Source organism: Bradyrhizobium arachidis, from assembly GCF_024758505.1.
Taxonomy (GTDB): Bacteria; Pseudomonadota; Alphaproteobacteria; order Rhizobiales; family Xanthobacteraceae; genus Bradyrhizobium; species Bradyrhizobium manausense_C.
On record NZ_CP077970.1, the window covers coordinates 736260 to 1193014 of the forward strand.

At 62.8% G+C, this 456755-nt stretch carries 424 protein-coding genes, 1 tRNA gene, 7 pseudogenes and 1 riboswitch (2 of these 433 cut by a window edge); of the genes and pseudogenes, 238 read left to right on the plus strand and 194 right to left on the minus strand.

Translation table 11 applies throughout. The features are described from left to right. The 4 genes from KUF59_RS03410 to KUF59_RS03425 form a co-directional block, all read right to left on the minus strand. On the minus strand, window positions 1–895 hold the 5' portion of the coding sequence (locus KUF59_RS03410; RefSeq protein ID WP_212460776.1) for a peptidase M15. The gene continues 365 nt to the left of window position 1, outside the view; only the first 895 of its 1260 coding nucleotides appear in the window; its start codon is at window positions 893–895; the stop codon falls past the left edge of the window. A gap of 262 nt (window positions 896–1157) precedes the next feature. Continuing rightward, on the minus strand, window positions 1158–2153 hold the full coding sequence (locus tag KUF59_RS03415) for an ABC transporter substrate-binding protein (protein ID WP_212460674.1): 996 nt from the start codon (window positions 2151–2153) through the stop codon (window positions 1158–1160). 122 nt (window positions 2154–2275) lie between these two features. Further along, on the minus strand, window positions 2276–2941 hold the full coding sequence (locus tag KUF59_RS03420) for a GntR family transcriptional regulator (protein ID WP_212460673.1): 666 nt from the start codon (window positions 2939–2941) through the stop codon (window positions 2276–2278). Between the two features lie 68 nt (window positions 2942–3009). After that, window positions 3010–4422 carry an FAD-binding oxidoreductase gene (locus tag KUF59_RS03425; protein ID WP_212460672.1) on the minus strand — a complete coding sequence of 471 codons (1413 nt, stop codon included), beginning with the start codon at window positions 4420–4422 and terminating at the stop codon, window positions 3010–3012. 162 nt (window positions 4423–4584) lie between these two features. Between KUF59_RS03425 and KUF59_RS03430 the strand changes: the two genes are divergently transcribed. Then, complete coding sequence (locus KUF59_RS03430; protein WP_212460775.1) at window positions 4585–5469, plus strand: dihydrodipicolinate synthase family protein; 885 nt, start codon at window positions 4585–4587, stop codon at window positions 5467–5469. Between the two features lie 199 nt (window positions 5470–5668). Further along, window positions 5669–6901 (plus strand): rhodanese-like domain-containing protein, encoded by a 1233-nt coding sequence (locus KUF59_RS03435; protein WP_212460671.1) that lies wholly within the window; start codon window positions 5669–5671, stop codon window positions 6899–6901. Here the strand turns inward: KUF59_RS03435 and KUF59_RS03440 are convergent. After that, on the minus strand, window positions 6898–7026 hold the full coding sequence (locus tag KUF59_RS03440; protein ID WP_258768211.1) for a hypothetical protein: 129 nt from the start codon (window positions 7024–7026) through the stop codon (window positions 6898–6900). The genes KUF59_RS03435 and KUF59_RS03440 overlap by 4 nt on opposite strands. 192 nt (window positions 7027–7218) lie before the next feature. On the opposite strand from KUF59_RS03440, the gene serA reads away from it, so the two are divergent. The 4 genes from serA to KUF59_RS03460 all read left to right on the plus strand — a co-directional run bounded on the left by serA (window position 7219) and on the right by KUF59_RS03460 (window position 12841). After that, the gene (serA, locus tag KUF59_RS03445; RefSeq protein WP_212460670.1) at window positions 7219–8463 is read left to right on the plus strand and encodes a phosphoglycerate dehydrogenase; all 1245 of its coding nucleotides are present in this window, start codon (window positions 7219–7221) and stop codon (window positions 8461–8463) included. Between the two features lie 134 nt (window positions 8464–8597). Next, window positions 8598–9617, plus strand: coding sequence for a patatin-like phospholipase family protein (locus KUF59_RS03450; protein ID WP_212460669.1), 1020 nt, complete (start codon window positions 8598–8600; stop codon window positions 9615–9617). A 3-nt stretch (window positions 9618–9620) separates the two neighbouring features. After that, window positions 9621–11075 (plus strand): GntP family permease, encoded by a 1455-nt coding sequence (locus KUF59_RS03455; RefSeq protein WP_212460668.1) that lies wholly within the window; start codon window positions 9621–9623, stop codon window positions 11073–11075. A gap of 101 nt (window positions 11076–11176) precedes the next feature. Beyond that, window positions 11177–12841, plus strand: a complete 1665-nt coding sequence (locus KUF59_RS03460) for a tannase/feruloyl esterase family alpha/beta hydrolase (protein WP_212460667.1) — start codon at window positions 11177–11179, stop codon at window positions 12839–12841. Window positions 12842–12904: 63 nt separating this feature from the next. Here the strand turns inward: KUF59_RS03460 and KUF59_RS03465 are convergent, their stop codons facing one another. From KUF59_RS03465 to KUF59_RS03475, 3 genes are all read right to left on the minus strand, one after another. Next, window positions 12905–14626 (minus strand): ATP-dependent Clp protease adaptor ClpS, encoded by a 1722-nt coding sequence (locus KUF59_RS03465; protein ID WP_212460666.1) that lies wholly within the window; start codon window positions 14624–14626, stop codon window positions 12905–12907. Window positions 14627–14737: 111 nt separating this feature from the next. Continuing rightward, window positions 14738–16363 (minus strand): DHA2 family efflux MFS transporter permease subunit, encoded by a 1626-nt coding sequence (locus KUF59_RS03470; protein WP_212460665.1) that lies wholly within the window; start codon window positions 16361–16363, stop codon window positions 14738–14740. Beyond that, a complete protein-coding gene (locus tag KUF59_RS03475; RefSeq protein WP_212460664.1) occupies window positions 16302–17552 on the minus strand; it encodes an HlyD family secretion protein in 1251 nt (416 codons plus the stop codon). The genes KUF59_RS03470 and KUF59_RS03475 overlap by 62 nt, the downstream gene beginning before the upstream one ends. A 90-nt stretch (window positions 17553–17642) precedes the next feature. Here KUF59_RS03475 and KUF59_RS03480 point away from each other — a divergent pair, with 90 nt between their 5' ends. The 7 genes from KUF59_RS03480 to KUF59_RS03510 all read left to right on the plus strand — a co-directional run bounded on the left by KUF59_RS03480 (window position 17643) and on the right by KUF59_RS03510 (window position 25139). Continuing rightward, the gene (locus KUF59_RS03480) at window positions 17643–18302 is read left to right on the plus strand and encodes a TetR/AcrR family transcriptional regulator (RefSeq protein WP_212460663.1); all 660 of its coding nucleotides are present in this window, start codon (window positions 17643–17645) and stop codon (window positions 18300–18302) included. 139 nt (window positions 18303–18441) lie between these two features. Beyond that, complete coding sequence (locus KUF59_RS03485; RefSeq protein WP_212460774.1) at window positions 18442–18819, plus strand: MarR family winged helix-turn-helix transcriptional regulator; 378 nt, start codon at window positions 18442–18444, stop codon at window positions 18817–18819. Between the two features lie 14 nt (window positions 18820–18833). Beyond that, entirely contained in the window at window positions 18834–19604 is a 771-nt protein-coding gene (locus tag KUF59_RS03490) for an enoyl-CoA hydratase (protein WP_212460662.1), read from the plus strand. A gap of 138 nt (window positions 19605–19742) precedes the next feature. Then, window positions 19743–21824, plus strand: a complete 2082-nt coding sequence (locus tag KUF59_RS03495; protein ID WP_212460661.1) for a methyl-accepting chemotaxis protein — start codon at window positions 19743–19745, stop codon at window positions 21822–21824. Between the two features lie 108 nt (window positions 21825–21932). Continuing rightward, on the plus strand, window positions 21933–22865 hold the full coding sequence (locus tag KUF59_RS03500) for a dihydrodipicolinate synthase family protein (RefSeq protein ID WP_212460660.1): 933 nt from the start codon (window positions 21933–21935) through the stop codon (window positions 22863–22865). 202 nt (window positions 22866–23067) lie between these two features. After that, window positions 23068–24468: a selenium-binding protein SBP56-related protein gene (locus tag KUF59_RS03505; protein ID WP_212460659.1), complete on the plus strand. Its 1401-nt coding sequence runs from the start codon at window positions 23068–23070 to the stop codon at window positions 24466–24468. Between the two features lie 83 nt (window positions 24469–24551). Further along, window positions 24552–25139, plus strand: coding sequence for a hypothetical protein (locus KUF59_RS03510; RefSeq protein ID WP_249140594.1), 588 nt, complete (start codon window positions 24552–24554; stop codon window positions 25137–25139). A 2-nt stretch (window positions 25140–25141) separates the two neighbouring features. Here the strand turns inward: KUF59_RS03510 and KUF59_RS03515 are convergent, their stop codons facing one another. From KUF59_RS03515 to KUF59_RS03525, 3 genes are read right to left on the minus strand one after another with little or no spacing between them, the layout of a single operon-like run. Further along, on the minus strand, window positions 25142–25840 hold the full coding sequence (locus KUF59_RS03515) for a DUF1045 domain-containing protein (protein WP_212460657.1): 699 nt from the start codon (window positions 25838–25840) through the stop codon (window positions 25142–25144). A gap of 19 nt (window positions 25841–25859) precedes the next feature. Further along, complete coding sequence (locus KUF59_RS03520; RefSeq protein ID WP_212460656.1) at window positions 25860–27053, minus strand: alpha-D-ribose 1-methylphosphonate 5-triphosphate diphosphatase; 1194 nt, start codon at window positions 27051–27053, stop codon at window positions 25860–25862. Further along, window positions 27050–27733: a transferase hexapeptide repeat family protein gene (locus KUF59_RS03525; RefSeq protein WP_212460773.1), complete on the minus strand. Its 684-nt coding sequence runs from the start codon at window positions 27731–27733 to the stop codon at window positions 27050–27052. The genes KUF59_RS03520 and KUF59_RS03525 overlap by 4 nt, the downstream gene beginning before the upstream one ends. A 175-nt stretch (window positions 27734–27908) precedes the next feature. On the opposite strand from KUF59_RS03525, the gene phnC reads away from it, so the two are divergent. From phnC to phnE (KUF59_RS03545), 4 genes are all read left to right on the plus strand, one after another. Next, complete coding sequence (gene phnC / locus KUF59_RS03530; RefSeq protein WP_212460655.1) at window positions 27909–28718, plus strand: phosphonate ABC transporter ATP-binding protein; 810 nt, start codon at window positions 27909–27911, stop codon at window positions 28716–28718. A gap of 61 nt (window positions 28719–28779) precedes the next feature. Continuing rightward, on the plus strand, window positions 28780–29715 hold the full coding sequence (phnD, locus tag KUF59_RS03535) for a phosphonate ABC transporter substrate-binding protein (RefSeq protein ID WP_212460654.1): 936 nt from the start codon (window positions 28780–28782) through the stop codon (window positions 29713–29715). Window positions 29716–29792: 77 nt separating this feature from the next. After that, window positions 29793–30677: a phosphonate ABC transporter, permease protein PhnE gene (phnE, locus tag KUF59_RS03540; RefSeq protein WP_212460653.1), complete on the plus strand. Its 885-nt coding sequence runs from the start codon at window positions 29793–29795 to the stop codon at window positions 30675–30677. Further along, a complete protein-coding gene (phnE, locus tag KUF59_RS03545) occupies window positions 30674–31522 on the plus strand; it encodes a phosphonate ABC transporter, permease protein PhnE (protein ID WP_212460652.1) in 849 nt (282 codons plus the stop codon). Before phnE (KUF59_RS03540) ends, phnE (KUF59_RS03545) begins: the two co-directional genes overlap by 4 nt. Before the next feature lie 182 nt (window positions 31523–31704). Here the strand turns inward: phnE (KUF59_RS03545) and KUF59_RS03550 are convergent, their stop codons facing one another. Then, complete coding sequence (locus KUF59_RS03550) at window positions 31705–32457, minus strand: carbonic anhydrase (RefSeq protein ID WP_212460651.1); 753 nt, start codon at window positions 32455–32457, stop codon at window positions 31705–31707. 113 nt (window positions 32458–32570) lie between these two features. After that, a complete protein-coding gene (locus tag KUF59_RS03555; RefSeq protein WP_212460650.1) occupies window positions 32571–33224 on the minus strand; it encodes a S24 family peptidase in 654 nt (217 codons plus the stop codon). 205 nt (window positions 33225–33429) lie between these two features. Between KUF59_RS03555 and KUF59_RS03560 the strand changes: the two genes are divergently transcribed. Both KUF59_RS03560 and KUF59_RS03565 read left to right on the plus strand, forming a co-directional pair. Continuing rightward, window positions 33430–33774, plus strand: a complete 345-nt coding sequence (locus KUF59_RS03560; protein ID WP_212460649.1) for a DUF952 domain-containing protein — start codon at window positions 33430–33432, stop codon at window positions 33772–33774. Then, window positions 33771–34868 carry a quinone-dependent dihydroorotate dehydrogenase gene (locus tag KUF59_RS03565; protein WP_212460648.1) on the plus strand — a complete coding sequence of 366 codons (1098 nt, stop codon included), beginning with the start codon at window positions 33771–33773 and terminating at the stop codon, window positions 34866–34868. The genes KUF59_RS03560 and KUF59_RS03565 overlap by 4 nt, the downstream gene beginning before the upstream one ends. Before the next feature lie 168 nt (window positions 34869–35036). On the opposite strand, the gene KUF59_RS03570 is transcribed toward KUF59_RS03565, so the two are convergent. The 4 genes from KUF59_RS03570 to KUF59_RS03585 form a co-directional block, all read right to left on the minus strand. Then, a complete protein-coding gene (locus KUF59_RS03570; RefSeq protein ID WP_212460647.1) occupies window positions 35037–36359 on the minus strand; it encodes an MATE family efflux transporter in 1323 nt (440 codons plus the stop codon). Window positions 36360–36518: 159 nt separating this feature from the next. Further along, window positions 36519–36821, minus strand: coding sequence for a DUF6460 domain-containing protein (locus KUF59_RS03575; protein WP_212460646.1), 303 nt, complete (start codon window positions 36819–36821; stop codon window positions 36519–36521). A gap of 386 nt (window positions 36822–37207) precedes the next feature. Continuing rightward, the gene (locus KUF59_RS03580; protein WP_212460645.1) at window positions 37208–38854 is read right to left on the minus strand and encodes a cisplatin damage response ATP-dependent DNA ligase; all 1647 of its coding nucleotides are present in this window, start codon (window positions 38852–38854) and stop codon (window positions 37208–37210) included. Next, a complete protein-coding gene (locus tag KUF59_RS03585; protein WP_212460772.1) occupies window positions 38851–39888 on the minus strand; it encodes a ligase-associated DNA damage response exonuclease in 1038 nt (345 codons plus the stop codon). The genes KUF59_RS03580 and KUF59_RS03585 overlap by 4 nt, the downstream gene beginning before the upstream one ends. A 66-nt stretch (window positions 39889–39954) precedes the next feature. Between KUF59_RS03585 and KUF59_RS03590 the strand changes: the two genes are divergently transcribed. Continuing rightward, the gene (locus KUF59_RS03590; RefSeq protein WP_212460644.1) at window positions 39955–40881 is read left to right on the plus strand and encodes a class I SAM-dependent DNA methyltransferase; all 927 of its coding nucleotides are present in this window, start codon (window positions 39955–39957) and stop codon (window positions 40879–40881) included. 118 nt (window positions 40882–40999) lie between these two features. After that, window positions 41000–42229 (plus strand): ABC transporter substrate-binding protein, encoded by a 1230-nt coding sequence (locus tag KUF59_RS03595; RefSeq protein WP_212460643.1) that lies wholly within the window; start codon window positions 41000–41002, stop codon window positions 42227–42229. A gap of 171 nt (window positions 42230–42400) precedes the next feature. On the opposite strand, the gene KUF59_RS03600 is transcribed toward KUF59_RS03595, so the two are convergent. The 9 genes from KUF59_RS03600 to KUF59_RS03640 all read right to left on the minus strand — a co-directional run bounded on the left by KUF59_RS03600 (window position 42401) and on the right by KUF59_RS03640 (window position 51256). Continuing rightward, the gene (locus KUF59_RS03600; protein WP_212460642.1) at window positions 42401–44272 is read right to left on the minus strand and encodes a bifunctional sugar phosphate isomerase/epimerase/4-hydroxyphenylpyruvate dioxygenase family protein; all 1872 of its coding nucleotides are present in this window, start codon (window positions 44270–44272) and stop codon (window positions 42401–42403) included. After that, window positions 44269–45006 (minus strand): ABC transporter ATP-binding protein, encoded by a 738-nt coding sequence (locus tag KUF59_RS03605; RefSeq protein WP_212460641.1) that lies wholly within the window; start codon window positions 45004–45006, stop codon window positions 44269–44271. The genes KUF59_RS03600 and KUF59_RS03605 overlap by 4 nt, the downstream gene beginning before the upstream one ends. Window positions 45007–45070: 64 nt before the next feature. Then, the gene (locus KUF59_RS03610; protein ID WP_212460640.1) at window positions 45071–45814 is read right to left on the minus strand and encodes an ABC transporter ATP-binding protein; all 744 of its coding nucleotides are present in this window, start codon (window positions 45812–45814) and stop codon (window positions 45071–45073) included. Continuing rightward, a complete protein-coding gene (locus KUF59_RS03615) occupies window positions 45811–46809 on the minus strand; it encodes a branched-chain amino acid ABC transporter permease (RefSeq protein WP_212460639.1) in 999 nt (332 codons plus the stop codon). The genes KUF59_RS03610 and KUF59_RS03615 overlap by 4 nt, the downstream gene beginning before the upstream one ends. Beyond that, window positions 46806–47681 carry a branched-chain amino acid ABC transporter permease gene (locus KUF59_RS03620; RefSeq protein ID WP_212460638.1) on the minus strand — a complete coding sequence of 292 codons (876 nt, stop codon included), beginning with the start codon at window positions 47679–47681 and terminating at the stop codon, window positions 46806–46808. The genes KUF59_RS03615 and KUF59_RS03620 overlap by 4 nt, the downstream gene beginning before the upstream one ends. Window positions 47682–47799: 118 nt before the next feature. Beyond that, the gene (locus tag KUF59_RS03625) at window positions 47800–48930 is read right to left on the minus strand and encodes an ABC transporter substrate-binding protein (protein WP_212460637.1); all 1131 of its coding nucleotides are present in this window, start codon (window positions 48928–48930) and stop codon (window positions 47800–47802) included. A 57-nt stretch (window positions 48931–48987) separates the two neighbouring features. Beyond that, window positions 48988–49866 (minus strand): shikimate dehydrogenase, encoded by an 879-nt coding sequence (locus KUF59_RS03630; RefSeq protein WP_212460636.1) that lies wholly within the window; start codon window positions 49864–49866, stop codon window positions 48988–48990. Between the two features lie 131 nt (window positions 49867–49997). After that, the gene (locus KUF59_RS03635; protein WP_212460635.1) at window positions 49998–50936 is read right to left on the minus strand and encodes a LysR family transcriptional regulator; all 939 of its coding nucleotides are present in this window, start codon (window positions 50934–50936) and stop codon (window positions 49998–50000) included. Window positions 50937–51079: 143 nt separating this feature from the next. Next, window positions 51080–51256 carry a hypothetical protein gene (locus KUF59_RS03640; protein ID WP_212460634.1) on the minus strand — a complete coding sequence of 59 codons (177 nt, stop codon included), beginning with the start codon at window positions 51254–51256 and terminating at the stop codon, window positions 51080–51082. Window positions 51257–51487: 231 nt separating this feature from the next. On the opposite strand from KUF59_RS03640, the gene KUF59_RS03645 reads away from it, so the two are divergent. The 8 genes from KUF59_RS03645 (at window position 51488) to KUF59_RS03680 (ending at window position 58941) form a co-directional block, all read left to right on the plus strand. Then, window positions 51488–52216 carry a LuxR family transcriptional regulator gene (locus KUF59_RS03645; RefSeq protein ID WP_212460633.1) on the plus strand — a complete coding sequence of 243 codons (729 nt, stop codon included), beginning with the start codon at window positions 51488–51490 and terminating at the stop codon, window positions 52214–52216. A gap of 82 nt (window positions 52217–52298) precedes the next feature. Continuing rightward, window positions 52299–52958 (plus strand): acyl-homoserine-lactone synthase, encoded by a 660-nt coding sequence (locus tag KUF59_RS03650; protein ID WP_212460632.1) that lies wholly within the window; start codon window positions 52299–52301, stop codon window positions 52956–52958. A gap of 1 nt (window position 52959) precedes the next feature. Beyond that, window positions 52960–53169 (plus strand): hypothetical protein, encoded by a 210-nt coding sequence (locus tag KUF59_RS03655; protein WP_212460631.1) that lies wholly within the window; start codon window positions 52960–52962, stop codon window positions 53167–53169. A 331-nt stretch (window positions 53170–53500) separates the two neighbouring features. After that, window positions 53501–55213: a dipeptidase gene (locus KUF59_RS03660; protein ID WP_212460630.1), complete on the plus strand. Its 1713-nt coding sequence runs from the start codon at window positions 53501–53503 to the stop codon at window positions 55211–55213. A gap of 400 nt (window positions 55214–55613) precedes the next feature. Further along, complete coding sequence (locus KUF59_RS03665) at window positions 55614–56531, plus strand: branched-chain amino acid ABC transporter permease (RefSeq protein ID WP_212460629.1); 918 nt, start codon at window positions 55614–55616, stop codon at window positions 56529–56531. Further along, complete coding sequence (locus tag KUF59_RS03670; RefSeq protein ID WP_212460628.1) at window positions 56528–57472, plus strand: branched-chain amino acid ABC transporter permease; 945 nt, start codon at window positions 56528–56530, stop codon at window positions 57470–57472. Before KUF59_RS03665 ends, KUF59_RS03670 begins: the two co-directional genes overlap by 4 nt. Continuing rightward, on the plus strand, window positions 57465–58232 hold the full coding sequence (locus KUF59_RS03675) for an ABC transporter ATP-binding protein (protein ID WP_212460627.1): 768 nt from the start codon (window positions 57465–57467) through the stop codon (window positions 58230–58232). The genes KUF59_RS03670 and KUF59_RS03675 overlap by 8 nt, the downstream gene beginning before the upstream one ends. After that, window positions 58225–58941 carry an ABC transporter ATP-binding protein gene (locus KUF59_RS03680; RefSeq protein ID WP_212460626.1) on the plus strand — a complete coding sequence of 239 codons (717 nt, stop codon included), beginning with the start codon at window positions 58225–58227 and terminating at the stop codon, window positions 58939–58941. The genes KUF59_RS03675 and KUF59_RS03680 overlap by 8 nt, the downstream gene beginning before the upstream one ends. A gap of 128 nt (window positions 58942–59069) precedes the next feature. Here the strand turns inward: KUF59_RS03680 and KUF59_RS03685 are convergent, their stop codons facing one another. From KUF59_RS03685 to KUF59_RS03695, 3 genes are all read right to left on the minus strand, one after another. Beyond that, window positions 59070–59426, minus strand: a complete 357-nt coding sequence (locus KUF59_RS03685) for a hypothetical protein (protein ID WP_212460625.1) — start codon at window positions 59424–59426, stop codon at window positions 59070–59072. Between the two features lie 437 nt (window positions 59427–59863). After that, entirely contained in the window at window positions 59864–61300 is a 1437-nt protein-coding gene (locus KUF59_RS03690) for a glutamine synthetase family protein (RefSeq protein WP_212460624.1), read from the minus strand. A 113-nt stretch (window positions 61301–61413) separates the two neighbouring features. After that, the gene (locus KUF59_RS03695; protein ID WP_212460623.1) at window positions 61414–62772 is read right to left on the minus strand and encodes an aromatic ring-hydroxylating dioxygenase subunit alpha; all 1359 of its coding nucleotides are present in this window, start codon (window positions 62770–62772) and stop codon (window positions 61414–61416) included. Window positions 62773–62902: 130 nt separating this feature from the next. On the opposite strand from KUF59_RS03695, the gene KUF59_RS03700 reads away from it, so the two are divergent. Both KUF59_RS03700 and KUF59_RS03705 read left to right on the plus strand, forming a co-directional pair. Continuing rightward, on the plus strand, window positions 62903–63688 hold the full coding sequence (locus KUF59_RS03700) for an IclR family transcriptional regulator domain-containing protein (protein ID WP_212460622.1): 786 nt from the start codon (window positions 62903–62905) through the stop codon (window positions 63686–63688). Window positions 63689–63840: 152 nt separating this feature from the next. Further along, on the plus strand, window positions 63841–64173 hold the full coding sequence (locus KUF59_RS03705) for a PRC-barrel domain-containing protein (protein WP_212404641.1): 333 nt from the start codon (window positions 63841–63843) through the stop codon (window positions 64171–64173). Window positions 64174–64232: 59 nt separating this feature from the next. On the opposite strand, the gene KUF59_RS03710 is transcribed toward KUF59_RS03705, so the two are convergent. The 4 genes from KUF59_RS03710 to KUF59_RS03725 all read right to left on the minus strand — a co-directional run bounded on the left by KUF59_RS03710 (window position 64233) and on the right by KUF59_RS03725 (window position 66952). After that, the gene (locus KUF59_RS03710) at window positions 64233–64667 is read right to left on the minus strand and encodes a VOC family protein (RefSeq protein ID WP_212460621.1); all 435 of its coding nucleotides are present in this window, start codon (window positions 64665–64667) and stop codon (window positions 64233–64235) included. A gap of 87 nt (window positions 64668–64754) precedes the next feature. Further along, window positions 64755–65588 (minus strand): helix-turn-helix domain-containing protein, encoded by an 834-nt coding sequence (locus tag KUF59_RS03715; protein WP_212460620.1) that lies wholly within the window; start codon window positions 65586–65588, stop codon window positions 64755–64757. Window positions 65589–65650: 62 nt separating this feature from the next. Continuing rightward, the gene (locus KUF59_RS03720; protein WP_212460619.1) at window positions 65651–66043 is read right to left on the minus strand and encodes a group II truncated hemoglobin; all 393 of its coding nucleotides are present in this window, start codon (window positions 66041–66043) and stop codon (window positions 65651–65653) included. Continuing rightward, window positions 66044–66952 (minus strand): helix-turn-helix transcriptional regulator, encoded by a 909-nt coding sequence (locus KUF59_RS03725; protein ID WP_212460618.1) that lies wholly within the window; start codon window positions 66950–66952, stop codon window positions 66044–66046. 122 nt (window positions 66953–67074) lie between these two features. Here KUF59_RS03725 and KUF59_RS03730 point away from each other — a divergent pair, with 122 nt between their 5' ends. The 4 genes from KUF59_RS03730 to boxB all read left to right on the plus strand — a co-directional run bounded on the left by KUF59_RS03730 (window position 67075) and on the right by boxB (window position 72986). Continuing rightward, complete coding sequence (locus KUF59_RS03730) at window positions 67075–68616, plus strand: benzoate-CoA ligase family protein (protein ID WP_212460617.1); 1542 nt, start codon at window positions 67075–67077, stop codon at window positions 68614–68616. Between the two features lie 210 nt (window positions 68617–68826). Beyond that, window positions 68827–69642 carry an alpha/beta fold hydrolase gene (locus KUF59_RS03735; protein ID WP_212460616.1) on the plus strand — a complete coding sequence of 272 codons (816 nt, stop codon included), beginning with the start codon at window positions 68827–68829 and terminating at the stop codon, window positions 69640–69642. A 189-nt stretch (window positions 69643–69831) separates the two neighbouring features. Next, window positions 69832–71520: a 2,3-epoxybenzoyl-CoA dihydrolase gene (gene boxC / locus KUF59_RS03740; protein WP_212460615.1), complete on the plus strand. Its 1689-nt coding sequence runs from the start codon at window positions 69832–69834 to the stop codon at window positions 71518–71520. A 14-nt stretch (window positions 71521–71534) separates the two neighbouring features. Further along, complete coding sequence (gene boxB, locus KUF59_RS03745; protein WP_212460614.1) at window positions 71535–72986, plus strand: benzoyl-CoA 2,3-epoxidase subunit BoxB; 1452 nt, start codon at window positions 71535–71537, stop codon at window positions 72984–72986. 184 nt (window positions 72987–73170) lie between these two features. On the opposite strand, the gene KUF59_RS03750 is transcribed toward boxB, so the two are convergent. Both KUF59_RS03750 and KUF59_RS03755 read right to left on the minus strand, forming a co-directional pair. Further along, complete coding sequence (locus KUF59_RS03750; RefSeq protein WP_212460613.1) at window positions 73171–73971, minus strand: SDR family oxidoreductase; 801 nt, start codon at window positions 73969–73971, stop codon at window positions 73171–73173. 97 nt (window positions 73972–74068) lie between these two features. Next, a complete protein-coding gene (locus tag KUF59_RS03755) occupies window positions 74069–75127 on the minus strand; it encodes a polysaccharide deacetylase family protein (RefSeq protein WP_212460612.1) in 1059 nt (352 codons plus the stop codon). 165 nt (window positions 75128–75292) lie between these two features. Between KUF59_RS03755 and KUF59_RS03760 the strand changes: the two genes are divergently transcribed. From KUF59_RS03760 to KUF59_RS03780, 5 genes are all read left to right on the plus strand, one after another. Next, a complete protein-coding gene (locus KUF59_RS03760) occupies window positions 75293–76687 on the plus strand; it encodes an OmpA family protein (protein WP_258768227.1) in 1395 nt (464 codons plus the stop codon). Between the two features lie 4 nt (window positions 76688–76691). After that, complete coding sequence (locus KUF59_RS03765; protein ID WP_212460771.1) at window positions 76692–76988, plus strand: hypothetical protein; 297 nt, start codon at window positions 76692–76694, stop codon at window positions 76986–76988. A 453-nt stretch (window positions 76989–77441) separates the two neighbouring features. Then, on the plus strand, window positions 77442–78497 hold the full coding sequence (locus tag KUF59_RS03770; RefSeq protein WP_258768228.1) for a putative bifunctional lysylphosphatidylglycerol flippase/synthetase: 1056 nt from the start codon (window positions 77442–77444) through the stop codon (window positions 78495–78497). Between the two features lie 33 nt (window positions 78498–78530). Further along, the gene (locus KUF59_RS03775; RefSeq protein WP_212460609.1) at window positions 78531–79829 is read left to right on the plus strand and encodes a sensor histidine kinase; all 1299 of its coding nucleotides are present in this window, start codon (window positions 78531–78533) and stop codon (window positions 79827–79829) included. A 7-nt stretch (window positions 79830–79836) separates the two neighbouring features. Continuing rightward, window positions 79837–80046 (plus strand): GDCCVxC domain-containing (seleno)protein, encoded by a 210-nt coding sequence (locus KUF59_RS03780; protein WP_249140578.1) that lies wholly within the window; start codon window positions 79837–79839, stop codon window positions 80044–80046. Between the two features lie 45 nt (window positions 80047–80091). Here KUF59_RS03780 and KUF59_RS03785 read toward each other — a convergent pair whose 3' ends face one another. From KUF59_RS03785 to KUF59_RS03795, 3 genes are read right to left on the minus strand one after another with little or no spacing between them, the layout of a single operon-like run. Next, window positions 80092–80628 carry a DUF2306 domain-containing protein gene (locus tag KUF59_RS03785; RefSeq protein ID WP_212460608.1) on the minus strand — a complete coding sequence of 179 codons (537 nt, stop codon included), beginning with the start codon at window positions 80626–80628 and terminating at the stop codon, window positions 80092–80094. Next, window positions 80625–81920 (minus strand): MFS transporter, encoded by a 1296-nt coding sequence (locus KUF59_RS03790; protein WP_212460607.1) that lies wholly within the window; start codon window positions 81918–81920, stop codon window positions 80625–80627. The genes KUF59_RS03785 and KUF59_RS03790 overlap by 4 nt, the downstream gene beginning before the upstream one ends. Then, a complete protein-coding gene (locus tag KUF59_RS03795; protein ID WP_212460606.1) occupies window positions 81910–82236 on the minus strand; it encodes an ArsR/SmtB family transcription factor in 327 nt (108 codons plus the stop codon). Before KUF59_RS03795 ends, KUF59_RS03790 begins: the two co-directional genes overlap by 11 nt. Before the next feature lie 293 nt (window positions 82237–82529). On the opposite strand from KUF59_RS03795, the gene pstS reads away from it, so the two are divergent. From pstS to phoB, 6 genes are all read left to right on the plus strand, one after another. Beyond that, window positions 82530–83540, plus strand: coding sequence for a phosphate ABC transporter substrate-binding protein PstS (pstS, locus tag KUF59_RS03800; protein WP_212460605.1), 1011 nt, complete (start codon window positions 82530–82532; stop codon window positions 83538–83540). 199 nt (window positions 83541–83739) lie between these two features. Further along, window positions 83740–84729, plus strand: a complete 990-nt coding sequence (gene pstC / locus KUF59_RS03805) for a phosphate ABC transporter permease subunit PstC (protein WP_212460770.1) — start codon at window positions 83740–83742, stop codon at window positions 84727–84729. A 4-nt stretch (window positions 84730–84733) separates the two neighbouring features. Beyond that, window positions 84734–85579 (plus strand): phosphate ABC transporter permease PstA, encoded by an 846-nt coding sequence (pstA, locus tag KUF59_RS03810; RefSeq protein WP_212460604.1) that lies wholly within the window; start codon window positions 84734–84736, stop codon window positions 85577–85579. Next, the gene (gene pstB, locus KUF59_RS03815; RefSeq protein WP_212460603.1) at window positions 85576–86400 is read left to right on the plus strand and encodes a phosphate ABC transporter ATP-binding protein PstB; all 825 of its coding nucleotides are present in this window, start codon (window positions 85576–85578) and stop codon (window positions 86398–86400) included. The genes pstA and pstB overlap by 4 nt, the downstream gene beginning before the upstream one ends. A gap of 11 nt (window positions 86401–86411) precedes the next feature. Further along, complete coding sequence (gene phoU / locus KUF59_RS03820; RefSeq protein ID WP_212460602.1) at window positions 86412–87128, plus strand: phosphate signaling complex protein PhoU; 717 nt, start codon at window positions 86412–86414, stop codon at window positions 87126–87128. 14 nt (window positions 87129–87142) lie between these two features. Further along, window positions 87143–87850 (plus strand): phosphate regulon transcriptional regulator PhoB, encoded by a 708-nt coding sequence (phoB, locus tag KUF59_RS03825; RefSeq protein ID WP_035703370.1) that lies wholly within the window; start codon window positions 87143–87145, stop codon window positions 87848–87850. A 270-nt stretch (window positions 87851–88120) separates the two neighbouring features. On the opposite strand, the gene KUF59_RS03830 is transcribed toward phoB, so the two are convergent. After that, the gene (locus KUF59_RS03830; protein WP_212460601.1) at window positions 88121–88633 is read right to left on the minus strand and encodes a GcrA family cell cycle regulator; all 513 of its coding nucleotides are present in this window, start codon (window positions 88631–88633) and stop codon (window positions 88121–88123) included. Between the two features lie 470 nt (window positions 88634–89103). On the opposite strand from KUF59_RS03830, the gene KUF59_RS03835 reads away from it, so the two are divergent. From KUF59_RS03835 to KUF59_RS03845, 3 genes are all read left to right on the plus strand, one after another. Continuing rightward, on the plus strand, window positions 89104–90312 hold the full coding sequence (locus KUF59_RS03835; protein ID WP_212460600.1) for an aspartate aminotransferase family protein: 1209 nt from the start codon (window positions 89104–89106) through the stop codon (window positions 90310–90312). Beyond that, entirely contained in the window at window positions 90312–91235 is a 924-nt protein-coding gene (gene argF, locus KUF59_RS03840; protein ID WP_212460599.1) for an ornithine carbamoyltransferase, read from the plus strand. Before KUF59_RS03835 ends, argF begins: the two co-directional genes overlap by 1 nt. Window positions 91236–91489: 254 nt before the next feature. Continuing rightward, a complete protein-coding gene (locus tag KUF59_RS03845) occupies window positions 91490–92497 on the plus strand; it encodes an Hsp33 family molecular chaperone (protein ID WP_212460598.1) in 1008 nt (335 codons plus the stop codon). A gap of 3 nt (window positions 92498–92500) precedes the next feature. Here KUF59_RS03845 and apaG read toward each other — a convergent pair whose 3' ends face one another. Then, window positions 92501–92893, minus strand: a complete 393-nt coding sequence (apaG, locus tag KUF59_RS03850; protein WP_212460769.1) for a Co2+/Mg2+ efflux protein ApaG — start codon at window positions 92891–92893, stop codon at window positions 92501–92503. A 174-nt stretch (window positions 92894–93067) separates the two neighbouring features. Between apaG and KUF59_RS03855 the strand changes: the two genes are divergently transcribed. From KUF59_RS03855 to KUF59_RS03865, 3 genes are read left to right on the plus strand one after another with little or no spacing between them, the layout of a single operon-like run. Next, a complete protein-coding gene (locus KUF59_RS03855; RefSeq protein ID WP_212460597.1) occupies window positions 93068–94315 on the plus strand; it encodes an OpgC domain-containing protein in 1248 nt (415 codons plus the stop codon). Further along, window positions 94315–95091, plus strand: a complete 777-nt coding sequence (locus KUF59_RS03860; RefSeq protein WP_212460596.1) for an SGNH/GDSL hydrolase family protein — start codon at window positions 94315–94317, stop codon at window positions 95089–95091. Before KUF59_RS03855 ends, KUF59_RS03860 begins: the two co-directional genes overlap by 1 nt. A gap of 12 nt (window positions 95092–95103) precedes the next feature. Continuing rightward, window positions 95104–96063, plus strand: coding sequence for an SGNH/GDSL hydrolase family protein (locus tag KUF59_RS03865; protein WP_212460595.1), 960 nt, complete (start codon window positions 95104–95106; stop codon window positions 96061–96063). A gap of 173 nt (window positions 96064–96236) precedes the next feature. Here the strand turns inward: KUF59_RS03865 and KUF59_RS03870 are convergent, their stop codons facing one another. Then, window positions 96237–97433 (minus strand): O-succinylhomoserine sulfhydrylase, encoded by a 1197-nt coding sequence (locus tag KUF59_RS03870; RefSeq protein WP_212460594.1) that lies wholly within the window; start codon window positions 97431–97433, stop codon window positions 96237–96239. 67 nt (window positions 97434–97500) lie between these two features. Further along, window positions 97501–97580: riboswitch (SAM riboswitch) on the minus strand. A 121-nt stretch (window positions 97581–97701) separates the two neighbouring features. Here KUF59_RS03870 and KUF59_RS03875 point away from each other — a divergent pair. The 4 genes from KUF59_RS03875 (at window position 97702) to KUF59_RS03895 (ending at window position 102255) form a co-directional block, all read left to right on the plus strand. Beyond that, window positions 97702–98808, plus strand: coding sequence for a 2'-deoxycytidine 5'-triphosphate deaminase (locus tag KUF59_RS03875; RefSeq protein ID WP_212460593.1), 1107 nt, complete (start codon window positions 97702–97704; stop codon window positions 98806–98808). 127 nt (window positions 98809–98935) lie between these two features. Continuing rightward, on the plus strand, window positions 98936–99424 hold the full coding sequence (locus KUF59_RS44500; protein WP_464165367.1) for a PAS domain S-box protein: 489 nt from the start codon (window positions 98936–98938) through the stop codon (window positions 99422–99424). A 33-nt stretch (window positions 99425–99457) separates the two neighbouring features. Beyond that, the gene (locus tag KUF59_RS03890; RefSeq protein ID WP_212460592.1) at window positions 99458–100507 is read left to right on the plus strand and encodes a hypothetical protein; all 1050 of its coding nucleotides are present in this window, start codon (window positions 99458–99460) and stop codon (window positions 100505–100507) included. Between the two features lie 299 nt (window positions 100508–100806). Next, on the plus strand, window positions 100807–102255 hold the full coding sequence (locus tag KUF59_RS03895) for an MATE family efflux transporter (protein WP_212460591.1): 1449 nt from the start codon (window positions 100807–100809) through the stop codon (window positions 102253–102255). A gap of 83 nt (window positions 102256–102338) precedes the next feature. Here KUF59_RS03895 and KUF59_RS03900 read toward each other — a convergent pair whose 3' ends face one another. The 5 genes from KUF59_RS03900 to KUF59_RS03920 all read right to left on the minus strand — a co-directional run bounded on the left by KUF59_RS03900 (window position 102339) and on the right by KUF59_RS03920 (window position 105446). Then, window positions 102339–102830, minus strand: a complete 492-nt coding sequence (locus KUF59_RS03900) for a hypothetical protein (RefSeq protein WP_212460590.1) — start codon at window positions 102828–102830, stop codon at window positions 102339–102341. A 169-nt stretch (window positions 102831–102999) separates the two neighbouring features. Next, the gene (locus KUF59_RS03905) at window positions 103000–103401 is read right to left on the minus strand and encodes an SRPBCC family protein (RefSeq protein WP_212460589.1); all 402 of its coding nucleotides are present in this window, start codon (window positions 103399–103401) and stop codon (window positions 103000–103002) included. Window positions 103402–103518: 117 nt separating this feature from the next. Next, on the minus strand, window positions 103519–103878 hold the full coding sequence (locus tag KUF59_RS03910; RefSeq protein ID WP_212460588.1) for a VOC family protein: 360 nt from the start codon (window positions 103876–103878) through the stop codon (window positions 103519–103521). A 56-nt stretch (window positions 103879–103934) separates the two neighbouring features. After that, on the minus strand, window positions 103935–104774 hold the full coding sequence (locus KUF59_RS03915) for a helix-turn-helix transcriptional regulator (protein ID WP_212460587.1): 840 nt from the start codon (window positions 104772–104774) through the stop codon (window positions 103935–103937). A gap of 96 nt (window positions 104775–104870) precedes the next feature. Further along, complete coding sequence (locus KUF59_RS03920) at window positions 104871–105446, minus strand: methylated-DNA--[protein]-cysteine S-methyltransferase (protein WP_212460586.1); 576 nt, start codon at window positions 105444–105446, stop codon at window positions 104871–104873. A 174-nt stretch (window positions 105447–105620) separates the two neighbouring features. On the opposite strand from KUF59_RS03920, the gene KUF59_RS03925 reads away from it, so the two are divergent. After that, a tRNA-Gly gene (locus KUF59_RS03925) sits at window positions 105621–105694 on the plus strand. A 77-nt stretch (window positions 105695–105771) separates the two neighbouring features. On the opposite strand, the gene KUF59_RS03930 is transcribed toward KUF59_RS03925, so the two are convergent. The 13 genes from KUF59_RS03930 to KUF59_RS03990 form a co-directional block, all read right to left on the minus strand. Further along, window positions 105772–106785, minus strand: a complete 1014-nt coding sequence (locus tag KUF59_RS03930; protein WP_258768249.1) for a tyrosine-type recombinase/integrase — start codon at window positions 106783–106785, stop codon at window positions 105772–105774. 239 nt (window positions 106786–107024) lie between these two features. Further along, entirely contained in the window at window positions 107025–108809 is a 1785-nt protein-coding gene (locus KUF59_RS03935; RefSeq protein WP_258768254.1) for a phage tail tape measure protein, read from the minus strand. A gap of 40 nt (window positions 108810–108849) precedes the next feature. Further along, window positions 108850–109083 (minus strand): hypothetical protein, encoded by a 234-nt coding sequence (locus tag KUF59_RS03940; RefSeq protein WP_258768256.1) that lies wholly within the window; start codon window positions 109081–109083, stop codon window positions 108850–108852. Between the two features lie 161 nt (window positions 109084–109244). Continuing rightward, the gene (locus KUF59_RS03945; protein WP_258768258.1) at window positions 109245–109580 is read right to left on the minus strand and encodes a DUF2190 family protein; all 336 of its coding nucleotides are present in this window, start codon (window positions 109578–109580) and stop codon (window positions 109245–109247) included. Between the two features lie 2 nt (window positions 109581–109582). After that, window positions 109583–109807, minus strand: coding sequence for a phage head-tail joining protein (locus KUF59_RS03950; protein WP_258768260.1), 225 nt, complete (start codon window positions 109805–109807; stop codon window positions 109583–109585). Next, window positions 109800–110210 (minus strand): hypothetical protein, encoded by a 411-nt coding sequence (locus KUF59_RS03955; protein ID WP_258768261.1) that lies wholly within the window; start codon window positions 110208–110210, stop codon window positions 109800–109802. Before KUF59_RS03955 ends, KUF59_RS03950 begins: the two co-directional genes overlap by 8 nt. A 2-nt stretch (window positions 110211–110212) precedes the next feature. Continuing rightward, window positions 110213–111949, minus strand: a complete 1737-nt coding sequence (locus tag KUF59_RS03960; RefSeq protein WP_258768263.1) for a phage major capsid protein — start codon at window positions 111947–111949, stop codon at window positions 110213–110215. After that, complete coding sequence (locus tag KUF59_RS03965) at window positions 111942–113237, minus strand: phage portal protein (RefSeq protein ID WP_258768264.1); 1296 nt, start codon at window positions 113235–113237, stop codon at window positions 111942–111944. The genes KUF59_RS03960 and KUF59_RS03965 overlap by 8 nt, the downstream gene beginning before the upstream one ends. Then, a complete protein-coding gene (locus KUF59_RS03970) occupies window positions 113234–113785 on the minus strand; it encodes a hypothetical protein (protein WP_258768266.1) in 552 nt (183 codons plus the stop codon). The genes KUF59_RS03965 and KUF59_RS03970 overlap by 4 nt, the downstream gene beginning before the upstream one ends. 59 nt (window positions 113786–113844) lie before the next feature. Then, window positions 113845–115617 (minus strand): phage terminase large subunit family protein, encoded by a 1773-nt coding sequence (locus KUF59_RS03975; RefSeq protein ID WP_258768267.1) that lies wholly within the window; start codon window positions 115615–115617, stop codon window positions 113845–113847. Further along, a complete protein-coding gene (locus KUF59_RS03980; protein WP_258768268.1) occupies window positions 115614–115832 on the minus strand; it encodes a hypothetical protein in 219 nt (72 codons plus the stop codon). Before KUF59_RS03980 ends, KUF59_RS03975 begins: the two co-directional genes overlap by 4 nt. A 485-nt stretch (window positions 115833–116317) precedes the next feature. Continuing rightward, entirely contained in the window at window positions 116318–118201 is a 1884-nt protein-coding gene (locus KUF59_RS03985; protein WP_258768269.1) for an AAA family ATPase, read from the minus strand. A 330-nt stretch (window positions 118202–118531) separates the two neighbouring features. Beyond that, entirely contained in the window at window positions 118532–119527 is a 996-nt protein-coding gene (locus KUF59_RS03990; protein WP_212460585.1) for an alpha/beta fold hydrolase, read from the minus strand. Between the two features lie 168 nt (window positions 119528–119695). Between KUF59_RS03990 and KUF59_RS03995 the strand changes: the two genes are divergently transcribed. Genes KUF59_RS03995 through KUF59_RS04005 form a run of 3 tightly spaced genes read left to right on the plus strand, consistent with a single transcriptional unit; the run spans window position 119696 to window position 121264 of the window. Next, window positions 119696–120277, plus strand: a complete 582-nt coding sequence (locus KUF59_RS03995; protein WP_212460584.1) for a helix-turn-helix domain-containing protein — start codon at window positions 119696–119698, stop codon at window positions 120275–120277. Continuing rightward, window positions 120277–120789 (plus strand): GNAT family N-acetyltransferase, encoded by a 513-nt coding sequence (locus KUF59_RS04000; RefSeq protein WP_212460583.1) that lies wholly within the window; start codon window positions 120277–120279, stop codon window positions 120787–120789. The genes KUF59_RS03995 and KUF59_RS04000 overlap by 1 nt, the downstream gene beginning before the upstream one ends. A gap of 13 nt (window positions 120790–120802) precedes the next feature. Next, window positions 120803–121264, plus strand: a complete 462-nt coding sequence (locus KUF59_RS04005; protein WP_212460582.1) for a GNAT family N-acetyltransferase — start codon at window positions 120803–120805, stop codon at window positions 121262–121264. A 205-nt stretch (window positions 121265–121469) separates the two neighbouring features. Here KUF59_RS04005 and rnk read toward each other — a convergent pair whose 3' ends face one another. Both rnk and KUF59_RS04015 read right to left on the minus strand, forming a co-directional pair. After that, window positions 121470–121883, minus strand: coding sequence for a nucleoside diphosphate kinase regulator (rnk, locus tag KUF59_RS04010; RefSeq protein ID WP_212460581.1), 414 nt, complete (start codon window positions 121881–121883; stop codon window positions 121470–121472). A gap of 15 nt (window positions 121884–121898) precedes the next feature. Continuing rightward, on the minus strand, window positions 121899–122384 hold the full coding sequence (locus tag KUF59_RS04015) for a GreA/GreB family elongation factor (protein ID WP_212460580.1): 486 nt from the start codon (window positions 122382–122384) through the stop codon (window positions 121899–121901). A gap of 577 nt (window positions 122385–122961) precedes the next feature. Here KUF59_RS04015 and KUF59_RS04020 point away from each other — a divergent pair. From KUF59_RS04020 to KUF59_RS04065, 10 genes are all read left to right on the plus strand, one after another. Then, window positions 122962–124008 (plus strand): LacI family DNA-binding transcriptional regulator, encoded by a 1047-nt coding sequence (locus tag KUF59_RS04020; RefSeq protein WP_212460579.1) that lies wholly within the window; start codon window positions 122962–122964, stop codon window positions 124006–124008. Window positions 124009–124100: 92 nt separating this feature from the next. After that, window positions 124101–125558: a xylulokinase gene (gene xylB / locus KUF59_RS04025; RefSeq protein WP_212460578.1), complete on the plus strand. Its 1458-nt coding sequence runs from the start codon at window positions 124101–124103 to the stop codon at window positions 125556–125558. Beyond that, window positions 125555–126877, plus strand: coding sequence for a xylose isomerase (gene xylA / locus KUF59_RS04030; protein WP_212460577.1), 1323 nt, complete (start codon window positions 125555–125557; stop codon window positions 126875–126877). The genes xylB and xylA overlap by 4 nt, the downstream gene beginning before the upstream one ends. A gap of 12 nt (window positions 126878–126889) precedes the next feature. Next, entirely contained in the window at window positions 126890–127654 is a 765-nt protein-coding gene (locus KUF59_RS04035; protein ID WP_212460576.1) for an ATP-binding cassette domain-containing protein, read from the plus strand. Beyond that, window positions 127654–128724, plus strand: coding sequence for an ABC transporter permease (locus KUF59_RS04040; protein WP_212460575.1), 1071 nt, complete (start codon window positions 127654–127656; stop codon window positions 128722–128724). The genes KUF59_RS04035 and KUF59_RS04040 overlap by 1 nt, the downstream gene beginning before the upstream one ends. Before the next feature lie 93 nt (window positions 128725–128817). Next, entirely contained in the window at window positions 128818–129750 is a 933-nt protein-coding gene (locus tag KUF59_RS04045; protein WP_212460574.1) for a sugar-binding protein, read from the plus strand. Window positions 129751–130018: 268 nt separating this feature from the next. Continuing rightward, window positions 130019–130996, plus strand: coding sequence for an aldo/keto reductase (locus KUF59_RS04050; protein WP_212460573.1), 978 nt, complete (start codon window positions 130019–130021; stop codon window positions 130994–130996). A gap of 1 nt (window position 130997) precedes the next feature. After that, window positions 130998–131852 (plus strand): amidohydrolase family protein, encoded by an 855-nt coding sequence (locus tag KUF59_RS04055; protein ID WP_212460572.1) that lies wholly within the window; start codon window positions 130998–131000, stop codon window positions 131850–131852. Window positions 131853–132029: 177 nt separating this feature from the next. Further along, window positions 132030–132260, plus strand: coding sequence for a YgaP family membrane protein (locus KUF59_RS04060; RefSeq protein WP_212460571.1), 231 nt, complete (start codon window positions 132030–132032; stop codon window positions 132258–132260). After that, entirely contained in the window at window positions 132257–132763 is a 507-nt protein-coding gene (locus KUF59_RS04065; protein ID WP_212460570.1) for an RNA polymerase sigma factor, read from the plus strand. Before KUF59_RS04060 ends, KUF59_RS04065 begins: the two co-directional genes overlap by 4 nt. Window positions 132764–133192: 429 nt before the next feature. Here the strand turns inward: KUF59_RS04065 and KUF59_RS04070 are convergent, their stop codons facing one another. Both KUF59_RS04070 and KUF59_RS04075 read right to left on the minus strand, forming a co-directional pair. Continuing rightward, the gene (locus tag KUF59_RS04070) at window positions 133193–133558 is read right to left on the minus strand and encodes a nuclear transport factor 2 family protein (protein ID WP_212460569.1); all 366 of its coding nucleotides are present in this window, start codon (window positions 133556–133558) and stop codon (window positions 133193–133195) included. Window positions 133559–133671: 113 nt separating this feature from the next. Next, window positions 133672–134022 (minus strand): RidA family protein, encoded by a 351-nt coding sequence (locus KUF59_RS04075; protein ID WP_212460568.1) that lies wholly within the window; start codon window positions 134020–134022, stop codon window positions 133672–133674. A 242-nt stretch (window positions 134023–134264) separates the two neighbouring features. Between KUF59_RS04075 and KUF59_RS04080 the strand changes: the two genes are divergently transcribed. Further along, the gene (locus KUF59_RS04080; protein ID WP_249140577.1) at window positions 134265–135260 is read left to right on the plus strand and encodes a PAS domain-containing protein; all 996 of its coding nucleotides are present in this window, start codon (window positions 134265–134267) and stop codon (window positions 135258–135260) included. A 378-nt stretch (window positions 135261–135638) separates the two neighbouring features. Next, complete coding sequence (locus KUF59_RS04085) at window positions 135639–137747, plus strand: methyl-accepting chemotaxis protein (protein WP_212460566.1); 2109 nt, start codon at window positions 135639–135641, stop codon at window positions 137745–137747. Window positions 137748–137867: 120 nt separating this feature from the next. On the opposite strand, the gene KUF59_RS04090 is transcribed toward KUF59_RS04085, so the two are convergent. Then, entirely contained in the window at window positions 137868–139526 is a 1659-nt protein-coding gene (locus KUF59_RS04090) for an FAD-binding dehydrogenase (protein ID WP_212460565.1), read from the minus strand. Window positions 139527–139779: 253 nt separating this feature from the next. Here KUF59_RS04090 and KUF59_RS04095 point away from each other — a divergent pair, with 253 nt between their 5' ends. The 6 genes from KUF59_RS04095 (at window position 139780) to KUF59_RS04120 (ending at window position 145246) form a co-directional block, all read left to right on the plus strand. Beyond that, window positions 139780–140301 carry a Clp protease/crotonase-like domain-containing protein gene (locus KUF59_RS04095; RefSeq protein ID WP_212460564.1) on the plus strand — a complete coding sequence of 174 codons (522 nt, stop codon included), beginning with the start codon at window positions 139780–139782 and terminating at the stop codon, window positions 140299–140301. A gap of 135 nt (window positions 140302–140436) precedes the next feature. Then, window positions 140437–140631: a hypothetical protein gene (locus KUF59_RS04100; RefSeq protein WP_212460563.1), complete on the plus strand. Its 195-nt coding sequence runs from the start codon at window positions 140437–140439 to the stop codon at window positions 140629–140631. A 25-nt stretch (window positions 140632–140656) separates the two neighbouring features. Next, the gene (locus KUF59_RS04105; RefSeq protein ID WP_212460562.1) at window positions 140657–141247 is read left to right on the plus strand and encodes an SCO family protein; all 591 of its coding nucleotides are present in this window, start codon (window positions 140657–140659) and stop codon (window positions 141245–141247) included. Between the two features lie 95 nt (window positions 141248–141342). Then, entirely contained in the window at window positions 141343–142272 is a 930-nt protein-coding gene (locus tag KUF59_RS04110) for a transporter substrate-binding domain-containing protein (RefSeq protein WP_212460561.1), read from the plus strand. Between the two features lie 190 nt (window positions 142273–142462). After that, complete coding sequence (locus KUF59_RS04115; protein ID WP_212460560.1) at window positions 142463–144106, plus strand: lysine--tRNA ligase; 1644 nt, start codon at window positions 142463–142465, stop codon at window positions 144104–144106. A 354-nt stretch (window positions 144107–144460) separates the two neighbouring features. Continuing rightward, complete coding sequence (locus KUF59_RS04120) at window positions 144461–145246, plus strand: class II aldolase/adducin family protein (protein WP_212460559.1); 786 nt, start codon at window positions 144461–144463, stop codon at window positions 145244–145246. Window positions 145247–145417: 171 nt separating this feature from the next. Here KUF59_RS04120 and phnF read toward each other — a convergent pair whose 3' ends face one another. Continuing rightward, window positions 145418–146149 (minus strand): phosphonate metabolism transcriptional regulator PhnF, encoded by a 732-nt coding sequence (gene phnF / locus KUF59_RS04125; protein ID WP_212460558.1) that lies wholly within the window; start codon window positions 146147–146149, stop codon window positions 145418–145420. Between the two features lie 116 nt (window positions 146150–146265). Here phnF and phnG point away from each other — a divergent pair, with 116 nt between their 5' ends. The 9 genes from phnG to KUF59_RS04170 are packed head-to-tail and all read left to right on the plus strand — an operon-like array spanning window position 146266 to window position 153234. Then, entirely contained in the window at window positions 146266–146721 is a 456-nt protein-coding gene (gene phnG / locus KUF59_RS04130; RefSeq protein WP_249140576.1) for a phosphonate C-P lyase system protein PhnG, read from the plus strand. 4 nt (window positions 146722–146725) lie between these two features. After that, complete coding sequence (gene phnH, locus KUF59_RS04135; RefSeq protein WP_212460556.1) at window positions 146726–147337, plus strand: phosphonate C-P lyase system protein PhnH; 612 nt, start codon at window positions 146726–146728, stop codon at window positions 147335–147337. A 1-nt stretch (window position 147338) separates the two neighbouring features. After that, on the plus strand, window positions 147339–148442 hold the full coding sequence (locus KUF59_RS04140) for a carbon-phosphorus lyase complex subunit (protein ID WP_212460555.1): 1104 nt from the start codon (window positions 147339–147341) through the stop codon (window positions 148440–148442). Continuing rightward, window positions 148439–149341, plus strand: coding sequence for an alpha-D-ribose 1-methylphosphonate 5-phosphate C-P-lyase PhnJ (locus KUF59_RS04145; RefSeq protein WP_212460554.1), 903 nt, complete (start codon window positions 148439–148441; stop codon window positions 149339–149341). Before KUF59_RS04140 ends, KUF59_RS04145 begins: the two co-directional genes overlap by 4 nt. Next, complete coding sequence (gene phnK, locus KUF59_RS04150; protein WP_212460553.1) at window positions 149334–150131, plus strand: phosphonate C-P lyase system protein PhnK; 798 nt, start codon at window positions 149334–149336, stop codon at window positions 150129–150131. Before KUF59_RS04145 ends, phnK begins: the two co-directional genes overlap by 8 nt. Before the next feature lie 8 nt (window positions 150132–150139). After that, complete coding sequence (phnL, locus tag KUF59_RS04155) at window positions 150140–150838, plus strand: phosphonate C-P lyase system protein PhnL (RefSeq protein WP_212460552.1); 699 nt, start codon at window positions 150140–150142, stop codon at window positions 150836–150838. A 14-nt stretch (window positions 150839–150852) separates the two neighbouring features. Continuing rightward, window positions 150853–152010, plus strand: a complete 1158-nt coding sequence (locus tag KUF59_RS04160; protein WP_212460551.1) for an alpha-D-ribose 1-methylphosphonate 5-triphosphate diphosphatase — start codon at window positions 150853–150855, stop codon at window positions 152008–152010. Next, entirely contained in the window at window positions 152007–152591 is a 585-nt protein-coding gene (gene phnN, locus KUF59_RS04165; protein ID WP_212460550.1) for a phosphonate metabolism protein/1,5-bisphosphokinase (PRPP-forming) PhnN, read from the plus strand. The genes KUF59_RS04160 and phnN overlap by 4 nt, the downstream gene beginning before the upstream one ends. A 31-nt stretch (window positions 152592–152622) precedes the next feature. Further along, window positions 152623–153234: a pyridoxamine 5'-phosphate oxidase family protein gene (locus KUF59_RS04170; protein WP_212460549.1), complete on the plus strand. Its 612-nt coding sequence runs from the start codon at window positions 152623–152625 to the stop codon at window positions 153232–153234. A gap of 114 nt (window positions 153235–153348) precedes the next feature. Here KUF59_RS04170 and KUF59_RS04175 read toward each other — a convergent pair whose 3' ends face one another. Continuing rightward, entirely contained in the window at window positions 153349–153627 is a 279-nt protein-coding gene (locus KUF59_RS04175; RefSeq protein ID WP_212460548.1) for a hypothetical protein, read from the minus strand. Between the two features lie 114 nt (window positions 153628–153741). On the opposite strand from KUF59_RS04175, the gene KUF59_RS04180 reads away from it, so the two are divergent. Together KUF59_RS04180 and KUF59_RS04185 are read left to right on the plus strand one after the other, a co-directional pair. Further along, the gene (locus KUF59_RS04180) at window positions 153742–153945 is read left to right on the plus strand and encodes a hypothetical protein (RefSeq protein ID WP_212460547.1); all 204 of its coding nucleotides are present in this window, start codon (window positions 153742–153744) and stop codon (window positions 153943–153945) included. A 20-nt stretch (window positions 153946–153965) separates the two neighbouring features. Continuing rightward, entirely contained in the window at window positions 153966–154919 is a 954-nt protein-coding gene (locus tag KUF59_RS04185; RefSeq protein WP_212460546.1) for an aliphatic sulfonate ABC transporter substrate-binding protein, read from the plus strand. Between the two features lie 30 nt (window positions 154920–154949). Here KUF59_RS04185 and KUF59_RS04190 read toward each other — a convergent pair whose 3' ends face one another. Together KUF59_RS04190 and KUF59_RS04195 are read right to left on the minus strand one after the other, a co-directional pair. Continuing rightward, complete coding sequence (locus tag KUF59_RS04190; protein ID WP_212460545.1) at window positions 154950–155732, minus strand: alpha/beta fold hydrolase; 783 nt, start codon at window positions 155730–155732, stop codon at window positions 154950–154952. 3 nt (window positions 155733–155735) lie between these two features. Next, a complete protein-coding gene (locus tag KUF59_RS04195) occupies window positions 155736–157031 on the minus strand; it encodes an O-acetylhomoserine aminocarboxypropyltransferase (protein ID WP_212460544.1) in 1296 nt (431 codons plus the stop codon). Between the two features lie 349 nt (window positions 157032–157380). Here KUF59_RS04195 and pcaB point away from each other — a divergent pair, with 349 nt between their 5' ends. From pcaB to KUF59_RS04210, 3 genes are all read left to right on the plus strand, one after another. Continuing rightward, window positions 157381–158742 carry a 3-carboxy-cis,cis-muconate cycloisomerase gene (pcaB, locus tag KUF59_RS04200; RefSeq protein WP_212460543.1) on the plus strand — a complete coding sequence of 454 codons (1362 nt, stop codon included), beginning with the start codon at window positions 157381–157383 and terminating at the stop codon, window positions 158740–158742. Window positions 158743–158856: 114 nt separating this feature from the next. Next, window positions 158857–160113: an aminopeptidase gene (locus KUF59_RS04205; protein ID WP_212460542.1), complete on the plus strand. Its 1257-nt coding sequence runs from the start codon at window positions 158857–158859 to the stop codon at window positions 160111–160113. 274 nt (window positions 160114–160387) lie between these two features. Beyond that, window positions 160388–160837 carry a cupin domain-containing protein gene (locus KUF59_RS04210; RefSeq protein ID WP_212460541.1) on the plus strand — a complete coding sequence of 150 codons (450 nt, stop codon included), beginning with the start codon at window positions 160388–160390 and terminating at the stop codon, window positions 160835–160837. A 64-nt stretch (window positions 160838–160901) separates the two neighbouring features. Here KUF59_RS04210 and KUF59_RS04215 read toward each other — a convergent pair whose 3' ends face one another. From KUF59_RS04215 to KUF59_RS04235, 5 genes are all read right to left on the minus strand, one after another. Further along, a complete protein-coding gene (locus KUF59_RS04215; protein ID WP_212460540.1) occupies window positions 160902–161960 on the minus strand; it encodes an amidohydrolase family protein in 1059 nt (352 codons plus the stop codon). A 111-nt stretch (window positions 161961–162071) separates the two neighbouring features. Next, the gene (locus KUF59_RS04220) at window positions 162072–162593 is read right to left on the minus strand and encodes a hypothetical protein (protein WP_212460539.1); all 522 of its coding nucleotides are present in this window, start codon (window positions 162591–162593) and stop codon (window positions 162072–162074) included. 78 nt (window positions 162594–162671) lie between these two features. Continuing rightward, the gene (locus tag KUF59_RS04225) at window positions 162672–163484 is read right to left on the minus strand and encodes an MBL fold metallo-hydrolase (protein WP_212460538.1); all 813 of its coding nucleotides are present in this window, start codon (window positions 163482–163484) and stop codon (window positions 162672–162674) included. Between the two features lie 101 nt (window positions 163485–163585). Further along, window positions 163586–165112, minus strand: a complete 1527-nt coding sequence (locus KUF59_RS04230) for a permease (RefSeq protein WP_212460537.1) — start codon at window positions 165110–165112, stop codon at window positions 163586–163588. After that, the gene (locus tag KUF59_RS04235; protein WP_258769938.1) at window positions 165109–165855 is read right to left on the minus strand and encodes an ABC transporter ATP-binding protein; all 747 of its coding nucleotides are present in this window, start codon (window positions 165853–165855) and stop codon (window positions 165109–165111) included. The genes KUF59_RS04230 and KUF59_RS04235 overlap by 4 nt, the downstream gene beginning before the upstream one ends. Window positions 165856–166119: 264 nt before the next feature. Between KUF59_RS04235 and KUF59_RS04240 the strand changes: the two genes are divergently transcribed. From KUF59_RS04240 to KUF59_RS04265, 6 genes are all read left to right on the plus strand, one after another. Next, window positions 166120–166995 carry a branched-chain amino acid ABC transporter permease gene (locus KUF59_RS04240; protein ID WP_212460536.1) on the plus strand — a complete coding sequence of 292 codons (876 nt, stop codon included), beginning with the start codon at window positions 166120–166122 and terminating at the stop codon, window positions 166993–166995. 5 nt (window positions 166996–167000) lie between these two features. Then, window positions 167001–168152, plus strand: coding sequence for a branched-chain amino acid ABC transporter permease (locus KUF59_RS04245; RefSeq protein WP_258768377.1), 1152 nt, complete (start codon window positions 167001–167003; stop codon window positions 168150–168152). Then, window positions 168149–168907, plus strand: coding sequence for an ABC transporter ATP-binding protein (locus KUF59_RS04250; RefSeq protein ID WP_212460534.1), 759 nt, complete (start codon window positions 168149–168151; stop codon window positions 168905–168907). The genes KUF59_RS04245 and KUF59_RS04250 overlap by 4 nt, the downstream gene beginning before the upstream one ends. 4 nt (window positions 168908–168911) lie before the next feature. Further along, window positions 168912–169700, plus strand: a complete 789-nt coding sequence (locus tag KUF59_RS04255) for an ABC transporter ATP-binding protein (RefSeq protein WP_212460533.1) — start codon at window positions 168912–168914, stop codon at window positions 169698–169700. Between the two features lie 93 nt (window positions 169701–169793). Further along, entirely contained in the window at window positions 169794–171632 is a 1839-nt protein-coding gene (locus KUF59_RS04260; RefSeq protein WP_212460532.1) for an AMP-dependent synthetase/ligase, read from the plus strand. A 126-nt stretch (window positions 171633–171758) separates the two neighbouring features. Beyond that, entirely contained in the window at window positions 171759–172958 is a 1200-nt protein-coding gene (locus KUF59_RS04265) for an ABC transporter substrate-binding protein (protein WP_212460531.1), read from the plus strand. A gap of 180 nt (window positions 172959–173138) precedes the next feature. On the opposite strand, the gene KUF59_RS04270 is transcribed toward KUF59_RS04265, so the two are convergent. From KUF59_RS04270 to KUF59_RS04280, 3 genes are all read right to left on the minus strand, one after another. Continuing rightward, window positions 173139–174260, minus strand: coding sequence for a lysozyme inhibitor LprI family protein (locus KUF59_RS04270; protein ID WP_212460530.1), 1122 nt, complete (start codon window positions 174258–174260; stop codon window positions 173139–173141). Between the two features lie 71 nt (window positions 174261–174331). After that, the gene (locus tag KUF59_RS04275; protein WP_212460529.1) at window positions 174332–175090 is read right to left on the minus strand and encodes a transglutaminase-like cysteine peptidase; all 759 of its coding nucleotides are present in this window, start codon (window positions 175088–175090) and stop codon (window positions 174332–174334) included. 587 nt (window positions 175091–175677) lie between these two features. After that, window positions 175678–175932: a hypothetical protein gene (locus KUF59_RS04280; protein WP_249140601.1), complete on the minus strand. Its 255-nt coding sequence runs from the start codon at window positions 175930–175932 to the stop codon at window positions 175678–175680. Here KUF59_RS04280 and KUF59_RS04285 point away from each other — a divergent pair. Continuing rightward, the gene (locus KUF59_RS04285) at window positions 175897–182886 is read left to right on the plus strand and encodes a VCBS domain-containing protein (RefSeq protein WP_258768382.1); all 6990 of its coding nucleotides are present in this window, start codon (window positions 175897–175899) and stop codon (window positions 182884–182886) included. The genes KUF59_RS04280 and KUF59_RS04285 overlap by 36 nt on opposite strands. A gap of 128 nt (window positions 182887–183014) precedes the next feature. Next, window positions 183015–185243 (plus strand): CHASE2 domain-containing protein, encoded by a 2229-nt coding sequence (locus tag KUF59_RS04290; protein ID WP_212460527.1) that lies wholly within the window; start codon window positions 183015–183017, stop codon window positions 185241–185243. Window positions 185244–185458: 215 nt separating this feature from the next. Here KUF59_RS04290 and KUF59_RS04295 read toward each other — a convergent pair whose 3' ends face one another. Both KUF59_RS04295 and KUF59_RS04300 read right to left on the minus strand, forming a co-directional pair. Next, the gene (locus tag KUF59_RS04295) at window positions 185459–186085 is read right to left on the minus strand and encodes a hypothetical protein (protein WP_258768384.1); all 627 of its coding nucleotides are present in this window, start codon (window positions 186083–186085) and stop codon (window positions 185459–185461) included. Window positions 186086–186122: 37 nt separating this feature from the next. Next, window positions 186123–186317 carry a hypothetical protein gene (locus tag KUF59_RS04300; protein WP_212404788.1) on the minus strand — a complete coding sequence of 65 codons (195 nt, stop codon included), beginning with the start codon at window positions 186315–186317 and terminating at the stop codon, window positions 186123–186125. 218 nt (window positions 186318–186535) lie between these two features. Here KUF59_RS04300 and KUF59_RS04305 point away from each other — a divergent pair, with 218 nt between their 5' ends. The 9 genes from KUF59_RS04305 (at window position 186536) to KUF59_RS04345 (ending at window position 195069) form a co-directional block, all read left to right on the plus strand. After that, complete coding sequence (locus KUF59_RS04305) at window positions 186536–186733, plus strand: hypothetical protein (protein ID WP_258768386.1); 198 nt, start codon at window positions 186536–186538, stop codon at window positions 186731–186733. 20 nt (window positions 186734–186753) lie between these two features. After that, window positions 186754–188169: an amidase gene (locus tag KUF59_RS04310; protein ID WP_212460525.1), complete on the plus strand. Its 1416-nt coding sequence runs from the start codon at window positions 186754–186756 to the stop codon at window positions 188167–188169. Between the two features lie 217 nt (window positions 188170–188386). Then, window positions 188387–188656 carry a GlsB/YeaQ/YmgE family stress response membrane protein gene (locus KUF59_RS04315; RefSeq protein ID WP_212460524.1) on the plus strand — a complete coding sequence of 90 codons (270 nt, stop codon included), beginning with the start codon at window positions 188387–188389 and terminating at the stop codon, window positions 188654–188656. Window positions 188657–188938: 282 nt separating this feature from the next. Beyond that, entirely contained in the window at window positions 188939–190687 is a 1749-nt protein-coding gene (locus KUF59_RS04320; protein WP_212460523.1) for a type I secretion system permease/ATPase, read from the plus strand. Then, on the plus strand, window positions 190684–192018 hold the full coding sequence (locus tag KUF59_RS04325; protein ID WP_212460522.1) for an HlyD family type I secretion periplasmic adaptor subunit: 1335 nt from the start codon (window positions 190684–190686) through the stop codon (window positions 192016–192018). Before KUF59_RS04320 ends, KUF59_RS04325 begins: the two co-directional genes overlap by 4 nt. Window positions 192019–192300: 282 nt before the next feature. After that, entirely contained in the window at window positions 192301–192912 is a 612-nt protein-coding gene (locus KUF59_RS04330; RefSeq protein WP_258768393.1) for a tetratricopeptide repeat protein, read from the plus strand. Between the two features lie 220 nt (window positions 192913–193132). Further along, entirely contained in the window at window positions 193133–193768 is a 636-nt protein-coding gene (locus KUF59_RS04335; RefSeq protein ID WP_212456981.1) for a tetratricopeptide repeat protein, read from the plus strand. A 127-nt stretch (window positions 193769–193895) separates the two neighbouring features. Continuing rightward, the gene (locus KUF59_RS04340) at window positions 193896–194171 is read left to right on the plus strand and encodes a DUF1488 family protein (RefSeq protein WP_212456980.1); all 276 of its coding nucleotides are present in this window, start codon (window positions 193896–193898) and stop codon (window positions 194169–194171) included. 124 nt (window positions 194172–194295) lie between these two features. Then, complete coding sequence (locus KUF59_RS04345) at window positions 194296–195069, plus strand: hypothetical protein (protein ID WP_258768394.1); 774 nt, start codon at window positions 194296–194298, stop codon at window positions 195067–195069. A gap of 65 nt (window positions 195070–195134) precedes the next feature. Here KUF59_RS04345 and KUF59_RS04350 read toward each other — a convergent pair whose 3' ends face one another. Next, window positions 195135–195617 carry a CinA family protein gene (locus KUF59_RS04350; protein ID WP_212456978.1) on the minus strand — a complete coding sequence of 161 codons (483 nt, stop codon included), beginning with the start codon at window positions 195615–195617 and terminating at the stop codon, window positions 195135–195137. Between the two features lie 143 nt (window positions 195618–195760). On the opposite strand from KUF59_RS04350, the gene KUF59_RS04355 reads away from it, so the two are divergent. The 3 genes from KUF59_RS04355 to KUF59_RS04365 are packed head-to-tail and all read left to right on the plus strand — an operon-like array spanning window position 195761 to window position 198365. Then, window positions 195761–196846, plus strand: a complete 1086-nt coding sequence (locus KUF59_RS04355; protein ID WP_258768395.1) for an amidohydrolase family protein — start codon at window positions 195761–195763, stop codon at window positions 196844–196846. Beyond that, window positions 196843–197952 carry an amidohydrolase family protein gene (locus KUF59_RS04360; protein ID WP_212456976.1) on the plus strand — a complete coding sequence of 370 codons (1110 nt, stop codon included), beginning with the start codon at window positions 196843–196845 and terminating at the stop codon, window positions 197950–197952. Before KUF59_RS04355 ends, KUF59_RS04360 begins: the two co-directional genes overlap by 4 nt. Continuing rightward, a complete protein-coding gene (locus KUF59_RS04365; RefSeq protein WP_258768396.1) occupies window positions 197952–198365 on the plus strand; it encodes a Rieske (2Fe-2S) protein in 414 nt (137 codons plus the stop codon). Before KUF59_RS04360 ends, KUF59_RS04365 begins: the two co-directional genes overlap by 1 nt. Window positions 198366–198597: 232 nt before the next feature. On the opposite strand, the gene KUF59_RS04370 is transcribed toward KUF59_RS04365, so the two are convergent. Further along, window positions 198598–199497 carry a transcriptional regulator GcvA gene (locus tag KUF59_RS04370; protein ID WP_258768397.1) on the minus strand — a complete coding sequence of 300 codons (900 nt, stop codon included), beginning with the start codon at window positions 199495–199497 and terminating at the stop codon, window positions 198598–198600. Between the two features lie 122 nt (window positions 199498–199619). Here KUF59_RS04370 and KUF59_RS04375 point away from each other — a divergent pair, with 122 nt between their 5' ends. Then, window positions 199620–199835, plus strand: a complete 216-nt coding sequence (locus tag KUF59_RS04375) for a DUF1127 domain-containing protein (RefSeq protein WP_212456973.1) — start codon at window positions 199620–199622, stop codon at window positions 199833–199835. A gap of 67 nt (window positions 199836–199902) precedes the next feature. Further along, on the plus strand, window positions 199903–200526 hold the full coding sequence (locus KUF59_RS04380; protein WP_212456972.1) for a GNAT family N-acetyltransferase: 624 nt from the start codon (window positions 199903–199905) through the stop codon (window positions 200524–200526). A 45-nt stretch (window positions 200527–200571) separates the two neighbouring features. On the opposite strand, the gene KUF59_RS04385 is transcribed toward KUF59_RS04380, so the two are convergent. The 4 genes from KUF59_RS04385 to KUF59_RS04400 form a co-directional block, all read right to left on the minus strand. Further along, window positions 200572–201402: an enoyl-CoA hydratase gene (locus KUF59_RS04385; protein WP_258768398.1), complete on the minus strand. Its 831-nt coding sequence runs from the start codon at window positions 201400–201402 to the stop codon at window positions 200572–200574. A gap of 232 nt (window positions 201403–201634) precedes the next feature. Then, entirely contained in the window at window positions 201635–202603 is a 969-nt protein-coding gene (locus KUF59_RS04390) for an IS110 family RNA-guided transposase (protein ID WP_212457421.1), read from the minus strand. Window positions 202604–202960: 357 nt separating this feature from the next. Continuing rightward, window positions 202961–203662 (minus strand): SDR family NAD(P)-dependent oxidoreductase, encoded by a 702-nt coding sequence (locus tag KUF59_RS04395; RefSeq protein WP_258768399.1) that lies wholly within the window; start codon window positions 203660–203662, stop codon window positions 202961–202963. Between the two features lie 67 nt (window positions 203663–203729). Continuing rightward, window positions 203730–203912 carry a hypothetical protein gene (locus KUF59_RS04400; protein ID WP_258768400.1) on the minus strand — a complete coding sequence of 61 codons (183 nt, stop codon included), beginning with the start codon at window positions 203910–203912 and terminating at the stop codon, window positions 203730–203732. Here KUF59_RS04400 and KUF59_RS04405 point away from each other — a divergent pair. Both KUF59_RS04405 and KUF59_RS04410 read left to right on the plus strand, forming a co-directional pair. After that, on the plus strand, window positions 203911–205695 hold the full coding sequence (locus KUF59_RS04405) for an acyl-CoA dehydrogenase family protein (RefSeq protein WP_258768403.1): 1785 nt from the start codon (window positions 203911–203913) through the stop codon (window positions 205693–205695). The two genes, KUF59_RS04400 and KUF59_RS04405, sit on opposite strands and share 2 nt — an antisense overlap. 44 nt (window positions 205696–205739) lie before the next feature. Further along, complete coding sequence (locus tag KUF59_RS04410) at window positions 205740–206828, plus strand: Zn-dependent alcohol dehydrogenase (RefSeq protein ID WP_258768404.1); 1089 nt, start codon at window positions 205740–205742, stop codon at window positions 206826–206828. A gap of 174 nt (window positions 206829–207002) precedes the next feature. On the opposite strand, the gene KUF59_RS04415 is transcribed toward KUF59_RS04410, so the two are convergent. The 4 genes from KUF59_RS04415 to KUF59_RS04430 all read right to left on the minus strand — a co-directional run bounded on the left by KUF59_RS04415 (window position 207003) and on the right by KUF59_RS04430 (window position 211423). Next, window positions 207003–207356: a nuclear transport factor 2 family protein gene (locus KUF59_RS04415; protein WP_258768405.1), complete on the minus strand. Its 354-nt coding sequence runs from the start codon at window positions 207354–207356 to the stop codon at window positions 207003–207005. A gap of 183 nt (window positions 207357–207539) precedes the next feature. Next, window positions 207540–209012: an amidase gene (locus KUF59_RS04420; RefSeq protein WP_258768407.1), complete on the minus strand. Its 1473-nt coding sequence runs from the start codon at window positions 209010–209012 to the stop codon at window positions 207540–207542. Between the two features lie 222 nt (window positions 209013–209234). Further along, entirely contained in the window at window positions 209235–210206 is a 972-nt protein-coding gene (gene mbfA / locus KUF59_RS04425; protein WP_212456966.1) for an iron exporter MbfA, read from the minus strand. 62 nt (window positions 210207–210268) lie between these two features. Further along, entirely contained in the window at window positions 210269–211423 is a 1155-nt protein-coding gene (locus KUF59_RS04430) for an alpha/beta hydrolase (RefSeq protein WP_258768408.1), read from the minus strand. 276 nt (window positions 211424–211699) lie between these two features. On the opposite strand from KUF59_RS04430, the gene KUF59_RS04435 reads away from it, so the two are divergent. After that, complete coding sequence (locus tag KUF59_RS04435) at window positions 211700–212101, plus strand: hypothetical protein (protein WP_249140125.1); 402 nt, start codon at window positions 211700–211702, stop codon at window positions 212099–212101. A gap of 332 nt (window positions 212102–212433) precedes the next feature. After that, a complete protein-coding gene (locus tag KUF59_RS04440; protein ID WP_212457421.1) occupies window positions 212434–213402 on the plus strand; it encodes an IS110 family RNA-guided transposase in 969 nt (322 codons plus the stop codon). A 214-nt stretch (window positions 213403–213616) separates the two neighbouring features. Here KUF59_RS04440 and KUF59_RS04445 read toward each other — a convergent pair whose 3' ends face one another. After that, on the minus strand, window positions 213617–215161 hold the full coding sequence (locus tag KUF59_RS04445; protein WP_212456964.1) for an acyl-CoA synthetase: 1545 nt from the start codon (window positions 215159–215161) through the stop codon (window positions 213617–213619). Window positions 215162–215367: 206 nt separating this feature from the next. After that, window positions 215368–216540, minus strand: a complete 1173-nt coding sequence (locus KUF59_RS04450; RefSeq protein ID WP_212456963.1) for an acetyl-CoA C-acetyltransferase — start codon at window positions 216538–216540, stop codon at window positions 215368–215370. Window positions 216541–216773: 233 nt separating this feature from the next. Between KUF59_RS04450 and KUF59_RS04455 the strand changes: the two genes are divergently transcribed. The 8 genes from KUF59_RS04455 to KUF59_RS04490 all read left to right on the plus strand — a co-directional run bounded on the left by KUF59_RS04455 (window position 216774) and on the right by KUF59_RS04490 (window position 225986). Next, window positions 216774–217352 carry a TetR family transcriptional regulator gene (locus KUF59_RS04455; RefSeq protein ID WP_258769939.1) on the plus strand — a complete coding sequence of 193 codons (579 nt, stop codon included), beginning with the start codon at window positions 216774–216776 and terminating at the stop codon, window positions 217350–217352. Between the two features lie 68 nt (window positions 217353–217420). Then, entirely contained in the window at window positions 217421–218179 is a 759-nt protein-coding gene (locus KUF59_RS04460; RefSeq protein WP_212456961.1) for an SDR family NAD(P)-dependent oxidoreductase, read from the plus strand. Between the two features lie 199 nt (window positions 218180–218378). Beyond that, the gene (locus tag KUF59_RS04465; RefSeq protein WP_212456960.1) at window positions 218379–219185 is read left to right on the plus strand and encodes an enoyl-CoA hydratase/isomerase family protein; all 807 of its coding nucleotides are present in this window, start codon (window positions 218379–218381) and stop codon (window positions 219183–219185) included. Between the two features lie 41 nt (window positions 219186–219226). Next, window positions 219227–221098, plus strand: coding sequence for an AMP-binding protein (locus tag KUF59_RS04470; protein WP_212456959.1), 1872 nt, complete (start codon window positions 219227–219229; stop codon window positions 221096–221098). A 157-nt stretch (window positions 221099–221255) separates the two neighbouring features. Next, a complete protein-coding gene (locus KUF59_RS04475) occupies window positions 221256–222383 on the plus strand; it encodes an acyl-CoA dehydrogenase family protein (protein WP_212456958.1) in 1128 nt (375 codons plus the stop codon). A 149-nt stretch (window positions 222384–222532) separates the two neighbouring features. Further along, window positions 222533–223780, plus strand: a complete 1248-nt coding sequence (locus KUF59_RS04480) for an acyl-CoA dehydrogenase (protein ID WP_212456957.1) — start codon at window positions 222533–222535, stop codon at window positions 223778–223780. A 108-nt stretch (window positions 223781–223888) separates the two neighbouring features. Then, window positions 223889–225133, plus strand: coding sequence for an acyl-CoA dehydrogenase (locus KUF59_RS04485; RefSeq protein WP_212456956.1), 1245 nt, complete (start codon window positions 223889–223891; stop codon window positions 225131–225133). Between the two features lie 154 nt (window positions 225134–225287). Beyond that, window positions 225288–225986, plus strand: coding sequence for a nitroreductase (locus KUF59_RS04490; RefSeq protein ID WP_212456955.1), 699 nt, complete (start codon window positions 225288–225290; stop codon window positions 225984–225986). Window positions 225987–226092: 106 nt separating this feature from the next. Here the strand turns inward: KUF59_RS04490 and KUF59_RS04495 are convergent, their stop codons facing one another. From KUF59_RS04495 to KUF59_RS04505, 3 genes are all read right to left on the minus strand, one after another. Further along, window positions 226093–226488, minus strand: a complete 396-nt coding sequence (locus KUF59_RS04495; RefSeq protein WP_212456954.1) for an endonuclease domain-containing protein — start codon at window positions 226486–226488, stop codon at window positions 226093–226095. 146 nt (window positions 226489–226634) lie between these two features. Beyond that, window positions 226635–226868 (minus strand): hypothetical protein, encoded by a 234-nt coding sequence (locus KUF59_RS04500; RefSeq protein ID WP_212456953.1) that lies wholly within the window; start codon window positions 226866–226868, stop codon window positions 226635–226637. Between the two features lie 136 nt (window positions 226869–227004). Continuing rightward, complete coding sequence (locus KUF59_RS04505; RefSeq protein ID WP_212456952.1) at window positions 227005–228003, minus strand: helix-turn-helix transcriptional regulator; 999 nt, start codon at window positions 228001–228003, stop codon at window positions 227005–227007. Between the two features lie 83 nt (window positions 228004–228086). Here KUF59_RS04505 and KUF59_RS04510 point away from each other — a divergent pair, with 83 nt between their 5' ends. Both KUF59_RS04510 and KUF59_RS04515 read left to right on the plus strand, forming a co-directional pair. Further along, window positions 228087–228731 carry a glutathione S-transferase family protein gene (locus KUF59_RS04510; protein WP_212456951.1) on the plus strand — a complete coding sequence of 215 codons (645 nt, stop codon included), beginning with the start codon at window positions 228087–228089 and terminating at the stop codon, window positions 228729–228731. A gap of 23 nt (window positions 228732–228754) precedes the next feature. Then, window positions 228755–229189, plus strand: a complete 435-nt coding sequence (locus tag KUF59_RS04515) for a DUF6157 family protein (RefSeq protein ID WP_212456950.1) — start codon at window positions 228755–228757, stop codon at window positions 229187–229189. Between the two features lie 223 nt (window positions 229190–229412). On the opposite strand, the gene KUF59_RS04520 is transcribed toward KUF59_RS04515, so the two are convergent. The 7 genes and pseudogenes from KUF59_RS04520 to KUF59_RS04545 all read right to left on the minus strand — a co-directional run bounded on the left by KUF59_RS04520 (window position 229413) and on the right by KUF59_RS04545 (window position 235305). Next, window positions 229413–230198: an enoyl-CoA hydratase/isomerase family protein gene (locus tag KUF59_RS04520; protein WP_212456949.1), complete on the minus strand. Its 786-nt coding sequence runs from the start codon at window positions 230196–230198 to the stop codon at window positions 229413–229415. 22 nt (window positions 230199–230220) lie between these two features. Beyond that, a complete protein-coding gene (locus KUF59_RS04525; RefSeq protein ID WP_212456948.1) occupies window positions 230221–231330 on the minus strand; it encodes a cyclic nucleotide-gated ion channel in 1110 nt (369 codons plus the stop codon). Between the two features lie 211 nt (window positions 231331–231541). After that, the gene (locus KUF59_RS04530) at window positions 231542–232066 is read right to left on the minus strand and encodes a helix-turn-helix transcriptional regulator (protein ID WP_309500997.1); all 525 of its coding nucleotides are present in this window, start codon (window positions 232064–232066) and stop codon (window positions 231542–231544) included. 63 nt (window positions 232067–232129) lie between these two features. Next, window positions 232130–232216, minus strand: a pseudogene (locus KUF59_RS43970) (helix-turn-helix domain-containing protein); the annotation flags it as partial. A 78-nt stretch (window positions 232217–232294) separates the two neighbouring features. After that, complete coding sequence (locus tag KUF59_RS04535; protein ID WP_212456946.1) at window positions 232295–233227, minus strand: NAD(P)-dependent alcohol dehydrogenase; 933 nt, start codon at window positions 233225–233227, stop codon at window positions 232295–232297. 21 nt (window positions 233228–233248) lie between these two features. Beyond that, entirely contained in the window at window positions 233249–233623 is a 375-nt protein-coding gene (locus KUF59_RS04540; protein WP_249140124.1) for a nuclear transport factor 2 family protein, read from the minus strand. Between the two features lie 209 nt (window positions 233624–233832). Next, window positions 233833–235305: a TAXI family TRAP transporter solute-binding subunit gene (locus KUF59_RS04545; protein WP_212456945.1), complete on the minus strand. Its 1473-nt coding sequence runs from the start codon at window positions 235303–235305 to the stop codon at window positions 233833–233835. A gap of 410 nt (window positions 235306–235715) precedes the next feature. Here KUF59_RS04545 and KUF59_RS04550 point away from each other — a divergent pair, with 410 nt between their 5' ends. Together KUF59_RS04550 and KUF59_RS04555 are read left to right on the plus strand one after the other, a co-directional pair. Then, window positions 235716–236063 carry a DUF3307 domain-containing protein gene (locus KUF59_RS04550; protein ID WP_212457005.1) on the plus strand — a complete coding sequence of 116 codons (348 nt, stop codon included), beginning with the start codon at window positions 235716–235718 and terminating at the stop codon, window positions 236061–236063. Between the two features lie 116 nt (window positions 236064–236179). After that, complete coding sequence (locus KUF59_RS04555) at window positions 236180–236590, plus strand: hypothetical protein (RefSeq protein WP_212456944.1); 411 nt, start codon at window positions 236180–236182, stop codon at window positions 236588–236590. 101 nt (window positions 236591–236691) lie between these two features. Here KUF59_RS04555 and KUF59_RS04560 read toward each other — a convergent pair whose 3' ends face one another. Both KUF59_RS04560 and KUF59_RS04565 read right to left on the minus strand, forming a co-directional pair. Further along, window positions 236692–237006 carry a YkgJ family cysteine cluster protein gene (locus KUF59_RS04560; protein WP_212457004.1) on the minus strand — a complete coding sequence of 105 codons (315 nt, stop codon included), beginning with the start codon at window positions 237004–237006 and terminating at the stop codon, window positions 236692–236694. 5 nt (window positions 237007–237011) lie between these two features. Next, on the minus strand, window positions 237012–237710 hold the full coding sequence (locus KUF59_RS04565; protein ID WP_212404740.1) for a helix-turn-helix transcriptional regulator: 699 nt from the start codon (window positions 237708–237710) through the stop codon (window positions 237012–237014). Between the two features lie 112 nt (window positions 237711–237822). Between KUF59_RS04565 and KUF59_RS04570 the strand changes: the two genes are divergently transcribed. Then, complete coding sequence (locus KUF59_RS04570; protein WP_212456943.1) at window positions 237823–238074, plus strand: hypothetical protein; 252 nt, start codon at window positions 237823–237825, stop codon at window positions 238072–238074. Window positions 238075–238109: 35 nt separating this feature from the next. Next, window positions 238110–238838 (plus strand): glutathione S-transferase family protein, encoded by a 729-nt coding sequence (locus KUF59_RS04575; protein ID WP_212456942.1) that lies wholly within the window; start codon window positions 238110–238112, stop codon window positions 238836–238838. A gap of 76 nt (window positions 238839–238914) precedes the next feature. On the opposite strand, the gene KUF59_RS04580 is transcribed toward KUF59_RS04575, so the two are convergent. From KUF59_RS04580 to KUF59_RS04625, 10 genes are all read right to left on the minus strand, one after another. Next, entirely contained in the window at window positions 238915–240066 is a 1152-nt protein-coding gene (locus KUF59_RS04580) for an ABC transporter substrate-binding protein (protein ID WP_212456941.1), read from the minus strand. A gap of 93 nt (window positions 240067–240159) precedes the next feature. Next, entirely contained in the window at window positions 240160–240579 is a 420-nt protein-coding gene (locus tag KUF59_RS04585; RefSeq protein WP_212456940.1) for an acyl-CoA thioesterase, read from the minus strand. Window positions 240580–240590: 11 nt separating this feature from the next. Further along, a complete protein-coding gene (locus KUF59_RS04590; protein WP_212456939.1) occupies window positions 240591–241352 on the minus strand; it encodes an SDR family NAD(P)-dependent oxidoreductase in 762 nt (253 codons plus the stop codon). A 25-nt stretch (window positions 241353–241377) separates the two neighbouring features. Next, entirely contained in the window at window positions 241378–243261 is a 1884-nt protein-coding gene (locus tag KUF59_RS04595) for a feruloyl-CoA synthase (protein ID WP_212456938.1), read from the minus strand. Then, complete coding sequence (locus tag KUF59_RS04600) at window positions 243258–244067, minus strand: crotonase/enoyl-CoA hydratase family protein (protein WP_212456937.1); 810 nt, start codon at window positions 244065–244067, stop codon at window positions 243258–243260. The genes KUF59_RS04595 and KUF59_RS04600 overlap by 4 nt, the downstream gene beginning before the upstream one ends. Before the next feature lie 126 nt (window positions 244068–244193). Next, entirely contained in the window at window positions 244194–244874 is a 681-nt protein-coding gene (locus KUF59_RS04605; protein ID WP_212456936.1) for a DUF2270 domain-containing protein, read from the minus strand. 79 nt (window positions 244875–244953) lie between these two features. Beyond that, window positions 244954–245415 carry a DUF3237 domain-containing protein gene (locus KUF59_RS04610; protein ID WP_212456935.1) on the minus strand — a complete coding sequence of 154 codons (462 nt, stop codon included), beginning with the start codon at window positions 245413–245415 and terminating at the stop codon, window positions 244954–244956. A gap of 10 nt (window positions 245416–245425) precedes the next feature. Next, window positions 245426–246742 (minus strand): TRAP transporter large permease, encoded by a 1317-nt coding sequence (locus KUF59_RS04615; protein WP_212456934.1) that lies wholly within the window; start codon window positions 246740–246742, stop codon window positions 245426–245428. A gap of 2 nt (window positions 246743–246744) precedes the next feature. Beyond that, window positions 246745–247254, minus strand: coding sequence for a TRAP transporter small permease (locus tag KUF59_RS04620; protein ID WP_212456933.1), 510 nt, complete (start codon window positions 247252–247254; stop codon window positions 246745–246747). A 255-nt stretch (window positions 247255–247509) separates the two neighbouring features. Next, the gene (locus KUF59_RS04625) at window positions 247510–248526 is read right to left on the minus strand and encodes a TRAP transporter substrate-binding protein (protein WP_212456932.1); all 1017 of its coding nucleotides are present in this window, start codon (window positions 248524–248526) and stop codon (window positions 247510–247512) included. A gap of 410 nt (window positions 248527–248936) precedes the next feature. Here KUF59_RS04625 and KUF59_RS04630 point away from each other — a divergent pair. Then, window positions 248937–249353 (plus strand): annotated as a pseudogene (locus KUF59_RS04630) (PaaI family thioesterase); the annotation flags it as partial. A gap of 91 nt (window positions 249354–249444) precedes the next feature. Here KUF59_RS04630 and KUF59_RS04635 read toward each other — a convergent pair. Then, window positions 249445–250329 (minus strand): LysR family transcriptional regulator, encoded by an 885-nt coding sequence (locus KUF59_RS04635; RefSeq protein WP_212456930.1) that lies wholly within the window; start codon window positions 250327–250329, stop codon window positions 249445–249447. Window positions 250330–250450: 121 nt separating this feature from the next. On the opposite strand from KUF59_RS04635, the gene KUF59_RS04640 reads away from it, so the two are divergent. Then, the gene (locus KUF59_RS04640) at window positions 250451–251074 is read left to right on the plus strand and encodes a pyridoxamine 5'-phosphate oxidase family protein (RefSeq protein ID WP_212456929.1); all 624 of its coding nucleotides are present in this window, start codon (window positions 250451–250453) and stop codon (window positions 251072–251074) included. Window positions 251075–251106: 32 nt separating this feature from the next. On the opposite strand, the gene KUF59_RS04645 is transcribed toward KUF59_RS04640, so the two are convergent. The 3 genes from KUF59_RS04645 to KUF59_RS04655 are packed head-to-tail and all read right to left on the minus strand — an operon-like array spanning window position 251107 to window position 254651. Beyond that, the gene (locus KUF59_RS04645; RefSeq protein ID WP_212456928.1) at window positions 251107–251838 is read right to left on the minus strand and encodes an ABC transporter ATP-binding protein; all 732 of its coding nucleotides are present in this window, start codon (window positions 251836–251838) and stop codon (window positions 251107–251109) included. Beyond that, complete coding sequence (locus KUF59_RS04650; RefSeq protein WP_212456927.1) at window positions 251835–253604, minus strand: branched-chain amino acid ABC transporter ATP-binding protein/permease; 1770 nt, start codon at window positions 253602–253604, stop codon at window positions 251835–251837. Before KUF59_RS04650 ends, KUF59_RS04645 begins: the two co-directional genes overlap by 4 nt. A gap of 6 nt (window positions 253605–253610) precedes the next feature. Then, complete coding sequence (locus tag KUF59_RS04655; RefSeq protein WP_212456926.1) at window positions 253611–254651, minus strand: branched-chain amino acid ABC transporter permease; 1041 nt, start codon at window positions 254649–254651, stop codon at window positions 253611–253613. A 176-nt stretch (window positions 254652–254827) separates the two neighbouring features. Between KUF59_RS04655 and KUF59_RS04660 the strand changes: the two genes are divergently transcribed. Continuing rightward, window positions 254828–255337, plus strand: a complete 510-nt coding sequence (locus tag KUF59_RS04660) for a MarR family winged helix-turn-helix transcriptional regulator (RefSeq protein WP_212456925.1) — start codon at window positions 254828–254830, stop codon at window positions 255335–255337. 9 nt (window positions 255338–255346) lie between these two features. Here the strand turns inward: KUF59_RS04660 and KUF59_RS04665 are convergent, their stop codons facing one another. Beyond that, entirely contained in the window at window positions 255347–257461 is a 2115-nt protein-coding gene (locus tag KUF59_RS04665) for an EAL domain-containing protein (protein WP_212456924.1), read from the minus strand. Window positions 257462–257721: 260 nt separating this feature from the next. Between KUF59_RS04665 and KUF59_RS04670 the strand changes: the two genes are divergently transcribed. The 7 genes from KUF59_RS04670 to KUF59_RS04700 are packed head-to-tail and all read left to right on the plus strand — an operon-like array spanning window position 257722 to window position 265119. Next, on the plus strand, window positions 257722–257988 hold the full coding sequence (locus KUF59_RS04670) for a helix-turn-helix domain-containing protein (RefSeq protein WP_212456923.1): 267 nt from the start codon (window positions 257722–257724) through the stop codon (window positions 257986–257988). 34 nt (window positions 257989–258022) lie between these two features. Continuing rightward, entirely contained in the window at window positions 258023–260023 is a 2001-nt protein-coding gene (gene hyfB / locus KUF59_RS04675; RefSeq protein ID WP_212456922.1) for a hydrogenase 4 subunit B, read from the plus strand. Further along, a complete protein-coding gene (locus KUF59_RS04680; protein WP_212456921.1) occupies window positions 260020–260976 on the plus strand; it encodes a respiratory chain complex I subunit 1 family protein in 957 nt (318 codons plus the stop codon). Before hyfB ends, KUF59_RS04680 begins: the two co-directional genes overlap by 4 nt. A gap of 3 nt (window positions 260977–260979) precedes the next feature. Beyond that, window positions 260980–261642 (plus strand): hydrogenase-4 component E, encoded by a 663-nt coding sequence (locus tag KUF59_RS04685; RefSeq protein WP_212456920.1) that lies wholly within the window; start codon window positions 260980–260982, stop codon window positions 261640–261642. Continuing rightward, the gene (locus KUF59_RS04690; RefSeq protein ID WP_212456919.1) at window positions 261639–263078 is read left to right on the plus strand and encodes a hydrogenase 4 subunit F; all 1440 of its coding nucleotides are present in this window, start codon (window positions 261639–261641) and stop codon (window positions 263076–263078) included. The genes KUF59_RS04685 and KUF59_RS04690 overlap by 4 nt, the downstream gene beginning before the upstream one ends. Window positions 263079–263082: 4 nt before the next feature. After that, entirely contained in the window at window positions 263083–264591 is a 1509-nt protein-coding gene (locus KUF59_RS04695) for a hydrogenase large subunit (protein ID WP_212456918.1), read from the plus strand. 3 nt (window positions 264592–264594) lie between these two features. Further along, complete coding sequence (locus KUF59_RS04700) at window positions 264595–265119, plus strand: NADH-quinone oxidoreductase subunit B family protein (RefSeq protein ID WP_212456917.1); 525 nt, start codon at window positions 264595–264597, stop codon at window positions 265117–265119. Window positions 265120–265224: 105 nt separating this feature from the next. On the opposite strand, the gene KUF59_RS04705 is transcribed toward KUF59_RS04700, so the two are convergent. The 10 genes from KUF59_RS04705 to KUF59_RS04750 form a co-directional block, all read right to left on the minus strand. Further along, complete coding sequence (locus KUF59_RS04705) at window positions 265225–266508, minus strand: glycerate kinase type-2 family protein (RefSeq protein ID WP_212456916.1); 1284 nt, start codon at window positions 266506–266508, stop codon at window positions 265225–265227. Between the two features lie 212 nt (window positions 266509–266720). Continuing rightward, window positions 266721–267950, minus strand: coding sequence for an ABC transporter substrate-binding protein (locus KUF59_RS04710; protein ID WP_212456915.1), 1230 nt, complete (start codon window positions 267948–267950; stop codon window positions 266721–266723). 169 nt (window positions 267951–268119) lie between these two features. Further along, on the minus strand, window positions 268120–269349 hold the full coding sequence (locus KUF59_RS04715; protein ID WP_212456914.1) for an ABC transporter substrate-binding protein: 1230 nt from the start codon (window positions 269347–269349) through the stop codon (window positions 268120–268122). A 260-nt stretch (window positions 269350–269609) separates the two neighbouring features. Continuing rightward, window positions 269610–270836, minus strand: coding sequence for an ABC transporter substrate-binding protein (locus tag KUF59_RS04720; protein ID WP_212456913.1), 1227 nt, complete (start codon window positions 270834–270836; stop codon window positions 269610–269612). 119 nt (window positions 270837–270955) lie between these two features. Next, window positions 270956–272182, minus strand: coding sequence for an ABC transporter substrate-binding protein (locus tag KUF59_RS04725; RefSeq protein ID WP_212456912.1), 1227 nt, complete (start codon window positions 272180–272182; stop codon window positions 270956–270958). Between the two features lie 35 nt (window positions 272183–272217). Beyond that, complete coding sequence (locus tag KUF59_RS04730; protein WP_212456911.1) at window positions 272218–273234, minus strand: branched-chain amino acid ABC transporter permease; 1017 nt, start codon at window positions 273232–273234, stop codon at window positions 272218–272220. Window positions 273235–273236: 2 nt separating this feature from the next. Continuing rightward, window positions 273237–274115, minus strand: a complete 879-nt coding sequence (locus KUF59_RS04735) for a branched-chain amino acid ABC transporter permease (protein WP_212456910.1) — start codon at window positions 274113–274115, stop codon at window positions 273237–273239. 12 nt (window positions 274116–274127) lie between these two features. Further along, window positions 274128–274841, minus strand: a complete 714-nt coding sequence (locus tag KUF59_RS04740; protein ID WP_212456909.1) for an ABC transporter ATP-binding protein — start codon at window positions 274839–274841, stop codon at window positions 274128–274130. Beyond that, window positions 274838–275635, minus strand: a complete 798-nt coding sequence (locus tag KUF59_RS04745; protein ID WP_212456908.1) for an ABC transporter ATP-binding protein — start codon at window positions 275633–275635, stop codon at window positions 274838–274840. Before KUF59_RS04745 ends, KUF59_RS04740 begins: the two co-directional genes overlap by 4 nt. Window positions 275636–275701: 66 nt before the next feature. Next, window positions 275702–276568 carry an IclR family transcriptional regulator gene (locus KUF59_RS04750; protein WP_212457003.1) on the minus strand — a complete coding sequence of 289 codons (867 nt, stop codon included), beginning with the start codon at window positions 276566–276568 and terminating at the stop codon, window positions 275702–275704. Between the two features lie 131 nt (window positions 276569–276699). Here KUF59_RS04750 and KUF59_RS04755 point away from each other — a divergent pair, with 131 nt between their 5' ends. The 6 genes from KUF59_RS04755 (at window position 276700) to KUF59_RS04780 (ending at window position 285357) form a co-directional block, all read left to right on the plus strand. After that, window positions 276700–278796: a 3-hydroxyacyl-CoA dehydrogenase NAD-binding domain-containing protein gene (locus tag KUF59_RS04755; RefSeq protein WP_212456907.1), complete on the plus strand. Its 2097-nt coding sequence runs from the start codon at window positions 276700–276702 to the stop codon at window positions 278794–278796. 118 nt (window positions 278797–278914) lie between these two features. Next, the gene (gene pimA / locus KUF59_RS04760; RefSeq protein ID WP_212456906.1) at window positions 278915–280606 is read left to right on the plus strand and encodes a dicarboxylate--CoA ligase PimA; all 1692 of its coding nucleotides are present in this window, start codon (window positions 278915–278917) and stop codon (window positions 280604–280606) included. Then, window positions 280603–281790, plus strand: coding sequence for an acetyl-CoA C-acyltransferase (locus KUF59_RS04765; protein ID WP_212456905.1), 1188 nt, complete (start codon window positions 280603–280605; stop codon window positions 281788–281790). The genes pimA and KUF59_RS04765 overlap by 4 nt, the downstream gene beginning before the upstream one ends. A 149-nt stretch (window positions 281791–281939) precedes the next feature. Further along, window positions 281940–283130, plus strand: coding sequence for a pimeloyl-CoA dehydrogenase large subunit (gene pimC, locus KUF59_RS04770; RefSeq protein ID WP_212456904.1), 1191 nt, complete (start codon window positions 281940–281942; stop codon window positions 283128–283130). A gap of 167 nt (window positions 283131–283297) precedes the next feature. Next, window positions 283298–284440: a pimeloyl-CoA dehydrogenase small subunit gene (pimD, locus tag KUF59_RS04775; RefSeq protein ID WP_212456903.1), complete on the plus strand. Its 1143-nt coding sequence runs from the start codon at window positions 283298–283300 to the stop codon at window positions 284438–284440. A gap of 143 nt (window positions 284441–284583) precedes the next feature. Further along, window positions 284584–285357, plus strand: coding sequence for an SDR family NAD(P)-dependent oxidoreductase (locus KUF59_RS04780; RefSeq protein WP_212456902.1), 774 nt, complete (start codon window positions 284584–284586; stop codon window positions 285355–285357). 102 nt (window positions 285358–285459) lie between these two features. Here the strand turns inward: KUF59_RS04780 and KUF59_RS04785 are convergent, their stop codons facing one another. Further along, on the minus strand, window positions 285460–286332 hold the full coding sequence (locus KUF59_RS04785) for a hypothetical protein (protein ID WP_212456901.1): 873 nt from the start codon (window positions 286330–286332) through the stop codon (window positions 285460–285462). 3 nt (window positions 286333–286335) lie between these two features. Then, window positions 286336–287697, minus strand: coding sequence for an MBOAT family O-acyltransferase (locus KUF59_RS04790; protein WP_212456900.1), 1362 nt, complete (start codon window positions 287695–287697; stop codon window positions 286336–286338). Between the two features lie 154 nt (window positions 287698–287851). Here KUF59_RS04790 and glpK point away from each other — a divergent pair, with 154 nt between their 5' ends. The 3 genes from glpK to KUF59_RS04805 all read left to right on the plus strand — a co-directional run bounded on the left by glpK (window position 287852) and on the right by KUF59_RS04805 (window position 290640). Beyond that, complete coding sequence (gene glpK / locus KUF59_RS04795) at window positions 287852–289357, plus strand: glycerol kinase GlpK (RefSeq protein WP_212456899.1); 1506 nt, start codon at window positions 287852–287854, stop codon at window positions 289355–289357. Window positions 289358–289457: 100 nt separating this feature from the next. Continuing rightward, window positions 289458–289865, plus strand: a complete 408-nt coding sequence (locus tag KUF59_RS04800; RefSeq protein ID WP_212456898.1) for a RidA family protein — start codon at window positions 289458–289460, stop codon at window positions 289863–289865. A 181-nt stretch (window positions 289866–290046) separates the two neighbouring features. After that, window positions 290047–290640: a GNAT family N-acetyltransferase gene (locus tag KUF59_RS04805; RefSeq protein WP_212456897.1), complete on the plus strand. Its 594-nt coding sequence runs from the start codon at window positions 290047–290049 to the stop codon at window positions 290638–290640. Window positions 290641–290727: 87 nt separating this feature from the next. Here KUF59_RS04805 and KUF59_RS04810 read toward each other — a convergent pair whose 3' ends face one another. Next, window positions 290728–291159, minus strand: a complete 432-nt coding sequence (locus tag KUF59_RS04810) for a DUF6636 domain-containing protein (RefSeq protein ID WP_212456896.1) — start codon at window positions 291157–291159, stop codon at window positions 290728–290730. A gap of 137 nt (window positions 291160–291296) precedes the next feature. Here KUF59_RS04810 and KUF59_RS04815 point away from each other — a divergent pair, with 137 nt between their 5' ends. Further along, window positions 291297–291926 carry a glutathione S-transferase family protein gene (locus KUF59_RS04815; RefSeq protein WP_212457002.1) on the plus strand — a complete coding sequence of 210 codons (630 nt, stop codon included), beginning with the start codon at window positions 291297–291299 and terminating at the stop codon, window positions 291924–291926. 196 nt (window positions 291927–292122) lie between these two features. Here KUF59_RS04815 and metH read toward each other — a convergent pair whose 3' ends face one another. Further along, window positions 292123–295983: a methionine synthase gene (gene metH, locus KUF59_RS04820; protein WP_212456895.1), complete on the minus strand. Its 3861-nt coding sequence runs from the start codon at window positions 295981–295983 to the stop codon at window positions 292123–292125. A 5-nt stretch (window positions 295984–295988) separates the two neighbouring features. Further along, window positions 295989–296906, minus strand: coding sequence for a methylenetetrahydrofolate reductase [NAD(P)H] (metF, locus tag KUF59_RS04825; protein ID WP_212456894.1), 918 nt, complete (start codon window positions 296904–296906; stop codon window positions 295989–295991). 384 nt (window positions 296907–297290) lie between these two features. Here metF and KUF59_RS04830 point away from each other — a divergent pair, with 384 nt between their 5' ends. Next, window positions 297291–298304, plus strand: coding sequence for an LLM class flavin-dependent oxidoreductase (locus KUF59_RS04830; RefSeq protein WP_212456893.1), 1014 nt, complete (start codon window positions 297291–297293; stop codon window positions 298302–298304). 167 nt (window positions 298305–298471) lie between these two features. Here KUF59_RS04830 and KUF59_RS04835 read toward each other — a convergent pair whose 3' ends face one another. Together KUF59_RS04835 and KUF59_RS04840 are read right to left on the minus strand one after the other, a co-directional pair. After that, the gene (locus KUF59_RS04835) at window positions 298472–299329 is read right to left on the minus strand and encodes a prephenate dehydratase (protein ID WP_212456892.1); all 858 of its coding nucleotides are present in this window, start codon (window positions 299327–299329) and stop codon (window positions 298472–298474) included. A 38-nt stretch (window positions 299330–299367) separates the two neighbouring features. Beyond that, the gene (locus KUF59_RS04840) at window positions 299368–300108 is read right to left on the minus strand and encodes a 3-deoxy-manno-octulosonate cytidylyltransferase (RefSeq protein WP_212456891.1); all 741 of its coding nucleotides are present in this window, start codon (window positions 300106–300108) and stop codon (window positions 299368–299370) included. 212 nt (window positions 300109–300320) lie between these two features. Between KUF59_RS04840 and KUF59_RS04845 the strand changes: the two genes are divergently transcribed. From KUF59_RS04845 to KUF59_RS04870, 6 genes are all read left to right on the plus strand, one after another. Beyond that, window positions 300321–300872, plus strand: a complete 552-nt coding sequence (locus tag KUF59_RS04845; RefSeq protein ID WP_212456890.1) for a c-type cytochrome — start codon at window positions 300321–300323, stop codon at window positions 300870–300872. A gap of 212 nt (window positions 300873–301084) precedes the next feature. Continuing rightward, window positions 301085–302986, plus strand: a complete 1902-nt coding sequence (locus tag KUF59_RS04850) for an extracellular solute-binding protein (RefSeq protein ID WP_212456889.1) — start codon at window positions 301085–301087, stop codon at window positions 302984–302986. Window positions 302987–303000: 14 nt separating this feature from the next. Continuing rightward, window positions 303001–304899: an extracellular solute-binding protein gene (locus KUF59_RS04855; protein WP_212456888.1), complete on the plus strand. Its 1899-nt coding sequence runs from the start codon at window positions 303001–303003 to the stop codon at window positions 304897–304899. Window positions 304900–304901: 2 nt separating this feature from the next. Beyond that, window positions 304902–306011: a microcin C ABC transporter permease YejB gene (locus tag KUF59_RS04860; protein ID WP_212456887.1), complete on the plus strand. Its 1110-nt coding sequence runs from the start codon at window positions 304902–304904 to the stop codon at window positions 306009–306011. Beyond that, window positions 306011–307189, plus strand: a complete 1179-nt coding sequence (locus KUF59_RS04865; RefSeq protein WP_212456886.1) for an ABC transporter permease — start codon at window positions 306011–306013, stop codon at window positions 307187–307189. The genes KUF59_RS04860 and KUF59_RS04865 overlap by 1 nt, the downstream gene beginning before the upstream one ends. Window positions 307190–307197: 8 nt before the next feature. Beyond that, window positions 307198–308835, plus strand: coding sequence for an ABC transporter ATP-binding protein (locus KUF59_RS04870; protein ID WP_212456885.1), 1638 nt, complete (start codon window positions 307198–307200; stop codon window positions 308833–308835). A 36-nt stretch (window positions 308836–308871) separates the two neighbouring features. On the opposite strand, the gene KUF59_RS04875 is transcribed toward KUF59_RS04870, so the two are convergent. Continuing rightward, a complete protein-coding gene (locus tag KUF59_RS04875) occupies window positions 308872–309834 on the minus strand; it encodes an AraC family transcriptional regulator (protein ID WP_212456884.1) in 963 nt (320 codons plus the stop codon). Between the two features lie 547 nt (window positions 309835–310381). Between KUF59_RS04875 and KUF59_RS04880 the strand changes: the two genes are divergently transcribed. Continuing rightward, entirely contained in the window at window positions 310382–310579 is a 198-nt protein-coding gene (locus KUF59_RS04880) for a hypothetical protein (RefSeq protein WP_212456883.1), read from the plus strand. A gap of 98 nt (window positions 310580–310677) precedes the next feature. Further along, a complete protein-coding gene (locus KUF59_RS04885) occupies window positions 310678–311898 on the plus strand; it encodes an OpgC family protein (RefSeq protein ID WP_212456882.1) in 1221 nt (406 codons plus the stop codon). Between the two features lie 212 nt (window positions 311899–312110). On the opposite strand, the gene KUF59_RS04890 is transcribed toward KUF59_RS04885, so the two are convergent. Next, complete coding sequence (locus KUF59_RS04890; protein ID WP_212456881.1) at window positions 312111–312953, minus strand: C40 family peptidase; 843 nt, start codon at window positions 312951–312953, stop codon at window positions 312111–312113. Further along, entirely contained in the window at window positions 312946–314325 is a 1380-nt protein-coding gene (locus tag KUF59_RS04895) for a leucyl aminopeptidase family protein (RefSeq protein ID WP_212456880.1), read from the minus strand. Before KUF59_RS04895 ends, KUF59_RS04890 begins: the two co-directional genes overlap by 8 nt. Window positions 314326–314666: 341 nt before the next feature. On the opposite strand from KUF59_RS04895, the gene KUF59_RS04900 reads away from it, so the two are divergent. The 4 genes from KUF59_RS04900 to KUF59_RS04915 all read left to right on the plus strand — a co-directional run bounded on the left by KUF59_RS04900 (window position 314667) and on the right by KUF59_RS04915 (window position 320044). Next, window positions 314667–316916, plus strand: coding sequence for an ABC transporter substrate-binding protein (locus tag KUF59_RS04900; protein ID WP_212456879.1), 2250 nt, complete (start codon window positions 314667–314669; stop codon window positions 316914–316916). Window positions 316917–317173: 257 nt separating this feature from the next. Further along, the gene (locus KUF59_RS04905) at window positions 317174–317377 is read left to right on the plus strand and encodes a hypothetical protein (RefSeq protein WP_212405912.1); all 204 of its coding nucleotides are present in this window, start codon (window positions 317174–317176) and stop codon (window positions 317375–317377) included. A 261-nt stretch (window positions 317378–317638) separates the two neighbouring features. Beyond that, window positions 317639–319129, plus strand: a complete 1491-nt coding sequence (locus KUF59_RS04910) for a metallophosphoesterase family protein (protein WP_212456878.1) — start codon at window positions 317639–317641, stop codon at window positions 319127–319129. Between the two features lie 90 nt (window positions 319130–319219). After that, on the plus strand, window positions 319220–320044 hold the full coding sequence (locus KUF59_RS04915) for a tetratricopeptide repeat protein (RefSeq protein WP_212456877.1): 825 nt from the start codon (window positions 319220–319222) through the stop codon (window positions 320042–320044). Window positions 320045–320197: 153 nt separating this feature from the next. Here the strand turns inward: KUF59_RS04915 and KUF59_RS04920 are convergent, their stop codons facing one another. From KUF59_RS04920 to KUF59_RS04965, 10 genes are all read right to left on the minus strand, one after another. Then, window positions 320198–321172, minus strand: coding sequence for a type II secretion system F family protein (locus KUF59_RS04920; protein ID WP_212456876.1), 975 nt, complete (start codon window positions 321170–321172; stop codon window positions 320198–320200). Between the two features lie 9 nt (window positions 321173–321181). Then, on the minus strand, window positions 321182–322159 hold the full coding sequence (locus KUF59_RS04925; RefSeq protein ID WP_212456875.1) for a type II secretion system F family protein: 978 nt from the start codon (window positions 322157–322159) through the stop codon (window positions 321182–321184). A gap of 13 nt (window positions 322160–322172) precedes the next feature. Continuing rightward, window positions 322173–323636 (minus strand): TadA family conjugal transfer-associated ATPase, encoded by a 1464-nt coding sequence (locus KUF59_RS04930; RefSeq protein ID WP_212456874.1) that lies wholly within the window; start codon window positions 323634–323636, stop codon window positions 322173–322175. A 21-nt stretch (window positions 323637–323657) separates the two neighbouring features. Further along, window positions 323658–324926, minus strand: coding sequence for a CpaE/TadZ family protein (locus KUF59_RS04935; RefSeq protein WP_212456873.1), 1269 nt, complete (start codon window positions 324924–324926; stop codon window positions 323658–323660). Then, on the minus strand, window positions 324923–325660 hold the full coding sequence (locus KUF59_RS04940; protein ID WP_212456872.1) for a CpaD family pilus assembly protein: 738 nt from the start codon (window positions 325658–325660) through the stop codon (window positions 324923–324925). Before KUF59_RS04940 ends, KUF59_RS04935 begins: the two co-directional genes overlap by 4 nt. A 20-nt stretch (window positions 325661–325680) precedes the next feature. Further along, window positions 325681–327159, minus strand: a complete 1479-nt coding sequence (locus KUF59_RS04945) for a type II and III secretion system protein family protein (protein ID WP_212456871.1) — start codon at window positions 327157–327159, stop codon at window positions 325681–325683. Between the two features lie 17 nt (window positions 327160–327176). After that, window positions 327177–327980, minus strand: a complete 804-nt coding sequence (gene cpaB / locus KUF59_RS04950) for a Flp pilus assembly protein CpaB (protein ID WP_212456870.1) — start codon at window positions 327978–327980, stop codon at window positions 327177–327179. Window positions 327981–328106: 126 nt separating this feature from the next. Then, complete coding sequence (locus KUF59_RS04955; protein WP_212456869.1) at window positions 328107–328631, minus strand: A24 family peptidase; 525 nt, start codon at window positions 328629–328631, stop codon at window positions 328107–328109. 104 nt (window positions 328632–328735) lie between these two features. Continuing rightward, a complete protein-coding gene (locus KUF59_RS04960) occupies window positions 328736–328882 on the minus strand; it encodes a hypothetical protein (RefSeq protein WP_212456868.1) in 147 nt (48 codons plus the stop codon). Between the two features lie 75 nt (window positions 328883–328957). Continuing rightward, entirely contained in the window at window positions 328958–329122 is a 165-nt protein-coding gene (locus tag KUF59_RS04965; protein ID WP_212456867.1) for a Flp family type IVb pilin, read from the minus strand. Window positions 329123–329401: 279 nt separating this feature from the next. Between KUF59_RS04965 and KUF59_RS04970 the strand changes: the two genes are divergently transcribed. From KUF59_RS04970 to KUF59_RS04985, 4 genes are all read left to right on the plus strand, one after another. After that, window positions 329402–330229, plus strand: coding sequence for a sterol desaturase family protein (locus KUF59_RS04970; RefSeq protein ID WP_212457001.1), 828 nt, complete (start codon window positions 329402–329404; stop codon window positions 330227–330229). Between the two features lie 108 nt (window positions 330230–330337). Beyond that, entirely contained in the window at window positions 330338–330835 is a 498-nt protein-coding gene (locus tag KUF59_RS04975; RefSeq protein ID WP_212456866.1) for a pilus assembly protein N-terminal domain-containing protein, read from the plus strand. Window positions 330836–331006: 171 nt separating this feature from the next. Further along, window positions 331007–331552, plus strand: coding sequence for a TadE/TadG family type IV pilus assembly protein (locus tag KUF59_RS04980; RefSeq protein ID WP_212456865.1), 546 nt, complete (start codon window positions 331007–331009; stop codon window positions 331550–331552). Between the two features lie 79 nt (window positions 331553–331631). Then, window positions 331632–332210: a TadE/TadG family type IV pilus assembly protein gene (locus KUF59_RS04985; RefSeq protein WP_212456864.1), complete on the plus strand. Its 579-nt coding sequence runs from the start codon at window positions 331632–331634 to the stop codon at window positions 332208–332210. Window positions 332211–332289: 79 nt separating this feature from the next. Here KUF59_RS04985 and KUF59_RS04990 read toward each other — a convergent pair whose 3' ends face one another. The 3 genes from KUF59_RS04990 to KUF59_RS05000 all read right to left on the minus strand — a co-directional run bounded on the left by KUF59_RS04990 (window position 332290) and on the right by KUF59_RS05000 (window position 334556). Beyond that, window positions 332290–332502 (minus strand): cold-shock protein, encoded by a 213-nt coding sequence (locus tag KUF59_RS04990; protein ID WP_011084262.1) that lies wholly within the window; start codon window positions 332500–332502, stop codon window positions 332290–332292. 261 nt (window positions 332503–332763) lie between these two features. Continuing rightward, complete coding sequence (gene infA, locus KUF59_RS04995; protein WP_212456863.1) at window positions 332764–333054, minus strand: translation initiation factor IF-1; 291 nt, start codon at window positions 333052–333054, stop codon at window positions 332764–332766. A gap of 23 nt (window positions 333055–333077) precedes the next feature. After that, on the minus strand, window positions 333078–334556 hold the full coding sequence (locus KUF59_RS05000) for a DEAD/DEAH box helicase (RefSeq protein WP_212456862.1): 1479 nt from the start codon (window positions 334554–334556) through the stop codon (window positions 333078–333080). A gap of 532 nt (window positions 334557–335088) precedes the next feature. On the opposite strand from KUF59_RS05000, the gene urtA reads away from it, so the two are divergent. From urtA to KUF59_RS05080, 16 genes are all read left to right on the plus strand, one after another. Further along, entirely contained in the window at window positions 335089–336411 is a 1323-nt protein-coding gene (gene urtA, locus KUF59_RS05005) for an urea ABC transporter substrate-binding protein (protein ID WP_212456861.1), read from the plus strand. Window positions 336412–336492: 81 nt separating this feature from the next. Continuing rightward, a complete protein-coding gene (gene urtB / locus KUF59_RS05010) occupies window positions 336493–338103 on the plus strand; it encodes an urea ABC transporter permease subunit UrtB (RefSeq protein ID WP_212456860.1) in 1611 nt (536 codons plus the stop codon). Beyond that, window positions 338100–339269, plus strand: a complete 1170-nt coding sequence (urtC, locus tag KUF59_RS05015; RefSeq protein WP_212456859.1) for an urea ABC transporter permease subunit UrtC — start codon at window positions 338100–338102, stop codon at window positions 339267–339269. The genes urtB and urtC overlap by 4 nt, the downstream gene beginning before the upstream one ends. 4 nt (window positions 339270–339273) lie before the next feature. Then, window positions 339274–340035 (plus strand): urea ABC transporter ATP-binding protein UrtD, encoded by a 762-nt coding sequence (gene urtD, locus KUF59_RS05020; RefSeq protein ID WP_212456858.1) that lies wholly within the window; start codon window positions 339274–339276, stop codon window positions 340033–340035. A 3-nt stretch (window positions 340036–340038) separates the two neighbouring features. Next, on the plus strand, window positions 340039–340734 hold the full coding sequence (gene urtE / locus KUF59_RS05025) for an urea ABC transporter ATP-binding subunit UrtE (RefSeq protein WP_212405932.1): 696 nt from the start codon (window positions 340039–340041) through the stop codon (window positions 340732–340734). Between the two features lie 36 nt (window positions 340735–340770). After that, window positions 340771–341601, plus strand: a complete 831-nt coding sequence (locus KUF59_RS05030) for an urease accessory protein UreD (RefSeq protein WP_212456857.1) — start codon at window positions 340771–340773, stop codon at window positions 341599–341601. 40 nt (window positions 341602–341641) lie between these two features. After that, entirely contained in the window at window positions 341642–341944 is a 303-nt protein-coding gene (locus KUF59_RS05035) for an urease subunit gamma (protein WP_007605424.1), read from the plus strand. A 112-nt stretch (window positions 341945–342056) separates the two neighbouring features. Further along, window positions 342057–342362: an urease subunit beta gene (locus KUF59_RS05040; protein ID WP_212405934.1), complete on the plus strand. Its 306-nt coding sequence runs from the start codon at window positions 342057–342059 to the stop codon at window positions 342360–342362. Window positions 342363–342454: 92 nt separating this feature from the next. After that, window positions 342455–342922 carry an endonuclease domain-containing protein gene (locus KUF59_RS05045; protein WP_249140123.1) on the plus strand — a complete coding sequence of 156 codons (468 nt, stop codon included), beginning with the start codon at window positions 342455–342457 and terminating at the stop codon, window positions 342920–342922. 2 nt (window positions 342923–342924) lie between these two features. After that, window positions 342925–343464 (plus strand): HD domain-containing protein, encoded by a 540-nt coding sequence (locus tag KUF59_RS05050; protein ID WP_212456856.1) that lies wholly within the window; start codon window positions 342925–342927, stop codon window positions 343462–343464. 36 nt (window positions 343465–343500) lie between these two features. Further along, entirely contained in the window at window positions 343501–345216 is a 1716-nt protein-coding gene (gene ureC, locus KUF59_RS05055) for an urease subunit alpha (RefSeq protein WP_212456855.1), read from the plus strand. A 122-nt stretch (window positions 345217–345338) separates the two neighbouring features. Continuing rightward, a complete protein-coding gene (locus KUF59_RS05060) occupies window positions 345339–345638 on the plus strand; it encodes a putative quinol monooxygenase (protein WP_212456854.1) in 300 nt (99 codons plus the stop codon). 16 nt (window positions 345639–345654) lie between these two features. Next, window positions 345655–346338, plus strand: a complete 684-nt coding sequence (locus KUF59_RS05065; protein WP_212456853.1) for an urease accessory protein UreE — start codon at window positions 345655–345657, stop codon at window positions 346336–346338. Then, a complete protein-coding gene (locus KUF59_RS05070; RefSeq protein ID WP_212456999.1) occupies window positions 346319–347047 on the plus strand; it encodes an urease accessory protein UreF in 729 nt (242 codons plus the stop codon). Before KUF59_RS05065 ends, KUF59_RS05070 begins: the two co-directional genes overlap by 20 nt. A gap of 29 nt (window positions 347048–347076) precedes the next feature. Beyond that, a complete protein-coding gene (gene ureG / locus KUF59_RS05075; protein WP_212456852.1) occupies window positions 347077–347700 on the plus strand; it encodes an urease accessory protein UreG in 624 nt (207 codons plus the stop codon). A gap of 272 nt (window positions 347701–347972) precedes the next feature. Beyond that, window positions 347973–349628 (plus strand): CHASE domain-containing protein, encoded by a 1656-nt coding sequence (locus tag KUF59_RS05080; protein ID WP_212456851.1) that lies wholly within the window; start codon window positions 347973–347975, stop codon window positions 349626–349628. A 115-nt stretch (window positions 349629–349743) separates the two neighbouring features. Here KUF59_RS05080 and KUF59_RS05085 read toward each other — a convergent pair whose 3' ends face one another. Next, window positions 349744–350292 carry a sigma-70 family RNA polymerase sigma factor gene (locus KUF59_RS05085; protein WP_140976407.1) on the minus strand — a complete coding sequence of 183 codons (549 nt, stop codon included), beginning with the start codon at window positions 350290–350292 and terminating at the stop codon, window positions 349744–349746. Beyond that, window positions 350292–350522, minus strand: coding sequence for a NepR family anti-sigma factor (locus KUF59_RS05090; RefSeq protein ID WP_212456850.1), 231 nt, complete (start codon window positions 350520–350522; stop codon window positions 350292–350294). The genes KUF59_RS05085 and KUF59_RS05090 overlap by 1 nt, the downstream gene beginning before the upstream one ends. Window positions 350523–350729: 207 nt before the next feature. Here KUF59_RS05090 and KUF59_RS05095 point away from each other — a divergent pair, with 207 nt between their 5' ends. Both KUF59_RS05095 and KUF59_RS05100 read left to right on the plus strand, forming a co-directional pair. Next, window positions 350730–351536, plus strand: a complete 807-nt coding sequence (locus KUF59_RS05095; protein ID WP_212456849.1) for a response regulator — start codon at window positions 350730–350732, stop codon at window positions 351534–351536. A gap of 174 nt (window positions 351537–351710) precedes the next feature. Next, the gene (locus KUF59_RS05100; protein ID WP_212456848.1) at window positions 351711–352313 is read left to right on the plus strand and encodes a nuclear transport factor 2 family protein; all 603 of its coding nucleotides are present in this window, start codon (window positions 351711–351713) and stop codon (window positions 352311–352313) included. A 33-nt stretch (window positions 352314–352346) separates the two neighbouring features. Here the strand turns inward: KUF59_RS05100 and KUF59_RS05105 are convergent, their stop codons facing one another. Next, entirely contained in the window at window positions 352347–352703 is a 357-nt protein-coding gene (locus KUF59_RS05105; RefSeq protein ID WP_212456847.1) for a response regulator, read from the minus strand. 366 nt (window positions 352704–353069) lie between these two features. Between KUF59_RS05105 and KUF59_RS05110 the strand changes: the two genes are divergently transcribed. The 4 genes from KUF59_RS05110 to KUF59_RS05125 all read left to right on the plus strand — a co-directional run bounded on the left by KUF59_RS05110 (window position 353070) and on the right by KUF59_RS05125 (window position 359627). Then, on the plus strand, window positions 353070–354335 hold the full coding sequence (locus KUF59_RS05110) for a tyrosine-type recombinase/integrase (RefSeq protein ID WP_258768471.1): 1266 nt from the start codon (window positions 353070–353072) through the stop codon (window positions 354333–354335). Window positions 354336–354848: 513 nt separating this feature from the next. Next, on the plus strand, window positions 354849–356174 hold the full coding sequence (locus KUF59_RS05115; RefSeq protein WP_258768472.1) for an alpha/beta hydrolase: 1326 nt from the start codon (window positions 354849–354851) through the stop codon (window positions 356172–356174). Between the two features lie 18 nt (window positions 356175–356192). Further along, a complete protein-coding gene (locus KUF59_RS05120) occupies window positions 356193–357473 on the plus strand; it encodes a tetratricopeptide repeat protein (RefSeq protein ID WP_258768473.1) in 1281 nt (426 codons plus the stop codon). A gap of 30 nt (window positions 357474–357503) precedes the next feature. Beyond that, the gene (locus KUF59_RS05125; protein WP_258768478.1) at window positions 357504–359627 is read left to right on the plus strand and encodes a CHAT domain-containing protein; all 2124 of its coding nucleotides are present in this window, start codon (window positions 357504–357506) and stop codon (window positions 359625–359627) included. 786 nt (window positions 359628–360413) lie between these two features. Here the strand turns inward: KUF59_RS05125 and speD are convergent. Then, window positions 360414–360854, minus strand: a complete 441-nt coding sequence (gene speD, locus KUF59_RS05130) for an adenosylmethionine decarboxylase (RefSeq protein WP_258768480.1) — start codon at window positions 360852–360854, stop codon at window positions 360414–360416. A 189-nt stretch (window positions 360855–361043) separates the two neighbouring features. Here speD and KUF59_RS05135 point away from each other — a divergent pair, with 189 nt between their 5' ends. The 6 genes from KUF59_RS05135 (at window position 361044) to KUF59_RS05160 (ending at window position 366832) form a co-directional block, all read left to right on the plus strand. After that, window positions 361044–361226, plus strand: coding sequence for a hypothetical protein (locus tag KUF59_RS05135; protein ID WP_258768481.1), 183 nt, complete (start codon window positions 361044–361046; stop codon window positions 361224–361226). A gap of 53 nt (window positions 361227–361279) precedes the next feature. After that, entirely contained in the window at window positions 361280–362518 is a 1239-nt protein-coding gene (locus tag KUF59_RS05140) for a radical SAM/SPASM domain-containing protein (RefSeq protein WP_258768482.1), read from the plus strand. Next, window positions 362511–363617: an NAD(P)-dependent oxidoreductase gene (locus KUF59_RS05145; RefSeq protein WP_258768483.1), complete on the plus strand. Its 1107-nt coding sequence runs from the start codon at window positions 362511–362513 to the stop codon at window positions 363615–363617. The genes KUF59_RS05140 and KUF59_RS05145 overlap by 8 nt, the downstream gene beginning before the upstream one ends. A gap of 17 nt (window positions 363618–363634) precedes the next feature. Further along, on the plus strand, window positions 363635–365194 hold the full coding sequence (locus KUF59_RS05150; RefSeq protein WP_258768484.1) for a radical SAM protein: 1560 nt from the start codon (window positions 363635–363637) through the stop codon (window positions 365192–365194). A 190-nt stretch (window positions 365195–365384) separates the two neighbouring features. Further along, window positions 365385–366035 carry a class I SAM-dependent methyltransferase gene (locus KUF59_RS05155; RefSeq protein ID WP_258768485.1) on the plus strand — a complete coding sequence of 217 codons (651 nt, stop codon included), beginning with the start codon at window positions 365385–365387 and terminating at the stop codon, window positions 366033–366035. Window positions 366036–366085: 50 nt separating this feature from the next. Further along, window positions 366086–366832, plus strand: a complete 747-nt coding sequence (locus KUF59_RS05160; RefSeq protein WP_258768486.1) for a hypothetical protein — start codon at window positions 366086–366088, stop codon at window positions 366830–366832. 58 nt (window positions 366833–366890) lie between these two features. On the opposite strand, the gene KUF59_RS05165 is transcribed toward KUF59_RS05160, so the two are convergent. Then, window positions 366891–367397, minus strand: a complete 507-nt coding sequence (locus tag KUF59_RS05165; protein ID WP_258768487.1) for a molybdopterin-dependent oxidoreductase — start codon at window positions 367395–367397, stop codon at window positions 366891–366893. A gap of 131 nt (window positions 367398–367528) precedes the next feature. Between KUF59_RS05165 and KUF59_RS05170 the strand changes: the two genes are divergently transcribed. After that, window positions 367529–368884, plus strand: a complete 1356-nt coding sequence (locus KUF59_RS05170) for a hypothetical protein (protein WP_258768488.1) — start codon at window positions 367529–367531, stop codon at window positions 368882–368884. A gap of 16 nt (window positions 368885–368900) precedes the next feature. On the opposite strand, the gene KUF59_RS05175 is transcribed toward KUF59_RS05170, so the two are convergent. Continuing rightward, entirely contained in the window at window positions 368901–370088 is a 1188-nt protein-coding gene (locus tag KUF59_RS05175) for an FAD-dependent oxidoreductase (RefSeq protein WP_258768489.1), read from the minus strand. Beyond that, window positions 370078–370674, minus strand: coding sequence for an ATP/GTP-binding protein (locus KUF59_RS05180; protein WP_258768490.1), 597 nt, complete (start codon window positions 370672–370674; stop codon window positions 370078–370080). The genes KUF59_RS05175 and KUF59_RS05180 overlap by 11 nt, the downstream gene beginning before the upstream one ends. A gap of 36 nt (window positions 370675–370710) precedes the next feature. Between KUF59_RS05180 and KUF59_RS05185 the strand changes: the two genes are divergently transcribed. Beyond that, complete coding sequence (locus KUF59_RS05185) at window positions 370711–371166, plus strand: NUDIX domain-containing protein (RefSeq protein WP_258768491.1); 456 nt, start codon at window positions 370711–370713, stop codon at window positions 371164–371166. A gap of 191 nt (window positions 371167–371357) precedes the next feature. After that, complete coding sequence (locus KUF59_RS05190) at window positions 371358–372335, plus strand: Fe(II)-2OG oxygenase family protein (protein WP_258768492.1); 978 nt, start codon at window positions 371358–371360, stop codon at window positions 372333–372335. Window positions 372336–372337: 2 nt separating this feature from the next. On the opposite strand, the gene KUF59_RS05195 is transcribed toward KUF59_RS05190, so the two are convergent. Next, window positions 372338–373591 (minus strand): DegT/DnrJ/EryC1/StrS family aminotransferase, encoded by a 1254-nt coding sequence (locus tag KUF59_RS05195; protein ID WP_258768494.1) that lies wholly within the window; start codon window positions 373589–373591, stop codon window positions 372338–372340. 270 nt (window positions 373592–373861) lie between these two features. Here KUF59_RS05195 and KUF59_RS05200 point away from each other — a divergent pair, with 270 nt between their 5' ends. Then, window positions 373862–374566, plus strand: coding sequence for a hypothetical protein (locus KUF59_RS05200; RefSeq protein ID WP_258768495.1), 705 nt, complete (start codon window positions 373862–373864; stop codon window positions 374564–374566). 617 nt (window positions 374567–375183) lie between these two features. Then, window positions 375184–376905, plus strand: coding sequence for an AIPR family protein (locus KUF59_RS05205; RefSeq protein WP_258768497.1), 1722 nt, complete (start codon window positions 375184–375186; stop codon window positions 376903–376905). Between the two features lie 119 nt (window positions 376906–377024). On the opposite strand, the pseudogene KUF59_RS05210 reads toward KUF59_RS05205, so the two are convergent. Then, window positions 377025–378006, minus strand: a pseudogene (locus tag KUF59_RS05210) (substrate-binding domain-containing protein). A gap of 550 nt (window positions 378007–378556) precedes the next feature. On the opposite strand from KUF59_RS05210, the gene KUF59_RS44180 reads away from it, so the two are divergent. Then, window positions 378557–378739: a Myb-like DNA-binding domain-containing protein gene (locus KUF59_RS44180; protein WP_408918060.1), complete on the plus strand. Its 183-nt coding sequence runs from the start codon at window positions 378557–378559 to the stop codon at window positions 378737–378739. Between the two features lie 497 nt (window positions 378740–379236). Here KUF59_RS44180 and KUF59_RS44185 read toward each other — a convergent pair whose 3' ends face one another. Both KUF59_RS44185 and KUF59_RS05215 read right to left on the minus strand, forming a co-directional pair. Then, window positions 379237–379503, minus strand: a complete 267-nt coding sequence (locus KUF59_RS44185) for an HNH endonuclease (protein WP_408918061.1) — start codon at window positions 379501–379503, stop codon at window positions 379237–379239. After that, window positions 379446–380231, minus strand: a complete 786-nt coding sequence (locus KUF59_RS05215; protein ID WP_258768498.1) for an HNH endonuclease — start codon at window positions 380229–380231, stop codon at window positions 379446–379448. Before KUF59_RS05215 ends, KUF59_RS44185 begins: the two co-directional genes overlap by 58 nt. Before the next feature lie 287 nt (window positions 380232–380518). On the opposite strand from KUF59_RS05215, the gene KUF59_RS05220 reads away from it, so the two are divergent. Together KUF59_RS05220 and KUF59_RS05225 are read left to right on the plus strand one after the other, a co-directional pair. Next, a complete protein-coding gene (locus KUF59_RS05220; protein WP_258768500.1) occupies window positions 380519–382429 on the plus strand; it encodes an AAA family ATPase in 1911 nt (636 codons plus the stop codon). Between the two features lie 859 nt (window positions 382430–383288). Then, window positions 383289–384989 (plus strand): retron Ec67 family RNA-directed DNA polymerase/endonuclease, encoded by a 1701-nt coding sequence (locus KUF59_RS05225; protein WP_258768504.1) that lies wholly within the window; start codon window positions 383289–383291, stop codon window positions 384987–384989. Between the two features lie 85 nt (window positions 384990–385074). Here the strand turns inward: KUF59_RS05225 and KUF59_RS05230 are convergent, their stop codons facing one another. The 4 genes from KUF59_RS05230 to KUF59_RS05245 all read right to left on the minus strand — a co-directional run bounded on the left by KUF59_RS05230 (window position 385075) and on the right by KUF59_RS05245 (window position 387955). Continuing rightward, window positions 385075–385527: a hypothetical protein gene (locus tag KUF59_RS05230; RefSeq protein ID WP_258768505.1), complete on the minus strand. Its 453-nt coding sequence runs from the start codon at window positions 385525–385527 to the stop codon at window positions 385075–385077. A gap of 90 nt (window positions 385528–385617) precedes the next feature. Beyond that, window positions 385618–386610: a phage major capsid protein gene (locus KUF59_RS05235; RefSeq protein WP_258768510.1), complete on the minus strand. Its 993-nt coding sequence runs from the start codon at window positions 386608–386610 to the stop codon at window positions 385618–385620. A gap of 119 nt (window positions 386611–386729) precedes the next feature. Next, window positions 386730–386957: a hypothetical protein gene (locus KUF59_RS05240; RefSeq protein ID WP_258768512.1), complete on the minus strand. Its 228-nt coding sequence runs from the start codon at window positions 386955–386957 to the stop codon at window positions 386730–386732. Window positions 386958–387613: 656 nt separating this feature from the next. Continuing rightward, entirely contained in the window at window positions 387614–387955 is a 342-nt protein-coding gene (locus KUF59_RS05245) for a hypothetical protein (protein WP_258768514.1), read from the minus strand. Between the two features lie 694 nt (window positions 387956–388649). On the opposite strand from KUF59_RS05245, the gene KUF59_RS05250 reads away from it, so the two are divergent. Genes KUF59_RS05250 through KUF59_RS05260 form a run of 3 tightly spaced genes read left to right on the plus strand, consistent with a single transcriptional unit; the run spans window position 388650 to window position 390315 of the window. Next, a complete protein-coding gene (locus tag KUF59_RS05250) occupies window positions 388650–388955 on the plus strand; it encodes a hypothetical protein (RefSeq protein WP_258768515.1) in 306 nt (101 codons plus the stop codon). After that, window positions 388952–389161, plus strand: a complete 210-nt coding sequence (locus tag KUF59_RS05255; protein ID WP_258768516.1) for a hypothetical protein — start codon at window positions 388952–388954, stop codon at window positions 389159–389161. The genes KUF59_RS05250 and KUF59_RS05255 overlap by 4 nt, the downstream gene beginning before the upstream one ends. A gap of 14 nt (window positions 389162–389175) precedes the next feature. Further along, window positions 389176–390315, plus strand: a complete 1140-nt coding sequence (locus KUF59_RS05260) for a tyrosine-type recombinase/integrase (RefSeq protein ID WP_258768518.1) — start codon at window positions 389176–389178, stop codon at window positions 390313–390315. On the opposite strand, the gene KUF59_RS05265 is transcribed toward KUF59_RS05260, so the two are convergent. The 5 genes from KUF59_RS05265 to KUF59_RS05285 form a co-directional block, all read right to left on the minus strand. Beyond that, entirely contained in the window at window positions 390253–390702 is a 450-nt protein-coding gene (locus tag KUF59_RS05265; RefSeq protein WP_258768519.1) for a hypothetical protein, read from the minus strand. The two genes, KUF59_RS05260 and KUF59_RS05265, sit on opposite strands and share 63 nt — an antisense overlap. A gap of 166 nt (window positions 390703–390868) precedes the next feature. Then, window positions 390869–391975: a hypothetical protein gene (locus tag KUF59_RS05270; protein ID WP_258768521.1), complete on the minus strand. Its 1107-nt coding sequence runs from the start codon at window positions 391973–391975 to the stop codon at window positions 390869–390871. Between the two features lie 54 nt (window positions 391976–392029). Then, window positions 392030–393409, minus strand: coding sequence for an SEFIR domain-containing protein (locus KUF59_RS05275; RefSeq protein ID WP_258769941.1), 1380 nt, complete (start codon window positions 393407–393409; stop codon window positions 392030–392032). A 66-nt stretch (window positions 393410–393475) separates the two neighbouring features. Next, entirely contained in the window at window positions 393476–394264 is a 789-nt protein-coding gene (locus KUF59_RS05280; RefSeq protein ID WP_258768523.1) for a hypothetical protein, read from the minus strand. A gap of 37 nt (window positions 394265–394301) precedes the next feature. Further along, window positions 394302–395486, minus strand: a complete 1185-nt coding sequence (locus KUF59_RS05285) for a nucleotidyl transferase AbiEii/AbiGii toxin family protein (protein WP_258768524.1) — start codon at window positions 395484–395486, stop codon at window positions 394302–394304. 264 nt (window positions 395487–395750) lie between these two features. Here KUF59_RS05285 and KUF59_RS05290 point away from each other — a divergent pair, with 264 nt between their 5' ends. From KUF59_RS05290 to KUF59_RS05305, 4 genes and pseudogenes are all read left to right on the plus strand, one after another. Next, a complete protein-coding gene (locus KUF59_RS05290) occupies window positions 395751–396605 on the plus strand; it encodes a type IV toxin-antitoxin system AbiEi family antitoxin (protein WP_258768526.1) in 855 nt (284 codons plus the stop codon). Between the two features lie 21 nt (window positions 396606–396626). Beyond that, window positions 396627–397148, plus strand: a pseudogene (locus tag KUF59_RS05295) (nucleotidyl transferase AbiEii/AbiGii toxin family protein); the annotation flags it as partial. 29 nt (window positions 397149–397177) lie between these two features. Further along, window positions 397178–398290, plus strand: coding sequence for a hypothetical protein (locus tag KUF59_RS05300; protein ID WP_258768529.1), 1113 nt, complete (start codon window positions 397178–397180; stop codon window positions 398288–398290). 50 nt (window positions 398291–398340) lie between these two features. Continuing rightward, on the plus strand, window positions 398341–399894 hold the full coding sequence (locus KUF59_RS05305) for a HEPN domain-containing protein (RefSeq protein ID WP_258768532.1): 1554 nt from the start codon (window positions 398341–398343) through the stop codon (window positions 399892–399894). Window positions 399895–400022: 128 nt separating this feature from the next. Here the strand turns inward: KUF59_RS05305 and KUF59_RS05310 are convergent, their stop codons facing one another. Both KUF59_RS05310 and KUF59_RS05315 read right to left on the minus strand, forming a co-directional pair. Continuing rightward, window positions 400023–400415, minus strand: coding sequence for a tetratricopeptide repeat protein (locus tag KUF59_RS05310; protein ID WP_258768533.1), 393 nt, complete (start codon window positions 400413–400415; stop codon window positions 400023–400025). Between the two features lie 81 nt (window positions 400416–400496). Further along, window positions 400497–400967, minus strand: coding sequence for a Mov34/MPN/PAD-1 family protein (locus tag KUF59_RS05315; protein WP_258768538.1), 471 nt, complete (start codon window positions 400965–400967; stop codon window positions 400497–400499). A gap of 738 nt (window positions 400968–401705) precedes the next feature. Here KUF59_RS05315 and KUF59_RS44190 point away from each other — a divergent pair. Continuing rightward, window positions 401706–402197, plus strand: coding sequence for a methyltransferase domain-containing protein (locus KUF59_RS44190; protein WP_408918106.1), 492 nt, complete (start codon window positions 401706–401708; stop codon window positions 402195–402197). Here the strand turns inward: KUF59_RS44190 and KUF59_RS05320 are convergent. Continuing rightward, complete coding sequence (locus tag KUF59_RS05320) at window positions 402160–403152, minus strand: hypothetical protein (protein ID WP_258768539.1); 993 nt, start codon at window positions 403150–403152, stop codon at window positions 402160–402162. The genes KUF59_RS44190 and KUF59_RS05320 overlap by 38 nt on opposite strands. A 138-nt stretch (window positions 403153–403290) precedes the next feature. On the opposite strand from KUF59_RS05320, the gene KUF59_RS05325 reads away from it, so the two are divergent. Then, on the plus strand, window positions 403291–404199 hold the full coding sequence (locus KUF59_RS05325) for a tyrosine-type recombinase/integrase (protein ID WP_258768542.1): 909 nt from the start codon (window positions 403291–403293) through the stop codon (window positions 404197–404199). A gap of 387 nt (window positions 404200–404586) precedes the next feature. Here the strand turns inward: KUF59_RS05325 and KUF59_RS05330 are convergent, their stop codons facing one another. Then, window positions 404587–405771, minus strand: coding sequence for an acyl-CoA dehydrogenase family protein (locus KUF59_RS05330; RefSeq protein WP_258768544.1), 1185 nt, complete (start codon window positions 405769–405771; stop codon window positions 404587–404589). 857 nt (window positions 405772–406628) lie between these two features. Here KUF59_RS05330 and sfnG point away from each other — a divergent pair. The 7 genes from sfnG (at window position 406629) to KUF59_RS05365 (ending at window position 414078) form a co-directional block, all read left to right on the plus strand. Next, entirely contained in the window at window positions 406629–407735 is a 1107-nt protein-coding gene (sfnG, locus tag KUF59_RS05335; protein ID WP_258768549.1) for a dimethylsulfone monooxygenase SfnG, read from the plus strand. Window positions 407736–407751: 16 nt separating this feature from the next. Then, window positions 407752–408666 (plus strand): ABC transporter ATP-binding protein, encoded by a 915-nt coding sequence (locus KUF59_RS05340; RefSeq protein ID WP_258768550.1) that lies wholly within the window; start codon window positions 407752–407754, stop codon window positions 408664–408666. Next, the gene (locus KUF59_RS05345; RefSeq protein ID WP_258768551.1) at window positions 408666–409556 is read left to right on the plus strand and encodes a branched-chain amino acid ABC transporter permease; all 891 of its coding nucleotides are present in this window, start codon (window positions 408666–408668) and stop codon (window positions 409554–409556) included. The genes KUF59_RS05340 and KUF59_RS05345 overlap by 1 nt, the downstream gene beginning before the upstream one ends. Before the next feature lie 3 nt (window positions 409557–409559). Continuing rightward, entirely contained in the window at window positions 409560–410621 is a 1062-nt protein-coding gene (locus KUF59_RS05350) for a branched-chain amino acid ABC transporter permease (protein ID WP_258768553.1), read from the plus strand. 27 nt (window positions 410622–410648) lie between these two features. Beyond that, window positions 410649–411977 (plus strand): ABC transporter substrate-binding protein, encoded by a 1329-nt coding sequence (locus KUF59_RS05355; RefSeq protein WP_258768555.1) that lies wholly within the window; start codon window positions 410649–410651, stop codon window positions 411975–411977. A gap of 64 nt (window positions 411978–412041) precedes the next feature. After that, on the plus strand, window positions 412042–412848 hold the full coding sequence (locus KUF59_RS05360; protein WP_258768556.1) for an ABC transporter ATP-binding protein: 807 nt from the start codon (window positions 412042–412044) through the stop codon (window positions 412846–412848). Window positions 412849–412881: 33 nt separating this feature from the next. Next, window positions 412882–414078 carry an acyl-CoA dehydrogenase family protein gene (locus KUF59_RS05365; protein ID WP_258768558.1) on the plus strand — a complete coding sequence of 399 codons (1197 nt, stop codon included), beginning with the start codon at window positions 412882–412884 and terminating at the stop codon, window positions 414076–414078. A 184-nt stretch (window positions 414079–414262) separates the two neighbouring features. On the opposite strand, the gene KUF59_RS44195 is transcribed toward KUF59_RS05365, so the two are convergent. The 3 genes from KUF59_RS44195 to KUF59_RS05380 form a co-directional block, all read right to left on the minus strand. Beyond that, window positions 414263–414598: a RidA family protein gene (locus KUF59_RS44195; RefSeq protein WP_408918062.1), complete on the minus strand. Its 336-nt coding sequence runs from the start codon at window positions 414596–414598 to the stop codon at window positions 414263–414265. Then, on the minus strand, window positions 414595–414945 hold the full coding sequence (locus KUF59_RS05375) for a RidA family protein (RefSeq protein ID WP_258768559.1): 351 nt from the start codon (window positions 414943–414945) through the stop codon (window positions 414595–414597). The genes KUF59_RS44195 and KUF59_RS05375 overlap by 4 nt, the downstream gene beginning before the upstream one ends. Before the next feature lie 134 nt (window positions 414946–415079). Continuing rightward, a complete protein-coding gene (locus KUF59_RS05380; RefSeq protein ID WP_258768561.1) occupies window positions 415080–415982 on the minus strand; it encodes a LysR substrate-binding domain-containing protein in 903 nt (300 codons plus the stop codon). Between the two features lie 138 nt (window positions 415983–416120). Here KUF59_RS05380 and KUF59_RS05385 point away from each other — a divergent pair, with 138 nt between their 5' ends. From KUF59_RS05385 to KUF59_RS05395, 3 genes are all read left to right on the plus strand, one after another. Then, complete coding sequence (locus KUF59_RS05385; protein WP_258768563.1) at window positions 416121–417089, plus strand: hydroxymethylglutaryl-CoA lyase; 969 nt, start codon at window positions 416121–416123, stop codon at window positions 417087–417089. Between the two features lie 43 nt (window positions 417090–417132). Beyond that, window positions 417133–418281, plus strand: coding sequence for a CaiB/BaiF CoA transferase family protein (locus KUF59_RS05390; RefSeq protein WP_258769942.1), 1149 nt, complete (start codon window positions 417133–417135; stop codon window positions 418279–418281). 200 nt (window positions 418282–418481) lie between these two features. Further along, on the plus strand, window positions 418482–419648 hold the full coding sequence (locus KUF59_RS05395; RefSeq protein WP_258769943.1) for an MFS transporter: 1167 nt from the start codon (window positions 418482–418484) through the stop codon (window positions 419646–419648). 151 nt (window positions 419649–419799) lie between these two features. Here the strand turns inward: KUF59_RS05395 and KUF59_RS05400 are convergent. Together KUF59_RS05400 and tnpA are read right to left on the minus strand one after the other, a co-directional pair. Beyond that, window positions 419800–420012: pseudogene (locus KUF59_RS05400) on the minus strand (IS6 family transposase); the annotation flags it as partial. A gap of 104 nt (window positions 420013–420116) precedes the next feature. Next, entirely contained in the window at window positions 420117–420518 is a 402-nt protein-coding gene (tnpA, locus tag KUF59_RS05405) for an IS200/IS605 family transposase (protein ID WP_258768568.1), read from the minus strand. A gap of 35 nt (window positions 420519–420553) precedes the next feature. Here tnpA and KUF59_RS44200 point away from each other — a divergent pair, with 35 nt between their 5' ends. The 3 genes from KUF59_RS44200 to KUF59_RS05420 all read left to right on the plus strand — a co-directional run bounded on the left by KUF59_RS44200 (window position 420554) and on the right by KUF59_RS05420 (window position 424176). Beyond that, window positions 420554–421018 (plus strand): helix-turn-helix domain-containing protein, encoded by a 465-nt coding sequence (locus tag KUF59_RS44200; RefSeq protein ID WP_408918063.1) that lies wholly within the window; start codon window positions 420554–420556, stop codon window positions 421016–421018. Beyond that, on the plus strand, window positions 420976–421743 hold the full coding sequence (locus KUF59_RS05415; protein WP_258768571.1) for an RNA-guided endonuclease InsQ/TnpB family protein: 768 nt from the start codon (window positions 420976–420978) through the stop codon (window positions 421741–421743). The genes KUF59_RS44200 and KUF59_RS05415 overlap by 43 nt, the downstream gene beginning before the upstream one ends. 606 nt (window positions 421744–422349) lie before the next feature. After that, window positions 422350–424176 carry an NEL-type E3 ubiquitin ligase domain-containing protein gene (locus KUF59_RS05420; protein ID WP_258768573.1) on the plus strand — a complete coding sequence of 609 codons (1827 nt, stop codon included), beginning with the start codon at window positions 422350–422352 and terminating at the stop codon, window positions 424174–424176. A gap of 500 nt (window positions 424177–424676) precedes the next feature. Here the strand turns inward: KUF59_RS05420 and KUF59_RS05425 are convergent, their stop codons facing one another. Next, a complete protein-coding gene (locus tag KUF59_RS05425; RefSeq protein ID WP_309500929.1) occupies window positions 424677–425801 on the minus strand; it encodes a YopJ family acetyltransferase in 1125 nt (374 codons plus the stop codon). Window positions 425802–425977: 176 nt separating this feature from the next. Beyond that, complete coding sequence (locus KUF59_RS05430; protein ID WP_258768574.1) at window positions 425978–426979, minus strand: hypothetical protein; 1002 nt, start codon at window positions 426977–426979, stop codon at window positions 425978–425980. A gap of 932 nt (window positions 426980–427911) precedes the next feature. Here KUF59_RS05430 and KUF59_RS05435 point away from each other — a divergent pair. Beyond that, on the plus strand, window positions 427912–428175 hold the full coding sequence (locus KUF59_RS05435) for a hypothetical protein (RefSeq protein ID WP_258768576.1): 264 nt from the start codon (window positions 427912–427914) through the stop codon (window positions 428173–428175). Window positions 428176–428544: 369 nt separating this feature from the next. Further along, on the plus strand, window positions 428545–429336 hold the full coding sequence (locus tag KUF59_RS05440; protein ID WP_258768577.1) for a YopT-type cysteine protease domain-containing protein: 792 nt from the start codon (window positions 428545–428547) through the stop codon (window positions 429334–429336). A 181-nt stretch (window positions 429337–429517) separates the two neighbouring features. On the opposite strand, the gene KUF59_RS05445 is transcribed toward KUF59_RS05440, so the two are convergent. From KUF59_RS05445 to KUF59_RS05455, 3 genes are all read right to left on the minus strand, one after another. Continuing rightward, window positions 429518–429847, minus strand: coding sequence for a hypothetical protein (locus KUF59_RS05445; protein ID WP_258768579.1), 330 nt, complete (start codon window positions 429845–429847; stop codon window positions 429518–429520). A gap of 384 nt (window positions 429848–430231) precedes the next feature. Beyond that, complete coding sequence (locus KUF59_RS05450; RefSeq protein WP_258768580.1) at window positions 430232–431464, minus strand: MFS transporter; 1233 nt, start codon at window positions 431462–431464, stop codon at window positions 430232–430234. A gap of 614 nt (window positions 431465–432078) precedes the next feature. Next, entirely contained in the window at window positions 432079–432552 is a 474-nt protein-coding gene (locus KUF59_RS05455; protein ID WP_258768581.1) for a hypothetical protein, read from the minus strand. Between the two features lie 765 nt (window positions 432553–433317). Between KUF59_RS05455 and KUF59_RS05460 the strand changes: the two are divergent. The 5 genes and pseudogenes from KUF59_RS05460 to KUF59_RS05480 form a co-directional block, all read left to right on the plus strand. Beyond that, window positions 433318–433618 (plus strand): annotated as a pseudogene (locus KUF59_RS05460) (hypothetical protein); the annotation flags it as partial. 41 nt (window positions 433619–433659) lie between these two features. Next, a complete protein-coding gene (locus tag KUF59_RS05465) occupies window positions 433660–434340 on the plus strand; it encodes a hypothetical protein (RefSeq protein ID WP_258768587.1) in 681 nt (226 codons plus the stop codon). After that, window positions 434334–434882, plus strand: a complete 549-nt coding sequence (locus KUF59_RS05470; RefSeq protein WP_258768588.1) for a hypothetical protein — start codon at window positions 434334–434336, stop codon at window positions 434880–434882. Before KUF59_RS05465 ends, KUF59_RS05470 begins: the two co-directional genes overlap by 7 nt. Before the next feature lie 246 nt (window positions 434883–435128). After that, window positions 435129–436310, plus strand: coding sequence for an O-antigen ligase family protein (locus tag KUF59_RS05475; RefSeq protein ID WP_258768590.1), 1182 nt, complete (start codon window positions 435129–435131; stop codon window positions 436308–436310). 430 nt (window positions 436311–436740) lie between these two features. Continuing rightward, window positions 436741–437145 (plus strand): hypothetical protein, encoded by a 405-nt coding sequence (locus KUF59_RS05480; RefSeq protein WP_258768591.1) that lies wholly within the window; start codon window positions 436741–436743, stop codon window positions 437143–437145. Window positions 437146–438468: 1323 nt separating this feature from the next. On the opposite strand, the gene KUF59_RS05485 is transcribed toward KUF59_RS05480, so the two are convergent. The 3 genes from KUF59_RS05485 to KUF59_RS05495 form a co-directional block, all read right to left on the minus strand. Next, a complete protein-coding gene (locus KUF59_RS05485; RefSeq protein WP_258768593.1) occupies window positions 438469–439314 on the minus strand; it encodes a hypothetical protein in 846 nt (281 codons plus the stop codon). Between the two features lie 1717 nt (window positions 439315–441031). Continuing rightward, window positions 441032–441481, minus strand: coding sequence for a hypothetical protein (locus tag KUF59_RS05490; protein ID WP_258768594.1), 450 nt, complete (start codon window positions 441479–441481; stop codon window positions 441032–441034). 985 nt (window positions 441482–442466) lie between these two features. Further along, window positions 442467–442700 carry a hypothetical protein gene (locus KUF59_RS05495; RefSeq protein ID WP_258768595.1) on the minus strand — a complete coding sequence of 78 codons (234 nt, stop codon included), beginning with the start codon at window positions 442698–442700 and terminating at the stop codon, window positions 442467–442469. 253 nt (window positions 442701–442953) lie between these two features. Between KUF59_RS05495 and KUF59_RS05500 the strand changes: the two genes are divergently transcribed. Then, window positions 442954–443751 carry a hypothetical protein gene (locus KUF59_RS05500; protein WP_258768597.1) on the plus strand — a complete coding sequence of 266 codons (798 nt, stop codon included), beginning with the start codon at window positions 442954–442956 and terminating at the stop codon, window positions 443749–443751. 1903 nt (window positions 443752–445654) lie between these two features. Here the strand turns inward: KUF59_RS05500 and KUF59_RS05505 are convergent. The 3 genes from KUF59_RS05505 to KUF59_RS05515 form a co-directional block, all read right to left on the minus strand. Continuing rightward, the gene (locus KUF59_RS05505; protein WP_408918064.1) at window positions 445655–446035 is read right to left on the minus strand and encodes a response regulator transcription factor; all 381 of its coding nucleotides are present in this window, start codon (window positions 446033–446035) and stop codon (window positions 445655–445657) included. A gap of 91 nt (window positions 446036–446126) precedes the next feature. After that, window positions 446127–446798, minus strand: coding sequence for a response regulator transcription factor (locus KUF59_RS05510; RefSeq protein WP_258768601.1), 672 nt, complete (start codon window positions 446796–446798; stop codon window positions 446127–446129). Between the two features lie 1629 nt (window positions 446799–448427). After that, the gene (locus KUF59_RS05515; protein ID WP_258768602.1) at window positions 448428–448613 is read right to left on the minus strand and encodes a hypothetical protein; all 186 of its coding nucleotides are present in this window, start codon (window positions 448611–448613) and stop codon (window positions 448428–448430) included. A gap of 248 nt (window positions 448614–448861) precedes the next feature. Between KUF59_RS05515 and KUF59_RS05520 the strand changes: the two genes are divergently transcribed. The 3 genes and pseudogenes from KUF59_RS05520 to KUF59_RS05530 all read left to right on the plus strand — a co-directional run. Further along, a complete protein-coding gene (locus KUF59_RS05520) occupies window positions 448862–450295 on the plus strand; it encodes an MATE family efflux transporter (protein WP_258768604.1) in 1434 nt (477 codons plus the stop codon). Window positions 450296–450928: 633 nt separating this feature from the next. Further along, window positions 450929–451885: an ArdC family protein gene (locus KUF59_RS05525; protein WP_258768606.1), complete on the plus strand. Its 957-nt coding sequence runs from the start codon at window positions 450929–450931 to the stop codon at window positions 451883–451885. Window positions 451886–452231: 346 nt separating this feature from the next. Then, window positions 452232–452450: pseudogene (locus KUF59_RS05530) on the plus strand (IS3 family transposase); the annotation flags it as partial. Here KUF59_RS05530 and KUF59_RS05535 read toward each other — a convergent pair. The 4 genes from KUF59_RS05535 to KUF59_RS05550 form a co-directional block, all read right to left on the minus strand. Beyond that, entirely contained in the window at window positions 452420–454489 is a 2070-nt protein-coding gene (locus KUF59_RS05535; protein ID WP_258768608.1) for a recombinase family protein, read from the minus strand. The pseudogene KUF59_RS05530 and the gene KUF59_RS05535 sit on opposite strands and share 31 nt — an antisense overlap. Then, entirely contained in the window at window positions 454479–454649 is a 171-nt protein-coding gene (locus KUF59_RS05540; RefSeq protein ID WP_018273965.1) for a hypothetical protein, read from the minus strand. The genes KUF59_RS05535 and KUF59_RS05540 overlap by 11 nt, the downstream gene beginning before the upstream one ends. 210 nt (window positions 454650–454859) lie before the next feature. Beyond that, window positions 454860–455096 (minus strand): hypothetical protein, encoded by a 237-nt coding sequence (locus KUF59_RS05545; protein WP_258768610.1) that lies wholly within the window; start codon window positions 455094–455096, stop codon window positions 454860–454862. A 47-nt stretch (window positions 455097–455143) separates the two neighbouring features. After that, a protein-coding gene (locus tag KUF59_RS05550) for a hypothetical protein (RefSeq protein WP_258768612.1) crosses the window boundary here: on the minus strand, window positions 455144–456755 show its 3' portion. 191 nt of this gene lie beyond the right edge of the window; only the last 1612 of its 1803 coding nucleotides appear in the window; its start codon lies beyond the right edge, outside the window; it ends in the stop codon at window positions 455144–455146.

Here is a 456755-nt window from a genome sequence, read left to right on the forward strand (position 1 = left end):
TCAGGCCGCTGGCGATCGACTGCCGGTAGTCGTCACGGAACGCGCTGGTGATGCCGGGCGACAGGCCGGCCGCTTCCGCCGCATGGAGCACGTGGTACAGTTTCAGCTTGAAGCTGCGGTCCATGCCGCCGATCACATAGTCCATCATCGACATGCCCGAGCGATCGGCCGCCTTCGGATCCTTCCAGGTAAAGTCCTGGTCGACGAGCTTTGTGAAGGTCCGGGTGACCATCACCGTCTTGCCCTTGCGCTTGACCGCCACCTTGCGCTGGTCGCGCTCCTTGATCGTGTCCTCCTTGGGCGTGCGCTGATAGAGCGCCCACAGATAGCGATCGATGCAGGGCTCGACGACGAGGCATTCGTCGACGATCTCGAGCGAGCTCACGGCCTCCTTCACGGCTTCCCGGGTCTCGCTCGCTTCCTGCTCCGGCGTGTTCGCGATGTCGGTCTGCACGGAAGGAGTTTCCGGCAGCAGCATCTCCGATGGACTTGCCAGCGCGACCTGCACCGGCGGCGCATCGGGCGGCGGAATTTCGGATGGAGCGGCCATAGCGGCTTGTACGATCGGGGCGTCGGCCGGCAGCATTTCGAAGGAAGCGATGTCCTCGATGACGGGTGCTGCTGCCTTGTTGGCAGCGCGCGGGTTGGTGGTGACGATGTTCGTGGCTGATACGTTCGCCATCGCCATCTCGATCAGACGGCCATAGCGATGGCCCGTTGCGGTCGTTTCGGAAGGGGAGGAGGAGGCAGGTACGCTGATGTCCGCGATAGCAGTTGCGCCGGTGGTCTCGACTGCAGCCGAACCGAAGCTTCCGATCCAGCCGACAATGCAGGCGCCGAGAACAGAGGTCCGGGCGAGGGCGACCGGGATCAGCGAGAGTTGCCGCGGGTTCATCATCTGGGCCTCCGAAGGCTCCCCCCGAGGAAGCCTGGTTGAATAGCCACGCATGCGGACACGGGGATTGTTCGAAGGGTGATGTGGCAGTGCAATGGCGCAATTGGCCGTTTCGGTCGCTTTTCCGGGAACTGTTGCTTGCGGGCAACGTCAGATGGCGCGGCGAAAAGACGGGATCGCTAGGATTCGCTGGCATTGAATGTCAATTTTGAGGAGAGTGCTTCGTTCGGTGCTGTGCTGCACCACCGCCGTGGCTCGAAGGTCACTCGATCACGTCGTCGGCCACCAGCAGGAACGCGCGGGCAACGGTCAGGCCCAGCTCGCGCGCCGTCCTGAGATTGATCACCAGCTCGAACTTGATCGGCTGCTCGACGGGCAGCTCCGCCGGCTTTGCACCTTTGAAGATCCTGTCGGCATGGGCGGCCGTCTGCCGCGCGAGATCGGACTGGTTCGCGCCATAGGCCATGAGGCCTCCAAAATCCGCGAACTCCCGGGCGGCCCCCATCGCCGGAAACCGGCTGCTCGCCGCAGCGGCGGCAATGCGCCTGTATTCGCCGAACAGCATCGGGCTCGGCATGACGATGAGCGCCTGGGCGCGCGCGCTCGTCATCGCCTCGAAGGCGCCGGCGATCTGGTCGGGATTTGCCGCCGGCACAAGTTGAAGCTGCAGGCCCAGCGTCCGGGCCGCGACCTCCATCTCGCTCCGGATACCCGCCATGGTGCGCTCGCTATAGGCATTGGGATGCAGCAGCGCCGCCACGCGGGAGAGGCCGGGAACGACCTCTTGCAACAATTGAAGACGTTTGGCGACCAGCTCCGGTCCGAGGAACGTCGTGCCCGTCACGTTGCCGCCCGGCCGTGCCAGGCTCGCCACCAGCTCGTCGGCAACCGGATCGGCCATGCCGATTGCCACGATGGGAATCGTGCTCGTTGCCTGACGTGCCGGCCGCGCCGCGGTCGTGCTGATCGTGACGATGATGTCCGGCTTGCGCCCGGCCAGCTCGGCCGCCAGCTCGCGCAGCCGGTCGGAGCTTCCATTGGCGAATTGGCGCTCCACAACGAGGTTCTTGCCCTCCGTGTAGCCAAGCTCGCTCAACCCCTTCAGGAAGGCGTTGAGCATGTTGAAGGTGGGATCGGGAGGCTCGGAGCGGCCAGGCGACAGAATGCCGATCCGGCGCGGCGCGTCCTGACGCTGTGCGTGTGCCGGCCGCATTGCGGCTGCAAGCAACAGACCGGCCGTGAAGTCCCGCCGCCTCATTGCACAACGCCCCAGACCGCTTCGGCCATGTCGGGATCGTAGCAGGTTGTGGCGGCGCGGCGCGTGGAAAATCGCCGCGGCCTACCGCTGATATCGCCCGTTGGACGGATCAGGCCCGGCGCTCAACCGACGTTCAACACTTTCGTGTAGGTCAGGCCCGAATTGTTGATGTGCGTCGTCATCAGCTTTGCAAAAGCATCGAGATCGCCGCGCGAGAATAGTTGCACCAGCGTGCGGTGCTCGTCGAACGAGGCCTGGGTTTCGACGTCAATCGGCGAGCTCACATTGGTGCGCAGCGCTGCGACGCGGCCGGAGACGAGCTGGTAGGATTCCTCGAGATAGCGATTGCCGCAATGTGCGAAGAAGGCCTCGTGCAGCGCCGTGTCCGCGTGCCCATAGGCGATCCGGTCCTTTGCCGCAAAGGCCTGCGCCATCGAATCCATCGCAGCCTCGATCGCCGCGATCGTGCCGGCATGATCGTGACGATAAGCGAGTTGGGCGGCCTTGGGCTCGATCACGGTCCTGAAGGAGCAGAGCGCTGCGATGTCCTCCGCGCTCGGCGTGAACACGAAGCTGCCAACCTGCGGGCGGATCACCACCAGTCCCTGCGCCTGCAACAGGCCCATCGCCTCCCGCACCGGGGTGCGGCTGACGCCGAAGGACTGTGCGACCATCTCTTCCGAGATGGCCGCACCAAGCGCGAACTCGCCGTCGATAATGGCCTCGCGCAGCCGCAGCATCACCCGCTGCGACAGCGATTTCGGCGAATCGAGCTTCAGCGACTTCATCGGCCCTCCTGCATCCATTCTAACGGTTCGCAGGGGCGGTGTCGTGCGCACCGAAGTTATCATATCGGTTAGATGACCTTGCCGGGATTGAGCAGCTGATCCGGATCGAGCGCGGCCTTGAGCGTGCGCATCAGGGCGATCTCGGCCTCACTGCGCGCGTGTCCCAGCCATTGCTTCTTCAGCGTGCCGATGCCGTGCTCGGCGGAGACGCTGCCGCCCATCTCGCGCACCAGGCCGTAGATGATCGCGTCCATCTCGGCCTTCGGCTGCCGCTCGATCGGAAGTCCCGTCACCCAGGACACGAGGTGCAGATTGCCGTCTCCGATATGGCCGTAATAGACACTCTCGCAACCCGCGATGCCGTTGGCGAGATCAGCCTTGCAGCGCGTGGCGAACTCGTCCATGCGGCCGACGGCAAGGCCGATGTCGTAGGCATTGTGCGGGCCCAGCACTTGGCCGAACTCGGCGCAGATGTCGCGCACTTCCCAAAAGGCTTTCGTCTGGGCCAGCGATTGCGCGACGGCCGCGTCCGCAAGCAGCCCGCGCTCCATCAAATCCTCGAGCCAGCTCTGGAAGCGCGGCGCATCGATGCTCTCGTCGGTCCCTTGCGCCTCCACCAGCACATAGAAGCCGTGGCCGGCGCCGACCGGCGGCCGCACGCCTGCGCGCGCGGTGATGACGTCCCAATAATCCGGCCACATCACTTCGAAAGCCGAGAGCAACGGACCGAGCCCGCTGCGCGCGGCGTCGAGCAGCGCGACGACGGCGGAATAATCCTTCAGTGCACAGAGCGCGGCCATGGTCGAGCGCGGTTTTGGAAACAGGCGGAGCACCACACGGGTGATGATGCCGAGCGTGCCTTCCGAACCGATGAAGAGATGCTTCAGATCATAGCCGGCGTTGTTCTTGAGCAGCTTGTTGAGGCTGGTCATGACCGTGCCGTCGGGCAGCACGACTTCGAGGCCGAGCACCAGCTCGCGCGTCATGCCGTAGCGGATCACGCGATTGCCGCCGGCATTGGTCGAGAGGTTGCCGCCGATCGCGCACGAGCCGCGCGACCCCAGATCCAGCGGGAAGAAGAAGCCGGCCTCGTCCGCCGCCTTCTGAATCGTCTCCAGCGGCGTGCCTGCCTTCACTGTGATGGTCGCGGACGCCGGATCGATCTCCTCGATGCCGACCATGCGCTCCAGCGAGATCGCGACCCAGCCCGGCTCGGGCGCGGCGCCGCGACACAAGCCGGTCAGGCCGCCCTGGGGCACGAAGGGCAGGCGCGCCTTGCGGCAGGTGATGATGGCGTCGGCGACGCCAGCGGCATCGACCGGACGGATCACCGCGCGCGGACGATTGGGCAAGCTCGCGCTCCAGTCGTTGCAATTGCGCGCGGGCACATCGGCATCGACCAAGACGGCCTGCGGGCCCAGCCGGCGTTGCAGGGCGCCGAGCAGGTGCTCGGATCGTTCGGGCAGCGTCATCGCGTCCATGCAGGAACCTTTGGTGGCCGGTCTGGTTTTGGCAGCTCGATTGCTTTCTACTTGTATGTAAGGTACAAGAGCAAAAGTAAAGGGGGCGAAACGCCCCGGATCGGCCGTAAAATACCGGTTGATCAACGACTTAGCGCAAATGCGCGGATGAAGGGCGGTATGATGGCGGAAGCGATTCGTGGATTCTGGGTGGCGTCGGCCACCCCCCTGACGGCTGACGGTCAGGTCGATAACGCCCAGCTCGCCCGGCACGCCCTCCAATTGTTCGGCAAGGGTGTCGACGGCGTCGTGCTGTTCGGCACCACCGGCGAGGGCACTTCGTTCAATGTCGCCGAGCGTGTCGCGACCGTGGAGGCGCTGCTGAAGGCCGGCGTTGCCGCGCCCCGCATCGGCATCGGCGGCGGTTTCCCGGCGGTCAGCGACGCCGTCGCGTTGACCCGTGGCGTGCTGAGCCTCGGCATCAACCACGTGCTGTACCTGCCGCCCTATTTCGATCGCAGCGTCACGCCCGAAGGCATCGAGGACGCGTTTGCCGCGATCATCGACGGCGTGGCCGACGATCGCTTGCGCGCTTACCTCTATCACATCCCGCAGGTCTCGGGCGTTGCCATTCCGCCGCCGGTCGCAGCGAGCCTGCGCAAGCGCTACGGCAAGGTCGTTGCGGGCCTGAAGGATTCCAGCGGCGATTTCCGCCAATTCCAGACATTCCGTGCCGCCGCTCCCGAGCTCGCGATCACCGTCGGCAATGAAGCCGACATTGCCCGCGCGGTCGCGGCCGGCGGTGCCGGCACGATCTGCGGCATGGCCAATGTCGTGCCCGACCTCGTCAAAGGCATGCTGCGCGGCGCCGATGTCGAAGCGCGCATGCAGGCGGCGATCGACGTCGTGATCAAGACGCCATCATTCCTGCCGACACTGAAAGCCATCCTCGCCGCTCAGACGGGCGACGCCGGCTGGCTGCGCGTGCGTCCGCCGCTGCGCCCGCTCTCGGACGGAACGGCGTTCAAGCTGAAGCTGGATGAACTGACGAGCCCTGCCATCGCGTGACGGCGCAGGGCATGACCGGAGCCCGATCCATGCGACGCGACACGTTGATATTTGTCGCCTGGTACTCATGGGTCGCCGTGCTCCTGGCGACGCTGGGCTATTTCTTCTTCGGCTGAGAGACGGCGGCCGCCTAGCCAACCGCTCCATATTCGTCCAAAAGCTTGAGCCTCGTCTTTCGTCCGCCAAGGCTCTGCACGCCATGACTCTTCCGACCGTCACCCCCGCCGACATCCGCCGCGCGCTGCTGCTGCGCGAGGAGATCGCGCTGCTTGATCTCAGGCATGAGGCTCAATTCGCCACGGGACATCCGCTGTTCTCAGCCAACATGGCATCGGGACGGATCGCACTCGAAGCCGAGGCGCGGCTGCCGCGCAAGGACGTGCCGATCGTGCTGTATGACGACGGCGAAGGATTGGTTGCGCCGGCGGCCGACCGCTTCGAGGCGCTGGGCTACACCAACATCAGCGCACTTGCCGGCGGGCTCACGGCCTGGCGCGCGGCCGGCTACGAAGTCTTCGAGGACGTCAATTCCTACGCAAAAGCGTTCGGCGAGCTGGTCGAGGCGCGCCGCCACACGCCATCGTTCAGCGCAGACGAAGTCGCCGGCCTGATCGCAGACAAGGCCAATATCGCGATTCTCGATGTCCGCCGCTTCGACGAATACGCCACCATGAACATCCCGGGCTCGGTCAGCGTGCCCGGTGCGGAGCTCGTGCTGCGCGCAGGGATCGCGGCGCCCGACCCTGATACCACGATCATCGTCAACTGCGCCGGCCGCACGCGCTCGATTATCGGCACGCAGTCGCTGATCAATGCAGGTGTCCCCAACAAGGTGCGCGCGCTGCGCAACGGAACGATCGGATGGACGCTGGCCAGGCACGAACTCGACCACGGCTCCGCGCGACGCGGCGGCATCGGTCCGTTCGACGGCGCCGAGGCCAATGCCCGCGACGTCGCCTACCGCGCCGGCGTTCGCCACATCGGGGCAGACGCAATGCAGGCGCTGTCAGCGCAGGGCGGCCGTACGCTCTACCGCTTCGACGTGCGCGATGCGGAGGAGTACGCGCGCGGCCATCTAGCGGGCTTTCGCCACTATGCCGGCGGCCAGCTCGTCCAGGAGATCGACATGGCCGCGCCCGTCCGCGGCGCGCGCATCGTGCTTACCGACGACAGGCGCGTCCGCGCCGACATGACGGCATCGTGGCTCGCGCAGATGGGATGGGAGGTCTATGTCCTCGAAGGCGGCTATGACGGCGCGCTGGAGGTTGGCCCGCCGATCGTCCTGCCCAAGCCCGATCCGGCGCATCGTTACCGGCGTCCGTATGAAGGCACCGACGTCGCCGAGCGCGCGATGCAGGCCTATCTCGATTGGGAATACGGTCTGGTCGAGCAGCTCCGCCGCGACGGGACGCATGGATTCTTCGTGATTTAAGACGCCGGATGATACCGGTAGCCCCGGCATTTGGCCGCGGCCGCCTTGAGCAGCCTGATGGTGAGGGCGTCGAGCATGCGCTTGATCGGCCTTTCGATCCGCGCGAGGACATGGGCGAGCGTCATGGGCGGTTCCGGGCAATGAGGAAAACTATGCTGGGCAAGTCCTAGCCCGTCCGCGCCCGGAAAACTGTGCGGCGGATCACGTTGAGCCCGGCCGCGGCGAGCCGGGCCATGCCATCTTGTGTCCACGGCCGAATCGTACTCTGTAGCGCTCGCCTCGCCCGGGACGGCGCGGGGCATCGATATGGAGACCCTATGCCAGCCAACGGCCAAAACCCCGCTCGCGACGCGAAAGTGCTGCTGCTCGAAGGCGTCAATGACAGCGCCGTCGACCTGCTCAGGGGCGCCGGCTTTGCCAATGTCGAGCGGTTGACCAAGGCGCTCGATGGCGAGGCGCTGCGGCAGGCCATGCACGGCACCTCGCTGCTCGGCATCCGCTCCCGCACCCAGCTCACGGCGGAGGTCCTCGCGGTCGCCGACCAACTGCTTGCGGTCGGTTGCTTCAGCGTCGGCACCAACCAGGTCGACCTTTCGGCCGCGCGCAAGCGCGGCATTCCCGTGTTCAATGCGCCGTTCTCCAACACCCGAAGTGTGGCCGAGCTCGTGATCGGCGAGATCGTGATGCTGCTGCGCCGGATCTTTCCGCGCTCGGTCGAGGCGCATGACGGCGGATGGGACAAGTCGGCGACCGGCAGTCGCGAGGTGCGCGGCCGCACGCTCGGCATCATCGGCTATGGCAATATCGGCTCGCAGCTCTCCACGCTGGCCGAAGCCATGGGCATGCGCGTCATCTATTTCGACCGCACCGACAAGCTCCGCCACGGCAACACCGAGCCCGTCGAGAAGCTCGAGGAGCTCCTGGCGCTGAGCGACGTGGTCAGCCTGCACGTGCCCGAGACGCCGGCGACCGCGGGCATGATCGGGGAGAGGGAATTGCGGGCGATGAAGCCGGGCTCATTCCTGATCAACAACAGCCGCGGCACGGTGGTCGATCTCGACGCTCTGGCTGGAGCGTTGCGCGACGGTCACATTGCGGGCGCTGCCATCGACGTGTTTCCGGTCGAGCCGTCGTCGAACTCCGATCGCTTCAAGAGCCCGGTGCAAGGACTGGAGAACGTCATCCTCACGCCGCATATCGGCGGCTCCACGGAGGAGGCGCAGGAGCGGATCGGCGGCGAGGTCGCGCGCAAGCTCGTCGACTATTTCGTCACCGGCTCCACCATGGGTGCGGTGAATTTCCCCGAGGTGCAGTTGCATTTGCGCCCCACCGGTGTCCGCTTCAGCCACGTCCATCGCAACGTGCCGGGCATGCTGCGGCGGCTGAACGAGGTGTTCCTGCAACGCGACGTCAACATCGCCGCGCAATATCTCGAGACCGACGGCGATCTCGGCTATGTCGTGCTCGACGCCGATCTGATGGGGCAGGACGCCCAGGCGCTGCTTCGGCAGATCCGCGCCCTCGAAGGTACCATCGGTGCGCGGCTGGTGTTCGAGCATTAGCTAGTCCTATCACAGCGGCGTGATGCCGGGTCCCGTTGCGTTGTCCGGCCCTGACTCTCTACACTCGTCCAGGTGTACAGAGGTGAGAAGATATCTCGCCAAAGTTGAGCCGATGTCGCGTGGGTGTGAAAGCCATGGACCGCGATCCCGTCCTCATCGATCTCGCGCTCCAGGGCGGCGGCTCGCACGGCGCCTTCACCTGGGGCGTGCTCGACCGGCTGCTCGAAGAGAAATGGCTCGAGATCGCCGCGATCTCCGGAACCTCCGCAGGCGCGATGAATGCCGCGGTGCTTGCCGACGGATGGACGGCAGGCGGCACTGAGGGCGCGCGCGAGGCGCTCGATACCTATTGGCGCCGTGTGTCCCGTGCGGCGGCCTTCAGTCCGCTCCAGCGCTCGCCGCTCGACCGGCTGATGGGCCGCTGGACACTCGACACCTCGCCCGCCTACATCTTCACCGACCTGATGTCGCGGCTGTTGTCGCCCTACGACCTCAATCCGCTCGGCTACAATCCGCTGCGCGAGGTGCTGGCCGAGAGCATCGACTTCGAACGGCTGGCGCGCTCGCCGATCAAGTTGTTCATCACCGCGACGCGGGTGCGGACCGGGCGCGGACGCATCTTCCGCAACGCCGAGATCACGGCCGACGTGCTGCTGGCGTCTGCCTGCCTGCCGACCATGTTCCGCGCGATCGAGATCGACGGCGAGCCCTATTGGGACGGCGGCTTTGCGGGTAACCCGACCATCACGCCGCTCATTCGAGAGAGCGACGCACACGACACCATACTGGTGCAGATCAATCCGACCGAGCGCACCGACGCGCCGCGGACGGCCGCTGACATCCTCAATCGCCTCAACGAAATCTCCTTCAATTCGCCGCTGATGAAGGAGCTGCGCATGATCGCGCTGCTCCGCCAGGCAGCCGACCCTGGCAGCGGCGAGGGCGCGCGCTGGGCCAAAATGCGGACCCACCGCGTCACGAGCGACATGCTGGCGAAGTTCGGGTCCTCCTCCAAGCTCAATGCGGAATGGGAATTCGTCTCGATGCTCCGTGCCGAGGGGCGGCAGGCGGCCGGCGAATTTCTCGACAATCACGGGGCCGATATCGGCAAGCGTACCACCGCCGATCTAGACGTGCTGCTGTCGGAGTGTTGAGACATGGGCCTGCTCGGCATTCTCATCGGGCTCGCTCTCCTCGTCCTGTTCGCCTTCCGCGGCTGGAGCGTCCTGCTGCTCGCGCCGTTCGCGGCGCTCGTCGCTGCGCTGTTCGGGGGCGAGCCGCTGCTGGCGCACCTCACCCAGGTGTTCATGGCGAGCGCGGCCGGATTCCTCGCGCAGTTCTTCCCGATCTTCCTGTTAGGCGCCGTGTTCGGCAAGCTGATGGACGACAGCGGCGCCGTCAGGTCCGCGGCGGGGTTCATGGCACAGCGTCTCGGCGAGCGGCGGGTGGTTCTCGCGGTCGTGCTGGCGGGCGCGCTCGTCACCTATGGCGGCGTCAGCCTGTTCGTCGCGTTCTTCGTCATCGTGCCGATGGCCCAGTCGCTGTTTCGCGAAGCCGGCATTCCGCGCCGGCTAATTCCGGCGGCGATCGTGCTGGGCACGTCGACCTTCACCATGTCGGCGCTACCGGGCACGCCGTCGATCCAGAACGCCATCCCGATGCCGTTCTTTGGCACGACGCCCTTTGCGGCGCCAGGGCTCGGCATCATCGCTTCCTTCATCATGCTCGGCGTCGGACTATGGTGGCTGCGGCGCGCCGAGACTGCCGCCCGCCGCGCCGGCGAAAATTATGGAGACGAGACGCACGGTGCGGCCGAACGCGCGGCCGACGACGAGCTGGTGCGCGAACGCGCGACCACCGCGCGCGAGTTCGATCCGGCGGAGATCCGGCACGGACGTCGCAGCGAGGCGCCGGCTCCGGTGGCAAATGCGATCTTGCCTCTGGCCGTCGTCGTCATCGTCAATCTCGTGATGTCGCTCCTGGTACTGCCGCGGCTCGACGTCTCCTATCTTGCCGAGCAGCGGTTTGGCGGCACGTCGCTGGCTGCGGTCGCAGGCGTTTGGTCGGTCGCGGTGGCGCTCGCAGCGGCGATCGTCGCCACCATCGTGCTCAACTGGACGAGGCTTGCCTCGCTGCGGCAGACCATGGATGCCGGCGCCAACGCGTCGGTCCTGCCGGCGTTCAGCGTCGCAAGCCTGGTCGGATTCGGCGCGGTCATCGCCGCGCTGCCGGCCTTTTCGACGGTGCGCGACTGGGTGCTGTCGATCGAAGGCGGTCCGCTGGTGTCGCTCGCGGTTGCGACCAACATCCTCGCCGCACTGACCGGATCGGCGTCCGGCGGCCTGACGATCGCACTCGACGCGCTGGGCCAGACCTATGTGGACATCGCTTCGCGGACCGGCATCGAGCTTGCGCTGATGCATCGCGTCGCGGTGATCGGCTCGGGCACGCTCGATATCCTGCCGCATAACGGCGCGGTGGTCAGCCTGCTCTCGATCTGCGGATTGACGCACCGCGAAAGCTATTTCGATATCGTGATGGTCGGAATCGTCACCTCGCTTCTGGCCCTGGTTGCCGTGATCGCGCTGGGCAGCGTGCTGGGATCGTTCTGAGCGGTTCGGGATCGCGTCGGCGATTGACGAGTGGGCGAAGGTTGCATTGAATGCGGCCGCCTGTTGAATTGAACGACAAGAAGCAAGTCCGGGGGGAAACGATGGCGCGTTATCAAACGACCTTTCATGTATCCGTCGCGAACCTGCTGCTGGCATTCGTAACCGCGGGCGGCGCGGGCGCGGCGACGCTGGCCGAGGATGCCGATACCGTGTGCAAGGGTCTCGTCGGCGGCACGGATGCGGTGAAGGTCGATTCGACCGCCTTCCTCGGACCGTCTCAACTCGTCGTGGCCGAACGCGGGCCGACGCCCTCGGGCCGGATCACGCCGGCCAATCCCGCCTTCTGCAAGGTGCTCGGCCATATCGATCCGACCGATCCGAAGGCGCCGCCGATCAGGTTTCAGGTCAACTTGCCGGTCGAGTGGAACGGCCGCTCGCTGCAATATGGCGGTGGCGGCTTCAACGGCGTGCTGATCACGGGCCTGGCACTGCCGTCGGCCGCCCCCTTCGACAAGCCATCGCCGCTCGCGCGCGGCTTCGTCACCTATGGTACCGACTCCGGCCACGAGACCAAGCCGGGCGAGCCGCCGCAAGTCTTCGCGCTCAACGACGAAGCCTTCGAGAATTTCGCGCACCGTTCCTACAAGAAGGTGCGCGATGCCGCCGTCGGCCTGATGGAGCGCGCCTACGGCAAGAAGCCGGAGAAGATGTATTTCATGGGCTCGTCCGAGGGCGGTCGCGAAGGCCTCACCATGGCGCAGCGCTATCCCGATGATTTCGACGGCATCTTCTCGCGCGTGCCCGTCATCAACTGGGTCGGCCTGCTGCATGCCAGCATGAGCGCCGGCCTGGTAACCATGGGCGAGGGCTGGATCCGGCCGGCCCAGGTCAAGCTTGTGGCGGACGCCGTACGAGCCACTTGCGACAAGGCCGACGGCTCGGAGGATGCGCTGGTGCAGGACCCGGTCGGCTGCAAGGCGGCGTTCAAGGTAGAGAAGTTGCGCTGCGCGAGCGGCGAGAGCGGCGATCAATGCCTGAGCGATGCGCAGGTCAATTCGATCCAGACGGTGCAGGGCGCCTACAAATTCCCGTTCCCGCTCGCCAACGGCCTCGACGATTATCCTGGCTGGGGTGTCTCGGGGGAGGACACGCCGCCGTTCGGCCCGACCGGGGGGTGGTCAGCCTGGTGGCTTGGCAAGGCCGCGCCCGCGCAACCTCCGGCGCCCGAGAACGGCATCTCCTGGGTCTACGGGGCCGGCGCCACTCAATATGTGTTCGCGCGCGATCCCAAGCTCGATGTCACGGCCTACAAGCCGGAAGATCACAAGGCGCGGCTGCTCGAGGTTTCGAACCTGATGGACTCGACCAACCCGGACCTCAGCCGCTTTCGCGAGCGGAAGGGCAAGCTGATCGTCCTCGAATACATGGCCGACTACGCGCAGAGCCCCTATGCCGGCATCCGCTATTTCGAGAATGTCGAGCGCCTGATGGGCACGGCGACGGTGGCGCAGTTTGCGCGGCTCTACACCGCGCCCGGCGTCGACCATGTCGGCTCGGGCGCGCCCGCCAATGTCGACATGCTCAGCGTGCTGGTCGACTGGGTCGAGAAGGACCAGGCGCCCGGCGATCTCGAAGTCACCGAGCAGAAGGTCGAGGCGCCGGCATTCCCGGTCGCTCGTTCGCTGCCGCTATGCCGTTGGCCGGCCTGGCCGCACTTCAAATCGGGTCCAGTGACGGACGCGGCAAGCTATTTCTGCGCGCCGTAGGAGCGAGCTCCGCCCGCGCGCCGTGAAGGAGGGCCTCGGCTGACGACGCGGGGCGGCGGAGCCTCATCCCGCCGCCATCGCTTGTGCGCCGCCAAGCAAGCGCGCATTGAGCCGGCCGCCGGAGAACAGCATGTCGTCGAGCGCTTCGTCGATATCGGTGGAAATAACGGTCTTGCCACCATCGCGGGCGAGGCTGGCCTGCGCCAGCCGCCGCATCAGCTCCTTGATGAATGCGCAACTTGTACCTTCGCTGCGTCGGGCAGCTTCTGCGACGACGGCATCCTCCAGCGGAAGTCCCTTGCCGTAGAGCCGGACCAGCTTGCCACGGCCGATTTCGTCGGGAAGAGGTACCTCGATGGCCTGATCAATACGGCCGGGGCGGCCAGCAAGCGCTCCTTCGAGTTGCTGAGGCCGATTGGTGGTGAGCACGAACAAGATGTCAGCGTCTTGCTTCAGGCCGTCCATCTCGTTTAACAACCGGTTGAGCAAGGGCTCCTCGCAACCGCTCATGCTCTCTCGCTGCCGCGCGATGAGGTCCACGTCTTCGATGACCACCATGGCGGGCTGCAAGAGGCGGGCGAGATTCATATAGGCGCCGAGCAGGCCGATTTGCTCCGCTGTGATGATCAGCGTCGTATGACCGGGCAGGTGGGTCGCGAGATAGCGGATGGTGTGGGTCTTGCCGGTACCGGGCGGACCGTACAGCAAGATACCCTTCCGGGTCGACTGCCCGAGGCTGCGCAGCGCGTCCCGCGTGCCCACGAAGTTCAGCACGTTTCGATCAAGCAGCCGTAACGTCTGCTCGGGCAGGATCACCTCATCGCGACCAACCGCAGGAAGCCGGTGCACCGTGATCCCGCGCGAGCGGCCGCGATAGTCGGAATCGGCGTCGAGAGAGAGAATCTTGCCGCGGTAGGTACGCGCAGCCTGGACGGCGTCCTCCAGCGCGCTGAAGCACTGCTGGACGAGCGCTGAGCCTGCTGCCCCGGCCGGCGCCATGATTTCGATTCGCACGCCGGTCTCGCGGCTGTATTCACGATGGATGGCCAGAAGTACCGCGTAGCGGAGACCGGAGCTTGCGCAAAGCCAAAGACCATTGTCGAGACACCTGGCCGGTGTAGGTTCGCCGATATCAACGTCGTTGTACTGAAGCGGCGCGATGGCCGCCGCGAAGCCATCGTTCTGCATCAATGCCGACATCGATAGCGTTTCATAGCGACGGTCCGCGGCGATACCGAGCAACCGGACCGGTGACGCAAATAATCTGTCGATGGCAGCCTGAACATCTGCCCGCATGTGGCCGGGAAACTGGCGTACCGTGGTCACGAGCTGGCTACGCGGGACGTCCGCGAAGTGCCAATTCAAGACACCGAACGTGTAGTTGAACTCCTCCGAGGGCAGCTTCTGGGAAGCGCTTGCTGCTGCAAGTACACAATCTGCGCAGAGCCAGATCGTGCGGTCCATCAATTTCGCTTCCGACCGCGCAGTAGGTTGGCCGCAAAGCTCACAGCAAGGTTTCGGTGTTTCGCTGGTGACCAGGAGCGGGTGACCGGCGGCCGCGACCTGCCGCCGTGTAGATTCCAACAGGGCGCCTGCGACGGACCGCGGATAAGGACCACAGACGGCCGCGCCGTGCCTCTCGATATCGGCCATAACGGAGGCCGCTTCACTCTCTGACTTGCCGAAGATGCGGCGCAACAGGTCGACGATAAATTCCCGCGGAGTATCTTCGTCGCCATGCAGTACGAGCTGGGACGGCAGCGTCTCGGTCTGAGTATCGCTCATGAAGCATCCTTGTTCGCAATCTACAGTTGATATGAACAAATAGGGAACATAAAAAGGAGCGGCCGTCAAGGACGACGGCCGCGACGAGTTAGCGATTAGTTTTTGAAGTCGTCAGTGCGCCGGCCCGCCCGCTGCGCCCTTCGTCTTCCGCATCAGCAGTACGGCGATTGCCGCGAGCACCAGCATCACGCCGATCACCGCAAACGTGTCGGAAAATCCCATCACCAGCGCCTGGCGCTTGACCGTCTTGCCGAGCGCGATGATCGCCTGCTCGCGCGCCGCGTTGGGGTCGGGCACGCCGTGCGCCGTAAAATAGCTGGTCAGCTGCGCGATGCGGCTGCGCACCTCCTCGCGGCCGAGCGTGACGGAATGGCCGATGATGTTGGAGTGGAACTGCTCGCGCTTGGTGACGATGGTGGCGAGCACGGCGGTGCCGATGGCGCCGCCGAGGTTGCGCATCATGTTGGAGATACCGGAGGCGGCGGCCGCATCCTGCGGCGCGACGCTGCCGAGGCTGAGCGCCGAGAGCGGCGCCAACGTCAGCGCCTGGCCTACCGCGCGCACGATATTGGGAACGAGGAACTGGTCGCCGGAATAATCGAGCGACATCTGGATGTTCATCAGCGAGCTTGCGGCGAACAACAAAAGGCCGACCGCTGCGATGTAGCGGGCATCGAAGCGCTGCATCAGCTTCGGCACAAGGGGAATCAGGAGCAACTGCGGCAAGCCGGTCCAGGCCAGCACGTTGCCGATCTGCTCGGCGTTGTAGCCCTGCACCTGGCCGAGATAGGCGGGCAGCAGGTAGACCGAGCCGAACAGGGCGAAGCCGAGGAAGACAGAGGCGACTGTACCGACGCCAAAGTTCCACTGGGTTAGGAGGCGCAGGCGCAGCAGCGGCTTCTCCACCACGAGCTCGTTGTAGACGAAGAGTGAGAGGCTGATCGCCGCGACGATCGCAAGCCGCACGATGAAGGGCGAGCCGAACCAGTCGTTCTTATTGCCCTCCTCCAGCACGGCCTGCAGCGAGGCAAGGCCGATCGCCATGGTCGCAATGCCGAACCAGTCGCCTTCACGGAGCAGCCCAAGCTGCATGGGCTGGCGCTCCAGCGTGAAGAACAGCGTGGTCACCATGACCGCGGTGGGCAGCACGTTAACGAAGAAGATGGTCTGCCAGCCATAGGTCTCGGTGAGATAGCCGCCGATGGTCGGGCCGATCGCGGGGGCGAAGGTGACGGCCAGCGAGAACATCGCGAGCCCGATCGGCTGCTGGCCCTTCGGCAATTTTGTAAAGACGAGCGTGAAGGCCATCGGAATCAGGACGCCGCCGAAAAAGCCCTGGAGGCCGCGCATCGCGATCATCGACGGCAGATCGTCGGTGAAGGCGCAGGCTACGGAGAAGGCCGCAAACAGCGTTGCGAAGCTCAGGATGATCCGGCGGAACGAAAAGACCCGCGACAGATAGTCGGTCAGCGGAATGACGATGATCTCGCCGATCAGATAGGAGGTCGAGATCCAGGAGCCGTTGTCGACGCCGGTGCCGATGCCGCCCTCGATGTTGAGCAGCGAGGCATTGGTGATCTGGATGTTCAGGATCGCCATGAAGGCGCCGATCATCGCCGCGAACACGGCGGTCCAGATCGTGGCACTGGCGCGGTTGGGATCAACTATCGCGCGATCAGGCGTCGCGGCCGGTGCTGATGGCGCGGGCGTCGAGATTGAGAGGCTGCTGCTTGACATGGCACGACCCTCCGGAGGTCAGTTTTGCCTTTGATGCTGTGGACGCGTGCGTCGCCGGCGCGGTTGACCGCGTCGCAATGGTCGGGATGACCGACATGCCCGGCCGCAGCGCGATCGCCGGCGCGGCATCGAGCGTGATCCTCACGGGGATGCGCTGCACGATCTTGGTGAAGTTGCCGGTGGCGTTGTCGGGTGGCAGCAGTGCGAACTCCTGGCCGCTCGCGGGCGCGATGGAATCGACGTGTCCGTGCACGACCTGGCCGGGGAACATGTCGACCTCGATCTCGACCGTCTGTCCCGCGCGCACGCTGGTGAGCTGCGTCTCCTTGAAATTCGCCACCACATAGGCGCCGTCAGACGGCACGATCGACATCAGCTGTGTGCCGGCCTGCACGAACTGGCCGACGCGAAGCGTGCGGTTGCCGACCATGCCGTCGATCGGGGACACGATGCTGGTGTAGCCGAGATTGAGCTCCGCCTGATGCTGCACGGCCTGGGCGCGCGCCAGCGCCGCCTTGGCCTGCACGATCTCGGCTTTCAGGAGATCGACCTGTTTCTGGCTGGAGGCAAGGTTGGCGGTGTCGCGCGCGAGAGCGGCTTGCGTCGAGGCGATGCGCGACTGCGCTTGCTGCGCATTCTGCACGCTGCCCGAGCCGCTGGCGGCGAGATCGGTGTAGCGCTTGTTGTCCTGGGCCGCGAAGGTGACTGCGGCCTGATCGACGTCGAGCGTCGCACGCGCGGCCTTGATGACAGCCTGCTGCACGTCGATCTGCGCGTCCTTGCTGGCGATGGTGGCGTTCGCGGCCTCGACATCGGCGCGGGCCTGGTCGAGCGCGACCCTGAAGTCGCGGTCGTCGACCTTGGCGAGCACCTGGCCTGCCTTCACCCGCTCGTTGTCGGCGACCAGCACCTGGTTGAGATAGCCCGAGACCTTCGGCGCGATCGTGGTGTTGTCGGCCTTCACATAGGCGTCATCGGTTGAGACGAGGTAGCGGCCGACGGTCCAGTAGTCCCAGCCGTGCCAGCTCGCCCCGGTCAGCGCCGCAACCGCCGCACCAGCGAGCAAGAGCTTGCGCAGGTTGAGCTTTTTGCCGCGGACCGGGGCTGGCACCGGGGCCGGCAAGAGATCCGCAGGGGGATCCGCGGGAACGGATGGCTCGATCTTGGACGGGGTGGTGTGGACGGTCATGGCCGGCTCCCTGAATTAGGAAACTTGACGATTTCCAAAATAGGGCTAGCTTCAGAGCTGTCAATAGAATGACAGGCATCATGTAACGGCATGGCTCAGGAAAAATCTTCCACGGAAGCCCGCCCCCGCGGGCGGCCACAACTGCGAAGCGACGACGAGACGCGCAAAATCGTCTTCGACACCGCACGGCACGCTTTTGCCGCCAACGGCTTCGCTGCGACCAGCACCGAAGAGTTGGCGCGCGGCGCCGGCATCTCCACCAAGACGCTCTATCGGCTGTTTCCGAACAAGGCCGCGCTGTTCGAGGCCATGGTGGCTGATCGGCTCGACCGCGAGCTCTCCGACGTGCAGCTTCGCGGCATCGATCATGCCGACATCGAGGAGGGGCTTCGTGCCGCGCTGCTCGCCTGCGCCGACATCGCGCTCGACCCTGATGTCGTGGCGCTGCAGCGCATCGTGTTGCAGGAATCCGCTGGCTTCCCGGATCTTGCCTCCGCGTTCTACCGCAACGGCATCGCCCGCACCGCGGCGGCGCTGGCGCGCTGGCTGCGCGTCCAGGTCAAGCGTGAGCGCATCAGGCTCGACAATGCGGAGGAGGCCGCCGGGATGCTGATCGGCATGGTCGCCTCCGCGCCGCAGCGCGCAGCGATCTATGGCGGTGTGCCGCTGCCCTCACGCAAGGAGGTCGAACGGCGCGTCCGAACCGTAGCGGCGCTGTTCCTGGACGGATGCCGCGTCGCACCGGCGTGAACATCATTCAAGTGGACAAGCCAGTCCTCACAGGTTATCTATTTCGCATGCGAAATAAATTGGCCGGCGCGTGAGCGCTGCAAAACACCATCGATTGATCTACCTGTTGAGCGTCGCGCAGCGGCGGCTGCAGCGCTGGATGGCGGCGCAGCCGGAGAGTGAAGTGACGCCCGCGCAGGCGGGGTTGCTGTTCATCCTTGGCAGGCAGGACGGCATCCTGATGGGCGAGGCGGGCGCTGCGCTCGATCTCGGGCCTGCGGGTATTTCCGGCCTTGTCGACCGGATGACGGCCGCGCGTCTCGTCGAGCGGCGCGCTGATCGCGAGGACGGCCGCGCTTCCCGCGTCTGGCTCACCGTTAGGGGCCGGACGGCGTTGACGCGGGCCAAGGCGGGCGCGGCGGAGGTCAATGCGGCGCTGACGGACGGGTTCACGGCTGATGAGATCGACGTCGTCGCGCGCTGGCTGACGAGCATTCAAACCAAGTTTCCAAGAGAATTTTCACGAGACGACGACTGAAGAGGAGTTTTGCAATGACCGACCATGTCCGGATCGAGAACACCGCCGGAATCCTGACCCTGACGCTCGCGCGTCCCGACAAGAAGAACGCGCTGACGGACGTGATGTACGGCAAGCTCGCCGACACGATCGAATCGGCCGAGTTCGATCCGTCAGCCCGCGTCCTGCTGATCCGCGGCGAGGGCGACATGTTCACCGCCGGCAACGACGTCGGCGAGTTCGCGGCCGTGGCGACCGGCAAATCGGAGGGTAGCCGCAACGTCATCAGGTTCATCCAGTCGCTGGCGCGCTGCACGCGCCCGCTGGTCGCCGCGGTGCAGGGCCGCGCGGTCGGCGTCGGCACCACCATGCTCCTGCACTGCGACCTCGTCGTGCTCGCCGACAATGCGCAGCTCTCGACGCCATTCGTCAGTCTCGCGCTGGTGCCGGAGGCCGCCTCGAGTCTATTGATGCCGATGCGGATCGGCCACGCCCGCGCCTATGAAATGTTTGCGCTCGGCGAGACCGTGCCGGCCAAGACGGCCCTGGAATGGGGCCTCGCCAACCGGGTCGTGCCGTTGGACAAGCTCGATGCGGAAGCGACCGCGCTCGCGACGCGCCTCGCCAAACAGCCGGCCGGCGCGCTGACCGCCACAAAGCGCCTGATGCGCAATGGCGATGCGCTGGTCGCGCAGATGACCGCCGAGGGCGAGCAGTTTGCCAAGCGCCTGCGCACCGCCGAGGCGCGTGAGGCGTTCATGGCCTTCGCCGAGCGCCGCGCGCCGGACTTTACAAAGGTCGCATGACGACAATGCTCGGCCGGCTGTCGCCGGCCGAGCCATGCGCTCCGTGAACCCTGCATTGCAGACAACTCGATTAAAACCTTAACGGAACATTGGCAGGTGCCCCGGCACAGTAGCCCCTCGAAAACGGGTCTTCTGGCAATGCCGATGTTTAAGAAATCAGTAAGCAATCTCCTGCTGGTCCTTATGGCCCTTCTGGCCGCGGGCGCACTGATCAGCACCGCGATTTTGATGGTCGAGGCCCTTGGCCGCTACCATGACAGTCTGGAGACCGGACGGCTGGCCGCCGCGGACAAGGCGATCTTCCAGGGGGTGCTGTCGCTACGCACCAATCGCGGCGATGCGCAGAGCGCGCTGCTCGGTGAGGACGACCCGCACGCCAAGCTCAGCGCCGCCGAAAAGGCTGAACAGGCCGGCTATGACATGATCACGGCTGCAATCGGCACCGTCGAGTTCCCCCGTCGCGACGAGCTTGCGACCGCGCTGAAGCAGCGCTGGAGCGAGGCCGCGCCGCAGTTCAGCCTGTTCCACGACGAGGCCAAGCGTCCGCGCGCCGAGCGCAAGATCGACCGGACCAGCGCCTGGTATGATTCGGTCACCAAGGTGATCGAGACCGCTAACCTCGCGTCGACCGCAGTCTCCAACCGCGCCTGGATGAACGATCCTTTCATTGCCCGGATGATCCAGGTCCGCCGCCTGGCCTGGCAGGTGCGCGACCGTTACGGCATCCAGTGCTCGGCGCTGCGCCCGAACGTCAATACCAGCAAGCCGCTCGACGAGACCCAGAAGCAGACTCTCGCGAACTGGAACGGCATCGTCACGGCCGGCTGGACCGGCATGGACGAGCTTCTGGCCGCGCCCGACGTCGCCGCGGACCTCGCCTCCAAGGCCAAGGAGGCGCGCGCCAAGACGGACGGCGTGCTCAAGCAGATCGGTCAGGTGACGAAGGATCTTGATGGCAGCGGCCGTCCGGCGATGCCGGCCTCGGAGTGGAACGCGCTGTGCCAGTCGCCCTTCGCGCAGATCGTGGCCGTCGCCACCACGGCGCTGGACCGGTCGATCGCACGCGCCGAAGCGGTCCAGGAGAAGGCGCTGACCAATCTCATCGTGCAGTCGCTCGGCTTTCTCCTCGCTTTGGCGGTGACCCTGACCGGCGTGTTCGTGGTGCGCAACCGCCTGATGAAGCCGGTGCAGTCGCTCATGGGCGCGATCGCGCGCATCGGCGCACGCGATTACGTCACGCCGGTGCCGCAAACCAAATTCCCCGACGAGTTCGGCACGATGGCCGCGGCGCTCGAAGGCCTGCGCGACAGCGCGGCGACCGCAGAGCGGCTGGGACAGGAGCGCGAATCGCAGCAGGCGCTCCAGCTTGCGCGGTCAGGCTCGGTCGACACCGCCTGCCGCGAGTTCGACGACACCGTGAAGGCGGTGATCCAGAGCGTCGCCGCCTCCACCAGGGAGCTCGATGCCACCGCAACCGGGGTCCGCTCGCTGGTGTCGGAATCCAGCAGCCAGACCGCGGCGGTGTCCTCCGCGGCCGAACAGGCCACCAACAATCTCGAGACCATCGCGGCTGCGACCGAAGAGCTGTCGGCCTCCGTCGGCGAAATCTCGGCCCAGGTGCAGGCCAGCGCCCGTGAGGCGCGCGAGGCAGTCGCCCAGGCCGAACAGACCAATGCAACGGTCGAGATCCTCGACCAGACGGCGGCGCGCATCAGCGAGGTCGTGAAGATGATCAACGCCATCGCCGGGCAGACCAACCTGTTGGCGCTGAACGCCACCATCGAGGCGGCGCGTGCCGGGGAGGCCGGCCGCGGATTTGCCGTGGTCGCGGGCGAGGTCAAAAACCTCGCCGCGCAGACCGCGAACGCGACCGAGGACATCACGCGTCAAGTTGCCGAAATCCAGGCCGCCACGGGGCAGGCGGTTGCTGCCATCCGCTCGATCGGCGGTTCCATCAGCGGCATCGACGAGAAGATGACGGCGATCGCCGCCGCCGTGGAAGAGCAGCGCGCGGCCACCACCGAAATCTCGCGCAACTTCCAGCAGGCCGCCCAGGGCACCCGCGAGGTGACCGACACCATCGGCAGCGTCGCCAGCCTCAACCGCGAGACCGGCAATGCCGGAACGGTGCTGTTCGAGTCCGTGAAGAAGATGTCCGACGACGCCGATCGGCTGCGCGTCGCGGTTGAAGGCTTTTTGGGCACGGTGCGGGCAGCGTAAGCCCGCGCGCGCGATCCCTTACATTATCTTGCCGCAGTGCGGTCGCCATTGCCGCTCCGCCCGTGACGGTGCTACTGGATCGCGCGAGTTACTGATCCGGAGAGTTCGATGTCGCAAGCCAAGGCCCAACGTCCGTACCGGGGCGTGTTCCCGGTTGCCCCCACCATCTTCAACGAGCGCGGCGAGCTCGACCTCGACGGCCAGCGCCGCTGCATCGATTTCATGATCGATGCCGGCTCGAACGGAATCTGCATCCTCGCGAACTTCTCCGAGCAGTTTGTGCTGACCGATGCCGAACGCGAATCCGTGATGCATGCCGTGCTGGAGCACGTCGCGGGCCGCGTTCCCGTGATCGTCACGACGACGCATTTCTCATCGGCCGTCTGCGCCGCGCGCAGCAGGCAGGCGGAAGCAGCGGGCGCCGCCATGGTGATGGTAATGCCGCCCTATCATGGCGCGACCTTCCGCGTCCCGGAGAAGGGCATTGTCGAATTCTTCAAGGTGCTGTCGGACGCGATCAATATCCCGATCATGATCCAGGATGCACCCGTCGCCGGCACACCGCTGTCGGTGGAGCTGCTCGCCCGGCTGGCGCGGGAGTTTTCGAACGTCCGCTATTTCAAGATCGAGGTAGCAGGCGCCGCCGCAAAACTCCGCGGCCTGATCGAAGCCGGTGGCAAGGATATCGAGGGTCCATGGGACGGCGAGGAAGCCATCACGTTGATGGCCGACCTTGACGCCGGCGCGACCGGTGCGATGACCGGCGGCGGCTATCCCGACGGCATCCGCCAGATCATCGATCCCTACTTTGCCGGCAAGCGCGAGGAAGCCAAGGCCGCCTATGAACGCTGGCTGCCGCTGATCAACTACGAGAACCGCCAGTGTGGTCTGATCGCCTGCAAGGCGATGATGCAGGCCGGTGGCGTCATCAAGTCGGATGCCGTGCGCCATCCCCTGCAGCCGCTGCATCCGGCGACCCGCGCGGGCCTGCTGGAGCTCGCAAAGGAGCGCGACGCGTTGGCGTTGCGGTGGGGGAAGTAGCCCTGTCGTCCCCGCCTTCGCGGGGACGACACTGAGTACGATGCGGCGCATTGGCCGGTTTCGCGCGTTCGCGCGATGACGTATTGTACGCGCGCCAGCCAGATCCGCGGAGCACCTCAAGACATCACGCCATCAGTTCATCATTGCGCCGGTTATCCCGAGCCAGGTTGGCGGTTGCCGACGCAAACTGGGAGGCAATGCCATGACAATGAGGCCAGACCCGACCTTTCACGCATCGCCCAAACTTGCGATGGACGCGCCGCCGGAAGATTTCGCCTACACGCTGCTGCTCAGTCCGGACTTCTCGAAGCCCGATGCGCTGGCGGTGATCGACGCCAAGCCGGGATCGCCGACCTACAGCAAGATCGTCCACACCGTGACGATGCCGAACAAGGGTGACGAATTTCACCACTTCGGCTGGAACGCCTGCTCATCCGCATTGTCCCCGCTCGCCGGACACGCCTTCATCGAGCGGCGCTATCTCATCATCCCGGGCCTGCGCTCCTCGCGCATCTACATCATCGACACCAAGCCGGATCCGACCAAGGCCAAGATCCACAAGGTCATCGAGCCGGAAGAGGTCTTCAAGAAGACCGGCTACTCGCGGCCGCATACCATCCATTGCGGGCCTGATGGCATCTATGTGAGCACGCTGGGCGGTGGCGGCAAGGACGGTACCAATGGGCCGCCCGGAATCTTCATCATGGACTGCGAGACCTTCGAGGTCTTGGGGCGATGGGAGATCGATCGCGGCCCGCAGAACCTGCACTATGATTTCTGGTGGAACCTGCCGCGCGACTACATGGTGTCGAGCGAATGGGCGCTGCCGCCGCAATTCGAGAGTGGGATCGTTCCCGAAGATCTTCTGTCCAACAAATATGGTCACCGGCTCCACTTCTGGGATCTGCGGGCGCGGCGCAACGTGCAAACCATCGACCTCGGCGCCAATCATCAGATGGCGCTCGAAGTGCGGCCCGCGCATGACCCGGTGCGCGAATACGGCTTCGTCGGCGTGGTCGTCGACACCACCAATCTCGAAGCCTCGATCTGGACCTGGTGGCGCGAGGGTGGAAAATTCCACGCAGAGAAGACGGCGACGATTCCGCCGGAGCCCGCTCCGAAGGAAAAGCTTCCGCCACTCTTGCAGGGATTTGGCGCGGTGCCGCCGCTCGTCACCGATATCGACCTTTCGATGGACGACAGGTTCCTCTACGTCTCGTGCTGGGGCACAGGCGAGATGCGCCAGTACGACGTCAGCGACCCCAGAAAGCCCAAGCTTGCAGGGTCCGTGCACATCGGCGGCATCGCGCGCCGCACGCCGCATCCGAACGGCAAGTCCTTTGCGGCCGGTCCGCAGATGGTGGAGATCAGCCGCGACGGCAAGAGGGTGTACTGGACCAACTCGCTCTATTCGACGTGGGATGACCAGTTCTATCCCGACGGCGTGCCCGGCGTCGAAGTCATGGCCAATGTCGGTCGCAATGGCGGGCTCGAACTCGCGAATGATTATTTCGTGAGCTTCCCGGATGGCTATCGGGCGCATCAGATCAGGCTCGATGGCGGCGACTGCTCGACGGACTCGTTTTGCTATCCGTCGGTCTAGACGGGAGCAGCGCGAGCTGGACACTTGTCTGGCTCTGGCTCGCGCTTGTTGCGAGCGGCCTCTATCACGGCGTCAATCCGGGGATGGGCTGGCCGCTGGCGGTATCGGCCGGGCTCATGGAAAGGTCGCCGCGCGCGCTGCTCGGCGCGCTCTGCGCATTGTCGGCCGGTCACCTGCTGGCGACGTTCCTGGTGCTGTTGCCGTTCGCACTGCTGCTCATGCTGGCCGAGTGGCAGCGTCCGATCCAGCTCGGCGCCAGCCTGCTGGTCATCGGCTTCGGCGCCTACCGCCTCGTCGATCGGCGTCACCCGCGGACGCTGGCTCGGATACCGCCAACGCAATTGGCGCTCTGGTCATTCGCCATTGCGATCGCCCATGGTGCTGCGCTGATGCTGGTGCCGATCTATCTCGGGCTTTGTCAGGCTCTTGATCTCGACGCGGGCCATGCTGCGGCCGGCATGCTCATCAAGGCAAATCTCGGCATGGCCGTGCTGGTGGCAACGGTCCACGTCGCCGCCATGGTCGCCGCCGGCGGCGGCCTGGCGTGGCTGGTCTACCGCTATCTCGGGCTGAAGTTCGTGTCGCGGAGCTGGTTCAACCTGGACGCGGTGTGGGCGGCGAGCCTCATTCTGGTTGGGGCCGTAGCGCTTGCATTGAATGTCGCGAGCTGAGGCTATGACGTCAGCGACCACTCGCCGATGATGCTGAAGCGCGAGGCCGCATTGTCCTGCCGGAACAGCGCGATCCGGTCGATCGCGATCGTGTTGATGCTGAGTCGCGCAAATCGCGTCCGCAACATCTCGATGATCGGCCCGCGCCGCTCGGCGTCCAGCCGGCCGGTCAGGGTCATGTGGAAGCGGAATTCCTCCATCACGTAAGGATAGCCCCAGCGGTCGAGGTAGTCCCGCTGCCGCTCGCTCAGCCTGTCCGGCCTGCGCCGGGCGCGATCCTCGGCCGTCAGCGGTGCGCGGAAGGCGTCGAACTCGACAGTACAATCGGCGGCGAGTTGTTGCAGCTCGCCGACCGGCTCGGGGGGGATCACGGCGATGAAGCCTGAGATGGCATCGACGACGGGACGGATGATCGGAATCGGCCGCGTCTTTCCAGCAAACGCCGCGCAGGCCGCCAGCAGCTCCGCTTCGCTTCTCCCCGGCGCCAGCGCCATCGGCGCCTTCAGCGTGGCGTGAAAGCCGTATTTGCGGGGATCGGCGGAGACGTCGCGCCAGTCGGGGGCGACCTGAAGCGCCTCCGCCGGGAACGGCAGCTCGTTGCCGGTATGGGCGTCGTAGCCGAGCAGCTCGGCACCGAAGCGGGAGAGCGCATCGCCGGCGTCGGCGGCGTAGTAGATCGCGTAGCGGGGAAAACCTGTCATCGGTTTGAGCATAGCGCCTTTACGCCGCGACGACAGCCTCGCGCGGCGCGGCAGCCGTACCCATCAACCGCGTTGCGTCGGTGAGATGCACGAGCCGGCCGGCCGAGATCACGGCGACGACGCGCGGCCGCAACGGTATTGCGTCGTCGACCAGCAGAATATCGGCACGGCGGCCCTCGGCAAGAACGCCGCGGTCGGCGAGGCCGGCGGCGCGTGCGGGCCCCTCCGAGATCAGCGCCCAGGCCTTTGCGAGCGGCAGCACGCTGTCGGCGTCGAGCCGGAACGCCGCGAGCAGTTGCGCGGGATAGTAGTAGTCCGAGGCGAGCACCGAGCAAAATCCCTTGGCGATCATGTCGGACGCCCGGGTCCAGCCGGTATGGCTGCCGCCGCGCACCACATTCGGCGCGCCATAGACGATGGCATCGCCGGCTTGCGCCGCTGCCCGCGCGGTCTCCTCGTTGATCGGAAATTCGGCGATGGCGACGCCCTGGGCGCGGAAGGCTTCGCGCATGGCCGGGCTCTCATCGTCATGCGAGAGCATCCGCACTTCGGCTGCGCGCGCAGCTTCCGCCAGTCGCGCGATCGAAGCCGGCACGTCGGCAGCGCGGGCGGTGATGTGCCCAACCAACTCGTCGAACGCTGCGCTCGAGAGCCCCGTGCGCTCCACCATGCGGCTGCGCTTCTGCGGCTTCGCCATGTCGGCGATCGTGCCGTTCATGTGGTCGTTGAAGGCGAACAGGTCGATCCGGCCCTCGGCGAGCCATTCGCAGATCTCGGCTTCTGCATCGAGGTTGTAGGTCTCGTGCCGCAAGTGAAAGCGGGTGTCGGCGGAAAATTGCGGCCGCAGCCGCTCGATCGCCTCGAGCAGGCGCCGCGCATTGTCGCCGCTGCGCAGGCCCGGCTCCCACGACCAGGTCGCGGCGTGGAACACCGTCGTGATGCCGTTGCTGATCGCCTGCCGGTCGCTGTCGACGAGCGCGACGTCGATCGGAAAATCGACGCCGGCGCGCGGCATCATCTGCCGTTCGAAGGCATCGCCATGGATGTCGACGATGCCGGGCAGTACCAGCAGGCCGCTCGCGTCGATCGCGATTGGCGCGCGCCCGCTTCTGCCGTCGATCTGCACGATGTCCTGCCCTGAGATGGTCAGCGAGATCTCGGCGAGCTCCGAGCCGATCAGGGCCCGGCCGTTCTTGAGGAGAATATCGGTCACGCGAGGGCGCTTTTCTTGAGGGAGGGAGAATGGTTGGCGATGGCCAGGCTAGAGCGAGTCATGGCTTCGTATTTTGCGAGGAAATCTTCAATCCCGAGCTTGCGGAAATCGGGCAGCGCTGCGCGCAAAGTTTCGTGATCCCAGTCCCACCAGGCAAGCTTTGCGAGGCGGCCGGCGATCTCCTCCGAAAACCGTCGCCGGACGATGCGTGCCGGATTGCCGGCGACGATGGTGTAGGCCGGCACGTCCTTGGTGACGATGGCGCCGGCCGCAATCACTGCGCCGGTGCCGATGTTGCGGCCGGGCAGGATAATCGCGCCATGGCCGATCCAGACGTCGTGGCCGATATGGACGTGATGCTGGCGCCGCCAGTCGAAGAAGTCGAGGTCGTCGCTCTCGCCGGAAAAATAGGCACTGGAACGGTAGGTGAAGTGTGCCTGCGTCGCCCGGTGCATGGGATGGTTGCCCGGATTGATCCGGGTCATCGCCGCGATCGAGCAGAATTTTCCGATCGTCGCGTAGGTAATCTGCGAATCGTTCACGACGTAGGAGTAATCGCCCATCGTCACTTCATGAAGGATCGTGCGCGCACCGACCTCGGTGTAGGCGCCGAGCGTCGTCTCGTGCAGCTTGGCCGTGGGGTCGATGGTGGGCTGGACCGAAAGCGATTTGGCGGCCATGGCGTATCCGAAAACGGAGGGCAGGGGCACGTCTTCGGTAAGCATGATGACAATGTCATGACGACGCAATGACAGTGGATGACGGTGCGGGCGAACGCCGCACCACAGCGCGCATGTCACACAACTGTTAACCAGCAGCGTTAGCCGTGGGGCTCGGCTAATCTGGAGCCCCTGCATGCTTGTGGTTGATGGTCTGACGTGTCGCTTCGGCACCAAAGCCGCTGTCGACAATGCCTCGTTCGAGATCGCGCCCGGCCGCTTCGTCGGTGTGATCGGCCGCTCCGGCGCCGGCAAGTCGACACTGCTCCGGACCATCAATCGCCTGGTGACCCCGACCGACGGCCGCATCCTGTTCGACGGCATCGACGTCACCGCGCTGCGCGGCAAGGAGCTGCGGCAATGGCGCGCTCGGTCCGCCATGATTTTTCAGCAGTTCAATCTGGTCGGCCGCCTCGACGTTCTCACCAACGTGCTGATGGGCCGCCTCGCTGCGATGCCGGCCTGGCGCTCCCTGACGCAGGTGTGGCCGGAGCAGGACTGCGCGCTGGCGATGTCGGCGCTGGAGCAGTTCGACATGGCGAGCCTGGCTGCGCAGCGCGCCGATCAGCTCTCCGGCGGCCAGCAGCAGCGCGTCGCGATCGCCCGCGCCTTGGTGCAGCAGCCCGACATCATTCTCGCGGACGAGCCGATCGCCTCGCTCGATCCGCGCAACACCAGGATCGTGATGGATGCGCTGCTGCGCATCAACAAGCATTTTGGCATCACCGTGCTCTGCAATCTGCATTCGCTCGATCTGGCGCGGACCTATTGCGACCGACTGATCGGTATGGCGGCGGGTCGCGTGGTGTTCGACGGTGCGCCGTCCGCGCTCACCGACCATATCGCGCGCGAGCTCTACGATCTCGAAGCCAATGAAGTCATGGGCGGCACGCATATGCCGGTGCCCGAAGGCATTCCGGCGCTCGGGACCGCCGCGGCGGCCTGAGCGGCGATCCGCCAGTAACACAGTTTGCGTTAGACGAATCCAATCGATCAAGAGGGGTATCATGATCACTCGTAGGCTCGTTCTCGCCGGCGCTGCCGCGCTGGCCTTCACCGCTTCCGCCTCGGCTGAGGACTGGAAGGCGAAATATCCCGAGCTGACCTTTGCGGTCGTTCCGGCCGAGAACGCCTCCGGCGTCACCGAGCGCTGGGCGCCGTTCGTGGCCTATCTCTCCAAGGAGCTCGGCGTGAAGGTTACGCTGCGCATCGCCAACGACTATGCCGCCGTCATCGAGGGCCAGCGCGCCGGCAATATCCACATCGCGAGCTACGGCTCGGCCTCGTTCGCCCGCGCCCGGCTCACCGGCGTCAAGACCGACGCGTTTGCCAACGACATCAACGCCGACGGCTCGACCGGCTATTACTCCGTGTTCTTCGTCAAGGCGAACAGCGCCTACAAGAGCATCGACAATCTGAAGGGCAAGAACCTCGGCCTGGTCGATCCGAACTCGACCTCGGGCAACAACGTGCCGCGTTTCGAGCTCGACAAGCTCGGGATTGCCGATGCCGACAGCTATTTTGGCAAGGTCGTCTTCACCGGCAGCCACGAGAACGCAATCCTCGCGCTGTCGCAGGGCACGGTCGACGTCGCCGCCAACCAGTGGACCAGCGACGACGATTCCACGCTGGCGCAGATGCTGACCAAGGGCATGCTGAAGAACGCCGACGGCTCGGCGATGAAGAAGGACGATTTCCGCATCATCCACAAGTCGGCGCCGATCATCAACGGCCCCTATGCCTACAACTCCGACCTTCCGGAAGAGGCGAAGACTGCCATTGCCAAGGCGTTCTCCGAGGCCCCGATCAAAGACAAGGCCGCCTTCGACCGCCTGTCCGACGGCCAGAAGAAGGGCTTTCATCCCGCGACCACGAAGGACTGGGACGGCACCATCGAGCTGATCAAGTTCGTGGACGCGCTGCGTAAGAAGAAGGCGTCCTGAGTTTCTTGGGACGACGCACTCGAGCCGGGTCGTTTCGACCCGGCTCTTTTCTATGACGGGCCAACATTGCCGATGCCATGACCCTCGCGGTTACGATCCTTCCCGAGCCACAGCTCGCCGCGCTGAACGCGGCTTACCGCCAGGCCGTGGCGCGCAAGCGATTGCGTCTGCTCGCCGGCGCGGCGCTGTTCGTAGCTGCGCTGGTCCTCGCCGGCATCGGGGCCGAGGTGAATCTGCGCACGCTCTTCACCTATTTCGGCAATTTCGTCAGCTATTTCGATCGCATCCTCACCCTCGAGAACGGTCAGCGCGTCTGGACCGACATTGGCGAGTGGCTGTGGGGCTGGCGCAAATGGCTCAAAATGCTCGGTGAGACCATCCTGATCAGCTATGTCGGCACGCTGATGGGGGCCGTCGTTGCCTTCGCGCTCAATTTCTTCGCGGCCGAGAACACCTCACCGTCGCCCTGGCTGCGCTTTGCGGTTCGCCGCCTGCTTGAATTTGCGCGCACGGTGCCCGGCATCGTGTTCGCGCTGATCTTCGTCATCGCCTTCGGCCTGGGGCCGATGGCCGGCGTGCTGGCGATTGCCATTCACTCCGCCGGTGCGCTCGGCAAGCTGTTTGCCGAGATCGTGGAGAATGCCGATATGAAGCCGGTCGAAGGCATCCGCTCGACCGGCGCGAGCTGGCTGTCCTGCATGCGCTTTGCCGTGCTGCCGCAGGTCTCCGCCGGCTATGCCAGCTATGCGCTGCTGCGCTTCGAGATCAATGTGCGCGAAGCCTCTGTGATGGGTTTTGTCGGTGCCGGTGGCATCGGGCAGGAGCTCGTGGTCGCGATCCGCAAATTCTACTATTCGGACGTCAGCGCGATCCTGCTCGCCATCATCGTCACGGTCTTCTTGATCGACATCACAACGGGCTGGATCCGCGGCCACCTGTTCGGTCGGGAGGCGCGGACATGAGCCGGCCGCCGGAGGTGAATACGGACGAGCTGCGCGTGCGCTATCCGAACGTGTTCAATCGACCCGCATCCTCGCGTCTGGCGACGCCGGCAATGATTGTGATCGCGCTCGCGATCCTGGTGTTCGGACTGATCGATCTCGATTTCTCGCCGTCGCGCCTGATCGCCGGCATCAACCAGCTCGGCTGGATCACGCTGATGATGATCCCGCCCGATCCCGGCACGTCGCTGCCGATCTACCTGAAGGCGCTCGGCGAGACGCTCTCGATCGCGCTGCTCGGCACCACGCTTGCAGCAACCTTCGCGCTGCCGGTCAGCCTGCTGGCCGCGCGCAATGTGGTGCCGTCAGGCATCTTCCGCTTTCCCGTGCGGCGCTTTCTCGATTCCATCCGCGGCGTGGACACCCTGATCTGGGCGCTGGTCTGGATCAACGTCGTCGGCCTCGGCCCGTTCGCTGGCGTGCTCGCGATTGCGGTGGCGGATTTCGGCGCCTTCGGCAAATTGTTCTCCGAGGCGATCGAAGGTGCGGACCAGAAGCAGGTCGAAGGCATCCGCGCCTCCGGCGGCAGCGCGCTGCACGAGATCCGCTTCGGCCTGCTGCCGCAGGTGCTGCCGGTCATCGCGGGGCAGGTGCTCTATTTCATCGAATCGAACACGCGCTCGGCCACCATCATCGGCATCGTCGGCGCCGGCGGCATCGGCCTGCAGCTCGCCGAGCAGATCCGCGTGCTGGAATGGCAAAAGGTCTCGTTCCTGATCCTGATGATTTTGGTGGCGGTCGCCGCCATCGACTGGATTTCGGGAAAGCTCCGTTTTGCCATCATCGGCCAGCGCGCGGTGGCGTAGGATACTGTCGTCCCGGACAAGCGCGCCCCAAGCGCGCGCAGATCCGGGACCCAATCCCAGGGAGTGGTTGTGGCGCGAAGCTAGCGACCACGAGTCTTCGCCAAACAACTCCCTGTGGTTATGGGTCCTGGCCTTCGCCAGGACGACACCGAGAGTGTTGCTGCTCCCAACCTAATTCCGCCTCAACTCGACCGCAGCACGAAGCGGCGATTGTCCTTCTGCACGGGGCGGGCGTTCATCGGATAGAGTTTTGCGAACGCGGCCACGTCCGTCGCCGCAACGGAAATCGGATCGGCCAGCACCAGCCACTCGACGATCTCCGAGCAGGGCGGTGTCGTGAGCGAGCCCGTATAGCGGTAATAGCCGAGCTTTTGCGGCAAGAGCGCGCTCGGATTGAAGCCGGCGTCCGCCTTGACCGCTGGGCCTTCCTTGACCGGCATGCTCTTGACGATCTGGCTGAACGCCGCGTTGGGCTTGCCCTCGGCCATCAGCACGCCGACGACGGCGAGCCCGCCACTGTCGGCGCGGTGCACGAAATGCGCCTCCATCGGAAAATTCTTGCCCGCGATGGTGTGCTCGCTGGGCCGGTGGAAGTGCACCTGCAACAGCTTGTATTTGACGTCGCCGAGCATCAAGCTGCCGCCTTCGGCGAAATTGAGCTGGATCGTATGGCCGTTGTTGACGATGGTGTCGGCGGATTTCGGCCAGCTCAGCTTCAGCGTGGGCAATTGCGACTTGATCGGATGATCGATGTCGATCGGCGACTGCTGCGCGCCGATCGAGCAGGCCTTGTTGGCCGCATCGAGATCGCCCCATTTCGTCGGGCCGTTTCCACCCTCATAGCTCCAATGCGCGCCTTCCGCGGCGAAAGCCGGCTTGCACAGCGGGCAAAGGGCAAGGGCCGCAAAGGCCTTGAGCGCGTCGCGACGATTCACTGGATGTCCCCCTGGCGTGAAGTTGATACGTGATGCCGGCGCAACCTATGTGAAGGGAACCGTGAGTCGCAAGGCGTGACGGTCAAGATTAGTCGCTCAATGGCTTGGAAGGCCTATTGGCTCGCCCACACGATCCGCGCGATCCACGCAACGTCCGTCGCGGCCAGCGAGCGGTCGGCCTGTGCGGGGTCGATCGCGCTCAGCTCCAGCACCTTCGCGGTGCGGCGCTTCAAGGCTTTCACCATCAGCTCGCCCGCTTTGGTTTTCACCACCACGCGGTCGCCGCGCCGGACCGGCGTCCCCGGCGACACCAGGATGATGTCGCCGTTGCGATAGGCCGGGGCAAGCGCATCGCCCGATATCTCGAGCGCAAAGGTGTGACTGTCCTCGGCCGACGGCAGGGCGACCTGATTCCAGCCCTTGCCCGAGGGCATGCCGAGCTCGTCGAAATAACCACTATTGCCGGCCTGGGCGAAGCTGATCAGCGGCACCGAGCGGCCGTCGCCCACACCATCGCCGATCAGCTTCACGAAGGTCTCGATTGAGGAGCCGGCGGCCGTTAGCGCTTTTGCGATCGATTCGGTCGAGGGCCAGCGCTCGCGGCCATCGGGGGTGACGCGCTTGGACTTGTTGAAGGTGGTGGGATCGAGGCCCGCGCGCTTGGCGAGTCCGGAGGGCGACAGACCGGCGCGCTCCGCCAGCCGATCCAGCGCGCCCCAGATCTGATCGTGGGTCAGCATCCTCTGCGCTTTGGCCTGTCTGACCATCTTAAGGTCCAGCCCGTCGCGAGTTAGGAATATCTGCCTCAAATCAACCGGTTTTCCGTTTTCGGTGCAAGAGGAGGCTGCGGAGCCTTGAGTTCGGGCAGGCCCGCCTTTACGGTCGCGCCCGGCTTTCCCGGACCGCGGCTTTGCTGGCGCGGCCCAAAAAACCCAATCGAGTCAAAGAGAAGCTGACAGGGCTTCGGAGCAATTGGTCAATATCTATAAAATCTGCCCGGCCTCGGCCTGGCGGGAGGCGGAGCGGCAGGGTGTGTATACCGGCAGCGCGGATGATTTGCGCGACGGCTACATTCATCTCTCCACCGCGGCGCAGGTTCCCGAAACCGCGCGAAAGCACTTTTTCGGACAGCGCGCGCTGTTCCTGGTCCAGGTCGATGCCGATGCCTTGGGCGACGCCCTGCGCTGGGAGCGCTCGCGCAACGACGAGCTGTTCCCGCATCTCTATGGCGAGCTCGATCTCGGCGCCGTCGTCTCAGTGATTAACCTCAACACGCGCTCCGACGGCGATCACGACATTCCGGAGCTTGCGCCGTGATCCGTGCCTTCGACGCTCTCTCGCTGCCGGTGCTGCGCTGGCTCGATCCGGAGGATGCGCATCGCCTCGCGATCCAGGGCTTGCGCTTCCTGCCGCCGGTCAAGCCGCGGACCGATGATCCCAAGCTCGCGGTGCGCGCCTTCGGTCTCAACTTCCCCAATCCGGTCGGTCTTGCCGCAGGTTTCGACAAGAGCGCGGAAGTGCCGGACGCGCTGCTGCGGCTCGGTTTTGGCTTCGTCGAGATCGGCTCGGTGACGCCCAAGCCTCAGTTCGGCAATCCGCGGCCGCGGCTGTTTCGTCTGGAGCGCGACGAAGCCGTCATCAACCGCATGGGTTTCAACAATGACGGCGCGGACGCCGCGTTGCGCCGTCTCGCCGCGCGGGCGCAGAACGGCGGCATCGTCGGGGTCAATGTCGGGGCCAACAAGGATTCGCCGGACCGCGTCGCTGATTACGTCAAGCTGATCGAGACCTTCGCGCCGGTGGCGAGCTATTTCACCGTCAACATCTCGTCGCCGAACACGCCGGGCCTGCGCAACCTTCAGGAAGGTGCGCTGCTCGATGATCTCCTCGCAAAGGTGATCGACGCGCGCGAGCGGGTCCGGCAGAAGGCCGGCGATACGCCGGTGCTGCTCAAGATCGCGCCTGACCTCAGCCTCGCGCAGCTCGACGACGTCGTGCATGTCGCGCGTTCGCGCAAGGTCGACGGCATGATCGTGTCGAACACCACGATCGGACGGCCCTCGACGCTGCGCGAGCAGATGCGCGCCAAGGAGCAGGGCGGCCTCTCGGGCCGGCCGCTGTTCCGCCTGTCCACGCGCATGGTCGCGGAGACCTATGTGCGCGTCGAAGGCGCATTCCCGCTGATCGGCGTCGGCGGCATCGATTCCGGAGGTGCCGCGCTGACCAAGATCCGCGCCGGGGCGAGCCTGATCCAGCTCTATTCGTCGCTGGTCTACAAGGGCCTCGGCCTCGTCGAGGACATCAAGCGCGATCTCGCCTCGACGCTGCTGCGGACGGGGCGCGATTCGCTGTCGGAAATCGTCGGCGCGGATGCCGCGACGCTCACCGCCGAGGACTGGCCGACGCTGTGATCTTGCTCCGCTGTCATTCCCGCGAAGGCGGGGAATCCAGTACGCCGCAACTTCTCGACTCTAGCCGCGCCGCCTCTGGAATACTGGATCGCCCGCCTTCGCGGGCGATGACAGTTGAGGGTGCGGAGCGATTCCGGATTGCGCTGCGCTCCATCCGGGCTACGGCACTCAGCTCTTGAACGACGCCCTGTACAGCGCCGGATAGCGCGCGCCCTGCAAACCGCCGCGCGCGATGTAGAAGGCGATCATCGCGCTCCACAGGCCGGCATTGCCAAAACTGCTCAGCGCCCACCATGCGAGGAGGAAGATCGCGAGCGAGGCCAGCATCAGGTTGCGCATCTCGTGCGCCCAGGTCGCGCCGCCATAGATGCCGTCGAACCCGAAGGCGAAGGCGCCGGGCAGCGGCGCCAGGATGATGAAGACGAGGAAGTCGCGCGCCACGCGCCGCACCTCCTCGCTCGTCGTCATCAGGTCGATCAGCCTGGGGCCGAACAGCGCGAACAACGCCGCGACCACCAGGGCAAAGCCGATACCCCAGGACAGGATCAGCCGCGTCGCATCGGCAAAGCCGCGGGCGTCGCGCGCGCCATAGGCGCGGCCGCAGAGCTGCTGCGCGGCATTGGCAAAGCCGTCGAGGAAGAAGGCGCTGACCAGCAGGAAGTTGTTGAGCACGGCATTGGCCGCCAGCGTCACGTCGCCGGCGCGCGCGCCCTTGGCGGTGAAGAACAGGAACACGGTGATCAGCGCCGCGGTGCGCACCATGATGTCGCGGTTGACCGACAGCATCCGCATCAGCTTGTCGCGGTCGAACAGGCGCGCGCGGGGCACGGCAAAACCGTCCTTCGCGAGTTTCCGGCAGACGATTACGCCGAGGCCGACGCCGATCGCTTCGGCAATCACGGCCGCGATCGCGGCCCCCGCGATGCCGCTGTGATAGACCAGCACCAGCAGCACCGTGGCGATCATGTTGATGAGGTTGATCGCGATCTGCAGCGCCAGTGCCCGGTTGGCGCGGGCCTGTCCGACCAGCCAGCCGAGGATGACGTAGTTGGCGAACGCCAGCGGCGCCGACCAGATGCGGATCATGAAGTAGGTTTTTGCCGCGCGTGTCACGCCTTCGCTGCCACCCATCAGGCCGAACAGGGCGGCGGCGAGCGGCAGTTGCAGCACGATCAGCGCGGCTCCGATCAAACCCGCGACGATGAAGCCGCGCATCAGGATCGCGCCGTAGTCGTGCGTTTCGCCAGCGCCCATCGCCTGCGCGGTGAAGGCAAGCGTCGAGATGCGCAGGAAGGCGAACAGCCAGAACAGGCAGTCGAAGATGACAGACGCCATTGCAACGCCGCCGAGCAACGCGGCATCGTCCAGCCGCCCGATCGCAGTGGTCGAGACGACGCCGATCATCGGCGTGGTGAGGTTCGCCACCATCGCAGGACCTGCGATGGCGAACATCTGGCGTGTCGTGACCCTGGGATGGACGGGAGCGTGCATGGTCAGGCAGGTCTACCTGCCGCGCGGTCCGAATGCATCTCCGCAGCCGACATAGCCCAATTGCATCGGCTGCGGACTCCTAATGCATGATCCGGACCCGAAGGGCCGCGTCAGCGCAAAGTGTGAAGCGGTTTTCCGAAAAGATCATGCTCAAAAGACCTACCGGCCGCGCGGCGTGCCAAACAGGCGCGACAAGAACCAGATCGGGATCACGATGACCGCGCCGAGCAGGAAGTAGCGCCACAGCCAGTTGACCGCGTCGAAGCCGAGGTCCCAGAGACGCTGGAACAGCAGGCGGATGCTGTGGAGGATATTCCAGGGATCGAAGCCGATCGCGGCCAGCACGACGCCGACCAGGATCGAGAGCAGGATCAGCCGGAACGCGACCGACAGGGGCGAGCCGCCGAGAAAGCGGTACAGGCCGTCACGGCTTGCCGGCAAATCTCTGACGTCGTTGGTCATCGCTGAAAACTCCTCACGGGATCGGCCCGCATTATAGGTCACGGCGGGGCACATGGGGAACCCGGCCGCGTCAGTCAATCAGCTTACCGCATTTTAATATCAGGGGGGCGCCATGGTTAACCGGTCGGGCATGGCGAAGCCGCAATCGCGCGCCTCTCGCGACAACGTTTCCGGACTGAAACGTTGCTAACCATGGTTCAAGGAAATGTCACAGGAAAGCAACAGCTTCGGCGCAAAGCACTTTTTGCCTTGCGGATGTGAATGGCTGTCAATTCTCATCGCGCGCGGCTCGGCTAAGAGACAGGCGCGTCCGCCGCCGGGACCGATTGCTGGTTCTCTGCGCATACGCTCGCTGGCTTTGCGCCGGCCGGCGGCGGGCCCAACTTTCACGCCGCCTCCGCCTTCAGCATTCGCTCCAGCGTTTCGAGCCGGTCCGCCTCGCGCGGCGGCTTGTCCCAGCGCAGGCGGCTGATGCGGGGAAAGCGCATGGCGACGCCGGATTTGTGCCGCGGCGAGCGCTGCAGGCCTTCGAAGGCAACCTCGAGCACCAGTCCCTTGTCCGGCTCGTGCACGACATGGCGGACGGGTCCGAACTTTTCCGTGGTGTTGCGGCGGACGAAGCGATCGATCTGCAGGAGCTCCTCGTCCGTGAAGCCGAAATAGGCTTTCCCGACCGGCACCAGTTCGTCGCCGCCTTCGCCCTGGGTCCAGACGCCAAACGTGTAGTCGGAATAGTAGGACGAGCGCTTGCCATGGCCGCGCTGCGCATACATCAGCACGGCATCGATGATGTGCGGATCGCGCTTCCACTTCCACCATTGTCCCTTCGGTCGCCCCGGCAGATAGGGCGCATCGCGCCGCTTCAGCATCACGCCTTCGACGGCATCGGCGTCTTCGCCCGCACCTGCGCTCGCAGGATCGGCGCGGGCGGCGGTCAGTGCGGCCCAGGTGCCGAAGGCGACCGTCGGCGACAGGTCGATCCTGACATCGCCGAGCTTTTTGATGAAGGTTTCGAGGTGTTCGCGTCGTTCCGCGAAGGGCAGCTCGCGCAGATCGTTCTCGTCGTCGCCGAGCAGATCGTAGGCGCGCAGGTGGATCGGAAACTCCTTAATCAGCTTTGGCGAAACCGCCTTGCGGTTGAGCCGCTGCTGCAGCACGTTGAAACTCTGCACCCTTCCGTCGCGCACGATCAACAGCTCGCCGTCGATCGCGCCGGGCAGATGCAACGACGGCACGAGATCCGGAAAGCTCCCGGTGATGTCCTCGCCGGTGCGTGAATAGAGCCGCGCCGTGATGTGCCCACGCGCATCCCGCCCCGCGACGGCCTGCACGCGGATGCCGTCCCACTTCCATTCGGCGATATAGTCGGCCGGATCGAGGCTTTGGAAATCCGCGTCCTCGATCGCATGCGCCAGCATGACGGGGCGGAACGGCGCGGGATCGCGATTGACGGGCTTTTCAGCGCGGCCCTCCAGCCAGGCGAACAGATCGGTGTAGGGCGGCGCGAGGCCCGGCCAGATCAGCTCGATCTCATGCGGGTCCTTGTCGCCGAGCGCGGCCGCGGCTGTCTTGGCAAGCCGCGCGGAAATGCCGATGCGTAAGGCGCCCGTGACGAGCTTGAGCAGCGCCCAGCGGCCAGTCTCGTCGAGCTCGTCCAGCCAGCGCTCGAGCTGTCTTGGCAGCTCGGTCTTGCCAAGCGTGCGCAGCGTGGTGACGACCTCGGTCAGCGTTGGCGGCGGCGGGTTGTTGTGCAGGCCTTCGGCCTTCGGCCACATCAGCGCGACCGTCTCCGAGAGATCGCCGATATAGTCGTAGGACAGCCCGAACAGCACCGGATCAGTACGCGCCGCGATCAGGTCGCGGATCAGCGCCGGCTTTGCGTGCTTGAAGCTGAGCGCGCCGGTCAGCGCCGCCAGCGCATAGCCGCGGTCGGGATCGCCGACCTCGCGGAAATAGCTCGCGATCAGCCGCAGCTTGTTGTTGCGGCCGGGCTCGTAGGCGAGGCGGTCGAGCAGCTCGGCGAAGCGGTTCATGCCTCGTCCTCGCTCCCAAGCGGCGTCTCGCTCTCTTCTTCGTCGCCATAGCCGACGAGATCGAGCGGCTGCGCGCGCAGGCCTTTGGCTTTGCACCAATGCACCAGCGCGTCTTCCTGGCCATGGGTGACCCAGATCTCGCCAGCGCCGGTCGCGGAGATGGTCGCGGTCAGGCCGTCCCAATCGGCGTGATCCGAGATCACCAGCGGCAGCTCGACGCCGCGCTGCCGGGCCCGCGCGCGCACCCGCATCCAGCCCGACGCGAACGCCGTGACCGGATCGGGGAAACGCCGCGTCCAGAGATCTGACGTGGCCGAGGGCGGCGCCAGTGTGATCGTGCTGGCGAGAGCCGCCTTCTTCACGCCCTTCACCGGCCGGAGCTCGCCGAGCGCGATGCCGCGGCTCTGATAATAATGCGTGATCGTCTCCATCGCGCCGTGCAGATAGATCGGCGCGTCATAGCCGGCCGCGCGCAGCAGCGCGATCACGCGCTGCGCTTTGCCGAGCGAGTAGGCGCCGACGAGATGTGCGCGCTCCGGAAACAGCGCGACGGAGGCCAGCAACTTCTTCACTTCGTCCGCGGCATTGCCATGGCGAAACACCGGCAGGCCGAACGTGGCTTCGGTGATGAAGACGTCGCAGGGCACGAGCTCGAACGCCGTGCAGGTCGGATCTGATGCGTCCTTGTAGTCGCCGGAGGCGACGATGCAGGTGTCCTTGCAGGTGACCGCGATTTGCGCCGAGCCGAGCACATGGCCGGCGGGATGAAACTTGACCTTGACGTCGCCGAGCCTGATTTCCTCGCCGTAGCGGATGGCCTGCGTCGTGCCGGCAAAATTCTCGCCGTAGCGCAGCCGCATCATGTCGAGCGTTTCCTGCGTCGCCAGCACGGCGCCATGGCCGGCACGGGCGTGGTCGGAATGGCCGTGGGTGATCACGGCGCGCTCGACCGGGCGGACGGGGTCGATATGGAAACCGCCGGGCTTGCAGCACAGACCGGCGGCAGTTGGCAGCAGGATGTCTTGCGGGCGCATTTCTGTCATATAGGCTGCGCGACCGTTTCATTCGAGTCACCCGACCGCACCGTTTTTGGTTCCAGAATGCCGCTACGCCTTTTCCAGTCCTCCGGCGACCTCATGGCCGACCGCCGCTTCGAGTTCGCTCGCGACCTCCAGCTCAAGGGCGATCTTCCCGCCGCGGCCGATCTTCTGGAGCAGGCGATCGAGCTGGCGCCGAACTTCACCTCCGCCTGGTTCACGCTTGGCGAAATCCGCGAGCAGCTCAAGGAGCGCGACAAGGCTATCGCGGCTTTTCGCAAAGCGCGCGAGTCCGACGCGAGCGACCAGCACGGCGCGAGTCTGCATCTGATGCGGCTCGGCGACGAGCAGATATCGGAGATGCCAAAGGCCTATGTGCAGGCGCTGTTCGACCAATATGCGCCGCGCTTCGAGCATGCGCTGATCAACGATCTCGGCTATCGCGCACCCAGCCTGATCTTCAAGGCGGTGCTCGCGGCACGCGTCGCGGCGAAGACGCCTGCCTTCTTCAAGCGCGCGATCGACCTGGGCTGCGGCACGGGTCTGGCGGCTAGCGCCTTCGCAAAACAGGTCGATCAGTTCATCGGCATCGATCTGTCGCCCGGCATGATCAAGGAGGCGCGCGCCACAGGACTCTATGCCGAACTCGAAGTCGCCGACATGATCGACGGTCTGCGCAGCAGGGCTGACGCGAGCGCCAATCTGATCGTGGCAGCGGATGCGATGGTTTATCTTTCCGATCTCACGCAAGTGCTGGTCGAGGCAAAGCGCGTACTTGCGGCAAACGGTACGCTCGCCTTCACGTTGGAGACGCATGACGGCAAGGGTGTGATACTCGGCGACGGACTGCGCTATGCCCATTCCACGGAATATGTGCGCGAGGCGATCGCGAAAGCCGGACTCAAGTTGCTGACGTGTGATCCCGCCTCGCCGCGTAACGAGAACAATGAGCCCGTGCGCGGTCTCGTTGTCATCGCCGAGAAAACTTGAGTCTAGGCGCTACGCGCGCCGGGATTTTAGCGGCATTGCGTCGCAAAGCGACGACTTCCCACTTGCGGTGCATGGCGCGATGCCAGAAAAATGCGCGCATCCAGGGAGATCAATAACAATGACCAAAAATCCTTCACGGCGCGATTTCAGCGCCGCCGCACTTGCCGCCATCGCTGCGTCGACATTGCCGGCGCCTTACGTCTGGGCCGCCGAGAAGAAATATGATGCCGGCGCCAGCGACACCGAAATCAAGATCGGCCAGACGGTGCCGCATTCCGGACCCGGCTCGCTCTATGGCGTGCTCGGCCGTGTTGGTGAGGCCTATTTCCAGTCGCTGAACGAAAAGGGCGGCATCAACGGGCGCAAGGTGAAATTCCTCACCATGGACGATGCCTACAGCGCGCCGAAATGCGTCGAGGCGACGCGGCGGCTGGTCGAGCAGGAAGAGGTGCTCGCGCTCTACGGCTCGCTCGGCACTGCGCCGCAGACCGCCGTTCACAAATATCTCAATTCCAAGGGCGTGCCACAGCTCCTGCTCAACACCGGCGCCTCCAAGTGGAACAATCCAAAAGAGTTCAAGTGGACCATGGCGGGCCTGCCGCTCTATCCGACCGAGGCGCGCATTCTCGCCCGCCACGTCGTCAGCGTGAAGCCGAACGCCAAGGTCGGCATTCTCTATCAGAACGACGATTTCGGCCGCGACTTCCTCGGTCCCTTCAAGAAGGTGCTGGAGGATGCAGGCGGCACCGCCAAGGTGATTTTGGAGCAGACCTACGACCTGACCGATCCGACCATCGATTCCCAGCTCATCAATCTCTCGAAGTCGGGCGCGGACGTCTTCTACAACATCTCCACCGGCAAGGCCTCGTCGCAGTCGATCCGCAAGGTGGCCGAACTCGGCTGGAAGCCGCTGCAGCTCTTGTCCGCGGGCTCGACCGGCCGCTCGATCCTCAGCGCAGCGGGACTCGAAAATGCCGCGGGCATCGTCGCGATCCGCTACAACAAGGAGGTCGGTGTCGGAAAATGGGACAAGGATCCCGACGTGATGGCGTTCGAGGAGCTGCGCAAGAAGTACCTGCCCAATATCGACCAGGACAACACCATCGCGTTCGCAGGCTACGGCCAGGCCGCGTCGATGGCGGAGATCTTGCGCCGCTGCGGCGACGACCTCACCCGCGCCAACGTGCTGGCGCAGGCTTCCAACCTCAACGGCTTCCACTCGCCGTATTTCCTGGACGGCGTCAATTACAGCTACACGCCCGACAACTACACGCCGATGAAGACGCTGTTCATCTCCACCTTCAGCGGCAAGGATTGGGATATCTCTGACAAGCCGGTGACGGAGTAAGCGGCGACCGACACGTCCACGTCGTCATGCCCGGGCATAGCCGCCCGAAGGACGGCGTCGCTTCCGCTCGCCTATGTCCCGGGCATCCACGTTCTTCGTAGAGCGTGAAAGATCGTGGATGGCCGGGACGAGCCCGGCCATGACGAGTCCGAGGCTCTTTGAGCTACTACTTCAAATCCGCGGCACGCTCGCTGGGCGCACCTCGCGCGCCTGGGCGGCAAGACGGATTCCGGCGTTGGCTGCACCAAAACCCTGGTAGCTGCGACGCTCGACGATCTCGAAGAAGAAGCGCTCGTCGAAAATGTGGGTGTAGACCTGGAAGAACTCGCCGTCGCCCTCGCGGTCGTAGAGGATGTGATTGGCGCGCAGTTGCGCCATGATGTCGGGCGCAAGGTCGTATTTGGCTTCGATGTCGTCGTAGTAGTTGTCCGGAATATCCAGGAAGTCCGCGCCGCGGGCGCGCATCGCGGCGACCGTCGCAAAGATATCCTGGCACGAGAACGCGACGTGCTGCACGCCCGATCCGAAAAACTCCGAGATGAAGCGGGCGGGCAGGGTGCGGTTCGCCGATGAGCCGTTGAGCACGAAGCGCAGGCTCTGGTCGCCATTGATGATCGCCTGGCTCTGGACCAGGCCTCGGGGGTCGGCGATCTCCATCTGCGGCAGGCGAGTGAGGTCGAGAATGCCGGTGTAGAACAACAACCAGGACAGCATTTCGTCATAGGGCATGGACTGTGCGATGTGGTCCACCGCGAGCAGGCGATCGGCGCCTGCCTCGCTCGCGATGCGCTCGAAATCGGTGTCCCAGTTCTTGCCGGCCTGATCCAGGAAATAAAGCAAACTGCCGCCGACGCCATGGATCGCCGGGATTTCCAGTTCCCCCGGTCCAACCGGCTGATAGAAGGTGCGCGCTTTCAATGTCTCGGCGCGCTGCATGGCGAGGCCGGCATTGTCGACATCGAGTGCAATGGCGCAGACGCCCGGGCCGTGCGTCACATAATGCGAATGCGCAAAACCGTCGGTCTCGGAATTGATGACGAGCTCGACCTTGCCTTGCGACCAGCGCTCGACGGCCTTGCTGCGATGCTTGCCGGTCTTGCGGAAGCCGAGCTGCGCGAACAGGCGGCCGAGCTCGCCCGCCTTGGTCTCGTTGACGGCAAACTCGACGAACCCGGTACCGCTGCTCTTGGCTTTCGGCGCCAGCGGTTCGCCGACAAGCTTTGGCCAATCCGGTGCAAGCTGATCCTGCAGCAGGATCAGCGAGCGCAGTCCGTCGACGGCGGTCTGCGCGGCCGAGCCGGCGCGGAACTGGTCGTTGAAGATTTCGAGCGACCACGGACCGTCATAGCCGGTCGCGGCAATCGCCTGCATGAACTCGCCGACCGGCAGGTCCCCCTGGCCGGGGAACGAGCGGAAATGGCGGCTCCACGACAGGATGTCGAGTTCGAGCTTCGGTGCGTCGGCGAGCTGCACGAGAAAGATCTTGTCGCCGGGAATCGAGGCCATCGCACGGGTCGGAAAGCCTGGCGCCAGCGCATGAAAGCTGTCGAGGATGACGCCGATCGCGGAATGGTCGGCACGGCGCACGATCTCCCAGGCGTCGCGATAGTCGTTGACGTGGCGTCCCCAGGCGAGCGCCTCGTAGCCGACGCGCAAACCGCGCTTGCCGGCGCGCTCGCCGAGCTCGCGAAAATCGTCGGCCGCGCGATCGATGCCGCCGCGCGAAGCGGGGGAGACGTTGCTGCAGATCAGCAGCAGGTCAGTGCCGAGCTCCTGCATCAGGTCGAACTTGCGCTCGGCGCGGGCGAAGTTGCGCGAGCGCTGCGGCTCCGGCATGCCCTCGAAATCTCGGAACGGCTGGAACGCGCAGATCTCGAGGTTGAGGTCGCCGCAGAGCCGTGCCACCTCGCGCGGGCTGGCGCCGAACGACAACAGGTCGTTCTCAAAAATCTCGACGGCCTCGAAGCCGGCCGTGGCAATGGCGCGGAGCTTTTCGTCGAGCGCGCCGGAGAGAGAAACGGTTGCGATCGAGCGCTTGTTCATGCCGCACTCTCCTCCATGGCGCCGCCGAGGAAGAGCTGGCCGATGCGCGGATCGTTCAAAATGCGCTCGGCCTTGTCGACCATGCGGGTCTGGCCGAGCTCGAGCACGATGCCGAAATCGGAGATCTCCAGCGCCGAGCGCGCGTTTTGCTCGATCATCAGGATGGTGACGCCGCGGTCGCGCAGGTCCTTCAGGATGTTGAAAGTCTGCTGCACCATAAGGGGCGACAGGCCGATCGAGGGCTCGTCGATCAGCACGAGTTGCGGATCGAGCAGCAGCGAGCGCGCGATCTCGAGCTGTTTTTGCTCGCCGCCAGACAAAGTCGATGCCTGCTGCGTCGATTTGCGCCGCAGCGCCGGAAACAGATCCAGCGCCGCCTCGATGCGTGCCGGCAGGTCGATGCCGCGCTCGGCCGCGACGCCGCCGAGCTCGATATTGTGCCGTACCGACAGCTCGGCAAAGATATTGCGGCCCTGCGGCACGTAGCAGATGCCGGCATTGAGCAGCGCGCGCTGGCTCAGATTGGTGACGTCGCGGTCAGCGAAGGTGATCTTGCCGTCGCGCAGCTTCAGCAGGCCAAAAATCGCCTTGAACACGGTGGATTTGCCGGCGCCGTTGGGGCCGATGATGGTCGTGATGGTGGCTTTCGGCACGGAGAAGGTCGTGCCGTTCAGGATCGTCATCTTGCCGTAGCCACCGACCAGATTGCTAACCGAGAGGATCGCATCGCTCATGGCTGCCTCCACAGCATGATCCGGAAAAGTGCGCAGCGGTTTTCCGAAAAGATCATGCTCAAAATTAATGTCCGAGATAGGCTTCGATCACGGCGGGGTTCTTGCGCACCTCGTCCGGCCGTCCCATGGCCAGCACTTTGCCCTCCGCCATCACCATGACGCGCGAGCACAGCGACATCACGAACTCCATGTTGTGTTCGATGACGACGAAGGTGGCGTTCTTCTCGCGGTTGATGGCGACCAGCCGCTCCTTGAGGTCCGAGAGCATCGACGGGTTGACGCCGCCCGCGGGTTCGTCGAGCAGCACGAGGCGCGGCCCGCCCATGAAGGCCATGGCGGCATCGAGCAGCTTTTGCTGGCCGTAGGAGAGGCCGCCGGCCGGCTCGGCCGCAAGGTGATCGAGCTTGAAGAAGCCGATCATCTGGTTGGCGGCATCGGTCAACCCGGCATCGGAACGGCCGAACAGGCGCGATGCCATGTTGCCCTGGTGCTCCTGGCCGGCGAGGATCAGGTTCTCGCGCACGGAGAGCTTTGGAAACACCTGCAGCAGTTGGAAGGTGCGGCTGACGCCGAGACTGTTGAGCTCGGACGGACGCAAGCCCGTGACGTCCTTGCCGTCGAGCTTCACCTCGCCGCCGGTCGGCGTGAGCTGGCCGAGGATGCAGTTGAAGAGCGTGGACTTGCCGCAGCCGTTCGGCCCGATCAGGCCGAGGATCTCGCCCTCGCGCACATCGAAGCTGACGCCGTCCACGGCTGTGATGCCGCCAAAGCTCTTCTTGATGTTGGTGACTTCGAGGACCGCGCTCATTGGGCCGTCTCCAGTCGGGATTTGGCAACGGCGCGCAGAGCCGATGCGGCTTTGGTGCGCCGTTCCGCCATGTAGCGATCGAGAATTCCCAAGATGCCGGTGGGCGACCAGATCAGCAGCAGCATCACCGCGATCGCATAGAGCATGAGATAGTAGCCCTCGGTGAAGCGCAGCCATTCAGGGAGCAGCACCGCAATCATCGCGCCCAGGAACGGGCCGAAGAAGAAGCCGGCGCCGCCGACGATCACCATCATCAGGAGGTCGAGCGAGAGCGACAGGTTGAACGGCACGGGATCGATATATTGCGTCAGCGGAGCATAAAGCGCGCCGGCGACGCCGCCGAGCCCGGAGCCGATCGCAAACGCCATCAGCGTGTAGCGGCGGGTGTCGACGCCGAGCGATTGCGCGCGGAGGGGATTTTCGCGCAGCGCCATGAAGGCACGTCCCCAGGGCGAGCGGATCAGCCACCACACCGCGAATGACACGATCGCGAGCGAGCCGAGGCAGACATAATAGAACGGCAGCGGACGGTTGGTCGCAAATCCCAGGATGTTCGGCCGTGGGATATTGGAGATGCCGTAGATGCCGCCAGTGAGCCAGCTCTCGTTGCGGAACACCAGGAAGGCCAGCGTCGAGAAGGCGAGCGTGACGAAGGCGAGATAGTGGTGCTGCACGCGCAGCGCGGGATAGCCGAGCACCCAGCCGATCGCGACGCTCAGCGCGATTGCGACCACGAGCGCGGCCGGCAAGGGCCAGCCATGAGTCGTCATGATCGCTGACGCATAAGCGCCGATGCCGACGAAGGCGCCCTGCGCCAGCGACACCTGGCCGGCATAGCCGAGTGTCAGATTCAGCCCCATCGCGGCGATGGTCATCACCGCCCACTGGCTCAGGATGAACAGGCCGTAGCGGTTGAAGTTCATGGGGACGACGATCAGGGCGACGATCACCGCAAGCCCGAGCACGATCTTCAGGGTTTTGCCAAAATTGCTCATACCGTGCGCTCCTCGGCGCGGCCAAGCAGACCCTGCGGACGGAACAGGATGACGACGATGAGGAAGATCATCGGCACCGCCGCGCGATACTGCGTGGAGACGTAAGCGGCCGCGAGATTGTCCAGCACGCCGATCAGGAGGCCGCCGGCGATCGCGCCGCGCACCTGGTTGAAGCCGCCGACAATGGCCGCGATGAAGGCGGCCTGGCCCAGCACTTCGCCGGACGAGAATTTTGCCAGATAGATCGGCGTGATCAGCAGCGAGGCGAGAGCGACCAGGAAGGCGTTGATCAGGAAGGTCAGCAGGATCATGCGCTCAACGGGAACACCGATGATGCGCGCCACGGTCGGGTTCTGTGCGGCGGCCTGCATCTGGTGGCCGAGCGAGGTTCGGGTCAGCAGCATGGTCAGGCCGACCACGGTGAGGATGGCGACGACGAGCACGCCCACGCTCTGCAGCGCCACGGCATGGCCGAGAATCTTGATATCGCCGGTCGGCACGATCGAGGGGAAGGGCGAGGCCTCGGCGCTGAAGAACTGCTTGACCGCTTCCTTGATGCCGATCGCGAGCGCCATGGTGGCGATTGCCAGCGGCAGCACGCCATGGCGCAGCATCGGATCGACCAGCAGCATCTTGAAGGCAAGCCCGAGCAGGATCATCGACAGCAGAATGCCGATGATGATCGCGAGCCAGAACGGCGCGCCGACATGCATCGCCGCCAGCATCAGGAAGGCCGGCAGCATCACGAACTCGCCTTGCGCGAAATTGATGGTCTGCGAGGTCTGCCACAACAGCGTGAAGCCGACCGCGACCAGCGCATAGATCGCGCCGGTAGCCAGTCCCGCGACCAGAAGATCGAATAGATTGGACATGGGTTCTCTCTGACCGTTAAGCCTGACGAAACCGCGCGAGCCGGATTTTCTTACCGCGCTCCGCCCTTATGTCTCCCTCTCCCCACGACTTGCGGGGAGAGGGAGCAGGGCACCAGCCTTAGTTCAGCTTCGGAAGCACCTGCTTCACGACTTGCTTGCCTTCCACGACCTCGACCAGAAAGCTCTGGCGATCGAGGTCGCCGGTGTCGCTGACGGTGACGTCCATCAGGATGCCCGGCTCGTCCGCGGCCTTGATGGTCAGGCCGTGCAGCGTGTCGGCGAACTTCTTCGCATCGACCTTGCCCATCTTCTCGGTGGTGGCCTTCACCATGTAGACGGCGAGATAGCCCTTCAGGCCGTTATGGTCGGGCACGTAGTTGTACTTTTTCGAGAATTTTTCGCGGAACGCCTTGATCAGGTCGACCGGGGCGTCGGTGGTGAGGCCGACATGGCCGCGCGCGCCGTTGGCGGCATCGCCCGCGAGCTCGATCACCTTCTGGCCGATCAGCGTGGTCTCGCCCATCAGCGGAGCGGTGACGCCCTGGCGCTTCAGCTCCTTCAGGATGCGCGCGCTCTCTTCCTCGTTGAGATAGATGAAGACGGCATCGGGGTTGGCAGCCTTGATCTTGCCGACGTCGGCGGCGAAATCGGCCTGGCCCGCTTCGGTGGAGAGATCGGCGACGACCTTGGTGCCGAGACGCTCCAATTCCTTGGAAACGACGTCGCGTCCGCCGCGGCCGAAATCATTGTTGACCCAGACGACGGCGACCGTCTTCGCCTTCATGTCGCCGTTGATGTACCTGGCGACCTTCGGCATCGAGGATTGCTGGCCGAACGAGGTGCGGAACAGGAACTTGTTGCCGGCCTGCGTCAGTTCGGCGGCTTCGCCGCCCATGATCTGTGCGATGCCGGCTTCCGCCGCGAGCGGTGCCGTCACCTTGACGGAGCCGGAATAGCCGGGCCCGAGCAACACATAGGGCTCGGCGTCGAGCGCCTTCTGCACCTGTGCGCGCGCCACGCCCGGGTTGGACTGCGAGTCGGCATGGCTGACTTCCAGCTTGCGGCCGAGCACGCCGCCCTTGGCGTTGATCTCCTCGATCGCGAGGTCGATGCCGTTCTTCCAGTTGGTGCCGACGGTGGCGCCGCCGCCCGAAAGCTCGGCGACGTCGGCAAGCTTGATGGATTGCGCAAAGGCTGACGTTGCAGTCGCGACGGCGAGCAGGGTGCCCACCAACAGTGTCGATTTCATCTCATTCCTCCCTTTTGTCTTCGGTTTTGCAGGCGGCCTTGTTGCCGGCCGCTTTGGTCAGGCAGCGTGATAAGTGGCGCTCCGCGCCGCCATCACGCCATCGAAGGCCTCACCCATGACATCCGTCGAGGGGGCGAGGCCGGTGAACAGTTCGAATGCGTCGGCCGCCTGGTAGATCGCGAGCTCCCGCCCGGTCATGATCCGCGCGCCCTTGGCTCGCGCCGCCGACAGCAGCGGGGTGATCAGCGGCGAGTAGACGGCATCGGCGACCCACATGCGGTCGTGAAGCTTTTCCGGCGGCACAGGCGTGTCCCGGTTCGGCAGCATGCCGACGGGCGTGGCGTTGACGAGCCCGGTCGCGCCGCGCAGGGCCTCGTCGAGGTCGGTGGTCGCGACCACGCCGCTGTGTTTTTGCAGGAGCGAAGCCAGGTTCGCGGCGCGCGCCGGCTCACTGTCGAAGATGCGGATGTCGGTGACGGCGGAATTGGCGAGCGCAAACGCGATCGCCTTGCCGACGCCGCCCGCGCCGATCACCGCGACGGCGTTCCCGGAAGGGCCGAGCAGCGGCGCCACCGCGCGCGCAAAGCCCGTGGTGTCGGTGTTGTGGCCAATGAGCCGGCCATCCCGGACGACGACGGTGTTCACCGCGCCCATGCTGGCGGCGGCCGGCGCAAGCTCGTCGAGCAGGGGGACGACCGCTTCCTTGTAGGGGAAAGTGACGTTGACACCGGCGAAGCCAAGACGCCGCACCCCCTCGAGCATCATGCGCAGGCCGGTCGCGTCGGCGCCGGCCACCTCGATGAGCTGGTAGTGGCCGCGCAGCCCGAGGGCTTCAGCGGCGTGCTCGTGCATGGCGGGGGAGGCGGAATGTGCAATCGGCGCGCCGATCAGGCCGGTGAGAAGCTTCTTGGGGGCTGCAGGTCGGCGCTGTGACATGGTCCACTATGGTCTCGCGGGGCGAATTTCTCCACGTCGTTTTGCGCGGAAATTCGCGGCGTTCAAGCGAAACGATAGCGTTTCCCCCGCCTAACACAATTACTCATTTATCCTGCAAACCTAACATAATGTTATTTTCGTCGGACCCGGGCCTTTTGCCCTTCCCGGCCTTGGCGCGACGGCTCGACCGCGCGCATCTCGGCGCGGAGCTGTTCGATGAAATACTCGACGTGGAGCGACAGCGGCGCGCCGCGCTTCACCGCGATGTAGGTGTCGAAGCGCGTCGGCTCGACGATCTTCAACAGCTCGATGCCGGGATAGCCGCCATGCGCCACCGTGAACTGGTCGATGATGGCGATGCCGAGCCCCGCCTTCACCAGCGCGCAGACCGTGGTGCCGAAGCGCGCGCGGATGGTGATGTTGTAGTCGAGCCGGTGGCGCGCAAAGATCTCGGCCATGATCCGTCCGTAGGGATCGTTGGGATCGATGCCGATCAGGGGATAACGTGTGATCTCGGCGGCCGTCACCTGCTTGCGGCCGGCCAGCTCATGGCCGGGCGGGACGATGCAATAGAGCTCGCCCGAGGCGAGCGGCATGAAGTCGAGGCCGGAATGCTCGAGCCGGTAGCTCATCGCCACGCACTCGCCGCGGCCGAGCAAGAGATAGTCGATGGCTTCCTCGAGCTTGAGGATGTTGATGTCGATGCCGAGGTCGGGATAGCGGCGGCGTACGCGCTCGATCGCGCGCGGCACCATCACCTGCGAAATACTCGGCACCGAGCCGATGCGCAGCTCGGACAGGCCGCCTCGTCCGATCTTGGAGATGATCTCGGAGAGATCGTCCACCTTCTTGTAGACGCCGTTGATCTGCTCAAAGATGTTCTCGGCTTCCGGCGTCGGGAAGTAGCGTCCGTTCTGGCGCTGGAAGAAGCGGATACCGAGCGAGCGTTCGGTGTACTTCACGAGGCGGCTGATGCCGGGCGCCGACACGTTCAACAGCTTTGCTGCGCCGCCAATCGTGCCCGTCACCATCACGGCACGGATCACCTCGACCTGACGCAGCGTCATCATGCACAAAAACCCCGAACGACGATCTCTTTGACGATCATCTCACGAGAGACGCGATGTCATCCAGCCGCAAATGCCTGTCAACGTGAATATGCACCGCAAGCTGGCGCCTTGCGCGTTATCCGCTTGCATCCTGCAAATGCGTTCTAGCTTGCCGGGCCTTCGGGCTTGGCGCTGTCGCGAAGATCCGCGCGCTCGGTCGCGAGCACGTCGCGCGCAAATTCGATGATCTTCTGCTTGTTGACCGTTTCACGCACGGCGAAAAACACGCGGTTGAGTTCCAGGCCGAGCACGCTGTTGAGGGCGATGTTCTCGTCTTCCATCGTGGGGTTTCCCGCTGCCGATATCGAAGGTGTAACTTGACGCCCCTTCCTCTACAAGTAGATTAATCTTCGGGAATTTCGTCGCACCGGAAAACTACGGAGCGCGACGAAGTGTGGCAGCGCTCAAAGGCAAACTTCAAGGGCGACGTTCAAGGGCAGCGTTCGAGGCCAACGTTCGAGAGCTGCGTTCATTGGCGGCCCGCGAGAGCAGGCAAGGGGCAAGACGAACCGATGTCCGCCGTGGATTATGGCCGCGAAGCGCTCGATTTCATCGAAAGCCTGGAAGCCTATAGCCGGGTTCCGGACGCGATGGATGCGCTCGAGGTGGCGTTCGGACGCTTCGGCTTCGAGGCGATCATCGTCACGGGGTTGCCGAATCCCGATCAGCAATTCTCCCAGATGGTGCTGGCCAAGCGCTGGCCGCCGGAATGGTTCAAGCTCTACACCGAAAACAATTACGACCGCTTCGATCCCGTGATCCGCATGTGTCGGCAGTCGGTAAATCCTTTCGAGTGGTCGGAAGCGCCCTATGACGCCGAGCTCGAACCGGGTGCGGCGGAGGTGATGAACCGTGCGACCGACTTCCGCATGTCGCGCGGCTTCGTCGTGCCGATCCACGGCTTGACCGGCTACGAGGCCGGCGTCTCCTTGGGCGGCGTGCACCTCGATCTCAATCCGCGGAGCAAGCCGGCGCTGCATCTGATGGCGATGTACGGCTTCGATCGCATTCGCCGCCTGCTCGATCCGCGGCCCGCACCTCCAGCCCGTCTCACGCCGCGCGAGCGCGAGGTGATCGCCTGGGCTTCGCAAGGCAAGTCCGCCTGGGAGATCGGCGAGATCCTCAACATCACGCAGCGCACCGCCGAGGAACATCTTGCAACTGCTGCGCGCAAGCTCGGCGCCGTCAACCGTACGCATGCAGTCGCGCTCGCGATTCGCCGCAAGATCATCAATCCATAAGCCTCGCACTGGGAAATTTCCCAATATCGAAGCTGCCTCTTTTCACGGAGGCTGCCCCCGTTCCGTAGGAAAGGGGGTTCTCATGATTCACGCAATTTCTGCGGTAAATCGTCACCTCTACGACGACGTCATCGAGCAGCACTTTCGCGTGCGGCACGAAATCTTCGTCGAAGAGAGAAAATGGGAAGCGCTGCGCAAGCCCGATGGCCGCGAGATCGACGCCTATGACAACGAGGACGCGATCTATCTGCTTGCGCTGGAGAACCGTCGCGTCCTTGGCGGCTACCGGCTCTATCCGACCACCAAGCCGTCGATGATGAGCGAGATCTTCCCGCATCTCGCGGCGGTCCGCGGCTGCCCCGCAGATCCGCTGATCTGGGAATGGTCGCGCTTCTTCGTCGTGCGCGATCGCCGCGACGGCGCCCTCAACCTGCAATTGATGGCGGCGGCGCAGGAGTTCTGTCTCGACCAGGGCATCGAGCGCCTGTGCCTGGTCATGGAGACCTGGTGGTTGCCGCGCTTCCACGACATGGGATTTGTCGTCACGCCGTTGGGTCTGCCGGCTCTGGTCGAAGGCGCCTGGACCATGGCGATCACCATCGACGTCGGTCAGGAAACGCTCGACGCCCTGCAGGAGCGTATCGGGATGACAAGCCTGGTCCGCCAGGAGGGTCCGCGGATCGACGCCATCGCACGTGCCAACATCTGCGGCCTTGCGGCCGCGCAACGAAAGATCGCCTGAGATGACGAACATGATGCAGGATACCCAACTCACCATGAAAGAAGAGAACCTCGGCTACATGTCCGACATGGCGCTCGAACTTGCGCAGATGGCAGAAGGCACCGGGCTCGCCACATTGGCCTATTTGTTCCGGATGGCGGCACTCGAAGCCGCGACCGCCGGCAGGATCGCCGCGCGCGACGCGATTCCGCACCACGTGACGTCGCACTAGGCCGTGTACTCATAAATCGGCTCGTGCCGACACAGGCGTAGAGATGTCCGCTTTGTCATCGAAAGTGGACATCACCGGCGCTCATCGGCATGTCCGTTAAGGGCCAATTTTCAGACCTTGGGCAGCCTTGGTGATCGGCGACGACGTTGCCACCTTCGGCTGACAGGTCGACGACCTGTGCTTCTGTCACCAACTGAAATTTGTCCTTCCCATGAGGTAAATCAATGGACCTGCGCCATGCCCCTTTGGTATGGGGCGGAACCAAGGGATTTCTGGGTTCACGCGCAAGCGGGATTTGTCATCCCGGGTCAACAGCGAGGAGCTGTGTGCCATGAAGCGGATTTTTCTGTCTCTCCTTGCTCTCAGCCTCGCGCAGGGGGCGTTCGCCGAGACTGTCAAGAAACCGGAGATCGACAAGTTGGCCATCGCGGAGCAGGCCAAGGTGTCGCCGAGTTTTCCCGCATTCCTGGCAGAGGCGGCCAAGGCGTACCCCAAGCTCAAAGCGAGTGTAGCAGCCTACGAAAAAATGACGCCGCTCGCCGGAGACGATCTCATTAACATCGCCCGCCTGCTCGGCTTGTACAATCGGCTGCACAATCAGCAGGCCGTGATCTCGGCGATTGAGGCGATGGTGGCGCTTCCCACCGTGCGTTCCGACAGCATCCCGCCGTATGAAAGCAAGCCGATGATCGATTTCGGTCTTCTGGTCGAGGCGATGGCCAAGAATTTCGACTTGCAATACCGCAATGTGGACAACCGGATTTTTGAAGTCACCCTGCCTGGCAAAGGAAGAGAGGAATTTGGCATTCTCACCCATGCCGATGTAGTGCCGGTTACCCCAGAGGAGTGGGTGCTGGAAGATGGCACGCGGCTCGATCCCTTCAAGCTCACCCGCGTGGGTGGCTACCTCTACGGCCGCGGCACAATCGATGACAAGGGCTCCGTCGCTGCTGTTCTTTACGCAATGAAAGCTGTGAAGGAGAGTAGATTGCCGGTCGAGCGAACCATCCGCCTCATGATCGAGACCACCGAAGAAACCGGTGGTGACGGCATGAAGTACTACCGGGACAAGACGTCTTTGCCCGAGTACAACATCGTTCTCGACAGCAAGTACCCGGCTGTCGTCGCGGAAAAGGGTTCGGGCGCGCTGAAGGCGTTCTTCCCGGTGGAAGCGGCAAATGACAAACGCACCATCATCACCGCGATGGCCGGTGCCGCGGCGGCCAATACGATCCCGCAGATCGCCACCGCCAGCCTGAAGGGCAGCGATCTCGCGCAGACGCTTGCCAAACTTAACGCGGCCAAGACCGCCTTCGTGACGAAATATGAAAGCGGGGGCGGCAAGTTCGCTATCGACATCGTCAAGGGCGCCGATAGCGTGCAGGTGAAGGTCACCGGCACCTCGGCCCACGGCTCGCGCCCGGAGGAGGGCGTCAATCCCCTGCCGCGCCTCACGCTGTTTCTGCAGGAAGCCGGCGTCGCGTTCGCCGACAACCACTATGCAAAGGCCGTGAAGTACCTGAACGACCTGTTCGGGACCGGTTACCTTGGCGACAGAATGGGCGTGGGCTACAAGGACGGATTCATGGGCGCGCTGACGATGTCCCCCAACTTCATTGCTGAGAGAGACGGCAAGTTGGAAGTGACGGCCAATGTGCGGATGCCGCGCGGCAATACGCCGGAAAAACTGACCCAGGTGATAACCGGCAAAATCAATGCCTGGGCTGCGGTGAATAAGGCCAAGGTCGACATCGATTACCAACAGGGTAACTGGATGGCACGCGATCCGAAGGGTGCGTGGCTGGCGACACTGCTCAATATTTTCGGTGACACTACGGGGCTGGAGGCCAAGCCCGTGCCAACCGCTGGCAGCACCACCGCCAAGCTGATGCCCAACGCCATCAATTTTGGACCGGCCATGCCCGGCAAGAAGTACACCGCGCACAATGCCAATGAGTTCAAGGAAGTCGCTGACCTGGACACGGATATGCAGATGTTCACCGAAATGCTGGTGCGCATCGGCAACTTGAAACAGATGCAGTGACTGGAGACGGAGCCCGGTTTACATATCGACCCGCATAGGTGTGATCTTGGACGTCGCGCACTTATGAGTACACGTCCTGGCTTCGAACGGAGCTTTGGCGTTGTTCTCTCCACCCTGTATGGGGTGGGGAGAACAGTCGTGCATTCATCGCTGGAAGCGGGTGCGACGGGTTGACCCAGCCGGCACCGCAATCCCTTGCCCGACAAGAATTCCTTGCCGGGCCGCGCGCATCGCACAATCCCTAAGATGCAACAAAGTGCACCTCCGGCGCAGAATCGCTCTTGCGTCGGAACGATACTGCCGGTACCGATTTTGCCTTGAAGAGGCAGGGGAGCTCTTTCATTGATCTCGTCAGCGACCGAACATCGGCGCAACGTTTGGTGTGGCTGAAAGAGCGTTCATGCTGCTCGTCGTCGAACAATTTCTGAACGGATTGCAGTTCGGGCTGCTCCTGTTCCTGCTCGCGGCCGGCCTAACGCTGGTGTTCGGGATCATGGATCTCGTCAACCTGGCGCACGGCTCGCTCTATATGATGGGCGCCTATTTCGCCGCGACCTTCGTCGCCTGGACCGGCAATTTCGTCCTCGGCGCAGTCCTCGCACTCGGCGCAACGCTCTTGCTCGGCATCGTGCTGGAGGTGACGGCGCTCAGACATCTCTATGGCCGCGACCATCTCGACCATGTGCTGGCGACGTTCGGCCTGATCCTGTTCTTCAATGAAGCCGTGCGCCTGATCTGGGGCCCCGCGGGCCTCGCACTGCCGCTGCCGGCCTGGCTCACCGTGCCGGTGCCGATCCTGCCCGGCATCCACTATCCGGCCTATCGTCTTGCCATCATCATCGTCGCGCTGCTGGTGGCGCTGCTGCTCTATCTAGGCGTGATGCGCACCCGCATCGGCATGCTGATCCGGGCCGGTGCCTCCAATCGCGAGATGATCGGCGCGCTCGGCATCAACATCAAGCTGCTCTACACGCTGGTGTTCGGCCTCGGTGCCGCACTCGCGGGCCTCGCTGGCCTGATGCAGGCGCCGATCCTCACCGTGCAGATCGGCATGGGCGAGAACATTTTGATCCTGGCCTTCGTCATCATCGTCATCGGTGGCATCGGCTCGATCCGCGGCGCCTTCCTGGCGGCGATCTTCGTCGGCATGATCGACACGCTTGGCCGCGCCTTCCTGCCGAACCTGCTGCGGCAGGTGTTGAGCTCGACCGCGGCCTCCACCGCTGCGCCGGCGCTGTCCTCGATGCTGATCTACCTCCTGATGGCAATCGTGCTGGTCGTCCGGCCGGAGGGGCTGTTCCCGGCCAACCGTCGATGAAAGCGTTCAGCGTGAGCAAGGCCTTCACGGCCCTGGTGCTGGCAGGTCTCGTGCTGCTGCCGCTCTATTCGCATGTGTCGGGCAACATCTTCATCCTGACGCTGTTCACCCGCATCGTCATCCTGGCGCTGGCGGCCGCGAGCCTCAATCTCATCATGGGCTATGGCGGCATGATGAGCTTTGGTCACGCCGCCTATCTCGGCATCGGCGGCTATGCCGTCGGCATTCTGGCGCAGGAAGGCGTAGGTTCCGGCTTCATCCAGTTCCCGGTCGCGCTCGCCGCGTCCGCGATCTATGCGCTGGTGATCGGCGCGCTGTCGTTGCGCACCCGCGGCGTCTATTTCATCATGATCACGCTCGCCTTCGCGCAGATGGCCTATTACGTCGCCTCGGGCCTTGCGCGCTACGGCGGCGACGACGGTCTCACCGTCTACAAGCGCAGCGACTTCTCGGGGCTGATCAATCTCGGCGATCGCGTGCAGTTCTACTATCTCTGCCTCGCCGGCCTGTTCGGCGTCGTCCTGCTGATCTGGCGCATCGCCAATTCGCGCTTCGGCCTCGTGGTGCAGGGGCTCCGTTCCAACGAGCAGCGCATGCAGGCGATCGGCTTTCCCGCAAAACGCTATCAGCTGGTCTGCTTCGTCATCTCAGGCACCCTGTGCGGCCTTGCCGGCGCGCTGCTCGCCAACAACACCGATTTCGTCAGCCCGGCCGTGATGTACTGGACCCGCTCCGGCGATCTCATGGTCATGGTGATCCTGGGCGGTATGGGCACGCTGTTCGGTCCCGTGATGGGCGCGGTCGTGTTCCTGGTGCTGGAAGAGCTGCTGTCCCAGATCACAGAGTATTGGGCGCTGATCATGGGCCCGCTTCTGCTGCTGATCGTGCTGTTCGGGCGCGGCGGCATCATGGGTCTGCTCGGGAGGTTCGACCGTGGCTGAGCCGCTGCTCCGCGTCGAAAAGCTGGTGCGCCGCTTCGGCGGCATCACAGCGACCGACCACGTTTCGCTCGACGTCGCGGCGGGCGAGCTGCACGCCATCATCGGCCCGAACGGCGCCGGCAAGACCACGCTGATCAGCCAGCTCACCGGGCATCTCGCGCCGCATGCCGGCAGCGTCTCGCTCGGCGGCCTCGACATCACCTATCTGCCGGCCTATCGCCGCTGCGCGCTGGGCCTGGCGCGCTCGTTCCAGATCACCTCGCTGCTCCTGGATTTCACCGCGGCCGACAATGTCGCACTGGCGGCCCAGGCGCATGCCGGCACCTCGTTCCGCTTCTTCGCCAATGCGCGCAAGGAAAAGGGCCTGCGCGACGCCGCACATGCGGCGCTCGACCGGGTCGGGCTGCTGCATCGCGCCGACGTCGTGGTGTCCAAGATCAGCCATGGCGAGCGGCGCGAGCTCGAGCTCGCGGTGGCGCTCGCGAGCAAGCCAAAGATCCTGCTGCTCGACGAGCCGATGGCGGGCCTCGGCGTCACTGAATCGCAGCGCATGGTGAAGTTGCTTCAGGAGCTGCGCAAAGAGGTCTCGATCGTGCTGGTCGAGCACGACATGGAGGCGGTGTTCGCGCTCGCCGACCGCATCTCGGTGCTGGTCTATGGCCGCGTGATCGCCTCGGGCGATCCGGCCGCGATCCGCCAGAACGACGAGGTCAAGCGCGCCTATCTCGGCGATCAGCATGTGGTGACCCGCCATGGTTGACGGCACGCTGCTCGAAGTCGACGGCATCGAGACCTGCTACGGGCTCTCACAAGTCCTGTTCGGCCTGTCGCTCGCCATCAAGGCGGGCGAGATGGTCTCGCTGATGGGCCGCAACGGCATGGGCAAGACCACGACCATCCGCTCCATCATGGGCCTGACGCCGGCGCGCGCGGGCGCGATCCGCTTTGCGGGCGAAGAGGTGCGCACGCTGCCGTCTTACCGGATCGCGAAGCTCGGCGTGGGCTTGGTCCCTGAGGGGCGCCAGATCTTCCCGAACCTCACCGTGCGCGAAAATCTGGTCGCCGCCGCTGCCGATCGCTTCGCCAGCGAGAATCCGTGGACGCTCGCCACGATCTATGTGCTGTTCCCGCGCCTTGCCGAGCGCGCCGGCAACATGGGCAACCAGCTCTCCGGCGGCGAGCAGCAGATGCTCGCGATCGGCCGCGCACTGATGACCAATCCAAAGCTCCTGATCCTCGATGAAGCGACGGAAGGCCTTGCGCCGCTGATCCGCGAAGAGATCTGGAACTGCCTGTCGCTCCTGAAGAAGCGGGGACAGTCGATCCTCGTCGTCGACAAGAACGTCGACCACCTCGCCCGTATATGCGACCGCCACTACATCATCGAACGCGGCAAGACGGTGTGGAGCGGCACCTCGGAGCAGCTGACGGCCGAGCCGGAATTGCAGCACCGGTATCTGGGGATTTAGTAGCCTCTCTCCGTATCGTCATGGCCGGGCTTGTCCCGGCCATCCACGCGCCGCTGCGAGGAAACTAGACGTGGATGCCCGGGACAAGCCCGGGCATGACGACCGATCTAGTCTGGCACGCTACGCAATCACCAATAAATCCCGTGGCGATGCAACTCGCGGATCACGCGGGCTTCGACGGAAGGCTGGCGCTTCGGCTTGGTCGTGGTCTTGGCCGGCCCGGTCGTCGTGGTCGCGACCGGCGTGGTGGCGGGTGCGGCGGTCGCGGTGGTCGCCGGCGCCTGCGTTGCCACGGTCGTTGCGGGTGTTGCTGTTGTCGTCGTGGTTGCCGGCGCGGCCTGCGGCACGGTCGCGGGCTGGGCTTTGGGCTGTTCGGCTGCCGGCTCGCTCGCATTTGCGGTCGCGAGACTGAGGCTGCGCGGTTGTCCGGCATAGGCCTGGGTGGCCAGAACGGAGATCACGGCGATCAGGATCAGCTTGCGCATGGAGAACCCCGCTATTTGGTCAGTATACCCTACCTAAATCACTGCCATCTTCGGTCAGCGCGCCACGCGGTGCGTGCCGATCTCAATCAGGGTGGTCCGGCAGGACAGGCGATAAATCAGGCTGAACAGATAAACCCACATGATCGAACTCCGCTGTTGATCACATGGCGATCTTAGGCCCGCGATCTTTCCGGCGGTTTTCGTGGGGACAGGAAAATGGCTTCGTCGCGTGGGGCAGGGATGTCGTCGGAACAGGCCGCACGAAGTCGCCTCACAGGGGTGTGAGGCGTGATGGCTATTTTGGTGTCATTCCGGGGCGGTCTGAAGGACCGAACTATGGTGCGCACTTGCGCACCTGAGAATCTCGAGATCCCACAATGCGCAATTGCGCATTGGGGTTCGCGCTAAGCGCGCCCCGGGATGACGGCCTAAGGCCGTCAAAACATCTCAAAATATTCGCGATGTTCCCAGTCGCTGACCTCGGCCTGGAAGCGGTCGATCTCGGCGTTCTTGATGTGGGTGTAGTAGTCGACGAATTCGCCGCCGAGTTTTTCGCGGAAGAACGGATCGTCCTTCAGCGCGGCAACGGCATCGCGCAGGCTCTTCGGTAGTAGCGGCGCCTTGGTCTCGTAGGGTGTGTCGGCGGACGGGCCGGGATCGAGCTTGCGATCGACGCCGTCGAGGCCCGAGAGGATCTGGGAGGCCATGTAGAGATAGGGGTTTGCGGCGGGCTCGCCGATGCGGTTCTCCAGCCGGGTCGCAGCGTCGCCCGCGCCGCCGAGCACGCGGATCATCACGCCTCTGTTGTCGCGGCCCCAGATCGCGCGGTCCGGCGCCAGCGAATAGGAGCGGTAGCGCTTGTAGCCGTTGATGGTCGGCGTCGTGAACACCGCCGAGGCGCGGGCGTGATCGAGCAGGCCCGCGAGATAGGCGCGGGCGAACTCGCTGAGCGGCTCGCTGCCCGACTTCGCCATGAACAGGTTCTCGCCGCTCGTGCGCGAGACGACGGACTGGTGCAGATGCCAGCCGCTTGCGAACACATTTGGCAGCTTTGGCCGGCACATGAAGGTGGCGTGATAGCCGTGCCGCCGCGCGATCTGCTTCACGGCAGAGCGGAACAGCACCATGTTGTCCGCGGGCTCGATGCCCTTCTTCGGCTGGAAGGTGAATTCGCACTGGCTCGGCCCGAACTCGACCTCGACCGAACGCAACGGCAAACCGAGCGCGAGAATGTCGCGGCGAAGGATCTCCAGCACCGGCTCCATCTGATCGAAGCGCTGCTCGGTGAGATACTGATAGCCGTGGCTGAGCAGGCTGACCGCGGGCGGTGTGCCAGGCTGGCCAGCGTCCTCGGGGCGCATCTGCGCATCGTCGAGCCTGAAGATGTGGAATTCGACCTCGAGCCCGGCGACGAATTCCTGGCCGCGGCTCGCGAGCCCATCGAGCACCTTACGATAGAGAGAGCGCGTCGCGAACGGCACTGGACGGCCGTCGTTGAAGTAGAGGTCGCAAAGCACCCAGCCGGTCGTCGGCGCCCAGGGTAACACGCGGAAGGTGGTGGGATCGGCGACCATCAAGACGTCGGCCGCGCCCTCCATTTCCTTCATGCCAAAGCCGCCGCCTGATGTGAACACCGGAAACACCGTGCGGTGCGAGGTGTCCTTGGCGAGCATCGTCGTGGTGATGGAGCAACCGCTCTCCAGCGAGGCGACGGCTTCGGACGCGATGATGGTCTTGCCGCGCAAGATGCCGTGCTGATCCGGAAAGGCGAGGCGGATGACCTCGAGGTTTCTCTCCTCAACGATCCGGCGCAGCCGCGTCGCGGCGTCCTTCTGCTCATCCGACCACAGCGCGTGACGCGCGACGAAACTCACTTCGATTGCTCCTCACTGCTTGTCATTCCGGGGCGATGCGGAGCATCGAACCCGGAATCTCGAGATTCCGGGTCTGGTCCTTCGGACCATCCCGGAATGACAGTGTTACAAAATCACTCCGCCGCCGTCAGCCGGTGGACGTTATCGGCGATGTCCTTCGGCACCGGCGCCATCCAGGGCGCGCCGCGGCGGCGCTTGACGTCGACTTCCATCCAGTAGGTCTCCCAGCCCTGGGTCGGCCCGATGCCGTCCATGGTGGACGGCCCCTGGATCGAGCGCGCATTGGCCTCGTCGAGGAACAGCATCGGCTTCTCGCCGCCAGCGACCTTCTCGATCTCCTGCCGCAGCAGGCGGCGATACTGCACGATGGCCTTGTCGCTCTGGCCTAGATGCTCCTTGGTGCGGTCCTGGATCGCGCCCATCGATTCCACCGCCCACTGGTCGTGCACGTTGATGTCGTTGCCCATGCCGGTATAGGTCGAGGTCGCCTGCTCGTGCGGATCGAACCCGTAGTCGTTGGTCCTGTTCTTGCGCGACATGTAGTCGGGCAGCTCATAGAGCTCGAGGCGCTGGTCCCGCATCTTCTTCTTGTCCACCGGCGTCGAGTAACTCGTGAAGATCGCGTACCAGTAACAGTTCTCGTCATCGACCGGCACGTGCCACTGCGTGATCGTCATCTCCGTGCTCATGGGGATGACGAAACCGTGCGGGAAGAGCTGGTTGGTGACGCGTACATGGGTGCGCTCCGCGTCGATCTCGCGCAGTGCAATCAGCCGCAATCCGTATTCGGTGTGCTCGACATTGATGATCGGGCGGTCGTACTCGCGAAGAATCTTCGTCATCGGCAGGTCGCTTCCGGCGGAGGCGCCGCGGAATTGCTTGCCATACGCGGTCGAGGTGTCCTCGTCCTCGAAAAAACGATGCAGATAGGAGGCGTGCGCGGGATCGATGCCCACCTCCAGCGCCTGCAGCCAGTTGCAGGCCATGTGGCCCTTGAACGCAAACGTATGCGTGCCGGGCGCCACGAAGCAGTCGAGCTCGGGGAATGCGGGCGGTTCGCCCTCGCCGAGATAGGCCCAGAGGATGCCGCTCTTCTCGACCACGGGATAGGAGCGCTGCCGGATGCCCTGGCAGAGCTTTGAGTCCTTCGGCTCCGCCGGCGTCTCGATGCATTGACCAGTCGCGTCGAACAGCCAACCATGGAAGGCGCAGCGCAGTCCGCCGTTCTCGAGCCGTCCGAAGGCGAGATCGGCGCCGCGATGGGCGCAGTGGCGATCGATCAGGCCGTAGCGTCCCTGCTCGTCCCGGAACAGCACGAGGTTTTCGCCAAGCAGCTTGACGGGACGGATCGGACGCGCGCCCTCCAGCTCATCCACCAGCGCCGCCGGCTGCCAGTAGCTCCGCATCAGTCTGCCGCAAGGATCCCTGGGTCCGGTGCGGGTGATCAGGTCGTTCTGCTCCTGGCTCATCATGGCGGGCGTCCCTTTTTCGGAGAGGCGTTTTCTTGAAGAGGCTCTTGTTCGCCTATTGAACGAATGGGCGAATTATGACATGCCTTGATCCGGCAGCAAGCAATATTTTGCAGGAAGTTCGAGAAGCGCCATGCCCAAGCTCAAGCGCAGCGATACCGAGGAGCGCGCGACGGATTTCGTCGAGAGCCTCGACCGTGGCCTGCGCCTGCTGCAGGTGTTTGGCACGACCTCGGGTCCCATGACGCTCAGCGATCTCGCGCGCGCCGCCGACCTGCCCCGCGCCACCGCGCGGCGCATCCTGTTCACGCTGCAGCATGGCGGCTTCGTCGCCAGCGACAGCAAGCTGTTCTCGCTGACACCGCATGTGCTGACGCTCGCGGCGTCCTTCCTGCGCTCCAACCAGCTCGTCGCCGTGCTGCAGCCGGTGCTCGACCGCATCGCGACCGCAGCGCAGGAAATCTCCTCGCTCGCGGTGCTCGATGGCGAGAACGTCGTGTTCATCGCGCGCGGCAGTCCGATACGGGTGTTTTCGGCCGGCCTCGAGATCGGCTACCGGCTGCCGGCCTTCTGCACCTCCGTCGGCCGCGCCATGCTCGGCCAGTTCGACGATGCGACGCTTAGCCCACGTCTGAAGACGATGAAGCGCGACGCGCTGACCCCGCAAACCGTGACCGATGTGAAGGCGCTGCTCAAGACAATCGGCGCCGATCGCGCGAAGGGCTACTCGCTGGTCGACCGCGAGGCCGAGCCGCATTTCCGCTCGATCTCGGTTCCCGTCCGCCGCTATGACGACACCATCGTCGCCGCCATCAACATGGGCGCCCATGTCGATCGCGTGCCGGTGAAGGAGCTGATCGACCGGTTCCTGCCGCTGCTGCGCGAAGGGGCAGAGTCGGTGCGGTCGCAACTGCTGTAGGGTGGGTTAGCCCCGCGGCGGCGCGAAGCGCAGTCCGCTCGGCGTAACCCACCTCTTTGGTTTGCGCGTCGGCAGAAGTGGTGGGTTACGCTAACGCTAACCCACCCTACTGAGCTATAATGCGCACAACGCAAGAACCTAGGGAGGACGCCATGCAACACACCATGGTTCCCAGTGATCGCGTGGAGCATGTCGGCGTCTACGGGCGCGACGGCACGAAGCTCGGCACGATCGAGCGGCTGATGCTCGACAAGGTGAGCGGCACGGTCGCCTACGCCGTGATCAAGACCGGCGGGCTGCTCGGCACGCGCCACCACTATCCGGTTGAGTGGAGCGCGCTGAAATACGATCCCGCGCGGCAGGCTTTTCGGGTCGAGGTGACGCTGGACGAGCTCGCCAGCGGTCCGTGCGAGTTCGACGGCGACGAGTTTGACTGGGGCGATCGTTCGCAGCCCTACGCGCATCCGAACTACTGGTCGATTTGAGAGAGCTCCGCATCGCGGCCGGTTGACACGCCGTGCGCAATCCGCCGTGCGCGCCTGGCTCAACCCGGCAGCGGCTTCTCGCCGACCTTGGGCCAGTAGGTGCCAAAGCTCCACAGGCCGCCCTCGGGATCGCGCGCCGCGAAATCGCGGCTGCCATAGTCGGTGTTGGTAAGCTCCATCTCGATCGGAGCGCCCGACGCCACCACCCTCGCGTAGAGCGCGTCTGGGTCGTCGACCGCCAGATAGACCGCATCCGTCCGGCGCCCGCCGATCTCGCCCACCTTCTTGCCGTAGGCGTCGTCGCGGTGCGCGCCGAGCATCAGGATCGACGAGCCGAAGGCGAGCTCGGCGTGAACGATGGTGCCCTCGCGGCGATAGATCACGCGCTCGGTGAAGCCGAGCACGTCCTTCAGCCAGGCGATCATCGCGTCTGCGTCCTTGCAGCGCATGGTGTGGTAGAGGCGCGGCGCCTCGTTGCCGTTCGGTTGGCTCATGGAACTCTCCTGCTCGTTTGTCGCGCTGAGCCTAGGTCAGCCCGCCCGCAGCGGCTTGAACAAATGGGACACGAACGGACCCTGGGACTATCCGCCGGCTTCCCGCGTCAGGCGCGGGTCCGTGCCTTCCAGCCGGCTCGCCCATGCGGTTGGTGTTTCGCCGCTGAAGACACGGAAGTCGCGGGTGAGATGCGCTTGGTCGGCATAGCCCGCATCAACCGCGATGGCCGCCCAGCCGTCCGCGCCGTTTGAGCGGGCAAGCGAACAGGCGCGATGAAAGCGCAGCATCTGCGCCAGTGTTTTTGGCGCGACGCCGATCTCGTTCTGAAAGCGGCGTGCGAGGTGTTTGCGGCTCCAGCCGATGTCGATGGCGATCTCGCCGATCCTGGCCGTACCCGCGCTTCGCCAGAGCATATTGAGCGCCGCGGCGATCGCCGGCGACGGTTCGTGAACAGCGCGGCGAAGCACAAAATCCTCCACGATCTCGAAGCGTCGCTGCCATCCGCCGGCTTCGGCGACCATCTCGCTGAGGCTCCTGCCATCCCGCCCCAGCACGTCGCCGAGATCGACCATCCGCGCCGTCAGATCGGGCACCGCTCCACCGTAGAACCGATAGGCGCCAAGCGGAGTGAAATCGATCTGGACGCAGGTGGCGCGGCCGTCGGATTCGATCTGCACCGGTCCGGGAAACAGCCCGGCGACAAAGCTCGGCTGCGCGTCCGCACTATCAGGCTGGCGGCCAAGCGCGATGCGGAACGGCGTTCCCAGATTGACCAGCAGCGGCAGCGCCAGCGGCGCGGCATGCCGGAAGGCGGTCAGGCCAACTCCGCGCTCGCGATAGAACGAAATGCTGGAGACGAGATGCGCAAGGCGCGGCGGCACCGGCCGGCTGATGACATCGGGGGCTACGCTTGCGTCCATCGCGCATCTCTCTGGTTGCGCGCAGCATAGCCTTACGACGGCGCCCCACCAATGGGCCTCCCCTACCGGTTCCGCATCCAGTCGGCGAGACGCGACAGCGCCTGATCGAGGTCTTGCCGCGCGGTCGTATCGGTCACGGTTTCGCCGAGCGCACCGCGCATGCACAACAGCCAGGCATCGCGCTCGGCGTCGCCGATCGCAAAATGCATGTGCCGCTGGCGCAGCCGCGGATGGCCCTTCTCGACGGAATACAGTTTTGGCCCGCCCGTCCATTCGGTGAGATAGCGCTTCAGGACCTGCTTGGTCGTCGTCAGATCTTCCGGATGCACGCTGCGTGCCGGCCTGGCCTCGGGCAGCGCATCCATGCGCGCGTAAAAGCTCTCGACCAGGTGATCGATCGTCGCGCTGCCGCCGATCCGCTCGAAGATTGAAACCGTGACGTCGCTGTCGCTCATCTACAGCGCCACGCTGCGCAGGCCAAAACTGCGCGCCTCGTTTTGCAGCACCGGACGCACGGCGTCGATCAGGCGCGCCGCCGCGGCATCGACGCTCAAGCCAGCGGTATCGACCACGGCTGCGGCCCGCGAATAGAGCGGCTCACGACTCAGCAAAATGTTGCGCAGCTCCGCCATCGCCGAGCGGTCGTCCGCCATCGGCCGCAGATCGCCCTGGCGCCGCACGCGCGCCATGTGCTCTTCGGGCTCGGCCTTCAGCCAGATGGTGTAGAACGACGACAGGATCTGGTCGAAGGTCAAAGGCTCCGAGACGATGCCGCCGCCGGTGGCGAGCACCATCAGCTCGTTGCGCGCCAGCAATTGCTGTAGCGCGGCCTGCTCCATGCGGCGAAAGCCTTCCTGGCCGTAGAGCGCGATGATCTCGGCGACCGAGAGCCCGTTCTGCTCCTCGATCGCCTTGTTCAGTTCGACAAAACTCCAGCCGATCTTCTTTGCCAGCATCCTGCCGAGCGTTGATTTGCCGGCGCCGCGCAGGCCGATCAGCGCGATGCCGCAGAACGGCGCGCGCCGCGGCGTGGTGGCGCTGCCGCCTGCGAGCAGGTCCTTGGCCTGCGCGATCTGGGCAGGCGTCGCCTTGCGCAGGAGATCGCGAAACATCTGCCAGTCCGGCGCGGGCTCGATCGTCGGGAGCAGATCTTCCAGATGCGCGCCCATCGCGTCCGACACGCGGCGGAGCAGAACGATCGAGACATTGCCTTTGCCGCTTTCGAGCTGGGCGATGTAGCGTTCGGAAATGCCCGACACTTTTGCGAGCACTTTGCGCGACATACCGCGCAGCGCGCGCATGGTGCGCACACGCTGGCCAAGCTGTTCGAGGAAGCGGGATTCGGCGTCGGGACTTTCGGTCATTTGCCTTCTTTAGCGGATGTCCTGCGGCGCATTTTAATGAAACATAATGCCTGACAGCATTGACAGCAAGCCAGCAGAGTGTCTTTGTATGAATTATAATTCAAAATTCAGGGGAGAAGTCCGTGAGCGAGGGATCCTACAACGCGGTGACCTGGCTGCTCGATCGTAACGTTGAAGAGGGCAGGGGGAGCAAGCTCGTCTTCGACGATACCGTTGCACGGCTCACCTATGGCGAGCTGCAGCGCGAGACGCGCCGTGCCGCCAACATGCTGCGCCGTCTCGGCGTCCGCCGCGAAGAGCGCGTCGCCATGATCATGCTCGACACGGTCGATTTCCCCGTCGTGTTTTTGGGCGCGATCCGCGCCGGCATCGTGCCGGTGCCGCTGAACACGCTGCTGACGGCGGATCAATACGCCTACATCCTCGCCGACTGCCGCGCGCGCGTGCTGTTCGTTTCCGAGGCGCTCTATCCCGTCATCAAGGACGTCGTCGGCCGCATGCCCGATCTCGAGCATGTCGTGGTCTCCGGCGCCAAGCAGAACGGCCACAAGCAGCTCCGGGAAGAGCTCGCAGGCGAGAGCGACAGCTTCGCCACCGTCGCGACCCATCCGGACGAGCCGGCCTTCTGGCTCTATTCCTCCGGCTCGACCGGCATGCCCAAGGGCGTGCGCCATCTGCATTCGAACCTGCAGGCGACCGCGGACACCTACGCCAAACAGGTGCTGGGTATCAGAGAGAACGACGTCTGTCTGTCGGCGGCAAAACTGTTCTTCGCCTACGGGCTCGGCAATGCCTTGACCTTCCCGATGTCGGTCGGCGCCACCACGATTTTGAACAGCGAGCGCCCGACGCCGGCGCGCATGTTCGATCTCATGAACAAACATAACCCGACGATCTTCTACGGCGTGCCGACGCTGTTTGCGGCGATGCTCAACGACGAGACCGCGAAGAGCGAGCGCGGCGGCGGCGCCCTGCGCATCTGCACGTCGGCCGGCGAGGCGCTGCCGGAATCGGTCGGCAATCACTGGAAGGAGCGTTTCGGCGTCGACATCCTCGACGGCGTCGGCTCGACGGAGCTGTTGCACATCTTCCTGTCGAATGCGCCCGGCGACATCAAGTATGGCTCGTCCGGCAAGCCGGTGCCCGGCTATGCGGTGCGGCTCGTGAACGAGGCGGGCGAGGACGTGCCCGACGGCGAGGTCGGCGAAATGGTGGTCGACGCTCCGTCCGCAGGCGAGGGCTACTGGAACCAGCGCAGCAAGACCCGCCGCACCTTTGAGGGAAGCTGGACCCGCACCGGCGACAAATATGTCCGCGACGCTGAAGGGCGCTACACCTTCTGCGGCCGCTCCGACGACATGTTCAAGGTGTCCGGCATCTGGGTCTCGCCCTTCGAGGTCGAGAGCGCGCTGATCACCCATCCCGCCGTGCTGGAAGCCGCCGTCGTGCCGGAAGCCGATCCGGAGGGGTTGTTGAAGCCAAAAGCCTTTGTCGTGCTGCGCCCGGATGCGACGACCGATGACCTTCAGGAGATGCTGAAGGAGCACGTCAAGCAGAAGATCGGCCCCTGGAAATACCCGCGCTGGATCGACGTGGTGGACTCGCTACCCAAAACCGCGACCGGAAAGATCCAGCGCTTCAAGCTGCGCGAGGGGGCGCATTGAGCGTGCAGGCGGCGCTTGCTTACCCTCCCCTGGAGGGGGAGGGTCGATCGCGCGCAGCGCGAGCGGGGTGGGGTGATCTCTCCACTCGGGCAGTGTTCCGTGCGGGTAGACCTTCACCCCACCCCGCTACGCATTGCGCTTCGCTTCATGCGTAGCGACCTCCCCCTCCAGGGGAGGGTGGGCACTTCCGCTAGGAATGGGAATTCGAACATGACCCTCACCCCCACGGGCTTCCTCACCATCAACGGCGCCAGCCTCGAATACAAATGGCTCGCGCCGCTGGTCCCTGATGCGCCGACCATCGTCATGCTGCATGAAGGGCTCGGCTCGGTCGGCCTGTGGGGTGACTTTCCCGACAAGCTTCAACAAGCCACCGGCGCAGGCATCTTCCTCTATTCGCGCGCAGGCTACGGCCAGTCGTCTCAGGTATCGCTGCCGCGGCCGCTCGACTACATGCATCGCGAGGCGCTCGACGTGTTGCCAAAGCTGCTCGACGCGATCGGCTTCAAGCGCGGCCTCCTGCTCGGCCATTCCGACGGCGCCTCGATCGCGGCGATCTATGCCGGCTCGCATCAGGATCATCGCCTGCAGGGCGTCGCGATGCTCGCGCCGCATTTCATCGTCGAGGACATCTCGGTGAAGTCGATCGCCGAGATCAAGGCGGCCTATGAGACCACCGACCTGAAGGCGAAGCTTGCGCGCTGGCACAAGGACGTCGACAACGCCTTCTATGGCTGGAACGGCGCGTGGCTCGATCCGAAATTCCGCGACTGGGATATTTCCGATTATCTTGCCTACATCCGCGTGCCTGTGTTGGTCGTGCAGGGGATGGACGATCAATATGGGACGATGCGCCAGGTCGAGATCGCGCAGCAGGAATGCTATTGCCCGGTCGATTTGAAAGTTATTTCAGGAGCGGCTCACTCGCCGCATCGGGAAGCGCCGGGACCGACGCTTGACGCGATTACGCAATTTGCGGAGGCGGCCCTGCGCGACGATCAGGGACTCGAAGGGCGCGCCGCATGATCCAGCGGAGGCACGTCTGCGATGAACGTGCCGCCGCTTCCGCGCGGCCCGTTGCCATGACCGCCTAAACGGCCGGATGAAACAAAATGCATGTCTTGTCGTTTCCAGACTAGACGCGCCCAAAAAGATGCACTATTGTGCATCTAACTGATAAGACCGAAGCCCACAACAAACGCTCAAGGGTGGCTCATGGCCGGGGAAGACCGTCGCCTCGCAGGCGGTGCAAAATTCATCGATTTCCAGACCGAGCCACAGCGCTACCGGCACTGGAAGCTCGCCGTGGACGGCGATGTCGCAACCCTCACCATGGACGTCGACGAGAATGGCGGCCTGTTCGAGGGCTACCAGCTCAAGCTCAATTCCTATGACCTCGGTGTCGACATCGAGCTCGCGGACGTGGTCCAGCGTCTGCGCTTCGAGCACCCGGAGGTGAAGGTCGTGGTGATGCGTTCGGCCAAGAACCGGGTGTTCTGCGCCGGCGCCAACATCCGCATGCTCGCGGGCTCGACCCACGCCCACAAGGTCAACTTCTGCAAATTCACCAACGAGACCCGCAACGGCATGGAGGACTCCTCGGAGAATTCCGGCCAGCGTTTCATCACCGTGGTGAACGGCTCGGCCGCCGGCGGCGGCTATGAGCTGGCGCTCGCGACCGATCACATCATCCTCGCCGATGACGGCGCTTCCGCCGTGGCGCTGCCGGAAGTGCCGCTGCTCGCGGTGCTGCCGGGCACCGGCGGCCTCACGCGTGTGGTCGACAAGCGCAAAGTGCGCCGCGACCATGCCGATTTCTTCTGCACCATCGAGGAAGGCGTGAAGGGCAAGCGCGCCGTGCAGTGGCGCCTGGTCGACGAGATCGCGCCGAATTCCAAGCTCGAGGCCAAGATCGCCGAGCGCGCCAAGGAGTTTGCCGGCCATTCCAAGCGCAAGGGCAGCGGCAAGGGCATCGCGCTGACGCCGCTCAAGCGCGTCATCGACGAGGCCAGCATCCGCTACGGCTTTGTCAATGTCGACATCGATCGTGCGGCGCGCATCGCCACCATTTCGATCAAGGCGCCGGAGACGGCGCCGCCCGCCGACATCGACGGCATGCTGGCGCAGGGCGCCGCGTTCTGGCCGCTGCAGGTGGCGCGCGAACTCGACGACGCGATCCTGCATCTGCGCATCAATGAGCTCGAGATCGCCATGCTGGTGTTCAAGAGCCATGGCGAGCGCGCCCACGTGCTGGCCTGCGACGCCTTCCTCGAAGCCAACAAGGCGCATTGGCTGGTCAACGAGATCAGGCATTACTGGAAGCGCGTATTGAAGCGCATCGACGTCACCTCGCGCACGCTGGTGACGCTGGTCGAGCCGGGCTCCTGCTTTGCCGGCACGCTCGCCGAGCTCGTCTTCGCCGCCGACCGCTCCTACATGCTGATCGGAACGCGGCAGGGCGACAACCGGCCGCCGCCGTCGATCGAACTCTCCGCGATGAACTTTGGCCCGTATCCGATGAGCCACGGGCTGACGCGTCTGCAATCGCGCTTCCAGGCCGATCCGTCCGATGTGGAGCGCGCGGAAGCGACCGTCGGCACCAGCCTGGATGCCGAGGAGGCCGAGGAGCTCGGCCTCGTCACCTTCGCCCTCGACGACATCGACTGGGACGACGAGGTCCGCGTGTTCCTCGAGGAACGCGCCAGCTTCTCGCCCGACAGCCTCACCGGCATGGAAGCGAGCCTGCGCTTCGTCGGCCCCGAGACGATGGAGTCAAAAATCTTCGCGCGGCTGACCGCCTGGCAGAACTGGATCTTCCAGCGCCCGAACGCGGTCGGCGAGGAAGGCGCGCTGCGCCGCTACGGCAGCGGCCAGAAGCCCAAATTCGATATGACACGAGTTTAAGGAGACGCACGGCCATGAACATGAACATCATGAACGTCGACTACTCGACCAAGATCCCCAACAACGTGAACCTCGCCGAAGACCGCCAGGTGCTCAAGGCGCTGGAAGGCTGGCATCCCGGTTACATGGACTGGTGGAGCGACATGGGCCCCGAGGGCTTCCAGGAATCGCTCGTTTACTTGCGTACCGCCTATTCGGTCGATCCGCGCGGCTGGGCCAAGTTCGATTACGTGCGGATGCCCGACTATCGCTGGGGCATTTTGCTTGCGCCGCAGGAGGAGAACCGCGTCGTACCGTTCGGCGAGCATTATGGCGAGCCCGCCTGGCAGGAAGTCCCCGGCGAGCATCGCGCCATGCTGCGCCGCCTGATCGTGATCCAGGGCGACACCGAGCCGGCCTCGGTCGAGCAGCAGCGCCATCTCGGCAAGACTGCGCCCTCGCTCTACGACATGCGCAATTTGTTCCAGGTCAATGTCGAGGAAGGCCGCCATCTCTGGGCGATGGTCTATCTGCTCCAGAAATATTTTGGCCGCGACGGCCGTGAAGAGGCCGACGATTTGCTCCGCCGCCGCTCGGGCGACGCCGACGCGCCGCGCATGCTCGGCGCCTTCAACGAGGCGACGCCGGACTGGCTGTCCTTCTTCATGTTCACCTACTTCACCGACCGCGACGGCAAGATGCAGCTCCACAGCCTCGCGCAGTCAGGCTTCGATCCGCTGTCGCGCACCTGCCGCTTCATGCTGACGGAAGAAGCGCATCACATGTTCGTCGGCGAGACCGGCATCACCCGCGTCGTGCAGCGCACCTGCGATGCGATGAAGGCGGCCGGCATCACCGATCCGACCGACATCGCCAAAGTCCGCGCGCTCGGCGTCATCGACCTGCCGACCATCCAGAAGAAGCTGAACCTGCACTACACGCTGTCGCTGGACTTGTTTGGCTCGGAAGTCTCGACCAACGCCGCCAATGCCTTCAACGCCGGCATCAAGGGCCGCTACCACGAGACGCAGATCGAGGACGATCACCAGCTCAAGAACGCCACCTATCCGGTGCTCAAGTTCATCAATGGCGAGATCAAGCTGGTCGACGAGCCGGCGCTGACCGCGCTCAACATGCGCCTGCGCGACGACTACAGCCAGGATTGCGTCAAGGGCATGCTGCGCTGGAACAAGGTGATCTCGACCGCGGGCTATGACTTCAAGCTGACGCTGCCGAACGTTGCCTTCCATCGCCACATCGGCGAGTTCAAGGATGTGCACGCCACGCCCGACGGCATCCTGATCGACGACGCGACCTGGAATAAGCGTCGGGACGAGTGGCTGCCCTCGACCAGCGACGGCGACTTCATCACCTCGCTGATGAAGCCCGTCACCGAGATCGGCGAGTTCGCCTCCTGGATCTCGCCGCCAAAGGTCGGCATCGACAACAAGCCCGGCGATTTCGAGTATGTGAAGATCGAGTCGTAAGCGGCGCTATCGCTGAAGCGAACCGGCCGCTGCCGTATCGAAGACTGTCATCACCCGCGAAGGCGGGTGATCCAGTATTGCAGAGACAGTGACGAATACTGAGGAGCCGCGGCGTACTGGATGCCCCGCCTTCGCGGGGCATGACAGCTGAGTGTGACGCGCTGCTGCGCCGAACTGCGATTACCTACCCCGCGATCTCCAGCCCCGCATTCGCGTACACCACGCCGCCGTCGACGGCGATGGTGTTGCCGACGACATAGTCGCCCGCACGCGATGCGAGATAGATCGCCACACCTGCCATGTCCTCGTCGGTTCCGATGCGCCGCGCCGGAATGCGCTTTGCGACGTCGTCCGCGTGGTCGCGCGCGGCCCGGTTCATGTCGGACTTGAACGCGCCGGGCGCAATCGCTGTGACGTTGATGTTGTCTTTGATCAGCTTCGTCGCCATGCGGCGCGTCAGATGGATCACGGCGGCCTTGCTGGCGGCGTAGGAATAGGTTTCGCTCGGATTGACGAAGATGCCGTCAACCGAGGCGATGTTGATGACTTTTGCGGGCCGCTCACGCGACGCCGCCGCGCGCAGCGGTTTCGCCAGCGCCTTGGTCAGGAAGAACAGCGATTTGACGTTGAGGTCCATCACCTTGTCCCAGCCGCTTTCGGGGAATTCGTCGAACTCCGCGCCCCAGGCCGCCCCCGCATTGTTGACGAGGATGTCGAGCTTCGGCTCCAGCTTGATGATCTCGGAGGCGAGCTTGTTGCAGCCTTCGACGGTCGAGATGTCGATCGGGAGCGCAATGCACTCGCCGTCATATTGTGCGGAAAGCTCGTTCGCCGTGGCCTCGCACGGCCCGGCCTTGCGCGCGGTGATGTAGACCTTCGCCGCGCCTTGCGCGAGAAAACCCGCCGCGATCATCTTGCCGATGCCACGCGATCCGCCGGTCACCAGCGCAATCCGGCCCTTGAGTGAGAACAAATCAGTGAACATGACACCTCCGTTGGTTGCCGCTCGTTGTGAGCGCGGCGGGGAGGTGAGTCAATTGCATCGTCGCTGAGCAGGTGAGGACGACAGCGGAGAGTGACGCTTACGCCGCCGCGATCCGGCGAAAACCGTTCCACATCGCGGTGGCGGCGCCGGAGGTCAACACCGGCAGGATGCGGGCGTCCTGATAATTGCCGTTGAGCGAGACGCGCGGCAAAGCGGTCGGATGGTCGGCATTCTCGGCGAACAGCATGCCGGGCCGCGTGGTCACCGCGGTCTTGAAGCCAGAGGTGGCGGCCAGTGTGAACTCGCGCTCGCCGGCGGCGTCGCGATCGCCATAGGGATAGGCGAAGTGCTGCACGGGGCGTCCGAGCGCGGCCTCGATCCGCACCTTGCTCACGGCCATTTCCTGCGCTGCGATCTCCTCGCGCTGCCTGGCGAGATTGCAATGGGTGATGGTGTGCGCGCCGATCGTGAGCAGCGGTTCGTCAACGAGCGCCTTCAACTCGTCCCAGGACAGGCACAGCTCGCGGCACAGTGCGGGCATATCGACGCCGTAGCGGGCGCAGAGCGCGCCGATCTCGCGCTGCAGATCGTGCTCGCCCGGCAGCGCCCGCAGCCAGTCGTGCAGGCGATCATATGCCGCCTGCTTGGCCTGCGCGGTCGACGCGTCGAGACGGAGCGCGGCATTGCCGATCTGCACCTCGACGAGATCGGTCTTGGCGATGACGGCCTCGAGCGCGATCCACCACAGGCGTCCCACGCCTTCCGCAAAGTCGCTCGCGACATAGATCGTGCACGGCGCGTCAAACTTGCGCAGCACGGGCAGTGCAAAATCGCGGTTGTCGCGATAGCCGTCGTCCAGCGTGAAGGCGGCGAAGCGGCGGGCAAACTTGCCCTGCACCAGCCGCTCATGGACCTCGTCCATGGAGATGATGTCGATGTCGCGCGACCGCAGATGGTCGAGGGTTGCGCGCAGGAAGTCGGGGGCGACCTCGAGATGGCGGTTGGGCTGGAACTCGGCCTCGCGGGGCGGGCGCACCTGATGCAGCATGAAAATGGCGCCGACGCCCGACAGCAGAGGCCGCAGGAGGTGGTGCGCCCCGCTGAAGTAAAGTGCTTCCAGCCCGACGCGAATGACGTTGTTGCGCAGATATTTCATTAAGGCTGGCCGACCCCCGGGCATTCCGTCCCCAACTTACGGAACGACCCTTGAAGAAAAAGTTATTCCAATTGCCCAGTTTGGGCCTTCACAGGGCCGGCATTTCCGGTTTGACAGCCCGCCAAGGGTTTGTTTTGTCTCCGGTTCCAGAGTTCAGGTCGTCGAATGCAAAAGCTTTTCAGGTGGGCCAGCAAATGGTGGCCGGGGCTCATCCCCCTGGCCGTCATGTGGGGATTTGCGGCCTGGAATAATACCTTGCCGGTGGAGGCTGACCTCGCCGCCCGCAGCGCCGCCGCGCTGAAGGATACCGTTCTCGACAGGACCAGGATCGCGGTCGACGGGCGCGACGTCAGCCTGGCCGCACAGGCCTTCTCCGAGGAGGGCCGGCGGGATGCCGTGGCTGCGGTGGAGAACGTGCCGGGCGTCCGCCTGGTCGACGATCAGACCCGCCTGATCCAGGAGGCAAAACCCTTTGTCTGGAACGCCGAGCGGGACGTGGTCCGGGTGACGCTGTCCGGCAGCGCGCCGCTGCCGGCGATGAAGGGGCGCCTGATGGAGGCGGCCCGCAAGGAGGTGCCCGGGGTCGAGGTCGCCGACCAGATGGGGCTGGCGCGCGGCGCACCGCTGCGCTTCGAGAATGCCGCGATATTGCTGCTCGACCAGATCGGCAAGCTCAAGGACGGCAAGATCACGATTTCGGATACCAAGGTCTCGCTCTCGGGCATGGCGCGCGAGCTCGGCGGCCGTGAAGCCATCGCCGCTGCGCTGAAGAATCTGCCCGAAGGTTTTTCGGTCGCCACAAACGAGATCAAGGCGCCGCCCTACGTCTTCCAGGCCTACAAGGACCCGGTCGCCGCAACCGTGACGCTGACCGGCTATGTGCCCGACAACAACGTGCACGCCGCCATCGCCGCGGCCGCCTCGCGAAAATTCTTCGGCGAGAAGGTCGTCGACAATCTCAAGTCCAGCATCGGTGCGCCGGCCTCGTTCGGCGGCTCGGTGGTCGCGGCGCTCGGTGCGCTGTCGCGGCTGTCGACGGGAACGCTGGTCGTTAGCGATCGCGAGGTAAAACTGTCGGGCGATGCGCTCTACGAAGGGGCGGCCGCGGACATCCGCGCCGGCCTCGGCAAGGACTTTCCCAAGAACTGGCAGTACAAGCCGGAAATCACGGTGAAGCCCGCCGCGGGGCCCGTCGACGGGACCGTGTGCCAGCAGCTCTTCACGGAATTGCTGACCAAGGGACGAATCCGCTTCGAGCCGAAACGCGCCAATATCGATCCGGATTCCGCGGCATTGCTCGATCACCTGATCGAGACCGCGCTGCGCTGCCCCAACACCAGGATCGAGGTCGCCGGCCATACCGATGCGGACGGCGAGGAAGGCTTCAACCAGGCGCTGTCCGAGAAGCGCGCGCAGGCGGTGATCGACTATCTCGTGAAGGCGGGCCTGCCGGCCGATCGTTTCGCGGCGATCGGCTATGGCAGCACGCAGCCGGTCGCGGGCAACGAGACCGACGAAGGCAAGGCGCAAAACCGCCGCATCGAATTTTTGGTGAGGTGAGATGATGCCCTATCTCTTGTCGTTTCATTGGGGCTGGCTGGTCGGTTCGCTGCTGCTGGGGCTGGCGATGGGTTGGATTTCCGTGGTCCAGCGCGGCAACGGCACCTCCAAGGTGACCGCGCGCTGGCTGGCGGTGGTGGCGGCCGCCCTGGTCGGCGTGGCGCTGGCGCGCGTGGTCCCCGGCCGTTTCGGCTATTGGCTCGATCTCGGCCTGATCATATTCGCCTGCTACCTCGTCGGCTGCACCATCGGGGCATGGCTACGCGACATCGTGGTGTCCCGCAGCCAGCCTGCCGGCTGAGGTTCGCGTCGCCGCGGGAGCCGTTCCGCGAGCGTCTCGGGTCTCCCCGTGTCGCTCCCGGGTCGTGCCTGGACGCTCCGACCGCAACGCCCAAAATGCCGCTCGGCGCCACTCTTGGCGCGACGCAGCAGATGTCAAATATTGAGGTCGGCTTAAGACCGGACGGAACATTGTGCCGCCGAAATCATCAAAACTTCACGGCCCGTGCGCAGGATTGCCCCAGATTCGTACGAGCCCCGCACGCAAGGGAGCCAAACGGTGCATTCTTCGCCCCGAAGCCCATCTAAAATACTGAAGAAACGCGTTTTTGTGCGTATTGGCGAATTCCACTCCGCCTCAAAACGCGCTAGTGGAGGGGCGGGGGGCATGCGCGGAGCCGGTGCCGGCGGCAGGGGTTCGCCGCTCGCTGGTTCGCCGGCCAACATGGCCGCTGAAGCGTTGTTCGAGGTCTAGATGCTGGAAGCCATACGCAGAGCGACGTCGTTTCTGCGCCAGAAGCAAATCCTGCATAAGCTGGGAGTGGTGATCAGCGTCACGGTCATCGGCATCGCCTGCTATGTGCTCTACCACATGCTGCGCGGCATCGACTTCAACGAAGTCGTCGAGGCGATCAAGAGTACTGAGCCGAGCCAGATCGCGATGGCGGCCCTGTTCGTCACGGCGGGCTATTTCACCCTGACATTCTACGATCTGTTTGCGACCCGCGCGATCGGCCACGCCCACGTGCCCTATCGCATCAACGCGCTCGCGGCCTTCACCAGCTACTCGATCGGCCACAATGTCGGCGCCAGCGTCTTCACCGGCGGCGCCGTGCGCTACCGCATCTACTCGGCCTGGGGCCTGAATGCGATCGACGTCGCAAAGATCTGCTTTCTCGCCGGCCTGACCTTCTGGCTCGGCAACGCCGCGGTGCTCGGCCTCGGCATCGCCTATCATCCGGAGGCGGCGGCCTCCATCGACCAGCTCCCGGCCTGGCTGAACCGGACGCTGGCGCTGATGATCATCGCCGGCCTGGTGGCCTATGTGGTCTGGGTCTGGACCCAGCCGCGCGTCGTCGGCCGCGGGCCCTGGACCGTGGTCCTCCCGGGCGGCCCGCTGACCCTTCTCCAGATCGCGATCGGCATCGTCGATCTCGGCTTCTGTGCGCTCGCGATGTATGTGCTGGTGCCGGACGAGCCCAATCTGGGCTTCGTCGTCGTCGCCGTCATCTTCGTCTCGGCGACGCTGCTCGGCTTCGCCAGCCACTCGCCCGGCGGGCTCGGCGTCTTCGATGCCGCCATGCTGGTCGGGCTCTGGCAAATGGACCGCGAGGAGCTGCTCGGCGGGATGCTCCTGTTCCGCGTCCTTTATTATCTTTCGCCCTTTGTCATCTCTGTAATCTTGCTGACGTTTCGCGAGGTTATCATCGGCGCCCGATCGAAGCGCCTGCAACAGGCGGCGCTCAAGCTCGATCCCGGCCCTCCGCCCGAGGCCGTCTATGCGCGAGAGCGCAGCGACAAGGGCGCCTGATCGGCCGACACATCTGAGGAGAAGCCTGCCCCGATGGCGATAGACGCCCATTCTTCTCCCTCGGTCCAGCCATGGTCCGACCGTCTCAGGCACTCGGCGATCATCCTGATCGTCGCGGCGCTCGCGCTCTCGGTCGTGGTCTCGCTCGGGGAGTTGTCGGTGGTGCGGGCGGCCGCCGTCTTCCTCTGCATCGCAGCCGCGGCGCTGATCCCCTGGCGGCTGCACGACGCCGCTGCCTCGCGCGACGACGTCCGCCGCATCAATCCGGTCGAGAGCGCGGCGGTCGCCGCCGTGGTCTCCGGCATGCCGGATCCGGCGGTGCTGCTCGACCGCGCCGGCCGCGTCATCCACCTCAATGCCGCCGCCGCCCAGCTCGCGCCGGCGCTGCGCAAGAACGAGCTCGCGCAATTCGCGCTGCGCTCGCCGGAGATCATCACGGCGCTGCGCGAAGCGATCGCGACCACCGAGCAGCGCCGCGCGGACTATCTCGATCATGTGCCGGTCGATCGCTGGATGGAGCTGATCATCACGCCGGTGGCGGTGCCGACGCTGTTCGGCGGCACCGACAAGTGCATGCTGATGACCTTCCACGACCAGACGCCGCTGCGCCGGGTCGAGGAGATGCGCGCCGACTTCGTCGCCAATGCCAGTCACGAATTGCGCACGCCGCTCGCCGCGCTCTCCGGCTTCATCGACACGCTGCAAGGGCAGGCCAAGGACGATCCCAAGGCGCGCGAGCGCTTCCTCGGCATCATGCACAACCAGGCCACCCGGATGGCGCGCCTGATCGACGATCTGCTGTCGCTGTCGCGGGTCGAATTGTCGGCGCATGTGCGGCCCGACACGCTGGTCGATCTGATCCCGATCATCCGCCAGGTCGCCGACGGGCTCGAGCCGCTCGCGCGCGAACGCCAGGTCGAGGTCGAGACCGATCTGCCGGAGCCGCCAGTGATGATCGCGGGCGACCGCGAGGAGCTGCTCCGTTTGTTCGAGAACCTGATCGAGAACGCGCTGAAATACGGCGCCTCGGGCGGCCGGGTCATCGTCTCGCTCGGCACCCTTCCGGCGGCGGACGGCACGCCGGAACTCCGGGTCATGGTGCGCGACTTCGGTCCGGGCATTGCGCCCGAGCACCTGCCGCGGCTGACCGAGCGCTTCTACCGGGTTGACGTCGGCGACAGCCGCTCGCAGGGGGGGACGGGCCTTGGATTATCGCTGGTGAAACATATTCTCAACCGTCACCGCGGCCGTCTCATGATCGAAAGCGTGCCCAAACAGGGCGCGACGTTCACCGCCTGTTTTCCCCAGGCGAAGGCGCCGGTGGCGCATTAGACACGCGATGCAGCTTCAATCGACCCTGACCTGCCCGAAGTGCGGACACCGGGCAACAGAGACCATGCCGGTCGACGCTTGCCAGTTTTTTTACGACTGCGGCGGCTGCGGCATCCGGCTCAGGCCGCAGCCGGGCGATTGCTGCGTGTTCTGTTCCTACGGGAGCGTGCCTTGCCCGCCAATTCAGGAGAACGGCAAGGGTGCTTGCGGCGGTTGAGACTGAACCCGGTGCAGATCGGGCGGCTGAGCGCATTTGACCAAATTAACGAGAAAACTCTGTGCGTGCTCGCACCAGCGGATGCCGGAGGAGCGCGCGTACAATGAGAGGTATGCCGACTGCGAGCGGTATCGCCCAGTACGTGAAATGCGGCAATTCCTTCCAGATCGGCAATTGCTTTCCGTTATCGACGTAAAAGGCAACAAGCATCAGGATATATGACAGGCCCATTCCTGTGATGTGAAGCCTGATCCAGTCTCTCCATCGCCGCCTGAGCGCTGCGCGTCCGCCCCAAGCGGAGGCGAATGACATCGCTCCAATCATGAACAGGTGATAGTTGTCGGCCCAGCGCATGAGCGACAGGAAAGTCGCAGACGCGAATAGCGCCAGCAGACACCAGAAATAGATCGTTCCAAGCCTCGAATGACGGCCGCGACGCTTCTCGCTCAACATTGCGAGTGCGCCAACACCAACGCATGCAATCCCGAGCGGGATATGCAATGCGAAAACGACGGTGAGAAAGACAGGATCGGTCGAGGGAATTTCGATGCCCGCGACGATGGTTGTCTCGCCGCCCGTCATGACGTTCGCTCGGTCGTTGGAGCCGTGACCATCATCGCATCTGCTGCCACCGACGGACCACTGACGACGAAAGCCGCCGTTCCGCAGACGAGGGAAAGTCCGGAGCAGATCGCCAGTACCGCTGCGTAGCTTCCCGTCCATTCGATGCTTGCCGCGAAGGGAAGGGGCCCCAATGCCGCGCCCGCGACACCGAACACGAACGACGTTCCTCTGATTGCGCCAAGATGGTCGCGACCAAAATACTGCGCGTAGCCGGCGGCGTTGATCGCTTGCTGCGAGCCGTATGCGCCGCCCAGGCTCAATGCATAGAGCCAGCTCACGGCAACGCTGCCACCGAATGCGGGTAGGACGGACGCAAGTGCAAGCATGCCCATCGCCAGCGGAACCAGGCGTCGCGGTTCAAAGCGATCCACCAGAATCCCGGTGCCGATCGTGGCGACGGCCTGAACGCCGCCGGTTAGCGCCAGCAGCGTCAGCGCATCGACATAGGCTACTCCGGCGGTCTGCATGATCGAGAAGTGATTGAGCAGGAGCGCGGTGCCCACCGCATTGGTCAGGAAGCCGGCCGCACACAGCAACCAAAATGCGCCCGTGCGAAGCGCCTGTTGTCGCGAAAACGACGGCTCAGGCTGCGGCTCTTTCGATGGCCGCGCGAGCCCGGCGTCCGGGCTGAGACCAAATTTTTCCGGGCGATCCCGGAAGAGAAGAGCGGCGACCGGCAGAATGGTCAGTGCGACGCTTCCGGCAAGCGCAAGATAGGCGCCTCTCCAACCGAATTGCGAAATGAGAAAGTCGTTTCCTTGCGGAAACACCATTGATCCGGCCGCGAGCCCGAGACTGGCGGCCGCTGCCGCAATTCCGCGCCGTCGCACAAACCACAGATTGACGACCTGCTGGCTGACGAGACTGAGGCCGCCGATGGCAGCGCCACGCAGGAAGGCAAAGCCCATCAGCAGCGTGAGCGCGGACTGAACGCACGCCATGAACGCGCAGGCCAAGGCAAGTCCCAGGGCGATGATGGTGGCGGTCGGCCGCGGTCCAAGCCGGTCGATCCAGCGGCCGATCGCTGGTGCCGGGAGGATTCCTGCGAGCGTGCCGGCTGCATAGGCGATCGAGGCCGAGGTGCGCGAGATGCCGAGTTCGCTGGTGATCGGATCGAAGAAGACGGAGACGCCCGCCGTCTGGCCGGGCAGCGTCATGAAGGAGCCGAAAGTGCCGGCCCCCAATATGATCCAGCCGTAGTGAATGGTCGGCAATTTTGAGCGAGCCGGCTGCGGTAATTCAGCCCGCATGGCGCGCGGCCTCTGCCGGCACGTCGTCTTCAAACCCCTCGCAACAATGCTCGCGCAAGAAGCCAATGACTGAATCGATCTGATGGTATTGCGCGCGGCAAATCACCTGCCGCCCGATCTTTTCCTGCGCGACGAGACCGGCGCCGACCAGGCCCCGCAGATGAAAAGCCAAAGTCGAAGCCGCCAGATCGAGCCGGGTTTGTATCTCGCTGATGTTGAGACCAGGAGGACCGGCGCGAACGAGCAGGCGATAGATGTCCAGGCGAGTGAGGTTGCCGAGTTCGGCGAGGCAGCGTGCGGCGAGCTCACGGTCCATGGTTCTTCTTATCGCCTGGGCTCCGAAATCACAACCATAATACCGGTTTTATAGTTATTTTAACGCGTCATCGAGGCGAGATGTCGATCACTCGCGTGCGGCCCCCTTAAGCGGCTCGTTTTCCCCAGAGCAGGACTCTGGCTGAACATTAAATTAAAACGATTTCAAAGGCTTAACTCTGTCATCCAGCCGTCACGAAACCTTCGTAAAAGCACTATCGACCGCTCCTAAAGGGGCGGCGCGGGAGCGCGATCGGGCGCTAGTGGCGCTTCGCTCCCTGTATGGAGACCAGCATGAATTTCATCAAAACTGTCGTCGCTGCTGGCCTGGTGGCCGCATCGACGTCGGCCTTCGCTGCCGACATCACCGGTGCGGGCGCCACCTTCCCGTTCCCGATCTATTCGAAGTGGGCTGACGCCTACAAGAAGGAGACCGGCAACGGTCTGAACTACCAGTCGATTGGTTCGGGCGGCGGCATCAAGCAGATCCAGGCCAAGACCGTCACCTTCGGTGCAACCGACGCGCCGCTCAAGGCCGAGCAACTCGACAAGGACGGCCTCGCGCAGTGGCCGATGGTCATGGGCGCCATCGTTCCCGTGGTCAACCTCGAGGGCGTGAAGCCGGGCGAGCTGGTGTTCGACGGCGAGACGCTCGCCGGCGTCTATCTCGGCAAGATCACCAAGTGGGACGACGCCGCGATCAAGAAGCTCAATCCGAACGTGAAGCTGCCCTCCGAGGCGATCACGGTCGTGCGCCGCTCCGACGGTTCGGGTACCACCTTCAACTTCACCAACTATCTCTCCAAGGCCAGCGCGGACTGGAAGAGCAAGGTCGGCGAGGGTACGGCCGTCGAGTGGCCGGTCGGCGTCGGCGCCAAGGGCAATGAAGGCGTCTCCGGCAACATCAGCCAGACCAAGAACTCGATCGGCTATGTCGAATATGCCTACGCCAAGCAGAACAAGCTGACCTACGCGGGTCTCGTCAACAAGGCCGGCAAGCCGGTGCAGCCGACGGTCGAGGCGTTCCAGGCGGCCGCGTCCAACGCCGACTGGTCCAAGGCCCCCGGCTACTACGTGATCCTGACCGACCAGCCCGGCGAGAAGTCCTGGCCGATCACGGCCGCGACCTTCATCCTGATGCACAAGGATGCGACCGACAAGGCAGCCTCCCAGGAAGCCATCAAGTTCTTCCGCTGGGCGTTCAAGAACGGCGACAAGATGGCCGAGGATCTCGACTACATCCCGATGCCCGACAGCGTCGTGCAGCAGATCGAGAAGACCTGGGCTGCCGAGATCAAGAGCTGAGCATGTCTAGGGCTCGCGCCCCGGTGAGCCAGGGCGCGAGCATCTTCGCCAGATACGGAATCCGTAACGTCTCGACTTACGGGTTCCGGCCTGCGCCTGGGGGCGCTCCCGAACGATGCGGGTCAAATCGTCGACAAGACCGCCCTCATCGGCGGCGTGCAGATGATGTAAAGTACCAGAGGGGATCGGCGTGGCAGAAATGGCCGTTCAGAGCGACGTGATTGATGACGCCGGACCGTATGATCGCGCCAAGGCGTTGAGCGCCTTCAAGCTCGGCGACGTCACCTTCTACTGGATCACGCGGCTGAGCGCGATCTCCGTGCTGCTGATCCTCGGCGGCATCATCCTGTCGTTGATCGTCGGTGCCTTCCCGGCGATCAGGGAATACGGCCTGTCCTTCCTGTGGACGCAGCGCTGGGCGCCGTCGGCCGATCCGCCGGTCCTCGGCGCGCTCGGGCCGATGTACGGCACGCTGGTCACGTCCTTCATCGCGATGCTGATCGCCATTCCGGTCGGTCTTGGCATTGCGATCTTCCTCACTGAACTCTGCCCGCAATGGGCGCGCCGCCCGATCGGCATGGCCGTCGAGCTGCTCGCCGGCATTCCCTCGATCATCTACGGCATGTGGGGCTTCTTCGTGCTGGGGCCGTTCCTGGCCAATACCTTCCAGCCCTTCATGATCAAGGTTTTCGATGGCGTTCCCGTGCTGGGCGCGATCTTCGCCGGCCCGCCGTCCTATCTCAGCCTGTTCAACGCGGCCCTCATCCTCGCGATCATGGTGCTGCCCTTCATCACCTCGATCTCGGTCGACGTGTTCAAGACCGTCCCGCCGGTGCTGAAGGAAGCCGCCTACGGCGTCGGCTGCACCACCTGGGAAGTCGTGCGCAGCGTGGTGATCCCCTACACGCGGGTCGGTATCATCGGCGGCGTCATGTTGGCGCTCGGGCGCGCGCTCGGCGAGACCATGGCGGTGACCTTCATCATCGGCAACTCCTTCCGTATCCAGTCGTCGATCTTCGCGCCGGGCACCACCATCTCGGCGGCGATCGCGAGCGAGTTCGCCGAAAGCGACGGCCTGCACCAGTCCGGCCTGATCCTGCTCGGCCTCTTGCTGTTCGTCCTGACGTTCTTCGTGCTCGCGGCCGCCCGGCTGATGCTGCTGCGGCTCGAAAAGAAGGCGGGGAAGTAACGCCATGAACCCGATCTATTCACGCCGTCGCCGCAAGGACATCGTGATCCGCGCGCTCTGCTTCGGCGCCGCCGCCTTCGGCGTCACCTGGCTCGCGCTGATCCTGTTCACGCTGCTCTACAACGGCCTTGCCGGCCTCAATCTCCAGGTCTTCGTCGCGGACACTCCGCCTCCAGGCTCGAACGAGGGCGGCCTGCGCAACGCGATCATCGGCTCGATCATCATGACCGTGATCGGCGTCGGCGTCGGCGCGCCGCTCGGCCTGTTCGCCGGCACCTATCTCGCCGAGTACGGCCGCAACGACAAGCTGACCTCGGTAATCCGCTTCATCAACGACATCCTGCTCTCGGCGCCCTCGATCATCATCGGCCTGTTCATCTATGGCGCGGTGGTGGTGCCGATGCGGGGCTTCTCCGCGATCGCGGGCGCGCTCGCGCTGGCCGTCATCGTGATCCCGGTCGTGGTGCGCACGACGGAGGACATGCTGCTGCTGGTGCCGAACCCGCTGCGCGAAGCGGCCTCCGCGCTCGGCCTGCCGCGTTCGCTCGTGATCAAGCGGATCGCCTATCGCGCCGCGCGCTCCGGCCTCATCACCGGCGTGCTGCTCGCGACCGCCCGCGTCGCCGGTGAAACCGCGCCGCTGCTCTTCACCGCGCTGTCGAACCAGTTCTTCAGCCTGAGCCTGAACAAGACGATGGCGAACCTGCCGGTGACCATCAACAATTTCGTGCAGAGCCCCTACGAGTACTGGAAGCAACTGGCCTGGAGCGGGGCGCTTCTGATCACACTGACCGTGCTTGCCCTGAACATTGGCGCGCGCATTCTTGGCGCCGAGAGGACTGCAAAATGACCGAGCTTTCCGTTTCCGTGAGTTCCGCCGCTGCCGGCCATCTGGCGTCGCAATCTCTGCCCGAAGCCCCGGCCAAGGTGACGGCGCGCAACCTCAACTTCTATTACGGCGAGCACCACGCGCTGAAGAACATCAACCTGTCGCTCGGCACCAACCGCGTCACGGCGTTTATCGGCCCGTCGGGCTGCGGCAAGTCCACCCTGCTGCGCATCTTCAACCGGATGTACGATCTCTATCCGGGCCAGCGCGCCACCGGCCAGTTGATGCTCGACCAGACCAACATCCTCGACCCCAAGCTCGACCTCAATCTGCTGCGGGCGCGGGTCGGCATGGTGTTCCAGAAGCCGACGCCGTTCCCGATGACGATCTACGAGAACATCGCCTTCGGCATCCGCCTCTATGAGAAGATCTCGAAGTCCGAGATGGACGACCGCGTCGAGAAGGCGCTGCGCGGCGGTGCGCTGTGGAACGAGGTCAAGGACAAGCTCAACGCCTCGGGCCTCTCGCTCTCCGGCGGCCAGCAGCAGCGCCTCTGCATCGCGCGCACCGTGGCGGTGCGGCCCGAAGTGATCCTGTTCGACGAGCCGTGCTCGGCGCTCGACCCGATCTCGACCGCCAAGGTGGAAGAGCTGATCCAGGAGCTGTCCGAGAACTACACTATCGCGATCGTCACCCACAACATGCAGCAGGCGGCCCGCGTCTCCGACAAGACCGCCTTCATGTATCTCGGCGAGCTGATCGAGTTCGACGACACCAGCAAGATATTCACGTCGCCGAGCGACCGGCGCACCCAGGACTACATCACCGGCCGCTTCGGTTGAGGAGACACGACATGGGTTCTGAACATACCGCAAAAGCCTTCGACACCGACCTCCAGGAGCTCACCCGGCTGGTGTCGGAAATGGGCGGCCTCGCCGAGCGCATGATCGTCGATTCCGTCGACGCGCTGATCCGCCGCGACGTCGCGCTCGGCCAGCGCGTGGTGGCTTCCGACACCGAGATCGATGCGCTCCAGAAGCGCATCGAGGAGCGCTCCGTGCTCACCATCGCCCGCCGCCAGCCGATGGCGGTGGATCTGCGCGAGATCGTCGGCGCCATGCGCGTTGCGACCGACCTCGAGCGCATCGGCGATCTCGCCAAGAACATGGGCAAGCGCGTGGCCGCGCTGGAAACCGACTTCCATCCGCTAAAGCTGTTCCGCGGGCTGGAACACATGACCGACCTGGTGCAGCAGCAGGTCAAGTCGGTGCTGGACGCCTATGCCGCGCATGATCTGCCGGCGGCGATGGCGGTGTGGAAAGGCGACGAGGAGGTCGACGCGATCTGCACCTCGCTGTTCCGCGAGCTCCTCACCTACATGATGGAGGATCCGCGCAACATCTCGTTCTGCATCCACCTGATGTTCTGCGCCAAGAACATCGAGCGGATCGGCGACCACGCGACCAACATCGCCGAGACCGTCTTCTACATGATCGAAGGCCAGGCCATCGCGGACAAGCGTCCGAAGGGCGACATGACGACCTTCGCCACGACCGTGCCGAACAATTAAGGAGCGACGACCCCATGGGCGCACGCATTATGGTGGTTGAGGACGAGGAAGCGCTGACCGAGCTTCTCCGCTACAACCTCGAAGGCGATGGCTATGACGTCGAGACGGTGATGCGCGGCGACGACGCCGACACCCGTCTCAAGGAGCACATTCCCGATCTGATCGTGCTCGACTGGATGCTGCCGGGGCTATCCGGCATCGAACTGTGCCGGCGGCTTCGCACCCGGTCCGAGACCAAGCAACTGCCGATCATCATGCTCACCGCCCGCGGCGAGGAGAGCGAGCGGGTGCGGGGTCTTGCGACCGGCGCCGACGATTACATCGTCAAGCCGTTCTCGGTGCCCGAGTTGTTGGCCCGCGTGAAAGGCCTGTTGCGCCGCGCGAGCCCCGAGCGGCTTGCCACCGTGCTCGCCTATGGCGACATCGAGCTCGATCGCGACAAGCGCCGCGTCGCGCGCTCGGGCCGTCCGATCGATCTCGGTCCGACCGAATATCGCCTGCTGGAGTTCTTCCTGGAGCATCCGGGGCGGGTGTTCTCGCGCGAGCAGCTGCTCGACAGCGTCTGGGGCCGCGACATCTATATCGACGAGCGCACCGTCGACGTCCATATCGGCCGCCTGCGCAAGCTGCTCAATCTCGGCCGCGAGCAGGATCCGATCCGCACCGTGCGCGGTGCCGGCTACGCGCTGGACGATCGCTTTGCCAAGGCTGAGCAGACGTAAGGCTAAGCTGCGCCAGCAAATACAGTCGTCGTCCCGGACAAGCGCAGCTCAGGCAACGCGCAGCGTTGCTTGAGCGAAGCGCCGATCCGGGACCCATAACCACAGGAAGTGATTGTTGCGCGAAGGCGGTAACCCCGAGTCCCCGTAACCACATCAGGCGGTGGCTATGGGTCCCGGATCTGCGCGCGCTTGAGGCGCGCTTGTCCGGGACGACATCGAGTTGGTTGAGGCGCCTTCGCGTGACCGCGGGCGCCTTGATAGCGAGCAAACTCAGCGCGGGCCGGGCTTGGCTGGCGCGCGCCTGCGGTCCGCCGCCGGCTGATACGCCACCCGCGAGTGCTGCGCGCAGTAGGGCAGGCCCGAAAGCGCCTTGCCGCCGCAGAAGAAGAAATCCGGGCTCGAGGGATCGCCGACCGGCCAATGGCAGGTCGCCTCGTTCAACTCGAGCAGCGACAGGCGCTGGCTCATCGGCACCACATTGTCATAGGTGACCGGGTCGGGCTCGACCTCGACCTCGAAGGCCTGGGCGAGCGCGGTGTTGCCGCGCGCGATCGGGCGGCTCACCCGCATCATGTGCTGCGCGGGGCGTGCCTTGCGCGGACGGGGCGCAGCCGAGGAGGGGCTCTTGGCGCGGCCGGACAGGCCGAGCCGGTGTACCTTGCCGATCACGGCGTTGCGGGTCACGTTGCCGAGCTCGGCGGCGATCTGGCTAGCCGAAAGCCCGGCTTCCCAGAGCTTCTTCAACTGCTCGACGCGATCGTCGGACCAGGTCAAAACGGTCATATCACCCTTTCCTTCGCCTCGCGCCGGCCAGTTCTCGGGGCCACGCGGCGATGCCAAGCTTCAAAAAACCCGTGCTGTCAGAATCCCTTAAGGCTCGCCGGACACGGAAAGTGCGCCCGAACGTGTACGCCGGTTACTAGAGGACTAAGGGATCAGAACCGCTGCACGAGATGTCGTATCTGACGAGCCAAACGCTACAATATGGCGTGACTCCCGCGCAAGAGTCCGCGGTCCCGCTTCCACATGTTCCGTGGCCCGAACACCGCAAAATCGTCACCGCAAGACTACGGGTGACGCGATTTGCGGGCCCTCCGGCCGGCATTGACACGGGTTTCTCCAAGCATAAGATAGTGACACGTGCCGCCCTTAAAAGGCGGCACGTTTCGTTTTCCGGGCAGGTTGATGATGCGCTGCGCCATTTGCGCATCGGGACCTGCCCCCGACATTCAAGTGATCGCCAAGAGATTGTCATGACCAACAGCGCAGCGCCGCATCTGCTTCCCGTTTTCGCCAGGGCCGACCTCGGCTTCGAGCGCGGTGAGGGCTGCTGGTTGATCGCGACCAATGGCGAGCGCTATCTCGACTTCACCTCGGGCGTGGCCGTGAACGCGCTGGGCCATACCCATCCGGCGCTGGTCAAGGCGTTGCAGGAGCAGGCGACAAAGCTCTGGCACATGTCGAACCTGTTCCAGAGCCCGGACGGCGAGAAGCTGGCGGCCCGCCTCTGCAACGAGAGCTTTGCGGACTTCGTGTTCTTCTGCAATTCCGGCGCCGAGGCGATGGAGGGCGTGATCAAGCTGGTCCGCCATCATCATTTCTCAAAGGGCCATCCCGAGCGCTACCGCATCATCACCTTCGAAGGCGCCTTCCACGGCCGCACGCTGGCGACGCTGGCGGCCACCGGATCGGCAAAATATCTCGAGGGCTTCGGCCCGCCGATGGACGGTTTTGATCAGGTGCCGCACGGTGACCTCGAAGCGGTGAAGAAGGCGATCGGTCCCCACACCGCTGGCATCTTGATCGAGCCGATCCAGGGCGAGGGTGGCGTGCGTTCGGCGCCTCCGGCCTTCTTCAAGGCGCTGCGCGAGCTCTGCAACGAGCGCGGCATATTGCTCGCCTTCGACGAGGTGCAGACCGGCATGGGCCGCACCGGCGAACTCTTCGCTTACAAGCGCACCGGCGTCGTGCCCGACGTGATGTCGCTGGCGAAGGCGCTGGGCGGCGGTTTCCCGATCGGTGCGGTGCTCGCCACCGCCGACGCTGCTTCCGGCATGGGGCCCGGCTCGCACGGCTCGACCTTCGGCGGCAATCCGCTCGCGATCGCATCGGCGAATGCCGTGCTCGACGTCATGCTCAAGCCCGGCTTCTTCGACCACGTGCAGAAGATGTCGCTGCTGCTCAAGCAGAAGCTCGCTTCCGTGATCGACCGTCATCCCGAGATCGTCAGCGAAGTCCGCGGCGAGGGGCTTTTGATCGGCATCAAGGCGGTGGTGCCCTCGGGCGACCTCGTCAACGCGCTGCGCAACGAAAAACTGCTCACCGTGGGCGCCGGCGACAATGTCGTGCGCTTCCTGCCGCCGCTGATCGTCACCGAGACTGAGCTCGACGAATCCGTCGCGCGGCTCGAGCGTGCGTGCGCGGCGATTTCGGCCGGCGCAAAGAAGCGGGCGACAAGCTGATGAGCAAGGCGCCCAAACACTTCCTCGACATCAACGAGCTCCCGCTGTCGGAGCTCAAGAACATGCTCGCCGCCTCCTCCGCGATGAAGGCGAAGCAGAAGGCGCATCAGCCGGTCAGGCCGCTCGAAGGCAAGACGCTGGCGATGATCTTTGAGCGGCCCTCGACCCGCACGCGCGTCTCGTTCGACGTCGCCATGCGTCAGCTCGGCGGCGAGCCCATCATGCTGACCGGTGCCGAGATGCAGCTCGGCCGCGGCGAGACCATCGCCGACACCGCGCGCGTGCTGTCGCGCTATGTCGACGCCATCATGATCCGCATCCTCAACCACGATGCGCTGCTGGAGCTTGCCGCGCACGCGACCGTGCCCGTCATCAACGGGCTGACGCGGCGCTCGCATCCCTGCCAGGTGATGGCCGACCTCATGACCTATGAGGAGCATCGCGGCTCGATCGAGGGCAAGACGGTGGCCTGGACCGGCGACGACAACAACGTGCTGGCGTCCTGGGCACATGCCGCCGAGCGCTTCAAGTTCCAGCTCAATGTCGCAACGCCACCGGAGCTCGCGCCGAAGAAGGCGATGCGCGACTGGGTCAAGGCATCAGGCGCGCCGATCATGATCGGCACCGATCCTGAGGCCGCCGTCCGCGGTGCCGATTGCGTCGTCACCGACACCTGGGTGTCGATGGGCGACAAGGAGGGCGAGCACCGCCACAACGTGCTCAAGCCTTACCAGGTCAATGCCAAGCTGATGTCGCTCGCAAAACCCGATGCGCTGTTCATGCATTGCCTGCCCGCCCATCGCGGCGAGGAGGTCACCGACGAGGTGATCGACGGCCCGCAATCGGTGGTGTTCGACGAGGCCGAAAACCGCCTGCATGCGCAGAAAGGCATTTTGGCCTGGTGCTTTGACGCGGTGAAGTAGCGATCGTGGAGCGCGTGGCTGCGTCGGCAGCCTCGTTCTCAGCTCGTCGTCCCGGACAAGCGCAAGCGCAGATCCGGGACCCATACCGCGGAATCTGTCTTGTGGCAGGCTGGAGGAGGCAGATGTTCTTCGCCAAACCACTTACTGTGGTTATGGGTCCGGATCTGCACGTCGCTTCGCTCCGCTTGTCCGGGACGACGGCGGAGTGCGGCCACCTCTTCCAATTCGCACCAACAGACCCCAGATAGAGCGCCATGGTTTCCCAATCCCCCGACATCAGGACCGCCTCCGAAGGCCCGGTCCGTGCGCCGTCATCAGTTCCCGTCGACGATGCCGTGCTGCCCTTCGAGGTCAGCGCGCTCGACGTGCGCGGGCGGCTGACCCGGCTTGGCCCCGCGCTCGACGACATCCTCACCAAGCACGATTATCCGGCGCCGGTCGGCAAGCTGCTCGGCGAGGCCATCGTGCTGGCGACCCTGCTCGGCACCGCCCTCAAGTTCGACGGCCGCTTCATCCTGCAGGCGCAGACCGACGGCCCGGTGTCGTTCCTGGTGGTGGACTTCAAGGCGCCGGACCGCCTGCGCGCCTATGCCCGCTACGACGCGGCGCGGCTTTCCGAGGCTCATGATTCCGGCACGCTGCTTGGGCGCGGCCATCTCGCCATGACCATCGACCAGGGCGCGGACATGAGCCGCTACCAGGGTCTGGTGGCGCTCGACGGCGGCAGTCTGGAAGATGCCGCCCACGAATATTTCTTGCGTTCCGAGCAGATCCCGACCCAGGTCCGGATCGCGGTCGGCGAGGAATGGCGCGCGAGCGACGGCGGCAAGCATCGCTGGCGCGCCGGCGGCATGCTGATGCAGTTCTTGCCCAAGGCGCCCGAGCGTGCGCGTCAGGCCGATCTGCACCCCGGCGATGCGCCTGATGGCGCCGCCGTGCACAGCGTGGCCGAGGACGACGCCTGGGTCGAGGCGCGCTCGCTGATCGGGACGGTCGAGGACGTCGAGCTGATCGATCCGGATCTGTCCGGCGAGCGGCTGGTCTACCGGCTCTTCCACGAGCGCGGCGTGCGCGTGTTCACGCCGCAGCCGCTGCAGGCGCAATGCTCCTGCTCGCGCGACGCGGTCGCTTCGATGCTGAAAAGCTTTTCGCCCGACGATCGCGCCGCGATGGTGAAGGACGACAAGGTCGAGGTGACCTGCGAGTTCTGCTCGTCGATCTACCAGTTCACGCCGCACGATGCGGGCGTCGAGAACGCCTGAGGTCTAGTTCAACACCCGCTTCAGATCCGGGCTGTCGAGCGAGAATGTCGGCACGTCGATCTCAAAACGCTCGCCGCTTTCGCTGACCATCTGGTAGCGGCCGGTCATGAAGCCCGAGGCAGTCGAGAGCGGCACGCCGGAGGTGTATTCGTAGCGCTCGCCCGGCGCCAGCACCGGCTGCTCGCCGATCACGCCCTCGCCCTTGACCTCCTGCTGCCGTCCGGTGGCGTCGGTGATGATCCAGTGCCGCGTCTTGAGCTGCACGGTCTCATCGCCGGAATTGGTGATGACGATGGTGTAGGACCAGAAATACCTGCCGCGTTCGGCCGAGGATTGCTCGGGAACGTAGTTCGGTTCGACGGTTACTTCGATGTGGCGGGTCACGGCGCGATACATGGGTGCCATCATAACGAAAACCGGGCCGGGAACCAATCGCCGGGCCCAGTCTTCGCGACATCGTGCCGCCCGATTTGCCGTACACCGCGATGTGATCCGGCCGCTTTGCTAGCGGGCGGCCGGACCGTTACAATCCGCTCCAATCAGCAAATCACGTGCTGTGCCAGGACCTCGATGACCATTGCCGACCAAGTCACGGGATCGACGATTGCCGGAACCGCGGATGCGGCTGTGCGCGCCAAGGCGGCTGCGCCGGCCATTTCGCTGCCGGTCGTCGGCGAGCGCGAATTGCGGCTCGACCTGTTCCGGGGCCTGGCGCTGTGGCTGATCTTCATCGATCACCTGCCGCCCAATCTGCTGACCTGGTTCACCATCCGCAACTACGGCTTCAGCGACGCCACCGAAATCTTCATCTTCATTTCCGGCTACACCGCCGCCTTCGTCTATGGCCGCGCGATGCTGGAAAGCGGCTTCGTGATCGCGACCGCGCGCATCCTGCGCCGCGTCTGGCAGATCTACGTCGCCCACGTCTTCCTGTTCACGATCTTCCTGGCGGAAATCTCCTACGTCGCGACGCGCTTCGAGAACCCGCTCTACACGGAAGAAATGGGCATCATGGATTTCCTGAAGCAGCCCGACGTCACCATCGTCCAGGCGCTGCTGCTGCGCTTCCGTCCCGTCAACATGGACGTGCTGCCGCTCTACATCGTGCTGATGCTGGCGCTGCCCCTCATCCTGTGGCTGATGAAATGGCGGCCCGACGTCTCGCTCGGCCTGTCGGTCCTGCTCTATGCGGTGACCTGGGAATTCGACCTCTATTTCTCGGCCTATCCGAACGGCTTCTGGGCGTTCAATCCGCTCGCCTGGCAATTGCTGTTCGTGTTCGGGGCGTGGTGTGCACTGGGAGGCGCGAAGCGGATGTCGCGAATCCTGGCCTCACCCGTCACGATGTGGATCGCGATCGCTTACCTCGCCGCCGCGTTCTACGTGACGATGACCTGGTACGTGCCGCAGCTCGGCCATTTCATGCCGAAGCGGATCGAGCAGTGGATGTACCCGATCGACAAGACCGATCTCGACGTGCTGCGCTTCACGCATTTCCTGGCGCTGGCCGCGCTCACCGTGCGCTTCCTGCCGCGGACCTGGCCGGGCCTGAAATCGCCCTGGCTGAGGCCGCTCATTCTCTGCGGACAGCATTCGCTGGAAATCTTCTGCCTCGGCGTCTTCCTCGCCTTTGCCGGTCACTTCATTTTAGCCGAAATTTCCGGCGGCCCCGCCATGCATGCGTTAATTAGTCTCTGCGGAATCCTGATCATGTGGGGCATGGCGTGGCTGATTTCGTGGTACAAGCGGGAGGCTGACAAGAGCGGTTCGAAAACCAAAAACGCCGTCGGCAACGCCGATCTGGCGGGAGGGGGCTGATGAAGGCGAAGGTTCTCCTGAGCCTGATCCTGCTGTGCGGTTGTTTCGCCGCCCCGTCCGCGCGCGCCCAAGATACTACACCCGCCGCGCCTGCGGGACCTCCGGCCTGTGAGGTGCCTGCCTATCTGCTCGCCACCGAAAACCAGCTGCGCAAGGTTGCGGACGTCATCAAGGCCAACAAGCCACTCGAGATCCTGGTGGTCGGCAGTCGTTCGACGAGCATTCCGCAATCGGAGGACAGCTCCTATCCGGCCCGTTTGCAGGCGATCCTGAAGGAAAAACTGCCGTCCGAGCCCGTGCACGTCTCCGTAGAAATACAGAGCAGGAAGACCGCAGAGGAGGCGGCCTCCGGCTTCGTTAAGCTGATGGAAGCAAAAAAGCCTACTTTGGTCATCTGGCAGACCGGGACGGTGGATGCTATCCGATCCATCGATCCCGACGAGTTTCGCAGCGCCGTGACCGATGGCATTTCTGCGCTGCAGCATGCAGGGGCCGACGTTGTCTTGATGAATTTGCAGTACAGTCCGCGGACCGAGACCATGATGTCGGTGCCGCCCTACCTCGACAATATGCGCGTCGTCGCGCAGGAGCATGAAATCCCGTTGTTCGACCGTTTCGCCATCATGCGCCAGTGGAATGATCAGGGTCAGTTCGACCTGTTCAATCCGACGCGCGGGCCTGAACTGGCGAAGCAGGTCCATGATTGCCTTGGCCGCGCACTCGCGCAGTTCGTGATCGACGCCGCCCATGTCGGTCCGGCCCAGCAGCAAAACTAAGGTCCAGCGTTAATGAGTTCTTTCCGCCCTTTTTGCCTGACGATATGGCTGGCTGTATCAGCAGCGGCGCTGCTGCTGACACCTGCTTCGCTGCGGCCCGCGCGGGCGCAGGCCGCGCAGACCACGCCTGCCCAGCAAACCACGGCCGCCGCCCCTAGCCAGCCCTCGTCCGCCGATCAGCGCGGCATCGCCGCGCGCGCCATCGACAAGGTCAAGCAGGCGGCGAAATCGGCCGGCGACATCTTCAGCCGCGTGCCGTGCCTGCCGCCGAAGGGCGGCTCGAGGAAGATGGGCTCACTGCCGCATGTCGCAAGCAGGCTCGTCGCCGGCCAGCCGGTCGTGATCGTCGCGTTCGGATCATCCTCAACTGCCGGTTTCGGCGCGAGCTCGCCCGATTTCAACTACCCGAACCGCCTCGCGGCGCAGCTTCGGCGGCAATATCCGACCGCCGACATCAGTGTCATCAATGCCGGCGTCGGCGGCGAGGACGCGCCCGAAATGATGAAGCGTCTGCAGGCCGCGGTGATCGACAGGCATCCGGATCTCGTGATCTGGCAGGTCGGCACCAATGCCGTGCTGCGCAACCTCGATCCGGCCGACACCATCAAGCTCGTCGAGGATGGCGTCGCGCGCATTCAGGCCGCAGGCAGCGACATCGTGCTGGTCGATCCGCAATATTCGCCGCGCGTCAACGAGCGTCGCGAAAGCGCGAGCAAGATGATCACTATGCTCGGCAAGGTCGCCGAACTGCGCCGTGTCGGCATCTTCCCGCGCTTCGAGGTGATGCGCGACTGGCACGAGAAGCAGGCCATTCCGGTCGAGACCTTCGTCATCGAGGATGGCCTGCACATGAACGATTGGGGCTACGCCTGTTTCGCGCAGCTCCTCGGCGACGACATCATCCGCTCCGTCGGCCAGATCAAGCTCGGCGTCAACGTGCCGGCGGATGTGCGGACGTACAGGCCGATGTGATCTTCTCACCCTCCCCTGGAGGGGGAGGGTCGATCGCGCGCAGCGCGAGCGGGGTGGGGTGATCTCTCCGCTCGGGCAGTGTTCAGCGGGGTGAGACTGTCACCCCACCCCGACTCACATTTCGCTGCGCTCAATGTGAGCCGACCCTCCCCCTCCAGGGGAGGGTAAGCCCCTCACGCCTTCTCCAGCGCCGCCGCGAGATCCTCGATCAGATCGTCGGCATGCTCCAGTCCCGTCGAGAAGCGGATAAAGCCTTCGCTGATGCCGAGCGCGGCGCGGTCTTCCGGCTTCAGGCGCTGATGCGTCGTAGTGGCCGGATGCGTCACCAGGCTCTTGGCGTCGCCGAGATTGTTGGAGATCTTCGCGAGCTTCAGCGCGTTGAGGACGCGGAAGGCCGCCTGCTTGCCGCCCTTCACCTCAAAACCGACCAGCGTCGAGCCGCCGCGCATCTGCTTCTTCACGAGAGCGGCTTGCGGGTGATCGGCGCGGCCGGGAAAGACCAGCCGCGAAATCTTGGGATGGCTGGCGAGCGCCTCGGCGACGCGGCCCGCGGTCTCGGTCTGCGCGCGCACGCGCACGCCGAGCGTCTCCAGGCCCTTGAGCAAAACCCAGGCGTTGAACGGCGAGATCGACGGCCCGGTCTGGCGCATGAAATTGTGGATGTGCTCGGCGATGAAGGCTTCCGAGGACAGGATGATGCCGCCCAGGCAACGGCCCTGGCCGTCGATATGCTTGGTCGCGGAGTAGACCACGACGTCGGCCCCGAGCGCGAGCGGGCTCTGCCAGATCGGGGTTGCGAAGACGTTGTCGACCACGAGCCGCGCGCCGCCGCTATGGGCGATGTCGGCGATGGCGGGAATGTCGAGCACGTCGAGCGTCGGGTTGGTCGGGCTCTCCAGGAAGAACGTCTTGGTGTTCTTCCTCAGCGCGCGCTTCCACTGGTCGAGATCGAGGCCGTCGACCAGCGTGGTCTCGATGCCGTAGCGCGGCAAGAGGTCCTGCACGACGTACAGGCACGAGCCGAACAACGCGCGGGAGGCGACGACGTGATCGCCGGCCTTGAGCGGCGCCAGGATCGCAGTCGTCACCGCCGCCATGCCGGTTGCGGCCGAGCGCGCGGCTTCCGCGCCCTCGAGCTCGATCATGCGGCGCTCGAACATCGCAATGGTCGGATTGGAATAGCGCGAATAGATGAAGCCGGGATCTTCGCCCTTGAAGCGCGCCTCGCATTCCTCGGCGCTGTTGTAGACGTAGCCTTGCGTGAGGAACAACGCCTCCGACGTCTCGCCATATTGCGAGCGCAGGGTGCCGGAATGGACCAGCCGGGTTTCGGGACGGTAGTGAGCGGCTGACGCCGGGGACTTCGACATGTGACCTCCAACGTGACCACCGAAAATGGTCACAAAAAACCGGCCTGGATATCTCCACTGGCCGGGATCACACGTGTCCCCGGCCTGTTTAGCGATTTATTTAACGTGGCTGCAAGCCGGCCGGCTCAAATCACCACGGGATAAGTGATGCTCTTATTCCGCCGAACCCTTTCCGTCAAGGCTTGCATCGGCTAGCGGTAAAAAGGCTGAATTTGCTGTATTTCGGGTGCAATTGACCGAGCCTGAGGACCCAAGGAGACCGCAACCGGTGACTTTCAAGGTTGCCGCCGACGCCAATGGTATCCTGCCCGACCGCATGATCGCGGCGATGGCGGAGGACGGCCTGATCCTGCCCGCCTACGACTTCGTCGAAAGCCAGATCCAGCCGGCAAGTCTGGATTTGCGGCTCGGCGACATCGCCTATCGCGTGCGCGCGAGCTTTTTGCCTGGCCCCGGCGCGACGGTCGCCGAGCGCATCGACGAGTTGAAGCTGCACGAGTTCAGCCTCGCCGACGGCGCGGTGCTGGAGACCAACTGCGTCTACATCGTGCCGCTGCTGGAGAGCCTCGCGCTGCCGCCGGAGATCGTCGCGGCCGCGAACCCGAAAAGCTCGACCGGCCGCCTCGACGTTTTCACCCGCGTGATCGCCGACGGCACCCGCCGCTTCGACATGATCGGCGCCGGCTATCACGGCCCGCTCTATGCCGAGATCAGCCCAAAGACCTTTCCGGTGCTGGTGCGCGAAGGCTCGCGCCTGTCGCAGGTGCGCTTCCGCACCGGCGATGCCATCCTCAACATCGACGACCTCGATGCGCTGCATGCGGCCGAGCGCCTCGTCGATGTCGACGATGCCGATCTCACCGGCGGCGTCGCCGTCTCCGTCGATCTCTCGGGCGAGAAGGGCTCAGGCTTCGTCGGCTATCGCGCCAAGCGCCACACCGGCGTGGTCGATGTCGATCGCCGCGCGGGTTATGCCATCGAGGACTTTTGGGAGCCGATTGCGGCGCGCACCGACGGCAGCCTGATCCTCGATCCCGGCGAGTTCTATATTCTCGCCTCCAAGGAAGCGGTGCAGGTGCCGCCGGACTACGCCGCCGAGATGGTGCCGTTCGACCCCCTGGTCGGCGAATTCCGCGTGCACTATGCCGGCTTCTTCGATCCCGGCTTTGGCTATGCCGGCGCGGGCGGGCAAGGCGCGCGCGCCGTGCTGGAGGTGCGCTCGCGCGAGGTGCCGTTCATCCTCGAGCACGGCCAGATCGTCGGCCGCCTCGTCTACGAAAAGATGCTCGCCCGCCCCGACGCCATGTACGGCCAGCGCATCGGCTCGAACTATCAGGCGCAGGGCCTCAAATTATCGAAGCATTTTCGCGTTTAGCGATTTGCGGTAGCCCGGATCAGCGAAGCGACCTCCGGGAATCTCGCGCAGCAATCCCGGATGTCGCTTCGCTCATCCGGGGGCCCGTTACCCCATCTACGCCTGCAACTCTCCGCAAGGAGGCAAGATGACTAATCAACCCGATCTCGACGCCAGAATCCTCGACGACGTCGCCGACGCGCTGATCTATTCGGACCGCTCCGGCAACATCCTGCGCTGGAATCGCGCATCCACCACGTTGTTCGGCTTCACGGCTGAGGACGCACTCGGGCAAAATCTCGATCTGATCATCCCGGAGCATTTGCCGCACTGGAAGGGATTTGAGGCCGCACTCGCGAGCGGCAACATGAAGCTCGCAGGGAAGCCGACGCTGGACCCGCGCGCTGCACAAAAGCGGGACAAAACTCTACATCGAAATGACGTTTGCACTGGTGCGCGATGCCGAAGGCCATGTGCAGGGATCGGTGGCGATGGCGCGCGACGTCACCGAGCGCGTCGAGCGCGAACGCGCGGCAAGCGCAGCCTCTGCGCCGAAAACTTCGTGAAGCGGAATTGCCCCGCCGCCGTGCAGGGCGCCCTGCATGCGCGTCAGGTTGCCTGCCACTGGAGGCAGTGACACACTCGATCGAAACGACGATCGGGAGCGAACATGACCGCCGCAGACCCCGCGCAAGAGGCGCAATGGAAACGCTGGCGCAGCGTGGCCGATCTTTACCATGCCTACTTTACAGGCCTCATCCTCACCGCCGTCACGCGGCGCGGCACGGCTGACGCTGCCGAGTTCGTCTTCCGCGTGTTTCGCCGCCAGCAGCAGGAGCGCTTTCTGCCGGGGCTCGAGAAGCTCGGCCTCAGTCATTTGCCGCCTGCGGTCGCCGCCGCGCAGTATCACTATCTCTCCAACTGGATCGGCGGCGTGCATGTCGAATACATGTATGAGAGCGACCGCAAGGCCTGGATCCGCTATCCGCCGCCGCGCTGGATCTGGAAGGGCACCGCGATCTGCGGCGTGCCGGGCGAGGTCTCGCGCGCGATGCTGCGCGGCTGGCACGCCAATAACGGCGTGGCGCTGCGCGATCTCCGGCTCGGTTTCGTCTGCACCAAGCAGAGCGTCGATGGCCAGGACGGTCTCGAAGGCTACTACTACGAATATGATCACCCGCTCGAGCTCGACCAGCGCCTGGTCTTTGCGCGGCACCTCGAAGCCCCATTGTTCGATCCGAAGACCGCGCCCGCACTGCCGGTGTCGAGCTGGCCAAAACCGCGGCTGGAAAAGGCCTATCGCAACTACGCCATGGAATATGTCCGCACGGCCGCGCCCGTGATGGTGCAGCTGTTCGGCCCGGAGGATGCCGGCTATCTCCTGCATCTCACCGGCAAACTCATCGGCATGCAGTATTTTGATGAAGTCGCCGCAGCGCTGTCGGCGAGCCGCGGCGGCGCGAAGGAGTTTGCGTCGTTCCTTACCGCTCTCTTCGCCGCGCAGGACGATGCCGCCGAGGTCGCGGCCTCCGAAGGTGCGTTCGAAATCCGCCAGCAGAGCTGGAAGCTGATGGACGACGTCCCGGATTATCACCGTGCCTGCGCAAGAGTGCTGGAGGGCTTGTTCGAGGGACTGGCTGCGGGATGCGGGAGGCATATCGGCGTCGCGATGAAACCGGCTAGCGGCGGCCGTCCGCCGCTGGTGTGGACCATCGGTTAGCAAGGAATGGAGCTGCGGCTCTTGCCTCCCGTGCTTCCACACCGTCATGGCCGGGCTTGTCCCGGCCATCCACGACCTTTCGTGCCGCGCGAAGAACGTGGATGCGACGAGCTCGTGAGGAAGCCGCATTCCGCCTACTGAAATGTCCTGCCGCAGGTCCCCATTGCGTGCGGCGCAGGTGGAATCGGCTGGTGCCGTGCTAACAAGGGGTCGGCCGCGCCTTTTGCGCGAAACAATTAATTGGCACACGCTTTCATTGCCTCCGCCTTCATGGCGGCATTTCGTGCCCGGGAGAAGAAATGTCCGACGTCGGCGTCGCCGAGATTCCAGTCGATGAGGAGGAGCGTCCGGTGCCGCCGCAACCGCAGCCGGTGAAAAGCAGGCTGCTCGACGGGCCGATTTTGCGCACGCTGTTGAGCCTCGCCTGGCCGAACGTGATCGGCCTCTCCGCTGGCACCTGCGTGGTGATCGCAGAAACCTCCTATATCGGCCGGCTCGGCGTCGAGGCGCTGGCGGCGATGGCGCTGGTCTTCCCCTGCGTGATCCTGATGATGACGATGTCCGGCGGCGCCATGGGTGGCGCGGTGGCGTCCGCAATCGCGCGCGCGCTCGGCGCCGGCGATCGCGATCGCGCCGGCACGCTTGCCTCGCATGCGCTTCTGATCGGAATCATGTTCGGCCTCGTCTTCATGCTGGGGATGCTGATTTTTGGGCCGACCGTGCTCGAGATGCTCGGGGGCCGCGGCGATGTGCTGACGCATGCGATCGCCTATACGCAGGTGTTCTTCGGCGGCGCCGTGCTGCCCTGGTTGCTCAACACCATGGCCGGCGTGCTGCGTGGCACCGGCAACATGAAGCTGCCCTCGTTGCTGATGCTCAATTCTGCGGCGTGCCAGATCATCCTCGGCGGCACACTCGGCCTCGGCCTCGGGCCCGTCCCGCAATTCGGCATGCGCGGCGTCGCGGCCGGTGCGCTGATTGCCTACACGCTCAATATCGGAGTGATGGGCTGGTACCTGTTCTCCGGCCGCGCGCGAGTGGTACCGAAGCTGCTCGGGCTGCGCGTGCAATGGGCGATGTTCTTCGACATTTTGAAGGTCGGCGCCATCGCCTGCTTCTCGCCGCTGCAATCGGTGCTGACGATTTCGATCCTCACCCACATGCTGGCCAAATTCGGAACGGCGATTTTGGCGGGCTATGGCATCGGCGCGCGGCTCGAGTTTTTGCTGACCTCGATCGCCTTCTCGATCGGCATCGCCTCGGTGCCGATGATCGGCATGGCGATCGGCGCGAACAGGATTGCCCGCGCCCGCCGCATTGCGTGGACTGCCGGCATTGCCGCCTTCTTCGCCCTCGGCGCGCCTGCCTGCCTCGTTGCGATCTTCCCCGATCTCTGGGTCAACATCTTCACGGACAACGCGACCGTGCGCGCGGCGAGCCACCAATATCTCTCGACCGTCGCGCCGTTCTACTCATTCTTCGGTCTTGCCACCGCGATGTACTTCTCCTCGCAAGGTGCAGCCAAGGTGCTGGGCCCTGTGTTGGCGCAGACCGCGCGGCTCATCTACATCTCAGTGTGCGGCTGGTTTCTGTCGACGCATGCGGCGACCGCGCAAAGCTTCTTCTGGCTCGCGGCGAGCTCGATGGTGGTGCTCGGCGTGCTCTCCTGCTCCAGCGTGGTGCTGACGCGCTGGGGACCGCGCGACGCCAAGCCGGAAATCCGGCCGGCGTTGTCGGCGGCCGACTAACGCATGATCCGGAAAAGTGTGCAGCGGTTTTCCGAGAAGATCATGCGCAAACAAAGAAGCTAAAGCGCGATGACAATCGCGCTTTAGCGATGCCTGCGGTGGCGGCGGTGGCCGCCGCCGACATTCGCCATCCGCATCAGTTGCGGGATCATGCTCATCATCTCGCCGCCGCCGGCGCCGCCGAGCATGCCCATGATATCGCCGCCGCCCATGCCCATGCCTGATGGCATGTAGCCGCCATAGCCGCCGCCACCGAGGCCGGCGCCGCCAAATCCGCCGCCGCCCATCATGCCGCCGAAGCCACCACCGCCCATCATGCCGCCAAATCCGCCGCCGCCATTCTCCATCATGCCGGACATCATCGGGCCCATGGTCTGCATCAGCATGGCGAAGCGGCGCTTGCCCATCTTGGCCTTCATCATCTCCAGCATCGGCGCCATCTGGGTCATCATGTCGCCGCCACCGGCGCCACCACCACCGAAGCCGGCGAACTGCGCGTTGGCCGGCACGCTCGTCATCGAATACAGCAGCAGCACGGCGGCTGCCTGGCAGATCACCTTGTCCGCACCTCGCATAGCTCGCTCCTTTGGCTTGCTCACATGCAGCCATGGTTAGGGCGGGCGAGGGGAGGGCTCTGTGAGAAAACTCACAGAGCGCATGATCCGGAAAAGTGTGCAGCGGTTTTCCCTCGCGACAAACGCGGAACGCGTTTGCGCGGAGATCATGCGCCAATAAAGTGCGCTGTTAGCTCGCAGCCGGCGGAAACGCCTTGTGCATGGCAATCACCGCTTCCTTTGTCTGGCCCTCGACGTAAGGCGCGAGTTCGTTCGGCAGCATGTCGATGGTCCACAGCAGTCGGCATTTTGTCTCGCCTTCGGCGATCACCTGCACGGACGCGCTGTAGTGCTTCAGTCGCTCGTTGTTTATGGCGTAGACGAGCCGCTGGCGCGCGTCGTCGCAACTGACGAGTGCCTCGCGCGCCACCGCGCCGTTGGCGAAGGTGACGATGCGCGCATCGCTGTCGAGCTGGCAGTCGGTGACGAATCCCGGCACCAGCCGCGTCGGCAAGGCACCGAAATCGCGCACCGCATCCCACACGTCGCGCGCGGGAGCGTTGAGGAGGACGTCGTTGTGGATGGAGGCCATGAGAGATCCCTATGAGATGGAGTCATTCCGGGGCTCGCGAAGCGAGAACCCGGAATCTCGAGATTCCGGGTTCGGTCCTTCGGACCGCCCCGGAATGACGGAGTCAAAAGCTCAAGCTCACGTGCACACCGCCTCGACATTATTGCCGTCAGGATCGATCAGGAATGCTGCGTAATAGGTCGGGCTGTAATCCTTGCGCGGACCGGCGCCGCCATTGTCCCTTCCGCCGCTCTTTAGCCCCTCGCTGTGAAATTTCTTCACGGCGTCATGGTCCTTGGCGCGGAAGGCGACATGGGCGCCGTCGGCCTTGCGGCCCTTGTTGAGATGCAGCCACAGCGCCGGCTCGCCCTTGGGGCCAAAACCGGCATAACCGTCGCCGCTGGTGCAGAGCACGAAGCCGAGCGGCGCAAGCACCGCGGTGTAGAAGCGCGTGCTGGCGTCGAGATCGGCAACGCGAATTCCGATGTGATCGTACATGATCGTCTCCATTTGCAAATCGCGCCGGTTGCGGCGCGAGCCGGAGACGACGCTACTCAGTTGCAGATAAGCTGCTCTTGGAGAATCTTGCGCTCGCCCTTGGCGGCCTGGCGGAACTTCGAAGGCGACACGCCGGCGGCGCGATGGAAGGTGCGGACGAAGTTGGAGAGATCGCCAAAACCGACGTCATAGGCGACATCGGTGACCGCGATGTCATCATCTGTCAGCAGGCGTGCCGCATGCCGCAGTCGCGAGCGCACGAGATATTGATGCGGGGTGACGCCGAGCACGCCGGAGAACAGCCGCAGGAAATGGAACGGGCTGAGGCCCGCCTGCCGCGCGGCCTCCTCGAGGTCGATCTCGTGGCTGGAATTGTCGTCGATCCACAGCGCCGTCTCGACCGCGCGGCGGCGATCGCGCGCCGTTGGCGCGGCCTGCTTGCGCGGCTTGCCGGAAACGACCTCGGCAAAACGGCTGGCAAAAATCTGGCCGATCTCGTCGAGGCCGAGATCGCTGTTGCCATCTGCTGCCGTCTGGGCCAGCTCGCCCAGCACCATCAGTTCCGGCAGCGGCGGCGTCGCGACGACCTGCCAGGTCTCGCGGCGCGCGCCGACGGCATCGACCAGGTCTTCGCTGAGGAAGAAGGACAGGCACTCGTCGCCGGCCACGTGCTCATGCGTGCAGGTGTATTCGTCGCCGGGGTAGCCGACCAGCACGGAACCGGCCACCAGCTCGAAGAATTTTCCGCGGCAATGACAGCCAAAACTGCCCGCGCGCACATAGGCGATCGAGTGCCCGTTGCGGCATTCGGCGAACGGCGCGTCGCCCGGTCCCGCATCGCAGCGAAACCGCGACACCGTCATCGAAGGCGTCGTCAGCAGGGTGGTTGCTTCCATCCACCTTATCTAGGCATGATCCGGAAAAGTGTGTAGCGGTTTTCCGATAAGATCATGCCCAAAAATTAGGAACTAAAGCGCGATTCTGATCGCGCTTTAGTTGGCCCGCGGCGGGGCAACGGGCAGCAGCACCTCGAACAAGGTCTTGCTGGCGACCGGATGGGCGCCCTCGATCGAGAGCAGCCGCCGCTTCGAGATCACCCCGCCATGGGCCGAGATCCGGTCGGCATAATTGCCGGCCTCCAGCACCCGATGGCACGGCACGATGATCATGAACGGATTTTTGGCGATCGCCTGCGCCACCGAATGCGAGGCGCCGGAGGCGCCGAGCTGCTTGGCGATCTCGTTATAGGTGCGGGTCTCGCCGCGCGGAATGGTGCGGGCAAGCTCATAGACGCGGCGGCTGAAGGGAAGCACATCACTGAGGTCGAGACCGACATCGGAAAGATCGGCGAGGTCGCCATGCAGCACGGCTGCGATGCCCTCGATCGCAAGCTCGGTATCGTCGGGCGGGCGTTGCTCGCGAGCTTCGGGATGCGCCTGATAAATGCGGCGGCGGGTGTCGATCTCCCGCGCCTCAGGCAGTTGCACGGCCACCACCCCGGCAGCGCTCCAGACAATGCCGCAGCGGCCTATCGCCGTGTCGAAAATCGAGTAAGCACGCCCCACCATGTGCACGCCCCGCCTCTGTGCACCAATTCCCCCAATGCCTTCGATCATAACACCGCCACAATCCGGCGCACGTGGAATCTTGCCAGGAGGTCAAGATGCGTCGCGCCTGTGGCGCCAAAGCGCTTGGCGACCGGCGCCGTCTCGGCTAATCAGGAGCGGCGTGATCACGCGTCCGCGGGCGTAGTTCAATGGTAGAACGGCAGCTTCCCAAGCTGCATACGAGGGTTCGATTCCCTTCGCCCGCTCCACTGCATTCCCAATGGGTTAGCTGGTGATTGGCCAGAGGCCAGTCGGAAAGTTTTGTCGGCGGTTTTGCAGCTTTTGTTCACTCTCTGGCCTCCAGTTTCTTGATACGCGCCTTGATGGCAGCCGCCCTGCCAACGTAGCGCCGGATGATCTTTTCAACGTTTGCCTCTTCCCACGCTAGCGTCTCCGCGATCTCGCGCATGCTGAAACCTGCGATGTAGAACTTGGTCGCTGCCGTGCCGCGCAGGTCGTTGAAGTGCAAGTCGCGGTCCGCCATTCCCGCTTCGATCTTGGCTTTGTTGAAGCTGCTGCCGAAGCCATCCACCGTCCACGGACGGCGCTTGCTGCTGGTCAAGATCGTGGTTGCGCGCTTGGGAATGCGGGCCAGCACTTCGCGGAGCGCGGGATACAGCGCAATGATCGCCTCGCGGCGGTGCTTGCTCTTACTGGTGGTGAGCACGATGGCGTCGTCCTGAACGTGCGACCATGAAAGGCGGCACAGGTCGCCCAGCCGCAAGCCGGTGTGGCCAGCTAGGTCAACGGCAAGCGCGATCTCTGCCGAGCAGGTTTGCTTGATGTGCGCCACGTCGGCGTCGGTCCAGATGATTTCGGAGCGGTCGTTGTTGTAAAGATGCTTGATGCCCTCGCAGGGATTGCCCGCGATCTTTCCCAACTCGACCCCATGGGCCACGACGCGCGAAAGAACCTGTAGCGCATAGTCGGCGGTGCGCGGCGTGTCGGCCCACTGGTTGCGCCAGCGGCGGATCACGGGCCTTATCTTCTCCGGACGATCAAACTGCGCGATGCGCAGGTCGCCGAAGTAGTCCGCGATGCGGTCAAGCCACTTGCCCCACTGGTCGCGCGTGGACTGCGCCAGCTTCTTGTAATCCTTGCTCGCCTTGTAGTCCGCCACGATGAAGCGGAAGCGGCTCTTGTCAGGCGCGCGGTGCTGCTCGATGGCTTCGTTGTAGCTGGCCATGAACTCCGGCGTGCCGGGTTCACCACGCAAGCGCGGGCCGCCGCGCCAAGCATAGTAATATGTGTGGCCCTTTGCCTTGACCTTTGCGATGCCTTTCAAATCAACCTTGACCATGACGCGCCTCAAATGCTGCCAACTCGCGATCTAGATCGTCGCTGTTTGTTTGTTTTATTTGAGCGTCACCGCCATTGCCAAGGATGCGGAGGGTGCCGTCTGGGGCAATCTCGAAGCCGCCAACCGCCAAGCCCGCTGCCCGCGCCGCCTTAATGGCGCGGACAACGTCGGTCTGCTTGAACCTGTGGGTGCCTCGGGACATCGGTGTGGTCTGTACTGAGTCGATTGAATTGACAGCCTTACGGAAGCGGCATGCCGGTATTGAGCGCGCTATTCGGCGCGGCGTCCGGGCTGGACTTGCCCGTGCTGCCGGGCCCGTTGGCAGTCAGCTTGCCCGCCAGCTTGACGATGGTGTCCACAGCGGTGAGCAGGCTGCTGCTTGGCTCGACCTTGACGACGACCTCGCCCTTGACGTCGGCGCTGCCGTTAAGCTCCGCTGTAACAGGCGCGGTTACGACTGCTTCGAGCGGCTGCACGCTGGGCATGGGGCCAGTCGGGAGGATGTCGCCGGGAGCGCGCGGGCGCACGCCGGGCTTGCGGATCTCCGTGACCTCGCCGGGCCCGGACTTGCGCCACATGTTGGCTTCCGGATCATCGGGGCCGAACAGCGGCTTGCGGTTCAGGACATCGTCAAGGTGCTTGGCGCGCTGCGCTTCGATCAGCTTGGTGGTTGCGTCGTCGATCACAGCCTTGCGGTGCTCGGGAAGCTCCTCGCCGGTCCGCGCCTTGTACTTTTCAGCCATGCCCTTCAGGCGGTCGACGGTGGCCTGAGCAGAGGTAACGCGCTCGTCCACCAGTTCGCGCTTCGCCTGAGCGACCTCGTCCTTCATCAGGTCCTGGACGCCGGTGAAGGGCTTGTCGCCGAACTTGTCAAACGCCTTTGCGGTGTCGTTGAGGATGCCCGCCAAGCCGTCTTTGTTCGGGCCAAACTTCTTCGCAAGCTTGTCGATGGCACCACCAGCGGAGTTGATCGCGCGGTCCATCGCCTCGCCCATGCGCTTCATGGCGATGGCTGGCGTGTCCATGATCTTTTCGAAGTCCTTTTGCGTGCTGCCAGCCGACGTCTTGAGCTCGGCCGTCACCTTGCGGTTCAGGGCTTGGTAGCTGAGCAGCGCCCGCATGCCGCGCGCGAACTCCATGTCGCTGAACAACTGCGGCACCTTGGACAAGTCGCCCTTGATGGCGTCGTCGCTCAGCTTGGTGAAAACCTCCAGCAAATCCTTGCCTTCGGCACGAGCCTTGGTCATTTCCTTGCGCAGGTCGATGCCAAACTTCTTGAACTTCTTGGTGGTTTCTTCGCTTTCCATCTTGGCGAAGATGTTTTGCATGGAGGAGGCGGCTTCCTCGGTGGTGCCCGTGCCGTTACGGATGGTCTGAAGCGCGGCCACAATGCGCATCAAGCCTTCCTCTCCCTTCATGCCAGCAGCCACAGCGGCGGGCGCAATGGACGGGAAGTAGCGCGCCATGTCCTTAAGCTCGAACTTGCCCGCCTTGCCGCCCTTCACGAGGATGTCGAACGCGTTCTGCATTTTGTCGGTGGCGATGCCAAGGTTTTGGTTGAGCGCCAGCGTAGTGGTCGCCATGTCCTCAACCTCAGCACCAGCCGCCTGCGCCGTCTTGGCGATGGCGGGAATGGCGGGCAGCGCTTCCTTGAGGTCCATGCCACCAGCGGTCAGGCTTTCCAGCCCCTTGGTGACCTCGCCGAACGACTGGCCCGTTGCCTTGGCGGTCTCGCGCAAGGCTGTGCTCAGGGACGAAACCTCCTGCTCCGTCGCGTCGGCTGTGATGCCGATGCGCTTGATCTTCAGGTCCGCGTCCGCGAAGTTTTTGTAGGCAACGCCAGCACCAGCGGCGATGGCAGCCGGAGCCAGCACGCGCCCGGCGGCGCCAATGATGGCGGCGTTAGCCGCGCTGGCGGTCTGGCTGGCGCGCGTCGCCATACCTGCGTTCATCGCCGTGGCGCGGTTGGCCATTGCGGCGGCTTGGTTCATGCCGCGTATCTTGGCGGCGATCTGGCTGAACACGCCTCCGGTTTTGTCGGAGGCGCTGAGGATTGCGCGGGCTTCAATGATTTGTGCCATTGGTCAACTCCTTGAGGATGTCGCGCTGGATTGACCTTTGGTCGCCCTTGGTCAGGCGCGAGATGTTGCCGTGCGCCATCTGCTCGGTGAGCATGGCGGTGACGACCCCGAGCACCGTGACCGCCACGCGGTTCTTCAGCGCCCATGCTTCGGTTGGTAGGTTGTCTGCGTGCAGCGCTTCGAGCGCCCGCGCCTTGATCGTTTCGATGTGGTTCATTGCTGTTTGCCCTGCTGTGTTAAGTGGAGCCTTGCCGACCTTGACCCTTAATGTTGATGTTGAGTTGTGTCGCAACCCAACAAGCGCGTGCCCGGGAGGTCTGCTTGCCGTTGTGGGACTGGCTCCTTCGCCCTTCAGGTACTGCACGCACCACGAACTGATTAGAACGTGCCGTTCAGGCGGATGCGCGCCACAGTGTCGGCCGCGCCCTGCGCCTTCATGTTGATGCCGATCTTGGTGTTGCCCGCCGAAACGTTGGTGACGTTCTTCGCGGTATTGTCCCAATACACGGCAGCGAACGCAGCGGCCCACGCCTGAGCGGCAACCTTGGGCAGTTCGAAGACGCCTTCGGTCGCAATCTCGACGTCCTCGCCAACCGCCTGCGTGGTGGCGGCGACGCCGAACAGGCTGCCGATGAGGTAAGCCGTGCCGCTGACGGTGCCGCCAGCCGGAGCGGTCGCGGTCACCATTTTGCCGGGTTGAATGTAGTTCTTCATGGCTATTGCCATCCTTTCGATCTGATGTTGATGGTGGTGATCGCCGTGCCTTGCAGCGCGGCGATTTCTTGCTCGGTAGCGGCAATGGCTTTCAGCAAGTCATTGACGCTGCGATATTCGACCTCTTGCGCACCATTCGGGCCCTCGTAGCGGACCCGCTTGCTGCCCGACGTTAAAGCGTCCTTGAGGTGCTCAAGGTTGGCTTGGAGAGTTGCTAGGTCAGCCATTTGCTTTCCTTTTCAGTTTCAGGCAGCCACAACTCTTCGTGTGTCTGTTGCGCAGGTTGTAGCCTGCAACACGCGCCAACCGGCCGCAGTCGCAAAGGCAAGCCCAATAGGTCTGCTTGTCGCCTGCGCTGCCGGTCACCTCGAAGCCGTCGCGGTGCAAGACAGTCAGCTTGCCGACGCGGCGGCCCGTGAGATCGATGAGGCGAGTGCAACCACACGACGCGGTCTTGCCTCCTTTGCGCAGATTGCCGCGAGCGACCACGTGATGATTTCCGCAGTCGCAGCGCACATTCCACGCCACCACGCGGCGCGAACCGTTCACGCCCATGGGCGTCCATCCGGCACGGCCCGTCACGACGAGCCGCCCGAACCGCTGGCCGGTGATGTCGATAACCGGCCGCACACTTACGCGCCTGCGTTCGTGTAGGAGCCGCGCCACTCCACAGCGCCACAGCCGTAGTCGAGGCGCACCTTGGTCTTGACGCCATCGACCTCAAAGCCGACCTGCGTTTCGATCTGGGGCCCGGGAGCGCCCGCAAGGTGGGCGTACTCAAGGCTTTCCATGTCGCTGGCAAACAGCCACCAGCGGGTCGCGCTGGTCAGGCGCGGCTCGACAACCGGGGTCAGCTTGCTGAACACGTTGACGTCGGCCGTGGTCATGGCCTGAATGGCGGTGAGCAGTTTCTCCACGCTGGTCTCAAGGTCCGGCGGGATCAGGATGTGGCTCGGCGTGACGGTGATCAGGCCGCCGCCCGGTCCGGTCTGCTTGCGCATGGCCAAGCGCGCTGCGCTGAGCGTTGTCTCGGACGGAGCCGCGCCAGCGGCGGAAATGTTGCCGTGGTCGGTGTGGTGCAGCGCCTTGCCGTCCGACATGGTCGGGCCGACGCCAGCATTGGCCTGAAGCAGGTTGACAAGCTCCTGCGCCTCGAACGCCGCAGCGGCGTTGCCCAAGCGGCGGGACACGTCCGTGAACGCGCTGAGGTCGTCATTGATCAGCGCTTGGCGGCTGAACGAAATGATGCGGCCAAAGGTATTCAGGCGATAGGTCTCGCCGGCTTCCACCAGAGAGCCGGACTTGAACTCGCCGTGCTCGTTGACCTTCTCCAGCGTGACGCCCGTGCTGTCCAGCATCAGCTTGGTCTTGGCGCGGAAGTCCGACGCCGTGGTCTGGCGAGCCAGAAGGCGGATGCCGCTGGCGGGCTGGTTGTAGCTGTCACGCAGGGTGCGGCCCACAGTGTTGGCGAGGATCAGCGGGAAGTCGCTGGTGGTGAGAGCGCGCTCGATCAGCGAGTGAGACGCAAGACCGATCACGCTAACGCCGGAGCGTTGCAGCACGACGCGGGCAATGTCGGCGATGGTGTGGCCTACGTAGGCGCGAGCCTCAGCGCTGGGCTGGTGCTGCGGGGCGACGCGGACGTACAGCGCCTCGCCGACAGCACGGATGAAGTTTTCCGAGTTGTCGTGGGTGGTGTTGTTGTGGGACGTGCGGATCACGGTAGCATTGCTCCTTGAAATCAGGTCGTTGAGGATCGCCTCGCGTGCCTCTTCGACCGTTGCGTTGCGGGTGATCAGGCCATCAAGCGCTTCCTGCGCCATGCCAGCCTGACGGGCGAGTTGGATGATGGTGGCGTTGTCGTTGCCGCGCGTGCGGGCATGCGGGTCGGCAGGAACTGCGACGAAGGAAATTTCCCTGATGGCCCACTGCGTAGCGGTACGAGTGCGGTTGCCGCTGGCGTCGTTGCCGTCCTGCCAAGCGCTGACCTGATAGCCAATGCTGACCGAATTCAGTTCGCCGCTGCGGATTGCCGACACAAGGCTGGCAACCTCGGGGCGCGTGCTGAGATGCATGCGGGCCACAAGGTTGGTGCCTTCACGCCAGACCTCGTCCACTGTGCCCAGCACGCTTTCGAGGCTCTGGCGGTGGCTGTTCAGCACGCTGATGCCACGCAAGGAAGCGAGGTCGACAACCGAAGTGTCGAGAAGCTCCTGAAACGTGCCAGCGGCGTCAGAGCGAGTAACGGCAGCGCCCGTCGAGATGACGGCTTCAACCGTTCCAGCCTCGGCGTTGTAGGAAGACGGCCGCAGGGTTGCGCGGCGCGTCTCAAGTTGGGTCGCGGCTTCGCGAACCAGCAGCTTATGCATTGTTAGTCTCCTGAGTTGGGCTCGGAAGAGCCTTGGGTACGAAAGTGTCTGAGGAAAGCTCGGCGTCTACGTCGGCAACATTCCGCCCGCGCGCCGCAATGACCTCCGCGCGACTGCGCAGGCCAGAGTTGATCGCGAGCACGTCAGCTTCGGTTTCTTTCTTGGGGTCCAGCGAAGCAAAGTCCGGCAGCAGGTAGGACGCTTCGCCGAAGCTGGAGGACAGCCCGTTCAGGACGCGCAGCAATGAGAAGCGGCGATGCAGAGGCTCGAAAACGAGCGGCACCAGCAGGGAAGCGCGCTGCGCCTTGATGCGCCGCTTGAAGCTCTCCATCCCCATCTTGCCGCTGGAGTAGTTCGTGTCGGTGAGGTTGCCGGTCACCAAGGCGTAGGGCATGCCGACGCCCGCGCAGATTTCATGAAGCATTTCCTTCATGAGTTCGCTCGCGTTGCCTTCATCAGGCATCGTTGGAAACGAGATCGTTGTGCCCACGGGCAGCACGCGGAGCGCGCCCGGCTCAAGGCTCAGGTCGGCCGTGGGTGGCGTGGCGGTCGCATCGCCAAACGCGGTCCCAGAGGCATCCTGAATGAAGCCGCCGAACAGGGCAGCGACCGAGGCACGAGCAAGTCTTGCATCAGAAAGCTTGTGCGCTTCTGCGATGCGCGTGAGCACAGGCGCAAGCTCGGAAATGCCGCGACGCTGTCCCGGGACCTTCTGCTCGAAGTAGTGAATGACGTCTTCCGCAGGGATGCGGCGAGCGGGCGCGATGGTAGCGAAGGCTTGGTCGGGCGCGTCGGGCAGAATGTGATAGGCGACGATCTCGCCCCGCGCATCTTCCTCAACTCCGGCAATCACCCTGCCACCGCTGGGCAAATCGACGTTGATGGTTCTATCAAGCTGCTCCGGGTTCAGCACGGTCAGCCGCAGATCGCCGTTGCGATCAACGGTCATGCGGGCCAGCCCTTCGCCAAGTTGGAATTGGCACCGCACCAGCAAGCGCAGCGCGGCCAAATTGGCGGAGAACCACGTCTCGGCTGCGGTGTCGTTGCCGTTCTTGAACTGCACGGCTGGGGCATCGGGGAGCAATGCGTCCACGTAAACCATGGCAATGCTCGCGGCGATCGGGCTGTTGGCCACAGCGAACGCGGCGCGCGACCCGGTCAGGTGTGCCGCAGCCAACGTCTGCGCGGCGGGCGCGTGCATCGTGTGCCAAGCGGGCCAGCGCGGACCGCCGCTGGCGGCTTCGTAGTTGCGCTTGAACATGCGCTTGATGACGGCGGGGAGTTTCATGCTGCATCCTCTTCCGTGTACAGGCACTCCATCCGCTCACGCATCTCAATGGTGAGCAGGCCAATTTCGAGAACGATGTAAGCTGACGGGAGGGTTTGCCGCCACGCGCCTTCGGGTGGGCGCTGGCTCAGCGTGAAGCTGCCGTCATCTTCGAGCCAGACAAGAACTCTCGCATGGTGCGAGCTCTCACGGCGCATGTGCCAAGCCGTAATCGCGGACTGCGCAAGATCACGAACCATTTCGTGCGCCACGCCCACGGCGACGCCCATGCGGGTCAACTGATGCATGGCGGCGAGTTGGATGACGCCGAGCGGCGTGTAGTGTCTATTGCCGCCTGACTTTTCGAAGTCGATCAGCGCGCGCTCTGACCAGTTTCGCAGGTCCTTCGCTGCGAGACCGGGAATGAGCTTCAACACGTTGGCGTGTGTGAAGCGATATTCGTTGACGTGCATCTGTTCGCCCTCTGTAAGGCGCAACAGGCAGTGATTTGATGCTGACCGCCAACAAAAATTCGGTGTTTGTTTTTTAAAGAGGTCTTTGAAAAACAAACAATTTCGACGATCCCCTTGTTTCGTAGGGGACCGTCAAGGGTGGCAATCGGTTTTAATCACCTGTGCATAAAGTTGCTGCGAAACACCGTTGGCTTGGCTGGCAGCGGGCGCTCGACCTTTAGCGCGTCCTCGCGGTCGGTCAGCGAAGCGCTGATGATTTGGCGGGCCGCTATGGCGTAGCACATTCCGTCGAGCGCTTCGGCTCGCTTGCCCGGCAAGCGCTCAAACCGCCGCTGCGGAGCGCCTTTGACGTACCGCACCACCAGCCGCTCGGAGCAAAGCTGGTCGAACCATGCATTTTCGAGCGTATGGCTGAAACGGATGCCGTGATTGCGCTTCAGGCGCGAGAATAGCGCCGCTTTGACGGTGTCAACGCCCACCAAAAAGATGCGAGCGCCCTTCTTCGTCTTGTGGTGGTTGGCGGATTGAAGAATTGGACGCGGTCCCTGCATGCCCTTGATCGCCAGCACGCGGCGGCGCAGGCGCGGCGTGCAGAAATTGTAGACCGCCTCTGTCCAGTGCCCGCCGCTGTCAATCGCGCAAGCGTCTATGCCGATAGAGTTGCCATACGGATGCCGCCACTGCTTTTGCAGCAACTGGTCAAGCTCCAACCACGTTTCTTCATCCGTAGGCGCTCCCCAAATAACCTCATGCCCCAAGACGAACATTTCGCTGTCGCGACCGTGGCCAAGGATCACGGCTTCCAGCCGGTCGCCCTGCACGTCGATCCCACAGGTTATGAGCAGCACCTCTTGCGGAATGGCATCCAGCGAGAACGCTTCGCGCCTGCCCGCAATTTCAAGGTCGTTGAGTTCTTCGCCCGGCTCGCGCCAGCCTTCCGCGAGAATGGTGTTGCGAAAAGCCTGAAGCTTGCTCGGGTCGTTCTGCGCCTTCACAAATTCAGCGGCTAGGATGCCCCAGCGCGCGTTCGCCAGCGGGCTGACAAGGCAGTTGATGCGGAAGCCTGCATGGTTCGTGATTTCAGGCTTGGTCGCACGCCACTCGCCATGCATCACCATGAGGTTTTTCTTGCGCTCGTCGATTTGCGCTTGGCAGTGCGGGCACTTGTAGCATGCTGTTTCCGGCTTGCCGTCTTCCCAGACGATGTGCTGCCACTGGATTTCATTGAAGGCACCACACGCCGGGCACGGCACTTCGAACACGCGCTGGTCGCTTTCGGCATAGCGGCGCAGCACGGCGGACGTGTCCTCGAAAACTGGCGTTGAACCGATGACGATTTTGCGGTTCGGGAAGCTCAGTGTGCGCCGCTCCGCCAACACCAGCGGGTCGCCTTCCGGCGTGATCGACATGGCGTCGGCTTCGTCGGCGAACAGAATGCGGGCGGTCTTTGCGCGCAGGTTACGCGGAGCACCAGCCGCGATGATGCGCAAGCTGCCACCAGAGAAGCGACGGGACAGCATCGTGTTGCGCTCGCCTTCCTTCTGGTCGTCGCTGAGCATGCCGCGCAAAGCCGGGCTTGCTTCGAAGGTCGGCTCAAGGTCGCTGGTGGTGTAGTCGCGGCAGTCGCTTTCAGTAGGGAGTAGCGCGATGATCGGAGCCGGATCGTTCTTGACGTAGTGGCCAAGCGCACCAGTCAGCAGCGCGGTCCAGCCAATGCGCACGCCCTTTACGACGGTCACGCGTTCTATCTCCGCATCGCCAATCGCGGCGGCCATGTCGCGTTGGTACGGATACAGCCGCATCGGACCGGGAAGCGCGGTACTGCCTGCGGGAAGGCGCACGTTCTTTTCGATCCAGTTTGGCAGGGACAACTTCGGCGGCGGCTTGAAGCAGCGGAAGGCGCTGGCCACCATTTCATCGAGGGTCATCGGCCACCTTCCGAAAGCTGCTCCAGCGCCTGCCGGATTTCGTCCTCAATCGTCCTGAGGTCCGCCGCGTTCAGGTGCGGCAGGCGGGCAGCCAGCCGGGTCGGCAGGGCCAGCATTGCCGCGCGGGTCGCGGTGCAGACTTGGCGCCAGCCGCTAAGGACGTCGGCGGCCGAGATCAGGCTGCCTTCCAGCTTCTGCCGCTTGGCGCGGTACATGAGCGTCTGCTCCGCCAGCAAGGCGTCGCGGGCGGCAGGCGTGCCAGAAGGCGGGCGACCGCCGCGCCGTGGGGGTTGTGTTGTCATGCTTCACCTACAGAGTTGGAAAGTTTTGACGAAGTGGCCGGGCTTTGCTGCACGGGCCGGGTTCCAAAATTTTGATTGCAGTGGGCCGAATTCCGGGTCGCATTGCGCCGTGGGTGGGCGCGGTAGGCAGGACCCATCGGCAGCCGTCGGCGCTGGTGCGTTTGTTCGGGCTGGCTGGGGGTTGGTGCCGAGCGGGCCACGCAAGCCGACCCACGGGCCACGGCTGCCGATCGCCACCATGAGCACACATGGCGACTGACCGTGCCCTGCCCCACTCCGCCACCTGTGCGCCGCTCCAGTCGCCACCCCTATAGGGTGGTGGCGCACTGGCGCACTGGCGCGCTCCAGTTGGTTTGCGCCAGTCAGACAAGTGGCGCAAATCCTTATGTTGCAAGGGGTTAGCATGCTGCGCCACCCGGTTCGGCCGCTCCGGTCGTTGCAACTGGCGCACCATTGGCCAATTTCACCCACTCCTTGGGCTTCCTATCGACCAGTGCGGTGAACACTTCCAGCCAACCGCGATCGATGGCTTTGGCGATGGCCTTGCTGACGTCCGCCTTTTTGGCAGTGGCGGAAATGCCAAGGTGCCGCGCGAGTTGGTCGCCAACCCACGGGCTGGCGCGAACGTCCAAGCGCCAAGCCCCATTCGCGAACGCCGCCGTGCAGTCCGCCAAGGTCAGGTTAGCAAGGCGGTCCTGCTCCGGCGTAACAGGGGGCACATACCTCGTCGCCACGCCCACGTCGTCGCCTTGGTCCTCAAAGCCGCGCCCGTTGCCAAGGTTGAAGCTTTCAAGGCGATACCAGTCGCTCTTTTCAGCAGGCGGGATGAGGTTCGCCTTGCCGTCAATCGTGCGGAAGTGAAGGCGGCGCTTGCTTTCGTGGATGCTGAAGCTCTTGGCCTCTTCCGCCGTCATGGGCTCGAGCACGCGCACATATCGCGCCGCGTTCACCAGCGCCGATGCACCGCGCGTGTCATCCGCGCTGGCGGCATCGCCCTTCGGCTTGCGCGTATGGTGCACAACCATGATCGCGCAGTTTGTTTCCTGTGCTATGCCTGCGAGCGCCTTCACCACCATGTCAATCGCACCGTTGTCGTTTTCGTTCACGCGATGCAGGCTGACGAACGGGTCGAAGATCACAACGTCGATGCGGCGCTTGCGTATGATGCGCCTGATCTGGTCAAGCAGCGCGTTGTTCAGCACCGCGCGCTTTCTCTGATCTTCGGCAGCAACCACGATGTCACGCATGACGCCGCTTTCGACGTACAGGCGGTCTGCGATGTCGGATGACGTCAGTTCGTGGTACGCCATGGCGGCGTTGAATTTGCGCCGCAACTCGTCCATGTCGTCCTCAAGGTTCACGTACCAGACGCGCAGAGGTGCCGATGGCTGCACGCCCAACAGAGGCTTGCCGCTCACCATGGCCAGCGCTTCTGCGACGATGAGCGTGGACTTGCCGCGCGCACCAGCACCAGCCGTGACCGAAACGTTCGCGCGGATATAGGCGGGCTCGTATAGCCATTCGCGCTTCTTGATGGTGGCAATCGCCTGTGGGAAGAATGGCATTGTGACCTCCTCTAGCTTTTCTTGGGCGCGTACCGGCAGCGTTTCCGCGACGATCTCGTTTAGCTCCTCAATCGTGCCGTGGCGCGGGTTGAACCTTGCGTCGAGCCAGTCCGTAATGTCCTCGCGACGCGCCAAGCGCGGAAGGCGGACCACGCGCACGGACGCGGCCTCGTGGCGGAATGCTTCAACAGCCTTGACTGCGTTCTCTTCGCCCTTGGTGTCATTGTCCACCAGCACCACAACGTGACGGCCAGCAAGCGCGCCGACGATGGCTGCCGTGATCACCTGCCCGGCAGCAGTGGTCGCCACCAGTCCATGCGCAATGCAGGTTTCAACGTCCTTTTCGCCCTCGCACCAGAACACGGGCTTGGTGGGGTCTGTGATCCCGGCCTCGCGTAGCTCGCGCCAGCGGTACGGCACGCGCGCTCTGCCTTTGTATTGACTGAGGCTGTCGCTGCCGGTGTCTAGACCAAACCTGAATTGCTTGCCGTCCGGGATCAGGTGATGGTCATAGCGCCACACCGAATAGAGCGGCGCTTGTTCTCTGTCGTCCCCTTTGATGGCAAAATAGTCGTAGTAAGCCGTGCGCTTGTAGCCCGCTGCGGTCAGGTCTCTTGCGTCAAAGCGCTCGCTCTCAGGCACGGCTGGCGCTTGGCGGTCCGTGGTGGTGCGCTCCTCGCGCCTGCTGTCGTATCTGTCACCGGAAATGTTAGTCACGATTTTAGCCTCTTAGGTTGTGAGGCAGCCCCAAGCGCAAACCCGGGAGGATGCACTTGCATCCTTCGGCGGTGTTCTGTATGCGGGGACTGCTGTGTGAAGAAAAACTGAGGGGTCGCCTATTTGCCGGGCGGCCCCTTTTCTTTTCAGGGGCCCTTGCGGTTTTGCGCGGCGCGCGTAACCCTTTGGCGCTGTTGAGGGCCTATAGGTGCGGTTTTGCAGCCAAGTGCTTGTGATGCTTGGGACACGTCCAGCTTCCCAAGCTGCATACGAGGGTTCGATTCCCTTCGCCCGCTCCATCCTGCTTCGCGCCAGGGCGCTTCGCAGGGACTAGTTCGGCAAGCTCCGCAAAAATTCCACGAGCGCCGCATTCACCTCTTTCGGCCGCTCCTGCTGCGTCCAGTGTCCGCAGCCGGGCAGCATCTTGATCTCGCGAAGCTGCGGCACGGACTGCTTCATGTTGGCGAGGTGCTCGGCGGCGCCGGGGAAGGCGATGACCATGTCGTGGTCGCCGGCGATGAACAGCGTGGGCACCACCACCTTCACGCCCTCGAAGGCGGCCATCAGCTCCCAGTTGCGATCGATGTTGCGGTAATAGTTGAGCGGCCCGCGAAAGCCGCTGCGGGCGAATTCGGCGGCATAGTAATCGAGGTCGGCGGCGCTCAGCCATGACGGCAGCGGCACCTCCACCTTGGGCAACATGCCGGCGCTGCGCGACACCATGCCGACGCCACTGGACGGCTTGCCACTCGCCGCCGCCATGGCGCGAATGGCGGTGACGCCTTCGCCGGAGCCGCCGAACAGCATCGCAGCCAGCGTTTTCCGCGGGTCCTTTTCGAACTCGGCTTCGGCGACGCCCGGTTCCTGAAAATACAGTTGATAGAACTGCGCATCCGTAGTCTGCGGCATCACGCTGGTCGGCGGCACCGGGCTGCGCGGGCGATAGGGCACGCTGAGGATGGCTGCGGCGCGGAAGCGATCGGGGCGCAGTCGCGCCGCGTGCCAGGCGATCCCCGCGCCCCAGTCATGGCCGACGATGACGGCGTCCTTCGCCTCCAAGGCATCGAGCACGCCTATGAGATCGCCGACCATGTGAAAAATCGTGTACTGGTCGATCGCCTCGGGCTTGTCGCTCTTGCCGTAGCCGCGCATGTCGGGCGCAACCGCATGGAAGCCGGCCGCCGCCAGCGCTTCGAGCTGATGGCGCCAGGAGTACCAGCCCTCAGGGAAGCCATGACACAGCAGCACCAGCGGCCCCGTTCCCTGCTCGGCGACGTTGAGGCTGATGCCGTTGGCCTTGATCGTCCGCTGCGTCGGCTGGCTCATGTCATTGCCTCCCGGTCTGGTTGTTGGATGCATCCTAGTCGGAGCTGCGCCGCGCGCAAAGATTCCAATATATTAGACTGTCGCTCCCGGCGTCGGCGTCCGGCTCCGCTAATCTCACCTTTGCCTTGGCGGGCGGTCCGCGACCAAAATTGTTTGGAAACGAAGGCCATGGACCAGCAAAAGCTCGACAAGGCGATCGGTCGCCGCCTGAAGACATTGAGGATGAATGCCGGCATGACGCTGAATGAGCTCGCCGCACGCTCCGGTGTCAGCCGCGCCATGATCGGCCGGGTCGAGGGCGCGCAGAGCAGCGCCACGGCGGCCTTGCTCAACAGGCTCTGCGCCGCGCTCGACGTGTCCTTGAGCGATGTCGTCGCGCTCGCCGAAAAGCCGCCGGAGCGGCTGGTGCGGCTTGCCGACCAGCCGCAATGGCGCGATCCCGAGAGCGGTTATGTCAGGCGCCATGCGTCGCCGACGGGCGCAGCAAGCGGCATCGAGGTCATCGTCGTCGACCTGCCGGCAGGCGCGCGGGTGTCCTACAGCCCCTGGGGCCGCAACGCCTTCACCCAGCAACTCCTGATGCTGGAAGGCGCGATCTGCGTCCATATCGACGCCAAGACGCAGCGGCTGCGCGAAGGCGACTGCCTCGACTTCGACGTCATGCGCTCGGTGATCTTCGAAAACGACTCCAAACAGCCCGCGCGCTACGTCATCGTCGTCAGGCGCGGCACAGCCTATGGAAGAGAGTGATGCCGCTGATCGTCCGCGATGCCACCATGGAAGACGCCGCGGATATTCTGGCGATCTACAATTTTGCCGCGCTCAACACCACGGCGGTGTGGACCGACGGTGCGTCCGACCTCAAGTCGCGGCGCGACTGGATTTCCGCGCGGCAGCAGGCAGGTTTCCCCGTGCTGGTCGCGATGAGCGGCGCGCATGTCGTCGGCTTCGCCTCGTTCGGCGATTTTCGACCGTGGCCCGGCTATCGCCACACCGTGGAGAATTCCGTCTATGTCGACGAACGGCATCACCGGCTCGGCATCGGCCGCAGCCTCGTCAGCGCGTTGATCGAGCGCGCCGGCGCCATGGGCAAGCATGTGATGATCGCGGGCATCGAGTCCGCCAATACAGCCTCGATCGCGCTGCACGCTTCGCTCGGCTTTGCCGAGGTCGCCAGGATGCCTGAGGTCGGCTGCAAGTTCGGCCGCTGGCTCGATCTCGTGCTGATGCAGAAGCAGCTTGCGGGCGATATCAGGCCGTGAAGGAGAGGGCGTCATGGAGATCCGGACCGGCGACACCTACGACCCGCGCGTGGTCGCGCTGCTCGATCATCACGTGACCACCGCGCGCGCACACACCGAGCCCGGCAGCGCGCATGCGCTCGACCTCGCAGGGCTTCGTGCCTCCGACGTCGCCTTCTGGACCGGCTGGGACGGCGAGACGCTGGTCGCGACCGGCGCGTTGAAGGCGCTTTCGCCCGACCATGGCGAGGTGAAATCGATGCACACGGTGGAGGCCGCGCGCCGCCGCGGCTTTGCCGGACAGATGCTGCGCCACATTATCGACGAAGGGCGCGCCCGCGGCATGGCGCGGCTGAGCCTGGAGACCGGCTCATGGGATTATTTCAGGCCCGCGCATGCGCTCTATCAGGCGCACGGCTTTACGTTCTGCGGCCCGTTCGAGGGCTATGTCGCAGACCGCAACAGCCTTTTCCTGACGCTGCAGTTGACACTGTGAGATGAGCTGGCTTGATGCGATGAGCGTGGCCACTTCACTGAAGCTGGCCCCAGCTCGAGATGATCGAGAGGGGCCACACTCCAGGCTGAGACCTTCAAGCCTTGAGGAAGGTCGCAAGATAGAACACGGCAGCAAAACCGACGGTGATACCGACGGCTGCCAAGGCCGCCTGTTTGGTTGAAACGTCCCGCATATTAGGCCTCCTTCAGTTGGACACTCCCAGCACCGTCAAGGACCGCTTGTGGTCGGCCGGCGTTTGAAACTCGATGGCTTGGCCAACCGAGAGACCGATCAACGCAGCGCCGACGGGCGTAAGAACCGAAACGCGTTTTAGGGTTATGTCCGCCTCGTGCGGATACACCAACACCACGTCCCGGACCTCGCCGGTCCTGTCGTCGCAGAACCGGACCTGCGAGCCCATGCGGACCACCCCGCGCAGCTCGCAATTGTCCGCCACGACGCTCGCACGCTCCATCTCCTGTGCGAGGAAATGGGCCACACGCGGGAAGAGCGTCGCGCTCGAGCTCGCCAGGGCATTCAGACGCCTGGCCTCATCCTCCTTCACCGTGATGGGTGGCAACACGATTTCACGCTTGCTCTTGCGGTTAGTCTTGTTCATCTCCTCTCTCCTTTCCTAGGCGGCCGATGGTCCCGGATCATCGTCATCAAAGAGTTTTTTGCCCGCGGACATCGGATTGCTAAACAGGACCCTGACAACATCATTCGGATCGGTTCGACTGACGCTTTCGATCCTGACGACGTGGGTGCGCCCTGCAGTGAAGAAGGGGATTTCGCTTCCGACCTTCAGCCCCACTAATGCTGCGCCCAACGGTGACATCACGGGGATTTGGGTGTGCTCGGACGTGTAGTCTTCGGGGTACACCAGTTGCCTCGTCTCACGAGGGAAGCCCCAGTTGATCCAGAACGTCACCCAGGATCCCATGGTGACAATGCGGTCCAATCTGGCCGCGCGATCAGGGACGATTTCCGCACGCTTGATCTCGCTCAACAGAAAACGTGCATCCACGTCGCCTTGAGTTGCGCCCACGCGCGCGAGCCGTTCCAAGCGGCGATGCTCAGAGGCGGAAAGAGTGACCTCGGGGATGGAGGGAATGCTCATGACATGCTTCCTTGTTTGGCTTCCCACGGGAAAGCCACACTCCAAATCTGGTTGATGAAGGAAGTGATATCCGGACGGCACCGATTACCGTCCGGCTAAGCTCCTGCTTGGAGCCGTCCGGCGCGCAGGCAACGCCGCGCAATGCGCGGATCGATGTCGGGGACGTGGATCATGTCATCACCAACATAGGACCTTGCAGCCGACCCTGCATCGCGACCAAAGCGCGCACGGACTGCGCATCCGCTGAATCCGAAGAAGCTGAAGGAGCCGGCGAAGTAGTTTCTCAAGGTCCGGCCGAACAACCATTGCGGAGCATTTCGAAGAGCGCCACTCAGTCGCCGTCCTCTTGCAGCCGAAAACGATGCCGTAGCCGGCGCGACGGCACCCGCTCGATCCCGTCGCGAATGGCGTAGAGATCACGAAGCTGGCCGCCAGCGACCAATGGAAGATCCGGAGGAACGGATCCCATGCGTAGACCGTGGCGGGGCACCATTGACGACCGCCTGTCCACCGGTCTCCGATGTCGCTCCTCAAAATGAGTTGCGTACCTCAAATAACCTCTGCTAGCCTTCAAGCCATGAAGGAGCCGGACCCCAGCAGCCCACTCACGCTGAAGGACATCGCGCGCCAGGCTGGCGTCAGCCTCGCGACGGTGGACCGCGTGCTGCACAACCGCCCCGGCGTGCGGCCGGACACGGTTCGCCGCGTCCGGGAGGCGATCGAGCGCAACTCCTTCCAGCCCCATGTGGCGGCCGCCGAGCTCGCCCGCAGCCGCGCCCGCCGCTTCGCCTTCGTGATGCCGTCCGGACCTAACCTGTTCATGATGCAGATTCAGTCCTATCTCGGCGAGATGGCTGGTTGGCTGTCGGCGCGCCGCCTCGCGGTCGAGGTGATCGCGACCGACGTGTTCGACCCGTCCGTGCTCGCGGCGTCGCTGGAGTCGCTCATCGGCGGCGACTATGACGGCGTTGCCGTGGTCGCGCTGGATCATCCGAGTGTGCGCGCCGCCGTCAACGATCTCGTCGATGCCGGCACCAAGGTCGTGACGCTGGTGTCGGACGTGCCGTCGTCGCGCCGCAACCACTATATCGGCATCGACAACATCGCCGCAGGCCGCACCGCCGGCGCGCTGGTCGGCCGCCTCGTCGGTCCGCGGTCCGGAAAAGTCGCGATCGTTGCGGGTTCGCAGGGCCTGCGCGACCATGCCGAACGCATTTTTGGCTTCAACCAGGTGATATCCTCGGAATTTTCCAATCTCGAGGTGCTGCCCGTGCTCGAAGGGCGCGACGAGGACGAGCGCTCGGAACAGATGTTGTCGCGGCTGTTCGGCAAGCATCCAGACATCGTCGGTCTCTACAATGCCGGTGCCGGCACGCAAGGCGTTGCAAAAGCGCTCGGCGACAGCGGGTGCGAGAAACAGGTGGTGTTCGTCGGTCACGACGTCACGGTGCTGACGCGAAAACTGCTGTTGCAGGGGGTGATGGATGCGGCGATCTCGCAAAACCCGGGCCATGAGGCGCGCGCCGCGGTGCGCGTGCTGCTGTCGCTCGCGCGCGGCGAGCCGATTTTGATCGAACAGGAGAAGATCCGGATCGACATCGTGATGCGGGACAATCTGCCGTAGCCGAACGGCGCGGCGGTTCGTGTTTGTAAATGAGCGATTGCGGCAAGCGCGACGTCAGTTCGTGCAACCGCTAGCGGGAAGGGGAGGACGACGTGTTTCTCGGAATGGACATCGGCACGTCCGGTGTGAAAGCGGTGCTCGCTGACGAGGCCGGCGCGATTGTCGCGACCGCCGCGCGCGAGCTCGCGCTATCGCATCCGGCGCCGCTGTGGTCCGAGCAGGATCCGGATGCCTGGGTCGACGCCGCGATCGGTGCGGTCGACGATCTCGCCGCCGCGCATCCGCGCGACGTCGCAGGCGTGCGCGGCATCGGCCTTTCCGGCCAGATGCACGGCGCGACGCTTCTCGGCGATGACGGCCGTCCGCTGCGCCCTGCCATCCTCTGGAATGACGGAAGGTCGCATGCCGAATGCGAAAGGCTCGAACGGCGCTGCCCGTCAGTGCATTCCATCGCCGGCAATCTGGCGATGCCCGGCTTCACCGCGCCAAAGCTGCTCTGGGTCGCGCGGCACGAGCCCGGGATTTTTGAGCGCGTCGCAAAAGTGCTGCTGCCAAAAGCCTATGTTCGCTACCGCCTGACCGGCGAGATGGTCGAGGACATGTCTGATGCCGCCGGCACGCTCTGGCTCGACGTCGGCCAGCGTCGCTGGTCGGCGTTGCTGCTGCACGCCACCGGGCTCGATCTGCATCACATGCCGCGCCTCGTCGAAGGCAGCGAGGTCAGCGCGATGCTTGCGCCCGAATTCGCGCAGCGCTGGGGCATGGCGAAGGGCGTTTTGGTCGCCGGTGGCGCCGGCGATTGCGCGGCGAGCGCGATCGGGCTCGGCGCGATTGCGCCCGGCGATGCGTTCCTGTCGCTCGGCACCTCTGGCGTCGTGTTTCGCGTCACCGACAGTTTTGCGCCGGCACCCGCCTCCGCCGTGCACGCCTTCTGCCACGCGCTGCCCGGCCTCTGGCACCAGATGGGTGTGATGCTGTCGGCCGCCGCCTCGCTCGCCTGGCTCTCGGGCGTGATGGCGACGCCTGCGGCGTCGCTGCTTGCGCCGCTCGGCGACAGCGTTGCCGGGCCGAGCTCCGTAAAATTTCTGCCTTATCTCGACGGCGAGCGCACGCCGCACAACGACGCCGCCGCAGCCGGCGCGTTCATCGGCTTGCGCGGCGCGACGGGACGCGATGGAATCGTACAGGCCGTGCTCGAAGGCGTCGCCTTCGCCGCGCGCGACAATCTCGAGGCGCTCGGCAAGGCCAGCTCGGCGATATCGGAGGTCGATCTCGTCGGCGGCGGCTCGCGCTCGACACTGTGGGCGCAGATCTGCGCCGACGTGCTCGGCATTCCCGTGCATCGCGTCGAGGAGGGCGAGGTCGGCGCTGCGCTCGGTGCTGCCAGACTCGGTCGGCTCGCCGCAACGGGCGAAGATCCCGCGCAAATCTGCACGCGCCCGCGGCGCCTCGCGACATTCACGCCCCATCCGTCGCGCACTGCGGCCTATGACGAGGCCTATCACCAGTGGCACAAGCTATATCCCGCGCTGAAGGAGTTTTCCCTGTGAACGCGTTACCAAAATTCTTCGGCGCCGCCGATCCGGTCGCCTATGGCGGCAAGGCCGCCAAAGACCCGCTGGCCTTCCGCTGGTACGACAAGGACCGCATCGTCCATGGCAAGCGGCTCGAGGATCATTTGCGTTTCGCGGTCTGCTACTGGCATTCGTTCTGCTGGCCCGGCGGCGATCCCTTCGGCGGCGAGACGTTCATGCGGCCATGGCAGCATGGCTCCGACGCCATGGCGATGGCGCGGGCCAAGGCCGACATCGCCTTCGAGCTGTTCCGCCTCCTCGATGTGCCCTTCTTCACCTTCCACGACGCCGATGCCGCGCCGGAAGGTACGACGCTTGCCGAATCCGTCGCCAACCTCAACGCCATCGCCGATCTCTTCGAGCAGAAGATGGCCTCGTCCAAGGTGCGGCTGCTCTGGGGCACGGCGAACCTGTTCACGCACCGCCGCTATATGGCGGGCGCCGCGACCAATCCCGATCCTGATGTCTTCACCTATGCCGCCGGCCAGGTCCGCGCTGCGCTGGAGGTGACGCACCGGCTCGGTGGCCAGAACTACGTGCTGTGGGGCGGGCGCGAAGGCTACGAGACGCTGCTCAACACCGACCTGAAGCGCGAGCTCGACCAGCTCGGCCGCTTCGTCTCGCTCGTCGTCGAGCACAAGCACAAGATCGGCTTCAAGGGACCGCTCCTGATCGAGCCCAAGCCGAAGGAGCCGACCAAGCATCAATACGATTTTGACGTCGCCACCTGCTTCGGCTTCCTCCAGCGCTATGACCTCCTCGACGACGTCAAGCTCAACGTCGAGCAGAACCACGCGATCCTCGCCGGCCATTCGTTCCAGCACGAGGTGGCGCTGGCCCAGGCGCTCGGCGTGTTCGGCTCGCTCGACATCAACCGCGGCGATGATCTCCTGGGCTGGGACACCGACCAGTTCGCCATGAACGTGCCGGAGCTGGCGCTGGTCTTCCACGACATGCTGAAGGGCGGCGGCTTTACCACCGGCGGTCTCAATTTCGACGCCAAGATCAGGCGTCAATCGATCGACCCGGACGATCTGATCCACGCCCATGTCGGGTCGATGGATGCCTGCGCCCAGGCGCTGCTGGCTGCGGCCGACATGCTCGACGCCGAGGCGCTGACGAAACCGATTGCGGACCGCTATGCCGGATGGACGGGCGCGGAAGGGCAGGCCATCCTTGCCGGCCAGCGTTCGCTCGCCGATCTCGCCGACCGGGCGCTGGCATCCGGCTTAGATCCGCAGCCGCGTTCGGGTCGTCAGGAATATCTTGAATCTCTCGTCAACCGGTACGTCTGAGCGAGGCCGAGCATGACAACTTCTCCCACAAACGGCCAGCCGGTCCTGGAACTGACGGGCATCGGCAAGGAGTTCGGCGCGATCCGCGCCCTGCACGACGTCGACATGCAGGTCTTTCCCGGCGAGGTGGTCGGCCTGATGGGCGACAATGGCGCCGGCAAGTCGACGCTGGTCAAAATCATTGCCGGCAATTTCCGCCCCAGCCATGGCGAGATCCGCTTCGACGGCAATGCGGTGCATTTCCACCGCCCGATCGACGCCCGTGCGGTCGGGATCGAGGTCGTCTATCAGGACCTCGCGCTGGCGGACAATCTGACCGCCGCGGCCAACGTCTTTCTCGGCCGCGAGCTCAAGCGCAAATTCGGCCCCGTTTCATTGCTCGACCACAAGGCGATGGCATCGCGCGCGCTGACGCTGTTCGGCGAGCTGCGCTCGGAGACGCGGCCGCATGATCTGGTCAAGCAGATGTCCGGCGGCCAGCGCCAGGCAGTGGCGATCGCGCGCACGCGGCTTTCCAACGCCAAGCTCGTGATGATGGACGAGCCGACCGCCGCAATCTCGGTGCGCCAGGTCGAGCAGGTGCTGAGCCTGATCCACCGGCTGAAGGAGCAGGGCGTGGCCGTGATGCTGATCTCCCACCGCATGCCCGACGTGTTCGCGGTCTGCGACCGCGTCGTCGTCATGCGGCGCGGCGAGAAGCGGGCGGACAAGCCGATTGCGGATACCAGTCCCGAGGAAGTCACCGCCCTCATTACCGGCGCGAAGGAGGCGGCGTGATGTCCGTACCCATGGAAACCCCGATCTCCTTCACCAATGTCGGCCGCAGCAAATGGTGGCAGCGCGGCATCTTTGCCTCGCAGACCGGCTACGTGCTGGCGGCACTCCTGGTGCTGATGCTCGTGATGCATTTCGCTAGCCCCTACTTCTTCACCCAGGGCAATATGCAGAACGTGGCGAAGAACTTTTCCTTCATCGCCATTGCCACGCTCGGAATCACTTTCGTCATCATCACCGGCGGCATCGATCTCTCCGTCGGCTCGATGATGTGCTTTTCTGCGATGATCACTTCCATGGTCATGGTCGAGCTGTCGGCGCCGGGATCGCCGTTCGTCCATTTGGCCGCGGACGGCAAGACCGTCGTCGCCAATGTGCCCGGATTGATCCTTCTGGTCTCGGTGCTTGCAGGGCTGTGCGCCGCGCTGATCGTCGGGCTCGTCAACGGCTTCTGCATTGCGGTGCTCGGGCTGTCGCCCTTCGTCACCACGCTCGGCATGCTCTCGATCGTGCGCGGGCTCGCCTATGTCGTCTCGAACGGCCGCGGCAGCTTTCCGGGCGGGCCGGACGCCGAATATTTCTACGCGCTCACCTCGGGCGATGTGTTTGGCATACCCGCGCCCTTCATCTATCTGGTGATACTCGCCGCGGTGATGGCGGTCGTGCTGCATCACACGAGTTTCGGCCGCCACGTCTTCGCGCTCGGCGGCAACGAGAAGGCGGCCGAACTGACCGGCATCTCGGTCGTGCGGGTGAAGATCGAGGTCTATGTGATCTGCGCGCTCGCCGCGGGGCTTCAGGGCATCATCATTTCCGGCTGGCTGGGTTCGGCGCCGGCGAACATGGCGACGTCCTACGAGCTCAACGTGATCGCGGCCGCCGTCATCGGCGGCGCCAATCTCGCTGGTGGTATTGGCGGTCCGCTCGGTGCCATCGTCGGCTGCGTGCTGCTCGAGGTCATTCGCAACGGCCTCGTGCTCGCGCAGGTCAACGCCTACTGGCAGCAGACGCTGGTCGGCGTGATCATCATCCTTGCCGTGCTGGTGGACCGCATCCGCTCGCGCATGACTTAACGAGTTACTCCGGACGGACAACGAAAGATCGTCTATCCGCCGGCCGGAGCATCACATCACAAAAGGATAGGCACCAAAGTGTGGAGGGAAGGAATGAAGAAGCTTCTGTTGGCTGGCGTGACCATCGCGATGATGGCGACCCCGGCATTTGCCCAGACCTACAAGTTCGCGGTCGTGCCCAAGGCGATGAACAATCCGTTCTTCGACGTTGCGCGTGACGGCTGCCTGAAGCGGGCCAAGGAACTCGGCAATGTCGAGTGCATCTACAAGGGGCCGATCGAGCACGAGCCGGCGACGCAGGCGCAGATCATCCAGGACTTCATCACCCAGAAGGTGGATGGGCTCGCGATCTCGGTTGCCGACGTTGCGGCCATGACCAAGTCGATCGACGCGGCGACGGCGGCCGGCATTCCCGTGATCACGTTCGACGCGGACGCGCCGGGCTCCAAGCGGCTCTCCTATATCGGCACCAACAACAAGGACTTCGGCCTCGCACTCGGCAAGCAGTTGCGCGAGCTCCGGCCCGAGGGCGGCAAATATGCCATGGTCTCCGGCGGCCCGGGTGCGAAGAACCTTGCCGAACGCGTCGATGGTGTTCGCGAAGCGCTCAAGGGCTCGAAATGGGTCGAGGTCCAGGGTTCGCCGACCTTCTGCAACGACGACTCCGCGCTTGCGGTTCAGCAGATGTCGGACCTGCGCACCGCAACGCCCGACCTTGCCGCGATCGTGCCGGTCGGCGGCTGGCCGATGTTCGCGCCTGAGGGCTACAAGGCCTTCGTCAACAAGAACAAGAAGGATATCGACGCCGGCAAGCTCACGCTCGTCGTCGCCGATACGCTGAAGATGCAGCTCGAACTGCTGCGCGACGGCTACTCCAACGCGCTCACCGGCCAGCGCCCATTCGAGATGGGCGAGAAGTCGATGGACGCCTTGCTCGCGATCAAGAAGGGCCAGAAGGTTCCGGAAGTGATCTACACCGGTCTCGACCTGGTCACGAAGGATAACGTCGCTCAACTCTTGAAGTAGGAACGTTACCAGCCCAACGTTCCTGCGCTACACTCCCTCTCCCGCTTCGCGGGGGAGGGAGTGCTGCTTTTGTGGATTGCGTCGGTTCCACATGCGCTAGCCGCAAACTCGTCATGCCCGGGCATGGCCGTCCGAAGGACGGCGTCACTTCCGCTCACCTATGTCCCGGGCATCCACGTTCTTCGTGCGGCACAAAGGCGTGGATGGCCGGGACGAGCCCGGCCATGACGATGTGGAAGCGTCTATGCACAATAGGAAGGAAACTGGAATGAAACGCGCGCGACTTGCTGATGGTCTCGACGTCACCGCAATTGGCCTTGGAACCGCGCCGCTGGGCGGCTTGTTCTCAGCGGTCAGCGAGGCGGATGCGGAAGCCACCATTGAACGCGCCTGGTCGCTCGGCGTCCGTTTCTTCGACACCGCGCCGCTTTACGGCTTTGGCCTGGCGGAGCGCCGCCTCGGCAGCTTCCTGCGGCAGCAGAAGCGCGATTCATTCGCGATCTCGACCAAGGTCGGCCGGTTGCTGCGCCCGGCGACGGCGTCGGGCGAGGACGATCACTACAAGGGCGCGCCCGCGCTGCGGCCGCAATTCGACTTCAGCTATGACGGCGTGATGCGCTCGGTGGAGGAGAGCCTCACGCGTCTCGGGCTCGATCGCGTCGATGTTTTGCTCGTGCATGATCCCGACGATCACTATGATGCCGCCGTCAGCGGTGCCTTCCGCGCGCTGATGCGCCTGCGCGATGACGGCACGGTCAAGGCGATCGGTTCCGGCATGAACCAGTCCGAGATGCTCGCGCGCTTTGCCGAAGCCGTGCCGCTTGACTGCTTCCTGCTCGCAGGCCGCTACACGCTGCTCGACCAGGGCGCGCTGACCGCGCTGTTCCCGATCTGCCGCGCCAAGAACATCGGTATCCTGCTCGGCGGCATCTACAACAGCGGCATCCTCGCCAATCCCCATACCGGCGCGAAGTTCAACTATGAGGACGCCGATGCGGCGCTGGTCTCCCGTGCGCTGGAGCTGGACGCGCTGTGCCGCAAGCACGGCACCGAGCTGAAGGCGGCCGCGGTGCAGTTCTGCATGGCCCATCCGGCGGTGACGGTCGCCGTGCAGGGCGCGCGCACGGCCGCCGAGGTCTCGGACAACATCGCCATGGCGGAGCTGCCGGTGCCGCAGGCTTTCTGGCAAGAGCTGCGCGGGCGAAAACTGGTCGATGCGAACGCGCCGTTGCCGGGTGGAGCGTGACATGATCATTGACGGCCATCAGCATTTTTGGGACCCGGCGCGCGCTGACTATCCCTGGATGGAGGCGGCGGAACTGGCGCCGATCCGCCGCGCCTTCGCGCCCGCCGATCTCGCGCCGCTGCTTCGCGCTGGTGGCATCGATGCGAGCATTTTGGTGCAGTGCCGCTCCTCGATCGAGGAGACCGAAGAATTCCTGCGCCTCGCCAATGCTACGCCGTTCGTGATCGGCGTGGTCGGCTGGGCCGACCTGACGGACGGCGATCTCGACGTGACGCTCGGCCGGCTGCGTGACTCGCCCGGCGGCGAAAAGCTCGTCGGCGTCAGGCACCAGGTGCACGACGAGTCCGATCCCGAGTGGCTGTTGCGGGAGGACGTGCAGCGCGGCTTGACCGCCGTGTTCGCACACGATCTCGCCTACGATCTCCTGGTGCGCACGCGCGAATTGCCGGCGGCGATCGCGACCGCGCAGGCCTTTCCGCACGCGCGCTTCGTGCTCGACCACGTCGCAAAGCCGCCGATATCAGACGGTTTTAGCCGCGACTGGGCCGACCTTCTCGCAGCCCTCGCCGCTTGCGGCAATGTCTGGTGCAAGATCTCGGGCCTTGCCACCGAAGCGAAATGGGACGATTGGGACGCGGAGCGCCTGTTTCCGTATGTCGAGCATGCGGCAAAATGTTTTGGCGAGGACCGCCTGATCTTCGGCTCGGACTGGCCGGTGTGCCTGCTCGCGGGCAGCTACGCCGAGATCAAGGGTGCGCTCGAGGCGTGCCTTGCGCGGCTTGGCAGCAATGTCCACGAGAAGGCTCGTGGTCGCAATGCCCGCGATGCCTACCTTCTCGCAACGCAAGGACACTGAGCGCCACAACCGGCCCGCGCACCGTGGTTCATTGCCGGCAACTCTCGGCTGTGGTTGCCCCCCGCCCGGCATGAGCATGAGGTCGGGGCAGGCCGACATTTTTCTTCAAAATCCTGAACCCTTTTTGCTTCGGTGAGGCTCTTGTCGGATGTGAATGCCTCATCGAAAGGATTGTGAATGTTCTACCGGAAGAACCTGCCCGCCTGGGAAAGGATCGCGCGTCTGGTCGCTGCGGCGGCGATGGGCGTATGTGCCGCCCGTTTTTGGGGCACGCCCGTCGGCTATCTCTGGGCCGTGCTTGCCGTCCCCATGGCGCTGACGTCCATGATTGGATTCTGTCCCATGTGCGCTTTGGCCGGACGAAGGATTCGGGCAAAGAGCGAGCTGCAAGCTCAGGGACCGGAATGACCTCCCGGATCGAACACGGACTGCTCGAGGCGGCAAGGCGGGGCGACGAGCAAGCACTTGCTCGTCTGCTCGATGCCTGCCAGCCCGATTTGCGCCGCTACGCCCGACGCAACTGCGCAACGGAAGACGTGGAGGAGGCGATACAGGATGCCCTGCTCATCCTGTATCGCCGCCTGGGGGCATTGCGGACGATCGCGAGCTTTTCGGGGTGGCTGTTTCAGATCGTCAAGCGAGCCTGCCTGCGCAGATTGCGGAGGCGAAAATCTGAAGGATTGAGTGGGGACGACCACGACCAACCGCAGGATTCCCTGGACGCCGACCTGCGGCTGGACCTTTGCCGCTCGATTGCGATGCTGCCCGATCTCTATCGGGAGGTCGTTATTTTGCGTGATGTCAAGGGACTGAACGCTGAAGAGACGGCCAGCGAGCTCGGTACGTCTGTCGAGGCTGCCAAAAGCCGACTGCACCGCGCTCGTTATCTGATACGCCAATCGCTTGCATAAGAGGCCCACATGACCTTTGGCAGTCGTCGTCTTTCTGTTCACCTCATCAGAGGCGTGGGTGGTTTCGTCGCGCTTGGCGCAGCGCTCGCGACCATGAATACGACTCTTTGGCCGTCCCTCGTTCTGCTTCCCGTGTCCCTCTATCTGCTTCGGGGGTGTCCGATGTGCTGGACAATCGGTCTGTTCGAAACCTTGGCCATGCGTTTTCATCAGCGATTGGCGGGTGAGGAACAACGACGCTGAGGAGAGGGGATAGACGCGCGCCTTTTGCGCCGGCGCCGCCGATTTGCTCGACGTGTCAAGCGCTTCACAGAAGTCACGGGGCATCACGCCGGAAATCAGCGGCTACTTTGCATGGGGTTGTTTCGATGCTTTGGTCGTACGCTCGCTTACCCTCCCCTAGAGGGGCCTTCCAGGGGAGGGTAAGATTCACGCGCTCGCGGGCACCTGATCCAGAAAGCCGGTGATGCTCTTGATGCGGCCGTCGCTGAGGACGGCGAAGTCGGTGCCCTTGATCGGGCTGTCGACGCCGTCGGGGCCGAGGCCCCAGCTAAACCGAACGTGGTCGCCAAACCCGTTGGGCTCGCCGATCAGCTTGAATTTGAAATCCGGAAAGCGCTGCTGCACGCCCGCGATCAGCGCATCGACACCGGCATGGCCGTCGCCCTTCATCAGGGGATCGACATAGCTCGCATCCGCCGTCCAGTCGCGGCTCAGCATGTCGCGTCGGCGGCTCTCGGTGCGCTCGTTCCAGAGATCGATATAGCGGCTGGCGATGGTGGTGACGTCGGTCATGGTCTTCTCCTTCGATGGCGCCGTGTTGTTCGGCTGACCCTGACTATCGAAGGTTCACGCGCGCTGATCGATTACCTCGGAGGTTATCAGCGCGCGTGATATTTTCGCGAAGATTACTTCGCCGCGGTCACCATGATCTCGACGGTGTATTGCGGCGCCGCGAGCTTGGCTTCGACGGTTGCGCGCGCCGGCGTGTTGCCGGGCGACACCCAGGCGTCCCACACCGCGTTCATTTCGGGGAACGTTTTCATGTCGGTGATGTAGATCGTCGCCGACAGCAGTTTCGACTTGTCGGTGCCGGCCTTGGCGAGATGGCCGTCGATGGTGGCGAGGATATCCTGGGTCTGCTTCGTCACGCTCTCACCGGCGGCCTTGCTCGCGACGACGCCGGCAAGATAGACGGTGTTGCCGTGGACGACGACCTGGCTCATGCGCGGGCCGGTTTCGAAACGCTGGATGCTCATCGGGATCTCCTGATTGAATGGCGGCTCTGTCTAGCGTAGCGCCTCGCGCTCCGCCACCCCGCTGACGCACCCGTCGCCTGCAGCGCGGGCGTGGCTTGCATGTTCGAATCCACGGAGTTTTGGCCTGCCGAGAAAAGCAAGGCTCAACCACGCAATGCCACCTCCGCTCACTGCCGGTATTGAATTTCGTCACAATTAGGAGTTGAAATTGGTTTTTACGCCCGGGGGCTGATTTGCATGAGTTGGAAGAATACCTCGGCCTATCCGACATACTTCGATTGATTGAGGAGAAGCTCGGAGTGGGTGTCTGGCGCTGCGATGCGGCGGGCCGGATGCAATGGTCGCGCGGCTTCTACGGGCTGCTCGGACTTGATTCGCACACCGTCGCTCCGTCATACGCAGGCGCCGAGATACGGATTCATCCGGAGGACCGCCGGCCGCGTGACCCCGGTGAGATGCTGTTCGACCGATCGATGCTCGAGGGTGAATTTCGCATCATACGTCCGAACGGGACCTTGCGGTGGATCCATGGTCAGACCGAGGTTCTCCTGGACAGTTCCGGCAAGCCGGAATGCGTTCTCGGCATCGCTTTCGATATCACGGGCCAGCGCAGGCTGCTCCAGCCGCTCAGGGTCGAGGCCGGACGCTACGGTGCACTGACGCACGTTGCAGGCGGATTGCTGTGGATCGGCAGTTCAGACGGCCGCATCACGGCTCTCCTGAACGCGGAGACGGCTCCGGGGGCCGAGCGGTTCCTCGGGCGAGGCTGGCTTGATCTGCTCCACGAGGAGGAGCGCGACGGAGCCCTGAAAACCTGGACGGCGTCGGCCGAAACCGGACGGCCGTACAACGTCGAGCATCGGCTGCGGCAGTCCGACGGTTCTTATCGCTGGTACCGGTGCAAGGCGGTGCCTGTCACCAACCCGGACGGCATCATTCGGGAATGGATGGGCATTTCCATGGACGTACACGATGAGAAGCTTTCAAGCCCGCATGCGGCACCGGCACGGCTCACCGGTGCGCAGCTGCGCGCGGCCCGCGGCATGCTGAACTGGTCGGTGAAGCAGTTGGCAGCGCGGACCGGGATATCATCCGCCATCATCCGTCGGCTCGAGGAGTACGATGGCGCTCCGCCGATGCCCGACGACACGAAGGAGACGCTCCTCCAAATATTTGCGGATGCAGGAATCGAGTTCCTATTCCCGTCAGCGGGCAAACCGGGAGTCCGGCCGAGATAGTCGTGAGACAGCTTGTCGCATCCACGGCAGGCAACCGTCAGTCGCTCGAGCGACGTAAGTTTTGATGCCGTGCGTGCAATCGCAGCCCAGTCATCGCAATTTTTTGGAACCTTCATGATCTTTATTTCCGTCTCTCGGAGTGAGCGCAAATTTTTACGCGTCTCCGCGATGCGGAGGTCAATTTCTTCTTTACGTGCCCATAAGCAATCAGCCGCACTATGGCGCACACGTAGGAGTTGGGGCGGGTAGATTTAAATTGCGTCGGTAGCAGATCGCTGAGCGTGTTGATTGCGGACCGCAAGGTGAGGCGCGCCACATCCAGGACCATACTGCCAAATTTTTTTTGCAACGGATCCAGTTGATCCGCGGAGTTTCGCCATGCCTTTTACATTCAAGATGCGTATTCGCGGCCGGCTGGTGTCCGGTTTTTCTGCCATATGCGCGATCGTCGCGCTTTCAGTCGGATACACCGTATTCGCCGTGGGCGGGATTTCGACGACGGTCGACCGGATGGTGAGCCTCCGCACGCCCGTCGCGCTCGCGAGCACCGAACTGGTCGGCAATCTCTATTCCACGCTGGCGACCTTGCGCGGCTATCTCTTGACGGGAAATCCGCAAGGCAAGCTCGATCGCATCGCGATGTGGAAGGAAATGGATATCACGGTAGCGGCCTTTGACGAGAAGGCAGCGCACTTCACCAACCCCGAGAACAAGCGGATGTGGGGCGAGGCCAAGGTGTTGCTCGCGGAATTCCGCGCGGCCCAGGACAAGGCCGAGGCGATCGCCTTCACGCCCGATGCCTATCCGGCGACCAAACTGCTGGTGAGCGAAGCGAGCCCGCGCGCCGAGACCATCTTTTCGGAGATCACGGGGATGATCAACGAGGAGGAGGGGCTGGAGGCCACTCCGGAGCGAAAGCGATTGCTCAAGGCCATGGCGGATACGCGGGGCAATTTTGCCGCCGCGACGGCTCAAATCCGCATGTACTTGCTGTCTGAAGAGAAGGCCGACAAGGAAAAGTTCTTCAAGCCGTGGGAGCGCTTTGAGAAAGGCTATGCCGCGGTGAGCGCCAAGAAGGAGTTGCTCACGCCCTCTCAACTCGCCTCCTTCGAGAAGATCACAAAGGCACGGGGTGAATTCGCGCCGCTGTATGACAGGATGTTCGCGATCCGGGAGTCCGCGGGCTGGAATGCACCGGTCAACGTCCTCGTCACTGAAGCAGCCCCTCGTGCCCTCAAGATCCTCGACCTGCTCGACGGCGCCAAGGGAGCCGATGGCACCCGCTCGGGTGGGATCAAGACCAATCAGAAGAAGATGCTGGCCGAGGAGAGCCACGGCGTGGAGGCAGACATAGCGTTTCTGAAGCTGGTGCTGTGGGGGTTGCTTGCGGCGGGACTCGGCCTCAGCGTCGCCATTGCGTTTTTCACCTCCCGGGTGATCGCAGTCCCGATCCAGGGAATGACTGCGGCCATGGGCAAGCTTGCCGGCGGCGACACCTCCACCTCGATACCCGGCGTGGGTCGCGCCGACGAGGTCGGCGAGATGGCGGGAGCGGTGCAGATCTTCAGGGACAATATGATCGAAGCGGAGCGGTTGCGCGCCGAACAGGCGCAGTCGGAGGCTCGCGCCGCTGCCCAGCGCAAGGCCGAGATGCACAGTCTGGCTGGCGAGTTCGAGAGCGCGGTCGGCGAGATCGTCGAGACGCTGTCATCGTCCTCGACAGAGCTCGAAGCGGCAGCCAAAACGTTGACCAGGACTGCCGAGAATACCCAGGAGCTTTCCACGATGGTCTCTGCGGCGTCCGAGGAAGCGTCGACCAACGTTCAATCGGTCGCTTCCGCCACGGAGGAACTGACCTCGTCGGTGACCGAAATCAGCCGCCAGGTGCAGGAGGCCGCCAGGATCGCCGGCGCTGCGGTGGATCAGGCGCGAATGACCAACGATCGCGTCAACAAGCTGTCGCAGGCGGCAACCCGCATCGGTGACGTCGTCGAACTCATCAACACGATCGCGGGCCAGACCAATCTCCTTGCCCTGAACGCGACGATCGAAGCGGCCCGGGCCGGCGAAGCCGGACGCGGCTTTGCCGTCGTCGCATCCGAGGTCAAGACACTGGCCGAGCAAACTGCAAAGGCAACGGGGGAAATCAGTCTCCAGATCGGCGATATCCAGGGCGCCACCCGGGACTCGGTGGTTGCGATCAAGGAGATCAGCGGGACGATCGGCCGCATCTCGGAGATCTCGTCCGCTATCGCGTCCGCTGTGGAAGAACAGGGGGCGGCCACGCAAGAGATTTCGCGCAACATCCAGCAGGCGGCGCAAGGCACCCACGAGGTGGCCTCGAACATCACCGACGTGAAGCAGGGGGCGGCTGAAACCGGCTCTGCCTCAAGTCAGGTGCTGGCCTCGGCGCAAATGCTGTCGAATGACAGCGTGCGGCTGAAGACGGAGCTTGGAAATTTTCTGGCCACCGTGCGCGCGGCCTGAATGGCCTGAACGAGACGACCAAACGCACCATGCGCTCACGGAGGAGGATCGATGGGTGGTCGAATTCGCCAGCGCTGGCAGAGGACGGATTGATTTGCGCCGGCCTCTGTCGGCAATTGGCTACCCCACCGCCTTCGCCGCCGCGCGTCCCGCATTGCGCCCCGAGAACAGGCAGCCGCCGAGAAAAGTGCCTTCCAGCGAGCGATAGCCATGCACGCCGCCGCCGCCGAAGCCGGCGGCTTCGCCGACCGCATAGAGCCCGGGAATGAGCTGGCCGCTCTGCCCGAACACGCGGGAGTCGAGGTCGGTCTCGAAACCGCCGAGCGTCTTGCGGGTGAGGATGTTGAGCTTGACCGCGATCAGCGGACCCTGCGCGGGATCGAGGATGCGGTGCGGGGCGGCGGTGCGGATCAGCCTGTCACCGATATAGCGGCGCGCATTGTGGATGTTCATCACCTGCGCGTCCTTGACGTAGGGGTTGGCGATCTCGCGATCACGCGCCTCGATCTGGGCCTTGATGTGGTCGAGCTTCAACAGATCGCTGCCGGCGAGCTTGTTCATGGCCGCCACGAGATCGTCGAGCTTGTCGCGCACGATGAAATCGACGCCGTGCTGCTTGAAGGCCTCCACCGGCGCCGGCGCGCCCTTGTTGGTGGCGCGCTTCACCGTCATGCGCCAGCTCTTGCCCGTGAGATCCGGATTCTGCTCCGAGCCGGACAGCGCAAACTCCTTCTTGATGATGCTCTGCGTCAGCACGAACCAGGAATAATCGTAACCGGTCGACATGATGTATTTGAGCTGGCCGAGCGTGTCGGAGCCCGGGAACAGCGGCACCGGCAGCCGTGCGCCCGTGGCATCGAACCACATCGAGGAGGGGCCGGGCAGGATGCGGATGCCGTGGCGCGGCCAGATCGGTGACCAGTTCTGGATGCCCTCGACGTAGTGCCACATCCGGTCGCGGTTGATCAGCCGCGCGCCGGCGCCCTCCGTGATGCCGATCATCCGGCCGTCGACATGCTCGGGCACGCCGGAGATCATGAACTTCGGCGGCTTGCCGAGCCGCTCCGGCCAGTTCTGCCGCACCAGATCATGATTGCCGCCGATGCCGCCGGAGGCGACGATCACCGCCTGCGCCTTCAACGAGAATTCGCCGATCGTCTTGCGCGAGGAGCTCTTGCCACGCTCGACAGGATCAGGCTCGAGGATCGCGCCGCTCACGCCGTCGACGCTGCCATTGGTGATCGACAGCGCGTCGACGCGATGGCGGAACTTGAAGATCAACCGTCCGCTCTTCGTAGCCTCGCGCGCGCGCCGCTCGAACGGCTCGACGATGCCCGGCCCGGTGCCCCAAGTGACGTGGAAGCGAGGCACCGAGTTGCCGTGGCCCATGGCGTCATAGCCGCCGCGCTCGGCCCAACCGACCACCGGAAAGATGCGATGCCCCATCGCGCGCAGCCATGATCGTTTCTCGCCGGCGGCGAAGGCGACATAGGCCTCCGCCCATTTGCGCGGCCAGTGATCCTCGTCGCGATCGAAGCCGGCGGTGCCGAGCCAGTCCTGTAGCGCGAGGTCGAAGGAGTCCTTGATGCCAAGCCGCCGCTGCTCCGGCGAATCGACCAGGAACAATCCGCCGAACGACCAGAACGCCTGGCCGCCGATCGACTGTTCGCCTTCCTGATCGACCACGATCACGCGCTTGCCTGCGTCGGCAATTTCGGTTGCGGCAACCAGTCCAGCCAGTCCCGCGCCGACGACGATGACGTCAGCCTGCTCACCCATGGTGTCCTCCCCCAGTAGTTCCCCGGATTGAAGCCAGCCGCCGTCGCTGAGATCAAGGGTGCCGGGCGTAAGAGTCCGTTAACTTGTTCCACTTTGGGATAGAGACCGGCCAAGTGCAGCGCGGGCGCAACACCGGATTTGAATTTGTTTTTAGTGGGTCGACGCGCCTAGACAAAACCACAGAGTCGACGGACGTTAGCATCCGTCTTGCATCACCTGACACGCGGATTCGAATTCGACTGGGGCGGGGGACATGAAGGTTCTGACGGGGTTGCTCGCGTTGGTGCTCTTGCTCGCGGGTATGGGGGTGTCTCACGCAGTGGTCCGGATCGCGGATGATCGCGGCGGCAGGATCGGAACCTATGTCGACAAATACCAGGACCTGCGCCAGTCCGGCGAGACCGTGATCATCGACGGGCTCTGCGCCTCGGCCTGCACCATCGTCCTCGGCGCCATTCCGTCCGATCGGATCTGCGTGACGTCGCATGCCACGCTCGGCTTCCACGCTGCCTGGGACTTCGGCTCCAACGGCCGTGCGGTGACCAATCCCGAAGCCACCCACATGCTCTACTCGATGTACCCGTCGCACGTGCGGCGCTGGATATCACATCGCGGCGGCCTCACCCCGCGCATGATCTTCCTCAGGGGCAAGCAGCTGCAGTCGATGTACAAGCCCTGCTACCTGGACGCGCAGGCCTCGACCAACCGACCGTCGCGCCGGGCTCTCCCGCAAGCGGAACCGCTGGAGTCCGCCCGGGGTCAGCTGCTCCACTGATATCGCCCTGATCCCGGGGCAGGCGTTCCCTGGCCTGCCGGCAGCGCCTTGGCCTGCCGGCGGCGCTTGCCCAGACACAGACCTGCGCCTATTTGAAGGGCAGGGAAACCGGCGCGTATCGCCCCGGTCATTGTCATGGCACAACCACTGCAATCAGCGCATCCGGTATCGGACAATTCGCCCACTGCCGGCCGGACGCCGTCCGTGCTGCTATTTGCGGGCGCAGGGCTTGGCGGTCTCGCCGTGCTCGCCACGCTGGCGCTGTGGTTCCACTACGGCACCCAGGTGTTCTTCGAAACGATGAGGGCCGGCCTGTCCGCCTGCTTCTGATCTGTAAAACGGGATTTCCTCCACGATGAGCCGGACCGCCCGCCCGCTGGTGATCGCAACCGCCTTCGCCGCAAGCCTCGTCGTCGGGCTGCTGCTGATGTTCTGGGCCATGGGCGGCGTGCGCAATGTCGCGCAGCCGGCCGCGATCGGCGGCCCGTTCCAGCTCACTGACCAGAACGGCAAGACCGTCACCGAGAAGGACCTCAAGGGCAAGCCGACCCTGATCTTCTTCGGCTACACCCACTGCCCCGACGTCTGCCCCACCTCGCTGTTCGAGATCTCCGAGGTCATGCGCGCGCTGGGCAAGGATGCGGGCCGCGTCAACGCCGTTTTCATGTCGGTCGATCCCGAGCGCGACACGCCCGCGGTCATGAAGGACTATCTGTCGAGCTTTGATCCGCATCTGGCAGGCCTCTCCGGCGACCCGGCCGAGGTGGAGAAGGTGATCAAATCCTACCGGGTCTATGCCAAGAAGATCCCGGGCAAGGAGGGCGACTACACCATGGATCACACCGCGCTGATCTATCTGATGGACCGCGAGGGCCGGTTCGTCTCGCCCTTCAACCTCAAGCGGACCCCCGAGGAAGCCGCCACGGACCTGAAGCGGTATCTATGAGGCCCCTGGACCGGGGGGTGAAACGGCGCTCGCGTTCCCAGCGGGATGGGCTATAAGGCCATCCAATTCCAACGAAATCCCGTTAATCTCCGCTGATGGCTTCCTCGCAACAGGCCAAATCGCCCCCAATCCTCCGCCTGCTGGCCGCCCTTGCGGCCGGCGCGTGCCTGCTCGCGGGCATCCAGGGCGCCCGGGCGCAGCAGACCACCCCGCCGCCGAAGGCCGGGGCAAAACCGTCCGAGGCGGTGCCTCAGGCCGCCCCGCAGGCCGTGCCCGGCTTCTGGGACCCGCGCCGCCGCCCCGAGCGGCCGGACCTGTCGCGCCTGACCGTGATCCGCTTCCTGACCGAGACCGACTATCCGCCGTTCAACTACACCGGTGCCGACGGCAACCCGGCCGGCTTCAACGTCGATCTCGCGCGCGCGCTGTGCGACGAGATCAAGGTCACCTGCACCGTGCAGATGCGCCGCTTCGAGACGCTGGTCGACGCGCTGTCCTCGAACCGGGGCGATGCCATCATCGCCTCCATGGCGGTGAGCCCGCAGCTTCGCGCGCGCGTCGACTTCACCGATCCCTATTACCGCGTGCCGGCGCGCTTCGCCTCGCGCAAGGACGCTGTCATGCCGGAGATCCGCCCCGAATATCTCGAGGGCAAGAAGGTCGGCGTGATCGCGGGCTCGGCGCATGAGGCGTACCTCAAGGCGATGTTCACCGACGCCGAGCTGCACGGCTATCCCAACGACGACGCGCTGCGGACCGCCTTGCGCCGCGGCGAGGTCGATTTCATCTTCGGCGACGCGATCTCGCTCGCATTCTGGATCAACGGCACGGATTCCGGCGATTGCTGCGCCTTCTCCGGTGGTCCCTTCGTCGAGAGCCGCTTCTTCGGCGAGGGCATCGGCATCGCCGTGCGCAAGGGCAACGATTTGTTGCGGCAGGCCTTGAACTGGGCGCTGTTCCGCGTCTGGGAAAAAGGCCGCTACACCGATCTGTGGCTGCGCTATTTCTCGGTGAGCCCGTTTTAGCCACCAACACACCGTCATTCCGGGGCGCCTCGTAGAGGCGAACCCCAATTCGCAATTGCGAATTGTGGAATCTCGAGATTGTGGCGCGAGATTCCGGGTTCACTCGCTGGCGCAAGTGCCCCGGAATGACGAGAACGCGTCTTTTGCATTCTGCCCGGAAATCGCTATTTTCCGCGGCCCGGAGGCCTAAATGTCTGTCATCGATCCCGCCGCAAGCCCGAGCGATCTTCGCGCGCTCGCCGAACAATCCAACGCCTGGCCGTTCGAGCAGGCGAAGGCGCTTGTCGCACGGCTGAAGAAAAGCCCGAAGGACGAGGTGTTGTTCGAGACCGGCTACGGTCCGTCCGGCCTGCCGCATATCGGCACTTTTGGCGAGGTCGCGCGCACCTTGATGGTGCGCCATGCCTTCCGCGTGCTCACTGAAGACAAGGTCAAGACGCGGCTGCTCGCCTTTTCCGACGACATGGACGGCCTGCGCAAGGTGCCGGACAACGTGCCCAATCGCGACATGATGGCGGCCCATCTCGGCAAGCCGCTGTCGCGCGTGCCGGACCCGTTCTCCAACGAGCATCCCTCGTTCGGCGCCGCCAACAACGCGCGGCTGCGCGCGTTCCTCGACCACTTCGGCTTCGACTACGAGTTCGCCAGCGCGACCAACTACTACACGTCGGGCCGTTTCGACGCGACGCTGCTGAAGATGCTCGCCGCCTACGACAAGGTGATGGCGATCATCTTGCCGACGCTGGGGCCGGACCGCCGCGCGACCTATTCGCCGTTCCTGCCAATCAGCAAGACTACCGGCGTCGTCCTCCAGGTACCGATGATCCGCCGCGACGTTGCCGCCGGCACGGTCACCTATGTCGATCCTGATACCGACGAGGAAGTCGAAACGCCGGTGACGGGCGGCAACGTCAAGTGCCAGTGGAAGGCGGACTGGGCGTTGCGCTGGGTCGCGCTCGGGGTCGACTACGAGATGGCCGGCAAGGATTTGATCGATTCCGTGAAGCTCTCGGGCCAGATCGCGCGCGCGCTCGGCGGCACGCCGCCCGAGGGCTTCAATTACGAGCTCTTCCTCGACGAGCAGGGGCAAAAAATCTCGAAGTCGAAGGGCAATGGTCTGACCATCGACGAATGGCTGCGCTACGCCTCGCCGGAATCGCTGACGCTGTTCATGTATCGCGAGCCCAAGGCGGCGAAGCGGCTCTATTTCGACGTCATCCCGCGCAACGTCGACGACTATCAGCAGTTCCTCGACGGCTTTCCTCGGCAGGACGCCAAGCAGCAGCTCGGCAATCCGGTCTGGCATATCCATCACGGCCAGCCGCCGAAGGCCGACATGCCCGTGACGTTCCAGCTCCTGTTGACGCTGGTGTCGTCGTCGAATGCGGAGAACGCCGAAACGTTGTGGGGTTTTATCGGTCGCTATCGACCGGGAGTCACCGCGAAGACGCATCCGAAGCTCGATGCGATGGTCGGCTACGCCATCAACTACTATCGCGACTTCGTGGCGCCGACAAAGCAGTTCCGCGAGCCGAGCGATGGCGAGCGCGCCGCGTTGCAGGATTTGCGCGATGCGCTCTCGCAGCTCCCGCAGGAAGCATCCGCCGAAGACATCCAGAACGTCGTCTACGAGATCGGCCGCCGCGAGCCGTTCCTCGACCAGGTCAAGAAGGGCAAGGACGGCCGTCCCGGCGTGACGCTCGACTGGTTCAACATGCTCTACCAGGTGCTGCTGGGACAGGAGAAGGGCCCGCGCTTCGGCTCCTTCGTCGCGGTGTACGGTGTGGCGAATGCCGTCAACATGATCGACGGCGCGCTGGCGCGTAGCGCGTAGCCTTGCTGTCGTCCCGGACATGCGCGCCATAAGCGCGCGCCGATCCGGGACCCATAGCCACGGGGAGAAGTCGTCGCGCGAAGTGGCGACCACGAGTCTTCGCCAAACTACTCCCTGTGGTTGGGGCCCGGCCCCCGTGCGCAATTGCGCACCAGGCCGGGACGACACTGCTGTTGCTGCGATAGCGCGGCTCCGTCACCTCCCCGCGCCCCCATCCCGCAAATCCGGATGGGAGGCCCGCGGCAATTTCAGCCGACGCCACCCTGAATTGCGCTAGACTGGCCGCATAAGAGCCCGGGCGTCCGCTGCAAAAATCGTCCCGGACCATAACAAGAGGTCAGCAGGGAGGATGTCATGCAGTTCAGGGTCTCGCCAAACTCGCTCCGCAACAGCCTGAGCGAGGAGCAATGGCAGGCGCGGGTCGATCTCGCCGCCGCTCATCGTCTCGCCTACATGCATGGCTTCTCCGAAGGCATCTTCAATCATCTGACTCTTGTGGTGCCGGGCGCGAGCGACCGTTACTACCAGATCCCGTTCGGCATGCACTGGTCGGAGGTGACGGCGTCCTCCTTCATGGAAGTCGGCATCGACGACGGCGAGGTGAAGAGCGGCGAGGGCGAGGTCGAGCGTTCCTGCTTCTGCATCCATGCGCCGATCCACAAGGCGCTGCCGAAGGCGAAGGCCGTGTTTCACACCCACATGCCCTATGCCAGCGCGTTGACGCGGCTGGAGGATCCCCGCATCAAGGAGATCGGCCAGACCGAGGTCGGGCTATCAGGCCTCATTGCCTATGACGACGAATATTCCGGGCCCGCGCTCGATCCGGCCGAAGGCGCGCGGCTCGCTGGTGTGATCGGCGACAAGGGCGTCCTGTTCATGGCCAATCATGGCATCACGACCGTCGGTGAGAGCGTCGCAGATGCCTACGACAGACTCTACTATGTCGAACGCGCCGCACAGGTGCAAATCTACGCGATGTGGACAGGGCAGCGCTTGAAGCAGCTTCCGGCGCCGGTGGTCGCGAAGACGCAGCGCGATTACAGGGACGATCATCTCTACAAGGGGCCGACGCCCTCGCAGCGTCACTTCGATGCGCTCAAGCGCCTGCTGGATCGCAAGGAGCCGGATTACGCGGAGTAGATCTAGCCAAGCGCTCGGAATCGTAGGGTGGGTTAGCCTTGCGACTGCGCGAAGCGTAGTCGCTGGGCGTAACCCACCTCTTTTGTTTCCGCGTTGACAGAAGTGGTGGGTTACGCCGTGCGGCCTGCGCTTCGCGCAGCCACGGGGCAAACCCACCCTACAAGAGCGCCGTCACCCGTTCTCGATCAAGAACTCCACCCGCTCCGCGGCAAATCGCGAGCGCTTCGTCACCAGCGGCTTCCCCTGCGGATCGACATCGGTCGAATCCACCACCAGGATCGGCCGCCCCAACGCAAGATCGAGCCGCGCCGCATCTGTGGCGTCGACGATCCCTGCCGTAATCCGCGTCGAGCCGCGCGCGTAGTCGCGGACGCCGTAATGCGCCAGCAGTTTTGTCATCGAGCGCGTCGCGGCGAAGACGTTGCCGGCGTCCGGAAACAGTTCGGCCGATAGCCAGGACGTCGAGACGCAGATCGGCGTGCGGTCGGCGAGCCGCAGCGCTTCGATCCGGATCAGCGGTGCGCCGCTTTTCAAGCCGAGTTCGCGCGCGAGTTCGCGGCTTGCCGCTTCCTCCGATGCCTCGATCAACTGTCCGCGCGGCTCGCGGCCGCCGGCGCCGACGATCTCGGAGAAGCGGGTCCGTGAACGAAGGGGATAGGCGAGGCGCTGGGCCTCGACATAGGTGCCGCTGCCGCGCTCGGCGCGCACCAGGCCGCGTTCGGCAAGCGCCGCGAGCGCGCGCCGCACGGTGTGGCGGTTCACGCGATAGGTCTCGGCGATCTCCATCTCGCCCGGCAGTTTTTCGCCGGCGGCAAAGCGGCCGTCGGCGATGCCGCGCTCGATGCCGTCGGCAACGAGGCGCCACAGCGCGACGCCGGATGAGGCGGTGTCCTGCAGGCTCATGACGAGACCAAGCCTAGCTCCAAAATCACACGATTGTCACGAAACAGTCATGGCGCTTCATTATGAAGTTGTCTATTATCATAGACAACTTCGATCCGGCAAGTTTGGCGATCAACATGACCCAGCAGGACAGTCAGCAAATCCAGCGCAAGGCCGCGATGGCCGTGCTGGTGCACGCAGAGGCGGGCGAGATCGCCGCCCGTCTCCGCAACATCGCCCTGCCGGCCTATGAGGCGCTGCGGGAGGCAGAAAACGGCCTCGTTATGCTGCGCGGCCGGATCGGCGGCGACGGCGCGCCGTTCAATCTGGGCGAGGCGACCGTGTCGCGCGCGGCCGTGCGGCTCCCCAGTGGCGAGGTCGGTTTTGGCTACACGCTCGGCCGCGACGGAGAGAAAGCCAGGTTGATCGCGCTGTGCGACGCGCTGGTGCAGTCGAAGGACTTTGGGACCGCTGTCGAGCGGGAGGTCGTTGCGCCGCTCCGCGCGAGCCTCGCCGCGCAGCGCAAGCGGCGGGCCGCCGAGACGGCGGCGACGAAGGTTGATTTCTACACCATGGTGCGCGGTGAAGGGTGAGGCCATGACCACGATTGCGGAACTGCCGCCGGGCTTTGCGGACAAGGTGTTGTCGGCGCAGTCGACGTTTCGCTCCGTCATGGATGCGATGGCGCGGCCCGGCTCGGTGCAGCGGATCGCGCCGGTCGCCGGCACGCCTGGTCCGATGATGCGCGGCACAGCCGCGATCGCGCTGACGCTGTTCGACCACGACACGCCGCTCTGGCTGGATGCGCAAATGCGTGAGAGTTCTGACGTTCTGAAGTGGCTGAAATTCCACACCGGCGCGCCGGTGGTGCACGATTCGTCCGTCGCGAGCTTTGCGCTCATTGCCGATGGCGCGGCGCTTCCCCCGCTGGAGCGCTTTGCGCTCGGCAGCAACGAATATCCGGATCGTTCGACCATGGTCATCCTCCAGGTCGAGAGCCTGTCCGACGGATGCGCCTATGAATTGCGCGGGCCGGGCATCGACGGCGCCGCCCAATTTCAGGCCGCGATCAAGCCTGCCGACCTGTTCGAACGTCTGCGCATCAACGAGGCGTTGTTTCCACGCGGTATCGACGTCGTGCTGGTAGCCGATGTATCAGTGGTTGCGATCCCCCGCACCACGCGCCTCGTGACGAAGGGAAGTCAGTAGAATGTACGTCGCAGTCAAGGGCGGTGAACGCGCCATCGAGAACGCTCACCGCCTGCTCGCGCATGCGCGCCGCGGCGACCAGAGCGTTGCCGAGGTGACGCTCAGTCAGATCTCCGAGCAGCTTGGGCTTGCGGTCGACCGCGTCATGAGCGAGGGCTCGCTCTATGACCGCGAGCTCGCAGCGCTTGCGATCAAGCAGGCGCGCGGCGACATGATCGAGGCGATCTTCCTGGTCCGCGCCTTCCGCGCCACGCTGCCGCGCTTCGGCGCGAGCGAGCCGACCGATACCGGCGCGATGCGCGTCGAGCGGCGGGTGTCCTCGACCTTCAAGGACATTCCGGGCGGCCAGATCCTCGGGCCGACCTTTGACTATACCCACCGTCTGCTCGATCCGGCGCTGGCCGAGGGCTTTGTGCCGGAAGCGCCCGCGATGGCTGAAGCGAACACTGCGGCGACGCCGCGCGTCACCGACATTTTGGGGCGTGACGGCCTGATCGAGCCATCGCCGCACGCCGCGCCGGATGCGCCGGTCGGCGATCTCACGCGTGAGCCGCTCAACTTCCCGGCCGATCGCGACCTGCGCCTGCAAAATCTCGCGCGCGGCGACGAAGGCTTTCTGCTTGCGATGGGCTATTCCACCCAGCGCGGCTACGGCCGCAACCATCCCTTCGCCGGCGAGATTCGTTTTGGCGAGGTCGAGGTCGAGTTTTTCGCCGAAGACGTTGGCTTTGCCGTGCCGCTGGGTTCGATCGAGCTCACGGAATGCCAGATGGTGAATCAGTTCAAGGGCTCGGCGACGGAAGCGCCGTGCTTTACCCGCGGCTACGGCCTCGCCTTCGGGCAGAGCGAGCGCAAGACCATGTCGATGGCGCTGGTCGATCGCGCGCTGCGCGCCCGCGAACTCGGCGAAGAGGTGAGGGCGCCGGCGCAGGACGAGGAATTCGTGATGTCGCATTCGGACAACGTCCAGGCGACCGGTTTTGTCGAACATCTGAAGCTGCCGCATTATGTCGACTTCCAGTCCGAGCTTGGCCTCTTGCGCAAGCTGCGTCGGGAGTTCGCCGAAGCCAATGATGCCGAGCCCATGCAGGAGGCTGCGGAATGAACGCGCCCGCCTATAATTTCGCTTATCTCGACGAGCAGACCAAGCGGATGATCCGCCGCGCGATCCTGAAGGCGACCGCGATTCCCGGCTATCAGGTGCCGTTCGCCAGCCGCGAAATGCCGATGCCCTATGGCTGGGGCACCGGCGGCGTGCAGGTCACCGCCGCGATCCTCGGCCCCGACGACGTGCTCAAGGTGATCGACCAGGGCTCTGACGATACCACCAACGCGATCTCGATCCGGAAGTTCTTTGCGAAGACAGCTGGCGTTGCGACGACGACGGCGACGGAAGATGCGACCGTGATCCAGACCCGCCACCGCATCCCCGAGACGACGCTTCAAGCGGGCCAGGTGCTGGTCTATCAGGTGCCGATCCCTGAACCGCTTCGCTTCCTCGAGCCGCGCGAAACCGAAACGCGGCGCATGCATGCGCTCGCCGAATACGGCCTGATGCACGTAAAACTCTACGAGGACATCGCCCGCTTCGGCCACATCGCGACCGCCTACGCTTATCCGGTGAAGGTGAATGCGCGCTATGTGATGGATCCGTCGCCGACGCCAAAATTCGACAATCCCAAGATGGACAATTGCGCCGCGCTGCAACTGTTCGGAGCCGGTCGCGAGAAGCGCATCTACGCGATCCCTCCCTACACGCAGGTCGTGTCGCTGGATTTCGAGGATCATCCCTTCGAGCCCTACCGCTTCAACGCGCCCTGCGCGCTCTGTGGCGCCGACAATTCCTATCTCGATGAGATCGTGACCGACGACAAGGGCAGTCGGATGTTCGTCTGCTCCGACACCGATTTCTGTGAAGGACGCCAGGCCGAGGGACATCACGGCAGCCTGAGCGCCGCCCCGTACAAGGAGAAGGCGCAGCAGCAGGAGAGAAGCAATGGCTGATCAGGCCCTGCTCGAGAACGACGAGCCCCTGCTGATCGCCGACGGCATCAGCAAGTCCTATGGCAAGATCGCCGCCTGCCGCGACGTCTCCTTCGCGCTCTATCCCGGCGAGGTACTGGCGATCGTCGGCGAATCTGGATCGGGCAAGTCGACGCTGTTGCAACTGCTCTCGGGCCAGCTTGCGGCGAGCGGCGGCCGCGTGTCCTACCGCATGCGCGACGGCGTCACGCGCGATCTCGCCACGCTTGGCGAGGCCGAGCGGCGCTTCCTGTTCCGCACCGATTGGGGCTTTGTGCATCAGGATCCCGCGCAGGGCCTGCGCATGGCGGTCTCGGCCGGCGCCAATGTCGGCGAACGGCTGATGGCTGTGGGCTGGAATCACTACGGACGCATCCGCGACACCGCCACCGACTGGCTGACGCGCGTCGAGATCGACGTCGAGCGCATCGATGATGCCCCAAAGACCTATTCCGGCGGCATGCGCCAGCGTTTGCAGATCGCGCGCAACCTCGTCACCGAGCCGCGGCTGGTGTTCATGGACGAGCCCACCGGAGGCCTCGATGTGTCGGTGCAGGCCCGGCTGCTCGATCTCCTGCGCAGCCTCGTCGCCGAGCTGCATCTCGCCGTCGTCATCGTCACCCATGATCTCGCGGTGGCGCGCCTCTTGTCGCATCGGGTGATGGTGATGAAGGGCGGCCGCGTCATCGAGACCGGCCTGACCGACCAGGTGCTCGACGATCCCCGCGAGCCCTACACCCAACTGCTGGTTTCCTCGATTCTGCCGCCATGAGTTCGCCGATGACTGCCATGATCGATATCGCCGACGCGCAAAAGACCTTCACCATGCATCTGCAGGGCGGCATCGAGCTGCCGGTCGTGCGCGGCGTGACCTTCCATGTGAATCCCGGCGAATGCGTCGTGCTGTCCGGTCCGTCCGGTGCCGGTAAATCGTCGATCCTCAAGATGATCTTCGGCAACTATCGCTGCGACGCCGGCCGTATCGACATCCGCCATCGCGGCGCACTGGTCGATCTCGCCACCGCTGAGCCGCGGCAGGTGCTCAATATCCGCCGCTCCACGATCGGCTATGTCAGCCAGTTCCTGCGTGCCGTGCCGCGCGTCGCGACCGTGGACGTCGTCGCCGAGCCGCTCATCGCCAATGGCGTCGAGCGTGCGGAGGCACAGAAGCGCGCTGGCGAGCTTTTGCATCGCCTCAACATCCCCGAGCGCCTCTGGCAGCTCCCGCCCGCGACGTTCTCCGGCGGCGAGCAGCAGCGCGTCAACATCGCCCGCGGCTTCATCTCGGATTTGCCGATCCTGTTGCTGGACGAGCCGACCGCCTCGCTCGACGCAGCCAATCGCGCCGTCGTGGTCGAGCTGGTTGCCGAGAAGAAACGGCAGGGCGTCGCGATGGTCGCGATCGTCCATGACGACGAGATCCGCCATCTGATTGCCGACCGCATCGTCGATGTCACCAGCTTTGCCGCCGCGGCCTGAAGGACGAAACTGAAATGAACGCGAAGCCGAATGAAACTGTGATCGCCAATGCCAGGATCGTGCTGGCCGATCGCGTGATCGAGCAGGGCTGGATATCCCTTGCTGAAGGCAAGATCGCCGAGATCGGCGAGGGCAAGGCGCCGGCCGGCAGTGAAGATGCCGGCGGCGACCTGATCACCCCGGGCCTGATCGAGCTGCACACCGACCATCTCGAGGCGCACTACGTGCCGCGTCCAAAAGTGTTTTGGGACCCGATCGCCGCTGTCATCTCCTATGACGGCCAGCTCGCCACATCGGGCATCACCACGGTGCTGGACTCCTTGCGTGTCTGGCGCGAGGACGGCGCAGAAGAGGTCGACGGCCGCGCGGGCATTTTGGCCAAGGCGATCTCTGCTGCGCGTGACGAACATCTCCTGCGCGCCGATCACTTTTTGCATCTGCGCTGCGAGATCCCGATGCCGAGCGTGGTCGAGGAAGCCAAGGAGCTGATCGGTCGCCCGGACGTGCGGCTGATGTCGCTGATGGACCACACGCCGGGCCAGCGCCAGTTCCGTGACGAGGTCAAGCTGCGCGACTACTATCGCGGCAAGGGCGCCGGCATGACCGATGCCCAACTGGACGAACTCTTCGCCAAGCGTTTTGCCTATCAGCAGGCCTATGCCGCCAGCAACATGCGCGAGATCGTGGCGCTCGCGCGCGAGTACAGGATTCCGCTCGCGAGCCATGACGACACCACGGAGGAGAATGTAGTGGACGCGGTGCGTGATGGCGTCGCGGTGGCGGAATTCCCGACCACCATGGAAGCCGCGCGCGGCCTCAACGAGGCCGGCATCGACATTCTCATGGGCGCGCCGAATGTAGTGCGTGGCGGCTCGCATTCCGGCAACATCGCCGCGGTCGATCTCGCACGCGAGGGCCTCTTGGACATCCTGTCGTCCGACTACATTCCCTCCAGCCTGCTGATGGCCGCGCTGCAACTGCCCGAGCGCGCGCCGGCGATCGATCTGCCGGCCGCGATCCGGACCGTGACCAAGGCGCCGGCGGACGCCGTCGGTCTCACCGACCGCGGCGAGATCGCGGTCGGCAAGCGCGCCGATTTGATCCGCGTGCATGTCGCGGGCAATGTTCCCGTGGTGCGCAGCGTCTGGCGTGAAGGGCGCCGCGTCGCATGAGCGAGACCCTTACGGTGGCCGAACAGAAGGACGCGATCGGGCCGGGGCGATTGATCCTGGTGGTCGGACCGAGCGGCGCGGGCAAGGACACGCTGCTGGGCCTCGCGCGTGCCGCCTGCACTGAGGATTCCAACATCGTCTTTCCCCGCCGCATCGTGACGCGCGAGGCGTCGGCGGCGGAGGACAACATTGCGATGAGCGTCGATGAATTCCGGCGTGCCCGCGAGCAGGGCAGTTTTGCCGTGCATTGGGAGGCGCATGACCACGCCTATGCGCTGCCGGTCGAGATCAATGACGACATCCGCGCAGGCCGAACCGTCGTCGCCAATGTCTCGCGCACCGTGCTGGACGATCTGCGACGCGCCTATGCCAACGTCGTCGTGGTCGCGATCACGGCGCCGCCGGAGGTGCTCGCCGAGCGCTTGGCCGCGCGGGCGCGCGCTAGCGACGGCAATATCCGCGAGCGGCTCGATCGCAATGTCGGCGCCAGCGCCGACGTGACCATCGTCAATGCGGGCAGCGCGGACTATCATGGCCGGCATCTGGTGCGGGTCATCAGGAACGAGTGCTGGCACGAGTAGATCAGGCACGGAAAGCAAGGAGAGTGACGGAATGACGGTGATTGCGACGATCGAACAGCTCGAGGCCATCTACGGTCAGACCAACGACGCTTCGACCGTGAAGGTCGCCGATCACGTCACGCCGCTCTACCGCATCTTCATCGAGAAATCGCCGTTTGCCGCGCTTGCGACCATCGGTCCTGAAGGCATCGACTGCTCGCCGCGCGGCGACCTGCCGGGCTTTGTCCGCGTGCACGACGAAAAGACGCTGATGCTACCTGACCGCCGCGGCAATAACCGTGTCGATTCCTTGCGCAACATCGTGCGCGACCCCAGGGTCTCGCTGATGTTCCTGATCCCGGGTTCGGGCAACGCCATCCGCGCCAACGGCCGCGCGCATCTCTCCGTCGATCCCGACCTGCTCGCCTCGTTCAAGGTCGACGGCAAGGCGCCGCGCAGCGTGATGGTGATGGAGCTCGACGAGATCTACTTCCAGTGCGCGCGGGCCATCGTTCGCTCCGACCTCTGGAATCCCGACAAGCGCATCGATCCGAAGACACTGCCGACGCCCGGCCAGATCCTCGCCGAGATGAGCCAGAACACCGTCGGCGGCGAGGAGTACGACCGGATCTGGCCGACCCGCGCCGCCGCGACGATGTGGTAGCCGCTTCTTACCCTCTCCCCTTGTGGGAGAGGGTGGCTCGGCGCGAAGCGGCGAGACGGGTGAGGGGTTCTATCCGCGAGTGATCCCTCCTATTGCGCTTGTGGATGCAACCCCTCATCCGGCGCTTCGCGCCACCTTCTCCCACAAGGGGAGAAGGGAATTGAGACCGTCATATATGTCGGCGGTGTTGACATCGCCGCGAGGCAATTCCGTTTGCGGGGCCATCGTCGCAGAGAAGCTCGCATGCGCCGCCGCGCGAAATATGGATAGCCATTTCATTGACCGATGGGGCCATTCGCTCGATATTCGAAGTATCAAAACTGCTCCCTGAGCCGAAAGCCGCATCATGAGATCGAACAGCCAGCGACCGACCAGCATCATGCGCAAGCGCATGACGCGTCGCTGCATCTCCGCGGCGACCGGCCCCTGTTGTTGCTGCTGATCGCTCCCTAACCCCCCGATCGCAATTCAAGACAGGAACGCCGAGTGTTCGGCGAATGCATAGCCATGCCAAAGGCCTTCATCATCGAAATTCACGACCGCACTGCCGGAATCATCGCGCGCGACGAGCGCGGGTTCCGCTTCTTCTCCTCCGAGCGCCTGTTCGACAGTCTCGAAGGCCGCCAGTTCCGCTCGGTGCGTGACGCCGAGCGTGCGGCGCGCGCCGTGTTCACGGAGCGGCGTCATCTCATCAACCAGTACGCCATCTGACCCGACCGAAAGGACAAGACATGATCACCCGACGACACATCTTCACCGCGGCGCTGCTGCTCGCGACTGCGGTCGCAGCTCCCGTCCACGCCGAAGACAAGCCAACCGAAATCCGCATCGGTACGCAAAAGGGCGGGTTCTTCCCGGCGGTGCGGCAGCGCCAGACACTTGAAAACGCCTTCAAGCCACTCGGCATCGAGATCAAATGGATCGACTTCCAGTTCGGCCCGCCGCTGCTGGAGGCCATCAATGTCGGCAGCGTCGATTTCGGCTTCGTCGGTGATTCCCCGCCGATCTTCGCGCAGGCCGGCAATACCAAGATCCGCTACGTCGCGGCGGTGAAATCGGAGGGCGACAACCAGGCCATCATCGTGCCGAAGGACTCGCCGATCAAAACGCTCGCCGACCTCAAGGGCAAGCGCGTCGCCTTCGCCAAGGGATCGAGCGCGCACAATCTCCTGGTGGGAGCTCTGGAGAAGGCCGGCGTCGCCTGGAGCGACATCACGCCGGCGCCGCTTGCACCAGCGGATGCGACCGCGGCCTTCGTCAAGGGCTCGGTCGACGCCTGGTCGATCTGGGATCCCTATCTCGCGCTCGCCGAATTGAAGGAGCAGGCCCGAGTAATCGCCTTCGACAAGGACGTGCACAAGCCGAACGCCTTCTACATCGCCGGCTCAGACTTCGTGGAGAAATATCCCGCGTTGGTCGCAAAGCTCAACGCGACCTTCGCCGCCGAGGGCGTGTGGGCCGACAGCCATCATGTGGAGGTGGCGAAGGCGCAGTCGGAGGCGACGGGCGTCGATATCGAGGCGGTCAGGCGTTTCGTCGACCGCTCCACCTATCGCGTCGTTCCGCTCGATCAGGACGTGGTCAGGAGCCAGCAAGCGATCGCCGATCGCTTTGCAAAGCTCGGCCTGATCCCGAAGCAGATCAACGTCACCGACATCGTCTGGAAGTGGACTCCGGGCTCCTGAGCCCGGCTTCCATCGGGCGCCCCGCGGCTTTCAAGCCCTCAGCGCGGCCAGCAATTCATCCGGGCGTTCGGCCATGATCATGTGGCCGGCGCCCGGCACCACGACGGTCTTCGCATGCGGGATTGCTGCCGCAAGCGCTTTGCCGGCTTTTGCCGGTGTCATCATGTCCCGCTCGCCGAGGATGAGTGTGGCCGGCACTTTTACGGTCGCCGCCGCCGTCAGCGCGTTCGCATAGGAATTGCAGGCGGAAAGGTCCTTGAACAGCACGCCGGGCTCGCAATGCTTGAGCACCGCCTGCGCGCCGCCATGCATCCACAATCCCGGTGCGAGGCTGCCGCCGAGCTCGGCCTTGAAGCCGAGACCCCAGATCGAGACCATGTCGAGCGCGTCCTGCTCGTTGGCCTCGGCCGCCTTCAGCAGATCGGGGCCGACCGTCATGGTCGCGGCGGTCCCGATCAGGCTCAGTGCCGACACCTTGTCCGGATGACGCGCGGCCGTCTCCAGCGAAATCAGCGAGCCCATGGAGTGCCCGATCAGATGCGCCTTCGGGACGCCGGCGGCCGCGATCAGCGCCGAGGTCCAGTCGGCCATGTCGGCGATGCTGGAAAGCGAAGGCCCGACCGAGCGGCCATGGCCGGGCAGATCAGGCGCCAGCACTGAAAAACCGTGATGGGAGAACCAGCGCGTATGCAGCGCCCAGGTCGAATGATCGAAGCCGGCGCCGTGGATGAACACCACTGATGGCAGCGACTTGTCGAATTCGCGACCCCCGGTCGCAACGAAAACCTCGGCGCCGTTGACGGAGAGCTTCATGGTTCAAACCTTCTGCGAGATGCGGAGCGCCTGGTTGAGGTCGTCGATGATGTCGGATGCCGTCTCGATGCCGACCGACAGCCGTACCAGCTCCTCGCCGACCCCTGCGGCCTTCAATTGCTCGGCGTCCATCTGCTGATGCGTGGTCGAGGCGGGATGGATGACCAAGGTCTTGGCGTCGCCGACATTGGCGAGGTGGCTGATCATCCGCAAGCTCTCGATGAATTTGCGGCCGGCAGGCCGCCCGCCCTTGATGCCGAACGACACGATCGAGCCCGCGCCGCGCGGCAGGAGTTTTTTGGCGAGCTGGTAGTCGGTATGGGTCTCGAGCGAGGGATGCAGCACCCAGTCCACCGCCTTGTTGGCCTTCAACGCCTCCAGCACGAGGGTCGTGTTCTGCACGTGGCGGTCCATGCGCACGGGCAGCGTTTCCAGGCCCTGGAGGAGCTGGAACGCGTTGGTCGGCGACAGGCAGGCGCCGAAATCGCGCAGGCCTTCGGTGCGCGCGCGCATGATGAAGGCGGCGGTGCCGAACTGCTCGTCGAAGACGATGCCGTGATAGCCGCCATAGGGCTCGGTCAGGACGGGAAATTTGCCGGACGCCCGCCAGTCGAACCGGCCGCCGTCGATGATCGCGCCACCGATCGCGATGCCATGGCCGCCGATCCATTTGGTGGCGGAGTGCATCACGATGTCGGCCCCTAATTCGATCGGACGGCTGAGATAGGGCGTGGCAAAGGTGTTGTCGATCAGCAGCGGAATTTTTGCATCATGCGCGATCTTCGAAACCGCGGGAATGTCCAGCACTTCCAGCCCGGGATTGCCGATGGTCTCGCCGATCACGAGCTTCGTGTTCGGCTTGATGGTGGAGCGGAAGGCGTCGAGGTCGCGCGGTTTCACGAAGGTTGTTGTGATGCCGAAGCGCGGCAAGGTGTGCGCGAGCAAATTGATGGTGCCGCCATAGAGCGAGGCTGAGGCCACGATGTGATCGCCGGCATTGAGCAGCGTCGCGATGGCGAGGTGCATCGCCGCCTGGCCGCTCGCGGTGCAGATCGCGCCGACGCCGCCCTCGAGCGCGGCGAGCCGCTCCTCAAGCACTGCTGTGGTCGGATTGGAGATCCGCGTATAGATGTGTCCGGCCCGCTCCAGGTTGAACAGCGCCGCTGCGTGATCGGAATCCTGAAACACGTAGGACGTCGTCTGGTAGATCGGCACCGCGCGGGAGCCGGTGACGGGATCCGGATGCTGGCCCGCATGCAGGCTCATGGTTTCGAAGGCAGGGGGTTTTGGCGCGGGCATGCTTGGCCTCATCGTTCGTTCGGCAGATCGGGCGGCTGTTTTGCCACAAATCGGCCGGGCAAGTCAGCCGTTGACAGGGGTTTTTGGTCGCAGGTCGCGAGTAACCCTCCATCACCGTCATCCTGAGGTGCTCGCCCTGCGGTGTACCGCAGGGCGAGCCTCGAAGGGCGACGGCCCGGCTGCGTCCCGGCCGTTCATCCTTCGAGGCTCCCCATGCGCCGCTTCGCGCCGCACGGCTCGCACCTCAGGATGACGGGGCGCGCTATATCGCTAGCCGTGAATGTCCATTGCCGGATACAGCTTCCCGCGTAAGCTGCGCCGATCAAACACCGACCACAAAGAAACGCCCATGCCCGCCTTTCCGACCTCCACCACCGTGCTCGACTCCATCCTGTTTCGCGATGCCTTCGGCACGCCGCGGATGCGGGAGGTGTTTTCGGACTTCGCGCTGGTCTCGCGTTACGCCGAGGTCGAGGTCGCGCTGGCAAAAGCCGAGGCGCGGTGCGGGGTGATCCCGCAGGAGGCGGCGGACGAGATTGCGGCGCGGACCGACGTCAGCAAGCTCGATTTCGACCTGCTGCGGCAGGAGACCGACATCGTCGGCTATCCGATCCTGCCGCTGGTGCATCAGATGGTGAAGCAGTGCGGCGAGGCGGGCCGCTACGTGCATTGGGGCGCGACCACGCAGGACATCATGGATACCGCCGTGGTGCTTCAGCTCCGCGCCGGCCTTGAGATCATCGAAGCGGATATCGCCGCCCTGCGCGGCATCCTCGCAAATCTGTCCAAACGCTACCGCGACACGCCGATGGCGGGGCGCACCCATCTGCAGCAGGCCTTGCCGGTCACCTTCGGCTACAAGACCGCGATCTGGCTCGCGATGTTCGATCGCCACGCCGAACGGCTCACCCAATTGAAGCCGCGCGTTCTGGTCGGTCAGTTCGCCGGTGCCGCCGGCACGCTGGCCTCGCTCGGGGATAAGGGGCTCAAGGTGCAAGAGGCGCTCTGCGAGGAGTTGAAGCTCGCCATTCCCGTCTCGACCTGGCATGTGGCACGCGACGGCCTCGCGGAAGCCGTGAATTTCCTGGCGCTCGTCACCGGTTCGCTCGGCAAGATCGCGCTCGACATCATGATCATGGCCTCGACCGAATTCGCTGAGGTCTACGAACCCTTCGTTAAGGGACGCGGCGCATCCTCGACCATGCCGCAGAAGCGCAACCCGATCTCCTCGGAGCTGATGCTCGCGGCCTCCAAGGCCGTGCGCCAGCACGCCGGCCTGATGCTGGACGCCATGGTGCAGGACTTTGAGCGCGCAACCGGTCCCTGGCATGCCGAATGGATGGCGATTCCCGAAAGTTTCGTGCTGACCGCCGGCGCCCTGCATCAGGCGAAATTCGCGCTCGCCGGCCTCATCGTGGACGAAAACAAGATGGATGAAAATTTGTCCATCAGCCGCGGGCTGATCGTCGCGGAAGCCGTCATGATGGGGCTCGCGCCGCAGATCGGGCGGCAGGAGGCGCACGACGTGGTCTATGACGCCTGCCGGCTTGCCAACGAGAAGGGTCTGCGGCTTGCCGATGCGCTCGCCGCCGATCCGCGTATATCCGACCGGATCGATCGTGCCACAATCGAGGCACTGACTTCACCGAAAAATTACCTCGGTCTTGCACCAGAAATGGTCGATCGGGTGCTCAAATCTTCAACGCGTTGAAAACCAAACTGCGTGAAACTGCGTATCTGGCTGTGTTGCGCGCAATTGCCTCGTGCTCTTGCGCCATGCGATGATAGACTTAGATGCAAGTGAACGACCCGCAGAGGACCAGGCATGACCGATCACCGCAATTCCAATACGACCATCGACCCCGCAAAGCTCGACCGGCTGGCCGAGGTGGCGGTGAAGGTGGGCTTGGGCTTGCGGCCGGGCCAGGATCTGCTGCTGACCGCGCCGTCGGTCGCGCTGCCGTTGGTGCGGCGGATCGCGGTCCACGCCTACAAGGCCGGTGCCGGTCTCGTCACGCCGATCCTGTCGGACGAAGAGGTGACGTTGTCGCGTTACCGTTACGGTCACGACAACAGTTTTGATCGCGCGGCAAGCTGGCTCTACGAGGGCATGGCCAAGGCGTTCTCCGACAACACCGCGCGCCTTGCGATCGTCGGCGATAACCCGATGCTGCTGTCGAGCGAGGATCCGTCAAAGGTCGCCCGCGCCAGCAAGGCCAATTCCATGGCCTATCAGCCGGCATTGGAGAAGATCGTCAACTTCGACACCAACTGGAACATCATCGCCTATCCGAGCGCGTCCTGGGCGCAGCAGGTCTTCCCCGACGATGCCGAGGACGTGGCGATCGGCAAGCTGGCGGACGCAATTTTTGCGGCGTCCCGCGTCGACCGTGAGGATGCGATCAGCAATTGGGCCAAGCATAACGCGGTGCTGCGTCAAAGCACCGACTGGCTCAACGGCAAGCGTTTCCGCGCGCTGCATTACACCGGGCCCGGCACCGATCTCACCATCGGTCTCGCCGACGGCCATGAATGGGAGGGCGGCGCGTCGACCTCCAAGAACGGCATCAGCTGCAACGCCAACATCCCGACCGAAGAAGTCTTCACCACGCCGCACTGCCGGCGCGTCTATGGCCATGTGGTCAGCTCCAAGCCGCTGTCCTACCAGGGCACGCTGATCGATGACATCGCGGTGCGTTTCGAGGACGGCCGCATCGTTGAGGCCCGCGCCTCGCGCGGCGAGGAAGTCTTGAACAAGGTGCTCGACACCGACGAGGGCGCGCGGCGGCTCGGCGAGGTGGCGCTGGTTCCGCATTCCTCGCCGATCTCGCAGAGCGGCCTGTTGTTCTTCAACACGCTGTTCGACGAGAACGCAGCCTCCCACATCGCGCTCGGCCAGTGCTATTCAAAATGCTTCGTCAACGGCGCCAAGCTGACGCCGCAACAGATCGCGGCGCAGGGCGGCAACCAGAGCCTGATCCATATCGACTGGATGATCGGCTCGGCCGAAACCGACATCGACGGCATCCACGCCGACGGCAGCAAGGAGCCGGTGTTCCGCAAGGGCGAGTGGGCGCGCTAGGCCCCAAGGATAATTCCAAGGGAACCCGTATCGACAGGAGCGCGAGGCCTCGCCCGAGGCCTCGCGCTTTTTGTCGCATGCTGGGAGAGCGCGGCGTCATCTGCGGGAATTTGCAAGGGAATTTCGCGTTAAGCCCGTCGCTCCTGCAACTTGCGGCTGATTCCGCGACGCCGCGTAAGGAAGAATTAAAAATCGGCAACTAGCGTCTTCGGCATCGTTTTGGACCCGGCTCGCGCCGGCATTCACACTTTATCAATCCTGTTGAGGTGCTCCGATGTCGCTTATTGAAACCGGCCATTGCAACGTCGAGCTCAAGCCGGCGCCGATCGAGCCAAGCTGGATCATCGAAGGCAACCCGCAAGCCAGCTCGCATGCGCTCTCGACCAGCGCGGATGGCACCGCCACCTCGCTGATCTGGCACTGCACCGAGGGCAAGTTCAACTGGTACTATGATTTCGACGAGACGATCATGATCCTGGAAGGATCGATCGTGCTCGAAAGCGATGGGCTTCCGCCGAAGCGCTACGGCGTCGGCGATGTCATCTTCTTCCGCGACGGCGCGCATGCCAAATGGCATGTCGAGGGCCATGTCAAGAAGATCGCCTTCTGCCGCAAGACCAGCCCGATCTGGCTCGGCTTCGTGATCCGCGCCGTCAACAAGCTGAAGAAGATGTTCTTCGCCCCCGGCGAGCGTGGCTCCACGAGCCTCGTCGGCGCCAGCTAACTTTCGACCGAGCGCTTCCCAGCGTGAGAAGGGTCGGGACCTCGGTCCCGGCCCTTCTTTCATGTCAGGCCTGTGGCAGCTCGAGCCGATAAAACTCGGTCGCGGTCTGCGAGAACAGTGCCGTCTTCTCGGCTTCGCTCATGGGCGCAGCGATGCGCTTGAAGGCGTTGAAGATCACCTGATAGCTGCACTGGCCCTTGTCCGGCGGGAAATTGCTTTCGAACATCGCGCGCTTCACGCCAAAGGCCTCGATGCAGGTCTCGATATAGGGCCGCCAAGCCGCAGCCGCTTCCTCTGACGATGGCGGCTTCGGGCGCAGATGGAAGTCGTAGCCGAGCAGGCACATCGCGAGACCGCCGAGCTTGACCACGACGTTCTCGCATTTGGCGATCTCGCGGATCGACGCGCGCCAGACCAAGAATTCCTCCTCGCGCCTACCTGCGAAGCGGCCGACGCCGGCCGGCCCGCCGCAATGGTCGAGCACGATGTTCGTGTCGGGAAAGGCACGCGCGAGATCGGTGAGCTCGCCGATCTGCGGATGAAACAGCCAGGCGTCAAAACTCAGGTTCAGCGGCGCCAGGCAGGCAAAGCCTTTGCGGAAAGTCTCGTCGAGCAGCAGTCCCTTCGGCCGGTTGGCATACATGCCGGCAACAGTCGGATCCTCGTCCCAGGCGGAGGAATGGCGGATGCCGCGGAAGCGGCCGTTGCCGGCGGGAATCTCGGCTTCCAGCACCCCCTTGGCCTGCTCGCCGAGCAACAGGTTGGCGTGGCTGACGATGCCGGCGCAGATCGCGGCCTTGCCGTAGCCACCGCTCGCGCTCATCGCGGCGACGCCATTGGCGAACTCGACCTCGCCGACGGGGCGGAATGCCTCCGGCCCGTGCGCGCGATACATCGAGCGGCAGTCGACATAGACCGTGCCGATGATGTTGTGGCCGGAGTTGATGTCGGACACCATCTCCTCGATCAGATAGCGCTGGCCGCCACGATCCCAGAGATGGTGATGCGGGTCGACGATTCTGCGCGCGGGATCGATGACCTCTTCCTGATGCAGCGCGAGCCAGTCCTCGCGCGGATCGGCAAAAAGTCCGCTTTTGTTGGCGGGCATGCTGCTCGCAGCCATCGGCGTCGCTCCCCTTTGTTCTCTTTGCCGGCGAGGCTAACACCACGCGGGCGGGAGCGGCAGCGCGCGTCGCGCAACCGCGCCCTCCGGCAGGAGCAGGGCAGCAGCAGCTCAGGCCGCCCGCCGCGACGCCTTCACGTCTACTATCAGCCGCCAGTCCGGCGCGTTGGCGCCCTTGGCCTCGCCCAGCCAATGGAAGGAATTTTCCGTGATTTTTGTGAAGCTCCAGCGCGAGAGATCGCCAGCCTCAGTCGTGCCCTCCTGGACGATGTCCTCGCCTTTTGCGCGGCCGATCTGCTGGCGGAACACGCTGCGGCCCGGGTCCATCCAAGTGATGCGCCAGGCGTCGATGGTTGGATCGTAGACGCGCAGCGTCGTGCCGTACCAATTGCCGGCAATGGGGAAGGCCGCGGCGCCGGCCGGGCGTGGGATCATCCAGACATCCTGGACCGCGCGCCCTTCCAGCACCCAGCCGAAATGGATTTCGCCGGTGGCGCGGTGCGTGGTCCCGTCGGGCGCGTGGGCCGTGATCTCGGCGTCCCAATCGCCGACGAAGCGGCCGTAGAGTTGCAATGCGCGCGCATGCTCCGCGTTCGGCCCGTCCGCATGCAGGAATTTTGCAAAGTCGCTCATGTCGATCTCCTGTTGCAGGGAAATCAGCACGGCTGAGCCGCGATCGGCTTGGAGAAAATTGCGCCGTCGTCGGCCCCGTCAGACGCCGTCGAGGATGATCACCGTCGGCGTGCTCGGTAAAGAATCCCGTGAAATCCGGAAACTGCGCTCGTACCGCCGGTCGATCTCGAACTCCTGGCCGATCCTGCGCATGAACTCGTCGAGCGGCGTGGCGAAGCGGTGCATCGGCAGCACCACGGAGGAGCGCAGCCGTTTTGTGATGTCAGACATGCCGCCGAGCGACATGGTGTAGGTGCCGTCGATCGGCACCATCACGATGTCGAGCCGCCCGATCTGGGCGAAATGGGAATCGTCGAGCTTGTGGTGGAGGTGGCCGAGATGGCCGATGCAGAGCCCTGCGACTTCGAAGATGAAGATGGAATTGCCGTCGCGGATCATGTCGACGCCGAAATCGTCGCCAAAATAGCGGCGGATGTCGGTCGTGACGTTGCGGATGAAGGCATCTCCGATCCGGGTCGAAACGATCGCCGGCTTGCCGTCCTCGCCCCAGCCATGCAGCACGTTCGGGATGCGCTTGTCGGGATATAGAGTGTAATGCGTGCTGTGGGCTTTGTTCATGGTCGCGACGTCGGGAAGCCGGCCGACCTGATAGGCCCCGCTATAATCGGTCGCGATCCGCAGGCCACCCGGCGTGTCGATGAAATAGGTGGAATGCCCGGCATAGGTGATCTCGACCTCGGCGGCAGCCGCGGCCTGCCGGAACGCGACCGGCGTGACGCGCGGCGGCGCATTCGCCATCGCCAGGCATTCGCTGCGCTGGACTGGCTGCGCGAGGGCAGATGTCAGGGTCGCGCCAAGCAGCGCCAGGGCCGCAGATAGCAGTCGCCACATAGGTCCGTCCCCAGGGAGGGTTTTGCGGAGTGTAACGTGCAATCCGGCTGGCGGCCAACAGGCCGCGATCAACAGCGCGTCAGTGTCGCACCCATCGCGGTTTAGTCCCGCTTGGGGCTGAACTTCCAGGTGGCGGCGACGAGGCTCGCGGTGATCAGGCCGCTGATGAGGCCGGCGATGGGGATCGCCAGCAGCAGCGCGGCGCTCGCCGCCCAGCCGATGGAGGAGAAGGCTTCCGCAAAGGTTGCGAGCCGCGAGGAGGTCTGGCGGCGGCGAAACTGGCTGCGCTTGGCCTGCACCCTGAACCAGAGCTGGATCGCGGTGGCGCAGGCCGCACTGACGATGATCGCGCCTGCCGTGATCGCGGCTTGGCTGACCGAGGCAAAGGCGAGGGCGGCGATCAGGGGCGCGAAGATGACTGTTATGGCGATCAGCACCACCTCGATCTTGGCGCGGATCATGCGCGACGGCGCGAGCGGTGCGGTCGCCACCAGATCGGCGGCATCCTCGCCTGATATGGTCAGCCAGGCCAGGCCGCCCGCGAGCTGTCCCGCCGCCATGACGATCACGGGTGTGATCAGCACCAGCGCGGCAGAACTCTCGGCAAAGCTGCGCCACAACAGCAGCGCCGGCGGCACCAGATAGAGGAGCTGCATCAGCGTCTGCGAGATCAGCCAGGGATCGCGCCACAGCAACATGAACTCCTTGCGGCGCAGCGCCTGCTGCCGCGAGCCGGTGCGGAACCGCCGCTCGCGCACGGACTTGCGGCCGGACGTGCCATAGGCGGCTGCGTCGATCGCGGTGTCGGCAAAGCGGCCCGAGAAGACCGCCATCACGCTGCCGAGCAGCACGAGGCCGAGCGCAAGCAGAAGCAGGAGCGGCTCGCTCTCGCCCATCGTGGCCCGCGCCGGCCACCAGACAATGCTGCCAGTGTCGGGTGCGTGGGCGGCCGCCGCTTCCGAGGTCAGCACCGCGAAGCGCGACAGCGTGCCGTAGGACATGATCGCCGCGATCTGCAGCGCGATGACGAAGCCGGCGCCGATGATCGCGGCGACGATCTGTGCAATGAAGCGCGTCCGCGCCGGCCCGATCAGCCGGAACAGGAGGATGGTGATGGCGATCGCGATCGCCGCGGCCGAGAGGCCCATGGCGACGACCACGCCGAACGCCGCGAGCCATCGCGGCCCGCCGCCGATCACGAGCACGTCGATGAACGGCGTCGACAGCAAGAGCGCCATCGTCGTGATCGCAAGTGCGATCGCGGCGATCCGCACCGAGAACAGGTTGGTGAGCTTTGCCGGCGAGGACATGATGAGATCGAGGTCGGCGCGGGCGTAGAACACGCGCGTCACCGATTCGATCGCCTGCGACAGCATCAGGGCCCAGGCGAGCAGGATTGTGGTCGAGATCACGATCAGCGAGGGCTTGTCGATCGGCATCTGCAGGTCGGCGAAGCGACCGATCACGGCCCAGGCCGGCAGATGCAGGATCGCGGCGAAGATGATGAGGCCGATCACCGCGGCGTGCTTCCGCTTGCGCCGCCCGCCCGTCATCATCGCGAGCCATTCGCGCCAGGCGAGCCGGAGCTCGTGGCGCGCGAACCAGGAGAGGGCCGTGGCCGTGCTCATGCGGCCTCGAGCGTGACCAGCGCGATGAAGAGATCTTCCAGGCTGGTGTCGGTATGGCCGTTCTGCTGGCGCAGCTCGGCGAGCGTACCTTCCGCAACCAGGCGGCCCGATGCGATCACGCCGATCCGGTCGGCCATCCGCTCGGCGACCTCCAGGATATGCGTGGTCATGATGACCGTGCATCCGGCACGGACGCGCTCGGCCAGCAGCCCTTTCAGATGACGCGCCGAGACGGCATCGAGGCCGGTCAGCGGCTCGTCGAGGATGATGAGACGGGGATCGTGGACCAGCGCGCCGGCCAGCGCGACTTTCTGGCGCATACCCTTGGAAAATCCCTCGCAGCGCTCGTGCTTGTGCGGTTCGAGCCCGAGCGACGTCAGGAGTTCCTGCGCGGCAGGTTCGGAGGTTGCGGGATCGATGCCCCAAAGGCCGGCGACAAATTCGAGATATTCGAGCGGCGTCAGCTTGTCGTAGATCATGGGCTCGTCGGACACCCACGCCATCACCTGTTTGGCAGCGACGGGATCGGCGAGGGCATCGACGCCGAAGATCGAAACTGCCCCGGCATCCGGCCGCAACAGCCCCGCGACCATGCGCAGAGTCGTGGTCTTGCCCGCGCCGTTCGGGCCGACCAGGGCATAGAATTCACCGGCATGAATGGTGAGATCGAGGGAATCGACCGCCAAACGGTCAAAACGCTTCGTTAACCCTCGCACGTCGAGTGCCGATTTTTCCGGCTTCATGACAAGGACACCGCCCGGTTTTGCATTGCTCGCGACCATGACCCGAAGATGTTTCGGCACCGTGAATCGCATTGCTGCAAATTCCGTCATCCGGCACGGCATGCTCGACTTTAGCGTTTGTTGACAGCGCTTGGCGGTTCAGGCTGAATTGCGTCAGGGCAAATGACGCACGACAGCGGCACGAACTGCTGCGTAGCGACTGGACACAAGATGCGGCAAGGCGGTCAAAAGAGCCGCTGTTTGCATCGGGGAGGGTGAACGGCCATGCTGGACTTCGTTCAGCAGCTCGTTAGCGGAATCGCGCTCGGCTGCGTGTACGGCCTGATCGCGCTCGGTTTCGTGCTCGTCTACAAGGCAACCGAAGTCGTCAACTTCGCCCAAGGCGATCTGATGATGCTGGGCGGCTTCTTCGCCTTCACCTTCATTGGCATGATGGGCCTCAACTACTGGCTCGGTTTTGCCGGTGCCGTCGCCGCCATGGCGCTGTTCGGCATGCTGGCCGAGCGGGTCGTGGTGCGGCCGATCCTCGGCTATCCGCAATTCTCCATCATCATGGCGACCATCGGGCTCGGCTACTTCCTGCGCTCGATCGCCGGCATGATCTGGGGCACCGACGACTTGAAGATCGAGACGCCGTTCAGCCAGGGCGTGCTGCGTATCGGCGCGCTGGTGCTCGCCTACGACAAGCTTTCGGTGATCGCGGCCACAATCATCCTGTGCGCGCTACTCTATCTCTTCTTCAACAAGACGACGCTCGGCACCGCGATGCGGGCGAGTTCCGAGAACATGCTGGCGGCCTACTACATGGGCATTCCGGTCAAGCGCGTGGTGTCGATCGTCTGGGCGATCAGCGCAGCGGTCGCGACCTGCGCCGGCGTGCTGCTCGCGCCGATCACCTTCATCCATTCCAATGTCGGCCTCGTGCTCGGCCTGAAGGCTTTTCCGGCCGCGGTGCTCGGCGGCTTCGGCTCGATTCCCGGCGCTGTCGTCGGCGGCGTGCTGATCGGCGTGATCGAGAGCATGGCCGGCTTCTATCTGCCCGAAGGCTGGAAGGACGCCGCACCCTATATCGTGCTCCTCGCCGTGCTGCTGTTGAAGCCCGAAGGTCTGTTCGGCCTTCACGTCCGCAAGAAGGTCTGAACGCCATGCGCTTTTTGTTCAAGACCGACTACGAAGACGACATCAAGCTGTTCCCGCATTCCGGTTACTACGTCTCCTACGGCATCCTGATCGCGCTGCTGCTGGCTGCACCCTACGTGCTCTCCAGCTATCTGATGAGCCAGCTCGTCTTCGTCTGCATCTATGCGACAGTCGGCGTGGCGCTCTTGATCCTGACCGGCTTCACCGGGCAGGCCTCGCTCGGCCACGCCGCCTTCCTCGCGATCGGCGCCTACACCGCGGCTTATTTGCAGAAATACAACGTGCCGTTCCCCGTCTACTTCCTCGCCGCCGGAGCTTTGACCGGTCTCATCGGTGCGATGGTCGGCTTTCCCGCCCTGCGCCTGACCGGCATCTACCTCGTCATCGCCACCATCTCTTTTGCCTTGATCGTCGAGGAGATTTTGGCGCGCTGGGAGAGCGTCACCAACGGCAATGAGGGCATGCGGGTCAAGACGCTGTCGCTGCTCGGCGTCGCGGTGCCGCGCGACAGTCCCGCCTTCTATTTCCTGTGCCTGGCCGTGCTGGTGTTGACCATCGTCGGCACGCTCAATTTGCTGCGCTCGCCCACGGGGCGCGCCTTCGTCGCGATCCGCGATTCCGAGACCGCGGCGCGCAGCATGGGCGTCAACGTCGCGCTCTACAAGGTGAAGTCGTTCGCGATCTCTGCGGCGATCACCGGCTTTGCCGGCGTGCTGTTCGCGCACAAGCTCTCATTCATCTCGCCGGAGATGTTCACGCTGCAGCTCTCGATCGAGTTCATCATCGTGATCCTGATCGGCGGCACCTTCAGCCTGCACGGCGCGGTGCTGGGCGCGATCTTCATCGTGATGATCGATCCGTTCCTGACCTATTTGAAGGACGACATGCCCGGCATCATCGCCGGCGTCGCCGCAACCTTCGGGGCGGGCAACGAGCGGGCCGCGAGCATTCAGTCGAGCGTTGCCGCCTTCGCGTCGCTCAACGGGCTGAAAGGCGCGATCTATGGAATCATCATCATGCTGTTCGTGCTGTTCGAGCCGCTCGGCATCTACGGCCGCTGGCTGAAGATCAAGCTCTTCTTCCAGCTCTTCCCGCTCTACAAGCGTGCCACCTTCAAGCGGCAGAAGATCTACGTGAAATCGGAGCGGAACCGATGAGCTATTTTCGCGCCGAGAACCTGTCGCTGCATTTCGGCGGCCTCAAAGCGGTGGATGCCGTCTCCTTCGCGGTCGAGAAGGGCGAGATCCTTTCGATCATCGGCCCGAACGGCGCCGGCAAGAGCTCGATCTTCAACCTGATCTCGCGGATCTACCGGCCGACTTCCGGCCGGATCTATTTCGAGGACCAGGACATCACGGAACAGCCGCCCTACGACATCGCAAAGCTCGGCATCGCCCGCACCTTCCAGAACATCGAGCTGTTCGAGAATGCGAGCGTGCTTGCCAACCTCCTGGTCGGCCGTCACCGGCATTCGACGACGCAGCTCTGGCAGGAGCTGCTATTCCTGCCGAGCGTGCGGGCGAACGAGAAGGTGCATCGGCGCCGGGTCGAGCAGGTCATCGAATTCCTCGACCTCGAGCCCTATCGCGACAAGCTGATCTCGGGCCTGCCTTACGGCGTGCGCAAGGTGATCGAACTCGCCCGGGCGCTCTGCTCCGAGCCAAAGCTGATCCTCCTGGACGAGCCGTCGTCGGGGCTGAACGTGGAGGAGACCGACGACATGTCGTTCTGGATCCGCGACCTGAAGAACGAACTCGGCATCACCGTCCTGATGGTCGAGCACGACATGTCGCTGGTCACCCGGGTCTCCGATCGCGTGATCGCGCTGAACTACGGCCGCGTCCTGGCAATGGGCTCTCCGTCCGAGGTGCAGCAGCATCCCGACGTCGTCGCCGCCTATCTCGGAGCCTGAAGCGATGGATGCAGCCGTCACATCAGACATCATCCTCAAGCTCAGCAATGTCGAGAGCTACTACGGGCCGATCATGGCGATCCGCGGCATCTCGCTCGAGGTGCCGCGCGGCCGCATCGTCACGCTGCTCGGGGCCAACGGCGCCGGCAAGACCACGGTGCTGAAGACGATCTCGGGCATTCTCGATCCGCAGAAGGGCTCGATCGAGTTCATGGGCAAGTCGATCCAGCGCATGGAGGCCGACAAAATCGTGCGGCTGGGCCTCAGCCATGTGCCGGAGGGGCGGGAGGTGTTCCCGTTCCTCTCGGTGCGCGAGAACCTGATGATGGGCGCCTATCCGCGCAAGGACCGTGACGGCGTCGCCGAGGATCTGGAGCGCGTCTACGGCTATTTCCCGCGATTGCGCGAGCGCATCAATCAGCCTGCCGGCCAGCTCTCGGGCGGCGAGCAGCAGATGCTCGCGATCGGACGCGCGCTGATGAACCGGCCGACGCTATTGCTGCTCGACGAGCCGTCGCTTGGGCTGTCGCCGATCCTGGTGAAGGAGATTTTCACGATCATCCGCCGCGTCAACGAGGAGCAGGGCATGTCGATCCTGCTGGTCGAGCAGAATGCCAAGGTGGCACTGGAAACGGCTCATTACGGCTACGTGCTGGAGATCGGCCGTGTCGTCATGAACGACACCTGCGACCGCTTGATGCATTCCCAGGACATCCAGGAATTTTACCTTGGGGCCAAGGAAGCAGGTGCCCGGGGTGAACGGCGCTGGAAAAAGAAGAAAACGTGGCGTTGAAAAGGACTTGGCGTTAGATATGGCTTCCCCTTTTGCGGAGATAGACCGTCGTCAAGGCGGCAGCGAGAAGGGGGCGACAAGGAGGAAACGAGCATGGCCAGACCGGCGGTGCTGACGGTCGCCGACACGATTGCGAAGAGTTTTCTGCTCGCGGCTGAGACGCGTGGCGACAAGCCCGCGATCCGCGAGAAGAAGTTCGGCATCTGGCAGCCGACGAGCTGGCGGCAATGGCTGGGGATCTCGAAGGAGGTCGCCTATGCGCTGCATGCATCGGGCTTCGCACCCGGCGACGTCGCCTCCATCATCGCCAACGCGGTGCCGGAATGGGTTTATGCCGACATGGGCATCCTGTGCGCCGGCGGCGTCTCGTCAGGCATCTATCCGACCGACTCCTCGGCGCAGGTCGAATATCTCGTCAACGATTCCGCGACGAAGGTCATCTTCGCCGAGGACGAGGAGCAACTCGACAAGGTGCTGGCCTGCCGCGCCCGCTGCCCGACGCTCCGCAAGATCATCGTGTTCGACATGGAGGGGCTGAGCGGGTTCATCGACGACATGGTGATGTCGCTTGACGAATTCCGCGCGCTCGGCCGCAACCACATGGTGGGCCGCGAGCTGCTGTGGCAGGAGATGATCGACAGCCGCGGCCGGGACGACCTCGCGGTTCTCGTCTACACGTCAGGCACCACCGGCCCGCCCAAGGGCGCGATGCATGCCAACCGCAGCGTCGTGCATCAGATGCGGCACGCCAATGATTTCATTCCGGCGCAGGAGCACGAGGAGCGGCTGATCTTCCTGCCGCTCTGCCACGTCGCCGAGCGCGTCGGTGGTTATTACATCTCCGTTGCGCTGGGTTCAGTGATGAACTTTGCCGAGAGCCCGGAGACGGTGCCGGACAATCTGCGCGAGGTGCAGCCAACCACGTTCCTCGCGGTGCCGCGCGTCTGGGAGAAATTCTACTCGGCCGTCACCATCGCGCTGAAGGATGCGACGCCGCTCCAGCAATGGGTCTATCGGCGCGCCATCGGCATCGGCAATCGCGTGACCGATTGCCGGCTCGAGGGCGGTCAGCCCTCGCTTTCGCTCAAGGTCGCCAACCGCCTCGCCTATTGGCTGGTGTTCCGCAACATCCGCCGCATGATTGGGCTCGATCGCTGCCGAACCGCCTTCACGGGCGCCGCACCGATCGCGCCGGATCTGATCCGCTGGTATCTCGCGCTCGGCATCGACATGCATGAGGTCTACGGCCAGACCGAGAATTGCGGCGTGGCGACCTTGATGCCCGCGGACCGCATCAAGCTCGGCTCGGTCGGCAAGGCCGTGCCATGGGGCGAGGTCAGCCTGTCGCCGGAGGGCGAGATCCTGATCAAGGGCGACTTCCTGTTCATGGGCTATCTCAACCAGCCGGAGAAGACCGCGGAGACGATCGACCAGCGCGGCTGGCTGCACACCGGCGACGTCGGCGCGATCGACACCGAAGGTTTTGTCAAGATCACCGACCGGATGAAGGACATCATCATCACCTCCGGCGGCAAGAACATCACGCCGTCGGAGATCGAGAACCAGCTCAAATTCTCGCCCTATATCTCGGACGCCGTCGTGGTCGGCGACAAGCGGCCGTATCTGACCTGCCTCGTCATGATCGACCAGGAGAACGTCGAAAAATTCGCACAGGACCACGACATCCCCTTCACCAATTATGCGAGCCTGTGCCGGGCGGTGGAGATCCAGAACCTGATCCAGCGCGAGATCGAGGCGGTCAACGCCAACCTCGCCCGCGTCGAGACCATCAAGAAGTTCTACCTGATCGAACGCCAGCTCACGCCTGAGGACGAGGAGCTGACGCCGACCATGAAGCTGAAGCGCAGCTTCGTGAACAAGCGTTACGCCACCGAGATCGACGCGATGTATCGCGAGCGCGCGGTGGCGTGAGGCGCATGGCCCCGGAAAAGTGGGAACCGGTTTTCCGATAAGGGCCATGCAAGAAAGAGGCTGAGAACAGCGAAGGAGCGATGGCCACGCCCTCCGCGCAACACGGGCCAGGGAGAGGAGACGTCAATGTCGAAATCGTTCAGGGCGGTCGGCCTTGCGGTGGGCGCTGTGGTGCTCGCGCATCTGCCGGCCGCAGCGCAGACCAAAGTCACCAATGAGGGCATCTCGGGAAGCGAGATCGTCATCGGCACCCATCAGGATCTATCGGGTCCGATCAAGGGCTGGGGCGTGCCGGTCTCCAACGGCATGAAGATGGCGGTCGAGGAGGTCAACGCCGCCGGCGGCGTCAATGGCCGCAAGATTCGACTGGTGGTCGAGGACAGCGGCTACGATCCAAAAAAGGCCGTGCTGGCTTCGCAAAAGCTGATCGAGCGTGACAAGATCTTCGCGATGGTCGGACCGATGGGATCGCCGACCGTGCTCGCCGCGCAGGATATTTTGCTCGACGCCGGCGTGCTCCAGCTCTTTCCGCTGACGGCGGCCGAGTTCACCTACAAGCTCGATCCGGCCAAGCCGCAGGAGCGGCTGAAGTTCAGCAACCTCCTTCCTTACGTCGAGAGCACGCGCGCGGCGCTGAAATACATGATGGAGCTGAAGAATTTCAAGAAGCCCTGCATCATGCATCAGGATGACGAGTACGGCAAAAACGTCCTCGACGGCTTCAACCAGCAGCTTACCGCCATGAAGGTGCAGCCGGCCTCGATCACGAGCTACAAGCGCGGCGCCTCCGACTTCAGCGCCCAGGTCGCCAAGATGAAGTCCGACGGCTGCGACCTCGTCGTGCTCGGGGCGATCCTGCGTGAGCCCATCGGCACCATGACCGAGGCCAAGAAGCTCGGCTGGGACGTCACCTTCCTTGGCGCGATCCCTGTCAACGTGATGGAGGTGCCCATGCTCGGCAAGGACGCCGTCGAAGGCCTCTATTCGGCGAGTGCGTTCGAGATCCCCTACGAGGATACGGCCAAGGGCAAGGTCAAGGACTGGCTCGTCAACTACAAGAAGATGTTCGGCACCGACGCCAACAGCCAGGCCATCATTGGCTACAACGCGGTGATGACCTTCGCCTTCTATGCGCAGAAGGCCGGCAAGGACCTGACGGGGCAGAAGATGCTCGAGGCGCTGGAGTCCGGCGACAAGTTCGTCGACATCTTCAACTCGCCGCCGACGACGTTCTCCAAGACCAATCACCTTGCCAACACCATCACCCAGGTGCAGCAGGTCAAGGGTGGCCGCTGGATCCTGGTGAAGGACAATCTGATGTTCTGATTGGCCGGGTCGTTTCACCCTCCCCTGGAGGGGAGGGTCGATCGCGCGAAGCGCGAGCGGGGTGGGGTGATCTCTCAACACGGGCGGCGGCCGACGTGGAGAGACCGTCACCCCACCCCGCTTCGCATTCCGCTTTGCTCCATGCGAAGCGACCCTCCCCCTCCAGGGGAGGGTAAGCGCCTACTGACTCCCCGCCGTGACACCAAAGTCCACCGGCGCGAGCCCGTCCTCCTTGCAGCGCCAGCCGTCGGCCGCCTTCTCGAAGGCAAAAGCCTTCTGGACCCGCAGCCTGCGTGTCACGTTAAAACTGTCCTTGGAAGAACGCTCCTTGGCGACTGACGCGGCTTGCGCGTTGCCCGTCTTGAGGTCCCAGCAGGTGCCCGTGCAGGTGGCCGCAACGCTGCTGCAGCCAGTGAAGGGCGACAGCACGACCATCTCGACCTCGGCCGTGACCAGTGCCTCCTGCGCCGCCACTTCGGTGTCCATCTCGAACACGCGGTTGATCCGGACGAAATTGCCGCACGAATTGGCCGCATGGATCCGGGCGACGCAGAAGTCGACGGCGTCGGTGTTGGGCAGCCGCGCCGCGATCTGGCGGCCGAACACCTTCTTCGGATCGCCCTTGGCGGCCGTGATCTCCGCGGTCCTGCGGATGAGATAGTCTTGCAGGCAGGGCTCCGACGATGTCAATTCGTCCAGCGGCACGTTGTCCTTGCCGACCAGATTGCATTGGCGATCGCGCTCCCGCGTCCAGCGGCCGAATTCGGCGAAGGCAAAGCGCGCTTCGGTCGGATTGAGCTTGCCGATCAGGTCGTGGACCATGTCGTTCAGCTCGGTCTCGGCGAGCGCCAGCGACGGCTCGCTGCAGATCAGCGCGCCGGCGGCCGTGCTCGCTGCCAGGCAATCGAAATTGGGATCGCGCAGGATCGCAGCGCGCTCGAGGGTGACCTTCAGCAGGCACGCCTTGACGGAATCGACCTCCTCATAGGTCACCGTATCGGTGCCGCCAAAAATGCCGCAACCGAGATTGCGTTGCCGGAGCCAGATCGCGTTCTCCTGGATCGCGGGCAGCGGATCGGGCAGGCGGGCCAGGCGTTCCTGGATCGCCGCACCGAGCTTCTCGGCTGCAGCCGCAAGCTCGCCGTCACCGCAAAAGAGCTGGTTGGCGGGATCGCGCTGCCGATCGCAATTGTTCCTGGCAAAGAGCGGCAGCTTGTCGGCGATGGAGCGGTTGGAATTGCCGGATTGAGCAAATGCCGGCGACACCAACAGCGCAAGCACGACCAGTAAGATCAACCGCATTCCACTCGCCCCCGGGCATGGTTGTGGCCATGCTAGCTTCCCGGATGGCGCGAAGGAAAGGGCTTAGGGCCTCAAGGCGCCTCGTTGGCAGCGACCAGCGAGGTACGGGCGTTGTCCCGCTGCGCGGCGACGACCGGCTCGTCGACATATTTCATGACGGCGGCCTGATACAGCACGAACAGCGGCCGGTAGCCCCTCGCATTCTCGTCCTCGACCATGGCCATGCGCCGGTTGTCCAGCATCAGCCAGTGGCCGTCGAGCTTTGCTGCGGCAACCGCATGCTCTTCGCCGGCCTGCGTGTCGCGCACGACCACGATCCGCAGGTCTTCAGGGGCTACGCCGGCAAGACGCAGCGCGGCCATTTTTGCGATCGCATAGTCCTCGCAGTCGCCGGCGCCGCGGGCGAAGGTCGACAGCGGCGGGCTCCAGACGTCGTCGGCGCCGTCGCTGGCCGGCCTGATCGCGAGATTGATGGCGCGGTTGGTCTCGCCGAGCCGGGCGCGGCCTTCGCGAGTCCGCGCCTGGTCGACGATGGCGAGCAGCTTGAGCGCCGCCGGCGAGACGCAGTTTTCGCGATCGCCGTCGCACAGCGCGAGCTGCACCATCTCGTCGTCGAGCTTCTGCTTCATGCCGAACCATTTCTGCCTGAGACCACCATGCGAGATGGCGAAGGCGAACAAGCCGAACGGCTCGCCGGATTTGCGCACAAGTGCGGCGGGTCCCGGCGACAGCAAGGTGCCGGCGCGAAGCTCGGCGGCTGAGCCTGCGAGGATCAATCCGAACAGGACAACAACTGCGCGCCAGGCGCGCGATTTGGCAACGGACTCCATCTGACATCCCCTGTCCGGCATCGTCAGATCCCCCTCGATCCGAGCGTGCCGGCTTTGTTTCTGTGCGGAGATAGTGCGGGGAGGGCCGTGTTGTTCTGCTTAACGCGCCCGGCTGGGGCGCCAAAACCGCGGAACAGCCTGAAACCGGCCTCGCCAGTTTGCGTAAAATTTTACGAATCAGGCGCTAGCTCAGGGCCGGCCGCCGCGAAATGGAACCAATTGCGGGCTCAGGTTGCGGACGAAAGCCGGTTCCTGCGCGATATGGCTAACGAGCTGCCATTTCGCCGGTTCTGTTAGCTAGGTCACAGTTATAGTTCCGTATTTGCCGCAGTATGTTGCAGGGCACTATGTAGGACAGGTGACATAAGTATTCGCTGCTGAATACGAATGTCATTATACTTAGGACTATTGGAAATGCGCTGGGATGAGCGGGGATCTTCCTCGAACTATTCGAGGAAATACACTATTATTTCTTTGCTGATTCGGCCGATGTTACGGCCGAAGGGCTTCGTTGCGCCAATTCTTTCCAGCAATAGATGGTTTCACTAACGACTTGCTAATGATATGCAAGCTTAGGCCATCGATACTTACTTAAAAATTAACGCTTTTACGGTGCCCCGTTGAATTACGCTGGCAAGTTTGACGCCGCGCTTTCCTTGGATGGCCAGGGTTTTCATTCCCCAGCCCATCGCCATGTCGATTTTTTTTCCGTCGAGGGCCACGGCAAGGTTCCGGCGGGCGCCTTCGTTGTTCCCGATCCCAACCTGATCTTCCACGGCGATTTCAAGCGCGCCGGCGTCGACCTGGTGCTGTCCCGCGACGGTCAGGAATTCGTCCTTCACGATTATTTCAAGGGCGAGAAGCGCGCGGCCATCGCTTCGCCCGACGGCGCCCATCTCACCGGGGAACTCGTCGATGCGCTCACCGGTCACGTTCAATATGCCCAAGCCGCCCCCGGGGCCGGCGCTGGCCAGGTCATCGGCCACGTCACCAAGCTCACCGGCGGCGCGACCGCCATCCGCAACGGCGTCTCGATCATCCTGAACAACGGCGACAATGTCGAGAAGGGCGACGTCGTCTCCACCGGCTCGGACGCGACGCTCGGCATCACCTTCATCGACGGCACCGTGTTCGGCCTGTCCGCCAATGCGCGGATGGTGCTGAACGAGATGGTCTACGACCCCAACGGGTCGAACAATTCCTCGTTGCTCAGCCTGGTCGCGGGCACGATCACCTTCGTCGCCGGCGAGACCGCCAAGCACGGCGACATGAAGATCGACACCCCGGTCGCGACCATGGGCATCCGCGGCACCGCCGTGCTGTCGCAGCTCGAGTTCTTCATCCCGCCGCCGACCATCGACAACCCGACACCGCAACCGGAGCCGAAGGTCAGCTTCCAGGTGCTGGTCGAGCCGGACGGCACCACCGGCTCCTACATCCTGTTCGACAAGATCACGCTGCTGCCGATCGCCACCGTCAACCAGGCGGGGCAGATGATCCAGATCAGCGGCGGCAACGTCACGATCGGCAATGCGCTGCTGTCGCCGGAAGTGCAGAAGCTGATCACGGACGTGTTCACGCTGAAGTTCACGGACAACACCAACAATAATACCAAGCTGACCACGAACTTCACCGATACGGTCACACCCGACAGCAATGGGCTGCTGTTCAAGACAGTGGCCGGTGCGGAGGTGCTCGCGACCTACGTCAACACGGTCAACACCGGGAACAATGGGACGCCGCAGGACACCAGGACGGTCGCCGATCGCATTCCCGGCCCGCCGAACGCCGTCGTGCTCGACAGCAATGGCCAGCCAAGGGTGGCCTTCACGCTGACCGAACTGTTCAACAAGACGGGTGATACCGGTACGGACAGCGTCGGCGGCCGGATCAGTTTCGTCGACGTCAATCTCGGCGACAGGCCGACGGTGCAGATTGACTTCAAGTCCGTCACCTATCAGAACGCCAACCATCAGGACGTGACGAGCGGGCTGTCCGCGCTGCAGAAGGCCGATGTCGCCGCGACCGAGGTCAAGATTGTCGTTACTCCCGACGCCGGCAATACCAACAACGGCTCGGCGCAGTGGAGCTACAGCGTCCCTGACAAGGCCTTCGACTTCCTCGCCGCCGGCGAGGTGCTGACGCTGACCTACATGGTCCGTGTCGACAACAATTTCAGCGTCAACCCCGAAACTGCCTTCATCCCGATCACCATCACGATATCAGGCACCAACGACAAGCCGGTGATCGCGACCAGCGTGCCGACCATCACCTTTGCCGGCGGCACCAGCGTTCCCGGCGGCCCGCTGACCTCAAGCGTTCCGACCTCGGGCACCCTGACCTTCACCGACGTCGACCTCACCGATACGCACACGGTCTCGGTCAAGCTGACCAGCGCCAGCCTGCCCGGCGGCACCGTGCCGCCGGCGCCGCTCGCGGCGTTCCAGAACGCGCTCTCGGTCTCGCTCGCCGGCCACGACAGCACCGGCAGCGGCACTGGCGTCATCAGCTGGTCGCTGGCCGATCTTCCGGTCTATCTCGCCGATTTCATCCCGGAGGACGCGGTCCTGACGCTGACCTACACGGTTACGCTGACGGATTCGCAAGGCGCGACCTCGACGCAGACCATCACAGTCACCATCACGGGCACCGACAGCCCGGCGGTGGTCTGGATCGCGACCGCGCAGGCGGGCTCGCCTCCCGGCGGCTTCTGGAAGGACGGGGCGAACTGGGAAACCGGCACCGTGCCGACGATCGACGACGACGTCATCGTCATCACCGACCAGTTGCATGGCCTGACGCCCTCTTATCCGGTCACGATCGACGAGGCGGCGTTCGCGAAATCGCTGACCATGAACGATTTCGGCGGCCCGCCGCCGGAAGTGATCAACAACAGCTCGCTGACGATCGCGGGCGCCCTCAACCTCAGCGCCGATTCGATCCTGACCAATTCCGTGACGGGCACCATCACCGTCGGCGGCAAGGCCGAGATCCTCGACACCAGCGTGCTGACCAATGCCGGCCAACTGACGCTTTCGGCCGGCGGTGATTTCGGCAGCCAGACCACGATCACCAATTCCGGCACGCTGGAGCTGGCCGGTGGCACGCTCAATCTGCTCGGCACCGTCGACAACACCGGCGGCACGTTCCAGGTCGACGGTGGCGCCACGCTGGCGCTCGACAGCGGCACCATCGACGGCGGTACGGTTACGATCGCGGGCACGCTGGAGCTCGACGGCAGCAGCGTCATCAAGAACGGTACGCTCGGCAATTCCGGCGCGGTTGATGTCAACGGAACCGCCGAATTCGACAATGAAGCGGTCGACAATGCCGGCGGCACGATCACGATCGCCGCGGCCGGCGCGCTGGTTCTGAGCGGCAGCACGGTGACCGGTGGCACCGTCACCGACAACGGCACCATCCACGTCACCGGCAACAGCGCAATCAACGGCGCCTCCGTCACGGGCGGCGGCATCACCGTCGATGCGGCCAAGACGCTGACCCTGAATAATACGACCGTCACCAACAGCACGATCATCGACAACGGCACGGTCAAGGTCGATGCCTCGAAGACGCTGAACATCAACGGCGTGGCCGTGACCGGCGGTGCCTTGAGCGTATCGGGCACGCTAAAGTCTTCCGGCGCGAGCTCGACCACCAACACGGCCATCACCAACAATTCGGTGATCGAGGCCATCGCCGGTCTCCTGACACTGTCAGCCACGACGTCGGTTGCGATCGCCAACAGCGGCACGCTGCGGGCCAATGGCGGTGAGCTCGACATTTCCGGCGAAGCGGTCACCAACACCGGCACGCTGGCCGCGATCAACGACTCTACGCTGAAGCTGATCTCGACGACGGTGACCAACACCGGCGGCACCGTTTCGGTGGAGTCAGGTTCGACCCTCGACCTCTCCGGCGCGACCATCACCGGCGGCACGCTGACGATCTCGGGCACGCTGGAATCGACCGGCATCAGCGCGATCAACGACGCCGACATCACCAATACCGGCACGATCACCGTTACCAGCGGCACGCTGACGATCGACCCGCCGGTCGTGCACACGATCACCAACCAAAATGTGATTGAGGCCAATGGCGGCACGCTCGACATCATCGGCGACCTGATCGTCAACACCGCGACGCTGCAGGCGATCAACGGCGGCACGCTGAAGCTCACCAATGTCACGGTCACCAATGCCGGCGGCACGGTGTCGACCGACGGCACCTCAAAACTCTATCTGACCGGTGTCTCGATCAACGACGGCACCTTGAGCAATGCCGGCAATCTCTATGGCGTGTCGGGCACCAACACGATCACGGCCGCCGTCACCAATACCGGCACGATCGAGGTGCAGGGCGGCACGCTGGATCTGGCGGGCGGCCTGACCGGCGCCGGCACGCTGATCATCGACGACGGCGCGACGCTGGCGCTTGGCGGTGCCGACGCCCAGACCGTCACCTTCGCGGGCGGCACTGACACGCTTCAGCTTGATAAGGGTGCAGGCTTCACCGGCACGATCGCGGGCGAGGCGTCGACCGGCGGCACCTTCACCGTCACCGGCAACGGCAACATCAATTCCACCAAGGGCGATGCGCTCGACTTCACGGCCTCGGGCGGCACGGTCGGCAATGCCGCCGACATCGTGTTGACGCCGACGGGCACGCTGACCGGCGCGACCAATGGTATCGTCGTCACCCAAAACGGTGTCGGCGACATTTCGCTGACCACCGGCGGCGACGTCACGGGCCTGTCCGGCGACGGCATCGTGCTGCATCACGGCGCGAGCGGCGCTGGCGATATCACCGCGACGATCGGCGCCTGCGTCACCGGTGCGGTCGGTCTCGACGTGCTTGCCAATGGCGACGGCGACGTCACCATCACCAACAACGGCACGATTACCGGCACCACCGGGGTCGGCATCCACGTCACCCAGGACGGCGCGGGCGCAACCGGTTCGACCCACATCACCAACACCGGCGCGGTGGTCGGTGCCGATGGCGAGGCCGCGATCTCCATCCAGGAGAATGCGACCGGCACGGCGCTGATCGACAATTCCGGCACCATCGGCCCCGACGGCGCCGGCACGGTGACGTCGACGACGGTGGCGATCCTCGAGACCGGCGGCGCCGTCACCATCAACAACAGCGGCGAGATCAACGGCAACATCTCGGTTGCGACTGCGACCTTCAACAACGAGGCCGGCGGCACCTGGACGGTGTCGGGCACCTCTGTGTTCGGCACCCTGTCGACGATCGACAACGCCGGCACGATCGATCTGCGCGACGGCGCCTCGATCGCCAGCGCGGATGGCTTGACCTTCGCCATCACCAATTCCAATGCGATCGACAGTTGGGGCACGAATTCGATCACGGGCACCATCACCAACACCGGCACGATCGAGGTCGACAGCGGAACACTGACGCTGTTCGGTTCGCTGTCGGGTTCGGGCTCCGTCGCCATCGACGCCGATGCGACGCTCAAGCTCGAGGGCTCGGTGACGCAAACCGTGACCTTCTCTGGCGGCAACGCCGAGCTCGAGATCGGCACCACGAGCTTTGACGGCACCATCGCGGGCCTGTCGTCGACCGACAAGATCGACCTGACGACGATCAAGTACGACATCGGCACCACGGCGACCTATGACGCGGTGACCGGCGAGCTCACCGTCAGTGACACCTACGGCCACAGCATCACGTTAAAACTGTCCGGCGACTACAGCAACGCGCATTTTGCCGGCAGCGACGACGGCAGCGGCAACACGCTGATCACGCTGAATGCTGCCGACGACGTGCCCGCCTTCGACGCTGCCGAGACCTCGCAAAGCACGAGCTTTGCCGAGCTCGACAACACCACGGGCTCCTCGAGCACGGATCCGGCGCCGGCGGCGACCGGCACCATCCATTTCACCGACATCGACCTGACCGACCGGCCGACCGCGTCCGTCACGGACAATGCCGTGACCTGGACCGATGCCGACCACAGCACCGATCTCTCCGCGTCGCTCACTTCAGGCCAGATCAGTGCCATCGAGCAGGCGCTGACGCTTCAGCAGAGCGGCAACACCAACAACGGCGCCATCGGCTGGACCTATTCAATCGCCGACGGCGCGCTGGACTTCCTCGGCGAAGACCAGACCGTGACGCTGCTATCCACCATCACGCTCGACGACCATCAGGGCGGTACCGACACTGCGCAGGTCAAGGTCACCATCACCGGCAAGAACGATGCGCCCGCCATCACCGCCGAGAGCGGTGACAGCACCCGCGCGACCCAACCGGAGACCGATGACGGACAGACGGCGCGGGGCACGCTGACCCTGTCGGACGCCGACGTCACCGACCACGTGTCGGTGTCGCTCGGCCACCTCGACGTCTATCTCGACGGCGTGCTCCAGACCGATACGGTCGGCGGCATCTCGCACGACACGCTCGCGACCTATCTGACCCTGCCGTCGGGCGATATCCTCGACGGCACCGGCACGCACGCGCAGTTCACCTGGGAATTCAACTCCAGCGGCGAGGCCTTCGATTTCCTCGCCAACGGCCAGACGCTGTCGCTGCAATATACGATCGTGCCGAGCGACGGCCACACCTCGGCCGGGACCGGTGAGCAGGTCGTCACCATCGAGATATCAGGCACCAACGACGCGCCGACACTCGATTCCGCGACGCTCGCCTCTGTCGTCGGCAACGACAGCGATCCGGCCGGCAGCACCGTCAGCGATCTCTTTGCGGGCAAGTTCCACGATGCCGATGCCGGCGCGAGCCTGAAAGCCATCGCTGTCACCGCCGACAATGCGACGGCCACCGAGGGCGTCTGGCAATACGAGGTCGCCGGAACCAGCCAGTGGATCGACATCGGATCGGTCGACGACCAGCACGCGCTGGTGCTCAGCCCCGACACGCTGATCCGCTTCGTGCCGGCGGACGGGTTCACCGGCACCCCGGGCACGCTCGGCGTTCACGCCCTCGATGACACCTATGCCGGCGCCGTCACGGGCGCATCGGCAGTGACGATCGACCTCACGAGTACGGGCACGGGCGGCACCACGCCGGTGTCGGACACCGTCGCCACGATCGGTACCAGCGTGACGGCCCCGGCCGGCGGGCCGGTCATCGATACCGAGAGCTTCCTGATCGAGCACGTCAGGGAGAGCATTCCCCCCGTCGACGTCATCACCAATTTGGTGGTCACCGACACCGATCCGGGCGCGTCGACGGATCATTTCACCGTCACCGCAACGACCGCCCATGCGCCCGGCAGCAGCGTCTATCTGTCCTCGGAGTCCGGCTTGCTCAGCGAGATCAATCTGGGCTTCGAGAACGGCGTCACCTACGATCCAGGCCTGTCGCCGCCGGATACCGACCAGATCACGCTGACGGTCACCGATTCCGCGGGCCGCTTCGACACGGTCCACTTCATCTTCAACGAAGCCGGGGAAGGCCAGGGCATCACGCTGGAAGGCACCGACGGCAAGGACGTCATCTTCGCAACCGAGAGCAGCGACACGCTGATCGGCGGCGCTGCCAAGGACCAGTTCGTGTTCGCGCCGGGTTCGCCGCTGGTCATCGTCGAGCACACGGTCAAAGATTTCGAGGTGGGCGTCGACAAGATCGACCTGCGGCTGTTCGATGGCGTCGATTCATGGACCGACGTCAACAAGACCCAGGTGGGCAACGATACGGTGCTGACCGTCGAGGATCACGACACCATCCTGCTCAAGAACGTACTCGCCAGCAGTCTAAGCGCCGGCGACTTCATCGTCACGAACCACGGTGGCGGCATTCCTTGAGCCCCGCCGGTCGGTCGTGCGGCCCCACGGTGGCGAAAAATCGCGGCTTTTCGCGCCAAAAGGCGTAGCCAACCGTCCGCGAACGCTCCAAGATCGAACCGGAACCCAGGGCGGGAAGTCCAACAGGCATGAAGCGGCTGAGGATATGGCGGCGGTGGTTCGCGCGGAAGTTCGGCTACGCGCGGCTGGTCTGTCTTGCGCTCCTCGTCGGCTTCGCCGCCTTGCGCATCGCCGATCCTGCCCCAGTCGAGGAGCTTCGCGTCCGCACCTTCGATCACTTCCAGGCCTGGGACTCCCGCAAGAAGACCGCAAGGCCCGTCGTCATCGTCGACATCGACGATCGGACCCTGAAGGCGGTCGGCCAGTGGCCATGGCCGCGGACCAAGCTTGCGGACCTCATCACCAATCTGACGCGGCTCGGTGCCGCCGCGATCGCCTTCGACGTGATGTTCCCCGAGCCCGATCGGCTCAATCCCGATATCGCGGTCGAGTCCTTCCGTAGTCTGGACGAGGCGACGCGTGAGAAGTTGAAGGCGCTTCCGAGCAACGACCAGATGTTTGCCGAGGCGATCAAGCGTTCCCGCGTCGTGCTCGGCGAGGCCGGCCTTCCGGTCAGCAATTCGGAGCTCGACAAGAAGCTTCCGCAGACTGGACTGGCCACTCTGGGTGAGGATCCGCATCCTTTCCTGTTCGAATTTCCCGGCTTGCTGCGAAACATTCCGGTGCTCGAGGCGGCCTCCTCCGGCCGGGGTCTCCTGACCATCAAGCCCGAGCGCGACGGTATCGTGCGGCGGACGCCGATGATCACGCAGGCCCAGGGCGTGATCCTGCCGTCGCTGACCTTCGAGATGCTGCGCGTGGTGTCGGGCTCCAGCACCATCCTGGTCAAGACCGACAAGGAAGGCATCCGCAGCATCGGCGTGAAGGGCTTTACGATCCCGACCGACAAGAACGGCCAGCTCTGGGTGCATTTCGCCAAGCAGGATCCCACGATCTACGTGCCGGCAGTTGATGTGCTGGAAGGGCGTGTTGCGCCGGACAGGATCGCGCAACGGCTGGTGCTGATTGGCACCTCGGCAGCAGGACTCAACGACATCAAGACGACGCCGGTTGAGCCCGCCATGCCCGGCGTCGAAATCCACGCTCAGGTGCTGGAGAGCGCGCTGACTGGCTCGATCGTCTCGCAGCCGAACTACGGCATCGCGATCGAGTTTTTTGCCGCCATGATCATGGGCATTTTGGTGATCGTCTTCGCGCCGAAGTTCGGGCCTGTCACGCTGGTCGGCGTCGGCGCGCTGTTCGCTTCGGTGTTGATCGGCTTCTCCTTGTACTATTATATGCGCTATCGCCTCTTGATCGATGCGACCTATCCGCTGTTCTCGACCACCGCGATCTATTTGACGCTGATCTTTGCAAGCTTCGTGCGCGAGCAGCAGCAGCGCAAGCAGATCCGAGGCCAGTTCGCGCAGTACATGTCACCGGTGCTGGTCGAGCAGATGGCACAGTCGCCGGAAAAGGTCGTACTCGGCGGCGAGGAGCGCGAGTTGACGATCATGTTCTCCGACGTCCGCGGCTTCACCACGATCTCGGAGAGCTACAAGCACGATCCGCAGGGCCTGATCGCGCTGATGAACCGCTTCCTGACGCCGCTCACCGACGTGATCATCGAAAAGAAGGGCTACGTCGATAAGTACATGGGCGACGCCATCATGGCGTTCTGGAACGCACCGCTCGATGACAAGCAACACGAGATCAACGCCTGCGAGGCGGCGGTCGCCATGCTCGAGCAGATCGACGAGGTCAACAAGGACCGCGAGGAAGAAGCCGCCGACGGCGGCCATGTGTACATCCCGCTCAATGTCGGCATCGGCCTCAACACGGGTATAGGCGTGGTCGGCAACATGGGGTCCGACCAGAAGTTCAACTATTCGGTGCTCGGCGACAGCGTCAACCTGGCCTCGCGCCTGGAAGGGCAGACCAAGGAATACGGCTTCCCGATCATCGTCGGCTCGAAGACCGCGCTTGCTGCCAGGGAAAAATTCGCGATCCTCGAGCTCGACTTCATCATGGTCAAGGGCAAGACCGAGCCGGAGGTGATCTACGCCATCGCCGGCCGCGAGGACGTCATGCACTCGGCCGCTTTCCAGCGCCTGCGCAACATCACCATCGAGATGCTCGCCTGCTACCGCAGCCGCGACTGGCAGGGCGCGCTCGATGCGATCGAGCGCGGCCGCAAGAGCGAAGACGCCGACACGCTGGAGAAGCTGTTCAATCTCTACGAGTCGCGGATCGAGGAGTTCAAGGAATCCCCGCCGCCCGACGACTGGAACGGCGCATTCGCGCTGTTGACGAAGTAGCGTTGGCGTGAGGAGGTCGCTCGCGACACATTTCCGGTGTCGTCCTGGCGAAGGCCAGGACCCATAACCCCTGGGAGTAATCGCGGGGCGAATCTGGCAACCACGAGTCTTCGCCAAACCACTTCCTGTGGTTATGGGTCCCGGATCTGCGCTTACGCTTGTCCGGGACGACGGCGGTGATTGTTGAAGCCGCCAGCCTCAAGCTGCGCCCGCCGCTACTCCGCCGACAGCCGCACCATCTGCCGCCCGCCGTTCATTTCCTTGAGGCGATTGACGTAGTTCTCGGGACGCAGCCAGCGCACCGGCGTCTTCAATCCCATGAAGCTTGCGATGCTGCCGATGAACGACGTGCAGTTGGCCGTTTCGGCGTTCCACACCAGTGAGTTCGCCTGCAACTGCTTGATGTAGGCGAACACCCGCTTTGCGTCCGCCTCGCTCAGATAGACCCGGTAGTTCGCGGTCAGATATTCCGGATCGAGATCGCCATAGCTCGCGCCGGTCTCGGCCGGCACAAATGTCAGGTGCCCGAGCACATAGGTGAAGGTTTCTCCGACCGGCGTGAGGCCCGCGACTTCGACGGCGCGTTCGCTCGTCTTGCCGTACCAGACGAAGGCATGGCCCCAGCTCGCAGCGGTCCTTGCCCTGAAGTCGACGTAGTAGGGCCCCTTGGTAGCGGCCTGCCGTCGGCCGGCCGGCGCTTCGCTGGACACAAGCGCATTCGCGTCAGCGATGCGCTTGTGCTGTTCGTGTGCGGATGCCGATGAACTCACGCATGGAAGCGAGGCCGCGAGTGTGACACCCGCAAGCAGCGACAATCCCAATCTCTGAAGAGAACGCGCCACGCTCACCCCCACCAAGTTCAACGACGCGCGTGTGCGCTTAGTAGCGCGAGACGACCGGGCCGGGCGCCTTGCCGATGGGAGCTTTTCCGACCGGGGACTTGCCAATCGGCATCTTGCCGACGACGGGCGCTTCCGAATAGACGGGCGCAGGCTGGCGACGCGGCAGGTCGGCGGCGCTGGCGGCAGTCACCACGGCAAGCGTAGCACCGGCGGCAATAACGAACTTGATCACGGCAGATTCCCCATGAAGTTGGACGACACACAATAATGCCTGCCGGGCGTAAGCCTGCAGGCATGCAGTGCACATGATCGATGGAATGCGACGACAGTGCGGCGCGAGCTTTGCCGAATATGTCTGAGATGAGGCGGTTGTGAGACTCGGGACGAGGCCGCGTGCTACATGGCAATCCCGGGATCAGGCCATAGCCGCGCGCCGCAGGAGGGACCAGCATGACACGACCGACGCCCAAAGCGATCAAGGCAACCGCCGAGACCGCAGGCATCCCCGTGGATGACGAGACCGCAACCCGCATCTCCAACTCCATCGGACCGGCCTTCGAGGGCTTCTCGGTCATCGCCGGCACGCTGCCGTTTGATCTCGAGCCTTCGCACTTCGTGCTCGCGCAAACCGCGAAGGTGACGAAATGAGCCAGGAAATGAGCCAGGGAATGAGCCAAGACCCGGCCTTGATGACGCTCACCGAGGTCGCGCGCGCGATCGCGATGAAGCAGGTCTCCTCGCACGAGGTGACGCGCGCGCTGCTGCACCGCATCGCGCAGTGGCAGCCGCATCTCAACGCCTTTGTGTCGATCGAATCCGAGGCCGCGCTGAAGGCGGCAGAAAGTGCCGACGCCGCGCTCGCCAAGGGCGAGGTCCGCGGGCCGCTGCACGGCGTGCCGCTCGCCCACAAGGACATGTATTACGACGCCGGCCATATCGTGACCTGCGGCTCGCTGATCCGGCGCGATTTCGTTGCGACGACGACGTCCACCGCCTTACAAACGCTGAAGGATGCCGGCCAGGTCCGCCTCGGCACGCTGCACCTCGCCGAATTCGCCTATGGTCCGACCGGCCACAACAGCCATTACGGTCCGGTGCGCAACCCCTGGAACGTCGCGCACATCACCGGCGGCTCGTCCTCGGGCTCCGGTTCCTCCGTCGCGGCGCGATTGACCTATGCCGCGCTCGGCTCCGACACCGGCGGCTCGATCCGCATGCCCGCGCATTTCTGCGGCGTCACAGGCCTGAAGACCACCGTCGGTCGCGTCAGCCGCGCCGGCGCGATGCCGCTGTCGCAATCGCTCGACACCGTCGGTCCGTTGGCGCGAACCGCGGAAGATTGCGCGCTGCTGCTGGCGCTGATGGCGGGCCCCGATCCCGAGGATGCCACTGCGAGCCACGAGCCGGTTGCCGATTATATTGCGGCGACCAAGGGCTCGTTAAAGGGCCTGAAAATCGGTGTGCCCGCGTCGTATTATGTCGACGATCTCGATGCCGAGGTCGCGCGCGTGCTTGAGGAGACCATCGCGGTGCTCAAGCGCGAAGGCGCTGACATCGTCAAGGTCGAATTGCGCGATCAGCGGCAATTGTCGGCCGCTTGCCAGCTCGTGCTGGCGGTCGAGGCGGCTGCCTTCCACAAGCGCTGGCTGATCGAGCGCCCGCAGGATTATGGCCCGCAGGTCTTGATGCGCCTGCAGAACGGGCTCGCGATTCCCGCCGTCACCTATCTCGAGGCGATGCGCTGGCGCGGCCCGGCGCTCGCCGCGCACAATGCGGCGACGGCTGGTGTCGATGCGGTGATCGCACCGGCGTCGCCGATCCCTGCGCCGACCATTGCGGAGAGCGATGTCGGTGCCGGTCCGAACGCCGGCGCGCTGCTGCAGCGGCTGACGCTGTTCACCCGTCCCGTCAACTATCTCGGCCTGCCGTCGCTCACCGTGCCGTCCGGCTTCACCGAGGGCGGTCTGCCTGTTGGCATGCAGTTCATCGGCCGCTCCTTCGACGAGGCGACGCTGCTCACCATCGGCGCCGCGTTTCAGCGGGCGACCGATTATCACGACAAGGTGCCAAAGCTGCCGTCATGACTGCCGCCGGACGTGCACGTGGCGACGGATTCTCTTTACCTGGACTTGAGTTATCGCTGTTCACCGGGACCATCCGGTGCCGGACCTGTTCTACTGTGCATGGGGTTGTTTCGACATTTGGGTCGGAGCGATCCGCCGGAGAGACGTGAAGCACATTCACACCCCGTTCATCCCGGTTCCCGTTCCATGCGGCCGTTCACGGAGAGGGACCTCACTTATGTACATTTCCAACGAAGGCCTGCTCGTTATCCTGTTCGTCGGCCTCGTGGCCGGCTGGCTCGCCGGCAAGATCGTGCGCGGCGCGGGCTTTGGCATCATCGGCGACATCCTGATCGGCATCGGCGGCGCGCTGGTGGCGAGCCTGCTATTCCCCAGGCTCGGGATCCGGCTGGGAACCGGGCTCGTGTCCGAGATCATCTATTCCGCGATCGGCGCGGTCATCCTGCTTCTGGTGGTGCGGCTGTTGCGCGGCCGCGGACGGTTCTAGCGCGCATCACATCCCGCGACGCCGCCCGCCGTGATGTCTTGAAACATCGCGGCGGGCGCCAGAACTGTGAAATTCCGGACTTGCGCCGGCCCGCAACTGCGGTAGAGGTCTCGGCGGAGGGCCTCAAGCTTAATTGGGGCTTCAAGGTTATTGCGCTACGTTGGACGATACCCCGAAAACTCGATATTAATCTGGGTCCAGTACCCTAGAATTGCTTGCGAAATCAGGGGTTTTTGTTCCCCTGACCGGTTCAGACGAACAGACCAGAAAGAGACCAGGCTGATGGCAGCGGTTCCCGGCGTGCGCCGTTCCGAACTCGGTGACGCCTTGCGGGCCTGCCGCAGCGCGTTCGTCGGCGTCGGGTTGATGAGCTGCATGATCAACCTGCTGTACCTGACCGGGTCGATCTTCATGCTCGAGGTCTACGACCGGGTGCTGCCGAGTCGCAGCATCCCGACGCTGGTCGGCCTCATCATCCTCGCCGGCGGCCTCTACATGGCGCAGGGCGTGCTCGATCTGATCCGCGGCCGTATCCTGGGTCGCGTCGGCACCGCGCTCGACGAGGCCCTCAACAAGCGGGTGTTCGACACCATCGTGCGCCTGCCGCTCCTGGTCGGCGGCCGCAACGAGGGTCTCCAGCCGTTGCGCGACCTCGACAACGTCCGCTCCTTCCTCGGCGGCATGGGGCCGAGCGCGTTCTTCGATCTGCCCTGGCTGCCGCTCTATCTCGCCATCTGCTTCGCCTTCCATGTCATGATCGGCGTCACCGCGCTGGTCGGCGCCATCATCCTGGTCGGCCTCACCCTCGTCACCGAGTTCATGTCGCGCCGGCCGGCGCGCGAGGCGATGACGCTGGCGGCACGCCGCAACGACCTCGCCGCATCCAGCCGCCGCAACGCCGAGGTGCTGGTCGCCATGGGCATGGCCGGCCGGCTCAATGCGCGCTGGAGCGAGACCAACGAAAAATACCTCGAAGGCAATCAGCGCGCGAGCGACGTCGCGGGCGGCTTGGGCGCGGTGGCAAAAGTGCTGCGCATGATGCTGCAATCGGCGGTGCTCGCGGTCGGCGCCTATCTCGTCATCCACCAGGAGGCGACCGCCGGCATCATCATCGCGGGCTCGATCCTCTCGGCCCGCGCGCTCGCGCCGGTCGATCTCGCGATTGCGCATTGGAAGTCCTTTGTCGCCGCGCGGCAGAGCTGGCAGCGCCTCAATCGCCTACTGGAGCAGATGCCGCCGCAGGTGATGCAGACCCAGTTGCAGGTTCCCTCCGGCAAGCTGTCGGTCGAAGCCGTCAGCATCGTGCCGCCCGGCGATCAGCGCATGATCGTGCAGGAGGTGACGTTTGCCCTCAACGCCGGCAGCGCCCTGGGCGTCATCGGCCCGAGCGGGTCCGGGAAATCGTCATTGATCCGCGCTCTCGTCGGCGTCTGGCAGCCGGTGCGCGGCAAGGTGCGGCTCGACGGTGCCGCGCTCGACCAGTGGACGTCTGACGTGCTCGGCCGCTACATCGGCTATCTGCCGCAGGACGTCGAGCTGTTCGCCGGCAGCATCGCCCAGAACATCAGCCGTTTTGATCCCGAGGCAACGTCCGAGGGTATCATCGCGGCGGCCAAGGAAGCCGGCGTGCACGAGATGATCATCAAGATGCGCGAGGGTTACAACACCCAGGTCGGCGAGCAGGGCACTTCGCTCTCCGCAGGGCAGGCCCAGCGCGTGGCGCTGGCGCGCGCGCTCTACGGCAATCCGTTCCTGATCGTGCTCGACGAGCCGAACTCCAATCTCGACACCGAAGGCGACGAGGCGCTGACGCGCGCGATCCGCGCCGCGCGCGAGCGCGGAGCGATCGTCGTCGTCGTCGCGCACCGGCCGATCGGCGTCGAGGCCGTCGACCAGATTTTGGTGCTGCGCGACGGGCGCATGCAGGCTTTCGGGCCGAAGGAACAGGTGCTGTCGCAGGTGCTCCAGCCGCGCGTCGCGCCGCCCGCACCGATCAAGATCGTCAGCGAAGGCGGAGTGGCCAAACCATGAGCACGATGGCGCTTCCGGCTGCGAAACCCGCGGCAAAGAAGACTGCCCGGCAGTCGATCAAGTCCCACCTCATGATCGGCCTTGCGATCGTGGTGCTGCTGGCCGGCGGGCTCGGCGGCTGGGCCTCGACCGTGCTGATCTCTGGCGCGCTGATCGCGCCGGGTCAGGTCGTCGTCGAATCCAACGTCAAGAAGGTGCAGCATCCGACCGGCGGCGTGGTCGGCGAGTTGCGCGCCCGCGACGGCGACGTGGTCAAGGCCGGCGACGTCGTGGTGCGGCTCGACGACACCGTCACCAAGGCGAACCTCGCGATCGTCACCAAGAATCTCGACGCGGCGATGGCGCGCGCGGCGCGGCTCCAGGCCGAGCAGCGCGGGGTTTCCAGGATCGAATTCCCGCAAGCACTTCTCGATCGTGCCGGCGATCCCGACGTGATGATCCTGCTCGACAGCGAAGGCAAACTGTTCGACGTCCGCGTCAACGGCCGCGCCGGCCAGAAGGCCCAGCTCAACGAGCGCATCACGCAGTTGAAGGAGGAGATCGCCGGTCTCAGCGCCCAGGAAAAGGCCAAGGACCAGGAGATCGCGCTGGTCCAGAACGAGCTCACCGGCGTGCGTGAGCTCTACGACAAGCGCCTGGTGCAGATCTCGCGCCTGACCCAGCTCGAGCGCGACTCTGCCCGCCTCAACGGCGAGCGCGCGCAGTACATCGCCGCCCGCGCCCAGGCCAAGGGCAAGATCACCGAGACCGAACTTCAGATCATCCAGGTCGACAAGGACGTGGTCAGCGAGGTCTCGAAGGACCTGCGCGAGACCAACGACAAGATCGGCGAGTTGATCGAACGCAAGGTCACCGCCGAGGACCAACTGCGCCGCGTCGACATCCGCGCGCCGCAGGACGGCATGGTGCTGCAATCGACGGTGCACACCGTCGGCGGCGTCGTCACCGCCGGCGACGCGATCATGCTGATCGTGCCGCAGGCCGACGACCTTCAGGTCGAGGCCAAGGTCAACCCGATCGACATCGACAAGCTTCAGATCGGCCAGAAGACGCTGCTGCGCCTCTCCGCCTTCAACCAGCGCACCACCCCGGAGCTCAACGGCGTCGTCACCCGCGTCTCACCTGATGTCACCACCGACCAGCGCACGGGGCAGAGCTACTACACCATCCGCGTCTCGATGCCGGCGGAGGAGGTCGCCCGCCTCGGCGACGTCAAGCTGATCCCGGGCATGCCGGTGGAAGCCTTCGTGCAGACCGGCGACCGAACCATGCTGTCCTACCTGATGAAGCCGTTCCACGACCAACTGATGCGGGCGTTCCGGGAGAAGTGACGCGAGTGCTGGTCCGGAAAAGTGCGAAGCGGTTTTCCGACGAGATCATGCTCAATTATTGAGGGTCATCCCGGGGCGCGCGTCAGCGCGAACCCGGGATCTTGTGCCACAGGCTGGATCTATATCGTTGATCCGCCCCGACACCGCACCCGCGAGGTGGCCCCCCCTCCGCCGCAACACTCCTGACGTCTCCGTGAGCGCGCGCGTCCCCTGGAATATCTCCGCCGATGCCGGGTTATCACTTCGTCCGGGGCGGACATGTCAGGTGATCCGGAGACGCAAATGTTGAATCTCACGATCAGGCTCGTTGCACTTGGAGGCTTCTTGGTGGCGCTGGTCGCCGCACCCGCCGTCACGCCGGTGTGGGCCGCGGGCGGTGGGCCAGGCGGCGAAGATCCGTTCAGCAAGCCCTCCGGCAATTCGGCCGCGCCACCCCCGTCGCCATCCTATCCAAAACGTTCCAGCACCAAGCCGCCGCAGAAGGCCAAGAAGCCCGATAACCAGTCCAGTATCGGCGACCCCGCTTTTGCGGCCGGCTATCGCGCGGCCTATGAAACCATCTACGACCGCAACGACTATGCGGATGCGATCGTGCAGTTGCGGGCGCTCGGTCACGACGACTATCCGAACGTTGCCAATCTCATCGGCTATTCCTACCGCAAGCTCGGCGACTACAAGCTTTCGCAGGTCTGGTACGAGCGTGCCTTGAAGGCTGATCCGAACCACGTGCTGACCTGGCAGTATTACGGCCTGTGGCAGCTCGAGCAGGGCAATCGCGAGCAGGCGATGTATCATCTGAGCCGGATCGCCGCGATCTGCGGGACCGGTTGCGACGAATACAAGTCGCTGGCGGCTGCGCTCGACAAGCCGACCGGGGCGGTGCTGGTGTACTGACCGAGTCCAGGCCCGAAGGCGCGGAGGACACAAAGGCACGAGGCGCATCAAGGCAAATTCGTTCGTCGCGTGGTGCGCCGCCTCGCGCCTGTGATGTGGCAGCACTTCTGCCGCGCTATTCCTGACGTCTCCGTGAACGTATACGCGCCTTGGAATATTCCCCCGCTGTGCCGGGTTATCACCTTGTCCGGGGCGGACATCTGACGAGACAGGAGCATACATGATCAATCCCATGATCAGGCTTGTCGCGATTGGAACATTTCTCCTAGCGATGATCGCCGCACCCGCAATCGCGCCGGTTCGGGCGGCCGGCGGCGGAGGAGGAGGTGGTGGTGGCGGTGGCGGTGGTGGGGGTGCCGGCATGGATCCCTTTGCCCACCCCTATGACAATCCGAATACGCCGTCGTCCTATCCGAAGCGTTCCGGACCCAAGGCCACGCAAAAGACCAGGAAGCCCAACAACCAGTCGAGCATAGGCGATCCCGCGTTCGCGGCAGCCTATCGCGCGGCCTATGAAACCATCTACGACCGCAACGACTATGCGGATGCGATCGTGCAGCTGCGGGCGCTCGGTCACGATGACTATCCGAACGTTGCCAATCTCATCGGCTATTCCTATCGCAAGCTCGGCGACTACAAGCTCTCGCAAGTCTGGTACGAGCGTGCCTTGAAGGCCGATCCGAACCACGTGCTGACCTGGCAGTATTACGGCCTGTGGCAGCTCGAGCAGGGCAATCGCGAGCAGGCGATGTACCATCTGAGCCGGATCGCCACGATTTGCGGCACGAGTTGCGACGAGTACAAGTCGCTGGCCGCCGCGCTCGACAAGCCGACCGGCGCGGTGCTGGTGTACTGAGTTAGGAGAAGAGGGCGCAGAGGCGTCGTGCCGGCCCGGCGAAAGAATCGGACGGGAAGGGCGCAGCTTGCCCACCCCATGCCATCATTGCCAGCTTAGTCGTATCCTGGCGAAGGGGACGCCGGGGATGCCGCTGACGCGCGACAAGATCATAGGTCATGACATCGAACGCCTCGCGTTCCGCTTCACCATGCTGAACGATGGCGAGACCGTGGATTGCCAGATCAGCGATGCCGCGATGGATGACCTCGCCGGCATGAAAGGCACCGAGACCAGCGCCCGGCAGGCGCAGTTCCTGTCGCTGCGCGAAACCATCGAGCGGATCGCCTCGGATCTCTACGACGAAGCTCCGCGCTTCAAGGGCTACGTCGTGCGGATTTTTACGAAGCATCTGGGAAGATAGCCGGACAAGCCCGCAACTTGCGATGGCTTCGAAAGGGTTCATTAAGGGCAGCCTGTAGTTGCATTGGATGGTGGCGGCGCGGCGTGAGACTATGCCTCGCAGTAGCCCAGGCCTTAACTCTCGCATGACCAGACGATCCATATTGCTGTTCGTAGCCGTCACCCTGCTGGCCGGAAACCTGGTGTATGCGCACCTCGCCGGGCCAAGCGCCTTTGCGCGCGATTTCGATCAGAACATCGCGCGCTTTCCGTTGGCTGCATCGATTGCACGCAGCGATCCAAATCTCAGAGATGTCTTCCTGCGGCGGACTGAAGAGGCTTTCAACGAGAGCGGATGGCGCGCCGCCAAAGGTGCGCTCAATATGATTCTTGCGGCCGAGATGGAAGTCTATGCCGACGATGAGCACATCAATGCGGTAGGCCGTGCGGAATTGGCGGCTCTCCTGAAGCTCGCGAGCAATCCGTTGGCTTGCAAGTCCTATCTGTTGGCCGGGTTTGAGCGCGGTGAATTTCGAGAAGCAACGCAAGAGTTTGCGGATCTTGCGTCGGCACATGGGGCAGCGATCAAAAACGGCTTCGAGCGCAAGACGAATGGTGTTGCCAGGACACAGGCGAGCGACGCGGAGATCATCGCGATCGAACGGCAATTGAGTCTGGGACCATTCGCGGAACTCACCCGGCAGGAGCTCGGGGCTCAGGCAAAATATCTCGCCGGAAACCCTGATCGCATGTGCAGTGCGGCCATCAAGAAGCAGCTCAATCTGCTTTCAGGCGACAGTCATGACGCTGCTCACGCTTCGCGCATACGCAGAGCCGGGTCGGACAGGATTGATATTGCCGCGGTTCTCGTGAAGCTGTGTCGGGAGCCCGGCAACGGCTTGTCTTGCGATGGCCCGTGACGCCAATCCCGAGCCGACCTCGTGGATGGCCGGGACAAGCCCCGCCATGACGATGCAGCCGGAGTTCACCCCTCCAAATTCCTCAGCAACAGCTTCAGCGCCGTTCCGGCAAACACCTGCATGTTCGCAAGCCTGTCATTGCTGCCGGTCTCCAGCGTGATCACTTCGGATGCGCCGCCGGCGACCGCCATGCAGCTATGGCCGGCGGCGTCGCCGTAGCGGTTTCCGGTCGGGCCTGTCGCTCCCGTTTCCGACAGGCCCCAGACGGTGCCGAAGCGGCTGCGCATCTGTTCGGCGAGCAGTTTTGCGTAGGGCTCCGACGAGGATCGAAAGCCCTTCATTCCTTCGTCGGAAATATCCATCAGCACGCGCCGGGCATCGCGGGTATAGACCACCGCGCCGCCGAGGAAGTACGCGGAGGCACCGGGCACAGCGAGCAGGCTCGCCGCGATCAATCCGCCGGACGAGGATTCTGCGACCGCAATGGTTTCCTTGCGCGCGATCAGCCTGGCCGCGACTTGTTCCGCAATGCCAACGAGCTCTTTCATGATGCCTCTTCCTTGCCTGTAACCGAGTTGCACCTTCCTAGCATATGAGACGGGCGGGGACCCACGTTGCAGGCGCCGGCCGGGCCTGCTTCAATGTGGCAACAACCAGCGCGCCACGTGCGGCCTGCGCAAGAGGAAACGTCATGACGTCCCTGATCGCCGGCGGCGTGGATTGCGACGTGCATCCGGCCGTCCCGCATCTCACCAGCTTGCTGCCGTATCTCAATGACTACTGGCGCGACCAGGTGACGACGCGCGGGATGGTTGATCTGGTTTCGCAGTCCTATCCAGCCAACTCGCCGATCACGGCGCGCCCGGATTGGCGGCCCGAGCAAGGCAAGCCGGGCGAGCACCTCGAAGATGTGCGGCGCCACGTGCTCGATCCCTTCCAGCTCTCCTATGCGATCTGCAATCCGCTCTACGGCGTGCAGATGGTATTTTCGGAGGACATGGCGGATGCCTTCTGCCGCGCGTTGAACGACTGGCTGGCGAAGGAATGGCTCGAGCGCGACCCGCGGCTGCGCGGCTCGATCGTCATTTCCGTGCAGAGCATCGAGAAGGCCGTTGCCGAGATCGAGCGTTGCGCGAAAGACCCGCGCTTCGTCCAGGTGCTGATGCTTGTCATGGGCGACACGCCGCTTGGCAAGCGCGCGCTCTGGCCGATCTACGAAGCCGCGGAGCGGCTGGAACTGCCGATCGGCGTCCACGCCGGTTCCGCCTATCACAATCCGCCGACTGCGGTGGGCTGGGGTTCCTATCACATCGAGGACTATGTCGGCCAAGCCCAGGCGTTCCAAACCCAGCTCACCAGCCTGATTGTGGAAGGCGTATTCGTGCGCCATCCGCGCCTGAAGATGGTGATGCTGGAATCCGGCTTCACGTGGCTGCCGCCCTATCTCTGGCGGCTGCACAAGTTCTGGCGCGGGGTGCGGATGGAGACGCCATGGGTCGACCGCGCGCCGCTGGAAATTGTGCGCAGCAACATCCGTTTTTCGTTGCAGCCGGTCGACGCGCCGCCGGATTCGGGAACGTTAAATCGCCTGTTTGATCATATGCAGTCCGACGAATTAGTCCTATTCTCCACCGACTATCCGCACTGGCAATTCGACGGCCAGGACGCGCTGCCCGAAGGTCTCACCCCTGATCTCGTGCGCAAGATCATGATCGATAATCCGCACGCGACCTATCCCCGCCTGAAAGAACGCCCTCCCAAGGAGGCAAGGCCATGAACGTCCAATTCCGCGAACGAACGGAATCCGCTTCTCCCCTCACCACCACGACCGCGATCGCGGACTGCGACATCCACCCGGCACGCGCGAACAGAACCGAGCTCTATCCCTATCTCGCCAAACGCTGGCAGCATCATCTCGAAGTCTACGGCGTGCACGCCTACCAGGGCATGATGGAAGGCCCGCCCTATCCAAAGGCCCAGCCCAACGCATCGCGCCGCGATGCCTATCCGCCGGAAGGCGGCCCGCAGGGTTCTTCACTGTCCTTCATGCAGAAGCAGCTTCTCGATCCCAACAACGTGCAGCTCGGCGTGCTCAATCCGCTCAACAGCGGGCAGGGGATCCGCAATCACGAGCTCTCCGCCGCGCTCTGCTCCGCCATCAACGACTGGCAGATCGACAAATGGACCAGCAAGGACAAGCGGCTGAAGGCCTCGATCGTCGTCGGCAATGAGGATGGCATGACGGCGGCCGCCGAAATCCGCGAGCGCGCCGGCGACAAGAATTTTGTCCAGGTGCTGCTGCTGAGCCGCAATGTCGAGCCGCTGGGACAGCGTCGCTACTGGCCGATCTATCAGGCTGCTGAAGAGGCGGGGCTGCCGGTCGGCGTCCACGCCTTCGGCTTCGGCGGCAACCCGATCACGCCGTCGGGCTGGCCGTCCTACTACATCGAGGAGATGGTCGGACATTCGCAGTGCCAGCAATCTGCGTTGGCGAGCCTCGTGCTCGAAGGCGTGTTCGAACGCTTCCCGAAACTGAAGATGGTGATGATCGAGGCCGGCTTTGGCTGGGCGCCGTCGCTGGCCTGGCGGCTCGACAAGGCCTGGCAGCGCCTGCGCAGCGAGGTGCCGCATGTAAAGCGGCCGCCGTCCGAATATATCCGCGAGCAGGTGTGGTGGACCACGCAGCCGATGGAGGATCCGGAACGTCGCGAGGATCTGTTCGACGTCATCAAATGGATCGGCTGGGACCGGCTCTTGTTCGCGACCGACTATCCGCATTGGGATTACGACGAGCCATCGCGCGTGCTGCCGGCCGGTGTCAGCGAAGCCAATCGCGCGGCGTTCTATCTCGGCAACGCGCAGAAGCTGTACGGCGTGTCCTGATGGCGCGGCATGTGATTGCCCCGGTGGACGAACTGCCGCCGGGCACGCGAAAATTCCTGGAGATCGAGGGCCGGCCGATCGCGGTCTTCAACATCAAGGGCGAATACTTTGGCCTGCTCAATCGCTGCCCGCATCAGGGCGCGGCGCTGTGCGAGGGCCCGCTGATCGGTCTCGCGCAATCCAAAACTCCCGGCGAGATCGAATACACAAAACTCGGCGAGATCATCCGCTGCCCCTGGCACGGCTGGGAGTTCGACGTCCGCACCGGCCAGTCCTACTGCGACCCCCGCCGCTTCCGCGTGAAGGCGTATCCCGCGCATGTCGAGCCGGGTGCGAGCGTGGTGAAGGGTCCGTATGTCGCGGAGACGATTCCCGTTACGGTCGAGAGCGACTACGTCGTGGTGGAGCTGTAGCTTCTCCACTTACCCTCCCCTGGAGGGGGAGGGTCGATCGCGCGAAGCGCGAGCGGGGTGGGGTGATCTCTCCACACGGGCTGCGTTCGTCGCGGAGGGACCGTCACCCCACCCCGACTCACATTTTCGCTGCGCTCAATGTGAGCCGACCCTCCCCCTCCAGGGGAGGGTAAAGACACGGCGACGAATGCGAACGACGCGCTCGGAAGCTTCGTAGGCTCAACGCCTTGCGTCACGCTTTAGTCTGCGCCGCCGCGACCACCCAATCCCTGAAAGCAGCGAGCTTCGGCGCGTCGCGGCGGCCCTCGGGTGAGACCAGGTAGAAGCCGGCATCGGTCGGCAGCGCGATGCGGAAGGGGACCACGAGGCGGCCCTTGGCGATGTCGTCCTGCACATAGGCGGTGCGGCCCATCGCAACGCCGATGCCGTCGATCGCGGCCTGGACGGTCATGAAGATCATGTCGAAGGTGATGCCGGGTTGCCTCGCGATGTTGCTCGGCAGGCCGGCCGCCGTCAGCCACAGCCGCCAGTCGTCGCTGTTGGCGTTGGAGGTGTGCAGGAGCACGTGGTCCTTGAGGTCTTCCGGGCAGCGCAGCGGCTTGTCGCCGCGCAGAAGGCCCGGGCTGCACACGGGAAACAGCTCGTCCGCCATCAGCCAGTCGGCGCGCACGCCCGGCCACTGGCCGCGGCCGTAGCGAATGCCGGCATCGACATTGTCGCGCTGGAAATCGATCAGGCTGGTCGAGGTGGTGATGCGCACGTCGATGCCGGGATGCGCCTCCTGGAAGTCGGTGAGCCGCGGCAGCAGCCATTTTGCGGCAAGCGAAGCCAGCGTCGAGACGGTCAGCACCTTGTCGTCGTCCTTGCGCAGCAGGCGGTCGGTCGCAAGCCTGAGGTCGTTGAACGCGGCGCGCACCCCCGGCAGGTAGTCGCGCGCCTCCGCCGTCAGCGCCAGCGCCCGGTTCTGCCGGACGAACAGGCGGATGCCGAGCTCCTCCTCCAGCCGGCGGATCTGATGGCTGATCGCGGTCTGCGTCACGTTCAACTCGGCTGCGGCCAGCGTGAAGCTCAGATGGCGGGCGGCGGCCTCAAAGGCCCGTAAACCGTTCAGCGAAGGCAGTCTGGAGGTCATTTGGCAGCAGGATTGTCAGCATATGCATGAGTTTATTTCATGCGAATAGGTACAAATTGTCGTTTGTGGAAGGCTTTGCGCAGGCAGATATTAGCATCCAACGTTAGCTCGAGGAGCTGAAAATGTCTACGTACACCACCCATTCGATGACAAATCATCATGCGCTAGGAAGTGCGCAGAGGCTGCTCTACCAGATCGGCGACACCCTCCACGTCTGGCACGAGCGCTACCGCACGCGGCGCGAGCTTGCCAACTGGACCAGCCGCGATCTCCAGGACATCGGCCTCTCCTGGAGTGACATTGCCTACGAAGCCGACAAACCCTTCTGGCGGGCCTGATTGGCCGCCCGGCCGGCGCCGCCTGATCAGGGGCGCCGGCGGTCCTTTTTTTCCGCGGGAGCGTGTCATGAGCACCCTTCGCCTGGATGACCTGAAGCAATATTCCGACAGCTTGCGCACCCGTCACGGCGAACCGCTGACGCTGCGCTTTGTCGAGCCACGCGACACCGAAGAGCTGCAGCACTACTTCCGCTCGCTCTCGACCCGCTCGCGCTACAACCGCTTTTTCGGTGCGATCAGCGAACTGCCGAAGGGGCTGCTGCACGACTTCCTCCAGATCGGCGACCGCGAGCGTTTTAGCGTCGTCGCGACCATGATGGTCGACGGTTTTGAGACCATCGTCGGCGAAGTGCGCTACGCCTTCCACGCCGAGACCTCGACGGTCGAATTCGGCCTGTCGGTCGACGACCGCTGGCAGGGCCACGGCATCGGCTCGGCGCTGTTGAAGAATCTCGAATGCCGCGCCGCCGCGTTCGGCGCCGAACATCTCTACGGCGACACGCTGCGCTCCAACGAGACGATGATCTCGCTCGCGGGCAAGTCCGGCTTCGCCTTCATCAACCATCCGGACGACTGGAAGCTTGTCCGCTTCGACAAGCAGATCGCCACAGCGCCGAAGGAGATTCCCTGCGCGAGCTGGCGTCTCGCCGCCCTTTCCCGTCAGGCCGCCAGCCCCTCAGCCTCGGCCTGAACTACTCGAGGCCCGGCTCCGCTGATGCAGAGCTGGGCTTTCTTTTTACTTCCCCGTGAAGTTCGGCTTGCGCTTGTCGATGAAGGCCTGCACGGCCTCCTTGTGATCGGCGGTCGTGGTCAGGCGGATCAACCGCTCGGCCTCGTGGTCTCGGGCGGTCTCGAAGTCGAACAGCAGCGCCTCGTCGAGATTGTCCTTCATGTAGCGCAGCGCCAGCCGCGGACCCTCGGCGAGCGACTTTGCCAGCGCAAAAGTTTCCGCCTGCAGCCTGTCGTCGGGCACAACGCGGTTGACCAGCCCGATCGCCTCGCACCTGTTGGCATCGACCTTGTCACCGGTGAACATCAATTCGCGCGCTCGTGAGGTGCCGACGAGGCGCGTCAGCAGCCAGGCGATGCCATAGTCGCCGCTCAGCGCGACGCGGGCGTAGCCGGTCGAGATGAAGGCCGATTGCGCGGCGATGCGGATGTCGCAGGCCATCGCGATCGCAAGGCCCGCGCCGACCGCCGGACCAGGCAATGCCGCAATCGTCGGCTTGCGCACTGCGACCAGCGCGCCCGTCAACAGGCGCTGCCGCTCCTGGAGATCGGCGACCTTTGCATCGAACGGCATCTCGAACTTCGCCTTGTCGCGATGCGCGCCCATGCCCTTGACGTTGCCGCCGGCGCAAAAGGCCTGGCCGGCGCCGGTGATCAGCAGCGCGCCGATGGTGGGATCCTCGCCGCAGGTGCGGATCATCGTGCGCAGCGCCGGCGTGAGGTTGTCCGACAGCGCGTTGCGCGCCTCCGGCCGGTTCAGCGTGATGACCGCGACGCGGTCGCGGATGGCGCAGAGGAGCTCGTTGGTGCCGGTGTCGATGGTGGTTTCCGTGGTCATCTCGCTCCCCGTTATTTTGTTTGGTCTCGTAGCAACCATTAAATGGCGGCTGTGCTTTACGCCGTTTGGATCGTCGGCGTCTGTCATGATGACGCCGTGCTCGCGTCCGTCAAGGCGTGGCCTGGCGGCAGATCGCGTGAAGTTGGGGCAAACGACGGCCATCCTTGACGGACGCTGCGCGCGACGTCGTGAGGGGCCGTAGGTCGGGACGAAGAAACGCGTCCCGGTCGAACTAAGAAACAGAGAATGATCCCGCCGGCGGTTCGCCGCACCATGGCGTGCCGCGAGCAACCACCGTGTTGGCGAAGATGAGCATCTTCCTGGCGCAGGCAACGAGCGCGCGCTTGTGTTCCTTTCCGGCTGCGGTCAGCCTCCGGTAGAGCTGGATGAGCTGCGGATTCCATCGAAACGATGCAGCCAGTGAAGCGGTATAAAGGGCGCGACGCAGCCGCTTTCGTCCGCCCTCGATATGCCGAACACCGACCTGGTCGCCGCTGTCGTCGTCATAGGGCGCAAGGCCGGCGAGAGCGACAGCTTGCTCCCGCGTGATCCGGCCGATCTCAGGCAGACGCACCAGGATGGCAACGGCGGTCGGCAGCCCGATGCCGGCGACGCTGTTGATCAGCGCGAGCCTCCTGGCAAGGTCGGGATGCTTGCAGATCGAGGCGACCAGAGCCTTGAGTGCGGCCTTCTCACGTTGCTCCAGGCGAGCGATATCCTCGTGCCAGAGCTGGTTAATCCTCACATTGCGGCAGCTCTCGATCCTGTTCTTGAGGCGCGCGATATCCTCGCCGATCTGATCGATCATGGTCAGTTGCTCGGCGAACGGCAGCAACCGAGGATCGGGAGCGGCATGGATCTTCCGCACCGCTGCGGTGCAGGCTGCGATAAGAGCGGCATCGATCTTATCGTTCTTGGCCCGCTGCAAGTGGAATTTGGCATAAGCCCGGACCTGGGCCGGCTGGAACACCACAACCACAAACCGCTTGCGCCGCAGTTCGGCGACGACCGGCTGTTCGTAACCGCCGCTCGCCTCGATGCCAATGCGTTTGACGCGATGCTGTCGCAGCCACGCCGACAAAGCCTCGTGACCTTCCGACGTGTTCTCCACCTGCAGCGGCTCGCGGCGGCCTTCGATCGCCACATCAAGCTTCCGTTTGCCGGTATCGATACCGGCACAGATCGTGATATGCTTGACCATCTTCGTCGATCCCTCCCTTGTTATGCGAACCTAAAGTTCGTTCAACCATTCGGGTCCCGATGAAGTGCCGGTCGCGATCTCGCTACGTCAGACAGCCCTCAAGGCTTCGATGGGTACCGATCCGATCGAACGGCGGCCCAGCTCGGGCGGCCACCCGGGCTGGGCCATTCCTCACGGAACGGCTCAATATAAGCGATCGGGCTAATACAAGGGTGGGTTAGCGAAGCGGCGGCGCAAAGCGCAGTCCGCTGGCGTAACCCACCACTTCTGTCACCGCGGATAGTAAAGAGGTGGGTTACGCCGCGCCGACTGCGCTTCGCGCGGCAGCGGGGCTAACCCACCCTACGGTCGTCATCTTCAAAACTTCTCCACCCAGGGCCGCAGCTCCATCTCCCAGGCCCAGGCGCTACGCGGCTGCTGCAGCACGTTCCAATAGCTCGCGGCGATCGCATCGGGATCGAGCATCGAATCCGGCCGGTCCGCCGGTTCGGCGCGCGCAGCACTGCGGATGCCGCCGTCGATGACGAAATGCGCGACATGAATGCCCTGCGGCGACAGCTCGCGCGCCATGCTCTGCGCCAGCCCGCGCAGCGCGAATTTCCCCATCGCGAACGGCGCCGATTGCGCATAGCCCTTGACGCTCGCCGAGGCGCCCGTGAACAGGATCGCGCCGTGCTTGTTCGGCAGCATGCGCTGGGCGGCCTGCTGCGCCACCAGAAAGCCGCCGTAAGCGCTGACCGCAATCGCCTGCGCGACGTCGGCCGGCACCAGCTCGACGAACGGCCCGCGGCTCCTTCCGCTGGCGTTGTAGATCACGAGGTCGGGCGTGCCGATCTCGCGCTCGACGATGCCGAACAGGCGCTCCACGTCCTCGGGCTGGGTGGCGTCGCAGGCATAGGCGCGGGCGCCAGTCTCGCCGCAGAGCGCGCCGAGCTTCTCGACCTTGCGAGCGGCGAGCGCCACGCGCAGGCCCTGCCGCGAGAGCAGCCGCGTCAGCGACGCGCTCAATCCTTCGCCGGCGCCGACGATCAGCGCGATGTTGTATTTCGGGTGTTCCATAGGGCGATCCTCAGAGGACAGGAGCAGCGCATCTATGCACGGATAGGGCGGACAACCAGAAGTGACGTCAAAGCAGGTCGATCACAATTCCGCAGAGCGAGCCCGGTCCGTCTCTGAGCTCATGCCGCCCTGAAAATTTGCAGGCTTTATCCAGCCCCTCGCCTGGAGCATGATCCACATCATCCAAAGCGGCAAGCGGTAAACCGCGCAGCCGCGAATGCCGCGGGACGGAAACGACGAGGTCGACCATGCACAAGCCCAACGGATCGCATCAGACGGGTGCGCTCGCCAATCAGCCGGGCCTGCTTGCACCCGACACCACGGGAATGAACTTTTACCGAGCCGATCCTGCGTTGACGGACCTGTTGCGCATCCATCTGCCCGATCAACTCTTCTGTCACATCGAGCCGCATCTGGATCGGCTCGGCGAGCTTGCCGGCGGCCATCTCGACGAGTGCGCGCGGCTCGCCGACCGGCACACGCCAGTGCTGCATCAGCGCGACAAGTTCGGCCGCGACGTGCAGTGGATCGAATATCATCCGGCCTATCGCGAGCTGGAGAAGGCTGCGTTCGGCGAGTTCGGCATTCACGCGCTGTCGATCCGCAAGGGCATCATGGGCTGGCCGGACAAATACCCGGTCGTCGCAAAACACGCCTTCACCTTCCTGTTCAACCAGACCGAATTCGGCATGGGCTGCCCGATCAACGTCACCGACGGCTGCGCAAAGCTGTTGGCGAATTTCGGCAGCGAGGCGCTGAAGGCAAAGTATCTCGACGGCCTGACGTCGACCGACATGAGCAAGCTGACCCAGGGCGGCCAGTTCATGACCGAGAAGGAAGGCGGCTCCGACGTCGGCACGCTCACCTCCACGGCAGTGCAGGAGGGCGTCCATTGGCGGCTCTATGGTGAAAAATGGTTCTGCTCGAACGCCGACGCAAAAGTCGTGATGCTGCTCGCGCGCCCCGAAGGCGCCGGCCCCGGCACGCGCGGTGTCGGCCTGTTCCTGATGCCGCGCTTCCTCGACGACGGCTCGCAAAACCACTACCGAATCGTGCGTCTCAAGGACAAGCTCGGCACCCGCTCAATGGCCTCGGGCGAGATCAAGCTGGAAGGCGCGATCGCCTACGCCGTCGGCAAGCTCGATCGCGGGTTTGTGCAAATGGCCGAGATGGTGAACTCCTCGCGGCTGTCCAACGGCGTCAAGTCCACCGCCTTGATGCGCCGCGCCTATCATGATGCGATGACGGTTGCGAAGAACCGCGTCGTGTTCGGCAGTCGCATCCTCGATCTGCCGCTCGGGCGGCGGCAGATGATGAAGATCATGCTGCCGGTCGAGCAGGCGCTGTCGATGAGCTTTCTCACCGCCGACGCGCTCGACCGCGCCGAGGCCGGCAGCCAGGATGCAGCCGCACTGCTGCGCATCCTGACCCCGACGCTGAAGTTCCGCGCCACGCGCGACGCGCGCAAGGTCTGCGGCGATGCGCTCGAGATGCGCGGCGGCATCGGCTACATCGAGGAATTCGCCACCGCGCGTCTGCTGCGCGACGCCCATCTCGGCTCGGTCTGGGAGGGCACCGGCAACATCGTCGCGATCGATGCACTGAGGCGCGCGGTCGGCCGCCACGGCGCGGAATCCGCGCTCGCCGCCGACCTGCATGCGAGGCTCGACGACAGCCCCACCGTGCCGCAGGCGTGGCGTGACCGCCTGCGCGATCTCACCGATCGTGCGGTCGGCTTCGCGCGCGAGGTCGCGAGCCGCGCCGACAACGAAGCCGATGCGCGGCGCGCCACCAGCGTGCTCTATCATGTCGCAAGCGCCGTCGCGCTCGCCTGGGAAGCCGATCGCATCTATGCGATGCGCGGCGATGCGCGCAGGCTGTTGCTGTCGCGTCTGGTGATCGACCACCGGGTGTCCGTCGGCGATCCGTTCCGGCTCACGGAAAATGCCGCGCAGCAGACCATCGCATCCCTGCTGCTCGGCGAGCGCGATGCCAAAATGGCCGAGGTTGGCGAATTGGCTCTGGCAGCGTAGGCTGCACACTACGTCTGCACAAAAAAAGCCACAGGGAGTGCTCGATGAAGGCCGCCGTCCTCTATGAAGTCAACAAGCCGCTGGTCATCGAGGATGTCAGCCTGCCAAAGCCCGGCCCGCGTGAGGTCTTGATCCGCACGTCCGTCGCCGGCCTCTGCCACTCCGACCTGCACTTCATGGAAGGCCTCTATCCACATCCGCTGCCCGCGGTGCTCGGCCATGAATCGGCCGGCGTGGTCGAGCAGGTCGGCTCCGACGTCACTTACGTGAAGCCGGGCGATCACGTCGTCACTTGCCTCTCGGTGTTCTGCGGCACCTGCGACAATTGCACGACCGGACGTACCGTGCTCTGCACCGACACGACGGTGAAGATGCTGCCCGGCGCTTCCAACCGTATGCAATGGTCGCGCTCGGAGAAGCTGCATCAATTCCTCAACCTCTCGTCCTTCGCTGAGCAGATGCTGGTTCACGAGAACGCCATCGTCAAAATCAAGAAGGAAATGCCGCTCGATCTCGCCGCTCTGATCGGCTGCGGCGTCATCACCGGCTATGGCGCCGTCGTCAACACCGCAAAAGTCACGGCCGGCGAGAGCGTGGCGGTGATCGGCTGCGGCGGCGTCGGCATGGCCGCGATCAACGGCGCGCAGATCGCCGGCGCCGGCCGCATCATCGCGATCGACACCAATCCCGCAAAACTGCAGCTCGCGACCAAGTTAGGGGCGACCGACGTCGTCGATCCCCGCAATGGCGACGTGATCCAGCAGGTGCGCGAGCTCACCGGCGGCGGCGTGCATCACTCCTTCGAGGTGCTCGGCCGGAAAGAGACGGCAGAGCAGGCCTTTGGCATGCTGGCGCCCGGCGGCACCGCCACCATCGTCGGCATGATCCCGTTCGGCCAGAAGATCGAGCTGCACGGTTTCGACTTCCTGCGCGAGCGCAAGATCCAGGGCTCGTCGATGGGCTCGAACCATTTTCGCGTCGACATGCCGCGCCTGGTCGACTTCTACCTGCGCGGCCGGCTGCATCTGGAGGACTGGATCTCGGCCAAGCTGAAACTGTCGGAGATCAACGAAGGCTTTGCCAACATGAAGGCTGGCAAGACGCTGCGCAGCGTGATCGTATTCGATAGCTAGCACCAGCGACGGTGTCATCGCTCGCGCGAGCGGGCACCTCGCAGCCCAGAACTCAGGTGTCATCGCCCGGCTTGACCGGGCGATCCAGTATTCCAGAGGCGGCGAGTGATACGGAAAGGCCGCGGCGTACTGGATGCCCCGGTCAAGCCGGGGCATGACAGCCGAGAGTGTGGCTTACCGCGACACATGCGCTGATACCGCGAGCCATTTTCCGTCCTGCTTCGCCCAGCAATCCGTATAGCGGCCGGTCGCCTGCTGGCCATCGGCCGTGGTGTAGCTGGTCGCGGCGTGGATGATGGCGAAGTCACCGAGGATGCGGATCACCACGTCATGCGCATGCAGATTGCGGATCGCGATCGGCCGCGCCGTCTGCTCGAGGAACGCAGCGCGATCGACCAGTGTCTTGTCGGGATTGGAGCAATAAAACTCCGGTGCGAGGATCTCGTCGAAGCGCTTGACGTCGCAGTTCTGCACGGAGGCGACGTAGTCGCGATTGAGCGCGGTGAGCTCTTCGAGGTCCTTGTTCATTGTTTCCTCCCGTTCGTCATTCCCCATTGCGCAAGTGCGCAATGGGGCGCGCGACGCGCGAACCCGGAATCTCGAAGCCATCTTGCTCCGTCATTGCGAGGAGCCCTTGCGACGAAGCAATCCAGACTATTGCCGCGGATGCATTCCTGGATTGCTTCGCTTCGCTCGCAATGACGGGAAGCACTAGTCATCGAACATTGGCGGCGGCACGAACCCGCCGAACTCTTGCTCGATCAACTCCGCGAGCTTCAGCGGCGTACGGTCTTCCAGGAACGGGCCGACGATCTGCACGCCAAGCGGCAGGCCCTGCTTCGACAGCCCGAGCGGCACGGCCGTTGCCGGCAGGCCAGGCAGCGTCGCGATGCCGGGCCAGGCGAGCTGGTCGGAGTAAGGATAGTCCTTGCCGTCGATATTGATGCGCCGATCGTCCTGTTCCGGGCTGTGATCGTGCGGATAGGCCGGTGTCGGCATGATCGGACAGATCACCGCATCGAAACTCCCAAACAACGCGCGCCACTGCGCGCGCAGGCCGATGCGGGCGCCGGCATCGAGGATCCAGGCGCGGTGGCTCGCGGTGATGCCGCGCAGGCGCTCGGCGCCAAGGCTCCTGTCGTCGGCTGAAAGCTGGCTCACGCCTGCCTGCGCGCCGGCATAGACGTCGGGCAGGAAGAATGCGCCGAGGAAGCCGAGCAGCATGCGCGAATAGAGACGCGAGGTGACCGCAAAGTCCGGCAATAGCGGGCTTTCGCGTGCAACCGTGACGCCGACGCGGGTGAGGCCGGCCGCGAGCTTCTCGATGCTGCCGCGGACGTCCTCGTCGGTCGGCAGCAGCGGGTGGCTGTCGATGACGAGTACCCTGAAATCCCTCAGCGCTTGATGGCGCGTGGCTGGCAGTTCAAGGCGGTAGGCGACTCCGCCTTCGAACGGGTCGGGCCCGGCCATCACGTCGAGCAGCAAGGTGAGATCCGCGGCGGTGCGCGCCATCGGCCCGATGACGGCGAGGTCGTCGACGCGGGGGAGCGCTGGAAATGGCGGCGGGGTCTCGCCGCGCGCAGCGCAGAGATTGAGGGTCGGCTTGTGCGCGAAGACGCCACAATGAAAGGCCGGCGTGCGCAGCGAGCCGCCGATGTCCGAGCCCGTCGCGAGCGCGCAATAGCCGGCCGCAAGCGAAGCCGACGATCCGCCGGATGAACCGCCCGGCGTGCGGCCGAGATCGAAAGGATTGTTGGTCGTGCCGTAGATGTCGTTGTAGCTCTGCCAGTCGGCAAGTCCCACCGGCACGTTGGTCTTGCCGAGAATCACGCCGCCGGCGTCCTTGATCCGCGTCACGGGAAGCGCGTCTTCCGCCGGCTTGAAATTTTTCTGCGGCGGGTAGCCCCAGGTCGTCGGCAGGCCCGCGATGTTGAAGGATTCCTTGATTGCTATGGGAAGGCCGAGCAGCGGCTTCCGCTCGCCGCGTCCGATCGCGGCATCGGCCTCGCGCGCGGCTGCGAGCGCCCGGTCGAAATCGCGCACGCAGACCGCATTGATCTTGCCGTCGTGGCGCTCGATACGGCCGATGGCGTCCTCGGTCAGCTCGACCGAGGAAACCTTTTTGGCGTTCAGCGCGGCCGACAGTTCGACTGCGCTCGCAAAACTCCATTTCGATTTGGCCACGGCATTCTCCTGCTCTCGTTGGAAGGATGATGCTCAGTTTGGCCGGAAGTCGCAACTGGCGTTTGACAGCGGTTGATGTGCAACGAAAACAAAGGTGGTGGTCATCGCCCGGCTTGACCGGGCGATCCAGTACGCCGCGGCCTCTCGATTCGACAGCGCTGTCTCTGGAATACTGGATCGCCCGCTTTCGCGGGCGATGACACGGAGTGTGTGCGAAGACCTCTACGCCGCCCCGATCAATATGCCCACCGCGAGAACGATGGCCCCGCCCAGCACGATCTGGAACACGGCCTGCAGGAACGGCGTGTCCATGTAGCGCGCGCGGATATAGGCGATCGCCCAGAGCTCGAAGAACACGACGATGCAGGCAATGGCGGTCGCGATCCAGAATGCGTTGGCCCAGGTGTCGGGCACCAGGTATGGCATGGTATGGCCGAGCCCGCCGAGCGTCGTCATCAGGCCGCAGGTGATGCCGCGCAGCCAGGGTGAGCCGCGGCCGGTGAGCGAGCCGTCGTCGGACAGCGCTTCCGCAAAGCCCATGCTGATGCCGGCACCGATCGAGGCTGCGAGGCCAACCAGAAACGTCTGCCAGTTCTGATGCGTGGCAAAGGCGGCTGCGAACAGCGGCGCCAGCGTCGAAACCGATCCGTCCATGAGGCCGGCGAGACCGGGCTGCACGTACTGCAGCACGAACATGCGCCGCCGCGTGCGATCTTCCTCGGCGCGTACATCGGGCTTGAGGATTTCGCCGGTGAGTTTCACGGCGAGATTCTCGTGATGCTTCTCTTCCTCCGCGAGATCGCCGAGCAGCCGGCGCACGCCGACGTCCTCGGCTTGATCGGCGGCGCGCGCGTAGAAGCGCTCAGCCTCCAGCTCCATCGTCTCGACCTCCTTGCGGATGGTGTCGAGCGGCAGGTTCTTGGTCAGCCAGATCGGGCGGCGTTTCAGGAAACCCTTGACGTCGTCGCGTCGGATCGGCGGCAGATGCGGGCCGAAGCGCTGCTCGTAGAGTTGCAGCAGGCGATGCCGGTGGCCGCGCTCCTCCTCGGCCATCTCCTCGAAGATTCTTGCCGAGTCCGGATAGCGCTCCCTGAGATCCTCCGCGAAGGTCATGTAGATGCGGCTGTCCTCCTCCTCGGAGGCAATCGCCACCGCCAGCACCTCGCGCTCGGTCAGATCGGCAAAGTTCTTCACGCGCGTCTCACATAATTTAGAATGGTTCTAAACTATACAGGACACGCGGTTGCCGGGTCAAATCATGCCGCCGATGCGTGCGCCCGCGCGAGGAAGTCGAGCAACAGCCGGCTCACCTCGGCCGGCTGCTCCTGTTGCACCCAATGGCCGGCGCCATCGACGAGATGGCAGCCGAGCATGTTGGTGCACGCAGCTCTCTGCATCGCCTCGAACACGCCGGGGCGCTGATACGTGCCCCAATCCTGCTTGCCGGAGATGAAGCAGGACGGCACGTCGATGGTGCGGCCGGAAAACAGTTGCAGTTCGTTGTTGAAGACGCCTGTGGTGCCGCAGCGATACCATTGCAGCCCGCCCTGGAATCCGGTGCGCGCATACTCGGCGCTGTAGAACGCAAGCTCGCTGTCCGGCAGCCATGTGTTGGCGGCGATCGCGGCAGCCGAGGGCATCTCCTTCGCCACCGTCTCCGCCATGGTCTCGCCGGCGTCCATCACATAATAGGTCGGCAGCTTGGCCAGCTCACCCGCCGACCAGGATTTTAGCGGATAGGGCTTGTTGTCGGCCCAATCAGCGCTCTTGTGATGATAGTAGGCGCGCAGGAAATCGTGCACGCCCTGCGGCGCGCGATGCATGTCGGCGTCGGCCGCGCGTGTCGCATAGTACCATTGGTAATGCTTGCGCGGCCTCGGCAGTGCGGCGAGCTCGCGGTGCACGGGATCGTCGGCTTGCGGCTTGGCCGGTGCGTCGACCGTGTTGAACGGCAGCGGCGGCGCGCCGCCGAACGGCGCGCTCATCATCACCAGCGAGGCGAATACGTCGGGCCGCATCAGCGCGCACCAGGTCGCGACCGGGCTGCCAAAATCGTGCCCGACGACATCGACGCTCTTGTAGCCGAACACCGACACCAGCCCGAGCGCATCGCGCACCAGGTTGAACAGCCTGAAGGGCGCGAGGTCGCCGTCGTAATCCGCCGTCCATCCGGTGGTGCGGCCATAACCGCGCTGGTCCGGCGCGATGATGTGATAGCCGGCCGCAGCCAGCGCCGGCATCACCTTGCGCCAGGAGAAGGCAAGCTCCGGAAAACCGTGCAGCAGCAGCACGCAACGCCGCCCGCGCGTCTCGAAGCCCGCTTCGAGCACGTGCACGCGCAAGCCGTTGATGCCATCGACGTATCGGGAGCGGATGCCGGCGGGCAGGGGGACGGCGGGGAGGGAAGCCATGTTGCGGGTGACCTGGATTAGCCTTGCCGCACATGCACTGCGCTTGACAGTCCGCCGCGGGATGCCGAATGCTACCTATGCTTGTCTCGGAGGACAACAGCGGAGGTTTCGGATCGCTGATTTCTCGGGACGGTCGAATGATTGCAACTGGGTTCAAAGGGTGCAGGAAGCATGCATTTGTCGAGGTTTCAAAATCTGAACAGCCGGTTTTCGGGCCTCTGCGTCATGCTCCTGACCGCAGCTCTCCTTCCTTGCCCTATTGCGCATGCGGTGGAGATGAACGATTTGACGGAGAAATTGCCGCGCGCGTATGTCGGCGGATTTCAGTGGGATGGCGACGCAGTGGTGCAGAATGTCGTCATCACGTTCGAGTCGGTGCGATCTCTCAACGAACGGAATGCGGAAGCGCTTGGATGTGGTGTGTACGAAGCCGGCCGCCAGGTGACGAAGATAAAAGTCCGAATGTTCGTCAGGTTGTCCGATCGTCAAGTGGAGATTTTCGAGCGGTCGCCTGAGGGGATCGCGTCTTTCGAGACCGGTGGTAGCCATCGCGGCACTTTGTCGGAAGACCTTCAGCAAATCGACGCCCAGTGGGTTACAACCGACTCTGGGCGACGGGGGCAGTTGCATCTGCGCGCGGCGTCATCCGCGACATGCACGCCAGCGACTTCGCTCTGACCGTTGCGCGTAGGGTGGGTTAGCCGAAGGCGTAACCCACCGCTTCTCTCACCGCGGAGACCAAAGAGGTGGGTTACGCCTAGCGGATTGCGCTTTGCGCACTCCGCGAAGCTAACCCACCCTTGTATTAGCCCGATCGCTTATATTGAGCCGTTCCGTGAGGAATGGCCCAGCCCGGGTGGCCGCCCGAGCTGGGCCGCCGTTCGATCGGATCGGTACCCATCGAAGCCTTGAGGGCTGTCTGACGTAGCGAGATCGCGACCGGCACTTCATCGGGACCCGAATGGTTGAACGAACTTTAGGTTCGCATAACAAGGGAGGGATCGACGAAGATGGTCAAGCATATCACGATCTGTGCCGGTATCGATACCGGCAAACGGAAGCTTGATGTGGCGATCGAAGGCCGCCGCGAGCCGCTGCAGGTGGAGAACACGTCGGAAGGTCACGAGGCTTTGTCGGCGTGGCTGCGACAGCATCGCGTCAAACGCATTGGCATCGAGGCGAGCGGCGGTTACGAACAGCCGGTCGTCGCCGAACTGCGGCGCAAGCGGTTTGTGGTTGTGGTGTTCCAGCCGGCCCAGGTCCGGGCTTATGCCAAATTCCACTTGCAGCGGGCCAAGAACGATAAGATCGATGCCGCTCTTATCGCAGCCTGCACCGCAGCGGTGCGGAAGATCCATGCCGCTCCCGATCCTCGGTTGCTGCCGTTCGCCGAGCAACTGACCATGATCGATCAGATCGGCGAGGATATCGCGCGCCTCAAGAACAGGATCGAGAGCTGCCGCAATGTGAGGATTAACCAGCTCTGGCACGAGGATATCGCTCGCCTGGAGCAACGTGAGAAGGCCGCACTCAAGGCTCTGGTCGCCTCGATCTGCAAGCATCCCGACCTTGCCAGGAGGCTCGCGCTGATCAACAGCGTCGCCGGCATCGGGCTGCCGACCGCCGTTGCCATCCTGGTGCGTCTGCCTGAGATCGGCCGGATCACGCGGGAGCAAGCTGTCGCTCTCGCCGGCCTTGCGCCCTATGACGACGACAGCGGCGACCAGGTCGGTGTTCGGCATATCGAGGGCGGACGAAAGCGGCTGCGTCGCGCTCTTTATACCGCTTCACTGGCTGCATCGTTTCGATGGAATCCGCAGCTCATCCAGCTCTACCGGAGGCTGACCGCAGCCGGAAAGGAACACAAGCGCGCGCTCGTTGCCTGCGCCAGGAAGATGCTCATCTTCGCCAACACGGTGGTAGCTCGCGGCACGCCATGGTGCGGCGAACCGCCGGCGGGATCATTCTCTGTTTCTTAGTTCGACCGGGACGCGTTTCTTCGTCCCGACCTACGGCCCCTCACGACGTCGCGCGCAGCGTCCGTCAAGGATGGCCGTCGTTTGCCCCAACTTCACGCGATCTGCCGCCAGGCCACGCCTTGACGGACGCGAGCACGGCGTCATCATGACAGACGCCGACGACTAAACGGCGTAAAGCACAGCCGCCATTTAATGGTTGCTACGAAGCCACGCCCTAAATCTTCACCGCCGTCTTCGGCCAGTATTTGTCGCGCAGGTGCCGCTTCACCAGCTTGCCGGTGGGCGTGCGCGGCAGCTCGGCTTCGAAATCGATCGAGCGCGGGCACTTGATCGCGGAGAGGCGCGTCTTGCAGTAGGCGATCAGATCGGCCTCGAGGTCCTTGCCGGCGCGCTTCATGTCGTGCGGCTGCACCACCGCCTTCACCTCTTCGCCCATCTCCTCGTTCGGTACGCCGAACACGGCGACGTCGGCGACCTCTGGATGCGTGATCAGCACGTCCTCGGTCTCCTGCGGGTAGATGTTCACACCGCCGGAGATGATCATGTAGGACTTGCGGTCGGTCAGGAACAGGAAGCCGTCCTGGTCGAGATAGCCGACGTCGCCGAGCGTCGACCAGCCCTTGGCGTTGTAGGCCTTCTTCGTCTTGTCGGGATCATTGTGATAGGAGAAGACCGGCGCGTCGGCGAAATAGACCGTGCCGATCTCGCCAATGGGGCGCTCCTCGTCGTTCTCGTCCAGGATCTTGATCTTGCCGACCACGGCGCGGCCGACGCTGCCGCGATGCTCCAGCCACTGCTGCGAGTTGCAGACGGTGACGCCGTTGCCTTCGGAGCCCGCATAATACTCGATCAGGATCGGTCCCCACCACTCGATCATCCTGGCCTTGACGTCGACCGGGCAGGGCGCGGCGGCGTGGATTGCGCCCTTCAGCGTGGAGACGTTGTAACGGTTGCGGACCTCGTCGGGCAGCTTCAGCATGCGTACGAACATGGTCGGCACGAGCTGCGATTGCGTCACCTTGTATTTCTCGACCAGCTTCAGAAATTCCTCGGCGTCAAAATGCTCCATGATGATGGAGGTGCCGCCGAGCGTGATCGCCGTCATGTTGAAGCGCAGGGGAGCTGCGTGATAGAGCGGCGCCGGCGAGAGATAGGTGCTGTCCGAATTCATGCCGCACATGTCGGCGCACAGCACCTTCAGGAACGCGTTCGGCTCGTCGATCGGCTTGCCTTCAAACTCCTTCTTGACGCCCTTGGGACGGCCGGTCGTGCCCGACGAATACAGCATGTCGTAGCCCGCGACCTCGTCCGCGATCGGCATCGTCGGCTGCGCGGCCGCCTCCCTGTCGTAGGAGCGGAAGCCGGGCAGCGGCTCGTCCATCATGTAGAAAACGGGTTCGCCCTTTGCGCCCGTGATCAGCCCCTTGATCTGGTCGGCGCATTTCGGCGTCGTGATCACAACCTTGGCGCCGCAGTCTTTGACGATGTAGTCAATCTCGTCCTGCTTCAGATAGCGGCTGATCGCGGTGTAATAGAGCCCGCTCCGCTGTGCGGCCCAGCAGATCTCCATGAAGGCGAGCCGGTTCTCCATCAGCAGCGCGATGTGATCCCCCGCCTTCAGGCCCAGCGAGCGGAACAGGTTCGCGCCCTGGTTCGAGAGCTCGTCGAGCTCGCGATAGGTGATCGCCTTGCCGGTCGATGCCATCTGATAGGCGATCTTGTTCGGTGTGGTGCGCGCGTAGACGGAGGGGTGAGTCATGCGAGGTCTCGCAACATATAAGGTGTCATCCCGGCCTAGTGCGCAATTGCGCACGGGGGGCCGGGATCCATAACCACAGGCCTTGGTTGTTGAAACGCGATGGGGCTCCAGTTCGCCATAACCACAAGGCCTGTGGTTATGGGTCCCGGATCGGCGCGCGCTTGAGGCGCGCTTGTCCGGGACGACACCGTTAGTGTGGCTGCAGCCTACAGCCGCTCCACGATCGTCACATTCGCCATGCCGCCGCCTTCGCACATGGTCTGCAGGCCGTAGCGCTTGCCGCGCTGCTGGAGCGCGTGGACCAGCGTGGTCATCAGCTTGGTGCCGGAGCCGCCGAGCGGATGGCCGAGCGCAATCGCGCCGCCATTGACGTTGAGTCTGTTAGGATCGGCGCCGGTGGTCTTGAGCCACGCGGTCGGCACCGAAGCGAAGGCCTCGTTGACCTCGAACAGGTCGATGTCGTCGATCTTCATGCCGGCCTTCTCCAGCGCCTTGTTGGTGGCGTGCAGCGGGGCGTCGAGCATGATCACGGGATCGCCGCCGGTCATGGTCATGTGATGGATGCGCGCGATCGGTTTTACGCCGAGCTGCTTCAATCCGCGCTCGTTGACGACCATGACGCCGGAGGCGCCGTCGCAGATCTGGCTGGCGCTCGCCGCGGTGAGCTTGCCGTTCTCGGCGATCAGCTTGACGCCCTTGATACCTTCGAGTGTGGCGTCGAAGCGGATGCCTTCGTCGATGTGGTGGGTGTCCTTGGAGCCGTCGGCCCTGACGATCTCGAGCGGCACGATCTCCTTCCTGAAGTGACCGGCTTGCGTCGCCGCAATCGCGCGCTGGTGGCTGTTGTAGGAATATTCGTCCAGCTCATTCTTGGACAGGCCGTACTTCTCGGCCATCATCTCGGCGCCGGTGAACTGGCTGAACACGATGTTCGGATAGCGCTGCTCAATGCCGGGGCTCTTGTAATTGCCAAAACCGTTCTTGGCCGGAAGCTGCGAGGACAGGCCCATCGGCACGCGGGTCATCGATTCCACGCCGGCGGCGATCACCACGTCCATCGCGCCGGACATCACGGCCTGTGCCGCAAAGTGCAGCGCCTGCTGCGAGGAGCCGCACTGCCGGTCGATCGAGGTGCCCGGCACGCTCTCGGGAAGTTTTGAGGCCATCACCGCGTTGCGCGCGATGTTGTTCGACTGCTCGCCGACCTGCATCACGCAGCCCATGATGACGTCTTCGACCAGGGCCGGATCGACCTTGGTGCGATCGACCAGCTCATCCAGCACCTTTGCGGCGAGATCGGCCGGATGCCAGCCGGCGAGGCGGCCCCCCTTGCGCCCGCCCGCGGTCCGCGCAGCGGCGACGATGTAAGCCTCGGCCATTTCGGTTTCTCCCTGTTTATTCTGATTGGGGTTGGGTTGTCGGGGGCGGATTTAAGGGGGCGCCCCTCATTTAGTCAATCGATCAATTAACTCTTGTGGTGAGGCGCTGCTTGCGCTTATCTGCGGCCTCTTTCGGCCAGACAGGGATCTCCGTGACTACCAGCGTACCGAACAGGCTCCCGCCAGCGAAGAATTCCACGGCAGAGAAGCTGCTCGTGGCCGCGAGCGAGCTGATGATCGAACGCTCCTCGATCGAGATTTCGCTCAGCGACATCGCGCAGAAGTCGGGAGCAAACGCTGCGCTGGTAAAGTACCATTTTGGTAACAAGGACGGGCTGCTGCTGGCGCTGCTCGCGCGCGATGCCGGGACCGAGCTCTCCAATCTCGAATATCTGCTGTCGCAGCCGATCACGCCGACCGCGAAGCTGAAGCTGCATATCGGCGGCATCATCCGCGCCTACTACCGGTTCCCCTACATGAACCGGCTGATCCACTATCTCCTGCACGAGACCAATGCGAGTTCCGCCGACGAGGTCTCAAAATTCTTCGTCGCGCCGCTTCTGGATTTTCATCGCCGGCTGCTCGCCGAAGGCGTCAACCGCGGCGAGTTCCGCCAGACCGATCCGGTGCTGTTCTACACCAGCCTGATCGGCGCCTGCGATCACCTGTTCTTCGGCCGGCACGCGATGTCCCGCGCGACCGGCGTCGGCCCGGTCACCGATGAAGTCTGCCGGCAATACATCAAGCACATGGAAACGCTGATCTGCGGCGGCATCCTCACGCAAGCCGAGGAGGCCGTCGCGGCCGGATGATCCGGCCACAACTCCCAAGTCCAGAGAAGAAACGCCCAAGGAAAAGGTCAAGGAAAGGTAACTTAACAATGCAGTTGAAAGATGTAGCCGTTCTCATCACCGGCGGTGGTTCAGGCCTCGGTGAGGCGACCGCCCGCGCCATGGCCGCCAAGGGCGCCAAGATTGGCGTCATCGACCAGAACAAGGAAAACGCCGAGAAGGTCGCCGCCGAAGTGAAGGGCATTGCCCTGCACGCCGACGTCACCTCTGAGGAGCAGATCAAGGCCGCGATCGCGAGGGCGGAAGCCGCGCACGGCGTCGCCCGCGTGCTGATGAACTGCGCCGGCATCGGCGGCTCGCAGCGCATCGTCGGCCGCGACGGCGTCTACCCGCTCGAAAAGTTCGCGCGCATCATCAACGTCAATTTGATCGGCACGTTCAACTGCCTGCGTCTGTTCGCCGAGCGTCTCGCCACGATCGAGCCGATCGGTGAAGAGCGCGGCGTCATCATCAACACGGCGTCCGTTGCTGCGTATGAAGGCCAGATCGGCCAGATCGCCTACTCCGCGTCGAAGGGCGGTGTCGTCGGCCTCACCCTGCCGGCCGCGCGCGACCTCGCGAGCCAAAAAATCCGTGTCAACACCATCGCGCCCGGCCTGTTCTTCACGCCGCTCCTGATGGGTCTGAACGAGGAGGCCCGCAAGAGCCTCGGCGCCCAGGTGCCGCATCCTTCGCGTCTCGGCGATGCCAAGGAATACGGCGCGCTCGCCGTGCACATGGTCGAGAACGCCATGCTCAACGGCGAAACCATCCGCCTCGACGGCGCGATCCGCATGGCGCCAAGGTAATCGCTCTTACCCTCCCCTGGAGGGGGAGGGTCGGCGCGAAGCGCCGGGGTGGGGTGATCTCTCAACACGGGCAGCGTTCGATGTGGAGAGACCTTCACCCCACCCCGTCTCATATTCCGCTGCGCTCAATATGAGCCGACCCTCCCTCTCCAGGGGAGGGTAAGAAGGGCACCAACGTTGCGGATGGAGGAAGGCTCGCATGTCCCAACCGCTGCTGATCGAGCACGATGACGGCGTGGACCGGGTAACGCTCAATCGCCCGGAGAGCCTGAACGCGCTCGATCCCGCGCTGATCGATGCGCTCAACGTCTATTTCCAGGGGCTCCAGCGCAACCGCGACACCCGCGTCGTCGTGCTGCGCGGCGCCGGCAAGAACTTTTGCGCCGGCCTTGATCTGAAAGCTGCGATGGCGCGCCGCACCAAGCAGCAGGAGCCGCCCGGCATCACGGAGTCCCTGGACTCGCAGCGGCGCATCGCCGACATCGTGATGCTGATGCGGCGCTGTCCGCAGCCGATCATCTCGCTGGTGCAGGGTGCCGCCGCCGGCGGCGGTTTTGCGCTGGCGCTCGCCTCCGACATCCGCATCGCGACAAAATCGACGCGGATGAACTGCGCCTTCATCAAGCTCGGCCTCGGCGGCTGCGACATCGGCACCAGCTATTTCCTGCCGCGCCTCGTCGGCGTGTCCGTGGCCTCGGAACTGATCCTCACCGGCCGCTTCATCGGCGCCGAGCGCGCGCTTGCCGTCGGCCTCGTCTCCGAGGTCGTCGATGAGGACAAGCTCGAGGCGGCTGCCGAACCTTATGTCGAAGCGATGATGACGGCGTCGCCGACCGGCCTACGCCTCTCCAAGGAATGCCTCAACATGAGCGTCGATGCGGGGTCGCTGGAAGCTGCGATCGCGATGGAGGATCGCAACCAGGTTCTGTGCAGCCGCTCGGAAGAATTTTCGGAAGGCATCAGGGCCTTCCTTGAGAAGCGAAAGCCTGTCTATATCAGGCGCTGACGACAAGACCCGCAAAGAACAATAATTCCGGGAGACGCAAAATGGGTGGGAATGCGGCGGCGGTGATGACGAAGCCCGCCTTTCGCAAGGTCGAGTGGATCGCGCGCGACATCGACGTCGAGCGGCGCGCCGACGGCACGGTCGTGTTGAAGTCGCGCATTCCGCTGCAGGCCTACGAGAAGCATATCCCGGCCTCGCTCGCGAAATGGGCGAAGGAAGCACCCGAGCGCATCTGGCTCGCGCAGCGCGGCGGTCCTGAGCGCGCGTGGCGGAAAGTTTCCTACGGCGAAGCCAAGCGGATAGTGGATGCGCTGACGCAAGGCCTGCTCAATCTCGGCATCGAGGGGCGTCCCGTCACGATCCTCTCCGGCAATTCGATCGAGCATGCGCTGATGACGCAGGCCGCGATGCAGGCGCGCGCGCCGGCAGCGCCGGTGTCGCCGGCCTACTCGCTGATGAGCCACGATCACGTCAAGCTGAAATATTTGTTCGACCTGATCAAGCCGGCCGTCGTGATGGTGCAGGACGGCCCGACCTTTGAGAAGGCGGTCAGGGCGATCGACCTCACCGGCGTCACCGTCGTTCACGTTGTGCGTCCTTGCGACGGCATCAAGAGCGTCAGCTTTGCCGAGCTCGCGGCGACGCCCGTGACGGAGGATGTCGACGCCTCGATCGCAAAGATCACGCCCGACACCGTCGGCAAGCTGCTGTTCACCTCGGGTTCGACCGGCATGCCCAAAGCCGTCATCAACACGCAAGCGATGATGTGCGCCAACGCTGCCATGATGATGCAGGTCCGTCCGCGCTCTCCTGACGGCCCCATCGCGACCATGCTCGACTGGATGCCGTGGAACCACACCATGGGCGGCAACGCCGCGTTCCATCCGATCCTGGTCGATGGCGGCACGCTCTATATCGACGACGGAAGGCCGATGCCGGGCCAGTTCGAGGAGACGCTGCGCAATCTGCACGAGATATCGCCGACCTATTACGCCAACGTGCCCGCCGGCTATGCCGCGCTCGCGGCGGCGATGGAGAAAGACGAGGCGCTCTGCCGCTCCTTTTTCAAGAACCTCTCCATCATGGCCTATGGCGGCGCGCGCCTGCCCGACGATCTCTACGACCGCATGCAGGCGCTCGCGGTGAAGACGACAGGCGAACGCATCGTGTTCTACACCGGCTGGGGCTCGACCGAGACCGCGCCGACCTCGACCGGCACCTATTGGGACACCGAGCGCGTCGGCCTGATCGGCCTGCCGTTCCCCGGCGTCGAATTGAAGATGGTGCCGTGCGGCTCGAAATACGAACTGCGCTTGCGCGGCGTCAACGTCACGCCCGGTTACTTTGGCCAGGCCGAGCTGACCAGGAAGATGTTCGACGAGGAAGGTTATTACTGCATCGGCGACGCCGGCATTTTCGTTGACGACAAGGACCCGGTGCAGGGCATCATCTTCGCGGGCCGCGTGGTCGAGGATTTCAAGCTCACCACAGGCACCTTCGTCCATGTTGGTTCGCTCCGCACCGACGCGATCGCGGCGGCAACGCCGGTCGTGCATGACGCGCTGGTCGCGGGGCAGGACCGTCCGTTCATCGGGCTGCTCGCCTGGCCGAACCTGCACGCCTGCCGTCAGCTCGTCGGCAATCCCGACCTCAGTTTTGAGGATGCCGTAAAACATCCCGAGGTGATCGCCTGCTTCAGGCGCGGGCTGGAGGCGCACAACAAGGAGTGCGAAGGCGCGTCGAGCCGCATCATCGCGCGCGCCATGCTGATGGTCGAGCCGCCCTCGATCGACGGCAACGAGCTCACCGACAAGGGCTACATCAATCAGCGCGCCGGCCTCGAGCGCCGCGCTGCCCTGGTCGAGCGGCTCTATGCCGACAAGCCGGATCAGGATGTGATCGTGCTGAAATGAACACGACGCTCTCTCAATTCGTCATTCCGGGGCGCGCGCAGCGCGAGCCCGGAATCCATCGGGCCGCAAAACGCGCGGTAAAATGGATTCCGGGCTCGCGACTTCGTCGCGCCCCGGAATGACGGTCTCAATGACAACGAATAAAAGGTAGCCCGCCATGAATTTCGATTTCTCTGACGACCAAAAGCAGCTCCGCGATCAGGCGCGCAAATTCCTCGCTGAAAAATGCTCGCCCAAGGCGGTGCGTGTCGTGCTCGACGGCAAGGCTCCTTACGACAAGGAGCTCTGGAAGGGCCTCGCCGAGATGGGCTTTCTCGGTGTCGCGATCCCCGAAGAGTTTGGCGGCGCGGGCGCCGGCCATCTCGAGCTGTGCGTGATCGCCGAGGAGATGGGCCGCGCCAATGCGCCGGTGCCGTTCTCCTCCACCGTTTATCTCGCCGCCGAAGCGTTGCTGATCGCCGGCAGCGACGCGCAGAAGAAGAAGTGGCTGCCGGCCGTCGCCTCGGGCGAGGCGATCGGCACGCTGGCGCTGTTCGAAGGCAAGGGCAATCCGTCGCCGAAGAACATCAAGCTCGCCGCGTCAGGCGGCACGCTCACCGGCGTGAAGAAGCCGGTCGCGGACGGCGCGATCGCCGACTTTGCGGTGGTTGCCGCGCGCACCGGCTCGGGCGGACGCGACGGCGATATCTCGCTGTTCCTGGTTGACCTCAAGGACGGCGGCGTCGAGGTCAAAAACCTCACCAATCTCGATCCGACCCGAGGCCAGGCCGAGCTCACCTTCAACAACACCAAGGCCGAGCCGCTGGGCGCGGCTGGTGAAGGCTGGAGCATCCTTTCGCAGGTGCTGGACCGCGCCGCCGTGCTCTGCGCCTTCGAGCAGGTCGGCGGCTCCGATCGCGCGCTGGAGATGGGGCGCGACTACGCGCTCGACCGTATCGCGTTCGGCCGTCCGATCGGCTCGTTCCAGGCGGTCAAGCACATGCTCGCCGACATGTATGTGTCGGCGACGCTGGCGCGCTCCAACAGCTATTACGGCGCCTGGGCGCTCTCGACCAATGCGTCGGAGTTGCCGGAAGCCGCGGCTGCCGCGCGCATCAGCGCGACGCAGGCGTTCCAGCACTGCGCCAAGAACAACATCCAGGTTCATGGCGGCATGGGGTTCACCTGGGAGTTCGACTGCCACATGTACTACCGCCGCGCCAACGCGATGGCGCTCGGGCTCGGCAGCCTGTCCTACTGGGAAGACCAGTTGATCGACCGCATGCGCAAGAAGAACGCGGCGTAAAGATAGGTGCGTAGGGTGGGTTAGCCCCGCGGATTGCGCGAAGCGCAAACCGCGAGGCGTAACCCACCATCGGGCCGCGAACGACAGTTTACAGAAGTGGTGGGTTACGCCTTCGGCTAACCCACCCTACGGAAGACGAGAGAACCGCAATGAACTTCGAAGACACCCCGCAGGAAGCCGCGTTCCGCGCCACCGCGCGCGCCTGGATCGCGGCGAATGCGCCCAAGCAATACGAGGAGGAGCTGCGAAAATCCTCGCTCGGTCGCACGCAACTGAAAAACGCCAACATTCTCGAGGTCGCAAAAGCCTGGCAGAAGAGGAAGGCCGATGCCGGCTGGGCCTGCCTGCACTGGCCCAAGGAATATGGCGGCCGCGGCTCGTCGCCGATCGAGCGCGTGATCTGGCAGCAGGAAGAGGGTCCGTTCGGAAAGCTCTCCGGCATGTTCATCATCGGCCACGGCATGTGCGGGCCGACCATGATGGCGTTCGCGCGCGAGGAGCATAAGCGCACCTATCTGCCGCCGCTCGCCTCGGGCGAAAAGGTCTGGTGCCAGCTGTTCTCCGAGCCCGCCGGCGGCTCCGACGTCGCAGGGCTGCGCACGCGCGCGGAGAAGGACGGCGACAACTGGGTCATCAACGGCCAGAAGATCTGGACCTCGGGCGCACATTACTCGGACTACGGCATCCTGCTCACCCGCACCGATCCGACCGTGCCCAAGCACAAGGGCCTCACCATGTTCTTCCTGGACATGAAGAGCCCCGGCGTCGAGGTGCGGCCGATCAAGCAGGCGAGCGGCGCCTCCGACTTCAACGAGGTCTATTTCACCAACGTGCGTATCCCTGACCATCAGCGCCTCGGTGAGGTCAATGACGGCTGGAACGTCTCGCTGACCACGCTGATGAACGAGCGCATGTCGATCGGCGCCGGTGTTTCAACCGGTTTTCCGGAGCTGTTCGACTATTGCTCCAGCCTGATGTTGGACGATGGTCCCGCGATCGAGGACCGCGCCGTTCGTTCGAAGCTTGCGAACTGGGCGGTGAAGGCGAGCGGTCTGCGCTACACCAGCATGCGCGCGATCTCGGCGTTGTCGAAGGGCGAGCGTCCCGGTCCGGAAAACTCCATCGGCAAGCTGGTCGCGGGCTCGATGATCCAGGACGTCGCGACCTATGCGCTCGACCTGCAAGGTGCCGCCGGCGTCGTCAGCGGTCCGGAGGATGCCGAACTCGCCGGCCGCTTCCAGGCCATGCTGCTGCGTGCGCCCGGCACGCGCGTCGAGGGCGGCACCGACGAGATCATGCGCAACATCATCGCGGAGCGCGTGCTGGGCCTGCCCGGCGATATCCGTGTCGACAAAGACGTGCCGTTCAACAAGATCCCGACGAAGGGAAGAGGATAGCCGTCATTCCGGGGCGTCGCGCAGCGACGAACCCGGAATCCAGAGATTGTGGTTCGAGATTCCGGGTTCGCGCGTTGCGCGCCCCGGAATGACAGAAAGGAAGCCGCCATGAATTTCGACGACACCCCGCAGGAAGCCGAATTCCGCGAGACCGCCCGCAAATGGGTCGCCGCCAACGCGCCGAAGGAATTTGAGGAGGAGCTGTCAAGATCCTCGCTCGGTCGCATCCGACTCGCCAAGCACGACATGGTCGAGGTCGGCAAGGCCTGGCAGAAGAAGAAGGCCGAGGGCGGCTGGGCCTGCCTGCACTGGCCGAAGGAATATGGCGGCCGTGGCGCAACCCCGATCGAGCGCGTGATCTGGCAGCAGGAAGAGGGCGTCTACGGCAAGCTGACGCAGCCGTTCCAGATCGGCGAGGGCATGTGCGGCCCGACCGTAATGGCCTGGGGCAGCGAGGATGCCAAGCGCCGCTATTTGCCAAAACTTGCGGCAGGCGAAGAAATCTGGTGCCAGCTCTTCTCAGAGCCGTCGGCCGGCTCCGACGTGGCGGGCCTGCGCACGCGCGCGGAGAAAAAGGGCGACAACTGGGTTGTCAACGGCCAGAAGATCTGGACCTCGGGCGCGCATTATTCCGACTATGGTCTCTTGATCGCGCGCACCGATCCGAACGTGCCCAAGCACAAGGGCCTCACCATGTTCTTCCTCGACATGAAGAGCCCTGGCGTCGAAGTGCGGCCGATCAAGCAGGCCAACGGCATGCAGGAGTTCAACGAGGTCTATTTTACCGACGTCGTGATATCAGACAGCCAGCGGCTTGGCGCCGTCGGCGACGGCTGGAACGTCTCGCTCACCACGCTGATGAACGAGCGCATGTCGATCGGCTCGCGGCTTGCGACCGGCGTCCCTGAAATGTTCGACTTCTGCTCGAACCTGATGCTCGAGGATGGCCTTGCGATCGACGATCCCGCCGTGCGCTCAAAACTCGCGAGCTGGGCAGTGAAGTCGAACGGGCTGAAATACACCAGCTATCGTGCGATCTCGGCGCTGTCGAAGGGCGAGCGTCCTGGTCCGGAAAACTCCATTGGCAAGCTGGTCTCGGGCATGATGCTGCAGGACATCGCCGCCTACGCCATGGACCTTCAGGGCGCGGCCGGTGTTCTCACCGGCATGGACGAGGAAACCGTGCACGGCCAGTTCCAGCAGATGCTGCTATCCTCGCCCTCGATGCGCATCGCCGGCGGCACCGACGAGATCTTGCGCAACATCATCGCGGAGCGCGTGCTGGGCCTGCCCGGTGATATCCGAGTCGACAAGGACGTGCCGTACAACAAGATCCCGATCAAGGGACGTTAGACGCAAATCGCGGAATCGTAGGGTGGGTTAGCGAAGCGTAACCCACCTCCTTAATTTCCGCGGAGACAGAAGTGGTGGGTTACGCCGAGCGGATTGCGCTTCGCGCGACCGCAGGGCTAACCCACCCTACGAAGAAAACAACGCGAGCTGATCCATGGACGCAAAAGTCAACCAGAACGACCGCATCGGCGTGCTCGACGAGCTCCTCAACGAGCGCTACTCCGTTCGCGCCTTCTTAGCCAAGGAGGTCGACCGCGCCACCATCGCGCACGTGCTGACGACGGCGCAGCGCACCGCGTCCTGGTGCAACAGCCAGCCCTGGCAGGTGCTGATCGCAAGCGGCGAGGCCAAGGAGCGTTTTCGCAAGGCGATCTACGCGGAAGCAGCCTCCGGCGCCAAGGACGATCACGACTTCACGCCGCCACGCGAATATGTCGGCGTCTATCTGGAGCGCCGCCGCGAAAGCGGTTTCCAACTCTACAACACGCTCGGCATCATCAGAGGCGACAAGATGGCCTACGCAAAACAGGCGCTGGAGAATTACAATTTCTTCGGCGCGCCGCATGTCGCCGTCATCCATACCAACGAGCCGCTCGGTATCTACGGTGCGATCGATTGCGGCGCCTATGTCTCAAACTTCATGCTGGCGGCACAGGCGCTCGGGCTCGGCACCATTCCGCAGGCCGCGCTCGCGCGCCATTCCGGCCTGATCCGTCGTCACTTCAAGCTAGCAGACGACCGCCGCGTCGTCTGCGGCATCTCGTTCGGCTATGCCGACCATGCCCACAAGGTCAACAGCTACCGAACCTCGCGCGCGAGCGTGGCGGATACCGTGACGTTCTTGGACGAGTGAAGTCGGTCTCGGCAAATCGAGTCTTGCCTGTGACGAACGGCTGCGCTTCACTTACCCTCCCCTGGAGGGGGAGGGTCGGCGCGTAGCGCCGGGGTGGGGTGACGGTCTATCTCCGACGGAGGTGCTTCAGAGGAGTAACATCCGCCTGCAAAGAGCCGTATAATTCAATGTAGATGCGCTCCAGCACACTGGTCATGTTTTCCATGACGTCCGAATTCCAGAAGCGCAGGACGCGATAGCCTTCCTTCTCAAGCCATCTTTGCCGCTCGTGGTCACGCGCAGCAGTCTCATCGTCGTTGTGGTGGCCACCGTCGAGTTCGATGATCAGCCGCTTTGCCGGGCAGAAAAAGTCGACGACGTAAGGTCCGATCGGCGCCTGCCGTCGAAAATGAGTGCCATCGACAGGAAGCGTCTTCAGTGCGCGCCACAACAGATGTTCATGCGGCGTCGTATTCGCGCGCAGTTTCTTCGCGGCTGCTCGGCGGATCTTTGTCGAGACCATCTGTGTGGCTTCACCCCACCCCGCCCGCGCTGCGCGCGAGCGACCCTCCCCCTCCAGGGGAGGGTGAAGTGAAGCACGCCCAGAAGTAGAGAGCAACAAAGCCCCGGCCACCATGCGGCCGGGGCTTCGTTGCAAAAGTCGTCGGATCAGAACGCGGTGTAGCCGCAGACGTTCACGAGGCGGACGCGGACGCCGTGACGGGTCTGGACCAGGCGCTCCTGGTAGCAATTGCTGACGCCGGTGTTGATGTAGACGCCGCCAAACCCCCAATAGGGATTCCAGTGATGATGGAAGCCGTGGGCGGAGGCCGCGGTGGGGGCGAGGGCGGCAGCGCCGAGCGAACCGGCAGCGATCAGTCCAAGAGCAAGCTTACGAAACATTTTCATTCTCCAGTGTGGCACGAGGCCGTTGTTGCGTCCCTGCTTCTCGGTCGGCGCGACGGCGTGATGCGTTCATTCGCGTGGGCAGGAATCGTGTTTCAGGATTGTTTCGTGGGATCGCGCGTGTTGCGCGCCGTCAGGCTTTTCGCGCCATCGCGCGGACGGGGCGCTGCCGATAGCGCGTCGCCATCGCTTGCGTTAACTCTACCATCTTCTCGCGCAGCTCGGCCGGCTCCAGCACTTCGGCCTCCGGCCCGAGGCGCAACAGCTCTGCGGCAGCATGCCACACGGTCTTGCCAACAGGCACATGCGCGATGCGCCAGCCCTCCGCGTCGACAGCCTCGTCGATGCGCGTGCGCGAGCGCACATAAGGCTGGCTCAGCGCATCCAGCAGTTTGATGCCAAACGGCGACAGCCGGACTTTCGCGACCTGCGGATGCAGCTCGGCCTCCAGCCGCAGCGTGGCGGCCTGCCAATAGGCCGCGAGATCGAAATCGGCGGGGCGCTCGACGCGCGCGTCGAGCACGCTGCAATCGAGGATGCGGGCGACGCGATAGGTGCGCACGCTACCGTCGACAGAACCCGCGAGATACCAGCTGCCGCCCTTCAGCACGAGGCCGAGCGGTGCGACACGCCGCTGCTTCTCGGCCCGCCAGCTCTGATAGCGGATCTTGATCGGGCTTTCGCGCAGCAGCGCGCCGGCGATGGCGCGCAGATGCTTTGGCTCTTCGGTCTCGCCGAACCAGCCGGGTGCATCGAGATGAAAGCGCTCCTGCATTCGGCCGGCCGTCTGGCGCAAATTCTGCGGCAGCGCCGCCATCAGCTTGTTCTGCGCCGCCACCATCGCGGCATCGAGGCCGAGCGCGGCCGCCGGCCCAGGCAAACCGCTAAGGAACAGCGCCTCGGCCTCCGGCGGCGAAAATCCGTTCAGTCGCACCCGGTAGCCGTCGAGCAGGCGATAGCCGCCGTCCGCGCCGCGATCCGCGTAGACGGGCACGCCTGCCGCCGCGAGCGCATCGACGTCGCGATAGATCGTGCGTACCGACACCTCGCAGGCGTCAGCCAGCTCGGGCGCAGTGACGCGCCCCCGCGCCTGCAGGGTGGTGAGGATCGACAGCAGCCGGCTCGCACGCATGATCCCTTAAACCATACCTGACACAGGATGTCAGGTATGGGCCGGCATAAGGGGCGCTCGCCGAGATCAAAAGGAGACCGCCGATGACCACGACTGACCGCGTCACCCTCTATTACTCGCCGCAGAGCCGGGCCACCGGCACGCGGGTGCTGCTGGAGGAACTGGGCGCGCCCTATGATCTCCATGTCCTCAACATGAAGGCGGGCGAGCAGCGCCGGCCCGCCTATCTCTCCGTCAATCCGCTCGGCAAGGTGCCGGCGATCCGTCATGGCGACGCGCTGGTCACCGAGCAGGTCGCGATCACGATCTACCTCGCTGATCTGTTCCCGCAAGCCGGCCTTACGCCCGCGCTGAACGATCCGTTGCGCGGTCCTTATCTGCGCTGGATCGCCTATTACGGCGCCTCGTTCGAGCCGGCCATGATCGACAAGTTCATGCAGCGCGAGCCCGCGCCGATCACGCAGTCGCCTTATGCCGACTACGATACCATGCTGGGCGCGCTGGAGACGCAGCTCGCCAAAGGCCCCTATCTCCTGGGCGAGCGGATGACGGCGGCTGACGTTCTCTGGGGCGTCGCCTTCACCTGGACGATGATGTTCGGTATCGTGCCGCGCAAGGATGTTTTTGTGCGCTATGCCGAGCGCATGGCATCGCGCCCGGCGTATCAGCGCATCAACGCGGACGATGATAAGATGGCGGCGGAACATGCGACTGCGGCTGGCGGCTGATGCATGATGGCCTGGATGATCACATGAGCAAGGCGCTGCACACGACGGACTGCTTCGACACCTTCATCCGGGTTGCGGAAGATTGTCCCGCGCGCACCGGCGAGGAGCCGCCGCCGCGCGCGGGCAACGCGACGGTCGCGGGCCTGCAATATGCGATGATCGCAAGCGCGCCCTATACCTATACGTCCGACGACGTGATTTTTGCGACGTCGGCGCCCGGCCGAGAGCTTGGCGCCAAGGCGACCAAGCAGGAGAAGAGCGCGGCCCGCGAGGCGTACTTCTCCCGCGGCCAGGCCTGCATGCGCGCCTCCGGCCTCGGCAAGCGCTTTGGCTGGGGCATTCACGCCGACAGCGAAGGCCGCATCGCGATCTACGCCGTCGACAGCAAGCGCTACCAGGCGCTGGCCAAGGATCCCAAACTCACCCAGGTCCGCGCGATGCGATCGAAGCGGGCGTAAGGCGGTCTGCTGAATTTGTGGCGACTGCGCAGCGTCACTCTCCCCGGACAAGCGCGCCTTAAGCGCGCGCCGATCCGGGATCCATACCCACAGGGAGGAGTTTGGCGAAGACTCGTGGCTGTCAACTCGCGCCACAACTTCTCCCTGGGGTTATGGGTCCCCGCCTTCGCGGGGACGACACGGAGAGTGAGGCGCCAGCGTACGCTCCTGACGGTCGCCGCCCTCAAAACCTCGGCGCTCGCTTCTCCGCAAACGCTTTGATGCCTTCCTTGATCTCTTCGCCGCGCATGCTCTCGCGGTGACGCTGGTCGGCTGCCGCCTCGTCGAGCTCGCCGCGGGAAAATTCGTTGATGGCGCGTTTCATGCCGCGCATCGCCATTGGCGCATTGCCGGCAAGAACCGTCGCAAGCCGGTCGACCTCTTCGTCCAAAAGCTCCTCGGCCACCATGGCGGTGAGATAGCCGATGCGCAGCATTTCCGGCGCGCTGATCTTTTGCGCGGTCAAGAACAGCTTTTTGGCATTGTCGACGCCGAGCCGCGTCACGTAACGCTTGATGCCGCTCGTGTAGTAGTGCAGCCCGAGCCGCGCCGCCGGCATGAACATCTCTGATGTGTCGACGCCGATGCGAAAATCACAGGCGAGCGCCAGATCGGTCGAGCCGCCATAGACCCCGCCATTGAGCCGACAGATCGTCGGCACGCCCAGATCCTCCAGCCGGTTGACCACGACCTCGAAGGCCGAGCCCGCGCTCTGCTGCTCGCTGGCGCTGACCACGCGTTCGGCGACCGAGTTGAGATCATAGCCCGCCGAGAAGGCGCGTCCCGTGCCGGTCAGCACCAGCACGCGGATCGCGGGATCAGCCTCGATCCGGTCGAACAGTTTGACGAGTTCGCCGAGGTCTTCTGCCTGAAGCCGGTTGAGATGCCGCGGACGGTTGAGGCGGATGGTGGCGCGCGCGCCGTCGATGTCGAGCACGGGAGGGCTGGCGGTCTCGGCCGCATCGGACATGGTCGTCTCCGTTTCTTAGGTTTTATTTGTTTTCCAACGCGCGCCGCTTCGCCTCGGCATCGATGGTTTCGGCGAGATCGGGATGCCGCGCCATCAGCACGCGGAAATCGACGAGGTCGAGCACCAGCAGCCGCGACACTTTTGTGGTCGTGACATTCGCGCCGCGGACATTGTTGCCGAGCAGCGCCATCTCGCCGAAGAAGGCGCCTTCGCCAAGCTGCACCTGCTTGCCGGGCAGGTCGACCGCGACCTCGCCGGAGGCGATGAAATACATGCAGTCGCCCTGCTGGCCCTTCCTGATGATCATGGTGCGCGCGGGCAGGTCCATGGTGCGCAGCATATGGGTGACGTCGGCAATCGCGGCCGGCCCGAGCGCCGCAAAGAACGGCACGTTGCTCACTGTCTCCCACGTCTTGAGAAAGTTGTCGCGCCGAGTCTCGGCGGCAAAACCGGTCGCCAGAATACCGGTCCAGAGACCGAACACGCCGAGGCCTGAAATCATCACCAGCCCTGCGATCAAGCGCCCGAGCGGCGTCACCGGGACGACGTCGCCATAGCCGGTCGTGGTCAAGGTCACCACCGCCCACCACAGCGCGGACGGCACGCTGCCAAAGGTCTGCGGCTGCACGTCGTGCTCCAGAAAGTATTCGGCGACGGAGGCGAGCAGCACCACCATCAGGAAGATCACGAGCACGCTGAGCAGCGGTCCGGATTCCAGCACCAGCACGCGACGGAGTTGGCGCAGGCCCGGAATGCCCGGCACCACCTTCAGCACCCAGAGCACGCTGAGCAGCCACGCGGTCCTGGGCTCGACACCCACCACCAGGGCAAGCGGGATGGCCAGCGCGCCGATCGCATCGACGATGCCGCTGGAGGAGAGCAGATAGAGCGGCAGGCGCTGCTGCCCCGCCATATGACGCAGCCGCACGACCCATTCGAACACGAAATAGGCGAGGCACACCCACAACACGCCATCGACCCAGCGGTGCGCCGCCTCATAGGCCGGATTGACCGTCAGCAGCACCATGGTCACGACGCCGGCCGTCATCGCCACATAGGCCGCCCGAGTCATGTTGCGGCCGGCCGTGGCGGCCACAAACCGCGCCAGAACGGAGATCGACGGTTTTGACATGCGACGAGGGTGGCCCGGGCCTTGGGTTGGTGCATCCGTCCCGGTTGGGACGCTTGCGCCAAACTGCCCGTGCCGGCCCGGCCCGTCAACGACCGGTCGTTTCTCGCAGGTGCGACGGCGGCCGGGTCCTGCCGGGAATCCGGCCCCGATCGGGCAGACGATCACAGACAAGGCAACCGATTTGCCCATCTGTGGGGGACGGGCGAGACCATTATGTTCGGTCCGCGCTCGACGCGCTCTGCTCGTCAACTTGCGTCCGCCACCGCTTGACCAGGTCGCGCCTGCGGCCGGGATAGCGCTCTTTCAAGAGTTTGATGTGCACGATCCGGTCCGCGCGGAAAGCGCGGAAATCCTTCCGAAGCTCACACCAGCCAGCAATGATGCGCCGAGCTTCGAAGAACCCAAGCATGATTGGCCAGATGACGCGCTCCGTCTCGGCTCCCTTGGGGTCGCGATAGGCCATGCGCAGCTTGCGCTGCTCACGCATCGCCTGCCGCAGCATCTGGAGATCCACGACGGGCGCCTTCGGCGGACGGCGGCTGACATGAAAACTTCGGTCGTCCACCTTGCCCCGCAGTTCCGCGGGAAGTACCGCGACGATCTTGGAGAGTGCGTTATTCGCGGCAAAGGCAAGCCCTTCGTCCGTCTGCCGCTGCACCCATTGGACGCCGAGCGCCACGGCCTGAATCTCCTCTTCCGAGAACATCAATGGCGGCAAGAGGAAGCCGGGGCGCAACACATATCCAACGCCCGGCTCCCCTTCGATCTCGGCTCCCAATGCCTGCAAGGCCGCGATGTCGCGATAGACCGTCCGCAACGACACGCCAGCTTCGCGCGCAAGCTCGCTGCCTGACACGGGGCGCGAATGCCGGCGGAGCATCTGCATGAGATCGAAGAGCCGTTCGCTTTTGGACACGGAAAGCAGCCTAGCACAGGCTCATGCCAAAATTTGGCAGCAGGCACTTCAGGCTATCGCAACCAGCCCCTTGCCGGCGAGCTTCTGGCCTTTCTCAAGGGCAGTCACGAGCGGGATTGCCCGGTCGAGCGATACCATCTCGCCAATCCGGAGCCGTAGACTTCCGTCGCCTGCCGCCCGCGCGATTCCGTCGAGGATGTCCGATCGCGGCGAGCAAACAACAGGCTTCAGGCGGCGGCTGAAAAGCGCGCGAAGAAATTTCATGGGCGTCGGATCGATGTCCAGGAACACGCCCTTGCTGCCCGCGAGGTGCAAGCCCGTGGCCGTTGGCATCACCGCGGCCGTATCGTAGACCACGTCGAACCGATCACGCAGCGCGGAGAAATCCGTTGTGCGGTAGTCGAAGACGTGCTGCACACCGAGATCGCGCGCTCGCGGCATCGCCTCGGCGCTGCAACTGCCTGAAACCGTCGCGCCACGCAGGCGGGCAATCTGCACTGCGGCTTCCCCAACCGCGCCGGTACAGCCGTTGATGAAGACAGATTGCCCGCGCTTGACGGCGGCCTTGTCGACGAGGCCGTTCCAGGCCGTGACACCGGGAGTTCCGAGGCAGGCCGCTTCCTCGAAAGGCAAATTGTCCGGCTTTTTCGCAAGGAAGGTTTCGTTGGTGACAACGGCTTCACCGAGCGCACCACTCTCCTTCAGGCGGGCGAGCCCGAACACGGCATCACCCGGTCTGAAGCGCGTCACGCCAGCGCCGACCGAAATCACCGTCCCGGAAAAGTCGCTTCCCATCGCGCGAGGGAAGGCTTTGCCCGTCATCATTTTGAGCGCGCCGCGGCGCACCTTCCAATCGATGGGGTTGATCGCGACGAACTTGACCTTCACCGCGACCTGACCTTGCCTAGGGGTTTCAAGCTCGAAGGTTTCGAGCCTCATCGTCTCGGGGCCGCCGTACTGGCGGTACTGAATGCGTTTCACAAATGCACTCCATCGACGAGGTTAGTGAGGCTGCACCGTCGCCATGTAGGCGGCGAACGGCGTTGCGTCGTAGATCACGTCGGTCGAGGCAATCTTGCCGTTCTTGACCTTGATGAGTTCGGCAACGATGGAGTTCGGAACGGGGTGGGTTTCCGCGTTGTAGACGATGACGGCCTGCACATCGTCACCGTAAGCGGCGAGAACCGTGATCTTCTTGATCATGCGGGCGAAGCCGGCGTGGAATCCGCGGAATGCCTCCGTACCCGCGATGCGTCCGATCGGCGATGTGCACACGACATTGTCGGCCGCGTTCGAGATGATCGCCTCGACATCCTTGTTCACGATGGCCTCGACGTAGGTGCGGGCGATCGCAAGCGCTGTGCGTTCAGTCATCATGGTTCCTTTCATCGGGATGATGAGCTGACGCTAGCGCATGGTACTGACAGATTTTGTCAGTATTATGTAAGGTATTGAAATTACTTATTTTTGTGACGCGACGCGCCGGGTGCAGACTCTCTCCATTCAGGGAGCCTCTCTGCGGAGACACCCCGCCGGCTACTTTGCATGGGGTTGTTTTCGATGTTTGGTGGGCGGCCGACGCAGGCTCAGGCGCTTTGGGCCGTCTTCACCACCACGACATTGGTGTCGTCATTGGGCAGGGTCGCCTTGTCGCCGTCGACCTGTCGCTTGTCGCCATCGCCGGCGTGTCGTCTTTCGACATCGCCGGCGTGTCGCTTGAGATAGTCACGGCGCATGCCGATCTCGTCGCGGACGAACTCGTAGCCGAGCTTGAACGTATCGAGGCCGTCGGTACTTATCGAGCCGTCTCGCAAGCCCACGATCGCGCCGCGCAGAATGCCCTCGAGCTCCTCCTGGAGGCATTCGAGCTCATCCAGTGAATGGGCATGCTCGATGCGTTCGCCGATATCGAGGATGGCGGTGGAGAGCTGGCCGGCCCTTTCGGGGGCGATGCGCGTGACCTTGGCGTAGATCGCCGCGAAGATCGAACCGATGACGCTGAGCGCGCCGGCGCCCAGATACATCATGTCGCTGTACTTATCCATGAACGACTTGGTGTCGTCATTGATGTAGTCGGCGGCGCCCTGATGCGCCATCACGTAGGCGTCCTTGTCGACGGAGGCCGGCTCGATCCGCGTCGCAAAGCCGTTGTCGAGCCCGAGCTCGGACTTGTTCTCATAGATGATGCGGGCCAGCTCGCCGGCCGAGGTCAGCGACATCCGCGACTGCGTGACCAGCAGCCATTCGAGGCCGATGGTTTCGAGATCGTCGTCGGGGATCTCAGGCGAGGCCGACAGCGTGCCGGCCGTCAGCGTCTCGTCGTAGATGCCGGGGATCTTGCGCGCCAGCGCCTTGGACTCGTCGATGGCGTTCAGTGTGAAGCCGCCGCGCTTGGCGACCTGCTCATAGGCCTTGTCCCTGACAGCCCTCGAGGCATGGACGATGGCGATCACGGCACCGTAGCCACCGGGCGAAAACAGCTTGTCCAGCGGCATGCCCTGCGGCGCCATCTGGATCTTAGCCGCTGCCTCCGAGCCCTCGGGGGCGTCGAGCATGGTGCGCACGAAGGCAAGCGAACTGTCGCTCTCGGCCACGACAGCGACCTTTTTCTTCTTCAGCTCGGCGAGCGACTTGATCTTCTTGTTGCCGGGGCCGAGCAATAGCACGAGGTCGTGCTCGAGAATCGCCAGCGTCCGCGCCCGCGAGGGCACCTTGTTGTCGGTCCGCACGATGGCGAGATCGGCCTGCTTGCGGTCGAATTGGGCAAGCGCCTTGGCATTGTCTGGATTGTTGACGATCTTCAGGCGGAAGCGCGACGTGTTGTTCTTCAGGACGTCGGCGAGCTTGGCCGCGAAGCGCGCCTGGTCGCTGTTGGCGTCGCCGACCGCAAAGGTCAGCGTCTCCGAATTCCTGAGCAGGGTTCGGCCGCTCCAGACGGTAACCAGCGACAGGATCAGGGTCAGCACGACGTACAGCACGACCTGCTGCTGGTTGGTCTTGATCACCTTGGGCCGCGATGGGGGCTGGTCGTTGGCGGGCATGGGGCCTTCAGCACTCATGGCAGCACTGACCTTATCCGGTTGCCGGGCGGCGGCATTGGCGAAACCACCAGTGCGGGCGCCGGAAAAAATCGTAAACGCCTGAAAAAAGAACGATAATCTCTACCTGCGGATGATAGCTGTCTGGCCGCAGAATGCAAATTTCGAGCCGGGAGTAACGTTACCGCGACCCAGCGCGGCGTTTTGCCCGGCTATCGCCGTTCGGCCACAGTCTGCGAATTTTCCGGTTCCCCCCGGATGCAATCCGACGCGGGAGATGTCATAAAAGATAGACCTCGGCGATCCGGCCGGGTCCAAGAAGAAGTTGCGCTGAACGCTCCATTATTTCCGTTTCCACGTCATGAGGGCGTCCAGCTTTGTCGTTTCCATCCATGTCATCGGCGGTTCCGGTCGACGCGCTCATTGGTTGGATGGTGCTGCTCACGGTCAAGCACATCATCGCCGACTTCGTGCTGCAAAATTCCTGGATGGCGCACGGCAAGGACCAGAAGACCGGCTGGGCGCTGCCGCTGCTCACGCACTGCCTGATTCATCTTGCGGTTGCGCTGCCGCTGATCCTGATCGTCGCGCCGCGCTTCTGGTTCGTGGCCTTCATCGACTTCGCCATCCACATCACGGTCGATCGCGCCAAGGGGCTGGTGTCAGCCAATCTCGGCGTCAACCAGGAGCACCCCTGGTTCTGGACCGTGATCGGCGTCGACCAGGCGCTGCACCACCTCACGGGTTTTGGCCTCTCCATCTTCATGGCAGCCAACTGACGCGGGCCGCGCTGATTCGCGGCAAAGGCGCAAGGACCCCGGAAGACTACCGGCCGGCGTGGTTAACCCTTCATTAGAGAATTGCGCGGCATCTTCCCGGTAGAGGGAGAACTGCAATGTTTTCAAGCCGCGACGCTTACGAAAGCGATTTTTGCCCGGTCCGCGACGAGCTTCTTGGCGAGATGTATCGCGCCAGTGAGGGCGGCCTGCCGAGGCTGGTTGAGAGTGTTTCCCCCGACGCACGCGCGCGCCTGGCGCTGTTCTGCTATCGCCGCAGCCATCTCCACTCGCTGGCGGTCGCGATTGCCGCAAGCTGCAGCGAGCGCGACCTGGTCGATATCGGCGGCCGTGTCGGCTCGACTCTCTACGCGCTGTCGCGCGAGCGCACGACGAAGGCGACGCCGTCGCTGTCGGGCGGCCGCAAGCCGATCACGCTGTCGACAAAACCGCTCTCGGTACTCGCGCCGCTCGAGGACGATCTCGACGACGCGCTCGACGGCGATCTGGTCGAAGCCGTTCCGGCCTGAGAACCAGAGCGTTTTCAAGCGAAGTGGACACCGGTTCGCGTTAAGAAAACGCGTCAATACAAGAATCTAAAGCCCCGTTCCGATCCCATCGGAATGGGGCTTTAGATTACAGGCAGTCCAAACTTCCGCCGCGCCATCGCGCATTCCGCGTCGCCCGGCATGCAGGTGCGGCACACCTCGGGCCGGACCGTGTAGATGCCGCACGACGTCGAATCACCGATCTTGCCTTGCAGGGCCGAGCAGCGGTCACCATCGCAGCGCATGCCGGATTGCCGTTCGTTGACGAAGGCTACCGGGATTTTTTCCAGCTCCTCGTCGCTCTCGATCGAAAAACGCGGCCAGTTCGCCGAATAGGCGCAGCAGGCTCCGCAGCCCTGGCAGAGCGTCGAGAGATCGGTCGTGGCGTTGTGATCCATGCTGTTCACGTGTCCTTCGGCGGACCCCAGACCAGGCTCTGGCGCCACTTTGCGCGCAGCACGTCGCGCCTTTCAGGATATTTCTCGTCGAGATAGGTGGCATCGACGACGCGATCGGTGCGGAAGCTGCGGAAATCGCTGCGCAGCTCGCACCAGGCCGCGAGCAGGCGCACCGCTTCGAGATAGCCAACCGCGATCGGCCAGATCGTGCGCTGGCTGTCACGGCCCTGCTCGTCGCGATAGCGCAGCGTGATCTTCTTGCCCTCATGGATCTGCGTGCGCGTGCGCACCATGTCCATGCGGTCGGGCTCCCTGTTCCAGCTCGGCCGCGCGCGGCTGGCAGGCTCCAGCACAAACGGGCGCAACCGCTCCGGCACGGTGTCCGCGATCTTGGCCATCAAATCTTCCGCGGCACGCGCCAGCGCCGTATCGGCGTGGCCTGCGACCCATTGCGCGCCGAGCACCGCGGCCTCGATCTCGTCGGGCGTCAGCATCAAGGGCGGCAGGTCAAAACCCTTTTCCAGGATGTAGCCCATGCCGGCTTCGCCGCGGATCGGCACGCGCTGGCCGATCAGCGTGGCGATATCGCGATAGACGGTGCGCTTGGACGTCTCGAGCTCGGCCGCGATCGCGTCCGCGGTCAAAGGCTTACGGCTGCGTCGTAGCACCTGGATGATCTGAAACAGCCGGTCGGCGCGTCTCATGACGATTCTCTTTTCGGCAGTGGCTCAAAATCTGTCGCGCTGATGCTGACAGGATGTTGGCAGCAGGGGGGTTCTATACCGGGACAACGCTTCGAATGAAGAGGATTTGTCCATGTTCACTCCCATCCATCTCGGCATGGCCGGCCCACTGGGGCGGGCGCATCTCTGGGCGCTGGGGCGCCTTGTCTCGTTCGATCTCACGGTCGTCGACCTCCGTTTGGCGCTGATTGCGCTTGTGACGCGTTCGCTGGTCCAGGCGTCCAACGCCCTGGTCCGTCACGTCATGGGCCGCGCCTGGAAGGGGGCCCGGTCCGCAAACGATATCACGGCTGCTGCCACCATGGTGGCAGCAGCCTGGCGCTAGGTTCCAATGCAGCCTTCGAGGATCAGGAGAGCAGAATGATCACGCTTTATGGCTTCGGCACCGGGTTTGGCTTGCCGGAAATCAGCCCCTTCGTCACCAAGACGGAGGTGCAGTTGAAGATGGCAGGACTGCCCTATCGCAAGGAGCGAGCGATGCCCCCCGCCTCGCCGAAGGGGCAGCTGCCGTTCATCGACGATGACGGGGAGGCTGTCGCCGACTCCACCTTCATCCGCGCCCATATCGAGCGCCGCTACGGTTTCGATTTCGACGCCGGCCTGTCGCTGGCCGAGCGCGCGCAGGCATGGGCTTTCGAGCGCATGATCGAGCATCACGTCTATTGGGGCCTGGTCGGCGCGCGCTGGGTCGATCCCGTCAATTTCGCGAAGGGCCCGTCGCACTTCTTCGACGGCGCGCCGGAGCACAGCCGCGAGAAGCTGCGCGAGGATGCGCAATTCCGCGTCGCCGAAAATTATCTCCTCAGCGGTCTCGGCCGCCACGGACCAGATGACGACGTCGAGCTCGCGGTGCGCTCGCTGTTCGCGCTGTCGGTCCAGCTCGGCAACAAATCCTACCTGATGGGTGAAAAACCCGCCGGTGTCGATGCCACCGCCTTCGGCGCGCTCGCAGGGATACTGACCCCGTTTTTCGAATCGAAGCTGCGCGAACGCGCCGAGGAGTTCGCCAACCTCACGGCCTATGTCGACCGCATGATGGGCGAGTACTATCCGGAATTCGCCTGGACCAAGCTGCGGCAGGCGGCCTGAGCGAGTCGCGCGGATTGTGCAAAAGAAAAGAGCCGGCCCGAGGGGCCGGCTCTGATCGTTTCAGGCTCTCGCCGCGTTACCTGACGAGCTTGTACTTGCCGTCCTTCACCGTCAGCAGGATGCGCGAGCGCTCATCGAGCCCGTAGCGATCCTTTTCGGTGAAGTTGTAGACGCCCTGGCTCGCCGCCAATTCCTTTTCGCTGAGCAGGGCCTGGCGGATCGCTTCGCGGAATTCCGGCGTGCCGGGCTTTGCCGTCTTCAGCGCCGTCGGAATGATGCGCTTCAGGATCTCGAAGGCGTCGTAGGAATGGCCGGCGAACTGGCTGCGGCTGTTCGGGCCGTACTTGGCTTCATAGGCCGTATTGAGCGCAAGGCCGGGCTTCTTGGTCGCCGCTTCGTCCGGCTGGTCTTCCGGATCCATCACCGGACCCGACGCCATCAGCACGCCTTCGGCAGCCTTCCCCGCGATGCGGATGAAGTCCATGCTGGCCGCGCCGTGGGTCTGGTAGATCAGGCCCTGATAGCCGCGCTCGCGCAGCTCGGTCTGCGGCAGCGCCGCCGCGGTGCCGGAGGCGCCGACCAGAATCGCGTCGGGATTGGCAGCGACGAGTTTTAGCACCTGTCCGGTCACCGAGGTGTCGGGACGCGCGAAGCGCTCCTCGTCGACGATGGTCATGCCCATCGGCACGGCCTGCGCCTTCAAATCGTTGAACCAGAGGTCGCCATAGGAGTCGGAGTAGCCGATATAGCCAAGGGTCTTGATGCCCTTCGACTTCATGTGATCGTACAGCACCTTGCCGACGATCGGAATCGGCTGCGGCATCGCCACCGACCACTTCATGCGTTCCGGTGTGATCGGGAAGGGCGCCAGACCGAAGTGCGGAATGCCGGCTTCGTTGGCGACGTTCGACACCGCGATCGTCGGCGGCGTCAGCGCCGAGCCCATGATGATGTCGGCCTTGGATTCGGTGACGAAGCGCCGCGCATTGGTGGTCGCGGTGGTCGGGTCGCCGCCGTCATCGAGCACGATCACCTTCAGCGGCACGCCGCCGATTTCCTTCGGCACGAATTCCAGCGCGTTGCGCTCGGGAATGCCGAGCGCGGCACCCGGGCCGGTCGTGGTGGTGGTGATGCCGATGGTGACCTCGGCGGTCTGGCTAAGCGCGGACAGCGCCGGCAGCGCGAGCGAAGCCGCCGCGATCGCGGCCGTCAGATAAAACCGTTTCATCAAATTTCCTCCCTGGGTGTGTTTGTTTGAAAGCAGAAATCGAGCGGGAATTCAGCCCCGTCTTTGGATGGTGCGGCGATTTAGCTCCCCGATCTAATTGCCTATGAATTTGGCTACCATTTCCGCAGGAAACGGTGCCGATTTCAATTTGTCGGGGTTAACGGGATCGCGGCCGACCAGCACGCGGGTCTCGAAGCCCTCGATCGCCAGCGCCTCGCCCTTGTAGACGTTGTGCTTCACCTCGAAGCTCGAGCGCTTGATGCTCTCGATCTTCGTTTCGATGGTGATCCAGTCGCCATAGGTCGAAGGGATGTAGAATTTTGCCCGCGTGTCGACCATGGGGATGCCGACCAGCCCGTACTTCTTGACCAGGTCCTGCTTGGAGAACCCGGCCACCTCGAACAGTGTCGACGTCGAATCGTCGAACATCGCGAAATAGCGTGGGTAATAGACGATGTTGGCGGGGTCGCAGTCGCCCCACTGGATCTGGACGTCGCGCCTGTGAACGAACATGCTGACCTTGCTTACTTCGGCGCCATGCGCAGCGAGCCGTCGAGCCGGACCACTTCGCCGTTCAGATACGCGTTCTCGACCATGTGCAGCGCCAGGGCTGCGAACTCATTGGCATCGCCGAGCCGGCGCGGGAAGGGGATCGCGGCGGCAAGCGAATCCTGCGCTTCCTGCGGCAAATTGGCGAGCAGCGGCGTCAGGAACAGGCCGGGCGCGATGGTGAGGACGCGGACGCCGAACTGCGCGAGCTCGCGCGCGATCGGCAGCGTCATGCCGACGATGCCGCCCTTGGAGGCCGAATAGGCCGACTGGCCGATCTGGCCGTCATAGGCTGCGACGGAGGCGGTGTTGATGATGACGCCGCGCTCGCCGCTTGCTTGCGGCTCGAGCTTCGACATCTCGGTCGCGGCCAGTCGCAGCATGTTGAAGGTGCCGATCAGATTGACCTTGATCACCTTGTCGAAATCGCCGAGCGCCATCGGACCGTCGCGGCCGACGACACGCTTGGCAACGCCGATGCCGGCGCAGTTGACCAGCACGCGGGCCGGGCCGTGAGCCTTTGCGGCAGCCGCAACGGCGGCCTCGGCCGACGCGGCATCGGACACGTCGCAAGCCACGGCGACGCCCTTGATCTCGGCGGCGACGGTTTCCGCGAGTTTTGCATTGAGGTCGCACACCGCGACCTTGGCGCCTTGCGCTGCCAGCCTGCGCGCGGTCGCCGCGCCCAGTCCCGATGCGCCGCCGGTGACGATGGCTGCCTGATCCTTCAACAACATGGCTTTCTCCTTTGGCGGTATCTATTTAGCCGACCGTTATCACGCGGTCCGATGGGTTTGCAGCATAGAGCTCGTCGATCAAGGCGGCGCGATGTTCGAGCACGGCGCGCTGATTGATCGAGCCCTTGTCGGTGACTTCGCCCTTGTCGATCGAGAGCGGTGCATCCAGCAGGATCGCGCGCGTGATCCGCGTGGATGAACCGGTCGCGGTGCCGAGGAAGCTGGTAAGGCGTTCGCGGAAGGCTTCGCGGATCAGCCGGTCGCGGGCGGTGACGACGAGGTCGTCGGCCGGCAGCGTCGGGTTGACCAGGCGGCAGCCGTCGAGATCGAGCAGGACGAGCGCGGAGATCTCATCGCGGTTGATGCCGGCGATCACGACGTCGCGCACCAGCGGCGCGCAGGCCGCGACGAAGCGCGCACGCAGGGGGCCGACGCTGACCCAGGTGCCGCTGGCGAGCTTGAAATCCTCGCTGACGCGGCCGTCGAAATCGAAGCCGGCGTTGAAATCATCGGGATCGGCAGGCTTGAGCGCATCGCCGAGCTTGTAAAAACCTTCCTCATCGAACGACTTTGCGGTGATCTCGGGCTGCCGCCAGTAGCCGGGCATGACGTTCGGCCCCTTGGCGCGCACTTCCATCTTGCCGTTGTTCGGAACGAGTTTTGCGTCGTTGCCCGACACCGGAAGTCCGACATGTCCGGAGCGGCTGGTGTGCGGATTGACCGACATGAAGAATGGCGCGGTCTCGGTGGCTCCGAGACCCGTCAGCATCGGCACGCGGTAGCCTTTCTCTTTCACCGCGAGCTCGTCGAGGCTGTTCCAGACGAAGGGCGACAGCGCCGCGCCCGAGAAGAACATCGCGTGCAGCCGGTCGAAGAATTTTGCGCGCAGGCCCTGGTCGTCGCGCAAGTACGGCAGCAGCGACTCGTAGCCCTTGGGGACGTTGAAGTAGACGGTCGGCGAAATCTCCTGGAGATTGCGCACCGTCTCCTCGATGCCACCCGGCACCGGCTTGCCGGCGTCGAGATACATCGAGCCGCCGTTGTAGAGCGTCAGGCCGATATTGTGGTTGCCGCCAAAAGTGTGATTCCAGGGCAGCCAGTCGATGATGACGGGCGGCTCGTCCTTCAGGAAGGCCAGCGTCTCGCGCAGCATCACCTGGTTGGCGCAGATCATGCGCTGGGTGTTGATGACGGCTTTTGGGTTTCCGGTCGAGCCCGACGTCAGCAGGAATTTGGCGATCGTGTCCGGGCCGATCTTGCCGTGGACGTCGTCGAGCGCGGGATGGATCGGCGTCGCCATGAGATCGGCGAGCAGCGTGACGTCACGTCCCGCCACCGTACCGTAGGACGCGGCGATCTCGGTGCCGAGTGAGACGTTGGCGGCGAGCGCGTCGGAAAACTTGTCGGCGTCCTCGGCGAAGACGAGGCCGGGCGTCAACAGATTCATAAGATAGGCGAGCTTGCCGTAGTCCTTCGAGACCAGCGAATAGGCCGGCGAGACCGGGCAGAACGGCACGCCGGCGTAGAACGCGCCGAAGGCGAGCAACGCGTGGTCGATCGAATTGCCGGAGAGGATGACGACGGGCCGCTCTGCGGAGAGCCCGCGCTGGATCAGGCCGGAGGCGATGTGCCTGGAGGAGGCGAGCAGCTCGGCATAGGTGATCTTGCGCCAGCCGCGGCCGCCTTCGCGCTCGGCCATGAAGACGCGGTCCGGCGTGGTCGCCGCCCAGTGATGCAGGCGGTCGGTAAGGCGGACCGGATAGTCGCCGATCGGCTGTTTCGGCCTGAGATAGATCGTGCCGTCGTCGCGCCGCTCGACATTGACGGCCGGCGTGCCGAACGAGATCGGCCGCAGCGGGGCGGTGCTGGCGCCGCGGTCTGATGCAGAGGCGGACGACTGGGCGCTCATGATTTGGGCTTCACCTTGGCGGTCTTGTGCTCAAGAAACTCGCGGATGCGGCGCTTGGCTTCCTTGTCGCTCTGCGCCACCGTCGCCATCAGCGATTCCATCAACAGGCCGGTCTGCGGATTGGCCTCCGCGATCATCGGCAGCGCCTGGAGTACGGCGAAATTGGTCAGCGGCGCGTTGGAGGCGATGCGCTGGGCGAGCTCCAGCGCCTTGGGCAGTGAGCCATCAGCCTCGGTCAGATATTGCGAGAAGCCGTAGGAGGCGCCCTCGGTCGCGGAATAGACGCGGCCCGTCAGCATCATGTCCATCATGCGCGCGACGCCGATCAGGCGCGGCAGCCGCACCGAGCCGCCGCCACCGACGAAGATGCCGCGCTGGCCTTCCGGCAGCGCGAAATAGGTCGAGGGCTCGGCGACGCGGATATGGGCGGCGCAGGCGAGCTCCAGCCCGCCGCCGATCACGGCGCCCTTCAGCGCGGCAATGACGGGCACGCGGCTGTACTGGATGCGGTCGAAGACCCGGTGCCACATCTGGGAGTGCAACAGGCCGCCGGTGGCGTCATGGTCCTGCAATTCGGAGAGATCGAGGCCGGAGGAGAAATGGTCGCCGATGCCATGGATGACCACCGCCCCGATGTCCGCAGGCAGCGTCGCAAAGCAGTCGCCGATCTCAAGGATGATGCCGTCATTGAGTGCGTTGCGCTTGGCCGGCCGGTTCAGGCCCACGGTCAAGACCTTGTCCGCCCTCTCGATTTTGAGCAGCCCGGAGGCACCCGCAGTCGCGGTATCGGCGTTTCCCTGTGTCATTTGCGTCCTTTTCAGAATAGTTATGTTCTATAACGAATTTTGGAGGAGTCAATACGGGGCTTGGTTCCGCCGCTCCCCATGAGGCGGCGACGGCCGCGCCGGCGCTCGGGCCGCGACTTCCTGTCGCTAGCCCATCGCCACTCCGTCGCCCTTGGCCCCGTGCTCCCGCTGGTCAAGCCACAGCGTGCCGAGCGCAAACGCCAGCCAGCCGAAATCGTAGGCAAAACCCATGATCAGGACGACCCAGCCGGGAAGCGGTCCGACGGCGGCGCGGTCGACGAATTCCGCGAGGCTCACTGCCGGCGTCGGATGGATTGCAATCTTGCCGTAATAGGCGGCCGCCTGGATGACGAGAATCCAAACGTAGTTGCGGCGCAGCCGCCGCCCCGCGGCGCGGACGAACGAAATGTGATGACGGGGCGCGGTGTAGTCGCGCGCAAGAAGTGCCTGCCAGCTGTCGTCATGCGCCTCGCCCGTGAACATCGGGGCGTAGAAATTCTTCTCCAGCCAGCGAGCGCGGGCACGCCAGACGTTGAAATAGCGATACCGCCGCGCCTCCATCGCGAGGAACGCGGCGACCAGCAGGCCGACGAGCACGAGCGGCAGGGGCGACGCCCCCGGACTCGAAAAGGTCGTCGACAGAGCGATACCCATCGTGACGATCGACCAGTTGGTCGTGTTGTCGAGCCGCGTTCGCCAGATCGTCGAGCGATAGACCTCGCCGCGGTAGAGATGGGCGATGGCGCCCATTTCGGCAGGATCGAAGCTGTGTCGCGGGCTTGAGTCGCTGGAAGCCAAAGGGGACATGGTGGCACTCCCGTGGTCTGCGCAACCTTGCGCAAGACACATCCTGAACCGGGTCGGCCCCATGTCAAAGGCGCATTTCTCACATCACCTGATGCACATCGATCACGACGCGATCGGCGTGCCGCGCTGCGGACGCCACGAAGATGTGCTCCATCAGCCAGCGATATTTTTCGTGCCCGGTCTCAAACTTCGGAGTGGTGCGGAAATAGATCAGCTTTGGATCGACCGGCTCGCCGCGCTTGAGCTTTTGCAGCAGATCCACCGGGCCGAAGCGCATGCCCTTGTTCTCGACATAGACGGTGGCGCCGTCGTCGGTCTCGAAGGCGTATTTGGCCTCCAGCTCGATCAGCTCGTTGGGACGGATGATCTGGAAGTCGGCGCCGAACGGCAGCACCTTGCCGTTGACCGCGCCCTTCACCTCGCCGCCGATGATCGGGATGATGCGGCGGACGCCAGTGCCGATGTCGCCGGCGCTGGTGACATCGCCGATCCTGGCGGTGATGGTGAAGACGTACTTGGTCTCAAGCGTCGGCGTGCTCATCGCGTCACCTCTACTGCATCATCCGCGTCGGCAGCCAGGTCGCGAGCAGCGGGAAGGCGATCAGGATGATGAGGCGGATGAGGTCGGTGACCACGAAGGGGATGACGCCCTTGAAGATGGTGGAGAAGGAGACGTCCTTCACCACGCTCTTGATGACAAAGACGTTCATGCCGACCGGCGGGTGAATCAGGCCGAGCTCGACCGTCATCACGATGATGACGCCGAACCAGATCGGGTCGAAGCCGAGATGCGTGATCACGGGGAAGATGATCGGCACGGTGAGGATGATCATCGCCATGGCATCCATCAGGCATCCCAGCACGAGATACATCACCATGATCAGCGCCAGCACGCCGTAGGAGCCGAGGCCGAGGCCGGTGAGGAATTCCGTGACCTTCTGCGGGGTCTGCGTCACCGTCAGGAAGTAGCCGAAGATCAGCGCACCGATCAGCACGGTGAACACGGCCGCCGCCGTGCGCGTCGCCTGCAGCAGCGAAGCCAGGATCTTTTCCTTATCCAGCCGTCCGGTGAGCACGCCGATGATGAAGGCGCCGGCGGCGCCGACACCGCCGGCTTCCGTCGGCGTGAAGCGCGGCAGATAGGGCAGGCCGTAGAGACCGCCGATGACGAAGAGGAACAGCAGCACTGGCGCCCAGATGTCCTTCAATCCGGCAAAGCGCTCGCCCCATGGCAGCTTCTTGCCCTTTGGCAGGAAGTCGGGACGGAGATAGCCGATTAGGCCGATGGTGATCATGTACATGGTCATCGCCAGCAGGCCCGGGATGATGCCGGCGATGAAGAGCTTTCCGATGTCCTGCTCGGTGATGATGCCGTAGACCGCGAGCACGGTGGAGGGCGGCAGCATCGCGCCCAGTGTACCGCCGGCCGCAATCACGCCGGTGGCGAAGGATTGCGGATAGCCGAAACGCCGCATCTCTGGATAGGCGACCGCGGAGAAGGTGGCGGCGGTCGCCACCGACGAGCCACAGATCGCGGCAAAGCCGCCGCAGGCGCCGACGGTGGCAATGCCAAGGCCGCCGCGCAGATGCCCGACAAAGCCGTTGGCAGCACGGAACAGCTCGCGGCTCATGCCGGAATGGCTGACGAAGGAACCCATCAGCAGGAACATCGGGATGACGCCAAAGGTGTAGTCGGTGACCGTGCGCATCGAGGTCTGGCCGACCAGCTTCAGTGCCGCCGTCCCGTTGACGAGATAGGCGAAGCCGGTGACGCCGACGAGGCCCATGGCCATGCCGACGGGCACGCGCAGCAACATCAGGACGAAAAGGGAAACGAAGCCGATTACGGCGACGGCATCGGTGCTCATGTCTACTCCGTCGCCTTGAATTTTGGATCGTGCATGTCTTCGGGATGGAAGATCAGCCGGTAGGTTCGGATCGCGATCAGCAGCACGGCGGAGACGTCGCCGATCCAGGCGATCGCGAAGAACGGCCAGGTCGGCATATGCATGTCGAAGGTCAGGACGTTGTCGTTATAGGTGCCGCGTACCTTGTCGAACAACGTCCAGGTCTGCACGGTGACGACGAACAGCAGCACCAGCGTTGCGAACACGTCGATCCAGCGTTGGTAGCGTGGTCCGACATTGCCCCAGACCAGGTCGACCGTGATGTGGGTGCCGCGATAGGAGGTTGCCGCGATGCCCCAGAAGATCAGGATGCCGAGCAGCATGCGGCCGATGTCGAAGGAATCGGGGATCGAATAATTCAGCGTGTTGCGCAGGAGGACAGAGACGAAGATGTCGAGCGCGACAAGGCCGACGAAGCCGGCGGCGATCCATTCGATCGTATCGATGATGCGATCCATCCAGGCGCGCTTCATGGGAGTGTCCTGTGGTGTGACGTCACTTGTTTGATCGCGGTGCCACCGCGCACTTCACCTCGCCCCGCTTGCGGGGAGAGGTCGAAATTCAAGCGGAGCTTGAATTTCGGGTGAAAGGGACTCTCCGCGAGTCAAGCTGCCGCCATCGTTGCGGAGGCAGCCCCTCACCCCAACCCTCTCGGCGCGAGCGAAGCTCGTCGCGGCCCCGTAAGAACGGGGAGATGGGGAAGAAGAGCTTGCCCCGATACCGTCACGCTACTCAGCGAGCGCGTTGTACTTCTTCAGCGAGTCCTTCAGCTCGGTCAGCGCCGCACCCGGATCGCCGCCGTTCTTCTTGACGCCGTCGCCCCAGGTCTTGACCAGCGGCTCGGCGGCCTTCTTCCACTGCGCGGTCTGCTCCGGTGTCAGCTTGTAGACTTCGTGACCGGATTCCGCCTTGATCTTCTCGATACCGGCATCCTCGAACTTGCCCCAGTGTTCGCCGACGACACCCGCCATTTCGGTCGAGCAGTTCTTGTCGATCGCCGCCTTCTGCTTGTCGGACATCGCGTTGTACTTGTCCTTGTTCATCACGAAGACGAAGGTCGTGACGTAGAGCGGCGCCTCCATGTCGTACTTCGTCACCTTGTCGATGCCGAACAGAAGCAGCGAGCCCCAGGGGAAGGTGACGCCGTCGGCGACGCCGCGCTCGATGATGTCGCGCACTTCCGGCGCGGACGACTGCACGTTGGTGCCGCCGAGCGAGGTCACGAAGTTCGCCATGGTGGCGTGCGCCGGGCGGATCTTCATGCCCTTCACGTCCTCGGGCACCACGATCTTCTTGGTGCGGGAGTGGAAGGAGGACGGCGAGTGGACGAAGGCGAGGCAGTATTTGACGTCCTTCATCTCCTTCTCGGCATATTTGCGGTACCAGGCGTCGAGCCCCGCCGAGCCGCCCTTCGCGTCGGAGATCAGGAACGGCAGTTCGCCGGCACCTACGATCGGGAAACGGCCGGGCTGATAGCCGGGATTGACATAGGTGACGTCGGCGATGCCGTCGCGGGCCATGTCGTAATGGTCAAAAGCCTTGCCGAGCTGCTGCGCCGGGAAAACCTTGCCCTTGATGGTGCCGCCGGAGTCCTTTTCCACCGCAGCCGCCCAGTCTTCCAGCGATTTCTGCAGCGGGTGCGAGGCCGGCACCCAATGCGAGATCTTCAGCTCGAAGGTCTTGTCCTGCCCGAACGCAGGCGTCACGCTGGCGGCCACCAGCAACGCCAACCACGCTTTCCTCATCGACATCTCTCCCTTTCAAGTGAGCGCAGGCTTCGTTGGCCCGGTCTCGTTAGTTAACATGTTATATAATTGGAGCGTTTGTTCAAGCCGGAACAGGCGGCCCGCGCCCTTAACCCGGCACCGATTTTTCGCGAGGCGGCGAACTGCTCTCCCTCTGCCCAAACGTTATGGGTCATAAGTATCGCGGGCGGATGATGGCGACAAGCGAACCGATGGATGCAGGCGCGCCAGGCGGTGCGACAAAAGTCGCAACCCCTGGTCACCCGCGCGTAACCTGCGCTGTTCGGTATGCGCACAGCGGTCGGGCCGATTTCAAACGTCCGCGCAAATCCCGTTTAAAACTTTGTAGGTGATGAACTCGTCACGTCGTTGGCGTTCAATGGCTGCAATCAAGTCAACGCGAGCGACAGATGACGCACACCGACATCCCCGACGGTTTTGAGCCGCATTTCCGCAAGAGTCCGCTCACCGATCCCTGGGAGCCGCTGTATTCGAAACGCACCGAAAGAGCCGTCGTCATGGGATTGCGGTTGGGAAGGCCGCACACCAACGCCCGTGGGTTGATCCATGGCGGCCTGATCGCTGCGCTTTCAGACAATGCGATGGGCTATAGCTGCGCGCAGGCGACGGGCTGGGCGACGTCGTTCGTGACGATCTCGCTCGCAGTCGATTTCATCGGCTCGGCCGAGATCGGCCAGTGGCTCGCGGTCGAGAGCGAGGTGATCAAGACCGGCAGTACGATCTGCTTCGCGCAGAGCCTGATCAAGGCCGACGACGTCGTGATCGCGCGCGCCAACGGCACGTTTCGCGTGGTGCCGAAGAAAGGGGTAACGCTGTCGTTCCGGGGCTCGCGAAGCGAGAACCCGGAACCTCGAGATTCCGGGTTCGATGCTTCGCATCGCCCCGGAATGACGGCAGCTACCCGAACTTCCACTCCGTGCTCTCCACCACGAGATCGATGAACGCCCGCACCTTGGCCGAGAGCAGGCGCGAGGTCGGATAGACCACGTGGATCGGCAGCGCCGGCTGCTCGAATCTGGCGAGCACGATCTTCAGCCGCCCGCGCTTCAGTCCGTCGGCCGCCTGGTAAGCCAGCACGCGCGTCACGCCGCCGCCGGCATCGGCATGTTGCAACACCGCGTCGGCACTGTTCGAGATGAAGCGCGCGACGGGTGTAACCTCGATGTCACGGCCATCCTGCACGAAGCGCCAGTTGCTTGCGGGGCCGAACTGGAGCGTCTGGTGTTGAAGCAGCGCGCCCGGTGTCTTCGGCTCGCCGTGGCGCTTCAGATAATCGGGTGAGGCCACCACGATCCGCCGCATCTCGCCGACCTGGCGCGCGACCAGCGAGGAATCGGCGAGATGGCCGATTCTAACGGCGACATCGACGGCGTCCTCGACGAGGTTGACGAGATGATCCGACAGCCGCAGCTCGCCGGTGACGTCGGGATAGCGCTTGAGGTAGGCCGACATCACCGGGCCGACATGGAGCCGGCCAAAACCCAGCGGTGCGGAGACCACGAGCCGCCCGCTCGGCCGGTTGCGCTCCTGCTGGGCGGAGCTATCGGCCTCCTCGACATCGGCGAGGATCCGCCTGGCGCGCTCGAGATAGCGCGTGCCGACGTCGGTGAGCGTCACCTGCCGCGTGGTCCGCTGCAGCAGCCGCGCACCGAGATGCTCTTCCAGCGCGGCGATCGTCCGCGTCACGGCCGAAGGCGACAGCCGCAGCTTGCGCGCCGCCGGCGCAAAGCCGCTGAGATCGGCGACGGTGACGAAGACCTGCATGGCGTCGAGACGGTCCATGGCATTATTGCATATATCGCAATGATGAAGTGTCAAGATGGCAGATTGTTTTAAGACCGAGAGGGAGCATCTTAGGTGCCGAAAGACGCGAAATCGCGCCGGAGTTTCAGGAGAAGGTCCGATGAATTCAGGGCTCACCTATGCCAGCGATGTCGCCTTCACGCCCGCGGTGAAGGCCATTCAAGCGCGAAAGGGCTCGCGCGAGGCCTATGCCGATGCCGAGCAGCGCGGCTGGCGCACCGAGGTCGACGAAAACCTCGCCGCGTTCCTGGCCGATGCCAACAGCTTTTATCTCGCCACCGCCTCGGCCGACGGCCAGCCCTATATCCAGCATCGCGGCGGACCAAAGGGTTTTCTGAAGGTGCTGGACAAGACCACGCTCGCCTTCGCCGACTATGCCGGCAACCGGCAATACCTCACGCAAGGCAACCTCTCGGAGAACCCCAAGGCCTACATCTTCGTGATGGACTACGCCCATCGCCGCCGCGTGAAGATCTGGGGCGAGGCGCGCGCGGTCGAGGATGATCCGGCCCTGGTGCAGTCGCTGTTTCCAAGGGGTTACAAGGCGAGGCCGGAGCAGGTCGTCGTGTTCAAGATTTTGGCCTGGGACACCAACTGCCCGCAGCACATCCCGCAGAAATTTGACGCAGCGGATGTCGCGGCAGCGCTGGCGGCGAGGGATCAGCGGATCGCGGAGTTGGAGGCAGAGGTTGCAGCGCTGAAGGGAGAGAAGGGGGTGACCTAGCTCTTCTTACCCTCCAGGGGAGGGTAAGGGCGTCACAACGCGCTTGCGGCTTCGTGCTGGAAACCGAGATAGCTCGCCGCTACCCGCTCGTTGGCGGCGATATCGGCGGCCTTGCCGCTGAGCACGAATTCGCCAAGCTCCATCACATAGGCGTGGTCGGCGATTTTCAGCGCGGCCTGTGCGTTCTGCTCGACCAGCAGCACGGACACGCCGCTCGCACGTAGCTCGGTGACGATACGAAAAATATCGGCGACGATGATCGGCGCGAGGCCCAGGCTCGGCTCGTCCAGCATCAGCAGTTTTGGCGCGCCCATCAGCGCGCGGCCCATTGCGAGCATCTGCTGCTCGCCGCCGGACAGCGTGCCGGCGAGCTGCTTGCGCCGCTCCTTCAGGCGCGGAAACAGGCTGTAGACCCGCTCCATCGAGGATCTCATCTGCGCCTTGGCGATGCGGAATGCGCCGAGCTCGAGATTGTCCTCGACATTCATCGTGACGAACAATTCGCGGTGCTCCGGGACCAAGCCGAGGCCCATCGCGACGCGGTCCTCGATCTCGTACCGGGCGAGATCTTGCCCTGCAAAGGCGACGCGGCCCTTCAGCGGCAGGACGCCCATGATGGCCGAGAGCAGCGTGGTCTTGCCGGCGCCGTTGGCGCCGACGATGGTGACGATCTCGTTCGCGCCGACCTCAAGCGAGACCGAGCGGACCGCCTCGACCTTGCCGTATGCGACATGCGCGTCGGTGACTGACAACAGCGCGCTCATGCCGCGACTCCGAGATAGGCCTTGATCACTTCGGGATTGGTCTTGATCGTCGCCGGCGTTCCCTCGGCGATCTTGGTGCCGAAATCGAGCACCACGATGCGGTCGGCAAGGTTCATGACGAAACCCATGTCGTGCTCGACCAGCAGCACGCTCATGCCGCCGTCGCGCAGCTCACGCAGCAGTTTTGCGAGCTGCTGCTTTTCCATGTGGCGAAGGCCCGCGGCAGGCTCGTCGAGCAGGAGCAGCATCGGATCGACGCAGAGTGCACGCGCGATCTCGACGATGCGCTGCTGTCCGAGCGACAGCGAGCCGGCGAGCTGATGCATCTGCTCGCCGAGGCCGACGCGCTCGATCTGCCGCGCGGCTTCCGCGAGCAGCTTTGCCTCATCGGCGCGGTCGAGCCGCAGCATCGAGGAGATCGGCCCCGAATGTCCGCGCAGATGCGCTCCGATCGCGACGTTCTCCAGCACGGTCATGTCGGGCACCAGCTTCACATGCTGGAAGGTTCTGCTGATGCCGAGCTTCACGATCTCCTGCGGCGGGGCGTTGTCGACTTTCCTGCCGAGCACCGAGATCGAGCCTGCGGTGGCGCTGAGCACGCCGGTGATCAGGTTGAAGGTCGTGCTCTTGCCGGCGCCGTTCGGCCCGATCAGCGCGACGATCTCGCGGGCCTGGACGTCGAAGGAGACGTTGTTGACCGCGATTACGCCGCCGAACTGCTTTCGCGCCTTGTCCACCTGGAGCAGGATGTCGGACTCGCCGGTCGCTCGCTCGCGCGCCGGGAGCTTTAGCGAGGTGTCGGGCTTCTTGCCATTGGTCTTCTGCGGCAGGAACGACATCAGCCAGGGCCAGAGGCCTCCGGGCGCGAGCTGGAGCAGGAGCACCAGCATGATGCCGAACACGATGGTCTCGACCTGTCCCGAGCCGTGCACGATCAGCGGCAGATAGCTCTGGAGCACCTCTTTCAGGATCACGACGATCGCAGCGCCGAGCACGCCGCCCCAGACATAGCCGGCGCCGCCGACAACGGCGATGAAGAGATATTCGATGCCGGCCTGCGCGCCGAACGGCGTCGGGTTCACCGCGCGCTGCATGTGCGCGTAGAGCCAGCCGGAGAGGCCGGCCAGTACGGCGGCATGGATGAACACGAGAAGCTTTGCGCGCGGGGTGTGCACGCCAAAGGCTTCGGCGGCGACATGGCCGCGCCGGAGCGCACGGATGGCGCGGCCGGTGCGGGAATCCAGGAGGTTCACCGTCACCAGCGCCGAGAGGATCACCGCAATCCAGACCGCATAGTAGATCGAACCCGGATCGAGCATCTTGAACGATCCGATCGACAGCGGCGGGATCGCCGAGATGCCGTCGTTTCTTCCCAAAAACTCCAGCTTGCTGAAGAGGTAGAACAGGCCGAGCCCCCAGGCGAGCGTGCCGAGCGGCAGATAGTGGCCGGAGAGGCGGACCGTGATCAGGCCGAGCAGCACCGCCAGCAGTCCGCTGACGACCAGCGACAGCGGCAGCGTCAGCCAGGGCGAGAGGCCGTAGGCCGTCGACAGCACCGCCGTGGTGTAGGCGCCAAAACCGACGAACGCGGCCTGCCCGAATGAGGTGAGGCCGCCGACGCCGGTGAGCAGCACCAGCCCCATCGCGACCAGCGCGGCAAGGCCGATATTGTCGAGCAGCACAATCCAGAACGGCGGCACGCCCGGAACGAACGGGATCGCCGCCATCAGAGCTGCGAAGATGAGAATGGGAAGCCGGTCTTTCATCGCGCGTCAGTCCTTCTCTTCCTCGACCGCGGGAGCTGCGAGCGAGCGCAGCAGCAGCACGGGGATCAGCAGCATGAAGACGATGACCTCCTTGTAATTGCTGGCATAGAAGGACGAGAACGCCTCGACGATGCCGACGAACAGCGCGGCGACCGCGGTCAGCGGATAGCTGACCAGCCCGCCGATGATCGCCGCGACAAAGCCTTTCAGGCCGATCAGGAAGCCGCTGTCGTAGTAGAGGGTCGTGATCGGAACGATCAAAATGCCCGACAGCGCGCCGATGACGGAGGCGAGCAGGAAGGCGATCTGCCCCGACAGCGAGGTGCGGATGCCTGCAAGCCGCGCGCCGAGCCGGTTAACGGCGGTGGCGCGCAGCGCCTTGCCGTAGCGCGTCCAGCCGAAGAACAGCCAGAGGCCGACGATGAAGGCGATTGTGATGCCGTAGACGGTGATGCTCTGGCCGGTGAAGCGCAGCGAGCCCGCGGTGAACGCGGTCGACAGCACGGCGGGTCCGCGCTGGCCTTCGGCGCCGAAGAACAAGAGCCCCAGTCCCTGCAGCGCCAGGTGCACGCCGACCGATGCGATCAGCAGCACCAGCACCGAGGTGTGCGCGAGCGGTTGGAACACGATGCGATAGAGATAGACGCCGATCATCGCGACGATCACCAGCGACAGCGCCATGCTGACCGCCACCGGCGCCTTCTGACCGGCATAGGAGAGCGTCAGGGCCAGCACGATTGCCGGCAGCACGACGTTGGCTGCAAGGCTGCGGGCGACCAGCCTGCCGTGCAGCGCCTTGCGCGCCGCGAACAGATCGAGCGCGAAGGCCACAATGCCCATGGCGAGCGCCAGCTTCGCCGTGCCCGGCATCTGGCCGGAGGCGAGCGAGGCATAGGTCAGCGCCCCATAGGTGACGAATTCGCCTTGTGGAATGAGGATTACGCGGGTGACGGCAAATACCAGCACCAGCGCCAATCCGAGCAGCGCGTAGATCGCGCCATTGGTGATGCCGTCCTGCACCAGGAACAGCATGATGGTCGTGTTCAAGCCGGACGCTCCCCCTCGATGTCCGGACCGGCACCGCCTTTCGCGGTGGATGGTCCGTTCACAGCCATTGAAATTCGCTGACGATATTTGATATGGTCCATAACAATTATCAAATATAACATCAAGGGCGGCGGAACGACCCAGCCCCAATTTAGCGGGATTGCGAGCACCAGGCGATGACCGTTTCAAAAACCGTTGAAAAGTCAGCGGAAGTGACCAAGTCGCGCAAGGACGCCGGGGACAACCCGGCCGAGGCGCTGCACCTTGGCGAGCTTTCCGAGCAACTCGGCTACGTGCTCAAGCGTGCCCAGCTCAAGGTGTTCGAGAACTTCCTGCGCTGCGTCGCCTCGCTACAGCTTACGCCGGCGCAGTTCTCCGTGCTGCTGCTGGTCGAGCAGAACCCGGGCCGTAACCAGACCGAGATCGCCTCCACGCTCGGCATCCTGCGCCCGAACTTCGTGGCGATGCTCGACAATCTGGAGAGCCGCGACCTCTGCGCCCGGATCCGCTCCACCAACGACCGCCGCTCGCACATCCTGGTGCTGACCGACAAGGGCAAGGCCGTGCTGACCCGCGCGAAAAAGCTCGTCGCCACCAAGCACGAGGCGCGCCTCAACGAGGTGCTCGGGGCGGCCAACCGCGAAGCCCTGATCGCAATGCTTTCGAAGATCGCGAACGAGTTTTGAGCCGGAGGATCAGGCCGCGGCGAAGCGGTCGAGCACGGCAGGCGCTTCGGTCGACAGGAACTTGCGCTCGATCTCCGCGGCCGGCAGCGGGCGGCTGAACAGGAAGCCCTGGACCTCGGTGCACCCTTCGGCCGCGATGCGATCGAGCTGCTCGCGCGTCTCAACGCCTTCCGCCGTCGTCCCCATCCCCATTCCATTCGCGAGCGCAGCAATGGCGCGAACGATATTGAGAGAACTGGCGTCGGTTGCGATGTCGCGGATGAAGGAACGATCGATCTTGATCTTGTCGAAAGGAAAGCACTGCAGATAGGTCAGCGACGAATAGCCGGTGCCGAAATCGTCCATGGCGATCCGGATGCCCAGCGCGCGTAGCCGGTGCAGCATGGCGAGCGTTCCATTTTTGTCGTGGAGCAGGACGCTCTCGGTGATCTCGATCTCCAGGCGTCGCGCGTCCAGGCCGGACGCCGCCAGCGCTCCCACAATGACCTCGGCGAGGCCGGGATGATGGAATTGGGCGGCGGAGATGTTGACCGCGATATGCAGTCGGTCTGGCCACCGGCTCGCGGTCATGCAGGCCTGTCGGATGACCCATTCGCCGATCGGCACGATCAGGCCGATCTCCTCGGCAAGCGGAATGAAGCTATTCGGCGGGATCAGGCCGCGCTGCGGATGCCGCCAGCGGATCAGGGCCTCGACGCCGCTGATCTCGCCGGTCTCGGTCTGCACCAGCGGCTGGTAGTGAAGCTCGAATTCGCCTGCGGCGAGCGCCTTGCGCAAATCGAGCTCGAGCGCGCGGCGGTTCTGCACTTGCTCGTCCATCGCGGGCTCGAAGAAGCGGTAGGTGCCGCGGCCCTCGCTCTTGGCCTGGTAGAGCGCCAGATCGGCATTGCGTAGCGCCTGCTCGGGCGTTGCTCCGTCGCCCGGCGCGATCGCAAGCCCAATGCTCGCGCCGGCGATCGTCTGCTGTCCGTCGATGTCGAACGGCAGGTTCATCTGCCTGATGATGCGCTCGGCGAGGGCACTTGCGTCGTTGCGATCGTCGATCGGAGTCTGCAGGACGATGAATTCGTCGCCGCCCATCCGGGCAATCGTATCGCCCGGGCGAACGAGCTTGCGCAGGCGCTCGCTGACGGCCTTGAGAAGCGCGTCGCCGGCATGATGCCCCAGCGTATCGTTGACCGACTTGAACTTGTCGAGATCGATGTGATGGATGGCGAAGGTCGCGCCGGCCGCGAAGGCCTGCTCCAGGCGCTGGCCGAGCAAGGTGCGATTGGCAAGGTCGGTAAGGGCGTCATGATGCGCCATATGGGCGATCTGGAGCTCCGCGTGCCGTTGCTCGGTGATGTCCTCGTGGGTCGCCACCCAGCCCAGGTCGGGCATGGGCCGATGACGGATCTTGAAGGTGCGCCCGTTCCTCATCTCGACGATGCTGTCAGTCGGCTCCGCCGAGATCGCGATGTCGGTGCGCCATTTGACATACTCGTCCCGGGTCATCGCGGGAACGCTGCCGACAGCGAAGCGCAGTTCGAGAATCTCCCATAGCGACGTGCCGGGTCGAACGCGCTCCGGCGGCAGGCCGTACATATCGACATATCGCGTGTTGCAGACGATCAGTCGATGATTGCCGTCGAAGAAGCACAGGCCCTGCGACATGTTGTTGATGGCGCTGTCGAACTGCAGGTTGCGCTCCGTGAGCCGCGCGCTGAGCTCCTCGCGTTCGGTGATGTCCTCGTGGGTGGCCATACCGCCGCCGCCGGGAAGTGGACGAATGCTGTAGGCGATGATCCGACCATCCGCGAATTCCTGCACGGTCCGCTCGCTGACGATCTCTCCCTCGGTCCGCTTGCGGATATAGGCGTTCGCCTCGTCGCGGGTCTTCAATCCGAGTTTCAGCCGATGCTGGATCAGGTTCCTGGTCGGTGTGCCCGGACGCACGTCCTCCGGCGACAGGGCATACATCTGCATGTAGCGCTGGTTGCAGTAGATGACCTTGCGGTCCGCGCCGAACAGGACGATGCCGAGCGACAGATTGTTGACGGCCTGCTCGAGCAGCCCGCCCAAAAGGAGGGGGTCAAGCGGACCGAGCGAATCAGTGTCGGCGACCTGCTTGTCACGGTCGTCCATGGATCGTTTGCCCCCCCTTCAGCGCCGGCGCCATTAGAGCAGAGGCCGCTGAATCAACTCCATGATCTGGCGCGGCTGCCGGGCAGGTTTCCTGAAGTGCAGCGAATATCGGGTTAAAGCGCGCCGGACTCGGTGGGCCGGTCGCAAAGGCGCCGCGCGCGAGTTTCTGATGTGCAATGCAGCATTAGTGATGCTTGATACATCACTTTAGATGTATTAAGCTTGGTAAATCATTGGAATTGCCACGGAGATCCCGTCCCGTGATCACTGCTGCGCAACTTCGGGCCGCCCGGGCCCTGCTGGGGATTGACCAGCGCGAACTCGCGCAGCGCTGCTCGCTGTCGCTGCCGACGATCCAGCGCATGGAAGCCTCCGAAGGCGTGATCCGCGGCAACGTCGATTCCCTGATGAAGCTCGTCGAAGCGCTTGCCGCCGCCGGCATCGAGCTGATCGGCGAAGGCACGGCGTCCGCCGGCGGTGGGCGCGGCGTACGGCTGACGTCGCCACCGGGCGGGGACGTCAAATGACTGTGCGTGTGCACCTCGTGGTCCGGGAGCAGCGATGATCTCGGCGGCGCTATGGGCGGTGGCTGGTCTGCTGGCGCTGGCGCCGGTTGGAATCGTGCTGTCGGCGCGGCCGCGCGGATCGTTGGTTCTCTACGGCGCCTGTCTCGTCCTCACCGCAATGCTGTGCGTGACGGCGTTGCTTCATCTCCTCCATCCCGCCCATCCGGTGCTGCGTGCGACGCTGCCGGTGGGCCTGCCGTGGCTCGGCGCACATTTCCGCCTCGATGCGCTGTCTGCGTTCTTCCTCGTGGTCATCAATCTCGGCGGCGCAGCCGCGAGCCTGTTCGCGCTCGGCTATGGCCGCCATGAAGAGTCGCCTGGCCGCGTGTTGCCGTTCTATCCGGCCTATCTCGCGGGCATGAATGTCGTCGTGCTCGCCAACGATGCCTTCAGCTTCCTGGTGGCCTGGGAGTTCATGTCGCTGACCTCCTGGGCGCTGGTCGTGTCGCATCACCGCGAAGCCGAGAACATCCGCGCAGGCTACGTCTATCTCCTGATGGCAAGTTTTGGCACGCTCGCGCTGCTACTGGCCTTTGGTGCGCTCGCAAGCGGTCCCGGCTACGATTTCGACGCGATCCGCGCCGCGCATCCGTCCGCCGCGCTGTCGAGCCTGGTCGTGATCCTCGTGCTGCTCGGCACCGGCTCCAAGGCCGGCCTGGTGCCGCTGCACGCCTGGCTGCCGCTCGCCCATCCCGCAGCCCCCAGCCACGTCTCGGGCCTGATGAGCGGCGTGATGACCAAGGTCGCTGTCTACGGTTTCGTGCGCATCGTTTTCGATCTGCTGCCGGAACCTGAATGGTGGTGGAGCATGGTCGTCCTGCTCGTCGGCGGCCCGACCGCGACGCTAGGCGTGCTCTATGCGCTCATGCAGCGCGACATCAAGCGCGTGCTGGCTTATTCGACCATCGAGAACATCGGCATCATCTTCACCGGCCTCGGGCTCGCACTCGCCTTCAAGGCGCAGGGGCTCGACTGGGTGGCGGCGCTCGCCTTCACCGCGGCGCTGCTGCACGTCTTCAATCACGCGCTGTTCAAGAGCCTGCTGTTCTTCGGTGCAGGCGCCGTGCTGGAGGCGACCGGCGTGCGCGACATGGAGAAACTCGGCGGGCTGATCCATCGCATGCCGAAAACAGCTTTTGCCATGCTGGTCGGCTGCGTCGCGATCTCGGCGCTGCCGCCGTTCAACGGCTTCGTCTCGGAATGGCTGATGTTCCAGGCGATCCTGCTGTCGCCGCAACTGCCGTCCTGGGGGCTGAAGCTGATCGTCCCCGCCGTCGGCGGCCTCTTGGCGCTGGCGGCCGCCTTCGCCGCGGCCTGCTTCGTCAAGCTCTACGGCATCAGCTTCCTCGGCCGCCCGCGCTCCGACGTTGCCGCTTCAGCGCATGAAACGGATCGCTTCTCGCTCGCGGCGATGTTTGCGCTCGCCGCGCTGTGTCTCCTGGCCGGCATCCTGCCCGGCCTCTTCATCGACGCACTGGCGCCTGTGAGCAAGGCCATGGTCGGCAACGTCATGCCGCATCAGACCGGACTCGAATGGCTGACCATCGTGCCGATCGCCGAAAGCCGCAGCTCCTATAACGGGCTTTTGGTCTTCATCTTCGCCGCACTTTGCGGCACGGCCGCAGCCTCCACGATTCATCGCCTCGCCTCTGATCGGCTGCGCCGCGCACCGGCCTGGGATTGCGGCTATCCGGACCCCAACTCCGCGATCCAGTACAGCGCGTCGAGCTTTTCGCAGCCGATCCGCCGCGTGTTCGGCAGCGTCATCTTCGCTGCCCGCGAAATCGGCGAGATGCCGCCGCCGTCCTCGCCCCGGCCCGCGCGTCTCACGGTCGAGATGCGCGACCTGATCTGGGATGGGCTGTACGGGCCGATCGCGAATGCGATCGGTTTTGCCACCATCCGCATCAATGTCCTGCAATTCCTCACCATCCGCAGCTACCTGACGCTGGTCTTCGTGGCGCTGATCGTGCTGCTGCTCGTGGTGGCGCTATGAACGCGCTGCGCGATCTCCTCTCGCAGGGCGCTCAGATGCTGCTGGTGCTCGCGCTCGCGCCGCTGCTCACCGGCTTCGTGCGCAAGGTGAAGGCGCGGCTGTTGCGCCGGCGCGGGCCGCCGCTGCTCCAGCCCTACCGCGACCTGGTCCGCCTGATGCGCAAGGACGTCGTGCTTGCCGACAACGCCTCATGGCTGTTCCGGGTGATTCCCTATCTGATGTTTGCCGGCACCTGGGTTGCCGCTTCGCTGGTACCGACATTCGGCAATGGCCTTTTGTTCTCCTGGACCGCCGATCTCATCGCCATCATCGCGCTGCTCGGCAGCGCGCGGTTCTTTCAGGCGCTCGCCGGCATGGATGTCGGCACCGCCTTCGGCGGCATCGGCTCCAGCCGCGAGGTGATGATTGCGACGCTGGCCGAGCCCGCGATCCTGATGACGGTGTTTGCGGTCGCGATGATCGCGGGCTCGACCCAGCTCTCCACGGTGGCCGAGTTCATGGGCTCCAATGCGGTCGGCCTGCGCGTCTCGCTCGGCATGGCGCTGGTCGCGCTCATCATCGTTGCGCTGGCCGAGAACGCCCGCATTCCCGTCGACAACCCCGCGACCCACCTCGAACTCACCATGGTGCACGAGGCCATGGTGCTGGAATATTCCGGCCGCCACCTCGCGCTGATCGACCTGTCGTCGCAGCTCAAGCTCCTGCTTTACGTCTCGCTGATCGCCTGCGTGTTCGTGCCCTGGGGCACGGCTGAGGCCGATGCCGGCTTTTCCGCGCGTGCCTCCGGCGCGCTGTTCTATCTCGGCAAGCTCGCAATCTTCGGCTTCCTGCTCGCGTTGTTCGAGACGTCGATCGCCAAGATGCGGGTGTTCCGCATCCCGGAGTTCCTGGGCGCGGCACTGATGCTGGCGTTGCTCGCAACGCTGCTGCGCTTCGTGTCGGGGAGCCTCTGAGAGATGAGCAGCCTTCAGTTCGACATCGCCCATCTGCTCGCCGGCTCGCTGGTGCTGGCGAGCTTCATGATGCTCTACCAGGACCGGCTCTATTCCCTGCTCAACGTCTATGCGCTGCATGCCGGTGTGCTGGCGCTGTCGGTGGCCTGGCAGGCCTATGTGCAGCACGCGCCGCACCTCTATGTGACGGCCGTGATCGCGCTGGTCTTCAAAGCCATCATCATTCCGGTGGCACTGCACCGGATCATCAAGCAGCTCGGCATTCACCGCGAGATCGAGAATGTGATCGGCATCGGCCTGACCATGATGGCCGGCATCGGTCTCGTCGCTTTGTCGATGGTGGTGATGCTGCGCGTGACGCCGGGCGCCGACGCGCTGGCGCGCGAGGACCTTGCCTTTGCGCTCTCGGTGGTGCTGCTGGGACTCCTGATCATGGTGACGCGGCGCAATGCCGTGAGCCAGGTGGTCGGCTTCATGTCGCTGGAGAACGGGCTGGTGCTGGCGGCGACCGGCGCCAAGGGCATGCCGCTGGTGGTCGAGATCAGCGTCGCCTTCTCGGTGCTGATCGCCTTTATCGTGATCGGCATCTTCCTGTTCCGCATTCGCGAGCGCTTTGACAGCGTGGACGTGCAGGCGCTCGACCGCTTCAGGGGAGAGCGGCGATGAAGATCGACGCGCTCACCGCGATCCTCCTGATCCCGGCCGTCTCCACCGCGTTGCTGGCCGTTCTGCCGGGTTACGCGTTGACGGCGCGGTTCAACGTCGTGGCGGCGTTCGCGACCTTCCTCACCTCGCTGTCGCTGTTCGTGGTCGAGCCGACGTCCGGGCAATATCTGCTGGTCGACGACCTCAACAAGGTCTTCATCGTACTGACGACCTTCGTCGGCTTCACTACGTCGGTGTTCAGCGCGAGCTACATCGACCACGAGATCGAGATCGGGCGGCTGACGCCGGCGTTCCTGCGCTTCTATCACGCGATGTACCAGACGCTGATGTTCGCGATGAACCTCGCGCTGGTCGCCAACAACATCGGCCTGATGTGGGTCGCCGTCGAGGTCGCGACGCTGACGACGGTGCTGATGGTCGGCATCTACCGCACCCATGAGGCGCTGGAAGCCGCCTGGAAATACTTCATCCTCGGCAGCGTCGGCATTGCGCTCGCGTTGTTCGGCACCATCCTGGTTTACATGGCGGCGCGACCCGTGGTGGGCGAAGGGCTCGACGGCATGGTGTGGACCGTGCTGGTGGCGCACGCCTCGCAGTTCGATCCCGCGCTGCTCAACGTCGCCTTCGTGTTCCTACTGCTGGGCTACGGCACCAAGGTGGGGCTCGCGCCGCTGCACGCCTGGCTGCCCGATGCCCATGCCGAGGGTCCGACGCCGATCTCGGCGGTGCTGTCGGGCCTGCTGCTCAACGTCGCGCTCTACGCGCTGTTGCGCTTCAAGATGATGCTCGCGGTCAATCCCGCTGCGATCGCGCCGGGGCCGCTGATGGTGTCGATGGGGCTGATCTCGGTGATCTTCGCCTCGCTGATGCTCTATCGCCGCCGCGACATCAAGCGCATGTTCGCCTACTCCTCGATCGAGCACATGGGCATCATCGTCTTCGCCTTCGGCATGGGCGGGCCGCTGGCGAATTTCGCGGGCCTGTTGCACATGACCATGCATTCGCTGACCAAATCCGCGATCTTCTTCGCCGTCGGTCATATCGCGCAGGTCAAGGGTACGCAGAAGATCGCCGATATCGGCGGGCTGACGGTGACCAACCCCGTGCTTGGCTGGGGATTGATGCTGGGCGTGGTCGCCATCGTCGGCCTGCCGCCGCTCGGCATCTTCATGAGCGAATTCTTGGTCGTCAGCTCCACCTTCGCGCGTGCGCCATGGCTGACGGCGATCCTGGTGCTTGGCATCATCATCGCGCTCGGCGGGCTTTTGCTGCGCGTGGGCAGCGTGATGTTCGGCGAGCCCAAGGGACCGACCGCGCCGGCGGAAGCATCCTACGTGCCGATGTTCACGCATCTGGCGCTGGTGGCGATGGCCGGCATCTATCTGCCGCCGGCGCTGGTGACCGGCTTTACCAACGTCGCGAAGCTCTTGGGGTGACGCGATGGGCCTGCTCGACCATATCCCCCATCAGAATGTAGTGCCGTCGCATCGGCCCTGGCCCCGAATCGTGGTGGCGGACGAGGGGTGGCGCGCCGCAATCGACCAGCTCGTCGCGGGCAGGGCGACGCTGCTCGGCTTCTGGGGCGAGCCGGAGGCGGTGCATATGGCGCTGTGCGATGTTGCGTCGGCGGAGATCGCAGTCGTCACCTATGAATGCATGTCGGGTTCGTTCCCGAGCGTCGCGATCCATCATCCGCCTGCGTTGCGGCTGGAACGGACCATTCACGATCTCTTTGGTTTGATGCCCCTCGGTGCCGGCGACATGCGGCCGTGGCTCGATCATTACGTCTGGGGCAAGCCTTGGCCGCTCGGCGATCGCGACGCCGCGCGGGACGCCGTACCGTATGACTTCCTGCCGGCCGAAGGCGAGGGGCTGCACCAGGTCGCGGTCGGCCCGGTTCATGCCGGCATCATCGAGCCCGGCCACTTCCGCTTCACCGCCAATGGCGAGCATGTGGTGCGGCTGGAGCAATGGCTCGGCTACACCCACAAAGGCATCGAATCCCTGATGCAGGGTGCGAGCCTGGAGGCCGCAGCGAAACTCGCCTGCCGCACCTCGGGCGACAGCGCGGTCGCCTACGCCTTTGCATTTGCGCGGGCGGTGGAAGCGGCGCTTCAAATCGAGGCGCCCGCGCGCGCGAGCTTGTTGCGGGCCCTGATGGCCGAGCTGGAACGGCTTGCCAATCATTTCGGCGACATCGGCGCAATCTGCAACGATGCTTCGTTCGCGCTGATGCACGCTCAGACCGGCATCTTGCGCGAGCGCTGCTTGCGCGCTGCGAATGTCGCGTTCGATCACCGACTGATGATGGACGTCATCGTGCCCGGTGGCGTGGCGCGCGATATGACGCCGGAGGCCTTGCCTGTGCTACGGGCGCTGCTCGCCGAGATCAAAAAAGTGTTTCCGCGCCTGGTCGAGCTCTATGACAACACCGCGTCGTTGCAGGATCGCACCGTCACCACGGGTATCGTGAAGGCGGACTATGTGCGCCAGTTCGGCGCCGGCGGCTATGTCGGCCGTGCCTCGGGCCGCGATTTCGATGCACGGCGCACGCTGGCCTGCGCGCCTTATGACAGTTTGTCGTTCGAGGTGCCGGTGCTCGAGGCCGGCGACGTCAATGCGCGGGTCTGGATCCGCATCCGCGAGGTCGAGCAGAGCGTCGCCCTGATCGAGCAGATCCTGGATCGTCTGGAGCCGGGCGCAATCAGGACCGCGCCGCCGGCCGGACATGGGCCTTGCGAAGGCATGGCGCTCAGCGAGGCTTTCCGCGGCGACGTTCTGGTGTGGCTGCGACTCGATGGCGAGTTGCGCATCGAGCGCTGTCACCTGCGCGATGCATCCTGGTTCCAATGGCCGCTTTTGGAGACCGCGATCGAAGGCAACATCATCGCCGACTTCCCGCTGTGCAACAAATCGTTCAATTGCTCCTATTCGGGCGCGGACCTCTGAGCCATGCGCAAGACCCTGCTCGAAAGTCTCACCCATGGTTCGCTGACCGAGCCCGCGCCGCCGCCGGACGAAGCGGCGCTGGCCGAACTCGCCAAACGTGTCGACCTTGCCGCGCAGGCGCGGCTCGGCCGCTCGCTCGCGATCCGTCAGGTCGATGCCGGCTCCTGCAACGGCTGCGAGCTCGAGATCCACGCGCTGTCCAACGCCTTCTACGACCTCGAGCGCTTTGGCCTGCGCTTCGTCGCCTCGCCACGCCATGCTGATGTGCTGCTGGTCACGGGTCCCGTGACCAAGAACATGCGGCAGGCGCTGGAGCGGACCTTCAACGCCACGCCCGATCCGAAATGGGTGGTCGCGGTGGGCGCTTGCGCGCTCGACGGCGGCATTTTTAGGGGCAGCTACGCCTGCGTCGGCGGCGTCTCCGACGTGGTGCCGGTCGATCTGCACATCAAGGGCTGCCCGCCCACGCCGACCGATCTGCTGAAGGGCCTGCTCGCATTGCTGGAGCACGTCGGCGCGAAGGGGTGAGGCGGACTCCGTCGTTGCGAGCGCAGCGAAGCAATCCAGAATCTTACCGCGGTGACAGTCTGGATTGCTTCGCTGCGCTCGCAATGACGGGGAGGGGCCGCAGCCTCACTCCACCAGAATCACCCTGACATCGTTCACGTTGGTCAGGGTCGGGCCCGGCAGCAGCAGGTCGCCGGTGGCCTCGAAGAACGTCGTCGCGTCGTTGTTGTCGAGATAGGCCTGTGGTTCGAGGCCTTGCGCCTTCATCTTCGCAAACGTCGTGGCATCGATCAGGGCGCCGGCGGGATCGGTCGGCTTGCCGCCGCCGCCGTCGGCGCCGTCGGTGTCGCCGGCGAGCGCCGCAATGTCGGGCGTGTCCTTGAGCAGGTCCGCCAGCGCCAGTGCGTATTCCTGGTTGGGACCGCCGCGACCATTGCCGCGTACCGTCACGGTCAGCTCGCCGCCGGAGAGGATCGCTATGCGCTTGCCCTGCGCGCGCGCCTGAAGTGCGAGCCTTGCGTGATCGGCGGCGACCTCACGCGCTTCGCCCTCGAGATCGGCGCCGAGATCGATCACCTCGTAGCCGGCATCCTTTGCAAGCTTCACCGCGGCATCGATCGACTGTTTTGGGCGCGCGATCAGCTCGTAGCGGGCGCGCGCAAAGGCCGGGTCGCCGGGCTTGCAGCTTTCGTTGGCGGGATCGTCGAGCGCGCGGCGCACGGCGTCTTCAAGTTCGAGCCGGTATCGTGCAACGAGGGCACGCGCATCGGCTAGCGTGGTCGGGTCCGGCACCGTCGGGCCAGAGGCGATCGCGGAGGGATCGTCATGCGGCACGTCGGAGATCGCGAGCGTCACGATCTCGGCGGCGTTCTGGCCGGCGCGTGCAAGCCGCCCGCCCTTGATCCGCGACAGATGCTTGCGCACCGTGTTCATCTCGCCGATCGGCGCGCCCGAGCGCAACAATGCGCGGTTGACCGCCTGCTTTTGCGCAAAGCTGATGCCTTCGACGGGCGCGATCCAGTTCGCCGAACCGCCGCCGGAGAGCAGCACCAGAAGCAGATCGTCCGGCCCGGCCTGTCGTGCCAGCTCCAGCGTATCGGCCGCGCCCTTCAGGCCGGCTTCATCAGGCACGGGGTGGCCGGCCTCGACGACGCGGATGCGCCGCGCCGGCACGCCATGGCCGTGACGCGTGGTGGCGATGCCGACCAGACGCTCCGGCTCAAGACCGAGCGTGTCGAGATAGTGATGCTCCGCCGCCGCCGCCATGGCGCCCGCGCCCTTGCCGGCGGCGAGGCAGATCACCCGGCCCTTCGGCACGGGACGCAGATGCTGCGCCAGCACCACGTCCGGATGGGCGGCGGCAACGGCAGCATCGTAGATGGCACGGAGCAGGGGGCGTCGGTCGGTCATGAAGATGCCTTCGTCAAAATTGCCGGAGAGGCCGCCGCTGCATCGATGCGTTCGGCGTCGCGCTGGATCCGGTCATACCTAGCGCATCGACCGCGAAAGTGTAAGCCGAGCCTTTCAGGCATTCGGTTCTTCAATCGGGCGATAGACAAACGAAAAGCCCCCTGCGAAGGTCTCGCAGCGGGCTTCGTTTGTGTTTTTGTTTTGCCGGACGACTAGCCGCCGACGTCGGCGCTGAGCACCTCGCCGAACAGCTCCCACTGCTCACCCTTGAACTTCATGAGCTGGAACGAACTGATGGGCGCGTAGTCAGTCGCTGACGTATTGATCTTGATCCCCGGCAGGAGCGCTTCGGTGCGGAAATCCTTCAGGCTCGCGGCCTGCTTCATGACGTTCTCGCGCGTCAGGTCGTCGCCGCACTGCTTCAGCACCTGGACGAGCGTCTGGGCGACGCCATAGCCGACCACCGTCAGGCCGTCCAGCTTGTCGCCTTCGGGGAAGTACTTGGCCATGAATGCCGAGAACTCCTTCATGCCGGGGTCGTTGTCCCACTGCTTGTCGGTCGGGTCCTTCGCGTAGTTGGCGGAAATGATGTCCTGCGCGTTCTCATACCCCGCCGGCTTGATCACGCTGCCGACCGAAGCCGAGACGTTGTTCAGGAAGTGGAGCGGTTTCCAGCCGATCTCCGCGTTCTTCTTGATCGCCTGCGCCGCGAATTTCGGCGTGGTGATGTTGAAGAAGACGTCGGCGCCGGTCGCCTTCATCTTCACGATGTGGGAGTCGATGGTCGGTTCGGAGGTCTCATAGCTCTCCTCGATCACGATCATGCTCGCGGCCTTGGCACCCAAGCCGTCCTTCAGGCCCTTGAGGTAGTCCTTGCCGTAGTCGTCGTTCTGGAACAGCACGGCGATCTTGGCGTCAGGCTTGTTCTTGAGCAGATACTTCGCGTAGACCTGCGTCTCGCTCTGGTAGTTGGGCTGCCAGCCCATGGTCCAGGGGAAGTTCTTCGGATCGTTCCACTTGGTGGCGCCGGTGGCGACGAAGAGCTGCGGCACCTTCTTGTTGTTCATGTACTTCTGGATCGCCGTGTTCGGCGGGGTGCCGAGCGAGTTGAAGATCAGCAGCACCTCGTCGCTCTCGACGAGCTTGCGCGCCTGCTCCACCGTCTTCGGCGGCGAATAGGCGTCGTCATAAGACACGAAATTGATCTTGCGGCCGTTGATGCCGCCTTCCTCGTTGACCTTCTTGAAATAGGCGGCCTCGGTCCGGCCGATCACGCCATAGGCCGACGCGGGGCCGCTGTAAGGCATGATGTTGCCGATCTTGATCTCGGTATCGGTCGCGCCGGTATCGTATTTCTTCTGCGCGAGTGCGGCGCTCGTCGAGGCCGCGAACAGAGCGAGCGCAACAGACGCAACCGCGAGTTTGCTGGTGACAGCAGGCATTCCAATCTCCCTTTTTTCTTGATGGTGCGCGTAATTTTCTTGAAATGAAATTTTCTTCGGCTGCGCGGCGGCGATTGAATACGATTTGTCCGAAAGCTTCAAGAAAAAGCCCCTGCGAAGAGGTCGCAGGGGCTGCTTCTTTAGTAGACAGTTGAGAACTGCCTACGCGCTAGCCGCTGACGTCGCCGGAGATGACATCGCCGAACAGCTCCCAGCTTTCGCCCTTGAAGCGCATCAGCTGCAACTGCGAGAGCGGGGCAAAGTCGGTCGGGCCAGTGTTGGCCTTGATGCCGGGCAGGAGGCCGGCAGGCTCGAAGTCCTTCAGGCTCGCCGCCTGCTTCATCACGTTCGCACGGGTCAGATCGTCGCCGCAGGTCTTCAGCACCTGCACGAGCCCCTGCGCCGCGATGTAGCCGTACATGACGCTGACGTCGGCGCGATTGGCCTCGGGATAGTACTTGTCCAAGAACTCGTTCCAGGCCTTCATCGCCGGATCATTCTTCCATTGGGCATCGGTCGGATCCTTCAGATAGGCGGAAGAGATGATGTCCTGCCCGGCCTCGAAGCCAGCCGGTTTCATGACGGTGCCGACCGACACAGAGACGTTGTTGAGAAAATGGGTCGGCTTCCAGCCGATCTCCGCGTTCTTCTTGATCGCCTGCGCCGCGAATTTCGGCGTGGTGATGTTGAAGAAGACGTCCGCGCCGGTCGCCTTCATCTTCACGATGTGGGAGTCGATGGTCGGTTCGGAGACTTCGTAGCTGTCCTCGATGACGATCATCGAAGCCGCCTTGGCGCCGAGCCCGTCCTTGAAGCCCTTCAGATAGTCCTTGCCGTAGTCGTCGTTCTGATAGAGCACGGCGATCTTGGCGTTCGGCATCTTGTCCAGGATATACTTGGCGTAGATGATGGACTCGATCTGGTAGTTGGGCTGCCAGCCCATGGTCCAGGGAAAGTTCTGCGGATCGTTCCACTTGGTGGCGCCGGTCGCGACGAACAGCTGCGGCACCTTCTTGCTGTTCATGTATTTCTGGATCGCCGTGTTCGGCGGCGTGCCCAGCGACTGGAAGATCAACAGCACCTCGTCGCTCTCGACCAGCTTGCGCGCCTGTTCGACCGTCTTCGGCGGCGAATAGGCGTCATCATAGCTGACGAAGTTGATCTTGCGGCCGTTGATGCCGCCTTCGGCGTTGATCTTGCGGAAATAGGCCTCTTCGGTCTTGCCGATCACGCCGTAGGCGGAGGCCGGTCCGCTGTAGGGCATGATGTTGCCGATCTTGATTTCGGTATCGGACGCGCCGGTGTCGTATTTCTTCTGCGCGGACGCTGCCGTGGACAGGGTGGCAGCCAGCACGAGGGCGGCCGAGAAGGCCCCCAATCGCACATGCATTGCAGGCATCTTGATCTCCCTAGATGAGGTTTGAATGTGTCGTTTGTTTTTGTTTGGGAGCGATCGTTGCTCGTCGTTCCGACGCACATTCAATACCCTTCCAGGGCCGCCAGCAAGAAAAACGCCCCGGCGGAACTGTCGCAGGACGCGCGATTTATTCGAAGCGGTGCGGAATATTCCGGCGCGTGAGATTTCGCGCGCCGTTAACGATTGCGCTGAAGTTGCCTCGTTCGCCGCCGACTATTTTTGATTGAGACGCCTTGCAGCGCTCACTGGCCGAGTTCGCTGGAGATGACGCTGCCGAACAGCTCCCATTTCCTGCCCTTGAAGCGCATCATCTGGAGCTGTTCGATCGGCGCGAAATTGTCGGCCGAAGTGTTGATCTTGATGCCGGGCAGAAGCGTATCCGGCTCGAAATCCTTCAGGCTTGCCGCCTGCTTCATGACATTGGCGCGCGTGAGGTCGTCGCCGCACATCTGCAGCACCTTCACCAGCGTCTGGGCCGCGCCGTAGCCGAACACGACGGCGCCATCGAGCCTGTTGGCCTTGGGATGGTACTTCTCCAGGAAGGCGTAGAAATTCTTCATGCCGGGATCGTCGTTCCACTGCGGGTCCGAGCCGTCCTTGGCGTAGGTCGCCGACAGGATGCCCTGCGAGATCTCGAACCCTGCCGGCTCCAGCACGCCGCCGACCGAGGCCGAGACGTTGGAGACGATGTGCATTGGGTGCCAGTTGATCTCGGCGGCTTTCTTGATGGCCTGGGCTGCGAATTTCGGTGTGGCGATGCTAATGAAGACGTCGGCGCCGGCCGCCTTGATCTTCACGACATGCTCGTCGATCGCAGGCTCCGAGGTCTCGTAGCTGTCCTCGATCACGATCATCGAGGCTTTGGCGCCGAGGCCGTCCTTCAGGCCCTTGAGGTAGTCCTTGCCGAAATCGTCGTTCTGGTAGAGCACGCCGATCTTGGCGTCCGGCTTCTCCTTCATGATGTATTTTGCGTAGATCCGCGCTTCGCTGGCGTAGCTCGGCTGCCAGCCCATGGTCCACGGGAACTGTTTCGGGTCGTTCCACTTGGAGGCGCCGCTGGCCACGAAGAGCTGCGGCACCTTCTTCTCGTTCATGTATTTGCGGATGGCGCTGTTGGTGGAGGTGCCGAGCGAGTTGAAGATCAGGAGCACCTCGTCGTTTTCGACCAGCTTGCGCGCCTGTTCCACCGTCTTCGGCGGCGAGTAGGCGTCGTCGTAGGAGATGAACTTGATCTTGCGGCCGTTGATGCCGCCCTCGGCGTTGATCTTGTTGAAATAGGCCTCTTCGGTCTTGCCGATCACGCCATAGGCCGATGCCGGACCGCTATAGGGCATGATGTTGCCGATCCTGATCTCGGTGTCCGACGCGCCGGGGTCATACGCCTTCTGCGCCAGCGCGGGGGTGCTCACTGCACTGCACAAGAGGATCGCGGCCGACAGGGCCGCAAACTGGAAACGGACGGCGGTCATTGGTCTCCCACCCCAATTGGATCGGCGCCGCATTGAACAAGATTGGTGCACAAGGTCAACAAAAAGCCCCCGCAACTGACGTCGCGGGGGCTTGATGTCTTGACCGATCGGTCAGCGCGTCACTCGGACGCGATGTCGCCGCTGATGATCTCGCCGAACAGTTCCCACTTCTCGCCCTTGAAGCGCTGCATCTGGAGCTGGGCGATCGGGGCGAAGTCGGTGGCGCTGGTGTTGAGCTTCACGCCGGGCAGCAGGGTGTCCGGAGTAAAATCCTTCAGGCTCGCCGCCTGCTTCATGACGTTGGCGCGGGTGAGGTCGTCGCCGCACATCTGGAGCACCTTGACGAGCGTCTGGGCTGCGCCATAGCCGTACACCATGCTGGTGTCGCTCTTGTCCGCGCCCGGCAGGTACTTGTCGACGAACTCGTTCCACTTCTTCATGCCGGGATCGCTGCTCCACTGCGGATCGGTCGAGTCCTTGGCATAGGCCGCCGACAGCACGCCCTGGCCGTTCTCGAAGCCCGCCGGTCGCATCACGCTGCCGACCGAGATCGACACGTTGGTGAGGATCTGAAGCGGCTTCCAGCCGAGTTCGGCGGTCTTCTTGATGGTCTGCGCCGCGAATTTCGGCGTAGCGTAGATCAGCAGCACGTCGGGATTGGCGGCCTTGATCTTCACGATGTGGGAATCCACCGAAGGCTCGGAGACCTCGTAGCTCTCCTCCAGGACGATGGTGGACGCGGCCTTGGCGCCCAGACCGTCCTTGGTGCCCTTCAGATAGTCCTTGCCGAAATCGTCGTTCTGGTAGAGCACCGCGACCTTGGCCTCGGGCTTCTCCTTCATCAGCCATTTCGCGTAAATTAGCGCTTCGCTCTGGTAGGAAGGCTGCCAGCCGATGGTCCAGGGGAAGGTCTTCGGGTCGTTCCACTTGGTGGCGCCGGTCGCCACGAAGAGCTGCGGGATCTTCTTGGCGTTCAGGTATTTCTGGATCGCGGTGTTGGAGGGCGTGCCGAGCGGATTGAACACCACCAGCACCTCGTCGCTCTCGACGAGCTTGCGCACCTGCTCCACCGCTTTCGGCGGCGAGTAGCCGTCGTCATAGGTGACGAAGTTGATCTTGCGACCGTTGATACCGCCCTGGTCGTTGATCATCTTGAAATAGGCTTCTTCGGTCTTGCCGATCACGCCGTAGGCGGACGCCGGACCGGAATACGGCATGATGTTGCCGATCTTGATCTCGGTGTCGGTCGCGCCGGTGTCGTATTTCTTTTGGGCGAGTACTGCGCCGGAGGTGAACGTCGCGATCGCCGTCGCAAGCGCGGCGATTCTTAGTTGTCGCAAGAGCAATTTGGTCTCCTTCTATCCGTTGGGGGTCGTGAACTTCACTTTCTGAGCTTGCCCAGCAATTGCTGGCTGACGATCGCAACCTGCCTTGCGCCGTGCGGCACGAGGAAGATGACGAGGAACAGGAGCACGCCGAACACGGCGCCGGAGAGGCCCTTGGAGATGCTCTCCGCAATGTTCGGGACGAAGATGATGAAGGCCGCGCCGACGAAGGAGCCGGGCAGCCAGCCGACCCCGCCGACGACCATGCCGAGGAACAGCGAGATCGCGAGCGTGATGGTGTAGCTGTCAGGTGCCACGAACTGCACGGCGATGGCGCCGAGTGCGCCGGAGACGCCGGTGATGCCGGCGGACACGCCGAACGCCAGCGTCTTGTACAGCGCGACGTTAACGCCCATCGAGGAGGCCGCGATCTCGTTGTCGCGGATCGCCATGAAGGCGCGTCCCGAGCGGGAGCGCAGCAGGTTCACCGAGAAGACGTAGATCGCCACCGTGACCGCGAGCGTGAAGTAGTAGAGCCAGGTGTCCTGCGACACCTTCAGCCCGAACGGCGCGTCCGGCTTGGTGACGACGAGGCCCTGCACGCCGCCGGTCCAGTGCTCCAGAAAGTTCAGTTTCAGGAGCTGCGGCATGGCGGTGGCAAGCGCGAATGTCGCGAGCGCCAGATAGACGCCCGACAGCCGCAGCGCCGGCTTGCCGAACAAATACCCGAATCCGAAACAGATCACGCCTGCGATCGGCAGCGTCAACGCGTAGTTGACGTTGAACTGCTCCATCAGGACCGCCGCCGTATAGGCGCCGACCGCGTAGAACGCACTCTGGCCGAGCGAGAACTGGCCCGAGCCGCCGGTGAGGATGTTCAGCGCCAGCACCGCGAGCCCGTAGATCAGGAGCATCGTGATCTGGAAGATGATGAAGTTCTTGGCGAAGACAGGCACGATCAGCAGTGCCGCGAGCACCACCAGCGAGGTGGTCGTGCCCAGCGTCATGGCCCGCTTCGGAACCGCCTCGACCCTCTCGTGGCCTTCTGCGACGACTTCTTCTGCAGCGCTCATGATCAAACTCGCTTGACGATGTGCCGGCCGAACAGACCAGCGGGTTTGACGACCAGGACGGAAATGATCAGCGCGAGCGCGATCGGGAGTTTCAGTTCATTGCCGACGCCGGGGATGTAGGTGCCGGCGAGGTTCTCGAAGACACCCATCAGGAAGCCGCCGACCACGGCGCCGAACGGGCTCGTCAGCCCACCGAGCACCGCCGCGGCGAAGCCGTAGATCAGCACGCCGCCCATCATGTTGGGCTCCAGGAACACGACCGGCGCGATCAGCATGCCGGCGATGGCGCCGATGGCGGACGCCATGCCCCAGCCGAGCGCGATCATCCAGCTCGTGTTGATGCCGACGAGCCGCGCCGATTCCGGCAGCGCCGCCGCCGCCCGCATCGCGAGGCCAATCCGAGTGTACTGGAAGAAGAAGAACAGCCCGAGCAGCAGCAGGAGGGTGACGCCGATCATGCCGGCCTGGTGGGTCGAGATGAGCTGGCTGCCGAGGAACGGCGCGGAGCCGAACGGGGTCGGATATTGCTTGATCGTGAAGTCCCAGATCAGACCGGCGCACGAGTTGATGATTGCGAACAGTGCAATGAAGCCAGCGACGTTGGTCAGGATCGGAGCCTTGGCGAGCGGCTTGAACAGGACCCGCTCGATCACGATACCGCCGGCGAAGGCGAATACCAGCGTGAGCACGAAGGCGCCCCAATAGGGCACGCCCCACTGCATCAACTGCCAGGAGACGAAGGTCGCGAACATCGCCATCTCGCCCTGGGCGAAATTGAGATGGTCGATCGCCTGGTAGATCATCACCACGGCCAGCGCCATACAGGCATAGATGGCGCCGGTGGCAATCCCAGCCAGGATTTGGTTGGTGAAAAGCTCCATGGTCCCGGCTCCTCAGTAACCCAGATAGGATTTGCGGATTTCTTCGTTGTTCGCGATTTCCTTGGCCTTGCCCGACATCACGATGCGTCCGGTCTCGATCACATAGGCCTGGTCGGCGAGCTCGAGCGCGAGCTGCGCGTTCTGCTCGACCACCAGGATGGTGACCTTGTCCTCGCGATTGATCTTGCCGAGGATGCCGAACAGGTCGCGGACGACCAGCGGCGCGAGGCCAAAGGACGGCTCGTCCAGCAGCATCAGCCGCGGCCGCAGCATCAGCGCACGCGCCACCGCAAGCATCTGCTGCTCGCCGCCCGAGAGCGTGCCGGCCTGCTGGGTATGCCGCTGCTTCAGCACCGGGAAGTGGGCGTACATGCGCTCGATGTCGGAGATGATGCCGGCATTGTCCTTCCGGGTGATGGCCCCGAGCTGGAGGTTTTCCTCCACCGTCATGTTGGTGAAGGTGCCGCGGCCCTGCGGCACATGGGCGATGCCGAAGCGCACGATGTTTTCCGTCGAGCGATTGGTCAGAGGCTTGCCCTCGAACTCGATCGCGCCGGTGGAACGCACCATGTTGCAGATCGCGCGCAGCGTGGTGGTCTTGCCGGCGCCGTTGGCGCCCAGCAACGTGGTCAGCGAGCCTTCGTTGAGCGAGAAGGACAGGCCGTGAAGGGCCTGGACCTGACCGTAATAGGCGCGCAGATCCTTGACGTTGAGCAACTGCGTCATTGGTCCTTGCTCCCGAGATAGGCCTTGATGACGTCGGGATCCGCCTGCACCTGGGCAGGCGTGCCTTCCGCGAGCTTCTTGCCGAAATTCAATGCGACGACGTGGTCGGCGATCGACATCACGAGGCCCATGTGATGCTCGACCAGCAGCACGGTCATGTGGCGGTCGTTGCGAATGCGGCGGATGAGGTCGCCGAGCACGTAGACTTCTTCATGGTTGAGACCGCCGGCCGGCTCGTCGAGCAGCAGGATCTTGGGGTCTGCAGCCAGCGCGCGCGCCAGCTCGACGCGCTTCTGCGTGCCGAAGGGCAGGCCGGAGACGACGGTATGCGCGACGTCGCCGAGGTCGAGATAGTCTAGGATCTCGTGCACCTTCTTGTTGACGCTGGCCTCGCTGCGGCGAACCCAAGCGAGCTTGAGGGAGTCGCTGATGATGTCGCTGGAGGTGCGGGCATGGGTGCCGACGCGGACGTTGTCCATGACAGAGAGGTTCGGAAACAGCGCCACGTTCTGGAAGGTGCGGCCGATGCCGATCTCGGCGATCTTGTGCGGCGGGCGCGACAGGATGCTGACGCCCTCCATCAGGATGTCGCCGGACGAGGGCTGATAGAGCCGCGACAGGCAGTTGAACAGCGTGGTCTTGCCGGCGCCGTTGGGGCCGATCAATCCGAGGATCTGGCCCTTGTGCATGTCGAAGGTCACGCCGTTGAGCGCGACGATGCCGCCGAACACGACGCTGACGTCGCGAACCGCGAGCAGAGGCGAAGTCCCCTGCGCGAGCTGTGCCTGCGTCATCTCGTCTCGCCCACAGCGTTGAGTGGGCCGAAGGGCGAAACGTTTCGCCCTCTGCAACGACAAAGGCTATCTGATCCCCTCGGCCACACGTGCAACTTTTCCTCCTGATTTCAGCTTCTTGCTGACTTCTTTTTTCGACGAGGGCACCAAACCGCCGAGTGCCGCTTCAATGTTCCTTACCATCGCCAAGAGACGTGGTCCAATGTCGTTGATCAAACGCTCTTCCGTGAAGCGGAATGCCGGCGCGCCGCAATTGAACGCGTAGGGACCAGTTCCGTCATTCAGCTTGAGCGCGACGCCGGCGGCGCCGATGTCGTCGTGCCAGTCGCCGACCGAAATCGCAAAACCGTATTTCGCGACGGTCTCACCGGAACGCTCCAATCCGTCACGCAGCTTGGGCCAGCGGCTGCCGTAATGTTCACGCAGATCGCGCAGCAGCGTGGTGCGCTCGTCCTCGCCCAGCGCCCAGAAATAGGCGCGGCCCATCGCGCTGGTTGCAATCGGCACGCGCGAGCCGACGTCAAGTTGAACGCCGACCGTCTCGCTGCCCCGGCTTTGTCCGAAATAGATCATGCTCTGCCGGTCGCGGCCGCCGACGGCGACCGCCCCGCCGGTCGCGCGCATCACTTCCTCGCGGAACGGCTCGGACAAATGGCGAATGCCGAGATTGGCCAGCGCCGCGTAGCCGAGCGCCAGCGCGGCCGGCGCGAGCTGATACTTTTCGAAACGGGGAACCGGTGTAAGATAACCAAGCCTCGTCAACGTGTAAGTCAGCCGTGACACCGTGGGCTTGGGCAAATTCGTACGGGCCGCGATCTCCTGATTGCCGAGAAGTCCGTCGTTGGGGTGGAATGCGCGCAATACATCTAGTCCGCGGGAAAGCGCGACGACGAAGTTCCGATCGGTCGCTGGCTTCTTTCCTGTACGCTTCATCCCTGATCTGCTTCTTGCGCGGAGTCGTTGACAAGCCACGTGCTTCAAAATAACCCTGCCGTCAAGATGCGGAATTAAATTCCGCACCGCGAAATCGAATAAAAGTAAATCCCCACCAAGGAGGGTATGCCGTGAGCGAAGTGGTGAAACTCGAGCGTCATGACGACATCGGCGTCGTCACGGTCAACAGCCCTCCGGTGAACGCGCTCAGCGCCGCGGTGCGCGGCGGCATCTTGGAATGCATCAAGGCTGCGGTCGCTGATCCCGCGATCAAGGGCATCGTGCTGACCTGCGCCGGTCGCACCTTCATTGCCGGCGCCGACATCACCGAATTCGGCAAGCCGCCGAAGCCGCCCGGCCTCAACGAAGTGCTGGCGGAGATGGAGAATTCGCCGAAGCCGATCGTGGCCGCGATCCACGGCACCGCGCTCGGCGGCGGCCTCGAAGTGGCGCTGGCATGCCACTTCCGCGTGGCGACCAAAGACGCCAAGCTCGGCCTGCCCGAAGTGAAGCTCGGCCTGCTGCCGGGTGCCGGCGGAACGCAGCGCCTGCCGCGTGCGGTCGGCCCGGAACTCGCGGTCAAGATGGTGGTCGGCGGCGATCCGATCGGCGCGGCCGAGGCGCTGAAGAACGGCCTGATCGAGGAGATCGTCGAAGGCCCGGCCTCCGGTGGCGAGGCTTTTGCCCGCAAGCTGCTGGCCGAGAAGCGGCCGCTGCGCCGCCTGCGCGACGACGATTCCAAGCTTGCCGCGGCCAAGGCGGACCGCTCGATTTTCACCAACGCGGTTGCTGCGCTCACCAAGAAGGCGCGCGGTCTGGAGGCTCCGTTCGCGGCTGCCGATGCGGTCGGCGCGGCCATCGACTTCCCCTTCGACGAAGGTCTGAAGAAGGAGCGCGAGGGCTTCATGAAGCTCCTCGTCAGCGACCAGTCCAAGGCACAGCGCTACGCATTCTTCGCCGAGCGCGAAGCCAACAAGATCGCCGGCGTGCCTGATGGCACCAAGTCGCGCCCCGTCAACCGCGTTGCCGTGCTCGGCGCCGGCACCATGGGCGGCGGCATCGCGATGTCCTTTGCCAATGCCGGCATTCCCGTCACCCTGATCGAGACCGCCGAAGAGCAGTTGAAGCGCGGCATGGGCATCATGCAGAAGAACTGGGAAGCGACCGCTGCACGCGGCGGCATCCCGGCGGATGCACCCGCCAAGCGCATGGCGCTGATTGACGGCAAGGTCGGCCTCGAGAACGTCAAGGACGCTGACCTGGTGATCGAAGCCGTGTTCGAGACCATGGCGGTGAAGAAGGAAGTGTTCGGCAAACTCGACGAGTTCGCCAAGCCCGGCGCAGTGCTCGCCTCCAACACCTCCTATCTCAACATCGACGAGATCGCGAAGGCGACCAAGCGTCCGCAGGACGTATTGGGCATGCACTTCTTCTCGCCCGCCAACGTCATGAAGCTGTGCGAGATCGTACGCGCCAACAAGACCGCCCCCGATGCGCTGGTCACCGCCGTGTCGATCGCGCGCAAGATCGCAAAGGTGCCGGCCGTCGTCGGCGTCTGCGACGGCTTTGTCGGCAACCGCATGCTGGCGCAGCGGGGCAAGCAGTCCGAGAAGCTGTTGTTCGAAGGCGCGTTGCCGCAGCAGGTCGACGCCGTGGTGACAAAGTTCGGCATGCCGATGGGGCCGTTCGCGATGGGCGACCTCGCCGGACTCGACATCGGCTGGCGTTCGCGCAAGGACCGCGGCATCAAGTCGGAGATCGCGGACGCGCTCTGCGAAGCCGGCCGCTTCGGCCAGAAGACCGGCAAGGGCTACTACAAGTACGAGGCGGGCTCGCGCGCGCCGATGCCGGATCCGGAAGTCGAGAAGCTGATCGACGAGACGCTGCTGCGCATGGGGCTCAAAAAGCGCGTCGTCAGCGACGACGAGATTTTGGAGCGCATGATGTATCCGATGATTAACGAGGGCGCAAAAATCCTCGAAGAAGGCATCGCGGCGCGCCCGAGCGACATCGACGTGGTCTGGCTCTACGGCTATGGCTGGCCGATCTATCGCGGCGGCCCGATGTACTGGGCCGACACGGTCGGCCTGAAGCACATCGCCGATCGGCTCTCGTTCTACGCCAAGGAGACCAACGACCCGAGCCTCGAGCCCGCGCCGCTGCTGAAGAAGCTCGCGGCCGAAGGCAAGACGTTTGCCTCGCTCGCGGCGGCGTCGAAAGCGGCGTGATGGCCGTTGTCTCTCCACTCGTCATTCCGGGGCGATGCGAAGCATCGAACCCGGAATCTCGAGATTCCGGGTTCGCCCTTCGGGCGCCCCGGAATGACTGTGTTTGTGGCTAGAGAAAATGACCCATCCCGGCGAACAGTTTTATCCCGAGGGCGTGCGGTGGGACGACACCATCGTCCAGGGCACGCTGCCTGACCTTCTGTCCAAGGCCGCCGCCGATTACGGCGCGCGCGCCGCGTTCGAATTTCGCGACCGGCCGATCAGCTATAGCGAACTGGAAGCGAAGGTGGAGCAGGCGGCTGCGGCCTTCCTGCGCGCCGGCTGCGGCAAGAACTCCTCCGTCGCGCTGTTCCTCGGCAACACGCCGGACCATCCCGTCAATTTCTTCGGCGCGCTGAAGGCAGGCAGCCGTGTCGCGCATCTGTCGCCGCTCGATGGCGAGATCGCGCTGTCGCACAAGGTCACGGACTCAGGCGCGCGGGTGCTCGTCACCTCCAACCTCGCCGCGCTGTTGCCGACCGCGCTGAAGTTTCTGGAGAAGGGCCTGATCGACACGTTGATCGTTTGCGAGGACGATCATTGGGGCAAGATCGGCACACCACAAGCGCCGATCCCGAACGATCCCCGCATCGTCACCTTCAAGCAGTTCGTCGACGGCGCGACAAAACCCGCGCAATGGCCTGATGTGACGGCCGATGACGTCGCACTCTTGCAATATACCGGCGGCACCACCGGCCTGCCGAAAGGCGCGATGCTGACGCACGGCAATCTCACCTCGGCGGTGTCGATCTACGACGTCTGGGGCAGGCCCGGACGCGCGGCGCGCGGCAACGTCATCGAGCGCGTGATTTGCGTGCTGCCGCTGTTTCATATCTACGCGCTCACGGTCGTGCTGCTGTCCTCGCTCCGCCGCGGCAATCTGATCTCGCTCCATCAGCGCTTCGACGTCGAGGCCGTGATGCGCGACATCGAGGTCAAGCGCGCGACCTACTTTCCGGGCGTGCCGACGATGTGGATCGCGATCGCAGCACTGCCCGATCTCGACAAGCGCGACTTTTCCTCGCTTCACGCCATCGGCTCCGGCGGCGCGCCGCTGCCGGTGGAGATCGCCAACTTCTTCGAGCGCAAGGTCGGCAAGAAGCTGAAGAGCGGCTGGGGCATGACCGAGACCTGCTCGCCCGGCACCGGCCATCCGCAGGAAGGGCCGGAAAAGCCCGGCTCGATCGGGCTGATGCTGCCGGGCATTGAGCTCGACGTGGTCTCGCTCGATGATCCGACAAGAGTGCTGCCACCGGGCGAAGTCGGCGAGATCCGCATCAAGGGCCCGAACGTCACCAAGGGCTACTGGAATAAGCCGAAGGGGTCCACAGAATCCTTTGTCGACGGCCGCTTCCTCACCGGCGACATCGGCTACGTGGACACGGATGGCTATTTCTTCCTGGTCGACCGCAAGAAGGACATGATCATCTCCGGCGGCTTCAACGTCTATCCGCAGATGATCGAGCAGGCGATCTATACGCACCCCGGCGTGCACGAGGTCATCGTCATCGGCATCCCCGACCAGTATCGCGGCGAGGCGGCAAAGGCTTTCATCAAGCTCAAGCCGGACGCAAAGCCGTTCTCGGCCGACGAGCTGCGCGCCTTCCTCGCCGGCAAGGTCGGCAAGCATGAATTGCCCGCGGCGGTCGAGTTCGTCGACGAACTGCCGCGCACCCCGGTCGGCAAGCTGTCGCGCCATGAATTGCGCCAGCAGCAAAAGCCGTCTTCGCAATCAACACCACAGCAAGTCGCAACAGGAGTTCGCTCGTGACTGACGCCGTCATCGTTTCCACTGCCCGTACGCCGATCGGCAAGGCCTATCGCGGTGCGCTCAACGCCACCGGAGGCGCGACCTTGCTCGGGCATGCGATCGGCGAGGCGGTCGCCCGCGCCAAGGTCGATCCGAAGGAGATCGAGGACGTCGTGATGGGCGCGGCGCTCCAGCAGGGTTCGACCGGCGGCAACATCGCGCGCAAGGCGCTGCTCCGCGCCGGCCTTCCCGTCACGGTCGCCGGCACCACCATTGACCGCCAGTGCGCCTCGGGCCTGCAGGCGATCGCGCTTGCCGCCCGTTCGGTGATCTTTGACGGCGTCGAAATCGCGGTTGGCGGCGGCGGCGAGTCGATCTCGCTCGTCCAGAACGACAAGATGAACGTCTTCCAGGCCCAGGATCCGGCGCTGCTCGAGATCAAGGGCGAGGTCTACATGCCCATGATCGATACGGCCGAGGTGGTTGCCAAGCGCTACAACATCTCGCGCGAGAAGCAGGACGAATATTCACTGGAGAGCCAGCGCCGAACCGCGGCAGCCCAGCAGGGCGGCAAGTTCAAGGACGAGATCGCGCCGATCACCACCAAGATGGCCGTGACCGACAAGGCGAGCGGTGCGGTGTCCTTCAAGGACGTGACGCTGTCGCAGGACGAGGGTCCGCGCCCCGAGACCACGGCCGAGGGCCTCGCGGGCCTCAAGGCGGTGCGCGGCGACGGTTTCACCGTCACCGCCGGCAATGCCAGCCAGCTCTCGGACGGCGCCAGCGCCTCCGTCATCATGAGCGACAAGGAAGCGGCCAAGCGCTCCCTGAAGCCGCTCGGTATCTTCCGCGGCTTCGTCTCCGCCGGTTGCGAGCCCGACGAGATGGGCATCGGCCCGGTGTTCGCCGTGCCGCGGCTACTCAAGCGCCATGGCCTCACGGTCGACGACATCGGTCTCTGGGAATTGAACGAGGCGTTTGCGGTGCAGGTGCTCTACTGCCGTGACAAGCTCGGCATCGACCCCGAGAAGATCAACGTCAATGGCGGCGCGATTTCGGTCGGCCATCCCTACGGCATGTCGGGCGCGCGCCTCACCGGCCACGCCCTGATCGAAGGCCGCCGTCGCAAGGCCAAGTATGCGGTCGTCACCATGTGCGTCGGCGGCGGCATGGGCGCGGCAGGTCTGTTCGAGGTGTTGCAGTAGTTGCGTCGTCCCGGCGAAAGCCGGGACCCATACTCCGCAGCCGGAGTTTGGGGCACAGACGATAGTTGCCTGTGCCAAGACAATGAAGACGAGTGGTTATGGGTCCCGGCCTTCGCCGGGGCGACGAGGGAAGCTCACAGGAGGATCCGATGGATCTCGCATTCACGAAGGAAGAGCAGGCGTTTCGCGAGGAAGTGCGGCAGTTCTTCCGCGACAACGTGCCGCCGGATACGCGGCGCAAGCTGGTCGAGGGCCGTCATCTCTCGAAGGACGAGATGGTGACCTGGTGGCGCATCCTCAACAAGAAGGGCTGGGGCGTCAGCCACTGGCCGAAGCAGTATGGCGGCACGGGCTGGACGTCCGTGCAGCACTACATCTTCAACGAGGAGCTGCAGTCCTATCCGGCGCCGCAGCCACTCGCCTTCGGCGTCAGCATGGTCGGCCCGGTCATCTACACCTTCGGCAACGAAGAGCAGAAGAAGCAGTACCTGCCGCGTATCGCCAATGTCGACGACTGGTGGTGCCAGGGTTTTTCCGAGCCAGGCTCCGGCTCCGACCTCGCTTCGCTGAAGACAAAGGCCGAGCGCAAGGGCGACAAGTGGATCATCAACGGCCAGAAGACCTGGACCACGCTGGCGCAGCACGCCGACATGATCTTCTGCCTCTGCCGCACCGATGCGAGCGCGAAGAAGCAGATGGGCATCTCCTTCATCGTGTTCAGCATGAAGTCGAAGGGCGTCACCGTGCGCCCGATCCAGACCATCGACGGCGGCCACGAGGTCAACGAGGTCTTCTTCGACGACGTCGAGGTGCCCGTCGAGAACCTGATCGGCGAGGAGAACAAGGGCTGGGATTACGCAAAATTCCTGCTCGGCAATGAGCGCACCGGCATCGCGCGGGTCGGCGTCTCCAAGGAGCGGCTGCGCCGCATCAAGGAGCTCGCCGGCAAGGTCGAGTCCGGCGGCAAGCCGATCATCCAGGACTCAGCGTTCCGCGAAAAGCTCGCCGCCTGCGAGATCGAGCTGAAGGCCCTGGAGCTGACACAGCTCCGCGTTGTCGCCGACGAAGGCAAGCACGGCAAGGGCAAGCCCAACCCGGCATCGTCGGTGCTCAAGATCAAGGGTTCTGAGATCCAGCAGACCACGACCGAACTGCTCATGGAGGTCATCGGCCCGTTCGCGGCGCCCTATGACGTCCATGGCGACGACGGTTCGAACGAGGCCATGGAGTGGACCGCCCAGATCGCGCCGAGCTACTTCAACAACCGCAAGGTCTCGATCTACGGCGGCTCCAACGAGATCCAGCGGAACATCATCGCCAAGGCGGTGCTGGGGCTGTAGGCCCCGCCATCGAACACTGTCGTCCCCCGCGAAGGCGGGGGACCCAGTACGCCGCGGCAGTCGTGGTTACGGCAGGTAGCTGTGTTTACTGGATCCCCGCCTGCGCGGGGATGACGACGGGAGATCGGGGCAGCAGCCCGCCCTTATGATTTTGGAGAGAAGGTAAGATGGATTTTGATTTGACCGAGGAGCAGCGGCTTCTCAAGGACAGCGTCGACGGCCTGCTGACGGATTCCTACGATTTCGAGCAGCGCAAGAAATACATGAAGGAGAAGGGCGGCTGGAGCAAAGCCGTCTGGGGCAAGCTCGCCGAGCAGGGCCTGCTCGGCCTGCCCTTCGCGGAGGCCGATGGCGGTTTTGGTGCCGGCGGCGTCGAGACCATGATCGTCATGGAGGCGCTCGGCAAGGCGCTGGTGCTGGAGCCTTATCTCGCAACCGTCGTGATCGGCGGCGGCTTTTTGCGCCATGGCGGCTCGGATGCGCAGAAGGCCGCGCATGTGCCAGGCATCATCGACGGCAGCAAGACGTTTGCCTTCGCGCAGGTCGAGAAGAATTCGCGCTATGATCTGTTCGACGTGTCAACGACGGCGAAGAAGAAGGGCGAGGGCTACGTCATCGACGGCGAAAAGTTCGTCGTGCTCAACGGCGAGAACGCCGATACGCTCATCGTGACCGCGCGCACCAAGGGGGATCGCCGTGACAAGAGCGGCATCGGCGTCTTCCTGATACCCGCGACCGCCAAGGGTATCACCAAGAAGTCCTATCCGACCCAGGACGGCCTGCACGCCGCCGACCTCACCTTCACCGGTGTCGAGGTCGGCGCAGATGCTGCGATTGGCAATCCCGAGGACAGTCTCGCGCTGATCGAGCGCGTGGTCGATGAAGCCCGCGTCGCGCTCTGCGCCGAGGCGGTCGGCCTGATGGACGAGTCGCTCAAGACCACGGTCGAGTACATCAAGACGCGCAAGCAATTTGGCGTCGCGATCGGTTCGTTCCAAAGCCTCCAGCACCGCGCCTCCGACATGTTCGTCGCCGCGGAGCAGGCCCGCTCGATGTCGATGTTCGCGACCATGGCTGGTGATTTCGAGGACGCCAAGGAGCGCTCAAACGCGATCGCGGCGGCCAAGGTGCAGATCGGCAAGTCGCTGAAGTTCGTCGGCCAGCAGTCGATCCAGCTCCATGGCGGCATCGGCATGACCATGGAGGCGAAGATCGGCCACTACTTCAAGCGCCTGACCATGATCGAGAACACCTTTGGCGACACCGACTATCACCAGCGCCGCGTGGCTGATGCGGGTGGGTTGATCTGAGCCACACTGTCATGCCCCGGCTTGACCGGGGCATCCAGTACGCCGCGGCCTCTCACTTCCAGCCGCGCCGCCTCTGCAATACTGGATCGCCCGGTCAAGCCGGGCGATGACACCGAACAAGTGGAATCAGCGGAGCAACAACAATGAAAAACACCCCGTTCGATCTCACCGGAAAAGTCGCCGTCGTCACCGGCTCCAGCCGCGGCATCGGTCGCTCCTCGGCCGAGCTGCTTGCCAAGCTCGGCGCCAAGGTCGTGGTCTCCTCGCGCAAGGCGGACGCATGCAAGGAGGTTGCCGACGGCATCATTGCGACCGGTGGCGAAGCCATCGTCATCCCCTGCAACATCGCGCGCCGTAACGAGGTCGAAGCCCTGATCTCGGGCGCGACCAAACATTACGGCAAGATCGACATTCTCGTCTGTAACGCCGCGGTGAACCCGTATTACGGCCCGCTGCTCGACATCACGGATGAAGCCTTCGACAAGATCATGGGCTCGAACGTCAAGAGCAACATCTGGCTCTCGGCGCTGGCGATCCCGCAGATGGCCGAGCGCGGTAACGGCTCCGTCATCATCATCTCCTCGATCGGGGGCCTGCGCGGCTCGACGGTGATCGGCGCCTACGGCATCTCAAAAGCCGCCGATTTCGCGCTGTGCCGCTCGCTCGCCGGTGAGTGGGGCCCCAAGGGCGTGCGCGTCAACTGCATCGCGCCTGGCCTCGTGAAGACCGACTTCGCCCGCGCGCTCTGGGAAGACGAAGCGCTGTTGAAGCGCCGCACCGCCACCACCCCGCTCCGTCGCATCGGCGAGCCCGACGAGATCGCCGGCGCGGTCGCCTACCTCGCCTCGGACGCCTCGAGCTTCATGACGGGGCAAACCATCGTGATCGACGGCGGCGTCACGACGGCGGCGGTTTAGCTAGAGCATGATCCGGAAAAGTGCGAAGCGATTTTCCGAAAAAGATCATGCTAAAACAACAACCTAAAGCGCGATGACGATTCAATCTAATCTCATCGCGCTTTAGCGTCCATCCAACGCCTTTTCGATCGCGCGCGCCACGATCAGGGCGGAACGCTCGTCGAGGTGCACGCCGTCCGCCCAGCGCAGCTCGGCCTGCGGCGCATCGATCCGTAGCCAGTGCGCCTGACCCGGGAAGACCTCCCGAACGATAGCCCGGCTCTCGCGGATGAGGCGAGTGCTTTCGATCTCGGGCGCGACGGGAACCTCGATCAGGAAAGCCCGCGCGCCACGCTGCTCGACGTCCGCGACGAGTTGGCGGATCAGACGCGCGTTCGCAGATACCTGCGGCGCGGCGTCCTCCGCGTTCATCTCCTTCACCGCGCGCTCGACATAGACGCGATTGTCGAATCCGGACGGCGGCTGCTTCAGGAGATATTCCAGCGATGCACGCACCTGCGCTGGCTCGGGCGGCGGGTGATTCCATGTCTCGTAAGCCGCGACCGCGGTGCGCAGCGGGCGCAGCAGCGTGTCGGAGCGCGCGCTGCCCGCAAATCTCGCGATCAGGGCGTCGTCGGCGGGACGCGACAGCACGTTGGCCTCGATCAGAACGATTTTTGGCAGGTGAGTTTGCTTCGCCACGATCTCGAGGCCGGTCACCGCAGAGCCACCGGGCAACGCGAGATTGCGGACCCGGGGAAGCAAGAAATTCTCCTCCTTGAGGCGCCACGCGACCGAGCTTCCGACCAGCACGATGTCGGGCGTCGGCTCCTGCACGTAACGGTTCAGGGTGATGAAGTTGCCGTCCCGCGTCGTCGCCGCCGGTTGCTGGAGTCTTGTGCCGACCCAGACGGTAGCGAGCCGGCAGACGAGCAGCACCGCGACCGCCATCAGCGTGCATTTGATCAGCCATGTGCGTGCCTGGGAGTTTGGCATCGGTCAGAACTGGAAATAGATGAAAGCACTGTCGGGGCCCGCCTCGAGCAGCGCGAGCGCGGCGAGCGTGCCGTACAGATACGGCTCCCAGCGCCGCAACGGCCCGGAGACGAGCGATCCGAAGCCGAGATGCTGGATCAGCACCGGAAGAACGTAGAGCAAAGCGAGGCTGTAGTAGAGTTTCGTCGGATTGATCAGGTCAGGCGCTATGAACATGCCTCTCAGAAATCCGAACGCGTGGTCGATATCCGGCAGCTTGAAGAGGATCCAGAGCATCGTCACGCAGAAGAATACCGCGGATCTCCTTGCAATCAGCATCACCGGACCGGATTTCTGGAGTGCTGCCAGGAACGGCCGCTCGATCACGAGCAGCAGCCCGTGCAGCATGCCCCACAGCGCGTAGCTGAGACTCGCGCCGTGCCAGAGTCCGCCGAGCGTCATCACGATCATCAGGTTGAGATAGGTCCGCAGCCGGCCGTACCGGTTGCCGCCGAGCGGGATGTAGAGATAGGTCCTGAGCCACATCGACAGCGAGATGTGCCAGCGCGTCCAGAACTCCGAGAACGATGTCGAGATGTAGGGCAAGTCGAAATTGACCGGCAGGCGATAGCCGAACAGCAGGCCGAGGCCGAGCGCGATCGCCGAATAGCCGAAGAAGTCGGCGTAGATCTGGTAACTGTAGAGCACCACGAGCAGCCAGCGATCCTGCGTCCGCAGGGTCTCGTAGAGCGGAAAGTCCATGTAGGACGTCATCTCGTTGAGATTGTTGGCGACGTAGAGCTTGAAGAAGTAACCGGCCAGGATCCACTTCGCCGCTTCGATGACATCGACGTCGGCGAGGCGCTTCGGCACGATTTGCGGCATGAACTGCGCGGCACGCGTGATCGGGCCGGAGACGAGCTGGGGGAAGAAGATGATGTAGAGGAAGACGTCCGTCAGCGGCGGCGGATCTTTCCTGTCGCGGGTCAGGTCGACCAGCAGGCTGATGTTGTGGAATACGAAGAAGGAGATGCCGATCGGCAGAGGCAGCCGAAGCAGGAAATCGACCGGCGTCACGCCGGTGAGTTGGGCCGAGGCCGCATCGACGAACAAGAACTTGTATTTGAAGAATGCCAGCAGCGCGAGGTTGAAGGCGATGCCGGCCGGCAGCCAGACCGCGCGGTTGCGAAAGGCAAGCGCCAGGAAGACATGGGTGCCGAGAACCGCGACCAGCAGCAGCGGAACGAGCTCGGGCTGCCCGTACCCGTAGAAGAACACGCTCGCCAGCACCAGAAGCTGGACCTGGAAATTCCGAAACGCCGGCAGATAGTAGACGCCGAAGATCACGGCGACGAAAACGCCGAACTGCCAGGATGTAAAGGTCATGCCGCCCCGATGTCGTCCCTGGCGTGTACCACTTTGGCGGGACGGGTCCTAGCCTTCCGCTGAACCTCTCGGCTTGACCTTCCCGCTCCAATCCCCTTTCTTTGGCGCGACACAATAAACCTCCCACTTACGGGAAACGCCAAGGTTATCAGCCATGTCTTTCGTTCTCGCCATCGATCAGGGCACCACCTCCTCGCGCGCGATCGTGTTTCGTAGCGACATTTCCATCGCGGCGAAGGCGCAGCAGGAGTTTCCTCAGCATTTCCCGGCCTCGGGCTGGGTCGAGCATGAGCCGGAGGACATCTGGACCTCGACCGTGATGGTCTGCCGCGACGTGCTCGAGCGTGCCGGGCTGAAGGCGCAGGACATCGCCGCGATCGGCATCACCAACCAGCGCGAGACGACCGTGGTGTGGGACCGTGCCACCGGCCAGGCCGTGCACCGCGCCATCGTCTGGCAGGACCGCCGCACCGCCGACGTTTGCTCGAAGCTGAAGGCCGAAGGCCACGAGCCGCTGATCTCAAAGAAGACCGGCTTGATCATCGATCCCTATTTTTCCGGCACAAAGGTCGCATGGATCCTCGACCACGTCCCCGGCGCCCGCGCGCGGGCCGAGCGCGGCGAGCTGATGTTCGGCACGATCGATTGCTACCTCTTGTGGCGGCTGACCGGCGGCAAGGTGCACGCGACAGATGCAACCAACGCCTCGCGCACGCTGCTGTTCAACATCCATACCGGCGAGTGGGACGATGAGCTGCTGAAGCTTTTGCGCGTGCCGCGCTCGATGCTCCCCGAGGTGAAGGATTCCTCCGCTCGCTTCGGCGAGAGCGCGCCGGACCTGTTCGGCGGCGCGATCGCGATCTGCGGCATCGCCGGCGACCAGCAGGCCGCGACCATCGGCCAGGCCTGCTTCCGCCCGGGCATGATGAAGTCGACCTACGGCACCGGCTGCTTTGCGCTGCTCAACACCGGCGCGACGCCGGTGGCGTCGAAGAACAAGCTGCTCACCACCATCGCCTATCAGCTCGGGGGAAAACGCACCTACGCGCTCGAAGGCTCGATCTTCGTCGCAGGATCCGCCGTGCAATGGCTGCGCGACGGGCTTGGCATCATCAAGCACGCCGCCGAGACCGGTCCGCTCGCTGACCAGTCCGACAGCATGCAGAGCGTCTATCTCGTGCCGGCCTTCGTCGGCATGGGCGCGCCCTACTGGAATCCGCGTGTGCGCGGGGCGCTGTTCGGGCTGACGCGCAACACCGGACCTGCCGAGCTCGCACACGCCGCGCTGGAGAGCGTCTGCTACCAGACCTTCGACCTCTGGGCCGCGATGCGCGCGGACTGGCCGAGCTCGGAGACCGCCAGCGTCGTGCTGCGCGTCGACGGCGGCATGACCGCATCCGACTGGACCATGCAGCGCCTCGCCGATCTCCTCGACGCGCCGGTCGACCGTCCCGTCATCCAGGAGACGACCGCGCTGGGCGCCGCCTATCTCGCGGGCCTCGCCGCCGGCGTCTATCCCGAGCCGTCAAAATTCGCCGACAACTGGCGCCTCGAGCATCGCTTCAAGCCGAACATGAGCGAGGCGACGCGCGAGCGAAAGCTCGCCGGCTGGGCGCGCGCGGTGAAGGGCGTGCTCGCGAGCGACGAAGGGGAGGGGTAGTGTGTAGTCTTCCCGGCGAAGGCTAGCGGCGGCAGCCCGGACGAGCTAAGCGACGTCGGGCGGCTTCGCTCCATGAACAAGCGACAGGATGGGGCAGACCATGAAGACTCGCGTCGAGACGTTCACACCACCAAGCACTCCGAAGCCGATCGGCCCCTACAGCCATATTGCCAAAGTCGGCGAGCACATCTGGATCGGCGGGACGGCCGGTGTTGATCCGTCCACTCAGCAATTGGCAGGCCCCCACGTCGCCGAGCAGACGCGCCAGATCCTTAAATCTTTCAAGGTGATGCTCGAGTCGGTCGGCTCCGGCCTCGATCACATCGTCCACGTCAACGTGTTCTTGCAGGACATGTCCGATTTCGAGGCCATGAACAGCGCCTATGTGGAGATGATGGGAGAGCACAGGCCCGCGCGCACGGTGTTCTCCGTCAAGGAGCTCCCCAAGCCCGGCGTCCTGCTGACGATGAATCTGACCGCGGTGACGAAATCCGGTAGCCCGGCTTGAGCCAGCAGTGCCGCAGGATAACCCGTCATGGCAGGACACCGTGGCGATCGATGGGTTTCACTCCGTTCTACCCATTCTACGAACTGGCGCCTCAAGCACGCTTCGAGCATGCCGCGCCTCGCCGGTTGGGCGCGCGCGGTGAAAGGCGTGCTGGCGAGCGATGAGGGGGAGTGAGCGACGAATGATCCTTCCCGATGGCTATTCCGACGTGCCCAACGGCAAGATCGCCGCGGTCGTCACGCATCTGGAGATGACCGCGCGGCCGCCGCGGCGTGACGATCCCGCAGGCGCCTGGTCGTTGCGCCGGGTCGAGCAACCCGGCCTCGACTGGTTCCGCGGACTCTATTCGCGCGTCGGCGAAGACTGGCTGTGGTTCTCGCGCATGCGCATGTCGGACGCCGAACTCGCAGCGATCCTTCACGCGCCGCTCGTTGAGGTCTACGCGCTGGTCGAGGACGACCGCGACGAGGGCCTGCTTGAGCTCGACTTCCGGCAGGCCGGCCAGTGCGAGCTCGCCTTCTTCGGCCTCACCGCAAGCCTGATCGGCACCGGCGCCGGTCGCTGGCTTATGAACCGCGCGCTCGAGCTGGCATGGTCGCGGCCGGTCAACCGCGTGTGGGTGCACACCTGCACCTTGGATCATCCTTCCGCGCTTTCCTTCTATCAGCGCTCCGGCTTCCGCCCGTTCCGGCGCCAGGTCGAGATCACGGACGACCCGCGTCTGGACGGTACGGCGCCGCGGACGGCGGCGAAGCATGTGCCTGTTATCGAATGATGCTCGGCGCCCTTCGCGTGGACAGCGATGTTTGGGCTCGCCGGGCGCAAGATTTTGCAGCGCATCGCCACGGCTTCGGGAACCCGCTCAAAACACCTCCTGCTTCGCCCGTGCCAGCGAAAAGCCGTGCTGCATGGCGTTGAAGCAGGTCAGCCCGCTCTGCTCGGACCGGCAGGTGAATCCGGCGCGCTGCCAGATCTCGCCATAGGCGAGCACGGGGAGCGCGCCGTCCATCACGGTATCGCCGGCGCAGATGCGCGCGGCCGTTCCCTTCGCGGTCATCTCGAAGGCGTGGCCATAGTCGAGCTCGCAATCGGCGGGGCGGCGCGGGCGCGTCTCCGTGTTCATGATGTCGCAGCGGAGCACGCCCTGATCATTCCCTTGGCCGTTGTCGGTGAAGAACTGGCAGACGATGTTTTTTGACGGCGTCAGGAAGCCGATCGGGCGGTCCTCGGCGTTGGCGTTGCCAGTGACGAGGAGACATAGCCCAAGCGCGATCCCGGCCAGCCATCGCATCATGCATGCACCCCAATTCAGGATTGTCATGCCCGGACTTGATCCGGGCACCCATCAATCTCTAGTCTCGCGAAAATGGATTGCCGGTCATCCCTGATCAAGTCAAGGACAGGCGCCCGGCAATGACGAGAGGTACGCAGATGATTCTGATCGGCCAATATGATTCCCCCTTCGTGCGCCGCGTCGCGATTGCGCTAAGGCTTTACGGTATCGCCTTCGAGCACAAGCCGTGGTCGACCTTTGGCGATGCCGACAAGATCGCGCCCTACAATCCGCTGCGCCGCGTGCCGACCTTGGTGCTCGATGACGACGAGGCGCTGATCGAGAGCACGGTCATCCTCGATCATCTCGATGAACTGGTCGGGGCCGAGAAGGCAATGCTGCCGCGCAACGGCGCAGAGCGGCGGCGGCACTTGCGCATTTGCGCGCTCGCTTCGGGTTTGGGTGACAAGGCGGTCAGCCTGCTCTATGAGCGCGTGCTGCGGAAGGAGCAGCTTGCGCTCTGGGTCGAGCGCTGCCAGGCGCAGATCGCAGACGTGTTGAAGGTGCTGGAGGCCGAGCGCGCCAAGGTCACGACGCCCTATTGGCTGGGCTCGCGCATCGGCCACGCCGACGTCGTGGTCGCCTGCGTCGTCCGCTTCACCCGCGAAGCGCATCCGCCGCTGTTCGACGCCGCGCGCTATCCGGCGCTATCAGCGCATGCCGAACGCTGCGAGGCGCTGGCGCCATTCAAAGAGATCGTACAACCGCTGATCCCGCCGAAGGGGTAGGGCGCTTACCCTCCCCTGGAGGGGGAGGGTCGATCGCGCGCAGCGCGAGCGGGGTGGGGTGATCTCTCAACTCGGGCAGTGTTCGGCGCGGAGAGACCGTCACCCCACCCCCGTCACACATTATCGCTGCGCTCAATGTGAGCCGACCCACGAGCGAGCTACGCTCGTCTCGGACCCCTCCAGGGGAGGGTGGCAGTCAGCCCGCGCCGACCTTCTTCTTCCGCCACACCAGATGCACCGCGCAGGTGCAGCCCGGCGGGTGCGAGGCGAGGTCGGTGGAGGCGACGTCGTTCGCGGGCGTTGCCGCGAATGCAGTCTCGTCCTTTGTCGCGCGCGCCGGGATATAATTGAGCACCGGCGCGAGCCAGCGCTCGGCCTCAGCGACACTCATGCCCTTGCGCGCGGCATAGTCCTCGACCTGGTCGCGCTCGATCTTGCCGACGCCAAAATAGTAGCTCTCGGGATTGGAGAAATAGAGCCCCGACACCGATGAGCCCGGCCACATCGCAAAGCTTTCCGTCAGCTTCACCCCGGCGGTGGCCTCCGCGTCGAGCAACTCGAACAGCGTCTTCTTCTCGGTGTGGTCGGGTTGCGCGGGATAGCCGGGCGCGGGGCGGATACCCTGGTATTTTTCGAGGATCAGCTCCTCGTTGGTGAGCGCCTCATCCGGCGCATAGGCCCAGAACTCGCGGCGCACACGCGCATGCATGCGTTCGGCAAAAGCCTCTGCCAGGCGATCGGCGAGCGCCTTGCACAGGATCGAGGAGTAGTCGTCATTCGCCTTCTTGAAGCGGTCGGCAACCGCGTCCTCGCCGATCCCGGCGGTGACCACGAAGCCGCCGACATAGTCGGGCACGCCGGTCGCGCTGGGTGCGATGAAGTCGGAGAGCGCGGCGTTGAAGCGGCCCTCGCGCTTCTCGAGCTGCTGGCGCAGCGTGTGCAGCGTCGCGATTTTCTTCGTCCGGCTCTCGTCGGCATAGACGGCGATGTCGTCACCGTCGGCGTTCGCCGGCCAGAAGCCGATCGTGGCGCGCGCGCGGAACCATTTTTCCTTCACGATGGTGTCGAGCATCTTGCGCGCATCGTCATAGAGCGCGCGCGCGACCTCGCCGACCTTGGCGTCGTCGAGGATCGCGGGGAAGCGGCCGGCGAGCTCCCAGGTCTGGAAGAACGGCGTCCAGTCGATATAGGGCACGAGCTCGGCGAGATCGTAGTCGTCAAAAGTCTTCGTGCCGAGGAAGGTCGGCTTCAGCGGGGGCTTGCCGGCAAAATCCACCGGCACGCGGTTGGCGCGGGCATCCGAGAGCTTCAGCCGCTTCTTGTCGGCCTGCGCGCGCAGATGCGCCTCGGAAATCCGGGCATACTCGGTGCGCACCTCGGCGGCATAGGCCTCGCGCTTCTCCGGCGACAGCAGCGAGGAGGCAACGCCGACGGCGCGGCTCGCGTCGTTCACATGCACGACGGGGCCGGCCTGGTAGTTCGGGTCGATCTTGACCGCCGTGTGCACACGGCTCGTCGTGGCGCCGCCGATCAGAAGCGGCAGCTTCAAGCCTTCGCGCTGCAATTCGCCGGCGAAGAACGCCATCTCGTCGAGCGAGGGCGTGATCAGGCCGGAAAGGCCAACGATGTCGGCCTTCTCGGCCTTCACGGTCTCCACGATCTTGGCCGCCGGCACCATCACGCCGAGGTCGATGACCTCAAAGTTGTTGCACTGGAGCACGATGCCGACGATGTTCTTGCCGATGTCGTGGACGTCGCCCTTGACGGTCGCGAGCACGATCTTGCCGGCGGAGCTGGAGCCCTCGGTGCCGATGCCGCTGGCGAGGTTGCGCGCCTTCTCCTCCTCCATGAACGGCATGAGATAGGCGACCGCCTGCTTCATCACGCGCGCCGACTTCACGACCTGCGGCAAAAACATTTTGCCGTCGCCGAAGAGGTCGCCGACCACGTTCATGCCGGCCATCAGCGGGCCCTCGATGACGTCGAGCGGCCGCGAGGACGCCGCGCGGGCCTCTTCGGTATCCTGCTCGATGAATTCGGTGATGCCGTGCACCAGCGAATGCGACAGCCGCTTTGCCACCGGCCATTCGCGCCAGGCGAGATCGGCTTCCTTGGCCTCGGTCTTCTTGCCGCGGAATTTTTCCGCCAGCGCCAGCAGCCGTTCGGAGGCGCCGGGGTCGCGGTTGAGGACGACGTCCTCGCAGGTCTGCCGCAGTTCGGGATCGATGTCGTCATAGACGATCATCTGGCCGGCATTGACGATGCCCATGTCCATACCGGCCTTGATGGCGTGATACAGGAACACCGAGTGCATGGCCTCGCGCACCGGCTCGTTGCCGCGGAACGAGAACGACAGGTTGGAGACGCCGCCGGAGATGTGCGCGCCCGGCAGGTTCTTGCGAATCCAGCGCGTCGCCTCGATGAAGTCGACGCCGTAATTGTTGTGCTCCTCGATGCCGGTCGCGATCGCAAAGATGTTGGGATCGAAAATGATGTCTTCCGGCGGGAAGCCGACGCGGTTCACCAGGATGTCGTAGGCGCGCTTGCAGATCTCGGTCTTGCGCGCAAAGGTATCGGCCTGTCCGACTTCGTCGAATGCCATCACCACGACCGCGGCGCCATGGCGCCGCGCGATCTTGGCCTCATGGATGAACTTTTCCTCGCCTTCCTTCATCGAGATCGAGTTCACGACGGGCTTGCCCTGAACGCATTTCAGGCCGGCCTCGATGACGGAGAATTTCGAGGAATCGACCATGACGGGGACGCGCGCGATATCGGGCTCGGCGGCGACGAGGTTGAGGAAGGTCACCATCGCGGCTTCCGAATCCAGCAGACCCTCGTCCATGTTGACGTCGATGATCTGGGCGCCGTTCTCGACCTGGTCGCGTGCGACCTGCAGCGCTGCGGTGTAGTCGCCGGCGGTGATCAGCTTGCGGAAGCGGGCGGAGCCCGTGACGTTGGTGCGCTCGCCGACATTGACGAAGGGAATGGCATCCGTCAGCGCAAAGGGCTCGAGGCCGGAGAGGCGCAGCCGCGGCTCGATCGCGGGCACAACGCGCGGCTTGTGCGGGGCGACGGCAGCGGCAATCGCCGCGATATGGTCGGGCGTGGTGCCGCAGCAGCCGCCGACGATGTTGACGAGGCCGTCGCGCGCGAACTCGCCGATCAGGCGCGCCATGTACTCCGGGCTCTCGTCATACTGGCCGAATTCGTTGGGCAGGCCGGCATTGGGATAGGCGCAGACCAGCGTATCGGCGACGCGGCCGATGTCGGCGATATGCGCGCGCAAATCTTCGGCGCCGAGCGCGCAGTTGAAGCCGATGGTGACGGGCTTTGCATGCCGCACCGAATTCCAGAACGCCTCCGGCATCTGGCCCGAGAGCAGGCGGCCGGACTTGTCGGTGATGGTGCCCGACACCATCACCGGCACGTCGATGCCGCGCTCCTCGGTGATCTCGGCGATCGCATAAAGCGCCGCCTTGGCGTTCAACGTGTCAAAGATGGTCTCGACCAACAGCAAATCGACGCCGCCATCGAGCAGGCCGTTGATCTGCTCGCCATAGGACTTTCTGAGATCATCGAAGGTGACCGCGCGATAACCGGGGTTCGCCACGTCGGGCGAGATCGAGGCGGTGCGGTTGGTCGGGCCGAGGGCGCCGGCGACGAAGCGCGGCTTGCCGTCTTCGGCGCTGACACGCTCGGCGGCATTGCGGGCGAGGCGGGCACCTTCGCGGGCCATCTCATAGACGATGTCGGTGAGGTCGTAATCGGCCTGCGCGATCGACGTCGTCGAGAAAGTGTTGGTCGCGACGATGTCGGCGCCGGCACGCAAATAGGCGGCGTGGATGTCCTCGATCGCCTGCGGCTGGGTCAGGATCAACAGATCGTTGTTGCCGCGGAGGTCGCGGTGAAAATCCTTGAAACGGTCGCCGCGGAAGGCGGCTTCGTCGAACTGGAGCGCCTGGATCATCGTGCCCATGGCGCCGTCGAGCACGAGGATGCGGTCGCGGGCGGCGTCGAGCAGAGCAGTGCGCTTGGGCGAAACGGGTACGGTCATCTCTGTCAGGCAGCTTTCTGGGCGCTCTTGGCGCGAATACCGAGCAAATGGCTGATCGCGAACACGAGATCGGCGCGGTTCATGGTGTAGAAGTGGAAGGTGTCGACGCCATGCTTGGCGAGCTTGTGCACCTGGCCGGCGGCGACCGTCGCTGCAACGAGCTTGCGTGTGTCGGCATCCTCGTCGAGGCCGTCGAACTTTTCCGCCAGCCAGTTCGGCACTGTGGTGCCGGCGCGGGTGACGAAATTGCGGGCCTGCTTGAAATTGTGCATGGGCATGATGCCCGGCACGATCGGAATGTTGATGCCGCGGGCGCGGACGCGGTCGAGATAACGGAAGTAGAGGTCGTTATCGAAGAACACCTGGGTGATGGCGCGCGTCGCGCCTGCATCGACCTTGGCCTTCAGTGTGTCGATGTCGGCATCGAAGTCGCGCGCTTCGGGGTGCTTCTCGGGATAGGCCGACACCGACACTTCGATGTCGGCATGCCGCTTCTTGATCCCTGCAACGAGCTCGGCCGAGCTCTGGTAGCCGTCGGGATGGGTGGTGTAGGGCGTGCCGATGCCGCCGGGCGGATCGCCACGCAGGCCGACGATGTGGCGGACGCCGACCTCGTGATAGCGGTCCACGATCTCGTCGATCTCGCCGCGCGAGGCGCCGACGCAGGTCAGATGCGCGGCCGGCAGCAGCGCGGTCTCCTTCAGGATGCGCGCGATGGTGGAATGGGTGCGCTCGCGGGTCGAGCCGCCGGCGCCATAGGTCACCGAGACGAATTTCGGCTCCAGCGGCGCGAGGCGGTTGATGGTCTCCCAGAGATTGCGCTCCATCTCCTCGGTCTTGGGCGGGAAGAACTCGAAGGAGATCGCGGGACGCTTCACGGCGAGGAGCCCGTCGTTCTCGGCAGCCGTCGTCGGCTCAGTCATGGCAGCACTCACTCCAGTCTCTTGCGTCGCGCGGTCGGGTCTAGTTGGCAGGTCCTAAGATAAGTCAAAGGCCTCGGGTGGGACAGCCCATCGAGAATGGGAAATTGCCCACTATTGCCGTTTTGCGAGGTATTTTGAGCTGGTTAGGCCGAATGGTGGGAATGGTGGCTCTTGTAGAAGATTGTTAAAAATCAATAAGTTATAGGATACATGATTTAGAGTTGGAGCGATCGTTGGAATTGGGCAATGTAAAATCGGGAATACGGAAGTGCCCGGAATCCCACTCCAGTTGCGCCCAACGAGCCGAGGGCTCGCCTTGTACACACGCCAGATCTGCGCGCGCCGGCCATTGCCGGCCCGGCGCCGCGCACTAGGTTAGCGATCATGCTCCCGCTCTCCGTCCTCGACCTTTCCGTCGTCACCACAGGCACCAAGCCGGCCGCAGCGCTGCGCAACAGCATCGACCTGGCGCGCCATGTCGATGGGCTCGGCTATGTCCGCTACTGGCTCGCCGAGCATCACAACCTCGCGTCCGTCGCGAGCCCGGCACCCGACGTCATGATCGGGCAGATCGCGGCGGTGACCAAACATATCCGCGTCGGCTCCGGCGGCGTGATGCTGCCCAACCACGCCCCGCTGGTGGTCGCCGAGCGCTTCAAGATGCTGGAGGCGCTGTTTCCCGGCCGTATCGATCTCGGCCTCGGCCGCGCGCCCGGCACCGACGGTGCCACGGCCTACGCGCTCCGAAGCAGGCTCGACCGCCGCGAGGGTGACGATTTCCTCGAACGACTGCATGAGCTGTGTTTGTGGGAGACCCGCGATTTTCCGTCGGGCCATCCCTACAACAACGTCGTCGCCATGCCCGACGACACGCCGCTGCCGCCGATCTGGCTGCTCGGCTCCAGCGATTATTCCTCGGAGCTGTCAGCGCAAGTCGGCATGGGCTTTGCGTTCGCGCATCACTTCGCAAGCCACGACGCGGTCGACGCGATGGTGAACTACCGCAACAGGTTTAAGCCGTCAGCTTGGCGCCAAACGCCGCACGCCATCCTCGCCGTCGCGGCCATCGCCGCGGATACGGATGAAGAGGCCGAAAACCTCGCGGCGTCCTACGATCTCAATCGCCTGCGCCGCGACCGCGGCCAGTATCTGCCGCTGCCGAGCGTCGAGGAGGCGCTAGCCTATCCCTACAGCGACGCCGAACGTGTCTCCATCGGGCGCGGCCGCTCGCGCCTGTTCGTCGGCACGCCCGCAACCGTGCAGAAAAAGCTTCAGCCGCTGATCGATGCGAGCAAGCCGGACGAGCTGATGGTCATCACCCCGGTCTACGACCACGAGACGCGGAAAAAGTCCTATTCGCTGCTGGCGGAGTCGTTTGGGCTCGCGAAGGCGGCCTAACTACCCTCCCCTGGAGGGGGAGGGTCGATCGCGCGAAGCGCGAGCGGGGTGGGGTGATCCCTCCACTCGGGCAGCGTTCGACGTGGAGAGACTGTCAGCCCACCCCGTCTCACATTTCGCTGTGCTCAATGTGAGCCGACCCTCCCCCTCCAGGGGAGGGTGGCATCTCACTCCTGCGTCTCGCTGAACGTGGCTCGGAACGGATGCCCCGGATAGACACCGACGATGCGGAATTCGCGCGAGAAGAATTTCAGCTCCTCCAGCGCAAAGGCCAGCCCCTTGTCGTTCGGATGGCCGTCGACGTCGGCATAGAACTGCGTGGCGAAGAAATTGCCGTCGACCATGTAGCTTTCGAGCTTGGTCATGTTGACGCCGTTGGTGGCGAAGCCGCCGAGCGCCTTGTAGAGCGCGGCCGGCAAATTGCGCACCCGGAATACAAAAGAGGTGACCAGCGGGCCCGACCCCTGCTCGGCCCATTTGGCCTCGCGCGCCAGCACCACGAAGCGTGTCGTGTTGTGGGCCTCGTCCTCGATGTCTTCGGCGAGGATGTCGAGGCCGTAAATCTTCGCGGCTAAGCGGGAAGCGATCGCAGCGACACTCTTGTCCTTGCGCTCGGAAATGTCGCGCGCGCTGCCGGCGGTGTCGGCGGCCACGATCGGCCTGACGCCGAGCTTGCGGATGATGCGCCGGCACTGGCCGAGCGCGTGCACATGGCTCTCGACGCTCTTGATGTCCGAGAGCTTGGTGCCCTTCACCGCCATCAACTGGTGGCGGACCGGCAAAAACCATTCGCCGATGATGAAGAGGCCGGACGCCGGCAGCAGATGGTGGATGTCGGCGACGCGCCCCGCGACCGAGTTCTCGATCGGGATCATGCCGAGGTCTGCCTCGCCCGACGAGATCGCCGACAGCGCGTCCTCGAACGTGGCGCAGGGCATCGGTTCGGCGTCGGGATAGGCCTCGACGATGGCGATGTGGGAATTGGCCCCAGGTTCGCCCTGGAATGCGATTTTCATCTTGCTCATGTTCGGTAATAGCTCCTGCCGGGCCTTGTAACAGCCGCTCAGGATTTGGAAAGCAGTCTGCGGGCGGTTTCGAGGTCGGCCGGCGTGTCGACGCCGCGGGGCACGCTGTCGACGATGGTGAAGTCGATGCGCATGCCGGCCTCCAGCGCCCGGAGCTGCTCCAGCTTCTCCTGGAGTTCCAGGGGCGAGGGTGGGAGCGACACAAAGCGCTCCAGTGCGGCACGGCGGTAGGCGTAAAGGCCGATGTGATGATACCGCGGTCCGTCGCCATGCGGGGCGGTGGCGCGGGTGAAGTAGAGCGCCCGCATGCGCCGTCCGCCCAATGAGCTGCCCACGGCCTTCACCACGCTTGGCGCAAGGTCCTCCTCCTCGGTGTGGATCTGCGAGGCCAGCGTCGCGATGTCCACGGCGGGGTCGGCGAGCGGCGGCAGTACGTCGCGGATGTTGTCCGTCGTAATGGTCGGGAAATCACCCTGGAGATTGACCACGATCTCGGCCTTGGCGTCGGGATCGAGCTTCAGCATGGCCTCGTGGATACGGTCGGAGCCCGAGGGGTGTTCGGGACGGGTCATCACAGCTACGCCGCCATGGGCGGTCACGGCGTCCGCGATCTCCTGCGTGTCGGTCGCGACCGCGACCCGGCCGATACCCGCTGATTCCGCCCGGCGCAAAACGTGCACGATCATCGGCTGTCCGGCGATATCGGCCAGCGGCTTGCCGGGCAGGCGGGTCGCCGCCATGCGCGCCGGAATCAGCACCAGAATGCGGGGATCTGTCATCCGGTCGGGGACCCTGGAAACGGGGCGCGAAACGCGCCGGAAATGGGTGGGGATGGGGTGAAAGCGGGCCCGTTTATACGGGTTGCCAGACCCCGGGCAAACCGATATCTCATCGCTGCTCGGGGGTGGGGTGGAACGTCCGATTCCCCTGGGGCCTGTCTTGGCGGCTTGGGCCGCACTTCCTTATCTCGCGGCGTGGGGCCTGATCCGAAATGGACTCCTTCGAACTCAACAAGATCCTCGGTGCCGTGCTCGGCACCTGCCTCGTTCTCCTGGTGACGAGCTTCACCGCCCAGGCGCTGTTCTCCCCGAAGCCGCTGGAGAAGCCCGGTTTCGAGATCGCGGTGAAGGAAGATGCCGGCCACGGCAAAGAAGGCGGCGCCGCTGCGGCCTCCGAGCCGATCGAAAAGCTGCTCCAGACTGCGTCCGTCGAGAAGGGCGCCTCCGCCGCCAAGAAGTGCGGCGCCTGCCACACGTTTGAGAAGGGCGGCCCGAACCGCGTTGGTCCGAACCTGTTCGGCGTCGTCGGCGAGCCGCGTGGCGAAGGTCGTGGCGGCTTCAACTTCTCGGCTGCGATGAAGGGCAAGGGCGGTACCTGGACCATCGACGACCTCAACAAGTTCATCGCCAATCCGAAGGGCTTCATCCCGGGCACCGCGATGGGCTTTGCCGGCATTCAGAAGGATTCCGAGCGCGCCGACGTGATCGCGTATCTGAACTCGCTGTCGGATAGCCCGAAGCCGCTGCCGACCGCGGCGAAGTAACGTTCCCGGCGTCGCGAGACGATTTGCGGCCAGGCCCTGCGCCTGGCCGTTTCCGTATCTATATGGTCGCGTTGTTGTTATCGGGGCGTTTGGCCGCAGCGGACCGCCCCGGCAAGCTTCCAAGATGAGGAAAAAGCAACTTAATCGGTCGAAACCTTGCCGTATATTGGGGCCTTAAGGGATAGGCCCCTCTCCAAGACAGGGATGTTCATTTGGCAATTACCCGACGCGATCTTCTCCTCGCCGGCGCTGCAACTGCGGCGCTTCCCGCTCTCGGTTCCACCGCGGGCCTTCCGCTGATCGGTAAGGCCGAGGCGCAAGCCGCAGGCGAGCTGCCTTGGCGGCACGCGCTGTCGCTGTTCGGCAAGGTCAAGTACCCCGCCGATTTCAAGCGTTTCGACTACGTCAATCCGGAAGCGCCGAAGGGCGGCGTCGCGCGCCAGATCGCCGTCGGCACGTTCGACAATTTCAACATCGTCGTATCGGGCGTGAAGGGTACCTTCGCCGGTGCCGTCGCATTCATCTATGAAAACCTGCTGACGCAGTCGCTCGATGAAGTCTCGACCGAATATGGCGCGCTGGCCGAGGCCGTCAGCCACCCCGACGATTTCGCCTTCGTGACCTATCGCTTGCGACCGGAGGCCAAGTGGCACGACGGCAAGCCGGTCACGGCTGACGACGTGATCTTCTCGCTTGATTCCTTCAAAAAGCATCACCCGATGTATTCGGCTTACTACAGCCACGTGGTGAAGGCCGAGAAGGTTGGCGAGCGCGAAGTCAAGTTCGTGTTCGATGCCCCGGGTAATCGCGAACTGCCGCAAATCCTCGGCCAGCTCTACGTGCTGCCGAAGCATTGGTGGGAGGGCACCGATGCGCAGGGCCGCAAGCGCGATGTCTCCACCACCACGCTCGAAATACCGCTCGGGTCCGGCCCCTACAGGATCAAGGAATTCGTTGCGGGACGGTCGATGGCTCTGGAGCGCGTCAAGGACTATTGGGGGCGTGATTTCGCGGCCAATGTCGGCCGCAACAATTTCGACGAGCTGCGCTACGAATATTTCCGCGACGCCACCGTCGCGATCGAGGCGTTCAAGGCCGACCAGGTCGACTGGCGCGCCGAGAACAGCGCGAAGAACTGGGCAACCGCCTACGATTTCCCGGCCGTGACCGAGAAGCGCGTGATCCTCGAGGAATTCGCCAATCGCAGCTCCGGCGTCATGCAGGCTTTCGTGCCGAACCTGCGCCGCGCCAAGTTCAGCGATCCCCGCGTGCGTCGTGCGCTCAACTACGCGTTCGACTTCGAGGAGATGAACAAGCAGATCTTCTACGGCCAGTACAAGCGCGTCAGCAGCTATTTCGACGGCATCGATGAGCTGATGGCAACCGGACTGCCGCAGGGGAAGGAGCTTGAGATTCTCGAGACCGTCCGCGCCGAAGTCCCGCCCGAAGTCTTCACGACCGCCTACACCAATCCGGTCGGTGGCAGTTCGGAGGCCGTGCGTGATAATCTGCGCGAGGCGCTGCGTCTGTTCAAGGAGGCCGGCTACGAGGTGCGCGACCGCAAGCTGACCGACACCAAAACCGGCGCTCAGTTCTCGCTTGAATTGCTGAACCAGGATCCGAGCTTCGAACGGGTCACGCTGTTCTACAAGCCGTCGCTGGAGCGGCTCGGCATCGCCGTGAGCGTGCGAACGGTCGATCCGACCCAGTACGAGAACAGGCTTCGCGACTGGGATTTCGACGTCGTCACCAACTCCTGGGGCGAGTCGCAATCTCCGGGCAACGAGCAGCGGGAATTCTGGTCGTCCAAGTCCGCCGACATCGCCGGTTCGCGCAACATTTCCGGCATCAAGAATCCAGCCGTCGACAAGCTGATCGAGCGGCTGATCTACGCCACCGATCGCGACGACCTCGTCGCCGCGACCAAGGCGCTGGACCGCGTGCTGCTGTGGAATCACTACGTCGTGCCGCAGTGGACCTACTCGAAGGTGCGCACCGCGCGCTGGGACCGTTTTGGCCGGCCGGCGGAACTGCCCAAATACGGTCAGTCCGGCTTCCCCTTCATCTGGTGGTACGACGCAGACAAGGCGGCGCGGATCGCAAAGAAGTCGTGAAGGACATTTTCCGCATGACGCAGGTGTCACGCCGCCATGTGCTCGCTCTCGGTGCCGGCAGCGCTCTCGGTGCGTCGCTCGGCTTACCTCCGTTGCGCGGCGCGCGCGCTTCGGAGGCGGGGATCGCGTCGCATGGCATCTCGGCCTTCGGCGATCTCAAATATCCCGCCGACTTCCACCATTTCGACTACGTCAATGTGGATGCGCCCAAGGGCGGCGCGTTTTCGCTGATTCCGTCGGTGCGCGCCTACAATCAGTCCTACCAGACCTTCAACTCGCTCAACGCCTTCATCCTCAAGGGCGATGGTGCGCAAGGCATGGACATGACCTTCGCGGCGCTGATGGTGCGGGCAAATGACGAGCCGGACGCGATGTACGGGCTTGCCGCCAAGTCCGTGCAGATCTCGCCGGACAAACTCGTTTATCGCTTCACGATGCGGCCGGAGGCGAAATTCCACGACGGCACGAAGCTCACCGCCCACGACGCGGCGTTTTCGCTGACGTCCCTGAAGACCAAGGGCCATCCGCTCATCATCGTCCAGATGCGCGACATGGTCGGCGCCGAGGCTCTCGACGACACGACGCTCGTCGTCACCTTTGCCAAGGGGCGCGCACGTGACGTGCCGCTCTATGTTGCGAGCCTGCCGATCTTCTCGAAAGCCTACTACGCCACGCGCGCCTTCGACGAATCGACGCTCGACGTCCCGCTCGGCTCCGGTCCCTACAAGGTCGGGAAATTCGAGGTCAATCGCTACATCGAGTACGACCGGGTGAAGAACTGGTGGGCGGCCGATCTCCCGGTCTGCCGCGGCAGCTACAATTTCGACGTCGTGCGCTACGAGTTCTATCGCGACCGCGACGTCGCCTTCGAAGGTTTTACGGGCAAGAATTACCTCTATCGCGAGGAGTTCACCTCCCGCATCTGGGCGACGCGCTACGATTTCTCCGCCGTCAAGGACGGCCGCGTCAAGATGGAGGTCACGCCGGACGATACGCCGTCCGGCGCACAGGGCTGGTTCATCAATACCCGTCGCGACAAGTTCAAGGACGCGCGCGTGCGCGAGGCCTTGACCAATGCGTTCGATTTCGAATGGACCAACAAGACCATCATGTACGGCGCCTATGCGCGCACGGTCTCGCCGTTTCAGAACTCGGATCTGATGGCAAGCAACGGGCCTCCTTCACCGGAAGAGCTGAAGTTGCTGGAGCCATTTCGTGGCCAAGTCCCCGACGAAGTATTCGCTGCACCGTTTTCGCCTCCGGTATCTGACGGCTCCGGGCAAGACCGCGGCCTGTTGCGCAAGGCGCAGCAATTGCTGAACGAGGCCGGAATACCGATCAAGGACGGCAAGCGGATGCTGCCGAACGGCGAGGTGTTCAGGATCGAGTTCCTGTTGGACGAGCCGTCCTTCCAGCCGCATCATGCGCCCTACATCAAGAACCTGGGGACGCTCGGTATTGACGCGAGCGTGCGTCTCGTCGATGCCGTGCAATACAAGGCGCGCCAGGAAGATTTCGATTTTGACATGACGATCCAGCGCTTCAGCATGTCGGCGACGCCGGGCGACGCGATGCGCGCGTTCTTCTCTTCGCAAGCCGCGGCAACCAAGGGATCATACAATCTTGCAGGCGTCGCCAGTCCGGCCCTCGACGCGATGATCGAGAAGATCATGGCGGCCGACGGCCGCGAGGAATTGACCTTCGCCTGTCGTGCCTTCGATCGTCTGTTCCGCGCCGGCCGATACTGGGTGCCGCAATGGTACAACAAGACGCACCGGCTGGCGTATTGGGATCAGTTCGGCCATCCGGCCAAGCTGCCGCGCTATGCCAACGGGGTCGGTGCGCCCGAGATCTGGTGGTTTGACGCTGCCAAGGCCGCCAAGATCGACAATAAGACCGAGCAGGCGAAATAGCCATGAACGCCTATATCGTCCGCCGTCTTCTCCTGATGCTTCCGACCCTGCTCGGCATCCTGTTCGTGTCCTTCGTGGTCGTGCAGTTCGCGCCCGGCGGCCCGGTCGAGCGCGTCATCGCGCAACTCTCCGGCGCCGATACCGGCGGCACGTCGCGCATTTCCGGCGGCGGCGATTTCGCGCAGCGCGCGCCCGGACAGGTCGGCGCCGGCGCCGATGCTGTGAACTCGAAGTATCGCGGCGCGCAGGGGCTTGATCCCGATTTCATCAAGAAGTTGGAAAAACAGTTCGGCTTCGACAAGCCGGCGCCGGAACGTTTCTTCCTGATGGTCTGGAATTTCGCCCGCTTCGACTTCGGCCAGAGCTATTTCCGCGACGTCAGCGTGCTCCAGCTCATGAAGGAGAAGCTTCCGGTCTCGATCTCGCTCGGCCTCTGGCTGACGCTCATCAGCTATCTGATCTCGATTCCGCTCGGCATCCGCAAGGCGGTGAAGGACGGCACGCGCTTCGACACCTGGACGTCGGGGATCATCATCATCGGCTATGCCATCCCGGGCTTTCTGTTCGCCATCCTCCTCATCATCCTGTTTGCGGGCGGCTCGTTCCTCAACTGGTTCCCGCTGCGCGGCCTGACTTCGGACGGCTGGTCGCAATTCCCCTGGTACTGGAAGATCATCGATTATTTCTGGCACATCACGCTACCCTTGTTGTCGATGGCGCTGGGCGCCTTTGCGACAATGACGCTACTCACCAAGAACTCGTTCCTCGACGAGATCCGCAAGCAGTATGTCATGACGGCGCGCGCCAAGGGTTGCAGCGAACGCCAGGTGCTTTACGGCCACATCTTCCGCAACGCGATGCTGATCGTCGTGGCAGGCTTCCCGGGCGCATTCGTCCACGCCTTCATTTCGGGCTCGCTGCTGATCGAGACGATCTTCTCCCTGGATGGGCTCGGCTTGCTCGGCTTCGAGAGCATACTCAACCGCGACTATCCCGTGGTGTTCGGTACGCTCTATATCTATTCGCTCATCGGCCTCGTGATGAACCTGATCTCGGATCTGACCTACATGTGGATCGATCCGCGGATCGATTTCGCGGCGCGGGAGGTCTGATGGCGATCACGGCCAAAACTCCGATCGAAACCACGACAACCACGCCGTTCGGTACGGCCGTGCCTGTCACCCGGAAGCCATTTGCGCCGTCACCGCTCAACAAGCGGCGCTGGCAGAATTTCAAGGCGAACCGTCGCGGTTACTGGTCGTTCTGGATCTTCATTGTCCTGTTCGTGGTGTCGCTGCTCGCAGAGCTGATCGCGAACGACCGGCCATTCCTGATCAAGTACGATGGTCGCCTTTATTGGCCGGCCTTCGTCACCTATTCGGAGACGACGTTTGGCGGCGATTTCGAGACCGCGGCCGACTACCGCGATCCCTACCTTCAGAAACTGATCAAGGAGAAGGGCGGCACCATCGTCTGGCCGCTGATCCGCTATTCCTACAATACGCATAATCTCGACCTGCCTACGCCGGTGCCGTCGCCCCCGACCTGGATGCTGACGGAAGCGCAATGCAAGCCGGTGCTGGAGAAGAAGGGCCTGAAGAGCTGCCGCGACCTCGAATATAACTGGCTCGGCACGGACGACCAGGGACGCGACGTGGTGGCGCGGCTGATCTACGGCTTCCGCATCTCGGTACTGTTCGGCCTGTGCCTCACCATTGTCTCCTCGATCGTCGGTGTCGCGGCCGGCGGCGTCCAGGGCTATTTCGGCGGCTGGATCGATCTCACCTTCCAGCGTTTCATCGAGATCTGGACCGCTATACCGTATCTCTATTTGCTCCTCATCATTTCGTCCGTGCTGGTGCCTGGTTTCTTCGTCCTGCTTGGCATCATGCTGCTGTTTTCCTGGGTCTCGCTGGTGGGTGTGGTGCGGGCAGAATTCCTGCGCGGACGCAACTTCGAATACATCCAGGCGGCGCGCGCGCTCGGCGTTTCCAACAGGGTGATCATGTTCCGGCACCTGCTGCCGAACGCCATGGTTGCGACCATGACGTTCCTGCCGTTCATCGTGTCGACCTCGGTGATGACGCTGACCGCGCTCGACTTCCTCGGCTTCGGCCTGCCGCCCGGCTCGCCTTCGCTCGGCGAATTGCTGTCGCAGGGCAAGTCCAACGTGCAGGCGCCGTGGCTCGGCTTCACCGGCTTCTTCTCGGTCGCGATCATGCTGTCGCTGCTGATCTTCACCGGCGAAGCCGCGCGTGACGCGTTCGACCCGCGCAAGACGTTCAAGTGAGGGGCGCGATGGACGCGATCAACCAGCCTCTGCTCAGCGTGCGGGATCTCTCGGTGGCCTTCCACCAGGGCGGCAACACCACGCTCGCGGTCGACAAGGTCTCGTTTCAGATCAAGCGCGGCGAATGCGTTGCGCTGGTCGGCGAATCCGGCTCCGGCAAGTCGGTCAGCGCGCTGTCGATCCTGAAGCTGTTGCCCTATCCGAACGCCTCGCATCCGTCCGGCAACATCCGCTTCAAGGGGCGTGATATTCTGGACCTTCCGGAGCATGAGATGCGCGAGCTTCGCGGCAGCGACATCTCGATCATCTTCCAGGAGCCGATGACCTCGCTCAATCCGCTGCATACGATCGAGGCGCAGATCGGCGAGATCATCCAGCTCCACAATCCCACCAGCAACGCGCTGGCGCGCAAGCGGACGCTGGAGCTGCTGACCCAGGTCGGCATTCCCGACCCCGAAACGCGGCTGTCGAGCTATCCGCACCAATTGTCCGGCGGCCAGCGCCAGCGCGTCATGATCGCCATGGCGCTCGCCAACGAGCCCGATCTCCTGATCGCAGACGAGCCGACCACGGCGCTGGACGTCACCGTGCAGGCGCAGATCCTGGCGCTGCTTGCCGAGATCCGTGCGCGGCTCGGCATGAGCCTGCTCTTCATCACCCACGACCTCGGCATCGTGCGCCGCATTGCCGATACCGTGTGCGTGATGAAGAACGGCCAGATCGTCGAGCAGGGGCCGGTCGAGCAGGTCTTCAGGAGCCCGAAACATCCCTATACGCGCGACCTGCTCGCCGCCGAGCCAAAACCCGATCCGGCGCCGCCGCAACCGCAGGCCCCGGTCGTGATGTCGGCTGATGATCTCAAGGTCTGGTTTCCGATCAAGCGCGGGCTGATGCGCAAGACGGTCGGCCACATCAAGGCGGTCGACGGCGTCAGCGTTGCCGTGCGCAAGGGCGAGACGCTCGGCGTGGTCGGCGAATCCGGCTCGGGCAAGACCACGCTCGGGCTGGCGCTGTTGCGGCTGATTTCCTCCAACGGCCGCATCGTCTTCTTGGGCAAGGACATCCAGGGCTTGCGCTTCAAGGAGATGCGGCCCTTCCGGCGCGACATGCAGATCGTGTTCCAGGATCCGTTCGGCTCGCTCAGCCCGCGCATGTCGGTCGGCGACATCATCGAGGAAGGCCTCGGCGTGCATCAGCCGAAGCTCAGGCCAGAGGAGCGCGAGGCGCGTGTCGTCAAGGCGCTGGAGGACGTCGGGCTCAATCCGGAGACGCGCTTCCGCTATCCTCACGAATTCTCCGGCGGCCAGCGCCAGCGCATCAGCATCGCGCGCGCGGTGGTGCTGGAGCCCGATTTCATCGTGCTGGACGAGCCGACCAGCGCGCTCGACATGCTGTTCCAGGCCCAGATGGTCGACCTGCTGCGCGACCTGCAGCGCAAGCGCGACCTCACCTACATGTTCATCTCGCACGACCTGCGCGTCGTCGCCTCTCTCGCCAGTCATTTGATTGTGATGCGCGGCGGCAAGGTGGTGGAAGAGGGCCAGGCCGCAGACCTCTTCAAGAACCCGAAGACGGACTACACGCGCGCGCTGTTCGCGGCGGCGTTCCGGCTGGAGACGGCGGGCAACGGGTCAGTGGCGACCTGAACCGTCCGCGCGTGTCCCGCAATGACGATGCATGGCTCAGCCGGCGTAACGAACGCCACGCGGCGAATCGCCGAAGCGGGCTCGGAACAAGCGGTTGAAATGCGAAACATCCGAGAAGCCGACCTCGAGGGCGATATCGGAAATCAGCTGCGCGCTGGCGCGAGCCTCGGTCAACAGCTTGAGCGCCCGTTGGAGACGTAACTCATTCACGTGCCTGGTGAACGATGATCCTGATGACTCCATCAGGCGCTGCAGGTAGCGGGGTGAGATGCCCTGGCAACGAGCTACCACTTCGACGTTCAGCCCTGGCTCATGAAAGTGCGCCGCGATGTAGTCGAGGACGGCGCGGTGGCGCGCAGCCACGACCGCGCTCGCACCGCTCTCGCCCAAGGGAGCGAACTCACCGATTGCGAGCGCCACGAGATCATGGATGTGAGCCACGACCGCATCGCGCAGCTTGGGAGCGGCCAGAGCACTCTCGTTGAAGGCCGACTTCAGGTAAGCCATGAGGAGTCGGAGCGCTTCAGCTCGCTGGGAAATCGGCCGCATGGAGAGGCTTTCGACGTTCGCCACGCGCTGTGCAATCGCGTCGCGCGGCACGGCCAGACCGAATAGCAATCCGTCGACATAGGTGACGGTGGCGGGTTCCGAATGCAGAATTGCGATTGCGTCGCCGGCGCGAAGCGTAATGTCCTGGCCGCGCTGCGACAGCTGACTTCTGCTGGGCGAGCAAACGATGAGGCCGATCGAATCGTCACCGTCGGCGATGCTCGCTTGCACGCGCTTGAAACGCATGGACGAGCCTTTCAGTGCGAGCCTGCGCAAACCCCGGATCGCTTGCAGCGTTGCGGCCGCCTGAAACGGACTCGAGAGAGGCTCGATATCGGCGTGGACTATGCCGCGCCCAAAGTCCTCGCGCCATAGCGGAAGCCGCATCCGCTGCGGAAGCTCGCGTGTCGAGAATCGATGCGATACGAATTCGGCCGCGTCCGTGGACATGGGGACCTCCAGCCTTGATGAGACATCAGGATCAAATGCCGCGACAAACCACTTCGGTATTTACATTTTGCAGTTCGCGCACCGACCTTGTCTTAAGCCGTGCGCATGAGTCCAAGAAGCTGCACCATTGACCTGCTAGTCTCATTAACCTGTGATCGATGTTGATATGAACTGGTTCACGTGGCGACAGGAAAATTACGTCTATAGTGATTGCGAAGTCGTGGTGCCAAAAATCTCCTTTAAGAGGAGGCAGGCGTGATGGCTCTATTTATAATTGCCGCCATTGGGTTCAATTTAGTTATTTCCGGCAAGTTCAAGCGCAGATTTACGTTGTTATTCGCGATTGGTCGAACTCAACGATCCGCGGCGCAGACCGTTCTGTAGAGGCTGTCCTCTGATACCGATTTTGTGTCGTGCCTTGGTCGACACATCCTCATCAGAGCTCGTCGGACACAAACTGCCTCCGGCACTGTGTATTTTTCCGGCTGAAATGATCGAAATCCATCACGTGGGACGTCAACCGTGATGATCAAGCGAGGGTTCGATCATGTCCATCATAGTCGAGATGCTTTACCGTGAGTTCTGCCGTGCCCGCCTCGCCGAAATGCGAAAGCAGCTTTCGGTAGCGGCTGTCAGCGACGAAATCCTGCAAGCGCCTTCGAAGGACGACGAGCCTTCCGACGGTGATCAAAGTAGCGGCTGGCGACGAAAAGATCCTCAAGCCCCAGGTGGCTGGGGCTCGTAGCCCGCATTGCTTGATCGGAGACCGCTCGGCACCCGGTCGCGGAGCATCCGAGCGTCTCATCGACCTATGAGAGCGTGCGCGCACGGGCAGGTCAGCAGATGCTTGATCGAACTCACTCCTCGAGGCGATTGATCGGCGAAACTCCGCCGGAGTTCGGGGAGGCCGGCCGCGACCTGCGCATCGATGTCTGCCGCGGGATCGCACTGTGGTGGATCTTCCTGGACCATGTTCCCAACAACATCGGAAGCTGGCTGACACCGCGCAACTACGGCTTCTGCGATGCCGCCGAGATATTCATGTTCATCTCGGGCGTGACCTGCGCGCTGGCGTACGGCAGGGCACGTCAGCGCGAGGGCTGGGGCGGGGTGATCGGCCGTTCGCTGCGGCGGGGATGGGACATCTATGCCGCGTTTCTTCTGCTGACGATCGCCTGTGCCATCCTCGTCTACCTCACGGGCAGGGATCATCTTGCAGACGAGAGCAATACGAGGATTCTGTTCGAACATCCGGGCGCGGCGCTCGCGCACGCCGCCATCCTGCAATACCGCCCTGTCAACACCGACGTCTTGCCGGTTTTCGTGATTTTCCACCTTTTGTTCGCACCGCTGTTGTGGCTGCTGCTGCGAGCGCCAAACGTGACGCTTGGCCTTTCGCTGTTGCTTTATGCGCTCGTGCACGTTTTCGGCTGGAGCGTTCCAGCCTGGCCCAACGGCGTTTGGTTCTTCAATCCATTGGCCTGGCAGCTTCTGATCGTGCTGGGCGCGTGGTGCGTCATCGAGGGGGAGAAGTTCCGACCATGGCTGACGTCGCCCCCGGCGCTCGTTCTTGCCGTTCTCTATCTGGTTTTCAGCCTGGTCCTCGCTCTGGGTTGGCACATCAAGCCGCTGGTCTCGCAAACTTTGACGGACCTGATATTTCCATTGGACAAATCCGATCTCAGCCCCTTGCGGCTGCTGCATTTCCTGGCTGCTGCAATTGTGGCGTCATGGCTCGTTCCTCGGGATTGGCGATGGCTATCGACGCCGGTGCTGCGCTGGGCGAAGTGTTGTGGCGAGAATTCGCTGCCCGTCTATTGTGTCGGCGTCCTCCTGGCGCTAGCCAGCCACCTTACTCCGCTCGACATCTCAGACCGGCCTGCGATGCAGATCGTGCTCAGTCTTGCTGGAATCCTGGTGATGATCGTGATTGCGAGGCTGCTGAACGCGACCGGCAACAAGCGCGGGCGTGAGCCGCGGCGGGCGCAGTCGACCGAGAGGATCGCACCGGCATTCTCTGGCTGGCAGGTTGCGAATGCAGCGCGGAGGGATGTTGGCCCATAGTGATGTGCGTTGGCATGAACCATGGTGCTGGCATCGCGCACCATCGCCACATGTGCGTTCCAGCAGGTAGGGTGGGTTAGCCTTGCGGCGGCGCGAAGCGTAGGCTGCAAGGCGTAATCCACCGCTTCTCTTTCCGCGTGGAGAACAAAGAGGTGGGTTACGCCCGGCGAACTGCGCTTTGCGCAGTCGCAAGGCTAACCCACCCTACGTCGCTACAGCCGCTTGATCGCAACGATCTCGCTGCCGGCCTGCTTGATCCGTGCAATCGCCGGCTCGATCGGCTCGATCACTGTCGCCATGTGATGCGCGTTGGCGTGAACCATGGTGGCGGCGTCGCGCACGATGGCGACATGGCCCTTCCAGAAAATCAGATCGCCGCGTTGAAGCGTCTTCGTCTCATGCGCCCCCAGCGCGCGGCCGAGGCCCGCCTGCTGCATGTCGCTGTCGCGGGGGCAGCCGATGCCGGCTGATGTCAGCGACACCTGGACCAGGCCGGAGCAATCGATGCCGAGGTTGCTCTTGCCGCCCCAGAGATAGGGCGTGCCGACGAAGCGCTCCGCGACGGCAACGAAATCCGGTTCGCGATAGCCGAGTGCTGCAAGATGCGTCTTCGGCAGAAATTGCCCGCCGCGCGTCACGGCAAAGCTCGCGTCCTCCCGGGCAATGGCGACCTTCGTGCCCATGACCAGCGTGTCCGCCGGCGGCAGCTTGATCGAGGGGCCGGGGAAGGCAAATGTCCTGAGCGCGACGACCTTGTGTGTCGGTTCCGAAGATGCGCTCGCCAGCGCGGCATCGGGCAGCCAACCGACATAGCCGTCGCTGACGAGCTGACCCCAGGCCCAGCTTTCGCCGTTGCGGTCGTAGATGGTGACGCGCTCGCCGCGCAGCGCTTCCGTCATCAGCATAGCCGACGACGATGGCTGCTCGCGCATCGGGGTGATCGCCGAGATCACCTCGAACTCTTCGCCGGTGACGAAGCGCTCGGCCTGCACCTTGCCTTCGAGATATTTTGCGGCAATGTCGCCTCGCGCTGGCGTCAGCCTTGGATCATGCATAGCGCTCGCTCAAAAGCTTGTAGAGGGCGCGTGCGGCCTGGCACTCGCCGCCCTCGGGCCGTGCCGGCTTTGCCGACGGCGTCCAGGCGTAGATGTCGACATGCAGCCAGCTCTTCGCCTGCTCGACGAAGCGCTGCAGGAACAGCGCGCAGGTGATCGATCCGGCAAAGCCGCCCGACGGCGCGTTGGTAATGGTTGCCGTCTTCGAATCCAGCCAGGAATCGTAAGGCGGCCACAGCGGCATGCGCCACAACGGATCGTTCTCCCCGACCGCGCAGCGCGCGACGTCAGCGGCCAATGCTTCATCATTGGTGTAAAAGGGCGGTAAATCCGGCCCCAGGGCGACGCGTGCGGCACCGGTCAGCGTGCCCAGATCGATCAACAAATCGGGCGTCTCCTCGTCGGCGAGCGCCAGCGCGTCGGCCAGCACCAGCCGGCCCTCGGCGTCGGTGTTGCCGATTTCGACCGTGATGCCCTTGCGCGAGGGGAAGATGTCGAGCGGGCGGAAGGCATTGCCGGCGACCGCGTTCTCGACGGCCGGAATCAGCACGCGCAGCCGCACCTTGAGCTTGGCGTCCATCACCATCCGCGCGAGCGCGAGCACGTTGGCGGCGCCGCCCATGTCCTTCTTCATGATCAGCATGCCGCTCGATGGCTTCAGGTCGAGCCCGCCGGTGTCGAAGCACACGCCCTTGCCGACCAGCGTGACCTTGGGATGCGCCGGATCGCCCCAGCCGATGTCGATCAGCCGCGGCGCGCGCGTCGATGCCATGCCGACGGCATGGATCAGGGGAAAGTTCTGCGTCTTCAGATCGTCGCCGACGATGCAGCCGAAGCTGGCGCCATAGGCCGATGCCAGCTCTTGCGCTGCCGCGGCCAGTTCCTCCGGCCCCATGTCGTTGGACGGCGTGTTGACGAGGTCGCGTGCCAGCATCGCGGCCTCAGTGATGCGCGTGATCTCGGCGACGCCGACGCCGTCGGGGGGCACCAGGCGGACCTCCGGACGGTCGGCCTTGCGGTAGCGGGCGAAACGATAGCTGCCGAGCGCAAAGGCGAGAGTCGCCAGCCGCGCGTCGTGGGGCGCATTGGCAAAGCGATAGGTGCCCGGCGGCAGCAGCCCCGGCAGGCTGCCTGCCCGGAACAGGTCGCGCGATTTCGCGCCGTCGTCCTCGATGCCGAACAGCACCTGCGCGATCGCGCCGTCCGGCGCGGGCAACGCGAGATAGGCGCCCGGCTTGGCGGTGAAGTTGCTCGCGGTCGCGAACTGGCGCTGTGCCGGCGGCAGCGCTTCGCGCAACGCATCCCAGCCCGATTTTGTCACGAAGCTGATGGGAATGGCTGATGCGGCTGATGTCTCGAAGATGGAAGGCATGGGCTGCTCGGGCGGCTCGTAGCGAAAGGATGCGATGCAAGAGACTTTGCAGAGTTTTGCAGCCCCTGCAATCGCCTTCGCGAGCCGCTACTCGGCTAGGGCGTGAACTCATCCGGCGAAGCGGGCGGTGTCCGGCCGGGTATTTAGATGACCGAGGCCACGGCCGACGGCCCGGACTTTCGGCACCACGCACTTTTCCTTCATCCGCTTTGAGCGGTCGTAGATCTTGCCGGTGGCGATGGGGCGGGCTTGAAAAACACTCCCCGCGGCGGCAATCTCGGCCTGATTGAGACCTCGATCTTGAGAATCTCGGCTTGTGCCGATCGATGCAAGGATCGACGATGAAGCCGCGGCTTACAATGTGGCTTGCTGTTGTTGCAGGCGTCGCCCTGGTGCTCGCCGTCGCCTGGGCCGCCATCCTCTGGACCCGCCCGGAGCCTATTCGCATCGCGTTTGCCAATTCCCTCTCTGGCCCGTCCGCCCCGGCCGGGACGGAAAGCCTGATCGCGATGCAGCTTGCAATCGACGAGGTGAACGCCAAGGGTGGCATCAACGGACGGCCGATTGAACTCGTTCTGTTCGACGACGCAAGCAATCCAGCCGTGGCGCGCGCGAATGCGCAGGCGATCGCCGACAGTCCATGCGTCGCTGTGCTCGGACACTATCTCAGCTCCGCGTCGCTCGCGGCAGCGCCGGCATATAAGGATGCGCGGATTCCGGCGCTCACGGGAAGCGCGGCTGCCGACGAACTGACATCCACCAATGATTACTATTTTCGTGCGCTGTCGCCGGTCTCCGCACAGGCGCGCTCGATCGCGGAACATCTGCGCGCCGTGATGAAGGAGCCGAAAGTCCGCCTCGTTCATACGCGCGATTCCTATGGCAAGAGTTTTGCGCGCGGATTTGGGGCGGCCTATCCGACGGAGCAGTTGCGCGTGTTCGGACTGGACGTCGCCCCTGGCCGGATTGAATCGATGGACGAGGCGCTGGACACCGCCGCGCAGGAGCCCGGCCCCGGCGTCGTCGTCGTCGGCGCGGCAGCCGATTATATCGCAGACATCGTCAAGGCGCTGCGCCGCCGCGGCATCAAGGGGACGATCATCACAACCCAGGGCGCGGGCCGCGAAAGCTATTTGAAGAATTTCGTCGACGAGCCCGAGGAAAAAACGCGTCCGGGTTTCTTCAGTGAGAATCTGTATGCCGCATCGTCGCTGATTTTCGACAGCGCCGGCGTGGCGGCGCAGGTGTTTGCCGCCGACTACAAAGCGAAAGCGGGAACCTCGCCAAGCTGGGTTGGCGGCGGCTCGTATGATGCCGCGCGCCTGATGATCGATGCGCTGAAACGAGCTGCCGCACATCACCGGTTTATGGGGCAGGGGATTCAGAAGCGATCCGACAGCAAGGCCGCGGATCGCGACCGAGTGCGCGTCGCACTGGCCGCGATCGACAGTCCGAAATCGGCGGTCGTCGGGCTGACGGGGCGGCTCTATTTCAACGCAAACCGCGACATTCCGCGCCCGATCCGAATGGGTTTCTTCCGTTACGGTCGGTTCGTTACGGCGCCGCAGCAACTCGTGCGCATCGATCAGCCTGATGGAATCGATCTCGCTGCGGAACAGGAGAAGGGCCATGTCATCGCGTTCGAAGATCGGCGCTACTGGATTCAGCGCGTCGTTTATACGGGCATCGACATCATTCGCGTCGGCCGGATCGACGTGAAGCAGAATTCGTTCAACGTCGACTTCTATCTCTGGATGCGGTTCGCTGGCGACGATGAGGCGCAGACACACGTCGAATTCCCGGCATTGCTGGATCGCGGGGCGTTCGATCCAGCTCGGCCGATTCAGGCTGGACAGGAAGATGGCCTGAGTTATCGGCTCTATCGCATCAACGGCGATTTCAAGGCCCGTTTCGATCTCCATGATTATCCGTTCGACACGCAGGAATTGCGTCTCCATTTCCGGAACACGGAACAGCGGCGGGAACTCATCACCTATGTCATCGATCGGTTCGGCTTGCGCCTCGCCGACGACGGAAGCTCGCGGGCCGAGGACGGCGCCTATTCCGGACTTCAGCTCTGGCGATTTCTCGGACTGAACTATTTCGTCGAATCCCTGTCCAGCGGATCGACGCTCGGAAAGGCGTCCTTGTTCGGTGCCGAGGCAATGACGGAATTCGCAGGCTTCGATGCGACCATCATGCTGCGCCGCAGCTCCTCCATCTACATGCTGAAGAACCTGCTGCCGATGTTCCTGCTCGTGCTCGTCGTGTTCGCGACGCTGTTCTTTCCCGAAACCATGTTTCGCGAACGTGTGACGATTCCGGTGACCTCGATCCTGGCGAGCGCGGTGCTGCTCGTGGCGGTGAACAATCAGATCGGCGATGTCGGATACACGGTGGTGGTCGAAGAGATGTTCTACATCTTCTTTGTACTATGCCTGATGACGATATTGGCGGGCTACAAACATGAAAAACTTCGGGAGGCCGGCCGAAAGCGCGTCGCTGTTGTCTTGGATCACGTAGCGCAGGTCATTTATGCCGGGACAGTGCTCGCTGTCATCGTCGTGCTCTACCGGCGCTATGCCATGTGAGGCAAGCGTGGATGCCTCGCCGGCCCGCCACGCCTTCCAGAAATTCGCAGCATGAGTCCGGATCTCGCCCAACTCGGACCTCCGGTGAGGTCCGCTATTGCGCTGCAATGAGGGGCGCAGGGGATCTCATTCGCGCCCTGACTGCAGCGCGGGTTCATATGAGTACACGCCCCAGCAAGCGACATGCTAGGTTCGGCAAAAATTGCCCGCGGACGCCGCGGACCGAGTAACTGCAGGACGCGCCGGGAGGAAGTTTAATGGAAATACTGTGGAGCATAGTCGCGTTTCTTGGCCTCGCCGTCGAAGCGGTATTCGCCTATGTCGAACATCATCACTGGATCTTCGCGTTCCTTGCCGGCGGCTACATCTTCTACCTGCACGACCGTGCCATCCATGCGCGCTTCGATGCGCTCGACAAGCGTATCGACGAGATCAGGAAGCGGCTCGCCATTGAATATTGAGCGCGCCGCGAAACCTTTTGCAGCATGACCTCGTAACTCGCCCTGAGAACCGTCGTTCATACGGCGGCGATGAAATGCGCACGGGGCTTTACTAGCGTTGTGGTTGTGGCATAGTCGCGAAATATTTTAGATTGTGGATGCCGCAGCGCACGTCGTTGCGCGCACGGCGGCCTCCGGAACGGTGCGAACTGAAGCGGATTAGTCGGAAGGCATTTTGTTCAGGCCTTGAGCGACGCACCATTTGCGATGAGGCGGCGCGACATGGATAGGTCATTCGTCATTGCGCATATGTCCGACCTGCACCTCGATGGATCGGGTCGGCTGCATCAGGCGATCGAGGGCCTCGTCGCAACCATCCGGCAGACGATGGCGGAATTCGCCGACGTGCCGGACCGCATTTTGCTGATCACCGGAGACCTCGTCAGCGAACCGACGCCGCGCGCGCTCGACGAAGCCCTCTCCGTCATCTCGACGTTTCGGCAGACCGGCCTGTTCACCGACATCCAGGCGGTCGCCGGCAACCGCGATGTCAGGCCCCTCGGCCTGCTCGGCCGCCGCCACGATATCTACGACTATCTCAACCTGCCGAGGACGTCGAAGAACGTCTATTATCGCCAGTCCGGACTGGATCTGGTGCTGCTCGATTCCAACGCGGCAAGTCTTGCCAACGGCAATTTCGACCAGCGCGCCTATCATGCTGTCGTGGCACAGTCGGCGCGGCTGAGTGCCGAACTCGCCGGCAGTCTCAGCGCCGATGGCCGCGCGGACTATATCGAGCCTGCCGAGAATCTCGTGCGCGTGCTGGCGCTGCATCATCATCCGCTGCCGCAGGCGACCGGCGAGGGCAAGCGCTTTCTGGGCAATCCCGACGAGCCCATGATGTATCTGGCAAGCCCCGCCACCTTTCTCGAGGCGGCAACATCCCTCAATGTCAATTTCATCCTGCACGGCCACCGGCACGTCGAAGGGCTGACGCGGTATTCAATTCCCAATCCGCGTGCGACGTCGAGCGGGCCGGCCGAGGATTTCTGGCGCACGCTCCATGTGCTGTCCTGTCCGTCGTCGACGGGGCAGGGGGGCGACGACGCCGGCTTCAACATCGTTCATTTCGGCCCGTCCTCTCATTTTGCCGGACGGCGATACGGTTTCTCGGTCATCAGACATGTGCGGCCGCGCGACGAGGGCACGTTCCACCGGCTCGACAGCAATTTGCCCGACGGCATCATCAGACTGCCGGCGGGACGGGATTTTTGTCGCGATCCGGCCTTCCAGGCGGCGATCGATCTGTCGTCCTGCGAGCTGCCGAAACGCGAGCAGATCGTTGCGATCGCCTGTCAACTCCTGAAGCGCCGGGCCTTCTACGACGACGGAGATGACTGGGCCTACGCACTTCATGCAGCCCTCGTCACCTCGCGAGTCTGGAGCGACCTCGACGGCAAGACCGCACGATCCGGCGCGCAACGCGACGCCGGCGCACTCACGACGGTCGGGCTGCTCCTGGACCGGCTGATTGCCCAGGCCGCCGACGTGCTCGGCATCGACGGCGAGGAGCTCGAAAATCTCCGTGCCAAACGCCTGATCGATCAGGCCGACGTCATGCGCGAATTGCCGAGGACGCCCCGCAACGGGGTGGATCTCGCCGGCGAGCGGCAGCGGCGACTTGGTACGCTGCGCGAACTGAGTGCGCCGATGCAGGCGCTGGGCGCCGATCTCGACCTCGGCGGCCCACCTCCGGCCGGGACATTACGCTAAGGCAGGAGCGCTGACGTTAACCGCCCGTTAGGGTTAACAGTCTATTGCTGGCGCGTTCGGCTCGATCAATCGGCTCGAGAGTCAAGCGTCATGCGTCACCAGTACAGTTTTGCCCGGCTCCTTGCGTCCACCTCGCTGGTTGCGGCGTTGGCGGCAGGCCTCGGCGGCTGCACGGGGATGTCGAAAATTTCCGACAGCATCACCGGCTCCATCAGCCCGCGCGCCGAGGCCGCGGCCGCGCCGACCGATCCCGCGCGCGCCGCCGAGGTCTATGGCGAGCGCTATCGCGCCAATCCCAAGGATGCCGAAGCCGCGTTGGCCTATGGACAGGCGTTGCGCGCCAATGGCCAGCGTGCGCAGGCGGTCGCGGTGCTCGAGCAGGCGACCATCGCGCATCCCGGCAACAAGGCGCTGCTCGCGCTCTATGGCCGCGCGCTCGCCGACAACGGCAATTTCCAGACCGCTTTCGACGTGCTGTCGAAGGCGCATTCGCCCGACAATCCCGACTGGCGCCTGCTCTCGGTGCAAGGCACCGCGCTCGACCAGATGGGCAAGCACGATGATGCGCGCCGCTACTATGTCAGTGCGCTGAAGATCGCGCCCGGCGAGCCGAGCGTGCTCTCCAATCTCGGCCTGTCCTACATGCTGTCGAAGGACCTGCCGAAGGCCGAGGAGACGCTGCGGCAGGCCTATGCTTCGCCGCGCGCAGGCGCGCGCGTGCGGCAAAACCTCGGTCTCGTGGTGGGGCTGCAGGGCCGCTTCGCGGAGGCCGAGACCATCGTCAAGGCCGACCTGCCGCCCGATGAGGCCGCGGCCAACGTCGCTTATCTGAAGGACATGCTGAGCCGCAACGACAGCCCGGCGCGCCCCGCCTCCAGGCGGACCCCGGTCGCCGCGCTCAACCAGCCCGACTGATCAAACCCGTTATTTGCGAGCCGGCACGGCGCGGATGCGCCGTGACGCCGATTTGTCCTGTCGTATCAGATGGTTCGTGTTAACAGCCGCGCATCGTGCCGGCAGTCGCCGGCTACTGTGCATGGGGTTGTTTCGAGCTTTGGTGCCCGCACCCTAGTGCAGCTCGGCGACCTTGATGCCGGTCGGCCCGAGAATGACGACGAACAGCACCGGCAGGAAGAACAGGATCATCGGCACCGTCAGCTTCGGCGGCAGTGCGGCCGCCTTCTTCTCGGCCTCGTTCATGCGCATGTCGCGGTTTTCCTGCGCCATCACGCGCAGGGAGTGGCCGAGCGGCGTGCCGTAGCGTTCCGCCTGCTGGAGCGCGAGACAGACCGACTTGACGCCCTCGAGGCCGGTGCGGCGCGCCAGATTCTCGTAGGCGACCTTGCGGTCCTGAAGGTAGGACAGTTCGGCGGTGGTCAGCGTGAATTCTTCCGACAGCGCGATCGACTGTCCGACGATCTCGGTGGCGACCTTGCGGAACGCCATCTCGACCGACATGCCGGATTCGATGCAGATCAGCAGCAGGTCGAGTGCGTCGGGAAAGGCGCGCTTGATCGAGAGCTGGCGCTTTGAGATCGCGTTCCTCAGGAACAGCATCGGCGCCTGGAGGCCGAGATAGGCCGCGCCGACGCAGAGGCCGATCTTGACCGGCATCGCCTGCTGCATGCGGGAGATCAGGAACACGTAGAGGATCGAGCCCACGAACAACACCAGCGGCGTCACCATGCGGGCGAACAGGAAGGTGATGTAGGGCGCCTGGCCGCGATAGCCCGCCATGATGAGCTTTTCGCGGGCGGCTTCCTGCGCGAGCCATTTGGTTAGGTTGAAGTCCTCGACGACCTTGGAGACGAGCTGCTTGGGAGTTTGCCGCAGCGAGACCTTCTCGTTCTTGGAGAGCCGGTCGCGCTCGCGCTGACGGATACGCTCGCGCTCGTTCGCCACCGCCTTCATGCGCTTGGAGAGGCCTTCGCCGGCGAATAGCGGCATGATCAGCGTGTAGACGGTGGCGCTGGCGGCAATGGCCGCCAGCAGCATGGTCATGAAGCGGACGTCATGCAGTTTAGCGACGAGGAACTCGACCATACGGCACCATCAGAAGTCGAAGTTGATCATTTTCTTCATCACCATGATGCCGATCGACATCCAGATGACGCAGCCGACCAGCATGAGCTGTCCGGTCGGGTGGGTCCACAGCAGCGAGATGTAGCCGGGCGTCGTGAGGTAGACGAGGAACATGACGATGGGCGGCAGCGAGCCGATGATGCCGGCCGACGCCTTGGCTTCCATCGACATCGCCTGGATCTTCTCTTTCATCTTCTTGCGGTCGCGCAGCACCTTGGACAGATTGCCGAGCGCCTCGGAGAGGTTGCCGCCGGACTTCTGCTGGATCGAGATGACGATGCCGAAGAAGTTCGCTTCCGGAAGCGGCATGCGATCGTAGAGGCGCGAGCAGGCCTCGCCGAGCGGCATGCCGATCGCCTGCGTCTCGATGATGGCCAGGAACTCGCTGCGCAACGGCTCCGGTGAGTCGGCGGCAACGACCTTGATCGATTCGAACAGCGGCAAACCCGCCTTGATGCCGCGGACGATGACGTCGACGGCGTCCGGCAGTGCGGCCAGGAATTTCGATTCGCGCCGCTTCTTCAGGAAGCTGAGCATCCATCGTGGCAGGCCGAAGCCTGCGGCAAAGGCAAGGCCCACTGCGCCGAGGAGGCCGCCGCCGCCAAACATCACCATGAAGAAGAACGCACCGGCCAGCACGGCGGATACGACGTAGAATTTCTTCGGCGTCCAGTCGAGGCCGGCCTGCGACAGGCGGACAGGCAGCGGAACGCGCTTTTCCTGCTGGCGCCGGGCCTCGAGATCCTTGAGCGAGCTTTCTACCTGCTCACGCCGCGAGCGCTGGCTTTTCTCGGCCTGCCGCGCCGCGGTGGGCTCGGTGCGCGCGATGGAGGCACGGCGGCTTTCCGCCTTCCGTTCACCCGACAGCAGCGGATACAGGAACACCCATGCGATACCGCCGACGGCGGCGGTCGCGAGGAAGGAGAGGGCGAGCACTTGCATGTTCATGGCGCGTTATCCCTCAGTCCTTCGACGCCACTTCCGCCGCATCAAGGGCCGCCGCAAGGCGCTTCTCTTCGCCATAGTAGCGCGCGCGTTCCCAGAAGCGCGGACGGCCGATGCCGGTCGAACGGTGCCGGCCGATGATCTTGCCGTTGGCGTCCTCGCCCATCAGGTCGTAGACGAAGATGTCCTGGGTGATGATGGTGTCGCCTTCCATCCCCATCACCTCGGTGACGTGGGTGATGCGGCGCGAGCCGTCGCGCAGGCGGGCGGCCTGGATGATGACGTCGATCGAGGCGCAGATCATCTCGCGGATGGTGCGCGAGGGCAGCGAGAAACCGCCCATCGTGATCATGGATTCGCAGCGCGACAGCGCCTCGCGGGGGTTGTTGGCGTGCAGCGTGCCCATCGAGCCGTCATGGCCGGTGTTCATGGCCTGCAGCAAATCGAAGGCCTCGGGTCCGCGGACCTCGCCGACGATGATGCGTTCGGGGCGCATACGCAGACAGTTGCGCACCAGCTCGCGCATGGTCACCTGGCCTTCGCCCTCGATGTTCGGCGGGCGGGTTTCGAGGCGAACCACGTGGGGCTGCTGGAGCTGGAGCTCGGCCGCGTCCTCGCAGGTGATGACGCGCTCATCGTGCTCGATATAGTTGGTCATGCAGTTGAGCAGCGTGGTCTTGCCCGAGCCGGTACCGCCGGAGATCAAGACGTTGCAGCGGCTGCGGCCGATGATCTGCAGGATCTCGGCGCCTTCAGGCGTGATTGCGCCGAACTTGACGAGCTGATCGAGCGTCAGCTTGTCCTTCTTGAATTTTCGGATGGTGAGCGCGGGGCCGTCGATCGACAGCGGCGGCACGATGGCGTTGACGCGGGAGCCGTCGGCGAGGCGCGCGTCGCAGATCGGCGAGGACTCGTCGACGCGCCGGCCGACCTGGCTGACGATGCGCTGGCAGATGTTGAGGAGCTGCTGGTTGTCGCGGAAGCGGATGCCGGTCTTCTGGATCTTGCCGTTGACTTCGATGAAGACCGTGTTGGCGCCGTTGACCATGATGTCGGCGATGTCGTCGCGCGACAGCAGCGGCTCGAGCGGACCGTAACCGAGCACGTCGTTGCAGATGTCGTCGAGCAGCTCTTCCTGCTCGGCGATCGACATCACGATGTTCTTGATCGCGATGATCTCGTTGACGATGTCGCGGATTTCTTCGCGCGCGGATTCGGAATCGAGCTTGGCGAGCTGGGCGAGGTCGATGGCCTCGATCAGCGCGCCGAAGATTGTCGCCTTGACCTCGTAGTAATTGTCGGAGCGGCGGTTCTCCATGGCCGGGGCGGGCCGGGCCGGCGCGAGCGGCGGCGAGGCGACGGCCGGCGGAGGCGGCGCGCGCGAAACGGCCGGCGCCGGAGCCGATTGAGGCTCTGGCGACCCGGCGCCGGGCTTGGGGGCCCGAAAATCGGTGTCTGTTCCGCTACGCTTACCGAACACTTAACAACTCCTTGCGGTGACCTATTTTCCCCGCAACTTCTCAATCAGAGGTGAAAGGAAGGACGACCTTTGCTTCTTGCTCTCGCTGCGGCCGGTCAGGCGCTGCGCAATCTGGAGGAACATCTCGATCGACTTATGGTTAGCCGAGATTTCCGCGATCATCTGGCCGTTATTGGCCGCAGAACCGAAGGTCTGCGGCTCGAACGGGATCGACACGATCGGCTGGCACTCGATCGCCTTGGCGAACTCCGTGGCGGCGATTTCCGGCCGTTTCGGCACGCCGACCTGGTTCAGGCAGTAGAGCGGAGGGCGGTCGTTGGGACGGGAAGCCTTCAGGAGATCGAACAGGTTCTTGGTGTTGCGCAGGTTGGCGAGATCGGGCGCGGCCACGATCAGGATGTCGTCGGCCGCGATCAGGGCCCGCTTGGTCCAGCCCGTCCATTGATGCGGGATGTCCAGCACGATGCAGGGCATGGTCGAGCGTAGCGTATCGAAGACGGCGTCGAAGGCGTCGGTGCCGAAGTCGTAGACCCGGTCGAGCGTTGCCGGTGCGGCCAGCAGGCTCAGATGGTCGGTGCATTTCGACAGCAGGCGGTCCATGAAGGCGGTATCGACGCGGTCCGGCGAGAACACGGCGTCCGCGATGCCCTGCGGCGGGTCCTGGTTGTAGTCGAGCCCGGCGGTGCCGAAGGCGAGGTCGAGATCGGCGACGACGGCGTCCATCGCCAGGTCGCGCGCGATCGCCCAGGCGACGTTGTGGGCGATGGTGGACGCACCGACCCCGCCCTTGGCGCCGACCACCGCGATGATCCGGCCGACCGCCTTGGCTTCAGGCGCCGAGAACAGGTTGCAGATCGAGCGGACGACGTCGAGCGGGCCCACCGGCGCCAGCACGTAGTCGCTGACGCCACGGCGCACCAACTCGCGATAGAGCGTGACGTCGTTGATGCGGCCGATCACGATGACGCGGGTACCGGCGTCGCAGACGGTGGCGAGCTGGTCGAGCCCGCCCAGGATGTCGGTGCGGGCGTCAGCTTCCAGCACGATCACGTTCGGCGTGGGCGCGGTGCGGTAGGCTTCGATCGCCGCTGCCATGCCGCCCATCTGGATCTTCAGATGGGCCTTGCCGAGGCGGCGATCCTCGCCGGCCGATTGGACGGCCGCAGCCGTTTCCACGGTCTCGCAGAAGGCCTGCACGGACACGCGGGGCGCGGGCGCAATATGCTCCTCGACCGGCGGCGGCGCGGCCTGCGGCTGCTCGTCTTGAGTCTGGCGCGCGTAACTGATCATTTGCCGGTGTCGCTCAGTTTGGCCTTGTCGGCTTCTGGATAGGTGGTGGCCGTCGACGTGCCCTTGCGATACTTTTCGAAGGCAATGTTACGACGCGTCGTGTAGGCCGGCGTTTCCGGCCGCGGCTGCTCGAGATCCGACGGATTGTCGATCATCGCGGCGAGGTTGCGCTGCGAGGCGCAGCCGAAATTGTAGTACGACTTGTTCTCGAACCAGCTCTTGTTCTTGATCGAGGGGCCGAGGTCTTCCGGCCACACGCCGCAGGGACCGGCGACAGCTGCGATCTTCGAGTAGGTTAGCCGGATTGGCGGTAGGAAGCGGGAATCTTCCGGACGATAGCGTCGCACCATGACGCCGCGTGGCGGGATGCCGGCCGCCGCCAGCATCGCCTGGATCTCGCGCAGCGAGTCTGCGGCGGCGCGCGCGTTCGGCGTGTCGGAGGGAACGTCGACATGGATCGCGCCGGTGCCCTCGTGCAGCCAGGTCGAGGCGAGGCCCATGACGTCGGCGCGCTGGGCCGCGGTCAGGCCGCCGCGCGCATGGCCGACGAACACCACGATGGAGCGTTTCTGTTCCTCGATCGCGATCGGGTGACGCTGCTTGTAATCGTCGGGAATCGAGGCGACGACCTCGGAATCGGTATGCGTGCAGGCGCCGAGCGCCGCGGCAATACCGACGAGTGCGACGCCGAGGCGGATGGCGCGCTTGCGATCGAGGGGTGGTCTTGCAGTCATTGTAAAGTCCCCGTTCCGCCTCAGTCGGTGATGAAGCCGTAGGTGCCACGATAGTTGCGCGCCGGGTCGGTCCGGCGGGGCACGCCATAGATGCGGTTGATGTTGCCGAGCAGTTCTGCTTGCGGATCCGAGGGCGCCGCGAAGCCGTCATCCGGGCGCGACAGGTCCTTCTGCGCGACCGCGCGGACGACGTAAGGCGTCACCAGCACCATCAGCTCGGTTTGGTTGTTGACGTAGTCGCGGCTGCGGAACAGCGTTCCGAGCAGCGGCAGTTGCATCAGGCCCGGCAATCCGTTGATCGCCTGCTTGGTCTGCTCCTGGATCAGGCCGGCCATCGCCATCGAGCCGCCGGAGGGAATTTCCAGCGTGGTCTCGGCGCGGCGGGTCTTGATCGAGGGGACGGTCAGCGAGTTGACTGTGCTCGAGGTGACGGCCTGCGACAGCGTGATCGAGTTCTCGTTCGACAGCTCCGACACTTCGGTCATCACGCGCAGGCTGATCCGGCCCTCGGTCATCACGACCGGGGTGAAGTTCAGCGAGATACCGAACTTCTTGAAGCTGATCTGGGTGGTACAGACATGCGTGGTGGGATCGCACGCATAGCCTGCCGGCACCGGGAACTCGCCGCCGGCGATGAAGGTCGCCGATTCGCCCGAGATCGCCGTGAGGTTCGGCTCGGCGAGCGTGCGCACAACGCCGGCGCTTTCCATCGCGCGCAGGGTCGCCGACACCGACGGCGTCGAGCCGAACGACGTGGTGAGGTTGTTGCCGGACACCAGGTTGCGGCCATAGGCCGTGAACGGATTAGCGTTGGTGAAGTTCACCACCGCGGTGCCGTAGTTGAGGTTGGCGGAGAGGTCGATGCCGAGCTGCTTGATGATGTTGCGTGCGACTTCGGCGACCGTCACCTTGAGCATGACCTGGTCGCGGCCGCGGACGACGATCGAATTCACCACCTTGTCGCCGCCGCCGGCAAGGCGCGAGGCGATCTCGTTGGCCTGCTGGGCCTCGATCGGACTCTGCACGGTACCGGTGAGGACCACGCCTTCGCCGAGGCCGTCGATCTGGATATCGGAATTGGGCAGGATCTGCTTCAGCGCGGCGCGAGCGCCGTTGAGGTCGCGCTTGACGGCGATGTCGTAGGCCGCGATCTGCTGCCCGGCGGAATCGAAGAACACGATGTTGGTCTGGCCGACCGCAGCGCCGATGATGTAGGCGCGCTGCGCCGAGCGCACCACCGCATTGGCGATCTTGGGATCTGCGACCAGCACGTCCTTGATGTCGCGCGGCAGGTCGATCACGATCGACTTGCCGATGCCGAGCGACAGGAAACGCGCGTTCATCTGGCCGTCGCCGGCCGAAACCTGCGGTACCGGGCGATAATCGGCGGCGATGACCGGGGTGATCGCCGGGTTGAGAATCAGCGCGGTTGCGGCCGAAAACGACAGGGCGCGGACCATCATGGTCCGCAAGCTCGCCGTGGTGACCCTGCATTTCATGTCGAAAGTCCTCATCGTCACTTCTGTGCCGTCATCTGGCTCGGCACGCCGAACCGGATGATCGAGATGCTCTCGCCGCGCCTGCGTGCAGGCTCATCCGGCGTGTTGTCCTTGGCGTTGACGTCGGCAATGCTGCGCAGCGCCAGCGACAGCGTGCCGCTCTGGCGCGCGCGGGCGAGCGTCTCGGTCTGCTCCGGCTTGAGCTCGAGCAGCACGGTCCGGCCGACGACGGCGTTCTGGCCGTCCTTCTCCTTCGGAGCCTGGTCGATCGCCAGCACGCGGATGTTGGACAGCAGCACCTCGGCGCTGATGAGGTCGCCGGCGGTGCTGGCGCGATCCGGGTTCTTATCGCGCCGGGTCAGCAGGATATCGACGCGGTCATTGGGCAGGATGAAGCCGCCCGCGCCGGTCTCCGGCGAAATCTCGGTGGAGACGGCGCGCATGCCGCTCGGCAGGATCGCGGCCATGAAGCCGGAGCCCTCGGCCCTGACCAGCTTCTGGTCGCGGATCGGCTCACCCTGGATGAAGGGAGCGCGCGCAATCGCGCCGACGACCTGGGTGTTGCCGTCGGGGCGCTCGCTGCGGCGAATGAAAGTGGCGCTGGCGGTCGCAGCCGGCCAGGTCTGCCATTGGACGTCTTCCGGCTTGACGGGCTGGCCGAGGCCGATGTCGGTCCTGGCCACGAGCACGTCGACGGTGGGAAGCTGAACGACCGGCGCTGCGGGGGGCGGCGCGGAATTGTCGGAGCCGCTCGCCAGGTACGCGGCGATGCCGCCGGCACCGATAGCGACCGTCAGTACGACAATGCGTGCGGTATTCATACGCTTCACTTCCCAACTAAACGCCGCGACGCTGCCGCCGCCGTGATCGCAGTTGAGCAGTTATTCGTCAAAGCATGGTTAATGAGGCGTATCTAAATCGCCTTAACGCCGGGTTACCCGGTGCGTTCAGCGCAGCGCGAGGTGAGCGAGATCAATCGCCTTCACCCATTCCGTCTCCGGGTAGACGATCAACGCGCCGAACGCGAGCGCGATGCCGTAGGGGATGCCGGTCTCCTTGGCGTGCAGCCGCGCCAGCCAGGCCTGCCCGGCAAGCCCGAAAGGCAGCGGCCATTGCCGGAACTGGAGCAGGAGCAGGGTCAGCGCACCGCCGAACAGCGAGGCATAGAGCGCGAAGTCCATCAGATGCGCAAAGCCGAACCAAAGTGAGACGGCGGCTGCGACTTTCGCATCGCCGCCGCCGACCCAGCCCATTGCAAAACAGGTGAACGTCACGGCCAGGACCAGGGCGCCGGCGCCGACATGGATCATGAGGTCATAGGGCGCCATGCCGCCGGCCACCGCGACGATGAAGAAACCGGCGACCAGCGCCAGCGACACGCGGTTGGAGATCGTCATTGTGAAGACGTCGCTCGCCGCGGCAAAGGCTACGAGGGCCGGAAAGAGCATGAAGCGTGCGAAGTCGAGGATCATGGGCTGCTTCTTGAGGCCGTGCGGGTGGCGCGGGATCGGAGCGTCGCCGAATTCTAGCCGTCAGTGCTAAACAAACCGAAAACGGCGGACCGGCTTGTCTCGCCTCACCAGACGCTGGCGATGCGCGCGGCCAGCGCGACGAGCGCGAGCAGCAGTGCCAGGCAGACCCAGTACGCCGGCGCCTCAGTCGGCGACGTGCCGCTCGCGGCCGCGCCAAGGGCGCCATCCTGGTTGACTCTACGCAACGCCACGGGAACCCCGGCTACTCTCAGAAAGACAAAGGCCCCGGAGGGTTCCGGGGCTTTTGCTGTGTATAGGCCGGTCGCTTACTTCAGCGAGCTGCTGATCGAACCGAACTTGGCGTTCAGCGTGGTGCCGAGGTTGTTGACGACGGTGATGATGGCGAGCGCGATGCCGGCGGCGATCAGGCCGTATTCGATGGCGGTGGCACCGGATTCGTCTTTCACGAAACGCGCGAGAAGGTTCTTCATAAGCAAAACTCCATCTGGGATTTGGTGGTCACGTTCGGGGCTGGTCTCAGTATCTCGAAGATGAGAGCCGAGCTCTTTCGGTAGGGTTAATTCAATCGTGGAAACGCGATCGTGACGGGCAGCTTTTAACCAGAGTGAATTTCGCCTTAAGGCGTTCGTTGCAATTCGATGTCGTTCGCAATGCTCTGTGCCGGAAACCCGTGGAAACAAGTCGACTTCACGCTCCCTTAAAGTTCGGGGAGTAGGCGTGTGGGATCAGGAATTGGAGTGACGGCGATGATGTCGAGCCTGCCCATGCAAGTCGCCTTGATGCTGGGCGAGACCATCACCAAGGTCGTTCCCATCACCTTCGCGCTCGCATTGGTCTTCACCGTGCTCGAGCATGTCTGGGCCTGCAATCCCGGCGCGCCCTGGTGGCGCAAGCGGGAGATCGTCACCGACATCTGCTACTGGTTCTTCGTTCCGGTGTTCGCCCGCACGATGCGGATCGGCCTCCTGATCGTCGGCGCCGGCGTCGTCTTCAACATCCACGATCCCGACGAGCTCATCGCCTTCTACGACAACGGCCATGGCCCGCTGTCGGAGTTGCCCCTGTGGCTGCAGGGCGTGCTGTTCCTCGTCCTGTCGGACTTCATGCTCTACTGGCTGCACCGGCTGTTCCATGGCGGCGGCTTCTGGAAGTACCACGCCGTCCACCACTCCTCGGAAGAGCTCGGCTGGATTTCGGCGGCGCGCTTCCACCCCGTCAACCTGATGCTGGGCACGATCAGCGTCGACGTGCTGCTCCTGATGGCCGGCATCTCGCCGAACGTCATGATCTGGGTCGGGCCCTTCACGACCTTCCATTCGGCCTTCGTCCACGCCAACCTCAACTGGACGTTCGGACCGTTCAAATATCTGCTGGCGACGCCGGTGTTCCACCGCTGGCATCACACCTCGCTCGAAGAGGGCGGCAACACCAATTTCGCGGGCACCTTCCCGATCTGGGACGTGTTGTTCGGGACCTTCCGGATGCCGGATAACGAGCTTCCGAAGGAATACGGTAAGGACGAAGCAGCCATGCCGGCGGAGTTCGGCGGCCAATTGGCCTATCCGTTCAGACAATAGGCTTTGTGTTTGCGGAACGTTCACGAATTGACGTCAGGTTAGCCGTGTCGGGCGCCGGCTCCGCTCGTGTATCGCTTTTGCCGGCCAGTTCACGTCCCGGGGTTGAGTATGCGTAAAAAGTATCTGCGCCATCGCGCGCGCGTCTGTTTGCTGGTTGCGGCCGCCGTCTTGGCGTCGCCTGCAGCCGTCGCTGCCGAATCCACTGCTGATGCCATCGCCGTCAATGTCGACCAGGCCAAGCTCGTGAAGCTGCCCGGCAAGGTGGCGACCATCGTGGTCGGTAATCCCATGATCGCGGACGTGACGCTGCAGCCCGGCGGCATGATCGTGGTGACCGGCAAGGGCTATGGTGCGACCAATTTCATCGCACTGGACCGCGGCGGCGAGATTCTCGTCGATCGCCAGATCCAGGTCGAGGGCCCGAGCGACCGGCTCGTCACGGTCTATCGCGGCATCGAGCGCGAATCCTATAGCTGCATGCCGGTCTGCCAGCGCCGCGTGACGCTCGGTGACAGCGACACCTATTTCAACAATACGATAGGCCAAGCCGGCGCGCTGAGCAGCACGGCCGCGGGCAACGCCGGCGGCGCAGGCAAGACCAACTAGCTCGATCGCGATGCAGGTAGGCGCGGTGACTGCGCCCGCCTGGCTGCGGCGAAACATGGTTAATGCTTCCTTAACGGCCCGGGTCGCCGCAGTCCGACCGCCTGAAACACTCTAACAATCACTTTCGGCTAAAGACGGGCAGAAGATCGCTGCCGCTGGGGATTTCTTGCGATGTCGTCGCCTGTCGCCTCGAAGTTGACGCTCCGGAAAATTCTGCGCCGCTTCCGCCGCAATCGCCGCGGATCGGCGGCGATCGAATTCGCGCTGGTGGCCCCGGTGTTCTTCGCGCTGCTGTTTGCGATCATCGAGACCGCGATCATGTTCTTCGCGAGCCAGGTGCTCGAGACCATCACGCAGAATTCGGCGCGCATGATCCTGACCGGCCAGGCCCAGACCGGCTCCTACACGCAGACGCAATTCAAGACCTATGTCTGCAACCAGATTCCGGCGCTGTTCGACTGCAACAGCCTCTATGTCGACGTGCAGAGCTATTCGACCTCGTTCTCCTCGGTGACCATCGACAGTCACATCGATTCCGCCGGCAACTTCAACACGACCATGGGCTACAGCCCGGGCAGCGCGGGCGACGTCGTCGTCGTGAGGCTGTTCTACCAGTGGCCGCTGTTCGTCACCGGGCTCGGCCTGAATATCTCCAATCTCGCCGGCAACAAGCGGCTGCTGGTGGCGACGGCGGCTTTCAAGAACGAGCCCTACTGAGCATGATCCGGAAAAGTGTGATGCGGTTTTCCGAAGAGATCATGCTCAAACTTCAGTATCAACCGGATTGAGCGTGACCATGCAGGCGATTGCAGAGACCTGGCGGACCACCCGTCATTCCATCGAAGGCTTCATTGCCGACAAGCGGGCGCTGGCCGCGACCGAATTCGCGGTCATCGTGCCGCTGATGCTGGTGATGTTCTTCGGCACTGTCGAGTTCTCCTCGGCGGTTGCGATCGACCGCAAGGTGACGCTGATGGCGCGCACCCTGTCCGACCTCACCTCACAGTCGACGTCGGTCGGCGACACCGACATCACCAATTTCCTTGCTGCTTCGACCGGCATCATGACGCCGTATGACAAGAGCCTGGTCGTGGCGTCGGTCCACGAACTCTATGTCGATCCGTCGACGCTGCAGGCCCGCGTGCAGTGGAGCAAGGGAGCGGTCCCGAAGACGGCAGGCACGGTGGTCAACATCCCCACGACGCTTGCCATCGGCGGCACCTATCTGATCTTCAGCGAGGTCAGCTACACCTACACGCCGTCGGTCAAGTTCGTGCTCACGAGCGGGATCAATCTGAGCGACGTCGCCTATACCCGCCCGCGCCAGTCGCTGTGCGTCTATTTCAGCCCGTCGACGACCTGCACGACGACCTGAGCTCAAAGCCGGCGCTACGAAAAAAGGCCGTGCGCTGCGCACGGCCTTTTCGCTTGTCCGGTTCGCTTGAGTCCGGGGCTTAGCCGGCGGAGCGGAGATTGTCGGCGGCCGACTTGCCGGAACGGCGATCGGCGACGATCTCGTAGGAGATCTTCTGGCCTTCGCGCAGCGTGCCGAGGCCGGCGCGCTCGACGGCGCTGATGTGAACGAACACGTCCTTGCCGCCATCGTCGGGCTGGATGAAGCCAAAGCCCTTGGTCGCGTTAAACCACTTCACGGTTCCCATGCTCATGGGGGTAGTCCCTTCTAGATAACACAATGTCAAAGCCCACTCGCGCAGGCTGGTTAGATCGAATTTCTGGAAGGGTCGTCAGCGTGTCTGAACCGGCTGTACCGGTGGATGCTAATGTCGTCCGGCCGAAAATCGATTAATTCATTTTATTGGAAATGAGGCATCAAAACAATCCTGACGCGCACGATTTTTTGATCCGCCGCAGTCAAGCGGCGGACCCATGCAGGTCAGGTCGTCAAGTCTCCCGCAGGCGGGGTTCTATTACCTGCGGCGGAACTGTCCGCCGCGCTGTGCCGCCCCTCGCGGCGGACCGCCAGCGCCCGCAGGACGTTCGTCCTTGTGGCGGAATATCAGCCGGCCCTTCTCCAGATCGTAGGGCGACATCTCGACCGTCACGCGGTCGCCCGCCAGGGTCTTGATGCGATTCTTTTTCATCTTGCCGGCGGTGTAGGCGACGATCTCGTGTCCGGCATCGAGCTGCACGCGGTAGCGTGCGTCGGGGAGGATTTCGGTGACCAGTCCTTCGAACTGGATCAGCTCTTCCTTAGCCATGGTTGTCTCCAGGTCTTGGACGGCTAGTGCGAATAGGGCTTGCGGTTCGGGTTGCCGTTCGGGCGACTCTCACGGCGCAAAAATGCAACGCCTTGTATCCCATCAGGCTTGCCAGCGCCATGCGCGGGACGCTGTTCCAGCCGATCATTCGGTGCAGAATTCGGCTTGCCACCGGAACGGCGGCGGCGAGACCCGTTGCTCGACTTCTGGCCGTCGCCAGGCCGTCCGGCACCGTGCCTTGAGTCGCCATGCCTTGAGTCGCCATGCCTTGCGTTGCCCGGTCGTGCGCCCTGCGGCCGAGACCCGGGGCGTCCGGCCCGGTGCTGGTGGGGCGCGGCGGGTGACTTGGCGTGCGCCGCCTCGCGGCCGGCGTCGGTGCGGTGGTCCTCCCGGGGCAGCGCGACGCGGATCAGCCGCTCGATGTCGCGGAGATAGCTGAGCTCCTCGCCGCCGGCGACCAGCGAGATGGCGATGCCCTCGGCACCGGCGCGCGCGGTGCGGCCGATGCGGTGGACATAGGTCTCGGGGACGTTGGGCAGGTCGAAATTGATCACATGGCTGATGCCGTCGACGTCGATGCCGCGGGCGGCGATGTCGGTGGCGACCAGGGTGCGGATCTCGCCGGAGCGGAACGCGGCGAGCGTCCGCTCGCGGTGGTTCTGCGACTTGTTGCCATGGATGGCGTTCGCCGCGATCCCGGCCTTGGCGAGGCTCTTCACCACCTTATCCGCGCCGTGCTTGGTGCGGGTGAAGACCAGCGCGCGGTTGATCGGCTCGTCCTTCAGGAGCTTGGTCAGGAACGCGGGCTTGGCCGAGAAGTCGACCTGCATGATGCGCTGGGTGATCCGTTCGGCCGTGGAGGCAACCGGGGTCACCGCGACGCGTGCAGGATCGCGCAGCATCGAATCGGCGAGCTCGGCGATGTCCTTCGGCATGGTGGCGGAGAAGAACAGCGTCTGCCGCTTGATCGGCAGTTTTGCGACGACTTTGCGGATGTCGTTGATGAAGCCCATGTCGAGCATGCGGTCGGCCTCGTCGAGCACGAGGAACTCGACGCTGGAGAGCTTGAGCCCGTTGCTCTGCACGAGGTCGAGCAGGCGGCCCGGGGTGGCGACCAGCACGTCCACGCCCTGCATCAGCGAGCGGACCTGGCGGCCCATCGGCACGCCGCCGATGGCGAGGGCCGAGCTGAGGCGGACGTGGCGGCCATAGGCGTTGAAGCTGTCGAGGATCTGGCCGGACAATTCGCGGGTCGGCGAGAGCACCAGCACGCGGCAGGTCTTGGGCTGCGGCCTGATCCGGTTCTCGAGCAGGCGGTGCAGGATCGGCAGCGCGAAGGACGCGGTCTTGCCGGTGCCGGTCTGGGCGATGCCGATGACGTCGCGACCGGTCAGTGCGAACGGAATGGTCTGGGCCTGGATGGGGGTGGGGGTGACGTAATTCTCTTCTTTGAGAGCGCGCGAAATGGGATCGGCCAGGCCGAAGTCCTGAAAGGAAGTCAAAAGAGGGGTCTTTCCATGTCAAATGCGAACGCTCTCGCCGGCGGCGAGCGCGCGCAGAAAGGTGTCGAGAGGACACCTGCGTGTTTGGGGTGTCGGATGAGCTAGCTGAAAGGGGCAAGCCAGACGCCCACGAAGCTTAAGAGCACGGGGGCTTAAGAACACGCGGCTTGCTACGACCCATTGATTCGCAAGGGGTCTCGGACGCTCATATGGAACATCGAGGGGGCGGTTTCAAGGCGGAGGCGGCTTTTGGGGCTAATATTGCGTTGCCGAGGTCATGCCGGATTTTTAGCCAGAGTGCAGATTTTGATCAAAAAATAGACTGTCTGCCGCATAAGCATACATTTTCTCAGCTCAAGAAATGGGCAATGTGAACGCGGCGAATTCTTGGCTGCGACAAAATTGACCTGAGAGAACAGTGGCTTGGCTTGCCTCTCCCCCATGGCATGGTTCTTGCGATTCCGTTAAGCGCAGGCGGCCGTAGGGGCCGTTTCGCAGCGTTTTCACGTCTGCGTCAGGGAGATGATACCTCATGCTTACTAAATCAACTCACGATATAGCGGCGCCATTCAGCCGCCGCGGCTTGCTCGCCGCGACCGCCGGACTGATGCTCGGTCTGGCCTCCATTACCGGCGCCAAGGCCGCGGACGACACCATCAAGGTCGGCGTGTTGCATTCTCTGTCCGGCACCATGGCCATCAGCGAAACCACGCTGAAGGACACCATCCTCTTCCTGATCGACGAGCAGAATAAGAAGGGCGGCGTGCTCGGCAAGAAGCTCGAGGCCGTCGTCGTCGACCCCGCCTCGAACTGGCCGCTGTTCGCCGAAAAGGCCCGCGAGCTGATCACCAAGGACAAGGTCTCGGTGGTGTTCGGCTGCTGGACCTCGGTCTCGCGCAAGTCCGTGCTCCCGGTGTTCAAGGAGCTGAACAACATCCTGTTCTACCCCGTGCAGTACGAGGGTGAGGAGAGCGAGCGCAACGTGTTCTACACGGGTGCGGCGCCGAACCAGCAGGCGATTCCGGCGGTCGACTATTTGATGAAGGACGAGAAGGTGAAGCGCTGGGTGCTGGCCGGCACCGACTACGTCTATCCGCGCACCACCAACAAGATCCTCGAGGCCTATCTGAAGTCGAAGGGTGTGGCCCAGGAAGACATCATGATCAACTACACGCCGTTCGGTCACTCCGACTGGCAGACGATCGTGGCCGACATCAAGAAGTTCGGCTCGGCCGGCAAGAAGACCGCCGTGGTCTCCACCATCAACGGTGACGCCAACGTTCCCTTCTACAAGGAGCTCGGCAACCAGGGCATCAAGGCGACCGACATTCCGGTGGTTGCGTTCTCGGTGGGTGAAGAAGAGCTCGCCGGCATCGACACCAAGCCGCTGCTCGGCCACCTCGCCGCCTGGAACTACTTCCAGTCGATCAAGGACCCGGAGAACGAGAAGTTCATCAAGGCGTGGCAGGCCTACACCAAGAACCCGAAGCGCGTGACCAACGACCCGATGGAAGCGCACGTGATCGGTTTCGACATGTGGGTGAAGGCGGTGGAGAAGGTGAAGTCGACCGATCCGGACAAGGTGATCGACGCGCTTCCCGGCATCGAAGCCAAGAACCTGACCGGCGGTACCTCGAAGATGCTGCCGAACCACCACATCACCAAGCCGGTGTTCATCGGCGAGATCAAGGCGAACGGCCAGTTCGACGTGGTCTGGAAGACCCCCGGCCTCGTTCCGGGCGACGCCTGGTCGAAGGAGCTCGATGGCTCCAAGGACCTGATCGGCGACTGGGTCGAGAAGAAGTGCGGCAACTACAACACCAAGACCAACAAGTGCCTGGGTTCGGGCTCCTGATCCCGACCTGATCGATTGCACGACCGGAGAAGGCGGCCATCCCGCCGCCTTCTCCACCCATTTCTGCCGGGGTCATTCACAGTGCTCGCCAATTTGCCAGCTCGCCTTCGCACGCTTGCGCTCTCGTTGTTCCTGATCGCATTTGCGCTGCCGGCCGTGGCCGGTCCGTTCGAGGATGCGGTCGCCAAATTTGCCAACGACGATTTTTCCGATACCGACGCTGCGATCGGCGTGGTTGCGAGCAGCGGCAATCCGCTCGCTTTTCCCATCATCAGCGCGCTGAAGGACGGCCGTCTCATGGCCGACGCCGACAGCAAGAAGGTCTATGTCAACGGCACCGACGGCAAGTCGGTCGATGCCGCAACCGGCGAGGCGGTCGCCAGCGTTCCCGCGAGTGCGAGCGCCGTGCGCCTCAACAACCGCCTGCGCCGCACCGTCGATGCCGCGCTCGGCGGCCTGACGCTGCTGTCGCCGGATGTCGCAACGCGCATCCAGGCCGCGCAATCCGTCTTCAAGTCGCACGAGGAGTCGGCGCTTCCCGTGGTCGAGAGCGCGCTTGCCAAGGAGACCAACAAGACCGCCAAGACCGCTCTCGGCGAGGCGCGTGCGGCAATCATCCTGTACAAGGCCGACGCCAGCGAGGTCGACAAGCTCGAGGCCGTCGCCACCATCAAGGCACGCGGCGACCAGGACGCGATGGCGCTCCTGACCGGAATGGGGAGCGATCAGCCGGCTTCGGTTAAAACGGGCGCAGCCAGCGCGATCGCCTCGATCCAGAATTCGCTCGCGGTCTGGTCCACGGTGCAGAACGCCTGGTACGGCCTGTCGCTCGGTTCGGTGCTGCTGCTCGCGGCGATCGGCCTTGCTATCACCTTCGGCGTGATGGGCGTGATCAACATGGCCCATGGCGAGATGGTGATGATCGGTGCCTACACCACCTTCGTTGTGCAGGAGGTGATCCGCACCCGCTATCCCGGCTTGTTCGACTATTCGCTCCTGATCGCGGTGCCGCTCGCCTTCCTCGTTGCCGGCGCGATCGGCGTCCTGATCGAGCGCAGCATCATCCGCTTCCTCTATGGCCGTCCGCTGGAAACCCTGCTCGCCACCTGGGGCCTGTCGCTGGTGCTGCAGCAGGCGGTGCGCACCGTGTTCGGCCCGACCAATCGCGAAGTCGGCAACCCCTCCTGGATGAGCGGTGCGTTCGAGCTCGGCCAGATCACCATCACCTATAACCGGCTCTGGATCCTCGTCTTCACGCTCGCCGTGTTCGGGATACTGCTCGCGATGCTGCGTTACACCGCACTCGGCCTCGAGATGCGCGCGGTGACGCAGAACCGCCGCATGGCAGCTTCGATGGGCATCGCCACCTCGCGCGTCGACGCACTGACATTTGGTCTCGGCTCGGGCATCGCCGGCATCGCCGGCGTCGCACTGTCGCAGATCGACAATGTCAGCCCCAACCTTGGCCAGAGCTACATCATCGACAGTTTCATGGTCGTGGTGTTCGGTGGGGTCGGTAACCTCTGGGGCACCCTCGTCGGCGCGTTCACGCTCGGCATCGCCAACAAGTTCCTGGAGCCGGTCGCCGGCGCCGTGCTCGGCAAGATCGCCATCCTGGTGCTGATTATCCTGTTCATTCAAAAGCGGCCGCGCGGCCTGTTCGCGCTCAAGGGCCGTGCGGTGGAAGCATGACCCCTCACATGCTGACCCGATCGCTGGACCGCGGCGCGACGATATTCCTGCTCGTCGTCGCGGCGATTGGCGTGCTGATCCCGCTGTCCAACCTGCTGCTGCCATCAGGCTCGTTCCTGCATGTCCCGACCTATCTGGTGGCGCTGTGGGGCAAATATGTCTGCTACGCGATCCTGGCGCTCTCGATCGACCTGATCTGGGGCTATTGCGGCATTCTCTCGCTCGGCCACGGCGCCTTCTTCGCGCTCGGCGGCTACGCCATGGGCATGTACCTGATGCGTCAGATCGGCACCCGCGGCGTCTACGGCAATCCGATCCTGCCCGACTTCATGGTGTTCCTGAACTATCCGAAACTGCCGTGGTACTGGCACGGCTTCGACATGTTCTGGTTCGCCGCCCTGATGGTGATCGTGGTGCCCGGCCTGCTCGCCTTCTGCTTCGGCTGGCTCGCCTTCCGCTCCCGCGTCACCGGCGTCTATCTCTCGATCATCACGCAGGCGATGACCTACGCGCTGCTGCTCGGCTTCTTCCGCAACGATTTCGGCTTCGGCGGCAACAACGGCCTGACCGACTTCAAGGACATTCTCGGCTTCAACGTGCAGGCCGACGGCACCCGCGCGACACTGTTCTTGCTGAGCTGCCTCGCGCTGATCATCGGCTTCCTGATCTGCCGTTCGATCGTGTCCTCCAAGCTCGGCAAGGTCTTGATCGCGATCCGCGACGCGGAATCGCGCACCCGCTTCCTCGGCTACCGCGTCGAATCCTACAAGCTGTTCGTGTTCACGGTGTCGGCCTGCATGGCCGGCGTCGCCGGTGCGCTCTACGTGCCCCAGGTCGGCATCATCAACCCGTCCGAATTCGCGCCGGGCAACTCGATCGAGGCCGTGATCTGGGTCGCCGTCGGTGGCCGCGGCACGCTGGTCGGCGCGGCGCTCGGCGCCGTCGTCGTCAACTACGCAAAAACCTTCTTCACCTCGGGCATGCTGGCACCGTACTGGCTGTTCATGCTGGGCGCGCTGTTCATCCTGGTGACGCTGCTCTTGCCGAAGGGCATCGTCGGCACCTTCAATTCCTGGTGGGACCCGTGGAAGGCGAAAAAGGCTTCAGACGTCGAGGTTAGCGCCGCGGCCGAAGACGGCGTCACCGAACCGAAGATGGCGGAGTAGGCGCATGAACGTCATGGATACCCGCGCGACCTCCGCGATGCTCTATCTCGACGGCGTGCACGTCTCGTTCGACGGCTTTCACGCCATCAACAATCTGTCGCTGACGCTCGAGCCCGGCGAAATGCGCGCCATCATCGGCCCCAATGGGGCCGGCAAGACCACGATGATGGACATCATCACCGGCAAGACCAAGCCGGACGAGGGCACGGTGCTGTTCGACGGCGTCACCGATTTGACGCGGCTGGACGAGACCCGCATCGCCGAGCTCGGCATCGGCCGAAAATTCCAGAAGCCGACGGTGTTCGAGAGCCAGACCGTGCAGGACAACCTCCTGCTCGCGCTCAATGTCGATCACTCCGTGCGCGGCACGTTGTTCTGGCGTGGCAACAGGGCGGAATCGGAGCGCATCGAGAAGGTGCTGGAGATCATCCGTCTCACCGACGCACGCAACCGTCTCGCCGGCAGCCTCAGCCACGGCCAGAAGCAGTGGCTGGAGATCGGCATGCTGCTGGCGCAGGACCCGAAGCTGCTGCTGGTCGACGAGCCTGTGGCTGGCATGACCGATGTCGAGACGCATCTCACGGCCGAACTGCTGAAGGAGATCAACAAGACTCACACGGTCATGGTGGTCGAGCACGACATGACCTTCGTCCGCGAGCTCGGCGTCAAGGTCACCTGCCTGCACGAAGGCACCGTGCTCGCGGAAGGGACTATCGATCAGGTCTCGTCCAACGAGCGGGTCATCGAAGTGTATCTGGGACGCTGAGCGATGCTTGAGGTCAAGGACATCAACCTGTTCTACGGCGCCGCGCAGGCGCTGCGCGGCGTCTCGATCGCCGCCGAGCCCGGCAAGGTCACCTGCGTGCTGGGGCGCAACGGCGTCGGCAAGACCTCGCTGTTGCGGGCGATGGTCGGCCAGTATCCGATCTCGTCCGGCGCGATCGTGTTCGACGGCAATGACATCACGGGTCTCAAGCCGTATGAGCGCGCGCGCAAGGGTATCGGCTTCGTGCCGCAGGGCCGCGAGATCTTTCCACTGCTGACCGTGGAGGAGAACCTCAAGACCGGTTTCGGCCCGCTCAAGCGCGAGGATCGCCATATCCCGGATGACGTGTTCTCGCTGTTTCCGGTGCTGCAATCCATGCTCGGCCGGCGCGGCGGCGACCTCTCCGGCGGCCAGCAGCAGCAGCTTGCGATCGGGCGCGCGCTCGTAATGCGGCCAAAACTCCTGCTGCTCGACGAGCCGACCGAAGGCATCCAGCCCTCGATCATCAAGGATATCGGCCGCGCCATCTCTTACTTGCGCAACCTCGGCAACATCGCCATCGTCCTGGTCGAACAATATCTCGACTTTGCCTGTGAACTCGGCGACAGTTTCGCGGTGATGGATCGCGGCGCGGTGAAATTCACCTGTGACCGCTCCAATCTCGATCCGGGCGAAATCAGCCGCCAGATGGCGCTGTAGGTCGGCATTTTCTGCCGCGGCCGGCTGGGGAGGCGGATGCTCAGCGACGTTTCAGCGACATCTCTGACGTTCGAGGCCAACCGCGCCCGCGGCGCGGTGCGCTTCGACGTGCATGCGCGCGACGGCGTGACGCGCCGGGGTGTCCTGCACGAGTCCGGCTCGCTGCGCGTGCGCTTTCCATCGCCGGAAGGCGAGGGGCTTTCGGCGGTCTTCGTCAACACGGCCGGCGGCGTTGCCGGCGGCGACCGTTTCGATGTCGAGATCGCGGCGGCCGAAGGCGCACGCTTGACGCTGACCACTGCTGCCGCGGAAAAAATCTATCGTGCGCCGGGGCCGGCAGCGCAGCTCAGCATCGGCCTGAAAGTCGGCGCGAATGCTCATCTCGGTTGGCTGCCGCAAGAGACGATCCTGTTCGACCGGGCGCGCGTCCAACGCCGCTTCGATATCGAGCTCGACGAGGCGGCCTCGCTCCTGCTCTGCGAGATCGTCGTGTTCGGCCGCACCGCCATGGGCGAGCGGATGGAGCAGGGCGAATTCGTCGACCGCTGGCGGCTCTCCCGCGGCGGCCGGCTGGTGTTTGCCGAGACCGTCCGGCTCGACGGCAATATCGGCGCCAAGCTCGCGCGGTCCGCAATTGCCAAAGGCGGCGCTGCGATCGGCACCGCCCTGATTGTCCCCGGCGACGAGGCCCTGGTCGAGCGGCTTCGGGAAGCTTCGGAATCCTTTGCCGGCGAAGTCGGGATATCCGCCTGGAATGGATTTGCAATGGCGCGCTTCTGTGCCCAAGATGCGGCCGCCTTGCGCGCCGACATGATGGCCGTGCTGGCGCGCACCGGCGCCGCGCTGCCGCGACTCTGGTTGAATTAACGACCGGCTGAATTGATGAGTTGAACGGAAGAGATTTCGCATGAACCTGTCTCCCCGCGAAAAGGACAAGCTTCTGATTTCGATGGCGGCCATCGTGGCGCGGCGCAGGCTCGACCGCGGCGTCAAGCTCAACCACCCCGAGGCCATCGCGATCATCTCGGACTTCATCCTGGAGGGTGCCCGCGACGGCCGCACCGTCGCCGAGCTGATGCAGTCAGGCGCGCAGGTGCTGACGCGCGATCAGGTGATGCCGGGCATTCCCGAGATGATCCACGACATCCAGGTCGAGGCGACGTTCCCTGACGGCACCAAGCTCGTCACCGTCCACGAGCCGATCCGATGATTTGAATCCGTCATTCCGGGGCGCCCGAAGGGCGAACCCGGAATCCAGAGGTTGTTGATCGAGATTCCGGGTTCTCGCTTCGCGAGTCCCGGAATGACAAAGGAAGATAGACATGATCCCCGGCGAACTCTTCATCAAGGACGGCGAGATCGAGCTCAATGCCGGCCGCAAGACGGTGACGCTGACGGTTGCCAACACCGGCGACCGCCCGATCCAGGTCGGCTCGCACTACCACTTTTTCGAGACCAACCCGGCGCTGAAATTCGACCGCAAGAAGGCCCGCGGCATGCGCCTCGACATCGCCGCCGGCACCGCCGTGCGCTTCGAGCCCGGCCAGACCCGCGACGTCCAGCTCGTCGCCCTCGCCGGCAAGAAGACCATCTACGGTTTTCGTGGCGACGTGATGGGGAAACTTTGACGTAAGTCGAGATGAGTGCAGTGATCTACAGTGAGGTGAGCACGCCGGTCGGGCTCCCTCCCCCCTTGCGGGGGAGGGTTGGGGAGAGGGGTATGCCGCACGACGAGGTCAGCGAGATTCAGCGCCATCGCGCCAAACGATTACGGCGCGAGATGACTCGCGCGGAGACGTTGCTGTGGCGCTACCTGAAGGCCGATCGACTCGCGGGCCTAGCCTTTCGCCGTCAGACACCCATGGGCCACTACGTCGCCGATTTCGTCGCCCATTCCCGCAAGCTCATCGTTGAGCTCGATGGTGAGAGCCACGATTTCGAAGAGCGCATCCGCCACGATGAACGGCGCGACCAATGGTTCGCATCTCGGGGATATCGCGTGCTGCGTTTCACCAATGACGACGTGATGAAAAATCTCGAGGGAGTTGTTCTTTCCATTCTCGAAGCCGCGGAGCAAGCGGCACCCCTCTCCCTAACCCTCCCCCGCAAGGGGGGAGGGAACCCTTCCAGCGATGCGTCCCTAACTGATGACGAGAGTGGCGTGTCTCACGGCGTCGAGGAGGCGTGAGCATGCTGCCCGCCGTTCGCCTCATCTCTGAAGCCGCGGAGTTGGCCGCGCGACGCCACAACGGCATGGCGCGCAAGGGGCGGGGGAATGAGCCATATATCAATCACCTCGCCGAGGTCGCAAACCTGCTCGCGACGGCGACTGACGGCGCGGACGCCGAGCTTGTCGCTGCCGGCTGGCTGCACGATTCGATCGAGGACACCGAGACCACGCGTGAAGAGCTGGCTGAGAGATTCTCGGATCGGGTGGCCTCGCTCGTCGTGGAATGCACCGACGACATGAGTCTGCCGAAGGCCGAGCGGCGGCGTCTTCAAGTTGTCGAAGCGCCCAAGAAATCCGCTGGTGCCAAGCTGATCAAGATCGCCGACAAGATCAGCAATATCGGCGCACGCGTCCATGCCGACCCGACCGCCGAAGAGCGCGCTGACCTCATCGACTACACCGACTGGGCCGAGCAGGTCGTCACCGGTTGCCGCGGCGGCAATAGCTGGCTCGATACGAGATTCGACGATGTGGTGCACATAGCGAGGGCCTCGCTGTGAGCGATAGCCAAAAATTCAAACGCAACGGGGCTTGAAATGTCCGTCAAGATCAAACGTTCCGTCTATGCCGACATGTTCGGCCCGACCACCGGCGACAAGGTGCGGCTCGCCGACACCGATCTCATCATCGAGGTGGAGAAGGATTTCACCACCTATGGCGAGGAGGTGAAATTCGGCGGCGGCAAGGTGATCCGCGACGGCATGGGCCAGTCGCAGGTCACCAACAAGCAGGGCGCGGCCGATACCGTCATCACCAATGCCGTGATCGTCGATCACTGGGGCATCGTGAAGGCCGACGTCGCGATCAAGGACGGCATGATCGCCGCGATCGGCAAGGCGGGCAATCCCGACATCCAGCCGGGCGTCACCATCATCATCGGCCCTGGCACGGACGTGATCGCGGGTGAAGGAAAGATCCTCACCGCCGGCGGTTTCGACAGCCACATCCATTTCATCTGTCCGCAGCAGATCGAGCACGCGCTGATGTCTGGCGTCACCTCGATGCTGGGCGGCGGCACCGGTCCCTCGCACGGCACCTTTGCCACCACCTGCACGCCGGGGCCGTGGCACATGGGGCGGATGATCCAGTCGTTCGATGCCTTCCCGGTCAATCTCGGCATTTCCGGCAAGGGCAATGCCTCGCGGCCCGCGGCACTGGTCGAGATGATCAAGGCCGGCGCCTGCGCGCTGAAGCTGCACGAGGACTGGGGCACCACGCCGGCGGCGATCGACAACTGCCTGTCGGTCGCCGACGACTACGACGTCCAGGTCATGCTGCATTCCGACACGCTGAACGAGTCGGGCTTTGTCGAGGATACGATCAAGGCGTTCAAGGGCCGCACCATCCACGCCTTCCACACTGAGGGTGCCGGCGGCGGTCACGCCCCTGACATCATCAAGGTCGCCGGCCTCAAGAACGTGCTGCCGTCCTCGACCAACCCGACGCGCCCCTTCACCCGCAACACCATCGACGAGCATCTGGACATGCTGATGGTGTGTCACCATCTCGACCCGTCGATCGCCGAGGACCTCGCTTTCGCCGAAAGCCGCATCCGCAAGGAGACCATCGCGGCCGAAGACATTTTACACGATCTCGGTGCGCTCTCGATGATGTCCTCGGACTCGCAGGCGATGGGCCGCCTCGGTGAAGTCATTATCCGCACCTGGCAGACCGCCGACAAGATGAAGAAGCAGCGCGGGTCGCTGCCGCAGGACAAGGGCAAGGACAACGACAATTTCCGCGTCAAGCGCTACATCGCCAAATACACGATCAACCCCGCAATCGCCCATGGCGTTTCGAAGCTGATCGGCTCGGTGGAGAAGGGCAAGCTCGCCGACCTCGTGCTGTGGTCGCCGGCGTTTTTCGGCGTCAAGCCGGACTGCATCATCAAGGGCGGCTCGATCGTCGCAGCGCCGATGGGCGACCCCAACGCCTCTATCCCGACGCCCCAGCCGGTGCATTACCAGCCGATGTTTGCCGCCTTCGGCAAGTCGCGCACGGCATCGTCAGTGGTGTTCACCTCGAAGGCTGCCGTCACCGGCGGTCTGGCGCGAAAGCTCGGCATCGACAAGAAGCTCTATGCGGTCCAGAACACCCGTGGAAAGATCTCCAAGAAGAGCATGATCCACAACGACGCCACGCCCAATATCGAGGTCGATCCGGAGACCTATGAGGTGCGCGCCGATGGTGAACTCTTGACCTGCGCACCGGCGGAGGTGCTGCCGATGGCGCAGCGATATTTCATGTACTGAAATAGCGCCTAAACGCATGTCCCCGGCACGTGGCCGGGGCGGATTTCCGGTTTTGCGTCCGCATCTGCTTGGTCTAATGTCGCGCCCGGTATCCACCATAAGAAAAGCCGGGAGGATCTTTCGTGATCTACGTCGTTGCAACCCTGACCATCAAGCCCGAATCACGCGCCGAATTCATTGCCGCCGCCACCGCCTGCATCAAGGAGACCCGGAAGGAGCCCGGCAACATCGCCTACGATTTGCACGAGAGCGTCACCGACCCGACCAAGATGGTGTTCGTCGAGCAGTGGGAGAACATGGAGGCGCTGGGGCCGCATCGCGCCGCCGAGCACATGAAGACGTTCGGTCGCGTCGCGGTGAAGTGTTTTACGGCGCCGCCGAAGATCGAATATATCACGCCCGAAAAGGTCGAAACCCGCTAACAGGACTAGAAGCCACATGATCCGGGCAACGCAGGTCAAGGGACAGTATCGCTTCACGCAGGCGCCGGCTGATACCGTCGTGCTCGATTTCGACGACCGGCATCGCCGCCGCATGGCGATGACCGGCACGCGCGGGCTCGAATTCCTGCTCGACCTGGAGAACGCCGTCGCGCTCCGCGGCGGCGATGCGCTGGTGCTGGAGGATGGCCGGCTGGTCGAGGTAGTCGCGGCACCCGAGCCGCTGCTGGAGATCCGCGGGTCCGATCCGCATCATCTGATCCGCGTCGCCTGGCATCTCGGCAACCGGCATCTGCCGACGCAGATCATGGCCAAGAGCCTGCGCATCCGGCGCGACCACGTGATCGAGGCGATGGTGAAGGGATTGGGCGCACGGGTGATCGAGATCGAGGCGCCGTTCGATCCTGAAGGCGGAGCCTATGCCGATGCCGGTCATGCGCATGACGATCATGCGCATCACGGTCACGAGCATCATCAGCACGACCACGGTCATCACCACGACCACGGTCATCACCATGACCACGGTCATCACCATGACCACGATCATGATCACCACGGGCATGATCACCATCATCATGATCATTCCGCGCATGATCATCATGGCCACGATCATCATCACCATGATGAGCATTGCGGCCACGACCATCATCACGGCCACTCCCATGCTCATGACCGCAAATGAGCCTGCGGCCGCCGGCGCGCTGACGGAAGGCGAGGCGGCGGCGCTGTATCGGTTGATGACCTGGCTGTCACCGGCATTTCCGGTCGGCGGCTTCTCCTATTCCAGCGGCCTCGAATGGGCGGTCGAGGCCGGCGATATCACCGACACCGCTACGCTGGCCGACTGGCTCGATGCGATGCTCGGCGACGGCTCCGGCTTCTGCGATGCGACCTTCCTGGTTCACGCGTTTCGCGCCGCGGAGGCAAGCGATGAAGCGCGCCTGCGGGACGTCGCGGAGCTTGCCGCGGTCTTCGTGCCCTCGCGCGAACGGCAACTCGAGACCACGACGCAGGGGCGCGCCTTTATCGACATCACCCGCGCGGCCTGGGATGCGGGAGGCTTGGATACGCTCGTTGCGGCATGCGGCACGCCGCCGGTTTACCCGGTCGCGGTCGGCGTGGTCGCGGCCGCCCACGGCGTTCCGCTGCCCGCGACGCTGCATGCCTTCCTGCATGCGCTGGTCTCGAACTGGATTTCGGCCGCGAGCCGTCTGATCCCGCTCGGACAGACCGACAGCCAGCGCGTGCTCGCCGCGCTCGAGGCTGCGGTCGTCGCGACCTCAAATCGTGCGCTGCATGCGACATTGGATGATCTCGGCAGCGCGACGTTCCGCGCCGATGTCGCCAGCCTTCGGCACGAGACGCAATATACCCGGCTGTTCCGGTCATGACTCCCTTTGGTTAGGAAAGAGCAAACGACATGTCGAAGTTGAACGGTCCCTTGCGTGTTGGCGTTGGCGGTCCCGTTGGATCGGGCAAGACCGCTCTGATGGACCTGCTCTGCAAGTCGATGCGCGAGCGCTACGATATCGCGGCGATCACCAACGACATCTACACCAAATGGGATGCGGAATTCCTTGTGCGCTCCGGTTCGCTGACGCCGGACCGGATCGCCGGCGTCGAGACCGGCGGCTGTCCGCACACGGCCATCCGCGAGGACGCCTCGATGAATCTCGCAGCGGTTGCGGACATGCGTGCAAAGTTTCCCGGCCTCGACCTGGTGTTGATCGAGTCCGGCGGCGACAATCTGGCTGCGACCTTCTCCCCGGAGCTCGCCGACATCACGATCTATGTCATCGACGTGGCGGCGGGCGACAAGATACCGTCCAAGGGCGGGCCGGGCATCACCCGTTCCGACCTTCTGGTCATCAACAAGATCGATCTCGCGCCGCATGTCGGCGCGTCCCTGGAGAAAATGAACACGGATGCCAAGCGGATGCGGGGTGAACGTCCGTTCGTCATGACCAATCTGAAGAAGAGCGAAGGCCTCGACCGCATCATCGGCTTCATCGAGACCAAGGGCGGCCTGCGCGCGGCGACGTGAGGCTGGCTTCCCGCGCCTTGTTAACACCTGCGGCAAATGTGCAGCTGCGGAACCAAAATCGGCGCCTGCGATTAACAAACTCCGGTGCCCGGAGCGCAAAATGCCATGGCCAGGCGCATTAAGCTTCTCGGCCTATCCAAGTTGCGTCCCGATGCTGCCTCCTTCATTATATCCCTCGGTGGGGTCTTTCTCTCTTGCGGCGATGGCCGTTCGAGCGGCGTACAAATGCTCCGTGTTCTTCGCCAGCTTCTCACCTGCTTCTGAGTAATCGAGTGGTCCGGCTGGGATTCATCATCGGCTTTATCGCGTTGCTCGGAATGCTGCTGTCCGGGCTTGCGGCCTATCGTGTTCATGACCAGGAGCTGACCATCGACCGCATCGCGCTGGCGCGTGCGATCGACGTTCATGCGAGCCTGGTGCAGGACCGGCTGACGGAGCGCGAGCTGCTCGCCCGTGTCGCCTCCGGCCTGTTCCGGGCGCCGTCGGTGATCAAGCCCAACATGCTGGAGCCGCTGCGCTCGGCGATCTACGCCTTCAAGACCGATTTCGTCGTCGCCTCTTGGATTGCCCGGCTCAGGCCCAACGAGCTGGACGCGGCGCGCGCAGCGCTTGCCGCCGCCGGCTTCCCCAATCCCACCATCCGCAATTTCGACGACAAGCCGCTCGACCCCGCCGCGCTCAGCCGGCCCATCGACGTGTTGATGGATCTCGAGCCGCGCAGCGACGATACCAAGGCGCTGCCCGGACGTGCCTACGATCAGGATCCGGTGCGCGGTGCGATGCTGGCGCGGGCCAAGGCGGAGAAACGGTCGGTCGCATCCGACCCGATCCCGCTGCTCCGCGACAACGGTGCGATCGGCGTCATCGTGGCCGCGCCCGTCATCCCCGAGGATGCGACGGAGCCCGCCGGCTTCATCACCTTTTCCTACGAGCTCGCCTCGCTGATGCTGACCAATGACGACATGTCGTTGTTCTCGGTTGCTTTGAAGGACCCGCGCAAGCCGGACGAAGAGCTGACCGCGAGCGATCAAGGGATCGTCAGCACGCGTGCGCTGTCGGACACTCGCGTGGCGTCGTCGATCCGGACCGTGAGCTTCGGCGGTCGGGACTGGCAGCTCAGCTACTATGCCAAGACCAATTCGGTGCGCCGCGCCGAGCAGACTGCAGTGATCGTGGCCGCGATCGGTTTCGCCATCACCGCGATGGTCTGCGGCTTGTTCGGCTATGTCGCCTACAACAATCTGCGGCTCAGCCGCGAAATCCAGGTTCGGATCGGCTTCGAACGGCGGCTGACGGCGGTCATCGACGAGCTCAACCATCGGGTCAAGAACATCCTGGCGGTCATCCAGTCCATCGTCACGCGCACCCTCCGTCACGGCTCCGACATCGACGTCGCGCGCGAGCTGTTGATCGGCCGCATCCACGCTATGTCCAATGTGGTTTCGCTGCTGAGCGAGAGCCAGTGGCAGGGCGTGAAGCTGAAGGGCCTGTTCGAGGCGCGCGCAATTCCGCATGCCGACCGCATCGCCGTCACCGGCCCCGATATCGCGGTGAGCGCACGCGCCGCGCAGAGCCTGTCGCTCCTGTTCTTCGAGCTTGCCTCGCATTCCGACGAAGGATTGTCGCTGGTCGGCAAGCATCCGCACATCACCGCGAACTGGACGGTGACGGGCGAGGAGCCCGACGCGGTGTTTCATTTCCGCTGGGAGGAGTCCAACACCAGCGAAGCGACGCGCCGCGCCGATTCCGATTTCGGCCTGATCCTGCTTGATCGCGTTGCGCCGGAAGCACTCGGCGGCACCGCCAAGCGCTATTTCACGGACGGCAGCTATGTCTATGAGCTGACCGCACCGATGGAGACCGTCGTCGACATGACGGAGCGCGACCGCACGGAGAAGTTTTCGCAGCCGGTGAGGCCGGTGCGCTGAAGCTATCCACACGCACTCCTCTTCCTTCTCCCACAAGGTGAGAAGGGAAGAACATACAGGCGCGAAAAGGCGGCCACCGGGGTGGCCGCCTTTCATACTTCAGGGCCTTGACTTGTCAGCCGCCGCTGCCGCCGATCACGGCGCGCACCGTCTCGTCGGGACCGAAATCTTCGGCACCGTCGACATAGAGCAGCGCTGCGAGCTTCGAACGCGCGCGGTTGACACGGCTCTTGATGGTGCCGACCGCGCAACCGCAGATCGAGGCCGCATCCTCATAGGAGAAGCCCGAAGCTCCCACCAGGATCAGCGCTTCGCGCTGGTCTTGCGGCAGCTTGTCGAGCGCGGTGCGGAATTCCTCGAATTCGAGATGCGCATTCTGCGACGGCTGGGTCTTCAGCGTCTTGGCGTAGTTGCCTTCTGCATCCTCCACCTCCCGCCGCCGCTTGCGATAGTCGGAGCGGAAGAGGTTGCGCAGGATGGTGAACAGCCACGCCGGCAGATTCGAGCCAGGCTGGAACGAGTCGATGTTGGCGAGTGCGCGCAACAGCGTTTCCTGGACCAGGTCGTCGGCACGGTCGGCATTGCCGCTCAGTGAAATGGCGAACGCGCGCAGGCTCGGTACCGCCGCCAGGATGTCGTCGCGCAAGGAGTCCGTGAGAGGCATTAGTCCCTCCCATTGTTGTCGTTGGATCCCCCGCCATTTTCCACTTGGGGTGTACCTCCGGGGGTATCAAGTTTCTTGATCAGTTCTGCGAACCGCTCCGGAACCCCCTGTCTGACGACGTCGTCATACATGGCGCGCAATTGGTGCCCAATCCGGGATTGGATCTCCGGAGTGAGCCCTCCCTTGCCGGGGGTCGTGTTTCTGCTGGCTTGAGACTTGAGATCTTTCATGACCTGTTCCACGTTTCCCCGAGTTAAGTCGCTGTAGAATCTAGAAATTCTCTCAACCGGGAGCCGTTCCCTAGAAAGACCCAATGCGAAGTTCGCCAAAAAGTTCCGCGTTAAGCGGAACTTTTCTTGGGTTCGGACGTCTTCAAGCCTACAGGGGAACCCGGGCCGCCCCTAACGATGCCTGGCCCAAAGAAGAATGGAGTGGGGATGACCCGTTCACAGCTTGTTGCTGAGCACTTGCCGTTGTTGCGCCGGTACGCCCGTGCCCTGACGGGCACCCAGTCATCCGGCGACGCCTACGTTGCAGCGATGCTGGAAGCCATGCTGGGCGATCCTTCCGTGCTTGACGAGAGTCATGGACCGCGCGCCGGCCTGTTCCGGCTGTTCACCCAGATCTGGAATTCCGTCTCGATCAACGACGATTCGGAAGTGACGACACTGCCGATGCCGCCGGAGCGGCGGCTGTCGAACATCACGCCATTGCCGCGTCAGGCCTTCCTGCTGCTGTCGCTCGAGGGCTTTTCGGAGGAGGAGGTTGCCTTCATCCTTGGCTCCGACGTCGCAGAGACGCGGCGCCTTGCCGATGCGGCCGGCCGCGAGATGGCGGCGGAGATCGCGACCGACGTGCTGATCATCGAGGACGAGACCTTCATCGCCATGGACCTCGAAAGCCTGGTGAAGAACCTCGGGCACAATGTGGTGGGTGTCGCCCGCACGCATTCGGACGCAGTGGCGCTCGCCAAGAACAAGCGCCCCGGCCTGATCCTCGCCGACATCCAGCTTGCCGACGGCTCGTCGGGGCTGGACGCCGTCAACGAGCTGCTCAGGACCTTTGAGGTACCGGTGGTGTTCATTACCGCCTATCCGGAGCGCTTCCTCACCGGCGAGCGTCCCGAGCCGGCGTTCCTGATCTCGAAGCCGTTCCAGCCGGCCATGGTATCGGCGGTGGCGAGCCAGGCGCTGTTCTTCCAGCGCAACTCGCGCAACCGCGCGCCCAAAGCGCCCGCGGCATAAGAGGGGCGCCCGCGGCGCAAGTTCGCGGCGAACCTCTACCGAATTGAGCCGGCGTGTCGAAAGGCACGCCGGCTTTTCGTTGGCTTGCCGGTGTGCTTGACGGCGACGGGATTCCTCCGTTGATACCGGGTTTGGCCGGCCGTGCTGCGGCCGTCACCTATCCGGAGATCTCTCATGCCCAACCAATCCCTCCTCGACCGCCTGGCTATCCGCGACCTCGTCGAAAACTGGGCAGTCTGGCGCGATGCCGGCGATTGGGAGCGATTTGCGACCGTCTGGCACGAGGAAGGCTGGATGTCGGCAACCTGGTTTCAGGGGCCGGCTGCAGATTTCATCCGGGTTAGCCGGGAAGGCTTTGCAAAGGGCGTGCGTATCCTGCACTTCCTGGGCGGCACCAGCATCGACCTCGAAGGCGCGCGCGCCATCGCGCAGACCAAGATGACCATCTCGCAGCGCGCGCCGGTGCACGATGTCCTGTGCGACGTCGTCTGCACGGGTCGCTTCTACGACTTCCTGGAAAAGCGCGGTGGCAGATGGGGCATCGTCCGCCGCCAGCCGATCTATGAGAAGGATCGGATCGATCCGGTCGATCCCGCCGCCGCTATCCGGCTCGATGCGGAAAAACTGGCCGCTCTTCCCGAAGGCTATCGCCATCTCGCCTACATGCAGGAGCTGATCGGCTACAAGGTGAAGCGCGACATGCCGATGCTGACCGGCGCTGAGGTCGACAAGCTTTACACCCAAGGTCGCGACTGGTTAGCCGGCAAGGCCAGCTAACAAGACGGGCTGAGAAACCCGGCCAACCAAAAATCAATGGGTGGCTTCGCGGATCAGGGCGGTCGGATAAACCGGCTTCGCCAGGAATGTCACCCCGTCGGGGAGTGCCGTCGCGGGCGCCTGACCTGAGATCACCACTACCCGCAATGCAGGATTATTCGTTCGGGCAAAGCGGGCGAGTTCGATTCCGTTCATTCGCCCCACCAGATTGATGTCGGTGACAAGCAGAACGGGATGCCTCATCTTAAGGGCGAGCGATGCGGTTTCTGCGTCCTCGCACTGGATCACCTGGAAATCACTTGCTTCCAGAAGCAGCGCGATCATGTCCCGCTGGATGTCGTCATCCTCAACGACGATCGCCAGGCGAGGGAATGGTTTTGACTGGCCCATTGCATTACCTCCGCGCTTTGTAACTTATGTTAAAGCGCGGGACCGGTTTCGGTTTCGGGGCGGAAATTATTTGAGGGTCCGGGTTGTGCCGCGCTGCGAGCGGCGGCGGCTTGTCGAGGTGGCGAGTGAATATGAAGCGGCCTGCTCATGCGGCAGCGCACAGGACAGCAGACAAAAGTAAGGCGCGACTGGCATCACCGCGTCGGTGGTCGAATTCCGCGCTTGTCCCCGATCGTCCGTTGCAGCCTACTAACGCTTTGTAAGTTCTGCTATAATCGCTTCACATAAATTCCGCCACCGTTCACGGATGTTCGCCGCCATCCGCTGCAATCCGTGTTCAATGGTGGGGCGGAGAGTGGGGCGGACATGGCCAAAAGACAGTTGCACAAGCTCTCCGCGCGGGAAGCAGAGGCTATCATTGAGCCCGGGCGCCATAGTGACGGCGGCGGCCTTTACCTCGCGATTGAGACGGGTGCGCACGCGCGACGCCAATGGATTTTCCTCTACCGTGCGCGCGGCACCGGCAAGCGCCGAGAGATCGGGCTGGGCCCCGCCAAGGGCAAAGGCAGGGACGGCATCTCGCTCGCTGACGCCCGACTCAAGGCTGCAGACACACGCAAGAAACTGGCCGAAGGCAAGGACCCGGCGGCGGAGCGGCGTGCCGAAATGCTGGCGGCTACGACGTTCGGAGAGTTCGCGGATGCCTTCCTGGTATCGATCAAGGCGGGCTTCAAAGGCAAGAACACGCTGGCCGACTGGACACGAGACCTAAAGGTCCGGTGCAAGCCTATCCGGGAAATCGAGCTCGCCAACATCACGGTGAACGATGTGTTGGGGATCTTGTCGCCCATATGGATGACGATCAACCGCACGGCACGCGAAACTCGAAGCCGCATTGAGCGCGTCCTTGACGCTGCAGAGGCCAGGGGGTTTCGGTCCGGCAAGAACCCCGCGATGTGGAAGACCTTGAAGCCGCTCTTGCCGAAGTCAAAGCGGTCGAAGCGCCATCACAAAGCCGCACCCTACAAAGATGTACCCGTCATCGTTCAGGCGCTGCAAGCCAAGCACGAAGCGGCGGACACGGCCGTCAATCTCGCCGCCGAATACATCATCTTGACGGCGGTGCGGACCAGCGAAGCGCGCCTTATGCGCGTGCGCGAGGTGGACTTTGCAGAACGGCTTTGGACAATCCCAGCGGAACGGATGAAGTCAGAAGACCATCCCGAAGGCAAAGATTTCGAAGTGCCGCTCTGCGACCGCGCCGTTGCGATCTTGAAAGCTGTCATCCCTAAGGAGGCCGCGCGTAGCGCCTACGTATTCGCCGGACAATGGTCCAAGGACCGTACGAAGCCGCTCGGTATGAATGCCGTGCTGCAAGCACTAAAGGCAGTCTATCCGGCTATGACGACCCACGGATGCCGGTCCAGTTTCCGCGATTGGGCGGGTGACGAAACGCGTTTCGAACGCGAAATTGCGGAAATGGCATTGGCCCATAAGGTGGGTGATGAAACGGAGCAAGCCTATCGGCGTGGGAACGCGTTGAAGAAGCGGCGACAGTTGATGGACGCTTGGGGCCGATACGTCGCAAGCGGTTCTAACGTGATCCGACTCCCTCGTGGCGGGTTGGTATAATTCGACACGCGTCCCGCGCGGCGCTTTGACCTTTGTTTCCGGTGTCCTTTCCGACCGCTGAGACTAATACCGCCTTCGATAACGACGTAAGCGCGAATCGAAACGCGCAGGAAAAAGAGGCAGGGATACTGTCCGTCGTGGGTCTGGCTGATAGTTCGAGGACCGTCGGTGTCGGCAAACGGGTGATTCCCCGTCTTCCTGCGGCGAGGGATGCATACGTCTAAAGGTTATCGATCGAGCCGCTTCGATAGCGTGGCGCGGAGCCCATCGCTGTCGCGCCCGAAGGTGGCTGCGGGCGGCCGAACCTAGGCCCCCCCGCAGCATCGGCCTCGGCGGCGCGGTAGTAACCTTTTGGGGCTGGTGAGGTAACCGGTGTTCGCCAAAATCTAAGCTTGCCTTTACAGCTCTCGGTTGAGTTTATAGCATCGCGTGCGGAAGGACGTCGTGCTGCGGTAACGCGCCGCCGGTGTCTCTTACGTCGTCGCATTTGAATCATGAATTTTGGGGGCTCTCTTGATCTGGTCAGTGATTCGAGCAGCTACGGCATTGCTTCTCTCGGCGAGTTGCGCGTTCGCGCAGAACTCCACTCCCCCGGTTTCCGAGCCTTGTGCGGCGATAAGGGCATCGCTGAATCCCGATCTGGACGAACAAGCCGAAAAGCTGAATAAGCAGGCTGCTGACCTCAAGGCGCGTATCGCCCCCCTGAACGAAGGCGCCGAGAAGGATGCGCTCGACAAGGAGTTGAAGGACATCCAAGGAAAACTGCTCGATCTTGTTTTCGCCCGCGAATGCATACGCTCTGACATGACCATCCAAGTGTTTCGAGGTCCGAGCGATCCACCCACCAAGTGGATCGAGATCACGACGTATTTCGCAACAAACCGACAGGCGACCGGAAGCTCGGTGCCAGAGAAATTCTTCGGCCCGGAGCGGTCGAAGGACAACGAGAACGAGAACCAATTCGGAAAGACTGTTGTTTCGATTCCGACGGCGAGAAGGGCCGGCGAATTGAATTTACCCAGCCTCTGGAAGCTCGAGGTCAACCCGGATCCGGCCAAGCATTTCGTCTTCAAGCAGGTCATACCGCTGGATACCGCTGCCGCGACGGCCGAAATGGCGAAGATCATCGGTCAGAGCACAAAGAAGTCTCTTCTTGTCTTCGTTCACGGGTACAACGTCAGTTTCGCGGACGCCGCCCTGCGAACCGCGCAGCTCGCGCACGATCTCTCGTTTCCCGGTACTGCCGTGTTCTACAGTTGGCCTTCGCTCGCCACGACGCAAGGCTACTGGCACGACGAAGAAACGGTTCAACTCTCGGAAGATGCGTTCGATGCCTTTCTGGACAACATAGCCGGTCTCGGCGCGTCCGAAGTATTTCTCATCGCGCACAGCATGGGCAACCGGCTCGTCACTACGGTCCTGAGAGATCGGGCGGCGAAAGGAAAGACTATCCCGAATTTGAGAGAGCTCCTGCTGGCCGCCCCCGACGTGAACGCGGAGATCTTCCGTGAGAAGATAATTCCAGGTCTTGCGGCCATCGACGTACATCGGACGATCTATGCATCCAGTTCTGACGTTGCGTTGCGGGCTTCGAAGATTGTCCACGACTACCGCCGCGTCGGCGAGACCACCGACGGTGTGCTGACCTTCAAAGGGTACGAGACCGTGGATGCTTCGAAGGCCGCGCCGGCTGTCCGCGCTTTCGGGCATTCGTACGTCGTCGACAGCACTAAAGTGCTCGGCGATATCGCGGATACGCTGAGCCTGCACTTCACCGCGGACCAGAGGAGCCTGCCAAAGCAGGGGACTCCGCCCGACATCTGGTGGGTGCTCAAGTGAAGTGATCGAGAGGGCAATATGTCTCGCTTGCGACGATGGATCCTGGCTACGGCCCTAACGCTGGTCGCGTCGCACGGCAACGGACAGCAAACCGCGGATTCTGCGATTGAGCAGGCCAGGCAACTTCTGGATCGTGGAGCCTATGGCGCCTCGCTTTCGGCTCTAGACAGTATTCCAGCTTCGACCGCACTGAGCCAAACGGAGCGCCGGAGCATCGCCACGATCCGTGCGGAAGATCTCTTCGGCCAGGGGAAATTTGACGATGCGGTAGCTCCCGCTCAGACAGCGCTCGACGCCTCCGACGGTCTCTCGAAGCAGGATATGGCCGATGCTCTGTTCCTGGTCGCCAAGGTCGCCGTAGCGGGCGATGGTTCTCCTACGGAGGCGCTCGAACGGGCGCTGAAGGCCGCCGTCGAAGCGGACGGTCCTGACGGCCTGCGAGCGTTGCGCGTCAAGGACAGGGTCGCGCTGGTCATGTCCACTTCCAGCGCAGCCGAGGCGGAACAGATGATGCGCGACGTGATCGCAAATGCTGATCGACTCCCGGATAATTTCGCGCGCGACAAATTGCGGTTCGGCAACACCCTCGGAATTGCGCTTCTACGCGAAACGAAATTCGATGCGGCGCGCGAGGTGCTATCCCCCGTCTACGATGGGCGGGTCAAGCTGCTATCGAAAAGTCACCCTGAAACGCTGGAGAGCGAACACACGCTCGGCTACGTGTTGCGTCGGCTCGGACGCACTCAGGAAGCCGACGATCTGTTGACCGAAGCGCTTCGGCTGCGAATTCAGGTGCTGGGTTCCGACCATCCCGACACCCTCGTCACGCGGACGATAATCGTAAGGCAGCTCCTCGACAAATCGAAGTTCGACCAAGCGCTGAATGAATCCCGCGCGATAACCGCTGCCCTCACCGCGCGTCTGGGGGAGAAGAACGTGCGGACGATCGAGGCGATGTCTGATCTGGCTGACGCGCTGTCCCGCAGTGGCCGGGTGTCCGAAGGGATCGAGACCAGTAAGCGTGTCTATTCGCTTGCCGTGGAAGCGATCGGGGAGACGAAGCCCGAAACGATGAACGTCGGCCACCAGTACGCGGGATTGCTCTACCAATCCGGACGGTACGGCGAGGCCTTATCGCTGTTCCAGCGGATACTCCGGGCCACGAGCGCCCAAGTCGGCGACGACAACATCGATACGATTGCGACCTTGCACAACATCGCGGCCGTCTTATCCGATCTCGGCAGAAACGACGAGGCTATCGAAATCTATCGCTACTCCGCCTCGGTCCTCGCCAACTAGCTTCCGGATACCCATCCCGCTCGCCTGAGCGTGCAGAACAATCTTGCCCTGGCTCTGCGAAGCGCCGGCCGATACGCCGAGGCGTTCGATACGGTCACCGAAGCCGTTCGTTTGCGGACGGCCGCGCTGGGACCTGAAAATCATCTGACGCTGCTGTCGCGCAGCAATCAGGGCGCAGTCCTGGCGGCTTTGGGGCGGTACCCCGAGGCGATATCCACCCATCGCGACGTGTACGCCATCAGGATACGTAAGTTCGGCGAGACGAATCCGGAAACAATTAAGAGCCTGCATAACCTAGCTTCGACGCTTGGCGACGCCGGACAACGAACGGAGGCGCGGCAGCTCTTCGAGAAGGTCGTCGCACTCCGCACCCAGTTTTTGGGTCCTCGCAATATCACGACGGTCATCTCCATGCGCGGACTCGCCGACGTCATGTTCGCGAACGGTGATCTTGACGAGGCCAGGTTGATGTATCGCCGGATCGTCGATGCGGCCGAGACCCTGCGCTCCGAGGGTGGTCTGTCGGACGCGCTGCGTAGGACGTTCTTTTCGACTATCACGCCCGCCTACAAGACGCTCGCGGTGCTGGAAGCTCGATCCGGAGACTTCGAGGGAGCAATGAGGGTCGCGGAGCTTTCGAAGGCTCGCACTCTGATCGAAACCTCCTCCACGCGCGGCACCGCGCGGAGCTCTCTCACTGACACCGAACGAGCCGCTCTGTCCGATCTCGAATTCAGGATCGCGACGCTAGACGGCCGCATTCCGCTTGTGTCCGACGTCGCCCTGCGTTCCGATCTGGAGGCGCAGCGCAACGGACTGTCGGCGGACTTCGCCAACCTGGATCAGGCGCTTCGTTCGAAGTACCCGCTCTACCGGGAAGCGGTCGATTTCAAGCTGGCGGACGCGAAGGACGCGATCTCGCTCCTGTCCACAGATGGGGTGATCCTCGATTTCGTGCAGGGTGACCCAGACCTGATGCTCATCTGGATCGACGGGCAAGGTCGACGAGGTGCCGTGGTCTTTCCACCCTATGCCAATCTGCCTTCGACGTTGGAAGCGTACCGTGCTGCCTTGGCACGACCGGACGGCGTCGCCGGGTTGCGTTATCCGCCGCCCGGAACGCCGAGAAATCTTGTCTGGAAACTCAAGGACGGCTCATTCCGGATGCAGTCCGCAGAGGACGGTGCGGTCGAAGGTGCGAAACTCGTTGGCGACATCGAAGAGATCAGAGACGAGCTGTCGTCCTGGTTCTCCAAAGCACTTCCCGCGGAAGTTCTGAAGGCGCATCGTTGGTACGTCAGCCCGGACGGGCCTCTTGCCTTGATTCCGCTGGATACGCTGAAGATCGGCGGTTCATTCTTGATCGAAACGCACGACATTTCTTCGATCCAATCGATTTCCCTGATGAACTTGTCGAGAGAGCGTTTGAAGCGCTACGCGCAAAGCGAACGCTCTCCAATGCTGGCGATAGGAGACCCGACGTATTCTGTGGCGCCGCCGGAGAAGCCGTCGTCCGGAATCGACGCTCTGCGCGGCCCCACCGAAGGCGCGGCGGGTCGAATCACCTGGCCGAACTTGCCCGGTTCGGCCAAGGAGTTGAGCGAACTGGCGTCACTGTTCGATCTGAAGACCGGTAAGGACCTGTTTTCAGGTTCGGACGCATCGAAGACGACCGTACGGCGCCTGCAGGATGAGAACCGATTGCAGCAATATCGCTACGTGGTGTTTTCGACGCACGGATATCTCAATCAGCAGAACCCCGATCTGAGCGGTATCGTTTTGTCACAGACCAATCTGGGCGAGAACGAGGACGGATACCTGCGGGCCTCGGAGCTGTCGGCATTCGATTTCCGTACCGATCTCGTCTTCCTCTCCGCGTGCGAGACGGGTGTCGGGAAGTGGGTGTCCGGCGAAGGTATTCTAGGTCTGCCATTCTCGCTCTATGCAGGAGGAAATGCGGGCACCATTCTCACGCTGTGGCCGGTGCTCGACGGCAGTACCGCGGAGTTCGTCGAGCGCTTCTTCCGGAAACTGAAGGATGGAAAGCTGGCCGGCGTCGCTCTATCCGAGACGAAGCGGGAATTCATCGCCGAGGCTGACGAAACCAAGCGCCGGCCGGTGGTCTGGGCACCATTCGTGTACTATGGAGACTGAGCGATGCGTGGCCCGCACCCGGATAATGATAAGGCGTGAAGTTCACCGTGCGATCTTATGCATGGCTGTAGCTGTTTTCGAATCAACGCCTGACGACCGCGACAGAAATGTGAGGATCGGATCGAATCCTGATGGATGGCTGTTCACCACGTTGGATAGTTCAGCATGCCGCATCGTTAGCCTTTTTACCGACAGCGACCTGTGGTCCGCCTCGCCGTGGAGGCGTTCGGTTTTGAGCAACTTTGCCGACCTTGACATTCTGCAGCCTCTCAAGAAAAAGGCGAGCGACGCTGTGCTACCAGATTGTGGCCCGCGGGATCGCTCGCGCTTGAGCAAGCAGTGGTTCCTGGCATGCTGGCGATTGGCGATGCCGCGCAAACCAGGGACCCGCTGTGCTCCCAGGGGATAGTCGCGGCGATGGAAAGCGCGGAGACAGCGTCGACCCTGCTGGCGATGGATTTTATGCAAAACCAGTTGCGAGCAGCAGAGCTTTATGAATATGAGCGCAGGCGGCAGCTAGCCCGCTACCTTCAAGACAGATACGCGTACTACCGGACTGAGCAGCGCTGGGCGTCACAGGAGTTTTGGCGCCGCCGACACGATCGCACCGAAATCGAACGAGCCATTCGACCCCTGGCACCACCCCGTTCGAAAGACACAAAAGCTTTCTCGGACTCCGTATAGAGCAGAGCTTGGGAAAAGTGATGTTCCGAGGTCGGCTTCGCTTGAGTGCAACCTGTTCGAGGGCTGATGCCACAACCCTGCACGGACCAATGATGACCCCGCTCAACCTCGAGCCCGCGCGATCATTCCCCGCGTTCGCAGACCATTGGAATACCCGAGGCATTCGATCTCAATGTTCGACCAGCCGTCGGTATGAGCGCCGCGAATTGCCTGGAGGACGATAGTTTGCATGGGACTGAACGTCTCTTCGATTATCGGGATAGTTCGCTCCGGCTTGGCGTTGCCACACATGAACACATCCAGCGCTGCAAAACAGTTTTCAGGCCAGGTATGGATACTTATATGGCTCTCGGCCAGTAGTACGACGCCAGTGACGCCCCCATGGGGCTCGAATTTGTGGAGATGAACATGCAGCAGGGTTGCCCCAGCCTGTAGCGCTGCATTTGCCAATGCATCCTTTATGCGATCCGCGTCTTCCAAATGGCGCGCTCCCCACAGATCGATCAGCAGGTGAGTGCCGTGGGACCGCCGGTCGTGGATCATCAGAGTGGTCTCGGTGAGGACGAGGAGCGGCTCAAACAGACGACAGGTGCCGTCGCAACTTTATCCTGTGAATTTCTCAAAAGACAACTATCGAAGTGATCGTGGCAAGGTCATCATGTGGACAAGGTACAATCATTGGTGGTGACAGTTTAGTGAATGTATCCCCCGTAGCTCAAAAGGAGAGCTTTGATGTCCAACAGCCCAGCTCAGCAAACACTCACTCTTGAATTGACCCCCGAGCAAAAGCAGAAACTCGAAGAATTCGCGAAAGCGACCGGCAGCAAAAAGCTGACGGCGAGTGCAGAGTTCGAGGCGGCCGTCGACACCGGCAAGATTTCGCCGGCGACGTTTCTCGTTGGAAATGCGATCTAAGCATCAAACGCATCTCCAGCTTTCCGTCAGCTCCGCAAGCGTGAGTGGAATTCATGCGCAAAAAAAAGCGATCGCGCATTGAAGAATTTGGTTACACACTCGCGTTTGCGGATACTGGCGATATCGGTTTCTATTCCAAAGAGGTTGCTCCTCTGATCGAAGCAGAGGCAGAGCAGAAAGAGTTTGAACCCTTCAGGCTGGATACGGTCCCGATCGGCGAAAGCTTCCGTCTATCGGCTCCGCTGATCGTGTGGTTTGAGATAACGCGGTACTGCAATCTACCGTGTCTGCACTGTTACGTGGAAGCTGGGCCGAAAAGAACAAACGAGCTGACAACCAGCGAAATCTACGCGGTTCTTGATCAGTTGAAGGCCAAAGGCGTCTTCTCGATCGTGTTCTGCGGAGGTGAGCCGTTTGCTCACCCGGATTTCATATCCATCGTGAAATATGCTCACGAACTTGGATTTGTCATTTCGATCGCAACCAACGGCACTTACCTCTCCCAGTCGGTCATTGACGAAATCCCACGCGAAGAGTGCGTGGTCAGCGTGAGCCTGGACGGCACCGAGTCGCACAAGAAGATGCGACATCTGACAACCTATGAAGAGACGGTCGAAAAGCTGCTGTTGCTCAAGAAGAATGGAATCCGCTCCGCCGTGATGACCACGTTGACGAATTCCAATCTCGCTGAGCTTCAGGAGATCTTCGAGTTCACGTCCCAGCAGGATCTGTTCTTTGGAATTACGCCTTTTAGTCCTGTCGGGCGAGGTAAGCGGTTTCCTCATCTGACACCGGGTAGAAATGTCGCGCAAAGTGCATCGCCGCTCTACTTCAGGAACTACCTCGACCGGATCGAAAAGATGCAGAGGATCGGCCTTTGCGTCCAGAAGTTCCTTTCCTTCTCCTATAAGCTTTCGCACGCCATGCAGCGGGAGTTTTGCGGTATCTCGCTCGCGTACATTTCGTCGGACGGTGAGGTCTACCCGTGTTCGGTTTGCATGTCCGCCAGGAAGTATTCCGCGGGGAACTTGAGACAGCTGAGTTTTGCCGAGCTGTGGGACACGTCGTTCAATGACATCAGGGCTGTATCCTTCAAGGATTTCAAGGGATGCGCCAACTGCGAAATTGGGAGCGCCAAACACGCTTGCGCCGGCAGGTGTCCGGTCATGTCCGAGATCTACACCGGTGATCCGTTCCTATGCGGCGCGTCGGAATTCCTGAAAGAGGCCAACAGATCAAACGGCGCAAGAATCGCGGCCCATCTTCAGTCCGTCGAGAGCGGTGATGGCTAGGCCGTCGATTGCGCTTCTAAAGGAGCGAGGAAGGAGCGAGACACGAGTGCTCCTACTGCCACGGGAGATCAAAACCCTGGTCCAGGACAATTACGACGTCATGGTTGAGACGAAGGCTGCGGCGTCGGTCGGAGTATCTGACGAAGCCTATGCGGAAGCCGGAGCGCAGATCGTAACGTCAGCCGAAGCATGGCAGGCCAATCTGGTCCTCAAGTATAAGGCACCTCTACCAGAAGAGTACCGATACTTCCGCAAGGGCTGCCATCTTGCCGCTTTCATGCATGCTGAGGGAAATCCCGGCTTGATGAACGCGCTCAAAGCATCAAAGCTGACCGCATATGCTTTCGAATTCATCTCACGCGCAGGCGCGTATCCGGCATCGGTTTCGGATTCTGATATTGCCGGGCGGCTGGCCGTTATCTACGCAGCATACCATCTCCAGTCTCATCTTGGCGGGCGAGGACTGTTGCTCGGCGGTGCGCCGAACGGATCGGCTCCTCACGTCATCATTATAGGTCCCGGAAATGTCGGACGAGCAGCCGCGCAAACGGCGCTCGGATTGGGCGCCCAGGTAACCTTCTTCTGTCGTAGCCCGGCGAGAATAGCGGATATCAAACAGGAGTTCGGCACGCGTGTGAGATGTCTGTTCAATCGCCCGAGCGTCCTCCGTCAGGAAGTCAAGAAGGCTGACGTCCTGATCGGTGCGATTCTGATCTCGACCTTCGACACGCCCGCGATGGTGGATGAGCGCATGGTATCTACCATGAAGCCTGGATCGGTGATCGTGGACGTCACCTGCGGCTACGGAAAAGGATACTTGCCGTCGTTCAAACGCGCAACGAGCCATCGCTCTCCTACTCTGCTGGTAAACGGCGTCTTGCATATCAAGATCGATCATTTGCCCGCGTCTGTGCCGGTAACGGCGTCCCAAGCGACGTCCGCACGTCTGATCAGATATGTCCGCAGGTTGGCCGACGTCTCCTTGCGGGGCGGCCAGTCGAGAATGATTGAACGAAGCATGATCGCTAAAGCCGGCGAGCTTGTTCATTCCGAGCTCATTCGTCATGACGCAGTGAAAACACGAAGACCAATCACCTGAACCATCCGGAGTTCGGCATGTTGCAACTCGAGAGAGACCCCTCAAAGATTGAGCCGGACGTCCTCCAGTACTTCCTCGCCAAGCAGAGTGACTTCGGGTGCACGAACGTATTGCCCGCGCATCTGCCGACGACCTCGCATACAATCGATATGGCCAGGAACGCGATGACGCTCGACTACGCGATTTCCAAGGCGTATCGGATACCTTTCTATGAGAGCTCAATTGCGAGGTTCGCCAGTGACCAGAGTTCGTCAGATCGCCAGTGCGGGTCCGCCAATCTGGATTTGCCCGGCTGGTTCTTGACGGGCTCGGTCTACTCTTCGCACCTGGATGCCATCCGCCGCGCGAGCAAGGCGGAGCTGCTGAACAGAGTGCGTGGCGCGTTGACGGACTGCATAGACTCTATTCATCTTTTTTGTCCAAAGCAGTGCAATCTGACGTGTTCAGGCTGCTACGCGTCCGCCGTTCCGATCGACAAGCACCCGTATACGGAAGAGCAGATTACCGCCTATTTTGACGGTGTCGCCAGGATCATCTCCCAGGCCCAAGCCCTGGGTGCAAAGACGATACAGACATCAGGAGACGGTGAAGTAACGGTCTTCCCGCGGTTCTTCGATCTGCTGCAGCTGGTGGCATCGTCCGGCATGCAGTGGCTGATCTTCACCGCAGGATTGATATTTTCCAGCGAAGACGCCGCTGCGAGCCATTGGAGAACATACGGCCATTTTTCAAGCCATCACATTCGTGAGCGGATTAATCGCAATATTGCGCGGTTTGCTACGGCCGGAGTTAGCAAGCCGACCGTGCGCGCGTTCATATCCCAGATCGAGGACTACAAGGATGTCCTGCAGATCTATCACTCGGTTTGGAGCACATCGAGCCTCGATAATTCAAGCTGGCGCAATCCCAGGACGGGAAACTATGACTACCGTGAGGTCAACCTCGGTGATCACTCACTGGAGCTGCCAACGAGCTTGCTGGATCTGATGGCGGTGTTTCATGGCAATCATCGCAGCCGTTTCGGCGTGGAGTTTCCGGTCAGCGATGCTTCCGTTCGAGATGTTCCCGCATTAGCCAAGTTTGTGGCTCACGAGGGCCTTCGGAGCTACTTCGAGCCGGTCATAAGAACAGGGCGGGCCAGAAGGGGCAGAATTGGCGGACAAAAGTCATGGTCTTGCGAAAATGAGGCTGTAGCTTCGCAGAACGTGGCCAAACTGCTCGCAAGAAAAGAGTGCTCGTTCCGGTTCCTCCATCAGCCGATCGCCAAATTCAGAACTGGCGACGGATTCTTTGCCAGCCCAGGCACCGGTGTCGACCTGGAAGATCTCAAGAGCCTGGGCGTGCTGGAGAAGTTGAGCGTGCGTGACAATCTGTTCGGCGCCATCCACTCGCCACTGATCGTCAATGCAAATTACAACTACACGTCCGGGTGCAAATGCAATCACTTCTCAGAGCGCCTGCTGTTCAACAGGAGCAGTCTTGCTGCGGAGTGGCAGGGCCTCGCCAGCCTATCCGCCGGCGAGATCACCACCGCCGGTCTCATCGATCGCCTGGGTGAGGCGAACGATGTGCCCTGATTTCGCAGCTACGGGGAATAAGGGGGCCTCTCGGACCGGGGGCGCTCAGCCGCTTCACATTGGTTATGAAGAGAGAAGTGTATTCTACCATGACGAATTCCTTCCCTTTCCGGGTGAAGTCGAGTTCATTGCCTCTGCTGCTCGAGCGCGAGGCGGAAATGTCCTCGAGGTGCCATGCGCTTGCGGGAGATTGACGATCCCGCTTTCGCGCCACGTTGAACACATCACCGCTGTCGACCGTGATCCGCAGATGATCCTGCAATTGCAAAAGTGCCTCTCTTCGCAGGGCAGGATCGAGAAAGTAGATACTTTCGTCGCAGACATGCGGTTTCTGAAGCTGTCTTCAGTGTTCGATGTTGTCGTGTGTCCACGGGAATCGTTTCAGCTTCTCGTCAATGAGATCGATGCGCTACACGCGCTCGCATCATTCCGACGCCACGTCTCAAAGCGGGGATGTGTGATTCTTGATCTGGCGGCATTCGCGCAATCGAGCGAAGCTCTAGACGATGCGCCCGAATATTATTCGCCGGGGCTCGCCGACGACGAAGTCGTCGCAGACTGGGAAAGGCGCCTGGATGATGGCCGCACTCTCAGAAGATCGCGATCCCAACGCGTCCGTTCACCTCAACTGCTGGAGCTGACTTTCTTCCATACCCTCACAAGCGGGGCGGTAACCGAGGAATTTGTCTCAACAGTAGAGCTAAGGATCTATTCGCTCTCTCAGATCTGCGATCTGCTGAAGGCCGGCGGGCTTGAGGTGGTAGAAGCATATGGCAATTATGGGAAAGCACCCATCAGCGAAAATTCTGCTCGCTTTGTCATTTTGGCGGAAGCCAGGTGATGTGTAGCCAGACTCGGTATGTTGGCGGCTGGTTGGGCGAGGACGGGGGATTGGTGCGTTCATCCAGCGCCCCTTGGAGAGAAGCGCTGTCGCACAGCCAGCTTGATCAAGGGCATGTGGATTATTTCTCGCAATACCGTTCCCTGTATTTCAACGAGTCCTTCCGGGAAGGGCAGGGGACCGAGGAGATTCTCGAACTCATCGCGGCCCTTGACGAGGTCGGGTGTTGGCTTGATCTTGGTTGCGGTCCAACCACCCTGTTCTGGTCTATTCCAGCGAATGTAAGATCAAGCATTGATTGCTGCGACAAGAGTGCCGAAGCACTCAAGGTGCTTTACGACTTCATTCTCTCCGACGAGATCCCTCCGTGCTATCAGCAGGTGCTAACGAGGTACGGGCGTGATCGTAGTTACCTGGCGGGCGTGCGAGACAAGATAGACAGATTCATCGTCCACGATGTGCTCAACACGCCTCTTTGTGGCGTTCTTGCTCGCCAACACGAGTTGATCACGGCAATCGGTCTGTTTGGACTTTCCAGGAATCCGGAGCGCTACGCATGGGTACTTGGAAATGCCGCGGCCCAGCTCGCTGACGAAGGTTACATGATCGGGGCCGACTGGGTCAGGAGCGCGCGCTTCATCGGCGCTGAGGGACACGATAACTCATACATCAACGAAGCATTGATCAGGGACGCGGCCGGCGAACACCGGCTGGATGTGCTGTCGCTGAGCAAGATCCGTATTCGGGACGATCCTCTTTATTCGACCGTCTTTGTCTGGCTCATGCGTGGAAAATAGTTCGTGGGGACCGCCGGTCCGAAAGCCGGCAATCAGCCTTTTTGCGTTGATGTCGTCGCTATTGGGGTGAAGACTTGATGATTCTCAGCAATTTAAGTTGCTTGACCCAGCGGCTGTGACGGCTTTCTTGAGGTGAAATGACCTGGAGAGGGCCGGTCCCAGCCGGCAAGGGTGAGCTGTCTTGTGCGTCTGCCACCAGGAATGCGCCGTTGTCGAACTCGGGAAGTGAAACGATCGCGACGAAACCATCGGCGCCTTGAACGTGAAGATACTTCGCGATGTCGGCGCCTTTCAAATCCTGTTTGAGCGGGACACCCGCCTTGGTCAGCGGTGCAGCCAGATCAACCACCGAATAGGTCGAGGGCTTCCCGGTGGAATCCGTGACCGTTATCGATGCGTGAGGAAGTGCCTGAAAATCGGCTTCAGACAAGGACAGTGGAGTCGTCACCTGTCCGTCTATCGTCAAATAGGGAGATGACGTTCCAGTTTGCGCCTGCGCGCCGGCAGCAAAGAGCAAAAGGAGAAGTGCCGCACGCTCTGTGATCCAGCAGAACACGATCGTCATGCCTCCTTTAAAAGTCGGAACGAAGCCCGCGTTCTCAGCCAAAACTGAATCAATTCGGGCTTGCACGAAAACGAATTCCCGTTGTAATTGTATGCGATAGAAATGGTGTGTCATAGAGGAAAGAGGGGCTCATGCGCGTTATTCAGCATTTTGGCAGTCATACACTTCGCAACGTCCTTCTTGCGACTACGGTCATATGCACCCCGACATATGGATATGCGGCGAGCGGTTGTGCTCCTGGGTCGACCTGCCTGTCGGTGACAGCGAAGGGCGCGCCGGCGCCTGAGCCCGCGCCCTTCATTGCTCAATGCACCGGCGCATTCCCAGACTTCATCACGCGCCCGGCCATGATCTCGAATGGCGGTCCCTTGTTCAAATTGTCCCAATCGTACCCTTCTTCGGTTCCGGCGAACGACGCGCCCTGGTTGAACATCAAATTCGCTGACGGAGTGACTGGCGCAAATAGCTACCTCTATGCGCTGCGGGACTATGCTTTCGACGGCATGATCGATGCTGATTTCAAGCCGGAGGCCAATAGCGTTCGGCCGTGGTTTCACATGCCACTCATGAACTATGGGCCGCATCCACGCGAGCCCGTGCACGGCCTGACATCAGAACGTCCTGTGACGGGACCGGAACTTGGTGTGAAACCAGGAGTGACCATTCACAATTATGCAGTCGGTTTCTACAATGCAGCAGGCGCCGTCACCATTGGACAGGTCCTGGGAGGCGCATCGCCAGATTTGACAAAGGCCCAATTCCCGCAAGGGGCAATGACCTTCAAGATCTTGTTCAGCGACGCGACTCCGAATGACTTTCAGGGGGCAGACATCCTGGATGGGGCCCCGCAGTGGACGATCGCTACCGCAGCCGGTCCACAACTCGTCCGGCTCATGCAGATGGATGTCGCCGCGGTGGACAGCCATTCGCCAACCGGGTGGGTCTTTGGGACTTTTGCCTTCGACCGCAATGCAACTGATGCTTCCCCGTGGCGGAGGCTCCGACCCGTAGGTCTATCATGGGGAAATGACTTCGGGTTCACGCCGGCCGATCAGCAGGCAGGCAAGAAGCTGACGGAAACCACCATATCGGACCAGGCGCCCGCTTACGCAGCCTCCCATCTGGGATGGGCTGGACGCGCGAACGGACCGGTCGACAATCCGATTTCTGGATGCCTGAGCTGTCACAGCACAGCGCAATTGCCTGCGGCTCCGATTACATTTCCGAACTCGTGTGCAACAGACGCTCAGAAGATGCTCTGGTTCAGAGATCTGAAAGGTACTGAGCCGTTTGGAAGTGTGGATGCAAGCTGCAACCCCATCACCACGACACCTCCTCCGAAACCTCTCGATTTTTCGCTTCAATTGTCGGTCGCAGTCCAGAACGTGATGCAATTCGGCGATATTAATCCGTGTTCACCATCGGCTTCGATCATGAACATTCGAGTCGATGACCATCCCGGAGAGCACCCGCGCATTGCCCGGTAGCCACATTGGCGCAGCGTTAGCTTAAGCCCGCCAAATCCCTGGCAAGATCCTTCTCGGAATAGGTCTTGGCATCAAGTCCGAGGAATTTCGAACTCAGTTCGGGATTCCTGGCGATCGTCTGCAGTTCCTCGATCTGTGTTGCAGTAGCCGGGAGAAATCCTGCAAGCCTGTTCGCTCTCTCCACCTCTTCCGCATACAGCGCCGTACGCTGGGCCCACTTGAGCTTGAGCGCTCGCTCGAAGCGGGCGTCCATTTGTGGATTTGCAATCATCAGCTTCGCCAGCAGGTCGGCATCAAGAAAGGCGTCCGTGATTCCCTGGGCGGTGACCGAGTCCTTGTGAGACCAGGCGTCGCCAATAAGGCACGCTCCCGTTTCAAGCATGGCGCGAATGAACGATGGCTGGTTCAGCGCCCTTCTAAACCCGTCACACAGCGTGGCCTGCGGCGGGATAGCCGCGAATTTTGCAATTCGATCCGCTGCCTCGCGCAGAAAGCTTTGGGGGCCAGTCTTGAAACGGTCGAAAAGAGCCGTTGGCCGCTGAATGACATAGATCATGTCCCCATCGGTTGTAGGAACACAGGCTTGCGCTCCCCACTCATCCACGAGGATGTAGCATTCGCTCCCGACAGTATTGGGCACATACTTGTAAAGTGTGAAGGTCAACGAAGGACGATACATCGAGAATTGGAGGTCGAGCCGTGACGCTACGCTCGACATCATCCCATCGGCTGCCACAAGAAAACGGCTGCTAACTGCTGTTTGAGAGCCTGAAGGCGTGGATGCCGAAATGGTCCATCTGCCTCCATCGAACTCAAATGCGCGTACATCATGCTGATAAAGCACCTCGGCATTTGCTTCGATCGCAAGCTCGCCGAGTAAAGTGTCGAGCGCCCCTCGCTTCACGCATGTGCTGGAAAGCTGGTCGGTCGCCGTCCAGGGCAGGCCGGAAATGGACACCCCATGAATTATCATGTGGATCCTGGTCAAGAGTGGAGCTCCGAGCCGTTTTAGCCTCGGCAATGCGCCCCATTGATCCAGCAGCCTTACGCCGGCAAGCTGAATCGTATGAGTAGACCTCATCTCGAACTGCGAGGTGTGGCGCTCGAACACACAGACCTTGAAGCCCGCCCTCGCAAGAAGCATCGCAAGCGGCGCGCCCGCGCAGCGTCCCCCGACGACTACGACGTCGTAATCAGTTGCCATCGCAGCCGAGCAATTTCCGGGCCTGGGTCCAATGAGATTCCATGTCTCCTTCCAGGATGACATGGTGGATGTTCAAGGCATTCAGCCAGAAGAGCGTCCTGTCATGGACAAGAGAGGCGTATCGTGGATCCGTCTCACGTACGCCATCCTGCTTGCGCACCTCGGAATGGGTCAGGACGAAAACATGCGAATATGTTGGGCCGTGCCGACTGCCGAGATAGTTGGCCATGCAATTGAGAGCCAGGTCCGGCCGGGAAGCGCAGTTGTAGGCTGCGACGGCATCCACATGGATGATCGGGTCGTAGATAGTTCGGTCCGCCACGAAGTGGACAAGTCTGGACTCCATTGCCGCCTGCGCGAGCATCATCAATAATTGCGTTTCTATGCTGCTGTTCGGTCCGAGGACCCGACCGCGTGAATGGAAGTCCCGAGCAATTTCGGGAATGAGCGGCACTCCAAGAAGCTCGGCTAGCCGCGCAGAGAGAGACGACTTTCCGGTGCCCGGCGCCCCCATGACGCCGAGCCTGATCACTCCGCCGGGCGGGCCTGGTCGAAATCGGTCTAGAATGTCATTTGCACCCATCATGATGGCATTTTTTCTACTAGAGGTTAAATTAGAAAAATGACGTCCAAAAAGCAAATTGTGGCAAGCGCACTAATTCCGGACTCGCTGGGACGGATTTTCGTCCAGAAGCGGACGATGACCCGCCGGCTTTTCCCTGGTTGTTGGGACCTGATTGGCGGTCATGTCGATGAAGGCGAAGATGTGCTTTCTGCACTGAACCGGGAAATCGAGGAAGAGACGGGTTGGAAACTTAAATCCGTCATAGAAGAACTTACCACGAAGCCGTGGAGAAGCGGCGAAACCGAATATGAGGAGCGGCAGTTCATCGTGACTATTGATGGCGACCTGGAAAGGCCCTCACTCGAGACCGCCAAGGTCTCGGAAGGGCTATGGGTCGACCGGAAAAATATCGAGCGGCTCAAGGAAAACCGCGAGCCAGGTGATCAACTCATCTATGACTCCGTTCTGGAAGCCCTTGATGTTCTCGAGAAGCGTCGCTCCTCGACGGGCTAACAAAGCTCCGAAGAAGTGACTGGTGCTCACCTGGCTCTCAAAGTCGCATCTATCTTTGCGAGAACGAAACATTGCTCGGAAAAGACTTTTACTAGCCAGCGTCCGAAACGGACGATCGAGTGTGGCGCAGCTTTTCATCCCGATATAGTTGTGTCAATATTGTGCCGTTTTGAAGTGAGGGAATTCTTTTCTTGAAGGTCATTCTTCGACAGCCGTCTGAATCGGCGAACCGCAATAGTGGAGCTCTGAGGCCGGATCCGGCTGTGGATCCAGACTTGGCGACGACGGCAGCTTCTGCTCGGCTCGGGCGGGTTTCCGACGAGGCTTTCCGCGACGCATGCCGGAAATTCAGTCAAGGTGCTTATCCGTGGCTTCTCATAGAGAACTTCTTTGATGCCGGCGCACTCCCTGACACCCCGCAAACGATAGCGCCGACGGGTGACGATTCCTGGTGGCCGGGCGCCTATGCCGCCTTGGCAGCAATCGATGCAATCTGGCATAAGCATGTCGCCTATCGCTGCGAGAACGATGGTCATTTGTTTGTCAATCTGACAGCCCTGCCGGGCCAGGGAAAGCTTGCAGAGAAGTCGCGCGCAAAGATGCGCGGTCATACGGATGCCTGCAGTTTCCCTTTCCCGAGCGAATTCAAACCCGGCGACCTCATTTCGCCTTCTCCCGACGTCGTTGTTCTCATCGGATACCGAAACCCCGACAGCGTTCCTACCTTTCTTGCGCCCGTGCTGGCCATCACGGACAAGATGGATGCGGCGGCCATCGGTGAGCTGCAGAAGCCGCACTTTTCGATCGGCACGCAGAACACGTTCAAGACCGATCACATACTCGTCGATGCACCCATCATGAGCTTCGACCCAATGAGAGGTTGGTCGATCCGTTTCAGCCATAGCAAGATCGTCGCTGATCCTGACAACCCTGCTGCGGTGAAGGCTCTCGAATCCCTGCGGCAAGCTGCGGCCGATTCCTTTGAAAGCATAGTCGTTTCGCCTGGCAGCGTGCTCTTGATCAACAATCGGACCGCTCTGCATGGTCGTGGGCTCGTCGGAGGTGAGATTGGCGGACAGAGCAGGTGGCTGATGCGCACCTACGCCAACAAGGAGGATACGCCCGGGCTTGCGACCGATCCGAACCGACCGTTCCTCCTCTCGCCTTAAGGCTAGTTCCTGAGCTGCCCTGCGCGTATCGCGTCGCATACCTTCGTTAGCCCCTCGATGTATTTTCCAACCAAGCCGTCGTCTTCTGGAAACGCCCACACCGGGAGTTTAATCGCGCTAGCCCAATATTCGCGTGACTTCGGGTTGCTCCGGTTCATCCTTCCTTCCGGCGCCGCGAAGTGACGAAGCCGTGGCATTGCCCGTCCCGGATCGGAAAAGAGCGCCAGATCCGATACGGGTCTCATGGAGTTCGGAATGTCTATTTCTCGCAGACCCTCTGCATAGAGTGCTTTGACAAACAGGTCGCGGTCGATACCCGCAATGGCGGGATCAAAACGGAACGTGTAGGCGTACCAGCTCGGCGAGGTATCTTGAGTCCTAGGAATCGAAATGAATTCGTACTCGCCAAGGGCCGTGTCGAAGCGCGCAGCAAACTCTGATTTTTGAGCAATCCATCGATCCAAATTGCCGAATTGCTCTGCAGCCATCGCAATCGCCAGCGGATGAGCGCGCAGCTTCAGCCCGAAGCCCGTTAAAGCATAGCCATAGAGCGGATGATCCTTATCGATCTCCTCTCTGCACCTCTTGTTGTACTGGCCCTGCAACTGGGCCCGGACGTAGATTTCCTGGTCGCTTGTCGTGATGATTCCGCCTTCGCCGCCAGTGACGAGCTTCTGCGCCTGCAAACTCCAGGCTGACGCGACGCCAAACGTGCCAACCAGGCGTCCCTTGAACCTCGCCCCGTGTGCATGTGAGCAATCTTCAATGAGCGCAATCCCGTTGCGAGCGCAGATCTCACCGATCCTGTCCATCTCGCAAGGAACGCCCCACATGTGCGTTACTACGACGGCTCTGGTTCGCGGGGAGACGAGAAGCGCCAGATCATCAGGATCGAGATTTCCGTTCTGGTCGACATCACAAAAGACCGGTCGCACCCCCAGATAGATAAGGGGACCAGACGTGGCGAAGAATGAATAGTCGGCGCAAATGACCTCGTCTTCCGGTCCGAGGCCAAGTCCCTCATAAATTCCGAAGAGGGCAGAGGTCCCGGAGTTTGTCACCAGCGCGTACTGCGCACCCTGGTAACGCGCGAAGTCATCCTCGAATTCCTTGAAGATGCCACTCCGATCGTAGATCGAAACGGTTCGATCGAGTTGGTGGTTGACTGCTTGACGTGTCTGCTCGGTTATGACGGGCCACACGAAATGCGGGCCGGGCTGGCTTAGAACCGCAGGACCACCGTGAAGCGCAAGCATCGCAATCCCTCGTGATAGGACGTGATAAATGTTGATATGTGGTTAATGCCGAGCGAGTCAAGGGGGAGGTTGGTTGTGTCTTGTCTAGTGTAATTTTCTTGAGCTATTTCAGTAATTTATTTGGTATTTGAAAAACTGGCGTCGATCGCCGGAACGAAAATAAAAGGGCCGAGTTGGGAATCGGCAATTGTTGATTGTGCTGCGATTCTCTGCTAGAAGTTGATAGTATAGTTACGAGAGCGGGGCACCCAAAATGTCGGGATTTGTCAGATGAAACCACGGTTGCAAAAGGAGACAAAAGGGCCCGAGGCCCGTTTGCAACCACTCCCAACGAAGGTTCACGAATCGCTTTTGGAATTGCTTCTAAAGCACGTGAATTACTCGTTTGATCCAAAATCTGGAACGCACATTTTTTACTATTCGATTGCGCCTGGTCTGGTTCCAAGAGGTGTTGGCGAGTTTCCGGACGGGGCATACGCGGACTTCCAAGTTCACGCGCATGAGGTTGTAAGAGGGCTCTCGGCTCCAAAAGCCAAGTCGTTCATCGGATCGATCGGTCAACGAGGTGATGCGCCAACAGCCGTCGCCAAGGAGGAGCCGCCTGCGCCCGTCGTGCAGGTGGGATTGAGTACGACAGCTTCCTTACATGGTGACGTCACGAGTCGGGCCAAAGAGCACGCTCTTAGCCTGAACGCGTTTTGCGTCGATTTGATCGGGCGAGAATTTCCGCGCCTGAACGAGAGGGCGTTCGCAATGCCGTCAGTCGAAGTTCGCAAGGTAATTGTGGGCGCGAAACCGCCGGCTGGCTCGGAGAAGCATGACTGGGTGGTTAGAATGCCCCGCGAGTTGAGGGCCCGATTACTGGTATTCGCCAATGAGTACAGAGTGACGCTTCCCCAGCTTTGCATGTGTTTGCTTGGGGAGCAGTCTGTATCGCAGTCCCAAACAACTCCCGACAAGGTCGCAGCACACTGATCGACTCGTAGTTTGTTGCGACGATTGCCCTGCACGGGTTTGAACCGGGCATCCATGAACAGATGACGGGCGGCCGAAAGGCCGCCCTTTTCTTCACTGCTCAACGATTCCGCTCGACTAATCTGTTTCAATTCTCCTGTCGACCACTTGCAAGATGTCTCCTCCACGGCGCTGAGCTCGTCGCAAAGCTGCATCTGCAGGAGCTTTTCGGAAATCATGCGCCCTGCCGCGCCTCATGACATAACGAGATCATGCGCATCAGCAGCATGATTGTCATCGCTGTCGGATGGATCCTTGAATACGAGGAGCGGATGCTCCTTTGCGAGGATGCCTTGCGGAATATCCGCCAGCATGGGCAGATCAGCAATCGATCGTCCATGTTCGCCAGCACCCAAAGCGCAAGCGCTCTGCGGAATTTAAGCGAGCATCATTCTCCCCGAGGGAAACATATCGGGAACACGCAGATATTCGCGCGGATAACTCGCGATAAGCTACGCGGCCGTGATTTTGTTCCGATACGCTGTGGACTGCTGATTCGGGGCTGAACAATGCAGTAATACGCAACAAACCAATGGCGACATCCGCTTCCTGTCTGTGGATTGTCGGCTAGGAGGCTTATGAGTCGTCCAAGTCTGAAACTGATCTCTGGTGGTTCGCGCTCGCCCAGTCGCCTGGATTGGGCAACCGTAGAACAAGCGCTCTGCGCAACCGGAGAACTGGACGAGCCTCGAACCATCAAGTTCCAACGGCTGATCTTGAGTCGACTGTTCGGAGTCTCGGTCCTCGAGGCGGATCAATATATCACCGATGGCGGAGACGATTGCGGAATCGACTGCTTCGTACTCGACTACAATGATAACAAGATTCATCTCGTCTCCACGAAAACGGTCGAAACCTTTGACAAGGCCAACAAGAACTTTCCCGGCGTAGAGGTCTCGAAGCTCATTTGCTTTGTGAGGGATCTCGTTCGCAAATCTGACAGCCTTCCACTTCGCTGCAACCCGCTTCTGAGATCCAAGCTTACCGAAGCTTGGGATGCAATGGACAGCGGTCGGGTCTTTGTCATCTGCGTCCACATCTGCTCGAATCAGAGCAATCTGATTGAGCGAGACTTTCGATCTCTCCGAGAGGGTCTCGTAGAATTCAGGGCGCTTGCATTCGAGCACTCCCTGAGCCGGCTGTCAGATGAAGTCTCGAAGAACTGGTCACCTCCTACACTGAAGGTTCTCAAGTTCGTCGGCGGTGAGCAGTTCGAGCACACCAAGCCTGCCGTCAACTCTCAGATAACAACTCGCGCTCTGGTCGGGACGGTCAGGCTCTCCGACCTTTGTGATTTTCTTCGCGATCCGCAGACGAGTTTTGTCGACGAGAACCTCTTTCACGCCAACGTACGCGGCCATCTGGGAATACAAAATCCTGTCAACCGGGAGATTGCTGACACACTCCGCGGCCCCGACAATCATCGCTTCTTCTTCTTGAACAATGGCATCACGATCGTTTGCGAGAAATACCTGTATCAGTCGGGCGGCTTCCCCGTCACGCTTCATCGTCCCCAGATCGTCAATGGTCGGCAAACCGCTGAAACGATCTTCGCTGTTTGCGGTAAACCATCGAGTGCTGCTGACCTTACGGTTGCAATACGTGTGATCGAAACTTCCGATCCTGATCTTATTGAAGAAATCTCTATCGCGACGAATAGCCAGTCGCGTATTGGCGCCAGAGACCTGCGGGCAAACAGCTCGATCGCCAAGAAGCTGGGGGCGGGTCTGGAGCGTCTTGGCTACTCCTACGTAAGAAAGCGCGGCGAGACCTCGCTACGTCCACCTGAGAAGACGATTGATGCGCTCAAAGGAGCGCAGCTGATCCTGGCATATCTTAAAGGCCTGCCAGAAAAGGCCAAGACTGACACCTCTTCGATGTTCGGCGAAGCGTTTGAGGATGTCTTTGACCCAAACCTGGTCACCCCCGAGCTATTGGTTTCGGCGCACAACATATTCCTTGCAATTGAGCAAGAGAAGCATCGCGCCATGTTGACGATGCGCGCGTCTGGATTGTCGGCCGCCAGTACGGAGCATTGGCTTGTCGAAGGGTCGTTCCACGTACTCTATTGCGTCGGTCTGATGGTAAGAAAGCGGCAGTCGGATCTGTCCAACCATGATGCGTGCGCGCCGCTGATTGAGGAGGCGATGCAACTGGTCGGGCGATACTACGAAGATGCCGATCGTGTTGCCGCCTATCGCCTCTTCAGATCAGTTAAGGCAAGGGAGGATCTTCGACAGTTGATTGAAGGAGTAAAACTCAATTCCACTCAGTCGCGACAGCTTGGTTTTGGATTTTGAGAATGCAAGCCCTCTCGGGCTTGCTTATCGAATGTAACTGCAGCCATTGGCCCCGAATACTTCGCTTGAACATTGATGGCGGATGGATGCCCAGCTCGTCGGGGCTGATTGGCCTTGTTTCAAACATTCTCAGGCGTCACGATCTCGAACGGGATGGTCCGCTGAAGCGTGGCGGTCGGGGTGACCTGTTTTGTGACGTCGATCATCGTCTGGACGAGCAGGTCCGAGGTTGCCTCGAGCGGGTGGCAGAGCGCGGCCGTGATTAGTCCTTCAGAGAGGCCCTTTCGCGTCTCCGGTCCGATGTCACTGCAGATGATCTTGATGCCCCTTCGTCTGTCTTCCGGCGCTTCCCTGATCGCTCTAAGCACCCCCGAAATCCCACCCCCGACGATCAGGATGCCAACCAGGTCGTCCGTTGCTTGCAGCAGTTCTTTGACAAGCTGGTATGCTTCGTTCGGCTCTTCGTGTGTCGGTCGGCTTTCCTCGATGGCCGGCCCAGGCGCCTGCTCCCGCATATAGGACCGGAAACTCGCGTCAGCGACCTCCTGGCACTGGTGGCGGTGATTGCCGATGAAAACGGCAATGCGCCCGCTGCCCTGTGTCATCCGGGCAATGAGGAACGCTGCTGTACGTCCGAGTTTCCAGTTGTCAGCGCCCACATAGGCCGCCCTATCCGATGCGGACTGATCGGTGATGTAACAGACGACCGGCTTCCCTCCTTCACGCAGCGATCGGATAGTTTGACCGATGATCGGATGATCGGCCGCGATCACGGCGACAGCATCGCACTCAACCGAGAGCATTTGGAGCCGATCCGCGATGTTGTCGGGAGTGAGAAGATCCACGAACTCGACGAGCGGTTCGACGACCTCATCGCGGCGACCTCGGCAAGCTGCGACGATCTTTCGGCTAAAGAGCTGGTAAAGTTCCCGATGAGACTGCTGTAGCAGAAAGCCAAAGCGATATTTGGGCGCCGACTTGCGTATCCTATCATCGATCGCACCAAGTCCGTACCGAGGCAGACCCCGCCAAAGTCCTATTGACCGTGGCGACGGACACCCCGGCAGCCTTCGCCAGATCTGCGATGGTCGGTCGTTTCACATCCGTGCTCCCTAAGCGGGTCGTGTCATTGTGACTGATACTAAATGATGCTTTACGCTCATCGCGAGCGTAATGAGATATACTCAAATTTTCAACCGCAGCACCTGCGGCAGCCTGCCCTTGTCCGCCGCTCGGCGGCCTAGGCCATCGCGGGCTTCTTCAAGTCCGCCAATTGCGCGGCGGCGTCTTCCGATGCCCATTCGCGCATGGCCTCGATGACCGCCTTGGTGACCTGCCCCAGGAAGTTGGCCGTGGTGCGCTGCCAGCGCCGCCATATGAAGTGAGACCGCCTGAGCCGCCTCGGCGTGTTAATTAGTGGAGATGAGTTTGCACGGACGGATATAGGCAAGCTCGTCGAGCAGAAAGACGGCAGATAACTTTTATCTACGCTCATTATCGCCATTGTTGCAGTGCTAAAGACCCGCACCGGTTAGCCGAGATCAAAATGGCCAAGAACGTTCGAATGACGCAAGGCGTGTGAACTTTCTTGGCACTCGTCGGTGACTAGACCGGCCCCGGCTCGGCACAGAACTAGTCCGTTGAGTGTAGAATGCTTAGAAACAGGTCTCGGCGATGGAGCAAAGAAGAAGACCAGCGCCTTCTCGATCTCGCTTCAAAACGCGAAAGCTTCAAGCGGATCTCTATCCTGCTCGAGAGAAGCGAAAACGCGGTCGTTCAGCGACTCAGGCAACTGCGGCTGAAGCCCCCAGGATCGTGGCTCCCCACGGAGTGAGTAGCCTCGAGCCGGCCTTCGAGAGTAGCGGGAGGCGCAATCACCAATACCTACGTTCGCTAGCCGTTCCAAGCGTGACGCCCGCTTTCATGCCCGGAGCAAGAAGCCGGCATGGAAGCGCCTGCCTCCCGTCAGCCCTTCTCCGCTGGCCGGAAAGGCAAGGATCGTGGATGCACTGTCGTATCCACTGATCAGCACGCGAGCTTGCCCGATGCCTTAACTCGCGCACGAACGAAAAGTGGACGTATCTGGTGCGGTCTCTGGTCCGGTCGTCGCGCCGAGAGCAACAAAGACCAAATAAGATGATACATACATACATACTAATATTCTTGGTGGGCCCGGCAGTTTATGTACAAGCTCGCAACTTCAATAGCTTGCAAAAAGGTGGTGACCAAAAAGCCGCTTTGAAGCCATTAAGCTTTTTAACGCGCAGTCACCACCATCTCGAAGTTAGTGCGCGGCCACGGAGCATCCTTGAGGCGCAAAGCACTGCGCGTTTACGTGGGCTGTGAAGGATCGGCAACTCTACGAGCTGCAGCGTTTGCGTTGATATCAGACCACTCGAAGTGTTTTGCCAGTGCGTCAAGTGACGGCCGTTTTCTCGCATCAAGGGGCAGTGAAAGGGCAGCTCCCGCAAGCGCTCCATACGTCGTACCAACCAGACCCGCTGCAATAACGACCGTCATCGTCGCGGGATCGACCGACATCAGACCCAGATCAAAAAGCGAATGTATGTCTGCTCGCAAAAGCAAACCATTCTGCACATGGTCACTGTGATCCCCGCGATATGGGCAATATGAGCGGCCTCTAACGCTTCAACAGCGTCACAGCCCGTGATCGCACACGTGCCTCGGTAAGCCTCCAGCAGGGCCTTGCGGAACTTTGCTTGTCCTCGCCTGCGGACGACCTCGGCTATTGCTTTTTGACGCTGATCGGCCGCGCCCAACTGATCAAAGTCCCGAACGATAGGAGAGGTTTCCGCTGTGGCACGGTCGTGAGCTGCGTCAGCCTGGTGGATGGTTCCTTCTGTAGAGAAGCCCTCCAGGATGAAGTAGCCATCCTTCCACTCCGAGACCGTAGTAGGACCGAGAACTTCGTATTCCACGCCAGGCTTTGGCTTCGTCTGCAAGAGCACGCCGATGGGAACGCCATCGTCCATGCATTTGACTAAGCCACGATTGGTGGCCTCCCTGTCGCGCTGCGCTGGGTCCCGGTTCTCCTGGAAATAAGGATAGACCCAACTGCCGTCTGGACGCCGCTGCACCTCTTTGTCGGCATAAGGACTCTCTAAGGTCTGGCGCACGCTGAGCGCGTATTCCGTGTAGTGGGGTTTATAGATGCCCTTCGCCTGGTTCACTAGCCGCGCGCCTTGGTCGGCGTGAGCCTGGATATCCGACCAGGTAACAGTTTGACCGGTATGGTCTCGGAACCACCGGAGCGCCACCCCGTGCTCACCGGTCGTATTCGCAACAGCATCATTCAGATCGGACATCAAGCACCCCCGAACCCGTATACCGGTCCGATCCGCTTGGGGAAAGTTGAAGCTTACTGAAACGGGCTGTTTGGTCGCTGGTCCGTCGACAAGCTGGCCCGCGTCTGGTAGCGGCCGGGTCCAGAAAATCGCCCGGGCAGGACACGGTATGACCTTCTGGTCAGGCTGGGCTGAGGGGCTTGGGGAAATCGTGGGGATAGAGAGGTTTGGCTTTGCTCTCGTTGAAGTAACCCATGGTAGAACGCCTTCCACGAGACGAGGAAAACGGGCAAATCGGGGGACCAGCCGTGAAACTGGTGAGCGTCGAAGTCGATCATTTCAAAAACATTCTAAAATCGGGGGACGTGGCAATCCAGCCAGACGTAACCTGCGTGGTTGGTAAAAACGAGTCGGGGAAAACTGCGTTCTTGCAGGCACTCCATCGGTTTAATCCCGCCCAACCCAACGTGATGTTCAACGCTCAGCGCCAATACCCTGCCTGGCTTGAGAAGCAGCATCGGCGGCGGAAAAATCTAGACGAGCACTGCCCAGTAGCGTGCACCTTCGAGCTTGAAAAGCCAGACCTCGAACTGGTTGAGGAAGCGCTCGGTCGCGGTGCCCTCAAAAACAAGACAATCTCTATTTCGCGAACTTACGGCAATGAGTTTCGATGGAACGTCGAGATAAACGAACCTACCATCGTCGCTCATATCGCGAGCGGGCTGCTTACTGGAGGCCCAACCCCGACTAGCATTGATGATCTCAATAAGCTCATCGAAACGCTCGGCAACAGCACACACGCTGATGAGGCTAAGACGGCGGCAGATCGCACATTGGCCCGCGATCTAACCGAGGCCCGGACCAAGGCTCTTGGAGAACGCGCATCGATCGACGAGAGGCCCTGGGACCTTCTTCTGCCCCGGTTACCTCAATTCTTTTACTTCGATGACTACAGCCAGCTCCCCGCGTCCGTAAAAATCCGCCAGTTGCTGGCCAAGAATAAGAAGGACTTGAACTCGGGGGAATTGACCGCGCGCGCTCTGCTCGAACTCGGCGGGGCGGACAATGAATACTTGCTGAACCCGGATTACGAGACGCGAAAGCGAGAGCTTGAAAACATCGCAAACGCGATAACGCACCAAGTCCTCACGTTCTGGAGCACTAACCCCGAGCTTCGCACAGAAGTCGATATGACTTTGAAGCAAGAGCAGGCCGCTAATGGCCAACAGCAGGTCTTGGACGAGCTGAAAATCCGACTATACGACAATCGTCATCTGCTTTCGTTGTCATTCGATGAACGTTCGACTGGTTTTCGCTGGTTCTTCTCCTTCCTCGCTGCATTTTCCGAGTATGAGAACAATGATACGCCTGTCGTCATTCTCCTCGATGAGCCCGGCCTAGGTCTACACGCCCGCGCGCAGGCAGATTTTCTGCGGTTCATTGACGAACGTTTGAGCAAGCGATGCCCTGTCATCTACACGACCCATTCGCCGTTCATGGTGCAACCCGGCAAGTTGGAGCGCGTGAGGCTGGTCCAAGATGGCGGCCGCCAAGTCGGCTCCCAGATCACTTCTAATGTTCTGTCCACGGATCGCGACACACTATTTCCGCTGCAGGGAGCTCTGGGCTACGACATGGTCCAGCATCTCTTCATTGCTCCGCATAACCTCATTGTCGAAGGCACGTCTGATTTCACCTACCTAAATCTCCTGTCGACACATCTAGCGAGCATGGGGCGAACTGGGTTGGACCCGAAATGGTCTATTATCCCAGTCGGAGGCGCTGACCTCATCCCGTCTTTTGTAGCCTTGCTGGGAAATCACCTCGAACTAACGGTGCTGATCGACTCCCGCAAAGAGGGGAACCAGCGCCTTCAACACCTGACCCAGCTGGGATTGTTGAAGGGTACACGATTGATCACGATCGGAGAGATCATCGGGGCTAAGGTCGGCGACGTGGAGGACCTATTCGCGCCGGAAGAATACCTGAGGCTCTTCAACGAGGCGTTCGCGAAGTCCTTTAAGGTTTCCGATCTGGTCGGGAAAGACTCGATCGTCAACAGGCTCGCGCGCCTTATAAAAGTTGATCGATATGACCATGGCCTTCCCGCGACGGCGCTGCTCAAGAATTATCCGAGTATCCTGCCGACGCTTGCGCCAGAGACGCTGACGCGATTTGAAAGCCTCTTTCAGCGCATCAACTCTACCCTCGGCACCTAGCCTTGCGACGCACCATAGACGGAACGCTCAAAGGCTGAAGAGGGTTTGCCGTCGTCGCCTATGGCGCGCTTCACCAGCGTAGCGCGGCAAAGGAGCGGCGGCTCTTTTCCGATACCAGTGCGGCGATATCTCGATCAATGGACAATGGGCGGGCCGGTGCCTGTCATTTGGACGCGCTACCGACCTGTCCGGGTTCGTGGCCGTTGACGAGCGACTTGGTGCCGGAGAAATTTTATTTCAAGGGATTTCGCCGTTGTGCGGGCGCGAACGTTGGAGCGCCGCCGCGCTCCGATGCGCAGGGGGCTCTCCTTTTCGGAAGTCCCCCCGGCCCTTTGAACGATGTCCGCTGTGCCTTCAACGGCCACAAAAGCGGGCACCGCCGCAGCTCCGGTTGGGTCAACAGCTGCCATTCGCCTTGCCGGATCAGTCCAAGACCAAAGTGATTACGTCATGTAACTGTCCGCCAGCATCGGAAGCCGGTGGCGAGAATGCGCGTCAGAAGCCTCTTCGGCCGCTCTGTTCTAATCGACCGCTACTCGCGCAAAATCGTCCGGCGTCATCATGGCAGGTCAACGTTGTGGATGTGGGGCCGTTCCGGGATGCTGAAATTGGGACACTGCGCGGCGTGAAGGAAAACGGTTAGCAGGGCGTGCCGACTTTGCTGGGGCCTGTTGATAAGTGCTAGCAAGGCTTGCTGTTAAAGCGCTGTTTTGATCAACTGCAACCACGGCTTGCGGATAGATTTTTCTGTTGTGTTTCGCGACAGTTGATATGAATGCCAGCGGCAATGCGCGCTCCTTGCAGATCGCTATGATCGGACGGAACATCTGGCCTACGAGTATCCGCAAGCCGATTTCCCATGACTAATAAGCTATCTCAGCTAAAGGGCGCTAAGACGCTCCCGCAACTGGCGCGCGTCCTGGGTATCCAACCTCACGCGCTGTCCTACGTACTCTACTGGCTGACGGACGATCAGAAGTACGAAAGTTTCACTATTCCCAAACGAGGCGGTGGACGGCGATCGATCACGGCCCCGAAGACGCACCTGAAGATGATCCAGACCAAGCTCGCGAAGCGTCTTCTGGACATTCACGTCGAGCTTGAGGATGGACGATCGAAGAAGCAGTGCAGGCTGTCGCACGGTTTCAAACGTGGCTATTCCATCATCACCAACGCAGCGGCACACCGCAACAAGCGTTACGTCTTCAACGCGGACCTCAAGGATTTCTTTCCATCAATCAACTTCGGAAGAGTGCTTGGCTTCTTCACGAAGGATCGAAACTTCGCGCTCGAACCCACTGTTGCCACCGTCATCGCCCAGATAGCCTGCCACAATAACCAACTTCCGCAGGGTAGCCCGTGTTCGCCGGTTATCTCGAACTTGATCGCGCACGTGCTGGACATCCACCTCAATAGGATCGCCACCGACGCCAATTGTACGTATACACGCTATGTTGATGACCTGACGTTCTCCACGAACGAGCAGGAATTTCCGTCTTCAATAGCGCGGCTCGTTTCAGACAGCACAAGCATCTGGGTGCCCGGAGACAGCCTCGTTCGATACGTGTATCGATCTGGCTTCAAACTGAACCATGACAAGACGCGAATGCAGAGGCGAAATTCGCGGCAGGATACCACAGGGCTGATCGTAAATAAAAAGGTCAACGTTCGAAACGAATATTACAAGATCGCTCGGGCAAAATGCCATCATCTTTTTCAGCACGGCTATTGCTACTCTGAGCACGACCACGAAGCGCTTTCAGATGCCGCCCTTGAGGGCGCAATGAGCTTTATCTATCACATTCGCGGCCTCAGGACGGCTGATTGGAAGTTAGAGCAGAAGAGCTTCTATCAATTGTATCGACAGTTCTTGGACTACAGAGCGTTCTACGGGCTGGCACGCCCCCGGATAATTTGCGAAGGCAAGACGGACAATATTTACCTGCGATGTGCCATGGGCGCGCTTAGCGCCAAGTTCCCGCAGTTCATTCACCCTGACCCGAAGGTGGGACTTAACTTCGATTTCTTTTACTACACCGATGCGTCAGCGACATTTCAAGATTTGTCCGGGGGGACCGGCGAGCTGAACAAACTCTTGGGCTCTTATAGAGGAAGGGCCTCGTCCTTTAAGCACGGCTCGACGCAACCGGTTCTCATGGTCGTCGACAACGACTCGGGATCAAACGGATTGTTCAAGCACTTGGCTGCGATACTCGGAAAACCCGTTGGTGGGATGGACCCGTTCTACCACGTGTTTGACAATCTCTACGTGGTACCAATACCGAAAACCGGAACTGCGGCGGCCATCGAAGATCTCTTCGAGCCGCATCTTCTTACGAAGACTATTAGCGGTAGGGCGTTCGATAGAACTGGCAAAAAGAAGGATCTCAGCAAGTGGTATACGAAGGTCGACTTTGCAACACAGATCGTGAAGCCCGAGCGCGCTGGGATTGAGTTCAAGGGCTTCGAACCCCTGCTGCAAGCGCTATTAGATGCGCAGAAGGACTTTGACTCGAAGCTCGTCCATCCTGCCGCGCCCGTGGCAATAGCGGCCGAATAACACCGTCTGCAGGTTCCCACGAGCTGTGGTAGCTTCCTATCTCCCTTCAACGCAGATTTCCGCTCCCCCAAAGCCGACATGCTGATCAGTTCACGCGCGGCAGCGGCGGCAGTTCGATGATCTTGTTGCTCCGATCAGAGGCGGCGGTTTCGGTGACCTTGAGCTGCAGCTCCGCGAGCCGTGTCTCCAACCTGGCCTGCTTTGTCTTCAATTCGGCGTTTTCCCTCGTAACGCGCGACAGCTCGTTCTCCAGGGCCTCGCAGACGGTGCCGGTCGCGCGGGCCACCTCAAGCAATTCGGCCTCAATCTCGGCGATGCGTTGCGCTGCCGCGGCATTGGCGGCGGTCTCGGCGTGCTCCCGCTCGGCGTTTACGCGCTTCACGCGCTCACGCTGGCGCTCGACTTCGAACTGCTCTTCCTCTGTGCAAGCTCGCGACGATGCCGCTCGTTGAGGCTCTCGACGCGCGGCTCGAATACGACGCCAGCGTTGCTTTTGCCAGCGTCGTCTTCGTAGACGGCAGGCTCGTCCACCGCCCAATCCGTCTCGCACCGTCCTCGCTCAACTGCAGCACGCGCTTTGGCGAGAATTTCGTCACGCTCTTGATCGCTGTATCGGCCCATCGTTCACCTACCAATTGACGCTTTGAAGCCACGTGATGGCACTTGGCGAACGCGGGCCCCATGTCGCGGGAATGACGAGGCGTAGACCGACGCTGTCAGTCTGAAACGTGCTCATGATCGGGCGGGCGAACACGCCACCAATATCGACGACGTCGGTGGGTGACGACTCCATGTGCGCGGCCATCTCGCCGCTCGCGTCGATGCGTGGCGGCTCGACCACGGTGGCGATGGCTTCGGGCACCAGGCCGACGACGGTTTTGTCCGGCAAAGCCGCCGATGGGAACACCGGCCAGATGTCTCTCGGTGCCAGCATGGCAAGGCTGACGGCCTGCGCAGGCGCGGCGATCAACATCGGAGTGCCGCTACCCGAGACAGGCGCAAGGGCCTTGGCGAGCTGCTGAAGATCGGCGACCATGGCGTCGAGCGGATTGCCGGGGTTGGCTGGCGTGAGCGGCGGGATGCCGTTCAAGAGGCCCGGTGGCTGCTGACCGGGGATGCCCGGCGAGGTCGAGAATAGCAGCGCGTCGAGCGAAGCAGCGGTAGTCTCGCTCAACGTCTGACGCACGATGGCTTCCGCCCGCGTATTACGAAGCATCTCGTTCGTCAGCACGACGATCACGGCGACCTTGTGAGGGTCGAGCAGCTTGCCGGTCGTCGCACCTTGCTGCACCGGGATCGGCCGTCCTTCGCCTACCCAACCAGCGGCCGGGAGTGACACGGCCGGGATAGAAAGCTGTGTCGCGTGATCGAACGCCAGCCCGAGAGAGCGCGCGATCACCTGAGCCGCAGCGCTGATAGGCACGAGGCTTTCGACGAGGTGCATGATGACGGCCATCAGCGCCGCTGCGTCGGTCGTCGATGTCGGCTGCTGCGCGGCGCGGATGAGTAACGGGACGTTCCGATCATCCTGCCAGCTGGCCTTGGCGAGCGGTTCGCGTACCTTCCGGCAAACATCGAGGCAGGCGCGCGCAAGGGAGCGTACTTTGCTCGCGCGCGGCATCGCGGTCGAGTCTGAGCGGGATCGGTGCATTCATGGCGGGCCTCGTTTGATCGGGGCCATGATCGCACGACGCGGAGTCAGCAGATGGGTATGCCTCCCGTATTTTTCGGCTGGGCCTTTCACGAATGCGCGGCGGCATCGTGGAGCATCCGCTCGATGGCTTCGCTGATCTCGTGCCAGTCATGAACTTCGTGCGGCGGCAGCCAGCCGGTACGGACCAACAGGTCAACAACTTGGCTGCCGATCTCGATCTGTGCCGACATCTTGCCGTCACGCTGACGCTGGCGATAGCGGGCCTTACGGCGCGCTGACGGTGACGGTTTCCTGGATGGCGAGCGCTTGAGCATCGGTCAGCCTGCGTTACGCCCGGCCGCGCGGTCAAGAAGGGAAACACGGCAGCTAATTATCATGTTGGCGTTCTCCTCTTTCATGGCGTGAGCATCATTTTCTTCTGCGCGCACGCCTCAAGCCCTTTCTCCCTTGAGATGAAGACCCGAGGTTGAAGCTTGAGCACGAGCTTCTTCCCGAACCTTCACATCACGCCCCGGTATGAGGGGGGGCGGCATTTGCGCCGCCGGATACTCGGTTGCCCTTCGCCTTTCGGCGCACCGCCTTTTGGGCGGCGTCTCCGTGCGCTTTTTTCGGCGCGCACCGGCGCTTTTGTTGGTAAGGAGCCATACCGGGCTCCCGCGCCGCTTTCACCGAACCGGGCTTCCCCGGTGCCGTCGGCAGTTAGCCGTCGCTCAAGGACCGGGTCGCAATTGGCACAGCGTTGCCCGGATTTGGTTTGTCCGGGCTAGAGCGACCCGGTCCGCTGCGTGGATAGAGCGCCACGTCCGCGCTGCGATCGTTCATGTGCGGCTTCGAGAGGCCGGACGGCGGGGCAAGATCGGGACAAGACCGCCGCTATTTTGGTCGGGCTGTTGGTTAGCGAAGCGGGTCCACCGAGCACTTCGCGCCAACGTCCGACCGCACGGACGCGGTTCGTTAGTTGGCCTCCTCCTCAGTTACGGTTTCGGTGCTTTCGGTTACGGTCGCTTCCGTAACGGCTTCCGCCTTGCGCGCCCTGTAACGGCGCACGCGTTCGGCGGCGGTTGGATCGGAGGACGGCTTCGGCGGCGGTTCCGGATGCGTCGGTAGGCTGAGTCGGCGGCGCAGGGGCCGTGTAACGCGACGCGCGTTGGGCCGCGTAATCCTCCAGTGCCCATGTCAGGATGTCGATGAAGTTGTCGATGTAAGTGCAATGGACGAAGAACTTGGCCTCTTCGCCGTAGCAGTCGGTCTGCACGAGCACCAGGCCGCCGTCCTCGATCTTGACGCGGACCTCATTCTGCTGGTGCAGCAAGAAATAGGTCTTCGGTTCTCCTCGCGCGGATCGGTCATGTGCTCGGTCCTTCCTCGCGGCTTTTCAGCCGGTGACCGAGCTGCTAAAAGGAGTGGCCTTGCCAGGTCCGAATTCTTTGCTCGGTCGGGAAAATAGCGACGCCGCCCCACCGGGCGGCGTTTGCGTTTACGCAGTGTTGTTAGGCCCCGCTGCAGCGGCTTGAGTCGATTTGTGCGGCCGAGACTGACGCTTTGCATTCGGTCCCCGCAGGAACTGCGCGACGCGCTGATCCCACATTCTCTTCGGGACCCAGAGAAAGCTGCCGTCCTCTTCAGTGGGAATGTCGTTGCGTTCAGCGGCCCTGTAGCTTTCGGATCGGCTCCATCCGATCAGCGCGCCAGCGGCGGGGACTGAATAGTAGTGGAGCTTGCGCAGCTTACGACTCAAACGCATGGGGAGCTTTCCGGACAGCCCGAAACGGGACGTTTCCAGAATATCCCATTAATGGGGTGTAGACAACCCATCGATGAGACGTTAATGTCCCGTTCAATCCCCTAGTGAACCGAAGGGCTTAACGATGGCACCCCGCCGAAAGAAGGCATCGGCTCCCCCCAAGGCATCAAGTCCCACCGAGGCATCGAGTCCCGCAAAGGGATACGCCTACACTCCCGCGTTTCAGATGGCTCGGGAATACAAGCTCCGCCTGCCGCCTGACGTGTCGGGGTGGGTCGAGCAAAGGGCGAAGGACACCGGCTGGCCGCAGAACCGGGTGATCACCAGCGGCCTGAGCAGCCTCGAACATCTGGAAAAGTTTCGCGACTTCGGCGAGCTGCTGGAGCACTTCAAGACCACGCTGGCCAAGTACAGCGCGCGGATTGTCGCGGCTGATCTCAGCGATGAGCTGCTGCGCGCCGTCGATGCGGTGCTGGAGGCGACTGATGGCGAGCTGCAGGCGCGACTCGACAAGCTGCGCGTTGTCCGCAGCGATATGCAGAAGCACAAACGAGTCATGAGGGAATGAGCCTTCAGGCGGAGCCGAGCATGAGTAAGACGGCTGCCCGATTTACACTTGCCGACATCGCCCGCGCGACGCGCGCGGCCAAGGAGCAGGGAGCTGAAGCTGTCGAGGTTCTGCCGGACGGCACCATTCGGGTGATCATCTCAATTACCAAAGACGATACCAAGCCCGAGGCCGAGAAGCCGAAAGTTCGCGATTTCAAACTCTGACGTCGAGACGAGAGATGCCCAAGCCCCGACTTCCGTTTTTGCGCCGATGCGTCACCCAGCACGGCAAGGTCGTCTACTACGTCAAGCTGTCCTCGCGTCAACGGGGCCGGGGTACACGCATCAATGCCCCGTATTACAGCGAAGCCTTCATGCAGGCGTACCACGCTGCGGTGCGTGGCACGCCCATCACAAGCGCGCCAGTGGTCGCCAAGAATAGCAAGGGCACCGTGAGCTGGCTGATCAAGCTCTATCGTGAGTCGCGCGACTGGTGTCACAATCTGTCCCATGGGACGAGAAAGCAACGTGGCCCTATCTACAAACGAATGGAGGAGCAGGCAGGTGACCTGCCGCTCTCCGCGATCACCCGCAAGAAGGTCGAGGAGGGCATGTCGGCCCGAACCGACAATCAAGCGAGGCACTTCCTCAACGCGGTGAGTGCATTGTACCGGTGGGCGATCGCGAATGAGCTGTTCGACGGCCGTAATCCGGCTGAGGGCATCACGCGCACCAGGAGCGACGGCGGGGACAACGACGGCCATCTGCCTTGGCCCATCGAGCTGATCGAGAAATTTGAGAAACGCTGGCCGGTCGGTACCAAGGAGCGGCTGGTATTTGATGTCTATCTTTACGTCGGCCTGCGGCGTGGTGATGCCGCGAAACTCGGCAAGCAGCATATCAGGCACGGCATCGTCCACCTCGTGACGGAAAAGAGCCAGGGGAAGATGCCGATCTACGTGCCGATCCATCCGGAGCTGACGAAGTCGATCAAGGCTTGTCCCTCGTCGGGTCTGGCGATCATCGGGAAGGATAACGGCACCAACTACACCAAAGAGTCGCTCGGTAACCTCTTTCGTGAGGCGGTCGAGGCGGCAGGCATCCCGGTGACTAAGAAGGGGTCGAAGGAGAAGGGATACAGCGCCCACGGCTTGCGCAAGGCGTCGGCGACCATTGCCGCCGAGAGCGGGGCCAGTGAGGCCGAGCTGAATGCCATGTTCGGCTGGAGCGGGCACCAGATGGCGCAGCTCTACACCAAGAACGCTGATCGCAAGAAACTGGCCGTGCGCGCCACGCAGAAGTGGAAGCGGCCCTCGTCAGAGGAGGTGGCGAGAGACTCTGAACTCGCATTTTTGCAGTTGGAAAAGGAGCGCGGCTGAAGAACGCGCCGCGAACATCGTAGTCACCACCTCGTGGGTAGGTGGTAGCTCTAGGCCAAAAACCTCAATAAAATTAAGACTGGAAAGCCCGTCTGGTGGGCCTTCTTGGACACGTTTCGAACTTTGTGCGTTGCGCCTACCCCCGAAGTCCGTGAAGTTTTTGAACAGTTTCGAAATGGCAATGCAATCGTATGCGATTGACGGACTGTGCGGCGGATCAGCCCGGGTGGGCTGCATGTATAATTCGGCGCCGAATCCTTGAAATTCCGCCTCAAATTCATTGTTCAGTTGGACGCCGCCATCCAGTTCAATGAAATAGGCGTAGGCTAGCAGCGCGTGTTCTACACGCTCGGTCATCGTCAGCTGGTCTGGTTGCGCGGTTTGCATGTGTGGCACCAGCATACAACCAAGCAGTCGGCGATTTTCTTGGAATCATTGGGAAACGTCCTCGACTCCCAGGCTTTCCTATTCCGTTCTACTTTTCCAGGTCTTACACCGCTCGGTCAGTGCAGATCGGTCGATGGTAGCTCCTGGAATGCTATTTTGGGCATACTCAGGCCGCATGGGCTAAACGCTCCGCCTCGGCCTCCATTCGTGACGGAAGCTCCTCAAGTGATGACACGACACGCTCGGAGAACTTCACTTGATGCTTAATAAGAAGATCGCTGAAGGCCTTGTCGCCCCGCCATAGATCGACATGCGGCAGATAGCAGGCGTGAATGAAATCGATTGCATCCGAGCGCTTGATGGGGCGCCCCTCGCGATGGAAGGCGAAGAGAATCTGCGCCGCGATCAGCGCTCCTTCTTCCCCGAGCATGTCCTTCCAGGTCGGGACCTGCCGAGACAACTCCTCGGGCGACAGAGTCTCCGCACGAAACGTCCTGAGTTCAGTCTTGATTTTAGACAGCTCAGTGCGACCAGCAGGCGATAACGCCTGTTCGCCCTCTAATGCAAGCGCTTCGTCTATTCTTCTACGCAGATCGTCTCCATTGCTTAGCATGCCTCGTAGTTCTTCGAGCATTGTGCAAAATTTGTGGGCCATCGCGTCCCGGCGTTCTGCAATTGGATTGTCACGGCCATAGAGATCGAAATAAGTCGTGTAAACCGAGGCCGGGTCAGTGATATGAAAGCGAAGTCGTTCATTGGCGATCTCGCGAGTCATGTCTCCAGACAGGTAGCGCGCCAGGTCCCTATCAATAGCGAAATCACGCGCAAACAAGAATGGCCACAGTTGCGCGTGAAGCCGACTGGCTCCTGTTGGATTGCTCTGCGCCCATGCATTGAGATATTTTCGCTTTGCGTGAACTCGCCGCTCGTGGCGGCTCGAATCCGGATGGACGGTTACGACGTGCATGAGGTGCTGCACTACGTTTTCGATTTCAACTTCTTCAAGGTCTATGCGAGGGACCCATAGGCCATCGTTCGAGAAGCGAAATCCTTGACCAATATCACTGGGATACGGAAGTACATTCCGCTCGCAAAGCTTGCTAAGCAGGTTGGCGCGTTCGAGACGGTCGGGCCGATGCTCCGGGCTCGCCTTTTGCAGCAGCTCGAAAACTACGTGATAAGATAAGCCAATTTCGACCAGTCCAGCTCGGACAAGGCTCTTCAGGGTGTCTCGGATTTGTTCCACGGCCGAGCCCGGAGGGGCACGGTACATCCTCGCGTAGTCCGATGTATCGAGATGAAGCCGTACCGGTCGCATGCGGTAAGCCTATGGTCGAGTCTCAAGCTTATCGAGGTTGGCCAACCCACTTACATTGAGGGCATTGTATTGCCAGCGTGGCAGCCATCTGCCTTTGGCTCCGTCCAAGGAATAGGTCTGCGCCAATTGCTCGAGCTCCGCCTTGTCCTTGACGCCGATCACAGGCGCGAGCTTTGAAAAGAAGCGCTTGGATTCGGACCGCGCAAAAAGCTCGAACGGAGGACGAAACCGGATTGTCGAGTACAAGAGCGTCTCTGGGTACCAATGATCGTAGTTTCCCGTGAAGGTCGTCGCTCGCAAGAACAAAATGAAATCAGCCACCATGAGCTGCGCGAACGGAATGCCGCTTGTATGGCTGCGCTGCTCTAGGAGGTCGGCCCTCAACGAAATACGACGTAGTTCGACTTCCTTGGGGCGCAGCGCTTCAAGGGGACTCCAGATGATCGAGTACGGCTGCATCGCCTCATCGTCGCGACGCTCGCTACTCTGGATAAAGAAACGCAATTCGATCAGCTCATTTGCGACGTCGAAGCGCTCATATTTGAGCAAGATCCCAATAGTATACAGAAACAGCTCATGGATGATAAATTTGAAATTGTCCCAGTCCCAGGTCCGATAATGAGTGATGCTCTCTGGTCGTGACATGAATGGAATGATTTGCTCGAAAAAGCGCTGCAGCGACCTTGCTGTCTCCGATCCGGCTCGCGGAGCGGCAGTTATCAAGACTTCGATAAACTCATTTCGATACGGTAGAAAATCTTCAATGCTGTCGAGCGTTGCCTGGGGGAAATCAGGCGAAGAAGGGTCGATGTAAAAGTCCTTAAGCGCGGAGACCAACGTACCAAGATAGCTATCGAGCGAACTCGCGGATAGGGAAGGCTGGACGAGCGCCTCAGTGGAAGCATTTTCGGCGGCTCGTTTCGCCCGGCTGCGTGTCGGATCTATCGGTTGATCTTCTTTCAGGAATGTCGGCATCTTCCCGATGGCCGGCTTAACATAGAGCGGCTTGTCGTAAAGCCATCGGAGAAGCTGTTCGAAATTTGAACCGTACAGTGCCTCGGTCATTAGGATGTACACGCGGGACGTAAAGAAGCGCGGTAGATAGGGTTCCCCGTTTTCGTCGACCTCGGGTACGATGGCGACGAATTTGGTTTGTTCGGTCTTGTTGTAAATCTCCGCCGACATGATTTGGGACTCGGTGCCGACGCCGCCAGCTCGCTTGTCAGCTTTATCCGCGTATTTCTTGTCGCATATAACCAGTACCTTGGTGACCTTTGGATCGGTCACCATTGATTCCATGTAAGCGTGCGCGTCCTGGCCCTCGCGCAGGTCCCATTTGTCGAGACGAACCTCGATGCCGTTGTTTACCAGCTCTGTTGCAAGCTCCATCACCCATTGCTCGTGCTTAGGGGAGCTCCAGCAGTACGATATGAAGGCGACTGGACTTGACATTCTTCAGTGCTCTCGATGGGTTCGCAACAGTTCGAAGGGGCCGCGAGATTGTGTCGCGCGCCGTTCTACATCTTCGTGCAAGCGGGGATGCTCATCGTCGAAGAAGCCGATATTTCGCAATGCGCGTATAACTTCGTCCCAAGTCAATTCGTTCGGCCAACTGTCCTGTCGTCGCCGAGCATAGTTGAAGCCGGACGAGCCGCCTGCGTAGATGATTGCACCGTCAACAATGCTTCGCTCAAGATCACTTCGTACGATCACTCTCGATCGCGACTGATCGTGATTGTCTTGAAATATCCCGCGTAGTCGGGAGTCGTGAATTTGGATCATGGCTACGGTCGACGCGATGACATCGACATTCATATCGTCGGAATATTCGATGAATTCGACAAGCGACTTGAGGATGTCAGATGGCAACGGTTTCACGAAATCAGTTTGAACGGTGTTAAAGGGCAGAGTCTCGTGGTCGCATAACGCGACCAAGGCTTGTAAGGCCTTCGCAGTTTGTTGTGCATATGCGCCGACTTGGGATAGTGCGAGGGGCAGCATCACCCTAAGAGCCGTCTGCTTTTGCTGACGCCTTCGTGTCTCGAGTGTCTCGGAGTGTTCTATGGATCGGTTGGTGTTCCAATAGGCGATCGTGGCGGCAATCAAGGCCACGCTGGCTGCAATCAACGTTTGCCAGCCTTGCAGCCACTTGGAAAAACCGTCTGGCAACGGTCCAACGATGCCAAGCCACACTGTAAGCAGCGCGATCAAAATCAATGAAATTGGGAACCACGGATCACGCATGGATATCTTTGTGAATGGTCATTTGGTGGCGAGATGATCAGAACATCAGTTGATCGCGGGGGGTGAATGACAGATTGGTCGCCGTAATATTTCTAAGCTCGTCCGAGAAGAAGCATTTGATCCCTGGTCCGCTTGTCCGACCGCCCGTACGATCGTATGCCCAGAAATACTCGAACCCGCGGTTGTCCTTCTTGCGAACTTTGTATTCGAGCTTGTAAGGCTCCATCAGCCGTCTGACGCCGTGATACTCCGCTTCGATCATCGTACGTGATCGGCCAGCTTCGATGATGACTTGGCGGGCCACCGGAATGAAACTTCCGCCGTAACTGAATGCTCTCGAGGTCGGGCTTCGGATACCACCGATGGGACGGGTCGTGGCCGGCTCGAGCAGCCCGAACAGCTCTTCGATCAGCGCGCCAAAACGGTCCTGGATTGCATCAAAACTGATGCGGCTAGCTCTGGGTGTCACGAGGCCGTCCCAAAGACCGCGAAATAGCTGGAGCGGAACAGCAAGCAGTTGCATTCGTGCTTGCTGGGCTTCGGCGTCGTAGATCGATTTCTTGAGGAAGGTACGCACTACCTCGGCACGGCTGACGGGAAAATCTTTGCTAAAGACGATCGAGTAGAACAGGTCGAAGAGATCTTGAGCCTTGCGTCGAAAGAGGAGCGTCGTCAGCTTTGAGGCCAAAAGCTCTTCGAGCTTCTGACACCGGATCGATCCCGTGCAGACGGCCTGATCGGAATAGGGATGTAGCAGCGGGCGCGTCTGGACCGGCAGGTAAGTCTTTTCAAATTCGCTGATATCGAGGTGAGAGCGCAAGGTGACACTCTCTTCCGCATAAAACCCTTTGAAATAGATTCGGACTTCCAAAGCGTGAACGTCGGGAATCTTCAGTTGCTTCTCGGCAACGCGCGTTCGGTCCATGACAAACTGAACACCGCTCCCGGCCTTGGCGGCTTCAAGAACGTCAGTCAAATCCGCCTGAAGCTGGTTCTCGTCGAGCGCGGTCTCGCAAGAAAAGTCCAAATCCTTGGAATATCGGGTTCCTGGCAAATAGCCTTTTCGAATTCCATTGCCGCCTTTTAGGACCAGCAGATGCGAAAGGCGCTGATGGGCGAAGATTTCGCGCAAGAGCCAGCCATGGACATAATCCCGCTCGACGTTCTGCGGAGAAATATCCAGCTCAACAGCTTTTTGCTCGATTTCGACGTCGGTAATCACCCTAAATCGTCCACTTTATTTCGAACTAGCTTGGGGAGCTGTTGCCTCCAAAAGGATGGCTTTGCCGCAGGAATGAGATCCCGCCCCGAATGACTTTGTTCCTTCTTTGTTCGATTTGCAACTATGCCTAAATCACCGTCCACAGGACGCGTCCCGCTAGAGAATGGAGGGGTTTAGCGAGAGACCCAAAAATCAACTTTTGATTGATAAAGAACGATAATTTCAAACTGGCGCTTAGTTTATAAATGTACTATTATATCGATCATGGATAGACAAAAGGGCCAACTCCTAAACCAGCTCGACAAGCTCTTACCTGAGGGGCTGGTCGTGGATTCCGCCTGGCTCAAGCGGCAGGGCTACTCCACCCAGCTCCAACATCTGTATGTGATGCGTGGTTGGCTCGAACAACCAACCCGAGGGGTTTTCCGGAGACCGCGTTACGAACTGAGCTGGCAGCAGGTCGTCATATCCCTGCAAGGCATCCTGAATTATTCACCGCTCGTCGTGGGCGGACGAACGGCGCTCGAATTGCAAGGGTACGCCCACTACCTGCCGCAAGCGACGATCCGTGTTCACCTTTATGGTCCCAAGTCGCCGCCGTACTGGCTTGATAAGCTGCCGCTGTCCGTGAAGTTCGTCTACCACAATGACCGGCGGCTTTTCAAAAACGAACCCGTCGCGAAGGGGATAAGCAGCGTCCGCTGGAATGTCGAAACCGGCGAGATGACGGACTTTACGGCGTTTCGAGGAGGCGACATAGCTCGACTGAATTGGGGGCAATGGGACTGGCCTCTAACGTTGTCAACGCCCGAGCGCGCCGTTTTCGAGCTGCTCGACGAATTGCCCAACAACGAAAGCTTTGAACAGGTCGATGCCCTGCTCGGTGGCCTTGCCAATCTTCGCCCAGATCGCTTGCAAAAGCTCCTGAAGGATTGCGCAAGCGTAAAGGTGAAGCGTCTCTTCTTCTACTTTGCCGATCGCCACCAACATGCCTGGCTCAAACGGCTCGACAAGGAAGCCGTCGATCTTGGGCACGGTAAACGCATGCTCGTAAAAGGTGGTGTTCTCGACCCGACCTATCACATAACGGTGCCGGGAGATCTCGATGGCATTCGCTGACACTTACAAAAACAGGTCGCGCTGTTGCTGCGCACTCTTCCATTTGTCACCGAAGAGAAGTGCTTCGCCCTGAAAGGGGGAACCGCGATCAATCTTTTCGTCCGCGACTTGCCGCGTCTCTCGGTCGATATCGACCTAACCTATGTTCCGGTCGCGCCGCGAGCTGAATCCCTTGCCGACATCGATGCAGCCATGAAACGCATCGTCGCCAAGATCAAAGAGAAGATCCCAGGGGCGCAGGTCCATGAGACTCGTAAAGAGGGCACGATCGTCAAACTGGTGGTTCGCTCGCAGAACGTCCAGATCAAGATTGAAGTCACGCCTGTGCTGCGTGGCTGCGTCTTCGAGCCGGTCGTAACTTCCGTGCGTCCCGCCGTTGAGGAGGCATTCGGATTCGCTGAGGCTCGCACGGTTTCTTTTGCTGACCTCTATGGCGGAAAAATCGTCGCCGCCTTAGATCGCCAGCATCCACGTGATTTGTTCGATATTCGCGACTTGCTCGCCAATGAAGGAATCACCGATGAACTCCGCAAGGCCTTTATCTGACCGATGCGCCCCTGCTCAACCGCCTTGTGCGCGAGAAGCTGCAATCAGTGGCTGAGGGCGTCATTGCCGAAGGCTGGAAGTGGGTGGTCGTTGAGCCGGAGTTCGAATATCAGCGCGTCTCGTCCATGAGCACCATCGGTACCGTGCCGAAGGAGCTGAGCACGGATGATCAGCAGAGGCTGCAAGCTCTGCAAGAGCGGCTTGAAGCGCTTTGCAGTGAGGCCGAGCAGGATGATCCGTCCGAGGAAACCTTGAACGAGATCGAGCGTCTTGAACAGGAAATCGCCGCGCTTACCAAGGAAGTCTTTCGGGCGGAAGATATCGCTCACGCCGGCGCCTTCGTGGCGCTTGGCCGGGACGGCAGTGCCCGCATCGAGCGCGGCTATCTGCGGCCCGAGGACGTGCAGCGCGCGGAGGGTGAGGGCGAGGATGGCGGCGAAGTCGCATCGGCGTCCAAGCCCGCACAGGATACGCAGGGTCTTTCCGGTGCACTGGTCGCCGAATTGACCGCCCAGCGCACAGCGGCGCTGCGCAACGATCTGGCGCAGCATTCGGAACTGGCGCTAATCGCAATCCCACATGCGCTGGCGGCAAAGGCGTTCTACCGCTTCGAGAATCTGTCCTGCCTCGGTCTTTCGCTGAACCAGACGTCGCTCTCAAGTGCTGCCCCCGGCATTGACGAGAGCATTGCCGGACAAGGTATCGCCGCGCGTCACGAAGCTTGGGAGGCACGCATGCCGAATGAGGGTGGGGCATTTTGGGCGTTCGTCGCCGGGCTTCCGATGGGCGAGCTTCTGTCCCTGCTCGCGCATTGCACGTCGCTCTCGTTGAACGCCGTGCAGCGTCCGGGTGACCAGTCACAGGCGAGCGTCCTCGATCATGCCGCCATGTTGGCCAAGGCGATGCCGCACGACATGACCCTCTACTGGCAGCCGACCGTTGCCAACTATCTCGGGCGTGTCGGCAAGGAGCGCATCCTCGACGCCATGCGCGAAGCGGTTGGCGAAGACGCCGCCCGCCAGATCGCTGGCCTCAAGAAGCAGGCGATGGCCGAGCGGGCCGAGCAGTTGCTGGCCGGAAAGGGCTGGCTGCCGCCCCTGCTCGATTCCGCAGCGGCCAGCGAAGTGGCTTCGGCCTGATCGCGCGGGAGAGCCGCATCACGCGGCTCTCCCGCTCCTCTCTTGACGCTTTGGAAGGGAATGCCGAAGTCTTGAACGGCGGTTGCCGAAGGCGGCGGCTAGCACGGAACGGCACGGAGCATTTCATGGCGGCTCTAGAGGAGCGAGGTCTGTTTTGGTGGCACCATGAGCTGCTCCCAGAAAGGCATTTCGCGCCCGACACAAGCGTCTCGGGTTTGCTGAAGATCGACGAGGAAGGCCGTATCAAGCTCGAACTGGACGGGCGCTTGCATACCGACAAGGGCCCCATGTCCGTCCTCGATCACGCAGGTGCGGACCTTGAAGGCAGGCGCATCGAGGGCATTCTCAAGGGATCGAACAAGCGCGTTCTCCTGTTCGATCTGATGAAACACGGCGGCCAGTTCAGTAGCAATGGATTGTCGTTCGAGGGATACCTCGCCATGCACTGTCTGATCGGCGAGCATCCCTTGCCAAGGACAGACGGACCGATGCGATTTGGGGAATTCGAGATTGACCTCACAGGGCTTGAGGAGTGGATGCGCCTTGGATCAATCGAGATTTCCCGGACGGAGACAACGATTTCGGCGGTGCATGAAAGACAAAGCAATATCGAATACGCCATGGCTGGCGGCAAGCTTGCGCTGAACTATCAGATCTATGGCCCCTTTCTTGGAAAGCACCGCAACAGAAAGGTGGAATTGAGGGAGGCGGCCGTCCTACGCAGAACACTCGCAGAGCCGAGACCACTCGATGACCTGCGCATGGAGTTTGGTCTGTTCGAGGACCTGTTCGTGCTTCTCACCGATTGCGAATATTCGCTCAAATGGCCCTCGATCCATGTGAAGGATGGTGACACGGATTGGGCCTACAAATGGTACTTCCTGCGCCTGCGGCCTGAGGCCGATCCGCCTCGTTATTACGAGTCCCCGACGAACCTCGTCCAGCTCCGCGATCGGTTCGGCGACATCGTTTCGTCCTGGATGAGCAAGCGCGAAGAGTTCGGGCCGGGCTTCTATCTTTATCTCGCCGTGCGGCGCGGCATGAAATTCTATCCCGAGCACCGGTTCGTCAACATGATCTGGGGGCTCGAAGCGCTTCACCGCAAGCAGCAACCCGACGATGCGCCGACCGAAGCCGAAGCGAAGATGAAGGCCAAGGTGGCAAGGATCATCGACCAGGTTGAGGCGGCCAAGGACAAAAAATGGCTCGAGAAGCGCCTCCGGAATGCTCACGAGCCGAATTTGGAGCAGCGCGTATTCGATCTATTCTCAGGCGTGCCAATCAAGCTCGACAGCGAACGCGTCCGTGCCTTTGCGACCCGGTGCCAGCAGCTTCGCAACGAAATCTCGCATTTCGGTTCGCAGAGGCACGGACACGACTATCAGAAGTTCGTGCACGAGCTATCGAACATGAGCGATGCACTGGCGATCCTCTATCATACGCTGATCCTTCATGAGATCGGGATCGAGGCGGAGATACTTTGCTGGTGGATTTACGAGAGCCCTGTCTCATTCCAGAGAATGAGGACGCTCGCGGAGGCAGGACTGCTTGATCCCGAGATGCTCAAACCCGCGCATGGATCAACGGGAGCCAAGCCTGCTTGATGGGCTGGCCGACAGAAGACGTCGCCCGCGCCGATCGCGATGAAGCCGCCCGCTAGACCGCAGGTGTCGCGAAGCGGGCCACCGCACAGCGGGCGGTTGCCGCCGATACCGGAGCGACGACTCGACGATCATTTGGTTTCGGCAATCTTTCCGCTAGTCGGCGCGGTGCCTTGTGCACGATTGCCGCGCTGTCCACCGTCACCGAATATCGGCAGTTGTTGCAGCCCGATAGCTGGCTCAAAGCCTTGAGCCGCTGATCGCGCCACCCATTTGCGAGCTTTGGCCGGGTCTCTTGAGGCGCCTTCGCCTCGTAGATAGTAGATAGCGAGGTTGAATTGGGCGACACGATTGCCGGCGGAGGCGGCCTCGGTCAACCACTTGAGCGCTTTCCGCTCATTCTCCGGACTGTCATCAAGCTGATGGAAAAATACTGCCATGGCGAACCGGGCGCGAGCGTTCTCTTTCGCGGCCGCCGCTGGTGTTGGCGAATGATTGGTGACCGCGCGCGGTGTCGCTGTCAAATCCCGAGCCGCCGTCCATGCGGGGCTGCCGCGAGGCCCGGTAGAGCGGCCATCATAACGAGAGCCCGGAAGCGATGGAGTCTATCGAGCCGTAGGATGCAGGTCGCGATCGTTCCGCCGATTCTCTTGGGCCGCATCACGACGCCTCTGGCTGAGCGATGATTCGCGCAAAGAAAGTGCGCTTTCGAGAAGGTTGCGATGAGAAACGGCGTCCCAATACAAGAAAAGGCCCGCAGAGTACCCGGGCCGCATGCTAGCGTCTTCGGGATGGGTATGCCAGTCGCCGACGTAGTCGAGCCCCAAGGCATGGTTCTCGACGATTTCCTCCTGTTCGGAAGCGCGATGCGGCCAGAACGAGAAGCGATCCCGCGGGCGCGGCACAGTGGCCGTGACGATCTCCCAGTCGGTGTCCCGGACTCGCGCGAAACGCTGGCCGCCGGCCTCGCGCTGAAAGAATCGACGTTGCCGGTGCGCATCGAATGTCGCAAGGGCTTGTGCTCCGATACGGACCGAGATCCGCCCGACCTTGAGCGTCAGATGCGGCTCACTCACGGGAACGTCCACTCGCCGCTGAACAAGCCGCCCATGTCGTCCGGCTTCCCTTCGCGCCGCCACCCAGCCGTAAGCGATCGTGGTTTCCGCTTTGTCGAATGCCGCGGCGTACGCAAGCCAGGAACGCCATGCCGGCGCGGTTTCGAGCTTGCGCGTAACGAGTCGATTGCGAGCCTGGCCACGAGAGCTTGGGCGTGGGCGAGTTCGACCGCGCCGAACGTCGTCGACGCTCGTCCGCATTCGGGCGGGGGCCTTGCCACCGGCGACGACGGGCAGACCGAATTTTCAGGATCCGGCGCTCGGCCACCACCGGATGAAGAGGTTTCGCGGCTGCATGTGCGGCTGTCTCGACGTCGTGCACCTCGATTCCGCTCAGCTCAAAAGCAGGCTCTGGTCCGCTTAAGCAGTTGTTCTATTGCTTTTCTTCCCGGCTTACTAGTATCGAGGCTTTCGGGATGGCCAATTCGGCTCTCCAACAGCACATAACTCGGAATTATTGACGTTACACAGGTGACCACAGGATTCAGGCGCGACGAATTACGGAACCGCTATGACGTCGATAGTATCGAAGAGGATCCGCGGCACACTTATACAGGGTTGAGGACGGCTAATCTCCTGGCCGACCTTCTTCCGGGCATTGGATCGTCTGGTGTTCGCGTCCTAAACGCTGGCGCCGGAGTGTATGCGATTCCAGTGGCCTCTGAAGACCAGTTCTTTGTGGACCTCTTTGCTGCTCCCATGAAGGGACGCAAAAACGCGGTCTGCGCTTCAGTCGAACATCTACCCTTTGGGGAGGCAGTCTTCGAGTGCGTCGTATGCGTCGGAGAGGTTTTATCGTATTGCGATCCAGCTGCTGCCCTTCGTGAATTCGCTCGCATCCTATCTCCGAGAGGGCATCTGGTATTCGATTTTGGAAGCACGCGCAGCATCGTCCATTGGCGCACTGAGCTCTTTGGCCGAGCCGCGGATATTCTGACGGATCACTACAACGGCTCGTCCGAAAAAGTGTGGCGTTACAGTCCCGCATACATTCGAGGACTTCTTAAAGCCAATGGCTTTGAAATTCGCCAGACACACGGAATCCATACATGGTCTGCGTTGGCAAAACGACTGGGCACCAGCGAGGCGCGGGCGCTCAGGATGCAAAGATGGCTTGAAATAGTGAGACTTCCATCGATCTGGGCCGACATCCTCACGATCGTTGCCGTGAAAGAGACATCCGCGAGATGATAACTAGAAGAAGGCGTCTAGATGTATCCGTGTTCTCGCCAAGACAATAGACCGCGGCTACGGCGAGCACAAAAGGAACGAGCATCCAACTACTACCCAACAGCGACTGCGCGCCCAGCATAACTAACATGACGACCAGAACCCTGGGCATCTTTGGCCCGAATATCTTTCCTAGCAAAGCCGTGATCTGTGGTTGACGCCTCGCAATACGGGTCAGCAACGATCGCCGGTCATCCCCATGCGTACCGAACGTATCGTCTCCGCTTATTTTGGAGACTTCAGACGAGTGCAATTCATTGATCAAAAGCTCTCGCTTGCGGAAGCTTTCAGCATCCAGGAACGGACGATCCCAACGCAGGTAGTGTTTGAAGTAGATGCATCGAAGAATGGTTCTGACTTCGCAAGAGGACAAATCCTTACGTCCGTTAGGCAATGAGACCATCAAGTCCGCAGGATAGCTGACGGCACCATCGTAACTTTGGAGGACTGGATACCTATAAGGAAAATCAACAATTCTAAAGCCTAGCCGTTTAAAGTAAGAAATCAGCTTCTTGTCGGCTGTCCATTCACCCGAGGCAGTTCGCTTTCTTGCAACCTCAAAGACAATGCTGAACTCGGGACGGTAGTTCTGGGCCAAGTGATCCCTGATGCTCTCGACTGCCTCGCTCGGCAGTAGACCTGAACGAGTCTGGTCTCTTAAGCAGAGATACTCAAAGAAGAAAATGTGTTCTTCTCGGAAGTAGCTGTACTGCAAGTATCCGATCACATCGCCTTCGTTCTGAATCGCAAAGCAACGAAATTCGTCCGCCAGCGTCTCACGGCTATGGTCGATCCAATAAAGTATCTGGCGCTCCGGATTTTGCGCCTCGGGCAATATGCTTTCCCGATAAATGCTGAGTGCCGCGTTAAGCCGGCGGACGCCCCGGTCCGTCCTGTCGATCGCCTTGAGCTCCATGGAGACCAATAATTCCGAGTTATGTGTTCTTCGGCAGCAGATTGTCGTGGTGTTTACCATTAACGAATCTGAGCCCATCCCAACCCCGGTTGTATTGCGATAGAGACTGGCTGCCTTTGCGCGGATGGAGTGTGTTTGATGCTGGTCAGCTCAGCGGTTGCCGAGTACTTGAGGTATTGTGCGGTTGAACGGCAGCTGTCCGCGCACAGCCTGGAAGCCTATGCCGTGGATCTGAACGATTTTCATCGATTTTTGGGTCTAGATCGCCCTTTGGAATCGGTTGGTAGTGCAGATCTTGGAGCGTATCTTTCCGATCTGTTAGAACGTCGAAGGCTTTCGATTTCGACTGCGCGTCGACGTTTCGCTTGCCTGCGCACATTTTTTCGGCGGATGGCCGGCTCGGGGCGCGCTGCGGATCCGTTTCAGGGTTGGCGTCTGGAACTTCCGCGACGAATGCGGTTGCCTCGTTGTCTATCGCAGCATGAGGTTCGGGGGGTATTATCAAGCTTGGCAGGCGCGCAGAGGGTGACATCTTCGTCATCAGCACCGGTTTTGATCGCGGTTCGCCTGATGATCGCAACCGGCATAAGGGTAGGTGAACTCTGCAAGATACTCGTTTCCGATGTCGCACCTGAGGCGACGCGCGTCAGAATTCGCGGTAAGGGAGCAAGGGATCGACACGTGTATGTCTCCGATGCTGGGCTTCGCTCCGAGCTCTTGCAACTATTAGAGACGCGTGCAAAGCAGCCGACAAGGGACGCGCATCTTTTTGTGAACCGACTAAAGCGGCCGATGCGATCCCAGTCGGTTCGCGTCGCTCTTCGTCGCCATTCTGAAGCGTCGAGTAACCGACGCCGGATTACGCCGCACATGTTACGTCACACGGCCGCAACTCTATTGATCGAGCGCGGCGTAGATATTCGCTTTGTTCAAAAATTGCTTGGACATTCTAGCATTTCAACGACCGAAATTTATACCCACGTGTCGGATGAAGCTCTTAGAGCAAGCTTAGAGAAAGCTGACGTCCTGGCCAACCTGGCAGCGTAGCTCATCTAGGCCGGCAGCCCGCAGATAACAGCGCAGGGGGGCGCACTTTGCCGCCGCGGAGCAGTTCCGCGCATTCAGCCGCTTCCGGGGCCAACGCGGGGGCGCCCTACTGGGCAGGCCGGCTTCCTAAGCGGTTCGAGGCCCAACAGCGTTTGCGGAGGCGGCTTTTCTTTTTCCTCGATCCGGATGATCTGAAACCGGGGGACCATTTCCGGGGCCGAGCTATCAAAACGGCCCCCGCCATACAGCGCTTGTGGCTCCAAGTTCGCCCAAAAGTCGGTAGAGCAAATTCCGTTCAAGTTGAACGGTGTCCTGCGGCAAGGAAGTCGTTGGCGCATTCGTTTGGCGTGAAGCTCGGAATCGGAAGGCGTCGGCGATCGCTTCTTGCTAGGTATAGAATCCGGGAACCGGGTAGCGCCCGGTCAGGATGAAGCAGCCCAGATCTTTCAGCTTGTAGTCGATCGGATCGTGCAATGAATGGGTTCGCAGGTTGCGCCAATAGCGGTCAAAGCCATAGCGTGCGTGGGTAGCTCGCGCGCCTGTAACGTCGAACAGTCGTGTCGCGATATCGAGCCCCGCCTTCGCCGCGGCAACTTTAAAGGTGGCGATTGCCACCGCCGCCTCTCCTCTACCTTCGGCGGCAAGTTTGTCGCCCTCATCCCAGGCAGCCTGCAACTGCGCAAGCGCACGCTCCGAGAGGGCCTCGGCGCCAGCAAGCGCGACATGAAACTCGCCATAGTGTTGTTGAATATAGGCATCTTCCAGCGCTGTCTCGACACCCGATCCCGGCCAGGGCCGCGACTGCTCTCGCGTGAAAGCAATCGCCTGCTCAAGCGCTCCCTGCGCAATGCCCAGGTAGATCATGCCCAGCACGGTCTGGGCGAGGCAGGCGCGGAGCGACGCACGTGTACCGAAGGGACCGGGTGGCCCCAGCACTTCGTGCTGCGCCACTGCAACACGCTCAAAGGTCACGGTGCCGCTGTCGGTCTGCCGCTGGCCCATATTGTCCCAGTCGTCCAGTACAGTGATGCCTTCACGCACCGTTGGCAAGGCAGTGATGTGGAATCCGCCTTGGGCATCTTGTGTTGAAACCAGCAGGCGATCCGAGTCTCGAGCGCCCGAACAAAAGCTCTTGATGCCGTCGAGGCAGAATCCTGCACCGTCTGCCGTGAGGTGTGTACGCAAGTCCCGCGGATTGAGCGCGTTGCCCCAAAACCAGCCTTGTTCGACCGTGCCACGCAGCAGCGATGCCTGCTGTTCAGGACTAGCATAGAGCAGGATCGAGCCGATTTGGAGATGTTGGAAGGCGAAGAGATGGGCGAGCGAGGAATCGACCTGCGCCAACTCCCGCACCGCGCCGAAGGTATCGATCCAGGATGCGCCGATACCGCCATACTCGCGAGGCACGGACAATAGAAGCAGGCCGGAGCGGCGCAGAAGATCGCGCTCCGCCTTGGCGGTACCTCCGCTGCGGTCGCGAGCGACCGCAGTCTTCGCCAATTGACCACGCACTTTCGACAGAACCGAGCGCCACCCAGCCCCACGAGATTTCACGCTCGAGAATTCTTCCACGGAAGATCTACCCCTACGCACAACGCGTCACGATGCAGTCCGCCAGTGACCCGTTGTGGCGGCTTGACGGCAGCAACACCAAGAGCAACTCGGCCACGCGAGGCCGTCTTCGAGAAGAGGTGTAGACCGAAAGCTCTAAGGCGTCGATACCCAACGCCTCTTTCATTCGCTTGTTGGTGAAAGCGTAGATTGATCGAAATGTGCGATCAGTTGTGATGCTTGATCGAGCTGCTCACGCATCGGCTTTCTTTAAAGATGCCACGGCCTGTGCTCGGTGATATGAATTGATGTGAGGCGAGACGATTTGCGCTGTTCAAGTTCTGCAGAGTGATGGGCCGAGAGAAATCTTTGCCGGAGCCGGACGCAGAAAAGGGCTTCATATCAGGACTTTCGATGCAGTCGTTGCCAGCGGCGACGAGCGAGCTGTCCCTCACGAGATCTGCATCGTGCTGCAACAAACGATCCGTTTGCCGCAAATCTAAGGAAGCGATTTTTACGAGTGCGACGAAAAAGAGTTGATCTTGGACTCGCGCGCTCGTTGTTTCTCTGAGACTATTGATCGTCGATCAATGGTGCTCGAGAGGGGGAGCTCGATGACTTGCAATGATCTCGTCGATGAGGCCGCAGGCTCCGATGCATGTGGAACCGTGTGTCGCATGGCGCGTGCGCCGATCTGTTGACGATGTCAATCTCGCATCGACTTAACTGCACCGCAGATCGCCAAGACGCCTCCAAATCTTAGCCTAGTTTCGAAGCAGGCATGCAATCGTTCGTATCGAGCGACGTGAATGCGGTGTGCTGCCTGATTTCCGCCCGTTGTCCACATCGTCGCAAGCCAATTCACGTGAGGTAACAGCATGACCACGAACAGCAACCCGATCAGATTTGCTTACTGGGTCCCGAATGTATCCGGCGGCCTTGTTATTTCTTCTATCGAGCAGCGCACCAGTTGGGACATCGACTACAATCGCAAGCTTGCCCAGATCGCCGAGAAGGCCGGCTTCGACTACGCCTTGAGCCAAATCCGCTTCACTGCGGGCTACGGTGCCGACAAGCAGCACGAATCCGTCAGCTTCTCGCACGCACTTCTTGCTGCGACCGAGAAGCTCAACGTCATCGCTGCGATCCTTCCCGGGCCGTGGAATCCAGCGCTGGCCGCGAAGCAGATCGCAACCATCAGCCAGCTGACCAACGCCCGCGTTGCGGTCAATATCGTCTCGGGCTGGTTCCGCGGTGAATTCCATGCCATTGGCGAGCCGTGGCTCGATCACGACGAGCGCTATCGCCGCTCGGAAGAGTTCATCAATGCACTGCGTGGGATCTGGAGCCAGGAGAGCTACACTCTAGGTGGTGATTTCTACCGATTCCGCGATTATTCGCTCAAGCCGAAGCCGCTCGATCCTCTACCGGAGATTTTCCAGGGCGGCTCCTCGCGCGCGGCGCGCGACATGGCGGCGCGGGTGTCAGATTGGTATTTCACAAATGGCAACACGCCGGACGGGCTGAAGGCGCAGGTCGACGACATCAGGGCCAAGGAAAAGGCGTTTGGCAAGAGCTGGCGAACCAAGATTGCCATCAACGCATTCGGCATCGTCCGGCAGACCGAAGAGGAAGCCAAGGATGTCCTCCAGGAGATCCTCGACAAGGCAATCCCGGAAGCGGTGGGCGGTTTCCATCACGAGGTCCAGAATGCCGGAAATGCCAGCCCCGAGCGCGAGGGCAATTGGGCCAGATCCACCTTCCAGGATCTGGTTCAATACAACGACGGTTTCCGCTCGAACCTGATCGGCACGCCGCAGCAGGTCGCCGAGCGCATCATCGAGCTCAAGCGGGCCGGTGCCGATCTCATCCTGCTCGGCTTCCTGCATTTCCAGGAAGAAGTCGAATATTTCGGCGAGCATGTGATCCCGCTGGTTCGCGAACTCGAGGCCCAGAACGCGCCACACGCTCAGGCGGCGGAATAGGCGGGAAGGGCGACGTATGAGCCTGATTGCGACAGCAGGAGGTGACTCCCTGATCGTGGCGCGTGCGCGCGCCACCGAACCCTCGCGGGTCGCGGGGGGAACGCCTCGCGCCGCGGACGCTGTGCGCGTCGCCGACGCTGGTGTGCCGGTATTGACGCTGCAGGGCATCTCACTCAGTTTTGGCGGCGTGACTGCGCTTGACGGCATCGAGCTTGCCGTTGCGAAGGGCGAGATCCGCGCCATCATTGGTCCGAACGGGGCCGGGAAGAGCTCGCTGCTCAATGTGGTGAGTGGGCTCTACCGACCCGATCGGGGCGTGGTGCAGCTCGGCAGCGAACGGTTCAGGCATGTGCCGACCGCGCGGCTCGCCGCGGTCGGCGTGGCGCGCACATTTCAGAACCTTGCGCTGTTCAAGGGCCTGCCGGTGCTCGACAACGTCGTGATGGGCCTCGTGCACCGCCGACGGGCCGGCTTCGTGCGGCAGATCCTGTCGACGCCACAGGCACGTCGCGAGGAAGCCGAGGCTCGCGCCGCCGCCGAGGAAGCAATTGCATTTCTTCACCTCGACGCGGTCAAACATCAGCTCGCAGGCGGACTCCCTTATGGAATCCTGAAACGGGTTGAGCTGGCACGAGCGATGGTCGCACGCCCGCAGCTGTTGCTGCTGGACGAGCCGTTCGCCGGCGTGACCCTCGGGGAGAAGCGGGATTTGGCAGCACACGTCCGCAATGCACGCGACGCGTATGGCACCACCGTTGTGCTGATCGAGCACGACATGGGGGTCGTTATGGGCCTCTCCGATCGAATCGCGGTTCTTGATTACGGCCGCAAGATCGCCGACGGCTCGCCGGATGAGGTTCGGTCCGACCAGGCGGTGATCGACGCTTATCTCGGTGTGGATCATGAGGGCGAGACGGAGCTTGTGATCTGATGTTCGACTACCAGTTCTTCATCGAGGTCCTTGTCGGCGGGCTGTTATCCGGCGTCATGTACTCGCTGGTCGCGATCGGCTTCGTGCTGATCTACAAGACGTCCGGCGTTTTGAATTTCGCCCAGGGAGCGATGCTGCTGTTCGCGGCCCTCACCTTCGTGAGCCTGGTCGAGCGCGGCGTGCCGTTCTGGCTGGGCGCGGGGGTCACGCTCGTGATCATGGTGGCTCTCGGCGTGGCCGTCGAGCGCGTCGTGCTGCGGCCGCTGGTCAATCAGTCGCCGATGACGCTGTTCATGGCGACGCTGGGCCTTTCTTATGTCATCGAGGGCGCCGCGCAGCTGTTGTGGGGCACCCAGGTCCACGGCCTCGACCTCGGCATCAACGATATCCCGTTCGAGGTGGACGGCGTCCTGATCAGCCAGTTCGACCTGTTCGCTGCGGGGATTGCCGGGGCGCTGGTCACCGCCTTTGCGCTGTTCTTTCGCTACACCCGAACCGGGCTGGCGTTCCGCGCGGTCGCCGATGATCAGTTCGCCGCACTGGCGGTGGGACTGCGGCTGTCCCGCGTCTGGGCGGCGGTGTGGACCGCAGCGGGGATCGTCGCACTTGTCGCTGGCCTGTTGTGGGGCGCGCGTCTCGGTGTGCAGTTTTCGCTTTCGCTCGTCGTGCTCAAGGCGCTGCCCGTACTGGTGCTCGGTGGCTTCGATTCGGTGGCGGGCGCCATCGTCGGGGGCCTCCTGATCGGCGCCATCGAGAAGCTGGCCGAGGTCTATGTCGGCCCGCTGTTTGGCGGCGGCATCGAGGCGTGGGCGGCCTATGTGGTGGCGCTCGCTTTCCTGCTGCTGCGTCCGTCAGGGCTGTTTGGACAGAAGCTGGTGGAAAGGGTCTGACCGATGACCACGTCCATTCGTTCCGCTACTGTGCGCTGGCTCACGCCGAATCGCTTCGGTCTCGCGGTTCTGCTGATCGCCGCCTACGCCATCATTCCGTTCGCGGGCTCTGGCTACCTGTTAGATGCGGTGCTGACGCCGTTTCTCGCGCTCGCGCTCGCGGCTCTGGGCCTCAACCTGCTCACCGGCTATGCCGGGCAGGTCTCGCTCGGGTCGGCCGCGTATCTTGCGGTGGGCGCTTATGCCGCCTATAATTTCAATCTGAGGGTGCATGGCGTGCCGTTTCTCGCCAGCCTCGTGGCCGCAGGCTTTGTCGCTGCTGCGGTGGGGATCGTATTTGGTCTCCCAAGCTTGCGACTGCGCGGCTTCTACCTCGCGGTGTCGACGTTGGCGGCGCAGTTCTTTGTGCAGTGGGCGCTCACCAAGTTCGGCTGGTTCTCGAACCACAATCCATCCGGTGTGATCGACGCGCCGTCGCTGGCGGTGGCCGGCCTGAGCTTCTCCGGCGCAGTCGGGCGCTACGTCTTCTCGCTGACCGTCGTTGTTGTTGCGACGCTGCTCGCGATCCGGCTGCTGCGCTCGCAAGTTGGGCGGAACTTCATCGCTCTGCGCGACCACGAGGTCGCGGCCAAGGTGATCGGCGTGCCGCTGCTGCGCACCAAGCTGCTCGCCTTCGGGGTTTCGTCGTTCCTAATCGGCGTCGCCGGAGTGCTGTGGGCCTTTGCCTACCTGCGCACCGTAGAGCCCGCCGGCTTCAACCTGGACCGCTCGTTCCAGATCCTCTTCATCATCATAATCGGCGGCCTGGCTTCGATCCGCGGCGCGTTTCTCGGCGCGGCGTTCATCGTCGTGTTCCCGCTGCTGCTCTCGCGTTTTGGCGCCGCACTGCTCGGCAACGTCTTCGATTCCGGCGTGCTGGAGATGAGCCAGCGCATCGTCATCGGCGCACTGATCATCGGCCTGCTGATCGCCGAGCCGCGCGGCTTGATCGCGCTGGTCGATCGCGTCGCGGACAAGATCCGGCGCCGGCTTTTCCGTCCGCAGCCCGGTCCCATCCACTGTTGAATTGTCCCCTGAACGAAAGGAAAAGTTATGCTTCTGTCCAAATCCCTCCGTAGTGCTGCGCTTGCGGCAGCCATCGCCATCGGCGCTGAGTTGCCGGTCCACGCCGATGAGCAGTTTTTTCCGCTGCAGAGCTACCGGGTCGGCCCCTACGCGGCCGGCGGCACCGGCTTCTTCGGCGGCTTCATTGACTATCTCAACCTGATCAATATCCGCGATGGCGGCGTCAACGGCGTCAAGCTGACCTGGGAGGAGGGTGAGACGCAGTATGAGGTCGAGCGCGGCGTTGAGGTCTATGAGCGGCTGAAGAACCATCCGGGCGTTGCGGCCTGGAATCCGCTTTCGGTCGGGATCGCCTATGCGATGATCGATCGCATCACCAAGGACAAGGTGCCGTTGATCACCATCAACCACGGCCGTACCGATTCCACCGACGGTCGCGTGTTCCCTTATGTGTTTCCGCTTCTGCTCAATCCCTACAGCGAGACGTCGGGTATCGTGAACTACATCGCCACGCGCGAGGGCGGCACCGATAAGCTCAAGGGCAAGAAGATCGTCGTGCTCTATCACGGCTCGCCCTATGGCAAGGAGACTATCCCGATCTATCAGCTGCTCGCCGCCAAATACGGCTTCTCCCTGGAGCAAATCGAAGTGCCGCATCCCGGCAACGAGCAGCAGTCACAGTGGCTGTCGATCCGTCGTGCCAAGGCCGACTACGTGGTCTTGCGCGGCTGGGGCGTGATGAACCCGGTGGCACTGAAGACGGCGCAGAAGGTCGGCTTCCCGATCGATCACATCATCGGCAATGTCTGGTCGAATTCGGAGGAGGACGTCATTCCCGCGGGCGATGCTGCCAAGGGCTATGTCGCGATCACGACGCAGGCCTCCGGCGCCGAATATCCAGTGCTGCAGGAGATCATCAAGACCGTCTACGGCGCCGGCAAGGGCAATCTCGACGACAAAAAGCGGATCGGCAGCGTCTATCACAACCTCGGCATCGTCAACGGCATCCTCAATGTCGAGGCGATCCGGATCGCCCAGCAGAAATTCGGCAAGCGCACGCTGACCGGTGATGAGGTGCGGTGGGGCTTGGAGCATCTGCAGCTCGATCCGGCGCGAGTCGAGGTGCTGGGCGCCAAAGGGTTGTTCCATTCCATCAACGTGACCTGGGACAACCACGAAGGCGATGGCCGCGTGACCTTCCAGCAGTGGGATGGCACGAAGTGGAAGGTGGTGTCGGACTGGATCGCGCCAGACTGGACTTCACTGCGGCCGATCATCGAGAAGTCCGCGGTGGCTTACGCGGCTGAACACAACATCAAAATCCGTACCTCTGACGACACGGCAGTCGGCCAATAAAGGGACCCGCGACGACCAGGAGCCGGTGCGCCGGTTCCTGGTCCAGAAAATCCGGAGCATCGCCATGAGCGATCATCTTCTCATTCTCGAAGGCTTGGCTGCGACCTACAACCACGCTATTCGCGCGCTGTCCGATGTCTCGCTCACGGTGCGCCGCGGCGAGATCGTGACCCTGCTCGGCGCCAACGGTGCGGGCAAGTCGACCACGCTCAAGGCGATTTCCAACCTGCTGCATGCCGAGCGCGGCCAGCTCACGCACGGGCGCGTCGCGTTCGACGGGCGCGATACCGCCGCGCTCACGTCGGCCGATCTGGTGCGCCTCGGTCTCGTCCCGGTGCTAGAGGGCCGCCACTGCTTTCGTGCGCTCAACGTCGAGGAGAACCTGGTGGCCGGCGGCATCGGAGGGGGCTTGTCGCGCGGCGAGATCGCGGCAGGACTTGAGCGCATCTACACATTATTTCCTCGCCTGAAGGAGCGCCGGCGTTCTGCCTCGGGCCTCACCTCGGGCGGTGAACAGCAAATGACGGTGATTGGCCGCGCCTTGATGTCGCGGCCACGGCTCCTGGTGCTGGACGAACCGTCGATGGGCCTTGCGCCGCTTGTGGTCGAGACGATCTTCAGGACCCTGAAGCGGCTCAACCGCGAAGAAGGATTGTCGATCCTGGTCGCCGAGCAGAACTCGACAGTGGCGCTGCGTTACGCCGACCGCGCTGCCGTGCTCGAAGGCGGTTCGACGGCGCTGTCGGGCGACGCTGCTGATCTGCGCGGGCGCGCCGAGATCAAGGCGCTCTATCTCGGGAGTCCTGAGGAGAGCGCGGCACATCTTGCCGCCTTGCGCGGTCCGTCACCGGCCGATCACGCGGCCGCTTGAACAGTTGCATTGGAAGACACTGAGGAGATTGTCATGAGCAAGAACAACCTCGCGCGCGCGGCAGACGACGATGTCTATTCGCGCCTCGACGAAGCGATAGAGACGACGGTCAAGCTCCATGCCGGGCGCAACGACCTCGAAGGCCGGTTTCCGAGAGAAAATCTTCAGGCGCTGGCGGTGGCCGGATGGACCGGAGTCCTCAACGAGCCCCGTTTCGGCGGGCTCGGATTGAGCCATGGCGACTTCGCGGAGGCTGCCTATCGGATCGGTCGGCATGATGCGTCGACGGGCCTCGTTTACGTCATGCACGTCGGTGCAGCGCAGACCATCAACCTGTTCGGCAATGATGACCAGAAGGAGCGTTGGCTCAAGGCGAAAGGCGGCACCTTGCTCGGCACCTATTCGACTAGCGAGCGGGCGTCGGGCGGACATTGGTGGTACAACTTCTCCGAAGCTTCGCGTGACGGCGAGAACTATGTCGTCAACGCGGAGAAATCCTTCACGACGAGCTCGGGTCAGGCCGACTTTTACGTGATGCAGACGCGCTCTCCCGGCGCCAAGGACCAGACCGATATCTCTTTCTTCATCGTCGACGGCAAGGCGCCCGGAATCGAAGCCGGCCCCTGGGAGGCGCTCGGCGTGCGGGCAAATCACTCCGGACCGATCCGCTATGCGGACGTCAAGGTTCCAAGCCGCGACCGGCTCGGCGCTGAGGGGCAGGGCAAGGAGATCATCTATGACGGTGTCTCTCCGGTTTATCTGATCGGTCTCGGGGCCGTCTGGGAGGGGGTCGCACGTGGTGTTCTCAATGCGGCGGTCGCCCATACTTCGAGCTTCGTTCACAAGGACAAGAACAAGAACTTGTCGGACTACCAGGCGATCCGTCAGGAGCTCGGCGCAGCGAAGGTGCTGGTCGAAACCTTGCGCCCATGGCGTAACGAGCTCGCCGCCAAGCTGGATGAGTTGTGGCGCGCTGGAAAGCCGCAGAGCGAGATCCTGATTCCATTGACGGAGTTCAAGGTCCACGCCGCCGAGGTAGCCAACAAGGTGGCGGCCGCGGCGTTGACTGTAACCGGTGGTTACGGTTATCGGCGCGGGCCGATCGAGCGGTCGTTTCGCGATGCCCGAGCCGGTATCGCCATGGGGCCGTCCAACGTGATCGCGCGGGACTGGATCGGCAAGTCCCTGGTCGGGCTGCCACTTGAGCTGTTCTACGAGGGAGGGGAATAGTGGAAGTCATGCCCGCGGGTTCTGCCCTTCAGCGCAGGAGGACGCATCGCCCTCCAATGGCCGCCTTGAAGCGCTCCGCGGCAGCGGCACGCGCTTCATCGAGCGCAACGGTATCCGCGATGAACTGATCCGCCGAACTTCGCTTCCATGTTGAGTGCGGTAAGAGTTGCAGCAGGAAAATCCTTCAGGTTTTCCGTAACGACCATTGCCGCCTGGGTCTTGATGGCCGCAGCGAAGACGTGCGCATCGTCGGGATCATAGGTCGTGCTATCACGACCGGAGACCTCGAGAATTTCGGTGGCCCCACCTTCCATTTGCCGAGCGTTTCCTTGTTGCGGAAGATGGAGAACGTATTGTCGTTGTCCGAATTGGCGATCGCCGCCGTCGCCTCGATTTCAATCATCATGCCCGCATGGGCGAGCTGGGAAAAGTTCGCGATCGTGAGGGCCGGCCGAGGCTGGTCGGCGTATCGCTGATCGATGCATCTGTAGAGGTCGCCGACGTTGCGGGCGTCGGTCAATAGACTCTGAGCATGACGATGTCAGCCAGCCCCGCATTTCGGTTCACCAGCATCCAGCCGATCTTGTCGAGGGCATAGTCGCACTGCTTGGCGAATTCGCCCCGAAAGCGGACTTCGGGCGCATATTGGGTGGTGCTGTCCCCGTCTTCAGCGCCGACACCCCACACAAAAATTGTCCGGTTTCGTCCCGCGATCGTGGCAATGTCGCTAAAGTGCCCCTGATGCGAGGGGACCAGGCTGAAGGCGAGCTTGGAGAATTGCTGGTCATCAGCCCGCAAGGGCGAAGACAACAAGTGCAAAGAGCCAAGTGTCGCGAGAACAAGAGACTGGATGCTGCTTGTCTTCACTGCAGCTTCCGTAGCCTGTTGTAATCACGCGGGCTCAAACTGCGTCGCGTCCCGGGTTTGTACCAGCAAAACGCAAAGCCTACAGTCGAACAAGCCTAACCTGCAGATATGGTCTATCTGATATTTAGATGGAGTCAGCCCGCTGTGGCTGTACTGGACCCGAGCGCCACGAAACGCATCAGGTGATCGGACGCTCGGTCCTGATTGTAGGCCAGGTAGAGATCGCTCTTGGCTTCAGCCGAGGTCAGCGGGCGCCGCACGACATCGCTCACGACGATCTGTCCATAGCATTTCGGCAGCACGGCAACCCCCAAGCCCGCGGCCACGAGGCCCAGAATGGCGCCACCGTCCTCGGCTTCCTGAACCACCTTGGGCGTGAACCCCGCGCTTCCGCAGAGATGCACGACGTGGCCGTTCAATCCGCGTCGACTGGCGCTTGCGAAGAAGATGAACGGCAGCTGCTTTAGCGCCGGTACGGCGATGGGACCGCGCTCGCGCACTAGCGGATGATCCGTCGGTGCAAACAACTCCAGCGGGTCGGACCAGAGCCGACGAATAGTTACATTCTTGGGGAGCGGATATGTCGGGGACGGTCGCAGGAATCCGAGATCCAGCCGCCGGCCGGTCAGCATCTCGGCCTGTTCACTGGTGGAAGCATGAAGCAGCTCGAGGCGTATCTCCGGATAGGTTTGCGAAAAGCGTCGCAGGATCTTCGAGAACGACGCATGGATCGGAGCTGAGCCTGTATAGCCGATGCGAAGCAGGCCCACTTCTCCGCGCGCAGCCCGCTGGGCCGTTCCGATCGCGTGATCGAGCTTGGCAAGCGCCTCGCGCGCCTGTTCAAGCAGGATCTGTCCGGCCTGGGTCAACTCGACGCCGCGGCGTTGGCGCAGAAAGAGCGGCGCGCCCACATCATGCTCAAGGGCCTTGATCTGGAGGCTGAGGGGAGGCTGGCTGAGGTTGAGACGGCGCGCAGCCCTGCTGAAATTCAGCTCCTCGGCGACTGCGATGAAATAGCGAAGCTGTCGGATGTCCATCCTGGTATTTAAGAATCATATGGGTAACGCCGTCAAATCAGTATTGGACGAAATTGGAACATCGCGGCAATCCTGTGCTCAGCGTAGAAATCGAGGGGCAGTCACGGCCGCGGTCGCGACTCCGCCGAGCGAGGATAGATGGCAGACCTACCAAACGAAGTGGAGATCCAGGAGGAGGGCCCGCGAGAAGGCTTTCAGATCGAACCGAGACCGATTGCCTCCGCGGACAAGATTCGCCTCATCGAGGCTTTGGCGCAAACTGGACTTCGCCACATCCAGGTTTGCTCCTTCGTCAATCCTCGCCTCGTGCCCGGATGGGCGGATGCCGATGACGTTGCCGCAGGCTTTCGGCCGGCGCCCGGCGTTCACTATGTCGGGCTCTGGTTCAACGACAAGGGGCTCGATCGGGCGCTCGCACATTCGGACAGGCTGACGCTTTCCGGCTCGATTGCGCTGTCCGCGTCCGATGCGTTCACCCGCAAGAACCTGCATCGCAGCCACGCCGAAAATCTGGAGGCGATGCGCAGGCAGACCCTCCTTCATCTGTCGAAAAACGTTCCGGTTCGGCGGATCGGGGTTATGGCGGCGTTCGGTTGCAATTTCCAGGGCGATATCACACCGGCGCAGGTCATCTCTGCTCTTCGCGATGGCTTTCGCATTGCGGATGAAAGCGGTGTCACGATCGGCAACATCTCCCTGTCGGACACGATGGGCTGGGCGACGCCGCTACGCGTCGAAAAGCTTCTCGGGGAGGTGCGAAGCAGGTGGCCGCATCAGCAGATCACGCTGCATCTGCACGACACCCGCGGGTTAGCGATCGCCAACGCGATGGCGGGCCTGCGCATGGGAGTGACGAAATTCGACTCGACCGTCGGCGGATTGGGCGGTTGTCCCTTCGCCGCGCACAAGGGCGCGGCCGGCAACATCTGCACCGAAGAGCTCGTGCTGCTTTGCGAGGAGATGGGAATTAGTACGGGCGTTGATCTCGATGCGTTGATCGAAGTCGGACGGATGGCGGAAGAGATCGTCGGCCATCAGCTGCCAAGCGAGCTCCTCCACGCCGGAAGCCTCAATTCACTTCGGAGCAAGGCGACAGGTGTCCACTAAACCGCTTGTGGGACTGAAGGTCCTCGAGTTCAGCCACACGATCATGGGGCCGTGCGCCGGCTTGATACTAGCCGATCTCGGGGCCGATGTGATCAAGGTCGAGCCCGCGCCCGACGGCGACCACACGCGCTGTTTGCCTGGTTTCGGCGCAGGTTTTTTTGCCGGTTTCAACCGCAATAAGCGCAGTATCGCGATCAACCTGAAGCATCCCGAGGGACGCGCGACGGTCCATCGGCTGGTGAAGGACGCCGATATCGTCATCGAGAACTACGCGCCTGGCGCGATGGAGCGGCTGGGGTGCGGCTATGCTGACCTGGAAGCGATCAATCCACGTCTGATCTATCTGGCGCTCAAAGGTTTCCTCGCGGGTCCCTACGAGCATCGGCCGGCGCTCGATGAGGTCGTGCAGTTTCAGGCGGGGCTCGCCTATATGACAGGCCCTGCGGGGCGGCCGTTACGCGCGGGTGCTTCCGTCAACGATATCACAGGCGCAATCTTCGGCGTCACGGCCGCACTCGCAGCGGTTCGCGAGCGCGACGCGACCGGGCGAGGCCAGCGGATCAGCAGCGCATTGTTCGAGAGCGCGGCGTTCTTCATGGTCACACACATGGCAGGCGCGGTCGCAAGTGGACATCCGCCAAAACCCATGCCGGAGCGCCACCATGCTTGGGCAATCTACGACGTCTTCAACGCGAGCGACGATCAGATTTTCATCGGCGTCACCAGCGACAAGCAATGGATCCGGTTCACCGAGCAATTCGGGCTCGCCGCCCTCGGCGATAATCCGGATCTCGCCACCAACGTCATGCGGGCGAGCCATCGCAGCTGGCTCATACCCGCCGTGCAGGAAGCGCTTGCCCCGTTCTCGAAGGCGGTAATTGCCGAACGTTGTGAACGCGCGGCCGTCTCATGGGCGCCGGTCGGCAAGCCGACGGACCTGTTCAACGATCCGCATCTCGCCAGTCATGGCGGGCTGATAGATGTTGCGATCCGCACCGTCGAAGGCACAACGGAGATGACGCGGCTTCCCGCCATGCCCGTCGAATTCGGCTCGGAACGCGAGCGACCAGGACTGGCCCGCCAACCGCCACGTCTAGGGGAGCATACAGACGAAATTTTGATCGATGCCGGCTTCGACCGGCGCGAAATCGAGAGGCTGGTAAGGGAACAAGTCATCGTCGCGACGCCGTAGGTCGCGTGCTGAACAAGAAAAACAAATCGAGGCAGAGGGAGGATTAACGCATGCATAGGCCGGCGACACGAACGACCGTAGCACCCGCGGATGGCAGCGGAGCGAGGGCGCTGGACACCGATGACCCATCGGCTGCGGCCGTGATCAATGCGCGCCTTGACCGTCTTCCGATGAGCCGGCCGATCTGGAAGCTCGTCTTGATGGTCGCCCTCGCCGCCTGGTTCGAGATCTACGACGTCTTCTTCACCGCCTACATCGGACCAGGGCTCGTCAGAAGCGGAATTTTCACGACCTCGACTTCGCATTTCTTCGGCTTCGCCGGACTGGGAGCTTTCGTGGCCGCCATGTTTGCTGGCCTGTTCGTCGGAACGCTCGTGTTTGGCCAATTGGCCGATCGCTTCGGGCGCCGAGTCGTCTTCACGGGCGCGCTGCTCTGGTATACGGCAGCAGCCGCCTTGCTGGCCTGTCAACACAGCGCAGAGTGGATCATCTTCTTTCGGTTTCTCACGGGAATCGGCGCCGGTGCGGAGATCGTGACGATCGACTCCTACACGACTGAGGTCGTGCCGGCGAATTCGCGCGGAAGATCGTTTGCATTCCTACAGGCGATACAATTGTCCGCCGTTCCGACCGTCGCGCTGGTCGCTTGGTGGTTCGTGCCGACGGCTCCCCTTGGCTTTGACGGATGGCGCTGGGTCATCTGGATCGGGTGTCTGGGCGCGGTGGCCGTCTGGTTCATCCGCCTCGGCCTGCCGGAAAGCCCGCGCTGGCTGGCGCAGAGGGGCCGTATCGCCGAGGCGGATGCGATCGTTTCCCGTCTTGAACACGAGATCGTCGCGCGCACCGGTACGTCTTTGTCCGAGCCGGAGCCTCATCCTCCCGTGGCCCAGGAGCAGAAAGTGAACTTTGCCGAGCTCTGGCAATCCCAATATCGAGGCCGTACCATCATGATGCTGGTGTTCAACTTTTTTCAGTCGATTGGATATTACGGCTTTGCAAGCTGGATTCCGACCCTCCTGATCGCCAAGGGCATCAACGTCACGCACAGTCTGCTCTATTCCTTCGTGATTGCGATCGCGAATCCTATTGGACCGCTGCTCTCGATGTCATTCGCCGAGCGGATCGAGCGCAAGTGGATCGTGGTGGGATCCGCCTCAGCGATGGCGGTCATTGGAATAATATTCTCCAAGCAAGAAGACGCAGCTCTCATCGTCGCCCTGGGCGTTGCCATGGCCTTGGCAAGCAATTGTCTCACATTTTCCTATCGCGCCTATCAGGCGGAACTCTTCGCCACGCGCATGCGCAGGCGCGCGATTGGTGTGGTCTATTCGATCAGCCGCATCAGCGCGATGTTTTCGGGTTCCTGATCGCGTTCTGCCTCCGCGATTACGGTGTGACCGGCGTGTTCGCCTTGATCGCGGGGGCCATGGCGATCGTCGTTGTTACGATCGGTGTATTCGGCCCGCGCACCAATGGACTGAAGCTCGAGGCGGTTTCAGGGTAGCTGGCGCACAGTGACAAGACGTCGAGAACGAAGCCATTGTGGTCGGCAGCGCGACAGAGCCAATTCTTGTTCGCCCGCCATCGAGATAACGATTTCTTTCAGATGCCATCTGTCTCCGCGCGCGGGAGCCGCTGACGGATCCGATCGGAGAACGCCCTTACAGAACTCCCGTCCCACTGGCGCATGGTTTCATAGGTCAAGCCAATGCAACGCGCCGCCAGCATTTCCGCGGTCCTGCTCACCTAATCCTCCGCGAGATGCCCGGCCTGCAGGCCGGGGAGGGATAGCGGCTGGCAGCGCCGGAGGCTGAAGGCCTCCCCGGGCGCCGCGGTTACCTTTGGAACTGAACGTATTCGGCGATGATAGATAGCGGGGCACCTCCGCACGAGCCGACGAAGTAGGACGGCGACCACAACGCGGCGTCGCGGCCGCGCATGCGCACTTCAGGCCGCCATTCGCGCAGCAACCGGCTCGAAACGCCCTTCAGGCTGTTGACCAATTTAGAGAGCGCGACCTTCGGCGGGTAGTTAACCAAGAGGTGCACGTGGTCGTCCTCGCCATCGCACTCGATCAATTCCGCCTCAAAATCCCTGCAGACTTTGGCGAAGATCGACCGCAGGTCCCGAATGGCGCGTTCGGACAGCACGCCCCGGCGGCACTTGGTGACGAAGACCAAATGGGCGTGGAGAGCGTAAACGACGTGCCTGCCCGTGCGAAATTGGACTTTTGCCAACTTGTAAAACCTTAGACCAAAGCCATATCGTCAATATGATCCGCCGCGGCTTCAAATATAAGCTCGATCCGACTGCCGAACAGGAAGTGCTGTTTCGGCAGTTCGCAGGCGCGTGCCGTGCGGTCTACAACGCCGCGCTTTACCAGCGGGAAAACTTCTGGCGGCAATACGCGGCCCGGACCGGAGGCCGAATTAGCTACGCCAGCCAATGCCGGGAGCTGACCACGCTTCGTGCCTCCTTTGACTGGATTGCGGCCGTATCGCAGACCTGCCAGCAGCAAGCATTGCGCGATCTCGACAAGGCGTATCAGAATTTCTTCGCCGGCCGCGCGAAGTATCCGACACCGCGGCGTAAAAGCCTCCACGAGACGTTCCGATTCAGGGCCGCGAGGTGGAGATACGGCGGCTCAATCGCAACTGATCTCAGGTTCGGTTGCCCAAAATCGGTTGGGTTCGGTTGCGCGATACCCGCCCGTTGCGCGGCACGATCAACAACGTAACGGTCAGCTTGACGCCGATCGGATGGTGCGTGTCGTTCGCCTGCGAGATCGAGCACGAAGCGCCGACCAACATCCGCCCGGCGGTTGGCATTGATCGTGGCGTAGCGAACAGCATTGCGCTTTCGAACGGCGAGTTGGCGTCGGTCCCGGTTGAGCGGTTGCGACTTCTCGACAGGAGGGCGCGCAAGACGCAGAAGGTTCTCGCGCGGCGCAAGCGCGGGTCGAAACGCTACGCCAAGGCGCGACTGCGCGCTGCTGCGATCAAAGCCAAGGCCGCGCGCATCCGGAAGGACTGGAACCACAAGGCCACTACGGGCCTTGTCGCCCGGTTCGGCCTCGTCGCCATTGAGGACCTGAAGACGTCGAGCATGACGGCCAGCGCGAAAGGCACTGCTGAGGAGCCCGGTCGCAACGTCCGCCAGAAAGCCGGCCTTAACAGGTCCATTCTTGAACACGGCTGGCATCAATTCGAAACCTTTCTCGCCTACAAGTTGGAGGCGGCCGGCGGTCGCCTGGTTAAAGTCGATCCGCGCAACACGTCGCGGACCTGTAACGAATGCGGTTCTATCGACGCACGCCATCGCGAAAGCCAAGCACGTTTCGCCTGCGACGATTGTGGACACGAGGCGCACGCCGACGTGAACGCAGCCCGCAACATTCTCAGGGCCGGAACGCGGCCCGCGGTGGAGGTCTCCTTCCGCCGCAAATCTCGTAGAGCCGCTTAAGGCTCCTCGGAAAAATCCCCTCCCTTCAGGGAGGGGAAGAGTCGGTGGGGAAGCGATGGCGGCGACAAAGAGGGTCTCGGGCGGTCGGCATGCGGCCGGCTGTCCCCTCGGCCGCTCCAATTCGTTGACTTGACGGAGTCCTTGGCAGATGTGCTGTTGCACTGGCCAATCTGCTTGCCGGGTAAGAGCAGGAGTGCGGCTGGAGCGTCGCGTGTCCCCTGACATCGAAGGGAGAACGCAAAGATATTCTCCCAAGAAATTCATCCAAGGCCGGTCAGCTTACCGACAGGTAAGCTCCTTATCGTCAGAATGTGCCTATCGAGACTGACCGGTCCCGCTTGATCTCTCCGCGATCTGGCAGGGGAGAATGGGATGGTCCCTTTAACAGTATCAAGCGATTCGACGGCCCAAATTCCGTACCGACATACAAAGTCAGGCTGCAACTGCCCGGCGGGCGAATTGGCAGTGTGTTCGGTGGTCGGGGTAGCGAACGTTGGTCTTTGATTGTCTGCGACATGTTCGTCATTCGTCGGCGGTCGCCGTCCGCGGTGGCAGCTGTCGGCTTCGAAAAGCAAATTCCCTTTGGCGACCTAAGAGGCGGCATTAATGGACACAGGGCCGGCCCAGCGGGGCACTGGCATTACTCCCGAAGCTTCCGAGCGAGCCCATCGGCAAGGTTGCCTATGCGGTCTCGCCCGCGCCACAACGGAGTGGGTCGGGGCCTTGACCAGAGCGCGGGCCTCCACCGCCGGCCCTGCCGGCAATCCAACCAACCCTCAGGCCCCAGCCGGCAGAGAGATGTCACTGGACGGGCTCTTGGAAGGCTGGGCTGGCGAAGAGGGGCAGGGCGAACACGAGGATCGGCAAGAGGCGGTAAGACGAACGAGAGCTTTGTGCGAGGCGGTGGTCAATGTCGATCTGCCGCCGTCGCTGGATCTTTCATCGCTGTCCCTGACCACCCTGTCCGCCGCGCTCCCGGCCGGACTCCGACGCCTGAACATCGATAACAATCAGCTGGTCAGCCTGCCCGATACCCTTCCGGCAACACTTCAGAGTCTCGACGCCGGCGGCAACCAGCTGAGCACCCTGCCTAGCCTCCCGGCCGGACTTCGGCGCCTGAACGTCGACGACAATCAGCTGGACAGTCTGCCCGATATCCTTCCGGCGACGCTTCAACAACTGAACGCCCGCGGCAACCGGCTGACCAGTTTGCCCCAGACCCTCCCGGCTGGAATCCGGCAACTCGACGCCGGCCGCAACCGGTTGACCACGCTGCCCGAAGCCCTCCCAAGCGAGCTCAATTGGCTCAACATCGGCGGTAACGAGCTGACCAGTTTGCCTAACACCCTCCCGACTGGACTCATGACGCTCTACGCTGATCACAACGAGCTGACCAGCCTGCCTGAGACCCTACTGACGCAGCTCGGCTCTGAGTGCACCATTGACCTGGATGAGAACCCGCTGCCCGAGCGGGTGCGGACCAACCTGGCGGCAGCCATGAATGTCGAGGGCTATGCCGGCCCGCAGGTCTTCTTCTCGATGGGCGGCGGAGCGGAGCAAAGTCAGGCGCGGCCTCTGGCCGAGGCAGTCGCGGACTGGCTTAAGGACGAGCCGGCGGTCGCGGTCGCGTGGCAGGGCTTCGCCGATGAACCGGGTGCCCAGGAATACTCACGCTTTCTCGACAGGTTGCGGCTGCCGGACACCGTGAACTATGGTGATGCCGCGTTCCGGCAGGCGGTGGCAGACGGTTTGCGGCAGGCCACGACGAGGCCGCGATTGCGCGAGCAATACTTTCAGCTGGCCATCGGAGCGAGCGAGACTTGCGAAGATCGCATCATTTTGACCTGGAACAGCATGCAGACCGCACGTCTGAACGCTGATGTCGAGGACGGGGCCTATGACGAGCGGCTCGACGAACTCCTCCAAGAGGGCCGCATCATGTTCCGCTTGGACGCGTTGGAGGGGATTGCGCGCGAGAAGGTGCGTTCGCTCCGCTTCGTCGATGAGATTGAGGTTTATCTCGCCTATCAGGTCAAGCTGCGCGAGCCGCTGCAACTGCGGCACATCGCCCCGAACATGCGCTTTTACGCCGTCGCCCACGTCACGGAGCACGACATTGCCGCGGCCGAGACGTCGGTGCGAACCCAAGAATCGGCCGGATTCACCGACTATCTGGCAACCCGCTGGCAACCCTGGGACACGGTGGTGAGCCGAATCGCACCCGAAGCCCATGCAGCGACGCAGAGGCGGCTCGCCGATGCGATGGGCGGTGAGTTTCAAAGCCGCTTGGCACAACGGCTCGCCGAACATCAACTGACCGGCGACGCCGATGCCGAGCGGGAAATCGGAGCCCAGATCCTCAAAGAAATCACCCGCGAGATCAAGGGCACGCTAACGCACCAGGTGCTCGCAGACCGGGGCCTCGTGCTGTGAAGCGCGCGCTTGAATAACAGAGGCGGCTCTCAATCCCTGTTTGCACTCGACCGCAGTCATGACATCGGGTGGGCGATTCGCGCCGATGTAGCGCTAATCTGCCAAATGTCCGGATTTTCGCACCTGCTCGCTCTCGACGAAAAGCTCACGACTGAGTGCGGCGAAGAAATCCTCATGACCCATCAGTTTTACAAGTCTATCGCTCAGCCTTACCAAGGCAAACCTGCGCTACTATGCGTTCGACGCCAGCGCGTCGTCCCCCGCCCCCGGGTGAACGAATGACCACTTGGATCTCCGACAACCCCGCGCCGTCAGCCGGTCCCGCATGCGCATTGCAACGCTGCTCTCTCGCGATTGTGCAACATCTGATGTGCCGAGGATGGGCGCCCTTCGTGCTTTCCGTGTCGAAGGACAACACCATCAAACATTCAGAGCGTCCAGCTCAGCAACTCTAATTTCGTCCGAGCGGCCTTTAGCTCAAACTGGCATGACAGATCGGATCAGTCGGATAATATCCTGTCCAGTGCCGTCCGGACCTTGGTTGCCCTCGACGCCTCGATAGATGCGCTGTATCGGAGAGGGTCACGCTGGACCGTAAAGGCATCATGCCGTCCGGCCAGCGTCTCCGATTTGGGATCGCGCCTGCTGGTGCTCACATCTTCGTCCTTGATACTGGGTTGGTAGCTTGCAAGCTCATCGATTACTCCGCCGGAATGGGAGTGCTTGTAGAACAACGCTGGGAGAAACTGTTCTCCGTGGAAGAGGTTTATCCCGGCAAATTCCAGAATAGCGTCGGGTGATGGAAGGTAGTTGCTGGAATCATTCCCCTCGTCGGCAAGCGTTCCACGCTGATGAAGATTGTCATGCCAGTCATCGAACGTGGGCGCTTTTTGATGTGCCGCCAGCGCAAATTGCATACTGAACATCACGCAATCGGCGGCAGATTTCTGCGCACCAACCCCGATAAAGGCCCATTTCGGCTCCGTTCCTAGCTGCCCCAGCGTTTGCCGTCGCAACTTGGTGTACTGGGTCACGAATCTGTAAAGGTCGGCCGCCTCCATCACGATAACTGTCGGCGGCGCTCCGGCGCGGGTTCGAACGTCAGCAGCAAAATGGTGCGACTCGCCTTCTGCCAGCCGCACGACGGCGCGCCATGCACTGTCCGACGACCGGTCGGCCAGTGCCTCGAGAAGCTTGGCGGGCGAGTCCATGTATTTAAGATTGAGGCCCGAGTAGCGCCCGTTATAGCTGTCTGCGAGGCCATCAAGATTGGCGAGATCGGAGGACAACAATTCCTCATCGGGCTGCTTGTTGGCAGACAGATAGCGAGCTACCTGCTGACCGTATTCCACTAGACCGGACGAAATTCCCGCCTGGCTGGCACGCTCAAGTGTTTGCCCAAGTAACTGAAGCTTCTCGTCAACGCGGGCTGGAATACAATGCGAAGCGGTTCCGCCACCGGCCTCGCGAGATGGTCCGGGCGAGTGCTGCCATTCGGGACTGGATCGAGTTGGACGCGATTGCACAGAACTCAGGTGACCAGCAAATTCGGCTTCCTGAGCCTGTTGTCCATCATCCTGAGAGGTCTCGTGCCGCACGCTCAGTCGTGAAATGCAGCTGCCCATAACTATTCTCCTGTCAGAAGGATTAACGACCGGGACCGCACGAGTTTGTCCGCAAGGCAGGCCTTGAAGTCGTGATCGCACATCGATCATCGTCCTCGTGGTCTGCGCAACCAATCAGTGGCCGTTAGGTAAGCAACAGACTGACGTGCGGCCATGATTACAGAACGGACGGTTATCTATTCACTTGCTCTCGGCCTGTAAGGATTTGGTCCGCTGGCGGTCCGATAGTGATCCAGATTGCTGCCCAGAAACAAGACCTCGGTCTCCTTGGTCGGTATTCCGCTCACCCACTTTCGCAATTTCGGATCTCCGAGATCCTTCCCGCGCGCTAGAATGTCCTCGATTTTTTTGGTCGGCCAGGCAGCAACACTCGGCACCGTGTAGGTGTGCAACTCTTTAGCTTTCTTTGCGATTGCCTTCGCGCCCTTTGGACCGTCGTCCTCCGAAACGAGCAGTCGTGAAGGGTGTTGGGCCAATGACACGAAAGACGAACAGTTGGCATGACCTTGCGTGTGCATTGCAGCCATACGCGCCATATCGATCTCATCGATGTTTTCGTCGCAGAACGCCTCAGAAACATGCGGGCAAGCGTCGCGACGTAAATTCGCTATGGAACGTACATGCGCCATGGCATTCACATTGCCGTCTATGCGCGGCCTGCAATGGCCGGGCTTGTTCTGAAAACGCTGTAACTGTAGATACGACGATGCCAGGACGTCGTTGAAAACCCTGCGACTATCAACACTGACGACGGAAGATCCGGTCGTATCTGGCCAGAGCGACGCTTGCTCCTCAGCTAGCCTGATTTCGCGTCTGAGCTCATTAACGTTCCCTCCAGCCAACGATGCGGCAAGTTCGGCGCGCCCCCTGACAAAGGACCAAGCTGTACACCGTTCGCTTGCGGGAATCTTGCGTGCTTTCTGATTGCCAGTCGTCACGATCGAGGACGAGTCACGCTTGGAATGTACCAAAACGGCAACTGAATCAGATGTTCGGTGGCTTGGCCGCAACTCGCTTAGGTGCAACTCAAAGCTCGCCTGATCCGGTGACGCGAGGGCCGCTGAGCTGGTTTTTCCGCTCACCTCGCCCGGCTGTTGCCGCTGGCACGGGAGATTGTAGGCTTCAATGAAGTCTGTGGTGTTCCGTGGGTCGACGTTCATTCTATTCTGATTGAGCATAGATTGTTTCGTGTTTCATTTTCGCAGAACCAGCTTTCGGGAAGCTGACGGGTCATAAAGAATGCATGCTCGCAGACGCCTCAATTCTTCGGATGCCCGCGCGGGGCTGCCATCGTTGTCCAGAACGCCCCAATGGCGGGACGAGCTACACGTCTGCGGTCGGTTACGATTCATCTGCGACACAAGGCGTGAGCAACCAATGCGCCATAGTTGGCAGCTTGGGAACGATTTCGCCATGACGACGTTGTGCTTCGCCAGAAAAAGTGCGCGCGGAATCGGTAACTTTCGATACGGCACACTCTGCCTGGCTCACGGCATCGTCACCAGCTAACGCCCCCCGGCCCGGTGATGTGCGGGGGCGGACTCGGTTTAGCTACCGTGGTCCGCCCATCCCGCGCTTGCGGCAGACGGTCCGGTCGGTTCACGCATTACTCGAAAGACCACGACGGACCTCCGTGAGGCACACAGCTATGAGGCCCACAGCTACAGAACCTTGCCAGGCCGCGGTGGAGTGCGACTATCCCTGCGTATAGCTTTCAAAAGAACGCCTTACCTGCCATCTCTAATCTCGGTAGGAGGCGATGCGATGACGGGGAACAGGCGAGGAGCCTGAAGAATGGGGATTATGTCTGTTGGACTCGTGCAGAAGGCCTTCAAATTGGGGTAATCGTCGCAACGTCACGATTTGGCGTTACCGTTAGGTGGTCGGATGGCCGTCAGACGACAAATGAAATGAAGTGGTTCAGACGTTCGGACATCAACGGCCGCTACATCGCCGATCTAGCAATGCCATGACGATGGAATTTGCCAATCCTCTAATTTGCGAGGAGCCGCAAACTCCGCAAAAACAGGAAAGACGGAAGAGCGAACGCGCGGTCCCGTCAATCGCCCTGCAGGACTATCACGCCGAGCCCCGCTAGTAGGGCCAGCCGTTGTGCCAGCAAGCCTTGCAAGCTATCGCGGCGGAAGAAGAGGACTCAATCTTTGCGGTGATCGAACACGGCCAGAAGCTTTCCGCAGACTCGGTATCCGCGGAATTGGATGGGCCTGAATTTGATGAGGCCGACGAAATCCGCCGGAAAACGGATGGCTCTCGATCGGCATTCGCAGCTGATCCGTTCAAAGCCACTCACGACGGCGAGCATCGTCGCTCTAACCTGTTGCGTCGCGAACCTGAAGGCATGGCGGCTGTCTGAGGACCATGAGTGGCATCGGGTAAACCTGGCGGCCGCATGAAAGCTTTGAGTGCGGCGCAAACGGCCGGTGAACTCGTCGGAACGGTATCGAGATGTCCTTGTCGTACGATCAAGTTCGACCAATAAACAGATCACCGTTTGTGACGCAGTAGGACTAGCTGCCGCGCCATAGAATGCTCCACTGCTGTTTTCTTGGAAAGAAACGGTGCAGTGATACAGCTGTGTGGTTCAAATCTATTGATGCGGTTGTCAGTCAGGTCGCCTAGGCCTCGGGTATAGCCCCGAAGCTCGGTCAGCTCGCCGTCAGCCTTGCTGCCTATCATTCTCCGTGATGGGGCGGCGCAACCTTCATACGAGGCGAAAATCGAGATGCCCAATCGAATCGGCCAATCATCAACTCGTCCGGGCCAGAATGACGAATTGAACAATTCGTTCAACAGCGACGGCTTCGATAAACAACTTACCGATCTTGCACGGTACAGGAATCTGCCGCCTGGGGATCTGCCCGAAGGAATGGGGTGCTGCGCCAGTAATCTGGCCAACAGTACATCCTCCCCAAGGATGAGCACCTCCGTGTTTCAATACAGGACTGCTGAATTGCGCGATGCGAATGTCCAAAACATTTGCGTTGGGCTCGTGGCTGGATGGCTTTCCAATCTCGCGCAAAGCCCAAGTTCACGAATGGCTGCGCTGTCACCCGGATCGAACGGGCACCGATCAGCCGCCAGGTCTCAACAACGGTATGAAGATATCTTTAGATCGTTGCGAGAGGACGATGTAGAACGCTCGGAGGCCAATTTTAGGGCACGGGCAACCGTGGTGACGGACGCGGGCTTTTTTCCATCCAACGAAGGTAACACGTACGCCTTCGGCGATACTGAGCAATTCTCGGAATTGAAGGACAAGATCGTGTCCGATGGGAGGACGTATTTGCTCAGCTTGAGTTTCGAGCGCGATGGGCGACAGGAACATCACTTAGTCGCGACGTCAGCATCGGATGAAATAGTGACGCTCTTCGACCCAAATTACGGAGAATTTACCATTGAACCGGCGGATGTGCGTGAGTTCTTCAGAAGCCTCGCAAATCGGTACAGAAGTCCCCCCAACAGAATGGAATTGCTAAGTATCACCACACAAAGGGTACGGCTGAGTAGGGACTAGCAGATGCGAAATTGCATTTCGATCCGTAGGGCAACAAGACGGGCCTCCTGACATTCGGCAAGAGTTGATGCCCCGGCGTCTGAGATAGCCGGGGCTATTTTGCGGGGGTCGTCCGAGATGTAGGTGAATCCGGAGCGGCGCAATGGACGACATTGTGAAGCTGGCTGATTAGGCCGTGAGGCTAATTGGCTGAGCGATTGGCTTTGTGGCGCTCAGGATAGTCCGCTTTGGTGCGAGAAGCTGATTTTTTACGACGAACGAAGCGACGGAAAAAATTACAAAGTGGGCGATCTGCATCCGCGACTGCGGGATGCGTCGGTGCCCATTCTGGCTCCGCCGGAACGGTGATCGCGGCCAGGGGTACCCACGCTCGTTCGAGCGTCACCGGATCGCGCAGCTGGGCGACTGTCTCGGTGCGGATGTCCAGCCACTCGAACGAGCGACCGTGGACGGCGACAAGCTGAGCGGGCCGGAGCGTCGCGAAATGATCTCGATGAAAAATCCTTATCACTCGACAGACTCGACTTGGATGTTGTCGAGGGTTCAAGATCATGTTGCCGACCTCATCAACTACAGGGAGTAGGGGGTTGACGGTCGCAGGCCGGTGATCCAAAAGGTCCGACCCAGCATAGAAACGCTGAAGGACGCAAACTTCCGCCAAACTATGTGTGACTTTTTTGTCCATAAGGCTTAGTGCTGCGCGCTTGCGTCACCCAGCCGATCGAACTCGGCCTGCCCGCGCGAAAGTGCGTCGCAGCTCGCAGCGCGACATGCCGCCGTCAACGGCGGCGACCACCCGCCTTGCGAAAGTGATTTCGCCATGCCTGCCGGCTTCCCTCGCCGGCAGGAAGCTTGGAACCGGCGTGATTTGGGAATTCCAAACGCTTACGGTTAGCTAGTGCGTGCGCCCGATCATCAGTTCCTCCTCAGGCGCTGCGGTGTCAGATTGGCGGAGCAATGCCGCAGCGAGCACGGCTGAAAGAGCATAGCCGAGGCCCGGCACTATCAGCGTGACCCCATAGCCTAATCTCGCCGCGATAAACCCACTCGGCGCGAAGCCCACCAATGCGAATGCCGACATGGCCGAAGTCAGGAACGTGACATCGGTCCCCGCCTTGCCTGGCCGGGCGAGACCGAGAAACCAATTCGTGAATGTAACATGCTGGACTGCGAGTGCCGCGAATACGAATCCAACGCTTCCGACAGCGCTCACGCGAACGCCGATATAGCGATCGATAATCGCGAGCGCTCCAAATCCGATGGCCAGGACTGCGCAGCCCCAGATCAAGCCTCGCTGCGGCGCCATTCGGGCCAGGATCGCGCTGGTCAGCGGTGCGATGATAGTATACGTCACTACGTTCGAAAGCGCTGCGATCCATCCGATATCTGCCGCAGCAAAGCCGAGATCAACGAGCCGCAGCTGCATGGTTGCGAACGCCACAGCGACTCCGATAACGCCGGGGGCGATCAATGCGGCCGTCGTCCACAGGCTGTTGTTACGTAAGATCGCGAAGATAGACAGGCGCAACGGCGAACGCCATCGGTCTTTGCAAAGGAGCGGTTCAGGAATCGCAAACACCCATCCAGCGAAAACGGCTAGCAGCACTGCTAAACCCAGCAAAGCCGGGCGCCAACCAACAATCTCAATCAATTGGAGGCAGACCGCGCCACCGATCACGTGGCCGACGACCCGGCCCCAGCCCAGCAGCGCAGCGCCGAGCGGACGCTCGCCGGAATCGAGGGCTTCCGCTATGTAGCCCAACGTTGCAATCCGCTGTGTGGCGGCAATGGTCGCAAGCGCTAGAGATACTAGAAAAATCGCCACGAAATCGGTCTTCGGATTCAAAAATGCCATCGCTGCAAGCACGGTGGTCGTGGCGACTTGGGTCAACAGGATCCATGAACGCCTCAGTCCGAGACGGTTGAGGCTCCATCGATCTACGACGGGGGCCCAAAGAAAGTTAATGGTGAAGGCAAAGAACACCGTGCTGTACAAACCGACCAGTTCCAGGCTGGCGCCGTTGCCCCGAAGGATCACAGGAATGGCCGAATAGATGAACGCGATCGCCAGATACTGCTGACTGGCCAATGCAACCATCCCGATATGTGGCATGTAACGACTTCCCATCAGCCTTTTCCTTCGAAAGAGCAGTTTGGCATGTACCTCGAGAGCACGGTTTGAACAGGCTACGGATCGTTCCAGCGCAGCAGCGTCTCACAGCGGGGTGTGCAACTCTCAAGAATGTCGAGAAAGCGCTGAGGCCGGAGAGAGCTTGTCCGTTTCGATCGTTTGTTCGAAGTCACCTTGCAACTTGCAAAGTCTTCCGTTTGCGGCCGATTTGCCGTCGTGCCTCAAAGCACACATGCCCGTTCCCGAGTTCCTCGCGCGATATCATTGCAGAGCATCAGATTGAGGAGAGGGCAAGCGTTGTCCCCTCAGCCGCGTTAAGGCTTTAGCGTTGGAGCTTGCGATCGTTGAACTAGCTTTCTTGCAGTCGCAGTTGGCCGCCACATCGTTGTTCGTCGCCGGCGCCGCGTCGGCTCGATCAGAATGCCGGTTATTACGGAGGGGGGCCGGGTGGTAGTTGCCGGTTCGCATCAGGTCGCACTCAAAGGCGCACACTGCGTGTGACCTCATCTTGTCGACCAAAATTACTTGCCAGGAAGACGCGGTGGTCGACGACGTTGCCATATTGGCAAACAGGTCTTACTGAAGCACGTCCGGCAGTAACCATCGCCGACCTACGAGCCGCTATATCTTCCGACCAACTCCACAGAGCGGGCGGCAGCTTCAATACTGGCCCAAAGCCCACCGAATTGGCTGCGCAGCTTGCGAGCGGCGCAATCATTGTGGCCCCGCAAGAACGAACTCCAGATCTCATCATACACTCCGTGCGCTCTCCCGTTTCTCAGCCGAGCGCCGTGAAGCTGGCGTCGGGTGACGGCGGTACGGCTGAAGCAAGCAGCGTGCCGCTTGAAAACTGGAGGTTCATCAATTGCCTCGTATTGGGTGAGCGCCTCAAATGGGGAAAATTGGAACCCGACATCGCGCTGTTCGCGTTCGACGATCCCGACTGCATCGAACCAGACGCAATTCGGAAGCAGAACGCCGAGATTTGGCACGTGCACTCTCGCGTCCATACATCGGCCAGAACGTCGATGCTGCGTGTGAGCAAATGCTGTTGCAGCAAAGGCAGCTCCGATCTGCTGCTTCATCGTGTCTCACCGAAATACGGTGGGAGCGGACCAGCGACAGCAGGTCCGCTCCCTAGACATACCGTTCCGTCTCATCGGAGATGCCAGGCTACAGAAGCAAGCGCCGTGCCGAACGCAGAAGGTTTGAGTCTGCGCGCCCCACGCGTCGCATTGTCGACATTTGGTTCGGAGCGGAAAGTCGGGAGGAGAGATTCGATTGCCGTCACGCACGAAGATGCCAACGGCATCACCGTGATCCGCAGCAATATAGCTCTCTGGTGTCGAACGCAAAACGGGTCAAGTTAAGTACGCCGCTTGATCACCTAATCTACGCAAAATCCAGCATAGCTCATTGCCGTTGCCGGACTGAAACTCACTTTGTCGTCCTGTGGAGTTTTCCAGAACGGGCTCCATAAAAATTTTTCTCTGCCTAAGCGCAAACAGGGAATCGCCGCCGTCGGCTCTAGATGGGCAGGCGCCCGGCTGACGAAAGTACTTGCGTGTGCAGTGCGGTCGCGTATTATCGCAGTGCGGTAGCGCCTTGCTATCGTGCCCTCCTTGGGCGTTTCCTCCCTAGACTTGGGCCGCTTGTTAATCAAGCGGCCCTTTTTTCTTGCTCATCAATCCGAGGACTTGGCTCGCCTAAGCGAGACTCAGGATTGCGTTTGATGCGGAACGACATAGATCGCGACCAGGGCTTGAACGCCAGGCTGCCTAAGTTTGGCATCTTCGGCGAGCGCCTCGTGTGCTTTGTGCTGGGGGACATTATGTGTTTGGGCATGCAGCTTTGAGATCGAAACGGAGATCACCGTCCATGCGCTGGAATTGATGCTGCCGACCGCGGAGGTCGCGACGGCTGGCGGTGACGTATCTCGAGCTCGGGACGGTGCCTCATCTGCCGACTGCGGTTTTGTCCACGGGGCTCATGATTCTGGCCGTGCTGTCTGTTAGCTCCAGCTTGGTGTTGGATACCGTAACGCGTGGTCGGCGGGAATTGAAGCGTCTGACATATCTTTCCCTTCCGATGCCGAGCAACGAGCATCGCCTTCGGGAAATATCGCTTCGACCACTCCAGAACGCACAGTGACTCCGGCGGCCGATCATGAATTGCGGGGATGTCTCACCGCCGTGTTGCTGGTGCTCGCGCTGCAGCCGGTTTATGTGGCCGCTCTAGCGGCACTCGATTTCGTTGCGCCGACGGCGCGTCGTGCAGCACATCTTGCCGCCGTCGTGCAGGAGGACGACCACATCGCGTCGCCAGCGATCCCTGGCGACTGGGACACGGAATGCGTTGCACTTGCGATTGGGCTCGAGCCAGGCGCTAGCCCATTGCAGAATGCCGTGGCTGCGGCCCGTCCGGTTGGGCTTGTTAAGCCGAGGACTGTTTGCGGATATCTGCGCGCCGGCATCGCCGAGGGCGGCCACGACATCTATTGGCTGCCGTACTCGCGGTATTGGCACGGCTACCGCGTGTCGCTCGATCCGCTAACGGCCTGGTTGCCCGTTGAACATGCGCGCTACGTCATGCTGATAGGGCTGATCGCCTCGCTCGCCTGGCTTGCGGCGGAAAGTGAGAAGCTGACAGGTAGGCCGGCCGCGCGCGCCTTGGTGGTGTCAACCGTCGCCTTTACCGATATCTGGCGGATGTACAACATCACTGTCCACGCCGCCGCAACAATTGTCGTCATGGCTGGAGCAGCTCTTTGCCCGCGCGCTCAGCCGCAACGCTTCGATCGAGCGGCTTATCGCGATTGCTGCCTTGCTCGGCAGTGTTTTTCCTTACAAACCCACCATGGCAGCCGATGTTGATAGCGTTCCTGTTCCTGTCGGCGGCAAATCCGGGGGAGCGCCGATTTACCCTTTGCGCTGCGATCCTGAGCGCCTGGGCAGCCGGCTACGCGCTGACATGGGCCAGCAAGTGGGGCCTCGCTGCCGCGCTGTCTGCGGATCCTATCGCGACGCTACGCGACATCGCAGACGTCATGCGATACCGGATTGACGGCAGCTACGAGCAGGTGGTCGATCACCGTTTGCTCGCACCCTCGGCGAACATGCTCCGCACCGCCGTGTCGCAGATTTGGGCAATGCCGTCGTCTGCGATGCTGCTCATGTTGCTGCCATCTCTCTGTGCAGGACGCTGTCAATTCCGGCCAAGGCTCTTTGTAGCGCTGACGCTGCCAGCGCTGATTCCGTTCCTGTGGTTCGAGATTCTGAGCAACCACACGCAGATCCACGCGACGGTCGTCTATCGGCCGATCGCTTCCTCGATCGGCATCTTGGTTGCGGCCTGGTTATTGTCGACGACCGAAAAAGCAAAAAGCGCCGATGTGGTGGGGCTGCCCTTTAGGTGACCTTCACCCGACTGATCGCCGGGCGCGCTTGTCGATCCAGTTTGGCCAGCCGAAATCAGCTAGCCTCCGGTCGGGGCGCTGCGAACCTGCGCGTTTAGCTTTTTTATGCCGCAGGAACGCGCCGGACGTGGCGGTTGCGGTGCAAAGCGACTTCGCTGCGACCTATAATGTGATTTTCGCGTGGATTGTGCAGGCGAAGCGGCCTGCAATGGGGCTGATTTGCAGATTTCATTTATTCGAGCAGCTTTGCTCGGAATTCTAGTTTCGGCGGGCTCGCTGGCTGTCCTGGCGCACGGGTTGCTTGGTGCCGGATCCGTGGTGACCGGCCTGTTGTTCGCCGGTCCTGTGGCGCTCCTAGTCGTGCTGGGAGAGTGGCGCGCCGTCTCGCTCAACCTGTGTGATGGGCTGTTCATCGCCTTTGTAGCGTCGGTCGGCTTGTCGCTCCTTGTCAATGGCCATGGAAGCGACCTCAAGGAGCTGGCGCTTCTGGCGATTACGCTATGGTGCTATCTAGCGGGGCGTCTGTCCGGAGAAGGCGAGATCCGGCGTGCACTGATGATTGCTGGGTCGGCGGTGACGGCGGCTGGCGCGCTAGCGACGCTGGTCGCCTTGATCGAACAGTGGTCGGCGCCGCATGGCAAGCCAATGGTGTTCGGCCAATTCGACGCCGCGCCGGCACAGTTCTCGATGTTGATGGGTCTCTGCCTGTTGGCCTGGCTGACGAGCCTGTCCCGTACGTCTGGCTTGATCGTGCTCGGTGTCCTCGCGGCCGTGCCGGCTGCGATCTTTGTCGCCTCGATGGTGCGCTTCAGCTTTGCGGCGCTAGCCTTGGCGCTGTTCGTTGCCGTTGTGCTCGGACCGCGCATGTGGAATCGGCGGGGGGTTGCGGTGTTGGCCGCCATGGCGTTTTGCACAATCGTCGTCGCGCTTGCGCTGCGCTGGCAGACGACGCGGATCTTTGTCGACCACGCCTTCAATGCGGCGGCCGCACCTTGGTCGATCGCCTGCGAGGCGGTCGATCGCGACAACTCGATTGCGATCCGCGGCCAGCTCTTTCGCGACGCCTTGCGCCTGTTGCCGGCGGTGGGTCCGTTCGGAATTGGCCTGGATGGTTTTGAGGTCCGTGGCTGCATCAAGGGCATCGGCGTGCACAACGTCTTCCTGCAGGCGTCGATCGAGTTCGGCTGGCTCGCCGGGCTCGCCCTGCTGACGCTCGTAGTCAGCGCCTGGCGCGGGGTCCGCACCCTCGCGCCGATTGTGCCCGACTATCGCTTCGTTGCCGCTGCCCTGGTCTATGTGGCGACAATTTCGCTGATGCATGGACGCATCAGCCGCGAATTCGCGCTCTTCCTGCTGCTTGGTTATGCCGCGAGGTTGTGGGGCGAGGCACGAGAGGCCGCGGCCAAATGGATGCCGCGCACGGCTTAGCGCCGGCCGTCTGCCCATTTGCTGGCGCCAGATGCGCACGGGACCAAACAACGGAGCATTGACGCCGAATTGCGCTTTCCGGCGAAATGGACCGCCTCTATGACGAAAAACGGCGCATGGACCAGCGGGCGCCGCTACCGACTGCAAGCTGGCTATGCGATTCTTCACCTTCGTCGATTCCCCACCACGGGATTGGCGGCTGCGAGGTCCGGTTTGGCTTAGCCTCCATTGCCGGGCCTCGCTTCTCGAAATATTTGGCGCATGGCTGAAGAACCCTCACTAGAGTCGATTTTACAGGACCGATCGAGGTACGGGCTTGGCCGTGTGCTGGAGCGGAGCCGTGCACCTGAGCCAGCGCGGCCGACGGCCCCCGCTCGGGTGAAGGAGCCTCCGCGACAGCCAGACCGCTGCGCAAATAAGGCGGCGTCAGTTGGCGACCTCTGTCTTCAAGAGCCGCACGGGAGAGCGTGTAGCGCCGCAACAGCCAGGCGGCTACAAGCGGCGCATGACGAACCGACGCACACACCGGGAACTGATCGGCTGCTATGACTGCGGCGGCAATGTTTCGTTTTCGGCCGTGACCTGTCCGCACTGCGGCTCGCCTGAGCCGGCTGGGCCCTACCTGCAAAACCCCAAAGAGCGACGCCTGCACGGGATCGAAGAGAAAAACGATCAGACCCTGATCGGCATGACGGTTTTGTGCTCGGGGATCGGCTTGTTCTACGGCGCGGTGATGGTCGGCACCCTCGGCGCCTTCGGCTATGGCCTGCTCGGGGCGGTGATCGGTGTCCCCGCTGGCTTCATCATTAACGTCAGCCGGCGGCTCTTTGGGTGACGCTCTGTGGGCGAGGGCTCGAAGCCAGTTTGTTACCCACCGGAACAGAGGTTCTAAAAAGTGGGTAACTGAGGGGCATTTTCTACAATGATTTCAAGCCCCGCCCGGTTTTGCCGTTGGCGATCCCGGCAGGACTCGAACCTGCAACCAGACCGTTATGAGCGCGGCTCTAACCATTGAGCTACAGGCCCCGCCGCGACGTGGCTGCAAACTTGACAATCACGCCAGCACTCCGGGAACACCACGTCCTTTGGGACAAGCTAGGGACTCTACTTGCCGCAGGACCGCATCAAAATCGGAAACGCCAATCTACGAACTTTGCAAAAAACTTCCCGCCCTCGCGACAGGTTATCCAATCCGAAAATGACTGGTTGGAAAGCTCGTGAGCGGTGAGCAGCTAGTGCTGGCCAACCTGGAGCGGAAAGCCCTGGCGGTCCCCGCGCGGAAGGATGGAGCGGGTGCTCGCCGGGCTCCACGACTGATGTATCAAATAGGCGGCAACGGTCCATTACTAAGCCATGCTCGCCCGCGTGAGGGAATCCTTCAAAAAAAGTGCTCAGATGCGGTTTTCGAGCGCCCCGAGCGAAGCCATCGCAGTAATCGATACCAGATATAGTCTATGTATGGAGCACGGCGCGCGAACGGTACGCCGCTCTCTCGGCGAAAAGCGACTTGGATTAAGAAGGTCATTTCAAAAGTTGGGTGAACTTTATTCGGTTTTCGTCGGAAAACTCCACGACAACAATCAGCTGGCGCGGTGCGCACTCTAACGGGCCAGAGTCCCGCGCTGCGAAATCTCTGCTGCTGCTCGAAATCAAAGAGGATATGGCTGTTCAGGAGTTACGACGATGCTAGATGAAGACTTGGCTCGAATTCGTGCTCACCGCAACAACATACACCGGTGTCGGCGGATGCTAGGGACAGGATTGTCAGACGTAGAAAGCCAGCTCATCGAGATACGCCTTGCTGAGGAGCGGGCCGCGCTCAACGCTCTTTTTGCGAAGACTTTCCCGCTCACATTTTCACTTCCGAAAGGTCGGGCCGACTGGCGGTAAGTGTAAGGCGGCAAGGTTGGGATCGTGCGTAAATACTGAACAAACTTTGGACGGGCTTTCGAAGAAAGTCAGAGCGATTTGGTCAATCACCATTGGTCAAGAACACAGGGCGGGTCGGTACACATTTGGAGCGGCCGGACCCTGCACTGTTCGCCTCACTCTGCTTGTTTGTTTCTGCGAGCATCTACCGTGGAATCGATGATAGGCGACGGAGTCATATTGCCATGAACAACGCCGCTCAACTTTTGCCGCATCGTTAGTTGGGTAATCAGGAGGGATGAAGCGACACCCAACGGCGTTCCTCGCGATAAGCATTCGTTCGAGTCATGAAATCGCGTATTGCAGGATATCTAGCTACCAGCTGACTTGGCGAGGGTACGAGAGTTTCGGTGCCGTAATCAAGTTGCATCAGTTCGAGATAAAGCTGCCGATAGCGCTCGATTGTTATCGCCGTGCGCTCGGGATTAAAGAAGCTTGCCGGCTCTGGCTCGATAGGCACAAAGCCCAAGAGAAGGGAGGCTCTCACCTTCTGGGCATCATCTGAAGCAGGCCTTGTATATGCGGCCGCCAGGTCCGGATCACCGATAAAGCTCGTGCCCAAGACGCGTTGCAGCAGATATATTCTCATAGCCGAACGTTGCACGCGCTCTCTTCGATAAGAACCATCGAGTAGCATACAACGCGGGTCTTCTGCCTCGATCAGAATTCTGCGGGCGCCCATCTTCCGCGTGAATTCGGCGAAGAGTTGCTTCATCTTGCGGGTAGACAGTCTGCCGCGGTCGGTTTCGCGGATTGCAATGTATGGAACATATATTGACTGTGGCATCATCGGGTTTAGTCGAACCAAACCAGCCCCCATTGCGCGTTGCCCACGAAAGAGCAAGAAATAGCGCGCGATGCGAGGTCTGTGAAACAGCTCGTCCAGTGTGTCATCATCCTCCAGGTCGGCTTGGTCAGTGAATGCCTCTTTGAGAATCGATCTTGCACAGCGATACTGAGCTGCTGCCTCGACTATCATTAGGATGTCAGATCCTTCGCCGTAGCCGTTGGCTGACGTATTTCGTCTGTCGCACGTGTGATTTGTCGACCCTGCTAGTGCTTCTTCAGTAGACATGGGAGTCCCATTGAAAATTAGGATTGAGTGCAAATCTGCGCTCCTCTGTCATTCTCCTCTCGCGCACGGAGTGCTGCGTTGTAGACACTTACGTTGTCTCCACGAGACTCGTTGGTTCGGGACTTCACCGCGGCAGCTATGAACATGACATTTTCTAGGCGCGACCCACAGCTCATGATCGAGCGGGCGGACCCTCCGCGATGAACCCAAAGCCTTGGGCCCGACCACATCACCGGGTGCTTGGGATGGGACGGTGATGCTGGCTATGACAAAGCAAGCATTATGCCGGACCAAGATCGCGGCGACGACATGCGACGGCTCAAGGTATGTCGAGAGGCTGGACTTGCGTTGTGTCAGTTTGCCGGGTTTGTCTTCAAAATGACAAACGAGGTGAACTATTGCGAGCTACAGCCAAGCATTTGCGAGCTGGCCGCGCCTGGCGTGCGATGCCTGTAGCGCCTCGGAAGTTCGCGAGAAACGTTTATCATTAGTACAAGATCAACGAGGATGTTCAGGAAATCCGTGGTCGCAATAATCGAAAACGATGCAGCTGTTCGCCGCGCGCGCTCAAATACCTGAGCACGGCGCAAGTCAATTCTGTGGCGCTGATCTGGACGAAATCCAGGTCGTAATCTTCGATCTCCATGTGCGTTTGGCAATGGGCTTCGCTTGTCGTAAACGACAACAGATCAAACGGCGGCGCCGACGTAGAGAATCTCTAATCCAATGAGCGTGGTGGCGTAAACACATTGATCGCTTCTGCGCTCGCCGTACCGCAACAGTTCATCACCACCAGCCCGCTTTGCTCGTCTTGATTTTTGTTCGGCAGCATTACGCCCAGACAGTGTGCGTAAAACGTATGCGCTCCCGGTAGTCGAGCAGGTGGGTAACATCGCAGCTGATTTCCACCACGAAGTAGGATGTGGTATCGAGATCGAAGCCGAAGTACGCCCCAAGCTGCCTTGGTTTTAGCTGAAAGCGCGCCTCCGTTCCATCGATGCAAGTGCTCGGTAGCGAACTGCTGATTCCACAAGTGTCACAATAGTGTCCATGCGCCCTATCTCCGCGCACTGAAGCGCTTGTTCTCCCGCAATAATAGGTTTCCTGCGTCGTAGACGCCCAGGACGTCACGGCAGAGGCCGTGCGCAAATGTGACGGCGGCCGCAGCAGCCCGCACATAGAGTTTCATTGTGCAACACGCCAGCACAGATCGTGAGAGGGCGGACCCGACGCGATGAGCGCCATTGCCTCCTTGGGTCCGCCCCACATCACCGCGAGAGGAGCGGTGATGCTGGCCAGCACCAAGCAAGCAGCGTGCCGATGAAAAGACGCGCTTTCTAGATGCGACGGGCCTCGATCTGTTAGAGAGGCCGAGCCTTGCACCTGTCCGTTTGTCGAATTGTGGTAAAGCAAACAACAAAGTGGCCGGGCGATTGTCACCGCTCGGGTGCTCACCAATGTTAAGCGGCAGACAAGCCACACGGCAGAACGGTCAGAGGTAGGGCTCTCTATAACGGGATGAAGTAGAGCTATTGTCGTCTAATTGACATCTTAATAGCTTTGATCGCAGATGGAAACTTTAAGATCACCTACGCGCAAACAAGAATGGGTGGGCGGCTTTGGCATCCATGTTGTCTCGACGAGATTGCTTCCGCTCCTCCGAGGTTTAGATTTCTGTCACTCTTGCGCAGGCAATTCGCGCTTTCTTGCGAGTGCTTCACGATGTGTCAGATTGCGATGCGATCAGCAGCCGGCCCTTAGCGAACAGCGTCAAAACATGCCCGTCGTTCCAAGCAAACAGGTGAAACTTGACATCTCCCGCAATCTCGCGTGACGCGAGAGTGCCTGCGCAGCCGAACATGGAAACAACATCTGCGTAGTGTGAGCCCAACTGTACAGCGTCTAGCTCGATGTCCGTCACGCGACAATGTCCGGCCGGGAAAGACCGAGCATTAATTGACTTGTAATTCGCATCCAGATCGTCAGGCGCGGCCGGATCGGCGAGTATCCCACCGGAGGGAGCGCTGGCATGTGCTGGTCGAGGCCCCATTGAGATCTGACCCGCCTGCATGAACAGCCATCCCGATGCCATGATCGTGGTGATCCGCAGGATCATGTGCTGGTTGATGGAACAGCCGGTCATTGCAAACGCTTGAGACAGTTTCATCGAATACTACTCGCTTGTAGGCGGCGTCAGCGGCGCCCACTATCCCTGACGAACCAAGTAAGAACAACGTACTTTCACACTTGCGTCATTTTACCAGAAGGCAGGACATGATTACGGGCGCGAGCGCGACTGCAGCGGCCCTAAACGTCGGTTCAGGCCTGTCTGGTCTGTCGGAAAAGAGTGGGGCGGACAACATGCCGTTTAAACGGACGCTGTCGTTCCGCCCCTACATCACGGCGACGCTCCGTGATGCTATTGTGCATGAAGCAAGCTCTATGCCGAACGGAAAACGACAGAACTCGCTAGTGCATCGAACTTGAAACAACTCGAAAACCGTCAATCGTATGCGGGGTCCATGCAAGGTTGGCGTTACGTGCGTTCGGCGGTACGAAACGTTCCGCAGATTGCGGCGCCTCGGCTAGCCAGTTTCTGTTTCTGCTACGGTCTATCTTTACCTTGGCATAACATGCGTGAAGCGCGCATTGACCTCCGACCGGCATGCGAGCGCGGTGTGCTTTACGCCCATCTTGCCCCCAGCAGGCAAGCGCCTGCGGGGAGCCTCCTAACTGACAAGAAGTGCCTCGCCGCGCTGTTTGCGGCGTGGTTGATTGGATCGCGCGAGTCAGCGACGCCCAAGGCCCGCCCCACCTTCTTTCGGCGTGATATTGAGTAAATCGACTTCCTAAAGAACCCCGCTCGATTCTCGATTCGCAAATTCCCTTTCCGACCCAGCTTGGACCTCGATAATGAAAAGGTGAGCATGACAATTGTGTGATGCGTTAGGAACGTCTCGGTTCTACTCAGCCTATTCTTCGACAGTTCGCGTCCTCATAGACTCTCTCTCTCTGAATTGGCGCCTTTCCGCAACGGACGTTGCATTGGCGATGCGGCCTCCCGAAGTGGCGGTCATCGCCAGCAACTACATCAGCGCGGGCGGCCGGGTGCCGTAGGAGCATTGATTTGCGAATCGACTGAAGAGTCAGCTCTAGCTTGCCCGCCTCAGGTCGGTTTCGACTATCGTCAGAGGATGCGGAAGCGAAAATGAATGATGGGTACCGAAGGTCGGCTTGCTGGAAATGATCGACGCGGTCGTCGGCATGCCGAGATTGGCGGTGATGATCCGAAGCTGTGAAAGTGTGGGAAAAAGTCGCAGGCGTGCCTGGATAGCAGGGATCCATGCCAACTCCCGCCGCATCTTAAGAAACGGACGGTCGTACATGACGCCGCAAGTCTTAGTCAGACCTGTCCGTGTCGAGCCAGCGAAACGTTAGTCTACATCGCAAAAGCGACGGTCAAGCAAGCTGCGTACTCTATCAAACCAAACGGCCTTCGCACGGAGTCTCTAAAGCACGGAGCTGTTTCTTCCAGTCTGCCGATCGAGCGATCTCTGGCCGCGTTATGAAAGGGGTTGAATCGGGCGTAGCGTCAGGTTGTAAGCAGCATGCGAGAACGCTGGCGACGAGACCTTCAAAATGAAAGATCCGTTTCTCGCTCCGCATCCTGCCGAATCCACTGCGGGCAACATTATAGAATTCACGTCAGGAGTCGACGGAGCCAAGTCGGCGCTCTGGACGGCCGCGTTCGTTTTCGCGTCTATATTGGTCGCGATGCCGTACGCCGCGCAAGCTGGGCCCGCCAGCGACAGTCTGAATTGGTCGTCCAGCACGAAATCAAACGGCGCCTCCGCAGTCGCTGTCAAAAAGTCGATTTCTCCGTTCTGGGACACTCGGATCGGAGTCGACATGACCGTGGCGCGCGAGCCCACCACAACATGGGATTTGCTGGCTGAGAAGGCCGCTAACGGCGGCAACGCGCCACAATCCTCCGGCATCGCCTGGGCTGCAGCCACCGCTCCCGGCGTGGGCCCCGTCTGGGATAAAACCGTGGTGAATGCGCGCTTTGATACGGGCGAGCAGAGTAGCAAAATCGGTACCTCCCTCATCAAGTTGGTGCCGCTGCGGAGCGATTATTCGCTGGCACTGCAGATCGACTCCGACGTGGTCCAAAAGGGGAAGATGCCGCTTTTCGGTCTGCTCGGGCAGGTCACGCGCAACTACGAGACCCATAACTCAGCCAAAGTCACAGTCACCGGGATCGGCACGAGTTTTGTCGTTAGCGAAACCATGTCGACTACCGACGACAAATGGCTGCGCAGCTTTGGCGCCGAGCAGACGCTGTCCAACGGCATCACAATCTCGAGCGCCATCGGGGAGACCGCACAGGGCGGCACTAACATGAGCTTGACGGCTGGATTTAAGAAGAGCTGGTGAATCCCGATGAGCTCTTGCAGCAGCAGCTCAGAAAGGCGACTTCTTCATGTTGATACCCGGGAGCGCAGGCCCGCTCAGCAGGAAGCGGACACCGCGGCTGCATTCGCCGGTTAGGTGGCTAAGCCATCGTAGTAGGGGTTGTGAGAACGGGTGCGAGATTGCTGGTTTGAGCCACTAGCCATGCTGTTCCAATTCGGACGAAGCGTCCTAAAGCATAGCGGACACTTTTCCGGCTCGAGCCTTTCTAGGCGAAGGGACGATCAAATGGACCGCAAGCAAGTCCTGTTCATAGGAATGGCTGTTATCGGCGGCATACTCATGTGCGCAGCCCTCGCGCTGTAGCCTGTCGGCTGCTGAAGCAGCAACGCTGCCCGCCTGAAATGGTCGCTGACGTCGTTAATCCAGATGCGCGAGGGGTGCACAGTCCCGGTAAAGACCTGGTCCGCACGTCCCGTGCCAAGGTTCGGGCCTCGAGCTGAGACACCCGCGCGGCGGAATTGAAGCAGAACAGAGTCAGCACATAGCGCAAGGCTCGATCACGCTTCATCCACTCTTCTTTCGCGGAGATGCTGACCATCATATACGCATAAGTGTCGCGCGTACGCTACCGACGAGATCCGCATCCGGGGCCCGAAGAGTAGAGTGGGGCGGCACCGACGACTGGATCGGAGAATACGCCGATTCCGCCCCCCGCATCACCTGGGAGCATTGGTGATGCGACTTTGAAGGTAGCAAATGACCCGACGCTGCAGCTACTGCAACTATCTCAGACCAGGATCCTCACGGATGTGGGTTGAACCGCGCGCGGCGTCAGGTTGTATGCTGCGAGCCCTTGTGTGTCGTGCCCGATGTAAAGAGAAGGAGTCCGCGCTACCGTCATGGCAACGAGCGCAACGGACAAAATGATGGTGGACCAGCCAGGGATGCAGTCCGGAGCCTAACATTGATCAGCGTTAATCTAAGTTCGATTTGCCGCTGGCCCGATCCGCTCATCTTGACCAAGCCATGGCTTTCACGAACTCGGTGACGGATCAGCTGCTAACCTCCTTCTGCGCTCAAGCGTTCCCGTCTCGTTGGATAAAATTTGTCTATGTTGGTCGATCAAAGCAACTGCGTCAGATCGGTCCGGCGATCGGGACACCATCTCTTCCAAAAGGCGGTTGCGTTTCACGCCGGAATCCTCGTTTTCAGCCTGAGGTCTTGAACCCGAGTTCTTGGACCCGTGCTCTTGGGTCGGGCAAAATTCAGGCCGAAGCGAATTCAGTTCTGATCTTTGTCTGTAGGGAAGGGTTCGGCTGCGTCAGTCCCTCGCTCTTTATTCGACCTCTCAACAGAGGCGCACAGAGTGAGATTTCAAAACACGCGTGCCATTGCACCTTCTCGAACTCTTGCGAAGCGCGATCAGGCGCTTAGAGCTCGCGATTGGCGCTGGCACAGCCCTTGCTCCGTCTCACAGTAGGCCAGTCGAGGCCAGTTTGAAGGAGCTAACATGAGTGGCACGACGAGATCTTGCGCTTACGGAGAGAAGCGCTGATGCCAAGCCAAATTCGTGACTCTTCGAAGCGCGGCGGTTTTGGCTCCATGCCGCAAGATGCGACAGCGACGGCTAAAACGGCTAAGGTCTCTGGCAAAATCGGGCGCACTACTGCCGGCAAGCGGGGCTGAAAGTGCAGTACCGCTGACCTCGCTTGCCCCTTGACGGCAGGGTGAGGAAGGCGCCTCTGCGCTGGATCTTATGGTTTGAGTGGGAATTGACCGTCGTTGCGAGGGGCAGGAGCACATGAGCGAAGCTATGTCAGATGTTGGACCGATCGCTTTCTTGGCTTGCTTTCCGAGGACTGGCGGGAAACTCGCAGTGCATCCCTGCTTTGTGAAGGGATGCCGCGGACAACCGCTAAAGCCTTCACGCGCTCGCGCCACCTGACCCAGACAGGGCAATCGTCAAACACTTGATCAACGCGGCCGTGGCAAAAGGTTTGGCAAGAAAGCAGATTCCTCCAGCCTTGATCGCTCGCGCGCGGACGGAATCATCTGGAAAGGCCGTGATGAAGATGAAAGGCGTAGGATGACCGAGGCTGCGCATATGCGTGAGCAGGTCAATTCCGCTCATGGCCGACATTTGGACGTCGGTAATCACGCATGATGTTTCACTCAATTCGGTCGCGCGGAGGAACTCCTCGGCGGAGGCAAAAGTATGGACCAAGTATCCGTACGCTGCCAGAAGGTTGTTCGTTGCGGTACGAACGGATGGATCATCGTCGATGAGGGAAATGACACAGGGCATTGACAAACTGATCGCTCGTGATCCGGGAAACTGCTCGCCGCGGTTGCGGCCGTACGAAAGTGGAGGCGGGAAGCAGGCTTGCAAAGCATACTTAGGTTTGTAAGTTCCCCTTTGGGCGCGAAATTCCGAGAGCTTCACTCATTCTTATGAGATCGGCCAGCGACTTCGCGCCCATTTTGCGCATGACCTGCCCGCGGTAGATTTTGACGGTAATTTCTGCCAGTCCAAGCTCGCCCGCCACCTGCTTGTTCAGCAGGCCGGAAGTGACCAGGGCCAGAACATCGCGCTCGCGTGGAGTCAGATTTTCGAACCGGGATCGCAGGTCAACGACTGTTTTGTCGAGGTCGCGCCGCTTGCGGTCTCGTTCGATCGCGGCCCGGACCGCGTCGAGGAGGTCCTGCTCGCGTACCGGCTTGGTCAGGAAGTCGACCGCACCGCTCTTCATGGCCTGGACGGTCATGGGAATATCGCCGTGACCTGTGATAAAGATAATAGGCGTGTCGATCTTGGCCTCGGCGAGATCGGACTGCAGATCGAGGCCGCTCGATCCTGGTAGGCGGATGTCGAGCACGAGGCAGCTCGGCACCTCGGGCGGCTTCGTCTGCAAAATCTCCGCCGCAGAGCCAAAAGCCTTGACCTTAAGCCCAACCGATTCAAACAGATTTGTAAGAGCCTTGCGCATCGACGCGTCGTCGTCGACGACCAAGACGATCGGTTCATCGGCATCTATGCGCGGCTGCGGCGCTTGCGACAGCTCGCTCATGATGCATCCTCCTGTTGCACGCGTAGGTTCATGTGAAATGTCACGCCGCATCCCCTTTAAAAGCGAAAACACTGAAAGGCCGCCAAGAGTGCTTGTGCGGCCGAATTCTACAATTTCCCTTATCTAGGGCAGTATTGATCGCAAAACTGCCCATTTTGCGACTATATGGGCGATTCGTTTTCAGCAAAAGGACTACAGGCCCCGGACCCGTATTGTGGGCTATCGAAGGCCTCACTGCCTCTGCCGTAAGCGCGCCGAGGCGCTCATTGCGTCGACGGTTTGGAGGGGCCCCAATTCCGTTCCTCGGGGCGGAACCCTAAGGTTGCCATACCGATTTTTGCAGGAAATGCCGATCGCTGACGCAACTGCTAGCCCGGTCCAAGCGACTCAGGTTAAGCAATCGTCGTCGATGAGACCAACATGCTAAAGGAATGAAATGGTCGCAGCCACTCCAAGACTTCCCGCTTCCGGTTATGCTCTCGAAGTAGATGGCCGATTCAAAGCCGAATTTGCGACCAAAGACGGGGCTTTGGCCGGAGCGCAGGAGCTAAAACAGCGTTTTCCAATGCTTCAGGTCAGAATTTATGATGCTCGGACAATGGCCAGAGAGGAAGTCCACCTTTCGCGCGCTTAACATCTTCGCGTTTTCCTGCGCGTGCGGCTCGCGCCGCACTCGAACCGAGCCGCGTAGCGTCTCGGCCATCCGGCTCCTCACGCACCAAGATGTGTTCCTCGCCGAAGGGCGTTCTGATCCAGAGCCCGATTGCGTTCCGCGGGCCGGGCTCGGACATTCCCTTCGGGGGGAATCTTACGCTTTAAGGATTGCCGTCGACGCCGGGGAATGCAATGCGGTGCTACCTTGTGAGTTGCCGCGCGTCTTCTTGGGCAACACTGATACTATGCTCCTGGCTGCGTGGCAGCGCCACGCGTCAAGCCAGCCCCGCAAGGCGGCAGATCAAATTCTCCGCTTTTTGCTGGGTGCCCCGCACAGAGCCGCGGAAGGTATGCCCCCGCGATCTTACGTGAAGTCTCCTTCGTGGCTTCAGAGCGCAATGAGACCGGTGGTGGCATTTTCGGCGAAGGGGTGAAAGCCGGGCGTAAGAGAGGCTCCCGGCTGGTCAGCGCGGAGAATCGAATGACCAAAGTTGTCGATCTCCTATTCTCAGTCGCGCGATATTGTCGCAACGCGCGAGATAGAGCATGGTCCGGACCCTAGGGTCGCGTGAGCGCAGAGTGTAACGCGGGTTTTCCTCGGGAAAACGCGGCGTTTTGCAGCGGCAGCTCGAGTAATGACTTAGAGGGGGACGATGATCCATTCCAAATTTATCACGCTTGAGTACTGAGCCAGTCCAAGATCCGACGCATGAAGACTAACGCATCAACCATTGAGCCTCGTCAGCGCCCTTTGAAACACCTGAGAATCTGAGCGATCGATACCGAAGAGAGGTAAGCGTTCGCGGTCACGCATGAACGTTTTGCCCCAACCACTTTCGAGATCGAGACAAGCATCGCTGATCCTGATTGTCAGATTTGCGACCTGCTGTCAGGGCCAGGACACAACGGGTCCAGCAGATCGGCTTCTAATTCAAGGCGCTCGCATTGGCATGAGCTTTGAATAGCTGGACCTACTCAGAACAGCCGCTCGAGGATTATGTCGTGGCCGAAGATATCAGTTACCGGTATGCGTGGGTCGCAACTCAACGTCACGCTGCCCGGCTGCGAGCCTGTGTGCGATTTTAACAATGCGATGGAGAACGTTGCAATCCAGTTCGCACCATGCGGCACCGGGATCGGCGATCGCTGCGTAATGGCCATCAACTGCATCTTCTTTCAACAAAGTTGGAGCGTTGGTGGAGGTGGCTGAGCTGCGCTCGTCATGGCGAGAGCAGCGGATAGAAACCAAGCTTGCAAATCCATCGCGCTGACGCGGGTCGTATTTAACGAACCTGAGCAAGATCTGACGTGGCATCGTTTCGGCAGGTCCGAGGTCGAGGCAGGCGGATATTCTTCTTCATAAAGCAGCGATTATGGGGCCGAGGAAACAAATCGGACAGCGGTGTCGTATGAACAAACGAGCGGAAAAAGCGGTCCTGGCCATCCAGTTCAAACGGACGACACCAAGCCCTTATCATCAGCTCGCGATCGAGCTTGCTGAACTTGCGAAGCTCTCATGGCCGATGGTGCTGACGCAGCTTGGGCAAGTCGTGATGATGACCACCGATCTTGCCTTAATCGGGCGCGTCGACCCTGAGGCGCTTGCCGCGTCGGCGTTAGCCATCACGATTTACCTCGTTGGCTTCACCCTCGGTGTTGGTTTGCTGACCCCGATCGCGCCGCTGGCGGCGCAAGCGTTCGGGGCGAAAAACCGTGCCGCTGTACGACGTACGCTGCGTATGGGACTCTGGGCGGCGCTGCTGCTATCGGTCCCGATCATGGCCTTTGGGCTACAGGGAGAGCAAGTACTGCTGGCTTTCGGCCAAGCGCCCGAGATGGCGCGCCTCGCGCAGCAATACCTTTTCGGACTCGTCTGGGGCGCGGCGCCGGCACTGTGGTTTCACGGTTTTCGCAACTTCATGGCTGCGGTCCACCGACCGCAGCCGGTCTTGTGGATTGCGATTGGGGCCATCCCTCTCAACGCGCTCGTGGCTTATGTGCTGATCTATGGGATGCTGGGCCTGCCGCCGCTCGGGCTTTTCGGAGCCGGCCTTGCGAGCAGCTTCGTGAACTTGACGATGTTCTTGGCCGTGTTGTGGTTCGCCACAATGCGCCTCCCCTTCCGTGACTATCACGTGCTCGCGCGTCTGTGGCAATTCGATTGGCCGTTCATGAGGCGATTGATCGCGATGGGGATTCCGATCGCACTCATTGTTTTGCTGGAATACGGACTTTTTTCGGCCGCGGGGCTGCTGGCGGGCCTGGTCAGCATCAGAGCGCTTACTGCCCATCAGATCGCCCTTCAGGTCGACTTGGTCCTATTCGTGGTTCCACTAGGCATCAGCACGGCGGCGGCCGTGCGCGTCGGTCACGCCGTCGGTCGCAGCGACGGTCCAGGCGTCAAAAGAGCAGGGCTGATTGCTATACTCCTTGGCACTATCGCTGCTGCGATACTGACTATTGTGGTTGTCGCCGTGCGTTTTGAAATTGCCCGCCTGTTTCTGGACGGGACGACTGACGGTGTCGGCGCGACGACAGATTTGGCCGCAAACCTCCTTTTGGTCGGCGCGAGCTTCTTTATCAGTGATGCCGCGCAGCACATCGCGGCGGGCGGTTTGCGTGGACTTAAGGACACCCGCGTCCCGCTTCTGTTCGCCTGCATAGCTAATTGGCCGATCGGTTTCACCCTTAGCTACGTGCTTGGTTTGAAGATCGGGCTTGGTGCAATTGGTATCTGGATCGGCTTGTCGATTGGGACGAGCATCTACGCGGGTCTTCTCGTCGTGCGTTTCCTGCTGCTCGCGAGCAAGTTTGCTCCGCAGAGGTGTCCCGCAAGCTCGTAAGTCAAACTTATTGGTCTACCAGAACTCCAGCAACCCGTTTTGGGGGATGCCCTTGGGCGAGCCCTCAGGTCGAAAGATGATTTTGCTGTCGGACAATCTCGTCCATTTTGGGCTGGCGTCGTTCACACGGAATAGTCGTTATCTGAGCTGAGATCGACATACCGCAGTGGCACATCGAAACACCAAACCCTTCCCTCCGCCCAGATCAGTTTGCGCAATCGGGCAGCAGGTTCTCCCACCAAGAGTCGTCGCTTCGCGGCTCGCGGGCTTTGATCCCTGGCGATCAATAGTTGCCTGAATTGCTTTGTTCCGGATCTGGTCACTCCAGTGGGTGCTCTGTTAGTCCGTTTTGGACCGCAGCAGATCCGGCGTCGCCGAAGACGCGGCGCTATGCTGACTCCTGCTGCGACCTTCTTTGGTACGCCCGCAGCGAGCTCGAGCGCCGTACTTTGCGGGACGCCGAAGTTATTCTTGAGCTGGCTTGCAGCTTCGCTCTGTGGGGCTGCCGTCGCGGCCGATCAGATCTGCGTCATGCTCGGCAGAGCTTCTTAGAGTGAGAGGGGAGACCCTTCCGCCGTGACGGGTTTATAGCTGCGAGAGAGCCTCGCCGGCGCCCGTTCTCGGAGAATCGCGATGTCCAGACGACATCCTCGCAACGGGACCGGCCAGAGCCGGGCAGGCCTTTATGACGAAATTACCGATAAGATCATTGCCGAGCTCGAAGCCGGCCGTGTGCCATGGGGGCAGCCGTGGGGGACGGCGGCGGCAGCGGCGCCGCTCGCGATGCCAAACAACGCCGCGACCAAACGGCGTTACAGCGGAATCAACGTCCTGATCCTTTGGGGCGCGGTCATCGAGCGCGGCTTCGCCGGTCAGAGTTGGCTCACCTTCCACCAGGCGCTATCGCTCGGCGGCTATGTGCGCAAGGGCGAGCGTGGTACGACAGTGGTCTATGCTGACCGCTTCGTGCCAAATGATGAGAAGCGGCGAGCTACAGAGACCGGCGACGAAGCGCTGGCAATTCCGTTCCTGAAGCGCTTTACGGTGTTCAATGCCGATCAGTGTGACGGCTTGCCTGCGGAAATCGCGACCACCGCGCCTCCACGGCCGCAAGGACTGATCGAGCCAGCTGTCGAAGCCCTGATCAAGGCGACCGGCATTGACTTCCGCATTAGCGGTGATCGCGCCTTCTATGCACTGGCAGAAGACTATGTGCAGGTGCCGCCGCCGCAAGCCTACTTCGAGCCGATCAATTGGCATCGCACCGCGCTCCACGAGCTTGGCCACGCAAGCGGTCATTCTTCACGGCTCAACCGCGATCTTAGCGGCTCGTTTGGTACCAAGAAGTACGCCTTTGAGGAATTGATAGCGGAGCTCGCCGCCGCGTTCTCCTGCGCCTCGCTTGGCATCGTTCCGACAGTGCGGCACGCCGATTACATTGCCTCGTGGTTAGAGGTTCTGCGAGAGGACAATCGGGCGATTGTCCGCGCTGCAAGCCAGGCCAGTAAGGCAGCGGACTACATCCTGGGCTTTTTGCCTGGTGCGGTTGTCGGCGCGACAGCGGAGGGCGTGGAAAGCGAGGCCGCGTGAACTACTCGTTTCAGGTTTCGCAAGGAGTTTAAGAGCTGAGCGGATTATCTGCGACGGCCGGCAGCCGAGAAAGAGGTTCTCGGCCGCCCGTTGTGGAGAATCGAACATCTGTTTTATCACTGTGTCAACCTCGCGCGACATGCCCTTCAAGCTGGTGCTGAGCTGGTCAAAGGCCGCCTGCCAAGGCGGGGCTGCGATCGAGCAACTCGAAGAGGGCATTGCCCAACGTGCCCTGCTTCGCTGTCGTTTGAGCCGCTTCTGGTCAAGGAAGTTCGCTTCTATGGCGCGACAATCAGGATGAGAGCGGCGCGTCAATCAAGATGAGACGAGGCGCGGTCTCGCGGGCGCCGGCATCACCGCGTCGATGAGCCGCAAGGCCGTTTGCTACGACAATGCCCCGATGGAGAGCTTCTTCCATACCCTGAAGACCGAGCTCGTTCGTCATCGCAACTACAAGACCCGTGCCGATGCCCAGCGCGATATCTTTGCCTTCATCGAGGGCTTCTACAACTGCGCATCAGAACACCCATCTGGCTATGTGATTGAAGAGAAGAGATTTTGTTGAGCGGGATGCGATCCCGCGGGGTATTTTGGGTTCTGTCGCGCTCGTTCGGCGATAGATTGAGCAGCAGTTGTTATCAGCCAGGTGCGGGCGAAGATCCAAGGACCATCCGGCAGAGGATGGATGGATTCGATCTCGCCGGCTTCAGCGGCCAGCCGGAGCGTCTTGGGCGCGATCTTCAGGAGCTTTGCGGCGTTGCCAAGGTTGAGCCATGGCTCGATCCCGTCCTCGGCGGGCTTGAACACCGGGATGTGGTAGTTCGAGCGCATTGATGTGACGCGCTCGCGGGTCCAGCGATTGCCGTTACCGGTCTTGAGGCCGTTGCGATTGAGGAGGCCGGCAATCAGATCGTCCCTGGCGATCAGCACCAGTTGACGCACGGCCTGGACGATATCGGCAGAGGTGCTGTTGCGCTGTCCGCGCCGGCGCTTCGGCAAGCGCAACTCGCTGTGGGCGCCCCCCACCCAATGGACGATGAGAACGATCTCCGAGGCCGCGTCGTCGATATCGGCCACGACCTCATGGATGAGGGTGCGCACAATGCGCTTCTTGAGGCGAGCATCCGTCGTCGGCGCATCCCAGACCGTTTTGAGGTTCGAGGCCAGAACGCCGAGCGAGGCTGGATCAGCAAGGGGTGCGGGCGTCGCCGCATCATGCATGGCGATCTTGGCCTCAACCTCCGCCGCGTGAGCGAGCGCCCTGTTCCAGCGGGCTTCCAGCTCACTGGCCACCAGCCGGTTCGCGGGATCAGCGGCATCGTATTGCCGGAAAGCCCTGTCGGCGGCATAGCGCGCCGCTTCGAGGTCGCGACTGAGAGCATCGCGTACCTGATCGCGCCGTTCCCTGGCTCCCTTGGCGGCAGCGGTTGCGGCGGCGACAGCGCCCGGACCGACGACTCCAAGCAGTGCTTCCTCGATGGCGTCATCGACGCGCAGTCCGCCGAAGGCGATGCAGTGGGCCCCGCCATTGTCCATCCAGGCACGGCTACAGCTGTAGCGCGGGATATGGTTTTCCATGCCGGAGTACCGGAGTGTGAGCTTGCGACCGCAGCGCTTGCAGCGGATCAGACCGGCCAGCAACGCGTCACCATGCTTGGGCGCGCCGTGATGCCGACTGGTGGGAACATTGCTGCTGACCATGGTGCGAATCGCCTCGAACTTCTCCCAGCTCACATACCCTTCGTGAGTGTTGGGCTTCAGCGTCAGCCATTCGTTCCGCGCCTTGCGGCGGATCTTCACGCTCACGCCCGCGGTGCTGTATCCCGCCGCCACAGCTGTCTTACCATAGGCATAGGCGCCGCCGTAGACCGGGTTCTCAATGATCCGGTGGATGGCAGAGTAGTTTGGTCGCCGCCAGGCCGTGTCGCCGTTGGTCTGTTTCACCGGCAGATCGAGATTGTACTCGTGGAGCCAGCAGAGCGCCTGCCGCGCGCTGCCCAGTTCCTCGACCTTGTCGAACACCAGCTTGATCGCTTCCTGGACACGCCGATCCGGGTCTTTCTCATAACGGTCGCCGGCCTTCACGAAGCCGACAGGCGCTGTCACAACCAACTCGCCCCGGCGTGCCTTCTCGTAGCGGGCCGAGAGCGAGCGCTGGCGCAACAGATCCAGCTCGTACTCGTTGAGGCTGCCTTTGAGCCCGAGCAGCAGGCGGTCGTTGCCGTGCCTTGGTGCATAGATAGTCTCTTGATCGACCAGAACGGTATCGACCACGCGGCACATCTCGATGAGTTGCTGCCAATCCCGGCTGTTGCGGGCGAAGCGCGAGACCTCGCGGGCGCAAACCGCACCAACCTTGCCGAGGCAAACCTCCGCCACCATTCGCTCGAATCCGGCGCGTTGTATGCCGCCGGCGGCTGAACGACCGAGATCATCATCGATCACTTCAATTTCTGACCACCCGAGTGCCGTCAGCCGGTCTCGCATGGCGTATTGCAGCGCGCTGCTCTCGCGATTGTGCAACACCTGATGGGCCGAAGATTGACGCACGTAAAGAATCGCCTTGCGCTCCAGATGATGAGGCCTGACCTTGTCAGAGATCATGATCGACCTCCTTCGCGGGCGGCGTCGCTGTCATCGCAGCATGGTCGAGGATCAACTGCGTCATCAGGCTCGTGAGCGCTGCCCGCGCTTCTGCTGGCAGATCCAGCCATGTGGGCGCGCCGATGGCGCCGTTCGACAGGCCACTCCCGAACAGATCCATCTGCTGCTGCGGCCGCGGTTGTCGATCGTGTCGGTATGCGCTCCCTGGCACTGCCGTCTGCCGTGACATGAGTCTCTCCCCGATTCTGGTCGTGAGAGGCTCTGGATGCGCCAGAAAGCAGGGCAGCTGATGGCGTTCGATCCTTCAACGCCAGATCGAGAAGCGCAGAGAGCGCCGCAAGTGCGTCAATGCTGACAAACGGCTGGGCTGTCAAAGGCTCAGCGTCAGGGCATGCCGTCCGGTCGAACATCCATGCTGGAACTTCCAGGCAACGATCTGTTTGCGATCCATCAAGAGAGCAGCGGAAAGCGACATCATCAGCCTTCTCGACCCTTCCATGAACGCAAACTCGGCGACCAAACCAGGGATGATGTCGATAAAGAACCTCGCGAAGAACGGTCCTGTGGGCGTTCTTGAGCCTTGTTGTACAACCGAACCCGGCTCCATTCCGCAATCGGATATATCGCACTGATCGAGATGGAGCTAAAAGCCGCTTAAACCCTCCCACTTTTTCGGGGAAGATCAGACTGCCCTAAATTTAGAGCCGAGTCCTCTGGATCGACGGAGACTGGCGACGGTATGGATTGATCATCAAGCAATCGCCGAAGCTCCCCTGGAGAAAATTGCTCTAGATCGAAACTGAACTCTTCTGGATCGGCGGAGAACGACGGGGCAGGGTGTCGGTGAAGCTCGTCCTGCAAGTCCTTTTCCAGTCGCTGAAACTCCTCTGAAGGGACGGAGACTGGCGACGGTATGGATTGATCATCAAGCAATCGCCGAAGCTCCCCTGGAGAAAATTGCTCTAGATCGAAACTAAACCATTCTGGATCGGCGGAGAACGACGCGGCAGGGTGTCGGTAAAGCTCGTCCTGCAAGTCCTGTTCCAGTCGCTGAAACTCCTCTGAAGGGACGGAGACTGGCGACGGTATGGATTGATCATCAAGCAATCCCCGAAGCTCCCCTGGAGAGAATTGCTCGAGATCGAAACTAAACCATTCTGGATCGGCGGAGAACGACGCGGCAGGGTGTCGGTGAAGCTCGTCCTGCAAGTCCTGTTCCAGTCGCTGAAACTCCTCTGAAGGGACGGAGACTGGCGACGGTATGGATTGATCATCAAGCAATCGCCGAAGCTCCCCTGGAGAGAATTGCTCGAGATCGAAACTAAACCCTTCTGGATCGGCGGAAAACGACGCAGCAGGCTGTCGGTGAAGCTCGTCCTGCAAGTCCTTTTCCAGTCGCTGAAGCTCCTCTGAAGGGACGTAGACTGGCGACGGGATGGGTTGATGATCCAGATGATCCAGCACTTGCCGAAGCTCCCACTGATGAAGCTGCTCTGGATTGATCGCGACGTGCCCTTGGACGAAAGCCGACGGAGCGGGTTGATCCTCCTGCCCGTCCCGAAGCTCTTCTCGCCGACTGCTAGCTTCGTGCGACGCCCTGTGCTGTGCAGCGGCGTCGCCGATGAGCGTCGGTTCCATCAGTACCGCGCTTTCGGGATGGATGGGAGCCACGTTCAGGGGGCGAGGATTGACCTTGGCGCGACCGCTCCTTTGGCGTACGACGACTTCGCCCGTCGACCGAAAGGTGCGGAGATGGTCTAATGCTACAAGGAGATTTTTGGGATTCCCCTTTCCGACGAACTCGTATACGTCACCGCTATTGCTCAGCGACTTACTGTCCAGCCGAGCAACAACGCTCGGTCTGCGTTTTGCGAAGAGCCAACGGCTAAAGCTAAGAAGAGCGCCTGCATGTTGCTTCGCCCCACCGGCGACCATCCCGCCCTTGATGAGAGCCTCCTCAAGCCTCAAGATTTCGGGAGCATCCTCGGAATAAACAGGCCGCTTGTCCAACTGATGCCCCCGTACCACAATCCCAGTTGATTGAGCCGGCTGCACCGCGGAGGCTGCTGGCATTGCTCCACCACCACCTGAATTGGCGATCTCGCTCAGCTGCTGCTCAATGGCAACGCCTTGCGGATTGTTTAGGACCCTCGGCCTCTTCGCTGCTCTCAACTCAGCTGTGTCATGCTCATCGCTGATGAGGACCTCGCTTGGCAAGAGGTTGCGCCTGGCAAGTGCACTCATCGGCTCGGCCGGGGACTGCTGG

Bases quoted from the DNA above. Each gene is read 5' to 3' on its own strand.
- metH (WP_212456895.1), bottom strand. From the start codon at position 295,983: ATGACCGTACCCGTTTCGCCCAAGCGCACTGCTCTGCTCGACGCCGCC.
- KUF59_RS04520 (WP_212456949.1), bottom strand. From the start codon at position 230,198: ATGTCCGATGCGGCCGAGACCGCCAGCCCTCCCGTGCTCGACATCGAC.
- KUF59_RS04625 (WP_212456932.1), bottom strand. From the start codon at position 248,526: ATGAGGAAAGCGTGGTTGGCGTTGCTGGTGGCCGCCAGCGTGACGCCT.
- ureG (WP_212456852.1), top strand. From the start codon at position 347,077: ATGTCGAAGTTGAACGGTCCCTTGCGTGTTGGCGTTGGCGGTCCCGTT.
- KUF59_RS04290 (WP_212460527.1), top strand. From the start codon at position 183,015: ATGAAGCGGCTGAGGATATGGCGGCGGTGGTTCGCGCGGAAGTTCGGC.
- KUF59_RS03835 (WP_212460600.1), top strand. From the start codon at position 89,104: ATGACCAACAGCGCAGCGCCGCATCTGCTTCCCGTTTTCGCCAGGGCC.
- KUF59_RS04715 (WP_212456914.1), bottom strand. From the start codon at position 269,349: ATGCCTGCAATGCATGTGCGATTGGGGGCCTTCTCGGCCGCCCTCGTG.
- KUF59_RS04730 (WP_212456911.1), bottom strand. From the start codon at position 273,234: ATGAGCGCTGCAGAAGAAGTCGTCGCAGAAGGCCACGAGAGGGTCGAG.
- KUF59_RS04190 (WP_212460545.1), bottom strand. From the start codon at position 155,732: ATGAAGCTCTCCGTCAACGGCGCCGAGGTTTTCGTTGCGACCGGGGGT.
- KUF59_RS04090 (WP_212460565.1), bottom strand. From the start codon at position 139,526: ATGGGTGAGCAGGCTGACGTCATCGTCGTCGGCGCGGGACTGGCTGGA.
- phnG (WP_249140576.1), top strand. From the start codon at position 146,266: ATGACCCAGCAGGACAGTCAGCAAATCCAGCGCAAGGCCGCGATGGCC.
- KUF59_RS04885 (WP_212456882.1), top strand. From the start codon at position 310,678: ATGCTTGATCGAACTCACTCCTCGAGGCGATTGATCGGCGAAACTCCG.
- pstS (WP_212460605.1), top strand. From the start codon at position 82,530: ATGAATTTCATCAAAACTGTCGTCGCTGCTGGCCTGGTGGCCGCATCG.
- rnk (WP_212460581.1), bottom strand. From the start codon at position 121,883: ATGAACAAGACTAACCGCAAGAGCAAGCGTGAAATCGTGTTGCCACCC.
- KUF59_RS03640 (WP_212460634.1), bottom strand. From the start codon at position 51,256: ATGGAAGACGAGAACATCGCCCTCAACAGCGTGCTCGGCCTGGAACTC.
- KUF59_RS05340 (WP_258768550.1), top strand. From the start codon at position 407,752: ATGAGCCTGATTGCGACAGCAGGAGGTGACTCCCTGATCGTGGCGCGT.
- KUF59_RS04470 (WP_212456959.1), top strand. From the start codon at position 219,227: ATGGGTGGGAATGCGGCGGCGGTGATGACGAAGCCCGCCTTTCGCAAG.
- KUF59_RS05420 (WP_258768573.1), top strand. From the start codon at position 422,350: ATGGACACAGGGCCGGCCCAGCGGGGCACTGGCATTACTCCCGAAGCT.
- KUF59_RS05325 (WP_258768542.1), top strand. From the start codon at position 403,291: ATGCTGGTCAGCTCAGCGGTTGCCGAGTACTTGAGGTATTGTGCGGTT.
- KUF59_RS05450 (WP_258768580.1), bottom strand. From the start codon at position 431,464: ATGGGAAGTCGTTACATGCCACATATCGGGATGGTTGCATTGGCCAGT.
- KUF59_RS03575 (WP_212460646.1), bottom strand. From the start codon at position 36,821: ATGACCAACGACGTCAGAGATTTGCCGGCAAGCCGTGACGGCCTGTAC.
- KUF59_RS05525 (WP_258768606.1), top strand. From the start codon at position 450,929: ATGTCCAGACGACATCCTCGCAACGGGACCGGCCAGAGCCGGGCAGGC.
- KUF59_RS04210 (WP_212460541.1), top strand. From the start codon at position 160,388: ATGTCGCTTATTGAAACCGGCCATTGCAACGTCGAGCTCAAGCCGGCG.
- KUF59_RS05135 (WP_258768481.1), top strand. From the start codon at position 361,044: ATGTCCAACAGCCCAGCTCAGCAAACACTCACTCTTGAATTGACCCCC.
- KUF59_RS04880 (WP_212456883.1), top strand. From the start codon at position 310,382: ATGTCCATCATAGTCGAGATGCTTTACCGTGAGTTCTGCCGTGCCCGC.
- KUF59_RS04220 (WP_212460539.1), bottom strand. From the start codon at position 162,593: ATGAGCGACTTTGCAAAATTCCTGCATGCGGACGGGCCGAACGCGGAG.
- KUF59_RS04365 (WP_258768396.1), top strand. From the start codon at position 197,952: ATGGCGCGGCATGTGATTGCCCCGGTGGACGAACTGCCGCCGGGCACG.
- glpK (WP_212456899.1), top strand. From the start codon at position 287,852: ATGTCTTTCGTTCTCGCCATCGATCAGGGCACCACCTCCTCGCGCGCG.
- pimC (WP_212456904.1), top strand. From the start codon at position 281,940: ATGGATCTCGCATTCACGAAGGAAGAGCAGGCGTTTCGCGAGGAAGTG.
- KUF59_RS04490 (WP_212456955.1), top strand. From the start codon at position 225,288: ATGGACGCAAAAGTCAACCAGAACGACCGCATCGGCGTGCTCGACGAG.
- KUF59_RS03635 (WP_212460635.1), bottom strand. From the start codon at position 50,936: ATGATGACGCTGCGTCAGGTCGAGGTGATCCGTGCCGTGATGGTGACG.
- KUF59_RS04790 (WP_212456900.1), bottom strand. From the start codon at position 287,697: ATGACCTTTACATCCTGGCAGTTCGGCGTTTTCGTCGCCGTGATCTTC.
- KUF59_RS05265 (WP_258768519.1), bottom strand. From the start codon at position 390,702: ATGCAAACCGCGCAACCAGACCAGCTGACGATGACCGAGCGTGTAGAA.
- KUF59_RS03695 (WP_212460623.1), bottom strand. From the start codon at position 62,772: ATGATGAGCCAGGAGCAGAACGACCTGATCACCCGCACCGGACCCAGG.
- urtA (WP_212456861.1), top strand. From the start codon at position 335,089: ATGCTTACTAAATCAACTCACGATATAGCGGCGCCATTCAGCCGCCGC.
- KUF59_RS04335 (WP_212456981.1), top strand. From the start codon at position 193,133: ATGATCAATCCCATGATCAGGCTTGTCGCGATTGGAACATTTCTCCTA.
- KUF59_RS04865 (WP_212456886.1), top strand. From the start codon at position 306,011: ATGGCGATCACGGCCAAAACTCCGATCGAAACCACGACAACCACGCCG.
- KUF59_RS05290 (WP_258768526.1), top strand. From the start codon at position 395,751: ATGGATAGACAAAAGGGCCAACTCCTAAACCAGCTCGACAAGCTCTTA.
- KUF59_RS04620 (WP_212456933.1), bottom strand. From the start codon at position 247,254: ATGAAGCGCGCCTGGATGGATCGCATCATCGATACGATCGAATGGATC.
- KUF59_RS04390 (WP_212457421.1), bottom strand. From the start codon at position 202,603: ATGGTCAAGCATATCACGATCTGTGCCGGTATCGATACCGGCAAACGG.
- KUF59_RS04890 (WP_212456881.1), bottom strand. From the start codon at position 312,953: ATGCATGATCCAAGGCTGACGCCAGCGCGAGGCGACATTGCCGCAAAA.
- KUF59_RS05180 (WP_258768490.1), bottom strand. From the start codon at position 370,674: ATGATGGGTGCAAATGACATTCTAGACCGATTTCGACCAGGCCCGCCC.
- KUF59_RS04205 (WP_212460542.1), top strand. From the start codon at position 158,857: ATGACCGATCACCGCAATTCCAATACGACCATCGACCCCGCAAAGCTC.
- KUF59_RS04830 (WP_212456893.1), top strand. From the start codon at position 297,291: ATGCTCCCGCTCTCCGTCCTCGACCTTTCCGTCGTCACCACAGGCACC.
- KUF59_RS05150 (WP_258768484.1), top strand. From the start codon at position 363,635: ATGTTGCAACTCGAGAGAGACCCCTCAAAGATTGAGCCGGACGTCCTC.
- KUF59_RS04320 (WP_212460523.1), top strand. From the start codon at position 188,939: ATGGCAGCGGTTCCCGGCGTGCGCCGTTCCGAACTCGGTGACGCCTTG.
- KUF59_RS03725 (WP_212460618.1), bottom strand. From the start codon at position 66,952: ATGACCGAAAGTCCCGACGCCGAATCCCGCTTCCTCGAACAGCTTGGC.
- KUF59_RS04440 (WP_212457421.1), top strand. From the start codon at position 212,434: ATGGTCAAGCATATCACGATCTGTGCCGGTATCGATACCGGCAAACGG.
- KUF59_RS05505 (WP_408918064.1), bottom strand. From the start codon at position 446,035: ATGCCCTGTGTCATTTCCCTCATCGACGATGATCCATCCGTTCGTACC.
- KUF59_RS03485 (WP_212460774.1), top strand. From the start codon at position 18,442: ATGGCGGCGCAGCCGGAGAGTGAAGTGACGCCCGCGCAGGCGGGGTTG.
- KUF59_RS05035 (WP_007605424.1), top strand. From the start codon at position 341,642: ATGAACCTGTCTCCCCGCGAAAAGGACAAGCTTCTGATTTCGATGGCG.
- KUF59_RS04845 (WP_212456890.1), top strand. From the start codon at position 300,321: ATGGACTCCTTCGAACTCAACAAGATCCTCGGTGCCGTGCTCGGCACC.
- KUF59_RS03510 (WP_249140594.1), top strand. From the start codon at position 24,552: ATGGGCTGGCCGCTGGCGGTATCGGCCGGGCTCATGGAAAGGTCGCCG.
- KUF59_RS04235 (WP_258769938.1), bottom strand. From the start codon at position 165,855: ATGAAGCCGGAAAAATCGGCACTCGACGTGCGAGGGTTAACGAAGCGT.
- KUF59_RS05385 (WP_258768563.1), top strand. From the start codon at position 416,121: ATGGCAGACCTACCAAACGAAGTGGAGATCCAGGAGGAGGGCCCGCGA.
- KUF59_RS05105 (WP_212456847.1), bottom strand. From the start codon at position 352,703: ATGGGCCAGTCAAAACCATTCCCTCGCCTGGCGATCGTCGTTGAGGAT.
- KUF59_RS03700 (WP_212460622.1), top strand. From the start codon at position 62,903: ATGCCCAAGCTCAAGCGCAGCGATACCGAGGAGCGCGCGACGGATTTC.
- KUF59_RS03720 (WP_212460619.1), bottom strand. From the start codon at position 66,043: ATGAGCGACAGCGACGTCACGGTTTCAATCTTCGAGCGGATCGGCGGC.
- KUF59_RS04550 (WP_212457005.1), top strand. From the start codon at position 235,716: ATGGTGCTGCTCACGGTCAAGCACATCATCGCCGACTTCGTGCTGCAA.
- KUF59_RS03470 (WP_212460665.1), bottom strand. From the start codon at position 16,363: ATGTCAAGCAGCAGCCTCTCAATCTCGACGCCCGCGCCATCAGCACCG.
- KUF59_RS04485 (WP_212456956.1), top strand. From the start codon at position 223,889: ATGAATTTCGACGACACCCCGCAGGAAGCCGAATTCCGCGAGACCGCC.
- KUF59_RS04065 (WP_212460570.1), top strand. From the start codon at position 132,257: ATGACCTCCCGGATCGAACACGGACTGCTCGAGGCGGCAAGGCGGGGC.
- KUF59_RS04305 (WP_258768386.1), top strand. From the start codon at position 186,536: ATGACACGACCGACGCCCAAAGCGATCAAGGCAACCGCCGAGACCGCA.
- KUF59_RS05490 (WP_258768594.1), bottom strand. From the start codon at position 441,481: ATGAAACTGTCTCAAGCGTTTGCAATGACCGGCTGTTCCATCAACCAG.
- KUF59_RS04415 (WP_258768405.1), bottom strand. From the start codon at position 207,356: ATGAACAAGGACCTCGAAGAGCTCACCGCGCTCAATCGCGACTACGTC.
- KUF59_RS03965 (WP_258768264.1), bottom strand. From the start codon at position 113,237: ATGAAACTCCCCGCCGTCATCAAGCGCATGTTCAAGCGCAACTACGAA.
- KUF59_RS04560 (WP_212457004.1), bottom strand. From the start codon at position 237,006: ATGGATCACAACGCCACGACCGATCTCTCGACGCTCTGCCAGGGCTGC.
- KUF59_RS03480 (WP_212460663.1), top strand. From the start codon at position 17,643: ATGGCTCAGGAAAAATCTTCCACGGAAGCCCGCCCCCGCGGGCGGCCA.
- KUF59_RS03855 (WP_212460597.1), top strand. From the start codon at position 93,068: ATGACCATTGCCGACCAAGTCACGGGATCGACGATTGCCGGAACCGCG.
- KUF59_RS05510 (WP_258768601.1), bottom strand. From the start codon at position 446,798: ATGAGCGAGCTGTCGCAAGCGCCGCAGCCGCGCATAGATGCCGATGAA.
- KUF59_RS04540 (WP_249140124.1), bottom strand. From the start codon at position 233,623: ATGATGACTGAACGCACAGCGCTTGCGATCGCCCGCACCTACGTCGAG.
- KUF59_RS05200 (WP_258768495.1), top strand. From the start codon at position 373,862: ATGAAACCACGGTTGCAAAAGGAGACAAAAGGGCCCGAGGCCCGTTTG.
- KUF59_RS04255 (WP_212460533.1), top strand. From the start codon at position 168,912: ATGGATGCAGCCGTCACATCAGACATCATCCTCAAGCTCAGCAATGTC.
- KUF59_RS04935 (WP_212456873.1), bottom strand. From the start codon at position 324,926: ATGATCAGTTACGCGCGCCAGACTCAAGACGAGCAGCCGCAGGCCGCG.
- KUF59_RS05170 (WP_258768488.1), top strand. From the start codon at position 367,529: ATGCGCGTTATTCAGCATTTTGGCAGTCATACACTTCGCAACGTCCTT.
- KUF59_RS03650 (WP_212460632.1), top strand. From the start codon at position 52,299: ATGATTCACGCAATTTCTGCGGTAAATCGTCACCTCTACGACGACGTC.
- KUF59_RS04690 (WP_212456919.1), top strand. From the start codon at position 261,639: ATGAAGATCGACGCGCTCACCGCGATCCTCCTGATCCCGGCCGTCTCC.
- phoU (WP_212460602.1), top strand. From the start codon at position 86,412: ATGGGTTCTGAACATACCGCAAAAGCCTTCGACACCGACCTCCAGGAG.
- KUF59_RS05360 (WP_258768556.1), top strand. From the start codon at position 412,042: ATGAGCGATCATCTTCTCATTCTCGAAGGCTTGGCTGCGACCTACAAC.
- KUF59_RS04980 (WP_212456865.1), top strand. From the start codon at position 331,007: ATGTCGTCGCCTGTCGCCTCGAAGTTGACGCTCCGGAAAATTCTGCGC.
- KUF59_RS04095 (WP_212460564.1), top strand. From the start codon at position 139,780: ATGAAGGTTCTGACGGGGTTGCTCGCGTTGGTGCTCTTGCTCGCGGGT.
- KUF59_RS03945 (WP_258768258.1), bottom strand. From the start codon at position 109,580: ATGAAGAACTACATTCAACCCGGCAAAATGGTGACCGCGACCGCTCCG.
- KUF59_RS04900 (WP_212456879.1), top strand. From the start codon at position 314,667: ATGAAGCCGCGGCTTACAATGTGGCTTGCTGTTGTTGCAGGCGTCGCC.
- KUF59_RS04145 (WP_212460554.1), top strand. From the start codon at position 148,439: ATGAACGCGCCCGCCTATAATTTCGCTTATCTCGACGAGCAGACCAAG.
- KUF59_RS03940 (WP_258768256.1), bottom strand. From the start codon at position 109,083: ATGAACCACATCGAAACGATCAAGGCGCGGGCGCTCGAAGCGCTGCAC.
- KUF59_RS44200 (WP_408918063.1), top strand. From the start codon at position 420,554: ATGATCCGCCGCGGCTTCAAATATAAGCTCGATCCGACTGCCGAACAG.
- KUF59_RS03600 (WP_212460642.1), bottom strand. From the start codon at position 44,272: ATGAACAAGCGCTCGATCGCAACCGTTTCTCTCTCCGGCGCGCTCGAC.
- KUF59_RS05470 (WP_258768588.1), top strand. From the start codon at position 434,334: ATGTTGATAGCGTTCCTGTTCCTGTCGGCGGCAAATCCGGGGGAGCGC.
- KUF59_RS05365 (WP_258768558.1), top strand. From the start codon at position 412,882: ATGAGCAAGAACAACCTCGCGCGCGCGGCAGACGACGATGTCTATTCG.
- KUF59_RS05215 (WP_258768498.1), bottom strand. From the start codon at position 380,231: ATGTCCGATCTGAATGATGCTGTTGCGAATACGACCGGTGAGCACGGG.
- KUF59_RS05545 (WP_258768610.1), bottom strand. From the start codon at position 455,096: ATGGAGCCGGGTTCGGTTGTACAACAAGGCTCAAGAACGCCCACAGGA.
- KUF59_RS03595 (WP_212460643.1), top strand. From the start codon at position 41,000: ATGACCAAAAATCCTTCACGGCGCGATTTCAGCGCCGCCGCACTTGCC.
- KUF59_RS03615 (WP_212460639.1), bottom strand. From the start codon at position 46,809: ATGAGCAATTTTGGCAAAACCCTGAAGATCGTGCTCGGGCTTGCGGTG.
- KUF59_RS03525 (WP_212460773.1), bottom strand. From the start codon at position 27,733: ATGGCCGCCAAATCGCTTTCGGTCCAGCCCACCATCGACCCCACGGCC.
- KUF59_RS04610 (WP_212456935.1), bottom strand. From the start codon at position 245,415: ATGAGCACGCCGACGCTTGAGACCAAGTACGTCTTCACCATCACCGCC.
- KUF59_RS04120 (WP_212460559.1), top strand. From the start codon at position 144,461: ATGCAGTTCAGGGTCTCGCCAAACTCGCTCCGCAACAGCCTGAGCGAG.
- KUF59_RS03910 (WP_212460588.1), bottom strand. From the start codon at position 103,878: ATGTACGATCACATCGGAATTCGCGTTGCCGATCTCGACGCCAGCACG.
- KUF59_RS05440 (WP_258768577.1), top strand. From the start codon at position 428,545: ATGCCCAATCGAATCGGCCAATCATCAACTCGTCCGGGCCAGAATGAC.
- KUF59_RS05485 (WP_258768593.1), bottom strand. From the start codon at position 439,314: ATGTCTACTGAAGAAGCACTAGCAGGGTCGACAAATCACACGTGCGAC.
- KUF59_RS04085 (WP_212460566.1), top strand. From the start codon at position 135,639: ATGCCTTTTACATTCAAGATGCGTATTCGCGGCCGGCTGGTGTCCGGT.
- KUF59_RS04385 (WP_258768398.1), bottom strand. From the start codon at position 201,402: ATGACCACGGAAACCACCATCGACACCGGCACCAACGAGCTCCTCTGC.
- KUF59_RS05165 (WP_258768487.1), bottom strand. From the start codon at position 367,397: ATGACGATCGTGTTCTGCTGGATCACAGAGCGTGCGGCACTTCTCCTT.
- KUF59_RS03870 (WP_212460594.1), bottom strand. From the start codon at position 97,433: ATGTCGAAGTCCCCGGCGTCAGCCGCTCACTACCGTCCCGAAACCCGG.
- KUF59_RS03780 (WP_249140578.1), top strand. From the start codon at position 79,837: ATGCAGCTTCAATCGACCCTGACCTGCCCGAAGTGCGGACACCGGGCA.
- KUF59_RS04975 (WP_212456866.1), top strand. From the start codon at position 330,338: ATGCGTAAAAAGTATCTGCGCCATCGCGCGCGCGTCTGTTTGCTGGTT.
- KUF59_RS04505 (WP_212456952.1), bottom strand. From the start codon at position 228,003: ATGCGTGCGAGCCGGCTGCTGTCGATCCTCACCACCCTGCAGGCGCGG.
- KUF59_RS04810 (WP_212456896.1), bottom strand. From the start codon at position 291,159: ATGATGCGATGGCTGGCCGGGATCGCGCTTGGGCTATGTCTCCTCGTC.
- KUF59_RS04955 (WP_212456869.1), bottom strand. From the start codon at position 328,631: ATGATCCTCGACTTCGCACGCTTCATGCTCTTTCCGGCCCTCGTAGCC.
- KUF59_RS04370 (WP_258768397.1), bottom strand. From the start codon at position 199,497: ATGACCTCCAGACTGCCTTCGCTGAACGGTTTACGGGCCTTTGAGGCC.
- KUF59_RS04000 (WP_212460583.1), top strand. From the start codon at position 120,277: ATGCCGCTGATCGTCCGCGATGCCACCATGGAAGACGCCGCGGATATT.
- KUF59_RS03570 (WP_212460647.1), bottom strand. From the start codon at position 36,359: ATGCACGCTCCCGTCCATCCCAGGGTCACGACACGCCAGATGTTCGCC.
- KUF59_RS03620 (WP_212460638.1), bottom strand. From the start codon at position 47,681: ATGTCCAATCTATTCGATCTTCTGGTCGCGGGACTGGCTACCGGCGCG.
- KUF59_RS04215 (WP_212460540.1), bottom strand. From the start codon at position 161,960: ATGGCTGCGAGCAGCATGCCCGCCAACAAAAGCGGACTTTTTGCCGAT.
- KUF59_RS05175 (WP_258768489.1), bottom strand. From the start codon at position 370,088: ATGGCAACTGATTACGACGTCGTAGTCGTCGGGGGACGCTGCGCGGGC.
- KUF59_RS04740 (WP_212456909.1), bottom strand. From the start codon at position 274,841: ATGACGCAGTTGCTCAACGTCAAGGATCTGCGCGCCTATTACGGTCAG.
- KUF59_RS03685 (WP_212460625.1), bottom strand. From the start codon at position 59,426: ATGCGCAAGCTGATCCTGATCGCCGTGATCTCCGTTCTGGCCACCCAG.
- KUF59_RS04350 (WP_212456978.1), bottom strand. From the start codon at position 195,617: ATGAAAGAGCTCGTTGGCATTGCGGAACAAGTCGCGGCCAGGCTGATC.
- KUF59_RS44500 (WP_464165367.1), top strand. From the start codon at position 98,936: ATGACTAATCAACCCGATCTCGACGCCAGAATCCTCGACGACGTCGCC.
- urtD (WP_212456858.1), top strand. From the start codon at position 339,274: ATGAACGTCATGGATACCCGCGCGACCTCCGCGATGCTCTATCTCGAC.
- KUF59_RS04945 (WP_212456871.1), bottom strand. From the start codon at position 327,159: ATGAAATGCAGGGTCACCACGGCGAGCTTGCGGACCATGATGGTCCGC.
- KUF59_RS04330 (WP_258768393.1), top strand. From the start codon at position 192,301: ATGTTGAATCTCACGATCAGGCTCGTTGCACTTGGAGGCTTCTTGGTG.
- KUF59_RS04170 (WP_212460549.1), top strand. From the start codon at position 152,623: ATGACGGTGATTGCGACGATCGAACAGCTCGAGGCCATCTACGGTCAG.
- KUF59_RS03950 (WP_258768260.1), bottom strand. From the start codon at position 109,807: ATGGCTGACCTAGCAACTCTCCAAGCCAACCTTGAGCACCTCAAGGAC.
- KUF59_RS04920 (WP_212456876.1), bottom strand. From the start codon at position 321,172: ATGGTCGAGTTCCTCGTCGCTAAACTGCATGACGTCCGCTTCATGACC.
- KUF59_RS03630 (WP_212460636.1), bottom strand. From the start codon at position 49,866: ATGTCACAGCGCCGACCTGCAGCCCCCAAGAAGCTTCTCACCGGCCTG.
- KUF59_RS05045 (WP_249140123.1), top strand. From the start codon at position 342,455: ATGCCGCACGACGAGGTCAGCGAGATTCAGCGCCATCGCGCCAAACGA.
- KUF59_RS03865 (WP_212460595.1), top strand. From the start codon at position 95,104: ATGAGTTCTTTCCGCCCTTTTTGCCTGACGATATGGCTGGCTGTATCA.
- boxB (WP_212460614.1), top strand. From the start codon at position 71,535: ATGAACATGAACATCATGAACGTCGACTACTCGACCAAGATCCCCAAC.
- KUF59_RS04495 (WP_212456954.1), bottom strand. From the start codon at position 226,488: ATGGTCTCGACAAAGATCCGCCGAGCAGCCGCGAAGAAACTGCGCGCG.
- KUF59_RS04500 (WP_212456953.1), bottom strand. From the start codon at position 226,868: ATGTTTCGTAAGCTTGCTCTTGGACTGATCGCTGCCGGTTCGCTCGGC.
- KUF59_RS03715 (WP_212460620.1), bottom strand. From the start codon at position 65,588: ATGGACGCAAGCGTAGCCCCCGATGTCATCAGCCGGCCGGTGCCGCCG.
- KUF59_RS03450 (WP_212460669.1), top strand. From the start codon at position 8,598: ATGGACCGCGATCCCGTCCTCATCGATCTCGCGCTCCAGGGCGGCGGC.
- KUF59_RS04050 (WP_212460573.1), top strand. From the start codon at position 130,019: ATGAAACGCGCGCGACTTGCTGATGGTCTCGACGTCACCGCAATTGGC.
- KUF59_RS03995 (WP_212460584.1), top strand. From the start codon at position 119,696: ATGGACCAGCAAAAGCTCGACAAGGCGATCGGTCGCCGCCTGAAGACA.
- pimA (WP_212456906.1), top strand. From the start codon at position 278,915: ATGACCCATCCCGGCGAACAGTTTTATCCCGAGGGCGTGCGGTGGGAC.
- KUF59_RS04555 (WP_212456944.1), top strand. From the start codon at position 236,180: ATGTTTTCAAGCCGCGACGCTTACGAAAGCGATTTTTGCCCGGTCCGC.
- KUF59_RS03915 (WP_212460587.1), bottom strand. From the start codon at position 104,774: ATGGAAGCAACCACCCTGCTGACGACGCCTTCGATGACGGTGTCGCGG.
- KUF59_RS04100 (WP_212460563.1), top strand. From the start codon at position 140,437: ATGGCACAACCACTGCAATCAGCGCATCCGGTATCGGACAATTCGCCC.
- KUF59_RS03775 (WP_212460609.1), top strand. From the start codon at position 78,531: ATGGCGATAGACGCCCATTCTTCTCCCTCGGTCCAGCCATGGTCCGAC.
- KUF59_RS04875 (WP_212456884.1), bottom strand. From the start codon at position 309,834: ATGTCCACGGACGCGGCCGAATTCGTATCGCATCGATTCTCGACACGC.
- KUF59_RS04640 (WP_212456929.1), top strand. From the start codon at position 250,451: ATGAATTCAGGGCTCACCTATGCCAGCGATGTCGCCTTCACGCCCGCG.
- KUF59_RS04315 (WP_212460524.1), top strand. From the start codon at position 188,387: ATGTACATTTCCAACGAAGGCCTGCTCGTTATCCTGTTCGTCGGCCTC.
- KUF59_RS04615 (WP_212456934.1), bottom strand. From the start codon at position 246,742: ATGAGCACCGATGCCGTCGCCGTAATCGGCTTCGTTTCCCTTTTCGTC.
- KUF59_RS03960 (WP_258768263.1), bottom strand. From the start codon at position 111,949: ATGCATAAGCTGCTGGTTCGCGAAGCCGCGACCCAACTTGAGACGCGC.
- KUF59_RS05100 (WP_212456848.1), top strand. From the start codon at position 351,711: ATGCCCAACCAATCCCTCCTCGACCGCCTGGCTATCCGCGACCTCGTC.
- KUF59_RS04575 (WP_212456942.1), top strand. From the start codon at position 238,110: ATGATCACGCTTTATGGCTTCGGCACCGGGTTTGGCTTGCCGGAAATC.
- KUF59_RS03900 (WP_212460590.1), bottom strand. From the start codon at position 102,830: ATGCGAGGTGCGGACAAGGTGATCTGCCAGGCAGCCGCCGTGCTGCTG.
- KUF59_RS05350 (WP_258768553.1), top strand. From the start codon at position 409,560: ATGACCACGTCCATTCGTTCCGCTACTGTGCGCTGGCTCACGCCGAAT.
- KUF59_RS04745 (WP_212456908.1), bottom strand. From the start codon at position 275,635: ATGACGCAGGCACAGCTCGCGCAGGGGACTTCGCCTCTGCTCGCGGTT.
- speD (WP_258768480.1), bottom strand. From the start codon at position 360,854: ATGATCCACGACCGGCGGTCCCACGGCACTCACCTGCTGATCGATCTG.
- KUF59_RS03710 (WP_212460621.1), bottom strand. From the start codon at position 64,667: ATGAGCCAACCGAACGGCAACGAGGCGCCGCGCCTCTACCACACCATG.
- boxC (WP_212460615.1), top strand. From the start codon at position 69,832: ATGGCCGGGGAAGACCGTCGCCTCGCAGGCGGTGCAAAATTCATCGAT.
- KUF59_RS04070 (WP_212460569.1), bottom strand. From the start codon at position 133,558: ATGACCGACGTCACCACCATCGCCAGCCGCTATATCGATCTCTGGAAC.
- phnD (WP_212460654.1), top strand. From the start codon at position 28,780: ATGATCACTCGTAGGCTCGTTCTCGCCGGCGCTGCCGCGCTGGCCTTC.
- KUF59_RS04870 (WP_212456885.1), top strand. From the start codon at position 307,198: ATGGACGCGATCAACCAGCCTCTGCTCAGCGTGCGGGATCTCTCGGTG.
- KUF59_RS03905 (WP_212460589.1), bottom strand. From the start codon at position 103,401: ATGGCCTCCATCCACAACGACGTCCTCCTCAACGCTCCCGCGCGCGAC.
- phnE (WP_212460653.1), top strand. From the start codon at position 29,793: ATGACCCTCGCGGTTACGATCCTTCCCGAGCCACAGCTCGCCGCGCTG.
- KUF59_RS04325 (WP_212460522.1), top strand. From the start codon at position 190,684: ATGAGCACGATGGCGCTTCCGGCTGCGAAACCCGCGGCAAAGAAGACT.
- KUF59_RS03455 (WP_212460668.1), top strand. From the start codon at position 9,621: ATGGGCCTGCTCGGCATTCTCATCGGGCTCGCTCTCCTCGTCCTGTTC.
- KUF59_RS04045 (WP_212460574.1), top strand. From the start codon at position 128,818: ATGAAGAAGCTTCTGTTGGCTGGCGTGACCATCGCGATGATGGCGACC.
- KUF59_RS03435 (WP_212460671.1), top strand. From the start codon at position 5,669: ATGACTCTTCCGACCGTCACCCCCGCCGACATCCGCCGCGCGCTGCTG.
- KUF59_RS05120 (WP_258768473.1), top strand. From the start codon at position 356,193: ATGTCTCGCTTGCGACGATGGATCCTGGCTACGGCCCTAACGCTGGTC.
- KUF59_RS04710 (WP_212456915.1), bottom strand. From the start codon at position 267,950: ATGCCTGCTGTCACCAGCAAACTCGCGGTTGCGTCTGTTGCGCTCGCT.
- KUF59_RS04175 (WP_212460548.1), bottom strand. From the start codon at position 153,627: ATGCGCTTGCGCATGATGCTGGTCGGTCGCTGGCTGTTCGATCTCATG.
- KUF59_RS03660 (WP_212460630.1), top strand. From the start codon at position 53,501: ATGAAGCGGATTTTTCTGTCTCTCCTTGCTCTCAGCCTCGCGCAGGGG.
- KUF59_RS04705 (WP_212456916.1), bottom strand. From the start codon at position 266,508: ATGACCGACCGACGCCCCCTGCTCCGTGCCATCTACGATGCTGCCGTT.
- KUF59_RS04265 (WP_212460531.1), top strand. From the start codon at position 171,759: ATGTCGAAATCGTTCAGGGCGGTCGGCCTTGCGGTGGGCGCTGTGGTG.
- pstC (WP_212460770.1), top strand. From the start codon at position 83,740: ATGGCCGTTCAGAGCGACGTGATTGATGACGCCGGACCGTATGATCGC.
- KUF59_RS03555 (WP_212460650.1), bottom strand. From the start codon at position 33,224: ATGGTCAGACAGGCCAAAGCGCAGAGGATGCTGACCCACGATCAGATC.
- KUF59_RS04805 (WP_212456897.1), top strand. From the start codon at position 290,047: ATGATCCTTCCCGATGGCTATTCCGACGTGCCCAACGGCAAGATCGCC.
- KUF59_RS04800 (WP_212456898.1), top strand. From the start codon at position 289,458: ATGAAGACTCGCGTCGAGACGTTCACACCACCAAGCACTCCGAAGCCG.
- KUF59_RS05140 (WP_258768482.1), top strand. From the start codon at position 361,280: ATGCGCAAAAAAAAGCGATCGCGCATTGAAGAATTTGGTTACACACTC.
- KUF59_RS03495 (WP_212460661.1), top strand. From the start codon at position 19,743: ATGCCGATGTTTAAGAAATCAGTAAGCAATCTCCTGCTGGTCCTTATG.
- KUF59_RS04925 (WP_212456875.1), bottom strand. From the start codon at position 322,159: ATGAACATGCAAGTGCTCGCCCTCTCCTTCCTCGCGACCGCCGCCGTC.
- KUF59_RS04785 (WP_212456901.1), bottom strand. From the start codon at position 286,332: ATGCCAAACTCCCAGGCACGCACATGGCTGATCAAATGCACGCTGATG.
- KUF59_RS04140 (WP_212460555.1), top strand. From the start codon at position 147,339: ATGTACGTCGCAGTCAAGGGCGGTGAACGCGCCATCGAGAACGCTCAC.
- KUF59_RS04445 (WP_212456964.1), bottom strand. From the start codon at position 215,161: ATGACTCACCCCTCCGTCTACGCGCGCACCACACCGAACAAGATCGCC.
- KUF59_RS04355 (WP_258768395.1), top strand. From the start codon at position 195,761: ATGACGTCCCTGATCGCCGGCGGCGTGGATTGCGACGTGCATCCGGCC.
- phnL (WP_212460552.1), top strand. From the start codon at position 150,140: ATGACTGCCATGATCGATATCGCCGACGCGCAAAAGACCTTCACCATG.
- sfnG (WP_258768549.1), top strand. From the start codon at position 406,629: ATGACCACGAACAGCAACCCGATCAGATTTGCTTACTGGGTCCCGAAT.
- KUF59_RS04990 (WP_011084262.1), bottom strand. From the start codon at position 332,502: ATGAGCATGGGAACCGTGAAGTGGTTTAACGCGACCAAGGGCTTTGGC.
- KUF59_RS03580 (WP_212460645.1), bottom strand. From the start codon at position 38,854: ATGAACCGCTTCGCCGAGCTGCTCGACCGCCTCGCCTACGAGCCCGGC.
- KUF59_RS04645 (WP_212456928.1), bottom strand. From the start codon at position 251,838: ATGAGCGCGCTGTTGTCAGTCACCGACGCGCATGTCGCATACGGCAAG.
- KUF59_RS04105 (WP_212460562.1), top strand. From the start codon at position 140,657: ATGAGCCGGACCGCCCGCCCGCTGGTGATCGCAACCGCCTTCGCCGCA.
- phnN (WP_212460550.1), top strand. From the start codon at position 152,007: ATGAGCGAGACCCTTACGGTGGCCGAACAGAAGGACGCGATCGGGCCG.
- KUF59_RS04635 (WP_212456930.1), bottom strand. From the start codon at position 250,329: ATGGACCGTCTCGACGCCATGCAGGTCTTCGTCACCGTCGCCGATCTC.
- phnC (WP_212460655.1), top strand. From the start codon at position 27,909: ATGCTTGTGGTTGATGGTCTGACGTGTCGCTTCGGCACCAAAGCCGCT.
- KUF59_RS04400 (WP_258768400.1), bottom strand. From the start codon at position 203,912: ATGGTCGACCTCGTCGTTTCCGTCCCGCGGCATTCGCGGCTGCGCGGT.
- KUF59_RS03425 (WP_212460672.1), bottom strand. From the start codon at position 4,422: ATGGACGCGATGACGCTGCCCGAACGATCCGAGCACCTGCTCGGCGCC.
- KUF59_RS05260 (WP_258768518.1), top strand. From the start codon at position 389,176: ATGCCCAAGCCCCGACTTCCGTTTTTGCGCCGATGCGTCACCCAGCAC.
- KUF59_RS04465 (WP_212456960.1), top strand. From the start codon at position 218,379: ATGTCCCAACCGCTGCTGATCGAGCACGATGACGGCGTGGACCGGGTA.
- KUF59_RS04060 (WP_212460571.1), top strand. From the start codon at position 132,030: ATGTTCTACCGGAAGAACCTGCCCGCCTGGGAAAGGATCGCGCGTCTG.
- KUF59_RS04180 (WP_212460547.1), top strand. From the start codon at position 153,742: ATGCCAAAGGCCTTCATCATCGAAATTCACGACCGCACTGCCGGAATC.
- phnH (WP_212460556.1), top strand. From the start codon at position 146,726: ATGACCACGATTGCGGAACTGCCGCCGGGCTTTGCGGACAAGGTGTTG.
- KUF59_RS04260 (WP_212460532.1), top strand. From the start codon at position 169,794: ATGGCCAGACCGGCGGTGCTGACGGTCGCCGACACGATTGCGAAGAGT.
- KUF59_RS04840 (WP_212456891.1), bottom strand. From the start codon at position 300,108: ATGACAGATCCCCGCATTCTGGTGCTGATTCCGGCGCGCATGGCGGCG.
- KUF59_RS04360 (WP_212456976.1), top strand. From the start codon at position 196,843: ATGAACGTCCAATTCCGCGAACGAACGGAATCCGCTTCTCCCCTCACC.
- KUF59_RS05535 (WP_258768608.1), bottom strand. From the start codon at position 454,489: ATGATCTCTGACAAGGTCAGGCCTCATCATCTGGAGCGCAAGGCGATT.
- KUF59_RS04735 (WP_212456910.1), bottom strand. From the start codon at position 274,115: ATGGAGCTTTTCACCAACCAAATCCTGGCTGGGATTGCCACCGGCGCC.
- KUF59_RS04570 (WP_212456943.1), top strand. From the start codon at position 237,823: ATGTTCACTCCCATCCATCTCGGCATGGCCGGCCCACTGGGGCGGGCG.
- KUF59_RS04580 (WP_212456941.1), bottom strand. From the start codon at position 240,066: ATGAAACGGTTTTATCTGACGGCCGCGATCGCGGCGGCTTCGCTCGCG.
- KUF59_RS03415 (WP_212460674.1), bottom strand. From the start codon at position 2,153: ATGAGGCGGCGGGACTTCACGGCCGGTCTGTTGCTTGCAGCCGCAATG.
- KUF59_RS04510 (WP_212456951.1), top strand. From the start codon at position 228,087: ATGACCACGACTGACCGCGTCACCCTCTATTACTCGCCGCAGAGCCGG.
- KUF59_RS03590 (WP_212460644.1), top strand. From the start codon at position 39,955: ATGCCGCTACGCCTTTTCCAGTCCTCCGGCGACCTCATGGCCGACCGC.
- KUF59_RS04780 (WP_212456902.1), top strand. From the start codon at position 284,584: ATGAAAAACACCCCGTTCGATCTCACCGGAAAAGTCGCCGTCGTCACC.
- KUF59_RS04410 (WP_258768404.1), top strand. From the start codon at position 205,740: ATGAAGGCCGCCGTCCTCTATGAAGTCAACAAGCCGCTGGTCATCGAG.
- KUF59_RS05195 (WP_258768494.1), bottom strand. From the start codon at position 373,591: ATGCTTGCGCTTCACGGTGGTCCTGCGGTTCTAAGCCAGCCCGGCCCG.
- KUF59_RS05090 (WP_212456850.1), bottom strand. From the start codon at position 350,522: ATGAAAGATCTCAAGTCTCAAGCCAGCAGAAACACGACCCCCGGCAAG.
- KUF59_RS04250 (WP_212460534.1), top strand. From the start codon at position 168,149: ATGAGCTATTTTCGCGCCGAGAACCTGTCGCTGCATTTCGGCGGCCTC.
- KUF59_RS04905 (WP_212405912.1), top strand. From the start codon at position 317,174: ATGGAAATACTGTGGAGCATAGTCGCGTTTCTTGGCCTCGCCGTCGAA.
- KUF59_RS03890 (WP_212460592.1), top strand. From the start codon at position 99,458: ATGACCGCCGCAGACCCCGCGCAAGAGGCGCAATGGAAACGCTGGCGC.
- KUF59_RS04985 (WP_212456864.1), top strand. From the start codon at position 331,632: ATGCAGGCGATTGCAGAGACCTGGCGGACCACCCGTCATTCCATCGAA.
- KUF59_RS04270 (WP_212460530.1), bottom strand. From the start codon at position 174,260: ATGCGGTTGATCTTACTGGTCGTGCTTGCGCTGTTGGTGTCGCCGGCA.
- KUF59_RS04240 (WP_212460536.1), top strand. From the start codon at position 166,120: ATGCTGGACTTCGTTCAGCAGCTCGTTAGCGGAATCGCGCTCGGCTGC.
- KUF59_RS05235 (WP_258768510.1), bottom strand. From the start codon at position 386,610: ATGCCGCGCGCGAGCAAAGTACGCTCCCTTGCGCGCGCCTGCCTCGAT.
- KUF59_RS05275 (WP_258769941.1), bottom strand. From the start codon at position 393,409: ATGGAGCTTGCAACAGAGCTGGTAAACAACGGCATCGAGGTTCGTCTC.
- KUF59_RS04525 (WP_212456948.1), bottom strand. From the start codon at position 231,330: ATGTCAAAACCGTCGATCTCCGTTCTGGCGCGGTTTGTGGCCGCCACG.
- KUF59_RS04695 (WP_212456918.1), top strand. From the start codon at position 263,083: ATGGGCCTGCTCGACCATATCCCCCATCAGAATGTAGTGCCGTCGCAT.
- KUF59_RS04660 (WP_212456925.1), top strand. From the start codon at position 254,828: ATGACCGTTTCAAAAACCGTTGAAAAGTCAGCGGAAGTGACCAAGTCG.
- KUF59_RS04015 (WP_212460580.1), bottom strand. From the start codon at position 122,384: ATGAGCATTCCCTCCATCCCCGAGGTCACTCTTTCCGCCTCTGAGCAT.
- KUF59_RS03420 (WP_212460673.1), bottom strand. From the start codon at position 2,941: ATGAAGTCGCTGAAGCTCGATTCGCCGAAATCGCTGTCGCAGCGGGTG.
- KUF59_RS04600 (WP_212456937.1), bottom strand. From the start codon at position 244,067: ATGACACAGGGAAACGCCGATACCGCGACTGCGGGTGCCTCCGGGCTG.
- KUF59_RS03680 (WP_212460626.1), top strand. From the start codon at position 58,225: ATGGTTGACGGCACGCTGCTCGAAGTCGACGGCATCGAGACCTGCTAC.
- hyfB (WP_212456922.1), top strand. From the start codon at position 258,023: ATGATCTCGGCGGCGCTATGGGCGGTGGCTGGTCTGCTGGCGCTGGCG.
- argF (WP_212460599.1), top strand. From the start codon at position 90,312: ATGAGCAAGGCGCCCAAACACTTCCTCGACATCAACGAGCTCCCGCTG.
- KUF59_RS04345 (WP_258768394.1), top strand. From the start codon at position 194,296: ATGACCAGACGATCCATATTGCTGTTCGTAGCCGTCACCCTGCTGGCC.
- KUF59_RS04435 (WP_249140125.1), top strand. From the start codon at position 211,700: ATGAACGATTTGACGGAGAAATTGCCGCGCGCGTATGTCGGCGGATTT.
- KUF59_RS05070 (WP_212456999.1), top strand. From the start codon at position 346,319: ATGCTCATGACCGCAAATGAGCCTGCGGCCGCCGGCGCGCTGACGGAA.
- KUF59_RS04310 (WP_212460525.1), top strand. From the start codon at position 186,754: ATGAGCCAAGACCCGGCCTTGATGACGCTCACCGAGGTCGCGCGCGCG.
- serA (WP_212460670.1), top strand. From the start codon at position 7,219: ATGCCAGCCAACGGCCAAAACCCCGCTCGCGACGCGAAAGTGCTGCTG.
- KUF59_RS03735 (WP_212460616.1), top strand. From the start codon at position 68,827: ATGACCCTCACCCCCACGGGCTTCCTCACCATCAACGGCGCCAGCCTC.
- KUF59_RS05395 (WP_258769943.1), top strand. From the start codon at position 418,482: ATGGTCGCCCTCGCCGCCTGGTTCGAGATCTACGACGTCTTCTTCACC.
- KUF59_RS04455 (WP_258769939.1), top strand. From the start codon at position 216,774: ATGATCGAACGCTCCTCGATCGAGATTTCGCTCAGCGACATCGCGCAG.
- KUF59_RS03760 (WP_258768227.1), top strand. From the start codon at position 75,293: ATGCAAAAGCTTTTCAGGTGGGCCAGCAAATGGTGGCCGGGGCTCATC.
- phnF (WP_212460558.1), bottom strand. From the start codon at position 146,149: ATGAGCCTGCAGGACACCGCCTCATCCGGCGTCGCGCTGTGGCGCCTC.
- KUF59_RS03465 (WP_212460666.1), bottom strand. From the start codon at position 14,626: ATGAGCGATACTCAGACCGAGACGCTGCCGTCCCAGCTCGTACTGCAT.
- KUF59_RS04275 (WP_212460529.1), bottom strand. From the start codon at position 175,090: ATGGAGTCCGTTGCCAAATCGCGCGCCTGGCGCGCAGTTGTTGTCCTG.
- KUF59_RS05050 (WP_212456856.1), top strand. From the start codon at position 342,925: ATGCTGCCCGCCGTTCGCCTCATCTCTGAAGCCGCGGAGTTGGCCGCG.
- KUF59_RS04910 (WP_212456878.1), top strand. From the start codon at position 317,639: ATGGATAGGTCATTCGTCATTGCGCATATGTCCGACCTGCACCTCGAT.
- KUF59_RS05095 (WP_212456849.1), top strand. From the start codon at position 350,730: ATGACCCGTTCACAGCTTGTTGCTGAGCACTTGCCGTTGTTGCGCCGG.
- KUF59_RS05515 (WP_258768602.1), bottom strand. From the start codon at position 448,613: ATGGCCATTACGCAGCGATCGCCGATCCCGGTGCCGCATGGTGCGAAC.
- KUF59_RS03795 (WP_212460606.1), bottom strand. From the start codon at position 82,236: ATGGACCGTGAGCTCGCCGCACGCTGCCTCGCCGAACTCGGCAACCTC.
- KUF59_RS04375 (WP_212456973.1), top strand. From the start codon at position 199,620: ATGTCTACGTACACCACCCATTCGATGACAAATCATCATGCGCTAGGA.
- urtE (WP_212405932.1), top strand. From the start codon at position 340,039: ATGCTTGAGGTCAAGGACATCAACCTGTTCTACGGCGCCGCGCAGGCG.
- KUF59_RS04915 (WP_212456877.1), top strand. From the start codon at position 319,220: ATGCGTCACCAGTACAGTTTTGCCCGGCTCCTTGCGTCCACCTCGCTG.
- KUF59_RS04430 (WP_258768408.1), bottom strand. From the start codon at position 211,423: ATGGCTTCCCTCCCCGCCGTCCCCCTGCCCGCCGGCATCCGCTCCCGA.
- KUF59_RS05500 (WP_258768597.1), top strand. From the start codon at position 442,954: ATGAAAGATCCGTTTCTCGCTCCGCATCCTGCCGAATCCACTGCGGGC.
- KUF59_RS03930 (WP_258768249.1), bottom strand. From the start codon at position 106,785: ATGGTCAAGGTTGATTTGAAAGGCATCGCAAAGGTCAAGGCAAAGGGC.
- KUF59_RS04110 (WP_212460561.1), top strand. From the start codon at position 141,343: ATGGCTTCCTCGCAACAGGCCAAATCGCCCCCAATCCTCCGCCTGCTG.
- KUF59_RS03460 (WP_212460667.1), top strand. From the start codon at position 11,177: ATGGCGCGTTATCAAACGACCTTTCATGTATCCGTCGCGAACCTGCTG.
- KUF59_RS04545 (WP_212456945.1), bottom strand. From the start codon at position 235,305: ATGAGTGCTGAAGGCCCCATGCCCGCCAACGACCAGCCCCCATCGCGG.
- apaG (WP_212460769.1), bottom strand. From the start codon at position 92,893: ATGTATCGCGCCGTGACCCGCCACATCGAAGTAACCGTCGAACCGAAC.
- KUF59_RS03705 (WP_212404641.1), top strand. From the start codon at position 63,841: ATGCAACACACCATGGTTCCCAGTGATCGCGTGGAGCATGTCGGCGTC.
- KUF59_RS04855 (WP_212456888.1), top strand. From the start codon at position 303,001: ATGACGCAGGTGTCACGCCGCCATGTGCTCGCTCTCGGTGCCGGCAGC.
- KUF59_RS04480 (WP_212456957.1), top strand. From the start codon at position 222,533: ATGAACTTCGAAGACACCCCGCAGGAAGCCGCGTTCCGCGCCACCGCG.
- KUF59_RS04750 (WP_212457003.1), bottom strand. From the start codon at position 276,568: ATGAAGCGTACAGGAAAGAAGCCAGCGACCGATCGGAACTTCGTCGTC.
- KUF59_RS04515 (WP_212456950.1), top strand. From the start codon at position 228,755: ATGAGCAAGGCGCTGCACACGACGGACTGCTTCGACACCTTCATCCGG.
- urtC (WP_212456859.1), top strand. From the start codon at position 338,100: ATGACCCCTCACATGCTGACCCGATCGCTGGACCGCGGCGCGACGATA.
- KUF59_RS04965 (WP_212456867.1), bottom strand. From the start codon at position 329,122: ATGAAGAACCTTCTCGCGCGTTTCGTGAAAGACGAATCCGGTGCCACC.
- KUF59_RS03505 (WP_212460659.1), top strand. From the start codon at position 23,068: ATGACAATGAGGCCAGACCCGACCTTTCACGCATCGCCCAAACTTGCG.
- KUF59_RS05110 (WP_258768471.1), top strand. From the start codon at position 353,070: ATGGCCAAAAGACAGTTGCACAAGCTCTCCGCGCGGGAAGCAGAGGCT.
- pcaB (WP_212460543.1), top strand. From the start codon at position 157,381: ATGCCCGCCTTTCCGACCTCCACCACCGTGCTCGACTCCATCCTGTTT.
- KUF59_RS04475 (WP_212456958.1), top strand. From the start codon at position 221,256: ATGAATTTCGATTTCTCTGACGACCAAAAGCAGCTCCGCGATCAGGCG.
- KUF59_RS04055 (WP_212460572.1), top strand. From the start codon at position 130,998: ATGATCATTGACGGCCATCAGCATTTTTGGGACCCGGCGCGCGCTGAC.
- KUF59_RS03980 (WP_258768268.1), bottom strand. From the start codon at position 115,832: ATGTACCGCGCCAAGCGGCAGAAGCTGGAAGGCAGCCTGATCTCGGCC.
- KUF59_RS05520 (WP_258768604.1), top strand. From the start codon at position 448,862: ATGAACAAACGAGCGGAAAAAGCGGTCCTGGCCATCCAGTTCAAACGG.
- KUF59_RS03515 (WP_212460657.1), bottom strand. From the start codon at position 25,840: ATGACAGGTTTTCCCCGCTACGCGATCTACTACGCCGCCGACGCCGGC.
- KUF59_RS05495 (WP_258768595.1), bottom strand. From the start codon at position 442,700: ATGTACGACCGTCCGTTTCTTAAGATGCGGCGGGAGTTGGCATGGATC.
- KUF59_RS05355 (WP_258768555.1), top strand. From the start codon at position 410,649: ATGCTTCTGTCCAAATCCCTCCGTAGTGCTGCGCTTGCGGCAGCCATC.
- metF (WP_212456894.1), bottom strand. From the start codon at position 296,906: ATGACTGAGCCGACGACGGCTGCCGAGAACGACGGGCTCCTCGCCGTG.
- KUF59_RS05380 (WP_258768561.1), bottom strand. From the start codon at position 415,982: ATGGACATCCGACAGCTTCGCTATTTCATCGCAGTCGCCGAGGAGCTG.
- KUF59_RS03990 (WP_212460585.1), bottom strand. From the start codon at position 119,527: ATGAGCCAGCCGACGCAGCGGACGATCAAGGCCAACGGCATCAGCCTC.
- cpaB (WP_212456870.1), bottom strand. From the start codon at position 327,980: ATGAATACCGCACGCATTGTCGTACTGACGGTCGCTATCGGTGCCGGC.
- KUF59_RS05345 (WP_258768551.1), top strand. From the start codon at position 408,666: ATGTTCGACTACCAGTTCTTCATCGAGGTCCTTGTCGGCGGGCTGTTA.
- KUF59_RS04005 (WP_212460582.1), top strand. From the start codon at position 120,803: ATGGAGATCCGGACCGGCGACACCTACGACCCGCGCGTGGTCGCGCTG.
- KUF59_RS05280 (WP_258768523.1), bottom strand. From the start codon at position 394,264: ATGCGTGATCCGTGGTTCCCAATTTCATTGATTTTGATCGCGCTGCTT.
- KUF59_RS03895 (WP_212460591.1), top strand. From the start codon at position 100,807: ATGTCCGACGTCGGCGTCGCCGAGATTCCAGTCGATGAGGAGGAGCGT.
- KUF59_RS05240 (WP_258768512.1), bottom strand. From the start codon at position 386,957: ATGCTCAAGCGCTCGCCATCCAGGAAACCGTCACCGTCAGCGCGCCGT.
- infA (WP_212456863.1), bottom strand. From the start codon at position 333,054: ATGGCTAAGGAAGAGCTGATCCAGTTCGAAGGACTGGTCACCGAAATC.
- KUF59_RS04020 (WP_212460579.1), top strand. From the start codon at position 122,962: ATGAAGGAGCCGGACCCCAGCAGCCCACTCACGCTGAAGGACATCGCG.
- KUF59_RS04075 (WP_212460568.1), bottom strand. From the start codon at position 134,022: ATGAGCATCCAGCGTTTCGAAACCGGCCCGCGCATGAGCCAGGTCGTC.
- KUF59_RS03975 (WP_258768267.1), bottom strand. From the start codon at position 115,617: ATGACCCTCGATGAAATGGTGGCCAGCGCCTTCCGCTGCTTCAAGCCG.
- KUF59_RS03490 (WP_212460662.1), top strand. From the start codon at position 18,834: ATGACCGACCATGTCCGGATCGAGAACACCGCCGGAATCCTGACCCTG.
- pstA (WP_212460604.1), top strand. From the start codon at position 84,734: ATGAACCCGATCTATTCACGCCGTCGCCGCAAGGACATCGTGATCCGC.
- KUF59_RS04585 (WP_212456940.1), bottom strand. From the start codon at position 240,579: ATGTTCGTTCACAGGCGCGACGTCCAGATCCAGTGGGGCGACTGCGAC.
- KUF59_RS04860 (WP_212456887.1), top strand. From the start codon at position 304,902: ATGAACGCCTATATCGTCCGCCGTCTTCTCCTGATGCTTCCGACCCTG.
- ureC (WP_212456855.1), top strand. From the start codon at position 343,501: ATGTCCGTCAAGATCAAACGTTCCGTCTATGCCGACATGTTCGGCCCG.
- KUF59_RS04405 (WP_258768403.1), top strand. From the start codon at position 203,911: ATGCACAAGCCCAACGGATCGCATCAGACGGGTGCGCTCGCCAATCAG.
- KUF59_RS03500 (WP_212460660.1), top strand. From the start codon at position 21,933: ATGTCGCAAGCCAAGGCCCAACGTCCGTACCGGGGCGTGTTCCCGGTT.
- KUF59_RS05320 (WP_258768539.1), bottom strand. From the start codon at position 403,152: ATGGAGCTCAAGGCGATCGACAGGACGGACCGGGGCGTCCGCCGGCTT.
- KUF59_RS04815 (WP_212457002.1), top strand. From the start codon at position 291,297: ATGATTCTGATCGGCCAATATGATTCCCCCTTCGTGCGCCGCGTCGCG.
- KUF59_RS04605 (WP_212456936.1), bottom strand. From the start codon at position 244,874: ATGTCCCCTTTGGCTTCCAGCGACTCAAGCCCGCGACACAGCTTCGAT.
- KUF59_RS04160 (WP_212460551.1), top strand. From the start codon at position 150,853: ATGAACGCGAAGCCGAATGAAACTGTGATCGCCAATGCCAGGATCGTG.
- KUF59_RS03830 (WP_212460601.1), bottom strand. From the start codon at position 88,633: ATGACCGTTTTGACCTGGTCCGACGATCGCGTCGAGCAGTTGAAGAAG.
- KUF59_RS04680 (WP_212456921.1), top strand. From the start codon at position 260,020: ATGAACGCGCTGCGCGATCTCCTCTCGCAGGGCGCTCAGATGCTGCTG.
- KUF59_RS05085 (WP_140976407.1), bottom strand. From the start codon at position 350,292: ATGCCTCTCACGGACTCCTTGCGCGACGACATCCTGGCGGCGGTACCG.
- KUF59_RS05540 (WP_018273965.1), bottom strand. From the start codon at position 454,649: ATGGATCTGTTCGGGAGTGGCCTGTCGAACGGCGCCATCGGCGCGCCC.
- KUF59_RS04835 (WP_212456892.1), bottom strand. From the start codon at position 299,329: ATGAGCAAGATGAAAATCGCATTCCAGGGCGAACCTGGGGCCAATTCC.
- KUF59_RS03610 (WP_212460640.1), bottom strand. From the start codon at position 45,814: ATGAGCGCGGTCCTCGAAGTCACCAACATCAAGAAGAGCTTTGGCGGC.
- KUF59_RS03670 (WP_212460628.1), top strand. From the start codon at position 56,528: ATGAAAGCGTTCAGCGTGAGCAAGGCCTTCACGGCCCTGGTGCTGGCA.
- KUF59_RS04720 (WP_212456913.1), bottom strand. From the start codon at position 270,836: ATGACCGCCGTCCGTTTCCAGTTTGCGGCCCTGTCGGCCGCGATCCTC.
- KUF59_RS04115 (WP_212460560.1), top strand. From the start codon at position 142,463: ATGTCTGTCATCGATCCCGCCGCAAGCCCGAGCGATCTTCGCGCGCTC.
- KUF59_RS03440 (WP_258768211.1), bottom strand. From the start codon at position 7,026: ATGACGCTCGCCCATGTCCTCGCGCGGATCGAAAGGCCGATCAAGCGC.
- KUF59_RS04650 (WP_212456927.1), bottom strand. From the start codon at position 253,604: ATGAAAGACCGGCTTCCCATTCTCATCTTCGCAGCTCTGATGGCGGCG.
- KUF59_RS05040 (WP_212405934.1), top strand. From the start codon at position 342,057: ATGATCCCCGGCGAACTCTTCATCAAGGACGGCGAGATCGAGCTCAAT.
- KUF59_RS03860 (WP_212460596.1), top strand. From the start codon at position 94,315: ATGAAGGCGAAGGTTCTCCTGAGCCTGATCCTGCTGTGCGGTTGTTTC.
- KUF59_RS03750 (WP_212460613.1), bottom strand. From the start codon at position 73,971: ATGTTCACTGATTTGTTCTCACTCAAGGGCCGGATTGCGCTGGTGACC.
- KUF59_RS04040 (WP_212460575.1), top strand. From the start codon at position 127,654: ATGTCCGTACCCATGGAAACCCCGATCTCCTTCACCAATGTCGGCCGC.
- KUF59_RS05425 (WP_309500929.1), bottom strand. From the start codon at position 425,801: ATGGGCAGCTGCATTTCACGACTGAGCGTGCGGCACGAGACCTCTCAG.
- KUF59_RS04245 (WP_258768377.1), top strand. From the start codon at position 167,001: ATGCGCTTTTTGTTCAAGACCGACTACGAAGACGACATCAAGCTGTTC.
- KUF59_RS05270 (WP_258768521.1), bottom strand. From the start codon at position 391,975: ATGTACCGTGCCCCTCCGGGCTCGGCCGTGGAACAAATCCGAGACACC.
- phnE (WP_212460652.1), top strand. From the start codon at position 30,674: ATGAGCCGGCCGCCGGAGGTGAATACGGACGAGCTGCGCGTGCGCTAT.
- KUF59_RS03665 (WP_212460629.1), top strand. From the start codon at position 55,614: ATGCTGCTCGTCGTCGAACAATTTCTGAACGGATTGCAGTTCGGGCTG.
- KUF59_RS03785 (WP_212460608.1), bottom strand. From the start codon at position 80,628: ATGACGGGCGGCGAGACAACCATCGTCGCGGGCATCGAAATTCCCTCG.
- KUF59_RS04450 (WP_212456963.1), bottom strand. From the start codon at position 216,540: ATGGCCGAGGCTTACATCGTCGCCGCTGCGCGGACCGCGGGCGGGCGC.
- KUF59_RS05065 (WP_212456853.1), top strand. From the start codon at position 345,655: ATGATCCGGGCAACGCAGGTCAAGGGACAGTATCGCTTCACGCAGGCG.
- KUF59_RS04340 (WP_212456980.1), top strand. From the start codon at position 193,896: ATGCCGCTGACGCGCGACAAGATCATAGGTCATGACATCGAACGCCTC.
- KUF59_RS05455 (WP_258768581.1), bottom strand. From the start codon at position 432,552: ATGAAGCAGCAGATCGGAGCTGCCTTTGCTGCAACAGCATTTGCTCAC.
- phnK (WP_212460553.1), top strand. From the start codon at position 149,334: ATGGCTGATCAGGCCCTGCTCGAGAACGACGAGCCCCTGCTGATCGCC.
- KUF59_RS04590 (WP_212456939.1), bottom strand. From the start codon at position 241,352: ATGTTGTTGAAGGATCAGGCAGCCATCGTCACCGGCGGCGCATCGGGA.
- KUF59_RS04665 (WP_212456924.1), bottom strand. From the start codon at position 257,461: ATGGACGACCGTGACAAGCAGGTCGCCGACACTGATTCGCTCGGTCCG.
- KUF59_RS03475 (WP_212460664.1), bottom strand. From the start codon at position 17,552: ATGACCGTCCACACCACCCCGTCCAAGATCGAGCCATCCGTTCCCGCG.
- pstB (WP_212460603.1), top strand. From the start codon at position 85,576: ATGACCGAGCTTTCCGTTTCCGTGAGTTCCGCCGCTGCCGGCCATCTG.
- KUF59_RS04380 (WP_212456972.1), top strand. From the start codon at position 199,903: ATGAGCACCCTTCGCCTGGATGACCTGAAGCAATATTCCGACAGCTTG.
- KUF59_RS04685 (WP_212456920.1), top strand. From the start codon at position 260,980: ATGAGCAGCCTTCAGTTCGACATCGCCCATCTGCTCGCCGGCTCGCTG.
- KUF59_RS04700 (WP_212456917.1), top strand. From the start codon at position 264,595: ATGCGCAAGACCCTGCTCGAAAGTCTCACCCATGGTTCGCTGACCGAG.
- KUF59_RS05205 (WP_258768497.1), top strand. From the start codon at position 375,184: ATGAGTCGTCCAAGTCTGAAACTGATCTCTGGTGGTTCGCGCTCGCCC.
- KUF59_RS04195 (WP_212460544.1), bottom strand. From the start codon at position 157,031: ATGCCCGCGCCAAAACCCCCTGCCTTCGAAACCATGAGCCTGCATGCG.
- KUF59_RS03765 (WP_212460771.1), top strand. From the start codon at position 76,692: ATGCCCTATCTCTTGTCGTTTCATTGGGGCTGGCTGGTCGGTTCGCTG.
- phoB (WP_035703370.1), top strand. From the start codon at position 87,143: ATGGGCGCACGCATTATGGTGGTTGAGGACGAGGAAGCGCTGACCGAG.
- KUF59_RS03430 (WP_212460775.1), top strand. From the start codon at position 4,585: ATGGCGGAAGCGATTCGTGGATTCTGGGTGGCGTCGGCCACCCCCCTG.
- KUF59_RS04230 (WP_212460537.1), bottom strand. From the start codon at position 165,112: ATGAGCACGGCCACGGCCCTCTCCTGGTTCGCGCGCCACGAGCTCCGG.
- KUF59_RS05390 (WP_258769942.1), top strand. From the start codon at position 417,133: ATGGGGCCGTGCGCCGGCTTGATACTAGCCGATCTCGGGGCCGATGTG.
- KUF59_RS05225 (WP_258768504.1), top strand. From the start codon at position 383,289: ATGACTAATAAGCTATCTCAGCTAAAGGGCGCTAAGACGCTCCCGCAA.
- KUF59_RS04460 (WP_212456961.1), top strand. From the start codon at position 217,421: ATGCAGTTGAAAGATGTAGCCGTTCTCATCACCGGCGGTGGTTCAGGC.
- pimD (WP_212456903.1), top strand. From the start codon at position 283,298: ATGGATTTTGATTTGACCGAGGAGCAGCGGCTTCTCAAGGACAGCGTC.
- KUF59_RS03585 (WP_212460772.1), bottom strand. From the start codon at position 39,888: ATGCGCCCGCAAGACATCCTGCTGCCAACTGCCGCCGGTCTGTGCTGC.
- KUF59_RS05185 (WP_258768491.1), top strand. From the start codon at position 370,711: ATGACGTCCAAAAAGCAAATTGTGGCAAGCGCACTAATTCCGGACTCG.
- KUF59_RS03920 (WP_212460586.1), bottom strand. From the start codon at position 105,446: ATGGTGGGGCGTGCTTACTCGATTTTCGACACGGCGATAGGCCGCTGC.
- KUF59_RS03655 (WP_212460631.1), top strand. From the start codon at position 52,960: ATGACGAACATGATGCAGGATACCCAACTCACCATGAAAGAAGAGAAC.
- KUF59_RS04940 (WP_212456872.1), bottom strand. From the start codon at position 325,660: ATGACTGCAAGACCACCCCTCGATCGCAAGCGCGCCATCCGCCTCGGC.
- KUF59_RS04035 (WP_212460576.1), top strand. From the start codon at position 126,890: ATGACAACTTCTCCCACAAACGGCCAGCCGGTCCTGGAACTGACGGGC.
- KUF59_RS44180 (WP_408918060.1), top strand. From the start codon at position 378,557: ATGCTTAGAAACAGGTCTCGGCGATGGAGCAAAGAAGAAGACCAGCGC.
- KUF59_RS03845 (WP_212460598.1), top strand. From the start codon at position 91,490: ATGGTTTCCCAATCCCCCGACATCAGGACCGCCTCCGAAGGCCCGGTC.
- KUF59_RS04895 (WP_212456880.1), bottom strand. From the start codon at position 314,325: ATGCCTTCCATCTTCGAGACATCAGCCGCATCAGCCATTCCCATCAGC.
- KUF59_RS03770 (WP_258768228.1), top strand. From the start codon at position 77,442: ATGCTGGAAGCCATACGCAGAGCGACGTCGTTTCTGCGCCAGAAGCAA.
- KUF59_RS04225 (WP_212460538.1), bottom strand. From the start codon at position 163,484: ATGTGGCGACTGCTATCTGCGGCCCTGGCGCTGCTTGGCGCGACCCTG.
- KUF59_RS05430 (WP_258768574.1), bottom strand. From the start codon at position 426,979: ATGCTCAATCAGAATAGAATGAACGTCGACCCACGGAACACCACAGAC.
- KUF59_RS04565 (WP_212404740.1), bottom strand. From the start codon at position 237,710: ATGAGACGCGCCGACCGGCTGTTTCAGATCATCCAGGTGCTACGACGC.
- KUF59_RS05255 (WP_258768516.1), top strand. From the start codon at position 388,952: ATGAGCCTTCAGGCGGAGCCGAGCATGAGTAAGACGGCTGCCCGATTT.
- KUF59_RS05030 (WP_212456857.1), top strand. From the start codon at position 340,771: ATGCTCAGCGACGTTTCAGCGACATCTCTGACGTTCGAGGCCAACCGC.
- KUF59_RS04395 (WP_258768399.1), bottom strand. From the start codon at position 203,662: ATGGAACACCCGAAATACAACATCGCGCTGATCGTCGGCGCCGGCGAA.
- KUF59_RS03790 (WP_212460607.1), bottom strand. From the start codon at position 81,920: ATGCGGGCTGAATTACCGCAGCCGGCTCGCTCAAAATTGCCGACCATT.
- KUF59_RS04185 (WP_212460546.1), top strand. From the start codon at position 153,966: ATGATCACCCGACGACACATCTTCACCGCGGCGCTGCTGCTCGCGACT.
- KUF59_RS05145 (WP_258768483.1), top strand. From the start codon at position 362,511: ATGGCTAGGCCGTCGATTGCGCTTCTAAAGGAGCGAGGAAGGAGCGAG.
- KUF59_RS03755 (WP_212460612.1), bottom strand. From the start codon at position 75,127: ATGAAATATCTGCGCAACAACGTCATTCGCGTCGGGCTGGAAGCACTT.
- KUF59_RS44190 (WP_408918106.1), top strand. From the start codon at position 401,706: ATGAAGGGACGCAAAAACGCGGTCTGCGCTTCAGTCGAACATCTACCC.
- KUF59_RS04595 (WP_212456938.1), bottom strand. From the start codon at position 243,261: ATGAGCGCCCAGTCGTCCGCCTCTGCATCAGACCGCGGCGCCAGCACC.
- KUF59_RS03605 (WP_212460641.1), bottom strand. From the start codon at position 45,006: ATGAGCGATGCGATCCTCTCGGTTAGCAATCTGGTCGGTGGCTACGGC.
- KUF59_RS04970 (WP_212457001.1), top strand. From the start codon at position 329,402: ATGTCGAGCCTGCCCATGCAAGTCGCCTTGATGCTGGGCGAGACCATC.
- KUF59_RS03645 (WP_212460633.1), top strand. From the start codon at position 51,488: ATGTCCGCCGTGGATTATGGCCGCGAAGCGCTCGATTTCATCGAAAGC.
- KUF59_RS03625 (WP_212460637.1), bottom strand. From the start codon at position 48,930: ATGAAATCGACACTGTTGGTGGGCACCCTGCTCGCCGTCGCGACTGCA.